Origin of the sequence: Treponema sp. OMZ 799 (genome assembly GCF_024181365.1) — a bacterium.
Lineage (GTDB): Bacteria > Spirochaetota > Spirochaetia > Treponematales > Treponemataceae > Treponema_B.
Map to the genome: position 1 here is coordinate 2,129,310 of NZ_CP051301.1, position 461,373 is coordinate 2,590,682.

At 39.1% G+C, this 461,373-nt stretch carries 384 protein-coding genes, 9 tRNA genes, 11 pseudogenes and 1 riboswitch (2 of these 405 running past the window's edge); of the genes and pseudogenes, 139 read left to right on the forward strand and 265 right to left on the reverse strand.

What is annotated here, in order from left to right; translation table 11 throughout:
* Nucleotides 1–154, forward strand: partial view of an ABC transporter ATP-binding protein gene (locus tag E4O04_RS09900; RefSeq protein ID WP_253707705.1) — the end only. 695 nt of this gene lie to the left of the window's left edge; the window shows 154 of its 849 coding nt (coding positions 696–849); its start codon lies beyond the left edge, outside the window; the stop codon is at nucleotides 152–154.
* Nucleotides 155–194: 40 nt separating this feature from the next.
* On the forward strand, nucleotides 195–839 hold the full coding sequence (locus E4O04_RS09905; protein WP_253687545.1) for an ABC-2 transporter permease: 645 nt from the start codon (nucleotides 195–197) through the stop codon (nucleotides 837–839).
* 24 nt (nucleotides 840–863) lie between these two features.
* On the opposite strand, the gene E4O04_RS09910 is transcribed toward E4O04_RS09905, so the two are convergent.
* From E4O04_RS09910 to E4O04_RS09935, 6 genes are all read right to left on the reverse strand, one after another.
* Nucleotides 864–1,235: a holo-ACP synthase gene (locus tag E4O04_RS09910; RefSeq protein ID WP_253687544.1), complete on the reverse strand. Its 372-nt coding sequence runs from the start codon at nucleotides 1,233–1,235 to the stop codon at nucleotides 864–866.
* Between the two features lie 3 nt (nucleotides 1,236–1,238).
* On the reverse strand, nucleotides 1,239–2,189 hold the full coding sequence (locus E4O04_RS09915; protein ID WP_253687543.1) for a CdaR family protein: 951 nt from the start codon (nucleotides 2,187–2,189) through the stop codon (nucleotides 1,239–1,241).
* Entirely contained in the window at nucleotides 2,179–3,003 is an 825-nt protein-coding gene (gene cdaA, locus E4O04_RS09920; RefSeq protein WP_253687542.1) for a diadenylate cyclase CdaA, read from the reverse strand. Before cdaA ends, E4O04_RS09915 begins: the two co-directional genes overlap by 11 nt.
* Before the next feature lie 3 nt (nucleotides 3,004–3,006).
* A complete protein-coding gene (gene dxs / locus E4O04_RS09925; protein WP_253710843.1) occupies nucleotides 3,007–4,968 on the reverse strand; it encodes a 1-deoxy-D-xylulose-5-phosphate synthase in 1,962 nt (653 codons plus the stop codon).
* A 333-nt stretch (nucleotides 4,969–5,301) separates the two neighbouring features.
* Entirely contained in the window at nucleotides 5,302–5,751 is a 450-nt protein-coding gene (locus tag E4O04_RS09930; RefSeq protein ID WP_253687541.1) for a hypothetical protein, read from the reverse strand.
* 10 nt (nucleotides 5,752–5,761) lie between these two features.
* A complete protein-coding gene (locus tag E4O04_RS09935; protein WP_253707707.1) occupies nucleotides 5,762–6,214 on the reverse strand; it encodes a hypothetical protein in 453 nt (150 codons plus the stop codon).
* Nucleotides 6,215–6,347: 133 nt separating this feature from the next.
* Between E4O04_RS09935 and E4O04_RS09940 the strand changes: the two genes are divergently transcribed.
* Both E4O04_RS09940 and E4O04_RS09945 read left to right on the forward strand, forming a co-directional pair.
* Nucleotides 6,348–6,980: a redox-sensing transcriptional repressor Rex gene (locus E4O04_RS09940; protein ID WP_253687539.1), complete on the forward strand. Its 633-nt coding sequence runs from the start codon at nucleotides 6,348–6,350 to the stop codon at nucleotides 6,978–6,980.
* Nucleotide 6,981: 1 nt separating this feature from the next.
* Nucleotides 6,982–7,998: a class I SAM-dependent methyltransferase gene (locus tag E4O04_RS09945; protein ID WP_253707709.1), complete on the forward strand. Its 1,017-nt coding sequence runs from the start codon at nucleotides 6,982–6,984 to the stop codon at nucleotides 7,996–7,998.
* Nucleotides 7,999–8,062: 64 nt separating this feature from the next.
* On the opposite strand, the gene ruvB is transcribed toward E4O04_RS09945, so the two are convergent.
* The 8 genes from ruvB to E4O04_RS09985 are packed head-to-tail and all read right to left on the reverse strand — an operon-like array spanning nucleotide 8,063 to nucleotide 17,695.
* Nucleotides 8,063–9,094, reverse strand: a complete 1,032-nt coding sequence (ruvB, locus tag E4O04_RS09950; RefSeq protein ID WP_253687537.1) for a Holliday junction branch migration DNA helicase RuvB — start codon at nucleotides 9,092–9,094, stop codon at nucleotides 8,063–8,065.
* A gap of 11 nt (nucleotides 9,095–9,105) precedes the next feature.
* Complete coding sequence (locus tag E4O04_RS09955; protein WP_253687536.1) at nucleotides 9,106–10,281, reverse strand: iron-containing alcohol dehydrogenase; 1,176 nt, start codon at nucleotides 10,279–10,281, stop codon at nucleotides 9,106–9,108.
* A 20-nt stretch (nucleotides 10,282–10,301) separates the two neighbouring features.
* Nucleotides 10,302–11,792, reverse strand: a complete 1,491-nt coding sequence (gene glpK, locus E4O04_RS09960) for a glycerol kinase GlpK (protein WP_253707711.1) — start codon at nucleotides 11,790–11,792, stop codon at nucleotides 10,302–10,304.
* On the reverse strand, nucleotides 11,789–14,407 hold the full coding sequence (locus tag E4O04_RS09965; protein WP_253687534.1) for a bifunctional glycosyltransferase/class I SAM-dependent methyltransferase: 2,619 nt from the start codon (nucleotides 14,405–14,407) through the stop codon (nucleotides 11,789–11,791). The genes glpK and E4O04_RS09965 overlap by 4 nt, the downstream gene beginning before the upstream one ends.
* Entirely contained in the window at nucleotides 14,404–15,357 is a 954-nt protein-coding gene (locus tag E4O04_RS09970) for a glycosyltransferase family A protein (RefSeq protein ID WP_253707713.1), read from the reverse strand. Before E4O04_RS09970 ends, E4O04_RS09965 begins: the two co-directional genes overlap by 4 nt.
* On the reverse strand, nucleotides 15,332–16,897 hold the full coding sequence (locus E4O04_RS09975) for a spiro-SPASM protein (RefSeq protein WP_253707715.1): 1,566 nt from the start codon (nucleotides 16,895–16,897) through the stop codon (nucleotides 15,332–15,334). Before E4O04_RS09975 ends, E4O04_RS09970 begins: the two co-directional genes overlap by 26 nt.
* A 27-nt stretch (nucleotides 16,898–16,924) precedes the next feature.
* Complete coding sequence (locus E4O04_RS09980; protein WP_253707717.1) at nucleotides 16,925–17,278, reverse strand: hypothetical protein; 354 nt, start codon at nucleotides 17,276–17,278, stop codon at nucleotides 16,925–16,927.
* 3 nt (nucleotides 17,279–17,281) lie between these two features.
* Nucleotides 17,282–17,695 carry a hypothetical protein gene (locus E4O04_RS09985; RefSeq protein ID WP_253687530.1) on the reverse strand — a complete coding sequence of 138 codons (414 nt, stop codon included), beginning with the start codon at nucleotides 17,693–17,695 and terminating at the stop codon, nucleotides 17,282–17,284.
* Nucleotides 17,696–17,829: 134 nt separating this feature from the next.
* Here E4O04_RS09985 and E4O04_RS09990 point away from each other — a divergent pair, with 134 nt between their 5' ends.
* The 3 genes from E4O04_RS09990 (at nucleotide 17,830) to E4O04_RS10000 (ending at nucleotide 19,605) form a co-directional block, all read left to right on the forward strand.
* The gene (locus E4O04_RS09990; protein ID WP_253707719.1) at nucleotides 17,830–18,372 is read left to right on the forward strand and encodes an FKBP-type peptidyl-prolyl cis-trans isomerase; all 543 of its coding nucleotides are present in this window, start codon (nucleotides 17,830–17,832) and stop codon (nucleotides 18,370–18,372) included.
* On the forward strand, nucleotides 18,354–19,430 hold the full coding sequence (locus E4O04_RS09995) for a Gx transporter family protein (RefSeq protein ID WP_253687528.1): 1,077 nt from the start codon (nucleotides 18,354–18,356) through the stop codon (nucleotides 19,428–19,430). Before E4O04_RS09990 ends, E4O04_RS09995 begins: the two co-directional genes overlap by 19 nt.
* A 103-nt stretch (nucleotides 19,431–19,533) precedes the next feature.
* A tRNA-Gly gene (locus E4O04_RS10000) sits at nucleotides 19,534–19,605 on the forward strand.
* 28 nt (nucleotides 19,606–19,633) lie between these two features.
* Here E4O04_RS10000 and E4O04_RS10005 read toward each other — a convergent pair.
* Nucleotides 19,634–20,359, reverse strand: a complete 726-nt coding sequence (locus E4O04_RS10005) for an NADase-type glycan-binding domain-containing protein (RefSeq protein ID WP_253707721.1) — start codon at nucleotides 20,357–20,359, stop codon at nucleotides 19,634–19,636.
* Between the two features lie 148 nt (nucleotides 20,360–20,507).
* Here E4O04_RS10005 and pheT point away from each other — a divergent pair, with 148 nt between their 5' ends.
* Together pheT and E4O04_RS10015 are read left to right on the forward strand one after the other, a co-directional pair.
* Nucleotides 20,508–22,262, forward strand: coding sequence for a phenylalanine--tRNA ligase subunit beta (gene pheT, locus E4O04_RS10010; protein ID WP_253695034.1), 1,755 nt, complete (start codon nucleotides 20,508–20,510; stop codon nucleotides 22,260–22,262).
* Nucleotides 22,263–22,268: 6 nt separating this feature from the next.
* Nucleotides 22,269–23,021, forward strand: a complete 753-nt coding sequence (locus tag E4O04_RS10015; RefSeq protein WP_253707723.1) for a sugar phosphate isomerase/epimerase family protein — start codon at nucleotides 22,269–22,271, stop codon at nucleotides 23,019–23,021.
* 36 nt (nucleotides 23,022–23,057) lie between these two features.
* Here the strand turns inward: E4O04_RS10015 and E4O04_RS10020 are convergent, their stop codons facing one another.
* Both E4O04_RS10020 and E4O04_RS10025 read right to left on the reverse strand, forming a co-directional pair.
* Nucleotides 23,058–23,921 (reverse strand): M23 family metallopeptidase, encoded by an 864-nt coding sequence (locus tag E4O04_RS10020; RefSeq protein ID WP_253687524.1) that lies wholly within the window; start codon nucleotides 23,919–23,921, stop codon nucleotides 23,058–23,060.
* Entirely contained in the window at nucleotides 23,922–25,046 is a 1,125-nt protein-coding gene (locus E4O04_RS10025) for a hypothetical protein (protein WP_253707725.1), read from the reverse strand.
* 23 nt (nucleotides 25,047–25,069) lie between these two features.
* On the opposite strand from E4O04_RS10025, the gene E4O04_RS10030 reads away from it, so the two are divergent.
* Nucleotides 25,070–25,480 (forward strand): cytidine deaminase, encoded by a 411-nt coding sequence (locus tag E4O04_RS10030; protein WP_253687522.1) that lies wholly within the window; start codon nucleotides 25,070–25,072, stop codon nucleotides 25,478–25,480.
* On the opposite strand, the gene E4O04_RS10035 is transcribed toward E4O04_RS10030, so the two are convergent.
* The 6 genes from E4O04_RS10035 to E4O04_RS10060 all read right to left on the reverse strand — a co-directional run bounded on the left by E4O04_RS10035 (nucleotide 25,478) and on the right by E4O04_RS10060 (nucleotide 30,684).
* Nucleotides 25,478–25,551: transfer RNA gene (locus tag E4O04_RS10035), tRNA-Arg, on the reverse strand. The genes E4O04_RS10030 and E4O04_RS10035 overlap by 3 nt on opposite strands.
* 300 nt (nucleotides 25,552–25,851) lie before the next feature.
* A complete protein-coding gene (locus tag E4O04_RS10040; protein WP_253707727.1) occupies nucleotides 25,852–26,913 on the reverse strand; it encodes a hypothetical protein in 1,062 nt (353 codons plus the stop codon).
* Nucleotides 26,910–29,525, reverse strand: a complete 2,616-nt coding sequence (locus tag E4O04_RS10045; protein ID WP_371922293.1) for an FG-GAP repeat domain-containing protein — start codon at nucleotides 29,523–29,525, stop codon at nucleotides 26,910–26,912. Before E4O04_RS10045 ends, E4O04_RS10040 begins: the two co-directional genes overlap by 4 nt.
* 253 nt (nucleotides 29,526–29,778) lie before the next feature.
* Nucleotides 29,779–30,399, reverse strand: coding sequence for a 30S ribosomal protein S4 (rpsD, locus tag E4O04_RS10050; RefSeq protein ID WP_253687517.1), 621 nt, complete (start codon nucleotides 30,397–30,399; stop codon nucleotides 29,779–29,781).
* Between the two features lie 106 nt (nucleotides 30,400–30,505).
* Nucleotides 30,506–30,579: transfer RNA gene (locus E4O04_RS10055), tRNA-Arg, on the reverse strand.
* A gap of 33 nt (nucleotides 30,580–30,612) precedes the next feature.
* A tRNA-His gene (locus E4O04_RS10060) sits at nucleotides 30,613–30,684 on the reverse strand.
* A gap of 142 nt (nucleotides 30,685–30,826) precedes the next feature.
* Between E4O04_RS10060 and E4O04_RS10065 the strand changes: the two genes are divergently transcribed.
* Nucleotides 30,827–31,384, forward strand: a complete 558-nt coding sequence (locus E4O04_RS10065) for a hypothetical protein (RefSeq protein WP_253687516.1) — start codon at nucleotides 30,827–30,829, stop codon at nucleotides 31,382–31,384.
* Between the two features lie 77 nt (nucleotides 31,385–31,461).
* Here the strand turns inward: E4O04_RS10065 and E4O04_RS10070 are convergent, their stop codons facing one another.
* From E4O04_RS10070 to E4O04_RS10110, 9 genes and pseudogenes are all read right to left on the reverse strand, one after another.
* Nucleotides 31,462–31,788 (reverse strand): DsrE family protein, encoded by a 327-nt coding sequence (locus E4O04_RS10070; RefSeq protein WP_253687515.1) that lies wholly within the window; start codon nucleotides 31,786–31,788, stop codon nucleotides 31,462–31,464.
* Nucleotides 31,789–31,809: 21 nt separating this feature from the next.
* Nucleotides 31,810–32,841 (reverse strand): deoxyribodipyrimidine photo-lyase, encoded by a 1,032-nt coding sequence (locus E4O04_RS10075; protein ID WP_253687514.1) that lies wholly within the window; start codon nucleotides 32,839–32,841, stop codon nucleotides 31,810–31,812.
* Nucleotides 32,842–32,864: 23 nt separating this feature from the next.
* Nucleotides 32,865–33,797 (reverse strand): ABC transporter permease, encoded by a 933-nt coding sequence (locus tag E4O04_RS10080; protein WP_253687513.1) that lies wholly within the window; start codon nucleotides 33,795–33,797, stop codon nucleotides 32,865–32,867.
* Nucleotides 33,798–33,799: 2 nt separating this feature from the next.
* Nucleotides 33,800–34,906 carry an ABC transporter permease gene (locus E4O04_RS10085; RefSeq protein ID WP_253687512.1) on the reverse strand — a complete coding sequence of 369 codons (1,107 nt, stop codon included), beginning with the start codon at nucleotides 34,904–34,906 and terminating at the stop codon, nucleotides 33,800–33,802.
* Nucleotides 34,899–36,423: pseudogene (locus tag E4O04_RS10090) on the reverse strand (ABC transporter ATP-binding protein). Before E4O04_RS10090 ends, E4O04_RS10085 begins: the two are co-directional and overlap by 8 nt.
* Before the next feature lie 79 nt (nucleotides 36,424–36,502).
* Entirely contained in the window at nucleotides 36,503–37,576 is a 1,074-nt protein-coding gene (locus tag E4O04_RS10095) for a BMP family lipoprotein (protein ID WP_253687510.1), read from the reverse strand.
* A gap of 133 nt (nucleotides 37,577–37,709) precedes the next feature.
* Entirely contained in the window at nucleotides 37,710–38,636 is a 927-nt protein-coding gene (locus E4O04_RS10100; RefSeq protein WP_253687509.1) for a ribonuclease Z, read from the reverse strand.
* A gap of 80 nt (nucleotides 38,637–38,716) precedes the next feature.
* The gene (locus E4O04_RS10105; protein WP_253687508.1) at nucleotides 38,717–39,106 is read right to left on the reverse strand and encodes a type II toxin-antitoxin system HicB family antitoxin; all 390 of its coding nucleotides are present in this window, start codon (nucleotides 39,104–39,106) and stop codon (nucleotides 38,717–38,719) included.
* A complete protein-coding gene (locus E4O04_RS10110) occupies nucleotides 39,103–39,297 on the reverse strand; it encodes a type II toxin-antitoxin system HicA family toxin (protein ID WP_253687507.1) in 195 nt (64 codons plus the stop codon). Before E4O04_RS10110 ends, E4O04_RS10105 begins: the two co-directional genes overlap by 4 nt.
* Before the next feature lie 287 nt (nucleotides 39,298–39,584).
* Here E4O04_RS10110 and selB point away from each other — a divergent pair, with 287 nt between their 5' ends.
* Nucleotides 39,585–41,357, forward strand: coding sequence for a selenocysteine-specific translation elongation factor (gene selB / locus E4O04_RS10115; protein ID WP_253687506.1), 1,773 nt, complete (start codon nucleotides 39,585–39,587; stop codon nucleotides 41,355–41,357).
* Nucleotides 41,358–41,396: 39 nt separating this feature from the next.
* Here selB and E4O04_RS10120 read toward each other — a convergent pair whose 3' ends face one another.
* Nucleotides 41,397–43,046: a Na/Pi cotransporter family protein gene (locus E4O04_RS10120; RefSeq protein WP_253687505.1), complete on the reverse strand. Its 1,650-nt coding sequence runs from the start codon at nucleotides 43,044–43,046 to the stop codon at nucleotides 41,397–41,399.
* A gap of 96 nt (nucleotides 43,047–43,142) precedes the next feature.
* Between E4O04_RS10120 and E4O04_RS10125 the strand changes: the two genes are divergently transcribed.
* Together E4O04_RS10125 and E4O04_RS10130 are read left to right on the forward strand one after the other, a co-directional pair.
* Nucleotides 43,143–44,354, forward strand: a complete 1,212-nt coding sequence (locus tag E4O04_RS10125; protein ID WP_253687504.1) for a S1C family serine protease — start codon at nucleotides 43,143–43,145, stop codon at nucleotides 44,352–44,354.
* A gap of 6 nt (nucleotides 44,355–44,360) precedes the next feature.
* The gene (locus E4O04_RS10130) at nucleotides 44,361–45,248 is read left to right on the forward strand and encodes a hypothetical protein (RefSeq protein WP_253687503.1); all 888 of its coding nucleotides are present in this window, start codon (nucleotides 44,361–44,363) and stop codon (nucleotides 45,246–45,248) included.
* Here the strand turns inward: E4O04_RS10130 and E4O04_RS10135 are convergent.
* From E4O04_RS10135 to E4O04_RS10165, 7 genes are all read right to left on the reverse strand, one after another.
* Nucleotides 45,238–45,837, reverse strand: coding sequence for an SAM-dependent methyltransferase (locus E4O04_RS10135; RefSeq protein WP_253687502.1), 600 nt, complete (start codon nucleotides 45,835–45,837; stop codon nucleotides 45,238–45,240). The genes E4O04_RS10130 and E4O04_RS10135 overlap by 11 nt on opposite strands.
* Nucleotides 45,824–47,245: a sigma-54-dependent transcriptional regulator gene (locus E4O04_RS10140; RefSeq protein WP_253687501.1), complete on the reverse strand. Its 1,422-nt coding sequence runs from the start codon at nucleotides 47,243–47,245 to the stop codon at nucleotides 45,824–45,826. The genes E4O04_RS10135 and E4O04_RS10140 overlap by 14 nt, the downstream gene beginning before the upstream one ends.
* The gene (locus E4O04_RS10145) at nucleotides 47,242–48,444 is read right to left on the reverse strand and encodes a two-component system sensor histidine kinase NtrB (protein ID WP_253687500.1); all 1,203 of its coding nucleotides are present in this window, start codon (nucleotides 48,442–48,444) and stop codon (nucleotides 47,242–47,244) included. The genes E4O04_RS10140 and E4O04_RS10145 overlap by 4 nt, the downstream gene beginning before the upstream one ends.
* Complete coding sequence (locus E4O04_RS10150) at nucleotides 48,441–49,730, reverse strand: hypothetical protein (protein WP_253687499.1); 1,290 nt, start codon at nucleotides 49,728–49,730, stop codon at nucleotides 48,441–48,443. Before E4O04_RS10150 ends, E4O04_RS10145 begins: the two co-directional genes overlap by 4 nt.
* A gap of 13 nt (nucleotides 49,731–49,743) precedes the next feature.
* The gene (locus tag E4O04_RS10155; RefSeq protein WP_253687498.1) at nucleotides 49,744–50,211 is read right to left on the reverse strand and encodes a CvpA family protein; all 468 of its coding nucleotides are present in this window, start codon (nucleotides 50,209–50,211) and stop codon (nucleotides 49,744–49,746) included.
* Between the two features lie 35 nt (nucleotides 50,212–50,246).
* Entirely contained in the window at nucleotides 50,247–51,422 is a 1,176-nt protein-coding gene (murG, locus tag E4O04_RS10160) for an undecaprenyldiphospho-muramoylpentapeptide beta-N-acetylglucosaminyltransferase (RefSeq protein ID WP_253707731.1), read from the reverse strand.
* An 86-nt stretch (nucleotides 51,423–51,508) separates the two neighbouring features.
* Nucleotides 51,509–52,348: an Rpn family recombination-promoting nuclease/putative transposase gene (locus E4O04_RS10165; protein ID WP_253687496.1), complete on the reverse strand. Its 840-nt coding sequence runs from the start codon at nucleotides 52,346–52,348 to the stop codon at nucleotides 51,509–51,511.
* 176 nt (nucleotides 52,349–52,524) lie between these two features.
* Here E4O04_RS10165 and E4O04_RS10170 point away from each other — a divergent pair, with 176 nt between their 5' ends.
* Nucleotides 52,525–53,691 (forward strand): HAD family hydrolase, encoded by a 1,167-nt coding sequence (locus E4O04_RS10170; protein WP_253707733.1) that lies wholly within the window; start codon nucleotides 52,525–52,527, stop codon nucleotides 53,689–53,691.
* 40 nt (nucleotides 53,692–53,731) lie between these two features.
* Entirely contained in the window at nucleotides 53,732–54,268 is a 537-nt protein-coding gene (locus E4O04_RS10175; RefSeq protein ID WP_253687494.1) for a nitroreductase family protein, read from the forward strand.
* Here the strand turns inward: E4O04_RS10175 and E4O04_RS10180 are convergent.
* Together E4O04_RS10180 and E4O04_RS10185 are read right to left on the reverse strand one after the other, a co-directional pair.
* A complete protein-coding gene (locus E4O04_RS10180; RefSeq protein WP_253707734.1) occupies nucleotides 54,265–57,558 on the reverse strand; it encodes a right-handed parallel beta-helix repeat-containing protein in 3,294 nt (1,097 codons plus the stop codon). The two genes, E4O04_RS10175 and E4O04_RS10180, sit on opposite strands and share 4 nt — an antisense overlap.
* 95 nt (nucleotides 57,559–57,653) lie before the next feature.
* Nucleotides 57,654–60,503, reverse strand: a complete 2,850-nt coding sequence (locus E4O04_RS10185) for a right-handed parallel beta-helix repeat-containing protein (RefSeq protein ID WP_253707736.1) — start codon at nucleotides 60,501–60,503, stop codon at nucleotides 57,654–57,656.
* A gap of 306 nt (nucleotides 60,504–60,809) precedes the next feature.
* Between E4O04_RS10185 and E4O04_RS10190 the strand changes: the two genes are divergently transcribed.
* Nucleotides 60,810–61,688 (forward strand): Rpn family recombination-promoting nuclease/putative transposase, encoded by an 879-nt coding sequence (locus E4O04_RS10190; RefSeq protein ID WP_253678767.1) that lies wholly within the window; start codon nucleotides 60,810–60,812, stop codon nucleotides 61,686–61,688.
* A gap of 271 nt (nucleotides 61,689–61,959) precedes the next feature.
* Here E4O04_RS10190 and E4O04_RS10195 read toward each other — a convergent pair whose 3' ends face one another.
* From E4O04_RS10195 to E4O04_RS10215, 5 genes are read right to left on the reverse strand one after another with little or no spacing between them, the layout of a single operon-like run.
* Entirely contained in the window at nucleotides 61,960–64,551 is a 2,592-nt protein-coding gene (locus E4O04_RS10195; protein WP_253707738.1) for a leucine-rich repeat protein, read from the reverse strand.
* The gene (locus tag E4O04_RS10200) at nucleotides 64,491–64,871 is read right to left on the reverse strand and encodes a hypothetical protein (protein ID WP_253707740.1); all 381 of its coding nucleotides are present in this window, start codon (nucleotides 64,869–64,871) and stop codon (nucleotides 64,491–64,493) included. The genes E4O04_RS10195 and E4O04_RS10200 overlap by 61 nt, the downstream gene beginning before the upstream one ends.
* A gap of 45 nt (nucleotides 64,872–64,916) precedes the next feature.
* Entirely contained in the window at nucleotides 64,917–66,128 is a 1,212-nt protein-coding gene (locus E4O04_RS10205) for a fibronectin type III domain-containing protein (protein ID WP_253707742.1), read from the reverse strand.
* Entirely contained in the window at nucleotides 66,118–68,901 is a 2,784-nt protein-coding gene (locus tag E4O04_RS10210; protein WP_253707744.1) for a FecR domain-containing protein, read from the reverse strand. Before E4O04_RS10210 ends, E4O04_RS10205 begins: the two co-directional genes overlap by 11 nt.
* Complete coding sequence (locus E4O04_RS10215; RefSeq protein ID WP_253707746.1) at nucleotides 68,855–70,765, reverse strand: adenylate/guanylate cyclase domain-containing protein; 1,911 nt, start codon at nucleotides 70,763–70,765, stop codon at nucleotides 68,855–68,857. The genes E4O04_RS10210 and E4O04_RS10215 overlap by 47 nt, the downstream gene beginning before the upstream one ends.
* A gap of 148 nt (nucleotides 70,766–70,913) precedes the next feature.
* Between E4O04_RS10215 and E4O04_RS10220 the strand changes: the two genes are divergently transcribed.
* The gene (locus E4O04_RS10220) at nucleotides 70,914–71,324 is read left to right on the forward strand and encodes a hypothetical protein (protein WP_253707748.1); all 411 of its coding nucleotides are present in this window, start codon (nucleotides 70,914–70,916) and stop codon (nucleotides 71,322–71,324) included.
* Between the two features lie 23 nt (nucleotides 71,325–71,347).
* Nucleotides 71,348–74,098 (forward strand): hypothetical protein, encoded by a 2,751-nt coding sequence (locus E4O04_RS10225; protein ID WP_253707750.1) that lies wholly within the window; start codon nucleotides 71,348–71,350, stop codon nucleotides 74,096–74,098.
* 33 nt (nucleotides 74,099–74,131) lie between these two features.
* On the opposite strand, the gene E4O04_RS10230 is transcribed toward E4O04_RS10225, so the two are convergent.
* Together E4O04_RS10230 and E4O04_RS10235 are read right to left on the reverse strand one after the other, a co-directional pair.
* Entirely contained in the window at nucleotides 74,132–74,878 is a 747-nt protein-coding gene (locus E4O04_RS10230; RefSeq protein WP_253687484.1) for a lysophospholipid acyltransferase family protein, read from the reverse strand.
* Nucleotides 74,879–74,903: 25 nt separating this feature from the next.
* Nucleotides 74,904–77,024 carry an ATP-dependent DNA helicase gene (locus tag E4O04_RS10235; RefSeq protein WP_253707752.1) on the reverse strand — a complete coding sequence of 707 codons (2,121 nt, stop codon included), beginning with the start codon at nucleotides 77,022–77,024 and terminating at the stop codon, nucleotides 74,904–74,906.
* A 156-nt stretch (nucleotides 77,025–77,180) separates the two neighbouring features.
* On the opposite strand from E4O04_RS10235, the gene E4O04_RS10240 reads away from it, so the two are divergent.
* The gene (locus E4O04_RS10240; protein ID WP_253687482.1) at nucleotides 77,181–78,059 is read left to right on the forward strand and encodes an Rpn family recombination-promoting nuclease/putative transposase; all 879 of its coding nucleotides are present in this window, start codon (nucleotides 77,181–77,183) and stop codon (nucleotides 78,057–78,059) included.
* Nucleotides 78,060–78,075: 16 nt separating this feature from the next.
* A complete protein-coding gene (locus E4O04_RS10245; protein WP_371922246.1) occupies nucleotides 78,076–79,350 on the forward strand; it encodes an OmpA family protein in 1,275 nt (424 codons plus the stop codon).
* Here E4O04_RS10245 and E4O04_RS10250 read toward each other — a convergent pair.
* Complete coding sequence (locus tag E4O04_RS10250; RefSeq protein WP_253707756.1) at nucleotides 79,347–80,738, reverse strand: aspartate ammonia-lyase; 1,392 nt, start codon at nucleotides 80,736–80,738, stop codon at nucleotides 79,347–79,349. The genes E4O04_RS10245 and E4O04_RS10250 overlap by 4 nt on opposite strands.
* Before the next feature lie 306 nt (nucleotides 80,739–81,044).
* Between E4O04_RS10250 and E4O04_RS10255 the strand changes: the two genes are divergently transcribed.
* The 4 genes from E4O04_RS10255 to E4O04_RS10270 all read left to right on the forward strand — a co-directional run bounded on the left by E4O04_RS10255 (nucleotide 81,045) and on the right by E4O04_RS10270 (nucleotide 86,136).
* A complete protein-coding gene (locus tag E4O04_RS10255) occupies nucleotides 81,045–82,757 on the forward strand; it encodes a YifB family Mg chelatase-like AAA ATPase (protein ID WP_253687479.1) in 1,713 nt (570 codons plus the stop codon).
* Nucleotides 82,758–82,923: 166 nt separating this feature from the next.
* Complete coding sequence (locus E4O04_RS10260; RefSeq protein ID WP_253707758.1) at nucleotides 82,924–83,484, forward strand: Panacea domain-containing protein; 561 nt, start codon at nucleotides 82,924–82,926, stop codon at nucleotides 83,482–83,484.
* A 235-nt stretch (nucleotides 83,485–83,719) separates the two neighbouring features.
* Nucleotides 83,720–85,483: a phospho-sugar mutase gene (locus E4O04_RS10265; RefSeq protein WP_253707760.1), complete on the forward strand. Its 1,764-nt coding sequence runs from the start codon at nucleotides 83,720–83,722 to the stop codon at nucleotides 85,481–85,483.
* Complete coding sequence (locus E4O04_RS10270; protein WP_253687477.1) at nucleotides 85,483–86,136, forward strand: 3'-5' exonuclease; 654 nt, start codon at nucleotides 85,483–85,485, stop codon at nucleotides 86,134–86,136. The genes E4O04_RS10265 and E4O04_RS10270 overlap by 1 nt, the downstream gene beginning before the upstream one ends.
* 85 nt (nucleotides 86,137–86,221) lie before the next feature.
* Here the strand turns inward: E4O04_RS10270 and E4O04_RS10275 are convergent, their stop codons facing one another.
* Genes E4O04_RS10275 through E4O04_RS10290 form a run of 4 tightly spaced genes read right to left on the reverse strand, consistent with a single transcriptional unit; the run spans nucleotide 86,222 to nucleotide 92,063 of the window.
* Nucleotides 86,222–88,015 carry a M3 family oligoendopeptidase gene (locus tag E4O04_RS10275; protein ID WP_253707762.1) on the reverse strand — a complete coding sequence of 598 codons (1,794 nt, stop codon included), beginning with the start codon at nucleotides 88,013–88,015 and terminating at the stop codon, nucleotides 86,222–86,224.
* A gap of 55 nt (nucleotides 88,016–88,070) precedes the next feature.
* Complete coding sequence (locus E4O04_RS10280) at nucleotides 88,071–89,537, reverse strand: DUF92 domain-containing protein (RefSeq protein ID WP_253687475.1); 1,467 nt, start codon at nucleotides 89,535–89,537, stop codon at nucleotides 88,071–88,073.
* 17 nt (nucleotides 89,538–89,554) lie between these two features.
* Nucleotides 89,555–90,481: a phytoene/squalene synthase family protein gene (locus E4O04_RS10285; protein ID WP_253687474.1), complete on the reverse strand. Its 927-nt coding sequence runs from the start codon at nucleotides 90,479–90,481 to the stop codon at nucleotides 89,555–89,557.
* 52 nt (nucleotides 90,482–90,533) lie between these two features.
* Complete coding sequence (locus tag E4O04_RS10290) at nucleotides 90,534–92,063, reverse strand: phytoene desaturase family protein (protein WP_253707764.1); 1,530 nt, start codon at nucleotides 92,061–92,063, stop codon at nucleotides 90,534–90,536.
* A 208-nt stretch (nucleotides 92,064–92,271) separates the two neighbouring features.
* Between E4O04_RS10290 and E4O04_RS10295 the strand changes: the two genes are divergently transcribed.
* The 4 genes from E4O04_RS10295 (at nucleotide 92,272) to E4O04_RS10310 (ending at nucleotide 97,646) form a co-directional block, all read left to right on the forward strand.
* Complete coding sequence (locus E4O04_RS10295) at nucleotides 92,272–92,901, forward strand: TetR/AcrR family transcriptional regulator (protein WP_253707766.1); 630 nt, start codon at nucleotides 92,272–92,274, stop codon at nucleotides 92,899–92,901.
* Nucleotides 92,902–93,057: 156 nt separating this feature from the next.
* The gene (locus tag E4O04_RS10300; protein ID WP_253707768.1) at nucleotides 93,058–95,451 is read left to right on the forward strand and encodes an efflux RND transporter permease subunit; all 2,394 of its coding nucleotides are present in this window, start codon (nucleotides 93,058–93,060) and stop codon (nucleotides 95,449–95,451) included.
* A 23-nt stretch (nucleotides 95,452–95,474) separates the two neighbouring features.
* A complete protein-coding gene (locus E4O04_RS10305; RefSeq protein ID WP_253707770.1) occupies nucleotides 95,475–96,254 on the forward strand; it encodes an outer membrane lipoprotein-sorting protein in 780 nt (259 codons plus the stop codon).
* Between the two features lie 21 nt (nucleotides 96,255–96,275).
* The gene (locus E4O04_RS10310) at nucleotides 96,276–97,646 is read left to right on the forward strand and encodes a capsule assembly Wzi family protein (protein ID WP_253707772.1); all 1,371 of its coding nucleotides are present in this window, start codon (nucleotides 96,276–96,278) and stop codon (nucleotides 97,644–97,646) included.
* Nucleotides 97,647–97,649: 3 nt separating this feature from the next.
* Here E4O04_RS10310 and E4O04_RS10315 read toward each other — a convergent pair whose 3' ends face one another.
* Both E4O04_RS10315 and E4O04_RS10320 read right to left on the reverse strand, forming a co-directional pair.
* Nucleotides 97,650–98,507 (reverse strand): DMT family transporter, encoded by an 858-nt coding sequence (locus tag E4O04_RS10315; protein ID WP_371922294.1) that lies wholly within the window; start codon nucleotides 98,505–98,507, stop codon nucleotides 97,650–97,652.
* Between the two features lie 136 nt (nucleotides 98,508–98,643).
* Nucleotides 98,644–100,056, reverse strand: coding sequence for a YfcC family protein (locus tag E4O04_RS10320; protein WP_253707774.1), 1,413 nt, complete (start codon nucleotides 100,054–100,056; stop codon nucleotides 98,644–98,646).
* Between the two features lie 108 nt (nucleotides 100,057–100,164).
* Here E4O04_RS10320 and E4O04_RS10325 point away from each other — a divergent pair, with 108 nt between their 5' ends.
* Nucleotides 100,165–100,845 carry a TetR/AcrR family transcriptional regulator gene (locus tag E4O04_RS10325; RefSeq protein WP_253707776.1) on the forward strand — a complete coding sequence of 227 codons (681 nt, stop codon included), beginning with the start codon at nucleotides 100,165–100,167 and terminating at the stop codon, nucleotides 100,843–100,845.
* 27 nt (nucleotides 100,846–100,872) lie between these two features.
* Nucleotides 100,873–102,306, forward strand: a complete 1,434-nt coding sequence (pepD, locus tag E4O04_RS10330) for a beta-Ala-His dipeptidase (RefSeq protein ID WP_253707778.1) — start codon at nucleotides 100,873–100,875, stop codon at nucleotides 102,304–102,306.
* Nucleotides 102,307–102,436: 130 nt separating this feature from the next.
* Here the strand turns inward: pepD and E4O04_RS10335 are convergent, their stop codons facing one another.
* The 28 genes and pseudogenes from E4O04_RS10335 to E4O04_RS10470 all read right to left on the reverse strand — a co-directional run bounded on the left by E4O04_RS10335 (nucleotide 102,437) and on the right by E4O04_RS10470 (nucleotide 136,346).
* Nucleotides 102,437–102,862: a hypothetical protein gene (locus tag E4O04_RS10335; RefSeq protein WP_253678698.1), complete on the reverse strand. Its 426-nt coding sequence runs from the start codon at nucleotides 102,860–102,862 to the stop codon at nucleotides 102,437–102,439.
* Between the two features lie 12 nt (nucleotides 102,863–102,874).
* On the reverse strand, nucleotides 102,875–103,360 hold the full coding sequence (locus tag E4O04_RS10340) for a hypothetical protein (protein ID WP_253707780.1): 486 nt from the start codon (nucleotides 103,358–103,360) through the stop codon (nucleotides 102,875–102,877).
* A 1-nt stretch (nucleotide 103,361) separates the two neighbouring features.
* Nucleotides 103,362–103,841 (reverse strand): hypothetical protein, encoded by a 480-nt coding sequence (locus tag E4O04_RS10345; protein WP_253707782.1) that lies wholly within the window; start codon nucleotides 103,839–103,841, stop codon nucleotides 103,362–103,364.
* Between the two features lie 587 nt (nucleotides 103,842–104,428).
* A pseudogene (locus E4O04_RS14185) lies at nucleotides 104,429–104,809 on the reverse strand (RHS repeat-associated core domain-containing protein); the annotation flags it as partial.
* Nucleotides 104,810–104,858: 49 nt separating this feature from the next.
* Nucleotides 104,859–105,164, reverse strand: a complete 306-nt coding sequence (locus tag E4O04_RS10355) for a hypothetical protein (RefSeq protein WP_253692052.1) — start codon at nucleotides 105,162–105,164, stop codon at nucleotides 104,859–104,861.
* A 10-nt stretch (nucleotides 105,165–105,174) separates the two neighbouring features.
* Nucleotides 105,175–106,188: an RHS repeat domain-containing protein gene (locus tag E4O04_RS10360; RefSeq protein WP_253707786.1), complete on the reverse strand. Its 1,014-nt coding sequence runs from the start codon at nucleotides 106,186–106,188 to the stop codon at nucleotides 105,175–105,177.
* Nucleotides 106,189–106,614: 426 nt separating this feature from the next.
* Nucleotides 106,615–106,962, reverse strand: a complete 348-nt coding sequence (locus tag E4O04_RS10365) for an NTF2 fold immunity protein (RefSeq protein ID WP_253707788.1) — start codon at nucleotides 106,960–106,962, stop codon at nucleotides 106,615–106,617.
* Nucleotides 106,963–106,980: 18 nt separating this feature from the next.
* Nucleotides 106,981–107,661: pseudogene (locus E4O04_RS10370) on the reverse strand (DUF4329 domain-containing protein); the annotation flags it as partial.
* Between the two features lie 76 nt (nucleotides 107,662–107,737).
* Entirely contained in the window at nucleotides 107,738–108,079 is a 342-nt protein-coding gene (locus tag E4O04_RS10375) for a hypothetical protein (RefSeq protein WP_253707792.1), read from the reverse strand.
* Complete coding sequence (locus E4O04_RS14190; RefSeq protein ID WP_371922295.1) at nucleotides 108,069–108,641, reverse strand: DUF4347 domain-containing protein; 573 nt, start codon at nucleotides 108,639–108,641, stop codon at nucleotides 108,069–108,071. The genes E4O04_RS10375 and E4O04_RS14190 overlap by 11 nt, the downstream gene beginning before the upstream one ends.
* 15 nt (nucleotides 108,642–108,656) lie before the next feature.
* Nucleotides 108,657–109,070 (reverse strand): annotated as a pseudogene (locus tag E4O04_RS14195) (RHS repeat-associated core domain-containing protein); the annotation flags it as partial.
* A gap of 551 nt (nucleotides 109,071–109,621) precedes the next feature.
* Entirely contained in the window at nucleotides 109,622–109,879 is a 258-nt protein-coding gene (locus E4O04_RS10390) for a hypothetical protein (protein WP_253687458.1), read from the reverse strand.
* 581 nt (nucleotides 109,880–110,460) lie between these two features.
* A pseudogene (locus tag E4O04_RS14200) lies at nucleotides 110,461–110,712 on the reverse strand (RHS repeat-associated core domain-containing protein); the annotation flags it as partial.
* Nucleotides 110,713–111,212: 500 nt separating this feature from the next.
* Nucleotides 111,213–111,671, reverse strand: a complete 459-nt coding sequence (locus tag E4O04_RS10400; protein ID WP_253707796.1) for a hypothetical protein — start codon at nucleotides 111,669–111,671, stop codon at nucleotides 111,213–111,215.
* 287 nt (nucleotides 111,672–111,958) lie between these two features.
* Nucleotides 111,959–113,755 (reverse strand): RHS repeat domain-containing protein, encoded by a 1,797-nt coding sequence (locus E4O04_RS10405; protein ID WP_253707799.1) that lies wholly within the window; start codon nucleotides 113,753–113,755, stop codon nucleotides 111,959–111,961.
* A gap of 138 nt (nucleotides 113,756–113,893) precedes the next feature.
* A complete protein-coding gene (locus tag E4O04_RS10410; RefSeq protein WP_253707801.1) occupies nucleotides 113,894–114,229 on the reverse strand; it encodes a DUF3969 family protein in 336 nt (111 codons plus the stop codon).
* A 33-nt stretch (nucleotides 114,230–114,262) separates the two neighbouring features.
* Entirely contained in the window at nucleotides 114,263–116,575 is a 2,313-nt protein-coding gene (locus E4O04_RS10415) for an RHS repeat-associated core domain-containing protein (protein ID WP_253707803.1), read from the reverse strand.
* A gap of 46 nt (nucleotides 116,576–116,621) precedes the next feature.
* Nucleotides 116,622–117,488, reverse strand: coding sequence for an NADase-type glycan-binding domain-containing protein (locus E4O04_RS10420; RefSeq protein WP_253692051.1), 867 nt, complete (start codon nucleotides 117,486–117,488; stop codon nucleotides 116,622–116,624).
* A 16-nt stretch (nucleotides 117,489–117,504) separates the two neighbouring features.
* The gene (locus tag E4O04_RS10425) at nucleotides 117,505–121,017 is read right to left on the reverse strand and encodes an RHS repeat domain-containing protein (protein ID WP_253707805.1); all 3,513 of its coding nucleotides are present in this window, start codon (nucleotides 121,015–121,017) and stop codon (nucleotides 117,505–117,507) included.
* Nucleotides 121,018–121,044: 27 nt separating this feature from the next.
* Complete coding sequence (locus tag E4O04_RS10430) at nucleotides 121,045–121,665, reverse strand: hypothetical protein (protein ID WP_253678686.1); 621 nt, start codon at nucleotides 121,663–121,665, stop codon at nucleotides 121,045–121,047.
* A gap of 15 nt (nucleotides 121,666–121,680) precedes the next feature.
* Nucleotides 121,681–131,358, reverse strand: coding sequence for a toxin TcdB middle/N-terminal domain-containing protein (locus tag E4O04_RS10435; protein ID WP_253707807.1), 9,678 nt, complete (start codon nucleotides 131,356–131,358; stop codon nucleotides 121,681–121,683).
* 45 nt (nucleotides 131,359–131,403) lie between these two features.
* On the reverse strand, nucleotides 131,404–131,721 hold the full coding sequence (locus E4O04_RS10440; RefSeq protein WP_253707809.1) for a hypothetical protein: 318 nt from the start codon (nucleotides 131,719–131,721) through the stop codon (nucleotides 131,404–131,406).
* The gene (locus E4O04_RS10445) at nucleotides 131,718–132,104 is read right to left on the reverse strand and encodes a hypothetical protein (RefSeq protein ID WP_253707811.1); all 387 of its coding nucleotides are present in this window, start codon (nucleotides 132,102–132,104) and stop codon (nucleotides 131,718–131,720) included. The genes E4O04_RS10440 and E4O04_RS10445 overlap by 4 nt, the downstream gene beginning before the upstream one ends.
* Complete coding sequence (locus E4O04_RS10450) at nucleotides 132,101–133,300, reverse strand: type II secretion system protein GspD (protein ID WP_253707813.1); 1,200 nt, start codon at nucleotides 133,298–133,300, stop codon at nucleotides 132,101–132,103. The genes E4O04_RS10445 and E4O04_RS10450 overlap by 4 nt, the downstream gene beginning before the upstream one ends.
* A gap of 10 nt (nucleotides 133,301–133,310) precedes the next feature.
* A complete protein-coding gene (locus tag E4O04_RS10455) occupies nucleotides 133,311–134,069 on the reverse strand; it encodes a hypothetical protein (protein WP_253707815.1) in 759 nt (252 codons plus the stop codon).
* Nucleotides 134,066–135,082 carry a hypothetical protein gene (locus tag E4O04_RS10460; RefSeq protein ID WP_253707817.1) on the reverse strand — a complete coding sequence of 339 codons (1,017 nt, stop codon included), beginning with the start codon at nucleotides 135,080–135,082 and terminating at the stop codon, nucleotides 134,066–134,068. The genes E4O04_RS10455 and E4O04_RS10460 overlap by 4 nt, the downstream gene beginning before the upstream one ends.
* Nucleotides 135,069–135,743 (reverse strand): hypothetical protein, encoded by a 675-nt coding sequence (locus tag E4O04_RS10465; RefSeq protein ID WP_253707819.1) that lies wholly within the window; start codon nucleotides 135,741–135,743, stop codon nucleotides 135,069–135,071. Before E4O04_RS10465 ends, E4O04_RS10460 begins: the two co-directional genes overlap by 14 nt.
* Nucleotides 135,744–135,764: 21 nt before the next feature.
* Nucleotides 135,765–136,346 carry a tetratricopeptide repeat protein gene (locus E4O04_RS10470; protein WP_253707821.1) on the reverse strand — a complete coding sequence of 194 codons (582 nt, stop codon included), beginning with the start codon at nucleotides 136,344–136,346 and terminating at the stop codon, nucleotides 135,765–135,767.
* Between the two features lie 307 nt (nucleotides 136,347–136,653).
* On the opposite strand from E4O04_RS10470, the gene E4O04_RS10475 reads away from it, so the two are divergent.
* A complete protein-coding gene (locus tag E4O04_RS10475; RefSeq protein WP_253707823.1) occupies nucleotides 136,654–140,766 on the forward strand; it encodes a FlgD immunoglobulin-like domain containing protein in 4,113 nt (1,370 codons plus the stop codon).
* Nucleotides 140,767–140,882: 116 nt separating this feature from the next.
* Here E4O04_RS10475 and E4O04_RS10480 read toward each other — a convergent pair whose 3' ends face one another.
* Nucleotides 140,883–141,824 carry a TatD family hydrolase gene (locus tag E4O04_RS10480; RefSeq protein WP_253707825.1) on the reverse strand — a complete coding sequence of 314 codons (942 nt, stop codon included), beginning with the start codon at nucleotides 141,822–141,824 and terminating at the stop codon, nucleotides 140,883–140,885.
* A gap of 39 nt (nucleotides 141,825–141,863) precedes the next feature.
* On the opposite strand from E4O04_RS10480, the gene E4O04_RS10485 reads away from it, so the two are divergent.
* Together E4O04_RS10485 and E4O04_RS10490 are read left to right on the forward strand one after the other, a co-directional pair.
* A tRNA-Leu gene (locus E4O04_RS10485) sits at nucleotides 141,864–141,947 on the forward strand.
* Between the two features lie 98 nt (nucleotides 141,948–142,045).
* A complete protein-coding gene (locus E4O04_RS10490; protein WP_253707827.1) occupies nucleotides 142,046–142,801 on the forward strand; it encodes a septal ring lytic transglycosylase RlpA family protein in 756 nt (251 codons plus the stop codon).
* Nucleotides 142,802–142,879: 78 nt separating this feature from the next.
* On the opposite strand, the gene E4O04_RS10495 is transcribed toward E4O04_RS10490, so the two are convergent.
* Nucleotides 142,880–143,878, reverse strand: a complete 999-nt coding sequence (locus E4O04_RS10495) for an omptin family outer membrane protease (RefSeq protein ID WP_253707829.1) — start codon at nucleotides 143,876–143,878, stop codon at nucleotides 142,880–142,882.
* A 147-nt stretch (nucleotides 143,879–144,025) separates the two neighbouring features.
* On the opposite strand from E4O04_RS10495, the gene E4O04_RS10500 reads away from it, so the two are divergent.
* A complete protein-coding gene (locus E4O04_RS10500) occupies nucleotides 144,026–145,300 on the forward strand; it encodes a glucose-1-phosphate adenylyltransferase (RefSeq protein WP_253687423.1) in 1,275 nt (424 codons plus the stop codon).
* Nucleotides 145,301–145,312: 12 nt separating this feature from the next.
* On the opposite strand, the gene E4O04_RS10505 is transcribed toward E4O04_RS10500, so the two are convergent.
* The 12 genes from E4O04_RS10505 to E4O04_RS10560 all read right to left on the reverse strand — a co-directional run bounded on the left by E4O04_RS10505 (nucleotide 145,313) and on the right by E4O04_RS10560 (nucleotide 157,568).
* Nucleotides 145,313–147,811: an ATP-dependent Clp protease ATP-binding subunit gene (locus E4O04_RS10505; protein ID WP_253687421.1), complete on the reverse strand. Its 2,499-nt coding sequence runs from the start codon at nucleotides 147,809–147,811 to the stop codon at nucleotides 145,313–145,315.
* Nucleotides 147,812–147,819: 8 nt separating this feature from the next.
* Nucleotides 147,820–148,893 carry an ATP--guanido phosphotransferase gene (locus E4O04_RS10510; protein WP_253707832.1) on the reverse strand — a complete coding sequence of 358 codons (1,074 nt, stop codon included), beginning with the start codon at nucleotides 148,891–148,893 and terminating at the stop codon, nucleotides 147,820–147,822.
* Nucleotides 148,877–149,380: a UvrB/UvrC motif-containing protein gene (locus E4O04_RS10515; protein WP_253687417.1), complete on the reverse strand. Its 504-nt coding sequence runs from the start codon at nucleotides 149,378–149,380 to the stop codon at nucleotides 148,877–148,879. The genes E4O04_RS10510 and E4O04_RS10515 overlap by 17 nt, the downstream gene beginning before the upstream one ends.
* On the reverse strand, nucleotides 149,377–150,714 hold the full coding sequence (locus E4O04_RS10520; protein ID WP_253687415.1) for an ABC transporter permease: 1,338 nt from the start codon (nucleotides 150,712–150,714) through the stop codon (nucleotides 149,377–149,379). Before E4O04_RS10520 ends, E4O04_RS10515 begins: the two co-directional genes overlap by 4 nt.
* The gene (locus E4O04_RS10525) at nucleotides 150,711–151,391 is read right to left on the reverse strand and encodes an ABC transporter ATP-binding protein (RefSeq protein ID WP_253687414.1); all 681 of its coding nucleotides are present in this window, start codon (nucleotides 151,389–151,391) and stop codon (nucleotides 150,711–150,713) included. Before E4O04_RS10525 ends, E4O04_RS10520 begins: the two co-directional genes overlap by 4 nt.
* Nucleotides 151,384–152,664, reverse strand: coding sequence for an ABC transporter permease (locus E4O04_RS10530; protein WP_253707835.1), 1,281 nt, complete (start codon nucleotides 152,662–152,664; stop codon nucleotides 151,384–151,386). The genes E4O04_RS10525 and E4O04_RS10530 overlap by 8 nt, the downstream gene beginning before the upstream one ends.
* Nucleotide 152,665: 1 nt before the next feature.
* Nucleotides 152,666–153,391 (reverse strand): hypothetical protein, encoded by a 726-nt coding sequence (locus E4O04_RS10535; protein WP_253707838.1) that lies wholly within the window; start codon nucleotides 153,389–153,391, stop codon nucleotides 152,666–152,668.
* The gene (gene ftsY / locus E4O04_RS10540) at nucleotides 153,392–154,270 is read right to left on the reverse strand and encodes a signal recognition particle-docking protein FtsY (protein ID WP_253707841.1); all 879 of its coding nucleotides are present in this window, start codon (nucleotides 154,268–154,270) and stop codon (nucleotides 153,392–153,394) included.
* Nucleotides 154,260–155,834 carry a PEGA domain-containing protein gene (locus tag E4O04_RS10545; protein WP_253707844.1) on the reverse strand — a complete coding sequence of 525 codons (1,575 nt, stop codon included), beginning with the start codon at nucleotides 155,832–155,834 and terminating at the stop codon, nucleotides 154,260–154,262. Before E4O04_RS10545 ends, ftsY begins: the two co-directional genes overlap by 11 nt.
* On the reverse strand, nucleotides 155,831–156,151 hold the full coding sequence (locus E4O04_RS10550) for a response regulator (protein ID WP_253687405.1): 321 nt from the start codon (nucleotides 156,149–156,151) through the stop codon (nucleotides 155,831–155,833). Before E4O04_RS10550 ends, E4O04_RS10545 begins: the two co-directional genes overlap by 4 nt.
* A protein-coding gene (gene prfB, locus E4O04_RS10555; RefSeq protein WP_253687403.1) for a peptide chain release factor 2 occupies nucleotides 156,148–157,270 on the reverse strand; the annotation gives its coding sequence in 2 pieces (ribosomal slippage) (nucleotides 156,148–157,203 and nucleotides 157,205–157,270; 1,122 coding nt in all). Before prfB ends, E4O04_RS10550 begins: the two co-directional genes overlap by 4 nt.
* A 4-nt stretch (nucleotides 157,271–157,274) precedes the next feature.
* Nucleotides 157,275–157,568: a CRISPR-associated protein Cas2 gene (locus tag E4O04_RS10560; RefSeq protein ID WP_253687401.1), complete on the reverse strand. Its 294-nt coding sequence runs from the start codon at nucleotides 157,566–157,568 to the stop codon at nucleotides 157,275–157,277.
* A 109-nt stretch (nucleotides 157,569–157,677) separates the two neighbouring features.
* Here E4O04_RS10560 and E4O04_RS10565 point away from each other — a divergent pair, with 109 nt between their 5' ends.
* The 5 genes from E4O04_RS10565 (at nucleotide 157,678) to nadS (ending at nucleotide 161,719) form a co-directional block, all read left to right on the forward strand.
* Nucleotides 157,678–159,081: a TP0584 family protein gene (locus E4O04_RS10565; protein ID WP_253707847.1), complete on the forward strand. Its 1,404-nt coding sequence runs from the start codon at nucleotides 157,678–157,680 to the stop codon at nucleotides 159,079–159,081.
* A gap of 181 nt (nucleotides 159,082–159,262) precedes the next feature.
* Complete coding sequence (locus E4O04_RS10570) at nucleotides 159,263–160,747, forward strand: peptide ABC transporter substrate-binding protein (protein ID WP_371922296.1); 1,485 nt, start codon at nucleotides 159,263–159,265, stop codon at nucleotides 160,745–160,747.
* 108 nt (nucleotides 160,748–160,855) lie between these two features.
* Nucleotides 160,856–160,929 (forward strand) — tRNA-Val (locus tag E4O04_RS10575).
* Between the two features lie 160 nt (nucleotides 160,930–161,089).
* Nucleotides 161,090–161,398 (forward strand): type II toxin-antitoxin system RelE/ParE family toxin, encoded by a 309-nt coding sequence (locus E4O04_RS10580; RefSeq protein ID WP_253707852.1) that lies wholly within the window; start codon nucleotides 161,090–161,092, stop codon nucleotides 161,396–161,398.
* A 9-nt stretch (nucleotides 161,399–161,407) separates the two neighbouring features.
* Nucleotides 161,408–161,719, forward strand: a complete 312-nt coding sequence (gene nadS / locus E4O04_RS10585) for a NadS family protein (protein WP_253687396.1) — start codon at nucleotides 161,408–161,410, stop codon at nucleotides 161,717–161,719.
* A 126-nt stretch (nucleotides 161,720–161,845) separates the two neighbouring features.
* Here the strand turns inward: nadS and E4O04_RS10590 are convergent, their stop codons facing one another.
* From E4O04_RS10590 to E4O04_RS10605, 4 genes are all read right to left on the reverse strand, one after another.
* Entirely contained in the window at nucleotides 161,846–163,027 is a 1,182-nt protein-coding gene (locus tag E4O04_RS10590) for a formylglycine-generating enzyme family protein (protein ID WP_253707855.1), read from the reverse strand.
* Nucleotides 163,028–163,338: 311 nt separating this feature from the next.
* On the reverse strand, nucleotides 163,339–163,695 hold the full coding sequence (locus E4O04_RS10595; RefSeq protein ID WP_253687392.1) for a helix-turn-helix domain-containing protein: 357 nt from the start codon (nucleotides 163,693–163,695) through the stop codon (nucleotides 163,339–163,341).
* Entirely contained in the window at nucleotides 163,664–163,927 is a 264-nt protein-coding gene (locus E4O04_RS10600; protein WP_253687390.1) for a hypothetical protein, read from the reverse strand. The genes E4O04_RS10595 and E4O04_RS10600 overlap by 32 nt, the downstream gene beginning before the upstream one ends.
* 127 nt (nucleotides 163,928–164,054) lie before the next feature.
* Nucleotides 164,055–164,342, reverse strand: a complete 288-nt coding sequence (locus E4O04_RS10605; protein WP_253687389.1) for an addiction module antidote protein — start codon at nucleotides 164,340–164,342, stop codon at nucleotides 164,055–164,057.
* Between the two features lie 221 nt (nucleotides 164,343–164,563).
* On the opposite strand from E4O04_RS10605, the gene E4O04_RS10610 reads away from it, so the two are divergent.
* Both E4O04_RS10610 and sufU read left to right on the forward strand, forming a co-directional pair.
* Nucleotides 164,564–165,766 (forward strand): SufS family cysteine desulfurase, encoded by a 1,203-nt coding sequence (locus E4O04_RS10610; RefSeq protein ID WP_253707858.1) that lies wholly within the window; start codon nucleotides 164,564–164,566, stop codon nucleotides 165,764–165,766.
* A gap of 26 nt (nucleotides 165,767–165,792) precedes the next feature.
* Nucleotides 165,793–166,236, forward strand: a complete 444-nt coding sequence (gene sufU, locus E4O04_RS10615; RefSeq protein WP_253707861.1) for a Fe-S cluster assembly sulfur transfer protein SufU — start codon at nucleotides 165,793–165,795, stop codon at nucleotides 166,234–166,236.
* A gap of 37 nt (nucleotides 166,237–166,273) precedes the next feature.
* Here sufU and E4O04_RS10620 read toward each other — a convergent pair whose 3' ends face one another.
* The 13 genes from E4O04_RS10620 to E4O04_RS10680 form a co-directional block, all read right to left on the reverse strand.
* Nucleotides 166,274–166,612 (reverse strand): hypothetical protein, encoded by a 339-nt coding sequence (locus E4O04_RS10620; protein WP_253707864.1) that lies wholly within the window; start codon nucleotides 166,610–166,612, stop codon nucleotides 166,274–166,276.
* A gap of 82 nt (nucleotides 166,613–166,694) precedes the next feature.
* The gene (locus E4O04_RS10625; RefSeq protein ID WP_253707867.1) at nucleotides 166,695–167,915 is read right to left on the reverse strand and encodes a ZinT/AdcA family metal-binding protein; all 1,221 of its coding nucleotides are present in this window, start codon (nucleotides 167,913–167,915) and stop codon (nucleotides 166,695–166,697) included.
* 85 nt (nucleotides 167,916–168,000) lie between these two features.
* Entirely contained in the window at nucleotides 168,001–169,212 is a 1,212-nt protein-coding gene (locus tag E4O04_RS10630) for a ZinT/AdcA family metal-binding protein (RefSeq protein WP_253707870.1), read from the reverse strand.
* Nucleotides 169,213–169,292: 80 nt separating this feature from the next.
* Nucleotides 169,293–169,469 (reverse strand): hypothetical protein, encoded by a 177-nt coding sequence (locus E4O04_RS10635; RefSeq protein WP_253707873.1) that lies wholly within the window; start codon nucleotides 169,467–169,469, stop codon nucleotides 169,293–169,295.
* Nucleotides 169,470–169,480: 11 nt separating this feature from the next.
* Nucleotides 169,481–170,302 carry a DUF4198 domain-containing protein gene (locus tag E4O04_RS10640; protein ID WP_253707875.1) on the reverse strand — a complete coding sequence of 274 codons (822 nt, stop codon included), beginning with the start codon at nucleotides 170,300–170,302 and terminating at the stop codon, nucleotides 169,481–169,483.
* A gap of 318 nt (nucleotides 170,303–170,620) precedes the next feature.
* Nucleotides 170,621–170,822, reverse strand: a riboswitch (cobalamin riboswitch).
* A gap of 63 nt (nucleotides 170,823–170,885) precedes the next feature.
* On the reverse strand, nucleotides 170,886–171,899 hold the full coding sequence (locus E4O04_RS10645) for a DUF4198 domain-containing protein (RefSeq protein ID WP_253707877.1): 1,014 nt from the start codon (nucleotides 171,897–171,899) through the stop codon (nucleotides 170,886–170,888).
* A gap of 9 nt (nucleotides 171,900–171,908) precedes the next feature.
* The gene (locus tag E4O04_RS10650; protein ID WP_253707880.1) at nucleotides 171,909–172,451 is read right to left on the reverse strand and encodes a hypothetical protein; all 543 of its coding nucleotides are present in this window, start codon (nucleotides 172,449–172,451) and stop codon (nucleotides 171,909–171,911) included.
* A 35-nt stretch (nucleotides 172,452–172,486) separates the two neighbouring features.
* Nucleotides 172,487–175,321, reverse strand: coding sequence for a ferrous iron transport protein B (gene feoB / locus E4O04_RS10655; protein ID WP_253707883.1), 2,835 nt, complete (start codon nucleotides 175,319–175,321; stop codon nucleotides 172,487–172,489).
* A 3-nt stretch (nucleotides 175,322–175,324) separates the two neighbouring features.
* Nucleotides 175,325–175,549, reverse strand: a complete 225-nt coding sequence (locus tag E4O04_RS10660; protein ID WP_253707885.1) for a FeoA family protein — start codon at nucleotides 175,547–175,549, stop codon at nucleotides 175,325–175,327.
* 23 nt (nucleotides 175,550–175,572) lie between these two features.
* Nucleotides 175,573–175,836, reverse strand: coding sequence for a FeoA family protein (locus tag E4O04_RS10665; protein ID WP_371922248.1), 264 nt, complete (start codon nucleotides 175,834–175,836; stop codon nucleotides 175,573–175,575).
* Nucleotides 175,837–175,892: 56 nt separating this feature from the next.
* The gene (locus tag E4O04_RS10670; RefSeq protein WP_253707888.1) at nucleotides 175,893–177,707 is read right to left on the reverse strand and encodes an ABC transporter ATP-binding protein; all 1,815 of its coding nucleotides are present in this window, start codon (nucleotides 177,705–177,707) and stop codon (nucleotides 175,893–175,895) included.
* Between the two features lie 10 nt (nucleotides 177,708–177,717).
* Nucleotides 177,718–179,550, reverse strand: coding sequence for an ABC transporter ATP-binding protein (locus tag E4O04_RS10675; protein WP_253707890.1), 1,833 nt, complete (start codon nucleotides 179,548–179,550; stop codon nucleotides 177,718–177,720).
* Nucleotides 179,551–179,766: 216 nt separating this feature from the next.
* On the reverse strand, nucleotides 179,767–181,380 hold the full coding sequence (locus tag E4O04_RS10680) for an ATP-binding protein (RefSeq protein ID WP_253710848.1): 1,614 nt from the start codon (nucleotides 181,378–181,380) through the stop codon (nucleotides 179,767–179,769).
* Nucleotides 181,381–181,486: 106 nt separating this feature from the next.
* On the opposite strand from E4O04_RS10680, the gene xseB reads away from it, so the two are divergent.
* The 9 genes from xseB (at nucleotide 181,487) to rlmN (ending at nucleotide 191,013) form a co-directional block, all read left to right on the forward strand.
* Nucleotides 181,487–181,723, forward strand: a complete 237-nt coding sequence (gene xseB / locus E4O04_RS10685; RefSeq protein WP_253707892.1) for an exodeoxyribonuclease VII small subunit — start codon at nucleotides 181,487–181,489, stop codon at nucleotides 181,721–181,723.
* An 11-nt stretch (nucleotides 181,724–181,734) separates the two neighbouring features.
* A complete protein-coding gene (mutL, locus tag E4O04_RS10690; RefSeq protein ID WP_253707894.1) occupies nucleotides 181,735–183,540 on the forward strand; it encodes a DNA mismatch repair endonuclease MutL in 1,806 nt (601 codons plus the stop codon).
* A 90-nt stretch (nucleotides 183,541–183,630) separates the two neighbouring features.
* Entirely contained in the window at nucleotides 183,631–186,102 is a 2,472-nt protein-coding gene (locus E4O04_RS10695; protein ID WP_253707896.1) for a hypothetical protein, read from the forward strand.
* Between the two features lie 118 nt (nucleotides 186,103–186,220).
* Complete coding sequence (locus tag E4O04_RS10700) at nucleotides 186,221–186,598, forward strand: RidA family protein (RefSeq protein WP_253687366.1); 378 nt, start codon at nucleotides 186,221–186,223, stop codon at nucleotides 186,596–186,598.
* A complete protein-coding gene (locus E4O04_RS10705; RefSeq protein WP_253707898.1) occupies nucleotides 186,591–187,721 on the forward strand; it encodes a DUF8086 family protein in 1,131 nt (376 codons plus the stop codon). Before E4O04_RS10700 ends, E4O04_RS10705 begins: the two co-directional genes overlap by 8 nt.
* Before the next feature lie 108 nt (nucleotides 187,722–187,829).
* A complete protein-coding gene (locus E4O04_RS10710) occupies nucleotides 187,830–188,093 on the forward strand; it encodes a hypothetical protein (RefSeq protein ID WP_253687363.1) in 264 nt (87 codons plus the stop codon).
* 256 nt (nucleotides 188,094–188,349) lie between these two features.
* Nucleotides 188,350–188,652: a hypothetical protein gene (locus E4O04_RS10715; RefSeq protein WP_253687361.1), complete on the forward strand. Its 303-nt coding sequence runs from the start codon at nucleotides 188,350–188,352 to the stop codon at nucleotides 188,650–188,652.
* Nucleotides 188,653–188,708: 56 nt separating this feature from the next.
* Nucleotides 188,709–189,956, forward strand: a complete 1,248-nt coding sequence (locus E4O04_RS10720; protein WP_253707901.1) for a tetratricopeptide repeat protein — start codon at nucleotides 188,709–188,711, stop codon at nucleotides 189,954–189,956.
* Nucleotides 189,946–191,013: a dual-specificity RNA methyltransferase RlmN gene (gene rlmN, locus E4O04_RS10725; RefSeq protein ID WP_253707904.1), complete on the forward strand. Its 1,068-nt coding sequence runs from the start codon at nucleotides 189,946–189,948 to the stop codon at nucleotides 191,011–191,013. The genes E4O04_RS10720 and rlmN overlap by 11 nt, the downstream gene beginning before the upstream one ends.
* Here rlmN and E4O04_RS10730 read toward each other — a convergent pair.
* From E4O04_RS10730 to rpsA, 6 genes are all read right to left on the reverse strand, one after another.
* Nucleotides 190,987–194,001, reverse strand: coding sequence for an EAL domain-containing protein (locus tag E4O04_RS10730; protein ID WP_253707907.1), 3,015 nt, complete (start codon nucleotides 193,999–194,001; stop codon nucleotides 190,987–190,989). The genes rlmN and E4O04_RS10730 overlap by 27 nt on opposite strands.
* Nucleotides 194,002–194,012: 11 nt before the next feature.
* Nucleotides 194,013–195,491 (reverse strand): extracellular solute-binding protein, encoded by a 1,479-nt coding sequence (locus tag E4O04_RS10735; protein ID WP_253707910.1) that lies wholly within the window; start codon nucleotides 195,489–195,491, stop codon nucleotides 194,013–194,015.
* 92 nt (nucleotides 195,492–195,583) lie between these two features.
* The gene (locus E4O04_RS10740) at nucleotides 195,584–196,249 is read right to left on the reverse strand and encodes a hypothetical protein (RefSeq protein ID WP_371922297.1); all 666 of its coding nucleotides are present in this window, start codon (nucleotides 196,247–196,249) and stop codon (nucleotides 195,584–195,586) included.
* A 53-nt stretch (nucleotides 196,250–196,302) separates the two neighbouring features.
* The gene (locus E4O04_RS10745; RefSeq protein ID WP_253707914.1) at nucleotides 196,303–197,031 is read right to left on the reverse strand and encodes a tetratricopeptide repeat protein; all 729 of its coding nucleotides are present in this window, start codon (nucleotides 197,029–197,031) and stop codon (nucleotides 196,303–196,305) included.
* 1 nt (nucleotide 197,032) lies between these two features.
* The gene (locus E4O04_RS10750) at nucleotides 197,033–198,550 is read right to left on the reverse strand and encodes a sigma-54-dependent Fis family transcriptional regulator (protein WP_253707916.1); all 1,518 of its coding nucleotides are present in this window, start codon (nucleotides 198,548–198,550) and stop codon (nucleotides 197,033–197,035) included.
* 13 nt (nucleotides 198,551–198,563) lie between these two features.
* Entirely contained in the window at nucleotides 198,564–200,999 is a 2,436-nt protein-coding gene (gene rpsA / locus E4O04_RS10755) for a 30S ribosomal protein S1 (RefSeq protein ID WP_253687347.1), read from the reverse strand.
* Nucleotides 201,000–201,094: 95 nt separating this feature from the next.
* Between rpsA and E4O04_RS10760 the strand changes: the two genes are divergently transcribed.
* Nucleotides 201,095–202,012 (forward strand): GerMN domain-containing protein, encoded by a 918-nt coding sequence (locus E4O04_RS10760; RefSeq protein WP_253707918.1) that lies wholly within the window; start codon nucleotides 201,095–201,097, stop codon nucleotides 202,010–202,012.
* A 119-nt stretch (nucleotides 202,013–202,131) separates the two neighbouring features.
* Here E4O04_RS10760 and E4O04_RS10765 read toward each other — a convergent pair whose 3' ends face one another.
* A complete protein-coding gene (locus E4O04_RS10765; RefSeq protein ID WP_253678547.1) occupies nucleotides 202,132–202,683 on the reverse strand; it encodes an STAS domain-containing protein in 552 nt (183 codons plus the stop codon).
* Between the two features lie 279 nt (nucleotides 202,684–202,962).
* Here E4O04_RS10765 and E4O04_RS10770 point away from each other — a divergent pair, with 279 nt between their 5' ends.
* The 3 genes from E4O04_RS10770 (at nucleotide 202,963) to E4O04_RS10780 (ending at nucleotide 205,023) form a co-directional block, all read left to right on the forward strand.
* Nucleotides 202,963–203,697, forward strand: coding sequence for an RNA methyltransferase (locus E4O04_RS10770; protein ID WP_253687343.1), 735 nt, complete (start codon nucleotides 202,963–202,965; stop codon nucleotides 203,695–203,697).
* Between the two features lie 112 nt (nucleotides 203,698–203,809).
* The gene (gene pyrH / locus E4O04_RS10775) at nucleotides 203,810–204,505 is read left to right on the forward strand and encodes a UMP kinase (protein WP_253687342.1); all 696 of its coding nucleotides are present in this window, start codon (nucleotides 203,810–203,812) and stop codon (nucleotides 204,503–204,505) included.
* Nucleotides 204,505–205,023, forward strand: coding sequence for a DnaJ domain-containing protein (locus E4O04_RS10780; RefSeq protein ID WP_253707920.1), 519 nt, complete (start codon nucleotides 204,505–204,507; stop codon nucleotides 205,021–205,023). Before pyrH ends, E4O04_RS10780 begins: the two co-directional genes overlap by 1 nt.
* A 40-nt stretch (nucleotides 205,024–205,063) precedes the next feature.
* Here E4O04_RS10780 and infA read toward each other — a convergent pair whose 3' ends face one another.
* Nucleotides 205,064–205,282, reverse strand: a complete 219-nt coding sequence (gene infA / locus E4O04_RS10785; protein WP_002668257.1) for a translation initiation factor IF-1 — start codon at nucleotides 205,280–205,282, stop codon at nucleotides 205,064–205,066.
* Between the two features lie 107 nt (nucleotides 205,283–205,389).
* Between infA and E4O04_RS10790 the strand changes: the two genes are divergently transcribed.
* On the forward strand, nucleotides 205,390–205,749 hold the full coding sequence (locus tag E4O04_RS10790; RefSeq protein ID WP_253707922.1) for a TraR/DksA family transcriptional regulator: 360 nt from the start codon (nucleotides 205,390–205,392) through the stop codon (nucleotides 205,747–205,749).
* A gap of 92 nt (nucleotides 205,750–205,841) precedes the next feature.
* On the opposite strand, the gene ffh is transcribed toward E4O04_RS10790, so the two are convergent.
* Nucleotides 205,842–207,173 (reverse strand): signal recognition particle protein, encoded by a 1,332-nt coding sequence (gene ffh, locus E4O04_RS10795; protein ID WP_253687336.1) that lies wholly within the window; start codon nucleotides 207,171–207,173, stop codon nucleotides 205,842–205,844.
* Between the two features lies 1 nt (nucleotide 207,174).
* Nucleotides 207,175–208,248, reverse strand: a complete 1,074-nt coding sequence (locus E4O04_RS10800; protein WP_253687334.1) for an NAD(P)H-dependent glycerol-3-phosphate dehydrogenase — start codon at nucleotides 208,246–208,248, stop codon at nucleotides 207,175–207,177.
* A gap of 119 nt (nucleotides 208,249–208,367) precedes the next feature.
* Here E4O04_RS10800 and E4O04_RS10805 point away from each other — a divergent pair, with 119 nt between their 5' ends.
* Both E4O04_RS10805 and E4O04_RS10810 read left to right on the forward strand, forming a co-directional pair.
* The gene (locus tag E4O04_RS10805; RefSeq protein WP_253707924.1) at nucleotides 208,368–209,201 is read left to right on the forward strand and encodes an ABC transporter substrate-binding protein; all 834 of its coding nucleotides are present in this window, start codon (nucleotides 208,368–208,370) and stop codon (nucleotides 209,199–209,201) included.
* A 16-nt stretch (nucleotides 209,202–209,217) separates the two neighbouring features.
* The gene (locus tag E4O04_RS10810; RefSeq protein WP_253687331.1) at nucleotides 209,218–210,057 is read left to right on the forward strand and encodes a substrate-binding periplasmic protein; all 840 of its coding nucleotides are present in this window, start codon (nucleotides 209,218–209,220) and stop codon (nucleotides 210,055–210,057) included.
* 16 nt (nucleotides 210,058–210,073) lie between these two features.
* On the opposite strand, the gene E4O04_RS10815 is transcribed toward E4O04_RS10810, so the two are convergent.
* Nucleotides 210,074–210,622 (reverse strand): hypothetical protein, encoded by a 549-nt coding sequence (locus E4O04_RS10815; RefSeq protein WP_253687329.1) that lies wholly within the window; start codon nucleotides 210,620–210,622, stop codon nucleotides 210,074–210,076.
* A gap of 97 nt (nucleotides 210,623–210,719) precedes the next feature.
* Here E4O04_RS10815 and pbp4b point away from each other — a divergent pair, with 97 nt between their 5' ends.
* Together pbp4b and E4O04_RS10825 are read left to right on the forward strand one after the other, a co-directional pair.
* Nucleotides 210,720–212,687 (forward strand): penicillin binding protein PBP4B, encoded by a 1,968-nt coding sequence (pbp4b, locus tag E4O04_RS10820; RefSeq protein WP_253707927.1) that lies wholly within the window; start codon nucleotides 210,720–210,722, stop codon nucleotides 212,685–212,687.
* A complete protein-coding gene (locus E4O04_RS10825) occupies nucleotides 212,684–213,895 on the forward strand; it encodes a DUF1343 domain-containing protein (RefSeq protein ID WP_253707930.1) in 1,212 nt (403 codons plus the stop codon). Before pbp4b ends, E4O04_RS10825 begins: the two co-directional genes overlap by 4 nt.
* Nucleotides 213,896–214,105: 210 nt before the next feature.
* Here the strand turns inward: E4O04_RS10825 and E4O04_RS10830 are convergent, their stop codons facing one another.
* Nucleotides 214,106–214,978, reverse strand: coding sequence for a PD-(D/E)XK nuclease family transposase (locus E4O04_RS10830; RefSeq protein ID WP_253707933.1), 873 nt, complete (start codon nucleotides 214,976–214,978; stop codon nucleotides 214,106–214,108).
* 276 nt (nucleotides 214,979–215,254) lie between these two features.
* Between E4O04_RS10830 and E4O04_RS10835 the strand changes: the two genes are divergently transcribed.
* Together E4O04_RS10835 and E4O04_RS10840 are read left to right on the forward strand one after the other, a co-directional pair.
* Entirely contained in the window at nucleotides 215,255–216,169 is a 915-nt protein-coding gene (locus E4O04_RS10835; protein ID WP_253687322.1) for an Rpn family recombination-promoting nuclease/putative transposase, read from the forward strand.
* Between the two features lie 223 nt (nucleotides 216,170–216,392).
* Complete coding sequence (locus tag E4O04_RS10840) at nucleotides 216,393–216,545, forward strand: hypothetical protein (protein WP_253694286.1); 153 nt, start codon at nucleotides 216,393–216,395, stop codon at nucleotides 216,543–216,545.
* Nucleotides 216,546–216,727: 182 nt separating this feature from the next.
* Here E4O04_RS10840 and E4O04_RS10845 read toward each other — a convergent pair whose 3' ends face one another.
* The 12 genes from E4O04_RS10845 to E4O04_RS10900 all read right to left on the reverse strand — a co-directional run bounded on the left by E4O04_RS10845 (nucleotide 216,728) and on the right by E4O04_RS10900 (nucleotide 229,637).
* Entirely contained in the window at nucleotides 216,728–217,006 is a 279-nt protein-coding gene (locus tag E4O04_RS10845; RefSeq protein ID WP_253694284.1) for a BrnA antitoxin family protein, read from the reverse strand.
* Nucleotides 216,975–217,262: a BrnT family toxin gene (locus E4O04_RS10850; RefSeq protein WP_253687318.1), complete on the reverse strand. Its 288-nt coding sequence runs from the start codon at nucleotides 217,260–217,262 to the stop codon at nucleotides 216,975–216,977. The genes E4O04_RS10845 and E4O04_RS10850 overlap by 32 nt, the downstream gene beginning before the upstream one ends.
* A gap of 116 nt (nucleotides 217,263–217,378) precedes the next feature.
* The gene (locus E4O04_RS10855) at nucleotides 217,379–218,470 is read right to left on the reverse strand and encodes a glycosyltransferase family 2 protein (protein WP_253707935.1); all 1,092 of its coding nucleotides are present in this window, start codon (nucleotides 218,468–218,470) and stop codon (nucleotides 217,379–217,381) included.
* Nucleotides 218,471–219,190: a hypothetical protein gene (locus E4O04_RS10860; RefSeq protein ID WP_253707938.1), complete on the reverse strand. Its 720-nt coding sequence runs from the start codon at nucleotides 219,188–219,190 to the stop codon at nucleotides 218,471–218,473.
* Nucleotides 219,171–220,823 carry a hypothetical protein gene (locus tag E4O04_RS10865; RefSeq protein WP_253707941.1) on the reverse strand — a complete coding sequence of 551 codons (1,653 nt, stop codon included), beginning with the start codon at nucleotides 220,821–220,823 and terminating at the stop codon, nucleotides 219,171–219,173. The genes E4O04_RS10860 and E4O04_RS10865 overlap by 20 nt, the downstream gene beginning before the upstream one ends.
* A gap of 247 nt (nucleotides 220,824–221,070) precedes the next feature.
* Nucleotides 221,071–221,793 carry an NYN domain-containing protein gene (locus E4O04_RS10870; RefSeq protein ID WP_253707944.1) on the reverse strand — a complete coding sequence of 241 codons (723 nt, stop codon included), beginning with the start codon at nucleotides 221,791–221,793 and terminating at the stop codon, nucleotides 221,071–221,073.
* A gap of 161 nt (nucleotides 221,794–221,954) precedes the next feature.
* Nucleotides 221,955–223,001, reverse strand: a complete 1,047-nt coding sequence (locus E4O04_RS10875) for a dihydroorotase (RefSeq protein ID WP_253707946.1) — start codon at nucleotides 222,999–223,001, stop codon at nucleotides 221,955–221,957.
* Nucleotides 223,002–223,018: 17 nt separating this feature from the next.
* Entirely contained in the window at nucleotides 223,019–223,612 is a 594-nt protein-coding gene (locus E4O04_RS10880; RefSeq protein WP_253707947.1) for a carboxypeptidase-like regulatory domain-containing protein, read from the reverse strand.
* 67 nt (nucleotides 223,613–223,679) lie between these two features.
* Complete coding sequence (locus E4O04_RS10885; RefSeq protein WP_253707949.1) at nucleotides 223,680–225,398, reverse strand: DEAD/DEAH box helicase; 1,719 nt, start codon at nucleotides 225,396–225,398, stop codon at nucleotides 223,680–223,682.
* A gap of 38 nt (nucleotides 225,399–225,436) precedes the next feature.
* Complete coding sequence (locus tag E4O04_RS10890) at nucleotides 225,437–227,683, reverse strand: LamG domain-containing protein (RefSeq protein ID WP_253707951.1); 2,247 nt, start codon at nucleotides 227,681–227,683, stop codon at nucleotides 225,437–225,439.
* A 2-nt stretch (nucleotides 227,684–227,685) separates the two neighbouring features.
* A complete protein-coding gene (locus E4O04_RS10895; RefSeq protein WP_253707953.1) occupies nucleotides 227,686–228,522 on the reverse strand; it encodes a hypothetical protein in 837 nt (278 codons plus the stop codon).
* Nucleotides 228,523–228,539: 17 nt separating this feature from the next.
* Nucleotides 228,540–229,637: a hypothetical protein gene (locus E4O04_RS10900; protein WP_253707955.1), complete on the reverse strand. Its 1,098-nt coding sequence runs from the start codon at nucleotides 229,635–229,637 to the stop codon at nucleotides 228,540–228,542.
* A 132-nt stretch (nucleotides 229,638–229,769) separates the two neighbouring features.
* Between E4O04_RS10900 and pyrF the strand changes: the two genes are divergently transcribed.
* Nucleotides 229,770–230,672, forward strand: coding sequence for an orotidine-5'-phosphate decarboxylase (gene pyrF, locus E4O04_RS10905; protein ID WP_253707957.1), 903 nt, complete (start codon nucleotides 229,770–229,772; stop codon nucleotides 230,670–230,672).
* Here the strand turns inward: pyrF and E4O04_RS10910 are convergent.
* The 6 genes from E4O04_RS10910 to E4O04_RS10935 are packed head-to-tail and all read right to left on the reverse strand — an operon-like array spanning nucleotide 230,662 to nucleotide 242,092.
* The gene (locus E4O04_RS10910) at nucleotides 230,662–231,570 is read right to left on the reverse strand and encodes a DUF4340 domain-containing protein (RefSeq protein ID WP_253707960.1); all 909 of its coding nucleotides are present in this window, start codon (nucleotides 231,568–231,570) and stop codon (nucleotides 230,662–230,664) included. The genes pyrF and E4O04_RS10910 overlap by 11 nt on opposite strands.
* Entirely contained in the window at nucleotides 231,567–233,054 is a 1,488-nt protein-coding gene (locus tag E4O04_RS10915) for a GldG family protein (protein ID WP_253707963.1), read from the reverse strand. Before E4O04_RS10915 ends, E4O04_RS10910 begins: the two co-directional genes overlap by 4 nt.
* Entirely contained in the window at nucleotides 233,051–233,797 is a 747-nt protein-coding gene (locus E4O04_RS10920) for an ABC transporter permease (protein WP_253687300.1), read from the reverse strand. Before E4O04_RS10920 ends, E4O04_RS10915 begins: the two co-directional genes overlap by 4 nt.
* Nucleotides 233,775–234,560 (reverse strand): ABC transporter ATP-binding protein, encoded by a 786-nt coding sequence (locus E4O04_RS10925; RefSeq protein WP_253687298.1) that lies wholly within the window; start codon nucleotides 234,558–234,560, stop codon nucleotides 233,775–233,777. Before E4O04_RS10925 ends, E4O04_RS10920 begins: the two co-directional genes overlap by 23 nt.
* Nucleotides 234,561–234,563: 3 nt before the next feature.
* Nucleotides 234,564–239,165: a SpoIIE family protein phosphatase gene (locus E4O04_RS10930; RefSeq protein ID WP_253687297.1), complete on the reverse strand. Its 4,602-nt coding sequence runs from the start codon at nucleotides 239,163–239,165 to the stop codon at nucleotides 234,564–234,566.
* Nucleotides 239,162–242,092: a hypothetical protein gene (locus E4O04_RS10935; protein WP_253707966.1), complete on the reverse strand. Its 2,931-nt coding sequence runs from the start codon at nucleotides 242,090–242,092 to the stop codon at nucleotides 239,162–239,164. The genes E4O04_RS10930 and E4O04_RS10935 overlap by 4 nt, the downstream gene beginning before the upstream one ends.
* Before the next feature lie 109 nt (nucleotides 242,093–242,201).
* Here E4O04_RS10935 and E4O04_RS10940 point away from each other — a divergent pair, with 109 nt between their 5' ends.
* Nucleotides 242,202–243,491 (forward strand): UPF0164 family protein, encoded by a 1,290-nt coding sequence (locus E4O04_RS10940; RefSeq protein ID WP_253707969.1) that lies wholly within the window; start codon nucleotides 242,202–242,204, stop codon nucleotides 243,489–243,491.
* Nucleotides 243,492–243,500: 9 nt separating this feature from the next.
* On the opposite strand, the gene E4O04_RS10945 is transcribed toward E4O04_RS10940, so the two are convergent.
* Nucleotides 243,501–245,714, reverse strand: coding sequence for a DNA topoisomerase IV subunit A (locus E4O04_RS10945; protein WP_253707972.1), 2,214 nt, complete (start codon nucleotides 245,712–245,714; stop codon nucleotides 243,501–243,503).
* Between the two features lie 185 nt (nucleotides 245,715–245,899).
* On the opposite strand from E4O04_RS10945, the gene E4O04_RS10950 reads away from it, so the two are divergent.
* A complete protein-coding gene (locus E4O04_RS10950; protein ID WP_253707974.1) occupies nucleotides 245,900–247,573 on the forward strand; it encodes an ATP-binding cassette domain-containing protein in 1,674 nt (557 codons plus the stop codon).
* Between the two features lie 72 nt (nucleotides 247,574–247,645).
* On the opposite strand, the gene grdB is transcribed toward E4O04_RS10950, so the two are convergent.
* The 4 genes from grdB to E4O04_RS10970 form a co-directional block, all read right to left on the reverse strand.
* Nucleotides 247,646–248,941: a glycine reductase complex selenoprotein B gene (grdB, locus tag E4O04_RS10955; protein WP_253707977.1), complete on the reverse strand. Its 1,296-nt coding sequence runs from the start codon at nucleotides 248,939–248,941 to the stop codon at nucleotides 247,646–247,648.
* 11 nt (nucleotides 248,942–248,952) lie between these two features.
* Nucleotides 248,953–250,242 carry a glycine/sarcosine/betaine reductase component B subunit gene (locus E4O04_RS10960; protein WP_253707980.1) on the reverse strand — a complete coding sequence of 430 codons (1,290 nt, stop codon included), beginning with the start codon at nucleotides 250,240–250,242 and terminating at the stop codon, nucleotides 248,953–248,955.
* Nucleotides 250,243–250,360: 118 nt separating this feature from the next.
* Nucleotides 250,361–250,978, reverse strand: a complete 618-nt coding sequence (locus tag E4O04_RS10965) for an epoxyqueuosine reductase QueH (RefSeq protein ID WP_253707983.1) — start codon at nucleotides 250,976–250,978, stop codon at nucleotides 250,361–250,363.
* Nucleotides 250,975–252,159, reverse strand: a complete 1,185-nt coding sequence (locus E4O04_RS10970; protein ID WP_253707985.1) for a DHH family phosphoesterase — start codon at nucleotides 252,157–252,159, stop codon at nucleotides 250,975–250,977. Before E4O04_RS10970 ends, E4O04_RS10965 begins: the two co-directional genes overlap by 4 nt.
* A 161-nt stretch (nucleotides 252,160–252,320) precedes the next feature.
* Here E4O04_RS10970 and E4O04_RS10975 point away from each other — a divergent pair, with 161 nt between their 5' ends.
* From E4O04_RS10975 to E4O04_RS10990, 4 genes are read left to right on the forward strand one after another with little or no spacing between them, the layout of a single operon-like run.
* Entirely contained in the window at nucleotides 252,321–252,626 is a 306-nt protein-coding gene (locus E4O04_RS10975; protein ID WP_253707987.1) for an ATP-dependent Clp protease adaptor ClpS, read from the forward strand.
* Nucleotides 252,623–254,989 carry an ATP-dependent Clp protease ATP-binding subunit ClpA gene (gene clpA / locus E4O04_RS10980; RefSeq protein WP_253707990.1) on the forward strand — a complete coding sequence of 789 codons (2,367 nt, stop codon included), beginning with the start codon at nucleotides 252,623–252,625 and terminating at the stop codon, nucleotides 254,987–254,989. The genes E4O04_RS10975 and clpA overlap by 4 nt, the downstream gene beginning before the upstream one ends.
* Before the next feature lie 21 nt (nucleotides 254,990–255,010).
* Nucleotides 255,011–255,748: a leucyl/phenylalanyl-tRNA--protein transferase gene (gene aat, locus E4O04_RS10985; RefSeq protein ID WP_253707993.1), complete on the forward strand. Its 738-nt coding sequence runs from the start codon at nucleotides 255,011–255,013 to the stop codon at nucleotides 255,746–255,748.
* A gap of 31 nt (nucleotides 255,749–255,779) precedes the next feature.
* Entirely contained in the window at nucleotides 255,780–257,063 is a 1,284-nt protein-coding gene (locus E4O04_RS10990; protein WP_253707996.1) for an MFS transporter, read from the forward strand.
* A 19-nt stretch (nucleotides 257,064–257,082) separates the two neighbouring features.
* Here the strand turns inward: E4O04_RS10990 and E4O04_RS10995 are convergent, their stop codons facing one another.
* From E4O04_RS10995 to E4O04_RS11025, 7 genes are all read right to left on the reverse strand, one after another.
* Nucleotides 257,083–257,421 (reverse strand): type II toxin-antitoxin system PemK/MazF family toxin, encoded by a 339-nt coding sequence (locus tag E4O04_RS10995; RefSeq protein WP_253694225.1) that lies wholly within the window; start codon nucleotides 257,419–257,421, stop codon nucleotides 257,083–257,085.
* Nucleotides 257,408–257,602, reverse strand: coding sequence for a hypothetical protein (locus E4O04_RS11000; protein WP_253694223.1), 195 nt, complete (start codon nucleotides 257,600–257,602; stop codon nucleotides 257,408–257,410). The genes E4O04_RS10995 and E4O04_RS11000 overlap by 14 nt, the downstream gene beginning before the upstream one ends.
* A 131-nt stretch (nucleotides 257,603–257,733) precedes the next feature.
* On the reverse strand, nucleotides 257,734–258,222 hold the full coding sequence (locus tag E4O04_RS11005; protein WP_253707999.1) for a hypothetical protein: 489 nt from the start codon (nucleotides 258,220–258,222) through the stop codon (nucleotides 257,734–257,736).
* Between the two features lie 43 nt (nucleotides 258,223–258,265).
* Nucleotides 258,266–258,859 carry a CbiM family transporter gene (locus E4O04_RS11010; protein WP_253708002.1) on the reverse strand — a complete coding sequence of 198 codons (594 nt, stop codon included), beginning with the start codon at nucleotides 258,857–258,859 and terminating at the stop codon, nucleotides 258,266–258,268.
* 174 nt (nucleotides 258,860–259,033) lie between these two features.
* Nucleotides 259,034–259,822 (reverse strand): energy-coupling factor ABC transporter ATP-binding protein, encoded by a 789-nt coding sequence (locus E4O04_RS11015; protein ID WP_253708005.1) that lies wholly within the window; start codon nucleotides 259,820–259,822, stop codon nucleotides 259,034–259,036.
* Nucleotides 259,810–260,523: an energy-coupling factor transporter transmembrane component T family protein gene (locus tag E4O04_RS11020; RefSeq protein ID WP_253694218.1), complete on the reverse strand. Its 714-nt coding sequence runs from the start codon at nucleotides 260,521–260,523 to the stop codon at nucleotides 259,810–259,812. Before E4O04_RS11020 ends, E4O04_RS11015 begins: the two co-directional genes overlap by 13 nt.
* Before the next feature lie 199 nt (nucleotides 260,524–260,722).
* On the reverse strand, nucleotides 260,723–261,574 hold the full coding sequence (locus tag E4O04_RS11025; protein WP_253708008.1) for an Rpn family recombination-promoting nuclease/putative transposase: 852 nt from the start codon (nucleotides 261,572–261,574) through the stop codon (nucleotides 260,723–260,725).
* 263 nt (nucleotides 261,575–261,837) lie between these two features.
* On the opposite strand from E4O04_RS11025, the gene E4O04_RS11030 reads away from it, so the two are divergent.
* The 4 genes from E4O04_RS11030 to E4O04_RS11045 all read left to right on the forward strand — a co-directional run bounded on the left by E4O04_RS11030 (nucleotide 261,838) and on the right by E4O04_RS11045 (nucleotide 269,375).
* On the forward strand, nucleotides 261,838–267,396 hold the full coding sequence (locus tag E4O04_RS11030) for an alpha-2-macroglobulin family protein (RefSeq protein WP_253708011.1): 5,559 nt from the start codon (nucleotides 261,838–261,840) through the stop codon (nucleotides 267,394–267,396).
* Between the two features lies 1 nt (nucleotide 267,397).
* The gene (locus tag E4O04_RS11035) at nucleotides 267,398–267,781 is read left to right on the forward strand and encodes an ankyrin repeat domain-containing protein (RefSeq protein ID WP_253708013.1); all 384 of its coding nucleotides are present in this window, start codon (nucleotides 267,398–267,400) and stop codon (nucleotides 267,779–267,781) included.
* Nucleotides 267,782–267,795: 14 nt separating this feature from the next.
* A complete protein-coding gene (locus E4O04_RS11040; RefSeq protein WP_371922298.1) occupies nucleotides 267,796–268,581 on the forward strand; it encodes a hypothetical protein in 786 nt (261 codons plus the stop codon).
* A gap of 83 nt (nucleotides 268,582–268,664) precedes the next feature.
* Nucleotides 268,665–269,375 (forward strand): class I SAM-dependent methyltransferase, encoded by a 711-nt coding sequence (locus E4O04_RS11045; protein WP_253687257.1) that lies wholly within the window; start codon nucleotides 268,665–268,667, stop codon nucleotides 269,373–269,375.
* 78 nt (nucleotides 269,376–269,453) lie between these two features.
* On the opposite strand, the gene E4O04_RS11050 is transcribed toward E4O04_RS11045, so the two are convergent.
* Nucleotides 269,454–271,511 carry a S9 family peptidase gene (locus tag E4O04_RS11050; RefSeq protein WP_253708016.1) on the reverse strand — a complete coding sequence of 686 codons (2,058 nt, stop codon included), beginning with the start codon at nucleotides 271,509–271,511 and terminating at the stop codon, nucleotides 269,454–269,456.
* 159 nt (nucleotides 271,512–271,670) lie between these two features.
* Here E4O04_RS11050 and E4O04_RS11055 point away from each other — a divergent pair, with 159 nt between their 5' ends.
* Entirely contained in the window at nucleotides 271,671–273,293 is a 1,623-nt protein-coding gene (locus E4O04_RS11055; protein ID WP_253708018.1) for an ATP-binding protein, read from the forward strand.
* A 43-nt stretch (nucleotides 273,294–273,336) separates the two neighbouring features.
* Nucleotides 273,337–275,610, forward strand: a complete 2,274-nt coding sequence (gene pbpC, locus E4O04_RS11060) for a penicillin-binding protein 1C (protein ID WP_253708019.1) — start codon at nucleotides 273,337–273,339, stop codon at nucleotides 275,608–275,610.
* A 40-nt stretch (nucleotides 275,611–275,650) separates the two neighbouring features.
* Here pbpC and E4O04_RS11065 read toward each other — a convergent pair whose 3' ends face one another.
* Nucleotides 275,651–276,946 carry an L-cysteine desulfidase family protein gene (locus E4O04_RS11065; protein WP_253708021.1) on the reverse strand — a complete coding sequence of 432 codons (1,296 nt, stop codon included), beginning with the start codon at nucleotides 276,944–276,946 and terminating at the stop codon, nucleotides 275,651–275,653.
* A gap of 74 nt (nucleotides 276,947–277,020) precedes the next feature.
* Nucleotides 277,021–278,121, reverse strand: a complete 1,101-nt coding sequence (locus tag E4O04_RS11070) for a formylglycine-generating enzyme family protein (RefSeq protein ID WP_253708023.1) — start codon at nucleotides 278,119–278,121, stop codon at nucleotides 277,021–277,023.
* A 148-nt stretch (nucleotides 278,122–278,269) separates the two neighbouring features.
* On the opposite strand from E4O04_RS11070, the gene E4O04_RS11075 reads away from it, so the two are divergent.
* The gene (locus tag E4O04_RS11075) at nucleotides 278,270–279,187 is read left to right on the forward strand and encodes an alpha/beta hydrolase (protein WP_253708026.1); all 918 of its coding nucleotides are present in this window, start codon (nucleotides 278,270–278,272) and stop codon (nucleotides 279,185–279,187) included.
* A gap of 7 nt (nucleotides 279,188–279,194) precedes the next feature.
* On the opposite strand, the gene E4O04_RS11080 is transcribed toward E4O04_RS11075, so the two are convergent.
* The 16 genes from E4O04_RS11080 to E4O04_RS11155 form a co-directional block, all read right to left on the reverse strand.
* Nucleotides 279,195–279,677: an outer membrane protein assembly factor BamD gene (locus E4O04_RS11080; RefSeq protein WP_253687245.1), complete on the reverse strand. Its 483-nt coding sequence runs from the start codon at nucleotides 279,675–279,677 to the stop codon at nucleotides 279,195–279,197.
* 92 nt (nucleotides 279,678–279,769) lie between these two features.
* Complete coding sequence (locus E4O04_RS11085; protein WP_253687243.1) at nucleotides 279,770–281,119, reverse strand: OmpA family protein; 1,350 nt, start codon at nucleotides 281,117–281,119, stop codon at nucleotides 279,770–279,772.
* 20 nt (nucleotides 281,120–281,139) lie between these two features.
* Nucleotides 281,140–282,429, reverse strand: coding sequence for a LysM peptidoglycan-binding domain-containing protein (locus E4O04_RS11090; protein ID WP_371922249.1), 1,290 nt, complete (start codon nucleotides 282,427–282,429; stop codon nucleotides 281,140–281,142).
* Nucleotides 282,429–283,472, reverse strand: a complete 1,044-nt coding sequence (locus E4O04_RS11095; RefSeq protein WP_253708032.1) for a tetratricopeptide repeat protein — start codon at nucleotides 283,470–283,472, stop codon at nucleotides 282,429–282,431. Before E4O04_RS11095 ends, E4O04_RS11090 begins: the two co-directional genes overlap by 1 nt.
* 65 nt (nucleotides 283,473–283,537) lie before the next feature.
* A complete protein-coding gene (locus tag E4O04_RS11100) occupies nucleotides 283,538–283,981 on the reverse strand; it encodes a YaiI/YqxD family protein (protein WP_253687238.1) in 444 nt (147 codons plus the stop codon).
* Nucleotides 283,978–284,277 carry a cell division protein ZapA gene (gene zapA / locus E4O04_RS11105; RefSeq protein WP_253687237.1) on the reverse strand — a complete coding sequence of 100 codons (300 nt, stop codon included), beginning with the start codon at nucleotides 284,275–284,277 and terminating at the stop codon, nucleotides 283,978–283,980. The genes E4O04_RS11100 and zapA overlap by 4 nt, the downstream gene beginning before the upstream one ends.
* Nucleotides 284,278–284,282: 5 nt before the next feature.
* On the reverse strand, nucleotides 284,283–284,744 hold the full coding sequence (locus E4O04_RS11110) for a cell division protein ZapB (protein ID WP_253687235.1): 462 nt from the start codon (nucleotides 284,742–284,744) through the stop codon (nucleotides 284,283–284,285).
* A 1-nt stretch (nucleotide 284,745) separates the two neighbouring features.
* Nucleotides 284,746–285,105: a 50S ribosomal protein L20 gene (gene rplT / locus E4O04_RS11115; protein ID WP_253687233.1), complete on the reverse strand. Its 360-nt coding sequence runs from the start codon at nucleotides 285,103–285,105 to the stop codon at nucleotides 284,746–284,748.
* A gap of 30 nt (nucleotides 285,106–285,135) precedes the next feature.
* Complete coding sequence (rpmI, locus tag E4O04_RS11120; protein ID WP_002668131.1) at nucleotides 285,136–285,336, reverse strand: 50S ribosomal protein L35; 201 nt, start codon at nucleotides 285,334–285,336, stop codon at nucleotides 285,136–285,138.
* A 26-nt stretch (nucleotides 285,337–285,362) separates the two neighbouring features.
* Nucleotides 285,363–285,890 (reverse strand): translation initiation factor IF-3, encoded by a 528-nt coding sequence (gene infC, locus E4O04_RS11125; protein ID WP_253687231.1) that lies wholly within the window; start codon nucleotides 285,888–285,890, stop codon nucleotides 285,363–285,365.
* Between the two features lie 145 nt (nucleotides 285,891–286,035).
* Nucleotides 286,036–286,755 carry a hypothetical protein gene (locus E4O04_RS11130; RefSeq protein WP_253708034.1) on the reverse strand — a complete coding sequence of 240 codons (720 nt, stop codon included), beginning with the start codon at nucleotides 286,753–286,755 and terminating at the stop codon, nucleotides 286,036–286,038.
* Complete coding sequence (locus E4O04_RS11135) at nucleotides 286,736–286,960, reverse strand: hypothetical protein (protein WP_253687227.1); 225 nt, start codon at nucleotides 286,958–286,960, stop codon at nucleotides 286,736–286,738. Before E4O04_RS11135 ends, E4O04_RS11130 begins: the two co-directional genes overlap by 20 nt.
* 192 nt (nucleotides 286,961–287,152) lie before the next feature.
* Entirely contained in the window at nucleotides 287,153–287,617 is a 465-nt protein-coding gene (locus E4O04_RS11140; protein WP_253708036.1) for a hypothetical protein, read from the reverse strand.
* A gap of 81 nt (nucleotides 287,618–287,698) precedes the next feature.
* Entirely contained in the window at nucleotides 287,699–288,208 is a 510-nt protein-coding gene (locus tag E4O04_RS11145; RefSeq protein ID WP_253708039.1) for a hypothetical protein, read from the reverse strand.
* A 128-nt stretch (nucleotides 288,209–288,336) separates the two neighbouring features.
* Complete coding sequence (locus tag E4O04_RS11150; protein WP_253687222.1) at nucleotides 288,337–288,723, reverse strand: hypothetical protein; 387 nt, start codon at nucleotides 288,721–288,723, stop codon at nucleotides 288,337–288,339.
* A gap of 17 nt (nucleotides 288,724–288,740) precedes the next feature.
* A complete protein-coding gene (locus E4O04_RS11155; RefSeq protein WP_253687220.1) occupies nucleotides 288,741–288,893 on the reverse strand; it encodes a hypothetical protein in 153 nt (50 codons plus the stop codon).
* A gap of 155 nt (nucleotides 288,894–289,048) precedes the next feature.
* On the opposite strand from E4O04_RS11155, the gene E4O04_RS11160 reads away from it, so the two are divergent.
* The 3 genes from E4O04_RS11160 to E4O04_RS11170 are packed head-to-tail and all read left to right on the forward strand — an operon-like array spanning nucleotide 289,049 to nucleotide 292,059.
* A complete protein-coding gene (locus E4O04_RS11160) occupies nucleotides 289,049–289,888 on the forward strand; it encodes an energy-coupling factor transporter transmembrane component T (protein ID WP_253708041.1) in 840 nt (279 codons plus the stop codon).
* Nucleotides 289,889–289,899: 11 nt separating this feature from the next.
* A complete protein-coding gene (locus E4O04_RS11165) occupies nucleotides 289,900–291,438 on the forward strand; it encodes an ABC transporter ATP-binding protein (RefSeq protein WP_253708044.1) in 1,539 nt (512 codons plus the stop codon).
* Between the two features lie 15 nt (nucleotides 291,439–291,453).
* Nucleotides 291,454–292,059: an MptD family putative ECF transporter S component gene (locus E4O04_RS11170; RefSeq protein ID WP_253708047.1), complete on the forward strand. Its 606-nt coding sequence runs from the start codon at nucleotides 291,454–291,456 to the stop codon at nucleotides 292,057–292,059.
* 87 nt (nucleotides 292,060–292,146) lie between these two features.
* Here E4O04_RS11170 and E4O04_RS11175 read toward each other — a convergent pair whose 3' ends face one another.
* Nucleotides 292,147–293,751 carry an ATP-binding protein gene (locus E4O04_RS11175; protein WP_253708050.1) on the reverse strand — a complete coding sequence of 535 codons (1,605 nt, stop codon included), beginning with the start codon at nucleotides 293,749–293,751 and terminating at the stop codon, nucleotides 292,147–292,149.
* 108 nt (nucleotides 293,752–293,859) lie between these two features.
* On the opposite strand from E4O04_RS11175, the gene E4O04_RS11180 reads away from it, so the two are divergent.
* Complete coding sequence (locus E4O04_RS11180) at nucleotides 293,860–294,411, forward strand: GNAT family N-acetyltransferase (protein WP_253687210.1); 552 nt, start codon at nucleotides 293,860–293,862, stop codon at nucleotides 294,409–294,411.
* A 41-nt stretch (nucleotides 294,412–294,452) separates the two neighbouring features.
* Complete coding sequence (locus tag E4O04_RS11185; RefSeq protein ID WP_253708052.1) at nucleotides 294,453–295,244, forward strand: class I SAM-dependent methyltransferase; 792 nt, start codon at nucleotides 294,453–294,455, stop codon at nucleotides 295,242–295,244.
* A 2-nt stretch (nucleotides 295,245–295,246) separates the two neighbouring features.
* On the opposite strand, the gene E4O04_RS11190 is transcribed toward E4O04_RS11185, so the two are convergent.
* The 3 genes from E4O04_RS11190 to E4O04_RS11200 all read right to left on the reverse strand — a co-directional run bounded on the left by E4O04_RS11190 (nucleotide 295,247) and on the right by E4O04_RS11200 (nucleotide 298,157).
* Nucleotides 295,247–295,927 carry a zinc metallopeptidase gene (locus E4O04_RS11190; RefSeq protein ID WP_253708054.1) on the reverse strand — a complete coding sequence of 227 codons (681 nt, stop codon included), beginning with the start codon at nucleotides 295,925–295,927 and terminating at the stop codon, nucleotides 295,247–295,249.
* A gap of 18 nt (nucleotides 295,928–295,945) precedes the next feature.
* Nucleotides 295,946–296,653, reverse strand: a complete 708-nt coding sequence (locus tag E4O04_RS11195; RefSeq protein WP_253708056.1) for a hypothetical protein — start codon at nucleotides 296,651–296,653, stop codon at nucleotides 295,946–295,948.
* Nucleotides 296,654–296,954: 301 nt separating this feature from the next.
* On the reverse strand, nucleotides 296,955–298,157 hold the full coding sequence (locus tag E4O04_RS11200) for a DDE-type integrase/transposase/recombinase (RefSeq protein ID WP_371922250.1): 1,203 nt from the start codon (nucleotides 298,155–298,157) through the stop codon (nucleotides 296,955–296,957).
* Nucleotides 298,158–298,309: 152 nt separating this feature from the next.
* Here E4O04_RS11200 and E4O04_RS11205 point away from each other — a divergent pair, with 152 nt between their 5' ends.
* The gene (locus E4O04_RS11205) at nucleotides 298,310–298,702 is read left to right on the forward strand and encodes a DUF3784 domain-containing protein (protein WP_253678469.1); all 393 of its coding nucleotides are present in this window, start codon (nucleotides 298,310–298,312) and stop codon (nucleotides 298,700–298,702) included.
* Between the two features lie 374 nt (nucleotides 298,703–299,076).
* On the opposite strand, the gene E4O04_RS11210 is transcribed toward E4O04_RS11205, so the two are convergent.
* From E4O04_RS11210 to E4O04_RS11260, 12 genes and pseudogenes are all read right to left on the reverse strand, one after another.
* Complete coding sequence (locus E4O04_RS11210; protein ID WP_253678468.1) at nucleotides 299,077–299,841, reverse strand: class I SAM-dependent methyltransferase; 765 nt, start codon at nucleotides 299,839–299,841, stop codon at nucleotides 299,077–299,079.
* A gap of 142 nt (nucleotides 299,842–299,983) precedes the next feature.
* Nucleotides 299,984–300,288 (reverse strand): annotated as a pseudogene (locus tag E4O04_RS14205) (DUF3847 domain-containing protein).
* A gap of 230 nt (nucleotides 300,289–300,518) precedes the next feature.
* Complete coding sequence (gene arsB, locus E4O04_RS11220) at nucleotides 300,519–301,550, reverse strand: ACR3 family arsenite efflux transporter (protein ID WP_256488811.1); 1,032 nt, start codon at nucleotides 301,548–301,550, stop codon at nucleotides 300,519–300,521.
* Nucleotides 301,547–301,696, reverse strand: a complete 150-nt coding sequence (locus tag E4O04_RS11225; RefSeq protein WP_253678467.1) for a low molecular weight phosphatase family protein — start codon at nucleotides 301,694–301,696, stop codon at nucleotides 301,547–301,549. Before E4O04_RS11225 ends, arsB begins: the two co-directional genes overlap by 4 nt.
* A gap of 67 nt (nucleotides 301,697–301,763) precedes the next feature.
* Nucleotides 301,764–302,072: a thioredoxin family protein gene (locus tag E4O04_RS11230; protein WP_178947118.1), complete on the reverse strand. Its 309-nt coding sequence runs from the start codon at nucleotides 302,070–302,072 to the stop codon at nucleotides 301,764–301,766.
* A 12-nt stretch (nucleotides 302,073–302,084) separates the two neighbouring features.
* A complete protein-coding gene (locus E4O04_RS11235; protein WP_172621801.1) occupies nucleotides 302,085–303,095 on the reverse strand; it encodes a permease in 1,011 nt (336 codons plus the stop codon).
* Nucleotides 303,096–303,176: 81 nt separating this feature from the next.
* Nucleotides 303,177–303,446, reverse strand: coding sequence for an ArsR/SmtB family transcription factor (locus tag E4O04_RS11240; RefSeq protein WP_253678466.1), 270 nt, complete (start codon nucleotides 303,444–303,446; stop codon nucleotides 303,177–303,179).
* Between the two features lie 93 nt (nucleotides 303,447–303,539).
* The gene (locus tag E4O04_RS14210; protein WP_371922251.1) at nucleotides 303,540–303,677 is read right to left on the reverse strand and encodes a hypothetical protein; all 138 of its coding nucleotides are present in this window, start codon (nucleotides 303,675–303,677) and stop codon (nucleotides 303,540–303,542) included.
* A gap of 144 nt (nucleotides 303,678–303,821) precedes the next feature.
* Nucleotides 303,822–304,511: a flavodoxin family protein gene (locus tag E4O04_RS11245; protein WP_253678465.1), complete on the reverse strand. Its 690-nt coding sequence runs from the start codon at nucleotides 304,509–304,511 to the stop codon at nucleotides 303,822–303,824.
* Nucleotides 304,512–304,645: 134 nt separating this feature from the next.
* Nucleotides 304,646–304,848 (reverse strand): annotated as a pseudogene (locus E4O04_RS11250) (recombinase); the annotation flags it as partial.
* Nucleotides 304,849–304,928: 80 nt separating this feature from the next.
* Nucleotides 304,929–305,069: pseudogene (locus E4O04_RS11255) on the reverse strand (PcfB family protein); the annotation flags it as partial.
* Nucleotides 305,070–305,176: 107 nt separating this feature from the next.
* Nucleotides 305,177–307,252 (reverse strand): hypothetical protein, encoded by a 2,076-nt coding sequence (locus tag E4O04_RS11260; RefSeq protein WP_253708060.1) that lies wholly within the window; start codon nucleotides 307,250–307,252, stop codon nucleotides 305,177–305,179.
* 203 nt (nucleotides 307,253–307,455) lie between these two features.
* Here E4O04_RS11260 and E4O04_RS11265 point away from each other — a divergent pair, with 203 nt between their 5' ends.
* Nucleotides 307,456–309,105 (forward strand): ClC family H(+)/Cl(-) exchange transporter, encoded by a 1,650-nt coding sequence (locus E4O04_RS11265; RefSeq protein WP_371922252.1) that lies wholly within the window; start codon nucleotides 307,456–307,458, stop codon nucleotides 309,103–309,105.
* 7 nt (nucleotides 309,106–309,112) lie between these two features.
* Here E4O04_RS11265 and mnmE read toward each other — a convergent pair whose 3' ends face one another.
* From mnmE to E4O04_RS11280, 3 genes are read right to left on the reverse strand one after another with little or no spacing between them, the layout of a single operon-like run.
* Nucleotides 309,113–310,531 (reverse strand): tRNA uridine-5-carboxymethylaminomethyl(34) synthesis GTPase MnmE, encoded by a 1,419-nt coding sequence (gene mnmE, locus E4O04_RS11270; protein WP_253708064.1) that lies wholly within the window; start codon nucleotides 310,529–310,531, stop codon nucleotides 309,113–309,115.
* Nucleotides 310,518–311,558, reverse strand: a complete 1,041-nt coding sequence (locus tag E4O04_RS11275; RefSeq protein WP_253708067.1) for a phosphatase PAP2 family protein — start codon at nucleotides 311,556–311,558, stop codon at nucleotides 310,518–310,520. The genes mnmE and E4O04_RS11275 overlap by 14 nt, the downstream gene beginning before the upstream one ends.
* Nucleotides 311,558–313,636 carry a putative glycoside hydrolase gene (locus tag E4O04_RS11280; RefSeq protein WP_253708069.1) on the reverse strand — a complete coding sequence of 693 codons (2,079 nt, stop codon included), beginning with the start codon at nucleotides 313,634–313,636 and terminating at the stop codon, nucleotides 311,558–311,560. Before E4O04_RS11280 ends, E4O04_RS11275 begins: the two co-directional genes overlap by 1 nt.
* A 111-nt stretch (nucleotides 313,637–313,747) precedes the next feature.
* Here E4O04_RS11280 and E4O04_RS11285 point away from each other — a divergent pair, with 111 nt between their 5' ends.
* The 4 genes from E4O04_RS11285 to E4O04_RS11300 all read left to right on the forward strand — a co-directional run bounded on the left by E4O04_RS11285 (nucleotide 313,748) and on the right by E4O04_RS11300 (nucleotide 319,649).
* Nucleotides 313,748–314,407 carry a CpXC domain-containing protein gene (locus E4O04_RS11285; protein WP_253687185.1) on the forward strand — a complete coding sequence of 220 codons (660 nt, stop codon included), beginning with the start codon at nucleotides 313,748–313,750 and terminating at the stop codon, nucleotides 314,405–314,407.
* Nucleotides 314,408–314,410: 3 nt separating this feature from the next.
* A complete protein-coding gene (locus E4O04_RS11290; RefSeq protein ID WP_253708072.1) occupies nucleotides 314,411–316,669 on the forward strand; it encodes a hypothetical protein in 2,259 nt (752 codons plus the stop codon).
* A 10-nt stretch (nucleotides 316,670–316,679) separates the two neighbouring features.
* Nucleotides 316,680–317,924, forward strand: coding sequence for a type 2 periplasmic-binding domain-containing protein (locus tag E4O04_RS11295; protein ID WP_253708075.1), 1,245 nt, complete (start codon nucleotides 316,680–316,682; stop codon nucleotides 317,922–317,924).
* Nucleotides 317,925–317,990: 66 nt separating this feature from the next.
* The gene (locus tag E4O04_RS11300) at nucleotides 317,991–319,649 is read left to right on the forward strand and encodes an AMP-binding protein (protein ID WP_253687180.1); all 1,659 of its coding nucleotides are present in this window, start codon (nucleotides 317,991–317,993) and stop codon (nucleotides 319,647–319,649) included.
* Nucleotides 319,650–319,723: 74 nt separating this feature from the next.
* On the opposite strand, the gene E4O04_RS11305 is transcribed toward E4O04_RS11300, so the two are convergent.
* From E4O04_RS11305 to E4O04_RS11325, 5 genes are all read right to left on the reverse strand, one after another.
* Nucleotides 319,724–320,131 (reverse strand): ParB N-terminal domain-containing protein, encoded by a 408-nt coding sequence (locus E4O04_RS11305; protein ID WP_253687178.1) that lies wholly within the window; start codon nucleotides 320,129–320,131, stop codon nucleotides 319,724–319,726.
* A 23-nt stretch (nucleotides 320,132–320,154) separates the two neighbouring features.
* Nucleotides 320,155–321,714, reverse strand: a complete 1,560-nt coding sequence (locus E4O04_RS11310) for a hypothetical protein (RefSeq protein WP_253708078.1) — start codon at nucleotides 321,712–321,714, stop codon at nucleotides 320,155–320,157.
* A 75-nt stretch (nucleotides 321,715–321,789) separates the two neighbouring features.
* On the reverse strand, nucleotides 321,790–322,737 hold the full coding sequence (locus E4O04_RS11315; protein ID WP_253708079.1) for a M23 family metallopeptidase: 948 nt from the start codon (nucleotides 322,735–322,737) through the stop codon (nucleotides 321,790–321,792).
* Nucleotides 322,738–322,773: 36 nt separating this feature from the next.
* Entirely contained in the window at nucleotides 322,774–324,897 is a 2,124-nt protein-coding gene (recJ, locus tag E4O04_RS11320; RefSeq protein ID WP_253687173.1) for a single-stranded-DNA-specific exonuclease RecJ, read from the reverse strand.
* A 27-nt stretch (nucleotides 324,898–324,924) separates the two neighbouring features.
* Nucleotides 324,925–326,256 carry a thymidine phosphorylase gene (locus tag E4O04_RS11325; RefSeq protein ID WP_253708082.1) on the reverse strand — a complete coding sequence of 444 codons (1,332 nt, stop codon included), beginning with the start codon at nucleotides 326,254–326,256 and terminating at the stop codon, nucleotides 324,925–324,927.
* Nucleotides 326,257–326,401: 145 nt separating this feature from the next.
* Here E4O04_RS11325 and E4O04_RS11330 point away from each other — a divergent pair, with 145 nt between their 5' ends.
* Complete coding sequence (locus tag E4O04_RS11330) at nucleotides 326,402–327,820, forward strand: pyridoxal-phosphate dependent enzyme (protein ID WP_253708085.1); 1,419 nt, start codon at nucleotides 326,402–326,404, stop codon at nucleotides 327,818–327,820.
* A gap of 27 nt (nucleotides 327,821–327,847) precedes the next feature.
* Here the strand turns inward: E4O04_RS11330 and E4O04_RS11335 are convergent, their stop codons facing one another.
* The gene (locus E4O04_RS11335; RefSeq protein WP_253687167.1) at nucleotides 327,848–328,354 is read right to left on the reverse strand and encodes a deoxycytidylate deaminase; all 507 of its coding nucleotides are present in this window, start codon (nucleotides 328,352–328,354) and stop codon (nucleotides 327,848–327,850) included.
* Between the two features lie 73 nt (nucleotides 328,355–328,427).
* Nucleotides 328,428–329,615, reverse strand: coding sequence for a glycine C-acetyltransferase (locus tag E4O04_RS11340; RefSeq protein ID WP_253708088.1), 1,188 nt, complete (start codon nucleotides 329,613–329,615; stop codon nucleotides 328,428–328,430).
* 190 nt (nucleotides 329,616–329,805) lie between these two features.
* On the opposite strand from E4O04_RS11340, the gene E4O04_RS11345 reads away from it, so the two are divergent.
* Both E4O04_RS11345 and E4O04_RS11350 read left to right on the forward strand, forming a co-directional pair.
* The gene (locus E4O04_RS11345; RefSeq protein ID WP_253708091.1) at nucleotides 329,806–330,519 is read left to right on the forward strand and encodes an RluA family pseudouridine synthase; all 714 of its coding nucleotides are present in this window, start codon (nucleotides 329,806–329,808) and stop codon (nucleotides 330,517–330,519) included.
* Between the two features lie 143 nt (nucleotides 330,520–330,662).
* Nucleotides 330,663–331,541 (forward strand): Rpn family recombination-promoting nuclease/putative transposase, encoded by an 879-nt coding sequence (locus E4O04_RS11350; protein ID WP_253708094.1) that lies wholly within the window; start codon nucleotides 330,663–330,665, stop codon nucleotides 331,539–331,541.
* Between the two features lie 170 nt (nucleotides 331,542–331,711).
* Here the strand turns inward: E4O04_RS11350 and nifJ are convergent, their stop codons facing one another.
* The 4 genes from nifJ to E4O04_RS11370 form a co-directional block, all read right to left on the reverse strand.
* A complete protein-coding gene (nifJ, locus tag E4O04_RS11355) occupies nucleotides 331,712–335,317 on the reverse strand; it encodes a pyruvate:ferredoxin (flavodoxin) oxidoreductase (protein ID WP_253687160.1) in 3,606 nt (1,201 codons plus the stop codon).
* Nucleotides 335,286–335,990 (reverse strand): aspartate/glutamate racemase family protein, encoded by a 705-nt coding sequence (locus E4O04_RS11360; RefSeq protein ID WP_253687158.1) that lies wholly within the window; start codon nucleotides 335,988–335,990, stop codon nucleotides 335,286–335,288. Before E4O04_RS11360 ends, nifJ begins: the two co-directional genes overlap by 32 nt.
* Before the next feature lie 64 nt (nucleotides 335,991–336,054).
* On the reverse strand, nucleotides 336,055–337,260 hold the full coding sequence (gene megL / locus E4O04_RS11365; protein ID WP_253687156.1) for a methionine gamma-lyase: 1,206 nt from the start codon (nucleotides 337,258–337,260) through the stop codon (nucleotides 336,055–336,057).
* A 109-nt stretch (nucleotides 337,261–337,369) separates the two neighbouring features.
* A complete protein-coding gene (locus tag E4O04_RS11370; RefSeq protein ID WP_253708096.1) occupies nucleotides 337,370–338,506 on the reverse strand; it encodes a toxin-antitoxin system YwqK family antitoxin in 1,137 nt (378 codons plus the stop codon).
* Between the two features lie 71 nt (nucleotides 338,507–338,577).
* Between E4O04_RS11370 and E4O04_RS11375 the strand changes: the two genes are divergently transcribed.
* Nucleotides 338,578–339,459 carry a DMT family transporter gene (locus E4O04_RS11375; RefSeq protein ID WP_256488814.1) on the forward strand — a complete coding sequence of 294 codons (882 nt, stop codon included), beginning with the start codon at nucleotides 338,578–338,580 and terminating at the stop codon, nucleotides 339,457–339,459.
* Nucleotides 339,460–339,566: 107 nt separating this feature from the next.
* Here the strand turns inward: E4O04_RS11375 and E4O04_RS11380 are convergent, their stop codons facing one another.
* Complete coding sequence (locus E4O04_RS11380; protein WP_253708099.1) at nucleotides 339,567–340,928, reverse strand: Na+/H+ antiporter NhaC family protein; 1,362 nt, start codon at nucleotides 340,926–340,928, stop codon at nucleotides 339,567–339,569.
* A 143-nt stretch (nucleotides 340,929–341,071) separates the two neighbouring features.
* Between E4O04_RS11380 and E4O04_RS11385 the strand changes: the two are divergent.
* Nucleotides 341,072–341,269 (forward strand): annotated as a pseudogene (locus E4O04_RS11385) (Na+/H+ antiporter NhaC family protein); the annotation flags it as partial.
* A 27-nt stretch (nucleotides 341,270–341,296) separates the two neighbouring features.
* Here the strand turns inward: E4O04_RS11385 and E4O04_RS11390 are convergent.
* From E4O04_RS11390 to E4O04_RS11400, 3 genes are read right to left on the reverse strand one after another with little or no spacing between them, the layout of a single operon-like run.
* Nucleotides 341,297–343,570: an oxidoreductase gene (locus tag E4O04_RS11390; protein ID WP_253708102.1), complete on the reverse strand. Its 2,274-nt coding sequence runs from the start codon at nucleotides 343,568–343,570 to the stop codon at nucleotides 341,297–341,299.
* A gap of 47 nt (nucleotides 343,571–343,617) precedes the next feature.
* Complete coding sequence (locus E4O04_RS11395; protein ID WP_253687147.1) at nucleotides 343,618–344,061, reverse strand: aconitase X swivel domain-containing protein; 444 nt, start codon at nucleotides 344,059–344,061, stop codon at nucleotides 343,618–343,620.
* A gap of 1 nt (nucleotide 344,062) precedes the next feature.
* Complete coding sequence (locus E4O04_RS11400) at nucleotides 344,063–345,331, reverse strand: aconitase X (RefSeq protein WP_253708105.1); 1,269 nt, start codon at nucleotides 345,329–345,331, stop codon at nucleotides 344,063–344,065.
* A gap of 186 nt (nucleotides 345,332–345,517) precedes the next feature.
* Here E4O04_RS11400 and E4O04_RS11405 point away from each other — a divergent pair, with 186 nt between their 5' ends.
* A complete protein-coding gene (locus tag E4O04_RS11405) occupies nucleotides 345,518–346,297 on the forward strand; it encodes a Nif3-like dinuclear metal center hexameric protein (RefSeq protein ID WP_253687145.1) in 780 nt (259 codons plus the stop codon).
* Nucleotides 346,298–346,329: 32 nt separating this feature from the next.
* Complete coding sequence (locus tag E4O04_RS11410) at nucleotides 346,330–348,000, forward strand: ATP-grasp domain-containing protein (protein WP_253708107.1); 1,671 nt, start codon at nucleotides 346,330–346,332, stop codon at nucleotides 347,998–348,000.
* 2 nt (nucleotides 348,001–348,002) lie between these two features.
* Here the strand turns inward: E4O04_RS11410 and E4O04_RS11415 are convergent, their stop codons facing one another.
* The 8 genes from E4O04_RS11415 to E4O04_RS11450 all read right to left on the reverse strand — a co-directional run bounded on the left by E4O04_RS11415 (nucleotide 348,003) and on the right by E4O04_RS11450 (nucleotide 355,282).
* Complete coding sequence (locus tag E4O04_RS11415; protein ID WP_253708109.1) at nucleotides 348,003–349,202, reverse strand: galactokinase; 1,200 nt, start codon at nucleotides 349,200–349,202, stop codon at nucleotides 348,003–348,005.
* A 59-nt stretch (nucleotides 349,203–349,261) separates the two neighbouring features.
* Nucleotides 349,262–349,597: a type II toxin-antitoxin system HicB family antitoxin gene (locus E4O04_RS11420; RefSeq protein WP_253687140.1), complete on the reverse strand. Its 336-nt coding sequence runs from the start codon at nucleotides 349,595–349,597 to the stop codon at nucleotides 349,262–349,264.
* A complete protein-coding gene (locus E4O04_RS11425; RefSeq protein WP_253708111.1) occupies nucleotides 349,590–349,847 on the reverse strand; it encodes a type II toxin-antitoxin system HicA family toxin in 258 nt (85 codons plus the stop codon). The genes E4O04_RS11420 and E4O04_RS11425 overlap by 8 nt, the downstream gene beginning before the upstream one ends.
* An 87-nt stretch (nucleotides 349,848–349,934) precedes the next feature.
* On the reverse strand, nucleotides 349,935–350,105 hold the full coding sequence (locus E4O04_RS11430; protein WP_253687138.1) for a methyltransferase: 171 nt from the start codon (nucleotides 350,103–350,105) through the stop codon (nucleotides 349,935–349,937).
* Complete coding sequence (locus E4O04_RS11435; protein WP_253687137.1) at nucleotides 350,106–350,720, reverse strand: methyltransferase domain-containing protein; 615 nt, start codon at nucleotides 350,718–350,720, stop codon at nucleotides 350,106–350,108.
* A gap of 16 nt (nucleotides 350,721–350,736) precedes the next feature.
* Nucleotides 350,737–352,440: an ABC transporter permease subunit gene (locus E4O04_RS11440; protein WP_253708113.1), complete on the reverse strand. Its 1,704-nt coding sequence runs from the start codon at nucleotides 352,438–352,440 to the stop codon at nucleotides 350,737–350,739.
* Between the two features lie 24 nt (nucleotides 352,441–352,464).
* Complete coding sequence (locus tag E4O04_RS11445; RefSeq protein ID WP_253708115.1) at nucleotides 352,465–353,958, reverse strand: sugar ABC transporter ATP-binding protein; 1,494 nt, start codon at nucleotides 353,956–353,958, stop codon at nucleotides 352,465–352,467.
* 112 nt (nucleotides 353,959–354,070) lie between these two features.
* Nucleotides 354,071–355,282 (reverse strand): substrate-binding domain-containing protein, encoded by a 1,212-nt coding sequence (locus E4O04_RS11450; protein WP_253708117.1) that lies wholly within the window; start codon nucleotides 355,280–355,282, stop codon nucleotides 354,071–354,073.
* A gap of 119 nt (nucleotides 355,283–355,401) precedes the next feature.
* On the opposite strand from E4O04_RS11450, the gene E4O04_RS11455 reads away from it, so the two are divergent.
* Nucleotides 355,402–356,280 carry an acyl-[acyl-carrier-protein] thioesterase gene (locus E4O04_RS11455; RefSeq protein WP_253708120.1) on the forward strand — a complete coding sequence of 293 codons (879 nt, stop codon included), beginning with the start codon at nucleotides 355,402–355,404 and terminating at the stop codon, nucleotides 356,278–356,280.
* A 70-nt stretch (nucleotides 356,281–356,350) separates the two neighbouring features.
* Here the strand turns inward: E4O04_RS11455 and E4O04_RS11460 are convergent, their stop codons facing one another.
* Both E4O04_RS11460 and E4O04_RS11465 read right to left on the reverse strand, forming a co-directional pair.
* Nucleotides 356,351–358,036, reverse strand: a complete 1,686-nt coding sequence (locus E4O04_RS11460; protein ID WP_253687128.1) for a S26 family signal peptidase — start codon at nucleotides 358,034–358,036, stop codon at nucleotides 356,351–356,353.
* Between the two features lie 110 nt (nucleotides 358,037–358,146).
* Nucleotides 358,147–359,088 carry a PD-(D/E)XK nuclease family transposase gene (locus E4O04_RS11465; protein ID WP_253708124.1) on the reverse strand — a complete coding sequence of 314 codons (942 nt, stop codon included), beginning with the start codon at nucleotides 359,086–359,088 and terminating at the stop codon, nucleotides 358,147–358,149.
* Nucleotides 359,089–359,221: 133 nt separating this feature from the next.
* Here E4O04_RS11465 and E4O04_RS11470 point away from each other — a divergent pair, with 133 nt between their 5' ends.
* The 6 genes from E4O04_RS11470 (at nucleotide 359,222) to E4O04_RS11495 (ending at nucleotide 365,154) form a co-directional block, all read left to right on the forward strand.
* The gene (locus E4O04_RS11470; protein WP_253708127.1) at nucleotides 359,222–360,997 is read left to right on the forward strand and encodes a proline--tRNA ligase; all 1,776 of its coding nucleotides are present in this window, start codon (nucleotides 359,222–359,224) and stop codon (nucleotides 360,995–360,997) included.
* A 12-nt stretch (nucleotides 360,998–361,009) separates the two neighbouring features.
* Nucleotides 361,010–362,044 (forward strand): DUF7954 domain-containing protein, encoded by a 1,035-nt coding sequence (locus tag E4O04_RS11475; protein WP_253687123.1) that lies wholly within the window; start codon nucleotides 361,010–361,012, stop codon nucleotides 362,042–362,044.
* A gap of 29 nt (nucleotides 362,045–362,073) precedes the next feature.
* Nucleotides 362,074–362,958: a 1-acyl-sn-glycerol-3-phosphate acyltransferase gene (locus E4O04_RS11480; protein WP_253708130.1), complete on the forward strand. Its 885-nt coding sequence runs from the start codon at nucleotides 362,074–362,076 to the stop codon at nucleotides 362,956–362,958.
* A gap of 25 nt (nucleotides 362,959–362,983) precedes the next feature.
* Nucleotides 362,984–363,379: an acyl-CoA thioesterase gene (locus E4O04_RS11485; protein ID WP_253687120.1), complete on the forward strand. Its 396-nt coding sequence runs from the start codon at nucleotides 362,984–362,986 to the stop codon at nucleotides 363,377–363,379.
* Nucleotides 363,380–363,460: 81 nt separating this feature from the next.
* Nucleotides 363,461–364,432 carry a metal ABC transporter substrate-binding protein gene (locus E4O04_RS11490; RefSeq protein WP_253708133.1) on the forward strand — a complete coding sequence of 324 codons (972 nt, stop codon included), beginning with the start codon at nucleotides 363,461–363,463 and terminating at the stop codon, nucleotides 364,430–364,432.
* 62 nt (nucleotides 364,433–364,494) lie between these two features.
* Nucleotides 364,495–365,154, forward strand: a complete 660-nt coding sequence (locus E4O04_RS11495) for a DUF1361 domain-containing protein (protein ID WP_253687118.1) — start codon at nucleotides 364,495–364,497, stop codon at nucleotides 365,152–365,154.
* Nucleotides 365,155–365,336: 182 nt separating this feature from the next.
* Here the strand turns inward: E4O04_RS11495 and E4O04_RS11500 are convergent, their stop codons facing one another.
* The 10 genes and pseudogenes from E4O04_RS11500 to E4O04_RS11545 form a co-directional block, all read right to left on the reverse strand.
* Complete coding sequence (locus tag E4O04_RS11500) at nucleotides 365,337–366,782, reverse strand: aminoacyl-histidine dipeptidase (RefSeq protein ID WP_253708136.1); 1,446 nt, start codon at nucleotides 366,780–366,782, stop codon at nucleotides 365,337–365,339.
* A gap of 103 nt (nucleotides 366,783–366,885) precedes the next feature.
* The gene (locus tag E4O04_RS11505) at nucleotides 366,886–367,530 is read right to left on the reverse strand and encodes a nucleotidyl transferase AbiEii/AbiGii toxin family protein (RefSeq protein ID WP_253687115.1); all 645 of its coding nucleotides are present in this window, start codon (nucleotides 367,528–367,530) and stop codon (nucleotides 366,886–366,888) included.
* Complete coding sequence (locus E4O04_RS11510; RefSeq protein ID WP_253687113.1) at nucleotides 367,485–367,811, reverse strand: DUF6922 domain-containing protein; 327 nt, start codon at nucleotides 367,809–367,811, stop codon at nucleotides 367,485–367,487. The genes E4O04_RS11505 and E4O04_RS11510 overlap by 46 nt, the downstream gene beginning before the upstream one ends.
* Nucleotides 367,812–367,934: 123 nt before the next feature.
* Nucleotides 367,935–368,714, reverse strand: coding sequence for an ABC transporter ATP-binding protein (locus E4O04_RS11515; RefSeq protein WP_253687111.1), 780 nt, complete (start codon nucleotides 368,712–368,714; stop codon nucleotides 367,935–367,937).
* A 5-nt stretch (nucleotides 368,715–368,719) separates the two neighbouring features.
* Entirely contained in the window at nucleotides 368,720–369,739 is a 1,020-nt protein-coding gene (locus E4O04_RS11520; RefSeq protein WP_253708139.1) for a FecCD family ABC transporter permease, read from the reverse strand.
* A complete protein-coding gene (locus tag E4O04_RS11525) occupies nucleotides 369,739–370,674 on the reverse strand; it encodes an ABC transporter substrate-binding protein (protein ID WP_253708141.1) in 936 nt (311 codons plus the stop codon). Before E4O04_RS11525 ends, E4O04_RS11520 begins: the two co-directional genes overlap by 1 nt.
* 176 nt (nucleotides 370,675–370,850) lie before the next feature.
* On the reverse strand, nucleotides 370,851–372,089 hold the full coding sequence (locus E4O04_RS11530; protein WP_253687106.1) for a methylaspartate ammonia-lyase: 1,239 nt from the start codon (nucleotides 372,087–372,089) through the stop codon (nucleotides 370,851–370,853).
* A gap of 190 nt (nucleotides 372,090–372,279) precedes the next feature.
* Entirely contained in the window at nucleotides 372,280–373,737 is a 1,458-nt protein-coding gene (locus E4O04_RS11535; RefSeq protein WP_253687105.1) for a methylaspartate mutase subunit E, read from the reverse strand.
* Nucleotides 373,738–373,828: 91 nt separating this feature from the next.
* Nucleotides 373,829–374,679 (reverse strand): annotated as a pseudogene (locus tag E4O04_RS11540) (PD-(D/E)XK nuclease family transposase).
* A 105-nt stretch (nucleotides 374,680–374,784) separates the two neighbouring features.
* Nucleotides 374,785–375,528, reverse strand: coding sequence for a copper homeostasis protein CutC (locus E4O04_RS11545; RefSeq protein ID WP_253708144.1), 744 nt, complete (start codon nucleotides 375,526–375,528; stop codon nucleotides 374,785–374,787).
* A 139-nt stretch (nucleotides 375,529–375,667) separates the two neighbouring features.
* Between E4O04_RS11545 and E4O04_RS11550 the strand changes: the two genes are divergently transcribed.
* Nucleotides 375,668–376,888, forward strand: a complete 1,221-nt coding sequence (locus E4O04_RS11550; RefSeq protein WP_253708146.1) for a hypothetical protein — start codon at nucleotides 375,668–375,670, stop codon at nucleotides 376,886–376,888.
* Nucleotides 376,888–378,705, forward strand: a complete 1,818-nt coding sequence (locus tag E4O04_RS11555; protein ID WP_253687097.1) for a DNA topoisomerase IV subunit B — start codon at nucleotides 376,888–376,890, stop codon at nucleotides 378,703–378,705. The genes E4O04_RS11550 and E4O04_RS11555 overlap by 1 nt, the downstream gene beginning before the upstream one ends.
* On the opposite strand, the gene E4O04_RS11560 is transcribed toward E4O04_RS11555, so the two are convergent.
* Both E4O04_RS11560 and E4O04_RS11565 read right to left on the reverse strand, forming a co-directional pair.
* Complete coding sequence (locus E4O04_RS11560; RefSeq protein WP_253687095.1) at nucleotides 378,671–379,414, reverse strand: tRNA threonylcarbamoyladenosine dehydratase; 744 nt, start codon at nucleotides 379,412–379,414, stop codon at nucleotides 378,671–378,673. The genes E4O04_RS11555 and E4O04_RS11560 overlap by 35 nt on opposite strands.
* A 33-nt stretch (nucleotides 379,415–379,447) precedes the next feature.
* Nucleotides 379,448–380,506, reverse strand: coding sequence for a phospho-N-acetylmuramoyl-pentapeptide-transferase (locus tag E4O04_RS11565; RefSeq protein ID WP_253687094.1), 1,059 nt, complete (start codon nucleotides 380,504–380,506; stop codon nucleotides 379,448–379,450).
* Between the two features lie 73 nt (nucleotides 380,507–380,579).
* On the opposite strand from E4O04_RS11565, the gene E4O04_RS11570 reads away from it, so the two are divergent.
* The 3 genes from E4O04_RS11570 (at nucleotide 380,580) to E4O04_RS11580 (ending at nucleotide 383,468) form a co-directional block, all read left to right on the forward strand.
* The gene (locus E4O04_RS11570; RefSeq protein ID WP_253708148.1) at nucleotides 380,580–381,326 is read left to right on the forward strand and encodes a DUF368 domain-containing protein; all 747 of its coding nucleotides are present in this window, start codon (nucleotides 380,580–380,582) and stop codon (nucleotides 381,324–381,326) included.
* Between the two features lie 193 nt (nucleotides 381,327–381,519).
* Entirely contained in the window at nucleotides 381,520–382,782 is a 1,263-nt protein-coding gene (gene uraA / locus E4O04_RS11575) for a uracil permease (protein WP_253687090.1), read from the forward strand.
* Between the two features lie 104 nt (nucleotides 382,783–382,886).
* Nucleotides 382,887–383,468: a hypothetical protein gene (locus E4O04_RS11580; protein ID WP_253687088.1), complete on the forward strand. Its 582-nt coding sequence runs from the start codon at nucleotides 382,887–382,889 to the stop codon at nucleotides 383,466–383,468.
* 3 nt (nucleotides 383,469–383,471) lie between these two features.
* Here E4O04_RS11580 and E4O04_RS11585 read toward each other — a convergent pair whose 3' ends face one another.
* Both E4O04_RS11585 and E4O04_RS11590 read right to left on the reverse strand, forming a co-directional pair.
* Nucleotides 383,472–384,161 (reverse strand): YibE/F family protein, encoded by a 690-nt coding sequence (locus tag E4O04_RS11585; protein ID WP_256488817.1) that lies wholly within the window; start codon nucleotides 384,159–384,161, stop codon nucleotides 383,472–383,474.
* 215 nt (nucleotides 384,162–384,376) lie between these two features.
* A pseudogene (locus E4O04_RS11590) lies at nucleotides 384,377–385,638 on the reverse strand (transposase).
* A gap of 523 nt (nucleotides 385,639–386,161) precedes the next feature.
* On the opposite strand from E4O04_RS11590, the gene E4O04_RS11595 reads away from it, so the two are divergent.
* Together E4O04_RS11595 and E4O04_RS11600 are read left to right on the forward strand one after the other, a co-directional pair.
* Complete coding sequence (locus E4O04_RS11595; RefSeq protein ID WP_253708151.1) at nucleotides 386,162–387,316, forward strand: IS3 family transposase; 1,155 nt, start codon at nucleotides 386,162–386,164, stop codon at nucleotides 387,314–387,316.
* Nucleotides 387,317–387,327: 11 nt separating this feature from the next.
* Nucleotides 387,328–388,854, forward strand: coding sequence for a hypothetical protein (locus E4O04_RS11600; protein WP_253708153.1), 1,527 nt, complete (start codon nucleotides 387,328–387,330; stop codon nucleotides 388,852–388,854).
* 68 nt (nucleotides 388,855–388,922) lie between these two features.
* Here the strand turns inward: E4O04_RS11600 and E4O04_RS11605 are convergent, their stop codons facing one another.
* On the reverse strand, nucleotides 388,923–390,539 hold the full coding sequence (locus tag E4O04_RS11605; protein ID WP_253710854.1) for an ATP-binding protein: 1,617 nt from the start codon (nucleotides 390,537–390,539) through the stop codon (nucleotides 388,923–388,925).
* A 71-nt stretch (nucleotides 390,540–390,610) separates the two neighbouring features.
* Here E4O04_RS11605 and mazG point away from each other — a divergent pair, with 71 nt between their 5' ends.
* A complete protein-coding gene (gene mazG / locus E4O04_RS11610; RefSeq protein WP_253687081.1) occupies nucleotides 390,611–391,456 on the forward strand; it encodes a nucleoside triphosphate pyrophosphohydrolase in 846 nt (281 codons plus the stop codon).
* A 61-nt stretch (nucleotides 391,457–391,517) separates the two neighbouring features.
* On the opposite strand, the gene E4O04_RS11615 is transcribed toward mazG, so the two are convergent.
* The gene (locus E4O04_RS11615; protein ID WP_253708156.1) at nucleotides 391,518–392,264 is read right to left on the reverse strand and encodes an FKBP-type peptidyl-prolyl cis-trans isomerase; all 747 of its coding nucleotides are present in this window, start codon (nucleotides 392,262–392,264) and stop codon (nucleotides 391,518–391,520) included.
* A 132-nt stretch (nucleotides 392,265–392,396) separates the two neighbouring features.
* Between E4O04_RS11615 and E4O04_RS11620 the strand changes: the two genes are divergently transcribed.
* The 4 genes from E4O04_RS11620 to ispF all read left to right on the forward strand — a co-directional run bounded on the left by E4O04_RS11620 (nucleotide 392,397) and on the right by ispF (nucleotide 395,962).
* The gene (locus E4O04_RS11620; protein WP_253687078.1) at nucleotides 392,397–394,049 is read left to right on the forward strand and encodes a nucleoside kinase; all 1,653 of its coding nucleotides are present in this window, start codon (nucleotides 392,397–392,399) and stop codon (nucleotides 394,047–394,049) included.
* Between the two features lie 80 nt (nucleotides 394,050–394,129).
* Nucleotides 394,130–394,762: a CarD family transcriptional regulator gene (locus E4O04_RS11625; RefSeq protein WP_253687076.1), complete on the forward strand. Its 633-nt coding sequence runs from the start codon at nucleotides 394,130–394,132 to the stop codon at nucleotides 394,760–394,762.
* Nucleotides 394,749–395,480, forward strand: a complete 732-nt coding sequence (locus E4O04_RS11630; RefSeq protein ID WP_253687075.1) for an IspD/TarI family cytidylyltransferase — start codon at nucleotides 394,749–394,751, stop codon at nucleotides 395,478–395,480. Before E4O04_RS11625 ends, E4O04_RS11630 begins: the two co-directional genes overlap by 14 nt.
* Complete coding sequence (ispF, locus tag E4O04_RS11635) at nucleotides 395,477–395,962, forward strand: 2-C-methyl-D-erythritol 2,4-cyclodiphosphate synthase (protein ID WP_253687073.1); 486 nt, start codon at nucleotides 395,477–395,479, stop codon at nucleotides 395,960–395,962. The genes E4O04_RS11630 and ispF overlap by 4 nt, the downstream gene beginning before the upstream one ends.
* Here ispF and E4O04_RS11640 read toward each other — a convergent pair.
* The 3 genes from E4O04_RS11640 to E4O04_RS11650 form a co-directional block, all read right to left on the reverse strand.
* Nucleotides 395,934–399,179, reverse strand: coding sequence for a SpiroCoCo family coiled-coil protein (locus tag E4O04_RS11640; RefSeq protein ID WP_253708158.1), 3,246 nt, complete (start codon nucleotides 399,177–399,179; stop codon nucleotides 395,934–395,936). The two genes, ispF and E4O04_RS11640, sit on opposite strands and share 29 nt — an antisense overlap.
* A gap of 34 nt (nucleotides 399,180–399,213) precedes the next feature.
* A complete protein-coding gene (locus E4O04_RS11645) occupies nucleotides 399,214–399,915 on the reverse strand; it encodes an HAD family hydrolase (protein ID WP_253708160.1) in 702 nt (233 codons plus the stop codon).
* Between the two features lie 67 nt (nucleotides 399,916–399,982).
* Nucleotides 399,983–400,867: a PD-(D/E)XK nuclease family transposase gene (locus E4O04_RS11650; protein WP_371921944.1), complete on the reverse strand. Its 885-nt coding sequence runs from the start codon at nucleotides 400,865–400,867 to the stop codon at nucleotides 399,983–399,985.
* A gap of 226 nt (nucleotides 400,868–401,093) precedes the next feature.
* On the opposite strand from E4O04_RS11650, the gene E4O04_RS11655 reads away from it, so the two are divergent.
* Nucleotides 401,094–401,927 carry a mechanosensitive ion channel family protein gene (locus E4O04_RS11655; RefSeq protein ID WP_253687067.1) on the forward strand — a complete coding sequence of 278 codons (834 nt, stop codon included), beginning with the start codon at nucleotides 401,094–401,096 and terminating at the stop codon, nucleotides 401,925–401,927.
* Here the strand turns inward: E4O04_RS11655 and E4O04_RS11660 are convergent.
* From E4O04_RS11660 to E4O04_RS11670, 3 genes are all read right to left on the reverse strand, one after another.
* Nucleotides 401,906–403,960, reverse strand: coding sequence for an NHL repeat-containing protein (locus tag E4O04_RS11660; protein WP_253708162.1), 2,055 nt, complete (start codon nucleotides 403,958–403,960; stop codon nucleotides 401,906–401,908). The genes E4O04_RS11655 and E4O04_RS11660 overlap by 22 nt on opposite strands.
* A 1-nt stretch (nucleotide 403,961) precedes the next feature.
* Nucleotides 403,962–404,642, reverse strand: coding sequence for a tetratricopeptide repeat protein (locus E4O04_RS11665; RefSeq protein ID WP_253687063.1), 681 nt, complete (start codon nucleotides 404,640–404,642; stop codon nucleotides 403,962–403,964).
* A gap of 92 nt (nucleotides 404,643–404,734) precedes the next feature.
* Nucleotides 404,735–405,889, reverse strand: a complete 1,155-nt coding sequence (locus E4O04_RS11670; protein WP_253687062.1) for a galactokinase — start codon at nucleotides 405,887–405,889, stop codon at nucleotides 404,735–404,737.
* Between the two features lie 62 nt (nucleotides 405,890–405,951).
* On the opposite strand from E4O04_RS11670, the gene lnt reads away from it, so the two are divergent.
* Nucleotides 405,952–407,532, forward strand: a complete 1,581-nt coding sequence (gene lnt / locus E4O04_RS11675) for an apolipoprotein N-acyltransferase (RefSeq protein ID WP_371922253.1) — start codon at nucleotides 405,952–405,954, stop codon at nucleotides 407,530–407,532.
* Between the two features lie 63 nt (nucleotides 407,533–407,595).
* Here the strand turns inward: lnt and E4O04_RS11680 are convergent, their stop codons facing one another.
* The gene (locus tag E4O04_RS11680) at nucleotides 407,596–409,077 is read right to left on the reverse strand and encodes a Do family serine endopeptidase (RefSeq protein ID WP_253687061.1); all 1,482 of its coding nucleotides are present in this window, start codon (nucleotides 409,075–409,077) and stop codon (nucleotides 407,596–407,598) included.
* A 124-nt stretch (nucleotides 409,078–409,201) separates the two neighbouring features.
* Between E4O04_RS11680 and E4O04_RS11685 the strand changes: the two genes are divergently transcribed.
* The 5 genes from E4O04_RS11685 to E4O04_RS11705 are packed head-to-tail and all read left to right on the forward strand — an operon-like array spanning nucleotide 409,202 to nucleotide 411,792.
* Nucleotides 409,202–409,465: an EscU/YscU/HrcU family type III secretion system export apparatus switch protein gene (locus E4O04_RS11685; protein ID WP_253687060.1), complete on the forward strand. Its 264-nt coding sequence runs from the start codon at nucleotides 409,202–409,204 to the stop codon at nucleotides 409,463–409,465.
* Between the two features lie 18 nt (nucleotides 409,466–409,483).
* Nucleotides 409,484–410,743, forward strand: a complete 1,260-nt coding sequence (locus E4O04_RS11690; RefSeq protein WP_253708165.1) for a cyclic di-GMP phosphodiesterase — start codon at nucleotides 409,484–409,486, stop codon at nucleotides 410,741–410,743.
* Nucleotides 410,743–411,135, forward strand: a complete 393-nt coding sequence (locus E4O04_RS11695; RefSeq protein WP_253687058.1) for a YraN family protein — start codon at nucleotides 410,743–410,745, stop codon at nucleotides 411,133–411,135. Before E4O04_RS11690 ends, E4O04_RS11695 begins: the two co-directional genes overlap by 1 nt.
* Nucleotides 411,128–411,343: a hypothetical protein gene (locus E4O04_RS11700; protein WP_253708168.1), complete on the forward strand. Its 216-nt coding sequence runs from the start codon at nucleotides 411,128–411,130 to the stop codon at nucleotides 411,341–411,343. Before E4O04_RS11695 ends, E4O04_RS11700 begins: the two co-directional genes overlap by 8 nt.
* The gene (locus tag E4O04_RS11705) at nucleotides 411,340–411,792 is read left to right on the forward strand and encodes a hypothetical protein (protein WP_253708171.1); all 453 of its coding nucleotides are present in this window, start codon (nucleotides 411,340–411,342) and stop codon (nucleotides 411,790–411,792) included. Before E4O04_RS11700 ends, E4O04_RS11705 begins: the two co-directional genes overlap by 4 nt.
* 59 nt (nucleotides 411,793–411,851) lie before the next feature.
* Here the strand turns inward: E4O04_RS11705 and serS are convergent, their stop codons facing one another.
* Nucleotides 411,852–413,120 (reverse strand): serine--tRNA ligase, encoded by a 1,269-nt coding sequence (gene serS, locus E4O04_RS11710; protein WP_253708174.1) that lies wholly within the window; start codon nucleotides 413,118–413,120, stop codon nucleotides 411,852–411,854.
* Between the two features lie 128 nt (nucleotides 413,121–413,248).
* Between serS and E4O04_RS11715 the strand changes: the two genes are divergently transcribed.
* The 3 genes from E4O04_RS11715 (at nucleotide 413,249) to E4O04_RS11725 (ending at nucleotide 414,099) form a co-directional block, all read left to right on the forward strand.
* Nucleotides 413,249–413,878 carry a DUF2715 domain-containing protein gene (locus E4O04_RS11715; protein ID WP_253708176.1) on the forward strand — a complete coding sequence of 210 codons (630 nt, stop codon included), beginning with the start codon at nucleotides 413,249–413,251 and terminating at the stop codon, nucleotides 413,876–413,878.
* Nucleotides 413,879–413,939: 61 nt separating this feature from the next.
* Nucleotides 413,940–414,012 (forward strand) — tRNA-Pro (locus E4O04_RS11720).
* Nucleotides 414,013–414,025: 13 nt separating this feature from the next.
* A tRNA-Arg gene (locus E4O04_RS11725) sits at nucleotides 414,026–414,099 on the forward strand.
* A 116-nt stretch (nucleotides 414,100–414,215) separates the two neighbouring features.
* On the opposite strand, the gene E4O04_RS11730 is transcribed toward E4O04_RS11725, so the two are convergent.
* Nucleotides 414,216–415,757 (reverse strand): sigma-54-dependent Fis family transcriptional regulator, encoded by a 1,542-nt coding sequence (locus E4O04_RS11730; RefSeq protein ID WP_253708178.1) that lies wholly within the window; start codon nucleotides 415,755–415,757, stop codon nucleotides 414,216–414,218.
* A 112-nt stretch (nucleotides 415,758–415,869) separates the two neighbouring features.
* On the opposite strand from E4O04_RS11730, the gene E4O04_RS11735 reads away from it, so the two are divergent.
* From E4O04_RS11735 to E4O04_RS11755, 5 genes are all read left to right on the forward strand, one after another.
* Nucleotides 415,870–416,610 carry a YggS family pyridoxal phosphate-dependent enzyme gene (locus E4O04_RS11735; protein ID WP_253687052.1) on the forward strand — a complete coding sequence of 247 codons (741 nt, stop codon included), beginning with the start codon at nucleotides 415,870–415,872 and terminating at the stop codon, nucleotides 416,608–416,610.
* Nucleotides 416,591–417,415, forward strand: a complete 825-nt coding sequence (locus tag E4O04_RS11740) for a DUF4097 family beta strand repeat-containing protein (protein ID WP_253708180.1) — start codon at nucleotides 416,591–416,593, stop codon at nucleotides 417,413–417,415. Before E4O04_RS11735 ends, E4O04_RS11740 begins: the two co-directional genes overlap by 20 nt.
* Before the next feature lie 61 nt (nucleotides 417,416–417,476).
* A tRNA-Ile gene (locus E4O04_RS11745) sits at nucleotides 417,477–417,550 on the forward strand.
* A gap of 90 nt (nucleotides 417,551–417,640) precedes the next feature.
* The gene (locus E4O04_RS11750) at nucleotides 417,641–419,911 is read left to right on the forward strand and encodes a hypothetical protein (protein WP_253708182.1); all 2,271 of its coding nucleotides are present in this window, start codon (nucleotides 417,641–417,643) and stop codon (nucleotides 419,909–419,911) included.
* A 78-nt stretch (nucleotides 419,912–419,989) separates the two neighbouring features.
* Nucleotides 419,990–421,603, forward strand: a complete 1,614-nt coding sequence (locus E4O04_RS11755; RefSeq protein ID WP_253710856.1) for an ATP-binding protein — start codon at nucleotides 419,990–419,992, stop codon at nucleotides 421,601–421,603.
* Nucleotides 421,604–421,616: 13 nt separating this feature from the next.
* Here the strand turns inward: E4O04_RS11755 and E4O04_RS11760 are convergent, their stop codons facing one another.
* Nucleotides 421,617–422,270, reverse strand: coding sequence for a PAQR family membrane homeostasis protein TrhA (locus E4O04_RS11760; RefSeq protein ID WP_253687049.1), 654 nt, complete (start codon nucleotides 422,268–422,270; stop codon nucleotides 421,617–421,619).
* 141 nt (nucleotides 422,271–422,411) lie between these two features.
* Between E4O04_RS11760 and E4O04_RS11765 the strand changes: the two genes are divergently transcribed.
* Entirely contained in the window at nucleotides 422,412–423,335 is a 924-nt protein-coding gene (locus tag E4O04_RS11765) for a M23 family metallopeptidase (protein ID WP_253687048.1), read from the forward strand.
* Here the strand turns inward: E4O04_RS11765 and E4O04_RS11770 are convergent.
* From E4O04_RS11770 to E4O04_RS11790, 5 genes are read right to left on the reverse strand one after another with little or no spacing between them, the layout of a single operon-like run.
* Nucleotides 423,332–423,817, reverse strand: coding sequence for a hypothetical protein (locus E4O04_RS11770; RefSeq protein ID WP_253687047.1), 486 nt, complete (start codon nucleotides 423,815–423,817; stop codon nucleotides 423,332–423,334). The genes E4O04_RS11765 and E4O04_RS11770 overlap by 4 nt on opposite strands.
* Nucleotides 423,807–424,448 carry an RNA polymerase sigma factor gene (locus tag E4O04_RS11775; RefSeq protein ID WP_253687046.1) on the reverse strand — a complete coding sequence of 214 codons (642 nt, stop codon included), beginning with the start codon at nucleotides 424,446–424,448 and terminating at the stop codon, nucleotides 423,807–423,809. Before E4O04_RS11775 ends, E4O04_RS11770 begins: the two co-directional genes overlap by 11 nt.
* Complete coding sequence (locus E4O04_RS11780; protein WP_253708184.1) at nucleotides 424,441–424,797, reverse strand: hypothetical protein; 357 nt, start codon at nucleotides 424,795–424,797, stop codon at nucleotides 424,441–424,443. The genes E4O04_RS11775 and E4O04_RS11780 overlap by 8 nt, the downstream gene beginning before the upstream one ends.
* 33 nt (nucleotides 424,798–424,830) lie before the next feature.
* On the reverse strand, nucleotides 424,831–425,301 hold the full coding sequence (gene fliL / locus E4O04_RS11785) for a flagellar basal body-associated FliL family protein (RefSeq protein ID WP_253687044.1): 471 nt from the start codon (nucleotides 425,299–425,301) through the stop codon (nucleotides 424,831–424,833).
* 24 nt (nucleotides 425,302–425,325) lie between these two features.
* On the reverse strand, nucleotides 425,326–426,546 hold the full coding sequence (locus E4O04_RS11790; RefSeq protein WP_253687043.1) for a mechanosensitive ion channel family protein: 1,221 nt from the start codon (nucleotides 426,544–426,546) through the stop codon (nucleotides 425,326–425,328).
* A gap of 120 nt (nucleotides 426,547–426,666) precedes the next feature.
* On the opposite strand from E4O04_RS11790, the gene E4O04_RS11795 reads away from it, so the two are divergent.
* The 3 genes from E4O04_RS11795 to E4O04_RS11805 all read left to right on the forward strand — a co-directional run bounded on the left by E4O04_RS11795 (nucleotide 426,667) and on the right by E4O04_RS11805 (nucleotide 429,474).
* Complete coding sequence (locus E4O04_RS11795; RefSeq protein ID WP_253687042.1) at nucleotides 426,667–427,320, forward strand: response regulator transcription factor; 654 nt, start codon at nucleotides 426,667–426,669, stop codon at nucleotides 427,318–427,320.
* A gap of 136 nt (nucleotides 427,321–427,456) precedes the next feature.
* Nucleotides 427,457–428,602 carry a CD0519/CD1768 family membrane protein gene (locus E4O04_RS11800; RefSeq protein WP_253687041.1) on the forward strand — a complete coding sequence of 382 codons (1,146 nt, stop codon included), beginning with the start codon at nucleotides 427,457–427,459 and terminating at the stop codon, nucleotides 428,600–428,602.
* Between the two features lie 32 nt (nucleotides 428,603–428,634).
* Nucleotides 428,635–429,474, forward strand: a complete 840-nt coding sequence (locus tag E4O04_RS11805) for a cobyric acid synthase (protein ID WP_253730578.1) — start codon at nucleotides 428,635–428,637, stop codon at nucleotides 429,472–429,474.
* Nucleotides 429,475–429,528: 54 nt separating this feature from the next.
* Here the strand turns inward: E4O04_RS11805 and E4O04_RS11810 are convergent, their stop codons facing one another.
* From E4O04_RS11810 to clpB, 7 genes are all read right to left on the reverse strand, one after another.
* A complete protein-coding gene (locus tag E4O04_RS11810) occupies nucleotides 429,529–431,820 on the reverse strand; it encodes a hypothetical protein (RefSeq protein ID WP_253708186.1) in 2,292 nt (763 codons plus the stop codon).
* 154 nt (nucleotides 431,821–431,974) lie between these two features.
* Nucleotides 431,975–432,991: an IS5 family transposase gene (locus E4O04_RS11815; RefSeq protein WP_253708187.1), complete on the reverse strand. Its 1,017-nt coding sequence runs from the start codon at nucleotides 432,989–432,991 to the stop codon at nucleotides 431,975–431,977.
* Between the two features lie 42 nt (nucleotides 432,992–433,033).
* Nucleotides 433,034–433,732 (reverse strand): hypothetical protein, encoded by a 699-nt coding sequence (locus E4O04_RS11820; protein ID WP_253708190.1) that lies wholly within the window; start codon nucleotides 433,730–433,732, stop codon nucleotides 433,034–433,036.
* Nucleotides 433,733–433,754: 22 nt separating this feature from the next.
* The gene (locus tag E4O04_RS11825) at nucleotides 433,755–434,951 is read right to left on the reverse strand and encodes a hypothetical protein (protein ID WP_253708191.1); all 1,197 of its coding nucleotides are present in this window, start codon (nucleotides 434,949–434,951) and stop codon (nucleotides 433,755–433,757) included.
* The gene (locus tag E4O04_RS11830; RefSeq protein ID WP_253708193.1) at nucleotides 434,941–437,730 is read right to left on the reverse strand and encodes a FecR domain-containing protein; all 2,790 of its coding nucleotides are present in this window, start codon (nucleotides 437,728–437,730) and stop codon (nucleotides 434,941–434,943) included. Before E4O04_RS11830 ends, E4O04_RS11825 begins: the two co-directional genes overlap by 11 nt.
* Entirely contained in the window at nucleotides 437,696–439,594 is a 1,899-nt protein-coding gene (locus tag E4O04_RS11835; RefSeq protein WP_253687036.1) for an adenylate/guanylate cyclase domain-containing protein, read from the reverse strand. Before E4O04_RS11835 ends, E4O04_RS11830 begins: the two co-directional genes overlap by 35 nt.
* Nucleotides 439,595–439,752: 158 nt before the next feature.
* Nucleotides 439,753–442,332, reverse strand: coding sequence for an ATP-dependent chaperone ClpB (gene clpB, locus E4O04_RS11840; RefSeq protein WP_253708195.1), 2,580 nt, complete (start codon nucleotides 442,330–442,332; stop codon nucleotides 439,753–439,755).
* A gap of 164 nt (nucleotides 442,333–442,496) precedes the next feature.
* Between clpB and E4O04_RS11845 the strand changes: the two genes are divergently transcribed.
* Nucleotides 442,497–444,047, forward strand: a complete 1,551-nt coding sequence (locus E4O04_RS11845; protein ID WP_253708197.1) for an AbgT family transporter — start codon at nucleotides 442,497–442,499, stop codon at nucleotides 444,045–444,047.
* 69 nt (nucleotides 444,048–444,116) lie between these two features.
* Here the strand turns inward: E4O04_RS11845 and E4O04_RS14215 are convergent, their stop codons facing one another.
* Both E4O04_RS14215 and E4O04_RS11850 read right to left on the reverse strand, forming a co-directional pair.
* Nucleotides 444,117–444,392 (reverse strand): DUF4160 domain-containing protein, encoded by a 276-nt coding sequence (locus E4O04_RS14215; RefSeq protein WP_371921942.1) that lies wholly within the window; start codon nucleotides 444,390–444,392, stop codon nucleotides 444,117–444,119.
* Nucleotides 444,392–444,622: a hypothetical protein gene (locus tag E4O04_RS11850; RefSeq protein ID WP_253687033.1), complete on the reverse strand. Its 231-nt coding sequence runs from the start codon at nucleotides 444,620–444,622 to the stop codon at nucleotides 444,392–444,394. Before E4O04_RS11850 ends, E4O04_RS14215 begins: the two co-directional genes overlap by 1 nt.
* Nucleotides 444,623–444,763: 141 nt before the next feature.
* Here E4O04_RS11850 and E4O04_RS11855 point away from each other — a divergent pair, with 141 nt between their 5' ends.
* The 4 genes from E4O04_RS11855 (at nucleotide 444,764) to E4O04_RS11870 (ending at nucleotide 450,458) form a co-directional block, all read left to right on the forward strand.
* Nucleotides 444,764–445,966, forward strand: coding sequence for a DDE-type integrase/transposase/recombinase (locus E4O04_RS11855; RefSeq protein WP_371922250.1), 1,203 nt, complete (start codon nucleotides 444,764–444,766; stop codon nucleotides 445,964–445,966).
* A gap of 239 nt (nucleotides 445,967–446,205) precedes the next feature.
* On the forward strand, nucleotides 446,206–447,327 hold the full coding sequence (locus tag E4O04_RS11860; RefSeq protein WP_253687032.1) for an AAA family ATPase: 1,122 nt from the start codon (nucleotides 446,206–446,208) through the stop codon (nucleotides 447,325–447,327).
* Between the two features lie 185 nt (nucleotides 447,328–447,512).
* Complete coding sequence (locus tag E4O04_RS11865; RefSeq protein ID WP_253708199.1) at nucleotides 447,513–448,151, forward strand: hypothetical protein; 639 nt, start codon at nucleotides 447,513–447,515, stop codon at nucleotides 448,149–448,151.
* A 51-nt stretch (nucleotides 448,152–448,202) separates the two neighbouring features.
* Nucleotides 448,203–450,458, forward strand: coding sequence for an ATP-dependent helicase (locus E4O04_RS11870; protein ID WP_253708200.1), 2,256 nt, complete (start codon nucleotides 448,203–448,205; stop codon nucleotides 450,456–450,458).
* 3 nt (nucleotides 450,459–450,461) lie between these two features.
* Here E4O04_RS11870 and E4O04_RS11875 read toward each other — a convergent pair whose 3' ends face one another.
* The 3 genes from E4O04_RS11875 to E4O04_RS11885 all read right to left on the reverse strand — a co-directional run bounded on the left by E4O04_RS11875 (nucleotide 450,462) and on the right by E4O04_RS11885 (nucleotide 455,418).
* Nucleotides 450,462–452,201: an ABC transporter ATP-binding protein gene (locus E4O04_RS11875; RefSeq protein ID WP_253687029.1), complete on the reverse strand. Its 1,740-nt coding sequence runs from the start codon at nucleotides 452,199–452,201 to the stop codon at nucleotides 450,462–450,464.
* The gene (locus E4O04_RS11880) at nucleotides 452,191–453,993 is read right to left on the reverse strand and encodes an ABC transporter ATP-binding protein (RefSeq protein WP_253687028.1); all 1,803 of its coding nucleotides are present in this window, start codon (nucleotides 453,991–453,993) and stop codon (nucleotides 452,191–452,193) included. The genes E4O04_RS11875 and E4O04_RS11880 overlap by 11 nt, the downstream gene beginning before the upstream one ends.
* A gap of 147 nt (nucleotides 453,994–454,140) precedes the next feature.
* Nucleotides 454,141–455,418 (reverse strand): dicarboxylate/amino acid:cation symporter, encoded by a 1,278-nt coding sequence (locus E4O04_RS11885; protein ID WP_253687027.1) that lies wholly within the window; start codon nucleotides 455,416–455,418, stop codon nucleotides 454,141–454,143.
* A gap of 183 nt (nucleotides 455,419–455,601) precedes the next feature.
* Between E4O04_RS11885 and E4O04_RS11890 the strand changes: the two genes are divergently transcribed.
* Both E4O04_RS11890 and leuS read left to right on the forward strand, forming a co-directional pair.
* The gene (locus E4O04_RS11890) at nucleotides 455,602–456,831 is read left to right on the forward strand and encodes an aminopeptidase (RefSeq protein ID WP_253708202.1); all 1,230 of its coding nucleotides are present in this window, start codon (nucleotides 455,602–455,604) and stop codon (nucleotides 456,829–456,831) included.
* 262 nt (nucleotides 456,832–457,093) lie between these two features.
* Nucleotides 457,094–459,670: a leucine--tRNA ligase gene (gene leuS, locus E4O04_RS11895; protein WP_253708204.1), complete on the forward strand. Its 2,577-nt coding sequence runs from the start codon at nucleotides 457,094–457,096 to the stop codon at nucleotides 459,668–459,670.
* Nucleotides 459,671–459,689: 19 nt separating this feature from the next.
* Here leuS and E4O04_RS11900 read toward each other — a convergent pair whose 3' ends face one another.
* Both E4O04_RS11900 and rseP read right to left on the reverse strand, forming a co-directional pair.
* The gene (locus E4O04_RS11900; protein WP_253708206.1) at nucleotides 459,690–460,055 is read right to left on the reverse strand and encodes an FMN-binding protein; all 366 of its coding nucleotides are present in this window, start codon (nucleotides 460,053–460,055) and stop codon (nucleotides 459,690–459,692) included.
* A 50-nt stretch (nucleotides 460,056–460,105) separates the two neighbouring features.
* A protein-coding gene (gene rseP / locus E4O04_RS11905; RefSeq protein ID WP_253687023.1) for an RIP metalloprotease RseP crosses the window boundary here: on the reverse strand, nucleotides 460,106–461,373 show its 3' portion. It continues 85 nt past the right edge of the window; the window shows 1,268 of its 1,353 coding nt (coding positions 86–1,353); the start codon falls outside the window, past its right edge — the gene reads right to left on this strand; it ends in the stop codon at nucleotides 460,106–460,108.

A 461,373-nucleotide genomic window follows, 5' to 3' on the forward strand; every position in this document is an offset into this window, starting at 1 on the left:
AGACGGAATAGAAAATAAGCTCATCGGAATACGTAAAACCGGAGTAGGCTTTGAAGCCCTCACAAAAGAAAAACAAGGTCTTCCTTCAAGCATAATAATCGAAAAGCCTTCTTTAGAAGACATCATGTTTTTTTATGAAAAGGCTTCAAATTAAGTTTTTATAGGAGATTCGATAAACAGTTAGGAGAAATTTTATGAGACAATTGATTTTAACACATATAAGAAAAACAAGAGAAAATAAGTTTTTTATGGTGATACTTATCACAATAATAATACTAACTCCCATTATGGTTATGGGAAATAGTAAATACGGTATTTTGGGATTCTTTTTTCCGTTTGTGGTATCTATGCATATTTTTTCTGCTGCTACAAAAATTGAAAGAATAGAAGGCTTTAGAATCGGTGAAGATATCTTATTAAATTCCTTGCCTGTAAGCCGGAAAGAAATAGTTCTCAGCCGATACCTTATTATCTTTTTATTCGGTATGTCGGCAATGCTTCTTTCAGTTTTATCGCAAATAACGGTTTCTGCCGCATTTAAAAGACCTATAGCTATACCTAAAGAAGTTTTTATCATTTTTATAGTTTGCCAATTTATATATAATGTTTTATTTATTCCCTTGGAATACTTTGACAACAAAAAAGCAAATACTATAAAGGGCATTTTATATGGTCTAACTATTTATTTTGTCAGTAAAAAAAATTTAAGTGTACCTTTCGATTACATAATAAATCTTAAGGGGATTGCACCGGCCGTAGTCTTTGCAGGAATAATTATTTTATCTATTTATTATTCGATTTTTTTGAGCATTAAAATATATGAGAAAAAGGAATTTTGATCAAAGTTCCATAAAGAGCAAAGTTTAACCTTCTATTATGACAACGGCGGCGGCGGTAGTTTTTTCGTGGCTTAATGAAAGATGACAAGATTCCCCGCCTTTTTTGTTTAAAGCGTCAAGGGCGGTGCCGGAAAGTTTTAAAAAAGGTCTTCCGGCCTTATCGTTTGCAACGGCTATATCTTTTAGCTCTATCCCGGCCAAGCCTGTTCCAAGAGCTTTTCCTAAGGCTTCTTTTGCAGCAAAGCGGACAGCCAGGGAACGGGCTGCTCCATTTTCCTTCGAAAGCACATATTCAATTTCTTCTTTGCAAAAAAACCTTTCAAGGAGCTTTTTATTGCTCAGCCATTTTTCGAGGCGGGAAACTTCAACTATGTCTATACCGAGACCGAGTATCATAGTTTATTCGGAAGACTTTGTCCTGACTTCAAACTGAATGTTTTTAGGGTTTGCATCTATAAGAGAAAGCTTTCCGGGAATAACGGCTTGAACAGGTAAGCTGTATACACCGGGTTTCGTTATATTGCTGCAGTTTACCCTCAAAACATTTTCAGGCGGAACCCATGAAGCAATAACAGTCTTAGTACCTCTTACAGTAATACTTCCCAAAACGGAATCCGAAACAACTTCAAATTTCTCGTTTAGATTATCAAAATAAAGAGCTATTTCCTCATAAGTTTGTAAACTTACTATTTCGCGTATCTTAATCGAATAGGCAATTCTGGAAGTCCCTATTACGGAAACAAGGGGATTAGAGGCAAACACATCTACATAGCCCGAAAAGCCTGTTTTGCGGTTATCTATTTGTACGCTGTTTGTCAGCATTTCTTCAATTTGCGAAACGGCAGAGTGAGGCCCCTTTATTTCTACTGTAGCAGGATCCACGTCTCTTTCATAAACCTCATAATTTTCTGCCGGAACGCCGCCTAGATTTAAGCGGACATTAACCCTCTTAGATAAACTTTCCTCAAGCGTCAACTTTATATCGGAAGGTTCAACTTCAACTTCAAAATCACTGATACTTGAAGCCAAGCCCTTTAGTTTAGCCTGTATGGGAATGCGGTACTCTCCTGGACTGCTGATTGCAGACAAATCCATATAAGCCATTATATGTTCTTCCCGAATAGGGGCTATAACGGTAGAATCTCCCCAGACCGAAATTTTTACCAGCCTCGGAATATTTACAGCCGGAACCAACTCTCCCGAATTTTCTATAACGAGGGGAGCATAAAAGTATTTTTTTTCTAAAAGGCTGCCCTTATATAACTGCACCAAAACTATGGCAAGGGCAAAACTTATAACCTTTGCAAGCCAGTTTTCCGCTAAGCGGTCAATTATTTTTTTAATTTTCATCTTGTAAGGCCTCCGCTAAATCCAAAGATTCTTCTTGAGCAAAATATTTTTTTATTTCCAAAAGCTGCTCAAGCTGGGCTACAACTTCATCAGCACTTAAATCGTAATAAAGGTGGGAATCATAGGCAAGGCTCAAGGCCCCCGTTTCTTCGGATACGACAAGAACTACTGCATCAGTTTCTTCGGAAACACCTATTGCCGCCCTGTGACGGGTTCCAAAGCTCTTTCTTATATCCTGCTGTTCCGAAAGGGGGAGGAAGCAGCCGGCTGAAACTACCATTCCGTTTTGCACAATTGCAGCTCCGTCATGAAGAGGAGTATCATGCCCGAAAATCGTAACCAGAAGACTTGATGAGAGCCCCGCATTAAGTTTTGTTCCCGTATCGATAATATCCTTTAAATTATTCCGGCGCATAAAAACTACCAACATTCCCCGCCTTTTGTCGGATAAGATTTCGGCAGCAGTAACAACGGAATCTATATGACTGTGGTTTGAGTGCTTTCCGGTTCTGAGCCAGTTGCTCTGCCCTATCTTTAAAAATATTTTACGAAGTTCCGGCTGGAATACGATGGCGACACCTATAACAAGGCCGGGACCTAGGGTATTTAAAATCCATAAAAGGGTTTCAAGCTTAAAAATCATGGCAACGGCATAAATGACCAAAATCGACATTGCACCCTTTATAAGCTGAATTGCCTGAGTTTTTAATAAAATTTGGTAGGCCTTGTACATCAAAAAAGCAAGTAAAAGCACATCAAAAACAGGCCTTAGATATGAAGAATAAAAAGCCGTAATGTTTCTAATAAATTCCATATCCTAATTCTCCTTTACCGGAACAGAGGTCAAAGCCGAAGCGGTATGAGTTTCGGCAAGAAGCAGCTCTGCTGCCTGCACAATGTGTTCTGCCGATACACCTGCTCCTTTAAAAATTTCGGAGCGGGTTCCATGGGGGAAGAACATATCTTCAAAGGCAAGCACCTCGGTTCTTTTATTTTGATATCCGGTTTTACTGCTTTGGTGCCCGGCTTTGTTAATTTGGGACCTTAAAATAAGGGATTCCAAGTGCGAGCTTAAGCTGCCTATCTTCATGCCGTCTTCTACAAAAAGAATGTGTGAATAATCTTTTGTAATATTTAAAAAATATTTTTCGTCTATGGGCTTTGCAAATCTCACATTATATATATCCGTAAACAAGCCCTTATGCGCAAGAATTGCAGAAGCCTCTTTAACTTCATTGTACATCCCTCCGGTACAAGCTATTAAAATGCGGCTCTTATCGGAATTCTTTATCAGTACACCCCGCCCTTTTTCTATGCTTTGAGAAAATTCGGGTATTTCTTTAGGACAATCGGCCTTAGGATATCTTATTGCTATCGGGTTATCCTGAATAAGGGACCAAGAAAGCATTAGATCCAGCTCTTTTTCGGATGCAGGGCAAAGGATTGCCATATTGGGAATGGGGCGAAGCAAGGCTATGTCAAAAAGCCCCTGATGGGTTTCTCCGTCAGCAGGAACGGGGCCCGCTCGGTCTATAGCAAAGACTACAGGCAAGTTTTGTATTGAAGTATCATGTATAACCTGATCTATTGCACGCTGTAAAAAGGTACTGTAAATTGCCGTAACAGGTTTCATCCCGGCAGAGGCCAGGCCTGCTGCAAAGGTAACGGCATGGCCCTCGGCAATACCTACATCAAAAAATCTTTCAGGAAATTTATTATGAAATAGAGAAAGACCGGTTCCCGATTCCATGGCTGCCGTTATGGCAGCTATCTTAGGGTTCTTTTCGGCAGCTTTTACCAAGGACTTTCCAAAGGCTTGAGTAAAGGTAATCGCATCGTTTTTTTCTACCTTTCCGTCGGCAATGTTAAAGGGGCCAATTCCGTGGAAGGCCGAAGGATTTATTTCGGCCAAGGGATAGCCCTTGCCCTTTATAGTTTCAACAAGCATAACAACGGGACTGTTTAATTTTTTTACGTTTTTTAAAACCTTTTCAAGTTCCCTTATGTTATGGCCGTTTATGGGACCTACATATTCAAAACCGAAATCCACAAAGATGTTGTTCTTGTAGAATATCCCCTTCATTCCCCGCTTTAAACGCCAAATTATAGAATTAAGTTTGTTTCCTACAAGGGGAATTGAACCCACAGCCTTGTCAAAAAGGTACTTAAAGCGCTGGTAACCCTCATGAACGGTAAGGCGGCTCAAGTACTCGGAGAAAGCTCCGGTATTTTTGCTTATGGACATTTTATTATCGTTGATTATAACGATTAAATCTTTTTTTAGTTCTCCGGCATTGGAAAGAGCTTCAAAGGCCATCCCGCCGGTCATAGCGCCGTCACCTATAACGGCTATAACCTTACCGCTGTCCTTGTTCAGCCTTTTTCCTTCAAGAATGCCTAGGGCTGCAGAAATCGAAGTTGAGGCATGGCCGGTATTAAAGGCATCATGGATGCTTTCCTCTCTCTTGGGAAAACCTGAAAGACCCTCCCAAAGGCGCAAGGTAGAAAAGCGGGCTTGTCTGCCTGTTATCATCTTATGAGTATAGGCCTGATGACCGACATCCCAGACAATTGCATCATGGGGACTTGAAAAAACCCTGTGGATCGCAAGAGTAAGCTCAATTACCCCCAAATTGCTTGCAAGATGACCGCCGTTGTGTCCTACTACAGTGAGAATTTCTTTTCTTATTTCTACAGCGAGGTCTTTAAGTTCATCATAGGAAAGGAGCTTTATATCCTCGGGGCCTTTTATTTTACTTAATAAGGTTTTCTTTGTCATTCTGTTCCGCTGAAATCTAAAAAAAAGGGGCTTCAAAACTGAGCCCCCCTTCCGTTTAACCGAAAGCTATAGATATTTGAACAATTAGGGGTAGACACTCCTAATTTATTTCTTGTTCTTATGTCGATTCTTTCTAAGCTTCTTCTTTCGTTTATGCGTCGACATCTTCTTTCGTTTTCGTTTTTTTCCGCAAGGCATTCCGGCTCTCCTTAAATAAATAGTATAGGGTCAATAATATTACAAAATGGATAGCTTGTCAATACTAAAGCCCCATTTTTTTAAGGATAATTTAAAATCATCCTATCTTTGATTATTTAACTAATTTGCGCTTATTTAGCTGATAACTTCAAATTTATAACTTTCTTCTTCCTTGTCAAATGTATAATTATAGGTTCTAAGAGCTTCAGCTTCAACTTCCAGTTTAACCGGCCCATAGGTTGTGCTTACGTTCTTATGAAGAACACCCGGCCTTGAAAAAGTAAAGGTAGATTCAATCACATGGGTTCCGGGATTTACATAAAAGCCGCTTTTTAGCTTTTCAGTAAAAAACACAGGCTTTTCTCCGTCAACCGAAAGAATTCTTATAGTGTCGGTGGACATTTTAACCATATTTGCATTATAGTTTATATAAATTTTAACCGCATTCGGGTTTTCCTTGAGCCATTTACCCGTATTTTGCTTTTTTAAATTCATATAAATGATTACGCCTATTATATACACAGCGAAAAAGCCGGCTATGATTATCACATAATTGGAATTTAAATTATTAAAAAAATCAGACATAATAGCCCCCTTATTCAAGGTCTTTTTGATGACTTGTATTTAACTTTGCAACAGTTTCACCCAAGCCGAGCTCTTCTAAAAGCTCCATAAACTTAGTGATGCCTATAAGCTCGCAATCTACCAACTCCTCAGTTCCGCCTTCCTTTGTAAGATAGAGTTTGCAGCTTGTTTCCCCTCTGGAAGTTTTAGTAACTGCACGGATCGAAGTTTTGTCGATGTCATACTTCTCCGTTTTTTTTCCTTTTTTTATAAGCAGGGTACGTCCGTCAAGTTCTATTGTAATTAGATTATTAATAATTATAAACCAAACGTAAGCAGCAAAAACAACGATAAACAATAAAAAACCGGCAACAGTACTTTTTACAAAAAAAGAAGCTATTGCAGTAACAAAAATTGCTGCACCCAATCCAAATAAAAGATTTAAAAATACCCTGTAAGGCCGTGCCTTGTATACACTTTTCATATTTTCCTCCGTGAACGTATTATAATCAATTATTTCTGTAAAGGTCAATATCCTAAAACATAACAATCTTGACATTGACAAGGATTTGAATGTAATATCATAGTATAAATACTTTTATTTTAAGAAGGATGCTATGACAAAACAAAAAGTACCGGCGGCTCCATCTGTGCGGAGACTGCCTTCTTATCTTCAACTTATAAAAAAAGCTGAGGCTGATAAGCTGGAATACATATCTGGAACAGTCATTGCCGAAGAATTGGAACTTGAGCCTATTCAGGTAAGAAAGGACTTGACAATTACCGGAATTGTAGGTAAACCGAAAAAAGGTTATCCCGTTAAACTTCTAATAACGGCTATCGAAAAATTTTTAGGATGGAATAAAGAAAAAAAAGCCTTTGTAATAGGGGCAGGAAGTTTAGGCACGGCTCTTTCAGGCTACCAAGATTTTAAAGAACACGGCCTTGAAATTTGCGCAGCCTTTGATTCCGACAAAAGAAAAATAGGAAAAGAAATTCATGGACTTCCCATATTTGGAATGGATGAATTGGAAAAAAAAGTTAAAGAATATAAACCCGAAATCGCTGTTTTGACTGTTCCTTCAAAATATGCCCAAGAAGCCGCAAATGCTCTTGTAAAAGCCGGTATCAAGGCAATTTGGAATTTTACAAACATCAAAATCAATGTACCCGCCGGGGTTATAGTCCAAAAAGAAGATTTAAGTTCCGGTTATGCAATGCTCGGTGTTATGATGAGCGGCAAAAAATAAAATGCAAAAAAATAAATATCAGGCGGAACTTTTTAAAAACCGACTGCAAAAGAGATTTAAGCATTTATCAAAATGGGCAAGAAGAGAAGGTGTTTTTGCATACAGACTGTATGACAAAGATATTCCTGAAATTCCTCTTGCAGTAGACATCTACTTTGCCGAAGAAAACTGCATAATAAACAGTTCTGCCGAAAAAAAAGCTTTTTTACTGATTTATCTTTACAAGCGGCCCTACGAAAAATCCCAAGAAGAAGAAAAGGAATGGCTTTTAGAAATTGAAGAAGCGGCATCCTCAGTTTTTTCTATTCCTAAAGAAAGAATTTTTACAAAATTGAGGGAAAAGCAAAAGGGAAAAAATCAATACGAAAAAGTTAACTCAAGTAAAAATCTTATGAGTGTAAAAGAAGGAGAATGTTTATTCTACATAAATGTAGAAGACTATTTGGATTCCGGTCTTTTTTTGGATCACCGCCCTGCCCGTTCCATGATTTTTAAAGAAGCAAAAAATAAAAAAGTTTTAAACCTCTTTTCATACACAGGAAGTTTTTCGGTTCATGCGGCAAAGGGCGGCGCTGCTTCAGTAGATTCGGTAGATCTATCCAACACCTACTTAAATTGGGCAAAGGAAAACTTAAAACTAAATAAGCTCTTTGATGAAGAAAAAACTCGGCTTATAAAAAGCGATGTAATCCGATTTTTGGAAAAAGCAATCGAAGAAAAAAAAGAATGGGACTTAATTATCTGCGACCCTCCGACCTTTTCAAATTCAAAAAGTGCGGATGTCTTCGATGTAAATAAGGATTGGCTTAAACTATGCCTTTTATGCCTCGACGTACTTTCAAAAAACGGAAGATTTTATTTTTCGACCAATTCTCAAAAAATAAAATTCGATGAAGCGGAACTGATTAATTCTTCCCCAAAAAAGATAAGGGTAAGGGACATAACAAAGACCTCAATCCCCGAAGACTTTAGAAATCAAAAAATACACAAGATGTGGATGATAGAAGAAGACAAATAGGCAGATCTCTCCACTAATCAAAGAGACCGGGGCTCTATACTAATCGAAAAGACAGGTTTCCCCACTAATCAAAGAGACCGTCTTGCCCATCTCCAAGTCTAGGCGGATTTAACCCCAGATGGTCATAGGCTTTAAGCGTAACCATACGGCCGCGCGGAGTGCGCCGGAGAAGGCCGGACTGGATAAGATAAGGTTCGTAATAATCTTCCAGAGTGTCCTGAGATTCTCCTATCGAGATTGCAAGGGTTTCGGCTCCGACGGGGCCGCCCGAGTAGTTTTCGATAATGGAGCGGAGTATCTGCCTGTCATAGGTTTCAAGACCGAGGCTGTCGATGTTAAGCTGCTTTAAGCCTGCGGCGACTGTCATCTCGTCAATCGCACTCTTGCCTGCAACTTGGGCAAAGTCTCTCATGCGCCGCAACAAACGGTTTGCCACACGCGGAGTTCCGCGTGAACAGCGGGCCAAGGCAAGGGCGGCTTTTTTTTCTATCTTGATTTCGAGGATATAAGCGGAACGGCTTATAATCGAAGCTAGCTCTTCATGGCTGTAAAACTCAAAGCGCTGCACAATTCCGAAGCGGCTTATGAGGGGGCTTGAAACCATCCCTGCCCGCGTGGTAGCCCCGACAAGGGTAAAAGGCGGAATCGGAATGCGCACCGTTCTTGCTCCCGGCCCCTGCCCTATTATCCAGTCGAGTTCATAATCTTCCATTGCGATATAAAGCATCTCTTCGATAGCAGGTTTTAGACGGTGAATCTCGTCTATAAAAAAGACGGAGCGTTCGGTCAGAGTGGTAAGAATACCTGCCAAATCCTTGGGCTTATCGAGGGCAGGAGCTCCCGTAACTTTAAAGTCTACACCGAGCTCGTTGGCCGTAATTTGGGCAAGGGTTGTTTTTCCCAAGCCCGGCGGGCCTATCAAAAAAAGATGATCTAAGCTCTCGCCCCTTTCGCGGGCAGCCTTTATAAAGACGGATAAATTTTCTTTTGCCTTTGTCTGCCCCTGAAAGTCAACAAGAGAGCGGGGACGAAGAGCCCTATCCTTTTCGTCCCCGGCCTGCTCTTCCGGGCGCACTACCTCAAAATCATCGCTCATAATTTTATCGTTTAAAGCGCGGCCTTAAAGATTGCATAAACATCTTCGGCTCTAAGTTCTTGAAAGCCGTAGATAACTCCGTTTTTGCCTCGGTGAGCAACGGCAGCTTCCGCCATTTCTTTTAAATGCTCTTCGCCGATTCCCACTTCTTTTAAGGTCATCGGAATGCCGAGAGATTTAAAAAAGTCTGAAGTACACTCGATTGCTTTTTCGGCCGTTTTATAAACTTCACCTCCCTTAGGAAGACCCCAAACATTTATGCCGTAATCGGCTATCTTTTTTACGGTTTTATCGTTTAAGCACCGGCGCAGCCAATGAGGGGTCAAGATAGCCAAGCCCACTCCGTGAGTGATGTCGTAAAAGGCGCTCAGCTCGTGCTCCATAGGGTGAACCGACCAAGCCGTTTTTTTGCCGTCACTTAAAAGGCCGTTTATAGCCCAAGTGCCTGCCCACATAAGGTTTGAGCGGGCTTCGTAGTTTTCGGGATTTTCAATAGCCAAAGGGCCGTACTCTATACAGGTTTTTAAGATGCTCTCTGCAAACCTGTCTTGAAGATAGGCGCCGTCATTTAGAGTGAAATAACACTCGAAGGTGTGGCTCATAATATCGGCCGTACCTGCGGCTGTCTGATTTTTAGGAACGGAATAGGTGTATTCGGGATCAAGAACCGAAAATTTAGGAAGAAGAGACGGAGCTCCGAAGCCGAGCTTTTCCTTGGTTTTAAGGTTTGAAATAACTGCTCCTCCGTTCATCTCGGAACCGGTCGCAGAAAGGGTAAGGACTGTTCCTATAGGGAGCACGTTTTTAATTTCGGCCTTGCCCGTAATCAGATCCCATGCACTTCCTTCATAGTTTACGCCCGCAGAAACAGCCTTTGAGCAGTCGATGGTGCTTCCCCCTCCGACAGGCAGGATAAAATCCAGCTTATGCTCGCGGACTATTTTTATGCCCTCCTCAACTTCTTCAATACGGGGATTCGGAGAAATACCTGAAAGTTCCTTATAAAAAATTCCGGCTTCATCAAGTTTTTTTACGATTGTGTCATAAAGCCCAATTTTTTTGATACTGCCTCCACCGTAACAAAGGAGAACCCTTTTTCCGTATTTAAGAATCTCAGACGTTAAGTTCTCGATACTGCCCTTACCGAATAAAATTTTAACCGGTACTTCAAATTCAAAATTATACATACTCTACCTCCATAAAAACTTTATGCCCAGTTCATTGAGCGTTCTACCGCTTTTTTCCATCCGGCATAGAGAGAGCTTCTTTTTGCTTCTTCCATGTCCGGCTTAAATTCCCTTTCGATATCCTGTATCCGTTTTATCTCGCCCTGCTCCTTCCAAAAGCCGACTGCAAGGCCTGCAAGATAGGCAGCACCCAAGGCCGTCGTTTCTTTTTCGAAGGGGCGCAACACAGGAACGTTTAAGATATCCGACTGGAACTGCATTAAAAAATTATTTGCGCAGGCCCCGCCGTCAACCTTGAGCGACTTTAAATTTATCTTGGAATCCCTTTCCATAGCATAAAGGACATCCTTTGTTTGATAGGCTATGGCTTCCAAGACCGCACGGACAATATGCTCTCTTTTTGCTCCCCTTGTCAAGCCCAAGAGGGCTCCTCTTGCATACATATCCCAATAGGGTGCACCAAGGCCCGAAAAGGCCGGAACAAAGTAGACCCCGTTCGTATCGTCTACAAGCCCTGCATAGTATTCCGTTTCGTGTGCATTATAGATAAGCTTTAACTCATCCCGCAGCCACTGGACTGCAGCCCCCGCTATAAAGCTGCTTCCCTCCAAAGCATATTTTACACTATTATCTATGCCGAATGCAATAGTCGTAAGAAGCCCGTTTTCAGATTCGATAATTTTTTCTCCCGTATTCATGAGCATAAAGCAGCCCGTACCGTAGGTGTTCTTTGCAGAGCCTTCTTCAAAACAGGCTTGGCCGAAAAGAGCGGCCTGCTGATCCCCCGCAGCTCCCGCAATAGGAATCTTAGCTCCGCCGAAGGTGTGTTCATCGGTATATCCGTAAACATAACTTGAAGGCTTAACCTCAGGCAGCATGGCTTTAGGAATATCAATAGCCTTTAAAAGTTCTTCATCCCATTGCAAGGTGTGAATATTAAAAAGCATTGTGCGGGAAGCGTTTGTGTAATCGGTTACATGCACCTTGCCTCGAGTCAAATTCCAGATAAGCCAGGTGTCGATGTTCCCGAAAAGGAGCTCGCCTTTTTCGGCCATAGACCTTGCCTCAGGCACATTGTCTAAGATCCAATTTATCTTGGTTCCCGAAAAATAAGCATCTATTATCAAGCCGGTTTTTTTTCTGATGGAATCGGAAAGGCCTTTTTCTTTAAGGGCATCGCAGATATCGGCTGTTCTTCGGCATTGCCAAACTATGGCGTTGTAAACGGGGCGGCCCGTGTTTTTATTCCAGACAACGGTTGTTTCTCGCTGATTGGTAATGCCGATTGCGGCAATCTCTTGGGTGGAAACTCCGCTTCTTTCCAAAACCTCGCGGGCTACACCGCTTTGCTTTCCCCATATTTCCATGGCATCATGCTCGACCCAGCCCTGCTTAGGAAAAATTTGAGAAAACTCCTGCTGAGCCGTTGCAAGTTTTTTTCCGCTTTTATCGAACAAGATTGCCCTGCAGCTGGTAGTCCCCTGATCAAAAGCTAATACATATTTTTTCATCTTAGATCCTCCAATCTTCCCTGTTTCATTGCATACACTTCCATACTATCTCCAAGTCTAAACATCTTGCTTATAGACAAAACAATTTTCCAAAGTATTCCGTTCTTTTTAAGATTTTTACACCATTTAAATCTCTCAGGATGGTGCCCTATAGAAACGATTTTTAAAACCTTAAAGCCGTACATACCAAGCTGATCTCTAACCGTTTTAGCATCCCAAATGGAATAGTGGTCTGTAGGACTTTCTGCAAAAAATTTATAAGGCAAAAAGGTTCCGGTAACACCGGAAAGGTTTGGAGTAGAAAAAGCAAAGATTCCGCCCGGCATTAACAGGTCGTTTACTTTTTTTAAAACGGAATCCAAGTCTTGAAAATGTTCGATGACAAACCACATAGTAACGGCTGCAAAACCGTCGTCTTTGATAGGAGTTAAAACCGATTCAAATCCGCTTCCCGTCATTTGCTTTTGGTAGATGTACTCATAAGATGGAGGCAATGAAGGAAAGGCCGAAACAAAGGCCGGAAGTTTTAGCTCATCGGTTACATATTTTACTGCCGCTTCCGAAATATCGGTTCCCACTGCGTACCAGCCCGAATACTTTGCAGCAAGAACAAAGGGACCGTAGGCACAGCCTATATCCAATATTTTCTTTTCGCCGTCAAAAATACTGTATTCTCTTTTGCGGTAAAAAATATCGATATAGAGTTTATCGATAATTTCCATCCGCCGCATTCCCTGTTTTCTTATAGATTCAAAGTCCTCTAAATAAGTCTTGCCGTATTGAGCCTTATACTCATCAAAAAAATAAGTTTTGGTATATTGCTTTGGAGGACTTACTATAAAAGAAATATGATACATACCGCATCGCAGACAATGAGCCATAGTTCGATCCGGAGTTCTGGCTGCAACTTCGGAGGTACTTTCTTCCCCGCATATGGGACACAGGTGTTTTGAACCGAAGGATAAATTTTTTATAAGCGAAGGTAACTCCTTGGATTCGGAATACGGAGTAATAATATTAGGTATCTTAATTCCATGGGAAAAAAGATTAGCAAAGTCTATAACGGAAGGGATTCCAGGAGGAAGAGATGTAAAACCGGCCGCTAAACCTAACTTATAATGATAATCGGTAGGAGAAGCCAAAATCACATAACAGCCTGCGGCCAAGGCTTCAAAAGCCGTAAACCCGTAATGAGTTACAACCAAATCCCATTCATGAAGCCTCTCTTTTAAATTATCAATTCCTGAAAAAACTTTAATTTTTCCTTCACATTGTTTTATATCTTCAAAGCTCAAATTTATATCTATTGCAGAAACATCAAATTTTAAAGAAGCTAGAATTTGCGCAATAGGGAGGGTCATCCTATAAGAATTTTCACCGCCGCAAACTACAAGAACCCTTGTTTTTTTAGGAGTCAAGTGTATCTTTTTATTTTTAATAAATTTGTTGGTTGAAAGCTGCTTTCTCCTATTTACCGGAAGGGATATTAACTCAGGCGAAAAAAGATTAGGAATCCGGTCGGAGATAGAAGCATCTTCAGAAGAGCTTACATTTTTAAGTGAAGGCAATATATCCAAAATAAAATCTGCAAATCCTCGTCCGGTGCCGCCGTCGTCAATTGCTATAACATGCCCTTTATTCTTAAAAAAAGCCATCTCATCTTCAGAAGTTCTAAACCTGTCCAAGACTATCATGGCTGCTTTTTTTGGAAACTCATTTACGATTATATCGGAAGGAATTGAATTTAAAAGAGATTTTGAAAAATTAGGATAATCCGACTCGGGTATATAGATCAAACATCTTAATTTTCCCAAAAGAGATCTAGTCAAATCACATACCCTGTGCAGGTGACCACTTCCGCGGCCCGGAGTAACCGAAGGACAAAAGACCACCAATCTATCGGCATAACTTACAGCCTCAACTATATCGGCAGGCATAAACGGAGACTTTTTTTTATTTGAAATTAAATACTTATAAATTTCTTTTGCCTTTTCATAGTCTTCGGCGGTATCAACGGTAGTACGCAGATCGGGATAATACCACGCAGGCGGAGTCGTCTCTCTAACACATCTATACTTATCGGAATGACCGTAAATTGCAGGAGACACATGCTCATGAGCATATTCATCATCGGTTTCGGAAGCGGCTTTTAAAAGAGAATCGGCTTTGATAATTTCTATTCCGGAGCCGTGCGGAAGGCCTGTGTAAGTAAAATAGTCAGGCTCCCCCAATTCAAAATAACGGCGGATTGAAGCTTCTGCAGCTTGAACAAAGAGAAACGGATTATCGGCCGTAACCCTAATAATAGCTTTTAAAGGTTTATTCGGAAAAGTGGAATTAATAAACCCAACGGCATCACAAAAACGCTTTAACACATCTTCTTCAGGACCCTCAATACAAAGATAACCTAAGGATTCGGCTATCGGTTGAAATTCTTTTTTTGAATTGGTATCGCAGGCTAAAATAAAATGTTCGGCAGGCAATTCTCTAACCGAATCCAAAACTCTGTACAAGATAGGCCTGTCACCCAAGTCCAACAAAGCCTTCCTAACCAAGCGCTTGGAACTCAAGCGGGCTTGAACAATTACGGCCGTTCCTTCATATAAACCAATCATATGCTGGGCTCCCATTTACAAATTAAGTCTTGAGGTGATTTTAAAAAACGGTATTTATTTATATGCACCCAATCTTGTACCGCCTTAAAATATTTATAGGCCTTAAAAGGATTTAAACCGGATCTTACCGCATACGAAAAAAATAAATACCAAGGCAGGCTCCCTCCTTTTTTACCTACAAGAGGGGCCAAATTTTTTAAATAAAAATTTATATAAGAATTATCTGCAGAAATATCTTCAAGAGGGGGAGCTCCGGCATATTTCATTTTATATAAATTTGAAATCAGAATCTCCATACCCCATAGATGGGTTCTAAACCCGAAATCCAAATTTTGCCAATAAGGATTCTCTATAGTATAATCAAAGCCTCCTATTTCGATAAATTTTTCTCTATTATAAATACCTGCAAAATCATACATATAGATTGTATGGGTTAAATCTTTTCTGCATAAAAATTGCTCCGTCGAAAAATCCCTGTGAGTAAGAGAGGGAACAATTTGTACCGGAATGAGAGCATTTTTTTCATCGATTAAAACGGGAGCGACACAGATTACGTCCGATTGAGTAAGGGTATCTATCAAACTTGCAGGAAGGGCCGAAGAGGATAAGGCCATATCACTCCATAAGACCATAACATAATCCGAAGAGACTTCCGAAATACCCAAGTTAATCATGTCCCCTGCTGTAACCTCTTCAAGAGGAACTAAAAATTTTACCTCAGGGAATTGAGAGGACAAGGACTCAAGCTCAAACCCTCGGCGGGAGCTGTCTACAAAAACTATGGAGGTAAAACCTAAATCTATCAGGTTTTGAAAAAGAGAAGAAAGATAATATCGGGCTCCTCTGTTTAATACCAAAACGGAAACAGGGGTTTTAAAATCGCCTGAGCTTTTTCCTAAAACCGTATAAGGAATTTTTCGTTCGTTAAAAATTGTAGGTATAGTATTCATCGCAGGATCCACATAAATCTCCGTATCTGCATTCCAAATGCTTTTTATATACCTCGAATGCTTTTTTACGGATTGAATCTAAACTATCCGAAAAAGCATTTCCTAAAATATTATTCCTTTTAATATCTTCTTTACAAAGAGGTACCGAGCCGTCTGTTAAAATATACATATCTCTTTTTAAATGCCAACAAGGATGGCGATTAAAAGGAGATAAATCTGCGACCCTCCTATCTTCAAGCAATTTACAGAAGGTATCGTATTTTTGAATAATTACATTAACACCCAAATTTTTCCAAAAACGGTAAAAGGGTTCAACCTCTATCTCGTTTTCTTTCATACGCATAATTTGAGCCCATACGGCATCGGGGAAAACTTTTTTTAAACCGTCGGTAAAGGTAAGAGCTTGTTTTAGTTTTATGTTTGCCTCATCTTCGGAAAGGCCGTGCACCTTAGCATACATCCCTGAACTTACCGCATCAATAGATACAATCCAATAGACGGGAAGCATTTTATTTTTTCTTTTTGGAGAGGCCTCAATAATTTTTTCGAGACGGTCTATAAATGATGAAGGCCAATATAAGCCGCAAGTTTCAATCAAAACGGATAACTTAGGAAAAGATAAGATTTTTTCGATTACCGAAAGAGTGTCACTGTACATTGAGGGTTCAGCGAAAACCGAAAGAGAAATTACGGCATCATCGGAATATTCTGCAATTTTTTCGACAAGAGAAAAAAGAACCGTCTTATCCATTTCTTTTTTTTCTTCAAGTCCTAACACCTCGTTGGGCTTATATATCGAATTAAGAGGATAAGAAGAATTTATCTCGATACTATAATATGCAGGAAGGGTAAAAAGCTCTTCTTTTTTTTCGTCTATCAGTTCTGCATAGTTTTCGGCATTTATACCTGCAAAACGGCTGCATAAAAGAGCATTGCGTTTTGAGTCGGCGGCAAAGCGGAGACGCAGATGCCGTAAATCGAAAGGAGCTATCATGGTTTCAATATCATAGCTGTTTATTTCTTTTTTTATCGTATCGAAAATAAAAGAACGCTCAAAGGAAGTTTCGTTTTCGGAAAGTTTTGCAAGAATAGGACAAAGCCCCGAGGCGAGAATTTCAGGGATAAGACCTTCCGGGTATCCGTCGGCAAAGCTGTACTCGGCCCTGTATTCCAAATGCCGGTTAAAAAGTTTTTCAGCTGCATTTAAATCGATAAGGGGTTCATCCCCATGCATAAAAAAGACATTTTCAAAACCGGATGATTCGGCTTCTTTTGCGGCCTCTTCAAAAACAGCTTGAGGACTTATTTTTTCCAAGACCTTAACCTTCCACTCTATTCCTAGCTCTTCCGATTTTATATTTTTTAAAATAGAAATAATAGGCTCTTCGCATGAAGCGGAGGTTAAAACAATGATTTTTTTACAATCGGGAAAGGCGGCAGCCGCACGGAAAGAGGCTTCAAAGGGGATTATACCGTTTTCGAGTTTTTTAAACGAATACTCCGAAATATCATAGGCGGATAAAACAGCAAAAGACTTCATAGCTCCTATATCGGCAAAAAAAGGCCTTTATTTTAATTTTTTAGCTGCAGTCAATACTTTTTCTTTGGAAGAATAAAGCTGAACACTTGATCTTTGAATCCAGCCCTTTCCCAAGTTTACCCAAAGAATCTGTTCCTCATCTTCTTTTACGATTTCAAGTCCCTCAACAGGGAAAACATCAAGCTTTCGGGCATGAGAGATGGTTATTCCGTCATCTCCCGGCTTATCTAAAAGCGAAACATAGGTTTCGATTATTAGGGCAAAGCGGTTTGCGTCATTCATAGCCGAATCAGGCGGCAAATTCAAACTTTGTAAAGGATCCTCCCTTGAGCAAGACAAAAAACTTGTAAAAAGAAAAAGAAGAACTGCAAACCGCTTCATAGATTAAAGAAAGATAGCCTTTGAAAATAAAAGATGCAAGGCCGAAGAAACTAAACATACATAGCCGATTATTTCGTCATAATTTTTTATTATGCCGAAAAAGTCGGGTAATGATGTAACGTTTTCGTTAGACTCCAAATATCTTCCCAAAAATACTATTGCACCTGCAAGGCCTGAAACAACAGGTAAAAAATCTCCCAATATTACTATATTGGTTCCGACAGGACTGAGCATCTTTGAAATTGCCGTAAAACCGGAAAATATTGTAAGCAAAAGCAAAAAGGTTGAATCCCTTAAAACGGGATATTTATTTTCGCGGTCGGCAGGCTCATCACCTCTGACAGTCTTGTCAAAAAATACGAGAATAAGCCCCATAATCAAATTTGTTGTGATTGAAAGAAAATAAAAAGGTAACATTTTGTCCTCCGGTACAGTTAGATTATTTTTGAAAACTGCAATAACTGCATTAGATTAAGTTTAAGCCATTTTATATAAAAAATCAAGAGGTGACATTAGTCTTGATTTTTGTTTATAAAACATGTATTATCTTTATGATGAAAATAGAAAAAGATACAACAGTCAGTTTGGAATACACACTGAAAGATGCTAACGGCGAAGTTCTTGATTCGTCCGATGTAATGGGTCCGTTGGAGTACATCCACGGATATAATATGATTATTTCCGGCTTGGAAAAAGCCCTTGAAGGCAAAGAAGAAGGAGCCGAGTTTAAACAAGTTGTTCCTCCTGAAGAAGCCTACGGAGAAGCCTTTGACGATCTGATAGTCGAAACAAACCGCTCTCAGTTCCCTGAAGGTGCAGAGTTGGAAGTAGGACTTGAATTTGAAGCAGGCGAAGGTCATCACACCCGGATTGTAAGAATCACAAAAATAGACGGTGATAAGATTACTATAGATGCAAATCATCCGCTGGCGGGAGAAACCCTTCACTTTGACGTAAAAGTCCTATCGGTAAAAAAGACTACCGAAGAAGAGCTGCAAGCTTTGATTCAGCAAATGTCCGGAGGATGCGGCTGCGGATGCGGTCATGAATATGACGAAGACGCTTGCGGCTGCGGATGCTCAGGTTGCCATTAAAAACGAAAAAGGCAGATTACCTTATTCCCTTGTTCGGAGGATTTTGTTTTTTTCTTTCGGCAATAGAAATAATGATACCCAAGCCGGTTCCTTTTTTTAGAATCGGCTTGGCAAATCTGCCCCTTCTTTTAGGTATAGATATCTTCTCTTTTCCGGCCTTTATGCTTCTTTTGCTTATAAAGGTTTTAGGCCAAGCCCTAATTTCGGGAACTCTTTTTTCGTACATTCTTCTTTTTTCTGCAATCGGAACCTTTTCTTCAGGACTTTTAATGTATTCTATGAGAAAAATTCCGCGGAAAGCCGTCTCATTTATAGGAATCAGCTTGGCAGGAGCCTTTGTTTCAAACAGCCTGCAATTTCTTTTAGCAGTCCTACTCATGTTCGGAAAATCGGCTGTTTATATAATTCCGCCCGTATTTTCTCTGGGGGCCATAACGGCAATTGCTTTAGGCTGGTTTGCCGCCGAATTTGAAGTACAATCCGTCTGGTATCAAAAAGTAAAAGCCGAAAGATTTGATTTTGTTTCTGATAATTCTCAAGCGGTCAGAAAGTATAAGATTAAAGAAGAATCTGAACAAACAAAAAGCAGAGCTTTAAGAGATAGATATCTTAGGATAGGTTCAGGCATAAGCCTTTTTTTAATCTTGCTATTTGTGCCTTTTCTGCCGGTACAAGCTATTGTCATGGGTGCAGCCCTGATTCTTTGTGCAGCCGACAAACAAAAACTTAATTTTTTAAATTTAATCTTTATGTTTACGGCCATTACCGTTTTCAACCTTTTTCCTCCCATGGGAAAGATAATTTTCAGCATAGGCAGTATTGATGTAACCCATCAAGCCCTGTTACGAGGATTTGAAAAAGCCATTGTTTTGACGGGAATGATATACATATCGAAATGGATGCTTAAAGCAAGGATGAATTTTAAAAGCAGGATAGGAAAATCTATCCAAGAAGCATTCGAGGTCTTTTACAAACTATTATCTGTAAAACACGAAATCAAGCCCAAAATGATAATCCCCACAATAGATTCGGTTCTTTTGAGTATAAACAGACTTTAAAATAACCCAAGCAACCGATATAGTTATTCACCTGCAATTTTTATGTTTTTTTTAAAAAAAGTATTGACATAAATTTTAAAAATCTATATAATACCAAAGTCTTGCGGATGTCGTATAACGGCTATTACCCCAGCCTTCCAAGCTGGAGACGTGGGTTCGACTCCCATCATCCGCTTATTTTGTAAAAATAGTTTAAATCAAACCTATTCTATAAACTTAGCTGAAATCTTTAACTCAGAAATACATGTATCATCGTAGTCGATTCCTTTGTAAACATCTTTTATAGTGCACTTTGCCAAAATAAGAGGTAAAATATACTCGTGTTTTCCCTTTAAAACGAGATCAAACGAAAAAACTTGCTCGGTCATTATATCTGAAAGGTTGACTTTTCCCTCATGTAAAATTACAGGGGTTCCATCCACACAATAAAAAAACTGAGTTGCAGCAACAGGAACTTCATATATTGCTATTTTAAGTTCTTTTACCCTGTTATTCTTTTTAAATGTTTGATTGTTTTTACAAAAACAGTTATTCAGCCTGAGCTCCACCCTCACCTTTTTTTCGGTATTTTCGTTTGAAGAATAATCGATAAAGCATGTTGAAGTCACATATTCTTCCTTTCCGGCTCCTTTAGCACCTTCCACCCATGCCGTCGATAAATCGGAATCTGAAATTTTATCGATTTCATAGGTATTTTCAGAGAAACCTTTTTCGATCAAGACAGAACTTCTTCCTGAAAGCCATTTTCCGCTTTGACCTTTTATACCTGCGTCAGTACCGAAAAATTCATTTGCCGTTTTCGAAATTTCATCCGTATACTCGGAAGTGGATGATTCAAATATACTTGCAATTTCTTCTTCCGTTTCTTCTTGAGAGTATAAGCTGAAAACTTCAAACAAAATTATCAAAATAAGAATAATTTTTTTCATTAAAATAGCCTCCGATACTCGTATTATTGTCAAATAAGCAGTTTTGCCAATCCTTCATCTTCTGTTTAAGTTTTTGTTCTACACTTATAGCACAAAGGCGCAATTTATGATATAATTCTTCCCAGTTTTTTTAGCTGCGGAGGATAGAATGCCTAAGATTGAAGTAAATGAAAGCCTTTTTTTTAAGATGCTGGGAGCAAAGCTCGGGACAGAGCCCGAAGCAAAGCACGATTACGATAAACTTGAAGAGATTTTAACGTCAGCCAAGGCAGAACTTGACGAAAAACCCGATACCTCGCTTCCCGAAAAGGAAAGGATTATTAAGATAGAATTAAACGACACAAACCGACCCGACCTTTGGTCTACTGCTGGCCTTACAAGGCTTTTACGCATTCATGCAGGTGGCGAATCAAATACAAAAAACTATCAGAGTTTTCTTTCGTCAAAGGAAAAAACTCAAAGCTCCGCCGAACGTGTAGTTAAGGTTTCGCCCGAACTTAAAGAAATCCGTCCCTTTGCGGCGGGCTTTGTAATTTCGGGTAAGCCGATAGATGAGCTAATGCTTGCAGACATAATTCAAACACAGGAAAAACTTTGCCGCAACTTCGGAAGAAAACGAAAGACCGTTTCGATGGGAGTTTATCGCTCAAAGCTTATAAAATGGCCGATAGAATATACGGCTGTAGATCCCGATAAACAAGAGTTCACTCCGCTCGACATGGAAAAGCCCCTTTCGTGCCGAAAAATCCTAAAGGAACATCCCAAGGGAATCGAGTATGCTCCCTTGCTTGAAGACAAAAAGCTCTTTCCCCTTTTAAAAGATGCAAACGGAGAAGTCCTTTCGATGCCGCCTGTTATAAACAGTGCAAGGATAGGAGCCGTCCAGGCAGGCGATGCCGATCTTTTTGTAGAATTTACAGGTACGGACATGACAAGCATCCTGCTTTCTGCAAATATAGTCGCCTGCGACTTTGCCGACTGCGGATACACAATTCTTCCCGTCAAAATAGAACATCCTTATGAAACCGGATACGGAAAAACCGTCACAACCCCGTTTTATTTTCAGGAAAATGCGCAAACTACAGTAGAAGCCGTCAACAAGCTCTTAGGTTCCTCCTTTAAGGCAGAAGAAATTGCCGAGGCCCTAAAACGCATGGACTCTGAAACCGAAATTTCGGGCAATAAGATTACGCTAAAACCTTCTCCATACCGCAACGACTTTTTACATGAAGTAGACATAATCGAAGACGTGATGATGGGTAAGACAGTGAACTTCTTTACTCCGGAAACGCCCAACGAATTTACAATCGGAAGACTTTTACCTGCAACCATGCTAAGCCGAAAAATAAAGGGCCTTATGATAGGCATGGGATATCAGGAAATGATTTTTAACTATTTGGGATCAAAAAAGGACTATATCGAAAGAATGTGCATCGACGAATCTTCGGTCATCGAGATTTCAAACCCAATGTCCGAAAACTATCAGTTTGTGCGCCCCTCTATTCTACCCTCTCTTTTAAACGCCGAGATGGGCTCGGCAAATGCGGTCTACCCTCATAAAATCTTTGAGACGGGAAAAATTGCCTTTTTTGACGATACCCACTCCACAGGCACAGGTACAGCCCAAAGTTTAGGCTTTTTGACGGCAGAGCAAAACGCCAATTTTAACACGGCAGCAAGCGAGGCGGCTAACCTCTTATACTACCTCGGAATAGAATACAAGGTTTGCGAAACCGATGACCCGCGCTTTATTTCGGGCAGGCAGGCAGGCCTTCTTTATAAGGGAGAACAAATAGGAATATTCGGGGAGGTTCATCCTCAAGTCTTGGAAAACTGGGACATAAACATTCCCTGCTTTGCAGGCGAATTAAACATAGAAAAGATTTTGGAAACTCAAAACTAAACTCTCATGAAAAAGCTGATTAAGGCCGTTAGGACAAGTGCCGACTTTGATCTTAATCTTTTTAATGACCTTAATCTGGGAGTCGAGCTTCAAGATTTTACGGAACCCTGTTTAACCGACTCGGAAATATACTCTCTTTTAAACGAATACGAAAAAAAGCTGCCCGCTTTAAAAGGAATAAAATCCATGCACGGCAGCTTTATCGATTTAAACATAGCCTCTTTTAACCGCGACATAGCCGCTTACAGCAGAAAAATGTACAAGAGGGATCTCTTTTTTGCAAAACTTTTAAACCTCGATTTTTTAATTTTTCATACGCAAATCATGCCTTGGTTTAAAGAAGACTTTAAATTCGATTTGTTTTTAAAAAGCAATGCGGAATTTTTTAATGAGGCCGTAGAAAATTCGGGTTTTAAAGGCTGCGTTGTTTTAGAAAACGTCTGCGAAAAGGACAGCCGCCTCAGTGCAAAACTGATAGAAGCCGTTGCCATGCCTCAGGTAAAATTAAACCTTGATTGGGGGCATGCCTTGGTCTCAGGCGAAAAAATCGAAAGCTGGTTTTCCAATAATCAAAAACACATAGCCTACATGCATCTTCATTCCAATGACGAGAAAAGCGATCTTCACAATCCCGTCTCAAAAGAAGACTTTAATAAGCTTAATACCTTATTAGAAAAATACGGACTAAATTTTCCTATTTGCTTGGAATATTGGGACGTCGATATAAAAAAGGAAATAGAAAGAATAGAGGCATTTTAAAACTAGCGGATTTTAAAATAAGCTCATTTTAAAAATCTACTCTACTTGAAAAACAAAAGAAGCCCGTTTTTGATTTCCGCTTTTATCGAGGGCGGTAATTATAAGCTCAATTTTTCCTGCCGGTAAATTTATCTTTCCCAAATGCATTGTGCCCTCTTTTTGATACAAAAGGGAAAGAGAGGCCTTTTTATTTTGCAAGTAAAGATCCTTACCGTCAGAACTCAAGACCTCAAAGGGAAGGTCAGCTATATTCATTCCATTAATTGAAACCATAATCCTAAAAGGTGCGAGAGGCGGTCCTCCTTTTTCGGCTGAATCAAAGATTGAAGAATAAAGATCATAGGCGCCCTGCCTTATTTTTTTTGACGTTTCCAAATTAATTATCTGCTTATCTCCGTTTATCAAAACGGTATTTTGAATTTGGGGCTCCGTTTTTTCTTCAACGGCAGGCATAAATAAAAGAGGATTGATTAAAACATTATTGCGTGTATCTGCAACCTGAAAAATTAAACTCTTTTCCTCTGTCCATGCCGATTTTCCGGCATATCCCAAAATAGAACCGGCCTCGGTTTCTTTCCTGGAAACAAAAATATCCGTCTCAGAAAGATTGCCGTACACACTTTGCAGTCCCTCATCATCTATAAAAATCATAGCATTTCCCAAGGTGCTTGGAAAAAAGCGAGCGCTGTTTTTATCCTCGATACTTATCACGTGTTTACCGTAACCCGAAGCTCTAACCGTCTCAACCTCTTTAAACACCAAGGAACGGGAAACGGAAGCCGAAGACTCATCTCTTTGAGCAAACAAACGCAAAAGAGAAGGATTTTCTACAGGCCATTCAAAAGAATAAGAGTATAAAAAAGTCATAAAAAATAAAAAGATATAAATATTTTTTTTCATTTAAAGCCCCCGTATATCCAATGCAGTAATCTTATCGTCGGTACCTATGTAAATTTTATTTTCTTTTTGAATTAAAAAGGTATTTCGAGACTTAAATTTGGTTTTTCCCATCATCAAATTTGGAGGATCTATCAACAAAATAGAACATTCATCATCTTTTTGCAGAAGCACTGTAAGTAAGGCATTTTTATTTTGAAAGCCCAAACCTGCAATAAAACCTTCTTCCTTGATAAGAGAAAGAGTTAAGTTTTTACAGTCTATAATTCCTATACCGTCTGCAGATTCAAAAACTGCAAAATGCCCTGATTCATCAAACGAAGCAAAGGCCTGCCTTCTTAAATCTTTTTCAAAATATGAGTGATAGACTATTTTATGCTGATGACCTGAAATATTTATAAGAACAGCCCTTTGCTTATCAAGCCCGCATAAGCAAAGCACCTGTTTTCCATCTTCCGAAATTGCAGCCCCCATTATTGCCTGATAGGTACTGCCCCCGGGATAAAAACTAAAAAGAGTATTCCCATCGGAATCAAGACATACTAAGAGCCCGTCTGAATGACCTATCACACAGCCGGCCTTGGAGGACTGAAAAGCGGTTATAGGAAAGGTATGAGTATAGTGCCACAATTTTTTACCGGTATTGTCATATCGGGAAAGGGAGGAGCCTTCAGGTTCAAACAAAAAAATTCTATCCTTATCGAGGTAAACATAGCCGGGCTTGTCGATACGTAAAAAAGGTTTTTCTAAATCGAATTCTTCAGGCTTATAAATATCCGTAAAAAGAGGCTTTTGAGGATATTTTGTCCAAGCATAAAAAGAAGAACTGAATCTTTCTTCAGCAGTTTCAGCCCTCAAAATTTCTCCGCCTTCCGTAAAATACCCGAATAAATTACCCAAAGAAAAAGCAATGGGCTCTTTTCCGGTAAACCTTTGTTTAAGCTCCTCAGCGGACGCACCAGCCTCTCCGGAATAAATTTGTCCGTTTTGAACTTGCGGTATGGGTGAAGACCACAAAGGCATCAGATAAACATCTTCCCTCATGGGAACAGCAGCTGCAAAGATATATATAACAAGAAGAATTATTACACCGATAAAAATAAATTTATTTTTTCCTTTAAATAACATGGAAAATATGATATACTACTTTTATGGAAATTTCAAGTCAGTTAGAAAATTTATTCAAAACAGCCCTTGAGGCTGCAAAAAAAGCCTACGCGCCCTACTCTAATTTTCATGTGGGCGCAGCTCTTTTGTTGGAAGACGGTTCTATTGTAACAGGCGTAAATGTAGAAAACCGCTCATACGGCCTTACAAACTGTGCGGAGCGCACAGCAATATTTAAGGCGGTTTCTGAAGGAAAAAAGGATTTTAAGGCCATTGCCATCGCAACACCCGATGCGGACTATCCCGTAAGCCCTTGCGGAGCATGCAGACAGGTTATTTCGGAATTCATGGCAGGAGATATACCGGTAATCTTCGGCTCCTCCCTTGATAATGTAGTGCTCACAGATGTCAAAGGAATATACCCCTTCGATGCCCTGCACGAATTAAAAAAATGACCCGTAGACGATTCGAACGTCCGACCTGCTGCTTAGGAGGCAGCCGCTCTATCCAACTGAGCTAACGGATCAGGTAAGAGCCGATAAGGCCCCTGCAAAATACGGGTACAATAATACCCGAAAAGCCCTAAAAGTTCAAGAGGTTGGATGAAAAATGTACATCCTTGTACATTTTTCATCTTAGAGTTTTGCTCCCGCAAAACTCTCGAAGCGTGGAATCACCGGCATCCATGCCGGTTATTGAAATGTACATCCTTAGTCCCTTTCATCTTGGAATTTTAGAGTTTTTGTTTCCTAAATACAAATAACGAAGTACAAAGGTCAAATGTCGAAGAACACCTCGTCATTCGACCCTTACCGTTTTTTTAGTTTTACCTCAGAGCATCGGCTTTTTTGAGCCATTCGTAAAAGTCAAGGCCTGAAACCTCTCCTTCAGGTAAAAAGAGCCGGCCGTCGACCAGGGGAATTACGTCTTCTTCTACGGTACCTATGATTGCATCAAAAAATACTCCGTCTATGGCAACGTCCTGTATAGGGCTTGATTTTCCGCTATAGACATATTGGCGGCTGTATTGGGTGAGGGCTTCATTGTCGTTCCCTATAAGAAGGTGCCACAAAAAAAGAGCTGCATCCTTCCTTGTTGCCGTACCCTTTGAAAGGTTGACCGAATCGTCATACCAGCCTGCTGCCTTTAGCCTGTCTGCGAGCATTGCAGGCCTCCAAAAGGCCGTGCCTGTAATTGCATCGAGGGCATGGGTATTATCCTGAGTCAGGGTTGTCATGTCTATTAGGCTTATCTTAGTTTTGGTTAAAATCTGTGCTGTGCTATTTTTTAAATCGGAATCTACCCTATAGAATTTGCGGCAATACTCCCTCTTTTCACCGTAAAGAAGACCGTACTCCTCATGTAAAAAGTCCAAGGAAGCATCAAAGGCAACAAGGGCCCTGGTATAATCTTCCAAAAGGTAATATACAAAGCCCAACTCAGATTGAAGCCTGTATGCCCTCGGATTTAATTTAATCATAGAAATCAGATAATCCCTCTTGTCTTCAAGCCCTTCGGTTAAACGCGATTTGACAAGATGCACATACTCTTCGTGTGGATTATAGCTTTCGGCGGTTTTAAGCATTCTTTTAGCAGAAGACCTGTCTCTTACAAGCAAAAAATAGTCGGAATAAAGGGCATATACAAGAGCAAGATAGGACCTGTCCGATGACGGAACTGCCAAGAGGGAATTTAGATCTTGTTTTATCTGTAAAATCTTTTCCTGATTATTTTCACGGTACTGCCTGACTATGTTTACCTCAATGTTTTCAATATTACGAATATTATCCTGCGATGAGGTAGTAGAATAAATAGAATCTTTTTGCATTGTAGAACAAGAGACAAAAAGTACCGGAACAAGAAGCACTAAAAACAAATATTTTTTCATTTTGAAACCCCCGTATAAGAGTGAATTCGGTTATCTATGCCGCAGCTTATCAATTCGGGTTTTCCGTTTCCGTCTACATCGATAAGATAGGGAACGCCGGTTCCTGCAACAGGGAAACCGTTTAAGGGCGAAAAGTTAGAATTATAAGCGTATATGGAATTTCCGCCTCCCGAAACAAGCACATCGTCATAGCCGTCCGAATCAATATCGATTAAACTTATAAGATAATCGGCTGCATTTTTTTGCTTTAAAGGAATTTTATCTATTATATTACACTCGGTATCTATCTTATACAAAAAGCCGTTATCCGTAATCAAAAAGAACATTTTTAGGTTTTCGGAATAAACGGGTTGAGTCTTACAAGAAGTATTAAGATCTATGGAATAAACCTCCCCTGCTTTTCCCTGCATAATATCAGAAGGCTTAAGAGAGAACACGCCCTTCTCCGTCAAGACGGCTTCATAGGTATTATTTTTATATAAAATAGGCTGAACAGCCGAAATACCGTCAAGCACCTTGGGATAACCGGAAACAATTTTTCCCTTATCATCAAAAACATACATATAACTGTCAAAAGAACGGGGAATAGCCGTAATAAAATTTCCATACACTGAAGGAGCAGCCCTTAAACGCGTATTCATCTCATCCGAATAATAAAAGGAAGCTGAACTTTCCACATACAAAAGAACGGGCTTATTGGCAACAGGCACAACCATCTTATTCTGTATTATCGATGGCGAAGAATTTAATTTTTCTCCGGTTAAAATCGGGAAGCCGGAGGACACGTTTAAATTATAATCGGTCTTATAAACGCTGCCTCGCGCAGATACGGCCCAAACTGCATTCACAATACCGTTTTTAGTCTCAAGGTTTAAATAGGCCTTATCATCCAGCTTGATCGATTTTAATTGTTTATCCGCCAAATTTAAGGCATAAAGGTTAGGCCCGCTTGTCCAATAAGCAAAGGGAACATTGTTTTCCCCTTTTCCGCAATACAGATAAGAATTCAATTTGGAATTAGTTTCATATGGAAATGCAGGCAGTTCTCCCAAGGAATGGGCTTCGGTTTTTTGAGCATAAACCTCAAATTTAAGGGTCTTTTCTTTTTCAAAGCGTATTGAAACAACCCCTCGGCCGAAGCCTTTCAAAACCGATTGCATCATATCGTTTGATCTTAAAAATAAGGGAATTTGATTTTCAAGATTATAATAAACAAAGACCGAAGTTTCGGGAGAAAAAGCTCTTGTTATGTTTTTCCAGTTTTCGGTTTTTACAAGTAAATTTCCTCTTTTGACGTCATTCAGCATGGACGCAAGAGCCTCCGCACTTTGAGAAAGGTATAGATAACCTCCTTCAATAACATAAAAAGGAGAAGGGAGCTCAGCATTAAAGGCCCTCAAAAGAGCCGTTAAAATATCGGGAAACTCTATACGCGGTATTCTTATACCGTCAACAAGGGCCGAGATATTTCTGTTTACAAAGAATGAGGTATAGATTAATTCGAAGGCCTGTCTGCATAGCTTTTCGTCTTTTAAAGAAACAAAAAAGATTGGAACATCGGATTGCTTTACTTCAAAAACACCTATTTCCTCTCCCATCCACGAAAAAAGCAAATCATCGATGCTCTTATTAAAAACGAATTTAGATGCCTTATTCGCCGAATTATAGGATTGCAATACAGAGGCACCCAAAATATCTTTTCCGTTTTTAAATAAGAAATCGGCATCTCCCATATTTATCAAGCTTATATAATCGGTAGATTTCGGAAGCCTGTTCAATATTCCCGGAATAAAGGCCTGTCTTTGGAGAATAGTATTCAAGCCCTCAGACTCGGTTTCCCATTTGCAAAGACCTGAAAGACTTATGTCCTTATAATCCAAACTGAGATCTATCTTTGCCGCTTCAGTAAATTTAAGAGCCCTCACAACATTATTACTTATCGAATCATCTTTGGGAGTATCTTTCGTAAAATAATTTACATCGCTCAATATGCTCAAAGTCTCGCCTTTTTTTTCTTTGATAAATTTACGCAAGGTTTTAATGTGTTCGTCTTCATTCTTTTTAGACAGGGCCGAAAAGAATAAATCCTTGGATGTAGAAAGTATTATCGAATCCTTGTAGTTTACCGCATATATGCTTTGACCGCCTCCCAAGTCATACTGCCAAAAGCTTATGCCGTTTTCTTCAAGCTGTTTAAGTTCTTTTAAGTCCGAAAACAAGTCGGTCTTAAATCTAAGTATCAAGGGTAAAAGTCTTGTTCCGGCCGAACGGAAGCCCAACTTAGCAAAAATCAAAAAGTTATCGCCCGGGTAGGCCGCTATGTCTAAACTAATATTAGATGCAGAACTGAACCACCATGAGGTCAGCATAGGAGAAGCTCTAAAAGAACGGATAGTTCCCTGTAACTGAGCCGTTTCAGGCGAGCTTAAAACCGAATCAAGGGTCTGCATTGAAAGAGTTTTTTGTAAAAGTTCCCCTGCGGAATCTATATTCACATAGGCGTAATGCCCTTCAGGTATATACTCGATAGGGTTTATACCATCGATTGCAGAATAAATAAAAAAACCGGCAATAGGCAAAATCAATACAAGCAAGATGACTAAAATAGCCATTCCAAGCTTAAAAAACACACCGTGCTTTTTTTTAATTTTTTCATTACTTTTTGAAGTTACTGCTTCATCATTTTTTTCGCTTAAAAAAGTTTCGGTATTATCGCTCATCTAAACTCTCCAAATTTAATTATGTTTAACATTATAGAACTAAAGAAGCAAAAAATCAAGCATGATGAATATAATAAAAAAACGGCTCATCCTTTTGAATGAGCCGTTTTGTGCAAGAGCTTAAAACCAAGTTTACACTTAAAGTTTAAGCATTTCTTGAATAGTATTCAACAACGTTCTGAATGTTTCCTACAGGCTGAATATCCGTAGTAACAGGTAAAATATTTACTGTAGCAGAAAGTTTTTCGTCATCAATTGTGAGCCAAGAACCTCTTGTACTTTGAGAAGTGCTCATATTATGACGGATAAGGGCTTGAATACCTTTTTTATTTTTTGTTGTAATAACATCGTTTACGCTTACGCACATCGAGGGAATGTTTACGGGCTTTCCGTTAATAAAGAAATAAGCATGCGTGACCATTTGTCTGGCCTGTGCACGGCTGATAGCAAAGCCCATTCGATAAATCGTATTATCCAAACGCTGTTCCATCAAGGAAATCATATTATCACCGGTAACACCGGGCATTCGGCTTGCTTTTTTATATAAATTCCTGAACTGACGTTCCGAAATTCCATAAGCAAATCTGAATTTTTGTTTTTCCTTTAATTGTTCACCATAAACAGAAGTCTTGCCCCGTTTTCTTGCGCCGCGTTCTTTTCCGGGACCATTCGGCTTGCGATCCAAAAGCTTGTCGTATTTCGGATTACCATAGATATTAACGCCGAGTCGTCTAACTGTTTTTCCCTTAGGCTGTTTAATCGCCATTCGTCACCTCTTATAACAATAAAATAGATTATTAAGCCTACCAAAATCAGACTGTTTTGTCAAGTAATTAAAAATTATGGAAACAGTAAAATAGGCGGCAAATCCATGCGCCCGACACGATTCGAACGTGCGACCTGCGGATTCGAAGTCCGATGCTCTATCCAGCTGAGCTACAGGCGCAAAAAGATCCAGAGCCTTATAAGCTCCGCAGAGGGTGGGTAGTGGGATTTGAACCCACGACAACCAGAACCACAATCTGGCGCTCTACCCCTGAACTATACCCACCAAGTACGGGGGATATTATGCTAAAAAATACAAAAAATGTCAAGGTCTTTTTTTTATAAAATTAGACAAAGTTCAATTTTAAGCCTTGAAGACTTAAAAAAAATAGTGTATAATTTTACGTATAAATCAAAAGGAGATTTTTATGTCGAATTTAAAAGCAATTGACCTTTTTGAAGCTTATGCTCAAAACAAACTTCCAATGGATCAAGGATACATCGTTTCATCCTTTTTTAAGGAAGATTCGGCCTACAGTGTTTATGAAATAATTTCATATTCAACCGTAAAAGATATTTATATGACAGGGGACGGATTAACCTTCCAAACAAACGGAAAAAAACTTTTCCTATTGGTAGAACCAGCAAACTTCCCGCACAAGGCAACCGAACCTGTGTTTAGAGATAAGAATTTTCAGGTTCCTTTGAGATTTAAAGAATCGAATATTTATACTGCAAAAAATCAATCTACGATTATCTATAGCAAAAAACCGCAAGAAGCTATTTCGGCTTTTACTGTAGTAAAACCGGTGGGTATCAACTTTGCATTCCTCTTTTATCCTCTTCCCGATACATTTAAGTCTATTGAACTTTTCTTTGAAAAAACCTTAAATCAGGAAGCCGTTATCCCCGTAAGCGATGCAAAGAAAGTAGCCAAGGAATTTGCAGCTCTTTGCGAAAAAACCCTTACATGGCCTAAAGAATAAATTTTTAAAGGGGTACCTAGTATTAAAGCAGGTACCTCTTTTGCATGATCCCGCCGGATGGTTTAAGAGCTTTGGTCTTACTCGATGGTGTATTCGATAAAGCCTTCTGCTTTCCGGCTTATAATTTCGCCTATTCCGGCCCTAACTGTCCTGATGTTTTTATAGTTGATATCGGGCATATTTTGACCTGTCAGGGCGTTATGACACAGGGCTATGTCTAGTCCTGAGTCCGTAAAATCGTTTTCAAGATTTTCAAAGTGTTTTACAACATCACCTGCAAAAACAACTTCAATTTCGGCTGTATCGCCCATCTCTTCACAATATCTTTTATAATTTGTTATCTTGTGCCTTAGCTTGTCAATCAAATTAAATTTTTCAATCCTAAATAAAACCTTATAATGCATAGTTCCTTCCTTAAAATAAATTTATAAATCCTCATTCGGTATAGACGGTTCAGGCGGAGGTCTTCTTTTTGAATTATGCTTTTCGATTTCCGCATCCAGGTCTTTAACCTGAGATCTAATCAAAAATGGAGAACCCATGGCAAAGACCCTTCCTTCATCCAGTATATAAAGGGGCAAATTCTCTAAAACCGAAAATTGAGCCTTGGGATAGGTATCCGGAGCGGCGTGAGTTCCGGGGCCTGCACCAAGGGACTTAAAACTTAAAAACAAGCCCTTAGTATTTTCTGCATTTGTATCCGAAGAAATTATGTATTTTCCCGTTTCATAATTGCGTAAGACGCTTCCGGTGTTGGTAACACAGGAATATACAAGGCTGCCGCGCTTTAAAAGACGGGGAAACTCTAAGCCGGTTCCGTCATTTCCTTTAACAACTACCTTTTTATCGTTATACTCAAGGTCATCAAGCCAGTAGCGGAAGCGGATATAATCGTCTCCGGTAAAAAAATAAGCATCTATAGATTCGGGAGCCTCATTAGGATAAAGAAGAATTCCGTCAGGACTGCCCTGCTCTACCCAAAAACCGTCCAAAGGAGATTTTTTATCTTCGAGTGACTTCTCATAATTTTCATCTTTTGTTTCAAAAAGATTATCAGCACTTTCTTTTTTTACCTCATAGGGAATCTTTTTATAAAATGAAGTAAAAAAGAAGTCATCTTGTATACAAACAGGCATTACAACGGCTTTTTTTACATAAGGATATCTTATTCTTAAATAAAATCGGCTTTTAGAATCTTCAACAGTTTCCATTGAGGTAGAAAAATTGCCCATTTTTTCGTAAACGAAGCGGTAATATGGTTTTAAAACTATCCTCATATCCAGAGAAGCCTCATCTTTTTTTGAAAACTCTATAAACCGCCCTCCGTTTTCCCATAGGCCTTGTATAGAAAGCCCTTTTTGAGATAAGGGACTATCGACATTTTCTTGCCCAAAGAGATTAAAGGCTATAAAAAGGCTCAATACAAGGCTAAACTGATGAAAAAATCTTTTTTTCATAGGCCATCCCGTATTAAGACAGCTTAATAAGGCTGTCCGTCAGCCTTAGGTGCTGCAGAATTTTTGCTGAAAAGCACAAGGGCTATCAGGGTTACTACATAGGGGAAAATCTTAAGCCAAATCGGCGGGATTAGGCTTAAAGAGGGTATAACCTGAGAGACGTTTGCGACAGTTCTGGCAAAACCGAAAAAGAAGGTTGCACCTAAGATACCCAAAGGTTTCCATTGTCCGAAGATCAGAGCTGCAAGGGCTAAAAAGCCGAGGCCGTCAACACTTCCGTTAAATTCCCCGGAATAGGTTACAAGGATAACGGCTCCGCCTAAACCTGCCAAGGCCCCGCTTGCACATACGGCAAAATAGCGCATCTTATGAACATTTACACCTGCACTGGCTACAGCTGAGGGATGCTCTCCGCAGGCTCTAAGCCTTAAACCGAATGAAGTCTTGTACAATAAAAACCAAGAAAAAACCAAGATAGCCAAAACCAGCCAAGTGCTCCAATAGCTTTGAGAAAAGAATAAGGGACCTAAAACGGGAATGTTTGCAAGCCCCGGAATATCTTTTCGGATTATACTGCTTATTCGGACGTTTCCCGAACCTAAGATGGCCCTTGCGGTATATACTGTAAGGGCAGCAGCCAGCATATTTATGGCAGTGCCGCTTATAATCTGATCTGCTTTTAAGGTAATTGATGCAAAGGCATGTAAAAGAGAGTATAAGATTCCCATAATTACGGCAGCTAAAAGCCCTATGGGAATAAGAAGCCCTGAGGGCACTAAGCCTTCTAAGAGATTTATGGTAATAGCTGCAGCAAAACTGCCTACAAGCATGAGGCCTTCAAGTCCTAAATTGACTACACCGCTCCTTTCGCTGTAAAGGCCTCCTAAGGAAGTCACTAAAAGAGGAATAGTATATGCTATAACATAAGGAAATATTGAAGTTAATGTATGCCACATAATTAGTCTGCCTCCTTAATATGCTTTTTCTTATTTTTTTGGATTTTAGACCAAAAGCGCTTTAACAATAAACTTGTAGCCGTAAAATAAATGATAACTGCAATAATTGTATCGGCTATTTCGGGCGGAACGGTTGTGTTGGCACTCATAAAGCCTTTTCCTACATGTAGAACACCGAAAAAGAGGGAGCTTAAGGCAACTCCTATCGAATTCCCGGCTCCTAAAAGAGCAACGGCTATACCGTCAAAGCCCTGCGAGGGTAAAACTCCTATCTGCATATTAAGAGAATAGCCCGCATAGTAGGTTAAGCCGGCGAGCCCCGAAAGAGCACCCGCTATCATCATCGAAAAGATAATGTTTCTGTTTACCTTTATGCCTGCATATTCGGCACCGCTCTTATTATAGCCCGCAGCCTTTAACTCAAAACCCAGAGTTGTCTTGTCCAATATTATTTTTACAAGGATCATTCCGAAAATACCTAAAAAGATACCGTAGTTTATGTACTCGCTTCCAAAGAGTTTACTCAGCCATTCAGCCCTCAGGGTATGCTCTATGGCAATTGAGCGGCTTTCGGTTTCGATAAACTCTGCCTTTAGATAACCTTGAACCGAATAATAAACTATCCAATAGGCTATCCAGTTCATCATTATGGTAGAAACTACCTCATGCACATTGAATACGGCCTTTAAAAGTCCGGGAAGGGCCGCCCAAACGGCACCCCCTATCATGGCAGCTATTATTAAAACAATCAATAAAAGAGGACGAGGCATTGAGCTGTTTAAGGCTATAACTGTAGCGCAAAGACCTCCGATAAGCATCTGGCCTGAAGCACCTATATTAAAAAGGCCCGTTTTAAAAGCAAAGCTGACGGATAATCCTACAAAGAGGAGTATTGTAGCTGTTGCAAGGGTATTTCCGATGCGTTCTATGTTCATAAGCCCGCCCCGGAAAAGATAGGAAAAGGCCGAAAAAGGGTTTGTACCCAATACGGCTATAAAAACGGCTCCTGCAATAAGGCCGAGCAAAACAGCAGAAAAACTTATAATAAAATTGTTTTCGGCTATGTTAAAGTCTTTAAAATTAAGGCTTCTTATTTTAAGCTTACTCATTCTTTCCTCCCATACCGGCCATCATAAGCCCTACTTCTTCGGCTGTAGTTTCTTCAGGGCGTACAATTCCGCTTAAAGCCCCCCCTGTGCATGACGGCTATCCTGTCGGAAAGGTTAAAAATTTCGTCAAGCTCAAAGGAAATTAAAAGAACAGCCCTTCCGTTATCCCTGTGTTTTACCAGCTCTTTATGGATGGACTCTATAGCCCCGACATCAAGCCCCCGTGTGGGGTTGACGGCTATTAAAAGAGGAGGATCCAGGGTTATTTCCCTTCCAAGAATAGCCTTTTGCTGATTTCCTCCGCTCAAATCTCCTGCCTTGGATTCGATGCCTGAACCTGAGCGTACATCGAAGGCTTCACTGACCTTTTGAGCAAAGCTTTTTATTTTCTCCATATTTAAAAAGCCGTGCTTTTGGAAAGCTTTTGTGTAATAGGATTTTATGACCATGTTTTCGGCAATAGAATACTGCAAAACAAGGCCGTGCTTTTGTCTGTCTTCAGGTACATGACCCAGACCCGATTCGGCTCTTTTCCGTATAGAAAGGTTTGTAATATCTTTTCCTTCCAAAACTATGCTGCCCGATTCCGAAGGCATGAGGCCTGAAAGAGCATAGACCAATTCGCTTTGTCCGTTTCCGTCTACACCGGCTATGCCTACAATTTCTCCGGCTCTTACATCAAGCGAAAAATTGCTGACTGCAGGAAGTTTTTTTTCTTTTAATACGTTTAAGTTTTTAATTTCGAGAATCGGAGCGCCCGGCTTTGAAGGCCCTTTCGGAACCTTAAAGTCTACAGGCCGGCCTACCATTTTGGAAGCAAGTTCATTTTTGGTTGTAGAAGCCACATCGACAACATCTATGAGTTTTCCTCGTCTTATAATAGTACACTTGTCGGCTGCATCCAAAATTTCCTGCAATTTATGGGTAATAAGGATTATGGCCTTGCCTTCTGCGGCTAGGTTCCGCATAATCTGCATAAGCTCGCTTATTTCCTGAGGAGTCAAAACTGCCGTAGGCTCATCGAAGATGAGAATGTCTGCATTCCTGTAAAGCATTTTTAGGATTTCAACCCTTTGCTGCATACCTACAGTTATGTTGCTTATAACGGCATCGGGTTCAATAAAAAGACCGTATTTATCGCTTAATTCTTTTATACGCTTTTCGGCTTCTTTTTGGTTTAGGATAAAACCGCCTTCTTTACCTAAAATAATGTTTTCGGTTACTGTAAAATTATGGATGAGTTTAAAATGTTGATGCACCATTCCGATACCTAGATCATTTGCATCGTTGGGGCTGTTTATTTTTACCTTATTCCCCTTCACAAAGATTTCTCCCCTGTCGGCATGATAAAGTCCGAAGAGGATACTCATCAGGGTAGACTTACCCGCTCCGTTTTCTCCCAAAATTGCATGAATCTCTCCTTTCTTCACTTGGAGAGTTATATCGTCGTTTGCCACAATTCCGGGAAATTCCTTACGGATATTTCTCATTTCAATAACATAATCAGAATGGGACAATTTGAACTCCTCAAAAAATAAGAAACAGCCCATTTCTCCTGTCAGCTAAAAGCAGGAAAAATGGGCCTAAAATAATTGTTTATTTAAACAAATCTCCTCGAGTTGTACTTACTACAATCTCGCCCTTCTTTATTTTTTGGTAAATCTCATTTACCTTTTGCTGTACATCATCGGAAAGGTTCGGATTTTTTATAGGAATTCCTACACCGTTTTCTTTTGCAGAAAATACTAAGGTTTTACCTCCTTGGAAGGCCCCGTTCAATTCGTCCTTAATCATATCATAGGAAGCCTTATCAAGATACTTCATTGCAGAGGTAAGAATTATTGAAGATCCGTCACCGATAATGCCTTCTGCATATTGATCGACGTCAACACCTACAACCCAAACTTTTTTTCCTGCCTGAGTTCTGGTTTTAGCCTCGTTGATAACGCCTACACCTACACCGCCGGCTGCAGCATGGATTACCGTAACGCCCCTGTCATACATAGAAGCGGCAATCTGCTGACCTGCTGCGATATCGGAAAATCCGCCCTGATATACAAAGTTTTCGGGATAGATTTCAATGTTGGTACCGAGATTTTCGTTTGCATATTTAATGCCCTGCTGCCATCCCCAGTTAAATTTTTGTACTGCAGGGATTTCCATACCGCCTATAAAACCGAAGTTTCCGGTTTTTTGCTGTAAGGCAGCGGCAACACCGGCCAAGAAACCGGCTTCATTTTCTAAAAAGAAAATACCGATTGTGTTAGGTCCGTTTTGGGCATCCCAAGAATCTGCAGGATGGGCATTTCCGTCTACAATTACGAATTTTGCATCCTTGTATTTGGACTGAGCCTTAAAAACGGCTGTCTCAAATTTAAAACCGGGACAAATGATAAATCTATATCCTGAGTCATAGAGGTTGGATATTTCTTTGATATAATCAGCCTCAGTTGTTCCGACAGGTTTTAGATATTTTACCTTTACGCCAAGTTCTTTTTCGGCCTTTTTAATGCCTTCCCATGTTCCTTGGTTAAAAGACTTATCGTCTATAGTTCCGGCATCCGTAACCATACCAACCATTAAAACTTTTTTTCCTTCTTCCTTATTGCAAGAAGCGAGCACGGAAAAAATGAGAAGGAAACCGATCAAAATTTTAACAATCTTCTTCATAAAAACTCCTTTTTTGCCGGTTAATAGTCCAAAATTACCAAACACCTATGGACACAATTAACTAACAAAGCAAGTAAATTATACACTGTTTTTTAATTTATGTCAAATTGTAATAGAGATATTAAAGGAACTTCTAATCTTCATATTCCAGTTGAATATTCATTCTGTCCTTTGAAAGGATGGTTTCGGGGAAGACCTCACGGGCATGATCCAAAAGAACCTTAAGCTCGTTATCGGTGTAACGCGGGCTGTAGTGGATTAGGGCCATCTTTTTAACCTCGGCATCCTTAGCGATTTGGGCTGCCTGAGTACAGGTCATGTGTTTTTTTTCGGCAGCATCTTTTTCCATGCCTTTTTCAAACATGCCCTCACATACAAAAAAGTCGGAGTGCTTTACCTCAACAGCAATCGAGGGCAGATATCTTGTATCGGTTACAAAGCTGAATTTTCTGCCCTTTCTTTTAGGGCCCATAACATCTTCGGGAAGAACAGTTTTTCCGTCGGCAGAGACTACCTCATTTCCGCCTTGAAGCTTGGACCAAAGAGGCCCGCAAGGAACGTTTAAGGCCTTTGCAGCTTCGGGATTAAATTCACCGGGCCGCTCAAACTCTTCAAATGTGTATCCCATGCAGGGCTTTGTATGATCCAGCCAAAAGGAACGGACTTGAAATTCATCGGCAGAATAAACAATCCCCGGCTCTCTTATTTCCTTTACGATAATATCGTAATTGATATACATATCCAAAACTTTCCGGCTGGTTTCCACATATTCGGCAACCTTGGGAGGGCCTATTATGTAAAGAGGTTCTTCCCTGTCAACCTGAGACGAAAGCATGAGAAGCCCCGGAAGACCGGTTATATGATCGGCATGGGTATGGCTTATAAAAATCGCATTGATTCTTTTCCAGCGCAAGTTAAGGCGGCGTAAGGCAACCTGTGTTCCCTCCCCGCAATCGAATAAAAATAAATCGCCCTCACGGCGAAGCAAAACCGATGTTAAATGTCTATATGGAAGCGGCATCATCCCGCCGCAGCCTAAAATAAAAGCTTCAAGATTCATTGGAAGCCGATTATAAGCGATTTTTTACAAAAAAGCAAGGCGTTGCAAGAATTCTGCGGTTAAATAAAATTTTTGTTCGACTAATTACACAATTCGGTCAACGCAGTTTCCAATGCTTGAGAAAAATTTATACCTTTAAGTTCAGCTTTACATTTTAGGCTATATGGTATAGTACAATTTGTACGAACTCTCCTGTTGTCCATCTCAGCTTTTATAAAGTCAGGATAGATAGTAATAGGACAAACTATATCGCCTTGATTTGTTTGTAGGAGTGTAAAATCTTCACGGGGCAATGTACTCCCATCTTTTTCTATTCCGTAGACATGAAGCTCTAAAGCTTCTTTTGCCATAGCTTGTGCATCATAAAAATCTTGACCGCAGCTTACACAGCCTAAAAGGCTAGGAAAATATACACTATAAGCTCCGTTTTCTGCCGGTTCAAAAACTGCCAGATATGTAAGTTTTCTCAATTTAATATCTCCTTTAACCCTGCTTGTTTTAATATACTGTTTAATGTTCCGGCTTTTAAATCTCCCTTATGAAAGGGAATAGTTATTTTGCCGCTTTTTTCATCATGTTTTAACTGATAATGAGAACCTTTTGTTTCACATATATACCAACCGTTTTGTTGAAGCAGTCTAAGTATTTCTTTTGCTGTCATAAGCTATTATACGCATTTTATATACGCATTGTCAAGTATTCGTATAATAAAGAAAATTTAATTTGATTGATTTATAGATATAAAAACCACAATCAAAATCTTTGCGGTCTTTGCGCCCCTTGCGGTTAAATAAACTTTTTCTTTGGTTACACCACAATCTGTAATTTTGCTTTAATGACACTTTATCCCAAAATTTTCAAATTTATCTCCCCCTTCCCCTAATCACCTAGTTATGCTAAAATGCTCAGGATAAAAAACTTTTTCGTTTTATTGAGTTGGAGGGAAGAATGCCGTATATTTTGGGAACAGCGGGACATGTGGATCATGGAAAGACAGCCTTGGTAAAAAGGCTTACAGGTATTGAAACGAGTCACTTACCTGAAGAAAAAAAGCGGGGGATGACAATAGAGCTAGGCTTTGCTTCGCTTGAAGATCCCGTTCACGGCACTGTAGGCATAGTCGATGTTCCCGGCCATGAGCGCTTTATCCGCAACATGGTTGCAGGTACCTGGGGCCTGGATGCGGCTCTTTTAATAGTGGCCGCAGATGACGGCTGGATGCAGATGTCCTCCGATCATTTGCGTGTACTAAAGGCCATGAAGATAGATTCCATCCTTCTTGTAATCACAAAATCGGACCTTGCCGAAAAGGACATGCTTGAGCTTCTTATCGAGGATGCCAATGCCCAATGCGAAAAAATAATCGGAAGGAAACTTCCTGCCGTTGCCGTATCTTCCCTTACAGGAAGCGGAATCGAGGAACTCAAGGCCGAAATTACAAAACTTCTTTCTTCATCAAAAAAGCAAAGTCCCCCTACTCCCTTTTTATATGTTGACAGGGTCTTCGTCCTCAAAGGTATTGGAACCACAGTTACGGGAACATTGAGAGGAAAGGGATTGCATACCGGAGACAATTTACAAATCTATCCCTCAAACGAAGAGTGCAGAATTAAATCGATTCAAAACCATCATAAGGATGTAGAAAAAATAGAGCCCGGAACGAGGACGGCCCTCAACTTAAAGCTGGGCGAAAAAACAAATCTTGAAAGAGGAATGCTCTTAGCCCAAAAAGATTCAAACTTTATTTTAAGCGGAAAGGAACTTTTGGTGCGCATTGATGAGGTCTTTACAAACAAGGAGGGAGGCTTAAAAAATCACGCCGAAATCGAAATAGCCCTCGGAAGCGCCCATGCAATAGGCAGCATTCACTTAAACCAATTCGACAAGAGCTTGGGCCGCCTTTCTTTGAATGAACCCATAGCCTCGGCTTGGAATCAAAGGGCGGTTTTAATCAGGCACGGCGGAAGCGAAATTATAGCCTCGGCCAGGGTGCTCGCAAGTTTTCCGTCCTATAAAAGAATGCAGTTTAAAGAAGCCTTTGAGGTTTACAGGGATAAGGAGCTTCCTTCGATACACAGCTATCAATTTAACATCGAGGGCTTTGTTGAAGATCCTAAGATCAAAACCGAGGAGCTTACCTCGGATAAGAGCGAGGTCGCAGAATACGGCTCTTGGCGTTTTTTAAAAAAACGGCTTGAGTTTTGGGAAAAGAAAATTTTAAAAACTGCTCAGGAAAGTCAGGCTGGCTTTACCCTAGAAGAAGTAGATTTACCCATTCCTCAAAAGGTAAAAACAATCGTCTTTAAAAAACTTTGCGATGAAAAGAAGATAGAAAAAGAAGCCCACATCTATAAATTAAGCGGAAGAACCGGTGATGACCTTTCAAAAAATGCAAAAGATCTTTTGGATGCAGCCTTTAAGGCAGGCTTTGAGGGCATCGAAATAGACAAGATAAAAATTCCTCAAGCCAGAAAAGAAGCCCGCGATCTTATAAAGCTGGGTAAGCTCATCTGCCTTGAAAACTTTTTACACTACCATACGGACTTTTACAAAAAGACAGTAAACTCTCTATTTGCAAAATACAAGCCGGGAGATAAATTTTCGATAGCCGATGCACGGGATGTTACAGGACTTTCACGCAAATACATTCTCCCGATTCTTAACCTTCTCGAAAAAGACGGCAAGTTAAAAAGACAGGAAAACGACAGAATCGTATTGTAAGCAAGCCCTCTATATAAAAGCTCGGCTCGGTTTAAAGGCCTACTCGGTTTCGGCAAGGGCTCGCGAAATACTAAAGGCGTAGTCTCCGATTTTTTCCAGGTTGCGTACCATATCGATATACAAAAGCTCGGCCTTTACGTTTGCACCCTTTTCCAAGCGGGTACGGGCAAGGTGTTTTAAGTTTTGCCTCATGGCATCAATCGATTCTTCCATTTCGTGAGCCATGGCCAGCTGTTCTGCAGCAAGGGGCTTATTTAAGTGTTCATGAACAAAGTGAATAAACTGATTTACAATTCCCATATAAGGTAAAAGTTTATCCATATCGTCCTGACTTATAGGCATCTTTAATTCTATACTTCGGTTGATAAAAAGCCCCAGCTCAAAAATCTGATCGGTCATATTTTCTATGTCGTCTACAATGCCCAGCATAAGGCGCACGTTCTTCCTGTTTTTTTCGGACAAAGAAAGCTGAGAAGTTTTAATAAGATACAATGAAAGCTCTTCCTGCATCTGATCGGTATAATCTTCCTTTTCGGTTAACTGTCTTATAACAAACTCTCTTGAAACATCTTCTTCCTTACTTAAAATAGAACGCAAGAGGCTGAACATTTCTCTAACTATATTGGACATCTTAAGAATTTCAACCTCGGCTCGAAGTACATAGGCCTCGGTATTTTCTTTCATACTTGGAGCCTGAAAGTGGAGAACATAGCGGGCAGGCTCCTCATCTTCCCTCGGTTTAATAAGCCAGCACACAAAATTTGCAATTTGATTTACAAAGGGCAAGGCGACAAGAGTATTTATTACGTTAAAAAGAGTATGGAAAACAGCAATCTTTGTTGTAAGGCTGCTTCCCGGAAAGAGAAGTTCTACAAGGGCCAAAAAGGGAGTAAAAAGAATAAGGGCAAAGATACTGCCGGCAACATTGAATAAAACGTGAACAGCCGCGGCCCGCCGCGCATTTAGTTTTGTTCCTATCGAAGCCAAGACGGCATCTACGGTAGAGCCTACATTACTTCCCAAAACTACAGCCGCAGAAAATTCCCAGCCGACAACACCTGTATGAGCCATCGTCAAAAGAACGGCAGTTGTGGCACTCGATGAGTGAAGAAAAACGGTAAGCAGCAAACCTAGGATAACTCCGATTATGATACTTTGAATTCCTGTCTGCTTAAAAATCGAAAAAAGAGCTATCTGCTCGCCTGAAATATTCGGAACGGCAGAAGCCAAAAAATCCAAACCTGTAAAAAGGAGGCCGAAGCCCATAACGGCCTCGCCCAGATTGTCTTTTTTTAGCTTTTTAAAAAATGTCAAAAAATAGCCTATTCCGAAGGCGGGAATTGCAATACTCGCTATCGAAAACTTAAAACCGATGAGCGAAACTATCCATGCAGTAACGGTAGTACCTATGTTTGCACCGAAGATAACGCCTATAGCCTGTTGAAGACTCAGCATTCCTGCATTGACAAAGGAAACAGTCATAACTGTGGTAGCACCCGAGGATTGAACAATGCCGGTAACAACTATACCTGTCAAAACGGCTAAAAACCTGTTTCCGGTCATAAAATTGAGCGTACGGTGCAAACTCTCTCCGGCACTTTTTTGGATACCGTCGCTCATCATCTTCATTCCGTATAAAATTAAACCTAAACTTCCAAGCATTTGGAATACAAGAGAAACTACAGACATATCAAGGAGTATAACAAAAAGAATAAGAATTTTCAATCCATGCTTGACAAATAGGGCGTATTTTTAATAGACTATACCATAGGAGGCTTACCGATTATGAAGCTCTACAGCAGAAGACAAACCCTCGTATTTTCGCTAATTGCAGCATTTATTTTTGCAAGTGCCGGTTTTTATGCCGGGCTAAAATTTAATTCAAATCAAGATTTTAAAGAAGCACAGGCTGAAGCCCTGACTGAAATTCCTAATCTAACTGTATCGAAAAATGAACCGATAACGATTAATACGTCAAACAATACGGATTACAGCCAAGCCGAAACTCAAAATATTTATGTATACGCTTCCACCAACGAGAGCGTAGTAAACATCACAACGGAAACGATGGGTGTCAACTGGTTTTTTGAGCCCGTACCAGTTGAAGGCGGCTCAGGCTCAGGTTCAATAATAGATGAAAGCGGACTTGTTCTTACAAATACCCATGTTATAGCAAATGCTTCAAAGATATTTATTTCGCTCTATGACGGAAGCCAATATGAAGCTCAAGTTGTAGGTATGGATCCCGAAAACGATTTGGCGGTTTTAAAATTCGATCCGCCTAAGAACATCAAACTTACGGTCATAAAATTCGGAGACTCTGCCAATTTAAAAGTAGGCCAAAGAGTTTTGGCTATAGGAAACCCCTTCGGCTTGGAAAGAACTCTTACGGACGGAATAGTTTCGGCCCTAAAGCGCCCTATTCAAAACGACAAAAACATCATAATCAAAAACATGATTCAAACCGATACGGCTATCAATCCCGGAAATTCAGGCGGACCTCTTTTAGATACTCAGGGGAGAATGATAGGAATAAACACCATGATTTATTCCACATCGGGAAGCTCGGCGGGGGTCGGCTTTGCAGTTCCCGTAAATACGGCTAAAAGAGTTGTCGCAGATATTTTAAAATACGGAAAGGTTATCCGAGGTTCTATCGATGCCGAATTGGTTCAAGTATCGGGAAGACTTGCCTCTTACGCAAAACTGCCTGTTGCTTACGGGCTTCTTGTTTCCGAAGTAAAAAGAGGAAGCAATGCTGCAAAGGCCGATCTTCGCGGAGGAAATGAAGCTGTCCGCTCAGGCATAGGAAGATACAGCTCGGTATTTTACATAGGCGGAGATATAATAGTCGAAATAGCCGGACAAAAGATAAACAATATAACCGATTATTATTCGGTCCTGGAGGATAAAAAGCCGGGAGAAACCGTAGATATTAAGGTTATAAGAGGGAAAAAACTTATAGATCTGCGCTTGACCCTGTCGGAAAGAAATTAAGAGCCGATGATCGATTTAAAAAAACTTTTTAAAAAAATTTCATGGAAGATTAAAGGAGTCTCGGTTTATGCCCTCGTCGGTGAAAGCGGAACGGGTAAGAGCTTCAGAGCAAAGCTGCTTGCCGAAAAATACGGTATAAAGCTCATCATAGATGACGGGCTTTTAATCTGTAACGATAAGATAATTGCAGGCCAATCGGCAAAGAGAGAAAAAACTTTTTTGGCTGCCGTTAAGGTGGCCTTGTTTGATGACAAAAAACACAGGGATGGGGCTGCAAAGGCTTTACAATCCCATAGCTTTAAAAAGATTTTAATATTGGGCACTTCCGAAAAAATGGTAAACAAGATTGCCGCCCGCCTTCAAATTCCTCAGCCTCAAAAAATAATTAAAATAGAAGATATTGCAAGCAGAGAAGAAATCGAAACTGCAATGAGATCGAGGCGGGTTGAAGGTAAACATGTTATACCTGTTCCCTCAATTGAGGTACAGCGTACCTATCCGCAAATATTTTACGACAAGATTCGCCTCTTTTTTAAAAACAAAAAAACGCCCTTTGTAGGAACGGAACAATCAAGGCTCTTTGAAAAGTCCGTAGTCCGTCCGGAATTCTCAAAGGTCGGCACGGTGGAAATATCCGAATCTGCTTTAAGCCAGATGGTATTTCATTGCCTTGAAGAGTATGACAAGGAAATAGTCATAAAAAAACTTATCATCAAAAAAGCAGAGGACGGATACCGCTTGGACTTGACTGTGGATATTCCATTCGGAACCCAGCTGACGGGAAAGATACATCAGCTGCAAAAATATATAATCGAACACATAGAGCGGTACACAGGTATACTTATTATTCAGATAAATATTATTATCGACAAGATAAGAGAGCCTAACCCTTAAAATCCAAACCTATCAAGTAAGTTTCAAAACTTGAACTGCGGCAGGCCTCCGGTTTAAAGGCCCTTGCCGTCTTAAAATATTTCCGCAAGTTGTTTAAGTGGATTTGCTGATCCCCTCCTTGGAATATCTTGACCACAAAGGCCCCGCCTTGTTTGAGCTGTTCTTGGGCATAATAAATTGCAAGCTCTACCAAGCCTGAGGAGCGGGCAGTATCGACGGTCTTGTTGCCTGTAGTTGCGGGGGCTGCATCGCAGATGACAGCATCATAGGGTCCAAGCTCTTTTACCGATTTTATAATCCCCTTATCGAACATATCACCTTGAAAAAAATTAAGACGCTCATCATAGACAGAAGAATCCAAGGGCTTTAAATCTACGGCAGTTACCCTTCCCTCTCTATTTAAAAAGCGAAGAACATAGACAGTCCAGCTTCCGGGAGCAGCACCCAAATCCAAGACCTTATCGCCGGGCGAAAAAAGATTGAATTTTTTATTCATCTCTTCAAGCTTGTACACGGAGCGTGCAGGATAGTTTTCCGAAAAAGCTTTTTTTGACCAATAATCCGGTTCGCTGTATTTATTTTTTGCCATTCGATTTTTCCTTTTTGGATTGAGCTTCTTTTTCTTCCAACATCTGAGCCGTATCTTCTGCAATTTCGGCCGCATATTCATCGAGCTTTCGATGGAGGGTTCTGCGTCCTATCCCCAAGATATCGGCAGTCTTGGACTTATTGTTGTTTTGGTTTGCAAGTGTCTGCAAAATAATTTGCTTTTCGGCTTCGGCCATATTTACACCCATGGGAATGCGGATTGAAGAAGCCTCGGCCTTTTCGCGTAAGGCGGCAGGGAGGTCATCAAAATGAATTACATTATCCGAGCTCATTACGACAGCACTTTGAATGCAGTTTTGAAGCTGCCTGATATTTCCCGGCCACTCATAATTGTAAATTGCAGTTCGTGCACGCGGCTCAAGTGAATCTATTTTTTTATCATTTTCTTCGGCAAAATCTTTGATAAAGGCGGCAGCCAAAAGAGGGATATCCTCTTTACGTTCACGCAAGGGCGGAACATGAATATGCACAACATTCAATCTAAAATAAAGGTCTTCCCTGAAATTTCCTTTTTTTATTTCTTCGATCAGGTCCCTGTTGGTGGCGGCAATTATCCTTGTATCGACACTAAGAGTTTCGGTTCCGCCTACCCTTTCAAACTTTTTTTCTTGGAGAACGCGCAAGAGCTTTACCTGTATCATTTGGTTGACCTCGCCTATCTCATCCAAAAAAAGGGTTCCGCCGTTTGCAATTTCAAAACGGCCTCGGGTACGCTGAACTGCTCCCGTAAAGGCTCCTTTTTCGTGACCGAAAAGTTCCGACTCCAAGAGGCTTTCGGCAAAGGAAGCACAGTGAACCTGTACAAAGGGCTTATCCTTCCGGCTAGAAAGATTATGAATGGCCTGAGCGATCAGCTCTTTTCCGACTCCCGTTTCTCCGGTAATTAAAACGCTTGCCTTTGTGGGAGCCACCTTTTTTATATCCTCAAAAACCTTTTCCATAAGGGGGCTCTTCCCTATGATGTTTTCAAAACTTTGCTTTGTCTCGATGTCATGTAAAAGAGCACGGTTTTGAAGAACAAGGGCGCGATTTTGTAAGGCTCTTTTTGCCAAGAGGAAGAGGCGTTCCAAATCCAATGGCTTGGTTAAAAAATCATAGGCACCCATCCTCATGGCTTCAACGGCCGTCTCTACCGTGCCGTGACCGGTTAACACAATTACGGGAACTCCGGGAGTTTTTGAAATAACCTCACGGAGCACATCTTCGCCGCTAAGCTCGGGCATTTTTAAATCGGTAATTACAAGGTCGACATCTTCTTTTAAGGCAATATCCAACCCTGTTTTTCCGTTGTCGGCCGTGATTACCCCGTAACCTTCATCTTCCAAGGCCATTGCAAGACCTTCACGGATATTTTTTTCGTCATCTATAACCAAAACAGTAAATTTCATTTTATATCCTTTACCGAATCAAAGTCGGAAGTTTTATCGGAAAGTAAAAGCATTGCACCCTTACGTTCTATCGGGAGAGAAAATTTAAAACTTGTTCCCAATCCGTAATCCGAATAAACATTTATATCGCCTCCATGTTCCTTTATAACCTTATAAGTCATGGTGAGCCCCAATCCTGTTCCGTCATGCTTAGTAGTAAAATAAGGCTCAAAGATTTTATGAAGATCTTCAGGCAGGATACCCTGTCCCGAATCCGAAATAATTACAAGAAGAAAATCGTTTTCGCTCTTTGTCGAAATATCCAAAAAACCTCCGTCCGGCATTGCGGATTTTGCGTTTGTCAATACATTCATAAAGGCTTGCCGCAAAAATCTTTCATCGCCTTGAATTTTGGGAAGATCCTTTGAAAAGTTAAGCGAAATGGTTATGCCCTTATCGTTAAACTCGTCAAAAAAGGTTTCGTATAAATTCTTTAAAAGAGCATTTACATCTACCGGAACAAATTCGAATTTTAAAGGACGCACGGCAAATAAAAAATCCACTACGATTTTATTGAGTCTTTCAATTTCTTCTTCGATAACGCCTATATGCTTTTGAGCCTTTTGGTTTATGGACAAATTGCAGGCGGTAAAATTTTTCTTTAAAAGCTGTAAGTGGATGCTGATCGCTGCAAGCGGGTTTTTAATTTCGTGGGCAACGGCGGCGGCAACATTTGTAAGGCTTGCAAGATTTTCAAGGCGGCGGTTTTTAATTTCTTCACTTCTTTTTTCGGTAATGTCCGCAATCATAATTATCGTGCCCTGAATTTTTTTTTCTTTTACCAGGGGAAGAACCGATACTTCAATGTACTTATTTTTACCTTCCGGCATATCTGCCTTAAGGTTAAACTCTTTTGAAGTTTGTCCGCTTTCATTTTCAATTACATAAGAAACAAAGTCCGCAATATCCTGAATCTTTATATGCTCCCATACATTTTTTTCATGGCTTTCGCCAAGCGGAGTGCCTAAAATTCTTTCAGCGGCCCTATTCGATTTTATAATCTTGTTTTCGGAATTTGCAACTATAACGCCGTCGTTTAAAGAATCCATCACGGAGTCCAAAAGAGAATACTCGTTTGCAAGCAGCTTTACAAAGGTGCGGAGCTGGGCCTCATTCATGCTCGGGGATTTTTGTATTCCCCTTCTCATAAACTCTCTCATATAAGCTTTTCCTTAATTCCCTCCGCCAAGTTTTCTAAGGCGGCCTGAGGAGAGATATTAAAAATATCTACAGCGGCTTCTGCATTTTTTATCAAGGCCGTTATTTTAAAATAGGACTCAAGTTCCAAGGCTGAACATTCTTCATTTTCTAGGCCTTTCTGCAAAAAAAACAAAAGGCTGTTTAAAAACAAAACGTAAATAGTATGCGGCTTACACTTATTTAAAAGATTTACAATATTCGGCACCGTACAATTTGAATTGTCGTAATGATTTTCGTTTTTATAATCAGAGACCGAATTATAAAGAGCAGAGGGAAGAATTTTATTTTGCCTGTCTATGAGTAAAAAAATATACTCGTAAAATAAGGAAGCGGCATTTTGAATTGTCCTAAAACTTACGGGTAAAAAACCGTAAAGGTAAGAGCTTAAAAGATTAAATTTTCCGAAAGGTTCGTGGGAAACCTCTCCCTTAAAAACCCTTCTTATAACTTCTTCTTGAGATTTTTCATCACGCTCTTTAAAATTATAGGGCCTTACCCGAGATAAGATGGTAGGCATAATTGCTCCGCGATGAGCGGTAGTCAAAATAAAGATTGCGTATGAAGGCGGCTCTTCCAAAATTTTTAAAAAAGCATTCCGTGCTCCTTCCTGCATCTTATCGGCATTTTCGACAATCAAAACTTTTTTTATTCCCGAAGGCATCAGACGCACCCATGACGAGGCCTTTCTAACCTGATTGATGGGAATCGTATCGTACATGCACTCGTCCTGAAGTTTTGTACTTTTTAAAACAAGGCTTTCCGTAATTTTGCTCAAAGTTTTTTCATCCATGGTTTCGATAGGAACCGAGCATAGATCGGCTAGGATATCTTCAATCTCTGCAATGAGGGGGGCAGCCTTAACAAACCGAGCTTCATCCGTATCCCAAAGACGAGGATCAAATCGGGAGGTAAGTTTTCTGATACTACGCAAAAATAAGTATCGGGAAGAAATAGTTTTTGTCTTTAACAAGGTTTCAGAGGCAGCCTTGATTTCGGGGCTGTGATCTCGTGCACCCAAAATAAGAACATCCGGAGAAATCATCTCTTTTTGCCTCAAGCATGAAGAGCAGCTACATGTCCAGTGCCCCGATTCGGTACATGAAACGGAGCGGGCAAGCTCAAGGGCAGCAGTCAGCTTCCCCGAACATTCGGGCCCCGAAAACAAAATCGAAGGCGGAAGTTTTTTTTGTTCTATATCCCGAATAAGCCTAAGCCCTGCTTCCTGATCTATCAGATTTTCAAACATCACCATCTCCTACCTATAACTGCTTAGTTATATCTAAAATAAACGGAGAAAGTATTTTAGCAAAAATACTTTCGCTTAATATCTTATCAAACGAAATAAAGGTTTGAATATTGATGAGCATTAGGATAACGCCTATCACAATCAATCCCTCGACAAGGCCTAAAAAAAAGCCCAATGACCTGTCCAAATTTTTTAATGACTCGTTTGAAAAAAGGGAGCCTAAAAAAACTTGCACAAGTTTTATAATCAAATAAGCAGACAAAAATAAAATTAAAAAGGCTATAACAGCCGATAAGGATTTTTCTCCAAGAAGCTCGGTAATTACGGGAGTAAGCAATTTATAAAACAAAAATGCTATAAGCCCTCCGACTATTACGGCAGCCTTTGAAAAAAACTCGTCTATAAAACCCGTTACCGTAACCTTGACGGCAAAAAAAGTTAATATAATCAAAAAAACTATATCGGCACTACCTATCTGCATTTAATTATTCTCCATCATTTAATCATCCTCATTCTTTAAAGCTCTCCGTTTTTAGAGGTGAAAAAACTTTTTAAAAAGTCCGAAATTATAACGGCCGGTTTTTCGCCTGCAAGAGCTGCCGAGGCCTTAGCCATGTTTTTAAGCCTATCGTTTCCGCTTCCGTTTTCTTCAAAGCCCAGATCCCGTAAAAGGCTTATAAAAACATCGGGCCTTACATCCTCGCCCAAAAGAATTTCTGCAGCACCCTTTTTCTTAAAGAATTCGGCATTTTCTATTTGATCGCCGCGCGAACTTCCCTTTTCTAGAGGAACCAGGATCATAGGCTTACCTGCAGCAGCCGATTCCCAAACAGTATTGGCGCCGGCCCGCGACACAACAATTGAAGACAGGCTTAAAACATCAGCCATCTCATTTTTTATAAAAGGATAGGGTTTATAATTTTCTGCAAATTGTGGAGAGGAGTTTAAAAGGGCTTCTTTAATTTTTTGCCCCTGATCCATGTTGGCTTCCCCAATCTGATGAACTACAACAAAATGTTTTACAAGGTACTCGATCGAATCTGAAATCAAATCGTTTAATTGCCTTGCACCGAGGCTTCCGCCCAATACAAAGAGGACAGGTTTATCGTTTTTTATGTTTAAAAAGCTGCGTCCTTTTTCGGGACTGCCCGAATAAAAACTTAAGCGGACAGGATTGCCCGTACAGATAACTTTTGAGCGGATAGAAAGCGGAAAAAGATCAGCCGTTTCTTGATATGAAACCATGATGTGATTTGCAAATTTGGAATTAATCTTAGTTGCAAGGCCCGGCGAAAAATCGCACTCGTGAGTGATAACGGGAATCTTTAAAAGCTTTGCCGCAGCGCAGGGAGGCACCGAAACAAAGCCGCCCTTAGAAAAAACAAAAATAGGTTTTAACCTTAAAAGAATAAAAAAAGACTTTATAAAGCCTGCGGCGACCTTAAAAACATCTATAAAATTTTGAAAACTAAAATACCGCCTTAATTTTCCGGCAGGGATCCCCTTAAATTCGAGAACCGAAGGAGCGGCCGAATGAAGAGCCGAAGATTCGACTATTTTGCGGTCAAGGCCCTTAGCAGAGCCTATCCAAACTATCCTACATTCCGAAGAAGAGCTTAACACCTCGGCAACGGCCAGTCCCGGGAAAATATGTCCCCCTGTTCCGCCTCCGGTAAAAACAACACATTTCATAGCCGTAAGTGTATCACAATGACACAATTTTGAAAAGGGGCTGTGTGTAAACTATCAAGAGCAAATCTGTGGATTTTGATTGTGTCCTAAAGAGTCTCTACTTCTTCCCTGCTTAAGCCTGTCCCTTCAACTATTTTGGCAATATCTACACCAAGCCGCTTAAAAGAAGCCGCTGTCTCCCTGGCTTTTTGATATGCACCATCAGCTAAACCTTCTCTTCTGGCATCGGCTCTTTCCGCTTCTAAGAACATCTGATATTTTTCTTTGGACAATTCTCTAGCCATTTGTCTTTCTTCTTCAGTTACCCACAGGAGTGTTTCTTCAGCCATTTTTATCCCCTCCTCTAACTCACATAATTTTTCCAACATTCCGCTTTTTTTATCTTCTTCATACTTAGTTAAAAACCTTATCCAAAAATCTTTTGGGGTATACTCTGTTATGCTCTTTTTCATAGTATAACCTATTAACTTGTTTAATTCAACATAAATATATTGAATTACCGATGTTTTTGACATTTGTACAAGCTCTACATTTTTCGGTATATCACAACCGAAAACGGAAAGACTTATGGCAAAAAACGGATCCGTTTCTTTTGGTTCCATTTTTAAAAAGCGTGAGGCAATACGGAGCAAATACATCTGATTTCGTATCGGGTAATTGTTTTTCCAAAACTGCTGCATCTCAAGATCTATAATGAGACCTGAATCGGTTTTAATCAGAAAATCAAGATGATAAGTTTCTCCATTGGGGGCATCACGGGTAAGCTCGGTATTTAAAATATCGGCTTTTTTAATTTTACCGTAAGAATCTTCCAAAAAGGCATTTAAAAAACCAACAAGAGCCTTGTTTCCTTTTTCTCCTTTTGAAAACATCAATTTGAATACCCAATCAGTTTTGGGATTTAAACATTCTTTTTTTTTCGTCATAAAAGACCTCCATAAAAGACTATTTTGCCGCCTTCACTATTATTGTATATATTTCTTACAGTAAGTAGTAAAAATAAAAAAAATTAATATTTTATTTGACAAACTAAAACTCATTTTTTAATTAATCCCCGCCCCTTCCGATTGACTTTATTTTACGATTACTTCATAATGGCCTTATGCTTAAAGATGATGCTTTAATTTTAAAGACGGGAAATTGGGAGCCTCAAAATAAAAAGAGGCTTGAAAAGCTGATAAGAGAAAAGGCCTTTAACGGAAACTATGCAGTTTTCGACTGGGATTTTACCTCAATTTTTTACGATACGCAGGATAACCTTTTTGTGTACCAGATTGAAAATTTTAAGTTTAATTTAACCCCTCACGAATTTAATCGAACCATAAGGGCAGGAATTCCTCAAGATGTGCTTTTGCCGCATACGGCAAACCTTGAAGGCAGGACCTTAACTGCGGGGGAGCTTTCCGACGATTTAAACGAGAGATACGATTTTTTATATAAAAATTATTCCGGCTTTGGCGGAAAAATGAGCCTTGCAGAAATTACCTTAACCGAAGAGTTTATAGATTTTAAAGCGAAGATGCTGGTTTTGATGCGCGGAGCGGCCTCGCTTTGCGGAGTAGACATCGGCCAATCGGTAAGCACAGGCATGACGATAGAAGAACTTTCAGGCCTCACCGAGACGGCAATAGACCAAGGCTTAAAGGACGAAATAAAAACCTATACCGTAAGATCCTCATCGGTTTTAAAAGGAAGGGCCGGGGAGGTAGAAGGCGGATATAGAAAAGGCTTGCGTATTCAGGAAGAAATGCAAAACCTCTTTTCGGCCTTAAAAGAAAACGGAATCGAGGTCTATATTTGCTCGGCCTCCCAAGAAGACAATGTACGCGTATTTGCCTCCCACCCAAAGTACGGGTATAATCTTGAAAGTAAAAACGTTTTCGGAAGACGAAGACTTCTTGATAAAAATAAAAAGCTTACGGTTATAAACGACACTTCGATCCCTGCAACAAGGCGGGAGGGAAAGGCAGAAGCAATAAAAAAAGTACTTGCCCCCAAACACCAAAACAAGGCTCCCGTTTTAATAGCAGGAGACGGTGACGGAGACTTTTTTATGATGGATGCCTTTAAAGATGAGGCCTTAATCCTAATCTTTAACCGAAGCCCAAAAAAGGAAGCAAAAATATTTCCGCTTTTAATGCAGGGAATTAAAGAAAGAGAAAACCCCGAAACAGGAATAATTGTGCAGCACAGAGATAACGGGAAAGGCCGGTTTATCTCTAAGGCCCCGGACGAGGAAAGGCCCTTAGACAGCCTTCCTGAAAAGTAATTCGATATTTGCTTGGTAAAAAGTTTTTATGGAGGAAAAGATGAAGTTTGACGATTTTTTAGATCTTATGAAAAAGAGGCAAAGCTGCAGAAGCTTTGATTATTCCAAACCTGTCTCAAAGGAAGACTTGGTTTCTATTTTAGAAGCCGGCCGGCTTTCGCCATCGGCCTGTAATTCCCAGCCCTACGAGGTCTTTGTTGCCCAAGGCGAAAACTCAAAAATAATAGCAGAGGCTAAGATGGTTTCATTTAACAAGTTTATTGACGAGTGCAATACTTTTTTGGTAATAGCCGAAGACAATTACAGCCTTCCTGCAAAGATAGGTTCAATGATAAAGAAGGTTGACTTTAAGGCAATAGATATAGGCATCTTAACGGCCAACCTTGTAAATGCAGCCTCAGCCTTAAATTTGGAAACCTGCATCCTCGGCGTCTTTGACGAAAAACGCATCCAAAAACTCATAGACCGAAGAAAAAGAATCCGCCTTGTCATTGCCCTGGGCTATCCCAAAGAAGGATACCCTTTAAGGGAAAAAACAAGAAAAGACTTTGACGATAACATGCACTTTTTAGGCTAGGGCTGATCGGTAGTAAGATTACCGTCAGAACCTACATACCATAATGTAATTCCATTACTCTTTACTTTAAACTTTTTGTAGTTTTTATCAATGGATATATCGCCTTTAAGAACCTTTATGGTATTGCCGGACGGATAGCTTTGAGGATTTATCAAGGCCGCAGTTCCTCCGGCAGGAGTAAGTTCACCCGAAATATTTATAGTCTTATTTGTAGGAAGATATACATCATTGTTTTCATCGACTTTTGCACTGCCCTTCATTGTAAATAAGCCGTTTGCTACATAAACACCCTTACCTACACCGCTAGATTGAGTATTTCCGGTGATAAGGCCTCCATCCATAATAAAGGTTCCGGCGGCTATAAACACTCCGGCTCCCGGACGTGAATAATAGGTTTTATTCTCCTTTATAACGCAGTCAATCATATTAACTGTGCCTTGTGTATAAATTGCACCGCCATCAGTAGTAGATGCGGCACCTTTAAGTGTGAGCCCTTTAAGGGTGAACTCTACTCCGGCGAATACCTTAAATATTTGATGTTCATTTGTATTATACGCTGAACCTGTTCCATAGTTTGCGTTTAAAATATCATTTCCTGAACCTGAAACACCTATGATGGTAAGGACTTTGGTATCTAAAGCCGAAAATCCAGGATCTTTTTTTATCTCAATAAATCCATGATTATCACCGGCATTGGTTGCCTTTATTTCCCCGTCTATATAAATAAAGGCATCATTATGAGCATCAGTTACTGCCTGTTTAAGAATCTTCCATGAATCCGATGACTTAACCAATTGAGCTAAGTTACCCCTGTCATCGACCTTCCAATGTGTATGATTTGCTTTGTCAGATACCTTGAATTTATTGTGAGAAGCCTGAATAGCAGAGCCTTCAAGCACCTTAATAGCATTATTTTTGTTAGGATATTTTTCAGGAGTAATTTTTGCACCAAAGTCTGATATATCATTAGTATTAACCTGTATCGTTACATTCGCTTTTAGATAGACATCATTATCATCATCTATTTTTGCACCGGTTTTCATTTCAAAAGTACCGCCGGCAACATAGAAAGCCTGTCCTTCACCTGAAAGCCCTACAGTATTACCCTTTATATCAGCATTTTCTATTGTTACATTGCCGCCGGCAATATAAATACCGCCTCCTTTCTTTTTGTCAGAATCAGAACTATCTGCTTCACAGGCCGAAATAATAACCTTATCAGAGACCAGGCCCTCAATTTTAAGATTACCTTTGTCATTATAAATACCGCCCCCATTTTCGGCTTGATTTTTTTGTATCTTTACACCTTCTTTTATTGTGCATTCAGCTCCGGCAAAAATAAATATACCTCCACCAAACGAAGATGCAAAATTAAAAACATCACCGCCTATTATAGTTCCCTTATTTATACGACAACCGTCTGGTTGTGTAGAGCTTACATATATGCCGGCCCCATTAACAGCCGTATTAGAATGTATTTTTGTAGTCTGAGTTGAGGTATTACCTATTGTGCATTTTCCGTTTTCATCGACATAGATAGCTCCGCCCATATTTGCATTATTTGAAGTAAATTCACAGTTATCGATTATGGTATTTCCTTTTAAAATATTTACAGCCCCTCCCTTTCCGGCCGCATTTGATCCTGCTTCGTTACCTGTAAATTTACAGTTTTTAGCGGTAAAAGATCCTTCAGAATAAACGGCAGCTCCATGGGTTTTTTTTGAGACAGTGCCGCCGCCATTTTTTAGGGTAAGACCATCAAGAGTAAGATTTCCTGACGGCTCTATCTTAAATATCCTATGCCGAGGTTTTGCGATTTCATCTTTATTTGCATTGAGGACATCGATACCGGAACCTGTCAGGCCTTGTATTGTAAGAGTTCTTTTTACCGTAATTTCACCATAATTGCTATAAGAACTATCAGCCTTAATTTCGCCGTCGATTATGATAAGAATGGGACCGGCAGGATTTTCTACTGCCTCTTTTAGATCTTTCCACGTGTTCGTATTTAAATCTGTAGACGTAATTGTTAGAGTTCCGCCTTCAACAAGCTTAACATACCTTTCCTGGAAATTACCGGGTGTAAAGCCTTCACCTTCTGCTCTAAATGTGATCTTATATAAAACCTCGCCTGATTCGGGTTTGGGTAGACTTATATCTGTGCCGCTTTGAGAACCGCTATTTATATCTGCATAGGGTATGTATGTGCTTCCATTATATTTTTCTATTTTTCCTTTGATGACTGCACCGGTAGTCGTAGTTTCAGCCTTTAATTGTATAGTACCACCGATAATGTTTTTATAAGCAATTGTGTAAGGTAAACTATGAGTAGCTGTTGACGTAATTTCTGTCTGAGTTGTGCCTGTCATATCGTAAAGTTTTGCTGTATCCGGTATGTTGGATGGAGTTGATACAGTCTTTTTAGAAGAAGGAAGACCCTTTTCATCGCAGATGTATAAATTATAAGTTTTCTGCCTGCTGCCCACTACAATATCGGTCTTAAAATAAAGAACTCCTTTTTCTTGAGGAACAGGATCCGAGTCGGAAGAAATCGGCACAACTGCTGTCTTAGAAATAAAATTAGAATTAGTTGTATCAAAGCCGTCACCGGCAGAGTTTAGTTTTATAGCGTATTCGGTATTGTTTATGTTTATCTTTTTAATATCTTTATGAAGTAAATCGCTGCTGCCTATCTTTTCTTTTAATTTATTGGGATCGAAACCGATACAGAGCACATATTTCTCCGGTGAGGCGGCAGTTTTACAGACAGTGATGTTCGTTATATCGGGAGGAGGAGTATTAGAACGCAATTTAAAAGTATGACTGCCGAATTCTCTGCCTTCTTTATTATAAAAAGTTATCGTAGGACTCAAATTTTGTAAACCCCACTCGTATTTTTTTAAAAATTCATCCTTATATGTTAGTTCAAGCGCAACAGAATTTATTTGCTTAAGCTCATAGTCGGTCCCGTGTACAGGAATACCGCCTCCGGTACCTTCAACCTCGCTTTCAAACATAATTATATCGGTATAAGTACCTGTTCCTTCAGGCATTTTTAGACTGTAATTTTGAGGGTTTATAAGTTTTAAGCTTATCTTCTTATCCAAATCCGAAGGTATACATGAATAAGACTCTTTATCCATTAAGGAATTGGGAATTACGGTTTCCTTTACTATTACTGTAGATGCCCAATAGTCAAAAGTTTCAGAAATATCGGTAAGAAATTGTTTACAAGTCGTGAATGTTAAGACAAAGATTATAAATACAAAACCATAAAAAAATTTTCGCAAATCGTCCCCCGATGAAATTCTTTAATAAGTACAAAGAGCTTATAATATAGTAAAGATTTTCTAGTTTGTCAATCGGAAAACTAGCCAATTAAAATTTATCGTTTTCTAAGATGACCGTCATCACTAATAAACCATGCTTGATTATCTTGAGACGGGGCTACCCTTATGTTTGCTACCGCATCGGCCAAGGAGATGCCTGTATTGGGATCTACAAAAACGACTTGTTTACCTTCGACAGTATAATAATCGCTACCGAAGTCGAGATGCAGAGCGTATGCTTTATTATCGCAAACTTTGATGCAGCCTTTGTAATTATCTTCTCCTGCAGGGAAGATAAGCTTAATTTTTCCCGGAATGGCTATGGCCCCCCTTAAATTGAGGTAAGATGCAGGAACTTGCAGGCCTGAGATTGCCCCTCCTACAAGACTTATTACCGGATTATCACTATCTCCTTGGATAATCACATCCTCAAGACTTATATCCCCCGAATCGGATGATACAAGCTTTTTAACCCCGTTTACCCTTACATTTTTTAGTTTAAAACTTCCTTCAGTATCTGCAATCAGGACATAGGTATCATCTTTGCCGTTTTTTATCTCAAGATTTTCAAGAGTAACCAATCCGTCAGATGACAGGACACGGAACATAGTGCCGGTTTTATTGACATTTAATACTGCATCACCCATACCCCTTATGGTACAGGATTTACTTATAATTATTGCATTATTTGAATTCGGCATATATTCCCCTGAAAGATAAAGTATCTGTCCATTTTGCACACTATCCAAGGCAGTTACCAAGGTATTCCAATTATCTGTAGAGCTGCCTCCCGTTAAAAGTTTTTGAAGAAAGCCCCGATCATCGATTATCCATTTTTGCGATCCGCCGCTTGTAGTTTGAGGGCTTACGGTAAATTTGGACACTTGAGAAGCAAGGTTTACACTTGCAACGGATCCAAGCACCTTACGCGGAGAACCGCCAATAGTATAGTCTTTGGGCGTTATGCGGGCAACGTTTTCAGTTGTCAGAGGGCTTGCAATGCTTATAAATTTTTCGGACTTTTCAATGTAGATATCGTTTTTACCCTCTCCGGTGCTTGGCAGCTCAACAGAACCGCTCAATGTAAGAGTACCATCTTCGTAATAAACGGCACCGCCTTTATGACTTCCCTCTACCTCATTGTTTTCGAACTTGCAGTCTTTTATGTGAAGATTGCCCGATTTATGTAAAACGGCCCCTCCATCGGCATTTGATTTTTTACCGTTTTTAAGAGTAAGGCCTTCAAGACGAACATTTTTACCGTTTGCATTTATATTAAAAATGCGGTGAGGATTAGAGCCCAAAGCGCTTGAATTTGCATTTATAGAGTCAACATCCTTTCCGGTTTTACCCCTTATGGTAATATCTTTATTTATCTCAATCTCCCCGTGATTACCGACTCCGCCTGAAGAATTTGGTGCCTTAATTTCGCCTCTTACTATAAGGGTTCCGCCGGCTTCAGTTTTTTCTTCGACGGCTTTTTTTAAGATTCCCCAGACAGGTACATCAGGGGCAGTATCACCGTTTACCCCTCTTATTACCTTATAGTATTTGACAAAGGATTCACTGTCATCAAACCCTGATAAAAATGCGTATGATTCAAGTCTGTAAACAACTTCCTCTGATTTTGCCGATAATTCAACAAAAGTTTCGTTTCCTCCCGATGCGGTAGAATCAGAAAACAATTGAAATCCGGATTCGGTTTTTCTGTAAACATAAGTCTTGATTTGAAGCCCTGCCGCAACAATAAAGTCATGTATATTAACCTTTATTTTAAGCTGTATATCGTTTCCGTATGCGCTGTATATGGGGATAGCATTTTCTTCACTTGAACCGTCAGGCTGTTCGTCATGAGTTCCGTTCAGCAAAGCAGTGCTGTCGGCCGGTTGACCTACAGGAGTGTACACACCGGACTCAAACACATTGTTCATATGATTGGAAAAGCTAATCTTAGGATCCGGAAGTTTAAATTTGTTTGTGGTTTTTGTGCCGGGCAGAGAAAAAAGGCCTTTTTCATCCTTAAGCCATACATTATAGGTTGTCTGAGGGCTATTTGTAGATACCTCCACATCGGTTTTTAAGCAAATTACCCAAGGACCTGCAGGTAGAGGGTCGGGAGACATTCCCGCGGGAACCTGGTCATTTTTTAAGCTATTTGTTTTGCCTAAGGATATTAAAACTTCCGAAGCTTCCGAAATATCAAAGCCGGTATTAGAGCTATTAAATTTAAGAGGATAAGTAGCAGTCTGCTCATTCTCTTTTTTTATGTATATTTCCGAAAGATCTTTATGGAGCAGCTCAGTATTATTGTTTATCTTTTTATCGATACCCTCAGGTTTAAAACACAAAACATAGTAGTCCTTTCCGCTATCAGAATACTTAAGCAGGGCTATGCCTTTCGGTTCAGGAAGTATGCTGTTTGCCCTCAGTTTAGAACTGCGAGAGCCGAATTTTCTTCCTTCTCTATTGTAAAGCGTTATTGAGGCACTTAAATTTTGACTGCTCCATTCAGATTTTTCCAAAAAAGCCTTTTTATATATGAGCCGGACTTCGTTAGTTTGTGTTTGCTTAAACTCGTAATCAATACCGTGTACCGGAACAGCTCCGCTGCTTCCTTGAACACCGTCTTCAAAGACAACTATGTCTGAAGGAGCTCCCAAATCTGCCGGGGTTTTAAAGGTGTAATTTTGAGGATTCACTAGTTTTAAAGTTATGGCTGCATCATCATTGCTTGCCACACAGGGATAACCGTCTATATCATTGGATGATGAGGGCAATACGATATCAATAATATGAGCACTTGAAGACCAATACTCAAGGTCTTTTTCGATATCGGCTACAAACTGCTTACAGCCTGCAAAAAGGATAAATGAAATTCCTGTAATTAAAAATAATTTTTTACGCATTTTTATCCCCATTCAAAATATTAATTTTCAAGGGTAATTTTTTAATTTAACCGCAACGAACGCAAAGGCCGCAAAGATTTTTTTAAACTTTACTTTTAAATTCATTGCAGTTTAATGCCTCTGCCTTTATTATAATCCGTTTTGTCCTATTTTGTAAAGGGGAAGCACGCTATACTTACTGCCGATAAGCGAAAAAGGGGCCAAAAATATTTTTCAATTTATTTACTATATATTGCAAACAATCCCTACAATAATTATGAAAGGGGAATTTTTTCTTCTTTTAAAAAATTATTAGAGGGATTAAATATGGAAAAAATCTTTAAAATTACGCTCCGCAACGACTACGCATTTAAGCGTATATTCGGCACTGAGGAAAACAAAGATGTCTTGCAGGACTTACTGGAATGTATTTTAGATATTCCAACTGAAAATATCGCGGGCTTGGAACTTATGGATAAGGAGTTTCATAAGGATTCAATAAGCGATAAAAGCGGTGTCTTAGACGTAAAACTACGCCTAAAAAACAACACAATTATCGACATCGAAATTCAAAACAGGTGGAACAGTGAATTTGTCCGGCGTACTATATTTTATTGGGCTAAAATGTACACGGAAAACTTAAAAACAGGTGAAGTGTATACAAAACTGCCTAAATGTATTACAATAAACATAGTGGGTGAAGGCTTTGATTTAAACAATCTTATTCACAGCGAGTATAATGTAGTTGAAAAACACTTAAACGATAAGCTTTCCGATGAGCTTGAAATCCACTTTTTAAACCTTGCCAAGATTAAAGAACAGGATAAAAATATTGAGCAGGATGAAAAGAAAAAGAAACTTTATAATTGGCTGAAATTTATTGAAACCGATGACTCGGAGGTGAGAAAGATGTTGGCACAAGAATCGCCTGTGATGGCAAAAGCAAATAAAACGATAGAAGTCATGATGCAAGACCCAAAAGAAAAATGGCTTTATGAAAACCGAATGAAATACGAACATGACAAAGCTTCGTGGAAGTATGTAGGCTATCAAGAGGGTATAGAAGCAGGAATACAACAAGGTCTTGATAAAGGAGCTTACGAAGCCAAACTTGAAACTGCCAAGCTGATGAAGTTGAAAAATTTGGATTTAAGTTTAATAAAAGAAATATCGGGCCTTTCAATTGAAGAAATCGAAAAACTATAGCAAGGCGGCGAAGCGCTAAGGCCTTATAGGTGTGAACCGTCCACCATTATAGGGGTGAACCATCCACCATTATAGGGGTGAACCGTCCACCATTATAAGGGTGGACGGTCTTACCCTATGGGGTAAGACCTGCTTACCTTATGCACACCCTGATCCCGAGCGATGCGAGGCCCTCGTTCCGAGCGGAGGGAGCCTCTCGCATAGAGGCATGCGAGGCCCTCGTTCCGAACGATACGAGGGGCTCGAATAAGGCGATGCGGGCCGCCTGCAATTAAAAGCCGCTAAACTTATTTGCCGTTGTTCCCATCGTAGTTGCATTGCTCCGGTAAGTGCCAAGCTGCCCTGAAGGAACCTTTATGCCGCCTTCTTCCAAAGCGCTACAGCCGGAAAAGGCATTATTAAACGCCGGGGAACCGTTAATGTTGTACGAATTGTAATCACAATAAAGCTTAACGCTTCTCATACTTGAGCAGTTTTCAAAACACTTCTGCATATTCGTAACGCTTTCAGGAATATCGGGACCTATGGCTAAAGCCGTACAGCCGTAAAAACAGTAACTCATATTCTTAACGCTTGCAGGGATAACGGGAGCTTGGGCTAAACTTGTACAATCGGAAAAACAAGCCTCCATACTCGTAACTTTTTTTGCCTGGATAATGGGAGCTTGGATTAAACTTGTGCAGCCTCTAAAACAGTTACTCATATTCGTAACACTTACAGGAATATTGGGAGCTTGGGTTAAACTTGTACAGTCTAAAAAACAGCTGGTCATATTCTTAACGCTTAGAGGGAGAACGGGGACTTTGGTTAAATTGGAACAGCCTCTAAAACAGCTGCCCATATTCTCAACGCCTTTAGGGATACCGGAGACTTCGATTAAACTTGTGCAGCCGTAAAAACAGAAACTCATATCGGTAAGATCCTCTACCCTTTCGGGCAGTATCAATGAAACCTGTTTGTCAGAGTTGTCATTTAAGACCACTCCCAAGTCGCTCGGACTACCCGGAGTAGGTGTGGAGGTTCCTTTTAAGTTTTCATTTGTTAGTCCTGTTACTTTTATAAGGTTTACCTCAGCAGCGGAAGCGTGAGGAGAACCAAGATAGGTACCCAATTTGTCAAAGGGAATTACTGCGGCATCTTTTGTCAATTTACCGGTATTTTTTATTTTCCATTTTTGTATACCGATGTTGAGTATGGGCTCATCTGTTACGGTGAATTTCTCATATCCTGACGCTAACCCCGATCCGGCCAAAACCTGTGTGACAGTGTTATAAGGCTGCGGCGTTATTCGGGCAACTATGCCGCTTTGAGAAAGCGAGCTGTCCATACTGATTTTTGTATTGTTGATAAGATAGACATCGTTTTCCCCCGGTGTGTTTGCAAGAGCACCTGTAGACGGGGTAATCATTGCGTCATCATACATACTAAAATTTCCGTTTACGATATACACGGCCCCTCCGTTTACGGCATTGCAATCTTTTATTGAGGAGTTTCCTTTCATAGTGAAATTACCGCTGCTTGAAATACCGCCTCCATTTCCGGGTACGGCCTTACAGTCTTTAATAATTACATTGTTAATAATGAGAGTTCCTCCATTATTTATACGCACTGCACCTCCGCTTTCTCCCGAGTCAAGCTTTCCGTTTTGAAGTGTAAGATTATTTAGTATCAGCGTGTTAGCGTTTTGTACCAAAAAAATGCGGTTTTGCTCGTTGGCATCGATTGTTCCGCCTCCCTTTATGGTTACAGTTTCGTTTGAATTTCTATTTACTTCAATTTCTCCTCTGTTATTACCGCTTGCAGCAGCCGTTATTGTGGTAGTAACTTTTATTGTGTCTATCTCGGTGTTCTTTACGGCCTCTTTTAGTTCTTTCCATGTTTTAACCGTAATTGTCCTGCCGCGCACCTTATAATAAATCGTTTTTGTAGTTTGAGGCAGTCCTGCGGCAGTTGCCCTTATTACGGCCTTGTAGGTCTCTTCATATGAATCCGTAGGAACAGGAAGGTTGACGGTTATAGGGTTACTAACGGTACTAGAAAATACGGTTTCGTCGGAACCTACTTTTTTGACTTCACATCTTAGCGAGGCTGTTGTTGTACTTGTCGACATTGTAAGTTGTACATTATTTTGACCGCTTTTGGCCGTTATCAAATATGCAGCATTAGAAGTATTTTCGTCACTTAAATCAGGAACACTAGTGGTTCCTGTGGTTGGAACAAGAGTTACCGTAACGGGGGCTATGGTGTTTCCGGGGGTGGATAGTGTAACCTCTCCCGAATAAAGGCCTTTTTTGTCTTTTATCCTAACTTTATAATCGGTTTTTCCTGCCTTTATAGGTGTATCGGTTTTTAGGTACAAGAACCAAGAACCATGAGAAGGATAATCCGGCAGACTTACGCCTTCGACATCGCCAGATGTCAATGCGGTAATACCATCACGCTTGATAAGGCAAAAAGGCTGTGCATCCTGAGATTCAGGAGGATTAAAACCCGTAGTTCCGTTTAGCGTAATTGGGTGTTCAAAGGACGCTCCGTGTCCTTTTTGTATCCATACCTTGTCAACATCGCTATGCAGGCGGTCCGTACCCTCTATTGGATACCCCGGCATATTTGGTACTTCAAATACAAGAACATAAACATTGTCTTTTTTAACGCAGCCTTTATAGTCAGCCTTGAGCGGCGGGGTGTTTACTCTCAGCTTAAAGGAGTGAGTGCCGAAATTTCTTCCGTCTGTACTGTAAAGTTTAATGGAAGGGTTTAAGTCTGCTTTACCGTGTTCATTTTTCTTTAAAAAAGCATCTTTTAAAGTAAGTTTAAGCTCGCCATGTCCGTTTGGACTAAGGGTGTAATCTGTGCCGTGCACGGGGGGGGGGGGGTACCCGGGCCTGAGCCTATTGCTCCGCTTGCAAAAACCGCAATATCCGATGGAGCACCGGGATCTCCGGGAAATTGTAACCTATAATTTTTCGGGTTTATAATCTTGATTAATATTTCTTTATCCCCATCGCTTTTAATACAAGGATAGCCATCAGCGTCCGTACCGGCTGAAGGAATCACGGTATCCGTAACGATGACCGTTGATGCCCAATATTCAAAGTTTTTTTCGATATCGGCTAAAAACTGTTTACACCCTGCCAAAATAACAAGTGAAATTACTGCAATTAATAATAACTTTTTACGCATCTTTTTCCCTCCATTCGCACTTCGTCCTTCACCATTCGCATTTCTTTAAAATTCCCATCCGACAGACAGCGACGGCTGTACTATGTATTTGGGAAAGGCTTTCCTAAACGGAATTATATGATCGACATTTAATTCTATATATAATTTTTTATAAACATAAACCTGCAAGGCTGTACCGAAATTCATTGTCGGACCCCAGTACCAATATGAAGGACTTTTAAACTCGGAAAAAACAAATTGTGAATTTACCATAAATGCAGAGCCGAACCCTATATGGGCGTCAAAGTTAAGTACACGCCTTATAATAGGTTTTACATATACGGCCTGTATAGCGGTTAAAAGCAAGCCGGCCGACAATTTATAATTCGGGTTTTTATTTCTCAAATACATCCCCGATCCGGTCAGATTAAAGCCGAAATTTCCGTAAGAACGTTTTATAGGCACAAGACTGACTCTTAAAATACCGCTTAAAGCGGCAAAATCTTTTCCAAAGTATTTTTTAAAGACCCGATTGCCCGCAAAGCCGTTAAAGGCATAACCTCCTGACAGAAAAATATCTATAGGTTTTTGGAATCTAAAAACAATCGTCTGTTTTGAATCTTGTAATCCGCTGGGGTCTGTAACTACAAATTTATATTCCCCCGGATTGACTCTCAACATATTAAAACTTATTTTTGCCTTAGTTCCGTCGGGACTTATCTCCACAATCTTACCTAAAATCGGCGTTCCGCCTTCTTTTTGAAGGGCAAAGGTTGTCTCTTCCCTAAAATGCTTACCTGAAAGGTTTACAATATTGCTGTAATCCTCATCAAAATATATTGCATCAGGCGAAACGGATGAAGTCTCAGGCTGAAAAGCCAAAAGGATGTCGAAATAGCGGTCTGCACTTACGGTATCAACCTGACCGAGAAGGTTTATAACCTTGACCCTGTATCGGTAATTTCCGTGAGACAAAGAAACTTCAAGAGAATTTTTCTTTAACTTTTTTTTATCTACAATAACCCAGTTGCCGTTTTTTTGTTTTTTTTCAAGTTCAAATTCAAAATGCAAAATTCCCTCTACATTTTCCCAAGAAAGGGTTTGATAAAAAACGGCTTTTTTTCCTTCGGTGCCGATAATATAATTTTTCTTTACTTCATCGTTGCCTAAAGTATTTTGGTTTTTATCTCCGGCATTTTGAGCAAAAAAACTCAAAGGCAACAAAAGCAAAAAACATAAAACCAATAATTTTTTCTTAAATATTCTTTTATCTTCCATAAAGAACTCCCGTTTCATCCGTTTCTAGATTATCCTTTTTTGGTAAATCGATGTCAAAACGCTTTTTTGAAGGATTTCCGGTTTGAAAAACCAATCCGCTTTCTAAACGGCGTTCTGCAACAACTTCTATAAAGAAAGCTCCACGCGATAATCGTTTTAAATCCTTAAATTCATAAACAAGATCTCCCACTCCCGGTTTTGCCTTAATTTCAGTACTTGCAATTACTTTCTTTTTTTCGTTGTATATTTTCATAACATAATGAGTCGCCTTATCAACCGGCTTCCACTTAAAGACTATACTCCGATTTGAAGAAAAGAATGAAATACCTAAAACTTCTTTTTCTCTCGGGAATACGAACTGTGTTTTTGGAAGAGGCGGAATGGGTAAAACCGTAAATGCGGAATATTGTTCCGATGAAATATCGAAACCGTCTTCAGTTTCGGCTTTCACTTTCCAGCGGTATTTTCCGGCCGCTAAAGGAGGAAGCTGAACCTTATACCCTGCATCTTTTAACGTAAACACCGGAGTCCGCACACCGATTTTTTCCAAAATAAATTCGACTCCTACAGGCGGATGAGCCGATGACCATTCGGCCTGAGAAGGATTAAGAGCCGCCTCTATACCGTCAATCTTATCACCCGGTGCAGGTTTTATAAGTACCACAGGCTGCAGATGCTTTGCCGTAAAGGTATGGGCTTGCGAAAGACCGAACATTCGGCTCGAATTTAAGCCGGCATTTGCAAAAGCCTGTATATTCAATATATAGTCCCCGTCTTCAAATTTGTTCATATCGATTTCAATCTCGGTATTTAAAGCAAAAAGGTCTTCATATAAGGGAACGGAATCCGAAGTCCTGTCTGTAAGTTTTACCTGATAATAATCGGCACCTTCAACCGGCTTCCAGCCGAATTTACTTTTATGTTTTGGAACGATTACAATATTTTTCTTTGCATCGCTTAAATCAGGCTTATCGAGAAGAGGTATTACGTTTAGTTTTTTTACCTCGGATATATATTGCTTTCCGTCCAATTCGCTATAAACGCGCCAATACCATTCGCCTTCAGGCAAGCTGACTCCGTCAGTTCCTAAACCCTTAACCGTTTTATTGACCGTAAGTTTTTTAAAATCCTTGGTATTTGAAACCTGAAAAATCTGCTCCGAATCAAAATTAGTCTTCCATGTAAAGAAGGTATCTCCTGTTAAGGCATCAAGTAAATTATAATCATTAGGAGGAAAAACGGAGCGTAAAATAATCTCCGAATCCATGGTTTTAAAAGACGCAACATCGCTTATACCTATCTCATTGTCCTTTGCATCAAGGGAGGCAACCGTCATATAGTAATCGCCGTTAGGCAAGAATTTTGAAGCTTCTTTTAACTCTATATAGCTTGTTATAACGATGTTGTCTATAAGAATATCGGTCATAGCCTTATCACGGGCTATCTTTACCCTGTATTTTGCAGCATCCAAATTAGGTTTCCAAGAAAAGGTAAGACCCTTTCCTTTCGAGGTATCCATAATACTTTTCATGTGAAGAAGCTCCGGCTTTTCGCCCTCTTCGGTTTTTTTGATATAAAAAACCGAAACTGCAGAAGCTTGGGCCGTAAATGAAGAATCGAACCCGTATTTCGGAACTACGCGCCAATACCATGTTCCCTCCGTCAGCTCTGACAAGGTAAAAGATTCGGAGCCGGAATTTTTACTTATTACCGGATTTTTCATTTCCTTATTGTCTGCAATTTCGACAGTGTAGAATGAAGAAAGTTCATTTCCTTCCCACAAAAATCTGATATGGGGAGGATTAGCATTATAAGCAAAGGTCTTTTCCGATTCGGGCAAAAGGGCTGCAGGAGCCGGAGCCTTGATGACCGTAAGTTTTCCCGATAAGGTCTCTTCACTTTCAACGCCCTCCTTGGCCGAGTATAAGCGCCAATAAAGAGCGCCGGAATCATGCTTAAGCGTAAATTCCTTTAAGCCGCTTACATCATATTTTTTTGTATCTATGCTGAAATTGCTTAAAGGCGAGGTTTCAAGAAAAATTTCTTCATCATTGGAAAAGGAAGATTGCCACTTAAATTTAATTTCAAGTCCAAAATTATCCCGCGACTGATTTAAAAGTCTCGTACTTTTACCCGGACTTATCATAACCAGTTTTGCCTTTTTTCCCTGCTGTAAGACAGAGCCGGCTTCTAAAATTTCTTTTTCTCCGGTTTTATCTCCCGTAAAAGAAACGGAGCCTTCTTCTACAGCCAACCGAAGGCTTTCTTCACCTGCCTTTTGAACATGTAAGACTGAACCTTTTTCGATACTGATATCTGCATTATCCGACTTTAAGCGTAGATTATTGTTAGCGGTTTTTGCCGATACCGAACCCGAATTTAGGTTAAGCTCGGATTCTTTGTTTTTTTTACCGAAAATCTGAACCATAGTATTCGAGTCTACTTCAACTACGTTGCTTGCTTCTTCATCCCCCAAAAAATGAATGGTTGCAGAGGCCTCATTAGCCGTTCTTATAGTATCCCCGTCATAAAGATAAGAATTTTGAACGGGACGGTCCCATACTGCCCTGTCTTTGAATTTACGCTGAACGGTTTTGTATTTATAATTAACTATAGCTATCGGTGTATCAAAACGTTCAAAGGTTCTGTTCAGCTCCCTTACAAACAAAAACAAATCAAAAAATATAACCAGCAGGGATACTGCAACCACAGCGAGGTCTAAGAGCTTACTGTTTGTTTTGGGCTTGAATGTTGTATTTCTTTTCGTCTTCATTTAAATCCACCTTATTCAAATCCGGAGTAGGAATTCCCAGTTTTTCTCTAATTTGAGCCAAGCTCTTAGGTCCTTTCTCTCCTGCACCGGGAATACCTGTTTCTTCAGGCATATTTATAACCGCAAACATTCTTAAAGGAGCCGATTTTCCTTTAACCGTAACGGACGGCATTTCTTCAACAAAGACCTTATCTTTTACAAGGTTATAAGTATTTTCGGTAATAAGAATATCCGTACCCAAGGGTTTGTTTAAGGCTTCGGTTCTGGATGCAAGGTTCACGGCATCTCCTATTACCGTGTACTCCATTCTCTTTTTTGAACCTATCTGACCGGCAACAACGGGTCCTGAGTTAATACCGCATCCTATACGGATAATAGGCTTTTTGTCTCCGCCTCTTCCCCTATTAAAGATAATCAGGGCAGCCCTCATCCTTAAAGCAGCCCTTATACAGTTCAAGGCATCTTCTTTCGGACTTCCTGCACTTGTGGGAGCACCCCAAACTGCCATAACCGCATCTCCTATAAATTTGTCTACAACTCCGTGGGTATCGTTTACACATTCTACCATCTGGGTCATATACTCATTTAAGAACTCTACAACCTCATTCGGTTCGAGTTTTTCGGAAATAGCCGTAAAGGAGCGAATGTCCGAGAAGAATATAGTCGTTTCCTTTGTTTCGCCGCCGAGTGCAAGCTCTCCTTTCATGGCAAGCTCTGCAATTTCCTTGTTTATAAAGCGGCCGAAAGAGTCCTTAAGCCTTTCTCTTTCAGCCAAACCCTTGCCCATCCTGACAAAGCTCTTTGTTAAAAGACCTATTTCATCCTTTGTCTTAGCCTTTAGATCAAGCTCATAATTACCCTGCTCGATTTCGCCGGCTGCGGCAGCGAGCACCTTAACAGGCGAACTTATCGATTTTGAGAAAAACCAGATAAGAAGGATTGCAAGCGCTAAAACCGCAACACCCAAGGTAACGTTTTTAAAGGTTGATCTTAATACGGGCTCCAAAACCTTATCGGCCTCGGCCGTGGTAAGAACGGCAAGATCTGCTATCGAAAGTTTTTTATAAGCCCCGAACTGTTTTTTTCCTTCCTTGTCGGTAAAAAGGATCTGCCTGTTCATATCTCCTTTTTCACGCATCTCCAAAAAGAGTTTTGAGTCCCGCACATTAATTCCGTTTTTGGTAAGCTCAAAATCGGGGTGAATTAAAATATCGCCTAGGTTGTTTACAAGATAGGTTGTTTGGAGTTTTCCCGTACCTATGTGCTCGGATAAGGTTTCGGCAGAAAAGAAGACTATCAAGCTCTGGTCCAGGCCTTTCTCTTTGTACGGATAAAAAAGAACAAGTATGGGTTCTCCAAAAAAAGGAGAAGCGTTCACGACCTGACTTATTCCTTTTTCGGCTTGAACTGCCGTTTCCATTTCTGTTTCGATAAACTCGTCTATAACTGAAAACTCAAGCTCACGGGAAAGGAAAAAATTGGTACTAACAAGCTTCCGATAAATGCGCTTATCCATTCTAGCATCTGTAACAGCAATTGCCGCTACCTGAGGGTTTCTTTCAAAATAAAAGTTAGCTGTCTGTTTTGCTATGCCTGATCCGGTTTCAGTCGAGTTAAGGACATCCAAGAATAAAAAAGCATTTGCCTTTATTGAAGACAGCTCTTTTTCTGCGGCCGCTCCGGCTTGAAAATTAACGGTTCTATTACTCTCTTCAGACATGGTCTGAATATCCTCGCCTACAAACCAAGACACAAGTCCCGTTATAGTTCCCAGAGAAAATATAACCAAAATCGAAATAATGGTTATCAGCTTAGCACCAATCGAGAATTTTACCTTCTCATTTAAGCCTTCATTTTTTAACATAAATTTCTCCCAAAATTATCCTATCCATACATTTTATCACAAAAAAACAAAATCTGCAATTGTATACATAAAAAAATTATTGGTCTAAAGCAGATTTTAAAAATTCCGATAATTTATTTAGAAATAAAAGTTTTTATGGAGGAAATAGATGGTTTCAAACAGCTCGCCGCTTCAAGCTCTTTCTCAACTTGCAATGCCTAAGATTTCGGCAGGCGGAAGAGCTTATGTGCCCGTCAAAGCAAGCCAAGTACTCTACTCTCATTTTAAATACGTTTCAGGTTTTGCGCAGGCCCAAGGCCAATCGGGCATGAGCATAGACAAGCTCAGAATCTTAAACTCCATAATCGACCAGCTTGTATCCATGAAAACCAACGAGGCTCAAAAAGCAAGGCTTACGGAATCGGCAGCCGCTCAGCCGGAGTCTGAAATGACCGAAAATCAAATAGACGGGCTTTTAGATTACTACCACAATCAAATCAAAAATACAATGATACAAACGGAAAACATAGGCTACGGAGGTACTCCTCTTCCGGCAGCCGTACTCGACTTGACAGCCTAAGTTTTTTTACGCATAATTGCGTAATGCAACACAAAAGAAGAATCGTTTTTTTTATTTCCTTATTTTTCATAGGTGAGCTCATACACTTAAATGCAGAAAATCTTTTTGTTCAAAAAACAAAATACTTCGATATTATTTACTCTTCAAGCTCCGAAAAAACGGCAGCCCTGATTTCGGAATATGCAGATAATTATGCCGAAGAAATTTCCCAAAAACTAAACCGCAAAATTCCAAAAAGAATGCCCATCTATATTGAGGGAGGAAAGGAGGCCTTAAACGGCTATTATACCTTTTTTCCGTATCGCAGGATTGTTCTTTTTGACACGCTCCCTGAAGAGGGTCTGCTAAGCAATTTAAGCGATATAATTTTAAAAGTTCTCTATCATGAATTAACCCATGCAATTTCGCTTACGTATTTTTTGCCCCTCCTTCCCATGTCCTTTACCGAGGGTGTTGCCGTTTCATATGAAAGTATGGATGAAGGTCAAGGAAGACTAAACGATCCTTTGATAATGCACCATCTAATGCAGGCGAGACTTGACAATGCAAGTCCTTCATGGAAAGAGGCAGCGGGAGCGAGGGATGTTTACCCCGGAGGACTTTGGCCTTATATTTACGGCGGAGCCTTTGCCCAATATCTTCAAAAAATTTACGGGATGGAAACCTATGTAAAATACTGGGCCAATCCTCTTTCTTCTTTTCCTAAAAACAAAACAAAAAAAATTTTTAATAAGGAGCTTGATACGCTTTGGAACAGTTTTTTGGAATCGATTCACTTTCCCGAAAAGGCCCTTAGTCCGCAAAATCCCATTAAGGAGAAATCGGGGTTCAGTCTTATTGCAAGCTCTAAAGACGGCTTTGCCTGTTTTGATTTTACAACAAAAAACGTAATATTTTTTGACGAATCGGGGAAAGAAGAAAAACTTTTTACGGCAGAACCAACTCTTTCTTTTTTAAGCTTTTCGCAAGACGGAAATTTTCTTTTGGTCAGTGATTTAGTGAACTCTCCTCTCGGCGAACACAATAGGGCAAGAATCTTTGACATAGATAAAAAAAAGTTTTCGGATAAGGAGCTTACGTCTTTAAGGTATGCATCCTTTTGCGGCGAAACGCTTTGCGGAATAGAAATAAAAAGTCAGTTTTCGGAGCTTGTTTTAATCGATAAAAAATCTTTCGAAAAAAAAGAAGCCCTATTAAAAGCCGGGCCGGGGCTTCCCTATTCGGCTCTTTACAATCCCGTATTTGCAGGTAAAAACAAAATCGCCCTCATTGCAGCCGACGGCATAAAGCGGGATATCTTGATAATAGACACGGTTTCAAAAAAAATACAAAGGCTGGAGCCCGAAACACCTCTTCCCGCAATAAGGTATTTGCAAAGCAATAATTCCGAAGAAGAACCTGTTTTAAGTTTTTCATGGGCCGATAAAAACAATCTTTACCGATCGGCTTTTGTTAATTTAAAAACAAACGAATTAAAAGTTTTAGAAAAAGATATTTCGGGAGGAACATTTTTTCCGATAGTAAAACAAAAAAATGGAACTAAAGAATATGAAATTATCTATGCCGGAGTTTTTACAAAATACAATTCGCTTTATAAAATAGATTCTTCTTTTTTTACGGAAAGAAAAGCATCTTTAAAAGCCTTTGATATTTCAGATCAAGAAACTAAAACCAAAATTCCCAATACGGATATTTTAACAAAGGATAAATATAATTATTTTTCATGGATACATAAACCCTTTCCTCTGCCCATCATTGATTTTTCGGGACTTTTAAGAGAGAGAAAAGACATACCGATAGGTATAAAATTATATTGGAATGATCCTACAAATCTTTTATATTTTGAAACCCTTTCTCTTTTTTATTTTAAGCCGTTTTTTTATGAAACATCTATTTTATTAAAGGCAGAAACAAGACCGGCCAATATTAAGATTAAATTTTATGATGAAAATAAATTTTTTAAATTTAGAAGAATAGGAAGCACTATAGAAAGCGAATTATTCTTACCCTTAAATTCTTTTTATCACAATGTATCGGGAAGAGCCGGGTTATCTATTGAAGGCTTTAGTTTTTTTAATTCTGCCGATAAAAAGGCAAAAACTCTCTACGAACAAAAATTGGGAAATCCGGTTTTATCGGAAGAACTATCCGCCGTTTATACCTATCAAAAATCGTCTCAAAGATTAAATACAAATTTTTTTACAAAAGATTTTATAATGGTTCAGGCAGCCGGCGGATTAAAACACGGCTTCCATTTTCCTTCAAAAACAAATGCATTTGCACTACAGACTTTCACAGCTTTTAGGCCGCCTCTTGTTCCGATCAAACTGAACTTGAGTTCGTATTTCGGATACAATGCCTTTGCCCTCCCGCACACCGGCGGCTACGGTTTTTTTAGAAGTACTGCCCTAATGGGTATGGCTTCCTATCTTCCGAATATGAGCGAATATGAGAACGTAAAAAAAATTATCCGCCCGGGAAAGATAAATTACGGATTCGGCTTTGAGGGAGAGGTAAATATTTTAAGTTATGATATTCAAACAGGAAGCTCATGGCTTCCCATATTTTTTAACAGGCTAAATATCACAACAGGATACAGAACCGTTTTTAATTTTTTGGACGGAGGAAAAAATAAGGCCGATATTTATCGGTCGATATACGGCAAGTTCTATATGATAATAAGCTCAGCCGCAAACATCGGTATAGAATATGCTCACCCATTAGAAAAAGTAAAGATAGGAAAATTTAAGGCTATTGTAGAGATAAGATTTTAAACCCTGTTCCAACCCCGTAACAGGGCATGGAGTTTATGCACGCCACTCGTCAAGCTGGGCTTGAATGAGGGCCTTACCCTCTTCAAGAATCTTAATCTGTTCTTCCTTTGTTTGAGGGGCATCATAAATTTTTAAAAGTTTAACCCGGTATGCGCCGCCTTTTAAGTTTTTCGCCATCCTCGTCAATGAAGAAATCTTCCAGCCTCCGTCAACGGCGCAAACAGCTACGGGCATGGGAGCTGCATTTAAAAGCCTGCGGAATCCTGCAGCATGGAAGGTTTTTAACTCTCCGTCTTTTGAGCGGGATCCTTCGGGAAAAATAACGGGAATCAGATTATTTTTTACAACATGGTCTGCAAATTTATCTACAGCCTGCATAGCCTGAGTCGGGCTTCCGGTTCTTTTTACCAAACAATGTTTTCCGCTTTTGAGCATGGGAGAAACCAAAGGTACATTGTGCCCCAGCTCTTCCTTTGCAACAAAGCGGAGCCGTGTACCGTTATAATAGTTCATGTGTACCACTATGTCTAAAAGACTTTGGTGATTGGATATAACCAGATATTGTTCAGGAAGACGGTTTGTAAGACTGTAATCTCCTTCAAATTTAAAACCTATATAGTGCTTAAAAACTGCAAAAAGTAAGCGCGGAGCAGGCCTTACAATTACTTCGCTGTTAACCCAATCACAGCCCCGTCTGTAAACGGAATGAAATACACCGATGAGTACAGCCCTCCAAGATAAGATAACCAAACAACATAAAATCGCAATAAGAGCACCCATTTCCTTCTCCTATAAAAACTTTTGATTAATTATACAAAAAATCTTCTATTTTGTTCAATACGGCCCTTGTTTCCGAAAAACATTGAATCGTAGGAGGAATGCTTTGAATAAATATTGAACCGTAGCGTTTTACCAAAATTCGTTTATCCAAGACGGTAACTATGCCTCTGTCGGTATTCGATCTCATAAGACGGCCGAAGCCCTGCCTAAATTGTACAACGGCTTCGGGAACGCTCAGCTGCATAAAAGAATTTCCGCCTGATTTTTCGATTAAGTCTGCACGGGCCTTAAATATGGGCTCCGTCGGAACTGCAAAGGGAAGTTTCACCAATATTACATGGGAAAGGGATTCTCCCGGAACATCCACTCCTGCCCAAAAGGAAGATGTTGCAAAAAGGCAGCTTGTAACATCGTCTTTAAATTCGTATAAGAGCTGCATCCTATCGGCCTCGCCCTGTTTTAAAATTTTTATTCCTTCTGCAATATGCTCTCTCACATACTCGCAAGTTTTTTGAAGAGAATCGTAAGAGGTAAACAAAATAAGGGTCTTGCCTTGGGTTATTTCCAATAAGGCGAGGACGGTCTCGTTTACCGCATCTTGAAAATTATTTTCATCCGGCATCGGGATGTCGGTCGGAATATTGAAGACAACATTTTTTTCATACGGAAAGGGAGAAGGGAAAAAGTCTTTGATGATTCTTTTTTCAGTAAAATTATAAAGACCGTTTCTGTTAAACCAAAAATTAAAATCGTCCCCAATTTTTAAGGTGGCGGAAACACAGATTACGGTTGCCATGGGCATAAAAACCGAACGCCGCATTATCGGAGCAAGGTTTAACGGAGTTTGAATAAAGCGGACGGCCTCCCCTTGCGAAGTTTTTATTTTTTCGAACCAAAAAACATCATTCGGGAATTCGCTCCTCGCTAAAAAGTTTTCCATTACGGAAGCCATTTTTTTTAAGCGGCGCAGGATTACAAGGCCGTCCCTTATACAGCCTTCTTCGTCTTCCTCCCCATCGGCTGCATTAATAAGGTTTTCAAGTTTTATATTAAGGTTGTTTATGTTTTTAAAAAAATTATCTACACAAGATAAGAGCTTTTCCGTTTCACCGCTTGAAGTTTGAGTGAGGCTCTTTGACTGATAGCTTTGAAGAATCTGCAAGGCTTGTTCTTCGAGAACATTAAAGGAAGCAGAGCAAACTTCAAGGAGGTTTATGATTTCGGTAAAGAGTTCAGCCTTTTTGGATATTGAAACTATGCCGCTTAAAATACCGGACTGCTTGCCGCGCCTAAAGCGGTAAAGTAAATTGATTTGCTTGTGCAAGGCAAAGCGGGAAATCTCGCTTGAAAAAAAACTTTGAGCGGCATCTTCGATTCCATGGGCTTCGTCTATTATTATGTTGTCGTAAGAAGGAAGAACTGCCGTCCCCTGATAGCCGAAGCCTTCGGCCCTCACTGAAAGGTCGGCAAACAAAATATGGTGATTTGCAACCAATATTGATGAGTTTTCGGCCTCGCGCTTTAGCTTCATCACAAAGCAGCCCGAAAAATAGGGGCACTTGTTCATCGGGCAATTATCGGGCTCGGAACAAACCGTAGACCAAACCTTTTCCGACGGCATAAAATCAAGATCGGAGCGGCTGCCGTCCTTTGTTTCCGTTGCCCATTCTTTTATCTTTTCGAGTTCTTCCTGCCCTTCAGTAAAAAAATCGTTTTCCCTCAATGCCTGACTCATCCGGCGCAGGCACAAAAAATTATGCCTCCCCTTTACAAGGGTCGCCTTCATATCCTGAAAACCTTTTCCCAAAATTTTCTTTGCAGTGAGGACATCCTTTTCGATGAGCTGCTGCTGCAAGTTTATGGTTCCCGTAGAAATTACAACGCGTTTTTTATTTTGTTTTGCCCACATCATTGCAGGCAAAAGATAGGCAAGGCTCTTTCCTACCCCCGTTCCTGCCTCAAAAACGCCTATAGCCTCTTCATTAAAGCAGCGGCAAATGGACTTTGTTAAGGCAAGTTGAGGTTGGCGGGCTTCATATTTTTCAAAAAAAGAAGCAAGGGGGCCGCCCTCATCCAAAAGAGAAGAAACCTTTTTAGGGTCGAGGGGCTTTATCTCATCAAAATAATCATCGTCAAAGTATTCCATTTATTTAAAAGACCTATCACTCAAGACGCCGATTTTATCATATTTTCCGGCCGATTTCAAGGCCGGATTTTACTATTTATTACAAACTATTTTGATAATAATTATGAAAGGAGAATAATTTTTCTTCGTTCAAATAGTTTTTATGAGAGGTAAGAAATGGAAAAACTTTTTCACATTACCCTCCGAAATGACTATGCATTTAAGCGAGTATTCGGAGTGGAGGAAAACAAGGATGTACTACAGGATTTATTGGAATGTATACTGGATATTCCGCCTGAGAGCATCGCAGCGTTGGAGCTCTTAGATAAGGAGTTTCATAAGGACTCTATAAGCGATAAAAGCGGTATTCTAGATGTAAAATTGAGTCTAAAAAACAATACGATTATTGATATCGAAATACAAAACAGGTGGAACAGCGAGTTTGTTCAGCGTACTATCTTTTACTGGGCTAAAATGTACACCGAAAACTTAAAAACAGGGGAAGTGTATACAAAGTTACCTAAATGTATTACAATAAACATAGTGGGTGAAGGCTTTGATTTAAACAATCTGATTCACAGCGAGTATAATGTAGTTGAAAAACATTTAAACGATAAGCTTTCAGATGAGCTTGAAATCCACTTTTTAAACCTAGCCAAGGTTAAAGAACAAGAAGAACATATTGAATACGATGAAAAGAAAAAGAAACTTTATAATTGGCTTATGTTTATAAAAACAGATAGTCAGGAGGTGCGTGATATGTTGGCACAAGAATCATCAATGATGGCAAAAGCAAATGCGACAATAAACATAATGGAAATGAGTCCCAAAGAAAAATGGCTTTATGAAAACAGAATGAAATATGAACACGATAAAGCTTCGTGGAAACACATCGGTTATCAAGAAGGCGTTACACAGGGTATTCAGAAGGGCTTTGCTGATGGGGCCTACCAAAACAAACTCGAGACAGCTAAACTATTAAAGCAGCTGGGAGATTCAAGCCAAAAGATTGAACAGGTTACAGGACTTAGTAAAGAAGAAATAGAAAAACTGTAGAAAGGCAAAAAAGCTAATGACATTTTGGAATTTAAAGGCAAAACACCCCTTCACAAAAAAGTTCTTCTTAATTTGTCTCATTTTGATTTTTTATTTAAACCTTCTTTTGGCCCAAGAAAATTTATCACAAGGAAAAATAATAATTACGGAAAGAGCCGATTACTCCGTTTATGTTGAAGGAAAATATGCAGGGCTTACTTCCAGAGAAACGCGCCTTTACATGAGCGAAACAAATCTCGGTACCGGAGCCGGCTATCTTTACGAAGGAGAAGCCTTTGTTCTTCAAAAAAGCCGAAAAAACGGACATAAAGCTGCCTTGCCTATAGATTCAATCTTACCTATTTCTTTTAAATTTATTCCGGCACAAGATGAAGAAGATATAGAAAATCCTTACCAGCCGCAAATCTTTACGGAAGATGAAGGCTATCCCCTTTTAAGGAATTTTCCTATTTTGCCCGAAAAAGCTTTTACTCCGGAGGATGTAGGAAAAACATGGAAAGGGAAAAGCACTATTGCCGTAAAACCCAAACCCGAAAAAAATGCTACTCGAATCCCCGTAAACGCCGGTTTTAAGTATAAGGGAAAAACTATTTTTAACGGCAAAAGTGTTAACCATGTAGAAGCAGCCTTCGGCCTGCGGTATAAGGGTACCGATATACTTGGCGATGAAGAACTTATAAGATCGGAAGGCGGAAGAAAGGCAGACATCTACCTTGACGATGCAAAGAGACCCATTTTTATACGCGAAAAAATAGATGAAGAGTTTTTTTATTCCGGCGGAAAAAAAATAAAACACCGAGGCTTTTTGCTTCATTTTTATTCTTACACGGGAAATTCTCCTATTCAAGGTTACTACGCACAAACATCGCCTTCTCAAAATATCCCCTCAAAAGAGAAAAATATTGAAATTACTCCCAATAAGGATTTTGAGGTAAGCAAAACAAAACGGGGCACAATGCTGAAACTTAAAAATCTTCAATTTGAACCTGATAGAGCGGTTCTTTTAAAAGGAGAAGAAGCGAAGCTTGACGAGATTGCAAAAATTTTAAAGGAGTCGGACGGCAGTTTCTTTTTTGTGGAAGGACACACAGCAGATGTCGGCAGACCTGAAGAAGAAAAAATTCTATCCCAAGAAAGGGCTAAGACCGTAATCGAAAAACTTACAGAAAAGGGAATATCTGCGGAAAGGTTTATTTATCAAGGTGCCGGCGGAACAAGGCCTCTTGCTCCGAACGGCACCGAAGAAGGACGCACCCAAAATAGACGCGTCGAAATAACGATTATAGACTAAAGTTTTCTGGGCTTTGTCATGTTTTCGGGTTTTAAAACCTCGTCCAATTTTTCTTTTGAAAGAAGACCTCTTTCCAAAACAAGTTCGTAAACGCTGCGGTTATCTCGCAAGGCTGTCTTTGCAATATCGGAGGAAGCCTCATAACCGATGACGGGGTTTAAGGCCGTAACCAAGCCAATGCTTCGGTGAACGCTCTCCTTGCAATGAGCGTAGTTTCCTACAATGCCTGTAACACATCTCTCTCTCAATGTCTTCATAGCATTTATAAGAAGCTTAATAGATTCGAAAATAGAATAAATCATAACCGGTTCAAAAACGTTGAGCTCGAGCTGGCCCGACTCGGCAGCCAAAACAACGGCAGTATCGTTTCCGATAACCCTGTAGCAAACCTGATTTACAACTTCCGGGATAACGGGGTTTACCTTTCCGGGCATGATAGAAGAACCGGGCTGCATCGGAGGAAGGCTTATATCGTAAAGTCCTGTTCTGGGTCCAGAAGAAAGAAGGCGTAAGTCGCTGCATATCTTTGAAAGTTTTGCAGCAAGGCGTTTTAATTGTGAAGAATAAGTTACAAAGTCGGAGGTGTCGTTTGTGGCGGCAATCATATTCTTTGCAGCCTTTAAGTCGAGCCCCGAAATCTTTGCCAAATGAGAGGTTACCTTAGGCGTATAGTTAGGATCCGAGTTGATGCCTGTTCCGATAGCAGTGGCTCCCATGTTTATGGTGTGAAGATTTTCCCTTGCAAATTGAATCTGAGGAATTTCGCTTTCCAAAGAAGCGGCATAGGATTCAAACTCTTGGCCGAGGGTCATGGGTACGGCATCTTGAAGCTGAGTCCTTCCCATCTTTATATTGTCGCCGAGCTCTTCAGCCTTTTTTCTAAAAGAAGAAACAAGGGCTTTGAGTTCATCGATAAGAGCCGGTGTATTTAGCGAGATACCCAACTTTGCGCCTGTAGGATAGGCGTCGTTTGTGGATTGGGCAAAGTTTACATGATTATTGGGATGACAGGGTGAATAAGTTCCCTTAGCCTTTCCTAAAATTTCGTTTGCACGGTTGGCGATAACTTCGTTTGCGTTCATATTGGTAGAAGTTCCGGCACCGCCTTGAATCATATCGACTACAAATTCCTTGTCGAATTTACCTTCGGCAACTTCTTTGCAAGCCTGAATCATAGCCTTGTAAACTTCATCGCTTAAATAGCCGAGCTCGTGGTTCGCCTCGGCTGCTGCCTGTTTTGTATAAGCAAGCCCCTTAATAAAATCGGGAAAATCACAGAGCCTCAAGCCTGTAATTTGAAAATTTTCAACACTTCGGAAAGTCTGAATGCCGTAATAAGCATCTTCCGGAATATCCAACTCTCCGAGCAAGTCATGTTCCCTTCGCATAAAAAAACTCCTATTCTATTGATAATTGTAAGCATTATAGTACTAAAATCAAAAAGGAACAAGGGGCAATGAAGCGTTTCGGCTATCTATTACCGTAAATCAACCAACCTCAAAATTCCAAAAACTTTCTTTTACAAATTATGCTACATAAAGTCATTTTTTTCTAAAATAATAGTAGAACGGCATATCGAAAAAACTTGTTGTTTTTTCGATATGCCTGACGAGTTTTTCATAAGCCCTTACATTTTAACGGCTTATGAAAAACGTCGCAAATTTTGATTATTAAAAGATAGGAGAGATTTAGCAATGGAAATTTTAAGTTTTTCGTCATTCGGGTATGAAGGAGAATTGATTAAGGTTGAGGCGGATTTAAGGCGGGGCTTGCCGGTTATCGACATAGTGGGGCTCCCCGGTTCTGCCGTAAAGGAAGCGAGGGATAGGATGAGGGCTGCCATCAGGAATTCGGGGCTTGAATTCCCTTTAAACAGGATTTTGATCAATTTAAGCCCTGCCGATCAAAAAAAAGAAGGGAGCGGCTTTGATCTTCCTATTGCAATAGCCGTCTTAACTGCAAAAGAGGCAGCAAACAATTCTGATGCGGCAAAACAGGAAGCTCAAACCATCGTTCCAAAAGGTGAAGAGATGGCCGAAAAGTCCGTGATGATTATGGGCGAGCTTGAGCTTTCAGGCAGGGTAAGGCCTCTGCGCGGGCTCATAGGAGCCATCTCGGCAGCCCGCTCGCAGGGCATCAAATACTTTATCGTTCCGAAAGAAAACGAGGCCGAGGCCCTCATCGAAGAAGGCATCAGCGTATTCGGAGTATCAGACCTAATCGAAGCCCTGGAATTTTTTTACCAAATAGAAAGCGGCCGACTTGCAGAAAGGCCGAGCTGCTTCAAAAAAAAGAACTTTTCCGGTACAGAGGCAGTCCCTCTTTTTGTATGGAGCGATGAAGATAACGATGCACACAAAATAGAAAATTTCGATTTTCAAAAAGACGAAAAAAAAGGGCTCGGCTTGGTCAGGGGCTTTGAGGATATCCGCGGACAGGACAGTCTAATCCGTGCGCTCGAAATAGCGGCGGCAGGAGGACACAATCTCATAGCCTACGGGCCTCCCGGCTGCGGGAAGACTTTATCTCTAAGCCGCTTTCATCTCCTTCTCCCCGACATGGACGAAAAAACGGCAATGGAAACAACCCGCATTTACAGCATCGCAGGGCTTTTGCCCCAATCGGCACCGAACTCCCGCCTTTTAAAAAGACCGCCCTTTAGGATGCCCTCCCAAAATGCAAGTATGGAAGGCATCATCGGCGGGGCAGGAAAATGTATGCCGGGTGAGGTCTCCCTCGCCCACGGCGGAGTTCTTTTTTTGGATGAGGCGGCTCAGTTTAAGGCAAGCGTTTTACAAAGCCTCCGCTCTCCATTGGAAACGGGAAGCGTAACCTTGAGCCGTGCCGGAAGATCAAGTACCTTCCCTGCCCGCTTTCAGCTCCTCCTTGCCGTCAACCCCTGCCCCTGCGGAAACTTCGGGGCAATGGGAAAAATATGTACCTGCCTCCCCTACGAAATCGAAAAATATTGGAAAAAACTCACCGCCCCCCTCTTGGACAGAATCGACATAAGGGTTCCCGTCCTTCCGCCCAAACCTGAAAATATTTTGGCAGAGGCAAAATATTCTACCCAAACGATGAGACAAAAAATAAAGAACGCAAGGCTCATTCAATGGGAAAGATTAAGATTTATAAATAAGGAGAAAAAAGTGCAAAACACAATTTATGAAAACGCAAAACTCTCACCTCAAGAAACGGCAGAAGTTTGCAAAATGAGTGCCGAAGCGGAACGTTTTTTTTCTGCAATCGTAGAAGCAAAAAAACTTTCAGGCCGGGGAAGCCACGCCCTCTTAAAAATATCCCGCACAATAGCCGACATCGAGTCGAGCGAAAATATCTCATTGGCCCATATCGAAGAGGCGGCAGCCTTGAGGCAGTGGATAAAATACCTTCCGGATTTTTTGTAAACGCTTTTAGTGCCTGCCTTGTCAATACTTATTACTTGCCCTTGAAGAAATCCTCTGAATTTTTATATAGTAAAAAATAGTAAATATCATAAAAACCATTAAAAATTGTAAAAAACTATTGACAAAGGGCGGCCTAGGTGCTAGATTAAAATTAAGGAGGTATTTTATGAATATACATAAGCTCATTGAAGTTGTAAATTATATGCTCAAAAAATATGAGTATCGGCTCAATTATACAAAGCTTCTTAAAATGCTCTACCTTGCCGATCGTCAATCCTACGACGATACCGGCTCTCCCATTACGGGCGATACCTATGCAGCCTTAAAAGCCGGGCCTATATTATCAAATACATATAATCTTATCAGTAATAAAGGCAAGCAAAACCATCAAAACCTATGGAATAGCCGTTTTTTAAAAGACGGGTACGATCTCGTGGCTCTAACCGACAAGATACCCTGTAATACACTATCCGACTACGAAAAAGAAGTCTTAGACGGAATCGACTCTAAATTTCATGATTACACATTTACAGACCTTATAGAATACACTCATGCAAACTGCCCCGAATGGACGGATCCTAAAGATTCCGCCCTGCCGATAAGTATTGAATCTATCCTGCAAGCCCTTGGCAAAAGCCCCGATGAGATAGCTTTTCTTATCGAAGAGGAGCTATCCTTTGCTGAAGAAGAAGAAGCTCTTGCTCAACTATCCGAATTAAATGCCTAAAAAAAGAGGATATATCCGATACTCTTCTAAAAAGAATACAAAATGCCTTAAAGCAATCTAAATTTATATCAGCTGAGGTTAAATATCTTTTTCCGTATCTGTAACAATTCAAGTAATAAAACAGATTTATTGAAGTACTTATTATAAGCTTGTCAATACTTTTTACTTGCCCTTGAAGAATTCCGCTTAACTGTGATATAATCCTATTGATTTTACAAATTGCGGAGGACTTTTTATGGATAAAAATGAAGTATTAAATAGAGCAAAAAAATATGTTTCCGAAGAAAAGGAAGTAAAGTTTGCCGATGAGGTTAAATCTTTAATCGAAAAAAACGATGAAAAGGAATTGTATGACCGCTTTTACAGGGACTTGGAATTCGGAACGGCAGGTTTAAGAGGTATCATAGGGGGAGGCACAAACCGCATGAACCCCTTAGTAATAAAAAATGCAACCCAGGGCCTTGCCGATTACTTAATAGAAGCAAAGGCGGACAAGGCTAAGACCGGCTCTTTGAGTGCCGTAATTGCCTACGACTCAAGACGCTTTTCGGATGTGTTTGCAAAAACTGCGGCCCTGATATTCGCGGCAAACAATATCCGCTGCTATCTTTTTTCGAGTTTAAGACCCACGCCTGAACTTTCTTATGCCATAAGGGAACTCGGCTGCGATACGGGAATTGTAGTAACCGCCTCACACAATCCTCCGGAATATAACGGCTACAAGGCTTACTGGTCGGACGGAGCCCAGATTACCCCGCCCCATGATTCAGGCATCATCAAAAAGGTGGGCGAAGTTTCTTCCATTAAAATGACGAGCGAAGATGAAGCTCTTAAAAAGGGCAAGCTCGTAATCATCGATAAAGAAATCGACGAAAAATATTGGGCCATGCTTAAAAATAAAATCAGCCGCCAAGAAATAATTAAGGATATGGCTTCCAAGGTGAAGATAGTTTACACTCCCCTTCACGGAACAGGAGCCGTACATGTCGAAAAGGTTCTGGGCGAAATGGGCTTCAATGTTATAAGCGTTCCCGAACAGCGCGAACCTGACGGGAATTTCCCGACGGTAAGCTATCCCAACCCCGAAGATCCGAAAGCCTTAAAGATGGCTATGGACTTGGCTATAAAGGAAGGAGCCGATATTTTGATGGCCACCGATCCCGATGCCGACCGCTTTGCCTGTGCAGTCAAAAACGCCGCGGGCGAAATGCAGCTTATAAGCGGCAACCAGATGGGAGCCCTCTTTGCAGATTATATCTGTCTCACATTAAAAGAAAAAAATAAGCTCCCCCAAAACGCAGCGATAGTACGCTCCATAGTAACCTCCCCCTTAAGCGATTTAATCGCCGCCAAGTATAATGTTAAGAGCGAAGAATGTCTCACAGGTTTTAAGTGGATCTGCGGTATCGCCGAACGCATGGTAAGCACCGGTTCCCACACCTATCTTTACGGATACGAAGAAAGCTTCGGCTACAATTTCGGAACCGAAATACGGGATAAAGACGGAATTGCCGCATCTGCAATTTGTGCAGAGATGACCCTCTATTGGAGGAGCAAGGGTAAAAGTCTCTTAGACCGATTAAACGAAATCTTTTCGGAATTTGCCTTTTACGGAGAAAAGACCATCAACATGGTATACCCCGGAGCGGAAGGATTGAAGATTATGCAGGACATGATGGTCAGGGTAAGAGAAAGAAACTTGAGCGAAATTGCCGGAGTGAAGGTAAAGACCATAAGGGATATTCAGGAAAGCACGGAGTACTCTCCATTAGAGCCTGCCAAAAAAACTACAGTTTCCTTACCTAAGAGCAATGTTCTTCAATACTATTTGGAAGATGGCTCGATAATCTGCATAAGGCCGAGCGGAACCGAACCCAAGATAAAGATCTACATAATTCATTCCGAGAAGGTTGTTTCTTCTGTTGAAGAAGCCAAAAAACAATCGGATAAAAAGATTGCCGAATTCGAAAAAGAATTTAACGGAGTACTAAACGCATAATGAGCTCTTACGATTGGATTAGCGCCGTATATGATAAGGCTGTTTTTACGGCCTTCGATACCGAAACAACGGGAACGGAGGCCAAGGCTGAAAGAGTGGTCGAAATCGGCTGCGTAAAATTCGATGTCAGGGGAGTTATTGCCCGTTACAATGTTTTGATAGATCCCGAAAAACCCATGCCTCCCGAGGCGGGAAAGGTAAATCAAATAACCGACGAGATGCTCGCAGGTCAGCCCAAATTCGCGGAAGTTCTGCCCGACTTCTTGGACTTTATCCGCAACACTGTTCTCGTTGCCCATAATGCAAACTTCGACATAAACTTTATAAACTGCGAGCTTGAAAGGTGCGGAAAAACAAAGCTTACAAACAAGGTCTTTGACACCCTCACCTTTGCACGGGAAACCCTGCCCGGCTTACAAAGCTATGCCCTTCAAAACCTTGCAGTGCAGTTCGGTGTTCAAGCAATAAATGCCCACCGCGCCGAAGACGATGCCAGAGTCTGTATGGAATTCTTTAAAATAGCCGTAAAGCATTTCTTCGAAAAAAACAAGGACATGCTTGACTATTATAAAAAGGATGTAGACATTTCGGAGTACCTGAGCACCAAGGACCCTGAAACGGACGGCGGAAAACTCGTTCAAAATTTATTTTAAAGCCTCAAAATAAAAAGACATATTTAAAATCAAAAAGCCCCGCTTGGTTTCCTCACAAAGAAATCAATCGGGGCTTTTAATTAACTTATTTTTTCTTTGCTTTTTTTACGAGCTTTTCAAATTCGCTTATCTCGTCGGTAAAAATCTTTATTCCTTCTTTCCAGAAGTCCGGCGTCTCGATATTAAAGCCCGCACTCTTGGTTACCTTTACGGCATCCATCATTCCGGTTTTGCTTAAAATATCCTCATAGACAGAAGTAAACTTTGGTCCTTCCTTCTTGTAGCGGTTATAAAGACCGAGGGCAAAGAGCTGTCCGAAGGCATAGGGGAAGTTATAAAAGCCCAAGCCTGCAGAATAATAATGTCCCTTAACAAGCCACATATAAGGATGAAGCAATTTAGAATCAAGCCCGTTTCCGTAGCTTTTCTTTTGAGCTTCAAGCATAAGACGGCAGCAGTCCTCAGCTGTGAGTTCATGCTTTTCTCTTTCTTCCATAAAGGACCGTTCAAAATAAAAACGAGAAAGGATATCGACCAAGACCTGACATCCGTCTTGAAGGTGAATCTCCAAGAGGGCAGTTTTTTGCTCTTCATTCATCTTTTTGATTTCGCTTTCAAACAAGATGGTTTCGGCAAAGATAGAAGCGGTCTCGGCAAGAGTCATAGGATAGCTTTGATTTATAACGGGCATATTCTTCACAACGTTAAAGTGGAAGGCGTGTCCCAGCTCGTGTGCAAGGGTGCTGACCGAAGAAAAAGAGCCGTCAAAGTTGCAAAGAACTCTCGGTTCCTTTGTTACGGGGAAATGAGTACAATAGGCTCCGCCGACCTTGCCGTTACGGACCTCTCCGTCTATCCAATTTGAATCGAAGGCCTTCTTTGCAAAATCTCCCATGTTCTTTGAAAACGAAGAAAAGTTTTCGATTACCAAGGCCTTTGCTTCTTCCCAAGTATATGTGGGGAATGATTTTGAAACGGGAGCAAAGAGATCATAAAAGGGTAAGTCCTTTTTGCCGAGAAGCATGGCCTTAGCCTTTAAATATTTTCTCCATGAGGGAAGAGAATCTTCGATGGCGGAAATTAAGGAGTCGAGCGTTTTTTGACTTATATTTGCCTGCCTTACGGATTTTTCGATTGTGCCTCCCTTCCAGTTGCGCCTCTTGTTTAAGGTAATGGAAGCTCCCTTTACGCCGTTCAAGGCTGCGGCAACGGGCTTTTCTATCGACTTGCAAAGTTCAAGCTCTTTTTTAAAGGCCTTTTCGCGGACAGCCTCATCCTTGTCATAGGCCATCGCTCTAAGCTGAACCAAGGTCTTTTCTTCTTTAGTTTTTTCATCCCAAACACAGGAAGCCGTCGAAGTCAGCATGCTCTGTAATTTGCTCCAAGCCGAAGAGCCGGAGCGGGCAAGGTCGGCAGCCAAGGCTTCTTCTTCTTCGCTCATTTGTTTCTTTTGCCAAAACAAGGTATCTTCCAAATAAAAGGCTGCATATTTTAAATCCTTGTCGCTTTTGATCAAGGCCTTTACTTCTTTGGAAACGGAAGCCAAGATATTCGAAAAGCGCACACCAAGGGGCGTAAAAGGAACAAATATTTCGGATATGGAATTCATTTCCGAAAGGGCTTCCTTGTTTTCGGTATCGGTTGTATAGACGGCCGAAGCATAGGCATAAAGCGTTTCGGATTCGGCATTAAACTCGTTTAAAATATCCAAAGCCTTTATAAGCCATTTTTTAAAGTCCTTGTCCGAAAAAGCTTTTAAGTGCTTTTCAAACTTGGAAGTCAGTGCAGGAATTTTCTTTTTTGATTCCGCATACTCTTTTGATTTAAAACCGGGATAAATATTTTTTAAATCCCACCTCGGTGCAGTTTTGTTTTGCATTGGTATCTCCTTAAGTCAATTATGATTGTAGCGCTTAAAACTATTTATGTCAATATTAAAAACATAGTCTGCAAAAATAATGGGCAGCTAAATATCCTAAAACCGAAACTGAAATTAAGGTAAAAAGGTTTACGGTGTTGTTGCTTATCAGCTTATAACCTCTTATAAGAACAGCTGAAGGCCCGATATTCTTGTCCCAAATAACTCCGTCAGGTGTTTTATATTTGCGTTGGAAGGCTGCACCTAAATAACTATCTATCAAGGAACCTGCAAAGCCTAAAACTGCTATAAAAATCACTCCTCGGAGCCCGAATTGAGGAAGGGCAAAAAGAGAAAGAAGCACGCTGCCTAAAAGGCCGGCACAAAATCCTGCCCAAGAAACGCCGCCCGAAAGCCCTCTTTCAAGTTTTTTCCCGTTTAATATGTTAAACACTCTTCCTTTCCAAAGCATTCCTAACTCCGAAGAAAAGGTATCGGCATTGGCTGCAGAAAAAACTGCAAATGAAAGAAGTAAGAAAACTTTTTTTTCGGGGAAAAAATAAAAAAGCCAAAGTAATATGCAGGCCGGAAGCGAGTTACATAAAACCTGAATCCAAGACCTTGGTCCATTATCCTCCTGCAATTCTTCAGCCTTGCGTTTGGTTTGATTTTTTAAAAAGCTTACAAAACTTCCTGCAACAAAAAAGCCTATTAAGCTCAAGCCCATCCAAGTCCCTCCTAAAGCGTAAAGAGTCATCGCAGTTATAATAGCTGCAACAATTCCGTCAGGTTTTATTGCACGCGCCTTATAAGCTGCAAATAAAATTAGGACTGAGGCAAGGATATAAATATAAAAACCTAAACTGCCGTAGTGCATTAAAAGAGAAGCAAACAAAGCGGATCCTATAGGAAGAGATAAATTATCGGCACCATTTTTTCCGGTAATTTCGACAAAGGCTGAAAAGAAGGCTGTACACAAAGCAATAAGCACAATACTAAACAAGCTCAATTCCCGGCCTATTTCCGAAGGAGCAAAAACATAAAGACAGGCGGCCGTAATTACAAAAGAAAATATAAGCACAGTAAGAAAACCTACAAGACTTTTCTCCCTTGCAAATGAAAAAGGTTTTATCGATCCCCATTTTTTTCCTGTAAGGGCTGCAAGACCGTCGCCGTAAGCCATAATAAGAATTCCGATAAATGAAAGGCTTTTCCACCCCAAAATAAAACTTGCTCCCGATAAAAAAAATAAACTTACAGCATAGTACACGGTTCCCGGGTTGGTATCGCTCCTTTCCATCGAAGAAAGAAACTTATACTTTAAGTTAAGGCTGTTAATAATGATAAAGGCAAACGGAACAAAAAGCACAGCCCAAAGTTCGGTATGCATAGGAGTTAAAAAGACCCAGTTACCTACCAAAATATGAATAAGTTTTCTCGGCACTTCGGAATCTTTTTTTGTAAACTTTGACACCACTGCCGATAAAAATAAAACAAAGAAAATATAACAAAATGAAATAAGAATAATCAAAATGTTCCGCATTTTAGTTCCTCCTAAAATTATATACGCTGCTTTAGCTCTTTCACTTGAGCAAGTACGGCATTACGCATTTTTTCTGTAGTATAGCATCTTTTTGTAAAGCAATTATATGAAGCCTCTCTGACTGCATCTGCAATTCCCCTGTACATTCTTGCAGCAGCAAAAAGAGGCATGACACAGCTTGGATGAAAATAAGAAAGCCTTTTTCCAAATGAAGCATAGTAATCATCGGCAATCGAAGCGAGCTTTTCCCAAAGCAAAATAAAATTTTGGGGGATAAGGGTTTCGATACATTCCTCAGTACTCTGCCTTGCAAGGTCTTCGAGTTCCTTCTTAGTGATGCCGTATTCCTCCAGCAAGGAAGCCGGAAGATAGAGCTTATTTTTTTCGCGTAGATCCTCTCCTACATCCCGCAAGATATTTGTAATCTGCATTGCTATTCCCAGATCTTCACAAGATTTAACAAAACCATCATCCATTTCCTTATCGCTCTTTACCAAAAAGGGAAGCATCATAAGGCCTACCGAGGAAGCAACAAGACGGCAGTATTCTATAAACTCATCAAAGGTTTTAATGTCATCAGGGGAAAGATCCATACGCTGCCCCTCTATCTGCATTAAAAATCCCTTTAAAGGAATATCGAATTTTTTTACCGTATGTTCAAAGGCAGGCCACCAATCTTCTTGTAAAACAGGATTGTCATTCGGCTTAACTCCCATCCCTTTGGAATATAGGGCACTACCCGATTCCTTGGAATAAAGAAATTTAAGGGCATTTTCAAGATCGAGCAAACTTTTTAATATGTTTTTTTCGCCGCCGTCTATCGGCTTCTTATCGACAAGGTCATCCGCATATCTGCAAAAAGCATAAACGGCAGCGACACCCTTAAACCTTTCAGGCGGAAGATTTGAAAAGGCTTGATAAAAACTCACGGCCCTTTCTTTCATAATCAGCTCCGCCTGCTTATAAGATTTTTGCAAGCGGAACCTTGCTTTAAACTTATTTATCACTAAAGTTGTCCTCGGGATTATCCCGGCGTAACTCTTCTGCACAGATCTTGCCGCTTTGCATAACTATAGGGACACCGGCTCCCGGATGGGTGCTGCTTCCGCAAAAATAAAGGCCCTCGCAGTTTTTTGCCTTTGCCTGAGGTCTTAGATGGTTGCTCTGAGTCAATGTCGGCTGAAGCCCGAAGGTCGCCCCCCTATAGGCGTTAAAGTTTTTTTCAAAATCTTTGGGAGTAAAAACTTTTTCGACCGAGATTGAATTTTTTAAATTTGCAAGGCCCGGCAACTTTGAAAGGGATTCAATAGCTTTTTGCCTGTAATAATCTACAGTTTCTTCGTTCCATTCATATTGGGAAGTTACAATTTCGGAAACAGGAATTAAAAGATAAAAACTCGACTTATCCTTCGGAGCCATTGAAGGATCTACATTAGACGGAATATGAAGATAAACGGACGGATCCTTTATTTTTCTTCCGTCAAAAATACTTTTAAGATTATCGTCGAGATCTTCGGATACTACAAAGGCATGAGCAGGGAGCTCAGGATAGATTCCCTCCACACCCCAATAAAAAACAAGACAGGAACAAGAATAGTCCATCGTATTTATTTTTTCGGGACTATATTTTCCTCTCACCTTTTCATCATCAATTAAATTTGTCATGGCATAGGGAAAGTCTGCATTGCACACAACATAGGGAGCTTCAATTTTTTCTCCGCCTACCAAAAGCCCCTTAACGGTTTTTCCCTCGGTTAATATTTTATCGACCTTGGAATTATAATTTATCTTGCCTCCAAGCTCTTCAAAAAGTCTTGCCATTTGAGAAGCTATCGTATGCATTCCGCCCTTGATAAACCAAACCCCGTATAAAAGCTCGATCATAGGAATTATATTGTAAAGAGAAGGGCCTTTTTTGGGAGAAACTCCTATGTAAAGGGTTTGAAAGCTCAACATTCTGTGTAAATCACTGTCCGGCATAAAGGAAGCCATCATCTTGTCTGCACTGTCAAAGGTCTTTAATTTAAGAGCTTGAAGAAGCATAAACGGATTATATATATCTGACCATTTTCTAAAGGGTCTCGTTATAAAATGATCCAGAGCAATTTGATATCTTTTATAAATTTCGGAAATATATGAAAGAAAACCGCGTGCATTTTCAGGCCCCTTTTGTTCGGTAATCTTCATTAAATCTACAAGATCCGAATTCAGCACATAATGCCGATAGTCCTTAGACTTATCCTTATCTTTAAAGTAAACCTCATACATTGGATCAAGCTTTGTCATAGGAATATAATCATCCGCATTCTTTCCTGCAAGCTCGAAAATTTCTCTATAAACGGAAGGCATCATAACAAGGGTCGGACCTACATCAAAACTGTGCCCATCAGCCTCAATCCTGTGCATCTTTCCGCCGGGCATAGCTCCTTGCTCAAAAATTTCCACCTCATATCCTGCATGCTTTAATCGGATAGCTGCCGAAAGCCCTGCTATACCGGCACCAACTACCAGTACCTTTTTATTCATATAAAACTCCTTTTAGCTAAAAAATATGATGGGATTAAAACAGTTTTTCTAAAAGATAGGCCGAATAATTATCATAGTCTTTATCTAACGAATGACATTGTATCACATTCATGAGATATTTTCAATAATAAAAATAAAAATATTTGTCTACAAACCGGAGAAGATGCCCCTTTGACAATTTTAAAACGGCCGTCTATAATGTAAGTAAATGGAAGAATCAAAGAAAAAGAATGATACCTATACGGAAATCCTCAAAAATGCAAAAACGGAGTTTTTGCAAAAGGGCTTTGAAAAGGCCTCCATGCGCTCCATTGCGGCAATGACGGGTATAACAGCCGGAGCTTTGTACAAACACTTCCCGTCAAAGGCGGCAATCTTTGAGGCTCTCGTACAGCCGCTTATCACGCAAACATTAAGCATTGGTACCGATTTTTCTGAAATCGCAATACATTTATACGAAACCAAAGGCCTTTTCTCAACAAAAGAAGCCATACGCATATCTTTACAGAATTTATGCACTCTGGTGTACAGCCGATTCGATGACTTCCGGCTTTTGTTTAACCGCTCGGCAGGAACAAAGTACGAAAATATCCGTCACGAATTTGTCATGGCGGATGTTGCAGCATGCAAAAAATTCATCAACGACTTAAAAAAAAGAGGTATAAACATCCGCCCCCTAAACGACGACCAGCTTCACTTAATTTACAGCACCGCCTTAACGCCTCTTTTTGAAATCATCACGCATGAATACTCTTATAAAAAAACCCAAGACTTTATGGACATCTTAACCGATGTAATGTATTTTTGCTGGAATAAAATTATGCAGCCTGAAATGTAAATCAACATCCCCGACGCAGAGCGTCGGGGTATTAAACCCTCCGCACAAATAAACAAAAAAAATTAATTTTCCTCTTGACAAATTTTTAGTGTGTAGCTATACTAATGATTAGTAAACAGTGTTTACTAATCATTAACATTAGAAGGGGATTATAAAATGAAACTGGAAAGTTTGCATATATTTTTTAAAAAGATCGGCGAATTTCAATTAAAATACCGTTTTCTCTTACTCATCTTATTAGCAGCCATAACCGTATTTGCTGCAATGGGCTTAAAAAAGTTTAGAGCCTCATCAATGACCGAGGAAGCCTTTGTAAACTTGAACGATCATATGAAAGAACACGAAGACAGGTTTAAAGAGCTTTTTGGAAGTAATGACAGTATAGTTTTACTTATCGAATCCGATGATGTTTTTAAACCTGAAGTCTTAAACATGATTAAAGAGATAGGAAATGAACTTTTAGAGAAGATTCCATATGCGGATTCGGTTACTTCCATAACCGATATCGATATAAGCGTAGGAACGGAAGAAGGAATCGAGATAAAAAATCCTTTTAAAGACGGAATACCTGAAAACTCTTCCGAACTAAAAAAAGCAAAGGATTTTATTTTATCGAGAAAATCAATCGTAAATAAACTTGTTTCAAGTGATGCAAAAGAAACATGGCTGGTTCTTTCTCTTAAAGCAACCCCGAGTAAAGAAGAATGGATGAAAAATTCGGATAAGGAACTTATGTATATCATGGGAGAAACGGCTATCGATATTGTTAATAATCCCAAATATAAAAGCTCAGCCTACACAATAAAACCGGCAGGTCTTCCCTACACCGAAACGGAAGAAAAAATTGTTATGAATGCGGACATAAAGAAATGCGTAAGCCTTAGTTTTATGTGCATGATAATTCTTCTCATTATTTTTGCCCGCTCCCTTAGAGGAACAATTGTGCCTATCATAGCTACAGCAGGTGCAATAGTTTCGGTTTTGGGGCTTATGGGACATCTAAACATTGAAGGAAGTTCTGAAATGCTTTCCGTTCCAATCATCCTTGCAATGGCTCTTTCAGTCGGATATTCAATCCATCTTGTAAATTCTTTTAGAAACAGTTTTTACACGATAGGAAAACGAAAAGAAGCAGTTATCGAGTCCATCGAAAACACGGGCTGGCCGCTCTTTTTTACGGTTGTTACGACAGTTGTTTCGGTTTTATCCTTTTTAACAGTTGACCTAGATCCCATGCACTGGATGGGACTTGCAAGTGCAGCTATGGTCTTTGCCGTTTATGTTTATGTCAGCATCTTAATTCCAATCTTAATGAGTTTCGGAAAAGATTGTACACCTGAACAAAATAAGAGTGCAGCCCGCTATAAAAAACTTGATACTCTTTTTGAAAACTTAGGAATTTCAGTTTTAAAAAGACGAAAACCCATTTTAATTATTTTTGTAATTATAACGGCTATGTGTCTTCCTGCCCTCTTTATGATATATGTAAACATGGACAGTTTTAACTTTATGGGAACCCGCATTCCCTATGTAAAGCGTATTTACGAAATTACACACTCTCAACTTGGAGCTTATTTTAATTACAATGTAATGCTGACCTTTAAAGAAGAAGATGCAGTAAAAAAGCCGGAAAACTTAAAAAAACTGGAAGAATTAAGCCGGCACATAGGCGGTTTTAAATTAACAAAATTAAATAACGGCGTACCGAAAATATTTTCTATTTTGGATATTGTAAAAGACATGAATCAGACAATGCATGCAGACGATCCTGCCTTTTATAAGATACCTGAAGATGAAGAACTTTTGGCCCAGCTCTTATTTTTATACGAAATATCGGGAGGAGAAACTTCCCGTTGGGTTGATGACGAATTCAGAACCCTCCGCATGACCGTCGATGTTGCAGCTTTTGACGGAAACGAACTTGCCGCCAATTTGGAAAGCGTCTATAAAAAATGCGCTGAGCTTTTTCCCGATGCGGATGCCTTCTTAACGGGAGCAGCAGCCCACGCCGCAGAAATAAATAATAAAATAGTATATGGAGAAATATCATCGTTTTTTACTTCTCTTGGAGCAATCGGTATTTTAATGATGATTGTATTCGGAAGTCTTAAAATGGGGCTCATTGGTCTTATCCCCAACATAATGCCTATTATTACAACCGGGGCAATTATGGGCTACTTTAGCATTCCTCTGGATATGATAACAATGGCACTTATGCCCATGATTTTAGGTATAGCAGTAGATGATACCATCCATTTTACAAACCACACAAAATATTTATTTGAAAAAGAAGGAAGATACGAAAAAGCTATTGTCGGCTCGTTTTATTCAATCGGAAAAACACTCGCAATGACAACCATAATTTTATCGGCAACATTTTTAATGTATATGGCAAGTCAGATAGATGCCTTCCTTCGCTTAGGAATCCTAGCAGCAGTAGGCTTATTTTCGGCTCTCATCGCAGATTATTTGATGACACCGATATTGATTTATATTTCAAAACCTTTCGGAAAAGAACGAGATGATACTTCTATCCGAAAGGAAGCATAGAAAAGTTTTTATGGAGGAAAAAGATGAAAAAGATTGTTATGATTTTATTGGCTGCAGTAATTGCATTAGGTTCAGGCTTTGCACAAGAATTGACGGGAAGAGATATTATGCAAAAAGCAAGCAACAGAGAAAAGGCCGTTACGGATTCTTTTAAAATGAGAATGACCCTCATAAACTCAAACGGGAAAAAGAGAGTCCGGGAAGTGACCGCCTATTCGAAAGATTACGGAAAGGAAGAAAAAACCGTCATGGTATTTTTACTTCCGGCAGATGTAAAAGGCACAGGTTATCTTGCATACTCCTATGATGACACTTCAAAAAGCGATGACAGATGGCTTTATATTCCGGCATTAAAAAAAGCTAAGCGCATAAGCGGCTCATCAAGCCAAGATGATTTTATGGGAACGGAATTTACCTATGAAGACATGGGCAGCCGCAAGGTAGACGATTATAAACACAGTCTTTTAGGTGAAGAAAAAATCGATTCCAAAGACTGCTGGAAAATAGAATCGGTTCCGGTAAAAAAATCCATGTACTCAAAATTTATTTCATGGATAGACAAAGAATCTTTTTTAAATGTAAAGGCGGAATTTTATGATGAACAAGGATCGATTTTAAAGGTGCTTACCGTCAGCGGTATCGAAAAAAAAGACGGCTTTTGGACAGGCAATAAAATGGAAATGAATAACCTTCAAAAAAAGCGTAAAACGGTAATTGAAATTTTAAAGCATGAATTCAATAAAGAGATACCCGATTCTTATTTTAGGGTAAACTCTCTTGAGGCGGGAAAAATCAAAAATTAAGAAAATATTAAGGAAAGAAATATGAGAAGAATAAAAAAGAATAGTTTTATTTTAACGGTTGTACTTTTCTTTTTGACAGGATTTTTGTGTTATGCCCAAGAAGAACTACAAGAAAATGAACCCGAAGAGCCTCAAGAAGAAATAATTGAAGAATCAAACGGAATAGAATTTAACTTCGGAGGAAAACTGGAAACAGCCCATGGGCTTAGATGGAATAGCGGAAGGAACAAGGGAGCCGAGTACAGCCTTTCCCGTTCTATCGCTCAAATAAAAGGAGAAGTAGTTGCAGGTTCAGCCTATGCCTTTCTTTCAGCTTCGGCGGAATACAATTACCGCAATCCTTCACGCACGGGCTTTAAACTCAATGAAGCCTATTTCCGCTATTCCGGCGAAATTTGGGATTTGAGTTTCGGAAGGCAGATTATAAGCTGGGGACAGGCAGACGGCTTTAGCCTGACAGATATACTGAGTGCAAAAGATTCTTCCGCCTTTTTAGCCCTTTCTTCCGATGACACAAAACTTGCCTCGGACAGCATCCGCCTAAGATTTTTTCACGACATTTTTACCTTTGAAGTTATAGCAATTCCTTTTTTTACGCCGAACAAATTGCCTCTTTTTAGCTTTGAAGAAGGAGCGAAAGATGCTCTTTTTTGTATAGAGCTTCCCGATGAACACACTGAAGGAGGCCTTACCATTCCTATAAAATACACAAAAACCGAAACCGAAAAGCCCAAGATGTTTACGGACACGGAGGCAGCTGCCCGCCTCTCCTTCTTTTTACCCGGCATAGATTTTTCGCTTTCAGGCTTTTACGGCCGGGATAAGAATCCTAAATTTACGCGAAACGGTAAAATCAATATCCCGACCGAAGTTTTAATAAACTTAAACCAAGAATATTACCGCATAGGAATGGCAGGTCTCGATGCCGCAATACCGGCAGGAGATGTAACCATTAGATTGGAAAGTGCATGGATTGGTAACAGATATTTTAATCCCAAACTTATCTTTGAACAGCCAATACCCAAACACCAGCTTTTAATGCTGGCAGGTCTTGATTGGAATAAAAGCTCGTGGTTTATAAGCGCCCAATATTTTGAAGACCTTATTTTAAACCACAAAGACGATATAGAGAGGCCGATGCACAAGGGTTTTGTAAGTTTAAACATAAGCAAAACTTTTTTGAGGGAAACTCTTAAACTTTCTGCAAGCGGAGCAATCGATATTAATTACGGAAGCACATTCAGCACTTACGCCGTTGATTACTCTCTTACCGACAACATTCATGTAATTTTGGGAGGAGATATTTACACAAAAGGTTACGACGGCAAGGGAGACTTTGCACAATTAAACAAGATAAGCTCTATCTGGATTAAGGGGAGATTTAGCTGGTAATAATTAATTCCGTTTTAACTTAATGAGCACAAGGGCCGCAAGCACAATCAAAACGGCAGCAAAAAATTGGAGGAGAGTCATGTTTTCCTTTAAAAATAAAAGACCTACCGCAAGGCTTGTAACAGGTTCTAATGTGCTCAAAATTGAAGTATATTTCGCCCCAATCTTGGCAACCGCTTTTTGATATAAAAAGGTCGCACCTACCGTTAAAATACAGGAGTAGAAAATAAGCAGACCAAACTGCGGAAGCGTAAAATCAAAAGGAATCCTTTCAGGCTGGGATAGAGAAAAGGCAAAAATCATTAAGCTGCCGAAAAAATTAACATAAAATAAAAGCTTAATAGGATGAATTTTTTTTGTTCTTTCCAAAATAAATGAATACACGCTGTACACAATAGCCGACATAAATGCATATATTATTCCCGGAGCACTTGAAACCTCTTTAAAATCGGCTATAAAAAATAGCCCCATGACTGCGGCCGCAATACAAAGTATCTCATATATTGAAGGCCTTTGTTTTAGCATAAAAGCCGAAGCCGTAAAAATTATAACCGGATATAAAAAATGGATGGATGTAGCACTTCCCGAATTTATATATTTATATGAGGCAAACAAACTTATACTGTTGAGGGTAAAAAACAGAGCAGCTAATAAGACAAGCCGAAATTCTTTTTTATTTAATTTCATATCAATTTTTAAAAATTTTGAATAAATAAAGATAAAAATCAAGGCTAAGGACATCCTGTAAAAACTGGAACCTATGGGGTTTAAACCTAAATCGAATAAAATCTTTGTAAAAAGCGGCATAAGCCCGAATATAAAGGCAGAGGCCGCAGCATCTATAAAACCTGATATTTTAATTTTGGATTCCTCTTAAATACAAAAAAATATGGCATCGTTAACCTTAAAAAAGTTTATCGATGCCGTTGATGTTTGAACAAATATGCCGCTTAACGGTTACAACCAATTTATACGGCATACAATAATTAGCAATTTTTTATACGGGACCGTACCCGATAATTGTAGCTATTATTAGAATTACGGAACAAGCGATATACCAAAGCCCCATAAGCTTCCAAAACCATTTAAACCATTTGCCGTACGATATACCTCCTATAGCTATAGCCGCCATAAGATCGCCTGCTGTAGGTGTGAACAAATTCGTAATACCGTCGCCGAACTGAAATGCCAATACGGCAGTCTGCCGCGTCAGACCTATGACATCCGCCAAGGGAGTCATTATAGGCATACTGATAACCGCCTGACCTGTTCCTGAAGGAATAAAAATATTTATAAAAGACTGTAATACAAACATTCCGACGGCACTGATTTGCAACGGCAGCCCCTGAACCATATTTGAAAAGCCGTAAACTATAACATCTAAAATTTTGCCGTCCATCATTATAACGGTTATAGCTCTTGCAAAGCCTACACAAATGGCAGCATAAACAAGATTTTCCGCACCTTTTACGAAATGCCGCACTGTTTCATTTAAACTGAGTCCGCCGGCCAAACCGCATAAAATTCCCGTTCCCACAAAAACGGCAGCAATTTCGGTCAAATAGAAATGATGAACCACAACCCCATAAACAAGAACAACTATCCCTAGAACAAAGATTGCCAAAGCCAATTTTTGCTTTACGGTAAAGGAAATATCCTTAGACAATAAATCATTTTCCCTATAAGGACTTTTCAAATCTTGCTCATACATAGGACTTAATTTAGGATTTTTTTGAATTTTTCCTGCATAAATGTATATGTATACTATCGTTATCGCCATAAGAACAATAAAAGAAACTATCCTAAGTTCGATACCGCTCAATATAGGAACATCCGCTATTTTTTGTGCAGTGATAATGGTAAAAGGATTTAAAATAGCTCCTATGTAACCGACACCTACACCGCACATACCCAGTGCAACACCTGTAATTGAATCAAATCCTAGGGCAAGGCAAAGCGTTATATGCAAAGGTAAAAAAGCCAAACACTCTTCAAAATTTCCTATTATAGCTCCGCCCAATCCCCAAAATATAAGAATAACCGGAATAATAAGTCTTTCCCTGCCTTTAAGTTTTACCATAGCCATCTTCAACACAGAATCAAGAGCTCCTGTTCCTTTTAAAATGCCGAAAATACCTCCAATTATCAACAAAAAGTTAATTATTTCGGCTGACTCATTTAGCCCTCTGGGGACTGCCTGTAAAATACCCCAAAATGAAACAGGATTCCTTTCAATAGGATGATAGCTGTAAGGGTCAACTACATTTACCCCCTTAGCCGAATCCAACACACGGGTATATTCTCCTGTAGGAAGAACATACGTAAAAATCGATGCAAGGATGAGCAAAACCAGAATGAGAACAATCGCATCGGGTGCTTTTAGCTTAAACCGTTTAACTTTTAAATCCATAAACGAACTCCTTAACTTGATTTATAATCGCGATTATGTTATAATTATAACCGCGGTTATAAAATTTGTCAAGCAAATTATTTTAAATTTTAAAAGGAAATGTTAGATATGAAAGAAAGGAAAAAACAACTTATGACTGAATACATCGCTGTAACAAAAACCTTAATAAACGAATTAGGAATAGAAAAAGTCAGCATAAGAAAAATTGCAGAAAAAATAGGTTATAATACGGCAACCCTTTATAATTACTTTGAAAATCTGGATATCCTCCTTTTATATGCTTCTCTAGGCTATTTAAAAGATTATATAGCAGAACTTAAAGTAAAAACCAAACCTATAAGCGATCCCGTCTTAAAATATATTAGAGTATACGAAGTTTTTAACGGTTTTTCATTTAAAAATCCGGATATCTATTTTAATATGTTCTATGGAATCTATTCGGAAAAACTCCCCAAAATAATAGCCGATTATTACGAAATTTTTCCCGAAGAATTGGGTGAAAAATATCATGACGATATAGACAATATGCTTAAAGAAGGCAATATAATCCGGCGTGATATTGAAATAACAAAAGCCATAGTGAATCAAGGTATACTGTCTCAAAAAAATACGGACTTTCTCATACATACTGTTACAAAGGTACATGCATACTATCTGTACAAAGTAATTATAGATAGAAATATAGATATACAAAAACATTCAAAAGAATTTATGAATTTTCTGGTAGAAACATTAGAACTTATGGGTGTATCTGTTCCCGACAAAAAGGAAATACAAGATACACAATAAAACACTAAAGGCTATAGGAGGTAAAACATGCAAGATGTGTTAAAAGAATTCGAAGCAATATGCAAAATTCCAAGACCGAGTTTTCATGAAGAAAGGATAAGGGATTATTTGTATGATTGGGCAAAACAAAGAAATATCTATGTTGAAAAAGATAACTTTAAAAACGTTTTTATGAAAAAACCGGCAACAAAGGGATATGAAAATTGCAAACCAATAGCACTCCAAGCTCATACCGATATGGTATGCGAAAAAGCCGAAGGAATAAATCACGATTTTTTTAAAGATCCGATTAAATACTACATAGACGGAGATATTGTTTCTACGAGGGAAACGACAACGCTGGGAGCCGATGACGGACTTGGAGTAAGTATCATACTTTCGGTGCTTGCCGATAACACCATTTCACATCCGGAAATTGAAGCAGTATTTACAAGTGCTGAAGAAGAGGATTTTTCCGGAGTAGGAAACTTCGATATGAGTAAATTAAAAAGCCGATTTTTGATAAATTTAGATCATTGCTGCGATAACGAAATAGTAATTTCAGCCGCCGGAGGAATTACATTTACAGCTAATAAAAAAATAGAAAAAATTAAAGTAGATGAAAATTATAAATGCTGTGATATAAAGCTATCAGGGTTGGAGGGAGGACATTCGGGAGAAGATATACACAGGGGAAAAGGAAACAGCAATATATTGCTATTCCGATTTTTAGATGAGCTTGAAAATATAGATTTTTATTTACAAGATATAAAAGGCGGAAATTTCAGACTTGCAATTCCAAGAACAAGCAATGTATCTTTGATGGTTGCAAAAAAAGACTTAAAAACCTTGGAAGATGAAGTTTGCAAATTTAACTCCATCCTGCAAAAAGAATTTCCCGCCATTAAAGACAGCATAAAGATTACTATGGTTGAAAACTCAAATAAAGACAGCTCATGTATAAAACGTGAAATTTTTTCCGATTTAAAAGATTACATTCTGACATCACCTTCGGAAATTCAAATAATGAGTAACGGTTTTGAAAATTTTGTTGATTGTTCTTGCAATTTAGGAGAAATATATATCAAAGATTCCCAGATTATAGTTATTACCGATGTCAGAGCAGGCTATGAATCTCAAAAACAATATATAATAAAAAAACTAAAAAAAATTGCAAACTCTTATAATATGCCTTATACCGTGTGGGGCTCTTATCCCGGTTGGGAATATAAGAGTAATTCAAAACTCGGTCAACTTATCAAAGAGGTGTATGAAGAAAGAGGCGGAAAGAATGTTCATTTTTTAGCTATACATGCAGGTCTTGAATGCAGCTTTTTTGACAGCAAAATTGATAATATGGATATAGTTTCGATAGGTTCCAACGCATGGCACTATCATAGCCCTAAAGAATGTTTTAGTTTAAGCTCTTTGGAGTATTTTTATAAGTGCTTTATTGAAATACTTAAAAAAGCAAAATTTTGATTCAAATAAACAAGTATTGAGTACAATATTTGCTTTGAATTTGTTTTTATCAATTTTTTCATACTTACCTCAAGTTGCATATAAAAATTAACGGATTTACTACAGCCGCCTTTCACGTATTCATCCGTTGCTATATCTTTTTCCTAAAAAAAACTAGAAGATCTGCGAGTAAATCCATTTTCGTTTTCATCGAAAATCCATCGAGACCGCCTTTCAATTTTATTTTATCTCCATTTTTTTTATAAATAATATATTTATTTTTTATTATATCTGCATCACAAAGACTTCGTGCAAAATCTACTTCATCTTTTCTAATAACAACTCTAATAAATACTTTTTTATATGTAAACACATCTTCTTGAAATTCTATCTTCGAAAATACATAATCTATCAAAGCCCATGCATTAATAGATATAATCGTCATCATAACTATCCATATGGATATGCTTATATCTTCTTGAGTCAAAATCGTAATAATTGCAGCATAAAGAAAAAAAATAAGTGTTAAAAAAAATAAACATCTAAGTATAAGTGATTTACGATATACAGTTTTCATAATTATTCTCCATTAGTATCTAAGGGTATAATCTCTTTTGAAACGGTGGGCATCTACTGCGTCGCTGCGCAAAATGAGCTCGACATATACTCTTTCCCCGCCACGGATGGCGGTGGTTTTAGCTTTGAGAGTTTTGCGTATGCAAAACTCTGAGATGAAAAAGGTACAAGGACGTACTTTTTTTATCGGCCTATTTTCAAAAGTCCTGTCAGTGAGGAGGTTTAGTAATAACTTTCTTTTGGCGGACTGTTCAATTTTGTTTATCATTATTATGAAGAAAACAAAATTGAACATCGCGCTTGCTTCGAAGCTGTGCCTATCGGCTTGCTGCACCAATACCGCTCCAATCTTTTTGCTGCATGGGCTTTTTTCAGGCGGTGTTTTTACGCTGTCGCTCCAAAAACCGCATTTGATTAAACACACCGCAAAAAGGATTTTTGCTTCAATCGCTGTCCGAAAGAGATAGTTGGAATGTTTATTGTTAGAATAAATACTCATATTATTTATTTTTGATTTTACCGAACATATCAAGGAAAATTACAACAATCATTAATTCAACAAGAATAAAACACAGCCAAGCAATTACAAGATATGCAATTAATACAGCCTTATATGAAAAAATTTGATCATCCTTGATAGTTTTTATTAAACACGAATCCAATTCCGGATGTATTAATATTCTGACTTGATCTCCAAGTTTTGGTAGTTTACCTCTTATTAAAGGTGGAGATAAAGGAGCCCGATATTTCTTTCCTGTTTCTGCTTTAAAACAATAAACAGAATAAGAAGATTGTGCTCCAAAATCCCTATCAATTAAAATTGCATTTATTTCCTGATTTGCTTTTAAAATTAATTTATTCTCAAGATTGAATTCATTTAATGATGTTAAGAAATAAATAATCAGCCATGGAAATAATACCAAACTCATAGGTAATCCCACAAAAAAAACAGGCCATTTTTTTTTAATATAGTTTACCATTGCATCTCCTTTGGTTCGTCACTATGTATTGGACGAGAAATTATATTTGTTCTCTTTTCTTGTTCAAAAACATCACTATCATTGGATTTACTTTCAAACTTATATGCTGTATAAGCAGAGGATGTGCTTTTCATACCGGTTGCTGCTGCAGATATAAAACCTTTTTTAGTATTAGATCTACAAACATCGAGTATACAATCTATCTTCATTGTATCCGGAACCAAATCTTTTCTTTTTAATGCAGCTGCAATATCGGTATCCAGCTTCATATTCATAAAACTTCCCGTAACTCCGACACCCGTTGAAGCCAAAGTTAAAAAACCGCCGGCTATATCACCATGATAAAAATCTTTTCCCGAATCATAAATTCCCTTACCTGCTTGAGCAATTGTTACAGTTAATTTAGCTCCGGACTTAATTTTTGATATCCCCGCAGGTAAATACGGAATAGAAAGGGCAGCTGCATCCAATCCTAAATCAATAGCAGCACTTTTAAACCCTTCATCATCACCTTGTATTTTTGCAACTCCCATACGGATAAGATCGATACCTACATTAACTGCGTCCCAAATTGTATCAATAGGAATCTCCCCTGATGGATCATTATATTTTACAGGGTTATTATTGCCATAACTAAAAACATGCAAGTTAATTATGTTATAAACTCCTCCATTCGGAAGTTTATCAGTATTTTCACCTGAGTTTGGTATATAATCATTTAGTGCCGGATCCCCGCTCAACCACCTACTATACTTCGGGTCAAGATACCTCGCTCCATAGTAATACAGCCCTGTCTCCTCTTTTGAAAATATGCGGGCATCTCCTGCGTCGCACGGCAAAAAAGTGTCCTCGACGTATACCCGATACGCCTGCGGTACTTTTTTGCCTAACTCCTTGTATCTGCTCCGCCTATTTTCAAAAGTCCTGTCTGTGGGGTTGTTTAGTAATAACTTTCTTTTGGCGGACTGAGAAATGAAGTTGATGGGTAATTTCCAATTGCAATTGAATTTCATAATTCTAAAACCAACCTTTTTTCTTTTTTCCTCTATCTTCTTCAATCAAAAGCCCAGAAATAAATCCTAAAATTATCATACAAACATATGTTATTAATTTGGTTCCTAAAGAAACAATTAAATAACATGCTATGAATCTCAAAATAAATTCAGAAATTTCTTTAATTTTATATATTCGCTCTCTGAAATCTGTATCAGGATCATATATATACAAGTATTTTTTATTAAACGGACGTATTAACCATCTACCTAAGAAAAAAAAAGTAAAAATCAATAAACTACAATTTATTAGAACTAACAATATTTCCATAAATACCTCATCAATAATTTAAATTTTCCGTACATGTAATAATTGGCTTACCATCACTATCTTCTCTTTCACGTTTATATACATTGGTAGTTCGATTCCCAGAATTTATCACACCAGAACTATCACTTACAACTTCTAACTCTGTATTTGTTTCTATTTTCATTCCTGATTCATATTTAAACACATATTTAGAACCTGTATATGAACTAATTCCTGCCAAAATACCATTTATAATTTTCGCTATATTATTGCCATCAATTTGTTTCATTGTAAAAGCAATTAATATGGATGAAATTAAAGTATAACCCATATCTATTCCTACATTCATGTCATTAGCCAATTTTGTACCGGCTTCAGTATCCTTAATCAAAAAAGAAGAATTGATGGAATACTGTTCAAAAATCTTTCCATTATCCATATAACTTGTATAATTTATAGTAGTAGTATACTTATATGCATCAGTTTCTGCATTAGTTACAGTTATTTGAATAAAGGGTTCATCAATAGTGCCTTTACCAGACTGCTTAGTTTCTCTACCATCCGGATCAGTATACTTAACAGGATTATTTCCAGCATAATGATACACATGCAAGTTTACAACATTAAACACGCCTCCCATGCCCGGCAGGTTTTCATTGTGCTTTTTAGCTTCGTCATTTACCGGAGCTTGCGGAATATACTCACCCAGTGCCGGATCCCCTGACAACCACCTACTATACTTAGGATCAAGATATCTAGCACCATAATAGTACAGTCCGGTTTCCTCATCAAGCTCCTTACCCGTAAATCTAAACGGTAACTTGTCCAACCCTGCTGCAACTTCTTCAATCCAAAGTTCGCCATACGGTGTGTACTCTATATGCTCATATTGTTTATCCCTCCAGTCAGTTACAAATTGTGCGCTTCCAAGGTGATCGCTGTGGTAGTAGTATCTCTTTGCCTTTTGTTCGTCGTTGTCGCCTTGGTTTTCCGTATGCGTCATCTCTTTTGAAAATATGCGGGCATCTCCTGCGTCGCTACGCAAAAATAAATGCTCGACGTATACCCGATACGCCTCCGCTTTATTTTTACTAGGCTCCTTGTATCTGCTCCACCTATTTTCAAAAGTCCTGTCTGTGGGGTTGTTTAGTAATAAGCTTTCGCGTAAGCAGCTTTGAGCGGCGGACTGCCGGTATTTGTGTACTATACAATACTATGCAGAGGTACACAAATACCGGCATCGCGCTTTTCAGGGCTCCGCTATCGCTTCGGTATCTTTCCGCAGAAATTACTGCGGAAAGATGTACAGCAAAAGCAATTTGTATAAATTGCTTTTGCTCCCTTACAATCGCTGTCCGAGGGTTGAGATGGTTAAAGTGTGAATAAATGTAAAGTTTTGGGGTCATAGTTTTTATCCTAGCTGTTTGTAAATTCACCTATTCATTCAATTTTTTCACTTTTATCTTAACACTTATTTAAAATGGATATATCCTAATACGGCTCCTGACAGTTTTGAAATTTTTATAACTGGAACTCCGCCATCATAACCAGTGGGCAAGCTACCAATTACATACCATATTTCATCTTTTAAAATTGCTTTCAAGGGGAATTTAGTTTTTACACGTTCACCATAGATATCAATTAGGTAAATCTCTGCCAGCTTGATAGCCATTTCTTTGGTTGCAACAAAACCATTTGCTCTTTCAGCAAGTATTTCAGTTTTAAGATATGCATCATATTCCATTTTACGCTCATCTTTTGCATACATAACACCTAAAACAAAAAAAATAAAAACAAATAAAGTTTTCTTTGTATTCATATATTTCCATCCTATATCTCATTTGTTATAAAGATCATCTTTTTGTATATTTACATTAATTTTATTTAGTCTATCCGGATCCTTTGGATCTGACGGCATATCCGTTCTAATTAAAATATCAGTATCTGAAGATGGGGTGTATTTTCTCAGAGAACCATTTGGCGTAGCTAGATAACTTGGAAGATTAAGCTTTTTAGCATTTGGTATATCACCTATCATTTCACCATTGTCACCCTCAATATTAGAAAATTGATTGTTCTTATAATCAGGATCATACGCAGCATGGGTATGAACTCTTCCGCTCTCTTCGTCGTTTGGATCTAAAGGTTCTGTATAGCTTATAACGCTTTCATTATCACCTATATTTGGAACGGAATAATAATATTTTCCATCCTTATTTTTATATAACGTTGTACCATATTCAACATTGTTTCTTATAGAATCATCATTGTATGTTTTTCCAAAATCTTCCGCTACTGCATCCATAGTGTCAAATAAATCTCCAGCTGCTCTTCCATCTGGATCTAGATACCTAATAGGGTTATTATTTGAGTAATGATACACATGTAAATTTATCGTATTGTATATACCGCCCATTCCGGGTAAGTTTTCATTGTGTTTCTTCGCTTCGTCATTTACAGGAGCTTTGGGGATATAATCGTTTAACGCCGGGTCTTCACTTAACCACCTACAATGCTTATGGTTACAGTATTTTGCTAAAGTTTCACACTTAGCCAGACGTATACTAATAAAATCTAGCATAATTAATCCTATCTTAAAATCCCTCACAATTGCCATTTATATCACTATACATAAACAAAGCGACTTCTCTCTTTTTCAATCTTCTTCCCCTAAAAATATAAGATGTATATTCATTGCTATATTTTTTCCCTTTTAAAAATCCATTTATTTTTTTACCTTTTTTATACAACTGTTTATACCAAAAATCAACATTTTCAATATTATGAGTATTAACACTCAATAGTTCTTTATCATTTCCTCCACATGCCATACTAAATAGAAAATCTATATAGGCATCAGTGCTTATTAATATTACTATACCGAACAAGCACGCACACAGAATACACCCAGCAAAAATCATATTTTTATTTCTCATATTTGTATGTCCTTATACTGCCCCAAGTTATAAACCATACAGGATCGCCTTTTTTATGAACAAAGCTAGGATCAGGTTTTGCATTAGGCATTGGGGCTGCTAAAGCTCCCCCAGTAAAACCTGTTACCGTTACCCCTTTAAAATATTGTGCAAAAGAGTCTGCAATAGTTCTTTTTCCAAAAAATTTCTGGAGAAAATTTAAACTACTTTCTGATGCAGTTTTACAACCAAAAAAATTAATCCTTGCACCATCATTAAAAGCATCCCGATTCATAGAATTTAAATCACCCTCATACAGCAATTCACGTTTTCCTTTTCCTTCACCAGAACCAATAACAAGATGCCTTTCCCCTCCATGCGAAAATACATCCAGTTGGTCAATATTACCAGATGCTAAAAGATCTTTTAACTCCTCAATACTATCAATACTTACAACATTAATAGTATCAGTTTTTGCATTAAATGAAGAGCTCTTTTCAATATCATTTTTTCGAGTATTAGCGGCATCAATAAATGTAGTTCCAACATTCTCATTACCTCCACCTTGGAAACAAGCAATTATTAAATAGTTATCCCACCCATCAGGATCAACATATCTAAGAGGATTATTCATTCCATAATGATAAACATTTAAATTAATTGTATTATAAATTCCACCCGAAGTTGATCTTTGTGGATTAGATATATACTCACCTAATGCAGGATCCCCACTCAACCACCTCGAATATTTCGGATCTAAGTACCGCGCTCCGTAATAGTACAGTCCTGTCTCCTCATCCAGCTCTTTCCCTGTAAACCTGAACGGCAGTTTATCCAATCCTGCAGCTACCTCTTCAATCCACAATTCTCCGTAGGGTGTGTATTCAATGTGTTCGTATTGCCTGCCTTTCCAATCTGTTACGAATTGTGCGCTTCCTAAATGATCGCTGTGGTAGTAGTAACGCTTTGCTTTTTGTTCGTCTTTATCGCCTTGGTTGTCGGTGTGCGTCATTTCTTTTGAAAATATGCGGGCAATTACTGCGTCGCACGGCAAAAAAGTGTCCTCAACGTATACCCGATACGCCTGCGGTACTTTTTTGCCTAACTCCTTGTACTTACCTCGCCTATTTTCAAAAGCCATTGTTTTTCCGCTTCCTACCGTAAGCGGAAAAACCTTCGATAAGTTGTTTTTATTTAATAATAACTTTCTTTTGGCGGACTGCTGACACTTGTGCACTATCATAATTATGTAAAAGTACACAAGTGTCAGCACCGCGCTTTTCAGGGCTCCGCTATCGCTTCGGTATCTTTCCGCAGAAATTACTGCGGAAAGATGTACAGCAAAAGCAATTTTTATAAATTGCTTTTGCTCCCTTTCAATCGCTGTCCGAAAGAGATAGTTGGGCTGTGAATAAAAGTAAAGTTTTGTTTTCATAATAATTTTCTCTTGTGCTAACCAGTTTATCAATTAATATTTTATCTCCACATTTTCTAATTTTTTATTCTTTATGCAAGGCATGATTTTAGTTATTTATACAACTATTTATGACAAGACCTTAGAACTCACTGCAAAGCACCTCCAATACCAAGAAACAGAAGAAAACCAATACAACATAATATGTAAATCACCAAAATTCTTATATCTTCAGGATAAGCTTTCATATAGTCCCATTCAACTGACATCCACCATTTTCCCATTGTTCCGTCCTCAATAAGCCTGTTATAAATATAAAATCGAATTACAACAGCTACTATGAAACATATACCACATAAGATAAATGAAATGGTTGATAAGAGTTGACGGATTAATTGTGTATTCATTTTAACCTCTTTAATAATTCTTCATTAGTGATATAATAAATATCTCCACTTTCATTTATTGTTTTTTTTGCAGCATCATACGTCCCTTTAAAAGGAATGAGACCTTTTAAAAAGTCCTTTACTCCAGCCCAAAAGGATGATTTTTTTTCACTAGATCCAAGTGAAATAGTAATACTTAAAGTAGTTGGTCGTAAATTTTTTAAAACTACCTCTCCTGCTTTTTTAGTCCCTTCTTTTATAACACCTTTAGCAATTCCTCCTACAGTAAGAGCATCTAGTCCAGCATTTACTAAAAATTTACCCATATTCCACCTATCCCTATTTTTTGCATGAGACCTACCTAAATCATAATATAAAGAACCTATAACTTCTCCGGTATCTTGATCTACCACATGGTATCTATCACCGTACCGATTATGGCTATATTCAACCTTTCCAATTAACTTCATACCATTATCATATCCAAACAGTGAAAATACCTGACCAATAAAAGTTTTATCTAATTCATTTAATTCAAATGCATACACTCCATCAATATCCCATTTCTTTCCCATATAATTATGATATGCTAAGTCAAAACCGCTAACTAGTATTATTTCTTCTCCATCCGGATCAGTATACTTCACCGGATTATTCCCTGCATAATGATACACATGAAGATTGACGGTATTAAACACCCCTCCCATTCCGGGCAAGTTCTCATTATGCTTCTTAGCTTCATCATTTATCGGTGCCTTGGGTATATAATCATTCAACGCCGGATCACCGCTTAACCACCTACTATACTTCGGATCAAGGTAACGCGCTCCATAGTAATACAGCCCTGTCTCCTCTTTTGAAAATATGCGGGCATCTCCTGCGTCGCACGGCAAAAAAGTGTCCTCGACGTATACCCGATACGCCTGCGGTACTTTTTTGCCTAACTCCTTGTATCTGCTCCGCCTATTTTCAAAAGTCCTGTCAGTGGGGTTATTTAACAAATCTAAAAGCTTACCCCCCGATGTTTTGCCGAATGGCAAAACTCGAAGCTCAAAGGTGCCTAAGCAGCTTTGAGCGGCGGACTGCTGACACTTGTGTACTATCATAATTATGTAAAAGTACACAAGTGCAGGCACCGCGCTTGCTTCGAAGCTGCGCCTATCGGCTTGCTGCACCAATGCCGCTCCAATCTTTTTGCTGTATTTATCTTCACAGGCAAAGCTCTTCCCTCCGGTCAGAGCTTGCTTTTTGATTACACAAACCGCAAAAAGGATTTTTGCTTCAATCGCTGTCCGAGAAAGGAGATGGTTTAATTGCCTACAATTAAAATAAAAATTCATAATATCTATTCATCTTAAATTTTACCGGACATATCTAAAATAAGTATTATAAGCATAAACATCGAAAAGACAAAAGAAAGTCCTAAAATACTAATACTGTAAAATAAATAATATTTATAGCCTGAAATCTGCTTATATTTTATATCATCTATTAAACATAACTTTATATCATCTGCTATCAATATTACTAACTTGTCTCCAACATCAGGATAGTTAAAAAATTTTGATAACCTAGCATAATATTTAATCCCCTGATCCGTTTTAAACCAATATATATAACCCGCCCTCATCATTATACGATGCTTTTCAATAACAACAGCTTCAACTCTCTTATTTTGTTTTAAAATCAATTTAATTTTCATATTAAATTTATACAAATCAGAAACCTTAGTATATAACAACCATGATGTTATTATTGCAGCTATAGCAAATATCAAAAAAAATGACCATTTATTTTTAATCTTATTTATCATTATAATCTCCATGATACTCAATTTATTTAAAAAAAATATATATAATCCAGATTAACTCAGCTATAAAACATAGACACCCGCTTATAAAATATGAAAATGCATATGCACTTTCATCTCCACGATAATATTTATCTTTCCAAGTAAAATAAAAACTTGGTATAATACAGCCTGTACCTAAAAATACAAATATCATAATATAAATTTTAAATGTTCTGCTATAGAATAATATTAAAAAAGATACAAAGATAATTATACCGCCTATATTAAAAAAAATATCCGCTATCTTTCTATTCATCAATTTTATTCTCCTGCATTAGATTAGAGATTTCGTCTATCACTTTATCTACAACTTGCGATGCCAACTCTGGAGCGATTGCCTCACCAAAATACCCTTCTACAAAATCTTTATATAATTGCTTTCTTAAGCCATCTATAGTCTTTAGTGCACCCTTTCGTCCTTTCATATAATACAAACCATTTTTACCTATTTTTATATTTATTGAGTTGCCTAATTTACTCAATAACTTATCAGTTCCGGAACCAACAAAACGTAAACTAATACTTCCAACAATACCAACACATCCTTTGATATAATTACCATTAAAAAGGTCATCAAAGCCCAGCAGTATATCAGCAGCAGTACCAATAGTTCCCGTAATTGCCGCCAATTCAGGCTGTCCAATAGCTAGGAAGAGCAATGTAGCAGTTCCAGAATTTTCACTTGCAAATTGCAGCGTTTCAATATATATGCTATATCCGCTCTTTACCATTTGATCAATTTTAGCTAAAACCTCATTTGCCATTTCAAATTGAGGATTTAATGGATAATCTAATCGATTCATTGAATAAATTGCTTTATTTAGATTATAATTAAACCATCCTTTAATAAAATTGATTATATCCCGTCCATCCGGATCCACATACTTAACCGGGTTATTTCCCGCATAGTGATACACATGTAAGTTTACCGTGTTGCATACCCCTCCCATTCCCGGCAAGTTTTCATTATGCTTTTTAGCCTCATCGTTGATTGGAGCTTTTGGTATGTAATCATTAAGTGCAGGGTCGCCTGACAGCCACCTACTGTATTTCGGGTCAAGGTACCTCGCTCCATAATAGTAAAGCCCCGTTTCTTCGTCAAGCTCTTTTCCTGTAAATCTAAAGGGAAGTTTATCTAATCCTGCAGCTACCTCTTCTATCCAGAGTTCGCCGTAGGGTGTGTACTCTATGTGTTCATATTGTTTACCTCGCCAATCTGTTACGAATTGTGCGCTTCCTAAATGATCGCTGTGGTAGTAGTAACGCTTTGCTTTTTGTTCATCGTTGTCTCCACTATTATCTGTGTGGGTCATAGCGGTTACAAGCCGTGAGTTACCTACAAATATGTGTTTGTGTACTCTTAAGCCTTGAGGGTTGTTTTGGTCTTGCGTCGGTATGTGTATCGTAAAGAAGTTATTAAAGTATAAGGTTTCGCTTCGCCCCTCGTCTGTGTATTTAAGTGCTCTCTGTCCGTCGTCTCCATAGCGGTAGTGTACGGTAAAGTTTCGGTCACTCGATTTAGTCAGTAAATTCCGTTCATTCCAGGTATAATTTCTTCTATAAGCAAAGAGGTCTTGCGGGTTTGTTTGATCGGTTTCTTTCGGGGCGTCAAGGCCGAAGCCGTAGTCTGTGCCGTATACGTCTTCCTCTTTTGAAAATATGCGGGCATCTCCTGCGTCGCTACGCAAAAATAAATGCTCGACGTATACCCGATACGCCTCCGCTTTATTTTTACTAGGCTCCTTGTATCTGCTCCACCTATTTTCAAAAGTCCTGTCTGTGGGGTTGTTTAGTAATAAGCTTTCGCGTAAGCAGCTTTGAGCGGCGGACTGCCGGTATTTGTGTACTATCAATACTATGCAAAGGTACACAAATACCGGCATCGCGCTTTTCAGGGCTCCGCTATCGCTTCGGTGTCTTTCCGCAGAAATTACTGCGGAAAGATGTACAGCAAAAGCAATTTGTATAAATTGCTTTTGCTCCCTTACAATCGCTGTCCGAGTGAGATAGTTGGGTTGTAAATAAATGCTAAGTTTTACTTTCATAGTTTTTTCTTTTATGTGAACTGTTTATCAATTAGTTCTTAATTTTACCTCTAAGCTTTTTTTCTCATATAATATCATATTTCAATCGGTTACACAATTTATTTTACAGAATCATTTTTTACATCCCTTTTCTTATTATTAAAATCCATCTTGAATACCCATAGTTAGCCAACGCACATTAGAATACTCATTATATTCGGATAACAGCAATAAGGCTTGTTCTTTTAATTCATGTAATTGAGATTCCAATTCATTAGGAAGTAGCGATTCAAAATCTTCTATGTAATGACACTCTATTAACAAATCATTTATTTTCTTATTAAATTTATATTTTTTATGCATACCCACTGGGAGGATGGAATTAACTTCATTTATGGTTATCTTTTTGTTAATGACAGCTTCAAGTGTTCCTAGTATAATAACTAAAAACATTTTCTCATCATACTTTTCATTAGTTATTTCTGTTATTTTCATTTTTATAAGTCTCCTTAAGCATAAATTACTTAATTATCTCGTGCTCCATCCATCTATAACTTTTACATCGAAAACTTTTTTGGATTCACTTTCAAAGTAATGTATAGAAATTTTATTTCCTGCCTTATCATAACCATTCTTAAATACCTTTTTCCAGTTACCTGGTTCAACTTTGCGTAAGTTATCTAGTAACTTACCGTTATTTACTTTATTCACCAGTGTTTGACCTCGAATTGCTTGAAATCCTTTAGGATATTTTGGAGCATCTTTTATTGATTTATAAATATTTTTTATTGTATTGTCAGATTTTGTAACAGCCTTCGTAACATCATAAACATCGTCAACTCTGTTTATAGCTTTTGAAATACCAGTCGCTATATTATCACTATTCTTAACAACTTGCTTTGTAAGACCAACAATTTCATCACTGTGCTTGACAAGTTGTTTAGTTGCTTTACCGCCTTTACCAACGGCATCACCAATGATAGGTATCATAGATGCAAAGCTAAGTCCAGCACTTACATAATCTCCACGACCTAAAGAGATAACACCGTTTATTCCATCAGCGAATTCTCCAACGCCGGGAATAAGACCTATAGCATCAAGACCTCCTTGAACCCAGTCAAGCCAATCTTTTCCGTCGGGGTCTGAATATCTGATCGGATTATTTCCACTATAGTGATATACATTTAGATTAACTGTATTATAAATGCCCCCAGAAGCTCCATCATAATCTTTGGAAATATAATCATTTAACGCCGGATCACCTGACAGCCACCTCGAATACTTCGGATCAAGATACCTCGCTCCATAATAGTACAGCCCCGTTTCTTCGTCAAGCTCCTTACCCGTAAATCTAAACGGTAACTTATCCAACCCTGCAGCAACTTCTTCTACCCACAATTCTCCGTAGGGTGTATATTCTATATGCTCGTATTGTTTACCTCGCCAATCTGTTACAAATTGCGCACTTCCAAGGTGATCGCTGTGGTAGTAGTATCTCTTTGCCTTTTGTTCATCGTTGTCGCCTTGGTTATCCGTGTGGGTCATGGCGGTTACTAATCTTGAATTCCCTACAAATATGTGTTTGTGCACCCTTAACCCTTGAGGGTTGTTTTGGTCTTGTGTTGGTATGTGTATCGTAAAGAAATTATTGAAGTAAAGCGTTTCGCTTCGGCCCTCATCGGTGTATTTAAGAGCCCTCTGTCCGTCTTCGCCATAGCGGTAGTGTACTGTGTAGTTGCGGTCACTCGATTTGGTTAAGAGGTTGCGCTCGTTCCAGGTGTAGTTGCGCCTGTAAGCAAATAGGTCTTGCGGGTTTGATTGTTCCGTTTCTTTAGGAGCGTCAAGCCCGAAGCCGTAGTCGGTGCCGTAGACATCATCTTCTTCAAAATAGGAGTAGGTAAAGGTAAATTCTTCTTCATCGGTAAAGGGCCCGTCTTTTTCTGCCGTTATGTTGCCGTTTGCGTCATAGCGGTAATAACGGTTGCCTGCTTTTATTAAACGGTGTGCATAGGCAGGGTCATACTCGTATTGAAGCGAGTAGTCAAGTTCAGCTTTGGGATACGAGTTCCCTTGAGAGCCGGGTATGTTTGTGGTGCTTAGCTTATTGGTCATGTTACCTATATTGTCAAAGCTGAAGGTTTGTTTATATTTTGCAACACTTACCGGTGTCATACCGAAGCTCTTTTTACCCTTGTATTGGTTGCTTGTTCCTTCTACGCATATCAGCTGGTACAAGCTGTCGTAAGAATATGTTTGTTGTGTTTCGTAGGTAGTTGCGTCGTTTGCATAGCCTAATACATTTCCGACAGGGTCGAATGAGTATTTTATTTTTTGGAAGACGTCTTGGGTTTGTACGTTTTTGGTTTCTATTGTATCGAGCCAGCGCCGCTTTTCATCGTATTTGTATCTTGTTTCTACTCCGTTTCCGTATTTGATGTAGACTCTTTGTGCCTGTTCATCATCTTTTGAAAATATGCGGGCACCTCCTGCGTCGCACGGCAAAAAAGTGTCCTCGACGTATACCCGATACGCCTCCGCTTTATTTTTACTAGGCTCCTTGTATCTGCTCCACCTATTTCCAAAAGGCATGTCAGTGGGGCTGTTTAGTAATAGTTTTGTTTTGGCGGACTGCTGCATTTTGTTTATTATTATCATGAAGAAAACAAAATACAGCACCGCGCTTTTCAGGGCTCCGCTGCCGCTTCGGTATCTTTCCGCAGAAATTACTGCGGAAAGATGTACAGCAAAAGCAATTTTTATAAATTGCTTTTGCTCCCTTGCAATCGCTGTCCGAGAAGATGTGAGGTAGTTTAATTGTTTCAATACACAGTTATTTTTCATATTATTCTAACTCTTTTCCTACAACTATTATCGGTTCATCATACTATTACAATTTACGTCCTACATAACTCCATATTTTACTTATACATAAGTCTGAATATCTTTCTCCTTTGTACACATCAAGAATAGTAATTGTAATTATTTTATCACTTATAAATTCTTTGAAACGTAATACTTGGGGGTTAGGAGTATCTTTTAAATCAAAGAAATACTCCTTTAAAATATTCTTTTGAGTATTACTTAATGTTACCTTTATCTTTTTAGGTCTTGCATTATCCTTATATAAATGAGGCTTATTATAAGAAATAAATCCTGAACAAAGCATTAGAATAACATCATGCTTAGAATCTTCGTATTCAACTCTTTCATCTCTATCATTATAGCCTTTATATAATCTATCAATTATAATGGATTCGTTTATACCATTATTAGGAGCCGCCCAAAGTTCATCTATTTTCTTTGATACAATATTTTTTGCAGAATATTTAATATCACCTTCCATTACCTCCTTTGTTGCATATATTGATTCATCTTTATTTATCCAATCATGCGTATAAAATCCTTCCATATTGTTAAGCATACTAATACCTGATTGATAAACATATCCGTCTTTCTCATAAAAAGCACAAAAATTCTTATTATATAAAAATAAATATGTTTTAGGCTTTTTACTATTAAATATTGTTATAAAAGGAACTCCGCTTTTATATTCCAGCTTATAATCATAAATAGTTTTCTGGTTTGCTTCGTCTTTATCCAAATCATAAAAAAGTACCTTATTATTTTTTAAGAAAGTCATCGATAATGGCGGTGAAATAGCATATGTATAGCCTGCAGGAACTTCTGCTCCATATACCAAGCTACCTAATACAATAAAACATAATGTAATAAAAGACACAATCTTTTTTTTCATTCATTTTCTCCTTAATTTATATTTCATCACGCATAGGAAAAATATTAGGATCCAAAATAGGCAATGAATCCTTTATTATCATTTTAATTTTTGAGCCATATTTATCAAAGTCTCTATCATTAAGTGTTCCTTTATATTCAAAGCCCAATTTTTTGAAAAAGGAATTTATTTTATTAAAATCTTTCATTTTTAGAATTTGACAGCCTAAACCATAGGGCTGTAGCCAAGGCCCTCCTGTTTTTTCTGTAAACTGATCAGGATGTACTAAAAAGCTATCATCTAAACTAGCACCCAGTGCTTCATTTATAATATGCATCGGATTAGTATATGAATTAGACTTTTCAAGTAAATAAATGTTATACTCTCCTTCAGGTAAAGTCATTCCATTATATTGGGGATTTCCATTATTCAAATTAGGATGATCTGCAGTAGATTGAACAGACACAGTAATAATTGCAATATTATATACCCGTACTTCAAATGTTGATTTAAAATATTTATCAACACCCCTCCCCAAGTTACCATTATCTAAATAGCTTCTCTCAATATGTATAACCGTATTTTCTCTAATATTTTCAAAAAAAATTTTTACACTATCCCATAAAGCTTTCCCATCCGGATCCACATACTTAACCGGATTATTTCCCGCATAGTGATACACATGCAGATTGACGGTATTAAACACCCCTCCCATTCCCGGCAAATTCTCGTTGTGTTTCTTCGCTTCGTCATCAATGGGAGCCTTTGGTATGTAATCGTTTAATGCAGGATCCCCGCTTAACCACCGACTATACTTCGGATCCAAGTACCTTGCTCCATAGTAGTATAAACCTGTTTCTTCGTCAAGTTCCTTGCCTGTGAACCTAAACGGTAATTTATCCAATCCTGCTGCTACTTCTTCAATCCATAACTCTCCATAAGGTGTGTATTCTATATGTTCGTATTGTTTACCTTTCCAGTCGGTTACGAATTGCGCACTGCCAAGGTGATCACTGTGGTAGTAATACCGCTTTGCTTTTTGTTCTTCGTTGTCTCCATTGTTATCCGTGTGCGTCATTGCAGTTACTAATCTTGAATTTCCCACAAAGATGTGTTTGTGCACTCGTAAGCCTTGCGGGTTGTTTTGGTCTTGTGTCGGTATGTGTATCGTGAAAAAGTTATTAAAGTATAGCGTTTCGCTTCTTCCCTCGTCAGTGTATTTTAAAGCTCTTTGGCCGTCTTCGCCGTAGCGGTAGTGTACTGTGTAGTTTCTGTCGCTTGATTTGGTTAAGAGGTTTCGCTCGTTCCATGTGTAGTTTCTTCGATAAGCAAATAGGTCTTGAGGGTTTGTTTGCTCGGTTTCTTTAGGTGCGTCAAGACCAAATCCGTAGTCGGCACCGTATACGTCTTCATTTTCAAAGTATGAGTATGTAAATACAAACTCTTCTTCATCTGTGAATGGCCCATCTTTTTCTGCCGTTATATTTCCGTTTGCGTCATAGCGGTAGTATCGGTTGCCTGCTCTTATTAGGCGGTGTGCATAGGCAGGGTCATACTCGTATTGAAGCAAGTAGTCAAGTTCAGCTTTGGGATAGGAGTTTCCTTGGGCACCGGGTATGTTTGTGGTGCTTAGCTTTTCTTTCATGTTGCCTATGCCATCAAAGGCAAAGGTTTGTCTGTACTTTGCAATGCTTACAGGTGTTGTTCCAGAGCTTTTTTTACCCTTGTATTGGTTGCTCGTTCCTTCTACGCTTATCAGTTGGTACAAGTTGTCGTATGTGTAACTCTGACTTGTTTCATACGTGCTTGCGTCATTATTATAACCGAGGACATTTCCAACTGCATCAAAGTTATATTTTATTTTTTGAAAGACATCTTGGGTTTGTACGTTTTTTGTTTCTATCGAGTCAAGCCATCTTCGCTTTTCATCGTACTTATATCTTGTTTCTACGCCGTTTCCATACTTTATATATACCCTTTGCGCGTGTTCGTCATATAGGATTTTATCTACGTAAGAGTATTCAGCCGTTCCCTTTGACGAGGTTTTTACGCCGCTCACTCCCTTTAACTGTCCGCCTTTATCATAGGTGTAGGTTATGGTTTCTCCGTCAGGGTATTTCATACTCTGCATTCGCCCAAGATAGTCCGAGCGGTATTCAAAGCTTGCAGTTTCAGGATTAGTTCCCGCTCCGTAGCGGTTTATGGTTCTTGTTTCGCTTACTACCTCGTTTAAGTTTCCGTAAGTATAGTGCGTTTCTCCCGTTTCATCTTTTTTGTAGACTATTTGCCCCGCTCCATTTTGTCCCGGCGCTCCGTATTTATATTCTATGTCATGGCTAAAAGGATAGTCTGTTTTTAGTATGCGGTCAAAGCCGTCATACTCGTATCTTATTTCGGCTGCCTTGTTTTTTAATACCGAATCCGTTTCTGCTTGCAGCCTTCCTTTCTCATCGTAAATCCATTCTTTTTTGCCGGTGTCTTTGCTTTCTAATGCGGTTCTTCTTCCAAGCAAGTCATAACTTACCGATAAAAGATTATTCTTTGCGTCATATGCTCTAAGCATTTCTCCGAGGACGGAGTATTCGTATCGTGCTTTGGTTAATATAGTATTGTTTTTATCTAAGCGTTCTACTTCCCGTATGTTTCCTCTTGCATCTTTTTTACTTATGCTTACGTTTTCCAATGGGTCGGTTGTTTTTGTTATTTGTAAAGAGCTTTCTATCGAATACTCCGTTTTTTGTTTGTGTCCGTCAGGAAGTGTAGTTAAGATGTTCCTGTCTATATCGTCATACTCGTATTTTGTTCCGTTTCTTATCGTTGTAAAATTATTTAGTTCGTAAAACGCTTCAAGGGCTTGATAAGAGTTTTTACTTGATAGTTCTTGTTCTAAATCTCCTCCGTAAAAGAAGGGCATTCCTTCTTCTATCTTTCGTCCTGCTTCATCATAGTTTATTGCACTTGAAATATTCCAGCCTGTTTGGGTAGAATCGGCTGTTCCGTCGATGTACACTTCCCCTTCTTTTGCTGTATAGCTTATGCGTCCTAAGCCGTCATGGATTACTTCTTTTGAAAATATACGGGCATCTCCTGCGTCGCACGGCAAAAAAGTGTCCTCGACGTATACCCGATACGCCTGCGGTACTTTTTTGCCTAACTCCTTGTATCTGCTCCGCCTATTTTCAAAAGTCCTGTCAGTGGAGTTACTTAGTAAATTTAAAAGTTTAATCCCCGATGTTTTGCCGAATGGCAAAACTCGAAGCTCAAAGGTGCCTAAGCAGCTTTGAGCGGCGGACTGCTGACACTTGTGTACTATCATAATTATGTAAAAGTACACAAATACCGGCATCGCGCTTGCTTCGAAGCTGCGCCTATCGGCTTGCTGCACCAATACCGCTCCAATCTTTTTGCTGTATTTATCTTCACAGGCAAGGCTCTTTCCTCCGGTCAGAGCTTGCTTTTTGTTTAAACACACCGCAAAAAGGATTTCTGCTTCAATCGCTGTCCGAAAGAGATAGTTGGGCTTTGGAAAAATGCAAGGTTTTGGTTTCATAATATTTTTAACACTTAGCTATTTTAACTAAATAGTTTTTGATTTTTCCTCCAAGTTTTTTATTTCAAAAAAAATATATGCCAAAAAAATATTTTCCTCATCAACATATAATAGAGCAGTTGCCTTTACATTAAACCTTTCTTTGTTAATTACCAAAAGCAAATCTTGATCAAAGCTACAGCAATTTTCATTGGGGATATCAAAAGCTGCAACTCCTACATCAAATCCTGAAAACCATACTATTTTTGCTTTATTTTTTTCTATAAACATATCAATATTTTCAAACTGCTTTATAAACTCTCGAGCATTCTTTCCATTACCAAATAAAAAAATTTGCTCTAAAGGCTGTTCTATTTCATTAGTTTTTTTATTTTCAGGTAAAGCGGTACAATCTAAAAATTTTTTAAATACAGCACCACCCCCATTAACGCCATCATAACAAAAAGAAATAGAGACTAATTTTTTATAAAAAATATCTTCATATTCTTCAGCAGATAAATCAAAGATTCTTGTATAAAAATTTGACATAAAATTTTCTATTCGTTTTTTATTATTATCATCCATTTCTATTTCAACACAACCATAGCAAAATAGCTGCAATAGGTGAAAAGATAATAATAAAATTACAAAAAATAGTATTTTTTTCATGTTACAATATCTCCTTTAATGTTTAATTTGAATTTCTTCATTGCGTCTGGCAGAAATTTCTTTATAATGTCTTCTCCACGCTTTCCATGCCTGATATCTACTAGTAGAATTATTCTCTTTTTTCCAATTTTCTTTCCATAATTTTTTGTATTCTTTGAATACAGTTCTTGTAAATGCATTACAATCATTTATCAGAATTTTATATTTTTGTTTTGCATTGTCATTATTATGTCTTCCATCTTCTAGTCTCCCTCCAAACCTTTTCATATCCAAAACATTTTCAACAGCTTGCTTAGTAATGTTATCATCCATATTTGTATATTTTATGATATATTCATCATTTTTTGTTACTTCTCTCTTTAATATTCCTAATTTTTTTCCTAGTTGATGAATTAGTCCATACGAATCTCTAAATGACTTTAAACTGCCATAATCAATTAATGAATGCTTTGCAAAATCAAAATATTTCCCAAGAGCATGTCCCGAATCATATTTTGCATTTAATCCAGCATCTATCTGTCGCATAAGAATTGATGCATTCCCATCCGGATCGGTATACTTCACCGGATTATTCCCAGCATAATGGTACACGTGAAGATTGACGGTATTAAACACGCCGCCCATTCCCGGCAGGTTTTCATTATGTTTCTTTGCTTCATCGTTTATCGGTGCTTTGGGTATATAGTCATTTAACGCCGGATCCCCGCTCAACCATCTACTGTATTTAGGGTCTAAGTACCTCGCCCCGTAATAATACAGCCCGGTCTCTTCGTCAAGCTCCTTACCCGTAAAGCGGAAAGGTAACTTGTCCAACCCCGCAGCAACTTCTTCAACCCAGAGTTCGCCATACGGCGTGTATTCAATATGCTCGTACTGCCTGCCTTTCCAATCTGTTACAAATTGTGCACTTCCAAGGTGGTCTGAATGATAGTAGTACCGCTTTGCCTTTTGCTCATCGTTGTCGCCTTGGTTATCCGTATGTGTCATCGCGGTTACAAGCCTTGAGTTTCCTACGAATATATGTTTGTGTACTCTTAAGCCTTGAGGGTTGTTTTGGTCTTGTGTGGGTATGTGTATCGTAAAGAAGTTATTAAAGTATAAGGTTTCACTTCTTCCCTCATCGGTGTACTTAAGTGCCCTCTGTCCGTCTTCACCATAGCGGTAGTGTACGGTAAAGTTTCGGTCACTTGATTTAGTGAGTAAATTTCTTTCATTCCAAGTGTAATTTCTTCTGTAGGCAAATAGGTCTTGCGGGTTTGACTGTTCCGTTTCTTTAGGTGCGTCAAGCCCGAAGCCGTAGTCGGCACCGTATACGTCTTCATTTTCAAAGTATGAGTATGTAAATACAAACTCTTCTTCATCTGTGAAAGGTCCGTCTTTTTCGGCTGTGATATTACCGTTTGCGTCATAGCGGTAGTATCGGTTGCCGGCTCTTATTAGACGGTGTGCATAGGCAGGGTCATACTCGTAATTTAAGCTATAGTCAAGTTCAGCCTTGGGATAGGAGTTTCCTTGTGCACCGGGTATGTTTGTGGTGCTTAATTTTTCTTTCATGTTTCCTATGCCATCAAAGGCAAAGGTTTGTCTGTATTTTGCAATGCTTACAGGTGTTGTTCCAGAGCTTTTTTTAGCCTTGTATTGGTTACTTGTACCCTCTACGCTTATAAGCTGGTAAAGATTATCGTAAGAGTATGTTTGTTTTGTTTCATAAGTACTTGCATCATTATTATAGCCTAGGACGTTTCCGACAGGGTCGAATGAGTACTTTATTTTTTGAAAGACATCTTGAGTTTGGTTATTTTTAGTTTCTATTGTATCTAACCAACGCCGCTTCTCATCGTACCTGTATCTTGTTTCTACTCCGTTTCCGTAGCGTATGTAAACTCTTTGTGCGTGTTCGTCATAAATGATTTTATCTACGTAAGAGTATTCAGCCGTTCCCTTTGACGAGGTTTTTACGCCGCTCACTCCCTTTAACTGTCCGCCTTTATCATAGGTGTAGGTTATGGTTTCTCCGTCAGGGTATTTCATACTCTGCATTCGCCCAAGATAGTCAGAGCGGTATTCAAAAGAGGCTGTTTCAGGATTAGTTCCCGCTCCATAGCGGTTGATGGTTCGAGTTTCCTTTGTTACTTCATTGAGATAGCCGTACTTATATCTTGTTTCTCCAGTCTCATCTTTTTTGTAGACTATTTGTCCGGCGCCATTTTGTCCGGGAGCTCCATATTTATATTCTATGTCTTGGCTAAAAGGATAATCCGTCTTTATTATGCGGTCAAAGCCGTCATACTCGTATCTTATTTCGGCTGCCTTGTTTTTTAATACCGAATCGGTTTCTGCTTGAAGCCTTCCTTTATCGTCGTATATCCATTCTTTTTTGCCAGTGTCCTTACTTTCTAAACTTATCCGCCGTCCTAGCATATCGTAGTTTACTGCCAATAGGTTGTCTTTAGCATCGTAGGCTTTTAGCATTTCTCCGAGGACAGAGTATTCGTATCGGGCTTTGGTTAATATAGTATTGTTTTTATCTAAGCGTTCTACTTCTTTTATGTTTCCCCGTGCATCTTTTTTGCTTATGCTTACGTTTTCTTTCGGGTCAGTTGCCTTTGTTATTTGTAAAGAAGAGTCTATCGAGTATTCATTTCTTTGTGTGTGCCCGTCAGGTAAAACCGTTAATATGTTTCGGTCTATGTCGTCATATTCGTATTTTGTTCCGTTCCGTATGGTTGTAAAATTGTTAAGCTCATAAAACGCTTCAAGGGCTTCATAAGAATTTTTATTTACCAGTTCTTGTTCTAAGTTCCCTCCGTAAAAGAAGGGCATTCCTTCTTCTATCTTTCGCCCTGCTTCATCATAGTTTATTGCACTTGAAATATTCCAGCCTGTTTGTGTTTGCTCATCGGTTCCGTCGATGTACACTTCCCCTTCTTTTGCTGTATAGCTTATTCTTCCCAGACCGTCATGGAGTACTATTGTTTTCATAACCGCCGTATCGTCGGCTTCGGTGCTTATTTTGTTTTCGGTTACGGTGTACCAAAAGGAATCTTTTGGAGTAATGTATGTGTATTTTGCATAAGGAGTTTTTCCTGGTCCGATGATTTTTTCGGTGTCTTTGTCTCTTTCAAAGTCGTAGGGGCTTCTCACCTCTGTTACCCGTCCAAAGTTGTCGTAACTGTAGGTCATGAAGTTTCCTGCACTGTCTGTTTCTTCTACCTTTACCCCTAAGGCTGTATTCCATTTTATTGTGCTCGTGTAAGATTTATCTCCTTTAGAGCTTATCTCTTTTATTTCGATAGGATATATGCCGTCAAGGTATTTGTATTCCGCTTTTTTACCTGTCGGGCTTGTTACCGCTTTTATGTTTCCTTCCTCTGTCCATTCTATACGGTTTACAAGATATGCTCCATGCGACGTGTATTGTTTTAATTCCGTTAAGGCTCCTGTTCTGCTGTCGTATGCACCCTCCCTTTTACGCAAAAGAGTTCCCGTCTTTCCGTGCAGGACATGTATTTTTTCGGGGTGGGCTTTAAAGTACGCTTCTTCTCTTCCCCCTTTCCAATATGTTATTTCCGCTATGAGGTCATCGTTTGTGTTTGTTACCTCTCCCTTATCGTAAAGTTTTGTAACGTTCCCGTATTTATCGTAGTCGTATTCGCTTTCGGTTTTTATTTCGTTGTAGTTTTCTCGTATTGTGTTAGTTTCTTTTTTTATTCTCGCATGGGGTGCTGTGTCTATCTCGTATTCTTTTATTGAGTATACTCGGTTTCCGTTTCTTATTATTTCACGTTTTACCATACCTTTGCGGTAGTAAGAGTCTGTGTAGTATTCCGTTTCAGTTACAGTGCCTATTGCGTTTTTACTTTTTACGGTTTTAAAGCCGTAGAATTCTTTTTCTATTCTGTTATAATAGCCGTCGTGGTAACTATAATAGGTTGTATACTCTTGGCTGTTGCCTGTTTTACTTTTTAATCCCGATTTTGCAGTTACTTCACTTAATACGTATTTACTTTGGGGAAGCTCTACCGTGTTTCCTACCCTCTCATATTTTAATTCGTAGCTTCCGCCTTGGGGTAACTTTATCTTTTTTAGTAAGCCTACCTTTCCTAAAAGGTTACGCTGGACGTATAGTTTATTATCTCCTCCTATGTTAAACACTCTGTCTATTAATCCGTCCCCGTCTATATCGAATAATCTTAAACTTACCTCACTTTCACTATAGTTTCCGTTACCTCCGCCTGAAAAATTAAATATCAATGAGACTTTAGGAGGGCTCCACACCGGAATACCTACCTGTCCTGAAAGACTTCCGGATATGCCTATGCTTCGGCTTGTGTTAAACTCAAGAGAAGAAGGTATTGCTAATATCTTATCTATTTTTTCCGTTATAAAATCTCCTGCAATTTTTTGCGGCTTATAAGGAATTTGTATTTTCTCCGTTTGTTCTACAACCTTACTTATCATCTCTTTAAAAAATCTTGCATACTCAGGGATTTCAAGTTTTCCAATACAAATGTTTTTTTCTTTAGAGGAAAAACCTCTGCCTGTATTTATTCTTATTTTATAATTTCCATTTTCTGCCGTGCTTAGTTTATCGGGAAGACCGTCGCCGTTTATATCTGTCAATATTTCTTCCGTAGTGCTTCTGCTTATGTTGGCACTTACTCCAAAGCTTGCTCCTCCATAAAAAATGCCAATAGGAGCATTAAATCCGCCTCCTATATTTCCCCCTGCACTTTCTACCTTTCCGGAAGATATATATTCTGTATTCCATCCTCCCGCTTTTTTAAATTCATCTCCTATGTTTAGCCTTGTCTCTGCCCCATTTTTATAATCGGCAAGCCCATCTCCGTTTACATCTAGTAACCCCGCCTCTTGACTTTGATTTCCATTTGAATAATTAACTCCGGCATTTCCGGATATACCGTAGGGGGTATCACCGGATGGGGCTACCGTTACACTTTTTATCTTCCCCTTACTATCTCTTACCGCTTTTAATGAACCTGAAAGGCCTACTGCAGAGCCTACAACTTTTGACGAATTAGTATTTGAACTTAAAGAAGCTCCCGAAAGACCTTTTTCTTTTTCAAACTTTAGATTATCCTGGCCATACTGAACTAAAAGATATCCGTTTTCCGTTTTTAATATGTCAGGATACCCGTCTCCGTTTATATCCATGTAACCTTGTGTTTGTTCACTTGTACCTGAATTAAAGCCTATGCTGCCGCTTAAATGTCCTCCTGACACTCCTATATTTTTGTCAAAACTTTCGCTCTCCGTTTTGCTTAATGCAAACGATACCGCCCCTCCTCCTTCTTCCTTTATCCATGGAAGGTCTTTATAAGAAGGGCCTGTTATTCTGCTTGCATAAATTACATTATTGTCAATATAGGCAGCATAATGTTTTACTTCGCTTTTTATTTCTCCTTCTCTATCAAATCCATTTTTTACATGTGTCGAAATTGAACCTATTAAACTATTATCGCTAAATTCAAAACCTGTATTACTCTCTCTTTCAGGAACCTTTCCATTTTTCGCTGTCAACGCCTTATATGTTTGTACTGAAATATATCCGCCGAGTTTTTCTTTTCCTATTTTTTGATTAACCTCATCTTTTATATCTTTTTCTTCTCCGTTACTTCCCCTATCTTTTTCTACATCTTTTTCAACACCTTCTTTTTCTTTCTCTATATCATCTTTATTTTTGTTTTCATGAGTATTCTGTTTAAGAAGTTCATTTTCACTAAAGGTTTGTTCTCCATATCGTGAATATAATCCGTAGTACCATAGATTTTCTCCTCCATATAGCCTTTCATATCGGCTTATTTTTTCCAAACCTCTTTCACCCTCATATATTCCGCTCTTATAATTTTCATTTCCTTCATATTTTTTTATCCTTTCACGTTCTATAACAAGATCTCCTCCTTTTACTTTGGCGACTTCTATCTCTCCGTTTTTTACAGGATACAAACTGCTTGAAGGATATTCTATTATAAGTTCTACTTTTTCATAATAATAACTTTCCAAATATTCCAAAAAGTTTTTTACTTTTTCTTTTACAAGGTTTTCTCTTTTTGTCTTATACTCTTTTTTTAGCTTATCATACTCAAAGTATGTAAAATCATATTTATCTCCTTCATATAGCTTTAACTTTTTTATTAACTTCTCTTTCTCTTCTGGTGAAATGTCCTTTCTTATTTGGTAGCTTTGATTAGAATCGCCTCCAATCTTTTCAAAATAATCTCTCCCTATTTCTTTTACTTCTTCTTCAGTAAATATACATATTTCTCTTAATCGTCTTTCTCCGGACGGTATGCTTTCTTTTATATATATCTTTCCTTCTTTTCTTACATCAATTAAAGCTTCAATTATTCCGAGTATACTTTCTTCTTCTACATCATCTTTTATCTTATATCCGTCTTCATATCTTTCATATAATTCTTTTATCTTTACATATTTTCCTTTCTTAAAGGCAAGTCTTTCTTTTATTATTTCATATACATCACCGCTCAATCTTTCTATACGGTTTAATCTATACTCCAAATCTTTTTGTATTACTTCCACTATCCCTTTCTCATATTCTTTATCGCTTATTACACACCCTATATTTTTATTAATAAGGTTTATATATAATTCATATCCTGCATCTTCTTTCTTCTTCAATAATACTTTTATGTCTTTAGTTTTCTTATCTAAAATTACTTCAGCTTCCTCATTCTTTATTCCCTGTTCATATAATTTATATTCCCCTTCTTTTTTTATCTTGTATTCTTTCCCTCTTATCCTTCCTATCAATATTTTTTCTTCCGATTCATATCCTCCATTTTCTTCTTTCCTTTCCTTATTCTCTGCTACCTTTAATATATCCCGATAATACTTCTCTCCATTACCATAAAATAAAGGATACCTTAATTTTTCGCTTTTTTCATACCCTGTTAGTTTTTTTAAAGTTTGATTATCTGCCTGTGATATAAATCGATTCATTACATGTTGATTTAAATGTCCGGTCCTGTCTCCTGTGTGTATATACTCTTTAAATCCTCCGTCATATTTTATTATATTTTCAATATCGCTTTTATCCCCGTATTTTTCATACAACTTTTCAAACTCTTCTTTTTTTATTTCACGGCCTATATATCCGTAATATCTTAAAGCAAGTGCTTTTTCGATTGCATTCTCATCTATCAATGAAAGATAATTACTCTTTAAACTCCAAAAAGTTCTTTCTACCTTATGTGTATTCCCTTCTTCATCTTCATATTGTATAGATTCTTCATTTTTATCATATAAATTTATGATTTCTTTTTCAGGCGTGCTATACGTTTTATTTGGAAAAAGGTACTGTATATTTCTTCCAAGTAATTCATCCCTCATGTACTTTTTATATTCAACTCTTATTTCAGCTTCTATTCCCGCCCCTATTTCAACCTTATTTTCTGTTTCACTTACAAAATATATGTACTCACCTCTTTTTACATCCGTTTCAATCTCATAGGTTTTATTCTCCAGGCATTCACAAAGCTTTTCACTGTCTTCTCCTCTTTTACTTCTATACACACATAATTTTGTCTTATCTTTTCTTTTTACATCTATATTTATAAGAACTATTCCGCTTACAGGACTTCTCCATGCCTTTATCCCTTCCTGAAAATAATGAGCCTTTTCCATTTCTTTTTTTTCAGCTTCACTCATTTTTATCTTTGCATTCTTTGCTCCCTTAAAGCCTATTCCCGCTTTAAAGCCTTTCCCTTCATTATTTTCATAATATTTCCCGTTCGATACAAAGTCTATAAAGCCGTCCCTATTTACATCCGTAAACTCTGCCTTATTTTCGCCTAAACTTCCTTGTTTTGTTACTCCGACATTAGCTCCTACCCCGCCGGCATTTATATCGACTCTGCCGCCTATACTCCAACTGCTATCCTCATTTTCACTTAAAAAAGAACCTTCCAATGCACTAAAATCAAAATCTCTTTTTTCTGCATATATCAGTTTACCGTTTTCCTCTCTTATAGCTTCATATAATTTTAATTTTCCTTTCTCCCATCCTACTATATCCGCTAGTCCATCCCCTGTTACATCTACAAAGTTCTTCTTACTGTAACCGCGGCCTACACCCCCTGAACCGGTCATTCCTCCGCTTATCGATACCGAATTTTCTATATTTATTCCAACTCCTACACTGCCCGATCCTCCGCCTGATATATGTACACTCTCCGATATGCTTCCGCTTTTCTCCCATTCTTCCGTATCGCCAAATACTTTTATTCCACCATCCCCTTCGCTCTGTGCATCCTCGTATTCAAACCTGTATGCGTATACTCCTTCTTCCTTTCCGCTTCCTCTTACTTCTATACTCTCTAATAAACTTTCTAAAAATGTGTTTTCTTTATAATTAAATTTATATCTCTTTACTTCCTCTCCTTTAACTTCACTTCTTATCTCTCTTATTCTTTTACTTTCTTTCTTTAAATACTTTCCCCTTCCCTCTACTCTTACATCCTCTCTTCCCTCATACTCTATCTTTATTCGCCTCTCTCTTTCTTTCCCATACACTATTTCCTTTAATACTACTTCCTCTCCTTCTACGCTTTTTCCATTTTCATAGTTATATTCTATTACGTTTCCAAAACTATCCCGTATCTCATCCAAGTAATAGAGGTATTTTCTCCCTTCGCTTCCTCCGCTCCAATTCTTTGCTCCGTATATTTTAACACTTCCGTCTTTTTCTCTTATCTCAAAATAGTTTTCGCTTCCTCTTCCTTCTGCCCACTCATTTTTTATTGCTGCATAACTTTGTTTTCTCTCTTCCTTCCATCCTCCTCCCTCATATCTTACTCTTATCCCGTTTATCAAATACGTGTCTTTGCCGTTATATTCAGGTAAGCCCAATCTTGTATCTATACTTATGCTTTCTATTCCGCTTAAACTAAAGCCTTTGCCCAATACTCCATACCCGCTTCCGCTTGAATAGCTTACCGCCAACTCAGGTGTAAACCCTCTTACTCCGCCGGGTAATTGCAGTTTCATGTTAAACGAGGCACTTCCTTCACTTACCCCCTTTAATCCTTCTATGCTTTCTATCCCCCCTACCGCATCCGCTGCTTTTAGTTCTTTTATGCTGTTTAAGTTTATGTTTACAGGGCCGGGCGATTCAGGTAAGCTTAACGTCCCGTTTATCATATCCGTAAAATGATTTGTGTAAGACTCTATTACCTTTTTTTCTACATCTACGCCCTTCCTTTTTAACGCTTCCCATGCTTTCTTTCTTTTATTATAATAATACGTATATATCTCTTGTGCATATTCTTCTTCTATACGCTCATCATATGCCATTTTTATCAAACATTCTTTTTTAAATTTTTGCCCCTCAGGCTCAAATCTGTATCCGCCTAACCCTGCCGTTACGTTTTTTATTTCTCCATCTTCTACTCTTATTAACCGGCTTATCTTTATTTCAACTTCTTTCTCTAATGCCCCTTTCGGTACTTCAAATCTCACCCCCTCCCCTTCAATTATGCCCCCTTCTTTTCCTATTACCTTGCTTGCCAATAAGATAGAGTTATTTATTTTTATCTGCTCTCCGCTTTCTCCTTCGGCATATAGGTTTAAAGGAAGTACTCCTACCGTCATATATACTATAAACAATATTATCGAAATGCCTTTTTCTTTTATTCCTTCCATTATCTTTTTCATTTACTTTTATCTCCACTCTTTTTATAAGACTTTATTTAAAATCCTTTACTTTACCTTGTATTCTATCCAAACAAAATCATCAGGAAATTTATCCTTCGCTGATACTACTCCTATTAACCCGGCTTCCCCTTCTCCAAGTAAATATTCACTTGAATCGTTTATCGTATATGACGGGCTTCCGGAATAACTTTCATCGTTAAAATATACTTCTATTTTCTTCCCTGCCTTTTTTACACTGATGCTGTTTTCTACACCATAGCCTTTATTTAACTTTTCACTTTGTCTTTTCCACTCTATATCTTTATACAAGCCGTCTACTACATAGCCTACAGAATACTTCCCATCTACATGTATTAAAATCACGAGCATCCTATATTTTTTTGTCCTGCTTCCGTCTTTGTACTATAACATACTAATCCGTATCCTGCTTCACTCGCCCCTTCTTTTTTTACTACTTTTATACTCGGGGCATTTTTATCTATTTCTTCTCCTAAAAATTTCCATAACGTATAACCCCTCACACCCCAATATTTTGTATTGTTTGTTTTTAATATGATCTTTTCCCCTTCCTTTATAAAAAGTTTATCTTCAAATGGATTTGTTCCGCCTCCTTCTTCATTTTCTTCAATCTCATTTCCTTCTTCAAAAATCTCGCTTTCTCCATCCCTTATCCGGTTATAAGGATTAACGCAGCCTGTCAATATAAACACTAAAATTATCATAAATATTTTTCTTAGTTTCTTCATTCTTTATCTCCTTCGATATATTTTTTATATAGCCTTATAAGCCTTTCTTTCTTACTCTTTACTTTCTCTCTTTCTCGATGTATGTACGGCACTATGTAGATGACCATTTCAGTTACAGTTTCAGAACCATTTATATCTTTAAAAGCCAATCCTGCTATCGGTATGTCTCCCAAACCGGGTATTTTCTTTTCGCTTGAATTTTGTTCAACCTGTAATAAGCCGCCTATTATAATCGGCTTGCCGGAAGGAGTTCTCACTTTTGTTTTTACTATTTTTTCCGATGTCGGAGGTAAAACACCGCTTGTCGCTCCTCCTGAGCCCTGTTTTGACACTTGTGCATTTACTTCCATCGTTATCATTCCGTCTCCGGATACATTTCCTTTTATATTAAGTAATAAACCAGATGTTATCTCTCTTACAGAACCATATAAGGGTTTACCGTTTGAATCAAGGGTTTTATCTATATATCTGAATGTATTTGTATTTTGAAATTTTACTTCTTCTCCCGTTATTCCGTTTAATGTCGTATCCGCTAAAACTCTTGCCTTATTTTCAGCTAATTCAAAATTAAGTTTTGCTATAAATTGATAACCGAATTTGCTGACTATATCAAAGTTTATATTAAATATATTGCTCATTATACCTGAAAACTCACTCACAGGCTTTCCATTAGTTTTTTTTACTTCAAGACTTTTCGCCCAGTTTATGTTTTCACTTTTTTCATATTGCACTACCAATAGCTGATACCGTATCTGCGCCTTAGGTCTATCTATCAGCTCCAGCTCTTTTAAAAACTTTTCCCTCTTTATATCGCTCCCTCTAAAAAATATTAAATTGGGATTTCCGGTTACTACTATACTTTCTTTATTTACGGCAGGTGGAAGATGTTTTAACAATTCCTCCGAAGATATATATTTTAATAATATCGCTCTCTCTTCTTTTTCTATATCCAGTATCTTTATATATTCTTCCACTATTTTTTGTTCTTCCTGAGTACATCTTATTATAAATCCGTTTATATCCGCCAATATATTTATTTTTTGTTTTTTCAGTTCTTCAGGCAATGCATCTATAAATTTTTTTACTTCAATATACTTTAATTCATATTTTTCACTTTTTATATCTTTAATTCCTTCTTGCCCATATACCATACATACCGAGAAAAATAAAATAAATAAAACGGACTTCTTTTTCATTATTTCTTTCCTATTCTATTGATAAAAGCCTTAACGTATACGGATAGCATTCTCCACCTGCACTACCGCTTACTACTATATTCCTATCCAACGATACTTTAAATCTTAATTCTCTCTCGTAATCCGTATCATTGGTTATTATGACGGATTTATTTGTTGCAGGTTTTTCGGTGTGTCCATTATAGGGCATTGTTATTATAAAAGGTAAATTAGCTGCATCGTATACTATTGCTACCTTAGCCTTTCTTTTTGCAGGAATTCTTACCTTGTACCAATCCTCATCCTCTAAAACGGTTCCTTCATGCGATCTATAATAATATACATTTCCCTGTATATCGTTTTGCAATAATACGGCCTTTTCTTTTCTGTCGTTGGGTTCATATACATCTTTTACCTGTTTACTGTATATACCCATGTAATGTATATTCCCTAAAAATCTTTTTTTACCTCTAATCTTATCAAGTCTATAGATATATCTTGTATCTTCTTTTAATACTCTATCTTCATATTCCGTCCCTTCTCCATTATACACTTCTTTAAACTTTAATACGTTTTTATCTTCACTTCTCATCAATATGTATTTATCGCACCTTTCATCTTCTTCCCAAATGCATTTTATTACATTTTCTTCGCTAAAAGAATCTACGTTTACATAAAAATTATCAGGATCTCTTTGATCTCTCGATACTATCTCATATACTCCGGTTCCGCACGCTCCATTAAAAATTACAATGACTATTATAAGTAATTTCAATATTTTCCCTTTCATTTTCTTTTATACTCCTTTTTAAAAACTTCAAACTCAACTCCGACCTTTCCTATATATTTACTCATTACATTTTTATAGAATACAAATTCAAATTCATTCGCAAATATTATTTTTATCTTCTCAGTTACTGCGTATTTATAACCGATACCTGTAATAATTCCAACAGCTCCCGATGTATTAACTTTACTATCCGAATATTTATCTTGATATGATACGATGTCTAAACTGTATAAGACTCCGGCTTTGGCGTAAACTCTATGAATATCATAAAAGTTTATGTACATATTTGTATATCCTGCTGCATTTATATTATTTAAATAACTTTTTACGGCCTCTTTGCGGTTTACTCCCAGCCTATAATCCAAAGATAATCCCACCGAAAAATAAACGGGATATGTCTTTATAAAAAACACGCTGTCATCAGGTATTATCTCAAAACTGCCTCCTATTCCGATAGTTCCGCTCATGTATTTTACCCAAGTCTTATTCATAAATGTCCAATACCAAATATCAGGCCCTACATTTATTCTGCTATACTTCTCCACTTCTTCCTGTTTCGGAATATAAAAAATTTCGTGTAAACTATCCAGAACTTTTTTGCTTATGTTCTTTATAAATTTTTCATAATTTTCTATTCCATCTTTTTCATACACGGTAAATATATTTTTCCTTCCCTCGCCGTCAAAAATTCTTAATTCACCTTCGTATGTGTATTCAGTTTTCTTTATCCAGCCATAGATCAAATATTTTATTTTTTCTTCTCTGCATAATTTCAGCGCATCATATGAAGACCTTACCTGTTTTATCTTTTTTCTCGTCTTTATTATTTCTACTCCTAAAAATTCTTTTTGTTCTTCTATGCTCTCACAAATATCGTCTTGCAATTTAGTATCTGTTTCATAGCTCTCCTCTCCTTCATCTACACTCAATAAAGGGGCTATATATACTTGTTCAGCTTCCAATCTTATAAAAATTATTATTACAGCTAATATTAAACTCTTAACTCTGTTCATCGTTTATTGCCTTTTCTCTTTTTATAAAGTTTTCTATTATTTTAAAACTGCTTTCTTCCATTCCGTTTTTTCTTAAGTATTCTATTTCTTCCAATATATAATCATAATTTTCTTTATTCATCTCATTTGAATAAAACAAACTATATACTCCGTAATATCGTGAGCTCAATCTTTCAGGATCACTTTCTTTTATTTCTTTATATATTTTATATGCTGCCGCATATTTTTTTTCTTTTAGCAAATTATACGCTTCCATTTCTTTTTTTTCCAATACACCGTCTGCATATATCAATCTCATCTCTTTTTTTCTGTCTGTTTCATTTATTCTTTTTTGACCTGATAATATATTTTTTAGTTTTACTTGTGTTTCACTGTCTTGAATTTTTAATAGATTTTTAACTTCTTTTACGTCCTTTAATATATTCTCAGTGTTTGTATCGATTTTTGCATTTATTTCATCCCGATTATGTTCTATCTGCCCGATTATATTTTTTTCCGTATGTTCAAGCAATGTAATGATATACTTTAATCTTTCTTCTTGTTCTTTCTTTATTTGAAAAACTACATAAATATTAAAACAAAAAAACACTATAATTATAGCAGATATAACAGAGAATTTTATAATCGTTTTTGATGAGCTTTTACCGTTTTCTTTTTCCATACTATATATTAAACTTATCCTTTAATTTAATTTTTTTAAAAATTCTTTTACGCTTTTATCATCTTTTTCTTTTATTTCTTCCAATAATTGCTCAGCTTCTTTTTTCTTACCTTCTTTATATCTAATCACTGCTTTTAAAAAAAGACCGGCATCCCGATACTCTTCTATCTTTATAGCCCTATCTATAGATTCTTCTGCCCGTCCATATTCTTTTTCATCTATCAAGCTTTCAGCTTCTTTTAATATATCTTCTCCGCTTTCCATCCTTATATGCAATAAGCTCATAGGCTCATAATAAAATACTTCTTCGATTTTCTCATAGCCTTCTTTTTCAAGCTCTATCCTTTGTTCTTTTTTATCCTGTATGTCTGCATATAAAAATTTTAAGATAAATCTGCCCTGCCCGTCCGATACGGCCTTTAGCCACCCGTTTACTTTTACGTTTACTCCTGAAACCCCTTCTTCATTTCCATCATATATCATCCCGTACATAACGCCTGCATCGTCTTTGTATTTCTTGCTCCATACGCTTGAACAGCCGGTTGCAAGGATTAAAGCAGAGAATAATAAACATAAAATCTGTTTAATATTTAATTTTTTCATAAAAGTGATTTTCCTAAAAATAAAAGTATTAAGCCGTCAAATTGAAGGGAGAAAATGATACGCACACAAAACGGCCGATTTGTAAACCTATCATACATATATTAATTTGTCAAGACTTAAATTCTTAAAAAATTATTTTTTTCACTTTTTTGAGATATCAGGTAAATATTATAAACTTGAGTACACCATAAGCTTAATTTCAATTTTCTAGAATTTATTTATAGATTAAGGAATTGATTTTCGTAACAGTTTTACTATAATATATGTTCTACTAAACGGTTATATTTGCTTTTAAAGGAGCTCTAATATGTTTTTTTTAAAATTCGGTTTAAAAGCGAAAGTTTTTTTTGTTTTATGCTTTTTTTTGATTGGAACGGCTGTCTTTGCCTATGATCCTCTTCCCGGGGGGGAAGAAAAACCTACACTGCAATCCCCGGCGGTTGCCGGAGGACAGAACTCGGTTACGGGAGGTCCCTTCGGAGATACGGTACCAGGCAGTTTGGCTGTCAACCCGGCCCTAGGCGGGGCAGAACAAAGGCCGATTCTGGACGCTTCATACTTTTTGATTGCAGGGCTCGGCAAAGAAAAGGGCTTCGGCCACGCAGCCAATGCTGCCCTCCTCTACCCCTTTAGATGGGGAAACATTGCGGGAAGCCTTCACTTTTTAAATGCAGAATTTGATTCCTTAAAACTTGGAACAATGGGAGGCTTACGCTTTTCATATTCAAAGGATTTAACCGAAAAACTTTCAGTAGGCGTAGGCTCTTATGCGGACTTCGGAAAGGACTGGGGGCTGGGCCTTGATATAGGAGCCCTTTATATGTTCGGCGACCTAGGATTTTTAAAAAACTCCAAGCTGGGCGTTTCAATAACGGGCTTAGGCAAAACCTACAATCCCAAGGCAACAGGAATAAAGGGAGGAGCTTCAAGCGGAAGCCCTGCAATAATCACTCCGAGAGCAGGCTTTGCTGCAACCTTGGTCGATATTGACGGCTTCCAACTCGGAATGCACACAGATCTTTCAGCTCCCTTTTTCCAAAATCTTGTCATTAATACCGGACTTCACATGCTCATGGCCGACATGATATCCTTTAAAACAGGCTTTGTAATCAACACACTTGAAGCAATCCATAAAAAACAAAGCTTCATCCCTTCCTTTAACATAGGGGTAAATATAAAAATCAAATCTCAAGGAACAAAGGATTCCTTTTTAAAGAAAAACGGCTGGGAAGAAAACGAAATCCGTCCCGAATTTGCTGCAAAGCCCTTCCATAACGGAATTTGGGCCTTCGGCGGAGGGGTCAACGTTCACTTCGGTCTAAAGGACAACGAAGGACCTAAAATTCAAGCCGAAATGCCCGAAAGCGGCATCCTATATTTTTCTCCCAATAATGACGGAGAAAACGATGCCATGGAAATCCCCTTAAAAATTACGGACAAGCGCTATGTAACGGCTTGGAGCTGCGAAATAAAGGACGAAAAAGGAAACACTGTCCGCACAATTTCCAATAAAATCCCCTTACGCGAAATGAAGGATGCAGCCTCGTTCTTTAAGCTTTTAGGAAAATCCAAAGAAGGCGTTGAAGTGCCCGGCGCCCTCCGCTGGGATGGACGAACCGATTCGGGAGAAACAGCCCCCGACGGCAAGTACAGTTTTATAATAAGAGCGCAGGATGACAACAAAAATAAATCGGAGTCTCAAATTTACACGGCTCATATCGATAAAACGCCTCCTTCTCTTACATTTAATAAACCGCAAACTCAGGATGCCCTCATTTTCAGTCCTGACGGTGACGGAAACAAGGATGTCTTTATCTTTGATAACACAGGTTCAAATGAAGACCTTTGGACGGCAAGTATCAGCAACGCCCAAGGCAAGGTTATAAGAACAATTCAAGTTAAGGATAAGGCTCTTTCTCCCTTAAGCTGGGACGGAAAAGACGATGCAGGAATTTTTGTACCGGACGGAGTTTACAGCTACAAAATAGAATCCATGGACAGGGCAAAAAACAAAACGGTCTCTAATCTTTCAAATATAATTGTAGACACCTACAAACCCTCGATTAACATAAATATCGATAAAAATGCTTTTTCTCCTGCAAGCAAATCGAATAACAAGATAAACTTCATTCCTTCTATTCCGATTACCAAGGGTCTTGAAGAATGGAAGATTGAAGTAAAAAATCAGGCTGGAGCAGCCGTAAAAACATATGCAGGCAGCCCGTCAAAAATCGAGCCTAAAACCTTTGACGGAAAGGACGAGGAAGGAAAGCTCTTGCCGGAAGGCTCGTACAAGGCCTTTATTTCAGCAAGGTATATAAACGGACATGCTCCTTCAACTCAAACACCATCATTCACCTTGGACATTACACCGCCCAAGGCCGAAGCCTCTGCATCTCAAAAGCTCTTTTCTCCCGACGGGGACGGAGAGCTCGATACTCTCATTTTTACTCACAAGGAAGAAAAACCGGGAACATGGATTGCAGAAATATATAGGGCCTCAAGCGAAGACAGCCTTGCAGGCAATACTGCCGATATCCTTGCAGGCAAACCTGCCGGCACACCGATTTTTACAAACAGCTTCGGCGATAAACTCCCGCCTCAATTTGAGTGGAACGGAAGAAAAACCGACGGCAGCTTTGCCGAAGACGGTAAGTACATCTATGTATTAAGGGGAGTTGACGAGGCTCAAAACGAAGCTCTTTCAAATGCCGTACTTGTAGAGCTCAATACCGAAAAAGCCGATATAATTCTTCAATCAAATTATACGGCCTTTTCTCCCAACAACGACGGGGTAAAGGACAGCATAGAATTCTATCCTGTCGTAAAATCAAAAACTAAGGTAGACTCATACGCGGTAAACATTAAAGATTCAAAGGGCAAGCTTATCAAGACCTACAAGGGCAATACCCCTCCAAAGAAAATAACTTGGAACGGTCAAGCTGATGAGAAACCGATAGTACCCAACGGCCTTTACTCTGCCGAATTTGAAGTTGAGCTTGCAAATAAAAACAAGGCAAAATCAATTATTTCGTCGATAATGATAGACACGGTTTATCCCGAAATTCAAATTTCGGCTCCCTATTTGGCCTTTTCTCCTGTAGAAGGAAACAACAAGCCCAACCTTCCCATAGATCAAATTTCTTCTTCCGAAAAAGAATGGACAGGCCGATTTGTCGATTCAAAAAACAAAACGGTAAAAACCCTAAGGTGGAAGGATAAGGCGGATAAGTTTATCTGGGAAGCAGATGACGATACCGGCAATAAGGTGCCTGACGAAAAATACACCTACATAGCCGAAGCCGAAGATGAGGCCGGAAACAAAACCGTCCAAAAACTTGAAGGCATCATTGTAGACCGCCGTCAGGCCAAGGGCTATATAACCGCCGAACATAAGGTATTTTCTCCCACAGGCAACGGAATAAAGGATGTTCAAAACATTTCGGTTCTTACCAATATTGATGCCGAAATCGACAACTGGAATATACAGGTTTCGGATGTGGAAAGCGGAAAGTTTTTTGCCGAATGGAGCTCCAAAAAAGAAGAAAAGCTGCCTAAAAAACTTGTATGGGACGGCAAGAGCGGAAGCTCTAAGGCTCCTGACGGCAGGTACATGGCAACCATGTACATAGAGTACAAAAAAGGCGATATTGTAACGGCCTTTACCGATGCCTTCATCCTTTCAACTCAGGCTCCGAAAATAGATGTCAGTACAAGTCCCAAGTACTTTAGTCCCGACAATGACGGCACCGATGACGATCTATACATAAGTCTAAAAGCCGATTCGAAGGCCGGTATCGAAAACTGGAAGTTTGAAATTGCCGAGCCTGAAGAAAACGGAGGCAAACTTTTCTGGCAAACTTCCGGAAAGGAAAAGATAACAAAGGAACTTATCTGGGACGGCCGCTCTCTTTCAGGCGAAACCGTTCAGTCTGCAACCGACTATCCTTTTACCTTTACCGTGACCGATAAGGTAGGATTAACTTCGGTTTACAGGGGCTATATTCCTGTAGACATCCTTGTTATAAGGGACGGGGATAAACTTAAAATAGCCGTACCTTCGATTATCTTTAGAGCAAATGCGGCCGACTTTAACGGTCTCGATCAGGCAATTGTCGATAAAAATAAGAATATCCTAAAAAGAATTGCCGTTATCCTAAACAAATTCCCCGAATATCAGGTTCAGGTTGAAGGACACGCAAACACGACTACCGGTACCGAAAAAGAAGAAACGGCGGCCCTTCTCCCCTTATCAAAGCTGAGAGCAGACGCTGTGCGTCAATTCCTCATAAAGGAGGGAGTAAGAAGTTCCCGCCTTTCTTCTGTCGGAATGGGAAGCTCAAAACCTGTAGCTTCTTTGAGCGATAGAGACAACTGGTGGAAAAACCGCCGAGTAGAATTTATTTTGATTAAGCAGTAACAAGTAAAACTTAAAACTTTTTAAGTAAAAAAATAAGGCTGTCCTTCCGTCACGGGAGGGCAGCCTTTTTTTAGATTCACAAGAGACCATTTATAAAAGAAAAAGCTTTACACTTTTCACTTTACCAAAAAACAGGAACAGCAGTTTTGATAAACCTGCTCGGCCAAGTCCTCCATAGACTTACCTAAAATTTCTGAAACGGCAGCATAGGTGTATTCTATCAAAAGAGGAGTATTTATCTTTCCCCTAAAAGGAACGGGAGCAAGATAGGGAGCATCGGTTTCAAGCAAGAGCTTATCGGCAGGAATTGCCCTCACAAGCTCGGCAATCCTGTCCTTATCGGCCTGCTTTTTTGCATAGGTTATGTTTCCGGGAAAGGAAATATACCAGCCCCTTTCCAAAAAGGAATAAGCCTCTTTAAGACCGTAGGAATAGCAGTGAATTATCCCCTTGTGATGGCCTATCTCATCAATACATTTTAAGGTATCTTCATAAGCATCCCTTGAATGAACTATGACCGAAAGATTTTTTTCTTTTGCAATTTTTAGCTGTTCTTTAAATAGAAACTCCTCCCCTTCTATGTTGGCAGTTCCTCGTTCATCGGGGTTTAAATTCTCTCCTCTTTTTTCGCAGGCAGGGCCGTTCCAAAAGCGGTCAAGCCCGCATTCTCCAAGGGAGCAATAAAAGGGCTTACCCGGATAAACCTTTTCCGATTCGGCCTTCTGCAAAAAGAGAGTATCGATATCGGCTTTTAAAGCCTTGAGAGATTTTTCAGGCTCGGCAATGCTTGAAGCATGGGGCCAAAGGCCTGCCGCAAAGTGTAAGAATGAGGGCAAATGCAAGGATTCCGTGCAGGACAAAGAAGCAGGCATTTGCCCGGGCATTTTTTCTTCAAAAACTTGCGAAATAAACCTCTGTCTGGGCCCCAGATCTCCGGGCTCTGTACCTATGTCCATAGCAAACCTGAATTTGCGCTCTTCCATTGTATGTAAAAACGAAGGATCGCCTTCATTTCGTTTAAAAATCATAAAAAAATGTGCATGAGAGTCAGAAAACATCTTGACCTCCTTTAAAATTTATGATAGTATACCACATCTGCTGAAGTGGTGGAATAGGTAGACACTAGGGACTTAAAATCCCTTGGCAGTAATGCCGTACGGGTTCAATTCCCGTCTTCAGCACAAGGCCTTAAACCAAAACGGTTTAAGGCTTTTTTTCTAATCTTCTTTTTTTTTCTTCCGATACTGAATATATAAGATTTTAATTCGGGAGGAATTAAATGAAAAAAGCAATCCTTATATTAATTTTGTCCTTAGCTCTTACTCATTTTTTAACCGGACAGGGAGAAATTATAAGCGAGGAAACTTATGCTTCGTACTATGGGGAAGCCTTTAACGGAAGGCCTACCGCAAACGGAGAAATCTTCGATATGAATGCTTACACGGCGGCTCATAAGACCCTTCCCTTCGGTACCCTTGTTGAGGTTACAAACTTAGAAAACGGAAAAAAGGTCATCGTAAGAATAAACGATAGAGGTCCCTTTGTAGGCAACCGCGAAATAGATGTTTCAAAGGCTGCAGCCGCCGCCTTGGATATGTTAGCCCACGGAGTTGTAAGAGTAAGCCTAAAAAAGATAAATCCGAATGATATGGGTTCTTTTACGGATGTTAAAACTAAAGAAGAAACCGGCACGAGAGCAAAGGACTTGGTAAAAACGGAAAAAAAGACTGTACAAGCTCCAAATTATACGGAATTTAATACAAGAAATCAAAACCTTGTTTATATACCTGCCAAGGCTTCGGAAACACCGGGTATTTTATGGAGAATTCAGCTGGGATCATTTAAGCGTGAAGAAAATGCCCTAAGACTTGTCAAAAAATTAAGAAAGATAGGTTTTGAACCTGCTTATGAAAAAACGGAAACAACCACCAGGGTCGTTTTATACGGAATAAGACCTCAGGACCTCGAAAAAGTAAAAAGAGTGCTTGAGCTCAATTCTTTTAACGATTATATATTACGCCAAGAAAGTTGGTAAAACATAGAACCTCCTAAAATAATTTTTCCCGAGCTCCAAAAGGGGTTCGGGTTTTTTATTAAAACTCACCGTAAAAATCTATTTTAGTATATAAAATATAAAGCCTAAATTGATACGGGCATAATGCAGGGAAGCCCCGGCAGACCCTGAAGCAGATACCTCTTTTAATAATCCGGACTTAAGAAAATAAACAAAGGATTTTCCGTTATAAGCCGTTATCGAGGTGTAATCAACAGAAGAAAAAAAAGAAAAAAACTTTGAAAGCTTTTTCTCTGCCGAAAGATATAAATAAAAAGACAGATTTTTCTTTTTAAAAACATCTACAAATTTTAAACCTTCAACACCCCTCATATAATGGAAATCCTCTGCAAAGCCTAGGGCATTAGGACAAAGCTGAGTAGACAAATCAATCTTCCAATATCGTGGAAGCTCAAATCTAAATAGAATTCCTATACTAGGCAAAATAAAGGTTTGGCTGTACCTGATTCCTAGTCCTGTCATAGGAGTTATAGGAGTATCGGGTAAAACCGGACTTGGCGGATTTGTATCAGGAGGATACTTACGATAGCCGTCTACTGCATCCCATGAATTTAAAATATACCTTATTCCTATAGAAGGAGAACAATGGATCTTTATTTTTTTATCCGAATATGTTTTATACACAACAAGAGGTTTCATAAAACCCAGGTTTAAACTTAAATCCAGACCCTTTTTAATATAGGCCTTGTGCTCCGAAAATTTAGTTAACATTGAAGGATCATAGGGATTAAGGTAGTCATAATCAAACATCTTTCCGGAATAAGAAGGAATTATAAATGAAGAAAAAAAGGAAAGGTAAAAGCCGTTTTTAAGTTTAAATTCGGTACAGGCAGTAAGGCCTCCGGCAGGCAAAATAGGCCAATCAAGCTTGCTTTTAATTAGTGAATCACTTCTAAAGACATACTCGAAACCGGAGCCTGCTATCAAAGACGGAGAAACAGAAAAGTTAAATGAGTATCCTCCTTCTTCACCTATGACAGCTTTAGCACTTATAAAAAAAATAAGAAAAATAATTATCAGCCTGTAAAAATCCCTCATACCAAGCATTAGTTTAGTTGGTCTTAGGTTCTATGTCAAGTATTGTTTAAAGCCGGTGTAAATATAAAAAGGAAATTTATAAAGAATTAATAAATTAGTCTGGTAAAATTTTAAAAAGCATTATATAATGTAGGCAGGAGGATGCCTATGGCAAAAGTTCTTTCCATAATATTGGGAGGCGGAAAAGGAACACGTCTTTATCCGCTTACTATGCATCGGTCTAAACCGGCCGTACCTTTCGGAGGTAAACATCGAATTATCGATATTCCTCTTTCGAATTGTATAAATTCCGGTTTTAGGAACATTTATATTATAACACAGTTTAACTCGGCATCTTTGCATATCCATATTGCAAAGGCCTATACCTTCGACAGTTTTTCAAACGGCTTTGTCGAAATTCTTGCAGCCGAACAGACTTTCGATAATACGGGATGGTATGAAGGAACGGCTGACTCTATCAGAAAAAATCTTCATCATTTCAGACATCAAAATCCCTCTCATTATTTGATTCTTGCAGGAGATCAGCTGTACCGCATGGATCTAAAAAAATTTTTAAATTTTCATAAAGAATCGGGATCCGATATTACCGTTGCCTGCACACCCGTAACACGGGAAGATGCTTCAGGTTTCGGAATTATGAAGGTAAACTCGGATTCGGTAATTACCGAGTTTATGGAAAAACCGGGCACCGAAAAAAATATAGACGATTGGAAAATTCCCGGAAAATCTCTTATCAAGCCTGATGATCCGAATAAACAATATCTGGCTTCTATGGGTATCTATATTTTTGGTGCAAAAGTTATGGAAGAATGTTTAGACAGCGATCATACCGACTTCGGAAAAGAAGTAATTCCTGCAGCAATAAACGGGGGATACAAGGTTTCAGCCTTTCCTCATAACGGATATTGGTCAGATATAGGAACAATCAAGTCTTTTTATGATGCAACCCTTGACCTCACCGAAATAAAACCTCAATTCGACTTTTATGATGCCGACAGCCCGATATACACACATAACCGAAACTTACCTCCATCAAAGGTAAACTATGCACATTTAAGCAGGTCTATGTGCAGTGACGGCTGCGTTATCACAAATGCAACCATAAATCATTCTGTCATAGGAGTCCGTTCAATTATAGAATCAGGCAGCTTTGTAGAAGACTCCATCTGTATGGGTGCCGACTATTACGAAACCCATGAAGAAAAAGAAGCCCGCTTAAAAGAAGGAGGGCCTAACTTGGGCATAGGAAATCATTGCCGTATACGCTCTGCAATAATAGACAAAAATGTTCGTATAGGCAATAACGTATCCATAGGTATGGACCAAACACCTCCCGACGGAGACTACGGCTTCTATCATGTTATAGACGGAATATACGTTATAGTAAAAAATTCTATAATACCTGATAATACTTCAATATAAAAATGCGGCGCATCAGTTGGATTCGGTTTTGCATTCGACCGATGCGCTGTAAGCATTTTCATAATCGGTGTTTTCTTTAATGCTGATTATTATGTCATCATCTTCTGCCGAAAAATCTACAAGGGCGGTTTTACCCTTTGAGAACTCTCCGCTTATTATTTTAACCGATAAGGCATCTTCTATCTTATTTTGAAGAAGCCTTCTCATAGGGCGTGCACCGTAAGCCGGATCATATCCCTTATCTGCAAAGAAATCTTCAGCCTCTTTTGAAAGCTCAATATACAGATCTAACTTTGCAATTCTATCTTCAAATTTTTTAAGCTCAAGTTTTAATACTCGTTTGATGTCATCTTTATCGAGAGGTCTAAAAACAAGCATTTCATCAATTCTGTTTATAAACTCAGGCGATAAGAATTTTTTTATTTCGTTAAGAGCACTAGCCTGTATTTCGGAATAGGCCATTACTCCATCTCCCGTGGGATTAAAGCCCAGCCGGTTTTCCTTTATGATGGACTTTGAGCCTGCATTACTGGTCATAATAATAACGGTGTTTTTAAAATTTACAATATGCCCGCGGCTGTCTCTAAGCTCTCCTTCTTCTAAAATCTGCAAAAGAATATTAAAGACATCCGGATGAGCTTTTTCAACCTCGTCCAAAAGCAAAACGGAATAAGGATTGCGTCTTATTTTTTCGGTTAAAAATCCTCCGGAATCAAAACCGACATATCCGGGAGGAGCACCTATAAGTTTGGCAGCATTATGTTTTTCCATATAATCGCTCATATCGACTCTGATTAAGGCCTCTTTTGTGCCGAATAAAAATTCGGCAAGAGTTTTTGCAAGAAGAGTTTTTCCGACACCTGTAGGCCCTAAAAATAAAAATGAACCTATGGGCCTGTCAGGAGATGAAATACCTGCGCGGGACCTTCTGATTGAATTGGATAAAATCGATATGGGTTCATCCTGACCTACAACCGATTTTTTTAATTCCTCTTCAATGTGAAGCATCCGCTCAGCCTCATCTTGGCTTAATTTATTTACGGGAATATCCGTCATCATTGCAACAACCTCTGCTATATCGTTTTCATCGACATAGGATATAGGATGTTGATAAGAAGTCATCCACTTATTTTTAATTTGATATATGTCGTTTTTTAGATCTAAGACTTCATCTCTAATTAAGGCGGCTTTTTCGTAGTTTTGCATCTCAACCATCTCGGCTTTTTCAAGCATTAAAACCTTTATCTTGTCTTCTATTTCAAAAAGCTCGCCGGGTCTTTTGTCAAGGACGGTTTTTTTCATCGCGCCTGCTTCATCCAATACATCAATAGCTTTGTCAGGGAAAAATCTGTCCGGAATATACCGTTTTGCATACTCAATGATCTTTGTTATGGTTTCAGGCTCATAAAGTACATTGTGGTGTTCTTCATACTTATGTTTTATACCGCATATTATATCAAAGGTTTCTTCAGGATTAGGCTCCTTGATTTGGATTAATTGGAAGCGCCGCTCAAGAGCCAAGTCGTTTTTAAAATATCTTCTGTATTCGTCAATTGTTGTAGCCCCGATACATTGTATTTCACCGCGGGCCAGGGCAGGTTTTAAAATATTGGCTGCATCCATAGCCCCCTGTGATCCGCCCGTACCTATGAGGGTGTGAATTTCATCTATAAACAAAATTATATTTTTATTTTCTTTTATCTCATTTATAATTTGCTTTAACCTTTCTTCAAACTGACCTCTGTACTTTGTTCCTGCAATTACCGAGCCTAGGTCTAAAGAGATAATACTTTTGTTTAGCAAATCATGAGGAACGTTTTCATTTATTATGGCAAAGGCCAAACCTTCAACAATGGATGTCTTTCCTATTCCGGGCTCTCCTACAAGGATCGGATTATTTTTTGTTCTTCGGGAAAGAATTTGAATGAGCCTTCTGATTTCTTTTTCGCGGCCTATTATAGGATCCGGGCTGCCGGAGCTGACAATATCGGTTAGGTTTCGCCCGAATTCGGAAAGAGCTGATGGTTTTGATTTAGATACGTCGGCTGTTTTAGATGTCCGGACAGTTTCCATCTGATCCGTTATTTTTAATATCATCATCCTTATATCTTCAGTTAAGATATTATACCTCATAAAGAAATCGGATATTATGGAATTTTCCTCTCTGGCAAGAGCTACAAGAATATGCTCCGTACCGACAACACTTTGCCTCATGGTCCTTGCCTCTATTGTTGCAAGATCTACCAAGGTTTTAATTCTTCGGGAAGGAGGAATTTCACCTATGATCCTATCTCCTGTACGGATAGGAGTGTTTTGTTCTATAAAAAGCTGTAAATTGAGAATATCGATATTTAATTTTTGAAGAATTATGTAGCCTCTGCCTACCTTATTGCGGATTAGGGCAGATAAAATATGCTCGGGTTGAAACAGATCCGCATTAACCCGTCTGGCTTCCTGCTGACCGAAAAGAGTAAGCAGCTTATGAGCATCTTGTGAAAGACCTTGACACATATAACACCTCACATTATAATTCGGACTTTTGAGCAAAGTTCTTGAATGGTACGAGCCCTATATTCTTCTATCGAAAAATCGCTTAAATTTCTATCGGCTAAACCCATATGGCTGTTAAGCAATAAAAAAGCAAGATGTCCCATTTGGGACTTAAAAATCATCGAGTTACATTCTTCATTGGTAATACCGGTAATTAAGCCCATATTTAAGCCGAACTTTATTTTAAAAACTATATCGGCAGCTTCTTTAAAATCCATGAGTTTTGCACTTTGAGCTATTGCAATAGCTCTTCTAAGCATGTCTTCAACTTTCAATGTATTTTCATCCAGAAAATTTTTTCTCTTCTCTCTTTCAATTTCAATGATAGTATTTACACCTGCGATAAAATCCGCCGTTTGAATATCCTCATTATCGCCTGCCGATACGGCACTTGAAATCAAAAAAAGAGCTCCTATGGAATTTTTGGAATTAGGCGAATAGTAGCCGGCAACATTAAGATTACTTTGTTTTGTTAATTCCAAAACCGAGCCCAGACAGTTGGAATAAAGGACACCCGGCAGAGAGCATAAAACCGAAAATTTTACCCCTGTACCGATTTCCATAAGGTTGGAAGTTAAAAAACCTAAGTCCCTATCTTCCGCAAATTTAATTTTTTCCCTCATTTTGACTTCCATAAAGGAGGCCCTTGCATAAACTTCTTCAGGGTCCATTCCGGCAGCAAAAGAAGTTATGTTTACATGATCTTCAAGGTTCAAGCCTATATAAAGAGAACCGTTTTCATGTACTAAAACAGCCTTTTCTATCTTTTCAGGCATATCGGGAAGAAGAATTCCTTTTTCTTCAAGTAATTTGATGGAAAGCGGATCTATTGCTCTAAGTTTTAATTTTTTAAAATAAGCGGAATCACCCAAAGAGCAAAAAAAAGAAAAAACAAGCGAAACAACATCAACCGAGTCGCAAAGACTAATTTTGTTCGGAAACAAAAAACCCGATATATTGCGGGCTATATCACAACGGCTGTATAGGACAATATCGGTGTTGGGACCGTTTTCCGTATACCAGCCATCAAGTCTTGATATCATGGTTTTTCTCCAAAGCTTTGATCTCATCCCTTAAGGCGGCAGCCCTCTCATAATCTTCGATTTCGACAGCTTTTTTTAGTTCTTCACGAAGTTCTTGAGAACTATGAGTTTCAAAAAAGGTTTCAGGGACCTGATCATCCGAGGTAAAGCCCGAATACTTTAGATTTTTCTTCTTTTTTCCCAATATTTCCATAATTTCGGTTTTAAAAAACGAAAAACACTCCGTGCATCCTATAATTTGTTTAGATTCTATGTCTCTAAAACTTAATCCGCATATAGGACATTGCCCCGATTTTTTGCAGTCATCATTGTCGATATCATTAGATCCAAGGAGTTTTGTTATGGAAATATCAATAGTTTCAGAAAACATACCAAACCCGAGCCTTTGTGAGCAAGCCGGACACAGATAAATATTTTTAGTCACACCGTCTGCAACTTGTTCCACAGAAACCGCAGCTTCGTTTAATTTACACATATCGCAAATCATAATTTCCTCATAATTTCTATCGGCTTTTCTTTTCCTGCCCGTACTGCAGGAACCAAACACACTACTACTGATAATATTAACATACAAACGGCTATTATGTAAAGGTCAAAAAAATTTAATTTTACGGGAATATGCTCCAAATAATAGGCCGGGTCCAAAAGGTGAATTTCAAGAGGTTTTCCGCCCCCGTAAAAGAAGACATAAAACAAGTTTTGAAGATAGTTTAAAATCTTCTCTGCATAGGCAAAAATTTCGTTTATATGCAAGGCGGTTAAAATACCTAAGGGCATCCCCAAAATAATCCCGCCTAAACTTGTTAAAAGGCCGGCAAGCAAAAAAGCAAGACTTATGGAGGAAGGATGGGCTCCGGCCGCCTTGAGGATGGCTATCTCCCTTCTTCTTTCCATTACAAGCATAACAATTGCTGAAGAAATATTGGCAGAAGCCACCAAAACTATCAAAAACATGATAAAAAGCAAAATATTCTTTGTAGTTTTAAAGGAGGTAAAGGCAGGGCGATTTAAGTCGGCCCAAGAATATATAGAAAAAGTTTCCGGTAATATTGAGCTTAATTTTAATTGAAGGGCCTGCATCTTATCATCATCAAAGGGATCCTTTGTCGAAACCACTATTGAGGTTAAAGAAGAAGTCATCGGCATAATCTTTAAGCCTTCAGATAGGGGAATAAAAACCCATAGGGCATCCAACTCTTGGTAACCTGAAGATATAAGCCCTGAAATTTTAAATGCACTTACACGGGGAATAGTTTTACCTTTTTCGTTTTTATTTAAGGTTATAATCCTGCATGTATCCCCTACTTTTAAGCCGAGTTTTTCCGCTATCTTAGCTCCCAAAATTGCCGACTTATTATTTTCAAATTCGAGAGAACCGGATATTACTCTTATCAGGTTAAGAGCCTTGATATTTTGAGTAAAAAATTCGGGCTCGACTGCACGGATAGTTCCTCCGCTTCTTCCGTTTTTACCTATAACCAGACCGTTTCCCTGTCTTTCGATCCAAGCATTTTCGATAAAGTTACCCTCATAAAACTCAAGAATTAATGAACGGGCATCCTTCTCCGTTTCGGCATTTTTATAAGTTGATAAGGGCCGCATATCTATGGCTTGAAGGTGTCCGGTTCCAAGCTCTATTGTACGGGAAGTGATTCCCTGAATCATACCGTCAGAGACAACTAAAACGACAATGAGCGGAATTATACTTATGCCTATACCCAAAACGGCACCGAACAAGCTTTTGCGGGCATTGGAAACCGTCTTTCCCGAACCTATGCCTAAAAATCTAAATGCCATTTTTATAAAGACTAAATTTTTCATACTTCTTCCAAATTACCCTTATAAAGTTTATAAGAAATATCCGTCATTGAGGCTATTTTTTGATCGTGGGTAACAAGCACCAAGGTCTTTTTGTGTTTATCGACAACAGAAAATAAAAGGTTTTGAACGGTCTCGGCATTTGCAGGGTCCAAGTTTCCGGTGGGTTCATCTGCAAGAATAAGAGAGGGGCTGTTTATCAAGGAGCGGGCAACTGCAACCCTCTGTCTTTCTCCTCCGGAAAGCTGAGAAGGAAAATGGCCTTTGCGTTCTGCCAACTTTACATCCTCCAAGAGAGAGAGAGCTTTTTCTTTTATTTCTTTTTTAGGCTTTCCTGCAATCAGGGCAGGAAGCATTACGTTTTCAAGAGCGGTAAAATCTTTTAACAAATAATGAAACTGAAAAACCAAACCTAAAAATGAACTTCGGTACTCGGTGAGGGATTTTTCATCGAGGGAATGAACCTTATAAGAGCCTGCCAGGATTTCTCCGCTGTCTGCCGACTCAAGGCCGCCCAAGATATTTAAAAAGGTACTTTTACCCGAACCTGATTCTCCGGTAATCGAAATCTTTTTCCCTTCTTCAATGGAAAAATTAAGCTTATCGAATATAACGAGCTTTTCGCTTGCCGAAGAAAATGTTTTGGTTAAATTGGAAATTAAAACAATATTCCTACTCATAGCGTAATACCTCCGCAGGCTTTAATTTTAATATGCGCCTTGAAGCTGCCATTGCGGCAGCGGATGACGAAAAAATGCCGAATAAAAAAATGAGCAAAATTTCATTAAAAAATATTCTGACAGGAACGGTTTCCATATAAAAATAGACAGGACTGAATACTGCAAAATCCGCATCGGACGAACTTTGAAATAAGATAAATACAAAGGTCAAGACCGAATTGACTATATTTTCTATTAAAGCAAAAATGGAATTTATTTGAACCGAGAGCAAAAGACCCAATAAAAGGCCGGCACTTGCCCCTATCAAACCTATCGTAAATCCGTTTGCAATAAAAAGAGCCTGAATGTGTTTTGAATATGCACCAAGAGATGACAATACGGAAATTTCCTCCCGTCTTTCATAAATTGAACGTCTCATTCCGTTATAGATATTAACCGACACAACCAAGAAAATCAAAAACACCAAAAGCATCATCATATTTTTTTCTATTCTAAGAGCTCCGAAAAAAGCATGATTATAAGAGCGCCATGATTCCGATTTTAAGTTAATCGAGGAAGCATTTAGGGATGATATATAGGCGGCATCATTGTTTTGATTTTGTAGTTTGACGGAGGCATACAGCTTTGATTCTTTTCCGAATAGTTTTTCTCCGCTTTCTAACGATATAAAAGCAAAAGAAGAATCGACCTCATAATATCCGGTCTTAAAAATACCCGTAACAGTTAAGTCTTGATTTTCAGGAAAAAGGCTTGTCTCGGATGAGCCTGAGGCGGCTATAATATTTACGTTATCCCCAACCTTTACGCCAAGCTGGCGGGCCAGCTCATACCCCAAAATAACGGCATCTTCTTTTAAGATGTTAAAGGCCCCATAAGATATTTTTAAGGCCTCACAAAAGCCCTTATCTTTTTGCATTATATCTTCTTCCACTGCGCGGATTAAAACGCCGTGCTGCCTGCCGTAATTTCCCTGCATAAGAGTTTGGGATTCTTGAAAAATAAAAAAGGCTTCATGAAGGTTTAAATTTTCGGCTTTTGTTAAATCTTCTTTTTCGCCGTATAACCTTATATGCCCTGAGCTTACCTGCATAATTGTATCGATATAACCCATTTGAAGACCGTTCATTATTGATAGAATTACAGTCAATACCATTACTCCGAAGGCAATCCCCAATATAGAAAAAAGAGTCGAGATTGAAGAGCGGCCCCTTGTATCCGCAGAGTTAAATCTATGTAAAACAAAAAAAATCCATCTATAATTACGCTTTTTCATCTTATGTTTCTTCCTCTACAACTCCGATTTCTTTTCCGTATTCGAATAAATGGACTATCTTTTTATCCGTCATATACTCGGTGTAAGAAATTTTATTTCCGTTTACAAAATCTGTTTTGGATTTTGTTTTATTTTCAGACCCGTATTCAAATTTTGAAATATATTCAATCCCATCTTTTTTTAAAAAGGATTCAATTAATAAATTATTCTCATTGTAGGTATATATATTTTTTTCAAGTTCATTTTTACCTTCAACATCATAAATAATTTTTTCGGTTTCCATTCTTTTTTTATTATATTTTATTTTGATAAGTTTATCGGATAAAACAACTTCGCAAGATTCGGGATATCCGTCTTTGTAGGTATATGTCTTTTTTTCTATGAGTTTATCTTTTTCATATAAAACGGACATAAGAGGTCTGCCGTCATCATCCAGTTTTTCAAAAAACCATCGATCTTCAAAACAGGCCGTAAGCCCTGAGCTTTGAATGGAGTAAAAACCCTTATCAAGTTCTTCCGGCTCTTTTTCGTTTTCGGATAAATTTTGATTTTCGTTACCGGAAGGTGATTGAGTATGGGCACTTTCTGCTGCCGCAGGAGGCGATTGAACATCGGCACTTTCCGCTGCCGCAGGAGGCGACTGAACATCGGCATTTTCCGTTCCGTCTGCAAAAATAAAAAGAGAAAATAAAATAAAAACAAAAAATAATAGTTTTTTTAAACTCATTTATATTTTTCCGATAAATTCCTTTACATAATTTTCAGCCGAAAAAGGAGATATGTTTTCATACTTTTCGCCGGTTCCGACAAAGAGCATGGGAAGGTTAAGCTCTTTTCCTGCCGTAACGGCAACACCGCCCTTCGCAGTAGAGTCATACTTTGTTAAAAAAACTGCATCTACTCCTATAGCTTCATGAAACACTTCAGCCTGCCTTAGTCCGTTTTGGCCTGTTGTTGCATCCAATACCAATATCTTTTTGTAGCAGCCCTCAGAGGCCTTTGTCTTTGCAATCCTGTCTATTTTTTGAAGTTCTCTTACAAGGTTTTCTTTATTGTGAAGTCTCCCTGCCGTGTCTGCAAGGACGAGGCCGCCTCCTGCAGCAGCCATGGCATCCCCTGCATCAAAGATAACGGCACCGGGATCTCCGCCATGCTGATGAGCAACCACCCTCACATCATTTTTTTCACCATGAAATTTCAGTTGCTCTATGGCAGCTGCTCTAAAGGTATCTCCGGCAGCCAAAATGATGGGAATATCGCATTTTTGTTTATAATAAGAAGCCATCTTTCCTATTGAGGTTGTCTTTCCTACCCCGTTTACACCCAGAACAAGATAAATAGAAACCTTACCCTTCTCAGGTTCTAAGGAGGTTACCTTTACATAGGGTAATAAAATATTATAAAGACCGTTTAAAACATCGCCTTCAGAAACAAGCTTTTCCTTTTTACATAAATCTCTTAAAGAGGCTTCAATTTCGAGAGCTGTTTTTGCTCCTATGTCACCTTCTATCAGGGTATCGGTTAAATCTTCAAAAAAAGATTCATCCGGGCCCTTATATAAACCGAATAGTTTTTTTAATCCGGCAGCAAAACTTTTATTCTTCATTTTTATTCTCCTCATCTTTAATAATAGGTTTATCGGCTATAGACTGATCTCCGGCAGGTTTATCAAGAGCAGTTTCTTCATAAACAGGATCGGAGTAGTTAGGTTTTATCTTTCGGGGTAAGGCCCTATCTGCCTTTACAAGATAGATTATTAACTGTATAAAATAATTAACTCCCAAAGCAATCGTAATTCCCTGAAAAACATTTTGAGTCATGCCCAGCCTGTTTATACGCTCAACCTTGGACTGTTGATAAGGAACCTTACCGCTTTTAAAAGCATATACCTCATCATCCACTCTGGATTTTAAAATCATTGTTATGGGCAAACTTATGTACAAGGCGCCTAAAGACCAATATAAAATTTTCCGTTGAGTTTCTATCGAATCTTTTACATTTTTTTTGTTTAACTTTATTATCATATTTTGAACATTTTGCCGTGAAAAACTATTATTTGAAGGCTCAAGAACTCCGAAGGTATGCACCCCCTTTTCTTCAAATTCAAAAATAGATTTCATTTTAGGGATGGTTATGATTCCGGGTATTCGAATGGAATATTGGGATTTAAAAAATAAATTGGGGGAACCGCTTTTAAGATTAAAACCTATTGTTTCGGTTTTTTCTTTTTTTAAATTAATCTTTAAGGTATAGGCATCTTTATTTTTTAGCTCTATTTTTTTTGCTTCCTCAACATAATCTTGAGCAGAAGCCCCTATTTGATAAAATCCCTCACGCAATGTTATGGGTTTTGAAAAGTCCCGTATAAGCTTACCGTCAATATAAACCTTGGCGTTTTTAGGATTTACCTCAAAGAAGACTTTTACTTCTTTTGTATTTTGAATAATTGTGTATATTTGACGCACCAGCATTTCTACGACTTTTTCAACATCGTCGTATCTTCCGGCCCCTGAAAATTCGTGAACCTTCATTCCGGAAAGTCCTGTATCCAAATAAGCGGTTATAACCATATAACCGGAAATATCTTTTACCGAGCCGTAAATAAGAGCCGATATATTTTCTTTTTTTAAGCTTTCACCTAAGTCGGCATTTTCAGACATCTTGTACAGAGTCTCCCCATATTTCCACAAGCTTATATTTTTAGGCTGACCTGAAGTAAAAAAACGGTTTTCTTCTATTTTGATATCTATACCGGCATCGTAAATACCTTTTTCTTTTTTTAAAATTTCCTCTGTAAGTTTTTTTTCTTTTTCATCTTTTACTTTTTTATCTTCAACGGATAAAAAAAGCTCATCCCTGTCCTTAATAAGTTTTGCCCTTTCTTTTATAAGTTTTAGTTTTTTGTTTGAAGCTTCCATCAAGGCCCGCATTTTTTTTTCTTCAAAGGGTACTATTCTTTTTGAGCCGGTATCCATGTAGATTAAAAACATTTGAGGCACTATCGTTTTATAGCTTTGATAAGAGGAAGGAAGTCCTTCCGTTTTGAATTCGGAAACGGCAATAGTCCAATCGGAATTTTCATCTTCAGTTTTTTGTGCAAACAAAAAAGAAACTATAAAAAAAAAGGCTGATAAAAAAATAAGCTTTTTCAATTTAAAGGAAGAGCTCATAAGCAGTTTATAACTCCTTTTTCGGTAAAGGGGCATAATAAAAAGTCTGAGGCCCCGCAGATAAGAGCCTTTTCTGCAAGACCTTCATCCCCTATAGAAGAAATAACGACAAATTGGGTACCCGGACTTTTTTGTCGAAAAGCGGCAGTATCGGTAAAAAGCTTTGAGTCAAAAAAAACAAGGCGGACATTTTCACTTATTAATGTATGCAAAAGGGAGACTTGAGGCAAAATCTTAATTGTTTCGTTTACATGAGAAAGACATATTGCCCTTATATCGGCTGCTAAAAATTCGGATTTGCATACAATACATATCATAGAGAATCGTCCTCATCAATGCTCATATCTTCAATCTTTGTATTTAAAAAGCTGTTTATAAACTCGTCTATATCTCCGTCCATTACAGCCTGAATATTTCCGGTTTCATACTTGGTTCTATGATCTTTTACCATTGTATAAGGTTGAAAAACATAGGAACGGATCTGATTGCCCCAGGAAATACCTTTTTTTTCGGCGGCAAATTTCATGTTCTCTTTTTCTTTTTGCTCTTCATAATAATTATAAAGCCTTGATTTTAGAACATTCATTGCCGTGGCCTTATTGCTGATTTGGCTCCTTTGACTTTGACAGGCAACAACTATACCTGTGGGAATATGGGTAATGCGGACGGCCGAGTCGGTTTTGTTTACGTGCTGACCTCCGGCACCTCCGGCACGGTAGGTATCGATGCGCAGGTCTTCAGGCCTTATATCGACTTCTATCGTATCATCAAGAACGGGAAAGGCAAACACGGAAGTAAAGGACGTATGTCTCCTGCCGTTGGAATCGAAGGGGCTTATGCGTACCAAGCGATGAATTCCCGTTTCGCTTTTTAAAAGACCGAAGGCAAAATCACCCGAAATCTGAAAGGTAGCGGACTTTATCCCTCCCTCAGCTTCAATCAAATCTATGACTTCGGTTTTAAAGCCGCGGGATTCACACCAGCGCAAATACATACGCACCAGCATACTTGCCCAATCACAGGCCTCCGTTCCCCCGGCTCCGGCATGAACGGTAAGATAGGCATCGTTTTTATCGACCTCACCTGAAAGGAGGCTCAATATACTTAATTTTTTGTATTTTTCGTAAACGGAATTATAGCTTGAGCTGATCTCTTCGGCCAGCTCTTCATTGCCCGACTCATCTGAAAGCTCCATTAAAACTTCCAAATCCGAAACCTCATCCATGAGTTCCTGCCAAGGATAGATTCTGTTTTTAAGGGCCTTTATCTCACCCATGATTTTTTCGGCTTTTTTACTGTCATTCCAAAAATCGGGAGCTAAGGTTATAGCTTCTTTTTCGGCAATCTTTGATTTTACCGCCTCAGGGTCAAAGACGCCCCCAAATATTAGAGATATCGTTTTTTAATTCTTCTAAATTTGATCTATAGTCTTCCATAAGGTTACTTCTCCAATTTTTTTGCAGGCGGGCGCACAAGGACCCTCCTCCACTTTTTTTTATAAAGCGTAGTTATTGCCAATACATCCTGAATAGGATATTGGTAGAGACGGACGATGTCGTAATAATCGGTAACTCGGTCTATATCCTGCTTTAATGTAACAAGTCCTTCGTCATTTATTGTTACCGATTCCCAGCAAGCATGCTGAACCCGTTCAAAGCCGTTGGCCGTTAGAACTTCTGCCAGATGAGAAGCCGATTCCCTTCCTCCCGGATCTATAACAACTGAAACAAACATATACAACAGAATACGACAAAAGACAAACTTTGTCAAACCCCTAAGATAAGTAAAAATCTTTACTTATTATATACTTAAAAAAAAAGGCAAAAATGCCGATAAGTGTGGTATGGAAAATAGAAAAAACTTTGTTGAGGAGCTTTCGGTAATCCTTGAAACAAAAAGGAATGAATTTAACTCTCAAATTCTTCCCAAAGTGAGGGAAAACTACAATATTCAAAGCAGTGCACTCCACGCAATCAGAAGCACTCTTTTAAAAAAACGGGTCATCCATGATGATCCTTATAAATATGACAGTAAAATGACTGAGGTTGAAATTCCCAGCAAAGAGAACTTTGCAGATTCGGAAAAGGCCAGCGTTATAGGTACCCGCTTGGCCCACTATGAAACGATGCTGGAATTTGTCAACAATTACTATCAGTTTAATACCGATTTTTTAACTCCCAAAAGAATTTCCATTCTCCTTGAACTAAACAGTACCTTTATTTGGTCTGACTTTACAAATACATCGAATCATACAAATACGAGGGCCATAGCCGATATAATAAACAACCTTTTAAAAGGACCGGATCAACTATCAAGCAGTCTTTTACGGGACTCTGTTACCCACCTTGCAAAAAGCGAAGCCTATATTAATACCCAGCTTAAAAGCCTTTCTATCTTTCATCGGGAAGAATATAAACTTTTAATACGCAGAGAGATTATACCGTCAGTAAAGATAACCAAGGCCGACTGTGCAAATCCTTCAAATGTATTAAGAGAAATAAAAAAGATTTTCACACTAAAGCTCAAAAAAAAGCCTTTTTATACGGATCTTATAGTCGAAATAATCAGAGAAGATTACGGTGATGACTCGGCCATATTACAGCAGGAGATCTTATCACGACTTGAGGTTAAACCAAAGGAGAGCTCTTTTTCAAATCAAGAAGTAAATCATAGGCCTATTTTAATATCGGGCTTAAAGGTTCTTTCAAATTCGGCTCCTCACTTAAAGGCTGCTCTGGAAAAAATTAAAACTAATCAAGAACTGGTCTATAAGGCTGAAAATACCGTATTTAGAAAAATTGCCGAAATTTTCAGGCAGCTTTTAAAATTAGACCCTCCTGAAAAGTATATAACAATCATCATCACGGATAACATAAATCAAAATACAAAAAAACAAACAATCAACTATTCCGTTTTTGAAAAAGAAGTGCTTCAAAAAATAGCCTTATTCCAAAATATTTTGATGCCGAATTCGGCCGTTAATCAAAAGATAAAAACTATGCCGGATGAGCTTCTCTTTAACAGCCTTTCAAAGTACATAAGTGACAGCAATGAAATGTTAAAACAGCTCGGAGGACTTGACGAATTCTATAAAAACGTAAAACCTGAGCTTAGAAGCAAAATACGAGGCATTAAGATAGAAATTACAACGATTACAAACTCGGTTATAAAGGCAAACCAGTACAGAGCCGAATATCAAGCTCTGGCGGATGAGGTAAGCCATATGAAAAAACTCGGAGTTATCTAAAATATAGTCGGATTGAATAATAATATAAAAAACAATATAATAGGCCTTTATAAAAATTTTCATAGGAGATGGTATGAAAAAAAGGCTTACAACATTATTTTTTATTTTACTATCCTTTTGCTTGTTTTCGCAAGACAATCAATATCGGGAACTTAATATTTCCATAAACTCAGGAATACCCATGCTTCACCCCCATACAGCCTTTGATGCAGGAGAAGCCCAAATCTTAACAGCCCTTTATGAAGGGCTGTTTGTATACGACCCTTACACATTGCAGCCTGTGCCGGGCCTGGCAGAAAAATACACTGTTTCAGGCGGAAGAACATGGCGTTTTACGATTAGAAAGGAAGCCAAATTCGAAAACGGAAAACCAATTACAGCCCAAACCTTTGCCGATTCATGGATCAATCTTTTAAACCCCGCAGGGAATCATCCCTATGCGTCCCTTTTAGACTGCATAGACGGAGCCGCAGACTACCGTAACGGAAAGTTAAAGAATAAAAATCAGGTCGGAATCAAAGCCGAAAGCGAGCATGTTCTTTTGGTTTACACAAATACCGAAATTGAGCACCTCCCCAATATTCTATGTCATCACGCCTTTTCGGCCGTTGAACACTCTCAGCTTGCAGAAGCCTTAAAATTTTCTAACATAGAAAAAATAGAAAAATTAAAAGACAGCTTTAAGCCCGTCTCAAGCGGAGCCTATAAAATAAAGAAATTTTCCGAAAAAGAGCTGATTTTGATAAAAAATGAGAACTATTGGGATAAAGATAAGGTTCAGATTCCGCAAATAAACCTCTTCCTCAATTTAAGCAAGGAAGATGCCGTCAAAAAATTTAACATGGGCGAGATGGATTGGCTTTCGAGAAGCGATGTTATTTCAAAAATAGGGGATCAACGCTGTGTTAACATAGACCCTCTTTTCGCAACGGACTATTTTTTCTTTAAGACTTCATCTCCAAACAGTAAGAATTCCGAGTTTAGAAAGGCCCTTCTTTTAGCTGTTCCATATGAGGAATTACGCAAGGGATATCCCATAAAGGCGGAAACCCTTATTTTTCCCCTTGCGGGCTATCCAAAAATTAAGGGTGTAAATGAGTATAATCTTCAAAAAGCCCAAGAAATCATAAAAAAACTTGATTTAAATGAAGATCAAAAAAAAATTGTGATTAAGATACCGGAGGGCAGCTATTATAAAGAGCCGGCCGGAATTCTATCGGCTGCATGGTCAAAAATCGGTATAAAGACCGAGGTTAAGACCCTCCCTTTCAGCGGTTACTATACGGGCCTAAAATCGAATGATTACGATTTAGGAACGATCACGTGGATAGGAGACTTTGCAGATCCTATCGCCTTTTTGGAAATGTTTCGCCCTGCTTCAAACCTAAACGATTCCGGCTGGAAAAATGCGGAATTTGAAAGGATAATCCTAAAATCCCATTCAGAAAAGGACTTTAAAAAAAGATATGAAATGTTAAGCAAGGCAGAGGAGCTTTTATTGGGAGAAAGTATTGTTCTTCCCATATCCTATGGATTAAGCGTAAATATTATAGACACTTACTCCGTAGGCGGCTGGTATTCAAACGCAATAGATATTCATCCCTTTAAGTTCATAAAATTTATCAAGCCCCGGCCCGTTCCCGGTCTTGTAAAATTAAATAAATAAGCTAAAACCGGCTTTTCCAAAACCGATACCCGTTTTACAAAAAAAATTCATTTTTTTATGAAACAGGTATTGACATTTTTTGCAATTTGTAATATTATCCATCTCATCGGGCGCTTAGCTCAGCTGGTACGAGCGTCTGGTTTACACCCAGAATGTCGGCGGTTCGATCCCGTCAGCGCCCATCTCTTTTCTTTTTACCACCCTTTAACAAATCATAAATATTTTATTAGATTTAATTTTTTAATCTGGCCGTATTTTATAAATTCAGCTTGTTTTAACTTTTTATTTTAGTAAGTGTTTAATCGGCATTGACAGACTTACGCCAATGGCGTATAATAAGATATGAAGATTATAGAAACGCCTGTTTTTACAAAACAAATAAATAAATTACTGGATGAAGATACATATAAAAAATTTAAAGAATATCTAGTATGCAATCCATTAAAAGGTAAATTGATTAAAGGAGGCGCAGGAATACGAAAAATAAGATGGGGTAAAAAGAATACGGGAAAAAGTGGCGGTGTTAGGATTATCTATTTTATAAAAACTGAAACAAAGATATATTTGCTATTTGCTTATTCAAAAAGCGATGCGGAGAATATTACAAAAAAACAAATAAATATGCTGGCAAGTTTTATTAAAGATTTATAGGGAGTTTTTATGTTTAAAAGAAAAAAAATGAGTGATGAGATGTTTACTGAATTACTCCAAAGTGTAAAAGAAGCTGTTTTAATTGAAAAAGGAGAAATCCCCCCTTCAAGGGTTTTTGAAATAGAGCCTTTAGATATTGCTAAAATACGTGATAAGACAAATAAAACGCAAGAAGAATTTGCCGCTATGCTTAATATCAGTATAGGAACCCTACGAAACTGGGAACAAGGACGGCGTAAACCTGACGGAGCGGCCTTATCTCTCCTTAAAATTGTTTCGGCTAATCCGCAATATGTAGAAAGTGTGCTGAAAGGCGGTTAAAAATGTACTTCCTTGTACATTTTTAACCTTAGAGCTTGCGGCAAGCACAAACTCTCAAAGCATAGAACCACGGACATCCGTGTCCGATTATAAACTGTATGTTCTTAGCTCTTTTTAATATTAATTTTAAAAAATTATATCTCTTCCTTCAGTAGTAAGACTGATACCGCCATGAGCAAGACCTGAATCTTTCCGAAAAAAGATAAGCCCTTCCTGCTGCATTTTTTCAAGTTCAGAGCCAATTTCTTCTCTTGAATATTGCCCCAAATATTTACTTATTTTTGAGTCAAAACTGGTCATAGGGATAAAATTATTATTTCCTATATTATTTTTAAACTCACGTATTATTAAAAATATTCCGTCTCTTAGCTTATTATTTACCATAAATATTACCTCTTTATTTAATTTTTTATCTTTGAACATACTCTCAGGGCCGGAATAGTCTTGTGGTAATACAGCTCCGGCGTTAATATTTTCCTGCCAATCCCAGCACCACTCCATTACATTTCCTGCGATGTCGTAAAGGCCATAATAATTAGGCTTTTTCTTTTTAACTTCATGGGTCTTTAGATCCAAATCTCCACCGTCAAGATTTGAATACCAAGCATATTCTATTAACCTATCCTTTTGATTTGTATTAGGCCATATATATTTTTTTCCTCCCTTAGCAGCCCACTCCCATTCTGCCTCCGTCGGAAGCCTAAAGCCGTTCTTACTCATATCTAGTTCAGCCTTATTCCAATCAGCATTATCGGTTGTGGGAATTTGATCAAAGGTAAGAGTATCAAAATCAACAGGACTTCCTCCAACTTTTACCGTATAGCAAGGTTCAAGATTAAGCTTTAGGCTGAGCTTATTACAAAAGGCTATTGCATGGTACCAGTTGATGTTTTCTACAGGACGCCTTTGTTGTACCTCTCCGGATGCAGGATTAGATTTAAAAACACTGGGATTTTTATCCATAACTTTGTTCCATAGCTCCTGCGTTACCTCAGTTTCTCCTATGTTGTAGGCTGAAAGCTGTATATCATGTAATCCATTATTATAGATATACTCTGCTCCCAGCTGATTCCCGGCACCGCTTACAGCCTTTATAGACTTCATCACAAAAGTTACACCTTCCACAGTGTAAGCCTTTCCGGGAGTATTAGGAATTACTTCGGAAGATTGACTTCCGCCTGATTTTCCCTGACCTGTAGGACAACCGGTTAATAAGCCGATAAAAAGTCCTGCAGCCAACAACAATGCAGTAAAACTTACTGCCCGATTTAAGACCTTAGTCTTAAATTTGAAATTAGTCTGTTTCATAACTAATTCTCCTTTTAAATAATTAAATTTATACAAAAAACCGCAAAGCCGAATAAAGCCTACTCTGCGGTTTGTACATTGAGAAAAATAAATATTAAAAGCTTTAATTAGAGATATTCTACTTAATAGCGAAATTGGGGGGGGGGAAACTCAGGCTAATATTTTTTAACACACTAGCCGTGTGCAATAAATTAGAGTGCGAAAGATTTAACTTTAAGCCTAAGTAAGATTTAGCTATCATAGAAACAATATAGTCTAAAATATAAAAAAGATCAAGATGGAAAAATAAGGCAAAATTGTATCATAATAAACTATAAAAATTTTTTGTAGCTTGTGTTAAATACGGCGCCCAGTTTTTTTGCCATAGCTATACTTATAGGGCGGACTCCCCGCTCCATTCCGGAAACATTTTGTACATTGATACAAAGTTTTTCTGCAAGTCCAGCCTGTGTAAGATTGTCACGGTTTCTTAAAAGTTTTAATGTTTTTTGAGGTGTCATATTTTTTTGAATGTTCTTAAACCATTCGGTTTCAGTTACCTCTTCGTATTCGTCATCGTCATCATATTCGACGGTAACATGTTTGTATTGTGTTTTTACGAATGCCAATAAATCGGGCGGAATGTCGCCTTCAATTTTAATAAGGGGCATTTTCACGTGAACCTGCATAGTATACCTCCATTTCAATACCTTTGATTGTTTCTTTCCAACAGGCAATCCAATGATAGGATAGGTGGCAATGATATTTATTTTTGCCTAAAGAACTGAAATTAGGCCAGCATGTTTGCACGGGGCCTGATTCTTTTAAATCCAGTATTAGCTGGGCATATAGTTCTTGTTCTTTTTGCGGCATTTTTGCTACAGCTTTTGTTATCCGCTTTTTTTGGATTATCCTATACATATATAAATTATAATCATTTTTTGATTATATGTCAAGCTGTTTTTTTATTTTTGGTTAATAGCTTTTTTATTTTTGCGGTTTATAATTGGGCATTCCTAATTAGGAATGCTTAATTAGGAATGTGGAATTAAGCCGTTTCGGTTAGGCGTGCGTGGAGCGTTATGCCCATTGATCGAAGTATGTTAAAGACGGTTGAAAATGAGGGGTTGCCCTTTTCGGACAAAGAAGTATAAAGAGCTTCACGGCTTACGCCTATTTGTTTTGCAAGCTGTGTCATGCCTTTTGAACGGGATATTGCTCCAAGTACATTTATAACATCGGCAGGCTCGCCTTCTTCAAGGGCTGTGGATAAATAAATTAGTACGTCTTCGGCTGTTTCTATGTAATCTGCCATATCCCATTTAGTAACTTTCATTTCATACCTCCATAGCTATTTTGTAAGCGTTTTGTATATCTTTTAAATCGGAGTGGTACACTACCCCATTTTTTATAAGCATTTCTGCAAGAGGTCGGGGTTGCGGAAAACAGATAAACGGTCTTGCGGCTTATAGGCTTTTCCCCATTGCTGGACAAAAGGCCGATTTTTTTGTAAAATGAATAGAACTTTAAATGCGGCTTTAAGGAGCATAGAAATAGATGTATAAAAGCGATTTTCCTTTGCTTATGCAAAATCCTAACATTCATTATTTGGATTCGGCGGCAACGGCACAAAGGCCTTTACAAGTTATAGAAGGCGTTAAAGAATATTTTTTACACTCAAACGGAAATGCGGGGCGGGGCTCTCATTCCCTTGCAATAGCTTCTTCCATTTTGGTTGAAGAAACAAGAAAAAAAACGGCCGAATTTATCGGGGCAGATAAAATAGAAAGCATTGTATTTACAAAAAATTCTACAGAGGCTTTAAACATCATCGCCTATTGCTACGGCTTATCGCAGCTTAAAAGCGGAGATGAAATTCTATTGGCTGTATCAAACCATCACGCAAATCTTGTACCTTGGCAGTTTGTTGCAAAACAAACGGGGGCAGCCCTAAAATTTATCTACCTAAATAAAAACGGCACTTTGGACATGAACGACTTTAAGGCAAAACTTTCATCTAAAACGAAGGTTGTTGCCCTTTCAAGCGTGGTAAATGCAACAGGAATTATAAACCCTGTAGAAGAGGTTATAAAACTCGCCCATGAAAACGGAGCCGTTGTTGTAGTCGATGCAGCCCAGTCGATAGCTCATTACAGGCAGAACGTATCGGCCCTTGACTGCGATTTTTTGGTTTTTTCGGGCCATAAGATTTTTTCGGACTTCGGAGCCGGGGTTCTTTACGGGAAAAAAGAGCTATTAGACAAGATGCCGCCTTTTTTATACGGCGGAGATATGATCAATTTTGTTACGGAAGATTCAAGCGAGTTTAAGGAAGCCCCTTATAAATACGAGGGCGGCACCCATGACACTTCCGCCATAGTTTCTCTTAAACACGCAATAGAATATATCGAAAAAATCGGCTATTCCAATATAGAAAAAACCGTAAAAGAATTGGACGATTATGCTCTTTCGGAATTAAAAAAACTGGGCTTTGTTGAAACCTACGGAACCGATGCTCCTGAGCGGGCAGGCATAATCGCCTTTAACGTAAAAGATGTACACTCGCATGACACCTCCTATATCTTAAACGAGTACGGAGTCATGGTAAGAAGCGGACATCATTGTACTCAGCCCCTAATGGCTCACTTAAACATAAACTCCTGCTGCCGTGCAAGTTTTTCTATTTTTAACACAAAAGAAGACATAGACGTTATGATAACGGCATTAAAAAAAGTAAAAAGCGTTTTTTTAAAAGACTAAAAAAGAATATTGATAAGGAAACATAAATGGATATAGATACAATTTATCAGGAAATGATTTTGGAATATTCACGAAAAAAAGAAAACTGCCGGGAACTTTCGGGCGAAGGCGTAAAGATAGAAAGAGGTCATAACCCTTCATGCGGCGATGACCTTACCCTCCTCATCAGGGAAAAAGACGGAATCATCGACGAGGCTTCTTTTTTAGGAAGGGGCTGTGCTATTTCTACGGCTTCTACAAATATGCTAATTGAGCTTATAAAAGGGAAAAAAGCCGAAGAAGGCAAACGCAAGGTAGAAATATTTTTTAAGATGATGAACGGGAAAGAAATTTCTGAAGAAGAAAAGGAAGAGCTGGAAGATGCTCAAATCTTGGAATACTTTGCCCAAATGCCTGCCCGCATAAAATGCGCAACTTTAAGCTGGCACTCAGCCGATGTTCTTTTAAACGAAAAAAAAGGGACAGTGTAAAACAAAGTCCCTTTTTAATAAACAGTAAAACCAAGGCTTATTTTTCGATATCGCTTGATTTTACTTTTACAATATGGCCGGGGCCTGCATCAAAGATGATTATAAAATCTTTTACCTTGATATCGGCATATTTTATTGTAAGTTCGCCGTTTTTATCAAGCTTACCCTTAAATAAAACCTTCTTTTTAGCATCTTTTTCCTTTGGATTTTCAATTCGGATCTCTATACCGGCAGCTGATGAGCCGTCAGAAAAACCGCCTTCACACAGGAAGGAACCGTCTCCGTTATCATAGCAATTAAAGACAGGTGCATGAGCAAACAAAAAAGCTGCTCCCAATACTAAAAAACAAACAAAAATAGCTGTTCTTTTTTTCATCTTTCCTTCTCCTATTAAAATTTTTTATTATAATATCAAATAAGTTCCTCTAAAGTCAATCAGACCTTAGAGGAATATCCATTTATTTTTGTATGAGTCCGCTTAAAATTTTGCGGCAAGAACCTTCAACTCGTTTTGCAATCATTTCGTTTGATGAATTTGCAGGTATGCAAGTCGGTTTTCCTTTAATCTTTGCAAAATCGGCATCGGTCATACCGTACCAAAAATGGAAATGAGATGGACTTCCGCCGGGGTTTGTAAAAGAAATTGTCTTAAACATTCCGGCATCTTTTTTATCCGTAGATACGGCCAAGCCGGGTTTTGCAGCATTTTCGGCAACTCGCTTATAAGCTGCCCTGTAAATTTCTTTTCCGTCCTTATACATTACAAATTCGTTCTTTCCGTTCTCGGTAATAAATTCGACATGAGTGTAAAGGTCGGTTGTCCCGTATACTTTTTTCATTTCGGCAACAATTTCAGCCTTTGTAAAGTCTCCGCCCTTAGGATTTTTTCCGGCAAATTCTTTAATGATTTTGTCGTAAGCAGCATTAACTTCAGCACTTGTATTATCGTAAATTAAGGAGCTGTTCATCCATTTTCCTTCTTTAGCATAAACGGCAAAGGGTGCAGGAAGTTTGGCAGCACTATTTTCTATCGATTTTTTAAAATTTTCCAAAAGTTTTTCATTGCTTGTCGAACCGTCAACATAGGTAGGCCAATAAGAAGGATCGGCTTTTTTTACAAGGGTATCAATATTCGTTCCGCCGAATCTTACATGCCAGTGAACCTGTCCTCCGTCATGGCTATGAGGATGAGTACAGATCATATACTTGGCCATAGTAAGTCCGCGTACATTTTTTACAGCCTCAAATGTTTCCCAAAAAGAACCTTCATAACCGGGCATAGGAACCTTGCCTAGATATTTATATTCGGCAACGATCTCTTTTTGTTTTCCGTCTGCATCAATAACGGTAAAACTTATCTTATTAGTCCCGTCAAATTTTACCCTTGCAAAAGGCGTCTTTCTTCTTCCTTCAATAGCATCTTTGATACCCTCTTGGGTATAATTTGAATTCTTTGATGCAGCTTCTTTGTATAATTCTTTCAAAGAAGGATCATTTTTTACAACATCCACCGAAACCCATTCACCTTTCCAGGCGGCCAACTCCATACCGGGAATAAGTTTTTCAACTTCAGCCTTAGCCGTCTTAGCGGCAGAGGGCATAGACTTACATGCAGTAAATGCTACCGCAACAGCAATCAAAATAAGTGCAATCTTTGCACCGATTTTTTTATTAGACATAACATCTCCTTAAAATAAAATTATGACTAAATGCTGCCGATTTATATTTAAACAATCAGCAGCAATTTCATTTTTAATAACAGAACTATTTTCCGGTTAATGCTGAAAGAGTTCTTTTTGCGGATCTTTCAATACCGCTAGCTCGGATATCGGCAGGAACATCTACCTTGTAACAGGTAGGGGTACCTCTCTGAGCAGCAATATCCTCTTCGGTTGCTCCGTACCACAAATGGAAGTGATAATTAGGAGCACCATGAACAACTACAAAGGATATAAGAGAGAACATTCCGGCATCTTTCTTTTCGGCTTTCATTGTCATATAAGCCTTTGCCTTGCCGGGCGCAACTCTTACATAGTTTGATCTGAAGATTTCTTTCGAACCTTTAAAAACTATAAGCTCATTTTTTCCGTCTTTTATATTAAACTCAAGATGAGTAAAATCTTTTAAACTGTCATCGCTTTTTTGCAATTCTGCAATAATTTCTGCTCTGGTAAAGTCTCCGCCCTTAGGATTTTTTCCTTCAAACTCTTTGATGAGCTTAGCATAGACATCCATAACCTCTTTGCTTGAATTTTCAAAAACAAGGAGACTATTGATCCACCTTCCGTGTTCTGCATAAGACTTAAAGGGAGCTGCATCCGTCCATTTAGGCATAGTTTCAATTGAAGATTCTGCACCCTTTAACATATCGTTCTTTTTTGTTGAGGCCGGAACAAAGGTAGGCCATGATTTTTCTCCGTTTATAAGCCAATCAAAACCGTAGTAGCCGAAACGAACATGCCAATGAACAGGACCATCTCCGTGTTGATGAGGAGGCATAATAATCATATTTTTTAAAGCCTGCAATTCTTTTCCTGGGTTTACCGCTTCAAACGTATACCAAAGTGAACCCTCATGACCGGGAACAGCCTTCGTACCCATGTATTTGTATTCACATACTACATTGGATTTACTACCGTCTTTCTTCTGCATTGTAAGAGTAACCTTATTGGTACCGTTAAATTTCATAGCGGTTACAGAACTTCCATACATATCTTTGACGGCAGCCTTCAAACCGCCTTCAGTATAATAAGGCATTCCTTCAGCAGTCTTCTTATAGGCTGCATTCAATGACTCATCATTCATTACCGTATAAGTAGAAACCCATTTACCTTTCCAAGCTGCAAGTTCTTGTCCTGCTACCAATTTATCGGGACTTACTTCCACTACAGCAGGCATAGACTTACATGCAGTAAATAAAACTGCAAGTGTAACCAATATAAGTGCAATCTTTGCACCCATTCTTTTATTAACCATAAAATAAAACTCCTTTAAGTTAATAAGTTAAATATATCTAACATTTAATTCGAGAGAACCCCGAATTAAAGCAAGTTAGTCTACTTTTTTTCTTCCATAGAACAGCCACAGCATCCGCAACCGCTCTTAGGATTGATGTTTTTTTCTCCGCAGTTGCAGGCCGAAGCCTTACCCTTAAATATCCTGTAATATTTACGGATGAGTAAGATGATAACGCCTGCAACTATGGAAATAGTCAAGACCATTCCTAATGTCATAAGGACATTCCTTATTTTACAGGCATTGCCTCAATCCAGAGTACGGCGTCCTGAGAAAGTTCTTTACCGGCAAATTCTTTTGTATTACCTGCACCAAGAGCTGCAAAGCCCCAGTATCCGGCCTTGTGAGGAACAAAGGAAAAGTTTCCATTTGCATCAGCCAAAATTACTGCAGCAGCATTCTTTGTTTTTGCCTTCTTTTCAAATTTGCTCTTTTTCATGTTTACATCAAAGTTAATGTATTCAACTTCAATTTCTGCATTAGGTACGGGCTTACCCTTTGAATCTAAAACAGTACCTCTAAAAATGCCGCCTACCCAAACATCATATGGTTTTACCAAGGGCATTATTTCGGGATAACCTTCGGCACATCTTGCACTCCAGTCGGTATCAAGTCCGGCCTTATTTATAAATACCTTAGTAACCTGCTGAATATAAATATCTTCAGATCCTCCTTCATAATAAGGATGGGGAACAGCGATAAGAGCCCAGTCTCCGCCTCCTCTAAAACCGTTATCCTTGCTCAAGGTAAGGTCATAAGCAGAAGCCTCACTTTCTAAAGCAGCAAATTTTGTTTTCTTTAAAGAGGGAAGCAAATCCTGTACCTTTTCCTTGTGAACCGAAAAGAATTTTTCAAAACCTTTAATTTCACCGGCCTCGTTTTTACCGATGTCCATTGTGTGACCTGCATCGGCAGGATGGGTAAAAACAATCTTAAAATCAACAGAGTTGCCTTCAACGATTGAAGTCGGGGTATAAATCATTTGGAAGTGAGCAAATGAAGCCATGGCTACAAAGAATAAAAGTAAAACTATTCCTGTAAATTTTTTCATATAAAAACTCCTATACATATTCTAGTCTAAAGACTCATTATCTAAGTTCAAAAAAAGATAGAGTAAAAAGGCACCCCTTAAAACTCACGGATAAATCTTTTTTCGAATTCAAATGTAAATTGACACTGACAATTTATCTTATTTTCAAAAAAAAAGCAAGCCCCCAAAGACAGAACAGCAAACTTTTAATTAAAAATAAAGCGGAGATTAAATAAAGAAAACACGAAAAACGCAAGGTATCAGCTTCGCTTATAGAAAAAGCTGACAATAAAACAGAGTTGTACAATAATGAGTTTTCCGATTTTCCTTCCCTCCGAAGGATTCGTAATACAAATAGGCAGGTCTCCTGACTTATGATTTAAAGTTTATCGCCTTCCCATATTAACAGTGGCTTATGCTTCCAAATAGCTGCATTATGATAAACAAACTCAATTACAGTAGCGGGGGCTGTGCCGGTTTTTCACCGGTTTCCCTTTTAATCTTAAAAATTAATTTAAGAACCTTATTTGTCTATAACCTTCGGGTAATTATAAATATTTCCAAAAAAAAAGCAAGCCCCCAACAAGGCTTATTTATTTGCTATCTATTTATTTTCAGCCTTATCCGAAATCTTTTTAAAGATAGGAGGCCAAGCGAACATAACCACAAAAAGCAAGATTACTATTATAAGGGCTGCAGGCGAAAATCCTTCCTTGGGTTTTGCCTTTTCAGTCTTACCCTCATCGGAGGCTGAAGCTTCGGCTCCCATATCAGCTGCGGATTCTTCTGCAGTATTTTCAATCTTGCTGACCTCAAACCAGATAACGGAGTCTTGAGAAAGCTCTTTTCCTCCGAATTCCTTGTCCTTCCCTACTCCGAGGGCGGCAAAGCCCCAATATCCCGGACAAGGAGGAATAAACTCGAAAACGCCGGTATTATCCGCCATTATCATTCCGGCACCCGATTTTTGCAGTTTGGGTTCTCCGATAAATTTCTTGTTTGCCATATCCACATCGTAGTTCATGTTTTCAAATTCAACCTGAGCATATGGAACAGGATTTCCATCGGAGTCCAAAACAAGGGCACGGATCACACCGCCCTCCCAAATCTCATAGGGCTTTACCAAGGGCAAAATTTCGGGATAACCTTCGGCAACCCTTGACTGCCAATCGGTTGAAAGTCCGGCCTTGTTAATAAAGACCTTAGCTATCTGCTGAATATATCCGTCATCGGCTGCTTCAAAATAAGGATGAGGAACGGCAACTAAAACCCAGTCTCCGCCTCCCTTAAAACCGGCATCCTTATCAAATTCAAGGGTATATGCAAGGGCCTTGCTTTCAGCGGATTCAAATTCTCCCTTTTTTAAAAAGGGCATTAAGTCGGTCTTGTTTTCTTTATGGATGGAATAAAATTCCTTTAATCCTTTTATTTCGCCTGCTTCATTTTTACCTATGTCCATGGTAAGGCCGGAATCAAAGGGATGAGTAAAAGAAATTATAAAATCAACCTTATTATTTGAAGCTTCGATTACTGAAGACGGAGTATAAATAATTTGAAAGTGAGCAAAAAGGCCCAACGCCGTACAGCATAGCAATGCGGAAAAAAATAGCTTTTTCACTTTTTACACCTACCTTTTTTGTTTTTTAAAGAGGAAGACAATCAGTACCGAATTTATTACGGCAAGTACAAGGGCCAAAATTGCCGTAAACGAAGGACCGACACCGGGCATTGCCGAAACGGTATCCATAGGCACCCAACCTGCAGAACCGGAGGCAGCAATAGGTTTTTGAGCCGGAGCGGCATCGCCCGATGATTCGTTTCCTCCTGTCGCTTCAGCAGGAGCGGCCTGACTGCCGAAACCGCCTTCAGGTTCGGGACCGTCTTTTACTATAATGTGACCGGGCCCCGCATCAAAGGTTACCGTATACGGAACATTAGGAATAGGCAGATTGAGTTCGCCTACATCGGGGAATTCTCCTTCCCAGATTTTTTGACCCGTAGCCTTATCCGTAAGATAAAGCTTAACACCGGCTGCCGTAGCACCGTTTGAAAATCCGCCTTGAACATAGATAGTTCCGTCCCCGTTATCTTCAACGGTCAACAGGGGCGAATGTGCAAAAAGCAGCATAGAACACATCATTAAAACAAATACAATGCTTATTTTTTTCATTTATATAACTCCTCTAAAATTTATAATTTAAAACATCAAAAGCCAAATAATCTTCCCAGCTGGAATACAAGGACGGCAACCAGAGAACTGAGCACTACAGGATAGAGAACACTGAACAAGGTCCAGCCTATGCTCTGTGTCTCGGTCTTTGTTGCCATAACGGTAGCAATACAGGGCGGGAAGAGGGCTATCAAAATCATGATGGTAAGCCCGTCTAAGGGGGTCAATCCCGTTTCCTTATCCTGAATGCGGGCTTCCAAAACCTTCCCCGAATCCTCGCTTGCAGACTCGACACTGTAAATAGTACCCAAGGTAGAAACAAGGGCTTCTTTTGCAGCAAAGGAACCTAGAATTGCTATGTTTACCTTCCAGTCAAAACCTGCATATTTTGTGACGGGCTCCATAGCCTTTCCTATGTATCCCAAAATAGAATTTTCCAAGGTTTCTTTTCGTAACTGTACCGAGATCAACTTTAGGTCGGCACTTGCAGGGCGTATAGCCTTTGCTGCGGCAGCGGCCTCAGAATCGACCACAGCTGTTCCTGAAATTTTTATCTTTCCGGTTCTGACAAGGGCAAAGAAGTAAGGATTCAATTTTTGCCAGTAAGCATAAAAGGAAGCCTTTAAAATAGGCTTTTGAAATTCTTGAGCACCCTCGTAAGCTTTATCAAAATCTTTTTTTGCGGCAGAATACATATCAAGGTAGTTTTTAAAAGCACCTACATTGCTGCCGAGCTCTATTTTTCCTTTTAAAGCTATTTTTGTAAATTCGGGATTTTGTAAAAAAAGCCTGTTTACATTTCTTTCTGTTCCCTTAGCTCCTCCGAACCAATTCATGGCATCGTATAAATAGAGCTTTTCGTTTAAACGCTGAAATTCAATAAAACCCTTTTCGGAAGCAAAATATTGGGAATAGGAATTATTTAGCTTTCCTGCAAAGTCCTGAATATAAGCTGCTTTTCTTGCTTCATATTGAGCAGTTTTTTCCGAGCTCAAAGAAGGAAAATTTACGCCTGCCCAGATTATAACTGAAACGGCAACTACAGTCGTTGCAACTTTTTTTATAAAGCTCCATAAGCGTTCAAAGGTGCGTGTTAAAACACCTCTAAGGGTCGGCATATTATAAGCCGGAAGCTCAAGTACAAAGGGTTCAGGCTTGCCATGAACAACATAGAGGCTGAAATATTTTGCAACAATCAGGGCGACTATCAATGTAAAAAAGGAAATTCCTCCTAGAACTATCCATTGGTAGCTTGTAAAAAATATTCCCGTAATTAAAACATAAAAAGGAATCTTTGCCATACAGTTAAGAAGGGGCAAGATAAGAATCGTTACCAATCTTGACTTATCATCTCTGATTGTCCTTGTGGACATAACACCAGGAACAACGCAGCCTCCCATTATAACACCCGAGAGAATCATAGGAAGGGTTGACTGTCCGTGTAAACCGAACTTGCGTAAAATCCTATCCATGATAAAGGCAAGGCGGGCCATGTAGCCGACATCTTCCAAAAAAGCAATGAGAGCAAACAAGCAGAAAAAGATTGGGACATAGTTTAAAATCATTATTGCCCCATCAATTATCCCGCTTAAAAACAAACCTCTTAATGGGCCCTCGTTTATAAGTCCTTCAGGATAAATAAGCTGAGAAACTATTGTTCTGACAAATTTAAATATCGGGAAAACCTTGTCGGTCATCTTATAACCCAAAACTACCGTTATCCAATAGAAAACCAAAACAAGCTCAACCAAAATCAAAAGACCGTAAACCTTGTGGCAAAGCACTTTGTCGATTCTGTCGGTTGAATTTATACTGCCTGAACTGCCTTTAGTATAGATAAGAGCAGCTCCTCCCGTAAAGGCAAAGGCTCCGGCTATACTAAGAATCAAGCGTAGAATGCTATTTGCAAAGATAGGAACCGGCAAAAGCAAAAAGAGGGAATCCAAAATTTCATAGGTTACAAAACAAAGAATAAGGGCGGCAATAACCTCGGTAATCTTTCTTTTAATATTTAAGGACTCGACGGCTTTTTGTTCAAGCTCTTTTTTTGAAACCGCAGCTTCAACGATTTTTTTTGCCGCAGCGGAGCGGGCAAGAGCTATTTCTATTTCAAAGCTGTGCTTATGTTTTTCCTTGTGCTCGGCTTCGATTTCTTTTATAAAAGTTAAAATGGAATCAAAGTTTGTAAAATTTTTACCCTCTTCTTCGATAACTGCGGAGTCCTTTTCGCAAAGCTTAATTGCAAGCCATCTTAAGGGAATAGAAAAAAATTCGTCCTTTGCAGAATCCTTTAATTTTTCGACAATTTTTTCCAAATAGGATTCCATATCCTTACCGTAGGTAAGCATAAAGGGATTTTGAGGTTCGGAGCTTTCAGCCCTTCTTGAAATAAGCTCTTTTAATTCGTTTATCTTTTCTTTTTTCTTAGCCGAACCGGCTATTATCGGAATACCTAAAAGAGAAGAAACTTTATCGACATCGATTTGTAAGCCTGCATTTTTTGCAGAATCCATCTTGTTTAAGTACATAACAATAGGACAGTTCATTTCCAAAAGCTGGAATGTCAGATAAAGATGTCTTTCCAAATTTGAGGCATCGGCAATGTTTACCAAAAGTTCGGGCTTTTCACGGAGGATAAAATTACGGGTTACCCTTTCTTCCGGTGAATAGGAAGTAAGGCTGTAAGTGCCGGGCAAGTCGGTAATAAAAACCGATTGGTCAAGAGCAAAATACTCTCCCGTTTTTTTCTCGACGGTGATACCCGGATAGTTTGCAACATGCTGATGAGCTCCCGTCATCATGTTAAATAGGGTTGACTTACCGGAGTTGGGCTGACCGGCAAAAGCAATATTTATTTTTTCTTTTTTCATATTCTAAACTTCTTTTACAATGATTTTTTTAGCCTCATCCTTGCGGACTGCAACAAGCGAACCGCAGATGGAAATATCAAAGGGATCTAAAAGCGGAGCCTTTCTTACAACCGAAAGTTCAGCTCCGGGAGTAAACCCAAGACTTATAAGCCTTTGCAAAGTCATTCCGCTTATCTCAATATCTTCTATAATTCCTTTTTTTCCTTGTTCCAATTCATCAAGAGTCATTTAAATCTCCAATCTCCTCAATACTATAAACGCACCAAAATTTTAGAAGCAAGATTATAATCTACTGCATATTTTGAACCGTTTACCAAAAGTAAAATAGGCCCTTTTTTATCGGCCTGAGAAGTAACAACGGTTATTTCCGTATTTATATCTATTCCAAAACTGCGAAGGCGGGAAAATTCGGCCCCCGTTCCGTCAAATTTAAGCACGGAAGCCTTATCGCCTTCCTTTAAAATAATTAAGGGTAACAATGTCAGCGACCTCTCACAAAATGTTGCAAGGAGCATACATTATTTTTTTATTTTAATCAAGGCATAAATGAAAAAAACTTAGAAATTCAGTTTCAATCCTTGTACAAATCAGCCTGAGCAGAATAAAGCATCCTATACTCCTCACAAGAAGAAAAAAGCTCGTCATGGGTACCTAAAGCTAAGAGCCTGCCCTCCTTCATAAGGGCAACCCTGTCTACAAGCCTGCACAGGCCCGCCCTATGCGAGATAATTACAGCGGTTTTGTTTTTGATAAGGCTTATAAAGCGTTTTAGCACAAGACTTTCTTCGATAGGATCGAGGGCCGAGGTCGGCTCATCAAGGATTAAAAAATCGGCATTTTTAAAACGGCAGCGGCTTAGGGCAAGTCTTTGCCATTCTCCCCCTGAAAGTTCAGCTCCATTAAAAATACGCCCAAGTCTTCCGTCCAAACCGCCTGTTTTTTCTAAAAGATAATCGGCATCGTTTTCCTTTAAGGCTTCTATAATTTTTACCTCTTCGTTTATCCTGCTCAAATTTGAAATTGCAACATTTTCTCTTAAACTAAAATTATATTGAACAGGCTTTTGAAGGGTAAGAGAAATATTTTTATAAAGAGCATCCTTGTCAAGAAAATTTAAATCGCTACCGTCCCAAAAAACGGAACCCTCGTCCGCCTCGTAAAGTCCTAAAATAATTTTAGAAAGAGTGGTCTTACCCGAACCGTTTTCGCCTATAAGAGCTATTGTTTCTCCTTTTCTAATGGAAAGATTTATATCCTCAATAGCTTTTTTATCTTTATTCGGATATGAAAAAGAAACGTTTTTCAATTCGATGCAGTTTTTTAAACTACAAGCCGAATTATTAAATTCGGCGGCCGATTTTTTAGATTCGGCGGCCGATTCTTTAGATTCGGCAGGAGCTTCTTCGGCTAAATCCAAAAAATCGAAAAAATGTTTTGTGTGGGCGGCATACATTGAAATCGAGCCTAAGGCTTCCAAAAGATTCCGCATACAAAACTGAATCATAGTAAAAGCACCGATGGCCGCTCCAAAGTTTCCGATACTGATTGTTTTGTTTAAGGCAAGATAAAGACAGATAAAAACGGCAATTCCATATCCGAGAGAAGAAAGCATGTCGCAAAACAAAACGGAAAAGGCATCTTTTTTCTTTAACTTCCAAAAGGGATCAAAAACTTCCTTGTTCTTTTTAAGCCATTTTTCTTTTATGTACTCATCGGATCTTGAAATACGTAATTCTTTCCCTGCACTCTTGTCCGTAAAAAGAGACCAAAGATAATCCAGTTTTCTCTCCTCAGGAATTTGAATCGATTTATATTTATACATTTCTTTTCCGCGGATAAGGCGGGTAATAAAATAAGGAATAACCGAAATGACTGCAACAAAGAAAAGCCGCCAATCGAATTTGCTTATTACAAATGTTAAAGAAGCTATTTCGATAAATCGGCAAAAGATATAAATCATACGCATTACAAGATAAGGCACATATTCGTTTTCTATGTTATCCTTAGCATACTTATACATGTTTAAAATATTTGCATCTTCAAATTCGATTAAGCGTAAGCGTGAAGCTTTTTCTGCAATTAAAAGATTGGCATAATTATTCGGTTTTTCATACATTCCGATATTCATTGTGCCGTTATAAACAAGTGCCCATAATTCCTGTAAGACATAAAGGGAGGCAAAACTCAAAGCATAAAGTAAAAGACTTTTTGCTTCAACCCTTTTTTGAGAATAAGCTATAACGGTGTCAATAAAACCGCTTAAAAGAAGAGCTGCAATAGAATGAAACAAGGCTTGCCAAATCTCTTCAATTAAAACAAAAATATGTGAAACGGGACTTACCCCAAAAGTAAATTTAAAAGAACGGTATAGATAATTATTTTTCATAAATTTCCTCTCATAAAACTTTATTAGTGTCAGGCTCAGTCTTATACCAAGAGGCCTGCTCCTTGTACATTTTAAAATAAAGGCCGCTGTTTTTTATAAGTTCATCATGGGAGCCTTTTTCTATTATTCTTCCTTCATCGAGCACAAAAATAATGTCTGCCATTTTTGCACTTGCAAGACGGTGAGAGATAAAAATACAGCCCCGCCCCCTATCGGAAGTACCTATAATTTTTTGAAGATTTTGGTACATTTCTTTTTCGGCTGAAGGATCCAAGGAAGCCGTAGGCTCATCAAAAATTATAAAATTAGTTTTAGCGGCACAAGCTCTTGCAATGGCAAGTTTTTGTTTTTGGCCTCCCGAAAGCTCCGTTCCCGATTCTTCCAATTTTCCAAGATGCTTATCCAGATCATCAAAAACCGGATCATCGGAAATAAGGGCAAGGGATTTTTTTAGGTGTTCATCATCGTTTAAAAATTCGATGCTTCCCAGTGCTGCATTTTCACGCAGGGTCATCTGATAGCTTGCATAATCTTGAAACACAACACTAAACTCCCTGTGAAGAGCATCGCGGGAAAGAGAGTTTATGTTTTTTGAACCTATAAAGATATTTCCGGCTGAAGGCTTATAAAGCCCTGAAATCAGTTTTATCAAACTTGTTTTTCCGCTGCCGTTTTTTCCTACCAAGGCGATGTGAGCCCCCGGTTCAATCCTAAAAGAAATATTTTTTAAAACTTCTTTTTCAGAATTAGGATAATGGAAAGAAACATTTTCAAAAATGATTGCATTTTTTTTATCGAAAATGTTTTGTTCTAAAATGTTTTGTTCTAAAATTTTTTCCTCATGCAGCATCTTTTTATAATGAATATCATGTGGAAGATCCATAAATGTGTACAAAAAGCCGATACTTTTGTTATCATCGATTAAGCCCCAAAAACTTTGAGACATAAATACAAGCAAATAATAGATTTCCGTTATTGAGGCTATAAGACCTGTAAACATTCCTACAGACACTTGTCCTCTTATGATTAACCTAATCAAAACAAAGATTAAAAAAGAAAACCATGCTATCATTATTACGGAAGCAATCCCCATATAACGGTAAGATTTTAGGGTAATCGATATTCTTTCCTTTAATAAAACCTTATATTTATCCTTAAATTTTTTTACGATAAAAGGAATTGCGGAAAATATTTTTAATTCGGGTAAGGCATCCTTATTTGAAAGGAGGGAGCTTAAATCTTCGAGTTCTCTTTCATCAAAAACTTGAGAAGCATAGATAGCTTGGATTTTTTTTGTTGCAATATATTCGTTTATAAAATCCAAAACTAAAAAAACAAAAAAACCGAAACTCAGCCAAGGGGAAACCCTTGCAAATATAAAAACCATTCCAAAAAGTTTTATACTATCACAAAGGAAGGCCCTGCATTCCTTAAAAAGATTTATAACCTTTTTTGCAGGCCGGCTCCTGATTTCCTTTAATGCATCGTGTAATGCAGCATCCTCAAAACATGCAAAATCTATCTTAAGCATCTTGGTTAAAATAGCTTCGGATAAATTATAAGTCAATTTTTTTTCAAGATAGATAAAGGCTATATTGCTTATAAAATTGACATGATTCATAAAAAGAATGGTGAGGGCTAAAACAGCGGCATTCCATAAAACAGAAGACAAAACAACAGACTCTTTTAAAAATAAAATTATAGAATCGATTAGCTTTTGAGTATATAAAACCGTAAAAGGAAGGGTCAGCCCGGTAAAAACCGAAAGAAAAAATAAGACTACAGCCGGAAAGGCTCCGTATTTAAAAACAGTGCAGATGCACTTAATAAAATTCTTTAACATATTGAACTCCTAGACAAAAGAAAAAAGTTTACAACTTAAAAGGCACACCATTACAGCACTCCTCAAAAAACAAGTTTTTAGAAGTTATCTAGTTTTAAAAGAAAGTTAAAATCTGTAATCGGCGGCTATTTTTGTCTATTTATTCAATTTATTTTCCTCTCATTTTATATCTATTAAAAATTACAATCTTTGATACATGTTATCAAAATTTATAAATCATGTCAATGTTTCGCTTATCCACTCTTTTACGGTTTTTTCTTCAGGATCGAAACTTACACCTATAAGAACTATATTTTTATTTTCGGCCTTGTACCTTTCGGCATAGTTTTTTTCTTTGATTTGTTTTAAGGCATCTTCCGCACTTTCCTTTAGCTTAAACTCAAAGATGTAAACAGCCTTTTCTGTTTTTACAAGGCAATCGGTTCTTCCTGTAGATGAAGGAGTTTCCACTTCGACAAACTGTCCCATCAAGGCAAAAACCAAGTAAATGCAAACTTGAAAATTATGCTCCCTCAAGGCGATGCTTTCATTGCTGTCTTTTTTTTCCGTACCGTAGGGGAGGCTTGCCATTATCGACTTTAATCTTTGCATAAACTCATCTACCTTTCCCGCTCTTAAATCCCTTGTAAACTGTACCACATTAAAAGAGGTATCTGTAAAGTTTATATTTGAATATTCGGGTAAAAGATTATACAAAAAACCGTAACGAACTTCCTCATTTGGAAAGCCCAACAAGTACATCTTATATTCTTTATCATAGCCTTTTATCGTTAAGTAACCCGATTGAAACAGTACGGGTATAATCGAATCCACACCGGCCCTGTATTCGGATAAGAATGCTGAATTCATCTCAACATTTCCGTCTAAGTCGGGAATATTGTAGTCCGCTCTTTTTAATTCGTTTACCAAAAAGGTTGGAGTACCTGTTGCAAACCAATAGTCTTCAAATTGTTTTGAAAAAAAGACATTGAGTAGACTGAATGGGTTATACATCGTTTCCGTCCCATAAGAAAAACAATAACCGTCATATCTTTTCTTTAAGGTCAAGACACAATCCTCATAGCTGAGCTCGTTTTTTTCGGCTAGGGTTTCTATTTCTGGGCGGAAGGTTTCTAATAATTCTTTTTGACTTATTCCGCAAATAGCTGAACATTCAGGGTTTATACTTATGTCGTTTAGATTATTTAAATCGCTGAATATGCTTACCTTGCTGAATTTGGTAACTCCCGTTAAAAAGGCAAAGCGTATTGCTTGGTCGGCTGTTTTTATGACTCCGAAAAAACCTTTAAGAATTGTCTTATAGATTTCATTTAAGGCAGCATCCTTCCACATAGTGTGAAGAAGGGGCTTATCATACTCGTCTATAAGGATAACTGCCTGCCTTCCGGTTTTTTTGTATGCACGGTGTATGATGCCGAAAAAGCGTTCTGCAAGAGTATTTTCAGAATTGCTCTTATCATATAATTCTTCCCATCTGCAAAGATGATTATTTAAAACACTTTCAAGGTCTTCCCTTGTTTCATATTTTGCAAGATTAAGGTCCAAATATAAAACGGGATATTCCAGCCAGATTTCTCTTTTTTCTTTTTCCGACTCTTCGAGTTTTTCAATGGCAAGGCCTTTAAACAATTCTTTTTGGCCTAAAAAATAGGCTTCAAGAGTAGAAAGAAAAAGACTTTTCCCAAAACGCCTCGGCCGTCTTAAAAAATAAACTCTGCCCGAAGATGCCAATCTATAAACATATTCGGTTTTATCGACATAGAGATAATTATCATCTCGTAATACCTTAAAACTTTGTACACCTATAGGCAGCTTTCGGCTAAAATCCATCATACTAGTAGTTTAGCATAAGCCATATAGCTTGTCAATTATCCGCCGCTATCGGAATTCATAAAGAAGACTTGACCCTCATCAAAAAAAAGGATAGTATTTGTCTATGAAAAAATTTGAAGAAAGACTGGAAAAACTTGAAAAGATAAGCGATGATATACGCTCCTCCGATATTCCTTTGGAAAAGGCTCTTTCCCTCTTTGAAGAAGGCATAAAGCTTGCCAAAGGGCTCGAAAAAGATATAGAAAAAATGGAAGGAAAGATTGAAGTCTTATTAAACCAGCCCGTACTGCCCGAAGAAGATCCGGAGCTCGACCTGTTTACGATAACGGAAAACGTTTAAGGGAAGCCGGCATGAGAGAATACAAGCCCGTAAAACTCTTATCAAAAGAAACCGCAAGCAAAATAGCCGCCGGAGAAGTTATCGAGCGGCCAGCCTCTGTTGTGCGGGAGCTATTGGATAACTCGATAGATGCGGGTGCCTCTCAAATCATAGTAGAAATAGAAGAAGGCGGAATAAGTACAATAAGGGTAAGCGATGACGGCTGCGGAATGACTAGGGAAGACTTGGAACTTTGTACCCATACCCATTCCACAAGTAAAATAGAAGAGGCTGAAGACCTCCTTCACTTACGGAGCTTGGGCTTTAGAGGTGAAGCCCTTTCATCGGTGCAGGCTGTAAGCTCCCTCGAAATTACCTCCACCCGCGAAGGCCCCGCAGCTTGGAAACTTTCCTTAGGAAAGATTTCTCCTGCACGCCTAAATAAGGGCACAACAGTCGAAGTTAAAAATCTTTTTGAAAACTTCCCTGCCCGAAAAAAATTTTTAAAACGCCCTCAATATGAGGCGGCACAATGCCGTCAGACCTTTGTCGAAAAGGCCATCCCCCACTACAATATCGAAATGCGTTATATAGCGGGCGGAATAAATAAGCTCATTCTTCCGCCTCATTCTTCCTTAAAAGAAAGATGCCTTACAGCTATGAGCCTTAAAGAACCTGAAGAGCTTTTTTACGAGATAAACCAAGAAGGAGACGGCTTTTCTTTTAAAGCTGTTTTAGGAAGCCCCGCGGTTGTCCGATCCGACAAGCGGAATATCTACATCTTTGTAAACGGAAGGCGGATAAACGAGTACGGTCTTGTTCAAGCCGTTTGCTACGCCTCGGAAGGATACTTTCCCAACGGAGGTTTTCCGGCGGCCTTTGTCTTCTTAAATGTAGAACCCGAAAGAGTCGACTTCAATATCCATCCTGCAAAAAGGGAAGCTAAATTCGAAGACTATAAAGAAATTCATCACAGCCTAAGCTCGGCCATCAGCTCTTTTTATAGGCAAAAGACCGTTTCGGATCTTTTAAAGGAAAGCTATGAACCTAAATATACGCCCGATTTAGGCTTCGAAAAAAAAGAATTCGAAGCCGCCGAGTTAAACCAAGCCTACGAAAGAACCTATAAGCAGCCCCAAGTAAATCCTTATTGGCCGCCCTCTCCGATAAGACAAATTGAGGTTTCAGTCTCTCCTTACGGTACATCGCCCGCCTTTCATGGAGTGCAGGCATCCGCTCATGGAGCATCGGCCGCAACCCATGGAGTGCAGACAGCCCCGCAAGATCTTCCAAAATCCGACTTTAAATTTTTAGGTCAATTTTGCGGTACCTTCATAGCCGTCGAAAAAAACAATGCCCTCTATATAATAGACCGGCACGCCGCCCACGAGCGGATCCTCTTTGAAGACTTAAAAGCAAGTTTAGGCCCCTCTCAAGAGCTTTTAATTCCGTACCGCATCGAAACGGAATCGGACAAAGACGATGAAATAATAAGATTAAACCTCCCTGAACTTCAAAAAGCAGGCTTTAATATAAAGGAAGAAAAAAGAGGCCTTTGGATTATAAGGGCAGTTCCCATAAGATGGCACGGTACCGAAAAAGAGCTAAAAGAAGACCTTGCAGGAGCAGGAAAGGACCCGTCCGGACTCATGCACCACATCCTTGCAAGCTCAGCCTGCCGAGCAGCCTGTAAAGACGGAGACATAATCGATCCCGTCTCTGCATACAACATCGCAGTAAAAACCTTCGCCCTCCCCGAACCCCTTTGCCCCCACGGCCGCCCCCTCTACTTTATAATCGACCGCACCGAACTTTTTAAGCGTATAAAGCGGACATAATCCCGTGCTTGTTTTTTCCCAAACCTTGATATATAATGTTTCATAACGGTTTCACCCAAATATTTATTTTAAAGGATGTCAGATAAATTTATGAAAAAAATTCTTATTTTTTTGCTTTGTTTTACTTTATGTTTTAGTGCCTGTAATTTTTTTATGCAAGAGGAGTATGGAGAAGTTATAATCGATCTTGAAGGATCGTCTTCAAGGGCTATAGGAAGCAACGGCCTTCCCGAAATTGCATCCTCGGAACTTTATTTGCAAATAATAGGGGAAACAAGCGGAATAATCGAAAGAAAATTTGAAGCAGGAACCCCTAAGTTTTTTTCTGAAAACTTTCCTATAGGAGAAAAACTAAAAATAAGGGTTCGTTTATCGGTGGTCTCAGCCTCATGGGAGACTTCCGTAAATCATACCGTTACTCAAGGCACAAATAATATCATGTTGAAGCTAAACAAAATAGCCTCTGGTAACAAAAAAATAGCATTTTCAATAGGACATTCAGGAAGCCCAGTAAACCATAAACTCAGATTTGAAAATAGTTCCGATATCGGCATAAATGCTTCGACGCCGATAAGCGGCACTCCCGGCTTTGCCCGCGACTCTAAGGGCAGGCTATACTTTATTTATAAAGATTCTTCGCACTGGAAAATAAAACGCTTTACAAGTGAAGGAGCAGAAGATACAGCCTACAATCATAGTCCGCTCACATCAAGCCTGACAGGAGATGAGGTCGAAATATTTTCCGATAGGTCAACTGGAGATATCTATATTTTGGATAAAAAAAGCTCAGGGAATAAGCTTTACAAAACTGACGGCACAACCAGCACAAATATAGAACTTCCTTCAAATTTTCAAACCCCATCAGGCGATAAGATCAGCCGGATGGCTATTTATGATAAATTCTGCTTTATCGCCGATGATAACAATAAATTACACTCTTATAATTTTAACGGCACACAAATATCAGGGCATCCAATAAAAAGTTTAGATTTATTTACGAATCTGATTAAAATAAATTCAAGTGATATTCCTGCCGGCAACTTTAAATCCGGAGATATTTTTGTAAACGAGAACAAGCTCTATGTGCTTTTTTCTGCATTTTCAAATGATTTAATAAATGGAGCCTATTCCTTGGGCGGAATTTTAGAATATACATACAACGATGAGGGAAATTTAGAACCGGCAAGAAAATTAGGCTTTTCGCAATCCTTTACCGCAGGAGCGGACAATATTGCCAATATTGACGAAGCTTCAAACTTTTACGGTGCCGCAAAAATAATAGGCTTTGAAGACGAAACAATCTACATAGCCGACGACGGATATAAATTACAAACCGGAACATCACATGCAGAAGTAGAAAAAAACAAAAACAGGATTGCAAGCCTTAACACAGTCTCAGGTGCTTTAAGCTTCGAGCCTACAGACCACACTTGGTTTGAAGAAAAACAGGAAGCAGCTCCGCCGACACCTCCTTCACCGGGAAAGATGATAGTATGGACCAAAAACGGAACAACCGGTTATAATTTTTATGAAGTTACAGATGAAGACCCAAATACATCGGGCAAAACACCTCTGATAACAGGTTCCGGAACTACTTATCCCCTTGATGTATTTTCCTTTGACAAGGACGGCAACTTATATGTGGTATGGAAAGTAGGGTCAACCTATAAGGTAAGGCAATACACAAAAAATTCTGACGGCAGTTTTAATACAAGCTCACCTCACGAACAGCAGTTATATTATAACTCAAGTACTCCGCTCAATCAAAATCAAACGCCAATAGCTATAGCAGTCGATACATCCAATAATACCACAGGGTATTTGATTTATAGCTATAATAACAATAATAGTAATACCCCAATGGAAAAAAATTCATGGACAAAGACAGCGGGTTTTAGTTCCGGCTCATACAAGGAGAGCTATACAATATTACCTGCAAGTTTCTCTGTAATGGCAATGACTGTAAGCTCTGAGGGCTTATTTGTAACAGTAAAAAAAGAACAGGGAACAAATGCAGCTCTCTCGATATGGAAATATGTAGATACATCTTCACCACCCAATAATCAAAAATATGCTCTTACAGACTTAGGATATCATACAAATCCGGGTAATGCCGATGACCTTGCTCCAAATTTTATTAACGACATGTATATTAAAGACGGAGCTTTATATATTTTAACAGCCCAATATAAGGGAAGATTGGATAGTCCATATACAACAAAGGTATCGGTAGGAGGAAGCTTATTAAAGCTGGAAAATTTAAGCGGTAATATACAAACCTCGCCCCTGACAAATCTATGGCCTTCAGGGACTATAGACAAATTGAAGGAGAACTACGCCCCCTACCGCTTTATCAAGACAGGCGATAATCAGATGGTAATAGCCTCCGACGGCTATAAGGGTAATAAAACTGAAACCCCAAAATGTACCCAGCTAAACAAACTGGTGTTTTTCAAAAAAACCGGCAGCTCAGCCCAATGGCAATACGAAACAGTTAAGGATACGGACGCAGAATTTTCAAAAGAGCTTAACTACACAGGCGGACGGTTCAAATGGGAATAGGTATAAGCCCTATTTTAGCTTTATGCAGCTTGCATCAGCAGGCTGCTAACCTCGGCTTGACTATGAGGCCTTAAAAAGGTAAAATAGCTTCATAAAATTTGTTTTTAAGGAGTTTTAAATGAAAGAAATTATCGCAACAAACAAGGCACCCTCAGCTATCGGCCCCTATTCCCAGGGAATTAAGGCAAACGGTTTTGTGTTTACATCGGGACAGATTCCCTTGGATCCTGCTACAGGAGCCTTCCCCGAAGGTATTAAGGCCCAAACACGCCAATCCTTGCTTAACGTAAAGGCCATTTTGGAGCAGGCAGGAACAAGCATCGATAAGGTAATTAAAACCACCGTTTTTTTAAGCGATATGAATAACTTTGCTGCAATGAACGAGGTATATGCAGAAATCTTCGGTTCATCAAACCATCCTGCAAGATCAGCCGTACAGGTTGCCCGCCTTCCTAAAGACGCCCTCGTCGAAATTGAAGTAATAGCCCTTGCATAATTTACTTAAAGTACGGGTTTTTCCTGTACTTCTGGCTTCGGTCCTCTTATTTGCCGCTTGTGCAAACAAAGAGGCCGAACCAGAAACAGTCTCTTTAACGGAAAAAACCGAGGCGGAAACCAAATCGCTAAACATACGCTGGTATTATTTTACTCAAGCTGAAAAATCGGAAACTCCGTGTTTAAAGCAAACGGATTCTCCCGAAAAAGTTCCCAAGCAGGATTTTATGCCGTGGACAGAGGCTCTAAGAGTGTCCGGCCTAGGGCTTATGTATGATCCGCCCCTCTTTCTTGTAAATAAGGCAGGAATTTTACCGGCATTCCCCATTGAAGAGGAACCTAAAATAGAAATCAAAAGCGAATTTTATACAAAAACGGCTGAAGGCTTTTATAAAACAGGCATTGGGAGCCTTTTAAGGCTGTATACAAATACTATTTTCTCATCTGTTCTACCCGATGAAAGCCCTTCAAGCCTCCTTAGGTATAATAGCGTAAATGGAGAGCTTTTAAGCCTTATCCGCCCCGAACATTTTAAACTCACAACCGGTTCACAGCTCTCAGCCTTGGAATTCGATAAAAAATGGTTTGCGGCTTTTAAAACGGAACAAGGTGACCATGTAACATTCGACTATTTTTCTTTTTCTTCTTTTGAAGACTTATTAAAAGGAACTTACTCCGTAATAAGCCAAGAAGAATTTATCAATGCATCTTCTCCTTCTTCCCTCGTTGGAGATAAGGACGGCATAGGAAAAATTTTGAAGATGACCGGAAAAAACATAAAAGCAGAGATATTTTCGGAAGACTTAAATACAAAACAGGTAATTTTTTACCAAAACACCAATAACTCATATGCCGGAGATTTTGAAATTACAGCCTCTGTATGCCAATTTACGCCTGAAAACAATCAAAACCCTTTTAAAGCTGTTCTTTTAGAAACCGGCAGGCTCTTTTATACAGATACTGAAACACAAGAATGGAAGGAAATCTCACTGCCTGCTCTACCCCAAGACTTTATTTATACATACTTTGTAATCAAAAATGATATTATAATTTCGGCCTGGGAAGAACAAAGCTTTTTCGAAACAGGACGCACCGGATTATTGGTATATAAAATCCGGCAATAAATTATATAAAAAAGACAAGAATTTGATATTATCTAGTTGACAAAAATACGAGCTCTCATCTATTATAATCATATAGATATAAACTAATAGTAGTACAAGGGGTTGTTTATGCTTGAAAATCTTGAATTGGAAAAATTCGATAATACCTTAATTTTTAGCGATTCTTACAATGATGACTTTGATGACGACGATTTCGACGATGACTTTGATGATGATTTTGACGATTTCGACGACGATGATGATTTTGACGATGACTTTGACGATTTTGATGATGACGATGACTTTGATGATGATTTCGACGATGACTTTGATGACGAAGACTTTGAATATGATGACGATGATGACTTGGATTACGATGATTTTGATGAATAATATGTAAAAATAAATTTCCCGAATAACCAAGGAGTGGTCCGAATTCTACTCTTTGGTTATAATTTTCTTCTATTAGTTATTGAATTAAACCAAAAGCCGGGGTATAATATTCGGTAATTGATTGTATAAATAAGGCTTTAATGTAACATTTTGCAATTAGTGATGTTTAAAGTTCTATAAATCAATGCTTACTATTTTTACAGTCGTACAATATAAAATTTAAATATTTATATAAGTATATTTAAAGGAAAGAATATTGCAAAAAATTAAAGAAGGCTTTATAAAAACAAGCGAATTGCCTGTTAAAACCTTGACTGCAGAACAAAAGGCAAAACTCAACCTTCGCGGTAATGAACTTTACAATAAAAAGGACATAACTGCTGCAGAAAGGATTTTTATTACAACCGGCTATTCGGACGGCCTCGCAAGAATAGGCGACTACTACGCAAACCAAAATGAACACCTAAAAGCATTAAAATTTTATCATCTGGCTCATAATACCTATAAAGAAGGTATTTTGCTGGATAAGTTGGCGGAAATTATACGTATGCTGATTTAAAAATTCGCAGCGTTTAATTGATTTTAGATGTAAGTACATACATTTATGGAGGATTAATGTCAGACATCAAATATGAAAAAAAATTAGCCAATACGGATATTCCGGATAAGACTACAGAAATTTTTGAAAACAATTTAGATAAAGGAATTTCTGCTCTTGAGGAATCGGATTTTATAACCGGTCCGGCCTTTAGTGAAGACATATTCAGCCCCGAGGATTCAAAACAGGTTGAAATATCGGAACTTTCAAAACAAGCCTACTCTCTTTTGAAAGGAAACAGTATTACCGAAGCAATCAATGTTTTTAAAAAAATATTGGAACTTGATCCTACAAATAATTATGCATTAGTAGGCTTAGGTGATGCAGAGCGTAAAAACAACAAATTCAATGAAGCAATAAAATTTTACAAACAATGTCTTGAATATCATCCCAGTAATAACTATGCTCTTTTCGGCCTTGCTGACTGCTATAAATCCATGAACCAATTTCCAAAAGCTATATCCATATGGGAAGAGTACCTTAAATTTGACGATAAAAACATTACAGTCTTAACTCGGGTTGCCGATGCTTACCGAAAAACCAAGGAATTTGACAAGGCAGAAAAGCTGTATCTAAAAGTATTGGAAAAATCCCCGAAAAACGCTTATGCCCTGATAGGCTTGGGACACCTAAATTATGACTTTAAAAAATATAGGGAAGCACTTGTCTACTGGGAAAAGGTAATGGAATCAAGCGGAGAATTTGTAGACATCCGCATCTTAACATCTATTGGAAACTGCTACCGAAAAATGAAATTATTTGATAGAGGCGTATATTATTTTGAAAGAGCTCTTGAACGTGCTCCCGACAACTTTTACGGACTTTTCGGCTTGGCTGACTGTTACAGAGGTTTAAATCAGCAATATAACTCAATAGTATACTGGAAAAAAATACCTGAACTCGATCCTAACAACAAGGTCATTTTAACACGAATAGGCGATGCCTACCGCAGTATGAATGACTTTGAAAAGGCAAAGGAAAGCTATCAAAAAGCTCTCGATATAGACTTTGATTCATATGCAATGTTAGGTCTTGCAATATTGTGTAAGCTGCAGCAAAAATATGATCAGGCTATTACTACCCTAACCCATCTTAAGGATACCGAAGATACAAACTACAGGGTATATCTTGAACTTGCCCAGTGTTATATAGAAAAAAAAGAAAAACAAAAAGCAATAGAAACTTTAATGGATTTCCAAAAACTTGGAATTAAAAATCAAACAGTTTCGGATCTTCTGTTTGAGCTGACAAAAAATGACCATTAAAAAAAACGAAATATCTCTTTCAGGAATGTTTCCTGAAGAGATTCAAAACTTTTGCGGCTTAAAAGAAAAATTCCGGGCCGAACAAATTTTTCGCTGGATAGCTTCAGGAGTACATAGCTTTGATGACATGACAAATCTGTCATTTGACATGCGCTCTAAACTAAAAAAAGATTTTTCTCTATTTTCAACCAAAATAAAAGAAACTTTAAAAGATAAAGACGGTACAATCAAACTGGCTGTAGAGCTTTATGACGGCTCCGTCATAGAAACCGTCTTACTTACAGATAAAGCAAAAAGAAAAACGGCCTGTGTTTCATGTCAGGCAGGATGCCCAATGAAATGCGCCTTTTGTAAGACCGGGCAGATAGGCTTTTTAAGAAACCTCTCGGCTTCAGAAATCGTAGAACAGTTTTTGCATTTGGAAAGAGAAGCCGGCGCCTTGGATAATATAGTCTTTATGGGTATGGGGGAACCCATGTTAAATTTGAACGAAATAGATAAGGCAATAAAAATTCTTGCTCATCCCAAAGGAAGAAACCTTTCTAAAAGACGCATAACAATTTCGACTTCAGGCCTATGCGAGGGTATCTACGATATGGCAGATAAGGGGCCTGAAGTGCGTCTTGCAGTCTCTCTGACAACAGCTGACGAGGTATTAAGGTCAGAGCTTATGCCTGTCAATAAAACAAACAGCCTTGACGAATTAAAGCAAGCAATAAAATATTTTAATTCAAAATCAAATAAGAGAGTAACATTAGAACTGGCCCTTATGAAGGGGCTTAACACCGATAAAAAGGCAGCTCAGCAGGTTATGGAATTTGCAAAAGGCCTTGAGTGTTTTATAAATTTAATACCTTGGAATCCGGTAGAAGGCTTGAATTTTAAAAGCCCTTCAGAAGCCGAAGTCCGTAATTTTGAAAACTATCTAAAAAAAGCAGGCTTAAACATAAGCACCAGACAAAAACGAGGGCAAAAAATAGGAGGAGCTTGCGGTCAACTGGGATCTACCGCAAGTAAGATCAAACAGGCCCTAATACAAAGAGAAAATCCTGTTTAACTCCTGTATCCTTTCTTCAGGTATAGGAACAATATCGAAAGACGGCTTTGCAAAAAAGTAACCTTGGAACAAGTCGACACCAAAGCGCAGCAATACATCTATCTCATCGATTGTTTCAACACCTTCGGCCAATATTATTATATCTCTCTTCTTTGCATAAGAAACAAGGTTTTCCAATACATTTTGCTTATCAAGGCTCTTATGAACGTCCCTTACTATGGACATATCTATTTTTACCAAATTAGGCGATAGGAATAAAAGGGATGACTCGTTACTATAACCGCTTCCGAAGTCATCGATAGCAACCATTGCATTCCAATTACGGATTCTTTCATTTTTTAGATCATAAAAGTTCGTGTTAAGAGGCTCTGATTCCGTGATTTCCAAAACGATATTTGAAAGATAAGGCTTAAATCTTTCTTCAAATTCAAAGAATTTGGCATCCGATAAAACTTGAGAACTTATGGTATTTAAAAATATCTTCGCATTTTTAGATATCTCTCCTTTTTCGATCTTTTTAACAAAGGTATCCATAGCGCCAAAAAAAGTAAGCTCTTCAAGTTTATGCAGTTTTGACTGTGCTTTAGCAAGACGCAGTATGTCCTCCGGACTTTTAAATTCCGGAGCCGAAGAACGCATCAGCATTTCATATCCGTAAATATCGCCCGTACCGGAAGTAACAATCGGCTGTAGAGCATATTCTATAAGATTCCTTTCAAGCATCTGATTGAGAGCTTCCGTACCATGGATCATTATATAATTTTTTTTATAAACATCCAAGTTAAATTCATGTAAAGAGCCCTTAAACGAGTGTTTTACGTCATACATTGCAAAATCGGCATATCGAATCAAATCGGCTTGATTGTCGGCATCATAAGGATACCAAGCCAAACCGGCAGAAACTCGAAGCCTTGATGTCTCTCCATTAGGAAGGGTTATAGGCGTTTCCTGTATATCCTTCCAAAAAGCGGTCAAAATAAGCTTTATTTCGTCCGACGTCGAAAAGGTGTAAAAGAAGGTATAAAACTCGTCTCCGGAGCGTCTGCAAACAAGACAGCGGTCTTGTTGCAGCATAGCAAGTTTTTTTCCAAACGCCATAAGATGCGTATCGCCATAAGCATGGCCAAAAGAATCGTTTAGATATTTTAGGTTATCAAGGTCCCACATAACAAGGGCACAAATACCTAAATGCTTTTGTTTAAATACTTCGGTTATCTTTCTATCAAAGGCAGCTCTATTATAAAGACCTGTAAGCTCATCATAATTCATTTGAAGTTCAAGTTTTTTGCGGTCTTCAACTTCCTTTGTAATATCTAGTGCTATACCTAAAATTTTGTCGTTTTCCTTCGTCTGCATAAACCTAATCCAACGAACCTTTCCATGAGCCCCTGTCGGTATAGCATAGATAGTCTTTGCATCATCCTTTGTATTTATATAATACTCATAATGATCCAACAATTTATAAAATTCGTCCGTCTTCAAAACGGAATCGCCTGAATATTTTTGAATATTAAAAAGCTTAAACCAAATCGAATTGCAAAAAACCGTCCCCATTAAAATATTGTGTTCAAAAACGCCTATAGGAACTTGAAGTTTTTCTATAATCGTAGATACCCGAGAAGCTGCATTAAAAACACTGGCACTTAATTTTTCTATTGCAACAATTAGAGTATCTATTTCGGTTATATTCATTTTTTCGATATTTACTATCTTTCTAGGATCACTGTTTTGCAGCTTTAATACAACCTTTGTAAACATATTGGAAATATGCTTACTCGACAAGTAAGATCCGGCTAAGAACAAAAAGCCCGATACAAGAACAGACTGCCAAAATATTTTTTTAAGTGTTACCGAAAACGAAAGAATTCCGGCCTCAGGAGCCAAACCTATAAGCACCCATTCTTGATTTTCATACATTCCGTTACGCTGATAAAGATGAAAGGATTCTATGGCCAAACAATATCTCTCTGTAAATATTGAGCCCTTATCAATACTATAAACACTTTTATAATCGGTCCGTTCAACCTCAAAGGCAGGAATATGGCTGGAATTCAAATTACTTGCAATGCTGTTAAAAACTATTGGCAAAAAAGTTCCGGCATCATTACTTATATCATGAACAGCCATACAGTACATTCCCTTTTTAGAAATATCAAGCTCATCAAAGTCTAAAAAGGTCTGAATATACTTTGCCGAAAGATCTATGCCAAGAATTCCGTAAATATTTCCTTTTTCATCCATTATCGGAATAGAGTATGTAATTGCCTCATCACTTAAAGGATCCAGTTTAAATAGAGTATTCCAAAATGCCAGATTTTTGACGGATTCATTCGGATATTTTACGGCAGCTGCAATGGGTGCATTAAAATATCTGTAAACAATATCCCGGCTGTTAGGTGAAATGGTAAAAAAGGGAGACCAATCAACCCCTAAGGCAATATTATTATTTTGCACAACCTCTGCCGGACCTCTCGATATAACTATATCCTCATTGCTTGAAGAATAAGACGAAGGATCTTCATTTCTTATATATAAACCCGGATAAAAAAAGTCGTTTGTTTTTGCAAGAGGGGCGGGAGCATCGATCACCAAAAAGACACCTGTAACATAGTTCCTTCTTATGGTATATATAAGCTGGGGCAGAAGTATATTGAGAATACTGTTTTGCAAGTCAGGATTATCTGCAAGCTGATAAAGCTCAATATTATTACGGGATAATTCTTCTTGAATTACTTTTAAAACCTTTTCATGCAAATCTGTAATTCTTGTCCACCTATTCGACATTTCATTTTCGATCAGTATTTTGCGGTTTAAAACTTTTTCACTTAGAACTCCATAGGCATTATCGCTGGATTTTTTAAGAATGTCTGAGCTTAAAAACATCGACATCATTACAGCTGCCTGAATAACAAATACAAAAAGCATAGGAACCAAAAGCCGTGACAAAATGGAAGTAGAATATTTTCGTTTACCTTTACTTTTTTTCATTATCACTCCAATTATTTTAAATCAAGTAATTTTTTTTCAAGCAGCTTAAGCCAGACGTCAAAGGAATCATCACCAATGAAATCAGTTACAGCTTCTTTATAGCTTTTCCCGGCCTTAATCTTTTCAAGTACCTTAGCCCTATCTTCTTTTGCTTTTTCTTGAAGTAAATCTGCAAGAATATTCCTTGCCTTATCCGAATTCTTAAAAGCCGGCTGAAAATAAAGATCTAAGGATTTCATTGTTTCTATGCTTACCTTAAGCGCATCCTGGACTACAGGTAAAATACATATACCGTCACTGCAAAAAGCAGCAGTTACCTGTTCCGCTTCAAGTTCTTTTTTCTTGACAGGCAGATAACCTGTTGAAACGGCAAATTCGGAATATTTTTGCATATCGGTAAACCATTTTAAAAATAGGACAGAGGCAGTCTCTCTTTTTATGTTGCTTTTTAATACGGCCATACCCGCTCCCTGCTGCACAATGGTTTTACGCTTTGCATTTCTAAAATGAGGAATTGGTAAAACCTCTAAATCGACAGGCTCAAAATTACCCTCAGAATTTATAACCTTTGACGGTAAATAAATTGAGGATGAAGTTGAGGTTACACAAGCAATAATATCACCCGTTTTTAAATCATCGGCCCTAAAACGGCCCTTTGCAGTAAAAAAACCTTTTACAAACGGAATATAATAATTATCCCAGCAAGCACGCAAGGATTTTTTATCCAATACAAAATCAACATCACCGTTTTCCAAAACATTGAAAATACTATGGCCAAGCTCATAAGTACCGGTTAAAATATAGTTACTCAAGGCATCCCGGCCAAAAAAAGGTTTACCGTCATTAGGCTCGGCAGTTAACGAATCAGTCCACTTATAATATAATTCCGCAACCTTTACTAAACCTTCCCAGGTAACTAAATCACGGTACGAAACACCCATAGCCTCTGCAAAAGGTTTCCATGCAGTCTTATTTAAAACAAAAACCTCGGTAGCCTTAGCAACCGGAAATAATTTAATTTCATCTTTTACGCCAAACCCGGAGGAGTATAAAAAACTTTTTACATATTCGTCTTTTTCTTTTTGAGTAAAAAAATCTGCTAAATCCAACAAAAGATCTTGTTTGTTGAAGTCATAGGCTGTATCGGGATAAGCCGAAAAAATATCGGGGGTTTCATCTGCTCCAAGTTTTTGCGAAAGGGCATCTGCCAAGAATGAAGATATTTCGCTTGCATTTCCCGCCCTCCTGATACCTCGGACATAGACTCCGTATTTTGCACCCTCGGAAGCATTAAAATTATCAACTAACCTATCAAACTTTTCTTTTTGAGTTGCACTGTAATAATGCCATATATTTATAGAAATAGGTTCATTTTTATTTAGAACTTTATCGACATCATACTTAACGGTCTTGTCTTTAGATAAAATTCGATTGCATGAACTTATAAGCAAACAAAGAATACAAAAAATGACAAGCTTCAATATTTTCATAAATGCCTCGTGTGCTATATTTTAGCATATCATATTGAGAATTGCAAGTATTATGGAGAAATTAAAGTATTTTTTTTTATGTTTAATAAACGCTATGGATTCTTTTTTATTTTAACATAACCCAATGAAATAAGGCTGCTATAAAGAGGCTTAAAGTTTTTATCGAAGCCGTAAGTTGCTGCAAAGGCTGCGACATAAAACGAATCGGAAGAAGGATTACTTGAAGATTGAACATCATAGTCACCGGGTTTTACGCCAGTAAATTCTTCAGCGTTTTGGCGCAATACCTTGGAAGAACTTCCACCCTCAACAAAAAACTCATTAGGTAATGTAAGCACAGTTTCAATACGGAATCTTACCTTACGGTTGGCGGGAGAGCCTGAAGCAGGAACAAGAGGCCTATCTTGATAGGAGTGTCCCTGATATGTTAACAGCTTATAATTATAAGATGACAAGAGATAATTAACTGAGTTGGCAGGATTTGAATCAGTATATTGGATCATCTTCTCTATTAATTTTTTGCAATCATCTTCAGATTCGTAAATACGGTAATAAACTTCAAAGCCCTTAAAAAAGCCTAGAGCAGCATTCAAATTTTCTTTATCTGAAGTTTCAAACTCAAAATACATCTGAGCTTCATCACTATGTCCCGTAGGGCTGTGAATTAATTTTGGAGGCTCCAAATAATCAATATCGTCTATACCGCAGGAGAAAAAAATAAAAATACTTAAAAAAAATAATAATTTTTTTCCGCGCATATAACCTCTGTTAAGGATAAACCGGCATACACCGAATTTATCCTTAAAATCAATCACTGCTTATCGATTCCTGTAATAACAATTATACGGGATTTTGCAAGAAGAGCCCATTCGTTTTGAGGATATTTTTCCAAAAGCTTATTATAGGAAAGTATGGCATCTTCTTTCTTTTCTAAAGCTTCATACAGGCGGCCGGTATTAAAGATAGCCCTAGGGATGAGGGGAAAATTTGCAACCCTTGAAGCTCTTTCGTAATAAGAAAGGGCCTTTTCTTTATCACCAAGCTCATCGGCACAAGCAGCCGCATTAAAAGATGCAACGCCTTCAACATAAGAACCTTTTACGGCCCCGGCTGCAAGTTCATAGAATTTTAGAGCATCTTCATACATCTTGCGTTGAAAATAAATTTCGGCTATAACCGTATTTGCCCTAAAACCTGCATAAGAAGAAGCATATTTGGAACCAAGGCCTTTTAACTCTTCAATGGCCTTATCTTCAGCTTCCTTTACAGCCTCCGAAACCTTTTTTTCGCTCTGTTCGGCAGTATCTTCAGTCACAGAATTTTTAGCCCGATCTTCCCTCTTAAAATCTTCAAGCTCATAAATAATTTTTTCAACGCTTGTAATCGAAGTTTTCCTGGAATTTTCGGCTGTTACAAACCAAACAACAATACCTGCGACGGCAACCAAAATACAAACCAAAACGCCAAGCACTATTTTTCTATATTGGACTAAAAAATCATTGATTTTTTGTGCCAAATCTTTATTTTCATCTAGAACCATTTTATATCTCCTTAATTTCAAGCTCTTTTATCAATCTCGATAAATATGTACGCTGTATTCCGAGTTTTTCGGCAGCAGCTGTTTGATTCCATTTATGTTCATTTAGAATTTTGACAATAAAAGATTTTTTAAAATCATTTACGGCTGATTTTAAATCCGTATTTGAGTAATTAACCTCAGGCTCAAAAGAAGAGGATTCAATTTTTAAAAGCAAGTCCTTTTCCTCGATATAGGGCGGCTTACCCAAAACACAGGCTCTTTCAACGGCATTTTCAAGCTCCCGAATATTTCCAGGCCAAGAGTAAGCATTTATAAGCTTTTCCGCATCAGGCGAAAAACCTAAAAACGGCTTTTTTACCTCTTTGCTGAATTTCTTCAAAAAGAAATGGGCCAGCTCCGGTATATCCTCCCTCCTGTTTCTAAGAGGCGGAATATATATAGGCAAGACGTTTAAGCGGTAATAAAGATCCGATCTGAATTTTCCCTGCCTTACAAGCTCTTCTATGTTCTTATTTGTAGCCGCAATTATCCGGGTATCAACCGTAAGAGTTTTATTTGACCCTACTCTTTCAAAGGCCATTTCCTGCAAGACCCTTAAAAGTTTTGTCTGCAAGGTTAAAGGGATATCTCCTATTTCGTCCAAAAAAATAGTTCCCTTATCGGAGAGCTCAAACCTGCCCTTTCTATCCGAGATTGCATCCGTAAAGGCTCCTCTTACATGACCGAAAAGTTCGCTTTCAAGCAAGCCTTCGGGTAAGGCTGCGCAGTTCACCCTGATAAAGGGATTATTAACACGCCTCGAATTCAAATGAAGCTGTTCGGCAATCAGCTCTTTTCCGACCCCGCTCTCGCCCAATATGAGTACGGAGGCATCGGAAGCCGCTATATTACGGCACAGTTCAAGCTTTTCATTCATCACCTTACTTTTTGCAATAAAGGTGTGGTAGCCCCTATCCTGCTCCAACTGATCTTGGAGGCAAATAATTTCTTCCCGGGACTTTTTATAGTGCTTTGCATTTTCATAGGCTATAGCCGTCTGTGTAGCAAAAAGCTCCAATACGTTTAAATCGTCTGCATCAAAATCTTTTTCGTCTCTCTTGTTTAAGACTTCAATAACCCCGATACACTCGTCTTTAATACACATAGGCACCGCAATCATATTACGGTTTTTATAACCCGTAACCTTCTGCACGGTAGGATCAAAACGGGGATCGCTTAATACATCATTTATGATAGCACTGCGGTTGTATTTTATAACCCAGCCGGCAATACCGTCCAAGGCAATAACCATCTTTTTTGCTTCAATCCCCTTAGGTCCTATTGCAATTTCAAACCTAAGCCTTTCACCGTCCGGCTCAAGCATCAAAAGAGATGCAGCCTCCCCTTCCACAACATCCATTGCCGATTCTACAATCTTTTCCAAAAGAACACTCAAATCTGAATAGTTTGAGTTTATCAGCAAGCTTGTGTTTATAAGAGTATTAAGCTTATCTCTTTTAATGCTCTCAACCGTGCTCATAGAACGAACAGATTTACTCCGGTTTATTCTTTAAAAGGTCTCCAAGAGTATAAGATGAATCGTCATCTTCTTGTTCGGTTGACATATACTGAGAAATTTCTTCCTGCTGCTGTTTTCGTTTAAAATCTTTAATGGAGAAAGCAGTCTTTTTGTTTCTCGGATTTATTTCGATTACTACAGCCTTGATCTTATCGCCTACAGCATATTTTGCAAGAGCTTCTTCCGGTGTTTCATCCCTGGACTCAACCAAATTTTGTTTATGGATTAAGCCCTCGATGTCCCCGGGAACCTTTACAAATACACCAAAGTCCGTGATTGAGGAAACTTCACCTTCAACAATAGAACCGACCTTATAAGCGGCTCCGAATTTTTCCCACGGATCATCGGTAAGCTGTTTGATACCCAAGCGGATTCTTCTCGACTCGGCATCGCATTCGATAACGATAACTTCGATTTCTTTATCTACTTCAAGCTCGCTGCCCGGATGCTTTACGCGCTTAATCCACGAAATATCGTCTGCGTGTAAAAATCCGTCGATACCTTCTTCAAGTGAAATAAAGGCGCCTGCATTTGTAATTTTAACAACCTTTCGGGTCAAGCGTGTTCCTACAGGGTAACGCTCCTCAATGGTATCCCAAGGATTGTCCGTAACCTGCTTTAGTCCCAAAGAAACTCTTCCGGCCTGAATATCGTAGCCGAGAATCATACATGTTACCTTATCTCCGGGCTTTAAGATATCCTCAGGCTTATTAATCTTCTTAACCCAGCTGAATTCGCTGATGTGAGCCAAACCTTCGATTCCTTCATCCAACTCGATAAAGGCACCGAAATCGGTTGTCTTTGTAACCGTTCCCGTAACAATGTCGTCAACGTGGAACTTGTCTTCAAACTGAAGCCAAGGATCCTGAGTAAAATGCTTTAAGGAGAGGTTTATTCTCTTGTTTTCGGGATCAAGGCGGATTACTTTTAGTTCAATCTCTTCACCCTTCTTTACGAAGTCCTTAGGACGGGTTACATGACCCCAGCTCATATCATTGATATGTAAGAGGCCGTCAAAGCCGCCCAAATCGATAAAGGCACCGAAACTGGTAAAGCTTTTTACCGTACCCTTTACGGTGTCGCCTATCTTTGTATTTTCAAAAAAAGCGTCTCTTTCTTTTTCGGTACGCTCTTCCATATACCTGCGCCTGTTTACAACAATATTTTCACCTGAGCGCGAGTTAAAACTCAACTTTTCGATGTAGAATTTTGATTTTAAACCTACTAAGGTTTCAGGCTTTTCGACTCTGGATACATCTGCCTGGCTTAAAGGCAAAAAGGCAGTCAGTCCGCCGCCGAGCTTTACCTCATAACCGGCCCTAACCTGCTTTAAGATAGTACCTTCAATAGGAGTCTTATCGGCATGAGCCTGTTTAAACTCTTTTTGAAGAATAAGTCTATCGGCCTTAAGTTTTGATACGGACAAATGACCGTTTGAGCCTTCGGTTTTTTCGATAAGAACATTAACCTTATCGTTTACCTTAGGTTCTTCATCAAACTCATCCAAGGGAATATGCCCCTCTGATTTACCGCCTACATCGACAAAAACGGTTCCGTTGTTTACAGCAACAACATAACCTTCTTTAATTGTCCCCGCCTCCGGAGCCTCAAAATTATTTAAGTACTCCTCTTGTAATTGTGCTTGGATGCTTCCATTGGACTCTTTTTCAACATCCTTTACCACTTCCATCTTTTCCATAGATAACCCTTTATTATTGATATTTTCCGACTTTGCTGCCGGCATTATTGCCGACACCTTCGCCAGCATTTTTGCATAAACTTCATTTATATCTAAGTCCGACGTATCTAAATACACGGCATCGGAAGCTATCTTTAAGCTCCCTTCTTTTTTATTTTTATCGACTTCATCTCTTTCGAGGATTGTTTTTTTTATTTCTTCCGGTGAAAGATTGCTTGTCCCCTGATCAAAGCGCCTTTTTGCCCTGGCCTCTGCAGAAGCATCAAGATAAAACTTAATATCGGCATTAGGAAAAACAACGGTTGTCATATCCCGGCCTTCACAAACAGCCCCTGTTTTAGCGGCTTCTTCACGAATTTTCTTATTTAATATACGCCTTATAGGAACTATAGCCGAAAGAGGGGCCACAATGGATTCAACGGCATCACTTCGAAGATGGGCTTCGACATTTTCATTACCCAAGAACATTGCCCCCTTTTTATAAAACAGTTCCGTTTTTTCGGCAAAAGAGGTCCATTTTTCTTCATCGGAAAGATCGGGAGCTTGTCCTCCGCTTCCGTCATCTCCTCCGCCGAAGGAGCGCAGCACAGCCAGAGCCAAGGCTCTATAAAAGCTGCCCGTATTCATAAATGTAATGTTCAAGTGTTCGGCAAGCATCTTTGCAAGGGTACTTTTGCCTGAGCCTGCAGGTCCATCAATCGCTATTATCATATTCTACGATTATACAATTTTTTTAACATTATGTATATACTTTTTTATAAAAAGTATAGTATTTTTTTCTAAAATATATTATTATGTGGGTAATTATGGGAAAGAAAAATACATCTTTAGGCTGTTTTTTTTGGCTTGCATTTATTTTATTGATAGCCCTGCTCTTTTTTATCAACAAAGACAATATTGCCCGGGTTTTTGAAAAAACAAATGCAATAAGCATATTCCAAAAAAAAGAGCCGCCGGAAGAAAAACAAACTGAAGTAGATCTTGAAGGCATTCAAAACGAAATAGAAAAAATAAGAGCGGCAGAAAAAGATGAAGAAAATTCTTCTGAAGAAAAAGCCGAGGCTGAACCGGCAAAACCTGCTGAACAAGATCAAAAAACGGTAAAGAAAACTTCAGAGCCGGAAAAAGCTCAGGCCGATAAACCTAAGGAAGAAAAAAAGCCTGCTCCTAAAGACTCAACCGAAAAAAATGCAAAGACTGAAGCTAAAACTGCCAAAAAAAGCTCTGAAAACAAAAACAAAGATGAATCTAAAAAAGATGTAACTAAGGTTGAACAAAAAAATGAAAAAGCATCCGAAAAACGCAGCTCTAAAATTTACTTGGTCAAAATAGATTCGGACGGTAAATTGGTAAGAAAGGCAGTTATGAGGCAGCTTGTAAAAACGGATTCACCCTTAACCGATGCCATAAACAGCCTCCTACACGGCCCCACAACGGAAGAAGCAAAACAAGGCTTCCGCTCCTTTATACCTCCCGATACAAAACTTTTATCGATTGAGGTGAAAAACGGGGTTGCAGAAGTAAATATAAGCGAAGACTTTCAATTTAACAGATACGGCATAGAAGCCTATCAAGCCCAGCTTGAACAAATAGTTTTCACTGCATGCGAATTCTCAACAGTAAGCTCGGTTCAATTTTTGATCAATGGCAACAAAAAAGAGTACCTCGGAGCCGAGGGTATATGGATAGGCTCCCCCCTATCGGTTAATTCGTTTTTAAGATAATTTTATAAGTCAAGATAATTTTAAACGGTTAAATGTGTACTTAAAGATATGCATTTCAGCTTATAAGCTCGGTTAGGAAAGAGCCTATAAGCTTCAAGTATTTTAAGAGGATTTAAGATTTAGCCCAAGAATACTTGAGCATTGTTGTCGATAGCCAATATGGTTTTACATTCCGAGCATCTAAAACGTCCGGCCTTAGTAGCCTTAAGTTTCTTTGAACATATAGGACAAGCAAATATTTTAGGAAACACTTGCGCATTTGCGGTTGTACTTGAGCTTTGAAAAAATGCTACCGCATCAGACAAGGCATCCTTAATATTAAAAAATTGCGAAAAGCCTAGAAGCTGGAATATTTCATATACCTTCGGCTGAATATCCAATAAAACTATATCCCCGCCTCTTGGTTTTACTGTTTTTAAAAAGGCTGTAAACGAACCTATACCCGTTGAAGAAACGTAGTTTAAAGCTGCACAGTTAAATACAATCTGTATAAAACCGCCGTCTATAATTTTTGCAATGCGCTTTTGAAAAAACGCAGAGTTATAGGTATCAATGTAGCCGTTCAAAAAAACAACCACGCATTTGTCAAGTCCATCTACTCTTTGAAGCCGAATCTTCAAGCTGTCATCTTTTTCATCATCAAAGCCGGCTATAACACTGTTATTACTCATAATTCTCCCGATTTACTTTCAAAATAAAGAAATAATCCAGTATCTCTAACGTGTATTATACCCTTTATTTTAAAAAAAGTCAAACATAAAACAAAAAAATATCTATTTTTCTGTAACTTGTACTTTTAATAATTCAAAGAATACCATACAAGAACAAAGAAATTCTTTTACAGTTACAGTATCGGCTAATATTCATAGGGTTGTAGCTTATTTTCCAAAATTTAAGATTTTTTTTTAATTTCTCTTGACATAAGAGCCGAATGACGGCAATATACAAAAATGAACTTTGAAAAAACAATTATTCTTTGCCGGCCGGAAACAAGCGCAAACATAGGAGCCGTATGCAGGGTTATGGCAAATACCGGCTTTAACGATTTGAGAATTACGGGAAACAAGGAAGATTACGATGAAACGGAGGTCTTAAAACTGGCCCTTCACGCTTCCCACGTGTGGAGAAATGCTCATTTTTATCCTCCTACCATCGAAGGGCTAAAAGAAGCGGCATCGGATTGCTCAACCTTGATAGGAACCAGCAGACGTACCGGCCATAAACGTAAAGATCTGGGCATCAGCCCCGAAGACCTCTGTCTTGACTTAAAAAGATTTTACGGAGGCAGATTAGGCCTTGTTTTCGGGAATGAACGCACAGGTCTTATAGATGAGGAACTCAATATATGCTCTTTTTCCGTTAATATTCCTGCTGAAGAAGCTTTCGGCTCTTATAATCTTTCCCATGCCGTGCTTATTCTTTGCTATTCCCTGTATATAGCAGAAAAGAATAATCCGAACGCGGAAAAAAACATCTACTTAAAAAAGGCCTCAATGAAGATGATTCAAGAAAATTCCGAACAGATATGTAAATATCTTTCGGGGCTGGGCTTATTTAAAAAGGGCGGTAAAAAAATAAACGAGACCTTTTTTACCGAGCTTTTATCCTCTGCAGGGGCCTCAGAATTCGATACAATGCATTTAACTGAAATTTTTAAGAAACTTTTCTTTATGTACAGTTGTTAGTATACAAATTGAGAGTATGCATGGCGTAATAAAAAAATATTTTTTTTATTGCCGATGATACGGTAATGCAGTATATTTAACACGCAATAGCTTAGCTTTTAGGAGGGAGATTATGGTAACTGTTTTATCGGTAGGGGGCTCTATAGTAGCTCCGGATAAACCTGATTTCGATTTTTTAGATAAATTTTCAAAAACTATAAGAACTTGGCTTTCTCAAGACTCATCACGAAAACTCATTATGGTAATCGGAGGAGGCGCTCCTGCCCGGGATTATCAAAACGCATATAGAACAGTTTGTGATCTAAGAAAGGCCCCGGCAAAAAATGATGAGGCAGATTGGATAGGAATAATGGCAACAAGACTGAATGCCCAGCTTGTAAAGGCAGTTTTTGAAGATCTTTGCCCTAATCCCGTGGTGTATGACCCTACGGCAATAGATAAATTCGGCGGACAAATTCTGGTTGCAGCAGGCTGGAAACCAGGTTTTTCGACAGATAATGATGCCGTAGTCCTTGCAGAAAATTTTGGAGGAAAGTTGGTAGTAAACCTTTCAAACATTGCCAAAGTTTATACTGACGATCCCAAAAAAAATCCTGAAGCAAGACCTATAGATTCAATATCTTGGGAAGATTTTATAAAAATAGTCGGGACCGAATGGATTCCGGGAAAAAATACCCCCTTTGATCCCATAGCCAGTCAAAGGGCTCAAAAAGCAGGCTTAAAGGTAATATGTGCGGCAGGCAAGGATATTGAGAATTTGGAAAACATTCTCAATGGTAAAGAATTTAAAGGAACGGTGATAGGCTAGTGGAAAATTATTATAATATTCTTAATGTTTCTAATAATGCTGATGAAGACCAAATTAAACACGCATATAGAAATTTGGCTATGAAATATCATCCCGATAAAAATCCGGACAACAAGATAGCCGAAGAAAAATTTAAGCGTATAAGTGAAGCGTACTCCGTGCTTTCCGACCCTCAAAAGCGAAGGGACTATGACTTCAGTATGTCAAGCTCCTTTAACTCATCAGGAAAAACCTATACTTACAGTCAAAACACAAGTCCCTTTGGAGAAGATCTTTTCAGCTCTAAATGGTGGAAAAAGTGGAGAGATGTCCGCAATGAGAATGCAAAGAAAAGAGAAAAGATCAGCCGAAGCGAAGCCTTCAAAATTCTTATACGCGGTATAATACTAACAATAGTCGGTCTATTATTTTTTAAGAGTATTATCTTTTTAGGAATTTTCGGGCTTCTTTTAGCCTTATCCCTTGTTACGGAGGGAGTCCTCCGAATACGGAAAGGCTATATGGCGATATTCGATTAAGGCTTACCTTTAATTGAGAGCTTAGCCCTAAGGTGAGTGCTTATCTTTCTCTGAAGATAATTCGGCCTCTTGTCAAGTCATAGGGGGATAGGGCAACTTTGACCGTATCTCCCGGTACAATTTTAATATAATGCTTTCGCATTTTTCCCGATAAATGAGCCAAAATAACATGACCGTTTTTTAACTCAACCCTAAACATAGTATTGGGAAGAGACTCCTTAACAATACCTTCAACTTCAATTGCTTCTTCCTTAGCCACAAGACCTCCAAAAAAATGAATAAATTCCAAAAAAACATTTGCTTTTTGCTTAATTTAGTCGTATAATTCTAAAGTCTATTAAAAAAATTGTCAACTAGGAGACGTATATGAAAAAGAAGTTTATTGAGGAAATGAAAGAATATTTGCTAAATGAAAGGGACGAAATACTCGCTTCATTGCAGCGGAATGATGAGGAGTATGCAGAAACCTTAGCAAACAGCATTCCCAAAGACTTTGCAGATCTGGCCTCGTATAGTACCGACAGAGATATGCTCGAATTTATCGGCGAAAATAATGTAAAAAAGCTGCAAAAGATTGATTCCGCATTGGAAAGGATAAGAGAGGGCAAGTATGGGAAATGCATTACCTGCAAGGAGCAGATTCCTGAAGACAGACTAAAGGCCCTGCCCTATGCCCTAAAATGCATTCAATGCCAAACCAAATCCGAAAAAAAGATGCGTCCTTAAACACAAAAATAAACCGTGACCGTCTAAAAAGGCCTTGAGCTTAAAGCTTCAAGGCCTTTTAATTTTATTCTTTTAATTTTATTATAGATAACTTATCCGAAAAATCCGCCCGACATCATTTTAGCCTGCAAACCCTTATTTTTTGATACCTTCCTCATCATTTGACGGGTCTTTTCAAATTGCTTTAAAAGCTTGTTTACATCGCCTACAGAGGTTCCGGAACCCTTTGCAATTCGCTTACGGCGGGGCGGGCCTATGATGCGGAAATTATCTCTTTCCTTTAAGGTCATAGATTGGATTATAGCCTTTTGGCGTTTTAAAAGAGAGAGGTCAAGCTTATCCTTATCTATTTGACCTGAAAGCCCCGGAATCATATCGAGCATGGACTCTAGGGGGCCCATCTTTTCGGCCTGCTCCAACTGCATGAGCATATCGGCAAGGCTGAAACTTTCGCTTTGCATCTTTTTTTGAAGCTTCTCTGCCTCTTCTTCGTCATAGAGGGCTTGAGCCTTTTCGACAAGCGAAACAATGTCGCCCATGCCCAAGATACGGCTTGCAATGCGGTCGGGGTAAAAGGCTTCAAAATCTTCGAGCTTTTCGCCTGTTCCTATGTAAAAAATAGGCTTGCCTGTTATGGTCTTTAAAGAAAGAGCTGCACCGCCTCGGGTGTCGGAGTCGAATTTGGTAAGGATTAAACCGGAAAGCCCTACCTGCTCATCGAATTCCTTTGCAACATCAACGGCGCTTTGTCCCGTCATGGAGTCGGCAACAAGGATGGTCTCCATAGGTTTTACGGCCGACTTGATATTGACGATTTCCTTCATCATGTCTTCGTCGATTTGGAGGCGTCCTGCCGTATCGACTATGACCGTATCGTAAAAGTTCTTTTTTGCAAAGGCCAAGGCATTTTTGGCTACCCTTACCGCATCCTTTGTTTCTTCCTTGTAAACAGGCACGCCGATATTTTCTCCCAAAACTGAAAGCTGCTCTACAGCGGCAGGGCGTACAAGGTCGCAGGCAGCGAGCAAGGGCTTTCGGCCCTCATTTTTAAGTTTTAAGGCCAATTTTGCGGCACTTGTAGTCTTTCCTGAGCCTTGAAGACCTAAAAAGAGGATAATCGATTGGGTATCAGGCCCCCTGAGGTCAAGAGCTTTTTTTTCGTCCCCCAAAAAGGAGGTCATCTTATCGTATACGATTTTTGTAAACTGCTGCCCGGGGTCTACGGATTTTAAAACCCTTTCACCCTTGGCTTCTTCGGCTGTGGCATTTATAAAACGGCGTACAACACGCAAGTTTACGTCGGCATCCAAAAGGGCCGTTTTTATTTCTTCGATTGTATCTTCGATATTTTTTTCGGTAATTTTGGATTTACCGCTCAAAGAGCGCAGTATTCCGCCGAATTTTTCGGTAATATTTTCGAGCATATTACTTTGTATCTCCCTTTAGTAAGTTTTCTATTAAGTCAAGAGGTTTTAATTCCTTGTTTAAGATTTTATAAAGCCCCGAACATATGGGCAGCTTTAAATTACGCTTTTCTGCGAGAATGTTCAAGTATTTACAGGCCACTACCCCCTCGGGCAAGTAGCCTATCTTATCTATATTTTTAATGAGATCGTCCAAATTTTCAAAAGAAAGGAGAATCTTTTTTGTTATGATTTCGTTTCCGAAACGGCGGTTTCTGCCGTACTTACTTCGGCAAGTTACATCCAAATCCCCCACTCCGGAAATCGATGTAAAGGTTTCGGGATGGGTAGCCCCCATTGCCCTGCCTATAATCTGAATCTCGTTTAAACCTGCCGCCAAAAGAAGGGATTCGGTATTGTCGCCGAAGATATCGGAGGTTACCGTCAAGGCATCCAAGACACCGAAAGCGACGGCTATAACATTTTTAGCGGCTGCACAAACCTGAACTCCGATTATGTCCAAGCTGGAATAAACAAGCATACTCCTCGATTTTAAAATCTCGCGGCAGCGGATAGAGCACATGGGATTTTGAGAAGCGGCTATAAGACCTGTCAGCTTACCCTCAGCCACCTCTTCTCCATGGCTGGGGCCTGCTACATAGACCAGATGATTTTTATAAAAATCGGGAAGCATTTTTTCTAAAACATCTATTATAAACTGAGGCTCCCCGTTTTCATCCGGAATAAAGCCCTTTGTCAACACTGCTATTGTCGGATAAGGCATTTCACCGTCATCATGGCTGAAAGGAGCAAATTTAAGCAACTCTTCAACTGTTGAGGTTAAATAGAGAGAAGGGCTTGCTAAAAAAATAAAAGAAGCATCCTTGCATACATCCTCCATATCTGTAGAGGCAGAAACAGTCTTAGGCAATTTATGGTTAGGTAAGTATTTTACATTTATTTGGTCCGTGTTTATCGAATCGGCAACGGAAGCACTATGGCTCCAAAGAACAACCCTTTGTCCGTTTTTACCTAGAGAACAGGCAACAGCCGTTCCCCAAGAGCCTGCTCCGATAATGGCAATCTTATCGTTCACAAATTTTCTCCTGTTTTTGAGTTTATCATTTTTTGATAAAAGTTTCAATAAATGGAAATTCAAAAACAAGCTTCTTTTCCGTTCTTTACAATTTGCAGATACTGTGATATATTGGTTTCATGCGTAATAAATTAAACTCAAAGGCATTTTTTTTTGCGGTAATTTTACTCTTCGGCTTGATGTTTTCATGCAAAAAAAATGAAACCTATGAAATGTCTTCCGATGACGTTTCCTTAGCGGAAGTTCTTGTAAGATCTAAGATTATTGTAGGGGTAAATGTATACAATCCGCCCATATGTTTTTACAATAACAACAATGAAATCATAGGCTTTGATGTCGATGTCTTTAAAGAAATAGCCAATATAATGAATATAGAGGCAGAATTCCGTCCTATAGTTCCAAGTGAGGTAAACGAGCTTATCAATTCCGGAGCTATAGACTGTATCGCATCAGGGTTTTCTTATTCGAATGAGAGAAATGAGACCTATGAGCTTACACAAGCTTATTTACGCAATGCAATAGTTCTTTTAACTCTAAGATCAAGGGAAATTAAAACTATCGAAGATCTAAAGGGTAAGAAGATAGGCGGACAAAAAGGAAGTTTAGGGGCAGCCTTGATTAAAAATAATCCCGATATGATGAGTCAAATACATTCAATCAATGACTCATATAATAATATTCCTCAAATTTTGGGAGACTTAAAAACTCTTGGATTAGACGCCTGTGTCGGAGATATTTCAACAATAGCTGGATACCTGAGTAAAGAGCCGGATGTATACAGTCTTGTCGAACAGGCTGTAGCCTTAGACTCTTATGTATATGCCTGTAAAAAAGGAAGTAAGGCTTTAAAAATGGAAATAGAAAGAGTTTTATACGTATTAGAAAAAAAAGGTATTCTTGAAAAAATTTCAAGAAAATGGTTTGATGCGGATTTAGTAATTTTTGGAAAGTAGATAAGGAAAATTTATTATGAAAAAAAATTATAATTATATTTTTAAACTTAGCTTTATCTTTTTATTTGCGGTATTGGTTATGACATCTTGTAAACCTAAGGCCGTCCGCATACAAAAAAAAGAAAACGATATTTCTCTTGCAAAAATTCTAGTAAAAAAAGAATTTATAATAGGTATAAGAGATGATCACCCTCCTTTTTCTTTTCTCAATCTTTTTACGACAAAAATGGAAGGCTATGATATTGAGATAGCTCAAGAACTGTGCAATAAGATGAAGGTAAAACCGATTTTTAAGGCCATTAAGTGGGAGCAAAGAGATAAACTACTTAATGAGGGAGAAATAGACTGTATATGGAGCGCCTTTGCATACAGCAAGGAACGGGACGAAATTTATTCTCTTACCTCACCTTATATAAAGAGTGCTATCATTCTGGTCGTAAAGGATAAATCACCTTACTATTCCATTCAAGACATAAGGGACAAGAAAATAGGAGTTACGGCCTCATCATTTATACAGGAAAGTCTTAAAAAAGCCGAATTTACTCACGGAGCATTTAAAAAGACGGTTATCTTTCAGGGAGCCCAAGAAGCCTTAAATGCTCTTGAAAAGGATGAGGTAGAATGTGTATTATACGACCTTCTTTCAATTAACAGCCTGCAGCAGGCAAGAACAGGATCATACAGAGTTCTTGATGAGGCTATAGCATATGAAGAATATGTTATAGCCTTTAGAAAAAGAGATCTTGCCCTGATGAATGCAGTCGAATCAACCTTAAAAGATATGGCTAAAACCGATTTTTTAGAAAAAACGAGTAAAAAATGGTTCGGCGCTAACATATCCATCATAGGACGCTAAGCCCCTTGAAATATACTTATTTTGTGTAGATGTTGATTATCTCACAAATATAAACGTAATGAAAGTTTTTTTTTGGGTATGAATCTACTATAATTTGAGGATCAATAAATAAATCCATATCGAATTCGCTGCGGTATAGCTTACGGCATGAAAGCACAAGCTTAGCACGCTCAAAGGAGATAACGCCCTCATCAAGCATAACGGGCTTTAAGCCTGTTTCTCTTGCCTTATCGACGTTTCGTCCCGAAACGGATCCGCAAAAAGCCAGAGTGTTCCTAGCCCATGGATCATTTTCGTCAAAAAAAGAAAGAGTTATATAATCTTCTTTATCGATAAATTCGGAAGTATATCTGGTGGGCCTTACATAAACGGTAGCTGTCAGCTTATTCCATAAAAACCCTATAGATCCCCAGCCGGCAGTCATTGTATTCCATTGTTCACGCCCGGTTCCGCATCCTGCAGTCAGTAAAAAACCCTCATTATTCGGACCGGTAATCGATGAAATAGGCTTTATCAATTTATCCAGAACTTCGGCAGTCGCTTTTTGCAGTTTAAATTGTGACATAAATTACCTCCGAATTTATTATATACGATAATCCTTTGATGTGCAAGAAGAAATTTTTCTTCTTTTATATTTTTAAATTTTATGATACAATGCATAAATGAAGAAGTTTTTGTGCATTTTTTTTGTTGCTTTAATACTGTCATGCCGCTCGGCTCGAATAAGAACGATAAGGACCAATCGGGCAGAAGCGGAAATATTTTATAAATCGGAAAAAACCGAAGACGGCTTTTTAGGCTTTCAGACGGATGTAAGCTTTCCTCCGGAAGATGAAAAATTTGATCCTTCAATTTTGCCGAACAGTTTTATTCCCTTTAAGGCTTATAAGGGTCAAGGAACCGTTTATTTTTATACTGAAAATATAAAAAGCTTTTTCTTATATTTAAACGGAAAAAAAATAGATACAAAAAAAATATGCAAAAATAAATATACTCAAATCTACATTGGAGATGATGTAATAAACGGCACCAATAATTTACTTATTACAAATATTGAAGCCGAAAAAAGCTTTGATAAGGATTATACCCTGTCGGTAAAAATCCCCTACCCTTCCATTATCGAAAAAAAAGAAAAATTAAATAATGTAAACTATAGGGCCTTTCAAATAATAGACGACCTTATGAAGGCAGAAATAGAAAACGGGTTTCCATCTGCACAAATTGTAGTGGTAAAGGACGGAAAAATGATAAAAAACTCGGCCTACGGTTATATAAGCACAGTAGACGAGTTCGGTGCTCCTCTGATAAATAAAAAGCCTATTACGGATAAAACCCTTTTCGATTTGGCGAGCAATACCAAGATGTACACGGTAAATTTTGCCTTACAAAAGCTTCTATCCGAAGAAAAAATTTCAATTTACGATAAGGTAAGCAGTTTTTTCCCGGAGTTTAAGGATAAAAAGAGAGCTCTTTTTAAGGGAAAAAGCGAGATCACCATTGAAGACTTATTAAAGCATCAGGCGGGTTTTCCTGCCGGGGCTCAATACTATGTAAACAAAAAGATAACTAAAAAAAAGAAGGCCGATAAAAGACAAAACAAGGAAATTGTTTTAGAGCTTATTTGCAGCACTCCGCTAATATATCCGCCCCGTACGGAGGTCTTATACTCGGATATAGACTATATGCTCTTAGGCTTTATTATAGAAAAGGTAACAGGGCTTCCCTTGGATAAATACGCGGAAGAAAATCTTTATAAGCCCTTAAACCTATCATCGGTTTGCTATGAGCCCTTAAAAAAAGGCTTTACAAAAGAAGATATTACCGCAACCGAAATACGCTCCCCCAAAAGAACAAAGGATTTAAAATTTAAGGATCTAAAATACTTGCCTGTTCACGGAACAGTGCATGATCCTGAGGCCTATAATTCCATGAATCAGGTAAGCGGTCATGCAGGGCTTTTTGCAAATGCAAAAAGTATAGCGGTTCTTGCTCAGGTTATGCTGAACGGCGGAGGATACGAAAACGTCAAACTATTTGATTCAAGCGTTTTGAATTTATTTACCAGTCAGGGAAACTTTTTTTCGCAGGCAGGTTTAGGATGGAGGAGGCAGGGGCTTAATAACAGCTATGCCTGGGCCTTTTCACAGCTTGCAAGCCCAAACACAATAGGCCACACGGGCTGGACGGGAACCTTGACCGTAATCGATCCTAAAGAAGACTTAATAATTATAATCTTTACAAGTGCAAAAAACACCCCTGCCCTTTTCGGAAAAAACTTTCGCGGAAAGTATGAGGGCGATTTTTATCTTGCAAAAAACTATGGAGCCCTTACAACCCTTATTTATTCCGCATTTAAAAATTATGATAATGCTATGCTGGATCAAATGCTTATTGAACTTGCAATAGGCAGAAAAGAAATTATAGATACGATTCCCGAAATCTACGGCAACGAAGGTTCCTACAAAGACCTAAAAGCCCTTATGGAAGGTATAAAAAAACAGTCAAGGAAATCGGCTGCATTGAGAGTTTTTTTAAAAAGCAAAAAAGCAAAAGAGATATTCGAAGAGCTGACCTCAAGGCACTCAAAGAAAAATTTGGCAAAACGCCATTCCGAAGGAAAGGTAAAATGAAAAAGGCCTTTTGTTTATTTTTCTTTTTTAGCCTTACAATCCTTGCCTTTACTAAAGAAAAAACGGACAAGCCGGATTTTAAGCTCGGCATTGAACGAGTAGACGATTTTTCTATTCTTTTTAAAGGAAAAAGAATAGGCTTGATTACCAACCAAACAGGCATAGATTCTTTGGGAAGATCGAGCATCGAAATTCTATATGAAAAAACAAATCTTAAAGCCCTCTTTTCTCCCGAACACGGAATAAGGGGAAACGCAAGGGAGGGCGCAGGAATTTCCAACACGGTAGACAAAAGAACGGAGCTTACCGTTTACAGCCTTTACGGAAAAACAAAGCGGCCTACAAAGGAAATGCTGCAGCAAGTGGATGTTTTATGCTTCGATATTCAGGATGTAGGCGCAAGGTTTTACACATATATTTACACAATGGCCTATGCCATGGAGGCCTGCGCCCGTGACAGAAAGACCTTTGTAGTTTTTGACAGGCCCAATCCCATAAACGGAATAAATGTCGAGGGAAATATCTTGGAAGAGGAATATAGATCCTTTACAGGCTATTTTCCCATTGTGCAGCGTCACGGAATGACTTGCGGGGAATTAGCCTTGATGTTCAATGAGGAATTTAAGATAGGCTGTAATTTAAAAGTAATCCCGATGCAGGACTGGAAGAGGGAAGATTATTTTGAGGACCTCAATTTGATGTGGATTCCGCCCTCGCCCAATATTCCCACACCCGATACAGCCTTGGTCTATTCCGGCTTTTGTATTTTTGAAGGAGTAAATATTTCGGTAGGCCGCGGAACCACAATGCCCTTTAAATACATAGGAGCCCCCTACATAGAGGCTGAAGCCTTGGCAGAAAAACTAAATGCTCTCAACCTTGCCGGAGTATTTTTTAAACCCGCTTATTTTACACCCTCTCTTTCGGTTTATAAGGATGAGCTATGCGAGGGGATTCAGATAATCGTAAAGGATAAAAACAAATTTTTACCCGTAAAGACCGGAATTGCAGTGATGTACAAGATAAAGGAAATGTATCCGGATAAGTTTAAGATAAACAACTACCCCGTAAAACACTGCGGCCTAAATCTATTAACCGGAACGGATAAGCTAAGCACAATGAGCCTTTCCTTAGATGAGTACCTTAAATTTATCGAAAAGGACGAACAAAGGTTTTTAAAGAAGAGGAAAAGGTATTTGATGTACTAAAAAGGGCGAACTAGGAAAAGTTCGAATGCCGAACGACAAACAGCAAAGGTCGAATGATGGGAAGTACGAATGCCGAACGGTAGGAAGTACGAAGTCGTCAGGTGGGTCAAAGGCATAGTCCACCTTTTACTCGCATTGCGTATCGCAAGATACATCACTTTATATATCGAATCATCATCCGGAAAGCTTGATTTATTGCGAGTAACTTTTCTAAAGTTTTTCCACTTCTTCTTTGCTTAGGCCGGTGGCTTTTGAAATAATCTCTAGAGCAAATCCCATTTCAAGTAAGTTTTTTGCCGTTTCGAGTTTATTTTGGTATGAGCCTTCGGCCAAACCTTCTTCCAAACCCGCGGCACGGCCTTCAGCTAATCCCTCTCTTCTAGCTTCATTCCTTTCACATTCGACATACATCTCGTATTTTTCGTTAGAGAGTTCTATTGCCATCCGCCTCTCTTCATCCGTTACCCTAAAGAGTGTTGCTTCTGCCATCCTTATTCCCTCCTCCAATTTACACAATTCTTCCAACATTCCGCTTCTTTTGTCTTTTTCATAGTTGGCTAAAAACCTTATCCAAAAGTCTTTTAGGCTATAATCTTCCAAGCTCTTTTTCATAGTATAAACTATTAGCTCGTTTAATTCAACATAAAGATATTGAATTACAGAGCTCTCAGATACTCTTACAAGTTCTGCATTTTTAGGAACGTCACAGCCGAACACCGAAAGGCTTATTGCGTACAAAAAATCATCTTCTTTAGGCTCGGTCTTTAAAAATCGTGAGGCCATGCGCATCAGGTACATTTGATTTCGCCTTGGGTAATTGGCTTTCCAAAACTGCTGCATTTCAAGGTCTACAAGAAGACCTGTATCGGTCTTAATCAAAAAATCAAGGCGGTAGGTTTCTCCGGCCGGCCTATCCCTGATGAGCTCGGTGTTAAGGATGTCGGCCTTTGTGATTTTACCGTAGGAATCTTCCAAAAAAGCATTAAGAAAGCTTATGAGAGCCTTGTTTCCTTCCTCGCCTTTGGAAAACATCAGCTTGAATACCCAATCGGTCTTGGGGTTTAAAATTTTCTCTTCATTCATAAGAACTCCTATTTTAGGTGTCAGGCAGTATCTTCCTTCCTGCCTTCACATAATTATAGGGTTTTACTTTGAATAAATAGTAAAATTTTTTTAAAAAAATTGGAAAGTTCGAATGATGGAAATATCGAATGTCTGAAAGTACGAATGCCGTACTTCTCACTTCGCCATTTGTCCTTCGCACTTTGAACTTCGCACTTCTCCCTTAAAATATCTGTCTATAACTCTTTAAAAACTTGCTAATCTATGTTATAATACGAACGGCAAGGAGACATAGCTATGAGTACTTCAAACAGAAAATATAAAGACTCGGTCTTCGTCGATTTATTCAGCGAAGATGAAAAGGCAAAAGAAAACTTTTTATCGCTTTATAATGCTCTGCATGGTACTTCTCTTACAGCTGCGGATGCTTTGAAGAACATCCGCTTGGATCAAGTCTTGTACATGACTTTTTATAATGATGTGTCCTACCTTGTAGAAAACAAAATTATAGTTCTAGCGGAGCATCAATCAACTATCAATCCCAACATGCCTTTACGCTGCCTTGAATACATCAGCCGCCTTTACGAAACCTTCTTTGAATCAAAAGAAAAATATAGCCGTAAACTTCTTAATATTCCAACCCCGGAATTCTATGTTTTCTACAATGGGGAAGAACCTTTTCCTTCCGATAAAACACTAAAACTCTCGGAAGCCTTTATAGAAAGCACAGAAAAACCCAACCTTGAATTAACCGTTAAGGTAATAAACATAAACCGGAACAATAGGCATCCTATACTGGAAAACTGCAAAACGATGCAGGAATACACCGTATTTGTAGAAACGGTAAGGAGATGGAAAAAAACTGATTCTCAAAACGGCTTTCAAAAAGCCATTGAGGAATGTATACAAAACAATATTTTGAGAGACTATCTAAAACGCAAGACTAAGGAGGTAATCAACATGTTACTCGCCGAATATGATTATGAAACAGATATAGCCGTACAGCGTGCTGAAGAACGTGAAATAGCCTTTGCCGAGGGTATTGAGCAAGGTATTGAACGAGGTATTGAGCAAGGTATTGAGCAAGGTATTGAACAAGGCTCACACCAAAAAGCCCTTGAAACTGCTGCAGCATTTAAGCGCCTTGGCTTTGACATTGCTAAAATAGCTGAAGGAACGGGTTTAAGCATTCAAGAAGTGAAATCATTATAAGAATAAGCCTTTTTGAAAATAGGCGGAGCAGATTCAAGGCCGATGAAAAATGTACATCCTTGTACATTTTTCATCTTCGAGTTTTGAGCTTTGCTCAAAACATCGTAAAGTTGAAACCACCGCCATCCGTGGCGGCCTCAGGCGTATCGGGTATATGTCGAGGGCACTTTTTTGCCGTGCGACGCAGGAGATGCCCTCGTTTCAAAAAGAGGAGGTAATAAACATGTTATTGGCCGAATATGATTATGAAACCGATATAACCGTACAGCGTGCCGAAGAACATGAAACAGCAAAGCTGATGAAACAAGCAAATTGCGAACTTGATTTTATTATGCAAATGACAAGGCTTTGCAAAGAAGAAATTGAAGCTTTATAAAATTAACCCGCAATAAACCAATTTTGTAATATCCCACGAGGCCGCCTAGTATAGTACTGAAATATGTGCCATATTTTAGCTGTAATAGGTCACCTATTACTAAGGACGAACGATGGAAAGGTCGAATGTCGAACGCTGAAATGACGAATGCCGCACTTCGCACTTTGTACTTTGCAGCCTCATCAGCCAAACGCATAAGAACGTAAAACAGCATTAATTTTTGTTTTATAGCCTTTACCTTGAGCTTTAAACCATTCCAATACATCAGCATCTATTTTAATACTATTTTCATCTTTTTTATGTACTTCATACCATGGTTTGAATTTGGCAAGATCTTCTTTAGATTGTTCGGGGCAATCATCAGCAGGGATAGACTTTGCTTTTCGGATAGTTTGTTTTTCTTCTTCTGTGAGCGGAGTTTTCTTTAAATCATCTAATGTCATAGTTACTATAGTATTCATTTATTTCCTCCTGATTTGCTTTTCGTGCAGATATAAGCCTAATTATATTGTTCTTTCGTTCCGTAAACACAACAAAAAGCACATCTTCAACAAGACCGATCGCATTCCAACGCTGTTCTTCAATAGTTGAATGTTGCTCGTCGTATTTTTCTATACGCTTATTATCGAGAAAAATACGAGCTGCTATTCTGAATGAAATACCGTCATGTTTTTTTATGTTAGTTTCATTTTTAACCTCATCCCATTCAAAAATCATCTCCAGCTCTCTTTTAATTTATAGTATATATGTGATTGCATACATAGTCAAGGTGCCGAAAGTACGAATGATGGGAAGTTCGAATGCCGAACGACGAAGGTCGAACTTCGCACTTTCTACTTCGTCATTTTTTCCACCCGCTTTACATAGTCTTCGCCCCAGTAATCACAAAGAATTTTGTAGGCTTCTTCGCGCAAAGAAGGGGTAACGCGCTCCAGATGATGCAGGTTCATCATGGCGTGATTAAGGCAGAGTTTTTCCAAAGCGGGGGTGAACTCGGCGGCACGGGGACAGTCAAGCGGATGTTCCTGCAAATAATCAAAAATGACGGTAAAAACGGAGGCGGCGGTACAGGCTTTTTCCCAGCGCTCAAGGCTTGTGATTTCGGTATTGGATGTGATACCTGTATCATTAGTGTAATTATACACAAAAGAATCGATGCCGTAGTACGATGGTTTTTTTAAAAGTACAAAAAAATACAAAAGCAAGTCTTCGGCCATAGTACAAAAAGTATGAGGAAGCTCGGCATACACTTCTTGTAAAAGACGGGTACGGAATAGTTTAGCGCATAAAAAACTCGAATGCTCTTTTTTGGTAAGAAAATTTTCCAGGACATCTTCTCCGGAAAGAAAACCCTTATGTATCGACTGCACACTTTTTGAAAAAGCATTGAATTTTTCCGCTGCCTTTTTATCCGACGGGTCCAGCCCCGGAACAAATAAACGCATTTTACCGTGAATAATATCTGCAGCATAGGCAAGGTTTCCGTTGCCTGAAGCAAGCAGGCCTTTGTAAAAGTTCAGTAAAGCTTCGGGAGGCAGGATGTCATCGGAATCTATACAGCATACCCACTCTCCCGATGCGGCCATAGCCCCCGTTCTGCGAGCTTCGACAAGACCCAGGTTTTTGCGGTGTTCCAAAAGCGTAAGGGGAACGCCGAGGGCTTTGAATTTTTTTTTATAGGGTTTGATGATTTTAGGCAGGGCTGAACCGCCGGGACTTCCGTCATTGACGATGAGGATTTCGATGGGAAGGAACCGCGAAGAGCGCAGGGAGCGCAAAGAAGCTTCTTCGGTTAAAAAGAAATCCCCCTCCCGAACCGAACTTTCGTGAAGGGGCTGCTGCTCCAAGATACTGTCCAACAAGGCGGGTAAGGTGCTTTCCGTTCCGTATACCGGAACGGAAAGACTTATAAGAGGGTTATTCACTTAATACCAAATGAAACCGCAGCCCGGACCTTTGTGCTCTAATTCTCTTGAGAATGTAGCATTGGTAGAGATTTCGTTCAATAAGGTGCCGCTTAAACTGAAGGTAAGCACCTTGTTTCTTTGATTACCCGGTTGAATTCCTTGATAAGTATCCTCACCGTAAAAACCGTCGTTTGCGATAACCAATTCTTTGGGCTTTACGGCAATAAAACGGTAGGGAGCATAGCCCTTCTCTTTCTCCGTACCCCTCCACAATTCGGTAGGTTCATTAGACAGATTCCCGGAAGCAGGTCCTAAGTCCAAAAGCCTGCCGCTTACAACAGCTTGCGAGTCGTTTCCATCAATATGATTACCTTCATCTCCCGCCCCCTCGGTTTTATAACTTACGGCATAGAGCCTTCCGTTAAGAATCTGCATAGAATGTATAAACTCTACAACGGGGGATAAGCTGCTGCTATTAGAATATGTATTTATTTCAGACATGTAAGCAAGAGTTCCATCTCTATGATACTTTTTCACAATAAGCTTGTCTGTATCTTTTACCGCAACAAAAAGACCGTCTTTATTTGCCGCCATTGCGGAAACAGTATATGAACCTGATATTTGTATTCCGCCGCCTGCAAAACCTGCATCGTCAGCAGCACTTGCAAAAGCATCGCCCTCCCATTCCAGGCGTTTTATCTTATTATTATCAACATAGTTATAGATACTTATAACCATCGGAAGCGGAGCTGTCTACAGCCATACCGCTTTCAGGCTTAAGATTGCTAAAGGCGTCATTAGTTGTATATTGCAAGTTCCCGGAATAAGCTCCTTCAACCTGAGGATACATACTTATCTTACCATCGTTTTTTACAATATACAGGTTGCCGTCCAAGTCATAACAGAAAACATCTTTATAGATGTTACTTCCTGTAAATTTTTTATCGCCGCTTAGAACTTCATCGCCCCTGTCAATTTGATAGTACTCAAAGCCGGGCCCATTACGCTTCCATACAATCGTCTTGGTATTCGGAGTTCTCCACTCTTTCCATTCCGTATACCACTTTGCGGGGTATGCATCGGTAAAGGTCAGGGCATTGGTGTTCATGTTAAGCACGCCTATACGGTTGCGGTTTTTAACAATACGGGCACCTGCGGGAGTATCTGCGGCATCGAAGCCGTCGTCGGCGATATAGATATTGTCCTCGTCAAAGCCGATTACCTTTACCGCCCCGTAAAAGTTTTTACTGTAGTCGTAATTTTGCAATACACCGTCTGCAAAGACGCGATTTGCTTCCATTCCGATAATCTCCGGATTCCCCTCAAACCGAGGCCCACCGTTTGGATTAGTACCTATCTTCCATTTGAGCACCGCACCGAAGCTGTAAATATTTGCATTAGTCGGACTTATCGTATCATTTACACCTGCAAAAAGCACATATACATAACTGCCGCGGATAAAAATGTCTTTTACTTTAAAGCCGGCATTATCATTTAAATGATAGGTATCGGCTTGAGTGTGGAAAACTCCAGAAGTAGCAGCAACCATACCGCTTTTCCATAAATAAATCATGCTTGAACCTAAGTCTGCCCATGTAAATATGCCCTTATCTGCGGCAAAGGGGACGGATATAACCACTGGCGGAGGGTAACCCGAAGTATAGTTCAGATCTTCATCTATCTCTTTTAAGTCGTGGACCGACAGTCCGTACATTTTCCCCGTTGTATAATCGTTTGCAAGAAAGTCAAGAGATAGCGCGTTATATGCATTTACGTCACCCTCGCTCGTATAGCGTACAACATAGGTATCGCCGGCTTTATATCGTACATACACTCTTCCCAAACTGTCTCGGGCAAAGATATGCCCTTCAGCGGTTGATTGGGGCACAGTAATCGGTTTTCCGTCCATGTAGAGGGTTAAGTCATAATTAACGTCCCCATATGCGGAAACTGTTTTTTTCTGTGTAAACAACAGCTTATTTAAACCTGAAGCTTTTTTGCTTAAGAGGACTATTACCTGATTTCGGCCTGAGGTTACGGTGTGGGTCTTTTTACCTGACCATTGGGAAGAAGCATTAGAGGCCGTAACCGTTATCTCGATCTTTTCGCCTATGGGAACAAGCTCAATTAAGGATTTGGATTCTTCGGCAGCCAGCTCCCGTATTATCGTATAGCCGTTTTCCCTGACTATCTTGATTTTCATATTCGTCGACGAAAGAACAGGAAGCCCATTGGAATCCAAGGCCCTTGCTCCGTCAGGAAGAGTTCCGTCAAAGCTCAAAATAAGCTCGCCGTATTCTTCATTTACAAACAAATTACACGATGATACCGTCAAAACAAGTACCAAAATAAAAAATAATATCTTTTTCATAAAAAACCTCCTCAAAATAAAGGCCGAACGATGGAAAGTTCGAATGCCGAATGACAAATGCCGAACGGCAGGAAGTACGAACTTCGAACTTTGTACTTCGCACTCCTTACTTTGAACTTCGAACTTTGTTTCTTTCATTATACATCAAAAAATTCAAAATACCAAGCAAAATGAAGAAAAAATTACATAAATTTAAAAGCATCAAAGGGATAGCCGTTTCTTAGGATTGGGAGGGAGAATTACCTTTTTAACATTGCAGTGCAGAATTTTTAAGTGCAACATGTTTATAATAGGATTGTAATCCGTCAATATGTTCCATTAAATCAGGCAAAATTTTATGTCCCATCGGGTCAACTATAAAATCAATGCCTTCTCGGCGTGCTAATTTAGCAGCCGGCACAAAATCACTGTCTCCAGTAATAAGAATAATCTGATCAGTCAACTTTTTATATGCAAGAGTAGCAATATCTATACCGATTTTCATGTCTACCCCTTTTTGCCGTAAAACCAAATCAAAATCATTCTCAGTTATATCTGAAATTGATAAACGTTCTGAAAACAGCTTTTTAACCGTATTATTCTTTAAACCATAGTAAGCAGTGCTATCAGCCAATGTCCCCATCCTTAAAGCAACCTTTCTTTGATGAATTAACTGTTCAATAAATTCCACCATCCATTTATTGGTATCGGTTTTTGAAAAATCTATATTCTTTTTAGTTAGAGGATGATATAAGGCTTTTGATATTGGAGGACAGTCATAATAAAATATTCGGTATAATTCGTTCCACTGATATCGGCGTTTTTTCTTTCCATTTTTATCTATAATTTCAAACTTGGAGCGTTCTTTTAGGTGCAGTTTACAATATTTTATTAATTCGGTAACACGCTCATCCGGTCGTTTTTTACCAAAATGATATAAGGCTTGTTTACGGTAAAATCCCCCATCCACTAAAATAGCAGTTCTTTTCATCAAATCTCCTCCCAATATAAAAAAACCTGTAACTCCGGCTTATCCCGAATAAGTGGGAAGCCGTACTATACAGGTTTGTTAAAACAGTACTCATAAAGAGTAACTATAATTATAATATACATTTTTTTTATATTTGTCAAGTAATCTTTTTTACAACTTAGCTACATAAATTCAAATGCATCAAAGGGATAGCCGTTTCTTAGGATTGGGAGGGAGGCGTCAATTTCGGTGTTTGAGGGTACTTTATAGGGCAAATTAAGTTTGAAAATTCGGTTGACGGCCTTGCCGCAAAGTTCTTCTAAGCGAGATTCGGAGCAGCCGGCTTTGCGCAGTTTTTTTAAAAGAATGAGGGAACCTGCAAACCCCGGAATGCCGGAGGCGCCTTTTTTCTTATCTTCAAGGGTATGAGGAGCATGATCGCTTTCAATCCAGTCAACTTCGCCCGAAATGAGAGAATTAAAAACGGCCTCTTGGTCTTCTTTTTCACGCAAGGGAGGATTCATCTTTACAAAAAGGCCCGAGTTTTTATAAGAATCGATATTTAAAAGAGCGTGATGAGCCGCCGCTCCGCAAGAAATATTAAGGCCTTGTCTTTTCGCCTCGGCAACGAGCCTTATTCCTTCTTTTGTACTTATGTGACAAATATGAAGATGTCCTTTAAAACCCGCGGCTTTAATAAGTTCAATTTGATCCTTTATAGATTCTATTTCGGCAATAGGCGGACGGGCAAGGCTGTGAGACCTAGGTTCTTCAATATTGAAAATGGAATTATTCATGAGGCTTTCTTTTTCGCAATGGACAGCTATTAAGCCATCATAACCGAGTCTTGCAAGGGCGGAATAAACCTTTCTTTGATCTTCTTTTTCGACAATTCCCATATTGCCTGTAGAATGCCCTGCAAACATTTTAAAACCGAGGATTTTTGGAAAATGCTCTTTATAGAACAAGGCCATTTTTTCTATCTGCAAATTATCGGCAGTGATGCCGCCGTAAACACCATAAAAAGCAAAAACGCCGGCGGCTTTTATAGAACGCTCGGCAAGCTCAAAACGCTCCAAAACAGCATCTGCATTTGTGAGAGGCGGATTGGTATTCGGCATATCAAAGAAAGCCGTAAAACCTGCAGGACAGGCTAAAGAAAGGGCATGAACGATGGTTTCTTTTTCGGCCAATAGGCCGTCCCTAAGGTGAACATGTGAATCTATCATAAACTTATCTTAAAAACCTAGAAAAACAAAACGGCTTCGCCGTAATCTCCGTCTTTTATTATACTTATTTCAAGCTTATTTTTTCCGTCAAATTCTATGTCGGCCATTTCTATCTTCAAGGCATAGGCCTTTATAGGCTCAACACCCTTGTCGAGTGTTTCGTTAATAACCCTCATAGTAACAATTTCACAAAAATCACCGTTTACTGAAACGGTTATATCGTCGGTGTTCAGCTCCGGAGCTATCGCTTTTTCCTCTCCTAAAAGAAGTTTTGAACTCATAGGTCTAAAATATACCATCATGGTATTATCCGTATCCAAAGAAGGAAAAAATATCAAGCTAAAAATTTCTATTTTTCCCAGCTTAGGATTTATTTCAACATTTTGCCTTAAATCTATATTGTAGCCCCAAAATTCAAGAAAATTTTCATTAAAACCTTTTGACGCAATAAAATAAGGGTATTTTTTTGATTCGGCTTCTAAACAAAAACAACCGGATTCATCAGCTTCACCGCTCGTAATAACCTCAAACCTTTCGGTTAAAAGAGCAACCTTTGCATGGCTTACAGGTTTTTTATTTTTATCCCGAACGCACCCCTTTACAGCACTCATAAAAATTCCCCCTTGGAGTTAAATTATATATCATAAAAGAGTGAGTTGTCAAGCAAATACATAAAACTTATTTACGTTTGTATTTTGAGGCAGATCCGGAAGATTCTCTTTTCTTTTTTGAATCATGCCTTCCTTTTGAGGCCAAACTGCGCTTAGGTCTTTTAGATCCGGAAAAGGCCGGGGCTTCACTTTTTACATCAATGTGCATATGAGGTAAGCCTCTTTTCTTTTTGCAAAGGCGGAGGGCATCATTTGCCGCATTTTTAGGCATTGTAGCCAGAGAAAACTTATCCATAACCTCGATATCGTCTACAAGCCTTTCAGGTATTGAAAGAAGGCGGCTTAACATTTCGGCAAGTTTACGCTTTGTGATGCCGTCTTTTCTTCCTAGTCCTATATAGAGGCGTAAAGAATCTTCATCGCCCGATTTACGTATACGGCCTTCGGAGCGGACGGGCTTAATTGTCTTATAATGCGAGGGAGATAAAAACGAGCCGTACTGCATTTGAAGAATAAAGGCAAGAACCGTTTGAGCATCTCCGTATTCCGTAAGCTTATTGGCAAAGGCAGCAAAGCCTTGTTCGGGCTTTTCTTCGTTCATTCTTTTTTCGATTTGAGCTGCCGTTTCTTTTAAGATACGGGTTCGCTTGATTTCGATGACTTGTTCGATTGAAGGAAGCTTACCCTCTTTTAATTCGCCCCGGGCATGTTTGCGCAGGTACTCGATTCTTTTTACCTCGTTAGGGCGGACAAAACTGACTGCAATACCCGCAGCTCCTGCCCTCCCCGTTCTTCCTATTCGGTGTGTATAGGTCGGCCCGTCATAGGGAATTGCATAGTTTACAACGTGCGAGATGCCTTCAATGTCGATACCGCGGGCGGCAACATCGGTTGCAACAAGGATGCGGGTCTTTTTGGACCTAAAGCGCTCCAAAATTTTTTCCCTCTGACTTTGAGGAATGTCCCCGTGGAGGGCGGCAGCTTCGTAGTGCCTTTCGTCAAGTTCTTTTGCAACATCATCGGCATCGATTTTGGTTTGGCAAAATACGAGGCCGTAAAAGTTAGGGCTTGTATCTATAAGGCGGACAAGGGCTTCGGTTTTATCCCCTTCTCTTACTACCCAAAAAAATTGCTCGGTTAAAGAAGCCCTTTCTTCTTGAGGCTCTTCTTCGACAATTTCATAGTCCCCCATAAAGTCGGAGGCAATAGACAAGATCTGCTTGGGCATCGTCGCCGAAAACATTAAAACGCGGGCTTCAGGATTTGCCTTTGAAAAGATATTTTCTATGTCTTCGATAAAGCCCATGTTGAGCATCTCATCGGCTTCATCCAAAATAAAATATTCGATGTCTTCAATTTTTAAGGAACCCCGTTCAAGATGATCCATCACACGGCCGGGGGTTCCCACAACGATTTCGACACCGGTTTTTAAGCTTCTCAGCTGGGGGCCTATCGCAGCTCCTCCGTAAACGGTTGTGATTCGGGGAAACTCTTCGATTCTAAAAGATTCAAGTTCACCTGCTACTTGAACGGCCAGCTCTCTGGTAGGAACCAAAATAAGCGCCCGCACCTTTCCCGTATTTGCGCGCAGTTCCTGCACAAGAGGCAGGCCGAAAGCTGCCGTCTTTCCGGTTCCGGTACGAGCCTTAGCTATAACATTTGCTTCTCCCGAAAGAAGCCTCGGGATTGCCAAAACCTGAATAGGAGTCGGCTCTTCAAACCCCTTGGCTTCAACTGCTTGTAGGACTATATCGTCAAGTCCCAATTCTTTAAAAGTAATTAACATAATCGGAAGATTATATCACATTACTCAAAAATATGCAATTATGGTGCAGGAGGATAAGGAGGCCGTGTATATAAAGATTCTATAGTCACGGTATTATATCTTTTGACTATATAATTATTTATGTCTTTAATTTCATCGTCAGTCAAAGCCCGTTTAAAAATCATGACTTCTGCAATTTGCCCGTAAAAAGGCAAAGACTCATCAGCATTTTTACCGATATATAGATTCTTTAAGGTTCCGCTGCCTTCAACACCTATATGAGTAGCCAATCTTGAAGAAAAATAAGCACTATTGCCCGGCAAAGACCAGGCATAGTCTAATTTACAAGGATCGGTATCTTGATTAGGTCCTAGTGCATAGTCTCTTATTGACCCATTTTCGCCTACAGGATAGCCATAGGCTCTGTTTACAGCAGTTTCACTACCACCTGAAGTACCTCCCGGTGCAGAGTATAGATAGGCTATAGGCGTCTGACCCGTTTTAGTCTCATTACCGTTTACATAAAATCTAACTTGAGGATCATTACCGGAAATATCCACATTAACAAGTATTCCTGCCGAAAAAGCTTTTCCCGATTCGACATCATATGTCATAGATGCGGAAGGACTTCTAATACCCAGTACATAATCCGATTCTATATAAAATCTTTTTATTCTAGTAGGTTTACCTGTATTGGCACCATTGCCGTAAACACCGTCTACAGGATCATACTGAAACGGAATCAAACCTATTGAAGGATAAACGCGCCTGGATCCATTTGAGCCGGTAATAGCTATTTGCTGATTAATATTGTTAGAACAACTAAAAATCAAAAAGGCAGTACTAGCTGTAGCTTCATATAACATCCAGTCATCGTGAGCACAAATTACAGCCAAGCCTTCCTTATTTGCAAAAGTAGCAGAAGGAAGTCCGCTAACTCCCGAAGCGGAATATGTAGGACTATTTCCTTTATATTTATAGGCATGTCTATTATTTCCGGATACATCAGGAAGACAGTTTATTTTACCTTCAGAAATATGCTCCAATCCAATCCTATCAGCCCTTAACCAAAGAACAAGATCTTTTATATCCTTAGGCTGTTTAAATCCGGAACCGGTGAGAGATATAGTATATTTTCTTCCCGTATTTTTATCATCAATGGTAATATCTTTTTCAGACCACACACCTGGTTGCGGAGTAAATTTAATTTCAAGTCCGGCCTTCTCTCCGGGATAGACAAGCTCTGTATTTCCATAATTTTTTTCTAATGTAAAAGGTCCCGGGTCCAGATTCACATCAATATTCTCAAAGCGCAATATAGCCTTACTCATATTTTTAATACTGATAGCCTGAGATTCCGACACGGCAGACTTATAGCCGAAGTCATAACAGTTTTTGTCCAGCTTGTACGGCACAACACAAGAAACATCTTGACCGTTTTTTCTATGCACTATTTCAATAGGCATAATTTCACCTCCGCCGCAAACTGCAATTTTATAAGGAAGAGGGCTTCTGTCATGCTGTATTACGATATTTCCTTCCTTGTATGTAGGCATAGAGGATTCAGGAAATATGAGCTCGAAATCTTTTGAAGAATTAGCAGAAATAACACCCAAAGTCAATCCGGTTTGACCGTCAAAATTAAAGCCGGCAATAGTTGCAAAGGAATCAAGTGAAACGCTGTGGATAGTAATGCGTTCATTACTATTATTTTTTATACGGAATTTCCGCTTAGCTTGTGCGTTCGGCTTATATCCGAAATCGACTCCGGCACCGCCATTAGGCAGGTTACGTTCAATCTCTGTTGGAATAGCAGGAGGATTTGCATCAATGACTTCAACTATTTGAAGACCTATAAAATTTCCATTAAGCCGAATAGAAAATTTCCTTTTGCGATCATTCACGCGATAATCTATTGTAAGACCGGTTTCAACCGATCCTATATCGGCAAGCTTATAACGGACTTCAAAAGCAGTTCTTTCATAAGGACCGATCTTATATTTAAAAAGAGTGTCCCTAATTTCAAATACATCGGTATTTGTAATTTTAGGAAGACCGTCAAATTTTATTTCATGCTCGGTTAAATTTTCAATATGAAGCTCTTCCCATGAACTGTATCCGGCATCACCTATTCCTACCAAAGATAATGTGGATCCGTTTTTAAAGCCTTGTGAAGTAGCATCCTGATATACTATGATTGAGTGTTCAGGCGGAAAAACAGCCTCCTGAATATCCAAATTTGTTTTTATACCGCATGATGAAATCAATACCCCAAGAACTAAAATTATAACACACAAACGTTTCATAGTTAACTCCTTTTGTTTTTGTTAACAAGTACAAGTACTATAATAACTGTAGTCAAACATATACAAAAAATTGACGCCGCAATTAAAACCATTATGATAATTTTATTAGTATTTCTTTTGTTATCTTCAACAATTTCTCCTATATACTTACGCAGCTCGTTATCTGCTTCTATTTTTGCAAGCTCCATCTCCAAACGTTTTTTTTCATATAATTCCCTTTCGCTATAGCGAATTTTCTCCTGCTCTTTCTCCATCTTTTTCATGTTATAAAGAAATTCCTTAAAGATCTTTCGTTGCTCTTCCAGAATCTGTATTTTATCCTCTATAGTTAAAACGCCGGACTCCTTCGGAATTGAAACGGAAGCACTTTCATTTATACCGCTTTCAACTTGAGGCAGTCTATGTTCAACCGGGTTGTTTTTAAGCCAATCAGGAAGAGCAGAAGAGGTTTTCAGTTTTTCTATTGCCTTATCAACCGGAATTTTAGAAAGTTTTTTAATGGAATCGGGAGCATAAGATAATTTTTGTTCAGTATATATAATTTCTTCCCATTTTTTTTCGTTTTCAAGATAAGAAAGCCATGAGGCTACGGCTCTTTTGCAGGCATCTTCAACATCAATAGGTAATTCTTGATCCTTGTAATTGCGTAATACAAAAAGGCTGTTTGTAAATGCCTTATCATACTCTTTTAATAAAATACCCCGATTAATAGATTCAACCATTTTTTCCATAAGCTCAGTGCCGGCAAAGACTTGAACCGTAAAAATCAAGAAAAAAAGGGAACAAAGTATTCGAGTATACGATAAAACTTTTAAGTCCTTTTTTGTCTTACAATTCATTTTTATTCTACCTCAAATCATTTGGGAACATGGAATATTGCATTTACATATATATTCGGAATAAGATTCCAGTCGGCATACTTCTTTGCAGTAAAGGCATATATATCCATGTCGCTTCCTACTCTTAACGACATGATGTGGTTTTTCCAAAATTCATAAGTTGCTCCAATATTCGTATGCATACCAAAACTCATAAAGGGACTGGTAACCGATATGGGAATCCAATTAAATTTAAAAGTTAAGCCTAACTTTTCGATGGGGTGCCAATCTTCAACACTGAGCCCCACAAAGGGACTGCTTATTTTGGTATACAGCATGGACGCTTGTTCACCTCCGCCCTTACCGTAATAGTTTATATAACTATGTCCCGTCGACAAAAAAATAGGCACACCGCCAGCAGCATTGGTCCCTATTGCAAATCGGGATACTACAAAGACTGAAAGATCTTTTCCTGCCATAGCCACAGTAAGCCAATTTAGGTTTAATCCCAGCTTTAATAATACATAAGGATGAACAAAGCCGGCATGAAATCCTAGCAATACACCAATATCGGAATTAGTTTTTTTACGCCCAAAGGCTTTATCGGCAAAGCTGCTGCCGAAAATGCTGAATGAGGGCCCCAAACTTGCATCAAGATAGAAATTTTTTAGGTCAACTTCATATACGGATTTATACAAAGCTTCTTTATCCTTCTCTTTTTGTTCTGCTGCCGTTATTCTAGCCTTTTCATCAGCTTCGGCCTTAGCCTTGGCTTCAGCTTCAGCTTGGATCTGTTTTTTTTGCTCATCAAGCTTTTTTTGATTTTTTTGCATTTCTACAATCGATGAATAGAGATCTTGAGCTTCAACATTATCCTGATTTGATATTAGAACAACTTCAGCAAGATTTTTTGCATAATCCAAATCACCAGAACGAACAGACTGTTTTGCAGCATTAATAATAGTTTTTTCAAATTTTGTTTTTTCACTTGCAGGAGCCGAAAGCAGAAGTTCGCGCACGGCTTTCACATTTTTTGTTTTTAGAGCAGCTTCCAACTTAGAAGACAGAGACTCAGCCGAAAGAGCAATACCTAAAAATGCGACCATGGTTATTAAAAAAAACTTATTTTTCCTCATATCTATATTATAAATCCGAAATTTTATATCTGCAAGTAAAAAAATCGTTTTTTTTAAAATTTATCTATATTTTTTGCTAAAATTTACAGACAATTGACAAGGCCTTAAATTTAGGCTAAACTTATCGCCAATATGAACTACATTGAACTATTAAAAAAATCGGCAGAAAAAACAAACAACTGCACATGTATGGGCTTGGACCCTGTCCTTGAAGCAATTCCAAATAAAACGGGAAATGTAAAAGAAAATCTTGTAAGTTTTTTTAAAGAGCTTTTCGATAAGATGCAGAAAAAGAATTTAATTCCTGCAGCCTTTAAACCGAATATAGGTTATTATTCCGCATTGGATAAACCCAGGGAAAAAGATTTTTCGGGCTCTGAAAGTCTTGCAGAAATTTTAAGCCTAATCGAAAAGCATTTTCCGGGTATTCCGGTAATCCTTGATTCGAAGAGGGGCGATATAGCCCGCTCAAGCCTCAACTATGCTATCGAGGCCTTTGACGGCTGGAAGGCCGATGCCGTAACGATAAGCCCCTACATGGGAAGCGATTCTATTCTTCCTTTTGTATCCGAAAAATATATCGATAAGGGAGCCTATATTTTAAACCGGACAAGCAATCCCGGTGCAAAGGATTTTCAAAATCTTAGAATGAGCCCGGACGGTAAAGAAAATTCGGAGCTTTATATCGAGATTGCAAAAAAAATCGCTTTTTATGCAAACGAATTTCCGGGAACGGGAGCCGTTGTCGGAGCTACGGGAATGGAAGAATTAAAACTCATTGCAGAAATTTATGCAAAAGCTAAAGAAGTTCCTATGCTGATTCCGGGAGTCGGTTCCCAAGGGGGTGATGCAAAAACGGTAATGGAAGTTCTTAAAAATGCAGGCTGCGATTTGACCCTTATAAGAATAAACAGCTCAAGCGGCTTAACCCATCCTTGGAAAAAAACACCGGTACCCGAAAACTATTTGGAGCTTTGCATAAGCAATACCGAAAAACTACTGAGCGAAACTGCAATTAAAAATATCAGTCTTTAGGGGCAATAGAATTTAAGATGGAATCAATGCGGCGTTTTGTGTATCCGCTTATCACATAGGAATTATTTGAAGAAGAATCAAACAAAATAAAATCGCCGCCTTCCATCGGTGTAAAAATTATCTTTATGTTTTCCCCGCTTCCTAAAATTAAATTAAGCTCTTCACTTTTTGCATTATTAAGAGGAAGTGCGGGAAAAATATCTATACATGAAAATTGTTTTAAAAATGTTTGCAGCTCATCAAAGACCTTTTCATTTTTATTTGAACGGATTATGGAACCCTTATTTTTTTTGATAAGCTGGATTGAATTTTTCTCAAACCTGTATTTATAAATTTGTAAGTCAAGCCAGAAATTACTGCTTACGGTTAAAAAAGAGGCTAAAACATCGGGCATAATAAAAATTTTTGTGCGGGCATCTATCCGCACATAGCGGTTTATACCGAGAGTATCGTTTTTTCCGAAAACAAAATCTCCTATTATGGTTTTATCTGAGCGCAAAAGCTGCAACCGCGCAGCATGATCTTCATCCAAGCCGAAATTAAAATATTGTTTGACGGAATCGCTTACAAGCTTAAAATTTTGCCTTGTGCTTAATGCCGAAAAGAGGCGCTCTATTAGGGCCGGCTGAACCTTATATTCTCCTGTTTTAGTACTTAAAATAAACTTATCCTTTTTTTTGATAAGTCTTAACTCGTTGAATCGAGGCGGGAGAGAATTATCGGGAATGGTAAAAATAATTTCATCTATGTGTTCTATATTTTGTTTTAAAACAAGGGAAGTGTTAAAAATATTTGCTTCAGCTTTTGGAATATTTACAAAAAGCAAAACTAAGAGAAAAAAAATATTTACAAAAATCAAACCTTGAGTATATTTTTTTAACTTAAAAAAGTTTTTCACCTTAATCTCCTTTGTTTTATAAACACGTAAAGACCCAAAATAAAAATAAAAAGAGGAAGAAAGATGAGAGAAATTAATCTGGCTCTGAATATAAGGCTTATCAGTTTTTCACTATCTTCAAATTGTTTAAAAGGCGGAGGGGAATGTTTTTTATTTTTTAATAAAAGAAGATTATCTTTTAAAGAAATATATTCTACACAGTTTACCATAAAATCCATATTGTAGGTAGAACCGGTATAGTCTATTGCCCTGCTTATCATATATTCATCGCTTATAACCAAGATGCGGGAAGGCTTTGTTTGGCCTGCAGTAATTACTGAAGGCTTAAAAGACGCATCCTCAAATTTTTTAAAATGATTTTCAAGAGGATCGGTGCTGTAAGAATCGATAAGCGTCAAAGAATTATTGCCGGTAAACACATAGGGAACAAGATTAGGATTTTTATCTAAATCAATATCTATTGAAGAAGGCCAAAAAGAAATTAAAGGACGGTAGGCTGCAAATACCGGATTACCCTGCTTGATTCCGCTCAAAGGAATCTGAATCCAAAAAGGATAATTGATTAACTTTGTTCCCTTATTATCAACCTGAGACATCGTGATGCGGAAGTTATTTACCAAATCGAGGGCCATGTCCGAGTTTATATAAAAGCCGTGATAAGAAAGTACATCCAATAAGAAATCTTTCACCTTAGGTCTTGGCTTCCATGAGCCTTTTACATCAACCTTGTTCCCCGAAACAAAAAAAACAGCCCTGCCCTCTTTTTGTAAAAACATATCTATGGCAGCGGCCGAAGAATGATCTATATAATCGGAGCCTATAACCAAAAGAGGAAGATCCTGAGGTACCGTATCTATGGGCAGTTTTAAGGGCAGAACATTAAAGTCTGCATATTCAAGCCAAGGAATTACATAAGAATAATCGCTTTCAAGCAAGGCCGGATCGGCAATCAAAGAAACGGTTCCGGTTTGAATATTTCCCATAGTCACATCTCTCATACTCAAAATAAATCTTGCAATGTCATACTCAAGAGAATCAACATCATCTACAAAGGGTATTACCCTTGTCTCTCCCATGTATTCAATCATAAGCCCGGAGTAGAGTTTATGAATTACCTTGACGGCATTATCCTGAGCTTCTATTTCGCGGGGAATTATTCCTAGTTTGTTTACCGCTTCAGATGAAAGGCTTGAAGTATCTTTTACCGAAACATCAAAATTTCCTTTTGAGCAGCGTTTATACTCTGAGAGCATATCGTTAAGATATTTTAATGAAGGAAAAAAAACATCTACATTCGGGCTTTTAAACCAAGTTACTTTTACTGAAGCTTCAAGATTAAGCAACAATTCTTTTGTATAAGCCGACAAGGTATAATTTTTTTCTTTTGTCATATCAAATCTAAAATATAATTTTGAAGAAACAAGAGAAATTAAAACGAGCATTAAAACAAAAAGCAGGAATTGAAGTCTATATTCTTTTTTCATCTTGCATCCCTTTGCCTTGTTAAAATAAAAACATTTAACTCGATGCCTAAGGCTATTAAAATAAGATAAAAGATAAGATCCCGGGAATCTAAAAGTCCGCGTGCAGCCGATTCAAAATGAGAACTAAAGGAAAGATAGCCTATAAACCTATTCAGCAATACCGGAAAATTTAAATTTTTTGTTAAAGGATAAATAAGGGTAAAAAACAAAACCGTCAAAAACGAAAGCAAAAAATTGACTTCGGTTTTACTGCTTAATGCAGAAAGACCGAGCGAAATCGAAATAATTCCTGCACCGAATAAAAAAACGGAAAAATAAGAAACGAAAAAAGAACCGGCATCAAAGTAAACCAACGAAAAAACCGAAACAGGTATTATCAAGCTAAAAAAAAGCATAATAAACCAAATTAAAATCAGGCTTAAATATTTTCCCAGTACAACACAACGGATTGAAACAGGCAGAGAAAACAAAAACTTATCGGTAAACTGTTTTTTTTCGTCACTCCATACACTCATCGTCAGCATAGGAACTACAACACAAAGCAAAAAAGGCATATTTAAAAAAAATGTTTTTAAGTCAGATAGACCTGCATTAAACCATGAATCCGAACCGATAAAGGCAATAGCAGCCCCCAAGATAAAAAAAAGAGAGGATGCATAAAGGGAAGAACTCTTATACATCATTTTAAATTCTTTTTTTGCAATAAAAAAAATAAGATTCTTATTCGTTTTTTCTAAATTCATTTTTATTTATCCCTGCAAAAAACTCAAAGGCTTTTTCCAATACGGTATAATTAATTCCGGAATCAAACTCGCAGCCGGCTTCTTGAAGCTGCTCTTTTATTTCTAAAAGATTTCCTATAGCTATTATTTCTCCCTTATTAATCAAAATATGATTGGAGCAAAGCTCTGCCGCCTGTCTTAAATCATGCGTGCAAATCAAGATAGTTTTTTCTTTTGCAATGTGCAGGATTTTTTTTTCAAAATCTTTTACCTGCACCGAATCAAAACCTGAGGCCGGCTCATCTAAAATAATTAAGGGAGGATTATGTAAAACGGCTTGAGCCAAACCGGTACGCTGTTTAAACCCTTTAGACAACCCCTTAATCAATCTATCCCTTACCTCATCTATCTCGCAAAAATCGATTACCTCATTTAAAGCATCTTCCAATTTATCTTTTTTCATTCCGTGCATTTGACCTGCGAAATATAAAAAATCATAAACTGTCATATTCGAATAAAGAGGATTTTGTTCGTATAGAATACCTAAAAGTTTTTTTGCTTCAAACCCCTCAGTTAAGACGGAGTATGAGTCTATAAAGGCATCACCTTCATCAGGAGTATAATAACCTGAGATGCAGTTTATGATACTGCTTTTACCTGCACCGTTTAAACCCAAAAGAGAAGTTATCTCTCCCGTCTTTAATTCAAACGAAATATTCTTGCAGCCTATAACAGGATTTTTTTTGCTTCCGTAATATTTTGCTAAATTTTGAACCTTGAGCATGGCTTATTTTTTCTTAATTCCCAATATGGTCAAATCGTCATACTGCTGATCTTCCCGCACATTTGTATAGTAAAGATATTCGTCGTAGACGGCATTGGGTTTACGATTCCCGCAATAGGTTTGATACTGCCTAAAATGCTTATTTAAGAATAAGTCGATTTTTTTATCTACCTGAACCATATCCTGTTCGGTTGCCTTAGGATCTCGATACATTCGGAATATTTTTTCGACTGACACAAGACCTAAAACAGCATCTTCAATCGAACCTTCAAGATTTGTAAAATCAAAATCAAATTCTTCGTTTTCGATTGGGTTATGCCATTTTTTTAAACTAAAAGAACTGCGGGCAAAAATATTTTCGATAATTTTGCATACGCGGGGCTTACCCAACTCTTCTCCGTCTTGACCTACACTATGAGTTTCATGTTCCTCATCTTTTTCAAGCCCCGGTTCTTCACATAGCACAGGCTCCAGCTTGGAATTTCTAAACAAGCGCTTTGCTTCTTCAATACCGTCAGTGTAAAGGAAAAGAACATCTCCGGGATTAAGTTTTACGGTTTCAACCTTAAAGCCGCCCTTCATATCTATCATAAATGTCGGGAAAACCCCGGCAGCGGAAACTTCGGTTAAAATAACTTCTTTCATTTTCTTGGAAGCGGCATCGTAAATATTTATAACGTTATCGCCTGCATTGCAAAAATGAACATCACCGCTTATCGAATCCATAATACAAAGGGTAAAGGCTGCGAATCGGCCCTTAAATCCGCGAGATTCTATTAAGTCGTTTATTCGAGCTACAACCTGATCTATTTTTAGTCCATCCTTTTTGTAATTCCAATCTCTGAAGTAGTCCAAGAAAAGAGTTGCGACCTCAACCATGATAAGAGCGGCAGGAACTCCCTTACCTGCAACGTCGCACTTTATAATTGCATAATATCGGTCATCAAGCTTTATATAATCGAAATAGTCACCGGATACACCTCGGGCTCCTTCATAGTAGCCGAAAAATTCGACATTATCGTCTACGGTTTTGCCGCAAGTAAGTTTTCTGCCTGCCGAATCCACATCAAGCGGTAAAAACATTTTTTGGATTTCCTTACCCATGGTTAGGTCCTTAGATGCAGCAGCAGCTTCAACAAGACCGTTTGTCATCGCATTGATGGTTGTACCTAAAACTCCTATTTCATCCTTTGTTTTAAGTTTAACATCCTTACCTGCCAGAAGTTCCTTGTCTTCGGTAGCTGCAATCATAGCAACATGCTCTACAAGTTTTTTAATTGGGGCAGTAATAATTGAAGACAAAATATAAGCTCCGACTATACCTGCTGCAAGAGCACCCAATGAGATCAAAAATATAATTTTATACAAAGCTGTAGTCGCTTCATCAATTTGTTCAATCAATCCCCTTGTCGACACCTGAATATATACCATACCTTGAACAAAATTAGATTGCCCGCCCGGCTGCCTGTAAAGAATAGGTTTATAAAAAAGATAGCTTGTAACATCCCTTGAAAGTTTTTTTGAATTAAATTCGGGATAAGAACCTGCACCTTTTATACTCAAGCTGTTAAGCTCGGAAGTAAGTTTTGTTTCCATTTGATTGATGGCAGACTGAATTTCATTTCGGCGCTCTACCGATTTTTTATCCGTACTCAGAGCAATTCCAACTGCCGTATTTGTTAAAGATTGAATTTCATCTGCAAGTTCGCCTACATTGGCTTTTGCTTCTTGGTCAATTTGATCAAGCTTTTTATATACATCTTCCAATTGGAGCAATGATAACTCGGATCTGCCGACAACAAAATCGGGAGTATCTATTTTAGAAAGAATATCGTTATCGTTGGAAGCCCAAACAAAATTATAACCCACTTTTTTATTATCTATATGAACACCGGTTATCGTTGCAAAGGTTGCTTCCTTAAGTGCGGAAACTTGCGAGGGTAAAAAGCCCAGCTCCAATACGTTTTTTGAAGGGAGGTATGCCTTAGCGCCGGAACTCAAACTTTCAAGTAAAACTTGAGTATTTGAAGCCAAGCCTTCGGCCAAAAGTCTTTCCTGTGTTTCAGAAAACCTAAATCCCAAAGGAAGGGCCAAGGTTAAAATAACGGATATTATCAAAGTAGTTGTAAATACAATAAACTTCAACCTTAATCCGCCGCCTCTAACTTTTAATGCAGACAGTTTTTTTTCTTTTCCAAATGTCATAGCACCTCCGCGCAATAAAACAGTTACTTCATGCTTTATTTTTATAGCTTCTTTTATCGAATGAACAACTCCCAATATCGACAAAATCATAACAAGTAAAATAAATAGAACTAAAAAAATAATTAAAAAATAATCGGCAAAATTATAATCGATAGCTGAAAGAAGCCAATTATATTTATATGTATTTCCATAATCACCTAGCTTAATATTTCCTATATCATCAAAAGACATAGTTTTTTTTGCAAAGTAGACTCCGCGGCCTGAGTGCATGAGTCCTACATAATATTTGCCGGGATCCAAATAGTTTATTTTTATATTTGATATAAGCTTATCGCTTAGAATAGAAAAATCTTTTTTTTCTACGGTTAAATCATAAGGAGGTTCTCCATCAGCATCAACATAGAGCGAGGTTACTTCACCTCCGGCAGCAAAGCCCTTACCTACTATCGATAGAGATATAGATCCATCCAGAGATTGAGAAGCATTTATATCTGCAATATAAGTATACGGAATGTATTTATTTAAAGCAAAATATTTTACTGCCGGAGCACCGATATTCCCAAAAGCGTCTACGGCAGAAACAGTCAAAGCATAAAGACCGTTTTCATAATTATTAAATTCTCTTTTATTTAAAACTGAACTTATTTTTGATGTATTTAATTCAGCTTTTAAATTATCTGACAAAACTTTTTGCACAACCTCATCATCTATAAAGGCAGAGTCTGCTTTTTTTAGATATGAAAGAAATTTATCTATATCACCTATATAAGAGAGATTCCATATATAGCCGTTTATAGCCGTTTCGGGCTTTCCATTTATATCCAAATCGGGAGGAGCCCATCGAATATCAAAGGTATTAGATTTTAAAAAACCTTTTTTATCTAAGGCCAGTAAGTCAAAAACAGGAGGTGCAGGAGGAACTATATCTCTTTCATAAGAAACCGTTGTCATCTCAGACCAGTTTCCTGCATAGTCGCAGACTCTTACGCCCAAATACCACAGACCATCCTCTTCGGGTTCATAAACCAAGACTGTTTCATCTTTTAATTTTTTAATTACCGGCTCTACAAATTCGGGAGGGACATCCTTTGACCATTCATATGAATAACCGGCTATACCGGATGAGTCATTGGGAAACCTTATCTTCATTGTAATTTTTTGTTTTCCCTCTGAAGTCTTTGAATCAAAATTCAAAGGCTGAAGCTGAGCCTTTCCGACTTCATAATCGGGTTCAATATGCATTATTTTTGCCGAACGAAGGCCTTCTTGCCATAAGACATGAAGATTACCGTCTACAAAAAACGGATTAACAAAGAGTACGGAACCGTTTATCGATATAACTGAATCAATCAGCCAAGTGTTATCTTCTTTTCGTGCAATAAAAACCGATGATCTGCCGTCATAGCCTTCGGACCATGATATAAGAGGTTTATTGTTATAAGTTATAATCTTAGGACTAAATATGCTTCCATTTTGAGAAGGAAGAACTTCGATAGGAGAAGAAAGTTTCCCTTTATTGTCCAAGACTGCGTAGGCTGTAGAATTTTTTTCGCTGCGGTAAGGAGATTGTTCCCAAACAATTGAAATAGATTTTTCCGCTTGAATATAGGATATATGGGGCCTTTGATTATTAAAATTAAAATCATCCGTTATTCTTACAGGTTCGGACCAAGATTTTCCTCCATCGGAAGAAAAGGAAGAAAAGAGCTGATAAGCACGCCTGTCTCCGCTCTTATCCAAGGCTTGAAAAACCAAAACATCATTTTTTGCAGAAGCTGTATGTGCCGGAAGAAAAATTCTATCCATTTTTTTTGCAAAGTTAAACTCCGAAAAAGACGACCAATTAAGACCGTCCTCAGATGAAGAAGAAAATATAGAGAATTTTTCATCAGCCCCATGCGAAACAAACATAAGATACTTACCGTTTGAAGCAACGGATAGTTGAGGAGAAAGCAAATCGTATATTTCTGTGGTAATATTTTTAACCGTATATGTTTTACCGTAATCGGTACTTTTTAAAATTGTAATAGTATTACGATTTTTTACCAATGCAATTAAAATACTGTCATCATTTCCTACAGCGATAGAAACAATTGACGGAATATCGGCTGTATAAGGGATAGGCGGAATTATTCTTTCATTTATTGTCCATTTGTTATTTACATATACGCCTGCAGAAATATATATCAGCCCTTCACTATCGGAGGATTTAACGGCTTCTTCCCAGACAGATGCGGAAATATTTGCATTTGAAGCGGACTTTAAAAAGTGCCCATTTCGCCCGCTTATAACGGAAGGATTTTCCCAATAAAATTCTTTTGCCGATAAAGAGACCGTAAAAAATAAAAATATCAAGAATATATTTAAAAATTTCCTCATGCGTTTTTTCCCGTTAATCATAGTAATGCATCTATCCTCTTTTTTAATTCTCTAACCTTTGCCGAGTTTCTTGCATTCGGACTTTGCATAAGCTGTTCAACCAATGCAGCAGCTATAACCCTATTTCCTTTTTGTAATTCGGAAACGGCTTGCTGATATTTAGCCTCATCGGCAGCAGAGAGTACCACAACGGCCTCACCTCCCATGGTCATTTGAATTGAGTCCTTTAATTGTATTGCCGCAATATTTTGAGGATCCAACTTAATAGCTGTATCCAATTGCTGAAGGGCAATCGGGAACGAAAGTCTGTCACCGGCTCTATATATTGCCTGAGCCGACTTAGTCAGACTTGCAGATTCGGCTATTGCTTTAAGATTGGGAGGAGGCAGTTTAAGGCCTAAGTAAATTTCAACCTCATTTTTTAATGCAGCAAGCCCCGGAAAGTTTTTATCTATACCGTAGAGGTCCAATAGGTCGCTGTATGATTTTTGAGAATTACGCTTGTACTCGGTTCTGATTGTTTGAACCTTCCGCTTAAATTGCTCATTAAAGTTTACCGGATCGATCAGCTTATCGATTTTTAAATTTAATTGTCCTGCAATTTCATTATACGGGAATATCAATAATACCTGCCGTATATTCTCCTTAGCCTGATTTAAATTATTTAAGGCGGCACGGCGCTGACCCGACTTTATTTTTTGCTCTGCATCCAAATAAAGCTGATTGGCATTATTTAAAAGCTGTATCATTTGAGGATAAAGAGGAGCCGAAGGCGGAATTGTTCTTCCGGTTTTTAAGGTTCCTGCAGTATTTACGATAGCCAGCCAGTTTTCAACTTCTTCGTTAGGTTCAATATTGGTTACTGCCCAACGGCTGCGTGCCGCATTCAACGTTTCTTCAGCCTTTACAAACTCGGTATTAAAATAATCTTTTTTTGCCTTTTCCAAATATGCACGGACGTCTTTAACAACTACGGCGTTTTCTGCATCATTAATTTCTTTGCCGAGCTGTTCGAGCCTTTTATCCGTGGAGCTTCTGTATTCTGCATCTTCTTCAAGCTGTAAAGCATCATTTGTTCTTGTTCGGGACAGCTCTATACTCCTCCTTGCAGCAGAAAAATTACCGGATTTTAAATTTCTTTTTGCTTCCTCAAACCTTAAATCGGCTTCATTTTTTGCCAACTGTATTTTTAAAAGAGTAGATTCAGTTAATGCCAAGTCCGAAGCTATAATACCGGAAAGATCTTTAAGAGATGCGATAGTTTTTTCAATACCGTTTTTGTTTTCTGCAAAAACCTTACTTGATCCGGATATGGAGGAATCCGTATCTTTAATAAAATTATTCAAGATACGAAGATCCAGCTTTATAATCTCCCTTAAGTTTATGAGCTCTTGCCTTGCTTCTCCCGGAGATGTCTTATCGTTATTTTTTTGATTATTTGTAAAGCGGTCATATCTTTGTTTTGTCTCAGCGAAAGCCTCTTTACCGGATCTATTATTTATGATTGCAAGTTCCTCATAACATATAAGACGGGTCTTATCCAAGTTACTTAACAATAAACTATTTTTGGTTTCTAAAGCTTCTTGTTCTTTGCCGAGATCGTTCGCAATGTGAGGTATCGAAGATTCGGATAATTTTTTTACTGATGATATCATCGATTCCAATTCTTGAATCTCGGCTTTGAAAGTTTTAATTTTAGGATTATCAGGATTGCGCAATTCATCAGAGCTTCCGGTGTAGGAAGATGAAAGAGGCTGTATTCTTTCTCTTATGCTTAAAAAACTGCTGTAATATTTTTTTGACGAATCTATGATTTTATTGAGCTCAGCCAGGGAGTTTCTTTTTTTGTCTTGAGAATCAACTATTTTTCCGAATCTTGAGCCGGAACGTGTATTTATAACGGAATAAATTCCGGTCAAGCTCTTTAAATGAAAATCAATTAGGGAGAGATTTTTATCGATGGATATGTCGCTTTCAAAATCAAATGTATCGCATGACTCAAACCATAGTTTTCTAATTTCCAACCAATGCCTGTCTGCCAAAGAATAAAGCGGATCATGAACTCCCGCCTCCATAGCTCCTTCAACACCTTCATATTCTTTTGCAGAATCTCTTCCTAAAGTCAGGCGGTACGCAAAGGGTAAAATAGATTCTTCGGTCTCAATATTCCTTTTCCTTTCGTTTAGATAAATCCGTTTTAAAGATGCACCGGATCTTACTAATGAATCTGTAATACTTCTAAGCTGAGAAGAAGAATTCTTTAAATTGTTTAACTCGCTTTCAAGAGATGATAAGGATGATGAAAAAGCTTTTGCCCTATATTTATTTAAATCCGACATAAATTCGGCATAAGCGTCTTCATATTTTCTTGTGTCGGATTTAACCAGATCAAGTTCTTTTTTCAAAATACTGCTTATTTGGGCATTTTGATCTTCGTTCATTGTATCACCGTCATACATTGAAAAACCTTGAATAAAGGTCTTAGCGGCATCATTATACTTTTTCTCCTGTATTAGCTTGATTCCTTCATTCATCAAATCATTAAATTTTATGCGGTAAATGGCGTAGAATGAGGAGGTTTTGACCTTATTTAAAAAATCTCTAAGCACAGGATCCATATCGGATTCCAAAAGTTCCATCTTATCTATTATGGCAATTCGTTTTAAGTTATTGTTAGGATCTACTTTTAAAAGCTCTATAAGCTCATGGAAGGTTTTTTGAAATTCGGCTTGATTTTTCATTGTTTTTCGGGCAAGGCTTATTCCGCTCTCTATGGATTCAGGCTTGTTTTCAATGACATTGACTATATCCTGCAAGGCCGCAGTATTTTTTGACTCTTCCAAAAGACTTTTAGCCGTTGCATAATCTTCTTCGGCAGATCCCTTTGAAAAGGCAGCAATAGAGAGAAAACATATAAAAATACCCGCAAAAAGCCGTTTTTTATTCAACTTAACAAAAAACTCCTATATCAATTTTCGGCTTTTTACACTTTTTTTTAATAAAAATCTCTAAAAACTGCTTAAAAAAAAACCGAAATTCATATATAATAGTATAAATATGAAGAGAATTTTTCAAGCCGTTTGCATAATTATTTTTCTCATTTTTTCAAAAACAGGGCTTTTTTGTGCAGATATTTCAAATTTTTATTCAGGAGTATCGTCAATTTTCGATATCTTTACACAAAAATTTGAAGGAGAGACAGCCTTCCGTTCCCTTTTGATTCCCTCAGGAGGCCGCTTTGAAGGGCTGGGAGGAGCTTTTACGGCTCTTTCAAACGATATAAGTTTTTTCGATGCAAACCCTGCTGCAAGTGCTCTTTTAAAGGAAACCGAACTAAACGTTTTGCACAATAGCTGGATAGCCGATTCTAAGCTCGAAACGGTAGGCTATACACAAAGAAAAAACCATCTGGGCTGGGGAACATCTCTAAGATGTTTTTATATTCCCTTTACAGAATATGGCCCCCTGGGAGAAAAAAAGGCCTCCGGATATTACAGTGAAACCTTTTTAACCGCAAATATAGCCTATAATTTTTTTGCGGGCTATGATTTTAAAGGTATAAGCCTTGGTGGAAATCTAAAAGCGGGAATAAGGTCTATGCCGCCTTTTTCGGGACAGGAAGAAGCAGCAGATTTAGATCATCCCGAAAAGCAGCATAAAAATGCATCGCAACAAAACGGATATGCAGTCCTTGGCGACTTTGGACTTATGATAAGAGCCAATCTTGCAAAAATTTTTTACAGTGATGAGCCGAATTTTTACTTCGGTCTTAGCTTAAAAAACTTCGGTGCACCCATAAGAGGTGACATACCTCCTTCATATATCTCTCTAGGCTTTGCATATCGACCTGTAGATTTCTTTTTATTCGGAATAGACGTAAATCAGGGGGTGAATGTTGCAAACATAAAAAGCTCAGGACTGCCCTATGGAAGTTTAGGATTTATGTTTTCAATTACAAGGCATTTCAATCTTCTAACGGGTTTCGGTATTAAGGGAGGAAACCCTCGATTCACCTTGGGCGGAGAGGTCAATTTTTCAGGTATTCAAATTTCTGCAAATTATACACTGGACCTGTCCAGTCAGGTTACAAATATCAGCCGTATAAGTGTCGGTGTAAAACTTCTTTTAGGCCAAGATAAACGGGATGAAAGGCTGAACACAATAAAAAAACTCTATGTTCAAGCCTTAAAAGAGTATAACAATAAAAACTATGAAAAGGCTATAGAGCTTTGGCAGGAAATTTTAACGATAGACAAACGCTATGATCCCGCAATAGAAGGTATAGCCAGAGCCGAACAACAGCTTAAACTTTTGGAAGAAATCAAAAAAATCTTATTTCTTGACTAAAAAGCCGGCTTATTTATCGGATGTTTTTTTCTTCCCTGTTTTTGAAGTCTTCTGGATGCCTTCTGCCGTCTCCGATTTGCGGGCCTTAGACTTCTTTTCGGCTTTGACTGTCTTAGGTTCTTTTTCGGCCTTAGTTTTCTTTACGGCTTCTTTTTTCTCTTTTAGAGGAGGATCCTTTTTAACGGTCTTTTTTGTTTCGGCTTTTTTCTTGGAGACTGTAGTCTTTTTCTTGGAAGAAGACTCTTCGCCGTCTTTTTCAGGGAAAATCATTTCGCTCTTCTTCTCTTGAGCCTTTTTAATCAGGGATTTTTTTTCTGTCAATTCTTCGGCAGAAAGAGCCTCTCGTACCGAAAGGCGCACGCCCTGAGCCTTTAAGCCCTTCTCGGCGAAAGAGTCGGCCTTAAATTCTTCTTCGATTTTTTTGACTCTCGGTTTCGGCGCATAGTTGAGCTTAAAAGAAAATTTAGGCTTTGTACTTGCAAAGAGCACCTCAGTGTTGTCGGGAGCAAAAAGATAGTCTCTGTTTAGGATGTAGCCTTCTACCCTCGCCCTCTTTATATAGGCGTACTTCGTCTTGGAATCGCGGTAAATTACCGTAAAGAGCACCTTCGAAAGTTCTTCTTTTTCGGCAAAACCGCAGTACCACATTCCCGTATCGACAAAGACGCGGTCGGGTACATCCATTACTGTATAAACCCCGCTCTTTCTCAAAATAAAGATGCGGTCGTAGGGACTGACACGCAAAATCTCTTTTCCTGTGGTAACGGAGGTGCCGAGATAGCCTGTTTCTTCATCATAGCGGAGGGCGGTGTCCCTTGTTACGGCCTCTTTTACGTCAACCTTTGTAAAGCCGGTAATCTCGGTCTTGCGTTTAAACTCCTCTGCCGGAAGCTTGGCCGCAATTCCGTCCAAAACCGAAATAGCATAGCCTTTTAAGTTCTTCAATAGTTTGGCAATTTCCTTTAAGTGGTTATTTATCTCCCTAACCTCTTCACGGTTCTTGTTTATATCGTAAAGCGATATGCGGCGGATAGGAATTTTAAGCAATTTGTCGACATCATCTTCGGTTACCTCGCGGATTAATTCCTTTTTAAATGGAACAAAGCCCTTGATAACCGCATTGATGACTCCTTCGGCCGTCTTCATCGTTTCAATCTTTTTGTATATGCGCTCTTCTATAAAAATGCGCTCAAGGGTTCGCAGGTGGAGGCGGTCGGTCAGCATGGCTTTTTCGTATTCAAGCTCATCCTTTAAAATTTGCACCAGCTGCTTGGCGTGATATTTTATTATATCGGTTACGGTAATTTGAACCGGAAGATTGTCCTTTATGACCAAGAGGTTACAGGGAATGGACTGCTCGCATTCGGTAAAGGCATAGAGGGCATCCACCACATCGGCCGAGTAAACTCCTCTGGGGAGCTTTAACTCAATCTCGACCTTTTCGCCCGTGTAGTCGCTTATTTCCGAAATTTTAACCTTTCCGGCCTTTGAAGCGGTCTCTATGGAGTTAATCATGCTTTCGGTAGTGCTGCCGAAGGGGAGTTCCCTTATTACTATTCTTTTCTCGTCGGAGGTGTCGAGCTTGGCCCTAACCAAGACCTTGCCCAAGCCGTCCTCGTATTCCGAAACATCGATCAAGCCTCCCGTGGGAAAGTCCGGGAAAAGAGCAAAGGATTTTCCGCTTAAAAAAGCTTTTTCGGCTTCTATTATTTCGAGAATATTATGGGGCAAAATCTTTGTGGACATACCTACGGCAATACCCTCGGCTCCAATCGCAAGCACTACGGGGAGCTTGGCCCTAAAGGCTAAGGGCTCCTTGTTTCTTCCGTCATAGGAAACGGTATAATCGGTTATATGGGGATTATAAAAGATAGTCTTTGCAAATTCGTTTACGCGGCACTCTATGTATCGTGGAGCGGATGCCTCATCGCCTGTAAAAATATTTCCGAAGTTCCCTTGAGTATCTATAAAAAGTTCTTTTGAGGCTAGAACCACGAGGGCGTTTCCTATGGAAGCATCACCGTGAGGGTGGTACTTCATACAATGCCCGATAACGTTTGCCACCTTGTGAAACTTCCCGTCATCCATCTCAAAAAGAGAATGTAAAATTCGCCTTTGAACGGGCTTTAAGCCGTCCTCAAGGTCGGGGATAGCCCTGTCGCGGATAACATAACTTGCATATTCCAAAAAATTCTTATTAAAAAGACTTTCAATATAATCCATCTTTTTCCTCAAAAAAAAGTATTTTAAGATGATACACTAAAAGTAAAAATTTGTCTACAAGAGCGGAAGTTGTTAATAAATCAACGGAGTGTATGTAATTTTTAACTGTCTTCCATTAAAGCGTCTTTACGGGTATAATGCTTTTTGATATCGGCTGTACAAAGAGCGTATAAAGGGAGAAATACATGAAACTATTTTTTAAATACTGCAAAGAAATTTGGAAAGAAAACAAGGCCTTAGTTTCCCTTATCTATTTTTTTACCATTCTTCTTGCCTGCATTGAAATAACCCTCCCCCTCCTTTTTAAATTTTTCATCGATAAAACGAGAGAAGGAATAGGGGGCGGAGCCTTTGCCCTATATATTTTTTTATATACATGCTGTTTATTGGCAGGAAACTTTTTAAATGTTTTTTGGTATCAATTATTGGACAAGGCGGGCGGAATAATCTTATTACGTGTCAGGAATAATATTTTTAAGAGCATCGTAAATGCTCCTTTTCAAAAAATAAGCAATACAGGAAGGGAAAAGATTAAAAATATTTTATTCAATGATACCATGAGCGTTTTTTCAAATCTCACGCTTTTCGGAATCAAGATCTTTTCAAATCTTTTAATGCTTGCTCTATTTTTAATTTTTGTTTCAGTCTTAAACCCCGCCTTGAGCGCTTTACTCCTTCTTATGTCGGGTGCAGGCTTTTTGATTTCTTTAGCGGCAAGAAAAACAATAAAAAAGAATTCGCAAAATGTAAATACAGAACTAAAAAAAACTAACGCCCTTACAAACTACTTTATTGATTCGATAGAACTCTTTAAAACAAACGATTTGGAAGGCTACATTGAAGAAAAACATGAAAAACTGCTTAAAAATTTTATCAAGATTGCCCGTAAGAATGATTTTATCCAAGTCTTTTTAAAAAATCTTTTGACAAACATCAACATGGTTTTTACCCTCCTCGCCCTATCCTTGGTTATAGTTTTAAGTAAAAATACTTCAACAGGAGACTTATTGTTTTTGTTTTTTATCTCGAACATGATATTTTCTTTCAGCACCCAGACCGAGCAACTGATATCGTCCTTTTATGCAAATCTCCCTGCATTTGAGCACATAGAAGAAATACTAAAACTCGGCAAAAAAGATTCGGAAGAAAAATTTTTAAAATGGGAAACATTGCAATCCCTTGCATTCGAAAATTTTTCCTTTTGCTATAATCAGGATAATGATGAAAAACCAAAAACCGCACAAATGCCTGAACCTTTATTAAATAATTTCAATATGACTTTTTATCCGGGAGACAGAGTGAGAATCTGCGGCAAAAACGGAAGCGGAAAGTCCTCTCTTTTAAAACTCTTGGCAGGTCTTCTTGAAGCCGCAAGCGGCTCAATCCTCATCAACGGAAAAAATATAACGGAATACTCATCTCAATTTAAAAAGCATAAAATTCTTTATATAAGTCAGGATGAGTTCATTTTAAATGAAACAATCGAAAAATATTTTGAAGTTATAAAAACGGGCCTTACAGCGAAAGATATCACAAGCTTTTTAAAGACATGGGATTTTTCAAAAACAAAAACCGATGAAGATCTTTTAAATTTTATCCTCGAAGACAATGCAAAAAATATTTCAGGCGGCATGAGAAAAAAACTCCTCGCTCTAAAACTTTTTGCCCGCGCAAAGGAAGCCGATATCATACTCATAGACGAAATAGAAGCCGGAATGGATGTAGAAACCGTTAAACGCTACCGCAGCGAAAGAAAGAAACTTTTAGGAAATTGTCAAGAAAAGATAATTTTTGAGATTGCCCACACCGAAGATGAAGACGATTTTTTCACCCGCCTTCTTAAAATCGGAAAAAACTAGGAATTTACAAACTAACAATAAAAAAAGCCCCCTTGCCTTAGAGGCTTGGGGGCTTTAGTTTAAAAAGCTAAATTAAAAAACGGTTTGCTCGGAAACAGGTGTTTCAAGAGCTTTTAACGCTTTTTCAACAAGGGAGCGGCGGAGTTTTTTCTCATCTGCGTCGTTCATTTTAGGATCACCGAGCGGGTGAGGAATAGCTACGGCCGGCACAATTCTGTTTGCACCAACAGTCTTTGAGATAGGAACAACAGTTGCAATATGTACTACCGGGAGATGTCTCTCGATTTCTTTAACCATCGTTGCACCGCAACGAGTACATGTGCCTCACGTGGAGGTAAGAATTACAGCCTGCACTCCGTCGTTCACAAGCTTTTGAACAAATTCTTCGGCAAATTTCTTTGAGCGCTTTACAGCGGTACCGTTTCCTACCGTTGTATAGTACTTGTCATGAAGCTTTCCGATCTTTCCCTCTTTTTCCATGTCGCGCAAAACGTCTACCGGAAGAACTCGGTTGGGGTTTGCGTTACAATAGGTCGGGTCGTATCCGCCGTGAGCTGTTTCGCTGTCGGCTGATGAAAGAGCGGCCATACCTGCGATTGAGTATTCGCCGTAGTGTGAAGCGTTTGAAGCTTCGATGTGGTCGGGGTTACCCTTGGGCACAACACCGCCTGAGGTTACCAATGCAACCTTTGCCTTGGAAATATCTTTAACGGCAGGCTGAGGAGGTACTCTGTCGAATACGGGCATCGGATATTCCGTTACGAACTCTTCACCCTTAATCTTCTTGATGAGCATGTCAACAGCTCTCTTTGCACCTCTTTCTTCTGCAAAGTAGTTTTGGCGTACGCCTCTGGGTAAGAGACCTTCTTTTTCGGGGCAGCAGATGCACTCGCCTGTTAAAATCTTTTTAGCCAAAGCTCCGATAGCAGGAACGGCTTCTCTCATGCTTACAGCAGAGTTACCTGTCTTGATTGTGTACATAAAGGCTTTGAATACATCATAACCGGGGTTTTCTTCATAGAGACCTGAAATAGCGGGGATACCGAGCTCAAAGGCAACCTTTGCTGCGTTACCGCAAGCCATACCGTATCGTCCGGCGTTAAATCCGGGACCGGCAATAAGCAGGTCTGCTTTTGCATCTGTAAGAACCTTTTTAACAAAGGCCAAGCATTCTTCTTCGTGCTCGTTAAAATAGTTATCACCGCAGATAATGGTCTTGACGATCTTTCCTGCATCTCCCAAGGCACCCTGAATTCCGGCACCGGGACCTGCTGTTCCGTCAATAACCTCCGGTTTGTAGTCAGCCATGTCTTCTCCGCCTTTTCCGGCAAAGAACTGATTGATATAATGAACAATTACTTTACTCATAGCTTAACTCCTTATATTCCTCTTGCGCTAAGATTCCAGAATCCGAGCTCGTTTGTAGCACCGGTAATAACCTGAATTTCAGCTTCGATTGTTCCGTCGGCATGTAAACTTCCTTCCCAAGCACCGGCAATAACGTTTGCTTGTTTTACATCTCCGATGATGGTCTTCATAGGGGGAAGTTTTACAACAGCGTTTGCGTTTCCGTTAGAAACTACTGCATTTCCTAAGGGGTTTGAGTCAGCAAGAGACTGACTTGCACCGTCTTGACCGGCATATTCGTCGGTTACGAGAACGGTCTTGATACCCATTTCTTCGATCTTGCGGCAGTTCATGATCAAGTCGGCATCGGGGTTTCCGAAACCTTCTTCAGAAACGATAACTGCATCGCAGCCGAGCATCTGAACCAACTTTGCTGAAAGGTTAGAAGATCTTTCCTTGTCTGCAAGAGTAACGTTTTCGTTTGTAACGATTACACCCATGAAGTTGATGTCTTTTCCGTGTCTCTTATAGAGCTCATGGATAATGGGGCTGTTCTGGTGAACATAGGTCGGATTTTTATCGCAGGCAGAAACGCAGTTACCGCTTACAATTGCACCGTCCATAACTTCTGTAGGATACATGATTGTGGGAAGAATCTGCTTTACATCGATACCGTAGTAGTAGGTGTCGTGTAAAAGTCCCTGACTCTGGAGCATGTAAACATAACCTACCTTGGGAAGGTTGGGATATTGCTTAGCCTGCTCTACGAAGGGAAGTGTTTCGTAGGTTTCTACAGAAGCGGGTTTTACGTTTTTAGCAGCTTCTCCGAGATATCTGGCTGTTTTTAAGCCCATAAGGCGTAAGGCCTTTTCTTTGATAGCACGGGTAACATCGTCCTGGATCTTGCAATCAACAACGAGGTTAACGGTCTTTGAGAAGGGTGTATATTCGGCACCCGGGCCGCTCATGTCGATGATACCTTCCTGGAAACCTACAACGGTTCCGGTTGTAACTACAGCAGCACCCTTCAATACGTGGGTTTTACCTGCTCCAACAACAGCCTCTTCGCCGGTAAAGAAACCGGGGAAGCAAACTCCGCTGCCTTCTACCTTACATCGGGGTTCAAGAACATCTTTTACAGGGATAATTCGGGTGTTATCGCCGGGCTTTGCAATGTGCAATTCAACACCGGTTACAAGCGGATCTTCCTTGATAAGAGCCTCAAGTTCAGCTTTGTTTACTTCAAGGCATGTTCCATTAACAGCTGTTTTGTTTCCAAATTTCATGTCGTTAATGGGTATAATACCTAATTCAAGTTTCACTTTTGACCTCCTATTATTTTTAGTCAATAGATTGATTACTTTGGCTTCCATTATAACAGGAATTAAGTATATAGTCAATTCTAAAACTTAAATTATAAGGATAAAAATAACTAATTTTTTATCGTTTGGAGTAAACGCAGCCGCAGTAGTCCTGCCTGTAAAGGCCGTATTTTTTACTTAAATTTATGGAATCAAGGTAGCCGTTGCGTTTTTTAAAATCACAGGGAAGCCATTTACAGTTTTCGGTTTCGAGGGAAAGACCTATAGAGTTAAGTTTTTCCGCATTTTTTAGAGGACTTACGGAAAGGGTTGTGGAAAAAAAATCAAAACCTTCTTTTTTAGCCCTTTCGGCAGTTTTTTTCAGCCTTAAAAGGTAGCAGCGCATACATCTTTCACCCCCTTCAGGACAGTCTTCCAAACCCTGGGAAATTTCACGGAATTCTTGCGGGTCATAGGCCTCTTTTATTATTTCTATCCTGTGAGATGAGAGCTTTTCTTCATTATATATGGAAATAAGATGCCTTTGCTCTTGGGCTCTTTTTTCATATTCTTCAGAAGTATCGATATTACTATTATAGTAGAAAATAGTCAGTTTAAAAAAAGGAGCAAGCTTTAAGATAACGGAAGAGCTGCAAGGTGCACAGCAGGAGTGAAGCAATAAGGTCTTATCGTTTGAACCTAAATTTTTTATTGTATCCTGCATCAGCCTGTCATAGTTTATTTTTTGAGCTGTCATTGCGGAATAAGGGTTTTAACTTTTTTAGAAATTTTATCTACATAGCCGGGAAGATCTTTGATTTCCGTTCTGGGAAACCTAAAGCCTATGGCACCGGGATGGCCTCCGCCATCCGTAATATTAAATTCATCTAAAATAGGCCTTACATCAATTCCCTTTACATCTCCGGAAGCTCTTATTCTAAATTGAATTTTATCCGACACTTCAGCCGGGTCAAAGTATGCCGATATACCGACTCCATGAGCCTTCTCTGCTATATCATCTGTAGCCCTCTTTATGACACCCAAAAATTGATTATAATCAATTCCTGAACTTAAGGCTTCAGACTGTTTTTCGTCCAATATTATCGTTCCTATACGCCCGTCATATAAAGCATTCTTCATTATCTCATTGTAAAGTTTGGCATCTTCGTCTGAAAGCTTTTCTATGAGCTCCAATATTTCTTTAACAGAGCTTATATTTCCTGAGCCCTTATTAAATTGCTCACTGAGAATGCCGTTAAATTTCTTTAAAAAGTAATCATAAAAAACCTTATCACGCTTCTTAAAAAGATAGTTCCCCATCTTTGCATCCCCTATCATGCCGGTAAGCATGGCAAGAACTATATTTCGGGAATAAAGATCGGTTATAGCGTATTTTTTAAGAATGTCAGGCTTATGCTCCAGTTTTAAGCACATTTGGCCTATTATTTCGCATGTGCTTGAAGCTCTCATCGTCAGCCGGTACCCCTCATCGCCCGAATATCCTGCATCGGCAGTAAAATGATGATCTATCTCAACCTTAGGAACTGCAGCGTCCTTTAAAAAAACTTCAATATCGTCATTTGAAGCTATCATATCAGGCTTAGGAGTATCCAAAATAACGACAACGTCGGGATTTATGGCCTCAGTCACATCTTTAACAAACAAAGAAATAGAATTGTATCTGCAAATATCCGCAAAAAAAGAAAGATTGTCGGGTACATGATCTTCCAAAAACACATTTACCGTCTTTCCGAATTTACGCAACAACAAGCCGAAGGCCACAACCGAGGATATACAATCCTCATCAGCGTGCTCATGCCCTAAAAGCAAAAATGATGATTTAGTATATATAAGTTCAAAAACCCTTTCCATTACCGCATTTTTTCTAGCAATACTGATAGGTTTTATCTTTTTAACTTCACAATTATTACGACTCATTGCATTATAGTATAACACATTATGTCAAAATATCAAGATTCTTTTTCCTTTTTTTGCAAATATATCGAATTTTTTATAAAAATTCTTACTTTATCACGGAATATTATTAAAAAAATAAAAAATTGCTTGTAAAATATGTATTTTTACAGTACTTTATATGTATGGAACTAAAAAAACAAACTCAAAAGGGCACTATTATTTCCGAGAAATTTATAGAACCGGAAAATTATAGAGTTATTCTTCTTAATGATGATTTTACCCCAATGGATTTTGTTGTGGCCGTCCTTATTTCTATATTTAACAAGTCGGCGGAAGAGGCCGAATCTTTGATGTTTAAGGTTCACAAAACGGGACAAGCCTCTGTTGGTATCTATGTATACGACATAGCAACAACAAAGTGCTTCCAAGTATTAACGGCAGCAAAGAATAATAATTTTCCGCTGCAATGCAAGGTTGAAAAAGTATGAATTTTACGGTAAGTATAACTGTCAGACGCATTTTTCAAGATGCTGTCGAGGATGCAAAAAAACGAAATCACGAATTTGTAACTCCGGAGCACCTGTTGTGGGCTATTATGTTCAATCCTAAGGCCTTAGAGCTTTTTACCCTTTCAGGTTCCGATCTTGGCTATATCCACGATAACCTAAACACCTACCTTGAAAATAAGATTCCGGTAAGAACACAAAATAACCGGGCAGAACCGATTCAAACAGTAGGCCTGCAAAATGTTTTTGAAAGGGCGATTTTAAACTGCAATGCTGCCGAAAAACCGGTTATAGGCATTAACGACATAATCGTGAGCCTTATGGATGAGGAAAAAAATCATTGTTCTTTTTTTATGAAGCAAAGCGGCATAGACCGCCTGAGACTCCTACAGCTGGTAAGCAGCCCCGACTTTTATGATGACGGTAAAACTAAGAGTGCCTATGAACAGACCGAAGATGTCCAAGAAAATCCGGCCTTAAAAGAAGGTTCAACTCCTAATAATGTTGAAGAAAAAAACGCTCCCGAACACGACAAAAACAAGGCACAAAAAACTTATCTTGAAAGGTTTACGGTAAATTTAACCGAAAAAGCCCGCAAGGGCCGCCTTTCTCCCATCATCGGAAGGGAAGAAGAAATAGAAAGAACTATTCAGATTTTATGCCGCAAACAAAAAAACAATCCCATTCATGTGGGAGGAGCAGGGGTCGGAAAAACGGCTATAACCGAAGGGCTTGCTCAAAGAATTACGGCAAACAAGGTTCCCAGTTTTTTAAAGAATGCAAATATTTACAGCTTAAGCCTATCGGATCTCTTGGCCGGAGCCAAATTCAGGGGAGACTTTGAAGAAAGACTAAAAAGAATAGTAATGGAAGTATCGAAGGAAAAAAACGCCATTCTTTTTATAGATGAAATTCATACCGTAGTAAATGCAAACTCAGGCGGAGGCGGAATTGAAGCCCCTGATCTTTTAAAACCTATTTTATCGAATGGAAAGGTTCGCTGTATCGGAGCTACAACCTTTGAAGAATACAATAAGTATTTTACAAAGGATGCAGCCCTTGCAAGGCGTTTCCAAAAAATAGACATTGAAGAGCCGAATGAAGAAGAAGCCGTTAAAATCTTAAAAGGCCTTCGCGAAACTTACGAGAATTTTCATAAGGTTCACTATAGCGATGAGGTTTTGGAGTCGGCAGTCCATCTTTCGGCCCTTCATATCAGGGACAGGTTTTTACCCGACAAGGCCATAGACCTTATAGACGAGGCCGGAGCCCTGATTAAGATAAGAGCCGATAAAGAAAAAAACGAAAATGAAGCTGATGAAAAAAGCCTTGAGGAACGAACTTTGCCGGAGGTAAGCCTTTCCGACATAGACAAGATAGTTGCAAAAACGGCCAAGATTCCGGAACAAAGGGTTTCGGTAAACGAGACGGAAAAGCTTCGGCACTTTGAAGAAATTCTTTCAAAAAAGATCTTCGGCCAAGATACCGCCATTGAGGGTGTTACCAAGGCTGTAAAACGTTCCCGAGCCGGTTTCCGCTCTAAGGATAAGCCTGTTGCAAACTTTTTGTTTGTCGGCCCCACGGGTGTGGGCAAAACCGAGCTGGCTAAGACCCTTGCAGAAGAGCTGGGTATCCCCCTCCTCCGCTTCGATATGAGCGAATATCAGGAAAAGCACACGGTAAGCCGCCTCATAGGTTCACCCCCCGGCTACGTAGGCTTTGAAGAAGGAGGCCTTTTAACCTCTGCCGTACAAAAAAGCCCTAATGCGGTTCTTCTATTGGACGAGATAGAAAAGGCTCATGCAGACATCTATAATATTCTTTTACAGATTATGGACTATGCAACCCTCACGGATAATCAGGGAAGGAAGGCAGCCTTTAACAATATAATTCTTATTATGACAAGCAATGCAGGCTCTTCAAATATAGGAAAACCCTTGATAGGCTTCGGAGGAGAGCGCATTTCGGAATCGGCCGTAGATGAGGCTGTCGAAAAGACCTTTACCCCTGAGTTTAGAAACAGACTTGATGCAATCATAAAATTCGGCCCCCTTACGATGCAGGTTATGAGCCTCATCATCAAAAAGGAAGTAGAAAAAATACGCTCCCAGCTCGCCGAAAAAGAAATTTCTCTTGAGCTTGAAGAAGATGTCATTCCTCTTTTAGCCGAAAAAGGCTATTCGGAAGAATTCGGAGCCCGTAATGCGGCCCGCCTTGTCGAGGACGAATTTGTAACGCCCTTAACCGATATGATTCTTTTCGGAGAAACAAAAAAAGGAAGCTCCGTAAAATGCCGTATCGGGGATAAGACTAAAAAGCCCTATTTGGTTTTGAGCGTAAAATAAAGGGCTTAATACTTAAAAACAATGTTGACGGGTTTTTCTTCATTATCGCTTTTAAGTTCCGGTGAAAAAAATATACTCTTAAAAAGAAGTCAAAAGGATTTTCCTTGGCTTGAAAGCGATGATTTTTTTGATTTTAACAAGGCCTTCGGTGAAGAAGATTATATTCAAAAATCCCAAGATGATGAGATTATATCGGGAGGGAACCTTTCACCCGGCATGATTCTTTCGGCCTATAGACATTCTTTTTTTCCTTGGTTTTCGGAAGAAGACCCTATAATTTGGTTTTCCCCTTCCTTGCGCTTTGTTATAAACAAAGATTCCTTTCATATTCCGTCCCGATTAAAAAGAGAAATAAAAAAAGCCGATTTTAGGATAACGCAAAATACGGCCTTTGATGAAGTTATAGAAAACTGCGCCCTAATAAAAAGAGAGGGACAAAAAGGAACTTGGATCACAGATGACATGCTTCAAGCTTACAGGCTCCTTCATAAATTAGGCTTTGCCCACTCAGTTGAAGCTTGGCAAGGCAGCGAATTGGCAGGCGGCTTTTACGGGCTTTACATAAACGAGGTCTTTATAGGCGAGTCCATGTTCAGCAAGGTAAGCGGAGCTTCCAAAACCGCCTTTGCCCTCTTTTCCCAAGACTTTTTTAAAAACAAAAAAGGCCTTTTAATCGATGCCCAAATCCCTTCCGAAAACATAAGGCGCTTCGGCGGCTTTAAAATACCGCGAAATCGGTATCTGGGAATTTTGAGTTGACACCCCCGACCTCAAATGTTAGAATACTTGTATGCAAATTCAAAAAAGAACGGAAAAGAGTAATTTATTTTTAATTTATTTCGGTACAATCACTTCGCTGATAGGAGATGAGATAGGAAGCGTAGCCCTTTCTATCTGGGTTGCTCTTCAAACCGATAATCCTGTAAATTTCGCCCTTGTTTATTCTGCAGCCAAATTTTCAAGAATTGTTTTTTCGCTCTTTTCGGGTTCAATTGTAGACAGCTTTAACAAAAAAAAGCTTTTATACTTAAGCGACTTGGCTCAATTTGTTTTAAATATTTTTATTCTATTTTTGATTGCGGTAAATTTAGATTTTAACTTAAAGGTATTTTTATTTTGCCTTATAAGTGTTTCGCAAGGCTTTTGTCTAGCAATCTTTAAACCGGCAAGCAGGGCAATTTTACCCGAACTAATAAATAAAGAAAATTTAAAAAAGGCTAATTCGGTTTTGGAAATGAGCAGAAGCTTAATTTCGATGCTTGCCGTTATCTTTGCGGCAGGGCTTGTGATGCTTCTAGGCTGCGAGCTCTGTATTTTGATCAATGCTCTAAGTTTTTTTATATCGGCCCTATCCGAGATTTTTATCCGCTATGATTTTAAAAAGAAAGATGAACAAAAGAAAACCGATTCAAAGTTAAAAAAAATCTTCGACGGGTACCGCTATGTTTTAGGCGAAAAAGAACTTTTAAGTCTAGCCTTGCTGGCTTCATGTTTAAACTTTTTTTGTACACCTATTTTTTCGAATATACTTACCTATCAGTTTAAGACGGTTTTTACTCTTAATTGGCAGACAGGTTTTGCTTTTATAAATAATTTTTTAAAAGACGAAAAATCTTTTTTAACCCTTTTTTCTTCAATTTGTTTTTTCGGCATAGGAATAGGGAATATACTAGGCAGTCTTGCTTCCCAAAAAGTTTCAGGTAAAAATGTAAAATTATTTACTTTGATTTTGCAGTCTCTTTCTTTTTTGATCTTAGGTTTTTATTTTTATTTTTTAAGAGAAAACAACTTTTTATTTAATGTAATTTTACTTGGCAGTATTGTAAGCTTATCGGCCCTATCGGCGGGTTTTAGTATGGGACTCTTTAATGTCCATGTAACAAGCCTTTACCAAAAAAAAGTAGATCCCGAATTTTCAGGAAGATTTTTTGCCTTTAATACCGTGCTGATTCAAATATCTTCGCCGATAGGAATGCTTATCGGAAGCAGCATAGCCGCAACAGGAATTTTTTATCCGGTCTTTCTTTTTGCAGGAGGCTTTTTATGTCTCCTAGCCTTTTTTAATATGACATAACTCGATATAAATATTGTATTTATTCTTTAGTTACATAGTCTATTGCAGCTTCTATTTTACCTAATACTAATTGATTTAGTTTACCTACACGATGTAATAATCGTTTTTTATCAATTACCATTATTTGGTGAATTAATGCTACAGAATCTTTTGGAAGTTTTGATTCATTTTTAGAAATAAATACATTACCAAGATAATCGGATAATAAAGTATTTGATGTAAGAGGAATAACAAGTTTAGTATTTAAACAATTTAAATTTTCTTTATCTGACTGGATAATAATTACAGGTCGTGTAAAGCCCGGTTCACTCCCAAACGGCATACCAAAATCCATCATATAAATATCACCACGTGTCATCTTTAAGATACTCCCATGCTGTTTGAATACTTGCATCACTCATCTTATTCAAGGTATCTTCTTCCGATAAGGCTTTATTTTTAGCTACTTTTTCAGTAAGATAGTCAAGATAATTCACAAGTTCTTGATAATAATACTGAGGTAAAGCTTTTATGCGTTTCTCTAAAATTTCATATGACATTATAAGACCTCCTTACCTATTATAATACTTATAGTGTAACATATAAATCGTAAAAATACTATGGTAGAAAAATTTGCCGCTCATAATACAAGCAAAACTCAAGTTTAAATGAGCGGCGATATTTCAGACACTTATTTTAATACCTTCTTTTTAAAAGTTCTAAATTCAAAGAACAGAAAAACAATTGCACAGGTATTTAAAACGGTCAAAATTATTGGGAGCTTACTCGGTCTTTTGGTTTTGATTCGTTTCGGTTTTGCTGCAGAAGCCTCGGAAGCGGCTTCGGAAGATTCGACTTCTTTTGAAGTTCCTTCTTCTGACATTTCTTCTTCGCTTGCTTCCCAATAGGCAACATGGCCTGCCCCGTCAGAAGCTTCTGCCGACATTACTTTAAGAGAGGGATCAAAGCGGTAAAAACCCTTACCGTCTACTTCACCTTCTTGAATTACATCAAAGCCTCCGTCTGAATAAAGGATAACCTTGGTGCCGGGTGTAAAGCCGCCTCCGTCATACTGTACCTGAAAAACTCCCGGCTCGACTAGCTCCAAAAACATTGCATGAGAAAAAGCTGCAAGGCTTACAACAAATAAAAACAATAATGTTAAAGCATATTTTTTCATAATTTACCTTCTATTAAAAAATCAAATTAATTAAGGAATTTTTTTATAAATTCCTTTTAAACCAGTCGGGTCTCGCCTTCATCATGAGCTTGACGGCAAAGCCGGTAATTACAGCCTCGACCGCCATGACGACGGAGTGAGAAACAAAGAGGGCTATAAAGGTCTCCTTTGCAAAACTTCCTCCCGTCATAAGAAGAACCGACAAAACCAAAACAACAAAGATTACGGAAAGAGCCCCGATAACCATTCCCTTTAAAAGCACATTATCGCTCTTCCAATTATAAAAAATAATTGCCGATAATATCGAAGAAACGGAAAGCATCAAGGTGTTGGCTCCCAGCGTTGTAATCCCGCCGTGCTGGAACAAGAGAGCTTGCAGCAGCAGGGCAGGAAAAAACGCAAGGGGCGATTTACGCCCAAGAATAATCCCTATCAGGCCGCACATAAGCGGATGAACCGAGCTCGGCGGTATCGGAATCATAATTAACGAAATAGCAAAAAAAGTTCCCGCCATAAGACTTATTTTCGGGATATCCTCTTCTTTTGTTCCCTTGACGGCAAGCGCAATTCCTACAGCACTAGCCGCATAACCCACGGCACAAACCGCCGTCGATAATCCTCCATCGGATATATGCATAACATCCTCCCATAAAAACTTTTTGCAGCAAATAGCAATTTGCGAAAAAAGTTTTTTCAAGCGGTTTGTTTATAAACCGCATAAAATAAACGATGTTTTGTGCAAAGCACAAAACTCGGCAGATAAACAGTGAGGCACGATTTGTACCGAGCTGTTTATCAAACCTCCTATACCCTATAACAATAAATGTAAGGCATCTTCAACAGAACGCGGGGCCGGATTTTTATGGCCGAAAAGCCTTGCAAGTTTAGGCATAACTATGCCGGCCTTTTGCAGCACTTCCGTATTATTAAAAACGCTCACAGCATCTCCTCCTGCAATCATCTCTCCCTCGTTCATAACATAAACATTATCGGCCCACTCATAACAAAAATCCTGATCGTGGGTCGAAAAAATAATCGTCTTTCCTTCTTTAGAAAAATCGTCCAAGATAGCTTTAAAGGCAGATTTTACCTTGCTGTCAAGCCCCGAAAAGGGCTCATCGCATACGATGATTTCAGGCTCCATAACAAGGACGCCGGCTATGGCACAAATCTTCTTTTGCCCCAAGCTGAGCTGATAGGGCGAATAATCCTTTAAGTGCTCAATGTTAAGCTTTTTTAAGATACGGTTTACGGCAGCTTCTATTTCTCCCCTATCCATACCTAAGTTCTTTAGACCGAAACCTATGTCCTCGTAGACGCTTGTCAAAAAAAGCTGATGATCGGGATAATCGAACAAGAAGCCCGATTTTTTTCTTATCGAATTTAAACTCTTTTTGGAAACATCCTCTCCCAAGATGCTCACCCTTCCCGTTTGAGGCGAAATCGTTCCATTAAGATGATAAAGAAGGGTTGACTTACCGGAACCGTTTAGACCGACCACGGCAGTCTTTTTTCCTTTTTCAAAATGAGCATTTATATTGTGTATTGCATTCCTTCCGTCGGGATAGGTGTAGGATAAATTTTCGATTAAAACAGCCATGGGATCTCCATAAATCTTTCCATTATTATAAGACTCGCGAAGAGCGAAACAAAGAAGACAAGAAGGCCTATATAGAGGGGCGAGGATATTTTTTCGGGCTTAAATTGGGTTTCGGAGGTAAAGCCCCGAGCCCTCATGGCATTATAAACCTTGTCGCCGTGATCCGCCGCCTTCAAAAAAAAGCCGCCTATCATTTCTCCGTAGGTTGAAACCTTTGAAAAGGTACGGGCATTGTCAAAACAGCGGGCATTCATCGCCTTTGCGGTCTTATCTATATCTGTCCTTACCATAAAGAAATATCTAAAGGTAAGGGAAATAATTTGATTTAAGAAATTGGGAAGGCCGAGCTTCATCACGCCTTCGACCAAATAAAGGTAAGAGTATTTTGAAGAAATAAATGAAATCGTCATCATCGCACACATGAGGCGGAGAATGAGCTTTGCAGAAAAATATCTTTGCTCTATCGGCACATTGTAAAAACCGCGGATAAAAAAGGGAAGGAGCACCATTATCACAAAGGGCAGCACACCCAAAACTGATTTTAAGTTTTTAATTCTTTCAGGCGAAAAAATCAAGATCATGGAAATAACTATAAGAACCCAGAGTATTAAAACTTCTATATGCTTAACGCTCGAAAGATAAAACAAAAAAAAGAAAAGAATGTATAAAGTTATGTGAGGCGCCTTTTTTAACCCATCCATGATTTTAAAGTCCTTGTAAGAAACTCTTTACTTTATAGCACTTTTGTAGGAGAAAGACAAGGGGTTCGGTTAAAATCGGACATCCGTGTCCGATTTTAAGCTTAGAGTTTTGCTTGACAGCAAAACTCTCTAAAAAGCATGGAACCACCGCCGTCCGTGGCAGTTATTGAATCGGACATCCTTGTTTCTCTCCCCTAATTTATAATTTCTCGATTTCTTCAACGGGAAGGCCTGTAACTTGTACAATTTTTTGGATTGGATCTCCAAGCTGCTTTAATAGTTTTGCAGTTTCAAGTTTATTTTGGTATGCACCTTGATCAAACCCCTCTCGATAACCTACATGTTTCCATGAGGCTTTGTCGTGTTCATATTTCATCCGGTTTTCATAGAGCCATTTTTCTTTAGGGCTCATTTCCATTACTTGTATTGCCGCATCGGCTTTTGCAATCATAGGAGATTCTTGTGCCAGCATCTTTCTTACCTCCGGGTCATAGGTTTCAATAAATTTCAGCCAATTATAAAGTTTCTTTTTCTTTTCATCATGCTCAATATTTTCTTGATCTTTAACCTTGGCTAGGTTTAAAAAGTGGATTTCAAGCTCATCGGAAAGCTTATCGTGTAAATGTTTTTCAACTACATTATACTCGCTGTGAATAAGATTGTTTAAATCAAAGCCTTCACCCACTATGTTTATTGTAATACATTTAGGCAGTTTTGTATACACTTCACCTGTTTTTAGATTTTCCGTGTACATTTTGGCCCAATAAAAAATAGTTCGTTGAGCAAACTCACTGTTCCACCTATTCTGAATTTCTATGTCAATAATTGTGTTGTTCTTTAGGCGTAATTTTACGTCTAAAATACCTGTTTTATCGCTTATAGCATCCTTATGAAACTCCTTATCAAGAAGTTCCAAGCAGGCGATGGTCTCAGACGGAATATCCAGTATACATTCCAAAAAATCCTGTAGAATATCTTTGTTCTCTTCAGATCCAAACACCCTCTTAAATGCGTAGTCGTTTCGTAGGGTAATGTTAAAAAGTTTTTCCATTTTTACCTCTTCAATAACTTTTTTAAAAGAAGAAAAATTTCCCCCTTTCATAATTATTGTATGAAGAGTTTGCAATAAATAGTAAAATTTGAAAAAAGAATTTTGGAAAATACGAATGTTGAAAAGTTCGAATGCCGAACGATAGGAAGTACGAATGTCAAGTGCCGAATGTCGAACTTCGTACTTCGCCATTCGCACTTTAACATTCGCTCTTTTTTCTTTCTGCAATTGAAAATTTTTAACCTCTGTGCTATTATATAGCTATGAAAAGTTTAACCCCCTCATTAAAACAGCTTTTAAAAGCTCTTATTATTGTTTTGTCGGTATCGGTTTTTGTTGCCGGTTGTAAAAAAAGTGAACAAACCTTGCAAAATGCAATGGATGATATTGAAAGTGTAAGCTACGGAGCCTTAAAGCGGCTTGAGCCTATTAATGTGATTTTTAAGGAAGAAATAAAGTATCCTGAGAACCTCGAAAAGGCCTGCGTTTTTAATCCCAAGCCCTCAGGCGAATGGAAGATAATCGGTAAAAATCAAATAAGCTTTATCCCCTCATCGGCCTATAATTTTAAGACTGACCTAAACTTAGATTTGGATGTAAGCCTCCTCCTCGAAAACACCGAAAAGAAAAAGACTGTAAGCCTTACCTTCAGTATAGCCCGGCCGGAATTTATTCTTTTATCTGGGGAACTCATTCCTGACGAAAAAAAAGAAAATATTTTTAGATTTGAAGGTATAGGCGAAACGGATATCCCTGAAAGCATCACTTCAATAGAAAAGATGCTTACAGCCGATTTAAAATTGGGAAATACAAAGTCGAACCCGGCAATAAAGGTAAGTCAAGGACCAAATTCCAATCAATATAAGATCATCATAAAAGAAATAAGCAGAAAAAAAGAGGCACAGTATTTAAACATCTCATGGAATTTAGCGGCCCTCGGAGGAGCCGGAGGAGACTCCAGGGGTTTTACTGTTGCTGCCCAGTCTGTTTTTCAGGTAACTTCGTTTTATCAAGAAACAGGAAGCGAGATAAGTGTAAACTTTTCGGATGCTCTCGATCCGTCGCAAGATTTAAGGGGATTTATAAGGCTTGCATCTTCTCCCGAAATTCCTTTTAGATACAGCATCGACGGATACAAGCTTAAAATATTTTCACAGAGCGGAGTCTTTCCCGACAATACAAGGATATCGATTCTGCCGGGAATAAAAAATACAAGAGGAAAAAAGCTTGAGTCGGAAGCGGATTTTGCAATAACTGTTGCCTGGGAAAAGCCTATCATACGCTTTACAAAGACCGGAAACGTTTTACCGCCAAAAGATATGCAGGTAATTGTTTCTACAACAAACATAAACGGACTCATGCTTGAAGCATTTCAAATTTACGATAAGAACATGACGCAATTTCTTCAGGTAAACAGCATAGAAGGAAACCGAGAACTAAACCGTGTAGGAGAACCTGTTTGGAGACAAAGTTTTGATTTTGAATGGAACAACTCGATGAAGAATAAAACTATTCATCGCTCACTCGATATAAGTAAACTGATAAAAAAATTCCCCGGAGGAATGTTCGAGCTTCGTGCGAGCTTTACAAAAAAACACAGTATGTACCAATCTCCTTCAAAGAATAACGAGTTTGCACACCTTCCATTCCCCAAGGACATAAGCGAACTTGAAAATTTTAAAAACATTGAAACAGATTATTGGAACACTTCGGAGATAGAAGACGAGGATAGATACAACTTTTGGCAGCATAGAGAAAACCCGAATCATCCGGCCTTCTACCTCCCTTCTTACAGTAAATACTGTATGGCGACGAAGAAAGTTCTGGTTTCTAACATAGGCCTATCTGCAAAAAAAGACAGAGACGGTAAACTCTATATAAGCGCCGCCGACTTATTGACGGCAGAACCTATGAGCGGAGTCAAGATAAGCTTATTCAACTTTGCTCAAAAAGAATTGGAGTCCGGAAAAACCGACAGCGACGGACTTTTGATGCTCAAAAACGAAAACCAAGCATTCCTTATCAAAGCCGAAAAAAACGGAGATGTCAACTGGCTTCCCCTTAATTCCGATATACTTTCTACAAGTCACTTTCAGGTAGAAGGCGAATCTTCAAAAAAAGGAGTCAAGGGCTATATTTACGGGGAACGCGGAGTTTGGCGGCCGGGCGACGATATTCATCTGGTATTTATCTTACAGGATTTGGAAAAGAACCTCCCCAAAGATTATCCCGTTAAATTCTACCTTGAAGACCCCTTAGGCAAAAAAACGGAGTCCAAGGTCTTTACCTCTTCGGTGGACGGTTTTTATAGAATAGATACTAAAACTAATCCTCAAGACAAGACCGGCACTTGGTATGCAAGGGTTACAGCCGGAGGAAAAACTTGGTCTAAGAGCATAAAGGTTGAAGCCATTGTGCCCAACCGTCTTTTTGTAAATCTTAATCCAAAAGCAAAATATTTTTCGGAAGGATACAATCCGGCTGTAATCGGAGGCGAATGGCTCCACGGAGCTAAGGCCTCAAATCTAAAGGCCGAGATTTCCGCCCGCTATGTCTTAAACAGAAATCCATTTGAAAATTATAAAAACTATAATTTTATAAATCCCGAGCTAAGCGTAAGCCAAGATCAAAATCAAATTTGGGAAGGAAATTTAGACGATTCGGGAAAGGCCGATATAAATCTTTATCTTTCCACGGAAGCTAAATCTCCCGGAAAATTAAAGGCTGTTTTTGAAACAAGGATATACGAACCTTCCGGTGCCTTCTCCATGGAAAACAAGGTCTTCGATTATTCTCCTTATTCCCGCTATGTCGGAATGCAGATTCCTAAAAGCGATGACGAATACCGCGAGATGCTTTATACGGGAAAAGATCAGAGTTTAAATTTTGCGGTTGTAGACCCTGAGGGAAACCCGATAAAAGAAAATGTAAACTTAAATGTTAGCCTTTATAAACTCGAGTGGTATTGGTGGTGGGAAAAAGATGAAGAAACAGCCAACTATACAAACTCAATACATACCCGTCATGTAAGGGACTGGAGCATATCGGCAAAAGACGGAAAGGCAAGGCTGAACATAAAGGTAGACAACGGAAGCTGGGGCCGATATTTGATTATGGTTTCGGATCCGAGCGGCGGACACAGCTCTGCTCAGGTTGTATACTTTGACTGGGAAGGCTGGGCAAGCCGAAGAACAATTGATGAGTCAAGCGATTCAATCATAATGCTCACAACCGACAAAGCAAAATACTATGCAGACGAAACGGCCGAAATTACCTTCCCCGGTTATGAGGGTGCAAGGGCACTCATCACGGTCGAAAAAAACGGCAAGGTTTTAAAACAAGAATGGGTAAAATCTAAGGGGAAGATTTTTTCGTACAAAATAAAACTGGATCCTTCTATGGCACCGAATATCTACGCGCATGTAAGTTTAATACAGGAGCACAGCCAGACAAAAAACAGCCTCCCCATAAGAATGTACGGTATAACACCGGTAATGATAGAAAACAAATTATCCCGCCTAAGTCCCGTCATAAATACGGAACAAAGCTTTGAACCTAACAGCAAGGTTTCGTTTACGGTAAGCGAAGAAAAGGGAAGACCTATGACCTTTACGGTTGCCGTTGTAGACGAGGGATTACTGGGACTTACAGCCTTTTATACGGGCAACCCTTGGGACAGCTTTTATAAAAAAGAATCTTCACAAATTGCCTCTTGGGATATTTACAAGTATGTAATCGGAGCTTATAGCGGAATGATAGAGTCGATTCTTTCGGTAGGAGGCGGAGGCTTTATAGACAATAAGACCTCAAAGAATGCTGAACGCTTTAAACCGATAGTATACTTTTTCGGCCCCTTCGAAATCAAGGCAAAGGAAAAGAAAACAATCGAATTCGATCTTCCTCAATACATCGGAGCCTTGCGCATCATGGCAGTTGCAGGCAAGGACGGAGCCTACGGCATAAAAGAAGAAACCGTAAAGGTAAAAAGCGATCTCATCGTAATGCCGACCCTTCCCCGCACCATGGGCATAGGAGAAACAATAGAGGTTCCCGTAACGGTTTTTAACGGAACCTCTTCCGAAAAAAAAGTAAGGGTAGTTTTAAAAAGCGAGGGAGCCGTAAACTCAAACGAAACAAAAGAAGTCAGCATCCCTGCAAATTCCGATTCTTCCGTTTTCTTTACGGTAAAAACGGATAAGGGAGGCATTGCAAAATTCACTGCGGAAGCTTCAGCCTCAGGCATTTCAAAAACGGCAAAGGCCTTTACGGAAATCGATGTACTTTCCAGAGGAACGCCCTACTCTACGGTTGAGCTTATAAATATCGAAGCCGGAAAGACTTTTGCAAAAACTCTTCCGCTAAAAGGCGAAAACGGAACAAAGAGTTTAAGCGTCGAAATATCCCAAATGCCGGCCCTCGGCCTTGAAAACCGATTGGCCTATCTTTTGGGCTATCCTTACGGCTGCATAGAGCAGATCACTTCCAAGGCCTTCCCGCAATTATACCTGAACACTATAACGGCCTTAGACCAAACCGAAATCGACAAGGCTAAGAGCAATGTAAACTCGGTTCTGGACCGCTACATAAACTATCAGCTTAGGTCGGGCGGATTCAGCTATTGGCCTGACGGAGGATATGAAAGTGCATGGGCTACAAACTACGCAGGACACTTTATGGTAGAAGCCAAAAAGGCAGGTTACGAAGTAAACGACAGTATCTACCAAAGTTGGCTTTCTCATCAAATCGAAACGGCGAAAAACTGGGCAGGAACCTTCGCAGACAGCATGGAAACTCAAGCCTACCGCCTCTACACTCTTGCCCTCGCAGGCAAACCCGAAATAGGAGCTATGAACCGCTTAAAAAATATGGAACAAAGCCTTAATTCCGTATCACGAGCCTTCCTTGCAAACGCTTACAGCCTTGCAGGACACAGCAGCACAGCCAAAGCCATGCTCGAAAAACTATACGAGCCGACAAGTGTTTACAGAAGCACAGGCGGAAACTTCTCGTCGAACATCAGAGACCTCGCCTTAATATTAAATGCCTACACCATGGCCGGAGAAAATGCAAAGACGACAAATCTTATTTCGAAGCTTGCAAAGATTTCTTCAAGCAATGAATGGCTTTCGACACAGGAAACGGCTTGGATTCTTTTAGCCCTCGCTCCTCACTATGCCTTTGACAAGAATAAGAATATAAGCTACGAAATTGTAACTGAAGCAAACGTTATCAAAGATAAATTAAACAATACATCAAAGCTTCATAAGATTCCTGTAAATACCGAAGCGGAAAAAAAGATAGAAATTAAAAATACCGGAAATACGCCAATCTTTGCCGCAATCAACACAGCAGGAAGGCTTAACCCCGGAAGCGAAACACGAATTGAAGAAAACTTAAAACTTGATATTGTCTATAAAAATGAGGACGGGCAGGAAGTTTCTCCTGACAACTTAAAAAAAGGACAGAGGTTTAAGATGAGTGTAAGAGTTCACAATAAGACCCAAGGAGCTCTTGAAAACCTTACCCTTTCAATCCCCATCCCGACAGGCTGGGAGATTACAAACACAAGGCTTGGAGGCGATGACGATACGGATTCGGAAGACAAGCGTAACACAAAACGCCTATACGACTTCCAAGATTTAAGGGACACCCATATTTACACCCACTTTGCCTTGGACGGCTATGGCACAAAGGCCTTTGAGTTTACCGGAACCGTAACTTACGGAGGAGAATACTATATACCGGCAGTCTTTGTCGAGGCAATGTACGATTACGCCTATAGGGCCATCCTCCCAGGCACAAGGGTAAAGGCTTTTGAGTAATATGCACATTGACGAATTTATACAAGCTGCAAAAAAGAACGATGTTGGGCTTATAAAAGCTTATTTACAAAACGGTTTTGATATTAATACTCAGGACAAGGACGGATTTACGGCTGTTATGGAAGCAGCCGAATTCGGCTATAAAGACTTGTTTTGGTTTTTAATCGAAAAAGGAGCAGATGTTTTAATTAAAGCGGATTATAGTTTTTCGATAATTCACGCCGTCGGTTTAGGCGGCGACAAAAAAATGCTTGACTATGTAATCTCAAAAGGTGCCTGCATAGATGAAAAAGTTACAGGCGGAGAACAAGACAGTATGACAATAAAAGATTATGCTCTTTTAGCAAAGAATGAAGAATTAATTACTTACTTAAAATCTTTATAAAACCGGAGAAAATGATGAAAAGCAAACTAATGATTTTATGTTTAAGCTTATTATTGACAGCCTGTGCTCCAAAAGAAAAACAAGAAATCTTTGTTAAAAAGATTGATCATTTTATGCTGACCTGTAAGAAGCCCAAAGAATTATACGACATGCTGGTATATACATTTGATTTACCAGTCTCATGGCAGTACCGCAGTATGGGTAATTTTACAAGCGGGGGAATAGAATTCGGGAACTGTGTATTGGAAGCGATTGACTTTAAAATAGAAGAAGACATTGAGGGAATACTGGGAATGGCCTTTGAACCTGCAATGAAGGTTTCGGATATACAGGACAGGCTAAGAGAAAAAGGATTTAAAGAAACAAATCTTTATTCAAATCAGTATTGGAAAAATCTAATCTGTAATGAGCTGTCTACAGGAGGAACAGTCTTTTTTTGCGAGTATCAAATTCCTGTCAACAGACCGGAAAAAGAACCCGGAGGAAACCTAGGGATTCGATATGTAGAAAAAGTAAAAATAGCATACAGCGATTATACAAAGACCCTCGATTTATGGAGGAAGCTTCTTGTTCCGCACAAAGAAATTAAAGAAGGCTTTTGGGAAATAGAAGCCTCCCCAAATATCGAAATAATCAAAGGCGATTACGACAAGTTTATAAGTTTTGAAGTAAAGGTTAAATCCTTAGAGAAGGCGCGATCCTTTTTATCGGAAAAAGATTTAATCGGTAAAGATACGGGCTCATCGGTTTATACCGACCCCCAAAAAACATACGGAGTTCTATTCGAGTTTACCGAGTGAAGGAGCGAATGTCGAAGTGCAAAGTTCGAACTTCGGCACTATTAAAATATCTGTTATAATTTTTAATAAGAAGAGGATGCCTTATGAAACTTTACGATTTAATTGCAGAAAATTACGAAACAATTTTTCCTCTCGAAAAAGAAAAAGTTGACTTTATTAAAACTTTTTGTAAAAAAGGAAAAATTATCGATGCAGGATGTGCAACGGGAGAGCTTTGTTTTACTCTTTTAAATGAAGGTTTTACACCAACCGGAATAGACCTAAACATAAAAATGATTTCGATTGCACAAAATAAAATAAGACCTTCCGCTTCAAATATAAGATTTGAAGTTGAGGATATGCTCAACATTGTAAAATTCGGGCAACTCAACGCCGTATTCTGTTTCGGCAACACTCTTCCTCACCTAAAAAATAAGAATGAAGTTTTTTTATTTTTTTCTTATATTTATAAAAGCCTTTTAGGAGACGGAGTTTTTATCTTCCAGATATTAAATTACGATAAAATTATTTCAGAACAAAAGGTAAATTTTAAAACAATCGAAAATGGGGATTTTATTTTTAAACGTTCCTATGATTTTGCAGAACAAGAAAGGCTTAAATTTATCATAAACTTTACGGATAAAAAAAATAACGAAAGTCTATCGGATCATACCTTTTTGCTCCCCCTAAAACAGGAATTTTTAAAAGAAAGTTTAAAAAAAGCAGGCTTTAAAAAGATAGGCTGCTATTCTGATTATAATTTTACCCCAAGCGATTTAACGGAATACTCGACAATCTACGCTGCAGAAAAATAAGTGCTTAAGGTATAAAGAAACCGTTAAAAGTTCACCGCAAAACCTTGACCGGAATTGCGGTGATTAAAGAAACAAAAGCTATTTATCTATCCCTACCATGTTAAGAATAAAAGCATATTCAAAGGCTGTGTCCTTAATTCTGTCATAGCGGCCGGTAGCGCCTCCGTGGCCTGAATCCATATTCATGTGGAGGATTAAAATATTATCCCCGGTTTTCTTTGCGCGCAGCTTTGCCGTATATTTTGCAGGCTCGTGGAAAAGAACTTGCGAATCGTTTAAACCGCCTGTTACAAGAATGTGCGGATAATCTTTTGCTTCGATATTGTCATAGGGTGAATATGAAAGCATGTAGTTATAGTACTCCTCCTCGTTCGGGTTGCCCCACTCTTCGTATTCGCCTGTAGTAAGGGGTAAGGAATCGTCGAGCATGGTGGTAACAACGTCTATAAAGGGAACAGCAGCTACAACCGAATGGAAAAGATCAGGACGCATGTTTGTGACGGCTCCCATAAGAAGACCGCCCGCACTTCCGCCCATGATTGCAAGCTTATCCGGCGAAGTATATTTTTGAGAAATCAGGTGCTCGGCACAGGCTATAAAATCGGTAAAGGTATTCTTCTTTTTTAAGAGCTTACCGTCCTCATACCATTGCTCTCCCATGTCGCTTCCGCCCCTGATTTGAGCAACTATGTACACAAAACCCCTTTCGACAAGGCTGTAAACGCTCGGACTAAAATACACATCAGAGCTGTAGCCGTAGCTTCCGTAAGAATATAGAAGAGCCGGAGCTGCGCCATCCTTTGCCAAGCCTTTTTTATAAACGGCAGCCATAGGAACCTTTACTCCGTCTTTTGCCGTTGCCCAAAGTCTCTCTACAGTGTAGTCATCAGGGTTAAAGCCTGACGGAACTTCCTGCTGTTTTAACAAGACCGATTTTCCGCTTACTATATCGTAATCGTACAAGCTGTTGGGGCGGTTTAAGGAGGTGTAGTTATAGCGCACCTTACAAGAAGTGTATTCGGGGTTTGCCCCCAAATAGGCCGTATAAACGGGTTCGGGGAAGGAAATATTTTTGACCTCGCCCGTTTTAAGAGATTTAACTTCAATCTCGATAAGGCCGTTTTTGCGGAGCTCTAACACAAGGTAGTTTTCAAATACGGAAACGGCTTCAATGCGTACATCTTCGTCATGGGCTCTTTCTTCCTTCCATGTAGATTTATCCGAATAAGAAGAAAGAGGAGCGGAATAGATCTTGCCGTTTAGGTTTTGCTTATCCTTCCAGCGGATAAAAAACTTTTCCTTGTGAGGATGAACGGAGTATTCCGTATCCTTAACTCGCGGAAGAAAGCTCTTAAATTCTTCTTCAGGCTTATCGGCGCGTATAAAACGATCTTCGGAAGTTGTAGAACTTGAACTTGAAATAAAAATAAAGTCCCTTGTTTTTGTACCGCTTACATAGCAGGAAAACTTTACATCCTTTTCTTCGTAAACAAGAGTTCCTGCCTCTTCATTAAGGCCTTGGCGTAAGACCTTGCTTGAACGCAGGGTGCTGTCGATTGCGCTGTAAAAAAGAGTTCCGCTGTCAGATGCCCATGCCGCAGAAGCGGCTCCGTCGTAGCTAAAGCCGGTGTCTTTTCCCGTTTCAAGATTGCGCACTTTTAAAGTAAACTCAGCAAAGGAGCCCGTTTCGTTATAAAAATAACAGGCCTTTTTATTATCAGGGCTTACTATATAATCCATAAAAATAAAGGCCTGTTTTCCTTCTGCCATCTTGTTCACATCAAAGATAATTTCTTCATGTGCATCGAGGGAAGCTTTTTTTCTGCAATAGGTTCGGTACTGCTTTCCTTTTTCGACGCGGTTGTAATAATAATATCCGTTTTCAAAAACGGGATAGGTTTCATCGTCTTCTTTTATACGGCCTACAATTTCATCGTAAATACTCTTTTGTAAATCTTTTGAAGAGGCCATTACCGTATCCGTATAAGCATTTTCTGCATTTAGATAATCGATAACATTTTTATCGGTCTTGTCCTTAAGCCAATAATAATTATCGGTTCTCGTCTTTCCAAACTTCTCGAAATTCGTTGCTTTTATTTCCGCCATGGGCGGTTTTCCAAAATCGGATTGCTTCAATTTGTTTCTCCTAAATATAATTTTCTCCATTATAAGCCCTTTCTAACTTTATGTCTACGGCATGTTACGGTCATTCATAAGGATAAAAATAAAAGAATTTTTAGATACTGCAATTTTTATTTTATTGTCAACTTTGAGTTTTTCTGTTATACTAATCTTATGAGTACTGTAAGAAAAATGCCCATAGGCATTCAAAGTTTTGAAAAACTTATAACAAACGGCTTTCTTTATGTAGATAAAACAGAATATGTATGGAATCTGATTAAAAATCCTGCTCCATACTTTTTAAGCCGTCCGCGCCGCTTCGGGAAGAGTCTACTGCTTTCAACTTTAAAGGCCTACTTTCTCGGTCAAAAAGAACTCTTTAAAGGCCTGGCCATCGAAAAACTTGAAGAAGGCGAAAAAGGTAAGCGGGAAATCTGGCAGCAATATCCGGTTTTGTACTTAGACTTTAACATTGCAAAATATGAAACAAGGGAAGACTTGGAAAGCCTTTTAAATAACCATCTTTGCAGATGGGAAGAAGTTTACGAGAGCAAAGATGCCGAAAAAACTTTTAGCGAGCGTTTTTTTGGAGTAATAAACCGCTCTTATGAAAAAACCGGCAAGCAGGCCGTCATCCTAATAGACGAGTACGATAAGCCCCTCCTTCAAACAATGTGGAAGGACGAGGCCTTAAACGAAACATACCGAACGATCCTCAAAGGTTTTTTCGGCGTTATTAAAAGTGCCGATTATGCAATACGCTTTGCCTTTTTAACGGGAGTGACAAAATTCAGTAAGGTAAGCATCTTCAGCGACTTAAATAACTTGAGGGACTTAAGCCTCTTGTCGGATTATTCGGCTGTCTGCGGTATTTCGCAAGAAGAACTTGAAGCAGACTTTAAACCTGAAATTAAAGCCTTGGCAGCAAACAATGACTTGAGCTATGAGGATGCTCTTTCAAAATTAAAACAAAGATATGACGGCTACCTCTTTGCAAGAAAGGGAAGTGCTATGTATAATCCCTTCAGCCTATTAAATGTTTTTGAATCCCGAGAATTTTCAAGTTATTGGTTTGCAACGGGCACCCCTACCTTTTTGGTTGAGTACCTAAAAAAGGCCTATTATCATATTCCCGATTTGGACGGAAATGTTCAGCTTGATGAACATGGGCTTAACGAATACAGAGCCGACCCCATTTTGCCTATTCCCATACTCTTTCAGTCAGGCTATCTTACGATTAAATCCTATGACAGCGAATTTGAGCTTTACCGCTTAGGCTTCCCTAACGATGAGGTCCGCTACGGCTTTTTACATAATTTACTTCCTGCCTATACATCAATCACTTATGATAAGACAGGATTCTCCGTTATGGAATTTACCAAGGCTGTGAGAGAAGGGGATGTAGACTTATTTATGCAAAAGATGAAGGGAATAATTTCAGGGATTCCCTACGACGCCTTAACCGAAAAAGATCTGGCCTTGAGGGAGCAAAACTATCAGACGGCCGTTTACCTTGTGTTCGCTCTTATGAATCAGTTTGTACAAACGGAAGTACACTGTGCAACAGGAAGAGCAGACTGCATTGTTGAATTAAAAGACAGGGTTTATATATTCGAGTTTAAGCTCGGCTCAACGGAAACAGCTGAAGATGCTGCGGCAAAAAATGCCGTAAAACAAATAAAAGAAAAAAACTATGCCGACAAGTATTCGGGCAGCGGAAAGAAGATAATAGCCGTGGGTGCAAGTTTTGATGAAGAAAAAAGGACAATCAAGGATTGGTTGATCGGTAACTTGTAATCATTAAAAGATCCGTTTTAATAAAATATTTAAAAGCATACCTATGGACAAGAATATAAAAAAGATTTTAAAAGCATTGATACCGCCCTTCGTTTCAGGCTTGATAGTTTTATTTTTAATAATTTTTTTTACACCGAAATTTAAAGCCGATTATTCTTTTACCCTTTACAGCTCTGACGGAAAACTATTGGGTGCCTCTGCTGCAAGGGACGGCCAATGGAGATTTCCACAGGGCTCAAAGCTGCCTGAAAAATACAGGGAAGCCCTCCTCACATACGAGGACAAAAACTTTTATTTTCATTTCGGAATAGACCCTCTTTCGGTTTTTAGGGCGGTCAAAGAAAATATAATAAACGGAAAAATAGTTTCGGGGGCTTCGACAATTACGATGCAGACCGCCCGCCTTTCAGAAAAAAATCCGCTTAGGACTTTTAAGCAAAAGCTAAAAGAAAGCTTTTTGTCTCTTTTTTTGGAGCTTTCCTATTCAAAAGAAAATATCCTTAACCTTTACTCTTCGCATGCGCCCTACGGAGGAAACGTTGTAGGGCTTGAAGCCGCTTCGTGGCGGTATTTTGGGAGAGCACCTGACGATTTAACATGGGCAGAAGCGGCCTGCCTTGCAGTTCTTCCAAATCAGCCATCTCTCGTACGCCCGGGAAAAGGAAGCGAAATCTTAAAACAAAAAAGAGACAATCTTTTATACAATCTTTTTTTGCAAAAAAAAATAGATGAAGAAACCTATGTCCTTTCTCTTGCGGAACCCGTTCCCGATAAACCCAAAGCCCTTCCGCAAAAGGCCTACCACTACCTTGAGTTTTCAAAAACACAAAGCTCCAATCAAAAAAACATAAGCAGTCTGGATGCCTCTTTACAGGAAATAGTTTTTGAAATTGCAGATCATCATTTTAAAAGAAATCTTTTAAGCGGAGTTTACAATACGGCCGTTTTAATTTTAGATACCGAAACGGGAAAAACTCTAGCCTATATAGGAAACACAGGGCTTCAAAGTGCGAATGCAAAAAACGAACATGTCGATATGATCTATGCCAGACGGAGTTCCGGGAGCTTACTAAAACCTTTTTTGTTCGCGGCCATGCTCGACGCGGGAATGATTTTACCTGATCAGCTCCTCATCGATATTCCGACAAAGATTGCAGGCTACACGCCTCAAAACAGTAACTACACGTATTCGGGAGCAATCCCTGCCCGAAAGGCTCTTTCATATTCTTTGAACATTCCCTTTATACGGGCCTTACGAGAATTTACCGTACCTGCCTTTTTGGATATTCTAAAGCGGTCGGGCTTTACCACCTTTAACCGCTCTGCCGATGACTACGGCCTTCCCTTAATTTTAGGCGGAGGAGAGATAACGCTTTACGAAATTACAAACACTTACAGGAAGATGATGTTAAGGGCGCAAAACAAGCTTGACGAAAAATTTCCTTTTTCTTCCGCTGCCTCTAGGATCACCATGGATGTCCTCACAGAGGGAAACCGGCCTGAAGAAGAAGCCGTCTGGCAGCTCTATGCAGAAAACCAAAAAATTGCATGGAAAACGGGAACAAGTTACGGAAACAAGGATGCTTGGACCATAGGCATTACGCCTAAATATTCCGTGGGTGTTTGGTGCGGAAACGCCTCAGGCGAGGGAAGGCCTGAAATTACAAGCACAAAACTCGCTGCCCCCATCCTCTTTGAAATTTTTAATATTCTTCCAAAGTCCGAATGGCCCGAACAAGAGTTAAAGGATTTTGAATTTATCAAAACTTGTGCAGATTCGGGCTATCCTGCAGGAGAGTTTTGCAACAGCACAAAAGCGGTTTTAAAACCGAGGGAAAGTCATTGCCAAGGCACCTGCCCTTACTGTAAAAGCGTTTCTTTAAGTCCCGACGGCAAGTTTCAGGTTAAGGCAAACGACATAAACGAATTACCTAAAATAGAAAAAAGGTTTGTCCTTCCGGCTGCAGCGGAATATTTTTATAAGCAGGGTCATCCCGAATATAAGCCCCTCCCCCAATGGCTTCCTAAAAGCACGGCATCAAATAAGGGCGAGTTTGAAATTCTATTTCCCGAAGACGGAACATCGGTTTATATCCCGACAGAGCTTGACGGCTCTCTCGGTGCCTTGGTTGCAGAAGCCGCTCATAAAAATCCTGAGGCGGTAATTTACTGGGATTTGGATGGAGAATATTTAGGAAGCACTAAGACTTATCATCAAATGAAGATTCAGGCTGTAAGGGGGAGGCATGAGCTCACCCTTACAGATAACAGGGGAAATACCCGCAAAAGAATTTTTTACGTCTTAAACGAGAATTAGGAACATTCCAAAAACTATGTTAGTTTTTTTAAATTGACCATTAGTCCTTGAGCATTACTTGAAGCACGACCTCGTCGGTCTTGTGCATTCCCTCGGCCGCGACTACACCGATACCTGCTATGGTTTTTTCGATATCGTCCTTAACTACTCCGTCGCCTCCTGCAAAGAAGTTTCCTTCCATTGCAAGCTCGTGAGAAAATAGGGCCGAGTCCAAGGCAGAAGCGATTTTAGCGGCGCATGACTGCTTGGCTCCGTCACAAAGAATTCCCGATACGGTTCCTAAGGTGTTTGCTATTGTTCCACATATTTGTTCATAAGAGCCGCCCTTCATATAGGTAATAGCAGCAGCACAGGCAGCTCCGGCAGTTACGGCCCCGCAATAAGCAGAGAGTCTTCCGATTCCTGTCTTTTGGTGAATGGCCAAAAGATTGCTTACAATAAGACAGCGGATTAGTCTTTCTTCATTTATCTTATTTTCGCGGGCATATACCACAACAGGAACGGAAACGGCTAAGCCCTGATTTCCGCTTCCCGAATTGGTAATAACCGGATAAGAGCAGCCGCACATACGGGCATCGGAGGCAGCGGCCACTTCGCCTTCAGCCTGAACCTTAACCGAAAAATGATCGCCTTTCCTTTGATTGTATTTTAAAATATTTTTTCCGGTTTCAATGCCGTAAGAATTTTTTAAACCGTCTTCGGAAACACGCATATTATATTCTATCTGCCTGTTTATTATAGGAGCAACTTCATCCACCGGAACAGTATCTGCAAATTCCAAAATATCTTTTACGTTTAAGCAGGACCTATCGGTCAAGGCCCCTGCGGCAGAGTTTAAGCTGTACGGCTTTTCGAAAATAACTTCATCATTCTTTTTAAGAAGGACAATATTGGTATGTTGATGAATTAGCTCGGCAACTCCCGTATCGCCGTTTAGTTTTCCGGTAATCCTTATGTGAAGGCTTGCGGGTGTATCCATGAGCTTAAGCTTAGTGCAGGACTTGGCTAAATACTCGTGAGCCTGTTTTACATGTTCTTCGGTAACATCGGCTAAAACTTCCAAGCCCTTATCGGCATTTCCTCCGATAAGACCTATCAAGGTTGAAGCTTCCATTCCCTTCATTCCGCCGGTATTAGGCACAATAACCGACTTTGCATTTTTAATTATATTTCCGCTGCTTTCAATCAAGATTTCATCGGGGATTCCTCCCATGATTTTACGCAGATTGGCAGCTGTGTAAGCGATTGCTATAGGCTCCGTACACCCAAGGGCAGGAACCAACTCTTCTTTTAGAATTTGAACATACTTTTCTTTTTTTGATTTATCTAAGCTCATACTCTTTCTCCAAATTAAAATTATAACCTTATCTTAACCGGATATTAAAATCATGTCAACATATCGGATAAGGATTACTTATCATCTCCTGTAATTGTTTGGGCCAATCTAAAACCTAAAATATATCCCGGATTTACAGGCACGGCATAACCCCAAGATTTTACTCGGGCAAAGGCCGGCGGATTTCTTGCAGAACCGCTTTTTATAATACGGGGACGGGCACCCATATTATTGATAGGATCTATAAATTCTCCGGGCTGTCTTCTATTATATCTGTCAAAGCACCATTCCCAACAGTTACCGGACATATCGTAGAGGCCGAGCCTGTTAGGTTTTTTTTGACCGATAGGATGAATATCTATAACCTCAGTTATTGCACCTGCATTTAAAAAAGAACTGTTCCCGGAATGCCAGGCATAGTCATCCGCTGCGTTAAAGTCATCGGTACCTGCAAAGCCGAAATTCCAATCGGGAGCGGAAACATCGCCTCCCCTTGCAGCAAATTCCCATTCAGCTTCAGTAGGCAATCGGTATCCGTTATTTTTCATTCTCACTTCAGGATTTTCACTCTTTGTTATCTCAAGAGAATTACGTAAAACCTGTCCGTCATAAAAATAAACAGGATCAAGACCTTCTTTTTCGCTGAGGGCATTACACCAGATTATTGCATCGCTCCATGACATTTTAGTGACGGGATAAAGACCGCATTTTACGGTTTCATAAGGCAGACCAAGAGATTCCGCTTTTTTTCTGACATCAGGAATCTCGTATAAGTCATCAGGACTTGAACCGGAGGTCATAAAAATTCCGGGCTGGCCCATAGACTGAAATACATATTTATGCTTGCTTTCGTTAACAGCCCAATTGTATACCTCGTGCCAAAAGGTAAAAGCAACCTCATATTTTCCTATTTTGTAGGGACTTAAAGTGATGCTCCGCCCTTCCAAAAATACCCCGTCATCTCCCTTGCCTATTACTGTTACGCTCTTCCTTGTAACATTTATCATTGTCTTAAAATTTTCGATTGAATCATAGGGATAGTTTATAATTTTTTCACGGGTAAAAAAAAGCAGACCTCCTATTATTGCCGCGGCAAGAAATAAATAAAATATATTTGTCTTAGCATAAGGATCCATATTTTTAATTTTTTTCAAAAATTGCTTAAAAAAATGCATACATCCTCCAAAAAACGGTGATAAGCTTTATAACATATTAACGGTAAAAAATCAACAAAATAGATTTTAAAGATAAAATAAATTTTATCTTTTTTTTGATTGAAAATTTTATTTTTATGGATTATACTATTTTTATGGGGGATGATTTATGCAGACAATTTATCAAACAATGAGCGATGGGTCGGCCGTTGCAGTTCATCAGTGGCTGCCCAAAAAAAAGCCTAGGGCTGTAATTCATATAGTTCATGGCATGGCAGAACATGCATTAAGATATGCCGACTTTGCCGAAGATGCATGTACACGCGGGTTTACGGTATTTGCATCGGATCATCGAGGGCACGGTAAAACTTGTGGAAATATAATGCTCAAAGGTTATCTTGCCGATAAAGACGGCTTTAAGCGGGTAGTAGAAGATCAAAAAGAGATAAACGAAGAAATTAAAAAGATTTATCCCGATATTCCAATTATAATACTGGGACACTCGTTTGGCTCTTTTATCACACAAAATTATATAGAAAACTACGGTAAAACCGTTAATGCCGCTATCTTAGTTGGAAGTGCAGGCCCGAACCCTATGATGAGCATTGCAGGCCTTGCAGCCGGCTTAAATAAGCTCTTTTCGGGAAGAAAAATACCCTCCAAGTTTATGGATAAACTGAGTTTTGGAGCCTACAATAAGACGGTCGATTCCCCCAAAACAAATTTTGATTGGCTTTCGAGAGATGAAAAAGAAGTACAAAAATATATTGATGATGAATTTTGCGGCTTTGTGTGCACTGTAGGTTTTTACCAAGACCTGATAAAAGGATTAAAACAAACCCACAGGAGCATGGAAATGGCAAAGATTCCTCCTGAGCTGCCCATACTCATTACCTCAGGCGACAGGGATCCTGTTTCTAACCTAGGTAAAAGCGTAAAAAAACTCTATGATATTTATAAGGCCAACGGTATAAGCGACCTTAACTTAAAGCTCTACGAAGGAGCCCGCCATGAAATCTTAAACGAAACAAATAAGGAAGAAGTTAAGGCCGATATCTTTGAATGGATAGAAAAACGGATAGGGTAAAGCCCGATTAAACTTGTTCTTCAGTTTTTTCGGGGTTATCCTTTGTTGTTTTTCTTAAGTTATATTTTTGAATATACTCTTGAGTCTTTTTATAGTCCTTTCTTGCAAGAACCAGATATTTAGGAGCAAGGCCGGCTCCTCCGGCCATTTCGTATCTGTCGATAATGGCTTTAAGCATATCATCGGCTTCAAGCCACTTGTTTTGAGTTATATAGATATGAGCAATTTCATATTCTGCAGCTGTCCTGATAGAGGCATCAGAGCCGTAACGTTTTATTACTATTTTATAATACTCAAGGGCATTTCTTAAATAACCGTTGTCAAGCTCTTCTTGGGCCCTTTGATTTAACTCAATGGGCGTAAGATTTCCGGGAACCGTTTCATCAGTCGGAAGACTTGAACAAGAAAAAAGCATAACTGATGCTGCAGCTAAAGTTATAAAACCGATTAAATTAAAAAAATAGGATCTTGCCTTAATTTTTTTTGTCATTTTTATTCTCCAAATTTTATTTAAAACCTGTGTTAATACGTCCTAAACAAACAATATTACAAAAAGTATCATCTTAAGCTTAATATAAGCGTTTATTCACGGATTACCGTAATCTCGACACGGCGGTTTTTTGCCATATTTTTTTCGTTATTGCTGGGAGCCTTGGGTACTGTACTTCCATAGCCGGCAGTCATTATCCTTGAGCGGTCAATACCCCGCTTAGAAATTTCATCTGCAATTCTTTCCGCCCTTTGAACCGAAAGAATCTTTTCGTCCTCAGGCCTGTTAAGATCTGCCGTATGACCTTCAATTAAAAATTTTGTATAGGGACCCAATTTTAAAAGAGCCTCAGCAATTACATCTATTTTTCCGGTCTCTTCAGGAAGAACATCGGGCATATCTGCAACGAACCTGATATCGTACATCGTTATCTTAATGATATTTTTAGGATTGGAAAGTTCAATTCCTTTTTCCTTACGTTTTTCAAGTAAGAGTTCAATATCATGATAGGCAAAGTAATAGTTTTCATCCGGAGGAGTAAAGGCTTCGGTAACATGGAGCATATCCTCATCACAGATTATGACTATCCGCCCTTCCTCTAAAAGCTTTAAGTTTTCAGGTTTTGACAAAATACGGCTGCTATCTTCCATCGAGATAATCGGATCGGTTCTATTTTGGCCGAAAACTCCTCTCGCTATGATACGCAGGGGCTCGGTACCCACATATTCCCTATAAAGTTCTTCATTAAGACTTGAAGAATATAAAACGATTCCAAGCTTTTTTGCAATTTTAGGATCTACCATATTCTTTTCGTATATCGTAGACATATCTGTATTCCAAATTTTAGGGAAAATACAGGGCTGAAGTTTCTCTTTTGTATACTCCCCATGTACGGGCAGCAAGCCCCTCGCATCGATTAAAATACCCGTATACACCTTGCTGACCGTGGTACTTGGAGGAATCGACGGAGCATAGGGGGTAGAATGTTTTATAAAAAGTTTTGCAATTTCATGCATTTCGGTGCTTGTTTTAATTAGCGCATTTGACAGATCATTTGAAAAATGAGGATTTTTATAGTTCCCTTTTTCGATTATCTTGTTTATGGTGTTTAAGTTTACTTTTTCTTCAGCAAGATAGTTGCCCAAGCGGTGGGAAGAGTCAACTACAACCGAAAGATAGATATCTTTTAAAAGAGAGGGCATGTATTTTTCTATCGTATTAAAAGCCGCATCCCTGTCACCGGGAAGATAAAAGCCGCTTTTATTCATATCAAGTTTTATTAAGGATTCGATTGTGCCCTTTTCCCAATTTTGAACGGAAGAAGATTGGAGAACAGGCTCATAGGCGGTTAAGGCTAAATTAAAAAGGAAGAAAAACAAAAAAAAGCCGCTTAAAGCCTTGGCATTTTTTAAAGCTGTGTTTTTATTTAAAAATTTGTTCATTTGCTTTATCCCCTTGCTTATCAGTTTATTATCGGCACCTTTAGTTTTTGACCTAAGGAAAGCACCGAATTTACTTCTATTCCGTTTTTTGCCGCAAGAGTTTCAACTTGAACATCATGTTTTAAGGCTATTGACCAGAGGGTATCGCCTTTTTGAATTATGTATACACCATTAAATTCAACATTTTGATCGTCTTTTTTACGCCTGTAGGAATTCACCGTTTTTAGAGCAGGTATTTTAAGCACCTGCCCTATCCTAAGAGCCGAAGCCTTGATACCGGGATTATAGTTTATAATCGACTTAATGCTTACACCGTAGTGTCTTGATAAGGCGTAAAGAGTATCTCCCGATCTTATCTTATAGCTGTAGTATTTTATAAGAAGGGTGTTTTTTGCGAGCAAGTCTTGAACGGCCTCCTTATGCTCCATAGGAATCCGCAGGTTATATTTTACATTGGGCGGTGTAATATTAAATTTTAAAGACGGATTAAGGGCCGAAAAAAGATCGGTATCAGCCTTAACTTTTTCTGCAAGTAAGATGATATCCACAGAGCGTTTTATCGGAATAAGCTCGGTGGCTTCATAATCAAGAGCTTCGCCCCAATCAATACCGTATTTTTCGCTGTTCATAAGAATTTCTGCAATAGCTAAAAATTTGGCGACATAGAGGGAGGTTTCCGGTTTTAAGAATTTTTTTTCGGCCAGATACCAATAGTTTCGGCTTCCGGCCTTTTTTATTGCCTTATCCAAGGCCCCTACCCCGCAGTTATAAGCCGCAAGGGCCAAGTACCAGTCATTATAATAATTATAATTCCATTTCAGTTTTTTTACCGCTGCAGCACTTGTTTTCCATGGATCCCGTCTTTCATCCATCCACTCATCAATGTGAATATCATATCCGCCTATACTGTTCCGCATAAATTGCCAAATGCCTACAGCCCCCGATTTTGACACAGCCTTAGGCGAAAAACCCGATTCTATTACCGGTAAAAACAAGAGTTCGGGAGGAAGATTTTCTCTGCGCAATTCTTGAATAATAAAATTGCGGTAAGGCCTCGATCTTTGCATAATGGCCTCCAAGTACCTTAAGCCGTTTTCGGTAAGATACTGATTCCTAAATTTTTCAATTAGGGGATATCTTGGAGGCACAATAACCGTACCGTGGAGCGATTTTTGACGGTTATAAGACAGGGAAATCTTGCTAAACTGTCTGAGCTTAGCTGATTCATCCCTTGTAAAATTTAAAGAGGCTGAATGAATGAAATTAAAACTAAAAAAAATAAAGACTATAAAAAAAAGCCGTATTTTCACTAAATTTTTTCTCCGTAGTAAATACCTGCCCATTCCCATCTTCCGTGAATTTCAGGATCTGCCGGGAAGTTGACCTTTCTAAAATACAGATACCATATTCTTGAATATTGATTCCAACCTGAGGTTTTAAGATAGGCCTCATAGGGTGTAGAGGAAGGGTCAATTTCGGATTCTATCTTTATATAGCTTCCGCGCATAAAATTTCTTAAAGAAAAATCGGGAGAACCGTAAATATCCGAAAGCTCCTGTTTCCACGCCATCGAAAAAAAGTTTACCTTTGAGCGGTACCTTTCCAAGGTATCAAAGTCCTTTCTCTGAATTGCAGACTTAATAATGGCCAAAAGTTCGTCAAGGCTTTCCATGGTCCAGCTCTTTGTTGAAGAGCTGTAGTCTACGATTTTTCGAGCATAGCCGTAATTGTCGGGGATGCCGGGTATAATCAAATCGAAACGTCCCAGTCCTATAAATTTTGAATAGCTTTGAATCGCCAAATGCCATTCTCCGAGCTTTTCGTAATTTTGTGCAAGCATAAAATAAGAATAAGCGGGATCTATGCTGTCATAAAAATTGGAAAGCAAAAGAGAATAATACTCGACAAGGCGTTTTGGATCAGTTGTTATATTTATCAAATTCTTTAAGCTTAAATATTGAATGGACTTTCCCGAAATTTCCATATCCTTATCCAGTTTTATAACTCTTTCAAAAAAATAAGCAGCCGGCTCATTCATTTTTTGTTCCATATATTCGTTTGCCAGCATTAAAAGCCAATAGCCCTTGTAAGTGTCATCAGGGTCGTTTTCTACAAGGGAGCTTAAAAAGACAATTAAAAGTTTATTTTTCTTTTTAACCTTGAGATTTTTTGCTATTCTATCCTTAACGGCAAAGCTCATTTCCTTGCTTTCCGTTTTTTTTAAAACTTCAATAAGAGTTTTTTGCTCGTCTTTTAAGTTATCCATGTCATCATATAAGTAAAAATCGGGATCTTGTTTACAGCTTATAAAAACAAGACAGAGCATGAACATTAAAATAAGTTTATTTTTCATCTGCTTATAATATCATTTTCTCCCTAAAAGTACAATAAGGACTTAAAACCTTGAATACGGGGTCCTTATTTTAAGGCCTTAGCCAAAAGGCTGTCTAAAAGATTTGAAAATTTCTGAATCTCTTTTTTACCGAAAGAGGCGGTTTTTTCCGGAGCGAGGCCGTTGGCCTGAAGCTCATACATAAAATTTCTTGCAGACAGGTAGGTATTTATATTGTCGCGGGTAAAAATTGTTCCCCTGTCGTTTATAACATAAAGCCCCTTATCTACCAAAAGTTTTGCCAAGGGGATATCCCTCGTTATAGCCAAATCTCCCTCAGCCGAGTTTTCGGTTATGTAGAGGTCGGTCGCCTGTTCCGTATTTTCGGTAACAACCATGCTTGCACCCTTAGGCACGGGGATTTCCCTGTTTGCTGCAAAGATCACGGGCAGCTTTAGACGTTCTCCGGCCTTGGCCGTAATTTGTCTTATTCTTACAGGGCACGAGTCGGCATCCACCCAGATTTTCATATTACCTCATTGATTTTTTCTATCATCCGCATAGCGGATTTTTCTATGTCACAAGCTTTTTGGATAAGATCTTGCGAATTTTGTTCCGAAAATTCTTCCTTGTAAAGCTCATCGGTAATTAAAATACCAGTAAGAATGGCAAGTTTTAAAGGATCGGTAACCTTCGAACTTTGCCTCACTTGATCTAAAACATTTAGATAGTGATTGTAAATTCGATTTAGGTATTCATCGGTTTCGTTGGCTTGAATGGCAAAGGAAGTTCCCAATACGTCTATATTTAATTGTCCTTTGCTCATTTTACCTAAAATATATCCATCTGTTTACTTGTATCGGAGGCTTGCCCCAGTACATCATCAAGGTCTTTTTGAAGATTACCGGAACCCGGTTCTTCCGAAACGGGATCTGCTGCAGGAGCTTGTTGTAAAGGGGTTTTAGGAGGAGGTGAAAAAGACTCCGGTTCAGATCCGGCTGAAACAGGGACTGCGGTTTCAAATTCAGAGGCAGAAGGCCTCATTTCGTGTTTTTTTGTATAAGAGGCATCCTCAAACGCACTTAATTGATTAAGTGCGTTGATTATTCCTTCCTCGATCTTAGATTGGTCATCCTTAAAAGTTACTATAAGCTTCTCTAATTCGGAAATCCGCTTGTCTCTAGCTTCAATTTCTTTTTTTAGAGAATCTTTTTCGGTATGAAGGCTTTTTATCATCTGTACAGCCCTTTCTACCTTGTTTTCAAGGAGCCTTACCTGATCGAGATTGAGCATATTAGACTCCTAAAGCCTTTTTTGAAGCTTCTACGACAGCCTTAAAAGCGGAGGGATCTTCGATTGCCATATTTGACAGGGCCTTTCTGTTTAATTGGATTCCGGCCTTGTTCATTCCGGCAATAAAGCGTGAATAGGAAATACCCTCAGCTCTAACGGCTGCATTGATACGGGTAATCCATATCTGCCTCATATCGCTTTTTTTATCTTTTCGTCCTACATAGCTGTGAAGCAAGGCCTTTCGAACTGCATCGCGGGCTGCCTTAAAGTTGGTACCACGGCGGCCTCTAAAGCCCTTGGCTTGCTTCAATATAGCTTTTCTTCTTGTAATTCTTCTATCACTGCTTGTTGATCTTGACATTATAAACTCCTGACTTCTATTTCAAATAAATTAACCGTAGGGCAATAGCTGCTTTCGCATCTTCATGCTGTCAGCCTCTGAAAGAATGGCCGATTTCTTAAGACGGCGTACACGTTTTTGAGATTTTTTAGTCATAATATGACCCTTGTTCATCTGCTTGTATTTTACCTTACCGCTTGCAGTAAGAGAAAATCTCTTTTTAGCAGCTCTTTTGCTCTTCATCTTAGGCATAAGTACCTCCAAAATTTATTATAAGCTTATTTTTTTTGTTTGGGACTCAATGTCATAGACATTGTCCGTCCTTCCATAGCAGGTTTTTTCTCGAGGGTACAGGCTTCTTCACCCCCCAGTTTTTCCAAAACCTTGTTTAAAACTTCATAACCGAGCTCTGTATGAGCAAGTTCGCGTCCCCAAAAACGCACGGTTACCTTTACTTTATCGCCGCCGTCAAGGAATTTTTTGATATGTGCGGATTTAAACTCAAGATCATGGTCGTGTATCTTAGGCTGCATTCTGATTTCTCTCATCATTTGCTGCTTTTGATTTTTCTTGGAGTCACGGAGCTTTTTCTCCATTTGAAATCGATATTTACCGTAATCTATTATTTTGCAAACCGGAGGCTTCGCGGTAGGCGCAACTTCAACAAGGTCAAGTCCGGCTTCTGCGGCCATTTTTACAGCCTCAATAGTGGGAACAATACCTGCTTGTTCGCCATTAGCCCCAATTAACCTAACCTCTCTCACGCGGATTTGATCATTTATCCGCAAACCTTTTACTTCAGCCAACGATTCTCCTTCTGCACCTTCCTTAAGCGTGCGATATAATAAAATTTAGGGTTAATTATATCGAAAATAAAAAAAATAGTCAAGCTCTGAAGATGAAAAAAGTAAAGAGGAAGAATATATCGATTTTATCGGCGGGGTTTAAAAATCAATAATATTTTTCTTCTTTTTTCATTCGTTCATATTCTTCAATAGAGGAGAATTCACTAAAATCGCAAATAATATTAAATATATAAAAATTACCTTTTCCGTCATCATACAATGAAGCAACAAAAGAAATACGAAGTATTTTTTCGTTACATTCTATAAAAATACTCTGAAAATAATCAATAAGCTGGTTATATGGCAGCGATGCATTTATAGCCTCGTGATCAAACCCATAAGGTCTATGCATCTCAGGCTTCTTTTTGTAAATAATATCTCCAAGAGAGAATACTGTAGTCAATGATTTAAAACAAGTAGCCGGGGGTTCCGTGTTAAATAGGTCGCTCTTAAAAATTACTTCTTCTATATCATCAGGAATACAAGAATAAGATCCTATATTGGGATTCTCATAGGCACTGTACGGCTTTTGCATATAAACACTAACCTTGTTTTCATAAAATAATGAAATAAATTTTTCTTCAGTTAATGTTTTGATATTATCAATAACACCTTGCATGTATTGTTCCACTTCTTTCTCTTTCTTTCGAGAAACTCTCTGCTTCCAAAGGATTCCCATTGAAAAAGCATCGCAATAAAAAAGCAATAAAATTATAAATATTATGCCAAATTTACGATCTAATCTCAAATTTTTTACCTCCCCTGCTAGGTATCTCTTTATAATACTATCTTTAATTTTTGTCAACTCACATAAAAATAGCTGCAAAAATACAAGTAAATTTAGTTTCAGTCATAATATGGCTGACACCGCTCTTAACATAACTATATGATGAAGGGAGAAAATTACTGTTGCGCCCTTTAGGTCTAAAAAAATTCCAATCAAGTAAAAAGCTTCTTTCATAAAATTCATCACTTTTTTTGCATGAAAAAATCAAAACAAAAATAATTAATAAAATACATAATTTTTTCATAATTAACCCCCTAATTATTATTACACAAAATATAAAAGCAAACAAGTGTCGTAGCTGCTATTTTATTTAAGTTGCAGATTTTCCATCTAACACAAAATCTGTTAATTTTGTTATTTCTTCATCTATTAAATATGCAAAATTGCTTATAAGATAAATCTAATTCTTTCATATCATACATCCTCAATTTCGTTATTATTTTCTCACTAAAAGAAATACAATAATTAATGCAACTAGAGGAAATAAAATACATGATAATATTGCTGTTATTTTATAAGCAAATCCCAAATCACCATTTTCTGCACGTTTCTTTTGTATACTTGATATGATCCACGCTCCTAAAAACCAAATTATTCCTACAATAAATATTATTAAAATTTTTATAGAACCATAATGATAGTCCATATTACCATAATATATCCTTTTAACTAAAATTATCGTAAAAATAATTAATATTATTGAAGGCAGTATTGTATACCTAAAAATATGGAACCATGTATCAACTGCCGGACTATCAAATACAATATTTTTTATTTTTTTGTTCAATCTTCCTAACCATGAGGCAATTACATATAACAATAAAAGAATATACAATATCACCCAATAAAGTCCGGGCAAGAACGACAAAATTGTAAAAAAATTATCTATGCGGCTTGACATTTATTTTCCCTCCATATTTTTATATCATTAGGTATCTCATATGATAATAAAAATACATGTGTCATCATACACCTCCAATATTTATTTTAAATATTTATAAAATATTCTAACCGCATCATCCATTACATTATTTATAATAAGACTTTCTTCTTTTGTCCATTTAGGAATATATACTTCCTGAGAGTCTTTTTTCAGAGCCGGCGGATTTGTTCCGTAAAACAGTTTATTATATACATCCAATATTACACAATCCACACCATCATCATCACCTATAAACGATTCTTTCAATGTATACGCCATGTCAGATGCAATATTCCAAAAACGCAAAATAAGATTGCAATCTATGTCATTCAGACATATTTTTTCCATAAATGCATCAATATCATACAATACAGCAGCCTCCATCTGAATATCTAAACTATGAATTTTACAAAACGCTCTCATGTCATCTTCACAATAAAACATAATTAGTTTGTCATTTTCATCAATCAAAAACGCATCACGATTATCAGAAAACCATAAACAATAACATGTTTGATTAGACATCTTAAATTCTACTAAACAATATTCAATTTTCGTATTAAATTTCATTTAATATAATCCTAGCTTTTATTATTACACAAAACATAACAGTAAACAAGTATCAGTACCCGGGACAAGGTTTTGTGTTCATAATGTTAATCTTTTTTATATTTGTACCAATAACATATAAAAATCTTTTATTTTGAGTCAACAAATAACGAAATAAAAAAAACAATGGCATATATAAAACCTATAATTACAAATAATACAGTTCTAATTTTTATAGTCTTGACAAGTTTTTTTCTGTATTTTATTATTTTCTCTGTATCATCATCCCTAAATTCCAATGCCTTTTTCTTAATATATGAATCAGGCATTACCCATGTCCAATTCCCCTCATTATTTTTATGATTCCAATATTTACCGTAATAATGTCCTTCTAAAAAAGCAGTTTCTACAAGAGAATTATAATCTAATCCGGGTATTCTTTTTTGATAAAAACCTATAAATATAGATAATATAAAACATGATATAAATAAAAAAATACTCAAAAAAGCGCATAATATTAAAATTGAAGCAGCCATATCACACAATCTCCATATTAATTTTTTTCCATATAAGTCCCTAGAATATTTTTAATATCATACTCTGAAATATTGTAATTATTTGCATAGTTTATATATGATAATTCTTCACAATGAATAACGAAAACAGTAATGATGATAAACAAAAAACTTACAATATTTTTTTTCATTCTTTTAATCTCCTTTTATGGAAAGTGAAAATAATCAGCTAAGTAAAATTTAACACAAATCCGCAAAAAATACCAGAGCTTTGTGTAAATCCAAATGCAAAAATATCTTGTCTCATCGATTGACAAAATTTTTCTTTTCGGGTAGTATGTCGCCTATGTCTAACAATATAGTATACTTAAACTCGGAGCTAAAAGACTACGCTTTTTATACGGAAAATTCAAACGATATTTCGGTTCTTGCAGAGCAGATAAGAACCTACACTTCAAAAAAAAGAACTATCTTGGATCCCCGCACAATAGTATTTTTAAACATTGTGCTTTCACTTATAACTACGGTTTCTTCATCTCTTTCTGCAAATATTTTTATTTTTTTTGTGTCCTTGAGCATTGTCTGCCTTTTTAAAATGTACAAAAAGGCAATAAAATATACCTTAATATTCTTTTTAGCGCTCGCTCTTCCTTTCGGGATAAGAGCCCTGCCCGATCTGCCCATACAATTTTTGATTAACTCCGTTTCCCTCATCGCAATGGGTGTGCAAAAATTTTTACCCTTCCTTATGGCGGCAACGGTAATCTTTAACAAGGTAGATACAAAGAGCCTCGTAAGCTCCCTAAATAAAATGCGGCTTCCTAAGAGTATAATGCTCGGCTTTACGGTTGCAGTGCGTTTTTTACCTACCATAAAAAAAGAGATGATCATAATCACAAACAGCATGAAAATGAGAGGAATCGAACTAGGGGCAAAAAGTATTTTTTTTCATCCTATCAGAAGTCTGGAGTATGCTCTCGTTCCTGTTCTTTTTCGGGCCGTATCTCTTGCGGATGACATGACGGCTGCAGCCCTCGTAAAGGGAGCCGAATCCCCAAAAACTGCTGCAGAGCTTTTTAAAATAAAATTCGAAATAACAGATTACTCCTTTACCCTGATCTCCCTTTTTGTTGTCGGTGCTGCAATAATCTTCGACTTCGATTCCGTATTTACGAGGCTCTTTTAAAGGACGATAAAATGAATACAGCAGTAGAATTAAAAGATGTTTCTTTTATATACGAATCTTCAAAAGACGGAAAAGCAAATTTAAAAAAGACTTCTCTTAATATAAAAAAAGGAGAATTCTTGCTTGTTACCGGCATAAGCGGCTGCGGAAAGTCTACACTGACAAAATGCATCAACGGGCTTATCCCGCGGTTTTGCGAGGGAGAATTTTCAGGTTCCGTTTTTATAAACGAAGAAGATGTTTCAAATTTCAGCATAGATGAAATTTCAAAAGATATAGGCTCGGTTTTTCAATCACCCAAGAGTCAGTTTTTTACCGATGACGTAATTTCGGAGCTCAGCTTTCCTTGCGAAAACTACGGGCTTTCCCGCGATGAAATAATAGAAAGGATTGCCGAGGTTTGTTCTATTTTACACATCGAAAACCTCTTAACCGAAAAACTTGAAAACCTTTCAAACGGACAAAAACAAAAAGCAGCCGTCGCCTCAATTTTAACCTTGCGGCCTAAAATTATAGTTCTTGATGAACCATCGTCCAATCTGGATTTTAACTCCATCCTAATCTTAGCCGATATTTTAAAAATTTTAAAACAAAGAGGCTTTACTATAATTATAGCGGAGCATCGTCTTCATTATCTAAAAGATCTTTTTGACAGAGTTATCTATATAAATGAAGGAAACATACAAGACGAATACACTCGTGAAGAATTTTTAGCTCTTGAAAATGCAGACTTAAATTCGAAAGGCTTAAGAAGTTTGCATCTTTTTAAAAATGAAAATGAAACGGAAGCTATCAACTCTATAACAAATAAAGATTTAAACGGTAAATTTGATTCAAATAAATTTAATTCCTATAAGGAAGGCGAAAAAATTTGCAGTCTTTCCGATATTTCGTTTTCGTTTAAGGACGGAACCGAGATTTTAAACTCGATCAACTTAAACCTTTATAAAAACGACATTGCCGCCCTTACCGGAAAAAACGGAGCAGGAAAAACAACCCTCGCAAAAATCATATCGGGTATTTACCGCCAAAGTTCGGGCTGCATTAAATTCGGAGAAAAAATTTTAAACGAAAAAGAAAGAGTGAGCCGCACAAATTTTGTTCTTCAAGATGTTGAATATCAGCTTTTCGGAGCCGATGTTTTTTCGGAACTTTTGATAGGAAACAAACAGCTTGAAAATGTAAACGAAAAAATAGAAAAAGCCTTAAAGAAACTTAACCTTTACGATTACAAGGATGAGCACCCCTTTTCTCTTTCGATGGGACAAAAGCAAAGGCTTATAATAGCTGCAACCTATGTCAGAGGCTGTCCGCTTACAATTCTTGATGAACCGACAAGCGGCTTGGACTACGGAAACATGATCAGGGTAGGAGAACTTATCGAAGAGATAGCCGAGACTTCTGCAGTGCTTATAATAACCCATGATTTTGAATTTATCTCGAAGATATGCAACAGGTTGATTCTTTTAAAAGATAAAAAAATAGCCTTAGATTCAAGGCTCGAGAAACACGACAAAAAATTGGAAAGTATTTTTTCTACATATTTATAGATTATGGAGGACTTTATGGAAAAGTCAAACAAATTTAAAACAAAGGATTTTGTTTTTATCGGAATAATGACTGTGGTTTATATTGCGGTCTTTATGATCATAGGTTTTGTTACTGCGGCAATAAACCCTTTTTTACATGCCTTTTCCCCGGCAATTTCGGGACTTGTAGTCGGAACAATTTATTTATTCTTGGCTATTAAGGTTCCCAAATTCGGTGTTTTTACTATCAGCCAGCTTTTACTCATCATGGTTGTTTTAATTTTGGGAATGGGATACCTTCCTTGGCTGATAGGTATGTTTATCGGAGCCTTGCTGGCCGACATTGCAGCCAATACCTCGAAGTATAAGAACAAATACACGATAGCCGTTGCAAGCGGTTTTATGTGTTTGGGAAGCGCTTCAGGAGGCGTTATCCCCATTCTCTTTTTCGTAGAGCATTATAAAAAATTCTGCTTTGAAAGAATGCAGATGAATGAAGCTCAGGTTGAACAAAGCGTTGCTGCAAGTGCAGGCTACCTCGGAGTCATCATCTTAATTGCAACCTTTGTCTTGGGATTTGTAGGAGTTCTTATAGGCTCAAAAATTTTAGGAAAACATTTTAAGAATTCAGGAATAAAATAAAGTTAAAATTGCGAAGTGTGAAGTTCAAGTGTCAAAGCACGAAGTACATATGACGAATGACGAAGAGCGAGTGACATTTGAACTTTGTCATTTATCAATCAGCCAGTCTTTAATTGTGCGTTTATCTTCATCAAAGCTTGAACCTATTGCTATTACCTTCTTGCCTGACCCCGAGTACTTGTCTGCGTAGCACTTTTCTTTTATTTGGTTTATAGCATCTTCGGCCGTTCCGTTTGAGGTGAGTTTAAATTCAAAGATATAAACCTTATCGCTGAATTCCACAACGCAGTCAGCTCTCCCTGTTGCACATCGGACTTCAGTATGCACAAACTGGTTCATAAGGGCGAAGACAAGATAGACGGCGGTCTGATAGTTTTGCTCACGAAGGGCAAGATCTTTTTCGGTTAAGCTGTCGTAAGGGATACCGGATATTATTCCCTTTAATTTTTCCATAAAGCCGTCTACATCTCCGGCCTCTATTTGCTCGTAAAATTCCCAAATTGAAAGACCTGTTTTATCGGTTCGTATCGGGGTGTAGGCCGGAAGTAAATTATCCAAAAAGCCGTAACGCACCTCATCATTAGGAAAACCTAAGCGGAAAAGTCTAGAAAAGTCGTTATAGTCTTTGATTGTTAAGTAGCCCGATTGGAACAAAATAGGCAGGGGGTTGATTGCATCCGCTCTGTAAGTTTCCAGGCCTGCCTCGTTCATTTTTACATTTCCATCGAGGTCGGGAATGTTGTAATAGGCTTTTTTAAGATACTCAACCAAAAAGGTCGGCGTGCCTGTAGCAAACCAATAACTTGAAAATTCGCCGGAAGCGAAGACATTCAATAGGCTGAAAGGATTATACATAGCACTACCCTTTCTAGCAAAAAGGTAGCCGTCATATCTTTGTTTTAATTTTGCGAGGGTTTCCTCATAGGTCAAATCATTTTTTTCTGCAAGGTTTTTAATTTCAGGTTGAAAATCCTTTTCAAGTTCTTCTTGGGAAATACCGCAGATGGCAGAGTAATCCGACAAGAGGCTTAAGTCTCTTAAATTATTTAAATCGCTGAATATGCTGACCTTACTGAATTTTGTAACTCCTGTCAAAAAAGCAAAGCGGAGATATTGGTCTGCACTTTTTATTACTCCGAAAAAACCTTTAAGAATTGTGCGGTAGGTTTCGTTTAAGGCTTCATCCTTCCACATAGTTTGAAGAAGGGGCTTATCGTATTCGTCTATGAGGATGACAGCCTGCTTGCCTGTTTTTTCATAAATCTGTTTTAAAAGATTTCTAAAGCGTCCGTCAGGAGATTCCTCCGTTTTTTCTATCTTAAATTCATCCTCCCATTCAGATAAGTGGGCATTAAGAATATCATTCAAAGCCCTAGTGTCGGCGTAGTTTTTTGGATTAAAATCCAAATAGAGAACGGGATACTTTTGCCAGATTTCTCTTTTGTCTTTTTCGCACTCCTCAAGTTTTTCGATAGCCAAACCTTTAAACAGCTCTTTTTGCCCGAGGAAGTAGGCTTTCAAGGTAGAAAGCAAGAGGCTTTTCCCAAAACGGCGCGGCCGGCTTAAAAAGTGAACACGGCTTTCGTTCACCAATTTCCAAATAAATTCCGTTTTATCTATATAAACAAAAGCATCTTTTCGTAGAACTTCAAAACTTTGAACGCCGATAGGCATTTTTCTTTTAGTACTCATAAATATAGTATAACATAATAGGCGGCCTAAAACAAGTTCTTGACCCTGCCCCATCTTTTAACTATAATCCTTTTAAAAAGCTTTTATTGGATTTTTATGGGAGGTCTCATGTACATAAAAAAACTTATCGGAAAAAAATGCTATCTTGCCCCAATGAGAATTGAAGATGCCGAAAAATATGCTGTTTGGGCAAACGATCAGGAAGTGGCCGAATATCTTAACTTTGCTTCTTCTATTATCGGCCTTGAAACCGAACGCCTAATAATCGATAGGATTTCAAAGGAACATAATTACGCAATCGTGGATACTGCAACCGATGAGCTTATAGGAAACATGGGGCTTATGAAGATCAGTCATTTGGATAGAACTGCAGAGCTCGGCATCTTTATCGGTAACAAGGCTTACTGGTCAAAGGGCTACGGCACCGAGGCTATGTGTTTACTTATAAACTATGCCTATCAAAAACTCAACCTGCACAACATAATCTTAAATGTATATTCTTATAATGAAAGAGCTATTAAGGCTTACGAAAAGGTCGGCTTTAAAAAAATAGGAGCAAGGAGAGGAGCCCTGATTCGCAACCGGAAAATGCACGACATAATCTTAATGGATATTATCCCTGAAGATTTTTATGCAAAGCATCCCGAGTTTGAACTATAGGTTATTTATAGTTTTATTTATCCGAAAAAAATTTTTTAGTTATGAAAAAACAAAAACTAAGCGGGGCAGAAGGTTTTGAAAACTACTATCTTTCCATTTTTGGAGAAAGGTGGTCTGCCCTCAAAGCAGCCCTGTTAGAAGAAAACAAGGCGGAAGCCTACAGCGAAAACCTCATACAAAATTACTATCTGGATTATGCAAGCATCCAAGCCGCCAAGGCCATGCCTCTTCTTGAAGAAGGAAGCTGCCTCGACATGTGTGCTGCCCCCGGAGGAAAGACCCTGGTTCTTTTAAGCAGGATTAAGGGAGATGCCGAAATACAGGCAAACGAGCTTTCGGCCGATAGGCGGAACAGGCTTATAAGGGTTCTCGATGAGCACTTAAATGAAGACGACCGAAAACGAATCAAGATTTCCGGCTATGATGCTTCCCGAATGCCCCGCTACGGTCAAGAGCTTTACGAGAGAATTTTACTCGATGCCCCCTGCTCTTCCGAAAGGCATGTGCTTCAAAACGAAAAATATCTTAAACAATGGACGGAAGCCCGCATAAAAAATTTAAGCCAAAGACAATGGGCTCTTTTATCTGCGGCCTTTTTGCTCCTTAAACCTAAGGGCTATTTGATCTATTCGACCTGTGCTCTTGCCGATGAAGAAAACGATTTTTTAATCGAAAAGCTTATAAAAAAATATAAGGAAAGAGTAAGTCTTGAAGAAAAACCTGACAGCCTTGGGCCCATCCTCCCCGAAAAAACAAAATACGGATTCCGTTTTCTTCCCGATAAGGCGGAGGGAGCAGGGCCCATCTATTTTTCACTCATTCAAAAAAATTAAATTTACCTTCTATCCCGCGAAATTAAAATTAAGCGTAAGAGGTTTGCCATTGCAGTAAGGGCTGAGGCCACATAGGTTAAGGCAGCAGCCGACAAAACTTTTTTGGCACCTTTTAGTTCTTCTTGGCTTAAAACGGCATTGTGTTCCAAGACTTTTAAGGCACGCCTTGAAGCATCGATTTCAACCGGCAGGGTTATAAGATAGAATAAAACGGCACAGGCAAAAAGAATTATACCTATGTTGAGAAGCAAATTCATTCCGAAGATAATACCTGCGAGGGCCAAATAGGGGCCGGCACTTGAGCCTATGTTTGCAACAGGCACCAAGGTGCTGCGTAAAACCAGCGGGCCGTATTTTTCCTTGTCCTGAATGGCATGTCCTGTTTCGTGGGCGGCAACACCTACGGCTGCTATCGAGGTCTTATCGTAGACCGGATCCGAAAGGCGTAAAACCTTGTGAGCAGGATCATAGTGGTCGCTTAAACTTCCGCCTACCCTTTCGATATTCACATCGGATATTGCGTTTGATCTAAGCAGGAGGGCGGCAGCTTCCTTGCCTGAAATTTTTCTCATGGTCTGGACCTGAGAGTATTTTGAAAAGGCCGACTTTACCTTAAATTGAGCATACAAGGATAAAAGCAGGGTCGGAACAACCAAAACCAAATAATAATAATCGAAATACATAAACTCCTCCAAAAAAATTTAGAATTTAACCTCAACGAAGATGGGGTCTCTTACACAAAGCAATTCTGAAAGGGGGATATCGACTGTCCCCTTGTTACCGTCTTTAGAAGAATATCCGAAAGGAGTAATCTTGATGCTTTTAATTTTTTTAGGACAGGTAATGGAAACATGGAACTTTGATCTTTTTAAATCGGAAGCAAGCTTATCTCCGTAAGCGGCCTTAATAAGATCTTCATATTCCGCAGTTCCTATAGGCTCTCCCGTTATAGCCGGAGCCATTAAAAGTTCGATATACTCCCTGTCGTCTTCTGAAAGCAGGCTTACAAATTCCTTTATATTATCGGGACCTATGCTCAAAGTCAAAAGACCGGCCTTCATATCGGTTTTTACAAAGGAGGTTTCACTATCCATGTCCTTACTCATGATTTTGATTTTTGCATTTATACCGGCTATCGAATTGGTAGTCATGTTTAAAACTTTTATTCCCTTGGCTTCAAGCTCTTTTTTTATTTCTTCCGTATTAAAGATTGAAGGGCTTTTAGCCTTTTCCTCTTCGGTAAACTGAGCCGCATTTTCGAGAAGGGCATCGATTGTTTTTCCTGTTTGGATATCCAAGGTTACCACAACATCTCCCGACTGCTGAACAAAGATATCGGCCTTAGGCGCACAAGATGTCAAAACAAGACATGCAATCAGCATAAGCATAATGGTTCTAATATATTTCACTTTAACTCTCCTATAAAATATCGATAAACAGTGAGGCAGAATTCCTGCGAGCTGTCTATCGTATCTCCTACTATTTTTATACCATATACAAATATAAAGTACAATAAGCTCAAAAAGTTTCAACTAAAAATATTTTTGAACTTTGCCATTCACCTCCCTCTATCCCAGCGCTGTTATAACAAAACATAGAAATAATGGCTAATTTGGAATTAATTACACATTAAGAATCAAAGCCCGTATTTCCTCATGTAAAAATCTAACCCAAATGATATGCGTTACTCAAGTAAAAATCTAACCGTAGTTATGTAGACCAGCTGTGAGCCATTGAAATAAGTTTGCTCTGTAGCTCTTGTGTTTTATCAATCAGCTGTTGTAAATCTAGTCTGTCCTTCCTACGTCGCAGTTCATCTTTTTCAGCATCGCTTATATCAGAACTCTCCATAAGCCTACGATACGGTGTCTTAGCTTCATCATATTTCTTTATGACCTTTGCGTCTACCCTGTGCTTTGAAATAATCTTCATTGAAGGAAAAAAGAAGTTTACAAGCATGTTATATTGCTCATAAAGGTCAGCCATAACGCTTCGTGTCTCCTCTCCCTCAAATCGATAGTAGCCGACAATGCGTCTTACCACACTGTCATTTTTCTGTTCAACAAAACAATTATCATTCTTTTTATACGATCGGCTTCGAGTAAAGATAACATTATTCGTGTTGCACCATTGCAAAAGCTGCATATTCTTAAACTCGCTTCCGTTGTCGCTATCAATACCTTTCATCTGAAACGGTAAGTTTATTTTCACATCCTCTATCGCTTCTTTTACCCATCGGTGAGCTTTGTTTAAAAGGGCTCTATTTTCCGTCCAACCTGAATGAACATCAGTAAGGGTAAGTGTGCAAATATACTGTCCTTTAGTACTTATACCACAGTTTGCGACAGTGTCAACCTCAAAAAAGCCCGGTTTGCGTTCATCCCAGTCGAAAAAGGTGCGGATTGGAATGAGCTTATTAAGATTCTTTGAAGGCCGTGTTGTTGAAATACCTCGGATAGAATGTTTTGGAATTTCAGGCTTGAGAATCCTACCGACCGTTGCGCTTGATATGCGAGCAAGTTTTGCTTTAAGTTGTTCATCATAACCGAACTTTTGAGCAAAGTAATCGATATTATCACGTATAAAAGGCACGAGCCGTTTTGAACATAGGTACATCGAAAAAATCCATAGCCGGATGACTTGCTCTTGTACGTCTTGACCGTAGTATTTTTCATAGGTTCGCTTTTTTCGTGTCTTTTTAATAACATTCACACTCTTTTTGGCGACGTTGTTAAAATGCGTTATTTTTATGTATGCACTGTTTTTCAGAATGTGAATTGCATACTTTCGGTTGTATTTGGTTGTTGCGACAAACTCATCGAGGATTTTCGTCTTTTGTTTCTTGCACGCAGTGCAGTACCGTTTCACTATTTCCTCAGTCAGCTTCTTTCTCATTTTCATATCTAACCTCATTTTGCCCTTCCTTAGGGCTTCTATTTTAAGTTAGATTTTTACGTGATGAACAGCTTTTTTTTCGGTTAGATTTAACGTGAGGCAATGCGAAGCCTTGCTAAATACTAATTACCATGTTATAATTTAAATATAGCAACTCTTTGGAGGAAGGTATGATTGGCTTTTATATAATTGCAGCGGTGCTTGCGGTTTTCGGTATTTTAATTCACAAGTTTAAATTCTATTTTTTGATTGCGGGTTATAATATGATGAGCAAAGAGGAAAAAGAAGAATACAATGCATCTTCCATAGGTAAGCATGTAGGGCTTAGCCTCTATCTTCTTTCAGGCCTTTCCTTGGCCGTCGGCCTTTTTTTTCGGTTTTTTCAAATGTCCAAACAAACCGAAAAACTTGTAATCGCAGTCTATATAATTCTTACAATGATTGCAGTTTCAATTCTTTTAGTAAAAGAAAATAAAAAAAGACTAAACGAAGTTATTCCCTTTATTGTGTTTATAAATATTGTCGTTTTAATTATTTTGGCTCTAGTTATTTTTGCAGGGTAAACGATATTTGAGCGCTAAAAAAACTTGTCGGATTTTTAGAGATGCTCTTTAAATGTAAAGCACAATTCGCAAGAAAGGGGATGATGGAATGACCAATGGTGCTCCATCTCCCCTTTGTGTGTCTCCGGTTTTATTTTAGATTGAACGGATAGATACCTGTTTTTTTAATAAAGTAAAAATAGCAAAAAACACCGGCGGCTGCAAGCAGCAAGATTAAAACGGCAATCAACAATCCCTCCGCACGAATAAAAATATTTCTGCCTACATTGCCATACATCCCTTTGCCACAGCAAGAGTATTTCAACAAGTCGGACAGAAATGGTAATGATGGGGATTCTTTTTCTCAATCTTCTTGGCCTGCGTCTTCCTTAACATTATAGTTTAATGCAGAGTGTAGCTATATAGTCATTTCCATAACGTGATAATCTATGTCTTTTATCACATGATTCATAAAAATCTATCATAGCGAGACCATTTTTAAGTTGTCCTCTAATCTGAGTTTCTAAGGTATGGCTAAATTCATATCCATATTCCGGATTTATGGTTACTTTGCCTTCCTCTTCAAGCTTTTTTGAATTAAAAGGTATTGAAAACTTTAAAAGTAATTCCTCATCGGGTTTGTCCCATACAATGTCAGCATCATACATGTATATCCAAGGATTCATAAATCCGACCATTAACAGTCCACCCTTTTTCAATACTCGAGAGGCTTCTTTATACATGTTTTCTAAATCTTCTATATATACATTTGAAACCGGATTAAAAATAATATCAAAAGTTTCATTTTCAAATGGAAATGGTTTTGTCATATCGCCTTGAACTGTATTGATTTTTAAGCCTTCTCTTTTAGCAACCATATCATCTCTTTGTAATTGTGATTTAGAAAAATCCATTATGGTTACATCATAACCTTTTATAGCAAAAACCGGACCCTGCTGTCCACCACCGCAAGCTAAACCTAATATCTTTTTTCCGTTGGCTTTTTCAAACCATTCTCTCGGAACTTTTTTCCCAACAGTTAATGCAACAGAAATTGAATTATTTCTAACTTCTTCTAATTCTTCATGTGTCAATGGCTCAGTATAGTCATTTTTTACATTATTCCATCTATCTTCATTTAATTTTATATAATTGTTCATCTTATAATCTCCTCGTAATTTTATATTATTTCGATTTAAGTTGAATATGTTGCCATTACATTTTTCTCACCTCCACAAATTCTAATTTGTTTTACTCGATGTTTGTAATATTATACCATTTTTTTAGCCAATTTGTACAGGTCTAATTCTTGCTTCTTTCCTGTGATAGTTTTCTGTTTTCTTGTTGCAATTTTTCTACTCTCTATGATTTTTAAGATTGATTTCATCTTTATTTCTTTGACTTGTTATTAGCTGATAAAATTCATCTTTGGTTAGATTTTTACTTTCTGTAAAGATACTTTCAAAGACTGCTCCTTTTTCATATATTCTTTTATCTCTCTTTTTTCTTTCTTCCTGTTTCTGTTGACTGATGAGCTTTTTTCTTTTGTTTTGTAACTACTTGATTTCTTCATCTGCCATTAAGATTTTTTCTTCTATGTTTTTTATTTTTTCGTTTCCTCTCTTTTTAATTTTGAGCAAATAAAAAACAGTAAACCTTTCGATTTACTGTTCCTTTAGTTTTTATTAAGTTGTCCCTTAGGAAAAATGGAGTTTGTTGAATGAATTTGACATTTCTACTAAATTAGCACTTATCGCTCATTTATCAAATTATTGTATGGTTTTAACTAAAAAACATACTATTTAGATTAAGTAATTTATACTCCAAACTTATTCCCTTAAAATTTATATTCCATAGAATTTGAAAATTTTACTAACATAAGCATAACCGGAACTTCAACCAAAACACCAACTACAGTTGCCAAAGTTGCCCCAGAGGATAAGCCGAAAAGAGAGATCGCTACTGCTACTGCCAATTCAAAGAAATTAGATGCTCCTATCATACCGCAAGGTGCAGCTATAGAATATGGTAATTTAGCATAATATGCCATCACAAAAGTTATGCCGAAAATAAATAATGTCTGCAAAATAAGCGGTATAGCTATTAAGATAATATTTATTGGTTGAACGATAATTTTCTCACCTTGAAATGAAAAAATAATAATCAACGTTAGTAAAAGACCCACCATAGTATACTTGTCAAAAGCAGGAATAAATTTATTATTTAAATAATTCTCTCCCTGTTTTTTTATAATCAATCCCCTGGTTATAATACTCAAGATTAGAGGAACAACAATAAAGAGTAAAATTGATAAAAATAATGTTTCCCAAGGTATGTTGATATTACCTATCTTTAATAAAAAACTTACTATTGGAATATACGCTATCAAGATGATTAAATCATTGCTAGCTACTTGAACAAGTGTGTATGCACTATCTCCTTTCGTTAATTTGCTCCATACGAACACCATTGCTGTACATGGAGCGGCTCCTAATAATACCGCACCTGCTAAATATTCAGAAGCAAGCTCTTTACTGATAAATCCTTTATATATAATAAAGAAAAATAGACCGGCAATTAAATACATAGTAAACGGTTTTATTATCCAATTCACAAACCATGTAATAAAAAGACCCTTTGGATTTTTACCTATATCTTTGATACTCTTAAAGTCAATCTTTAACATCATAGGATAAATCATAATCCAAAGTAGTATTGTTGTTGGTATTGATACATTATAAAACTCTAATTTCCCCAAAGCATTTGGAACAATTGGAATAAAACGACCAATTAAGACTCCAATAACCATGCAAATTAAAACCCATAATGTTAGATTTTTTTCAAAGAAACTTATATCTTGCTTTTTCAATTATTTTCCCATTCCTTGACTTCTTCAATTAAATCAAGTACCTTTCTTTCAATTTTTTTTATGACGGTTATAAATTCTTCATCTGGTTTTCCTGATGGATCAGCTAACCCCCAATCAGCTTTTTTATAAGTGTACTTTTTCGCCAAAGCTTAAGCAATCTGACTCCTGCAAGAATTGTGCACGCACACAAAGGCTACCTTAATTTTCATAGTATTATCCTCTTGAATTCTTGATAAGCTGAACGCATTCATCCGTAGTTAAAACTTTTCCATAACTTACAACCTTATTATCAATCACAAGTGCAGGTGTGGTCATTACTCCCATAGCTGCAATAAGTGTGAAATCTCTTATGTGTTTTACTTCTTCTTTAATATTTAGGCAGGCTAAAGCTTCTTTTACATTTTCCTCTAAAGAATTGCATTTAGCACATCCTGAACCTAAAACGTAGATTCCTTTTTCTTCAATTTTACTTTCCCCTTGTTCCGATGCCCCGTTACAACAGGCTTTTTTCTTAAATAACATTTTTCTTCCTCCTTAAATAAACAGATTTTGTAATAAATTAAAAATATATCCTACTATTATAATTCCTAACGTTGTTATGCCGATAAAAATATATAAAAGTTTCGGTTTTATTGCCTTTCTTAACATAATCATTGACGGTAAACTCAGTGTAGTTACTCCCATCATAAAAGCTAAAATCGTTCCAAGCATCGCTCCTTTTGAAAGTAAAGCTTCTGCAATTGGTATAGTTCCAAAAATATCAGCATACATTGGTACACCAACTAATGTTGCTAAAACTACACCTAACGGATTATTACCTCCTAGTATTTTTTCTATTAACGTTTCTGGTATCCAATTATGAATAATCGCTCCAATTCCTACTCCAACTAAAATATATGGAAACACTTTTTTAAATGTTTCTACTACTGCATTTTTCGCAAATAGCAATCTTTCTCTCTTCTCAATTTTTGCATCTTCAATTTGAATTCCTCTCGGTGCATTTAATATAAAATCTTCCACTTCACTTTCAAGACCGAGTTTTTCAATTATAATTCCTCCAATAACAGCAATTAAAAGTCCTAATAAAACATACACTATTGCAACCTTAGCTCCGAAAATACTCATAAGCAGTACTAAAGAACCTAAATCAACCATAGGTGATGATATTAAAAAGCTAAATGTAACACCTAACGGAAGTCCGGCTGATGTAAATCCTATAAAAAGAGGAATCGATGAGCAGGAGCAAAATGGTGTAACTGTACCTAATAGTGCAGATATAATGTTTCCCCATATACCTTTAAACTTTGATAATATTTTTTTGCTTCGTTCAGGTGGAAAATAACTTTGAATATACGAAATTATAAAGATTAAGGTACATAATAAAATACCTATTTTTATTACATCATAAATAAAAAAATGCAGTGACGCTCCAAATCTGGAACTTAAATTTACACCTAAAATATTTAATATATGCCCTATTAAATCGTTAAGCCATTTCATTCCTAAAATTTGGTTTTGTATAAATTCACCTATTAACAAAATCATTACATTACCTCCTAACATATCAAATATTTTTGATGTGTTATCTATAAGTTTTTAGTCATCCTACATTGGATGACTAAAAACTTATAGATAATCGTCTAATATTTTTTTTGCTTCTTGTATCCATTTTTCATTAATACTGTAATGCGTCCATTTTCCATCCTGTCTGAAATTTACTATACCTGCTTCACTTAAAATTCTCATATGATAAGATAATCCAGACTGAGTCAAATCAAGTTTTTCAAGTAGTACACAGGCACATTTTTCTTCGTCATGGATTATATCTAGTATTTTTAATCTTTTTGAATCGGAAAGAGCCTTAAACACCCTAGCATTATCTTCATATTTTTTCATAGACAACCTCACATCAAATATTTTTGATGTATTTACTATATACCAAATAAAACAGTTTGTCAACATCAATTCAAAAATATTTGATATGTTTTTTTAATTTCTCTTAGAGTTTATTACCTTAAACAGCTTATCTTGAAAGGTATCCTTGCTCTTTCTATCAAAATATATCTCGCTTACAAAGGTCTTTCCTCTAATCTTTTTTATTAAAATGCCGTCAGGTTTTCGGGACATGGCTCTATCGCTTTTGTAAGTTCATTTTCTGTTTTCCTCTCTTTTTATTTTTGAACAAAGAAAAAACAGTAAACCTTTTTTAGATTTACTGTTTCTGTGATAGTTTTTATTAAGTTGTTAGTTCAACAAACAACCGGGATTTGATTATTTCCATGGACGATTTTTAGCAAGCCATCCTTTCTCTTGCCAATATGTCTTATCTCTCTCATTCCATCCCTTTTTTTGAATAATTCTCATGATATTAAATAAAATCCTTGTTTTTATTGAAGGTCTTACCATTGTATAGTTGCTTTTTATTTTATTCGAGAGAGTTGTTGTTTGGCGGTCAACCTTTGATTTTATCTTCTCGTCAACTCTCTTCCAATCCGTCTCCCAAACTGCAATACCTAATTTATAAGTTTTAGCACATCCCCAAAAGAATGTGCTATCTGCCATATCTTTATTAGCTTTTTTCATTCCTGCCCCAGCAGCTGTTGAAACACAGACAGCTTGTTTTGAAAACATACTTTCACTTGGTCGGTGAACCATCCATCTATAACCATAATGGTCAAGAAACGCTTTCATTGAACCTGTAACATGATATACATATACAGGACTTGCAAGAATAATTATATCCGACTCATCTATGGCATTTGTAATTGGCTGTAATTGTTCGAAATGCGGACACATACTTTCTCCTTTAGTAAAGCAATTCCCACACCCAATACAGAAATGATTAAAATCTTTTGGTAGAAAAAATTCCGATACTTCTCCACCCAATTTATCTGCAAGCATTCTTGAACTATTATATGTTGAACCTTTATGACTTTGACCATGTATAATAACTATTTTCATAAAATCACCACCGTAAATTCAAATTTATTTGTCTATATCGGCTAATATTATAACATTTTTAAGCGATTTTTTTCCACTGCCGGATTTCCCACTTACTCGCTACTATTCCCTCTTAGAATGTATTACCTTAAACTCATGATGACAATTCCGATTTTGCCTTGTTCTACATCGTTTATCATCTGTGTATAGGCTGAGCGGTCAAAGAACCTACCGCTTTCGTCATCGTCGGTATAGTGGCGAATGTTTATCAGCTTTTGCTCTCGCCACCGTCTCTATCTTCATCACCAACTGAAAGGCGGGAGTATAGTGCTGTGATTTTATTATGATATTCTATCATGGCATTATCCTCCTTTTTTGTGTCTATATATCACTCCTGTTTCCGATGTGAAGAATCACTCATAGCTCCACCCCACGATCTTTCTTAAAGGCTGCTTCCATCACATCTGCATCACGGCCCTTGAAGAAAACTAAATACCTTGGTGGATTCTCTGAAATATCCTTCTTCAAGGCAAAATCAATTCCATACTTCTTGGCTGTTCCTTCAAAGTCTTTGATATTGTCAAGGAGCAGTGATTTTCACTACTCCGAAAGTGCATCAATTCGACAAATAAGAGGAAGATGGAATGACGAATGGTGCTCCATCTCCCCTTTGTGTGTTTTCGGTTTTATTTTAGATTGAACGGATAGATACCCGTTTTTTTAATAAGATAAAAATAGCAAAAAACACCGGCGGCTGCAAGCAGCAGGATTAAAACGGCAATAAAAATATTTCTACCCTTTTTCTTTTCGGCGAACGGGTCAAGGTGTGCGAGCCGTGCGTTTTTCGGCAATGATGCCAATTTTGTAAGCGAGCTTCCAAGAGGAATATTGATTTTTGCATGTGCATTAATCGCCCAGCCGTTTGCTTCAAGAATTGGACCGATACTTCGCTTGCGCAATTTCATGGCGGCGAGTATCATCGACGGCCCCGATACAATCAGTATAAGCCCGATGAGTCCTAGAGGGACCCACAAGCCTAAGCCGAATAATGCTTGAAGTAAGCTTCCGATGAGGGTTGAAATTCCGCCTATTGCTGTTCCGATTAAAGCAATCGTCCCGAGATCAAGCTTTTTGTTCGGCAAACTCGCCGCCGCTTCTTTCGGCATATTGACCGTTTTGTCTGCGGCCGTTGCAACGAGGGCATCCGATTTTTCGTTTGCTGCATTTGCCTTTTTTGCGATTTGCTCTTCAATCATGCGGGCTAAATTTTTATACGGTGAGAAAAACGCTTCACGCACACTGACCGGATTGGCAATAACTTTAGTAATAGTTGCATTCCAATCGTTTCCTTCTCTGTCATAAAACAAACCATTCCTTCCAACAACAATATTGTCAGAAGCGCCATTGGTTAAAAGAGCCAAAAGTTTTCGCTTGGCTGTTCCTCGTGTTATATCACAGTAAAGTAAATACGCTCCCGACAAAATATCCAAGGTTGCATGTCGGTCATCTCCGTTTAATTCAAAGCACAAGGTTGTTGCCCTTGTGTCAAAGAATAAAACGCCTGCCTGAAAGGCCGTTTCTCCTCCGGTATAAAAGTTGGAAAAACTGACATAATTTTTTAAAAGTGTAAAAAAGTCTTTTCGAAAGAGCAATAATTTTTTAAGCGATTGGATGTGCTGTTTTTCCTTTTCAAAGGCCAGCCGTTCATTTATTTCCGTGATAATTTCATCTTTTTGATTGAGCTTTGTTTCCAAAAACTGCGGATTGATTTTTGCAGCCTTAATTTCAGCTTGCTTTGAATACACCATAGTAAAGTCGGAAATTTTTTGTGAAATATTTTTCCAATCATTTTCTGTCAGTACCAAAATCTCTCCGCATAAAGGTGAAACAGCATCTGCGTAGAGCTTTTTTATTTCATTTGCCCAAGCCGGGTTTATTTTGCTTTGTGTGTCCAAAAGCATTTCGGTATTCGGCAATGCAATGGGAAGCTCGCGTAATTTTTCGCTGGATGTGTCCAATTCAACAGTAGTGAAGTTTTTAAAAATTTCACTGTAGTCGGTGAGCGGGGTATTGTCCCCGTTGGCGTAGGTCAAAAGTTTACAACGAACAAAAAAGTCATCTATCTTGTTTTTAACGGCTTCAAAAGCGGCAACGGCTTTTAGCATCGATGCGCTTTCTAAACCGGCACTGACGGCTTTTAAATCTTCGGTGTTTTGGAGGCATTGGTTCCTGTCATTAGTAAACATGTCAAAGATGGCTTCACTCGTGCTGTTTATATTTTCTTTTACATACAGTGAAAGCACTTTTTTCAGGCGGAGATCATCGCTGTCATTATCAGATAGTTCTCCGAGTTCATTTGATTTTATAATTTTATTTTCGTTTACAATATCCGCAAGTGAAATTATACTGCCTGTTTTTCCCTGACTTCTTAAAGCCCATTCCGCTGTCTTGGCAATTGCAGTACTTTTTATATCGCCGAGAGAAAGTGTATCACCGTCTTTCATGATGATACCGACATCCTGTAAACTTTCTGCTAAAAAATCGACGGCATCTAAAACTTCCGGAGGGCTGATAAATCCGTCGGCATCCGTATCCAGTATGGCAGCCGTTTCGGGATTAAAGAAAATGCCTTTTGTCGGCATCGCTAATGTAGTCCAAAGCTTTTGATCTAATTGCCTCAGATTAAGAATATCATCGGCAGTTTCAAACACCAACTGAGTTACCCCGCCGAATCTTGCAAATTTCCAAATATGTTTTTTCAAGTTTTCCTCCAATCTAAAAGTTAAAGTAGCACGTCATTGTTTTTTTATCAAGAGGGTATTTATGGTTATGAAAATCGATTTTTAATATTTTTATTAAACCGCCTGTGATGTCAAAAAGCGCAATAAGACACTGTCAACCGACACGGTAAGGATTTACATTTTTCATTAATCTTGCTTTCCATGATATTTGGAGCGCATTTTAATTGACATACAAAAGGCTTATTTATATAATGTCGCATATGAAAGACAAAGGTTTAAGCACAAAGAAAATTCTTGAAAATTGGTACGGAAACCATCTTATAATTGCAGGAGAAAGTTTTATTGTTGGTATTCTTACGGGACTAGCCATTACTGCATTTAGAAAATCCATCGATTTTCTTTCAAATCTTAGGATTGATTTTTATAACAAGGCTGCATACGGGAATTTAGCCCCGGCCACAGGCCCGAACTTAGGCCCGGCCGTTAGCCTTGCCGTTTTGATTTTGGCAGTAATTGCTTTAGGGCTTTTTATGGGCCTTATAATCAAAAAATATCCTATGATCAAGGGAAGCGGAGTGTCGCAAATCAAGGGTAAGTTTATGAAAAAGCTTGACATGACGCCCTGGCCCGAATTACCTTTGAAATTTTTAGGAGGGGTTTTAAACATAAGTGCAGGTCTTTCAGTAGGACGGGAAGGCCCATCCGTTCAAATAGGAGCCTATGTAGGAAGCGCCTTCGAAAAAATCGGCAAAACCTCCCATATAGAAAGGGTCTGCCTGGTAACAAGCGGAGCAGCGGCAGGACTTGCCGCTACCTTCGGGGCTCCCTTTGCAGGTATTGTCTTTGCAATAGAGGATCTTCATCAATATCTAAGCCCCCTCCTTTTAACCTGCGTAATGCTTGGAGCCTTTGCGGGAGACCTTGTCGCCTCGGTATTTTTTAAGCAGGGAGCTATCTTTGATTTTCACGGCCTTCAGCTCTTCCCGATAAAATATTTCGGCTGGCTCCTTTTGATGGGAGCTGCGGCAGCGGTAATAGGACATCTCTTTAAAAAATCGATTTATACTTCTCAAAAGGTTTACAAAAAGCTAAATATTCCTCCCCAATTTGCGCCCCTGATTCCCTATCTTATTTCGGTACCCGTCTGTCTTTTTTTGCCTCTTGCGGCAAGCGGAGGAGATCACCTTATCGAGGCCCTTGCGGAACACAGCTTTCCGCTTTCCATGCTGATTTTGATTCTTGCGGCAAAGATAATCTTTACAGGCCTTTCGGCAGGTTCGGGGGCTATAGGCGGCATCTTTGTTCCCCTCCTTTCATGCGGAGCCTTGACCGGAATTATCTTTTCGAATATTTTGGTTTATTTTAATTTAATCGAAGCCCAATATGCCGTAAACCTAATGGTCTTTGCGATGGCGGCCTTTTTTACTACAGTAATAAAGGCTCCGGTTACAGCAATAGTGCTTCTTGCAGAAACGAGCGGAGACCTTTTCCACCTGGGCGGCTTGGTGCTGACCTCGGCCGCTGCCTACATTACGGCAAACATAATAAAGTCTCCGCCAAATGACGAGGTGCTTTTAAAGCAGATTTTAAACAGCGAAGATTTTTCAAATCAAAAAGAAAAGGAAGAAGATCACGGCAAGCAGGTTTTTGAAGTCTGCGTTTCTCCCGAATCCTTTTTGGACGGAAAGCCGATAAAGGATGTTACATGGCCCGATGAGTGTTTAATCGTAAGCATTGCCCGCGGCGAAGAAGAAATCATCCCAGACGGAAGCACATCTATTTCGGCAGGCGACAGACTGGTGGTCTTAACCCACGGCCGACATGTAGAATCCCATTTGGAGCAAATCGCAGAAATGGCTCAAGTCGAGGAATAAACCGATTTTACTTACCGACACAAAAGCCGGAAAAGACCTTGTCGAGGATATCGTCGGAGCGGACTTCGCCGGTAATTTCTCCTAAAAAGCTTAAGGCTTCTTCAAGGTCTTCTACAAGAAGATCGAGAGGGAAGCCTGAGACAGCGTTTTGATAAGCCGTTTCAAGCACATCCAAGGCCTTTTGAACGGCATCCCTTTGCCTCTCGCTTCCGAGGGAGGCTGCCTTTGAAAAGCCTGACCTGTCGGTGTTTTTTGCTAAAACCGCATAAGCCTTTTCGGACAGGACCTTGATCCCGCTTGACGCCTTCGATGAAATTATAAGGGTCTCTTCAATTTTTTCTTTACTTAAAATTTCTTTTAGCTTTTCTTTCGATTCGGCATCAAGCAGGTCTTCTTTTGTGATAATGGTAATTACGGGAGGCCTTGCATTTTTTATAAAGTCTAAATCATCTTTGTTTAAACTACCCGAAGATAAAATATCTTTAGGATCGCAAAGGTAGAGGATGAGGTCTGCGTTGCGGCTCATCTCCAAGCTCCGCTCTACCCCGATAGCCTCAATGGAATCTTGGGTATAACGAATACCTGCCGTGTCGTAAAGGCTTACAGGGATTCCGTTAAAGTTTAAGGAGGCCTCAAGCCAGTCCCTTGTCGTGCCGTGAATGTCCGAAACTATGGCCCGGTCTTCTTTTAAAAGGGCATTAAAGAGTGAGGATTTTCCGGCATTGGTTTTACCTGCAAGAACTACCTTAGCCCCTTGAATAAAGATCTTTTCCGCGGCCCATGAGCCGGCTAAATTTTTAAGAGGTTCTATCACCTGTAAAATCAGATCGGGCGAAAAGGCTCCTTCTGTAGTCTCCTCGTCTTCAGGGTATTCTATTTCGACATCGGCGGCTGCGATAACCCTTGTGAGATTTTGCTTTATTTCCTCTATCCCCGAAAAAAGATTTCCCGAAAGGCGGCCTGCTGCAAGTTCTATATTTATATCGGTTTTTGAATTGATAATTTCGTTTACGGCCTCTGCACGCGTCAGGTCGGCCTTTCCGTTCGCAAAGGCACGGAAGGTAAACTCTCCGCCCTCGGCAGCCCTAAAACCATTCTCGATTAGTAGGCGGTATATTTTTAAAACGACGGCAGTGCCGCCGTGACAGATAAACTCAACAGCATTTTCTCCCGTAAAGCTCTTAGGCTCCCTATAAACGCAGACCGTAACCTCATCGACTTCTTTTTTTGATTCGGGGTCCAAGATCCAGCCGTGCAGGATAGTGTTACCTTGGGCTTCTTTTAGTTTTTCGGGGCGGGAAAAAATTGCGGAAGCAAGGTCTATCGACCCCTTCCCTGAGGTGCGTACAATTCCGAGGGCGGCAGGACTTAAGGCCGTAGCTATTGCGGCTATCGGATCGTCTAGGGAATATTTACCTGTCTGCATTCTCTCCCCCAGAAAGTTTTAAACGGCAAAAGATTATCGGGGCTAAACCCGAAGCAACAGCTCCAACCGCAAAGAATTCCAAAAAGCGGTAGAGCCTGTATTGAGCATAGCTTGAATCTATTTTTAAAAGATAGAAAACCAAAATCGGAATACATGAAAGAGCGGCCCCGATAATAAATCTTAAAAGCTTTTGAAGTGCAGAGCCTGAAGAAGCATCAAAATTATATTTAGAATTTTCCAGGATTCGGATATTTCCAAAAGCAAGCCCAAGGATAACGCCTGCCTCATTTACCTTTTCCTTCGAAATTAAAATGAGTATAAATGAAAAAATAGCCGCAAGCGTAAACCTTATTGATGCATCTTTTTTGAATTTAATACTTTGCGTATTCTCTTCATCGGTATTGTTTGAGAAAGAAAGCCTTGCTTCAACTGCGGGAAGCAAAAACATCAAAGCTAAAAAGATAAAGGCTCCAAGAGCCCAGCCCAAAAGAACATCGGTCGGATAGTGTACTCCGAGATAAACCCTTGAAAAACCTACCAAGAGTGGGAGGATAATTGCCGCTGCTATTTTTAGCTTAGATGAAGCCGACCCCTTTGTTTCGATACTGCTTGATTGGGAATCTTTCGAGAGTTTTTCTCTAAGCGGCTTATAAAACAAAACAGCCGGATATATAAAAGAGCTTATCGAAGAATGTCCCGAAGGGGTTGAAAAACCGCCTATGCTTTTAAGCATGATTTCGGGGGCATGGGTAAAGGGCCTGGGGACTTTTAAGATACGCTTAATTCCTCCGTTAAGCCCTGAGGTAAAGGCGGCGGCGTAGGCCAAATGCAAACCTTTTTTATAATCTATACACCAAAGATAAAGACCTATAATAAAAACTACAAAGCCGTAGGTTGAAGCATCCGTAAAAACTTTTAGGATTTCGGTAAGAACCGGATGTGAAAAATTTTGTACGGCCCTGATTACTTCTATTCCCCATTGGTGCACAGCATGAAGCTCTTTTGAAGCTGCTGTAAGTTCAGTCACTATAAGCCCTCCCCGTCAGGGCGCAGATCCAAGTAGCGGCCCGAATTATTCCAATAAATATACCCCTCATCGATGGAATCCTTAATTCCTAAAATTTGGCGTTTTACATAATTTTCGTCATAGTATTTTTTATCGTAAGAAACCGGAATAAAAAACGCTTGAGCCCATGGACGCACTATTACCTTATTGCGTGCCATCAATTTGTTTCTGTATGAACCTTGATGATAAATTCTATAGGGCCTTTCTTCGGCAGGCTTATAAGCTAAAAAGCTTTGAGAAAAATGGCTGGGATAAAACATAGGACAGATAACATCTACATATTCTGCAAGGAGTTCTACCTCCTGCCCGGTGCGGGCTCCCGTGCGGTACCAGCCGTTTGCCCCGTAAATATCTATAGAAAGAGGAGCCTTGATTCTTTCGCGCGAGTAGGCTAAAAAGGACATTAGGGCACTAACCTTATCCATGCCGTTTTCTTGGGCTGGGTATCGGACATTTGCAAGGTTTAGGCCGTCTGTAGGAAAGCGGATATAGTCAAACTGAATTTCATCAAAGCCGAGCGAGCAAAGCTCTTCGGCTATATCGACATTGTATTTCCAAACGTCTTCATTATAAGGATCGACCCAATGCTCCTGTATAATTTCTTTTTCTCCGTTATAAATATTATAACCCTGCCATGGCTTTCCGGTTTCCTTATCCTTGACGGCGTATTGACCTTCGTTATATCTGTATAAGTTTTTATCTTTAAACACTACAATGCGGGCGATAAGGTAGATATTTTCAGCCTTTGCCTTTTTTATAAGTTTTTCGATATCGAGAGTATATTTTACACCATTATATTTTTTTATATTCTCATTTTTACTTTCATAGCGGACAAAACCCGCTTCATCTTTCATATCGATGACAAGGGCATTGAGTTTATTGTCCTTGATTGTTTTAAGATGCTTTTCAAAAGATTTATCTTCCCGCATCTGATGGGTAGGCGTATAAATTCCTTTTTTACCGTCTGAGATCTTTAAGTAAGGATTGCTTTGATTTTTTTTATCATGCAATAACCAGAGTTCGGATAGGGATAAATTACCGTTAAATGAGGTCAAATTACTCGGCACAAAGGCACACAGATAGTTTGAATTTTTAAGATATTTTTTAACCTTGTCATAATTTTTTAATAATTTTTTAGAAGTGTAAATTTGGGTATTAGGGATAATTAAATTAGTTTCAAATAAACCGCCTTCCATAACTCCGAAAACGGTATTGTCTATTATATTTAAACTATCTACACAAACAAGCTTTTTATCGTTTGCTTCTTTTTCGTTTAAGAGTATAAAGATTTTTTTATTCCAATCAAGCCTGTACATCAAACCTGAAAATGTTTGAGCACAGTAAACTTGAGACTCGTTTGAGATTTGATTAAAAACAATATCGGATACTTCTTCAACCCCTTCGGGGCCTTTTTTTAAACCGCCGCTTATATCGTTCCATACTTTCGAATTTATATCGGGCTGTTTCCATGCCATACCTGCGATGGAGTGGGAAACAAAAACCGTTAAAACTTTTTCGCCCCTTGAGTTAGGCATGTCCAAAACGCTGACAGCCTTTATTCCGTTTACCGAATGATTGGCACCAAGGTCCTCCCAAGTTTTTCCGGAATCCCGTGTCAAGAAAACACGGCTTGAAGTTGCAGTAACAAAGATGTTCGGATTAAAGGGATGAACTTCCAAATCTTTAAGTTGAGGAATTTTTTCTATAAAGGTTTTATTTCCGTTTTTATCTATATTTTTAATTATTTTTTTTGGAAGCTTATCGTTTAGATAGTAAAAATCTTTTAAATTTTTGCTTGCGGCAAGCCCCTTCCCGGTTAAAAAAAGCCATTGATTTCCGGCCTTAGATATCTTTAAAACAGCCGCATCTCTCCAAATCTTCTTTACTCTAAAATTATCTATTCTAAACAAGCCCTCAGAGCTTCCTGCCAAAAAAACATCTTGAGCATAAAGCGGGAGCATAATAATCAACAAAACAAAAGCAAGCCTTAAAGCTCTTTTACCGCAATAAAAAATTTTCATATGTTCATATAATGCCATAAATTGAAGATATATGCAAGCCGGTATTTTGCCGGTCTGACAACCCGGCTCATAAAGCCCTTACATTTTTCTCTAAAATATGGTACAATACGAGAATATTGGAGTTTTATTATGAAGATACATTGTCCTTGCGATAAAAGTTTTGAAATTGAACATCATGCTAAAATAAATTTGGATAAGGAACCTGAAATATTAAAAAAAATAGCCGACGGTTCATATTTGACCTTTAAGTGCCCTCAATGCGGGAGAAAGGTCCGTTCGGAGATAAAGACAAGAATAGAATGGCCTTCAAAAAAGCTTGTTTTACTTTTTGTTCCGGAGGCCGATAGAATAGCCTGTCTTTCCAGCTGCTCGGGATTAAAAGAGATAAACGAAAAAACAAAAAAAGCTGAAAAGATAGAATATGAAAAAGCCGATGAAACCCCGGTTATAGGTTACTCGGAATTGGCTGAGCGGCTTGCCGTTGTTGAAGCAGGTTTAGATCCCCATGCCATGGAAGTTTTAAAATTCTTTATATTGGACAGCGGAAAGGACATAAAAGGAAAAAAGATAAAAATCTTTTTCCACTCGATATGCAATGACGGAAACTTTGAATTTTATGTCTACGGCTTAAAAGAAGACCAAGTAGCGGTTATGAAAATTCCTGTCAGATTGTATGACTCGGTTTGTCAAGATATCAAAAACAATAAAAAGTCTGAAGTCTTTACAGCCGTATATTTGGGGAACTATCTTTCCTACCAAAATATTTTTACCGAAGGAAGGGATTCATAGTTTATGTACAAAAAATATCTTTGTTTATTTTTTGCTTTAATTTTATGTTTTTCTTTAGGGGCTCAAAATCAGGATCTCCCTTGGAGCGAGGTTGCCGAAAATCAAGGACAAGAAACGGGCAATACTGCTCCGGACGAAGGCAACGCCGGCACAGATAAACCTGAATTCCAACAAACGGAAAGCAGTGAAACGGCAAACACAGAGAGCACGGAGCAAGGACAGAAACCGGCAGAAGAAAACGCAAGTACATCACAGCAGGCGCCGCCTGAAACAAGCGCTAATACAAGCCAACAAACTCAACCGGCAGAAAATTCAAACACACCACAGCAATCTCCGCCGGAAGAAAAAAAAATAAACGCCCTTGCCTTTGCTCAGGCTATGACCCTTGCAGTTGCAAACGACAAGGCTCTTTATTCACGCAACACAGCTTCAAGAGCAAACGCCCCTGAAAAAGACAGATTCCGCTCGGCAAAGGTTGTCCACAAATTTTCGGGCGGAGTTACAGAGATAATGAACTCAGGCACCTTGCCGATATTTTTTGCGGCCGGAAAGGACGGCTTTGTTACCAGATATTCCTATCCCAAATTTGAGCCCGATACTTGGCAGCTTTCAAGTATGCCCATACAAAAAATAGCCGTCCATCCTCAGGGAAAACTCGTCGCCGTTTATGAAACAAACGGATTCAGCGTTCACCAAGTTTCCCTTTGGGATTGGGCAAAAAAGAAGGCCCTATTTTCAAAGCGCTTATCCGATTCGGTCGTATCCCTTTCATGGTCGGCAAACGGAACCTACCTCTTCGTAGGCAACCGATCTACCGACGGCATTACCGTATTGGATTCAAAGGGCATCGTACAAAATATTTATCAGGAAGCCCCCGGAATAGTTTTTTTGGCAGCGACAGCATCAACCGAAAGAAGCATTGTAACTTACGGAGAATCGGGCCGCCTCGTTTACACAGATATATCAAAGAAAAAAAAGCTAAAAGAATTCAGAACAGAGAACAAACTTGAAAATCCGAATCTTATAAAAAACTTTACAAGAATTATCGGCTATAAGGACAATAATGTCTATGTAATAGATGCCGTTACCGGTGAAACGGTATCGAAACATCAAGCCCGATATGCCCTCTTCGCTTCTAAAATTCAAGACTCGGTTCCTATTTGGATCGAAAGAACAAGAAGAAAAAATGAATGGTGCATAAGACAGGGAGATGCTTCTTCAAAGGGATTTTATGTGCCGGGGAATTCCAAAATAACGGCAGCCCGCCATATTAAAAATCACATGATAATCGGAACCCGGGACGGTTCGATTTATATGATAGGCTTAAACGAAGACTCTTCGGTTAATCTTGAAAAACCTCTTGCCTACTCCGACTCAAAAATAGATGACATCACAAGTGACGGGAATGTTTTGTACATCCTAAAAGACGGAAAAATCTATGTTCAAAATTCACCTGAAGAAAAACCGGTTTCAATAATAGAAAACCTGAAAACAAATAAGTTTACGTTTTATAACAACGGCTTTTTGCTCTGGTCGGACATAAAAAAGGGAACACCGATATCCCACTACTCCCTTGATACAAAGAGCCTAAAAAAGATTATCACACCTAAGGAAACGGTTATATCGGTTTCGGTTTATAAGAATTTATTTTTATATGTCGAGTCGTTTAACGGAGTTACACTGGTTAATTTTGAAAACGGAAAAAAAGAATTCGTCTATAATGCCCCCGGAATTCAAAATGCGGTTCAAGTAGACGATAGCACAATGCTGATTGCCAAAAGTGCCATAGGCCGCTCTCAAACTCCGGTCTTTATAATAAACACCCTCACGGAAGAAACAAGCCCGATTCCTATGGAAGGAAATTTAGCCTTTTCCCTTGAACAAAACAGCTCGCGCCCTAACAGCCTTGCATGTTTTTTGACAGGGACAAATCCTTCACCTAAAACAGAGCTTCTTCATATAGGCTTAAACCGTAAGAATTTGATAGACAGCACTTTTAAGCCCATCCTTTCTTATAAGGAAGAAGACGTAGATGCTTTTTTGGAAATTTCGGGAAACGACATTTTAACAAACTTAGGGAACAGCTCCCTTGTTCACTACAATACCTCCTCAAAGCAGGGAAAAAGGTTGTCCCGTTCCTATGGATTTCCTAAAGAAGCGATTATCTTAAAAAAATATTTTATAAGTCTCAACTTCGGCGATACCCTATCGTGGTATGAGCGGAAGACCGGGGCTATTTTAAAAACAATAAACATAGAGTAAGAGAAAATTTATGAAAAAATATATTTTATTTTTGATCCTTGCAGCGATAATTTTTACCTCATGTACAAAAACCGAAGAGGACAAGATAGCGGTCATCTGGACGGACAGGGCGGAGTTTGTTTCATACTGTGAGGTTTTTAACAACTCTCAAAACGAGCACAAAATTATTGTAGAATACAAAAAAAATCCGGTCGATGCCCTTATAAATACGGAAGTCCAGCCCGACATAGTTATCGGTGCATGGCTTAAGGGCAAATCCGCCAGAGTAAAGTTTAGAAAGATCAATAATCTTTTCGGAGAAAAAAAAATAAACAAGAACGATTTTTATCCCGAGCTCTTAAACTTGGGAAATATTTCGGGCAATCAATATCTATTGCCTATAAGCTTTAACTTACCGATGATTATTTTTTCCTCGGCAAATAAGTTTAAAACAAAGAGCGACTTTTCAATTTCTCCTGATGAGATAAGAGATTTTTCGATTAAGTTTAACAAGGCAAACAGAGGGACATATACAGCAATGGGCTTTTCACCCCGCTGGTCAGATGACTTTTTATACATGAACACCAAGGGCTTCAATGCCTCCTTTGAAGAAGAAAACGATTTTTTTTCGTGGAGCGATAAGTCTCTTCAAAATGCAATAAACTATATAAGAGATTGGAGCAGCGAGGTAAATACATCAGCAGCAGCCGAAGACGACTTTAAGTTTAAATACCTTTATGATTCGCCCTATGTTTTAGTCAAAAACGGAAAATGTCTTTTTTATTATGCCTCGAGTGAGGAGCTTTTTTCTACACCTCAAAAACGATTGGAAAATATAGATTTTAGGTGGCTTGCCTTTAACGGAAAAACCCCTTTAAAGGACGATATTCTATATGGAGGAATCTGCAGCAAGGCAAAAAACGCTAAGGCCGCAGAAGCTTTTTTTATTTGGTTTTTTCAGGTCAAAACTCAAGAGCAGCTTTTAAATCGAGCCAATGAGATGGATCTTATGATAAGCGCCTTCGGCCTTGCAGGAGGCTTTTCGGCCTTGCGCCAAGTAACGGAAAAACTATTCCCAAGGTATTACCCTCTTTTATTGTCGCATCTCCCTCAAACTCAAAGTTTTTATGCACCCCATATACTGCCGAGCAACTGGCCGATGCTAAAAAAAGAAATTCTAATGCCCTATTTAAAGGATACATGTAATACCTCAATCTATCCTGATTCTATCCCTTCGCTTAATAAAAGGATAGCAGAATGGTACAAAAATCAATAAAAATGCAACCTTATTCCCCTTCAAGTGTCTTACTCATAGCAGGAATTATTTTAGCACGGAGGACTTATGCAGACAATTGATGATCTTGGAAAATACACCTTTCAGGCCTTATTAAGAAATTCGGCCTTAAAATTTTCGAATAGACCCGCTCTTTCATATGTATCAGAACAGCCCATAAGCTACAAAGAATTGGACGAAAAGGTTACCTCTATAAAAACCTTATTACATTCACTGGGAATAAAACCTCTTGATAAGGTAGCAATTTTCAGTACAAGTTCCCCCCAGTGGGCAATTTCATATTTTGCGATAGTTACACTCGGAGCTATTGCCGTACCTCTTTTACCTGATTTTAATGAAAGTGAGGCTTCATCCTGTTTAAAACATTCGGGAGCAAGGGCTGTCTTTGCGGGAGAAAAACTTTTAGCAAAATTAAACAATACGGATGACTTGGATATCATAATCAACATAAGCGATTTTGCAGTAAAAAAAGGAGAGGTAAAAACGGACTCTCCCCTGCCGGATCATGAATGTAAGGAAGAAGACACAGCTTCAATTATTTATACATCTGGAACAACAGGCCGCTCTAAGGGAGTTGTCCTTACACATAAAAACCTTATCTTTACGGCTATCGCAGGTCAACACTGTCAACGTATAAACCAATATGAGGTAGCTCTTTCAATCTTACCCATGTCCCACGTTTATGAGTTTACAATAGGCTTTTTAATGTTCATGCTAAACGGAGCCTGCATATACTACCTTGAAGGACCGCCTATTCCCCGAAATCTGCTTCCTGCCCTTCAAAAGGTAAGGCCTCATTTTATGCTGACCGTTCCTATTGTAATCGAAAAAATATATAAGCAAAAAATTTTGCCTGCCTTTAATGCAAGTCCTCTTATAAAGAAAATTTACGGAACAAGGCTCGGAAGAAAATTATTATGCCGTAAGGCCGGAAAAAAGCTAAAGAAGACCTTCGGCGGCCGTCTTAAATTTTTCGGTATAGGAGGTTCAAAAACGGATCCTATTGTTGAACAGTTTATGATCGATGCAAAGTTTCCATATGCGATAGGTTACGGCCTTACCGAAACCTCTCCCTTGGTAGCCTACTCCGCAGTGTATAAAACTATTCCCGGAGTGATAGGGGTTAATCTTCCCGGAGTCGAAATAAAAATAGGAGATCAAGATCCGCAAACCGGAGTCGGAGAGCTCTTGGTAAAGGGTCCCAATGTAATGCAGGGATACTACAATGCCCCGGACTTAACAAAGGAAGTCTTTACCGAAGACGGATGGTTTAAGACCGGCGATCTCTGCGTTATGGATGATAAGGGAAGGGTCAGCTTAAAGGGTAGATCAAAAAATATGATTTTAGGGGCTGCAGGAGAAAACATCTACCCTGAAGATATAGAATTTGTCTTAAACCAGCATCCTCTTGTATCAGAGGCCCTCGTCGTTGAAGGCGAAAACACATCCTTGGTTGCCTATGTCCGCTTACAGGATGCCATAGGAGATGCCGTGTCAGAGCTTTCCAATGCAATACTACATAAAAGAGAAGAAGTTCTAAACGAGATAAGATTTTTTGTAAACTCGAAAGTAAACAAATTTTCAAAGATAGATAAAATCGAAGTTGTAGAAGAATTCGAAAAAACGGCAAGCCAAAAAATCAAGCGCTATCTTTATTCTCTACGTCATAGAAAATCCCAACCTGAAGAGACAAAAGAAGAAGAATAAAAAAAGCCTCCCCAAAAGGGAGGCTTTTTTGTTTACTACATTTACTAAAATCGGTTTGATACTCCGGTAAAATATTAAGATTCCGGCAATTCCTTTTTTTTACCAAAGATCCGTTTAAAAAAGGCTTTTATTGAACGCCAGAGCCTTACAAAGAATCCGGGATTTTTTAAGCGGTTAAGACGGGTAAAAGCATTTAAAAGCTCCTCATCCGAAAACTGCTGTCTTTGCACATTTTCTTCAATCTCGATATCGAGAGCGAGGCTCTCATCTTCTACAGAAAGAACCCTTGCTTCTATAGTTTTCCAACCCAGTTTTTTTGCTGCTTCCACCCTTCGCTGACCGGCTATAAGCACCTTGTTTTGATCTACAATAATCGGATTTAAAAGCCCGATACGGTTTAGGCTTTCTGCCAGCTCATCAATTTCTATAAATTCTTTTCTGGCTCTTTGCCTTACCCTTATCTCCTCTATGGGAATCTGCATAAGTCCTCCTTGTATCAAAGGATTTATTTTCCATACTCCTTTGACATACTCTCCAGCTTCATCATAACCTCATTTTTAAGTTTTGTCCACTCCTCAGGATTCATTTCGAGTACATTCACTTTATCTTTCGGCATTTCCATAGTTTTTACAATCTTGTTTGTGATAAGCATTTTTGATTCAAGCTCAGCTTCAAGGCTGCCGCCGCCCAGCTCTTCAGGAGTATTTAAGCTTATTTTATAGATACCGAATTCCGCAGTATCGGCAGTCTTATTAAAACTGCCCGAAACAGACATTTCCATTCTTTCCATCGTATTGTCTTTATCCATATCTGCTTCGGTTTGTTCTGCATATACAGGTATCATTTTTGGGAAGCCGAAATTCATTGACACCTTAAAATTATCCGATTGCTTTGTTTTATCTATAAACACGGAATAATTTGCATCAAAAATTACCGATTTTTCATCCATTGAATTTTTATGGCTCAAGCAAATATTTATACTAAAATCAGCCTTGTTTTCATTTGATTCGCCTCTGCTTTTAAATTCCATAACGGCGGAAGAAGGGAGTTTATTTTCAATAACTTCTATACTTGCAGTTAAATTATTTAGAACATAATCATAGTCTCCAATTTCATAGCTTAATTTAGCTGCAGGCTTATTTTCTACAAAAATCGTAAACATATCCTTCGAAATTAATCCGTCTTTTACGCTTATTTCTTCGGTAATACGGAAACCTTCAGGGATAGCCAATTTTTCGGGCGAAATCTCTTCGGAAAACTTATCCATTATTTCTTTTGTAAGAATATTTTCATACATACTCAACATTAACTTAAGCCGGTTATCGTTTTTTAATGCATACCAAATAAGAGAGGGAACTTGTTTTAGCTGTTCATTATTAAAACTAACCATATAACCGGAATCCGTTTTTTTGATGTCGGCATTTTTATAAAGAGATTTTTCTGCCTTGGCATATCTTTTTTGAGAATGTCTGTCAAGCTTCATAGTCATCATGTTTTTTATTTCGTTATATGAAAAATTCATATTAAAAAACGAAAGAAAGTCTTTAGGATAGATGAGAGCTAAAAATTTACCTATGCCGTTTGAGGGCAGATAGAAGGTCTTATCTTGCAGCAAGGGACTTGCAGCCTCAATATTTTTATTTCCCAATTTCATAATCAAAGCAGGAAGCTCAGACATTCCGGGAACCGGACTTTTGATACCATAATAATAAATTATAGCTTTTTCTTTTTGGTCATTGATAAAAGTAAAATTTAAACCGATGTTGTTTTCGATAAGCTTCTCAATACCGGCTGTATTCAAAGGTTTCTTATCAGCCTCGGTTCTCTTAATAGTATTTTTAAAATCCTTAATCCTGGCATCAAAAGTAATTGAACCGTTTTTTTCCAGTTCACTGCTCATAAAATATTCATCTGCAAATTTCTTAATGGATTTTTCGGCTCTCGCCCTCGACTCTTTTTTTAATGCAATAATGTCTCTTTCGTCCTTTTTGCCGCAGGAAATAATAAGGCTCAAGGAAAGGACTCCAATAAGGGTGAATAAAATAAAAGATTTAAAATTTTTCATATAGTACCTCATACGAACAGTATAAAAAATTTAAGAGAACTTGTCAACACTATGTAGCTATATAACCATAAAACTCTAAAATAATTCTTTTTTAAGAAGAAGTTCGGGATCGGCAGGCACTTCATTTATCCGCAGCTCCCAATGAAGGTGGGGGCCTGTAGAAAAACCTGTTGTTCCGATATCGGCTATTTTTTCTCTCATTTTTACAAAAGAGCCTTCTTTTACATGAATCTTGTTGAGGTGATAATAAATGGTGTAAACGGCAGGAGCGTGCTCTATTACAAGGGTCCATCCGGTTACTATTCTGTTTTCGGCAAGCACAACCTTTCCTTTTCCCGGAGCAAAGATCGGAGTTCCTATAGGAGCCGGATAATCTACTCCCCAGTGACGGCTTACCGAGGTTTTTCCGTCAGTATATTTTGAGGTGCGTTTTTCGGCAAATGTTGAGCTTATTCTTTTAGCATCAAAGGGCATTGAAAAGGGGCCCTTAAAATAAAGGCTTTCAAGGTTTTGTACCTTTAAAATTTCTGCAAATCTGTTTCTTTGCTCCGCTTTTTTGGGGCTTTTGTCTTTTAAAATTTTGGTGTTTTTTGCGCTTAAGTTCATTACAAGCTCTTTAAATTCCTTTTCCAAAACCTCAAAGCCCCTGTCTTCTTCAAACAAAGCACCTTCGATTATCAGATGAGTCCGAATCTTCCAGCTTCCGCTTTTCCACCAAACGGCGACAGCAGAAATAACAGCCCATTCTTTTTTCGATTTGTCGATGGGAAAGGCATTGATGGTTTGTACTTTTTTTTCTTCCACATTGTATACACTAATCCAAGCCCTTTCTATCCCGCGCATAGCCTTAAATTTGACGGTAAAAAAAGATCCAAGCTCTCCGCTCTCCGGCATCGAAACAATATAGAGAGGTTTTGCGGATTCGGCATCCTGTTCTTTTTCTGAAACTTCAGCTTTACCCGATGCATAAATATTTAGCAAAAAACAGAAAAAAATAAATACATGGAGCTTTCTTTTTAACATTCATCATCCTTGATTTTAGCTAATCAGTAATTTTAGCTAATCTATTTTTTTTAAATCCCGGATCACCATCTTAGGCGTAACGGATCCGTTAAAGTAATTTTTAGATACATTGAATACTATATCGGCATAGTCCCCAACCTTAAATTCCGTTCCAAGCTTTTCGGCAGCCTTCCAATAAAGAGCATTCCATTTATATTTTCCGCATTCCAAGTTAAAGCGCAGATGAAGAGGTTCAGCCTTGCCTATAATGTTTGCATTTAAAATCTTTACCCTCTTTGTCATAAAGGTCAAGGCCGGAGAATTGCATCCGTAGGGTTCAAATTTATCGACCAAGTTTAAGATTTCCGGTTTTAAATATTCATGAGGAAGTTCGGCATCAATTGTAAGCGTTTCGGAATTTGAATCATTTTCAAATTCCATTGCCCGGGAAAATTGTTTTAAACTTTCCAAAAATTGACGAAGCTTTTCCTGCTCGATGCCGAAACCTGCCGCAAAATCGTGTCCTCCGTAGTCCAAAAAAAGCTCGCTGTAGGGTTCAAGGAAGTCTAAGAGACGGAAGCCTCTGGCTGACCTTATGGAGGCAACCGCACTTCCGTCAGGCATCAGGCAGATGGCAAGGGCCGGGAGCTTAAAGTATTCGGCCAACTTTCCTGCAAGGATGCCGGTAATGCCGCGATGAAATTCCGCGCTGACGGCAACTACCAATTTTTCGTTATAATCCTTTAAGCTTTCAATAGCCAGAGGCAGGGCAACTTCCCAAGCCTTAGCTCCGAGAGCCTTTCGATCCTCATTCATTTGAAATATTTCTTGGGCCTTAGCTGTTCTTTCACCTGAATCTTGAGCAAGAAAAAGCTCGATAGCCGTTTCGGGGCGGCCCATCCTGCCGGCGGCGTTTACCAAGGGCGAGATGTTCCAAGCTATGTCTTCGGTGCCTATGGGTGCTCCTAAGAGTTTTTGCATGGCCATCAGGTCTACAAGTCCGAGTCGGGGTTTTTTGTTTATCTCTTTTAAGCCTTGTTTTACTATGATGCGGTTTTCCCCGGAGAGCTCCATGAGGTCGGCAAGGGTTGAAAGAGCGACCAGCTGAATTTCGGAGGCCTCGCGTTTTCCGTAAAAATTGTTTTTTTGCTGAACAAAGGTTATGAAGATATTTTTAAAGGTTTCAAGTTCCGACCGGTTTTCTTCGTAGTATTTTCCTATAGTAGAAAATTCTTTTAGGCGTAAGAGGCTCATGTCTCCCATCTGCGGAAACTGTTTTGCAACCTCGGGTTGAAAATCAAAAAAATTAAATTCGATTCCGTTCCCGAAGATGTTTTTAAGCTGTTTTTTTTGCAAGGGAGCATCCCAGACAAAGATCTGCTGACCGTTTAAAAAAGAGCCGAGCCTTGTTTCCGAAAAGGAAAGCATCCCCGGAACGATGGTTTCGGTGATTTTTCCGATTTGAACCATGTTTACAAGTTTTACGGCTTCGATCGAATAAGCATCATTTACAGGCCTTACATTTAAAAGGGAAACCTGCTGCTTATAAAAGGGCTGCATTCCGAAGCGGAGGGCGGTAATGAGCTTCCACGCCGTTGCACAGCCCGATAGGTTTTCGTGAGGGTAGCCTGAATCGGGAACCTTACAGTTTATTATTACGGCTGCATCCGGTAAGGTCTCTTGGGGAGTGTGGTGATCGACCACGATTACATCAATGCCTAAACTATTGGCTTTTTCGATTTCCTTAAAATTGGAAATACCGCAGTCCACAGTGATGATAAGAGTTCCGTCATTTGCTGCATGTTTTTCTACGGCTTCAATAGAAAGCCCGTAGCTTTCATCCCCGGTCGGGATGCGCCATGACACATCAAGGCCCAGATCTTTTAGGGCTTCATAAAGAAGGGTTGTGCTTGTAATACCGTCAACATCCCTGTCGCCGAAAATTAAAACCCTCTCGCCTTCTTCCTTTGCATCCAAAATACGGTCTACGGCATCTTCCATGTTCTTAAAGAGGAAGGGACTGTAAAGATAGCGCATGTCCTCTTCCAGATAGAATAGAATATCCTTCCCGTCTATAATTCCTCGGCGCACCAAGATTGCCGAGGTCAGGGGATCACAACCGTATTTTCTTTTTATTTCGTTTACCAGTTCGGGACCGATTTCTTTTTTTTGCCAGTTCATTTTTTTTCTCCGCAGCAGGCTTAAATTTTAAAGATCTTCTTGTTTGATAATTTTAAAAATAAGCTTATCCTTTTGCGGAGCCTTATCGGAATATGCTAAGGCATTTTTCAATAAGGGCATCGAAGCGGAAACGGAAGCCGAATCCTTTCCGTAGACCCTCATTATAAGGTCGTCTTTTTTTACAGAGTCTCCCTTGTGCTTTAAAATTTCGACTCCGGCATCGGGGCATACGGGATCGGTGGTTTTGTTTCTTCCGACTCCGAGGTTTACGCCGGCCATTCCGACCTCAAAGGCATTTATGCTTTCGATAAAGCCGTCCTTCTCGGCCCTCAATTCTTCAAAGAATTTGCTTCGGCGGGTTTTGTACTCGGCCATGAGGGTCTTAGGATTACCGCCCTGAAGTTCTATATTCTGCATAAAAAGCTCCAAGGCCTTGCCTGAGCTTACGGCTTCTTTTGCAAGAACAAGGCCTTCTTCTTCAGTCTTTGCCTTGCCGCCGAGGATGAGCATGTGGGCTGCCAGATGCAGGGTGAGCTCGGTGCTGTCGGCGGGGCCTTGTCCCTTTAGAATATCGATGGTTTCTTCTATTTCCAAAAAGTTTCCGGCCATTGTGCCGAGGGGTTCATTCATATTGGTTATAAGAGCCCTCGCCTTTTTTCCCATCGCCTTAGCCGTGCCTACAAGGCTCACTGCAAGAGCCTCTGCATCGTCCAAGGTCTTCATAAAGGCGCCCTTTCCGCATTTTACATCGAAAACGAGGGCTTCGGAGCCTTCCGCAACTTTTTTCGACAAAATACTCGAAGTAATAAGCGGAACCGATTCGACCGTGGCCGTAACATCGCGCATCGCATAAAGGAGGCGGTCGGCAGGAACAATTTCCTTTGTCTGCCCCGTCATCGCAAAGCCTGTTTTTTCTATAAAGGATCTAAATTCGGCTTCCGTTAAGTTGGTACGGTAACCCGTAACGGCTTCAAGCTTATCGAGGGTTCCGCCCGTATGGCCAAGGGCCCGGCCGCTCATCATGGGAACCTTAATGCCGTTTGCCGCAACAATGGGTGCAAGCGGAAGAGAGAGCTTATCCCCTACCCCTCCGGTAGAGTGTTTATCGACAAAGGGCCCTTCAAGCCCTGAAAGATCCATAACCTTCCCGGAATGAAGCATAACATCGGTAAGGACGGCAGTTTCTTCAAAGGTCATTCCGTTAAAATACACGGCCATAAGCCATGCCGAAATCTGGTATTCGGGGATTTCACCTCTTACATAAGAATTTACAATAAACTCTATCTCTTTGCGGTTTAAGGGTTCAAGATTTTGCCCCTTTATTCCGCGTTTTTTCATAATAATATCTGTTGCTCTCATGTGTTACCTCTCATTTCTGATATTAGTATGAAAAAACATAAATGTCAAGTCTAAAACTTGATTGACTTGATAATTGACAATGAATGATTTATATTGTAAAATATCAAATGTGAAGAATCTATGTAAAACTTGTGGATAAGTAGGGATGAAATTTTACGATATAACCGATAAAAATATTCAGGTCTCTTTTAAAGAAGCCGTACTAAGAGGTTTTAACTCTGAAACGGGGGGAGTTTTTATGCCGGCGGAATTCGGCAAGGTAAGTCAGGCCATGATTTACCGAAATCCTCCGTCTTCTTTTAGGGATATAAGTTTTGAAATTATAAAGAATTTTTGCGGAGACGAAATCCCTGAAGGCGATCTAATGTCGATAATAGCCCAGTTTTATCCTCACAGGCTACCGATAAACCCGATAACGCCCACAACCTACGTTTTAGAGCTATTTCACGGACCTACATGCAACTACAAGGACATCGGGGCCGGTTTTTTAGCCTATCTTTTAGAATATTTTAACAAGGACGAAGATGAAGATATTAACCTCATTGTTGCAGCCTCAGGTGAAAGGGCCTGTGCCGCCGCCTCAGCCGTTTCCCAGGTGAAAGGGGTCAATGCCCTCCTTTTATATCCTCAAGGCTCATTAACGGAAATACAGGAAAACATCCTTTCTTCAATGCCTAAAAATATCTACCCCGTTTGTGTGGAAGGATCCTTTGAAGATTGTGAAAATCTTGTGAATAAGGCAATAAAAGATGAAGATTTACTGAAAAAATTAAAATTGGTCTCGGGAGGAGCCTTAAACATAGCACCTCTTTTACCGCAAACGGCCTTTTTTGTATATGCAGCCCTGACCGTCTTATACCGCAGCGATTACGATAACAAAATTGAAAATCCTTCAATTACAGCTTCAGTGCCTTCAGGAAGTTTTTCATCTCTTACGGCAGCCCTGATTGCAAAAAAAATGGGAACTCCAATAAGCGGCTTTATTTCGGCAGAAAACGAAAATCATGCTCTTTCAGACTGGCTGACCCTTGGAGATTTTGAAAAAAGAACAGCAATAAAAACCAATACGCCGGCCCTGGATATTCCAAATACAATCAACTTTAAACGTATGCTTCAAATCTACGATTTTGAAGAACTAAAAAAACTGATAATTCCTTATTGGCTTGACGGTGCAGGAACCGTGACAGCTGTCAGGTCTTGTCATGAAAGAACAGGTTATATTATCGATCCTTACGGCGGTATGGCTTGGACTGCATGGCAGGATATCTACCACGGAGTCTTAAATTCAGTAAAGAGAAAAAATTCCGAAAGCGGCGAAGAACCGGGAATTCCTTCAAAATATGCAGATGTAGAAACATGGGCATCTTCGATCCGGAGAAACAACATGATAGGCATAATTCTTCAGACCTCTCATCCTGCAAAGTTCCCCGAAATCATGAAACCGGCCATAGGAAGGCCGCCTTCATTACCGGATAGACTTGAAAGCCTGCAATATAGGCCCTTAAAAGCGGTAAATCTCTCTCCCGACTATTACGAATTCAAAGAATGGGCATTATCTCTCTAAAGGCTTAAAAGTAAAAAGAGTGATTCCCTACTGACCCTTATATTCTTCGAGGGAATCGGAAATATGCTCAAGGATTATCCCTGCTTTTTTAAACATTTCGATTGTATCGGCTGAATCGTGATAGCGTTTTTCGGCTACGACACGCACTATTCCGCAGTTAATGATGAGCATGGCGCAAGTACGGCAGGGGGTCATCTTGCAGTAGAGGGTTGCTCCGTCTATGCCGATACCTCGCTTTGCTGCCTGACAGATGGCGTTTTGTTCTGCATGGACGGTTCTCACGCAGTGTTGGGTAATGCTTCCGTCCTCGTGCTGAAGTTTTTTAAATTGGTGACCGACATCATCGCAATGAGGAAGGCCTGTGGGAGCTCCTACATAGCCGGTAACAAGAATTTGGTGATCGCGTGCAATAACACAGCCCGACCTTCCGCGGTCACAGGTAGCTCTTTTTGCAATTGCCCTGCAAACATCCATAAAGTATTCATCCCATGAGGGGCGCTTATATTTTTCTTCATTGTTATTTGTTGCTGCCATAAACTTTTCCCTATAAATAAAGCACCGGTTTGAGCTTTCCAAATCGGTGCTTTTCCGCATTCAAAGAATAGGATTAAAGAATTCCCATTTCTTTGCCGACTTTTTCACAGATTTTTACGGCTCTGTCAAGCTGCTCTGTGGTGTGGCCTGCAGTTACCATACATCGGACTCGGCCGGTTCCCTTGGGAACTGTGGGGAATACGATGGGGCCTGAGAACATACCGTTTTCAAAGAGCTTTTTGGAGAATTCCAAGGTCTTGGCCTCATCTCCGATGATAATCGGGGTGATGGGGGTTTCGCTGCGGCCGATATTGTAGCCGAGCTTTCCTAAGCCCTCTTTAAAGTGCTTGGCATTTGCCCAAAGTTTGTCCGTATGTTCGGTTGATTCCATGAGCATCTTAACGGCTTCTATGGCGGCTCCTACTGCTGCAGGAGGAAGACCTGTCGAGAATAAGAAGGGGCGGCCTCTGTTTTTAAGCCAGTCGATTGTTACCTTCTTTCCTGCAACATAACCGCCTACGACACCGATAGCCTTTGAAAGAGTTCCCATTGCAACGTCAACTCTTCCGTGAAGCTTAAAGTGGTCTACGGTTCCGCGTCCGCTTTCTCCCAAAACACCGCTTGAGTGGGCATCATCAACATAGGTTAGACAATTATATTTTTCTGCAAGAGCAACGATTTCGGGGAGCTTGGCGATATCTCCGTCCATAGAGAAAACTCCGTCGGTTATAATCAAAACGTTGTTGTAGTTGTTTCTTTTTTCTTTTAAAACTCTTTCAAGGTCAGCCATATCCGAGTGTTGGAAAACTGCCTTGTCGGCTTTTGAAAGGCGGGTACCGTCGATGATTGAAGCGTGGTTAAGCTGATCGGAGATGATTAGGTCTCCCTTATCTGTAAGGGCCTGGATAACGCCTGCATTGCAGTTAAAACCCGATTGGAAGGCTAAAACGGCTTCTTCTCTTTTAAATTCGGCTAAGAGTTTTTCCAAGTCGTCATGAATCTTCATGTTACCGATGATGGGGCGTACGGCTCCGGCTCCGGCTCCGTATTTTTCGATTGCTTCGATAGCAGCCTTTTTAAGGCGAGGATGATTGGCAAATCCTAGGTAGTTGTTGGATGAAAGGTTAATAACTTTTTTTCCGTTAATAACACATTCCGCGTCACTCGGACCTTCAAGAGTAACAAGCTCCTTGTATAAGCCCTGCTCTTTTAATTCTTGAACTTTCTTTTGTAAAAATTCCATATCATGGATATTCGACATAGGTTCCCCCTAATAAAATGTTTAAAATTCTTAAAGGTAAATAACTTTAAGATTGAGACATTATTTATCTTTTTGGCGATATTGTCAAGAGCCGTCATCAGCCGATATGCTTGAACAAATTAAAACCTGTTGACAAGGCTATTGATTTTTTTATATCATGCTTTAGAATTTTTTGGTCAGGGATTTTTAAATGCAAAATGAAGTGAGAATTTTATTTGAAGATAATTTTTTTGCCGTGGTTTTAAAAAACTGCGGAGACAATTCCCAGACCTTTTTTAAAAAAGCCTTTAGCGAGAAAAAATATGCCGAGGCCGTAAACCGATTGGATAAGCCTGTAAGCGGCTTGGTTCTAATTTCTTTTTCTCCTCAAATGCATACAAAATTGAATAATCTTTTTAAAGAAAAAAGTGTAAAAAAAGAATATTGGGCAATCTGCAAAAAAAGAGAAGAAGCCAAAACTAAATCCCCCGCAGCCGATTTTAAAATAAACCCTAAGTCTTTGTACAAAAAAGAATTGTGCGAAGCCTATCTTGAGTTTAACACCAAAATACAAAAGGGCTTTGTAACCGAATCAAAACAAAGAGGAAAAAAAGCCTCGCTTTATTGGGAGCTTTCAGGTATCGGCGATAACTATAATTTTTTACGGGTCTTTCCCGAAACAGGCCGCACCCATCAAATCCGCATTCAGCTCGCCCATTTGGGGATGCCAATAAAGGGAGACATCAAATACGGCTTTGAGCGCACCGAAAAATCGGGCGGAATAAGACTCCACGCCTACTCCCTAAATTTCTGCCATCCTCAAACAAAAAAACAAATAGAAATTTCCGCCCTTCCGCCCTCTCCCGATAAGCTATGGTCGGCCTGCATTGAAGCTTGCTTAAAAGCAAAAGAGTTTGACAAATAGATTACAGTTTTTCGATTTCGGATTCGGGAAGGCCGGTTATTTTCTTGAATTTTTTAAAATTTTCCTATGTATTACAAACAATTTCTATAATAATTATGAGAGGGGAAAAATATTCCTTTAAATAATTTATCATGGAGGTTGATATGAAACAAGCATTTAAAATTACCCTGCGAAACGACTACGCCTTTAAGCGTATCTTCGGAGTAGAAGAAAACAAGGATATTCTACAGGATTTTCTGGAATGCATTCTGGATATTCCGTCTGAAAACATCGCAGGTTTGGAACTTTTAGATAAGGAGTTTCATAAGGAGCTTTTAAGTGAAAAATTAGGTGTATTGGATATAAAACTAAGAATAAAAGACGGAACTTTTGTAGATATCGAAATTCAAAACCTTTGGCACCGTGATTTTGCTGAGAGAACTTTGTATTATTGGTCTAAAATGTACAATGGAGGTATAAAGCAAGGTCAAGACTATACAAAACTTCCAAAGTGTATTACAATAAACTTAATAGGGCAAGGTTTTAATAAAAACAAACGTCTCCACAACAAGTATCTTGTTCTGGAAAAAGACACAAAAGAGCCCTTACTTTCAAAGCTTGAGATTCATATACTAAACCTTGAAAAAGCTAAAACCTTAAAAGAATCTCAATGCAAAGATAATAAAACAAAAGGCTTATTAAACTGGCTAAAATTTATCGAAACCGATGATAAGGAGGTAAGAAAGATGTTGGCACAAGAATCACCCATGATGAGAAAGGCAAATACAATGATAGAAATAATTGAAATGAGTCCCAAGGATAGATGGCTCTATGAATCCCGCATGAAATATGAACACGATAAAGCTTCATGTATAAATGAAGGTTATCAACAGGGGCTTGAAGCCGGAATTGAACAAGGCTTTGCTGATGGAGCATATAAAACAAAACTTGAAACAGCCTCTATGTTTAAAAAACTAGGAATAGATATCGAAAAAATAGCTGAAGGAACAGGTCTTAGCAAAGAAGAAATACAAAAATTATAGCAATCACAAATCAAAAAACAATCAAAACATAAAAAAAGCGGACATCTTTTCCCGTAGGAAAAGGATGTCCGCTTATCAGCTAATTTTTATTGGAGCGGCAGCGTAATCGCCCGGCTGTTTAAAAATTCAATTTTTAAATAGCCGAGGCGAGTACTAGGAGCCAATAAAAATTACTCGGCCATACGCTTATACCGATTATACCTCTCCTTAGCGTCTTCCTCTGCGTGCTTGAATAAGACTTCCGCAACATCGGGGAAGGTCTTTTTAAGCGAGGTGTAGCGGACCTCGGAGTTGATGAAGTCTTGGAATGAGCCGGTCGGTTCCTTGCTGTCGAGCTGGAAGGGATTTTTGCCTTCAGCTTTTAAGCGCGGGTCAAAGCGGTATAGGTGCCAATAGCCGGCCTCAACAGCCTTTTTCTCCTGTTCAACGCTTCTTCCCATTCCGGATCTGAGTCCGTGGTTAATACAGGGAGCGTAACAGATAACGATAGAAGGACCGTCATAGCTTTCGGCTTCTTTTATGGCCTTTACAAACTGGCTCATATTGGAACCTATGGCAACCTGAGCTACATAAACATAGCCGTAGGTCATAAGCATTGCACCCAAATCCTTTTTGCGGATTCGTTTTCCGCCTGCCGCAAATTTTGCAACAGCCGCTGTGGGGGTCGACTTTGAGGACTGTCCTCCCGTATTGGAATAAACTTCAGTATCGAATACGAGGATGTTAAAGTCTTCGCCCGAAGCCATGGTGTGATCAAGACCGCCGTAACCGATATCGTAGGCCCATCCGTCTCCTCCGAAGGACCATACACTCTTTTTGACGATAAAGTCCTTCAGCTTGTAGATATATTCCAAGAGCCTGTCAGCCTCGATATTTCCCGTATTATATTTGAAGGTGTGGCTTTCGGGTTGAGGAAGATAATCGGCAGCATCCGTATTCTTTACGGCCGTATTTCTAGGCGGCTGATGAGCATCAAAGAGGGCCTTAATCTTATCGCAGGTCAGGATATTTGCTTCAACATCTTTTTTGTTTTCAATCCATTCTTTAAAGAGCGGAGTAAAATCGGTTCCGACATTGAGCTCGATAAATTTTTTCATATAGTCTTCGGCTTGTTCTCTTAGCTTGCGGGCACCGAGGGCCATTCCGTAGCCGTAGTTTGCATTGTCTTCAAAAAGGGAACTTGCCCAAGTGGGACCCTTACCCTTTTCGTTATAGGTAAAGCCGGCAGTGGGATAAGAACCTCCCCATATCGAAGAACAGCCTGAAGCATTTGCTATCATCATGCGGTCCCCGAAAAGACGGGTAACAAGGGTTGCATAAGCTGTTTCGCCGCAGCCTGCACAAGCTCCGTGGAATTCCAAGAGAGGCTGCTTAAACTGGCTTCCCTTAACCGAGAACTGATCCATAAGACCGTGCTTTGTAGAAACATTGTCAACTGCATAGTCCCAGTTTTTCGCCTGAGCTTCTTCCTCTGCTAAGGGCTTCATAACGAGGGCCTTGTTCTTTGCAGGACAGACATTTGCACAGTTTGAACAGCCTGTGCAGTCCATAACCGAAACCTGCATCCTGTACTCAAGCCCTTCAAGACCCTTTCCGTTGGCCTTTATTGTCTCAAAGCCTTCAGGCTTTGCAGATCTTTCTTTTTCGTCAAGAAGGAAGGGGCGGATTACGGCGTGCGGACATACAAATGAACACTGGTTACACTGAATACAGTTTTCCTTTATCCAATGCGGAACTTCAACAGCAACGCCGCGCTTTTCATATCGGCTTGTGCAGTTAGGCATTCTTCCGTCTTCAACACCCTTAAAGGTACTTACCTTTAGAGCATCGCCTTCCTGCCTGTTGATAGGAATAAGTACATTGCGTACATAGGGCGGAAGATGAGAATTTAAAATAGCAGAATCCTCTGCATTTGCCCAAGCGGCAGGAACGGCAACCATGTGAAGAGAGTTAACTCCCTTTTCTACTGCTGCATAGTTCATGTTTACGATGTCTTCACCCTTTTTACCGTAATCTCTTACTATGGATTTTTTTAAACTGTCAACGGCTTCTTCAATAGGAATAATTTCTGCAAGTTTAAAGAAGGCAGACTGCATTATCATATTGATTCTTCCGCCCAGACCGATATCTTGAGCAATACCTGTAGCGTTTATGGTATAAAACTTAATTTCATTTTTTGCGATAAAGCGTTTCATCTCGCCGGGGAGGTTGGCTTCAAGCTCCTCATCTGACCAGAGACAGTTAAGCAAGAAGGTTCCGCCTTTTTTTAAGCCCTTCAATAAATCGTATTGATGAACATAGGACTGTTTTGAACAAGAAATAAAGTCGGCATCGCTTATAAGGTATGTTGACTTTATCGGCTGCTTTCCGAAGCGGAGGTGAGAAATTGTTACGCCTCCCGATTTTTTACTGTCATAGGCAAAATAGGCCTGGGCATACATACCCGTGCTGTCTCCGATAATCTTGATGGCGCTCTTATTTGCACCGACAGTTCCGTCAGAACCAAAGCCCCAGAATTTACATCTGATTGTTCCGGCAGGTTCGGTTTTAATTTCCTCTAAAACAGGAAGGCTTAAATTGGTAAGATCGTCTTCGATTCCTACAGTAAAGTTATTTTTAGGTGCATCGGCTTTAAGATTATCGAATACGGCCTTTACCATTGAGGGGGTCGTATCCTTAGAAGCCAAGCCGTACCTTCCGCCCACGATTAAGGGCTTATTGGGTACATCAATGTAAGCACCGAGTATATCCAAATGAAGGGGTTCATAAAGAGCGCCTTTTTCCTTTGTTCGGTCAAGAACGGCAATCTTTTTAACCGTCTTCGGCATTACATCAAAAAGATATTTAGGCGAGAAGGGGCGGTAAAGTCTTACCTTAATAAGACCTACCTTTTCTCCCTTAGAAACAAGGTAGTCAACCGTTTCTTCGGCCGTCTCGGTGATAGAACCCATGGCGATAATTACTCGTTCGGCATCGGGTGCTCCGTGATAGTCGAAGGGGCGGTAAGTTCTTCCTGTCAAGGCAGAAATCTGCTTCATATAGTCTGCAACTATTTCTACAACGTCTGTGTAGAATTTATTTGAGGCTTCCGAGGCTTGGAAATAAACATCGGGGTTTTGAGCCGTTCCCTTTGTAAAGGGATGCTCGGGATTCATGGCTGTGGTGCGCCAATCGTTTAAGGCCTTCCAATCAAGCATCTTTGCGAACTCTTCATAATCGATGAGTTCGACATTTTGAAGTTCATGGCTGGTTCTAAACCCGTCAAAAAAGTGGAGGAAGGGAACTCTTCCCTTTATTGCTGCAAGGTGAGCAATACCGCCGAGGTCGATGATTTCCTGAACCGAGCCTGAGGCAAGCATACCGAAACCGGTCTGACGGCAAGCCATAACGTCCTGATGATCGCCGAAAATAGAAAGGGCATGAGACGAAAGGGCTCTGGCCGATACATGCAAAACACCCGGCAAAAGTTCACCGGACATCTTGTACATATTGGGTATCATAAGTAAAAGCCCCTGACTGGCTGTAAAGCTTGAAGCTAAGGCTCCGGCAGAAAGGGCTCCGTGCATTGATCCTGCAGCTCCCGCTTCGGATTCCAATTCCGAAACAAGAACAGTTTGACCGAAAATATTTTTTCTTCCGTTGGCAGCCCATGAGTCAACCAGCTCAGCCATATCTGATGAGGGCGTAATCGGATAAATGGCAGCCACATCGGTAAAGGCATAGGCTACATACGAAGCCGCATTATTACCGGTCATTGTTTGTGTTTTCTTTTGCATACTCTTTTTTCTCCTTAGTATGTAATATGGTTTCCAGCATTTTATCTGCCGGGTCTATAATTCTAATTGAAGTGTATTTTTCCAATTCTTTTTTTATATATGGAAAATGGGTGCAGCCTAATATGAGGCTGTCTATTTTGTATTCATCTATTTCAATTTTTTCAAGATAAGATAAAAAGCCTTTAAGATTTAATAGTTTTACTATTTCAGCCGGACTAAGACCCTTTTCGATGAGTCTGACTATACTAATATTTCCAATCGGAATAGTATTCTTATCTTGGTTATAGCTTTGAATAATCCTGTCTATTGTATAAGCCGATAATCCGTTTGCAGCTAAAATAGCTATATTTTTACAATAGCCAGGTAAATTTTTATATGTATCTAAAGGACTAAAAATTTCGATATTTAAAAGTTTTTTTATTTTTTCATAATCAACGGCAGCACTTAAGGAGTTACAATATATGACGATAATATCAGCTCCTTGGGATAAAGCTTCTTTTGATTTTGTAATAAAAAGTTCCTCAAGAGCTTCTTGTGAAAAATACTGTAAATTTGATTGCTCATCACAGTTACTCGACATAGGAACGGCAATAGCTTCTAAACCGTGCCCTTTTAAAAGTTCTACTCCCATTCGGGTATCAACTGTGGTTCCGGCAAACACAGCTGCTTTCAAAAATCAACAACCTCCATTTTAAATACGGACAGGTGAAAACACCTGTCCGTTTTTAAATTAAGACTTATTTAACAAGTTTATCCAAGGCTTGCTTTAAGTCGGCAATAATATCCTCAGCATCTTCAAGACCTACAGAAAGGCGTACCAAACCTTCGGCAATGTCCGAAGCGGCTCTTTCTTCGGGTGTATAAGGAGAGTGAGTCATACTTGCAGGATGCTGGATGAGGGTTTCGGCATCACCTAAGCTTACTGCAATAGTTGCAAACTTAACGGAATTTATAAGAGTCTTACCTGCTTCCAAACCTCCCTTAACGGTAAAGGCAATCATGGCTCCGCAAAGCTTCATCTGCTTTTTTGCAAGCTCGTATTGCGGGAAGGACTTAAGACCGGGGAAGGCGATGGATTCAACTGCAGGATGTTTTTCCAAGAACTCTGCTACTTTCTGAGCATTGGCACAGTGTTTTTCCATTCGGATATCGAGTGTCTTCATACCGCGGCCGATTAAGTAGGCTTCAAAGGGGCCCAATGTAGAACCTGTCATGTCTTTGACACCTACAAAGCGTACCTGATCGATGAATTCTTTTTTTCCTACAACAAAACCTGCAATAACATCTCCATGTCCGTTTAGGTATTTTGTTGCAGAGTGAAGAACAACGTCTGCACCTAAATCAAGAGGTCTCTGAAGATAGGGTGTCATATAGGTATTGTCTACTATTACCTTACATTCAGGATTATGAGCATGAGCAATTTTGCTTATTTCTGCAATATCGCAAAGATACATGTTAGGGTTAGCAGGTGTTTCCAAATAAACAGCCTTTGTATTCGGTTTTAAGGCTTTTTTAACATTTTCAGGATCACGTGTATCGACAAAGCTTACCTCAACACCGAAGCGTGAAAGACCATGATTTAAAAAAGCAAAGGTACAGCCGTAAAGAGTTTTTCCTGCAACGATGTGATCTCCTGCATTTACAATTGACCAAATACATGAGGTAACGGCACCGATACCGGAGCTTGCAGACATACATGCTTCACCGTTTTCAAGACAGGCAAGTTTTTCCTCAACAACTGTAGTCGTAGGATTGCCTAAGCGGGTATAGATATAACCATCTTCCTCTAAGGCAAATCTGCGGCCGCCCTGCTCTGCAGAGTCAAATGCAAATGTTGAAGTTTGATAAATAGGTGTAGCTAAGGCACCGTATTTGTTCTTGATGCTTCCTGCATGAATCTGTTTTGAAGCAAATCCCAGTTTTTCTAATTCTTTTTTATCCATATCTTCCTCCAAATAAAAGACACATATTGCGATTATTATAAGACATTTATTGTATTAGCGCAAGTATAAAAATCGAAAAATTCAAAAATAACAGCAGGTAAAAAAGAAATTAATCCTTGTTTGATATCATATTTCCGTTTTTATCAAAATTTCTTTCATTGATTATATTTCCGGAATTGTCATATTCTATTTCCGTTTCAAGGTTTCCGTTTTCATAAAACCATTGAGCAAGGCCTTGACGATGACGATCTTTAAAAAATATGGAACATTGAAGATTACCGTTTTGATAAAAGGCCTTATACTCTCCATCAAATTTTCCCATAACAAAAAAAGCCTTTTCTTCGATCTGCCCGTCTTCATAATAAGAAGTGTATTCGCCGTCAAGATAGCCTGATTTTGCGTTTCCGCGGCTTACAAGAACAAGTCCGTCAAAAGAAGAAAATTCTTCCCAAGGACCTTCCATATAACCGTCCCTTATTTCGGCTGTTGTGTGATAAGGATAGTCATCCTTATCATCGATAACGGCTTCACGTGTAATTTTTCCCGTAAAGGGGAGCATGGTTTTTAGTTCATAGATTCTATATAGATTTTCACCTTCTTTTTTTTGATACAAACGGCAAACATCGCTCGAAATAAGAACACCGTTCTCATCGTAGAGTCGGGTATCTCTTAATGAGCCGTCTTTATTATAAAAAAGCCATTTTCCGCAGCGGTAGACCCTGTGTTCAAAAAAAACAGGCAAATCTTTTAAGGGTTTTAAATTACCCTCCATTTCTTTTTGCCCGTCAGGATAATAAAAAACGGAATAGCCGTCTATCACACCGTTCGACCAAACAGCTTCGTGGTGAAGAAGGCCTGTATCTGCGCCGTAATATTTAAATAAACCGTTTTTTATACCGGCAATGGTCTTTCCCTTTGCATTATAATATTCATCATACACACAGACTAGCTCTTCAAAATCTGCCGGAATGTAGTTTTTTTTTACGAATGTTACGCCTCTAGGAATTAAAAGAATAAAGATCGTAATTATAATAGGAGGAACAGCATGAAAAGCAGAACCGGTAAATTTATGAGCCAAAAAAAATGCAGCAACTACAATTATGACAGGAATTAAAAGAATAAAAATTAAGGGAGCTCCAAAACTGACAGGCCCTGTAATTAGGCGGTTTAAAACAATAAACATAACTGCGAGAAAAACCAAATAAAATAAACTGTTTACTAAATAAAATTTAACTATAACACTCATACTTGACTTCATTATGATCTTATTATATCATAGCCTTAGACGAAAGTCTATATTAAATCCAGAGTCATGCTATGTCCAATAAAATAAAATCATACTTATTTGCTTTAATGGCTGTTATTTTTTTTGCCTCCTCTTTTCCGTTTTCACGATTTGCTTTGATGCATTTCGGTCCGGAAGCATTAGGCTTTTTAAGATGTGTTTTAGCAAGTATTGTTCTTTTGATTATAGGAAAATTTAATAATTTACGCCCGCCGTTCAAGGTACGGCATATAGGCCTTTTCTTTTTGTCGGGCGCACTCGGCTTTGCCCTGTATCTTATAGTTTTTAATATGGGGCTTAAAACAATTACTGCCGCAACATCAAGCATTATAATCGCTACAACTCCCATAATGACGGCAGCCGCTGCTTCTCTCATTTACGGAGAAAAAATAAGCAAGATAGGAGTCTTATCAATTATTTCTGCCTTTGGCGGTGTCTTAATTATTATTTTGTGGAAGGGAATCCTATCGATAAACATAGGAGTCCTCTGGACTCTGACAGCTGCCGTTTTTTTCTGCGGTTACAATATCTTAAGCAGAAAGCTCGGAAAGATGGGCTATACCTCAATAGAGATTGTTACCTACAGTATGATTGCCGCAGCCATTATTTTATCTCCTTTTTGTGTAGATGCATATAAACAAATTATTAATGCGGAATTCAAGTATACCGGAAGCCTCATTTATTTAGGAATTTTTACAAGTGCCCTTGGATATTTTTGTTTTAACAAGGGGATAGAAATAGCGGAAAAAACAAGTGATGTTACTAATTTTCTCTTTGGTAATCCTTTGATAGCAAGTATTTTGGGTTATATTGCTCTCGGTGAAACTTTAAATGCAGGCACGGCTATAGGCGGCGTAGTCATTATAGCAAGTATTGTTTTGTTTTCTCTAAAAGGGGCAAAGAAAAATATTTAAAATATTCAAATAAAAACCCGAAACTCATAAAGAATCTCGGGTTTTAGTTTTAGCTTAAACTAAGGCTTAAGCTTTAGTTTAAAAATAAAGACTTACAATCCAATAAGTTATTTTGCTTTAACAGCCTTCCACTCTTCAAAATTCCAAGGATGCTTTTTAATGTATCCGTCTGCAAACGGGAAGAAGATAGAAAGAGTTAATAAAACTGCCAATAAGAGCTGATACCACAATAGGGGTATAACGCCTACCGGGCTTACAAGACCGTTTGTGAACGAGCAGGCTATTAAAAGCTGAGCACCGTAGGGGATTAGTCCCTGCATTACACAGGAGAAGGCATCAAGAAGAGATGCAGACCTTCGCGGGTCAACCTTAAACTCTTCGCACATTTCCTTCGCTATGGGTCCATCGATAATAATTGCAACGGTGTTGTTGGCTGTTGCAGCATCGGTAATAAGGGTTAGGGCACCGATACCGAGCTCGGCTGATTTTCTTCCCTTTACCATACCCTTTATTTTTTGTAAGAGCCATTCCATACCGCCGGCCTGTGTAACCATATAGGCAAGACCTCCGGTTAACATAGAGAGCAAGAATATTTCAAACATTCCGTTAAAGCCGTCATAGATATGATTTGTCCACTGTAAAGGATCAAATGCCCCATAAACCATTCCTATAACACCTGAGAATACAATTCCTCCAAGAAGAACTACAAATACGTTAAGGCCGGCAATGGCAGCAACCAATACGAATATGTAGGGTAAGACTTTAACAATACTGAATTCCAAGGACTCGATTTGGGGAGGAACAGCAGGTCTTCCGAAAATCAAAAGAAGAACTAATGTTATAAGAGCGGCAGGCAAGGCTAAGGCCATGTTTACCCTAAATTTATCTCTCATTTCTACATTTTGGGTTCTTGTAGCTGCAATTGTTGTATCGGAAATAATGGAAAGGTTATCTCCGAACATTGCACCGCCTACCATAGAAGCAATCATGAGAGGCATTGAAATACCGGCTTTCTCTGCAAAACCTACAGCTATAGGACCTACGGCAGCAATAGTTCCAACACTGGTACCTGTTGCGATAGATAAAAAACAGCAGATAATAAACAGACCGGCAGTAACAAAGTTAGCAGGAATTAATGTTAAACCAAGGTTTACCGTAGAGTCAACGCCTCCCATCTGTTTTGAAACAACCGAAAAGGCGCCTGCTAAAATGTAAATAATACACATAGTAATAATGTTTTCATCTCCGCATCCCTTAATCAATGCATCGAATTTTTCATTAATAGAACCTTTGTGCATCAAAAAAGCGGCTATAATACCTACAATAACCGCAATAGGCCCCTTAAAGCCATAAAAACCCATCGGATCGCCTTTTGCAACAAGTGTTACACCTATTCCAAGGTAAACGACAACAAAAATTAAAAAAGGCAACAGAGCTAAACCATTTGGTTTAATTTTGGATTTTTCCATAAAAATATCCTCCATAAAAGTTTTACTCAAAATATATAAGCTGCCTAATAACCCATATATTTTGCATTACTAGATTATCGCATAGCTTATGCCGATTGTCAAGGAAAAAATATAAATTTTAACAAAAAAGTTGACAGCACAATGTCGGAATATCCTTCGGTACAATCCCGATTATTGCAACCATCTATCTTCCGCTGAGTATAAAATTAGGTTTCAACCCTGCCGCTATTGTTTGCTTACTCGGTACAGCCGGAGCCTTGGGAGATGCTGGATCCCCCGCATCAGACTCAACCCTCGGACCTACAGCAGGTCTTAATGCAGACGGCCAGCATGATCACATCTATACAGGTTAAATTTAAGCATATAAACTAAATTCCGGCTGCAAGCCTTTCGGCAGCACGGGTTGCTTCCAAAACCTTTCCCGAAAAAGAACTGTCCCCTATGTTGTAAATCTCAGGTGCTATGTTTGCAGCTTGAGCCGAAAGGTAAAGACTATCATCGGTTTTATTTCCAACGGCAAAAACGATTAAATCGGCATCAAGCTCAAGTCTTTGAGTTTCATTGCCTATTTTTTTTGCAAGAGGATTCGGAATATTTTCAGGCAGGATAGGCTGCCAAGTATTATAGGGATTCGGAACGCCTTTCGAAATATTTTTTTCTACAAGGGCCTTTCCCGAATCAAGCCCTATAAGCTTTGCACAATTTAAAAGTTTAACACCGGCCTTTTGCATATAGTAGATAAGGTAGCCCCTATTAGCCGTACAAACTCCTTTCATAAAATAAGGAAGCATTTCTACTATCGCAACATCCTTTTTGAGCTCATATTTCAGCCAATAGGCTGTTTCACATCCTACAACACCTCCGCCTATTATAACAATCTTTTCAGCATCTTCCGCCTCTTTAGGATTTAAAAGAAGATCTACGGCCTGAATCGTCTTTGCCTTTTCAATTCCCGAAACGGAAAGAGAAATGGGTTTACCTCCGTATGCAAAAATTACGGCATCGAATTTTTTGTTTTTTAAATTTTCCAAATCAACTTCAGTGTTTAAAGAAAGTTTAAAGTTAGGCAGGGCCTTAGCCTTTTCTACCTCTGTTTTAAGATAGTTTAAATAGTTTTCAAAATCGTATTTAATTTTAGGCACACTTCCCGTAATTACGCTGCCGCCTACCCTGTCCGTTTTTTCAAAGAGCTCTACAGTATGACCTCTTTTTGCAGCCTTGGATGCAAACAAGATACCTGCGGGGCCTGCACCGATAACGGCGATATTTTTTTTCACCTCGGCCGCAGGTGCATCAAAGGGAAGCACATCTTCAAAACCGGTGCGCGGGTTGACCGCACATTGGGGATGCCCTCCTAAAACAAATTCGTTAATACAGCCTTCCTGACATCCTATACAGGGCCTGATATCTTCGACCCTTCCTGCATAGGCCTTATTACACCAATCGGCATCGGCCAATAAGGGGCGGGCCAGCATGACCATATCGCAGTCACCGTTTCTTAGTGCGGTTTCGGCAACATCGGGATAGCCTAACTTTCCGACAGCAACCACAGGAACAGGGACTCCGGCATTGGATATAATATTATTGGAAGCGAAATAGGCTTTTACTATTTTTGACACTTCCAGGAAACAGCCGGCAGGCATTCCTCCAGGAGGATGGGGAAGCCACCAGTTATCGTAACATCCCAGATCCACGTCAAAAATATCTACTCCGCATTTTACAAGATTTTTCATATAATCAAGGGTCTCATGAATTGTTCTTCCGTTTTTAAATTTTTTAAGCTGCTTAACCTTCATGCCTTCTTCCCCATAGGTTTCGTTAAGAGCGAGGGAAAGATCTATGCGGTACATGATAGGATAATCGGCACCGGCCCTGTTTCTTATCTCTTTTACAAGATCAAGTCCGAATCTTTGCCAGTCGGCATATTTTCCGATTTTACGGCGGTTAAAGGCCGGGTTGGTCAACTGCTCAAGAAGATAGCCTTCATGGCCGTGAAGATAGATGCCGTCAAGCCCGCACTCCTTGGCATCGGCGGCAGCCTGTCCTGCATTTTTTATAATTTTTCCTAAGGCACGGCCGGAAAGGCGAAGGCTTGGAATTTCGGAAATATAAAAGTTAGGATTACTCGAGGCCGATACGGGAAATCTAAACTTGGTTAAAAGACATTGGGGGTTCCCTACACGGCCCAACCCCGGGGTCAACTGAATAAAGATCTTACTTCCAAAGGCATGGCAGCCCTGAGCCAGATCCCTCCAGCCTACAAGGTTTGTACGTGTTCCGTCGATACGGGGAAAGTAAGAATAATTATGAGGTTCCGTTACCGAGTGATCTATTCCGTGGCTTATGGGTACAAGGCCGGTTGTCAATAAGCCGACACCTCCCTTAGCTCTGGCAAAAAAATATTCGAGCATTTTTTTGTTGGGCCGTCCCGATTCTTCACACATATTTATGTTTCCCATCGGCCCCATTACAACCCGGTTTTTAATTTTTGTTTTGTTTATTAAAATAGGCGAAAATAATTGGGTGTAAGGATAGAGAGCCTTAGTCATTCGGCCTGTTCCCCCTGCCCTGTTTTCAAAATCGCCTTCCATCCATCCGCCGTAAGCGTCCACCATCTTTTTTATTTCGGCATCAAATTTCATAAGTTTCCTCCAAATAGTTTTATACTCTATAGTTTTAAATTGAACCCTTAGTCTTCAATTAAAACTTCACCACCTTCTTTAACTTCGATTCTGCTTCCGCTTTTAACCGCAGATAAAAATTCTTTTCCCAAGTTATCGATTGTAGGAATAGGATTATCGGCAAAGTTTGCTGCAAGGATTACGCCTGCTGCAGCCAATGAATCTATGGGTTCCGAAAAAAGCATACAGGCAGGCTGCCGGCCCATAGAAGCGGCACAGAATATAACCATTCCGCCCGTAGTTGAGCCTATGGTCTGCGGAAGACAAAGAGCCTTCCCTGCTATTTCCTTTTTATACAAGTCCGGATTGTTTTGATCGGAGCAATGAGCCTTCTTATCCCCGAACATCAAAGCTTTTTGAAAGCTTGCAAGGGTATTAAAACCTTGAGAGCTTACAAGGGCCTCTGCCGATACTGTTCCCGGAACAATTACTCTTCCCTTAAATGTTTTCATATTAAACGCCTCCCGTAATTAGATCGGCTATTTCATCGTCCTTATAGTAGACAGCCGTAGTATAGGTTCTAAGTTTATTGGAATTTGTGATAACCGATTTTTTTGCACAAAGCGGGTTATTCATATACATGAGGGGACAGGTTTCAGAAAAAAGAAGACCGAAGGATTTTAATTTTGCATATTCCTCGGTTTTGGAAAATTCCTTTAAAACTCCCCTTGGCGAAGTCATAACCGTCGGTATAGAAATTTTTGATTTGTTATTTTCCTTTAACTTTCTTTCTATAATATTTGTCCATTTAATGAGCTGTTGTTTTGAAAGATGAGGACAGCCTATAAAACAAAGCTCGGGAGCGGCATTTTTATTTTTTCTAATATCAGGATATGAAGCTCTTATCCTCAAAAGCTCGGCTTCGGTAATTTTATAGGTCTCTGCATTTTTACGGATTAAAGAAGCCCCGGATTCCTTCGCCTCAGGCGTCAGGTTTTCGACATGGTATAAACCGACGGCTCCGTTGGATGCCATGGCGGCTCCCATATCCTTAAAGTAGGCTCTTACCTCCTCATTCAGATCATGTCCTAAAAATTTATCCAAGCCTCGAATGTAGGGCACGTTTTCAACAGCCTTGATTCCTATAGCGCTTCCCAAAAGTTGGGCTTCGGCTAGATTTTCGGTTTCGATCTCGACAATTAAATCGGCCTTACGCCCCTCATCGGTCAATAAGCCGAACTCGGGTACCCAGCCTGCAATAAGCCCGAACATTTCGATGATACCTGAATTGCGATTACACCTCGCTCCCAATACCGAGTTTGCATAATTAACGGCAGAGGATTCGGCCCAGCTTAAGATTTCTCCCTTCTTCGGCGTATTCCCTACCTCATCGAAATAGCAAGTGCAAGTGTAGCCCTCATCTGAAAGAAGCCCCATAGCTTTAAGCTGCTTTTCATATTCTTCCTGCTTGCTGTACATAAACCTAAAAACAAGGCGTTCCAAAAAACTTTTGGGCACCACGTCATCGAGCGGACGCGGGTCTACCGTAAACGGAATCCCTGAAACAGCTTGGGATTGAAGAAGTTCATCCATCAATTTATAAACCGGCTTCATAACTCCTATCCCAAAACTTGTAACAAGATGTCCGTATCTTCCCGTAACTTTCACAAGCCTTTCGGCACCAAAGGCTTCACCATACATGACCAAGGTTTTTAAAACCTTAGCCTGCATCTCTCCTTGAGAACCGTTTAAAATTTCTTCCTGTTCCCGAGTAAGTTGCATACTCAAACCTCCTTAAATTAATTAAGAATAATTATATCATAGTTTTTACGAAACGAAAACATATTTTTTTAAATAGCCTCATCAATCCGCATAAAACTTGATTGATAAATCGTCAATCATCCCGCCGTCTTGAATTCAAAAAGAATCTAAAGTATAATCTAACAAAAGTTTTTGCGGGGGATTATTATGAAGTTAAAAGACCTTGATCTTTATTTTACCGAATTATTAAACATAGATGCCTTTGCGGCTCAGGATTTGTCGCAAAACGGCGTTCAAGTGCAAAACAGCGGAAAAGAAATAAAAAAAATTGCCTTTGCAGTAGATGCCTGTCTTCAATCGATAAAGGAAGCCGCCGAGCGGAAGGCCGATATGCTCTTCGTACACCACGGCCTTTTATGGAGCCGCTCTTTAAGGATTATGGGAAATCATTATCACAGGATAAAAGCTCTTTTAGACAATGACATTGTGCTTTATGCCGTTCACCTTCCCCTCGATGCTCATCCTCTTTACGGGAACAACATCGGGCTTGCCCGCCGCCTTGAGCTTGAAAACTTAAAAGAGTTCGGAATGTACAGGGGTATAAACATAGGTCTTTACGGCAGCCTTCCTGCAAAGCCGGGGTCGGAAGAAGGCTTGGAGATAGACGAGATTGTAAATAAGCTTTTCCCCCAAGGAGAAAAACCTGCAAACATCCTTCCCTTCGGACCTAAAAAGATTAAAACCGTGGGAGTTATTTCGGGAGGAGCCGCTTCGGAAATAGATGATGCCATAGCCTTAGGGCTCGACTTATACATAACGGGCGAAATAGAACACATTACCTATCACAATGCCCTCGAAAACAGGATAAACGTTATTGCAGGCGGCCATTACCAAACGGAAACCGTAGGCGTTCAACTGGTTGCAAAAAAACTTGAACTTGATACAAACCTCGAAACCTGTTTTATAGATATTCCGACAGGCTTTTAAATTTTTAGAATTAGGATGAGTTTAAGCTGAATATGAAAAAAAATAAAAAGCGCATTTTAATTTTAGGAGCAGGGCTAATGCAGGGGCCTGCAATAAGGGCAGCAAAAGAATTGGGCTGTGAAGTTATAGCCGTCGACGGAAACCCGAATGCGGTTTGTGCAAAAGAGGCCGACAAATTTTTTCCGATAGATTTAAAAGACATTCCCTCCCTCATAGACCTTGCAAAAAAGTTAAAAGAAGAAGGCGACCCGGCCGATAGCGGCCTGGACGGAGTCTTTACCGCAGCTACGGACTTTTCGGTATCGGTTGCAGCTCTTGCAGAAAGCTGCTCTCTTCCCGGGCACAGCTTGGAAGCAGCCCGCCGCGCAAGCGATAAGGTCCTGATGAGGAAGTGCTTTGAAAAGCACGGAGTTCCCTCCCCTAAGTTTACCCATATTTTTAAAAACGAAATCGATGAAGCCCTTCAAATCTTAAAACAAAAAGCCATTCCCTTTCCTATTACGGTAAAACCTGCCGACAACATGGGAGCTCGCGGCTGCCGCTTGGTTTACTCCCAAGAGGAGTTAAGACCGGCCTTAGAAGATGCGGTAAATTTTTCGCGGAGCGGAAAGGCCATCGCCGAGGAGTTCATCGACGGTGAAGAGTTTTCGCTTGAAGCCCTCGTTGTAAACGGAGAGATTTTTTTAAACGCCCTCGCAGACAGGCATATTTTTTTCCCGCCCTACTTTGTCGAAATGGGACATACCATTCCGTCGATTAAGGGCAAGGAAGAGTGTGACGAGCTTATAAGAGTTTTTTGTCTGGGAATAAGAGCCTTGGGACTTACAAACGGAGCTGCCAAGGGAGATATTTTTTTACGAAAAGCCGATCCCCAAAAGGGCGGCAAACGGACTGCCTGTGTCGGCGAAATCGCGGCCCGCCTTTCAGGGGGTTACATGTCAGGCTGGACGGTTCCCTATTCTTCGGGCTTTAATGTAACTAAGGCCGCCGTCAAAATCGCCCTAGGCGAACCCGTAGATGAGCTTCCCATAGGTGGTGCCGCCCGGTTTAGTGCAGAACGGGCTTGGATTTCGGTGCCGGGAATAATAAAAAAAATAGAAGGGCTTGAAGAAGCTCAAAGCACAAAAAACGTAAAAGATGTTTTACCACGACTCTTTGAAAATGATGAGGCCGTGTTCCCTAAAAACAATGTAGAAAAATGCGGCAATGTCCTAAGTTCTGCGGAAAGCTATGAGGAAGCAGTCAAGGCAAGCATGGAGGCAGTCCAAAAAATCTTTTTGCGCCTTGAAAAAGCAAACAGCAAAACAAATCTTTTTTTTGAAAAGACAAACCCTTCAATAGCTGAGCAAAATAATTATCCGCCGAACTTTTTTAAATTTCCGCAAAACAAAAGCACAGACAAAATTAAAAACAAAAGCTTCGATAAGCTATTGGAAAATTCTATTTTGATAGAAGAAGATGAAATTCTCTACCCTTCATTTTTTAAAGATTTTTTAAATACGGCCTTTGATGTACACGGCCTTTCTATTCGGGAAGCAATAAAAAAATCGTTTGACCTTGAATCGAAGCTAAAAGAACGGATGCTCAAGACTCAAAAAATAGGAGAGCCCTTAAGCCCTCATCTCGTCTTATGGTGGAAGTACTTTATCCGCGGCAGCCGTCAAGGACTGATTTATTATTTTGACACCGAGCTTTGCGGTTAAAATTACACCGAAATAACAGATACTCCGTCGGATGCTTGGCAGGCAAAAAATGAGGCGGTAAAGCCGGTTTGTTCCGTGTACTCCTTCCCGACCCTTTCGGCAAAGTCTTCAAAGCCGTCCTTGTGAACAATGGCGATGGCACAGCCCGAAAAGCCGGCACCTGTCATCCTTGCACCGATACAGCTTTTTTCTTTTACGGCGGCAAAGAAAAGAGCATCCAGTTCTTTTCCGGTAACCTCGTAATCGTCTTTTAAGGAAAGGTGGGATTGGTTTAGATAATCGCCTAAAAGTTTTAAGTCCTTATTTTTTAAGGCTTCGGCACTCCGCCTTACCCTGTCCATCTCGGTAACGCAATGCCTTACCCTGCGGGCAAATTTTTCTCCCAAATTGGAAGCCAAGCCTTGCTCCAATTTTTTAAAATCGGAAACACTTAGATCGCACAAAAAATTTATATCTTTTTCTTTTTGTAAAAAGGCAAGGGCTTTTTCGCATTCTTCCTTTCTTTCGTTGTATTTAGATTCCGTCAATTTGCGCGGCTTATTTGAATTCATAATTACAATTCGGTAAGGCTCGGTTTCGAGAGGAATGTACTCATACTCCAGTGAGGAAGTGTCTAAAAGCAGGGCCTGATTTTTTTTACCCATAGCTATCGAAAACTGATCCATAATTCCCGATTTAAGGCCTAAAAATTCATTTTCGACACGCCTGCCGGTTTTAGCAAGCTCAACTCCGTTGATTTCAAAATCAAAGGCATGAGAAATAATTTTGCCGAAACAAAGCTCCAAGGCAGCCGAAGAAGATATACCGCTTCCTTGCGGAATGTCGCTTGTGATTAAAAGCTCAAAACCGGTGTCGGCCTTTAAGCCCCTTTCTTTTAAAAACAAAAACATTCCGTTTAAATAATTTGCATAATCTTTTTCTTCATCAAAGGCTAAATTTCCGTCAAGCTCAAATTCAAAAACTTTTTCCGATTTAACCGAGCGGTAAATTATTTTTTTATCCCGCCGTTTACGCAAGGCAATCCTTAAATATAAATTCACCGACGCAGGAAGTACAAGACCTCCGTTATAATCTATGTGTTCGCCTATTATATTTATGCGAGCAGGTGAAGCCGCAAAAATAATTTTTTCTTCCGAATTCCCGTAAAAAGAAATAAAGGCATTTTTTAATTCTTGTAATTGTATATCGTCTGTTAAGTTCAAAGTTTTCTCCTCCTTCATTTTATATATAATGCTTACATGGATGCCGAGAGCATAGTAATTTATATTCTAGTCATTGTTAATTCATGTTGTAAGGCTTTTTCAACGAAACTATTTAATGAAAGATTTAATCTTTTAGCATTGATTGCAATTCGTTTATGAAGTTCCGGTGATATGCGTATGTTGAATTTTCCGGAATATGGTTTCTCGGGTTCTACATTTTCTTCCCGGCACCAGTTGAGGTAATCGTCAACCGAGTCAACAAAGGCTTTTTCTATTTCCGCTACGCTTGTACCTTGAAATGTAATAACATCACGAGTATTTATAACATCTCCATGTAGTATTTTTGCTTCCGGATCGTATTCTATTTTTCCGATATATCCCTTATATTCAATCATTTTTTACTCCTGCGTTTTCTAAAAATCGTCTAACCGAATTAACAGCTCCCTTATCTGTAACTTTTTCAGGGTGGGGTCTATGAAAAACAGCCCGTGTATTATTCAATTTTACCCTTATTCGAGATCCGGCTCCTTCAGAAATTTCCGCACCCAATGAGATAAACAGCCCCTCGATATCAGTCCAAAAAATATCTGACGGAATAGGTTTTTTATATATATTCTCAAATGTTTTTTTATTTTTTGCATTCACCAATTTATAGTACCACTTTTAAGTACTATTGTCAATGTTGTTATATACTTTTTTTGTTTTCGATAAATGGGTAAATTTTAAAGATTCCTACTTCTCGGCATAGATGAGGCTGCTTTGGATGTAGGTTTTTATTTCCAAGCCGTGGCCCCATTTTTTGGCATACTCGTCGGATACCTCTTTTGAGCTTATGTCGATATTTTTAAAGCCGATTTTTTCGAAGGCTGTTTTGATCTGCTCCGCAGACCAGGCTCCTCCCACTCAGGTTTTTACCATATCGGGATCGGATACCCACTCTTGGGGCAGGGCTTTTTTTAAGGTTATATCCGAAACAGCTGTTCTTCCGCCTTTGCGAAGGCAGCGGTAAATCTCGGAATAAACTCCGTATTTATCCGTAGACAGGTTTATTACGCAATTACTCATGATAAGGTCTAAGGAATTATCGGGAAGAGGAATGTTTTCAATCTCGCCCAAAATAAATTCGCAGTTGGTAAAGCCGTTTTTTACGGCGATTTCCGAGGCCCGTCTTATCATGGTTTCGGAGCCGTCAAGCCCGAAGACCTTTCCGTTTTTACCCACTGCCTTTGATGCTATAAAGCAGTCAAGCCCCCGTCCGCAGCCTAGGTCAAGAACGCTTTCGTTTAGGCGAGGCTTGGCCGCCTCTTGAGGATTCCCGCAGCCGAGCCCTAAGTCTGCCTCCTTAGGGATTCCTGCCAGATCTTTAGCGGCATAGCCTATTGAGGCAGTTATCTTTTCGGCTTCTCCGTTTACCGCAAGATTTTCCCTTGCCAAATTTTCGTAATGTTCTTTTACGGCATCCTTAATCGCATTTTTATCGTAAGCACTTTTATCGCAATTGTTTTTATCGCTGATCATTTAAATCTCCTAAGACTTATTTTTTCTTTAGGTATTTTACGCTGTCTAAGGCAACAGCCGCAATGATGATAAAACCCTTAAACACAAACTGCAAGTTGGTGTCTATTCCTAAAAAGGTTAAACAGTAGGTTAAACTTGTAAAGATGATAACGCCTATTACGGCACCGCTTATCTTTCCTATACCTCCGTTAAAGGAGATGCCTCCTACAACGCAGGCAGCAATGGCATCAAGTTCATAGCCCTGTCCCGTTCCTGCACTTGCATTGGCTCTAAAGGCTTCAAGGAAGGAGCCTACACCGTAAAAGACACCTGCCATAATAAAGACTCCCATGGTAACCCTAAAAACGCTTATTCCGCTTACGGCAGCAGCTTCGGCATTTCCGCCTACTGCATACATATTTTTTCCGAAGACGGTCTTATTCCAAATAAACCACGCAATTACAATCGCAACCAAGGCAGGGATTATAAGCTTAGGCAAGGTAATCATCTCGTTATTTACAATGCCCAAAATCCACCTACCACCGAGTAAATCCTTTACCTCGTTATCGATTGAGCCGACAGGGGTTCCGCTCGTGCCGAAAAACAAAAGACCGTAGATAATGAGCTGGGTTGCAAGGGTCGAAATAAAGGGGTGTATTTTAAGGCGGGCAGAAAAGACGCCTGCAAAGGCACTAAATAAAACGCAAAACAAGATTGAAAGACCGAGCGAAAGAATGAGGCGCCAAACCATAGGCATGGCCGTAAAATCCCAAGGGCCGAGGCCGAAAAAGGTTACTATGTTAAGTCCCGGATGTAAAATCAATCCCGTAATAACAGAGCCGAGGGCAACCATTCTTCCTATACTCAAGTCGGTACCCGCCAAAAGGATAAGCCCTGCAACGCCTAGGGCGTAAAACATTCTTGTCGAAGCCTGTTCCAAAATCGTAAAAATATTGGGAAGGGACAGCAGGTTTCCGTTTCCCGATATGGGAGCCACAATTATACAGACAATAAAGAAAACCAAAATTGCAAGATAAAGACCGTTGCTCAACAAAAAGCTTGAGAGCTTAAACTTATAAACATAATCTTTAAAATTTAAAACCATGTTTTCTTTAAGATTTGTTCTTCCGTTTCTTAAAGAAATATTTTTTTGAACATGGTCTATGTAGGCTTGATTTTTTGCTTCCTTAGAGGCGGCAAGGGCATCCCTGTATTTATTTTTTGCCTCAGCCAAGGAAGAGTTAAGCTGAAACTTTAGAACATTGAGCTTTCGGTTAAGCTCGGCAGTGTCCTTTGTTTTTTCAAACTCCTCATGCACCTCTTTTTTTGCAAGTTCATTTTCCTGCATAATTGAAGCGGCTTGAGTTTCATACTCAGCCTTGTACTTCTCCTGCTTTTGATTTTCCGATTTTATAAAATCCTTTATATTATCGTTAAAAAGCTTATTCGAATAGGCTACTGCCTCGGCTGCAAGTTTCTTTTCAGCATCCTTGTTTTCAAGAGCTGTCTTCTTTGCTTCTTCAATTTCTTTTTTATATTCTTCAATAGAAGAAGCCTTTACCTCATCGTCTATCAGGCGGTTCTTTTTAAGGGCATAAATATGATTTTTTAAAGAAGCTATCTTATCGACCCCGTCCTTGCGGAGCTCATGAAGGGCCTTGCCGTACTCGGCAAGTTTTTTGTCTTCGTTAAAAAAACTAAAATCGATTAAATCTACCTTTTCATTGTTTTTATTTTCCATACAACATACTCCTTAAAATAGTTCCTACAAATACTTAGCCGAAAGCCTGAGCAGGGTTTCTTGATCGGTTTCCCTGGTGTTTACGATACCTGCAAGGCGGCGGTTGGACATAACGGCGATGCGGTTTGTGATCCCTAAAATTTCGGGCATCTCGCTCGAAACGACGATTATGGTTTTACCCTCTTTGGCCATCTTGATAATAAGCTGATATATTTCGTACTTGGCCCCTACATCTATACCGCGGGTAGGCTCATCCATCAAAAATACATCGGGAGAGCGCTCAAGCCATTTTCCGATGATGACCTTTTGCTGATTGCCTCCGCTCAAGGCCGAAATACCCTGATCGGCCGAAAGACAGCGTGTCCTCATGGTGTCTATTTCCCTGTTTGCGGCTTCACGCATTTTGCGGTTTGACAAGACACCCATAGTTTTATAGCTATTCAAATTGGTAATTACCGTGTTAAATTCAATTGTGTCCTTGCCGAACATTCCGTTTAATTTTCGTTCCTCTGTCAAAAGGGCAAAGCCGTAAGCCATAGCCTCTTTACTGCTTTTAAAATTAAGATATTTATCGTTAATACTTATGCTTCCCGACTCTATGGTGCGGATTCCGAAGAGGGCTTCCAAAAGCTCGCTCCTTCCGGCTCCTACAAGCCCGTAGAGGCCTAAGATTTCTCCCTTCCTTACGGTAAAGGAAATATCTTCCAAAACGGGAGCATATTTTGTTTTTAAGTTTTCTATTTTTAAAAAGTCTTCTCCGGGAACATTATCCACATCGGGAAAACGCTTATCCAGAGAGCGGCCGACCATGGCCGCAATAATTTCGTTCATATCGGTTTCAGCTATGGGTTTTGAAAGAATCATCTTGCCGTCCCTTAAAACGGCAACCTCATCGCAAACCTCAAAAACCTCATCCATCTTATGCGAAATATAAATAAATGAAACGCCTTTTTTTTGCAAGGCTCTAATTATCGAAAAAAGTTTTTTTACTTCCCTTTCGGTTAAAGAAGAGGTAGGCTCATCCAATACGATGAGCTTTGCATCATAGGAAACAGCCTTTGCTATTTCAACCATCTGCCGCTGCGAAACGGACATGGTGCGCATTATTGTTTTGGGATTGACATTCATATTGAGCGAAGAAAAAAGAGAACTTGCAGATTCAAACATTTTTATTTCGTCAACAACACCTAAGTTGGTCGGATAACGGCCTAAAAATAAATTGTCGGTAACGGTTCTGTCAAGACAAAGATTAAGCTCTTGATGAACCATAGCTACTCCGCTTTCAAGAGCTTCTTTAGGATTTTTAAATTCGATTGATTTATTTAATAAAGAAATGGTACCCTCATCCCGTGTATATATACCGAAAAGGCACTTCATCATGGTGGATTTTCCTGCTCCGTTTTCTCCCATAAGTCCCATTACGGAGCCCGGTTTTACGGTTAAGTTAATACCGTCCAAAACCTTATTTTTTCCGAAAGATTTTGAAAGGTTTTTTATTCCAAGAACTACATCACTCATCCCAAAGATCTCAACTCCTTTTAAAAGCCTCTTATTTAATTTTAAGGCAGGAGAAAAATTCCCCTGCCTTAAAACCATCAAAGATTAACGGCAGTCTTAAATTTAAGACTCATTAATACTTTAACTTGTCGGTGTAATTTGAACCTGAGTTCGTTTTTACCATGTTTACGGCAAAGGCATCAAAGTTGTTCAAGTTTGTAAATTTATCCAAACAGCTTGATTCGTTTTGTCCGTCACCTTGAACGATTGTCAATTCAATGTTCAAAAGGGGAGCATAGTATTTTAATGCAGGCAAGTATGAAGAAGAAAGGAAATTATCGCCTGAGTTATAAATCGTTAAAAGAACCTTCTTTTTGGGAGCATTTGTCTGCTTGATTCCGGCATCGCGTGTTCCGCCGAGGTAGTTCTTGTAGTTAGCCTTTGTAACACCTGAGTTGGCAGCCATAACAGCCTTTACATCAGCCCAGTACTGAACGGGAGCCGAAATTTTATTGCCGTAAGAGTCTGCAGCCGTAATACCCTTTGTGTATACATCAGTTCCCTTTAAACCGTCGAGCAAGTTGCGCAAAACCTGTAAGGTTGCAGTTGCCTGAGCATCAACGTTCTGAGAAACTGTTCCTGTAAGAAGGCCCTTGCCTACAGCTTCGATAGCATCTGCGTTTGCATCATAGCCGAAAATCGGAACACCTGCAGGATAGTTTGAAGCCTGTAAACAGCCCATTGCCATACCGTCATTGTTTGAAACAACCATATCGATCTGATCGGCAAATTTTGTTGCCCATCCGCCCATGGCTTCTGTTGCAGCATTGGCATTCCATGTAGAACCGTCTGTTCCTGTCATGGCCTTTCCTTCAAGCTCGATAACATCAAAGGTTTTACCTGCGATTGTTACGGAACCCTGCTTTGTTTTACCGGGATCGGTGGAACCGGCCCAAGTTCCCAAAGCCTTTCTGATTCCTTCAGTTCTGGCCTTTGAATCGTTGTGTCCTACATCGCCGATACAAAGAACATAACCGATGATGCCGTCTTCATTTCTGTCAAGTGAAGCATCTGCCGAAGCAAGAAAATCGGTGATAAGTTTTCCCTGAACCGCACCGCCGCCTGCGGCATCAAAACCTACATAATAGGTCTTGTCGTTCCAATTCATAGAAGTCATATCGATTTTTCCCGTTGTCGGATCTGAAGGCTGTCTGTTAAAAAATACCAGAGGCTTATCCTTGTTAAGAACTGCATTTCCGTTTCCGCCGCAGCTTACAACAAAAACAGCCGACACAATAAGAAGCCCAAAAAAAACTACTTGTGCAAATTTAGAAAAAGATCTCATAAATACGCACCTCCTAAAATATAATTGAGTGTGAGTATATTATATTTTATAAAATATGTCTATATAGGGTTAAAGCTCTTCCCTAGAAACAATTTTAAAAAACTGCTATAATCCGGCCTATGATTATAGACAATAAATACACCATCCGTCATAAGATCCTAACAGGAAACATAGACGGAAAATGCAGGGCTACACCCATGGAATTTGCTCTTTTAGTTCAGGAATTGGCAGCAGGGCATTACAGTACAACGGGGCTTTCCATCCCTCACTTACAAAGAATGGGAATGACCTGGGTTATAACAAAACAACATTTTGAAATTGCCGAATATCCCCTTTGGATGGATGATCTAATCGTTCAGACTTGGGCACAGCCGTCTAAGGGCTTTTTTTGCTTTAGGGACTGTGCCTTCTTTTATGCCAAAAACGGAAAAAAAACTTCCATTGATGAGGCCTTTGAAGAAAAATTCCGTATTGAAGAAGGGAGAGAAAAGAACTTATCCATCGAAGAAGAATTTAAAGAGCTTAAAAAGCCTATTTTTAGGGCAAGCTCATGTTGGGTAATATTGAACGCTGAAACGGGACAGCCTGTAAAGCCTGACGAAAAAACTATGCGAAATTTAAGTTTCAATGATGAACATCTTGAAGGTAAGGTATTTGCAAAGATTGCCATACCCGAAAAATGGGATATCGAAGAAAATTTCTGCCCCACCCTCTTGGATATAGATATGAATTCCCATGTAAACAATTTGAACTATATAAGGTGGATTCTTTCATACATGGATGCGGACTTTTGCAAGGGAAAACTATTAAAAACCCTTGATACCAACTTCATTTCGTCTGCCATGTATGGTGAAGAGCTTATATGCAGATCAAGCCTTTCTAAAAACGTCTGTATTCACTCCATAGTGAGGGCCAAGGACGGAAGCGAGGTTTTCAAAGCCCGTTCCGAATGGGCTGACGAAAAAGAACTTGCACGTGAACTAAAAGTAAAAGGCTAAACAGAGCAGCACGAATTGAAACTTTGAAAAAAAGCCGCATAAATTATGCGGCTTTTTACTTAAACTAAATTTATTTTACCAAACCGAAACGGGCTCTGGGAAAAAGAATCAGGTTTACGGTTCCCAACATTCTCGAAGAATGAATATAGCGGGGGGCCACATTTGTTACAAACATCATCGACATGGGATCATCTTTATTCAAAGCTTCCAAGTGGTATTGATACTCGTGCCTCATGTCCGTGGAATTAAATCGGTTATCTCCCATCATAAAATAGCAATTTTCAGGGATGTACTCTTCTTCCCCCTTAGGAAATTCATCCATGTTTCTTTGAGATGAGAGGGCCAAATAATACAGGTACTCACCAAGCTCGTTTATAATAGCTTGACGCTCCGCATCCGAAGAAAAGGCAGCCTCGCTCACATTGGCCTTATAAAGTTCCGCGTTCCTTACAAGAAGCCTTCCAAAGGTCAATTTTACAAGAACATTGAGCCGGGCATTTCTCATCTCGTATAAATTGTGGGAATTTTTTTCGGCAGATTTTTTCCATGAGGTTAAAAAGTTTTCAAACCAGGTAAGTCCGCCGTCGGTAGTCAAAATCTTTGAGGCTATTGCCTCGTTATCGCGGGCCATTTGAGTAACAAGATATTGAGCCTTGCTCAAAAAGTCTTTAGCCGAAAAAATCTTATCGGGTTTAGACTTTATTTCCTTCATCTTTTTAACAAGGGTAAGAGCCTCAGCTTCTGCCTCATCGAAATTTACCCTTGCTCTCCAAGCTTCCACAGATTGAAGCCTGTTTAGGTCTTGGGTATTCATTTTTACGTCTTTTACATATTTTAAACTTGACTGCGGAAGTTTGGATAGATCCCAAACGGCGTAGGTACTTTCATCAAAGGCCTTAAAATCCTTTTCGCCGGCTTTCTTTATGTAGAGCACTCCGTCTACAAGCATAAGTTTTTCTCCGCCCACACCTACGATTCTTTTAACCAAGGGATCGGCCTTTATTCTTCCGCTTTCATCCTTGTTGATATTTACCATAGTAAGGGTTAAGTATTGAACCAGCTGGGAAGTAAAAAATTTAAGCTCGTTATTCGGGTCATTCTCATAATGAGGATTGCGGATTATAACCACGTCTCCCCTCTTATAATTATAAATTTGGGGAAAACGGAACGATGAAAGAGGAAAAGTAGGGCCCGAAGCGGCCTTAAAACCTGCAACCCTGTCTCCTATCATAAACTGCTGCACCATGGATTCTGAAGGAATAACATAGAGCTGCAAAACAAAAACGCTAAAAAGTAGGACTATACAGGCAGCCTGCAATATTGCATCAGCCCAATCTAAAATTTCCGAAATAAAAGAGCGCTTTTTTTTAGGTATCTCAGGTAATTCAGGAAAATACTTAGAAAGCCTTTTATCCTTTAATCTAAACAAAAGAATTCTGTTGTAAATAACTAATACAATCCAATAAAGGGCTAAGACAGCATCAAGAGTAGACCTATCCTCTCCGCTTTGAGAAGCCCTGGACATAATAAAGCAGGCCATAAAAATATAGGGCACATATTCCATAGTTTTACGCATTATAAGCATAGTACTTACAGTCTTTTTCTTAAAAAAAGAAAAGGTAGAAAAAGCTTTCCAAAGAGAATAAGCCGAACCCAAGGCCAAAGCCGCACCGGCAAGGCCTGAGCCGTTTTTTATAATTAACAAGATTGAAAATACAAAACTTAAAACCGATTCTGCGTAAAAAAGAACTGACATGAAAACTCCTGATAATTTCTATATTAGCTAACCGCCTAAACAAAGGGCTATAGGCAGCGGATTATATCACTTTTTTGTATTTTGTGCTATAGTTTTGAAAGACCCGTTTTTTATAAATTATCTATTTCTTCTATATTCAGGCCTGTGATTTTACTGATCTCTGTAAAAGGATATTTAAACATCTTCATTAGTTTAGCCATCTCAAGTATTTTTTGATATGCACCGTCAGCAAAACCTTCTTTTTTGCCCTGCAGCATGCCCCGCTCAATTCCTTGTTGAATTCCTTGTTCAATTCCTCGTTGAATTCCCTGTTCAAACCCCTCTGCACGGCCTTCGGCTAAGCCCTCTCTTCTTGCGTCAGCTCTTTCCGCTTCTAAAAGCATTTGATACTTTTCTCGAGATAGTTCTCTAGCGATTTGTCTTTCTTCTTCTGTTACCATCAGGAGTGTTTCCTCTGCCATTCTTATACCCTCCTCTAAATTACATAGTTTTTCCAACATTCCGCTCTTTTTATCGTCTTCATAATTAGCCAAAAATCTTATCCAAAAATCTTTTAGTGTGTATTTTTCCAGTTTCTTTCGTATAGTATAACCTATTAAGTCATTTAATTCAATGTAAAGATACTGAATAACGGAATTTTCAGACATTTTTGCCAGTTTCGCATTTTTAGGCACATTACATCCAAAAACCGAAATACTTATAGCATATAAAGGATCATCCTTTTTAGATTCCAACTTCAAAAAACGAGAAGCCAAACGTAAAAGATACATTTGGTTACGCCTTGGATAGTTGCTTTTCCAAAATTGCTGCATCTCAAGGTTGATAATGAGACCTGAATCGGTTTTAATCAAAAAATCAAGATGATAGGTTTCTCCATTCGGAGCATCCCTAATAAGTTCTGTATTTAAAATATCCGCTTTTTTGATTTTACCGTAAGAATCTTCCAAAAAAGCATTTAAAAAACTTATAAGAGCCTTGTTGCCCTGTTCTCCTTTTGAAAACATTAATTTGAATACCCAATCCGTTTTGGGATTTAAAATTTCCTGTTCCATATTAATTTATGCCTCCATTATTATTGTATATTTTTTATGCAGTATAAAGTAAAATTAAAAAAAACATCTTAAATTTTATCCTATAGATTTTTTTAAGCAAAAGCGGTACAATAATTTTTTTGGAGAAGTAATTATGAAGATGACGCAGATGTATATGCCTACCTTGAGAGAAATCCCGAATGAGGCTGTTGTTGAAAGCCATAAGCTGCTTTTGAGGGCAGGAATGATAAGAAATTTGGCAAACGGGCTTTTTGCCTATCTACCCCTCGGCTTAAAGGCCTTTAGAAAGGTCGAAAAAATTATCAGGGAAGAAATGGATGCAATAGGCTGTCTCGAATTTAAGCCTCCCGTAATCGTTCCGGGCGAAATTTGGCAGGAATCGGGAAGATGGGATTCTATGGGGCCTGAACTTTTGCGCATTAAAAACCGCTTAAACCAAGAGTTGGTAGTAAGCCCCACGGCCGAAGAAGCCTTCACGGCTCTTTTAAAGAACGAATTATCATCTTACAAAAACTATCCGGTCTTAACCTATCAGATTAACACAAAATACCGCGACGAGATCAGGCCCCGCTACGGGCTTATGAGAACCCGCGAATTTACAATGAAGGATGCTTATTCTTTCCATACAAATGACGAAAGCTTAGATGAAGCCTATCTCAGCTTTGAAAAAGCCTATGTAAAGATTTTTAAGCGCTGCGGCCTTACGGTAATAGGAGTTAAAGCCGATTCGGGGGCGATGGGAGGAAGCGGCTCGCAGGAATTTATGGTAGAGTCTTCCGTAGGAGACGACACCCTCCTTCTCTGCCCTTCTTGCGGTTATGCAGCAAATGAAGAAAAGGCTGCCTGCGCACCCGATAAGGAGCAAGGTTCGGCTTCTGCAAGTAATATAGAAGAAATCGACACACCAAACATAAAAACGATAGAAGAACTTACGGCCTTTTTAAAAACGGAAAGCTCTTCTTTTATAAAAACCTTGATTTACCGCATAGAAAATTCCGAAGTACTCGGTAATGCAGAAAATAGTAAAAAAAGAGCGAAAGAGAGCGATGAAGAAACTCACCTGGCAGCAGTCTGCATAAGGGGCGATTTGGAAGTAAACGAAGCAAAGTTAAAATTCTCCCTTAAAGCCTCGGAAGCAATCCTTGCAAGCGATGCCGAAGTCGAAGAAGCGACAGGAACGGTTGTAGGCTTTGCAGGCCCCGTAGGCTTAAAAAACATTCCCGTAATTGCCGATGAAAGCGTTATGCTCATGCACGATGCAGTAACCGGAGCCTTAAAAAAAGACAAACACCTTATTCATGTGGAGCCTTCAAGAGATTTTACCCCTGCCCATGTCTTTGACCTCCGCACGGTAAGAGAAGGAGATAAGTGCTCCGTTTGCGGCACTCCTCTTTACACTAAAAAAGGCAATGAACTCGGCCACATCTTTAAGCTGGGCTATAAGTACACCAAGTCGATGAATATGACCTACCTCGATGAAAACGGAAAACAGCAGCATCCCTCGATGGGCTGCTACGGCATAGGGCTTGACCGCCTTACGGCTTCAATCGTCGAAGAACACCACGATGAGGACGGAATAATCTGGCCTATGAGCGTCGCCCCCTTTCAGGTTGCCATAGTTCCCATAAAATACGAGGGCGAAATGCAAAAAGAAGCCGACCGCCTCTATGACGAGTGCAAAAGAAGAGGAATTGAAGTTCTCTTGGATGACCGAAAAGAAAGAACCGGCGTTAAATTTAAGGATATGGATCTCATAGGCATTCCTATAAGGCTCGTAGTCGGCGAAAAAAATCTTCCCAATATCGAATTTAAACTGAGAAGCAGTTCCGAAAACAGCTTGGTCAATAAAGATGAAGTGATGGATTTGGTGGAAAAAAACGTAAAAGAAGAACTTGCAAAATTAAGCTAGAGGCTTTTTAAGATGAAAAAGATTTTAAGTTTAAGCTTTTTACTTTTTTTCCTCCTGACGGCAGCCGGTTTTCGGCTTGCAGCTGAAGAAAAGTCAGCATGGGAGGGTACGGAATCGGGTGATTACGTTATATACCAAGACCTTTCATGGAAAGAAGGCACTTGGGCAGGTTTTTTATATTACAATGACAATGAGATAGGAAGCTTCTTGTGCACCTCAAACGGGAAGGTCTTTGCAAAGGTTCTTTTTAGCGGAGAAATTTTGGATGGGGAATTCGTAATCACAGGCCAAAACAACATTTCGGGTATCAACACGGATCCTGCCTACACCTATGCCGTAAACTATCTTATGGGAATGCTCCCAAAACTATATTCGTGGAAGTCTCAAAACCTGATTGAAAGCCTTGTAATAAAAACGGGCTCCAAAACGGTAAATGAAGAACAATTCGGAGGCGAAAGCGAGGTAAAACTCCACTCTTACATTCCACTCTTTCATGTAAAAGAAATTTTAGATTCCGATAAGAACAAAGCCTTTGAGCTGGTAGAAATGGGAAAAACCGGGGACGAAAAAACTTTTTTTGAGTTTACCCCCAAAGAAGAAACTAAACAGCTTGAGACCAAATTCGTTTTAAACCCTAAGGCAAAAAAAGAGGAAAGAAGCGTTGACGGGGTTAAGCTTTCTTTAGACAGCCAATGGACGCAGATAGCAGACAATACTTTTTTTATGGGAAATGAGGCCTTTTTAAATGTAAACACAATAGACTTAAAAACTATACCCGGAGCAAAAGGCAGGGAGACGGATTTTTTAATAAAATACTTTTCGTCTTCAGGTAAGCTGTCCAAGGTACTTGCAAAAGATACGGAACTCAGCGGTTCAAGCAAGAAATTTAAGGTCATAAACAACGTCTATGATCTTGAAACAAAGAGCATAAAGCACGATATTAAATTGATAATAAAAAGAGAAAATTCAAAATATACTGTAGTAAGTTTGACTGTCGATAAGGCTTCGTACCAAAAATACAAAGATTATTTTGACGGTTTATTTTAAATTCTAAAAAAACTTTATGGAGGTTCAAAATGCAGCAGACTTTAATGGAATATGTTAAAGACCTTTTACCGGAAATTGCAAAACATACTATGAAAAATCCTGCAGTTACACCAGAAAACGTATTACAAAAAGGTAATCCCGCTCTTTCTAAAATTCTTGATGAGATGGTAGACGATCTCGCCCTTGAGAATTCGGAATTTAGGCATCCGGAACATCTGGAAGAATTTTTGGATGAGGTAAACAAGGGTAAAAAGGGAATAATCCTTGCAGAACACTACAGTAATATGGATTACCCTGCTTTTATGCATCTGATGAAAAAAACAGGCCCCAAAGGAACTGAACTGGCAGAAAAGTGCATCGCAATGGCCGGCTTAAAACTTGGAGAAGATAATCCCTATGTTGCAGCCTTTGCAAGTGCCTATGACCGCATTTATATCTATCCCAGCCGATATATCAAATCAATTAAGGACCCGGAAGTTTTGGCAGAAGAATTAAAGAGGAGCAAGATGATAAACCTCGCTTCAATGCGGGCTCTCGAAAAAGCAAAAGAAGAAGGCCGGGTAATTCTTGTATATCCTGCAGGCACAAGATACCGCCCCGGAAATCCCGAAACAAAGAAGGGGGTAAAAGAAATAGATTCTTATATTAAGATGTCCGATATAATGCTCCTGATATCGGCAAATGGAAACTGTCTGCGCATTTCCGATTCCGGAGATATGACAGAAGATACTATCCATAAAGATAGACTCATCTTTGATGCCAGCCCTATCATAAACTGTCAAGAATATAGAGAAAGGGTCAAGGCCGAACATGCAGAACTTACAGGAATAGATAAAAAACAAGCCGTAGTCGATCAGGTAATGGCAGACCTTGAAAAAATGCACGAAGCAAACGAAATCGGAAGACTGAATTAAAAAGTTTTTATAGGAAGGGAAGATTGTGACACATACGTTTTATGTTGAAGTAAGAAGCTACGAGCTTGATGCTTATAATCATGTAAACAATGCAGTTTACCTAAACTATCTGGAATATGCCAGAATGCAGTTTTTAAAAAAAATAGGCTTTGACTATGTAGGGATGATTGAAGAAGGCTACATGCTCTATGTATCACACATAGATATTAAATACAAGCACTCTGCCAAACTTTACGATAAACTGGCCATTGAGGTTACCCATATGGATTTAGGTAAGGTGTCGGGGACTTTTTTACAGGTAGTAAAGAATGAAGAAGGAAAGGTTTGTGCAGAAGCAAAGGTAACCTGGGCCTGTGTCGACAGCACAGGACGGCCTGTTAAAATCCCCGAAAAGTACTTGGTTCCCGGCCTTCAACCTTAAAAATTTAATTTTAATTCTTGACTTAATTTAGGCACGGTATTATATTCTATTCCGTCTTAAAAAATTACCTATGGAGTTTATATGAAGTCTGTATTAAAAACATGTTTATTTATTGCTATCCTTTCATCGATAAATGTTTTTGCGATGGGAGCCAAAGAAATGCCCGATAATGGAAAAAAGAATGTTGCCGTTACCTTCGATGCAATGAAGGAGCTTACTCAGGCTGTTGCAGGGGATAAGGTTAATATTTCGGTTATCATCCCGCCCGGAATGGAGTCTCATGATTTTGAACCTAAGGCCAAGGACCTTGCCTTCTTGTCAAAGGCCGACATCTTGGTATACAACGGCTTAGGCATGGAATTTTGGCTTGAAGATGCTTTAAAAGCCGTCAACAACGGAAAGCTGATTATGGTAGAAGCAAGCGCAGGAATTGAACCGATAAAATCCGGTCACCACCACCATGATGAACACGGCGAAGATTGCGACTGTGAAGCTTGTGCAGGAGAGCACGAACACGGCAAGGGGCATGAGCACTGCCACCACGGAGAATTCGATCCTCATACGTGGCTCAGCCTATCTTCGGCAAAAATTATGGTTAAAAATATCGAAAATACTCTTGCAGCGGCAGATCCGGCAAATGCAAAAAGCTATCATGAAAATGCAAGTAAATATATTTACGGCCTAGATACCCTTTTAAAAGAATATATAGAAAAATTTTCTAAGCTTAAAAACAAACACTTTGTAACGGGGCACGCAGCCTTCGGCTATCTTTGCAGAGACTTTAGCTTGGAGCAAAATTCGGTCACGGATATCTTTAATGAAAACAAGCCTAATCCGAAAGAGCTTGCAAAACTGGTAGACTATTGCAGAGAGCATAAGGTAAGGGTTATCTTTACTGAAGAAGCGGCAAGCCCCCTTGTTTCAAAAACCCTTGCTGCCGAGCTTGGGGCCAAGGTTGAAAAGATTTATACAATCGAAAGCCCCGAGGATAACAAGAGCTATCTTGAACGCATGAAAACGAATTTAATGCGGATCTATGAAAATCTAAAATAAAAAAATCAGGCGGTCTTTTCAATGCAAAAAAGACCGCCTTTATCCTAATTGTTGGAGAATAAATGAGCCATTACTTTAAAAATATATTCAAAATAAAAAGCACCTTTGCTCTAATGTTCTTATCTTTTTTTTGCATATTTTTATCTGTTTGCAGAATTTTTATTGCAGAAAATTATTTTTTACTTTTCTTGGTTTGGAATTTGTTTTTAGCCTTTGTCCCTTGGTTTGTTTCTTCAATATTATACCTGTCAAAAAATAACAAAAAAGTAATTTTTCTTATTTTTTTGCCGGTATGGCTTATTTTTTTTCCTAATGCCCTTTATATAGTAACCGATTTTATACACTTAAAAACGGCAGCCTCATCTATGAGATGGTATGATTTAATTCTTTTATTTTCATATAGCTTTACAGGACTTTTTTACGGCTTTGTAAGTTTAGACTTTATCGAGACAAAGATTAAGGCTCTTTTTAAGTTAAGGTTTCCGCAATTTTTTTCTGTTCTTGTAATCTATATTTCAGCCTTCGGCATCTATCTAGGAAGATTTTTACGCTGGAATTCATGGGATGTTGTAACAAATTTGAGCTCTGTACTATCGGATCTTTTTTTACCCATAAAAAATCCTTTTATCCATGCCCGCACATGGGCCTTTATCCTATTGCTGGGAACGCTTTTTAATCTTCTTTACATATCATACAAGAGTTTTGACGAAAAGAAAATTTAGATTTTTACGGTTATTTCACTTGACAATTACAATAGTTATGATACAATTAAATTAGGAGGGAGATGTGAGCATCCGCCCTTAGGCGGTTCAAAGCACAACTCCCATAAGGGGCATGACTTCATGCCCCTTTTTAGTTTTTAATAAGGCCCGGTAAACCGGACCTCAACTTTTGTTCCTTATTTCTAGTTCTTTAATTCGGCAAGATATGCCAATAAGAACTTCCATACACGTTCTACAGAGGCGATTTCCATGTGTTCATTAGGCGTGTGCACGTCATGCAGATTGGGACCGAAGCTGACAGCGTCAACATTGGGGAGGGTCTTCTTTAAAAGGCCGCATTCAAGCCCTGCGTGTATTGCCGTAATAACCGGTTCCTTTCCGTTAAGTTTTTTGTAAACATTAACGGCCGCATCTCGTACGGGTGAATCGGGGCTGTATTCCCAAGCGGGATATTCCGAAGCTTTTTTGAATTCGGCTCCGCAGCGTTCGGCGAGAATCCTAAGGACATCTACAATTTCATCAAGGGCACTCTTTACGCTGCTTCGTACAGAGGTCGTAAATTTGATTCTTCCGTCGATTGCTTCCAAAACGCCGTTATTTAAACTTGTTTGAACAAGCCCGGGGATCTCCATACTCATGTATTGAACACCGTTGGGGATACCGGCCATAAAGTCTATAATGTTTAGGCTGAGCTCTTTTGTAAACATTTGGCCGGAAGGATTTTGAGCTTCGGCGGCGGCAAGACTTAAAAGTTTATCCACAGCCCTGTACTCGCCCTTAAAATCGGCCGCCATTTTTTCGACAATCTTTAAAACGGCATCCGTATTTTCAACGGCTATTACTGCATAGGCATCCTTTGCAATTGCATTGTGCTTTGAGCCGCCTGAAATTTCTACAATATTGATTTTTTCGTTTTGTTTGATGTTGTACAAAACACGGCCCAAGAGCTTGATTGAGTTTGCCCTCTGCTTGTTTATCTCGATACCTGAGTGCCCTCCGAGAAGACCGCCGACAGTAACTTTTAAGAATTTACCCTTTGCGGCCTCTTTCTTTATATCGAAGAAGACATGAATGTTGGATCCTCCCGCACAGCTTACCAAAAATACGCCTTCTTCTTCCGAGTCGATATTTAAAAGCCGTGTTCCCTGAAGATGCTCATCGGTAAGGGCCATCGCTCCTCCCATTCCGGTTTCTTCTTCGGTCGTAATTAAGACTTCAAGAGGCGGATGGGGAATATCCTTTGAATCGAGAAGGGTAAGAGCGTAGGCTACGGCTATACCGTCGTCTCCGCCGAGGGTGGTCTTATCTGCATAGAGCATTTCGTCTTTTACAACGAATTTAATCGGGTCTTTTAAAAAGTCGTGGTTTGAAGAAGCCTCTTTTTCGCAGACCATGTCCATGTGTCCCTGAATAATAACCGTCGGAGATTTTTCATATCCTGCAGTTCCGCTCTTCTTTATGATAACGTTCATAGCCTTATCTTGATGTACTTCAAGATTTCTATCTTTTGCAAATTTTACAAGAAAATCGCTGACAGCTTTTTCATTTCCGGAACCTCTCGGTACCTGAGAGATCTCGTAGAACCATTTAAATACTTCTTTAGGTTCGGTGTTTTGTAATGGGTTCATTTTTGCCTCCAAATTATTTATGTTTTAGGCTCTTAGTATATTATAAAATACAAAAAAAAACAATATAGAAATTAATATACTTACCATGTGAGTTTAATTGTACTTATATAGGATAGGTTTTGTATATTTTTTGAGGATTTTTTATCATATCATGCAAGCGTTTTTCAATATGTTCCCAATTAAATTTTCCGGCTATTAAGTTTACCGGCTCATCCATAAAGTCTATATCATCAAAATAAGATAAGGCTTTTACAACAGATAGTATATTTACATTTTTATACTTCAATCGATAAAAGTCCAGCATTGCCTCTAATGAATATTTTGTTGATAAAAACGAAATATCAACAAAATCTTTCAACCGAGTACCGTTATCGGTAATTGCCGAAAGTTTCATGGCAATAACATCTTCAAAACTTGCTATCCGTATATTTTCTTCTGTAGACAATGGTTTTAGTAAAGGGTAATCATATTTGATACAATCAATAAATACACCATTTATTTCGCCTTTTAATGTATTATGAGCCTTATACCTCTCAATAAATCCGTATTCTTTTGATAAATGTTTATTAAGGTCTTGTACCGATATATCATTTTGAGTAAATAAATCCAAATCAATACTTTTCCTGTGTCCAAGCCTCAATGCAATGGAAGTGCCGCCAACTAAAAAGAATTGATCTATTTGAGAGTCTTTCATGAGTGTTCTTAATAATTCAAATGCAGTTTTCTCGACAGTGTTCTTTTGCAGCATAAAAAATCTTCCTTTTTTAAATCAAAAAGCAAACAAGACCAGTTCAATTCTTTTGGGGGAAGGTACGGAATTTGTACAACAATATTTTTTACCTTTTCAAAACCGCCGTAAAGTTGAAACATGGCATAATAATCCTCCGGTCTGCCGTATTCCAAGACGCGGGCGACAACAGTTTTTGCCATTATATTCCAATCCCAATCGGGAGCTTTTGTATCATACTCCCAAAGAATTGACTGAGAAATTTTTTCTTTTTTGTGGGTTTCATAATCTGCAAAAAACATATCATACCTCCCGAGTTCCAGTATAGCATATTTTTGTACATTTTTCCACACAGCAACAAAGCAAATAGCCGCAAATAAAAAAAAGATTTAGCTTCAAGTTTCCGATAATCGTTTGCCTGTAAGCTAAAAAGCTGTAAGCCATAAATTAAAAGAATCTTTCATCCAGCCGGCTACATCCATTCCGTAAACGGATTGTAAAATCTCTCCGGTTAAAATATCTTCTTTTTTTCCGAATGAGGCTATCTTTCCGTCCTTCAAAAAAAGGAGCTTATCGGCAAATTGAAGGGCCAGGTTGATATCGTGAAAGACTCCGATGACGGTCTTGTTTTCCGTTTTGCAAATATCTTTTAAAAGATAAATCAGCTCGGTTTGATTTTTTAAGTCCAGATGATTTGTAGGCTCATCCAAAAGAATGAGGCCGGGCTCTTGGGCAAGGGTTCGGGCAAGATAAACCCGCTGAAGCTGACCGCCTGAAAGTTCATCTATTTTCTTTTCGCGCAAGCTCCAAACGTCTACAGCCCTTAAACATTTTTCTACATAGGCCCTGTCGTTTTTTGAAAAAGAACGGAAAGACGAGTTTTCAAGACGGGCATAGCGTCCCATCATAACCGTATCGTAAACGGAATATGAAAAATATATTGAAGAGACTTGGCTTAAAAGAGCGATTTTTTTGGCTATATCCTTATGCTTTATATCTTTTAGATTTTTACCGTCTAAAAGAATTTCTCCCGAATAATCTATAAGACCTGCAAGGCTTTTTAAGAGAGTCGTTTTTCCGCAGCCGTTGGGACCTAAAACGCAAAGGCTTTCGCCCCTTAAAACCGAAAAGGAAATACCGTTTAAAACGGGTGTCTTTGAATATCCTGCATAAAGTGATTTTGCTTCTATCAGCGGATGCTCCATAAGAGTTAAGCCCTCCTCCGGCCTTTAAAGTAGACATAGCAAAAAAACGGAGCACCTGCGAGGGCGGTAATTGCTCCGACCGGAAGCTCTTGGGGCGACAAAATCGTTCTTGCAATCATATCGCAGAGCACCATTCCTGTGCCTCCTATACAAAAGGACATAGGTATAACTATCTTATGCCTTGCTCCGAATAATTTGCGCACAAGATGGGGAGCTATTAAATCTATAAAACCGATTATGCCAACAAAGGAAATTACGGCCCCTGTAAGGGCGGAAACCAAAAACAAAAGACTCCATTTAATTTTTTTTGTATTGACTCCCATGGTTCTAGCCTGTTCCTCTCCGAAGGTAAGCAGATCCATCTCGTGCGAAAGAAAGGTAAGAATCAAGGTGCCGCCCGCACAGATAGGCAGAAGTACATTAAAATTTTTTATGTTCTGGCTTGCAAAGCTCCCCATCTGCCAAAATATGAGCCGTGCCATTCCGTCCCTGTTAAGGGCGATTATGACGGTTATAATTCCGTTTATAAAAAGAGAAAAAACTATACCGGCTAAGATAATCGTCGAGTTTTCAAAATTTCTATCAACTAAGGCTGCAAATTTAACCGAAGTGTAGACTGTAAGGAGGCCTGCAATAGTTCCTGCAAGCGGAAGAGTAAAAGCGGGCATCAGAGGGAGAGTAAGCCCGGTCAAAATTACCAGAGCCGCTCCGAGGGAGGAACCGGATGAAACGCCCATGGTGTAAGAAGAAGCCAAGGCGTTCTTTAAAATGCTTTGCATGACTGCCCCGCTTACAGCCAATGCTCCTCCTGCCAAAAAAGCAACTAAAACTCTGGGCAGCCTTACATTCCAGACAATCGCAACAAAGGTTTCTTGAATACTTAAAATTTCTTTTTGAGCTATTTTTGAAAGGATGATTTTAACGATATCTTGGGGCGGAACAAAGACCGAGCCGACTCCGACACCCAAGATGAGTACAAGGATGCAGGCTGCGATTGAGCCTGCAAGCTTGAATTGAAGTTTCATTATTTATAGATTTCGGGATAGACGGCCTTAGCCATTTCCTTTAAGGCCTTGATAATGTTGTGGTTAGGTCTTGAAGAAGAATTATTGTCAACAGCAAAAACCTGTTTACCCTTTACGGCTTTAAGAGAAGCCCAGCCTGATCTGGCCATTATTTCATCAATGGGGTTACGAATATAGTTTACATTTGTTAAAATGACATCAGGATTCTTTGCCAAAACCATCTCATCCGAAACAGCTACCCAGCTTTTTTGATCGGCAAGGATATTTTGGGCCCCGATAATTTCGATCATCTCATGGATAAAGGTGCCGGTTCCCAAGCTGTACATGTAAGGAGCAGCTCCTATTTCAAAATAAACCTTTTTCTTTTTATCTTGGCCAATAGAAGCGCCCTTCTTTCGGACAGCTTCGATTTCCTTTTTCATGTTTGCAATAATTTTTGCTCCGTTTTTATCTTGTTTTACGACGGCAGCTATGTATGCAATATCAAGATAGATGGCTTCAATACTTGAAGCGGAAGGAATGTTTATAACGCAGATACCCGCATCTGTTAAGGGAGAAAAAGGAGTGTTTCCCTTTGCATTCGACATACCCGAAATAAAAACTACATCCGGTTTTAGGGCGATAAGTTTTTCGGCATCGGGCTTCATCATATCAAAGTATGGAATATCCTGCTTTAAAAGTCCGTCCTTTTGAGTGTTGGTATCGGCTGCAATGATCTTACCTGCTACACCCAAATCGATAAGGATTTCGGTGGTAGACGGAGCCATCGAAACGATTTTTTCAACCTTTGCAGGTAAGGTAATGGAAGCACCGGCCCTGTCCATCGTTAAATCAATCGAGGGAAGGCTTGCTTCTTTTGCTCCTCCTGCAAAAGCCATGGTGCCGGCTGCCAAAATCATGGTCAACACAAAGAAAATTTTCTTAAACTTTTTCATAACTACTCCTTAAAAAAAGTTTTTGAAGGAAGCCTCAGCTTCCTGAAAAAAGTTTTTTCACGCGGTTTGTTTACAAACCGCATAAAATAACCACGACGTTTGTCTGAAAGACAAACTCGAAGATAAACAGAGAGGCACTATTTGTGCCGAACTGTTTATCGAAACTCCTAAACAACTTATTTCCTATTGGCTAAGGCAACGATCCTATTCATCTCGTTATTGATGATCATGTAGCCTTCGTCAACACCCATACCGGGTTTTGCAAGCTGCTGGGCAGCACCGGCTGCAACAGAGCAGTTTACGATAACTTCGGCCGAGCGGTTGGTTTCGTTACATGTACCTCCGCAGTAGGCTCCGACTCCCTTTTCCTTGCAGTAAAGGATGGCTTCGATTGTGTTGTTAATTCCTCCGAGGTCTGGGGTCTTAATCTGAATCATGTGGCCTGCGCGGTTATCTGCAAAGTACTGAATGTCTTCGAGGGTGTTGCACCATTCATCGGCAACAAGCTCTACCTTTACGCCGTTATCGTCAAGGCTCTTTGTAAGAGCTGCAAGCACCTGCATCTGCTTTTCTCTGTCGCCCATATCCATGGGGCCTTCAATTCTAAGTTTAAAAGGAGCGGCAGCTTCTTCCAAGGTTTTAAGATAGGCAGTCATCTTGGGAACATCGTTATTTGTAAAGTCTCCGATTGTGCCGTATACATCAATGTGGAAGATAGGATTGTAGTTCTTGCAGGTTCTCATGGTTTCAACTCTGTTTTTGAGCCACTTAACATATTCCAAAAGTTTTTCACCGTTTTTACCGGTTTTTTCTTCAACATTGTTAAATAGACCGTGGGGGAGAACTTCAGCCTGCTTGATAATCATCTTATCGGCATTTAAGTAGCGGTCATCGCCCGACTGGGTGAAGATCGGGATTCTCTTTATTTTGCAGCCGGTCTTGTATTCGTCTACAACAACCTCGGCCATTGTTATGTGGCGGGCCTTTGCAACTGCATCAAGGATGGCTTGAGAAATACCGTAGCGGAGAGCCGTGTGCATTCTCTTTCCGTTTACTTTATGTTCTTCAAAGGTTTTGGCCATTTCTCTAAAGTTTGTAATTTCTTTTCCTACAAAGAGGGGCTTTATGTCCTTTTCGATTACGGGAATAAAGTCCTTTGCCAAAAAGAGGGGATCGCGTCCGCCTGCTCCGGAATACTGTACGGCAGCACAGTCGCCGTAGGCTACCTGACCGTCTTCAAGAACGAACATAACGGAAATAGCTTCACCTGCCTGTCTGATTGAGGTAAAGCCCTCTGTTACGGGTTTTCCGGTATAGAAAAATCCGTCATGACCTGCGCCCATCTTGATAGCCTTTTGGTCATCAAAATAGAATCCTGTTTTTCCTTCTGCGCAAACAACATCAACAATTTTCATCTTTATACTCCTATAAAAACTTTTTGCAGGAAGCCTCAGCTTCCGAAAAAAGTTTTTTCAAAGCGGTTTGTCTACAAACCGCATACAATAATGCGACGTTTTGTGCATGAGCACAAAACTCGGTCAGATAAACAGTGAGGCAGATGTGCCGAACTGTTTATCGAAACTCCTATATAATCCTACTATAATTTTAGTGTTTAGCCGGTCTTCCGACCAAAACGCCGGAACTTACGGCATAAACGTCATCAACCGACATCTGGAAGTCAACTTCCCTCTTATCGGCCTTGGCCCTCTCTTCAAGTTTTTCCCTGTTAAAGTCGAGAATATCCTTTGTAAAGGGGAGGTTTCCCGGCATCAGGTAGCGGATGCATCCGTCATTGTCGCGGGCAGGCATTACCTTTCCGGCATTGTACTGGGAAGGGGCAAAGGGAATATCGATTACACCGGCTTCAAAGGCCTTGATAGTGCCTTCAACCAGATCTCCATGTCCTATCTCATAGACCCTGTCCATAATACACTTTGTTTCTGCCTTGATAAGCTCAATTTCTTGGGCGAGAATTTTTGAATCGGGATAGCGTTGTCCCTTCAAAAGGTTCAAAACCATCTTAGTAGCCTTGATGCCTCCTGCATTGGCTTCCTTGGTAGGAATACCGAAGGCCTCATGCGGGGTTTTAACGATTACCTTTGTAGCTCCGGAAAGAGCAGCGGTTGTACTTCCCAAAGAAATAAGACCGTAGGCCCTGGACTCATCTGCGGGAAAGCCTCCCATCCATTGGTGGAAAACGGTAGTGATGCACGTATCCTTGTAGCCGAATTTTTTCATATAGTCCTTGGTGATTTCTCTCAAGGAAATTACGGCAGCAACGTCCTGTGTCATGTTTCCGCACATACCGTAGCCTACAGTGATGCTTTTGACACCCTGCTCTGCTGCAAGCAAGGCTTCGATAACGCCTACTGCAATAGCAACCGAGGGAGGCACGAGGGTTCCTGTAAGAGGACCGAAGGGTTCTCTATTTAGGTGAACTCCGTTTTCTTCATAAAAGCCTACCAGGCGGTCGGCATATTGCCAGCACATTATACTATGTTCGATTGAAACGGCCTTTGCATAGGGAACGTTGTAGCTTATTCCTCCGCCTTCATTGGAGGTGTATCCTCCGGCATGGATAATCTCTGAAAGGAGACGGGCATCGGGGGTTCCGTGTCTTGCCTGCAAGGGAAGGTTTACGGCTTCCAAAACTTGGCGGCAGGGACCTACACCCCAGTTTACGGCAGGAAAACCGTTCATTAAAGAGCGGCCGGCCCTCTTTGAAGCCTCAATACCGGCCTCACCCTCTTCATATCTATTTTGGCGCGTATAAGCGTCAATGGTACTCGGTAAAAAGTCGGCACCGCCCTCATCCTGTAAAAACTTTAATAGATTGATGTGTTCATCCAAAAGAGGAACACCGGCACGAGGCTGTGCCGTAGTAATGCCTTCTTTATCGGCTTGTTCAAGTTTAATTGCAAAGTTTTTTTCAGGCGGGATCTTCTTTAGATAATCGATAGACTCTTTTAAGTCAACATCCTTTCCCGTGGGCCATGTTTGGAGAATTTCTTCTCTCATCTCCATAAACTCTCCCTCAGGGATTTTTTTATTTTTCCATCTCATACTCTTGCTCCTAAAGTATAGTGGGGTTATTGTATCACAAAGCCATATAGAGCTTCAAGTGGGGCAAGAGTTTGAGATAAAAACCTTAGAGCTAAAGACTTTCTATTTTTTCGCGGCTTAAGCCGGTTCCCTCAACTATTTTATCGATATCGATTCCAAGCCGTTTAAAAGATGCTGCTGTTTCCAACTTTGCTTGATATGAACCTTCAGCTCGGCCTTCCTCTAAACCCAGCCGCCTAGCCTCATTACGTTCACATTCTACATACATCTCATATTTTTCGTTAGAGAGTTCTATTGCCATTCGCCTCTCTTCATCCGTTACCCTAAAGAGTGTCGCTTCTGCCATTCTTATACCCTCCTCTAATCTGCATAATTCTTCCAACATCCCGCTTTTTTTATCTTCTTCATAGTTGGCTAAAAACCTTATCCAAAAATCTTTTAGATTATACTCTTCAAGCTTCTTTTCATAGTATAAACTATTAGCTCGTTTAATTCAACATAAAGATATTGAATTACAGAGCCTTCAGACATCCTTACAAGCTCTGCGTTTTTGGGAACATCGCAGCCGAAAACCGAAAGGCTTATGGCGTACAAAAAATCGTCTTCCTTAGGCTCTGTCTTTAAAAAGCGCGAAGCCAGCCGCATAAGATACATTTGACTCCGCCTTGGATAGTTGGTTTTCCAAAATTGCTGCATTTCAAGGTCTACAAGAAGGCCTGTGTCGGTTTTAATTAAAAAATCAAGGCGGTAGGTTTCACCCGACGGTCTATCTCTAATGAGCTCGGTGTTTAGGATTTCGGCCTTTGTGATTTTACCGTAAGAATCTTCCAAAAAGGCATTTAAAAAGCTTATCAAAGCCTTGTTGCCTTCTTCGCCTTTGGAAAACATCAGCTTAAATACCCAATCGGTCTTGGGGTTTAAAATAGTTTTTTCATTATTCATACTGACTCCTATATTTCATTGCAGGTATTATCTTCTTACCTGCTTTCATTTAATTATAGGGTTCTAGGTTGAATAAATGGTAAAATTTAAAAAAACTTTTATTTTTTACTTCAAATTTTCCCTTACCCTTATCATCTCGTCGAGGCCGGCAACTTCGATGCTGTCCTCAGGCGGATAGAGGGCTCCTCCGTAATAGATTGCAGGGTTTGCCTTGGTAGAAGGTTCTTCCCTCCTCTTAAGAGCAGCAAAGTGAATTTGATCCGCACCTGTGAGCTTGATTATTTTTGAAGCGTTTTTTTCGGTAATGCCGCCGCCGGGCAAAATTTCGATTCGGCCCTTAGCTCTTTTTATCATTTTGGCAATCAAATCGGCACCCTCATAGGCTGTCGGCTCTTGCCCGCTCGTTAAAACTCTTGTAAAACCTAAAGAAATAAGCTCATCTAAAGCCTTTAGGGGATCGGGAACTACATCTATAGCCCTATGAAAAACCTTGTCCCTGCTTCCTGCAATCTTTATAAGAGCTTCACACCTCTTTGAATCGATGGTTCCGTCCTTTTTTAAAAAGCCGAAAACAAGACCGTCGGCTCCGTTATCTATAAAAAGCTTTGCATCTTCAATCATCGTTTTATATTCATAAGAAGAGTAAAAAAAGCCGGCAGCTCTGGGTCTTACCATAACCATAACATCCAAACTTGTTTCTTTTTTTACCAATTTTAAAGTACCGAGAGACGGAGTTAAGCCTCCCAAAAAAAGAGAAGAATTAAGCTCAATCCTTGAAGCTCCGGCCTTTTCAGCCATCACGGCATCTTCAAAAGAGCCTGCACAAATTTCTATTTTGATTTTTTTCATTTAAATACCCCTATAAAACTGAACTGTTTATCATAACCTCATATTAACAGCCTTTCCTATTTTAAAAAATGAAGAGAAAAAAGTCAACATCCGAGAACAGCTATTGTCAAGAAACAAATAAAAGGGTAAAATGGAAGCTATGAATAATAGCAATAAAACAATCCCTGTTCTTTTAAAAGAATTAAAAGACCTTGAGTCAAAATTGACGGAAGCTTATAAACAGCTTGGAAACAAACTTATCAAAGATACGGCCGATCCGGCTACAGAAGCAAACGGTGTTTCCCTGGAAAATTTTCTTCAATGGCAAAGGCTGCACGATGAAAGAAAGTTTTGTACTGAAAGTGTTTTGGATATAAAAAATAATAATACCCGCCTTTCGGAACTGGACAGTTTTAAAAAACAGATAAAAGACAGACTCTCGGATACAAAAAAAGAAACCGAAAAACTAAAGGGAGATTTTTTACTCAAAATATACAAGGACTTTTTTCCACAGTGCGTAAATCTTTTTGATCCTCTATCTGCCGAAATACGCACAGAGGAAGCAAAAATACAGGAAGCCCAAGAAAGAATTGAAACCTTAAAGGCGGAAAAAAATGAAGCAAACTTTTTTGTCAAGCTCGGCCTCTCGGGCAAGATTTCCTCCCACGAATTAAAGATAAAAAATTCCGAAAAAAAGATTAAAAATATTTTAACAAAATCGGATATAAACATTGAAAATTCTCAAGAGGTAAAAGCCCTCTATGATGAAGATAAGCTTTTACCCGAACTTAAAAAAAGCTACGAAGAAATTTTAAAATTAGGCACCGATTTAAGCGACTCCGAAAACCGCCTTAAAATGATAGATGAGGAGGCCGGCTTTGTTACTCAAAAATTAGCCGATGCTGGAGCAGATAAAAATTCAAAAAAACGCATTGATAATTTTACAAACAGGATAAAAGAAATAGATGAAAAAATAGACCTTATTTCGGAATCTGCAGGTCTAAAATACACGGAAAATTTTTACTCTGTAGAAGGAGATTCGGCTTTAGGAGAAAATCCTTCGGATGAAGCTCTTGGAAAATATGCAGACTATCTAAAAAAAGCCGGTAAATACCGCAAAGAGATAAGCAAGGTAAAATACAATATAGAATTTTGTGAAGTAATGCAAAAAATTAAGGCGGAAGAAAATCATATCCAAAATCTTAACCGCACAATAAAGAATTGTGAAAACTCCATAAAGGAAGCCGAAAAGAAAATCAGCAATTCTGAAGCGGCCATCAAAAACTCACAAGCCAAAATAGCGGACTTGAAAGACTTCGCAGCCGGGCTTGAAGAAAAATTTTCGGGCAAGATCTCTGAAACGGTCTCGGAGGAAGAATAATGGCAACAAAAAAGGCTGTTTACGATGAGTCCAAAATAAAAACCTTAAGCTCCCTTGAACACATCCGTTTGAGAACGGGTATGTACATAGGCCGCTTAGGCGACGGCTCAAATCCCGATGACGGAATTTACATTCTAGTAAAAGAGGTTATCGACAACTCCATAGACGAGTTTATAATGGGAAACGGCTCCCGCATAGATATTCAGCAAGACGGAAACAAGATAACCGTCCGCGACTTCGGGCGGGGCATTCCTTTGGGAAAATTGGTAGAATGTGTTTCGGTTATAAATACGGGCGCAAAGTACAACGATGAGGTCTTTCAGTTTTCCGTCGGATTAAACGGAGTCGGAACAAAGGCCGTAAATGCCCTCTCGGAACATTTTAGGGTTGTCGCCGTAAGGGACGGAAAATACGCGGAAGCAATTTTTGAAAGAGGTAATCTTGTAAGCGAAAAAAAAGGGAACGCAAAGCCCGGCATCAAAAACGGAACCCTTGTCGAATTCGTTCCCGACACAAAAATTTTCGGCGAGTATAAATTTAACTTGGACTTTATCGAAAAACGGATTTGGAACTATGCTTATTTAAACTCAGGCCTTGTTTTAAGTTTTAACGGAAAGCTTTTTAAATCCGAAAACGGCCTTTTGGACTTGCTTGAATCCAATGTCGGCACAAACACCATCTATGAGGTTTGCCGCTACAAGGAAAAGCAGCTTGAGTTTGCATTTTCGCACACAAACAATTACGGCGAAACCTATTATTCCTTTGTAAACGGCCAATACACTTCCGACGGAGGAACCCACCTTTCCGCCTTTAAAGAAGGGCTTCTCAAAGGCATCAACGAATATTTTAGAAAAAGCTATAAGAGCGAGGACGTAAGAGAGGGAACTTGTGCTGCCGTTTCGGTAAAGATTCAAGCTCCGGTATTCGAAAGCCAGACAAAGAACAAACTCGGCAACACCGAGGTGCGCTCCTGGATAGTCAACGATACAAAGTCGGCGGTCGTAGAATGGCTTCAAAAAAATGCGGACTCGGCCGCAAAGCTTGAAAGCAAGATAATTGCCAACGAAAAGCTCCGCACCGAGCTAAACACCGTAAAAAAAGAAGCAAAGGCCGCGGCAAAAAAAATTGCCATAAAGATTCCGAAACTGAAGGACTGCAAATTCCATTTGGGAGACGGAAAATTCGGTGAAGACACCATGATCTTTATCACCGAGGGAGATTCCGCGACAGGAGCCATGGTTTCAAGCAGGGATGTTTTAACTCAGGCAATTTTTTCTCTTCGAGGAAAGCCCGAAAACATGTACGGCAAAAAGCGGGCACAGATATACAAAAATGCCGAGCTTTACAATATGATGATGGCACTCGGCATCGAAAACGACATCGAGGGCTTGCGCTATTCTAAAATCGTAATAGCAACGGATGCCGACAACGACGGCTTTCACATCCGCAATCTGCTTTTAACCTTCTTTTTAAGCTATTTTGAAGAGCTGGTTACCTCAGGCCGCGTATACATCTTGGAAACGCCCCTTTTCAGGGTGCGCACCAAAAAAGAGACATCTTATTGCTATTCCGAAAAGGAAAGGGATGAGGCTGTAAGCCGCTTAGGTTCATCTTCCGAAATTACCCGCTTTAAGGGTTTGGGAGAAATAAGCCCCAAGGAGTTCGGTCAATTTATCGGGGCCGATATAAAGCTCCTCCCCGTAACCGTTCAAACCCTAAAAAAAGTTCCTTCAATCTTGGAATTCTACATGGGCAAGAACACCCCGGAGCGCCGCAAATTTATCATGAAAAATCTTCTGGCCGAGATAGATGCTTAACTACCTCGCCGGCGATTAAAAGACCTGCGATCGAGGGAACCCATGCAGCCGAAGCCGGAGGGTTTTGCTTTATTGTACATTCACTTTTAGAATAAAGCACCTTCAAGTGCTTAACATTCCTTTTTTTTAGCTCGGTGCGCATTACCTTACAAAGAGGGCAGACGCTTGTCTTGTAAATATCTGCAAATTCAAAATCGGAGTTTAGGCGGTTTCCGCAGCCCATTGCCGAAATAAGAGGAACCTCATTTTTTTCGGCCTCAACGGCAAGAAAAATTTTGAGAGCAACCGTGTCCACGGCATCGACTATAAAGTCTAAACCATCAAAAAAATCTTCGCCTAAGACAGTATAAAAAGTATCGGGTAAAATAAAGGAATTGATTGCTGTTACCTTACATGAGGGACTTATATCGGCAATGCGCTCCCTTGCAACTTCGGTTTTAGATTTTCCTATGGTAGAATAGAGGGCATAAAGCTGGCGGTTGATATTGCTTTCCTCTATCTTGTCGCCGTCAATTAGGATGAGTTCCCCTGCCCCATTTTGGGCGGCACCCTTTTGAGACACCTCGTTCCGGGCCACACCGCTTCGGGCAAGAGCCTCGGCAGTATAGCTTCCTACTCCGCCGAGGCCGAAAACAGCAATACGGGTATTTTCTATCTTCTTTAAATTTGATGAACCGATAAGAGGTTCAAACCTCGATAAAAAACTCATGGCAAAAATTCAATTTCTAAAAATCTTAAAAGCCTATCTAATCTTAAATAGAATTCCTAAAATCACAATAGTAATTAAAATTTGAATAATTACAAAGCGGATCAAAACTTGAGTCGGCGACCATTGCAAATTCTTTTTCATGTGGTCATGGAGGGGAAACCTGATGTTTTTAAAAATACGGATTTTAAAAAAGCGGAGCATAACCACCTTTAAAATACCCGTTCCTCCGTTTATGAGGATAACGCCGCTCGTCATCAAAAGGATGAAGGGATTGCGTGAAATAATTACGAGAACTCCGATAAAAAAGCCGAGAGCCCGCGAGCCTGCATCCCCCATGAGAACCTTACTAGGATAGGCATTGTGCCAAAGATAGCCCGTAAGCACTCCACAGAGGGTAAAAATCATAACAGCCCATTTTGCTCCTGTGCTGATATTGGGAACCAAAAGATAGGCCGCAACCTTGATATGACCCAAAACAAAATAAAAAACTATACCCAGAGAAACAAGGGCCAAGAGGATGAGAGTTCCTGAAAGACCGTCCACCCCGTCGGTACAGTTTGTCGTGTTAATCGAAATCCATAAAATAATTATCGAAACGGCAAAGAACACAATAGGAGGCACTTCGACAAGGCTGGAAGTAAAGGGAAGCCAAAAGGAAACTCTTCCCTCAAAATAGATATAAAAAATAACAAGGGCTGTTACAGCCGATAAAATAAAATCCAAGCTGCCCTTTAAATATTCTCCCCAAGATTTTTCGGATTTATCATCCAAAAAGCCTGTCAGCATAACGGCAAAGGTTATCCCCAATATGAGAATCTGAGTAATAGTCGGTTTAATCAATAAAAAAACGCAAACTACAAAGATAGAAATAAAAACTACTCCGCCTCCTGTGGGTTTTCCCACAGCAGCTTCCGGGTTTACGGTAAACTCCCGCCCCCTGTCTTTGGGTAATTTGGAATAAAATTTAGGCAATAATAAGACGGTAATTAAAAAGCCTAAAAACAAGCCTAAAGAAATTAAAACGGCATAGGATTGTAAAAGTCTCATAGGCCCGAAATATGGGCCGAGCAATTCTGCAATATGATATAACATTCGCTTATTATAGCAAATTTTGATGGATTGTGTCTATCTTGTTTATATTGTAAAATTTATGTATATTTGAGCAATGTTAAACTATATAAAGAAAATAATTGCAGGTATTGCCGTCGGCATTGCAAATGTTATACCCGGTGTTTCAGGCGGAACCATAGCCGTCGTCTTCGGGGTTTATTCCGATCTTATAGGGGCAGCAAGCCTTAATGTCAAGACCATTAAGGCTAATTTTAAAACCTACCTCTGCCTTTTCGGAGGTATGGGCCTAGGGATCCTCCTTTTTGCCCGATTTTTTAAACTTGTTTATAAAAAGTTCCCCATACAGACAAACTTCTTTTTTATAGGCTTAATTGTAGGAAGCATCTTTATAATTTTTGACCTTGTACGCGAAAAAGAAAAAGAGAGTTCTTTTACAAAGGCCTCTAAAATCCTTTGGTTTTTTATCGGTTTAAGCCTGATGCTTGCCCTTTACTTTTTTAAGGGAGCCTCCGCTTATTCAGCCTCTGCAATAGAAACCTTAAGCCTCGGCAGTTTTTTGTTCTTATTCCTTGCAGGTTTTGCAGGAGCTGCCGCAATGGTCATTCCCGGCATATCCGGTTCTTTTCTCCTTTTGATAATGGGGGCTTATTACACGGTGATTAAGGCCCTTACCGACCTTAACATTCCTATAATGATTCCTGTAGGCCTAGGAGTCCTTGCAGGCATCATCCTCTCTGCAAGATTAATCGGCTTTTTGATGGAAAGGTTCCCCAAGATAACCTATGCCTTTATTTTAGGCCTCGTTGCGGGCTCAATCAGGCATCTGGTTCCGGACGGCTGACTGCATCCTTCGATGAGGCCGGCGGCGGTCCTCTGTATGCTTGCAGGCTACGGCCTGATAACGGTTTTTGAAAAGATAAACAAAAAATAGTCATTCGACATTTGGTACTTGTCATTTATCACTCGGCATTTACCCTGCCCGATTGACTTAACCGTCAATTAAAGTTATCATACAGCCCCGATGGAGATTTAATATGTCACATAAAAGAGTTTATCAAGTTGACGAAAAAGTTCCTGCGGGGCTTTTCTTACCCTTAAGTATTCAACATACATTTGCAATGTTCGGTGCCTCGGTTTTGGTTCCCATTATCTTCGGAATTGACGCAGGCATAGTTCTATTTATGAACGGGGTCGGCACCCTCTTGTTTATAGCTATAACAAAGGGAAAAGCCCCGGCCTACCTCGGCTCAAGCTTTGCCTTTTTAGGGCCTGCTACCCTGATTATTTCTTCAATAGGCTTTCAATATGCCCAAGGGGCCTTTATAGTAACGGGTCTTCTAGGCTGTCTCATTGCTTTTATAATTTATAAGTTCGGAACCTCATGGATAAACATAATCCTTCCGCCCGCAGCAATGGGCTCTGTGGTTTCCCTCATCGGTTTTGAGCTCACGGGACTCACAGTAAGGGGAGGAACCATCGGGGCAAACATCATGACGGAATCGGCCTCACGGGGAGACATAATAGTCTTTTTTATCACGATAGGGGCAGCCGTTCTGGGCTCCGTTCTTTTTAAGGGCTTTTTATCAACAATTTCCATTTTAATTGCAAGCATTGCAGGCTACATAGCCGCAATCTTTTTCGGTATGGTAGATTTTTCTATAATACGAGAAGCCGGGCTTTTTACGGTTCCTCATTTCCAGTTTCCCAAATTCGACCTTATGGCCGTCATTACAATGCTTCCCGTCTTGCTGGTTATCACAAGCGAGCACATAAGCCATCAGGTAGTAACCTCCAACATAGTAGGAAGAGACCTTTTAAAAGATCCGGGCCTTCACAGGAGTATCTTTGCCGATAACTTTTCGACAGCCCTTTCAGGCCTTGTCGGAGGAGTTCCCACCACAACCTACGGTGAAAACATAGGCGTTATGGCGGTTACAGGTATTTACAGCGTCTATGTAATTGCAGGAGCAGCAATAATTTCGATCTGCATGGCCTTTATAAGCCCCCTTGCAGCCCTGATCCGCACCGTGCCCGGGAATGTCATAGGCGGCATAACCTTCTTGCTCTACGGAATGATAGGAGCCTCAGGCATCCGCCTTTTGGTAGATTCAAAAGTAGATTATTCAAAATCAAAAAACCTCATCCTGACCTCGGTCGTCTTTACCACAGGCTTAAGCGGCCTCAGCATAAAATTCGGCGAAATCGAATTTAAGGGAATGGTACTAGCCTCCCTCGTTGCCGTTATCTTAAGCTTTATCTTCTTTGTCTTTGAAAAACTGGGAGTGCTGGAAGAGTAGAAGATTGAAGGTATTATCAAAAAGTCGGAAAAAAAACATAAACACTTTGTTTTTTTGCTAAAAGCTGCTATACTGAATATATAATCTTAACTTAGGAGAGAAACATGAAAAGAAGACTTATTTTTTCACTTATGGTGCTCGTACTGATATTTTCGGTACAAGGATGTTTTTTGTTGGACCAGTCAACCATGGATACGCCGAAACCGGCCCCGATGACATTGGATGTCGGAAGCCGAATAAACGGTAAAACGATTGTTTGGGTTAACACAAAGGGTGATTCTTGGCGCTTTTTAGCTATCGGAGCACCTTCCAAACCTATACAGTGGGCCAATGATGCAAGCAGATTTTTAAACGATAAAAATATGGCTGCAGATATGGGAAAAGGAAAAGCTAATACCTTATATCTAACAGGTGAATTTAGTTCTCACGCGCACACAGTATCCAATAATGCAGCTCATTATTGCAGATCAGTCGGAGGCTGGCTCCCCTCGCGTGATGAGGCCGAAAAAATTATTCCTTTTGCAAATAAAAACTTTTGGACTTCAACCGCCGAAAAAACATCAAAAGCATTTTATTATGATATAACAACAAGAAGCTTTAAAACGGAATTTAGAAATGAAAGAGACAAGATTGTAACCATACCTGTTTACTACCTTGATTCAAACGGAAATGAGGTTAATCCTTAAAGATTAGACCGCTTGGAATTCCCGAGTATAAGGCTGTTCAAAAAATTTGAACAGCCTTTTTTTAATTCTTCCTAAAATATTTACCAAGTTTACGGTTATAGGAATCGTGCAAATTAAACCTATACTCCCTGAAACAGCCCGCAATATCTCGGCAGATAAGAGTTCCAAGTTTATAATTTCCGTAAAGCCGTTGGAAAAAATTATAAAGAGCAAGAGCACGGGGATAGATGTACTGACATAAGCAAGAACCAGAGTGTTTGACATAGAACCTATAATATCCCTGCCTATATTCATTCCTGATTTTACAAGCTGCTTATTCGAAATCTTAGGACTTACAGAAATTATTTCCCACATTGAAGAAGAAATAGACATGGCGACATCCATAACAGCCCCTAGGGAACCTATCATAATACCTGCAAATAAGAGGCCCTGATAATCTATCTTGCAGTATTGAGGCACAAAGGCCAGCATTTGAGCATCCTCGTTTCCAAGGCCTGAAAGCCTTAAAATTTTTCCTGCAACAAAGGCAAAAAGGCCCGCAATAATAACGCCGCCTATGGTTCCTAAAATAGCCGTATAGGTCTTTTTATTCTTCCCCGAAATTATAAAAAGAGTAATGACCGAGGCAGAGCTGCAAATTATAACAGCCCAAAGCAGCGGTTTATTTTTTAATTTAACCGCGAAGCACGCCAAGGACGCAAAGAATTTGAAAGAGTCTTCGTAAGATATTCTTTTATAATCCTTTGCGGTCTTTGCGTTCCTTGCGGTTTTATTAAACGGTGTGAGAAGATTGTACTGTGTAGGTGATTGTTTTAATTTAACCGCGAAGCGCGCGAAGGACGCCAAGGAATTTGAGGGAGTGTGAGGGCCTTGTCCAAAAAACTGTGTAAATGCTTTCTTTTAATTTATCAAAAAGGAACCCTTTTGTCAAATAGTATAGCAAATTGATTAACGGCAAGAGGCCAATTCCTTATAAGTCTCGTCCACCTTTTACTCGCATTGCGTATCGCAAGATACATCACTTTATATATCGAATCATCGTCCGGAAAGCTTGATTTATTGCGAGTGATTTTTCTTAAGCTGAAGTTTAACGATTCAATCGCATTCGTCGTGTAAATAGCTTTTCGGATTTCTTGGAGGATAATTAAAAAACTCACTTAGCTCATTCCAATTCCTCTGCCAAGCTGCTTTAATCATTGGATACTTGTCATCCCATTTCTTTCCAAAATCTTCAAGAGCTTCAGCGCCGCTTTTTTCATTTATAGCTGAATATACTTCTTTCAAGTCTTTGCATACAGCTTTAAGGTCTTTGTAAGAAACAAATTTGGTAGAGCTTCTAACCATATGAACTATGCAATGCTGTATATGAGTATCCGGAAATACAGCCTTTACCGCTTCAGGAAATCCGGTAAGTCCATCCATACAGGCTATCAGAATATCTTCAGTCCCTCGGTTCTTTATTTCCGTAAGAACTCCCATAAGGCTTTCAGCCTTGTACTGTAAGGAAGTGATTGTACATGTCCGCTTTTCGCAGACTGCGTCTCCAAAATTTTGCTCCCTCAGTATTAGATAGCCAAAGCCCTAATACTTCTTTTTTGCCTTCCCAATTGATTGCCAGAGCTACATATAAGGCTTTATTGACGTTTTTTCCGTCTTGACGGCAATTAACACGTAAAGCATCTAGAAATAAAATAGGGTATGATTTATCTAGCGGACGGTTTTGCCATTCTCTGACATCCATCATTACTGATTCCGTTACATGCGAAATAAGCTCCGCTGAAACATTTACACCATACACTTCCTGTAAGTGCCGCTGAATGTCACGGCAACTCATACCGTATGAATACATCGAAATGATCTGATCGTTGAATAAGGGACTGCGTTTCTCATGTTTTGGTATAATAACAGGCTCAAATGTACTGTTTCTGTCTCGCGGTACATGTATATTGGTAGTACTGTTATCATCCAAAATTACAGTCTTCTCACTATAGCCGTTACGGCTGTTACCCGAATTATCCCCTGCATTATCGTGCTTAAGATAACCAAGATGTTCATCCATTTCTGCCTGCAATACCCGCTCATAGAATCTACTAGTAAGCTGTCTCAAGATTCCATCACATCCGTTAAGTTCTTCTTTTGTCATTCCATGAAAATCGAGTTGGTCAAGCATCAAATCGATTACATCTTTTTCTTTGTTCTTTCTTTTGGCTGTCATAATATTTCTCCTAATATATCATTTTTCAGCCATTTACACAATTTATTTTACAGGGTCTCGTATGTATTCTTCTGTTTCTGGAATTACAATTACTTCTTTCAAAATATAAAACCTCCATATTTGTCTACAAAAAATATTATATAAACTAAATAATATTGTTCTTGTTTATTATTTAAATAAATATTTAAAATTATTTTTCAATACAATTTTTTAATACCTAGGTCATACCCCCTCCTCCAACGCAATTAATTCTATCAAAACACAAAAAGCCCGTACAAAATAAATTTGCACGGGCTTTTAAGTTAAAATAAACGCATGTAAAAACAACAAATAAAAAATCTTCAAGCGTTGTAAATATATAAACCGATTTAATTGTAGAATAAATGTTTAAAGTAAAAAGATAACTTGAATTAATTACATTATTATCCGGCTGTATGAACTGACCCCATAAATTAGGACACCTTTAGGAGGTGTACAGATGGGTAAAACAGAGAAGTATAGTATTGACTTCAAACTACAAGTTGTAGGAAAATATGAACGAGGAACATGCGGCTACAAAAGACTCGCCAGAACATACGGGCTTTCTCGAGATACCGTACGCGATTGGTGTCTAAATCCACGTCTGCATGAAATAACAACTATGACTCGGAAAAAGAAAATTAACAACGAAGAGTGCGACCTTGAATATTATAAAACGGCTGCTCTTTTTTGGGAAACCTATGCAAAGAATATCGAAGCGGAACTTGCAAAACAAGGTAAAAAAAAACTCGTTTTGAAAACGATGGAGGACTGCCTATCAATAGCACCGCACACGAAGATACGGAAATTGTGTAAAGTTGCAGGAGTTTCAAAGTCAACATTCTATTATAACCGGAAGAACGACAGTCAGGCACAGAAGGATGCACAAATCGTAACTTTGCTTAAGAAACTGCCCAAGGAAGTCCTATTACGGCGAGGAAACAAGGCGAAAGCGAATATTATAAGACAAAAATTCGGTGTTCTTGTGAATCACAAGCGCATCGAGCGTATTTGCCGAGCATATGGCCTTCTTGCGAAGAATAGAAGAAGAAAGTTTCCTAAACATTATTACGAGCAGCGCAAGCAAAACAAGCAAAACCTACCTGAGAATATTCTGAATCGTCAATTCTATGCAGCAGAACCGCTTAAAAAACTCTGTACGGATGTATCATATTTTCGTACCACAAAAGGATGGTTGTATCTAAGTCCTGTGCTTGATTTATATAGAAATCAGATTAGTGCATACCACATGTCGACTCATAATGATGAAAAACTGGTTATGGATATGTTGGATAAACTTCCATGCCTTGAACCCGGAGCGCTTCTCCATTCCGATCAAGGCGCAGTATACACTTCCAAAGCATATACAAATCGCCTTAGGGAAAAGAAAATCATTCAAAGTATGAGCCGTAGGGCAACCTGCTGGGATAATGCCTGTATGGAACATTTTTTCGGAACTCTCAAAATAGAAAGCGGATATAACGAGCTAATAAAAATCAGAACTCCGACAGAACAAGAAGTGAGAGCTCTGATTGACAATTTTATAAAATATTACAATAATGAGCGTATTCAAAAGAATCTCGGCTGGCAGCCGCCGGTCGAAAAATATGCTTAAACTGTCCTAAAATGTGGGGCAGTTCACACCCACACGGGGGGGAGCTCTCTGTTTCTTCGGATAAGCTAAAAGCAGAACTCACAATAAAGGATAAACAAAGTATAAAACTTACACTTAAGTTTGTTAGTGTAACAGGTACACAACTTACAATCGATTATGACGGCTCAGTAAAAAGGGTTTTTATCATGAAAAATGGGACATCCATCCCAAAAGGCTCAAAGGTAGATGCAGGCACAGAGATTGTTATTGAAGCAAATTTATCGGCGGGCATGGTTATAGATAAATGTCTGGTAAACGGTAAGCCGGTCTCAGGCGAAATAATGATGGGCTCTCTTATCTATAAGGTAAACAGGGCGGATGCAGACAGCAATAAAACCCTCAAGTTCAGCTTTACCGAAAAAACACCTTCCAAAGGAACCGTTCACTGGGGTACGGAAAGCCCCATGACATGTAAAACAAGAAACCAATACGGTAATTGGATTGAAATAAACAACGGCGGAGAAGTACAAGAAGGTGACCAGCTTAACTTTTATGCCAAACTTCCCCAAGGAAAAGTAGTAGATAAGTGGACGGTAAACGGCCTTGAAGTATCAAGCGGCTCAGATAACAGACCTAACAGATTTCGACTTACCGTAAAACCTGAGCACTTTGTAAACGGTAAGATTACTATAGCTTATACCGCAAAAGGTGCAGTAAAAGGAACCGTTCACTGGGGTACGGAAAATCCCATGACATGTAAAAAATGGAACCAACTCGGCTCAGACACCCCAATAACTAACGGAGGAGAAGTACAAGAAGGTGACGAGCTTAACTTTTATGCCAATCCTCCTCAAGGGCAAATTGTCGATAAGTGGACGGTAAACGGTGTTGTAACAGAAAACCACTCGGGAGGCAATGATCCTAACAGTTTTTGGCTTAACGTAAAACCTGAACACTTTGTAAACGGTAAGATTACTATAGGCTATACAGTAAAAGATCTGGCTCAGACAAAGGTAAACTTTGATGACAACATAAGGTGTTCTGTAAACCGAAATGGAACAGACATTAATGTAGAATCCGGAACAACTATTGTTTATGAGTGGGAATCTCTAGACTTTAAAGCTCTGGGTATGCCTTATTCCGCTGTCAAAGGCTGGAAAATAAATAACGAGGAGCCTCAAGGCTGGAATGGGCAAGAAAACAACCTGTTCGCTTTTACGGTAACAGAAGCATATATCTCACAAGCCTTAGGCGGTGCCATAAGGGTAAGCTGCGAGCTTAAAGAAGGCTTAAAAAGTGCAGCTTTGGACTTTGATTCAGCCAAGATAAAATGCCTACAGAACAGCCAAGGCAACAGCTATGAAATCAATTCGGGCCTAAGAGTTTATGCCGGTATCGGGCTGTCATTTAAAGCCCTTTTATCCAGTTCCGAAGAAATAAAAAGCTGGAAAATCAACGGTATTGAGCAGGAATACAGTGAAAGTACCGAGTTTTACTACACGGTACAAGAATCAGACTTAATCGGAGATAACTTTACCGTAGACATAATGCTTAAATAATTTTTAAGTAATTATCCGGCAAAAAAAGCGGCCTGCACCTAAGTGCAGGCCTTTTTCTTAAACTTATTTCAAAATCGATCCCCCTCTTCTATTAACCACTCCCCGACGGTCTTTTCTTCCGGATCAAAGCTGACGCCTATAAGTACTATTCTTTTGTTTTCGGCCTTGAATCTTTCGGCATAGTTTTTTTCTTTGATTTGTTTTAAGGCGGCTTCGGCACCTTCTTTTAGTTTAAACTCAAATATGTAAATTGCACTGTCTGTTTTTATGACGGCATCGGTTCTGCCGTTAGCAACAGGTATTTCAAGCTCAATAAACTGCCCCAAGAGGGCAAAGACCAAGTATACGCAGACCTGAAAATTATGCTCCCTCAAGACAAGGCTTTCGCCGCTCTCTTTTTTTACGGTATCATAGGGGAGACTTGCCATTATCGACTTTAACCTTTGCATAAACTCTTCTACCCTTCCCGCAATTATATCCCTATAAAATTGGGCTATGCAAAAAGGTCCTTCCGCATAGACTACATTGCAATAATTGGGGAAAAGATTGTATAAAAAACCGTATCTGACTTCATCGTTAGGAAAGCCGAGCCTGTAAAGCTGCAAGAGCTTATCGTAACCCTTAATCGTCAAATAACCTGCCTGAAACAATACGGGGATTTCAGAACCTGCTTCGGCCCTGTAATCGGATAGACCGGCCGAGGTCATCTCCACATTGCCGTCAAGGTTGGGAATGTGATAATCGCTCCGCTTTAAAGAATTTACCAAAAATGTGGGCGTTCCGGTAGCAAACCAATAATATTCAAATTGATTTCCGAAAAATACATTAAGTAAGCTGAAAGGATTATACATTCTTTCAGTATCGGGAGAAAAACAATAGCCGTCATATTTTTGCTGTAAGGTTTTGATACAGGCCTCATAGCTTAATTCGTTGGCTTGGGCCAGGGCTTTTATTTCGGGCTCGAAGGTTTTTAATAATTCGGTATGAGTTATTCCGCAGATGCCTGAAAATTGAGGCGTTAGACTTATATCGTTTAAGTTGTTTAAGTCGCTGAATATGCTGACCTTGCTGAATTTTGTCACCCCCATCAAAAAAGCCATACGTATATATTGGTCGGAACTTTTTAAAACCGAGTAAAAGGATTTTAGAACGGCACGGTACTCGTCGTTCAGACTTTGATTTTCCATAGAGTATAAAAGAGGCTTATCATACTCGTCGATCAGTACAACCGCCTGTTTTCCCGTTTTTTCATAGGCTCTTTTTAAAAGACCTTCAAAGCGTTTTGCAAAATTATCCTCAGCTCTGGATGTACCATATTTTTCTTCCAAATCGGACAAAAACACATTAAAATTGGTATTCAAAGCTTCAATATTGTCATATTTTCCGACATTAAAGTCCAAGTAAAAAACGGGATACTCCTGCCAAATTTCTCTTTTTCCCTTTTCGGCTTCTTCAAGTTTTTCGATTGCGAGGCCCTTAAACAATTCTTTTTTTCCTAAAAAATAAGCTTCCAATGTCGAAAGAAAAAGGCTTTTTCCGAACCTTCTCGGGCGGCTTAAAAAATAAACACGTCCTGTAGAGGCTAATTTATAAATATATTCGGTCTTATCTACATAGAGATAATTATCATCACGCAATACCTTAAAACTCTGTACGCCTATCGGCAGCTTTCTACTAAAATCCATCATGACTAATAGTCTAGCACAAGGCTGATAGCTTGTCAATTATCGGACCTTTTTGCTATAATACCCTCATTATGGAAAATTCACAACTGATTGAGAGCTTTGAAGCTCTTTTTAATGTAATTAAAAGATTAAGAGACCCCGGAGGCTGTCCATGGGATATAGCCCAAACCCCGATGAGTATGCGCCGACCCCTTTTGGAAGAGGCCTATGAGGCCGCCGATGCAATAGAAGAACACAAGGCTTCCGGTAAGGATGCCGAGCATGTAAAAGAAGAACTTGGAGACATCCTTTTAAACGTACTTATGATTTCTTATATGTACGAACAAGAAGGGCTTTTTTCGTCTGCCGATATTATGAAAAATCTTACAGAAAAACTGATAAGAAGGCACCCCCATGTTTTTGGAGAAACCGAGGGCTATGAAGGCCCTGAAAGCGATAAAAAGGCTTCAACTCCCGAATCGGTTTTAAACCAATGGGAAAACATAAAGGAAAAAATCGAAAAACCTAAAACCGAATCGATTTTGGATTCCATTCCTAAAAATTTTCCGCCGATGCTTCGGGCCTTAAAGATTTCGAAAAAAGCTGCAAAGGCAGGCTTTGAGTGGAACGAAATCGGAGGCGTCATCGAAAAAATAAAGGAAGAAACGGCCGAATTTGCCGAAGCCGTTAAATCGGGCTCAGAGTCCGCTATGGAAGACGAGATAGGAGATGTCTTTTTTGTTGCAGTAAACGCTGCCCGATTTTTAAAGATAGATCCCGAAATGGCCCTCATGCATGCAAACAGAAAATTTGAAACCCGTTTTCGATTCGTCGAATCCGAAATGAAAAAAAACGGCTTTGACCTTTTGCCTGAAAATTCTGAAAAAATGGAAGAATTTTGGAATAAGGCTAAGCTTGAAGAAAAAGCTAAAAACTAACACCGCAAAAAAAAGAGTTTTGCCTAAAACGCAAAACTCTTTTTTTTGCTTTTACCGGTTACTATTTTTTCGGTACGATCTTTACAAGCTCAATGTCAAAAATCAAGACTGCATTGCCGGGAATTATAACCGTATTGCCTTGGGCAATTCCCTGCTCTCCATAGGCCAATGCCGGCGGAACATAAAGTCTGAACTTTGCATCCTGGCTCATCAGCTTTAATCCCTCTCTCCAACCCGGAATAACTCTCGATAATTGAATCTTTACGCTTGATCCGCTTTTATATGAATCATCAAAAACCTTTCCGTCTACAAGTTTTCCGATGTAGTTTACTTCAACCTCGTCATTTTCCGAAGGATAGAAATCTTCCTTACCCTTTGAAAGCACCTCATACTGTAAACCTGATTCGGTAACTATAACGCCCTCTTTAGCCTTGTTTTTTTCCAAAAAGGCATTGGCCTCTTCAAGGGCCTTTGCAGCTTTTTCCAGCTGAGCTATTTGAAAGGCTTGGTTTATAATCATCTGAGCATCTTGAATATCTTTTTCATTAAAGTCCTTAGCCATCGCCTCATTATAACCTTTTAAAATATGCTGAGGATTGAGTTTTATACCGTCTTGCTTCACGGTTTGTGCTATAATAACCCCGAATGCATAACCGACTTCATTTTCGGTTACAGATATTTTTTCCGCCTCGGCCGAGGTTTTTTCTGAAGAAGCCTCAGATTCAGCTTTTTTATCCTTACAAGCCGTAAACATAAAAAACAGACAAGCACAGCATAAAATAAGAGTAAAATTTTTAATAAATTTCATAGAATAAATCCTTATAAAAATTGAATGTAGAAGGGTAAGATTACCAATCTTTTAAAAAACAGTCAATAGCTGGACTTTTATAAAAAATATGATATAATTGATATAGTACAATTTAATATAAAGGAGAGTCTCATGGCTTCATTTAAAATAACCTTTCCTGACGGAACTCAAAAAGAATTTGTTCATCCTGTGTCGGCACGTGAGCTGGTGCAATATTTTCCGGCCTCCCCTGCTCCTATAGTAGGCATAAAGGTCAACAATTTAGTACTACCCTTAAATAAAACCATCGATGTACAATCCAAGATAGAGCCGGTAACCTTAACGGACCGTGAGGGCTCAAATTTTTACCGAAGGACACTCTGCCTTATTTTGGCAGCAGCTGCAAAGGAACTCTATCCCGGCTTAAGGCTTTTAATGGGGCACAGTTTGGATTACGGTTATTATTACACCCTCGAAGGAAAAAATTCATCTAAGGTAGACTTTAAGGCTATCAAGGCAAAAATGGATGAGATGGTAGCTCAAGACATGCCTATCGATACCCATTGGCTTTCCTACGAAGAGGCTTTGGAGAAATTCGAACACTCAAATCAGCCTGACACCTATAGGCTTTTAAACTATACCAGCAAGCCCCGCATTTTAATAAACCGTTTAGGCAGCTATGAAGACCTTTATTTTCAGCCCCTCATGGATAGAATAGGAGAGGTTAAGGTCTTTGATGTAATGCCCTATGATAACGGCTTTTTACTCAGGTTTCCGAGGACCTCATGTCCTACAAAACTTTCAGAATTTAAAGACATACCTCATCTTTTTGAAATTTATAAAGAGTATAAACAATGGGGAAAGCTGGTAGGCGTTTCCTCGGTAGGTCAGCTAAACGATTTAATTACTTCAAGAAAAATAAAAGATTATGTCGAGATTACCGAGATACTCCAAAACAATAAACTCGCAGAAATAGCAAAAAAAGTAACGGCTAAAAAAACAGCACGGGTAATCCTGATAGCAGGGCCATCCAGCTCAGGAAAGACTACCTCCGCCAAAAAACTTTCAATGCAGCTTAAGGTCCTTGGTTATGTGCCTAAGGTTATAAGCCTTGATGATTTTTACCTCGGCATAGCCAAAACGCCGAAAAAAGAAGACGGGCGGCCCGACTTTGAATGCGTTGAAGCCTTGGACATTGAGCTTTTAAACGATGTACTCCTCCGCCTTTTTAAGGGCGAAACAGTCGAAATGCCCTCCTACGATTTTAAGGTGAGCAGCCGCCGTCCTGAAGGCAAGATGTTCACTCCCGAACAAAACACCATCTTTATACTTGAAGGAATACATGCTCTAAACGATAAACTTACGGCAAAGATAGACGAGTCATTAAAATTTAAGGTCTACCTTTCAGCCCTGACCCAGCTTAATTTGGATGACCATAACCGCATTCCGACTTCGGACAACAGACTTATAAGACGCATAGTACGGGATGCCCAATTTAGAGGCAGCCCTGCAGCAAGGACAATAGGAATGTGGGGCGATGTAAGAAGCGGAGAATCAAAATATATTTTCCCCTTCCAAGGAAACGCCGATGCAGTCTTCAACACAGCCCTGGACTACGAGCTTTCAGTCTTAAAGGTTTATGCAGAACCTCTTTTAAAGGCTGTAAAGCCGAATCAAAAGGAATACAACGAAGCATCGAGACTATTAACCTTTTTAGGAAACTTTTTACCTCTTCCGGCCGGTTTTGTGCATGGACAATCCATATTGCGAGAATTTATAGGAGACAGCGATTTTTCATACAGCTAGACCTTTTCATACGTAGTGCTAAAGGCAAAAATTCAGCCTCGTAGACTAAAAAAAATATTTATGCTATAATGCTCAAACATATGAGTAAGAAATTTGTTTTTTCCGCAAAAGAAGTTGTCGTTTACCCGGGTCAGGGTGTTGGTACTGTCACCGATATCACCAAAAAAGAGATAGCCGGCGAAGTTATAGACTATTATGTTATTTATCTGGCTGACTCCGATATGACGGTCTTAGTTCCTATTACCGGAATCGATAATCTTGGAATAAGGCGCATAGTAACAAAGACAGAAGCTGAAGCAGCCCTCAAATTCCTGTCTGAAGATTTTGAACCCATCCCCATAGATTGGAAGGCACGCTATCAAATGAATATGGATTTATTTAAAAGCGGAAAAATCTTGGACACAGCCTCTGTTGTACGCTCCCTCTACCAGCGCAGCAAAACAAAGGAGCTTCCCATTCAGGAAAGAAAGCTCTACGACTCAGCCTATAGAATTTTTCAAGACGAAATAGCAGCAGCATTAAAGATGACGAAAACCGAAGTAGAGGCATCCATACACTTACACCTTGAACCGCTCGGCGGCCCGATAGAAAAATTCAAAGATGAATATGATGATGACGATGACGACTTAATCGTAAATGAGGATGAAAGACTTGACGATGACGATATGGATGAAGACGACATAGAAGATTCGGATATGTATGAGGACGATTAAAAGTTTAGGCTTTGCAGCTGTAATAACTGCAGCGGGCAAATCCCAACGGATGAATTTAGACACAAAAAAAGAATATTTAAAATTACCTGAATACGGAGAGGACGTTACGGTTCTCTCCGAATGTCTTTTAAAATTTTTGCAAACAAAGCTGTTTGACGTAATAGTTATCACTGTTCCCTCCAGCGATATTTCAAAAGCCGAAAGTTTAATTTTTAAAGATAAGAGAATAGCAAAAACTCTGCTTGAAAAAAATACAAAAATAATCTTTGCAGCCGGTGCCGATACAAGACAGGCTTCCGTCTTTAAGGCACTTGTTAAACTTGAAGAACTTAAAGAAAAAAACGAAGCCGATTTTAACTTTGTATTAATCCATGACGGGGCCCGCCCCAGGGTCAGTCCTGAGCTTATAAAATTCGTTTCTGATGAGTTAAGCAAAAACGGAGCGGTAATCCCCGGCTATCAAGCCGTTGATACGCAAAAAATAGCCGACAAATCCGGTAAAATAACCCGGCACCTCAAACGCAGTTCCGTATTCTCAGTACAAACTCCGCAAGGATTCGACTTTGAAAAGATATTGGCCGCTCACAAAAAAGCTTCAGGAAACGGGAAAGAGTATACAGACGACAGTGAGATTTACGGAGAATTCGCAGGAGACGTTTTTATTTGCCCGGGAGAAATATCCAACAAAAAAATAACTTTTAAGGAAGATATAAAATGAGAACAGGCCTAGGCTACGACTTACACCGCTTGATCAGAGGAAAAAAACTTATGATAGGCGGAATCCATATTCCTTTTAAAAAAGGTGAAAAAGCCCACTCGGATGGAGATGTCCTCCTTCATGCCATAACCGATGCCCTTCTCGGAGCCTGCGGCATGGGCGACATAGGAGAATTTTTTCCTCCAATCGATAAAAAATGGAAGGATGCAAATTCTGCAGATCTCTTATCGATGGTATGGGAAAAGATAAGTGAGCAAGGATGGGAAATTCAAAATATTGACTGTGTAATAATAATCGAAGAACCAAAAATCCTTCCCTTCCGAGAAGAAATAAGAGCTTCAATAGCAGGAATTTTAAAAATAGAAAAGAAGCAAATTTTTATAAAGGCTAAGACCGGCGAAGGCATAGGAATAATAGGAAGAGGCAAGGCCGTTGCCGCCCTTGCCTCATGCCTTATCTTTTGTCGGCATACTCAAGAATAAGATCTACTTCCCCGAGAGATAAGTTTAAGGCCTTTGCAATCTCGTTGTTTTTCCAGCCTTGTCGGGAAAGTTTTAGTACGTTTTCTTGCACATTTAATGACGGACTTCCGCTTTCGTTCCTTTCGGGTTTTTCTCCCTTAAAGAGGTCTGCCATCAGCTTTAACTGAGCTTCGGATTCGCCTGAAATTTCTTTTAGCCTGGTTTCGGTGGCGGCAAGCCAGCTTCTGGCCTGCTTTAGGTTATCCATCTTGGAATTCAAATCCTCTAATGTAGAATCTACGCTTTCAATCTTCTCGCAAACAGCTTCAGCCCTGCCCTGATTTGACAAAAGAGTCTCAAGGGTTACCTTTATCTTTTCCATTTCAGGAGGAATTACACTTACCTCAGTCTTAAACTGTTTAATATCAGCTTCAAGATCTTTTAGGTTTTCAAAGGCAGAATCAATGCTTTCAAGAGTTTGGTTTAAAACCGCTTCTTTTTTCTCAAGCCTTTCGTAGCGGGTGTTTACATCACCGATACCCTCTTCCAACCGTCTGATTTGCACCTGATATTGCTGTAAATCATCATTTACGGCAGTAAGCTCGATGATTTTTTTGTCCATAGAATCGGAAAGGGTATTAAGCTTTATAAACTCGCCTTCAAGAAGCTCGATATTTTTGCGCTCATTCATAAAGCGGCTGACCTTTTGTTTAGCTTCCTCTTCCAAATGAGTAACCTTCTCATATTGAAGAGTCAAGTCATCCATTGCGTTTCTATAAACTTCAAATTTAGTAACCTCATTTTTAAGAGAAGCAATGTCTTTCTCTAAACCCTCTTTTAGCTCATCAGCTCTTTCAAAGACCTTAGTTTGAGTAATAAAGTCATTTTGTTTTTTATCTATCTCTTCTATGAGCGAATTTAGGCGGTCTGCATCGGCCTGTATCTTTTCGCGGACCTTCTCTTGGGTTTCATCAAGGCGGTTTCTTACTTCGAGAATCATATCATTCATACCCTGTACGGATTGCTCTGCCTCAGAAGCGGCATCATTGATTCTTTTGTTGATTGCCTCATTGAGTTTTTCTGCCTCAATATTAAAGCGGTTCGTTATTTCGGCAGCATGTTCATCAATGGCCTTATTTGCAGCTGCAACCTTGGTATCAACGGAATTAAGCTTAGCTTGAATACCGTTAAAGGCATCTCCGCTCTTTGCTACAAAGTCCTTGTATTGGGCATTGTACTTGGTATCAAGATTTTTAATGGCATTTTCCGTCAAGCCTGCAAAGTTTGTAATCTTCTCATCAAAGAAGGAGCGAGCATCCGTAAACTGCTGATCTGTGCGGCTCTTCCAAGCTTCAAAATCTTTTTTAATTGTCTCAAACTTAGCTTCCGATTCTTCCCGGATTGAAAGGAGCTTTTCTTGCAAGCCCTTTGAGGTATTTTCAAGTTCTGCATTTTGATTGGATATAGCCTCTCGAACCTGATCCTTATATGAAGCAAGCTCAGTCTCAAGCTGCTGCGAGGCCTTTGCTTTTATCTGATTTATATCTGCACGGAAGGATTCTATATATTGCTCTACAGTACCGTCCATTGCAGCAACTCTCGAATTTAAACCTGCTTCAACATCTTTAACCTTGTCATCCAGTTTTGCAAAAAGGGCCTTATATTCTTCGGCGGCCTGACCAAGTCTTACACGCAGTTCTGCCTTATATTTTTCTTCCAAATCCTTTCTTGCAGATTCGTTTTCAGAAGCAAGAAGAGTCATGTTGGCGGAAACATCCTCTTTCCACTGATCAAAACTTAAGTTTATAGCCTCGCTCCTCTTTGCAAGGTCTGCAAAGAAATCGTCTTCAAACATTTTGAGTTTTTCCGAAACGTTTGTATAGGCCTTAGCTTTTAGATCATCGATGCCTGCATCAATAGTCTTCATGCGTTCGCGTATTTTTTCGGAATTATTTGTAAACTCGTTAAAAAAGTTCTGCTGGCTTTGCTTTGCAGCATTTACATAAGAAGAGAATTCGGCCATCATCTCATTTTTGATAAGACCTTGAGATTTTTCGATTTCTTCTTTTAAGCTGTCGACGTTTTCAATAGCCTTTTCAAATTTGGTAAATCTCTCTTCTGTCTGAATCTTAAATTCATTTAATTTTTTATCCGTAAATTTAGAAAGAGAATTTACGTTATCCTGAAAGTTCGCAGCAAGGGAATTAAACTGAGACCTCATTGTAGCTTCCGTTTGGCTCAAATCTGCAGAAAGAGCATCCGAGCGCACCGAAACACTATCCTCAGCATCCTTTAATCTTTCGGATATGGAGTTTATACGTGAAGAAATATTTTCTTCGGTTTGTGAAAAATCAGACTGCATTTGAGCAAGATAGTCCTTTGCCTGAGTTTCCCATTCTGCCCTAAAATCGGAAGCAATCTGTCTTGTTTGACTTAAATTGTCATCCATCTGAGCTTCAATCTCTGCAGCTGTCTCTTCAAATTCTTTGCGGTAGCTTTGAACCCTTTCCGCCGTTTCTTCCTTTAACTTAGCAAAGGCAGCCTCTTGAAGGGCACCGGCCTTGTCTGCAGCAGAGTTATACGCTTCTTTATATAAGTCTTGAAGTTTGATAGCCGTCACTTCCAAGAGCTCGCCGGTATCTCTTTGGGCTGAAGCAAGGCGGTTTTCAACATCATTAATTACAAGCCCCATTTCGTCCAATATTTTGCTCTTATATTCACTTAGTTTTGCATCGGCTTCGGCTGCAAAATTTTGCTTTAATTCCGGAATACTCTCGGTGAGATTATTAAGTTGAGCCCTTGCATTATTGATGGATTTTGCAAGCGAATCGACAAAGTCCGCTTCTCTTGTAATTTCCATTAGATTTTTTTCTGCCAAGGCCGTCATATCCATAAGTTTTTGAATTGTTTGACCTGATTCCGTAATATATCTATCAATATCCCTGATGGCAGCAGACCGTTCTTCTACTGTTTGACTTTGCACTAAAAAATCGGCTCGAAGTTCATCAAGCCGCTTTACCGTCGCAATAGCCTTACTTTGCTGTACCCCTAATTCTGTGGAAAGATCGCTTAAAGTAGAATTTTTTTCGTTTACAAAAGCTTCAAGATCTTCCTTTATTTTATCTCCGTATCTTTTTGCTTTTTCGATGGAGCGGTTATTCTTATCGCTTTGTCTAAAAGCAATAATAATACCCACACAAATTACCAGTGTTATAAGATTGAATAGAATATAACTCATTAAAAATTCCCACCCTTTTTTTTATAATATCAGATTATATCATAAATTTCAATAATTGGCGATAGTTTGAAAAATAAATATCAGGTTTTTCGGTATCTTTTTGAGCAAAAATCTTTTTCAGCAAAATAAATAATCTGCTCTTTATGCAGGCAGTGTACATTCCTGCAGCCTTGGCTCCCGCTACATCATACTTGAGGTTGTTTCCCACATAGAGAATCTTATCGCAAGGCAGATCAAGGGCTTCTGCCAATCTTCTAAAGGGGAGAGGAGAAGGCTTTAAGGCTCCTATAGTCTCTGTCCCGAAAGCGGCATCGCAAAGGGGTAAAATACCCCATACATCATTTTTTTGTTCCGGTAAAAAATCCGAAAGAAGGGCTATTTTAAGTCCTCGGCTTTTAAATTCCTCTATAGATTCCCTTGCAAAAAAATAAGGCCTTATCCTTGCAAAACGCTTTTTCCAGCCGGTATAAATTTCAGCCTCCAAAAAATTTTTAACATCTTCCTTGCTCTTTTCTGCATATTTTGCCAAAATTTCGGCTTGAAAATCAAAAAAATTATCTAAAACTTTATCGGGATTTTTTTCCTGCCATAATCGAATATCTTTGCGGGTCTTATTAAAAGCAGACATAAAATTAAAATTTTTTAAAAGAAAAGGAATTATACGTAAATTAAAGCGCCATGAAGGATAGAGCGTACCGTCAATGTCAAAGGCTATAGCAGAAATACCGTACTTCATAGATACTTATACTATAAAATGAGAAGCTTTGTCTAGGAGGTTGTTTTTAATTGCCGGCCTCCACTAATCATAGTTTCTCCACCTCCTCTTTACTAAGCCCTGTAGCTTTTGAGATTATTTCTAAGGCAAGCCCTATTTCAAGCAAGTTTTTTGCTGTTTCCAACTTTGCTTGATATGAACCTTCAGCTCGGCCCTCGACTAAACCTTCTTCTAAACCTGCGGCACGGCCTTCCTCTAATCCCAGTCTTCTAGCTTCATTCCTTTCACATTCGACATACATCTCGTATTTTTCGTTAGAGAGCTCTATTGCCATTCGCCTCTCTTCATCAGTTACCCTAAAGAGTGTTGCTTCTGCCATTTTTATACCCTCCTCTAATCTGCACAATTCTTCCAACATCCCGCTTTTTTTATCTTCTTCATAGTTGGTTAAAAATCTTATCCAAAAATCTTTTAGATTATACTCTTCTAATCTCTTTTTCATAGTATAAACTATTAGCTTGTTTAATTCAACATAAAGATATTGAATTACAGAACCTTCAGGCATCTTTACAAGCTCTGCATTTTTAGGAACATCGCAGCCGAAAACCGAAAGGCTTATTGCATACAAAAAATCGTCTTCGTTGGGCTCCGATTTTAAAAAACGAGAAGCTAACCGCATAAGGTACATTTGACTCCGCCTGGGATAGTTGGTTTTCCAAAACTGCTGCATTTCAAGGTCTACAAGAAGACCTGTGTCGGTTTTAATCAAAAAATCGAGGCGGTAAGTTTCACCCGACGGCCTGTCCCGAATCAGTTCGGTGTTTAGGATTTCGGCTTTTTTGATTTTACCGTAAGAATCTTCCAAAAAGGCATTAAGAAAGCTTATAAGGGCCTTGTTGCCTTCTTCACCTTTAGAGAACATTAACTTAAAAACCCAATCGGTCTTGGGATTTAAAATTTTTTCTTCATCCATAATAACTCCTTTGCAGGTATTATTTTCTTCCCTGCCTTCACCTAATTATAGGGTTATAAATTAAATAATTAGTAAAATTTAAAAAATAAATATAAACACATCAAAATAGCAGCAAAGTAATGATTGAACAGCATAGCTTTTGCAAAGATAAAACTTTAATGAGGCTGCCCTGCCGATTCAGAATGCCCCCATTGGCTTTTTACAAAAAATTTGATAGATTACCAAAATGAAGATAAGCTTAGAACAAATACAAATTTTTTTCAGGGAAAACTTTACCCTGCCCTTTTTTATGTCTGTTTTGTCCCTCTTGGGAATAATTTTAATTACATACATCTTTTTTAAAATTATAATTAAATCCATAAGAAAATTTACCGAACACAAGGTAAGTCCTGCAATTCAGAACCTTATAACAAAGATTCTCCAATATACCTGTCTGGCAGTTATCTTGATGACAATATTCAAAAAGCTAGGCATAAACATAAATGCCTTTGTCGGAGCTGCCGGTATAGCCGGTGTTGCCATAGGTTTTGCAGCCCAAACCTCGGTATCAAACATAATTTCCGGCTTCTTTGTCCTTGCCGAAAAAGCCTTTAAGGTAGGCGACCGCATCCAGCTTGCAGACATAACGGGAAATGTAGAATCTATCGATTTTATGGCTGTCAGGGTAAAAACCCTTGACGGAAACATAGTGCGTATCCCTAATGAGGTAGTCATAAAGGGAAATCTCATAAACTATTCAAGCCTTCCTATAAGGAGAATTGAAACAAAGATAACCGTTGCATACGGCACCGATATGGAAAAGGTAGAAGCCGTTTTAATGGAAATCCCGAACCGTGTACCCCAAATTTTACAAGACCCCGAACCCTTTGTTTTATGGTCGGTTTATGCAAATTCCGGCATAGAAGTCGCCTTTTATGCTTGGGGATTAAATGAAGATTTTCTTGTAATAAAGAATTCGGTTTTTAAGCTGATAAACGAGCTATTTGAAGAAGCCGAAATCAAGATTCCCTTCCCGCAGATGGATGTCTATATCAATCCCTACTCCAAAGGAGCAAAGTAGCCTATTTCATCCCTTCCGGATCTTTTTAAAAGCTGAACTTCTACTTCTACTGGTAAAAAAGCCCTGCCGAAATCGGTGGACATGGTAGAAGTATATTTCAGCTGATACATTCCCAAGGGCTGTTCTATAATGCCATCAATGATGGGTTTTAAGCCCCTTTCGGCATATATGTATGCGGTCTTACCGCCTGTCTTTTTTGCAAGATAACTCATTTCGGAGGCCGGAGCTCCCTTTTTTAAGCTAATCGGATAAAAATGTATATTGTTATTTTTCATATATGCAGCAAGATCGTTTAAATTATATTGCTTAAAATTATCCGAATTGGGATCGCTGAAATTCAAAAAAAGGACGGCTCTTTTTTGTTCGGCATTTATCAGTTCCCCTACGGCAAGGCGCAAAGCTAGATCGAATTTCCAATCAGGCGAGGCATGAGCCTTTATGCGGTTAGGTAGGGTCACCAAATCGGCAGGAGAGAATTTACCCTCAAGAGAGGGAATAGATGATGCCGAAATAAGACTTATCCTTCCCTTACCCTGCATGGCTTCTGCAATTTCCTTTAAGGCAGCCTCTATCAAGGCTTTTTCCTTTAGGGAACTAGGAGATCTTTCAACAATGACGGCTATGTCGCAGGTTTTATTAAAATATGAAGAACCGGTAAGGGCATAGTCGGCAACAGGTCTATTACCTTCCGTGATGATAAAGTTATCCTGAGTCAAACCGACAATTTGTTTGCCGTCCCGATTTTGAACGCTTACTTCAATCAAAACTTCAGGGAATTTATCGGAGTAGACTTTTTTAATCAACACAAAAAGACCGCCCGCAAGCTCATTTATTCTTGAAGTTATTTCTACCGTTTGATTTTTATGATCTATCAAAAGAAGACTTCCATTTACATCAGGAACAGCTGCCGTAATCTTTGTAGGAACATTTCCCAAGCTCATCAACTCACTCACAGTCGAAAAAGCAATGTCTATAAGATAAACCTTGTTTCCGGCAGAGGCCACCAAATTGCCGTTCCACTCTCTAAGCGACTCTATTTGTTTTAATGTGCCTTCAGGCAAAAGGGATTGTACAAAGTTTCCGGCCGTATCAAAGGTGTAGACGGCACCCTTTACCGCATCGGCAACATAGACAAGTCCGTCAACTACAGCTATTCCGGAAGGAGCCGTAAAGCCCCCGAAAAGACCGCTTTTTGTTCCAAAGGTAAAAAGAGGTTCTCCTGCAGAAGAAAAAACTACAATCCTTGCATTTCCAAAATCGCAAACATAGATATTGCCGTAATCGTCTTCGGCCAAAAACTGAGGGCCGATGAATTCCCCGTTTCCCCTGCCCCTCGTTCCGAAAGATTTTATAAAGGAACCATTTTTATCGAGAAGAGAAAGCCTGTCGGCGGCAAATTCCGAAACCAAGAGATTCCCGTCCGATAAGGCTATAACATCGAAGGGTCTGTCAAAGCCTTGAATGGGACCGCGAGTTCTGTCAAGGATTATACCGTTTACATTAAAATGCAAAAGCTCGTTTGAACCGTAGGCCGTCATCCAAAAAGATCCGTCGGAAACGGCAGCTATCGAAAGAGGCTGACGGAAAAGTTCTACATTTCCGTTCTTCGAGCTAAAAGATGAATTTTCTACATATTTTATGTTATCTGAAGAATGGGGAGTGAGGCTCCTCGATTCTTTTAAAATTTCTATCTTGTTTTTTAAAAGCATTCCGCCGTAGCCTGAGGCTTCAGCAAATTCCCACTGAGTTAAGGCGGCCCCCTCAACCCCGGAGCTGTAATAAGCCTTGCCGAGCCAATCTAAAATTAAGGACTCTCCGGGCAAATACGAAAGGGCTTTTTCGAATAATAGAATAGCTTCGTTAAAGGTTCCGCGGTAATAGGCTTGAACGCCCCGTCTGAATTCTTCGGAAGCGACCCTCTTATCCGACGAGGACGGATTATCGGTAAAACTCTTATCTTGCGAAAAAATAGGAAGAGTAAATAAGATTAAGCTTATAAAAACAATTATACGAAATTTTATAGCGAACTTCATCTTAAGCCTCCCGTGCACCGGCGGTTATCATTTCAAAGTGTTTGAGTATAATCTTATTATCGGGTAATTTTTCCTTTGCTCGAGTAATATAGGAATTAGCCTCCGGCTCAAGGTCCATCTTATGGTAGATTAGGGCCATAGAATCCAAATAAGCCGGATTTTCAGGCTGTTTTTCTACGGCTTTTTTGCAAAGAAGCAAGGAACGGGTCAGATCCCTATCTGTTTCTGCGAGAATGTAGGCCAAACCGTTTAGAGCCGTGCTGTTTTCGGGAGCGGCCTTTAAGGCTTTTTCGTAATAGTCTATAGCCTTTTCGGTTTCATGATGTTCATAATAAACATAGGCTAATGAAGAGTAAACCTGCACCGACTCATAGCCGGCTTCAATAAGTTTTGAAAGTTCAAACTCTGCAAGCCTTGTTCGGCCGGTATTTGCGTAGATAAAGGCTAAAATCAATCTGCATTGATAAACCTTTGCAATATCCTTGCTTGCAGTAACGACCTGTTCAAGATATTCGAGAGCCTGCTCATACTCTGATAGCCGGGAATATATTAGACCTATATAATAGTTTATTTCGATTTTAATAAGAACATCTTCCGTACTTACACTTAAAAAGAAAACTAAAGCTTCTTGGTAGTCTTTTTTGTTATATAGGTTTACACCCTCTTTTAATTCGGAATACATGAAACCCTCCCTTTTTCAAATTATACAGAAAAAAAACTTTTTACACAATAGCAGAGAAGTACACTTAAAAATTCACCTATCTTCAAGCCTTATCAAAAAGTTCTTGCAGAACCTGTGGGCTTAGCCTTATATATCAAAGGCTTAAATCCGAAAATTCTTTCATAGTCTCCAACTTTTTCTATATAAGCTTTTGCATCCTCATCTCTAAGAATAGTATAGGTACAGCCGCCGAAGCCCTTTCCCGTCATTCGTGAACACACAAGGTTGGTTACCGAAGGCTCCATAAACTCAAGGGAGCGCTTAACCAGCCAGTCCAATTCGGGACAAGAAATCTCAAAGCGGTCTCTAAGTCCGTCATGGGAGCGGTTTAAGATACGTGAAAGCATGATATTGTCTTTACGCCTTAGGGCATCCACAGCTTCATCGACACTTAAAGACTCTCTGATAATATAGGTAACCCTTCTGCGAACCGATTCGGGGATATCGATCTCTTCAAGCATTTTTTCGGTCAAATACATCATGTTTTTAGGCATATCAGGCTGTTTTTTTACCAGTTCATAGGCTTCTACACATTCATCCAATCGGGCCGTCAACTCTTCACGGGCAATTATGCGCGGTACGCGGGAATCCGTTAATATGATGGAATGCCCCTCTATGGGGAAAGGATAAATATCCGCAGTTTTTTTTCGATGATCGGTACGCACACAGTGATTGGATTTTGCAAAGAGGGCACATAAAATATCCGCCCTATGAGCATAGGTGTTTAGGTGCTGAACGTTTGCATGTTCAAGAATATCGACCAAGTCGCCTTTGGTAAGTTTGGGAGCAAACATCTTCCTCAATATAAGGGCAGTAGCCGTTTTAAGAGCATTGGGAGTTCCCAATCCCGCATCCGCAGGTATTTCGGATAAAATAGTAAAATTCAAACCGGAAATGTGGTAGCCGAAGTCGTTAAATGCCGAAATAACGGCCTTAACAGCATTGGCCCATCGGTCTTCCCTCTTATACCTGAGACCGGAATAGGATATTTTTTTCCGCTCATTAAGCGAAATTGAAAACAGCCTAAAGTTATTATCGCTGCGTCTCGATGCACAAGCATACAAACAGTGATTAATGCTCATGGAAAGAGTATTTCCTTGAGCAAACCATGTATGCTCACCTAGAAGATGAAAACGCCCCGGGGCGGCAGCACATACTTCAGGCTCATCTCCATATTCGTCAATATGAAATGTAACTATTTTTTGCATAATTATATAATACTCGTTATATTGAAATTTTTCAAGAAAAATGATTAAATAGATATATAAATATGCACTTTTTTTTATCTTTTTTTAGTATTTTTGCATCATCAGCCCTATTTTCTCTCGGAATCCCCAACGAATTCTTAAATTCAGGCTCTCCCTTTGCCGGTTTTGCAGGTTTGATTCTGTTATATTATACATTCCTTAATTGCGGCTCACATAAAAGAGCGGCCCTTTTATACGGATTTTTTGCCGCCTTTGTAAATTTTATGTCAAGCTTTTGGCTTGCCTTTTTTGAAGATTTTGCAATATTTACGCTAGGAGCCAGTACCCTTGCATATTTTTTTATGGCCATGCCCTTCGGTTTTTTACTTTATCATGGTCTTCAAAAAAATAAAAATTTACGCCCGTTCTTCTTCGCCTCAGTTTGGCTCCTCTGGGAAATTTCCAAATCTACAGGTTTTTTAGCCTATCCTTGGGGAACAGCTCCGATGATCTGCTTTAACTTAAAGCCCCTTATTCAGTTTATAGACATAACGGGAGTTTGGGGGCTTTCCTTTATTGTCCCCCTTATTGCAGCCTGCTTAGGTGAAATTTTACAAAGCTATGCCCTTTCGGCAAATTCAGCCGGTTTTCTTAAAAACTTAGACGAAATTAAACGCCCCCTTATTTTTACCTCTTTTTTGGTTTTAATTATCAACATTTACGGGATAAAAATTTTATTCACCGAAATGCAGCCTAAAACCTTTTTAAACACCGTGATAGTCCAGCAAAACACGGATCCTTGGGACAATTCCCGGTTTGAAGAAAATCTAAAAACCTCTCAAAATTTAAGCCGTAAGGCGATCTTACCGGCAGACAAAAAACCGGACCTCATCGTTTGGAGCGAATCATCCCTGATAGCTCCATACAAGGACAATGAGGATTTTTACGGATTTATCCCTTACAGAGATCCTTTTATACGCTTTTTAGCCGAGACAGGCTCTCCCATCTTAGTAGGTTCCCCATATGTAGACGGAGAAAAGCAATATAACTCAGCCTATCTTTTATCTTCTCAAGGAGAAATTATAGACGTTTATTCAAAAATACAGCTCGTACCCTTTGCCGAGTATATTCCCTTTATAGATAATCCTCTTGTTGCCCGTTTTTTTGATAAGCTGGTCGGCTTTTCTTCAGGATGGAATCCGGGAACCGAATACAAAGTATTCAGCATTAAAAATTCCGAAGGTAAACCGATCAGATTTACAGTCCCTATCTGTTTTGAAGATGCTTTTCCTGAAGTATGCCGCAATTTGCACAATTCGGGCAGCGATTTGCTTATAAACATAACAAATGATTCTTGGTCTAAAACAAAGAGTGCCGAGTATCAGCATTTTGTAGTAGCTCACTTTAGAGCCATAGAGCTTAGAACAACCTTGGTGCGCTCAACCAACTCAGGCTACTCTGTAGTTGTAGATCCCAAAGGAAAAATTTTAGCAGATCTTCCCTTATTTGAAGCCGAGTCCCTTTACACTAAAGTTCCCATTTATGAGCATACAAAAACATTTTATGCTTCTTATAAGGATTGGTTTCCTATCGGTATATTTTTAATATTGATTTTTAACATGATATTGGAATTTAATCAAAGACACTTAAAAAAGGAGGGCTAAAACAGCGCTTTTTTTAGCTGCCGCCTTAGCCCAAAAAGGAGGTAAAATTATTTAAGAATGTTGTTATCGTTTAATCTTAGGGGTAACCAGATTGTGACCTTCTCTTATAAAGTCAAACCAAATTTCACCCTTCGTGTTTGAAAGCTCCTCATAAAAGCTTAAAACATCTTTAATATCTTTTCCGTTTACACTTACTATAAGATCGCCGGGCTGCAAGCTCATAACGGCAGCAGGGCTCTTAGGCTGTAAACTTGTTACCAGTACACCGTTTTGACCTTTTTTAAGCTCTAATTGTTTTATAATCTCGTCCGTTAATGGTGAAGGAACAAAGCCCGGCCAAAGTTTAGATGAATCGGCTACGTTTTTTTCATCCCTTTCTTCAATCTTTACCGCAGCGGATATCTCTTTTCCCCTGCGTAAAATCTTAAACGATGAGCTTTCTCCCGGTTTTAAGTCGGCAATAATGCGCAAAATATCGTCAACATTTTTAACCTTTGTTGAATTGACCTCGGTAATATAATCACCGGGTTTGATGCCGCCCTTATCTGCAGGCGAGCCTAAAAACACCTGTCCTGCAAAGGCGCCTTCAATATCCTTTAATTTTAAGCTTTCTCTAAACTTATCGTTTATCTCAAGAAGCTGAACACCGAGCCAGCCGTATTTGATTTCACCGGAATTAATAAAATCGTCAATAGCCTTTTTAAGGTTATTGATAGGAATCGAAAAGGCAAGACCTTGGGAGCCGCCGCTCGATGAAACAATCCAGTTGTTTATGCCTATAACCTCACCGTAAATATTTACGAGGGGGCCTCCTGAGTTGCCTTGATTTATAGCTGCATCGGTTTGGATAAAATCGTTTATGTTATTTCTGTTCGGTCCGCCTGAACGGCCTACCGCACTTACAATACCGCTTGTAACAGTCGATACATAACCCATGGGCGCTCCGATTGCATATGTAAGATCGCCAACCTGTACGGTATTTGAGTCTCCTAAAACGGCAACCCTCAAATCTTTATCATAATCGAAGGAAACAAGGGCAACATCCTTCCTCTGATCGGAACCGACCAATTTACCTTGAACCTTATCCCCGTTATAAAGGATAACCGAGATTGTCTTGGCATTGCCGGTAACGTGCTGGTTTGTTAAAGCATAATAGGTCTTTCCCGTCTTTCTTACGATGACTCCTGAGCCCATGCCTTCGGCTTCATACTCCCTTTCGCCCTGACCTTCTTTTTGATCCTGAGGGCGGTTAAAGAAAAACCAAGGAAAACCGTCTATATTGTTTTGTACCTTTCTTGTTTCGATAACATCAAGGGTGACTACCGAGGGTAAAATCATCGAGGTAAGCTCACGATTTGCTCTTTGAAGGGCTTCAAGGGCAGAAACAGACTCTTTGCTCAGTTCCGTTCTTAGACCGGAATCGGCATATACCGTTGCCGCATTTTCGGGATTGCTTGAACAGCGGGCGGAAAGAAGAAACACCGAAAAAAGTATAATCAATAAAATTCCGGCCGTTGCTGAAAATGGATTTTTTAATTTACGCATACATCTAGCCTCACTTATAATTATGATAATAAAACAAGAGGTTTTAAGTCAAGTTACATAAAAAAAACTATTGAAAATTTGTTTATTACCTTGTTTTTTTTTATATTTGTGATAAAATGGATTTATGACAAAAATTGATAAAAAAAAAGTTGATTGCGCAGTAGCTCTTAGTTATGCTTTAAAGGCAAAGGCGCCGATAATTACGGCATCAGGGAAGGGGCTGACAGCAAAAAAAATCAAAGAGACGGCAGAACGTAACGGAATTAAAATTGTAGAAGATGAACCCTTGGCAAACATTCTTATTCATCACGAGATAGGTTCATGTATTCCGGAGTATACATATAAAGCTGTAGCCGCTATCTTTGCTTTTTTGCTGAAAAAGGATTAACTTAAAAGGGGAATTAAAATGTTAAAGAAAATTAAAACGGCTGAATTAAAGATTGGAGCCCGTTTTTCGGCTCCCGTGTTTTTTGATGACGGGCGAAACATGTTTCTTTTAAGGGGTATGCCGTTAAGCGAAAATGAGTTAAATACTTTAAAAAGGTGGAAAATCCAATATGTAGTTACATCAGGAGAACCCGTACCTGAGGGAGAAACCTTAGACGAAGAAGTAGAAGAGCTTAGTGAAGTAGAAGAACTTGAAGATTTGGATGATGAAGTCGAAGAAGTTCAGGAAGAATATCCCATAAACGGCACTAAACTTAAAAGAACAGAAATAGGAGAGATTTCTGCTGACTGTATTCTAAAACTTACACAAGACCCCCGCTCAATGCAGCTCCATACCGAATATTTGGAAATTATAAAGAGCCTTGAAAAAATATTTGAAAATTTCAAAGCCAGAAAACCGTTGGATAATATGCCTGTAAATTATCACGCAACACAGTTGATAGAACTTGTCAGAAAAAATCCCCCTCTTTGTGTGGGTTTTATATTGGGCACCGAGCTTGAAGAAGATAATTTGGCCAGATCCTCAGTAAATACGGCTATCTTAGCCATAATTTTAAGTGAAGCTCTTGAACTTCCAAAAAATAGAATTAACGAAATAACTATCGCAGCCCTCTTACACGATGTCGGTATGATGAAAATACCTCAAAAAATCCTAAATAAAACCGAAACCTTGACTGATATTGAAAAGCAGGCTGTTGCAGCTCACACTGCCTACGGCTATAAGACAGCCATGAGTGAGCTCATGTATACAAGAGAAATTGCCTTGAGCATTATGCAGCACCATGAAAGGTGGGATGGGAAGGGCCATCCTAACGGTCTTTCCGGAACCGATATCGACATAGGAGCAAGAATTATAACCGTAGCCGATGCCTTTGTTGCGATGATAACGCCTAAGTCATACAGAGATCTAATGCTGGGATATCAAGCCATGAAAAACCTGCTCGCAGATAATGCACGCATTTTTGATCCCGAAATAATAAAGGCTATGATTAGAAGTGTGGGAATTTATCCTATCGGCTCCATTGTTTTAATGAATGATGCTTCTCTTGCCAGAGTAATTAAAAGCTCACCGGAAGCACCGATGCGCCCCTTCATCCGTATCCTGATTGACTCAACAGGAGAGGTTTTAGATGATAATTCGGAGCCCGTAGATTTAAAGAAAAATAAAAATCTTTTTATAGTTCGAGCTATCGATCCAAGGGTTTACAGAAATAAATAATGGATTCTCTTGGCTCAAAAGGAGAAAAACTTATATCCGATTGGCTTACCGATAAGGGCTATCTTATCTTAGAAAAAAATTGGAGAACCCGCACAGGAGAGGTAGATATAATCGCTTTAGATAAAAGCGATCAAAATCTACCCTGCGGGGTCTTAGTTTTTGTAGAAGTAAAAACCTTATTAAAAACCGAACTATCCGATTTGGATCTTATTATCAACAAAAAAAAACAAGAACGGATTATAAAAACAGCTAAATGTTTTCTCCTAAATCATCGAAAATATAATAAGATGTATATAAGATTTGATGTGGTTGTGTTAAGGTCCAACCCTTTTTTGGAACAGCCGTTTGAGATATTACATTTAAAAGATGCCTTTGGAGATTGCTATGACTAGTGTGAATTTATTTCCACATAAAAAAAACACATCAACCCACAATACCGTATTAACGGATGCGGAAATTCATGCAATGGAATTAAAACTTGAAGACCCCGAATATATAAATGCCGCTATTTACCGATTGGCTTCGATCATAACGGAAAGAATTTTGAATGGAGGCTTGGATTACGAAAATATAAATTTAAAGAAGAGGAGCAGAATATGAGCAAAAGAAGGTTTAAGCCGGGCAGAAGCCAAAGATCGGAAAAACGAACGGATGATACAGATTCCAAACGTCCTTTTGACGGCCAAATCAAAAAAAATAAACCATTCCAAGTCCAAAACAGGGAACCTGTTTTTAAAAAAATAGAATATCCTGAATACAAATGCACAAAATGCGGAGAAATAATACAGGATTTAAGCTCTGCAATAGCCGATAAAGAAAGCGGTCTTCCCGTACACTTTGACTGTGTTATCGAATTTTTAAAAAAAGCGGAAAGCCTCAAAGAAGGGGAAGAAATTATTTACATAGGAAACGGAAACTTTGCAGTTGCATATTTTGAAAATCCTAAGATACGTAAAAATTTTAAAATAATAAAACTTATAGAATGGGAAGACAAAAATAAACTCTATCAATGGAAAAAAGATATTGCGGAGCTTACATCAAGCACATAAAAAAAAGCCGGACTTTAGTTCCGGCTTTTTTTTATTTCAATTATAAAAGACAGTTTATTTTAACCTATCTTATCAAATCCGCAATAGGGCACAAGCACTTCAGGTATCTTAATAGAGCCGTCAGCCTGCTGATAGTTTTCCAAGATAGCTATCATAGCTCTGGACATGGCAATGGCTGTTCCGTTTAGGGTATGTAAGAATTTATTTTTACCGTCATCGTCCTTGTATCGTATATTTAGGCGGCGGGCTTGATAGTCGGTACAGTTTGAAGTAGAGGTAACCTCTCCCCATTCTCCCCCGTTTCTTCCGGGCATCCATGCTTCCAGATCCCATTTTCGATAAGCAGGAGCTCCAAGGTCGCCTGTACAAGTATCGACAACCCTAAAGGGGATTTCAAGTCCGGTGAATATTTCTTCTTCTATCATGCGGAGTTCTTCATGGACAGCATCCGATTCTTCCGGTGTACAATAAACAAACATTTCGAGCTTTGAAAACTGGTGCACCCTGTAAAGCCCCTTTGAAAATTGCCCTGCGGCTCCTGCTTCACGCCTAAAGCAATGGGAAATACCGCAGTATTTTAAAGGGAGGTCTTCTTTTTTGATAATCTCATCGGCATGATAGCCTCCCAAAGTAATTTCCGCAGTTGCAACCAAACAAGTACCCTCTCCTTCAAGAGAATATACGTTTGACTCCTCCCCTCTCGGATTAAACCCGATACCGTATAAAATTTCTTCTTTTGCTATATCGGGTGTGATAAAGGGTTTAAATCCGTGTTTTCTTAATATATTAAGCCCGTACATGGTAAGGGCTTGTTCCAAAAATACGGCTTCATTTTTTAGAAAGTAAAATTTAACGCCTGAAACCTTTGTACCGGCTTCAAAGTCGATAAGATCCAAATCTTGACCGAGCTGAACATGATCCTTAGGTTCGAAAGCAAACTTGGGCACTGTGCCGCAGCGTTTTATTTCCAAATTATCGGAATCTTCCTTACCGACAGGAGCTTCGGGATGAGCCATATTCGGAATCTTACTTACAGCCTCGTGTAAGGCTTTTTCAGCCTCAGCTAAATCGGACTCAACTTGGGCAATTTTTTCTTTTATAATCTTCCCCTGATCGACTAATTTTTGTCTTTCTTCGGGACTAAGCTTTTGTTTCATTGATTGGGAATTATCGTTACGTTCTTTTTGCAGGTTCTGCAAGGAGGTAACGAGAGCAGTACGCTTATCATACAGTTCTACAGCCTTATCGGCATCCGCATTCATGTGCCGGTTTTTAATATTTTGTTTTACGGCTTCAAGGTTTTCTTTAATAAATTTGTAATCTAACATGATAAAATTGTACTTTTTATTTTGAATTCTGTCAAGACTTTAGAGCAATTGTACGTTTGAAGCTTGACAAATACCGATTTTTTTAAGATTATTAGTATTGATAATCTTTTATATCTTGGAGGTATTTTATGAACAAAAAAATATTTTTTGTTTGTCTTGTTTTTGCGTTGGTTTTTACAGGGATGCTGACAGCAAAATCAATCGGTTTAAATTTGGAAGCCGGTGCGGCTTATACAAATCATCAATTACACTATTTTGATAATGATACAAGGCATGACGGCTTTAAACATCAGGGGATAAAATCAAAAAGCTTATTCGGATTTAATTTAGGGGTATCTTACCCTCTTCCGAAAAACTGGTCAGTATTTGTAAGCACGGTATTTGCTTTTAACCGTACCTTTGTAAGCGACACAATGCTCGGTGCCGGTTATACGTTTAAACCGGGAAAGGGATTTGACCTCTTTTTGGGAGGAGGTTTAGCATTCGGCGGTTCAGTGTTTAAGTGGTCATCAGGAAATGTAAGTACCACAAATAGATTCTTTAACATAGGGGCCGGAATCAATCTTACGGCTTCATTTATGTTTACCAATAAGATCGGAATGTTTGCAGGTATTTCGAATACATACTATAAACCTGTATCAGGTAAGTGGTCTAACAAAATAGGTGACAGCACGACTTCAGGAGATATTGCATCAAGTCATATGCCTGATTTAGCTAAGTCTATAAGCGGAAGACTCGGTGTAAAAATCAAATTATAAAAAACCTTTGCTCCCAGGTATTGACATTGATGCACTTTTTGCGTATTATGTTGACTCGCATCGGGATGTAGCCTAGGGGCTAAGGCGTCTGGTTTGGGACCAGAAGATCGGGGGTTCAAATCCCTCCATCCCGATCCTTACAGTCTTGGGATCGTAGCTCATCAGGATAGAGCAACTGCCTTCTAAGCAGTAGGTAGGGGGTTCGAGTCCCTCCGGTCCCGGCTTAAGCCGATTAAGAAGTTTTGTGCAAGAACAAAATTACTTAATCGGCTTTTTATTTATAACGGATTTAAAGTAAAATTTTTTAATATTTGATAATAGATTTTATCGATCTTTCTTAATACTTTATGCCGAGCTTTTTCATCTTGCTTTGGAGGGTTCCGGGTTTGAGATTTAAAAGAGCGGCTGCTCCGTCTTTCCCGTAAATTTTTCCGTTTGAGGCAGAAAGAGCTCTTTCGATAATTTCGATTTGAGCCTCATCAAATGATTTAATTTCTTCGGACAAAACCTTATCTTTTTCGGACTCTTTATTGCCGGCGGCTTTTACGGGCTTTTTTTGTACCCCGTTTAAAACATAGGATTCTCTTGTGCCGGGAACTAAGTGCTCGGCAGGAATTTCTCCGCCCTGAGAAAGAATAGCGGCACGCTCCACAACGTTTTTAAGCTCGCGGACATTTCCATGCCAAGGCATAGACATAAGTTTTTCGATAGCAGCCATAGAAAGGCTTGTGTTCTCAAATCCTATTCTTTTGCGTATATCCGAAATAAAGTGCTCAGCTAAAAGAGCTATGTCATCTTCCCTTTCCCTTAATGGCGGAAGCCGTAAAGGAAAAACATCCAGCCTGTAAAGAAGGTCTTCACGGAAGCGGCCCATGGCAACAGCCTCGGCCAAATCGACATTGGTTGCAGCGATTATGCGTACATCAACGGAAACGGGCTTTTCCCCGCCGACACGCTCGAATTTTCCGTCTTGAAGAACACGCAAAAGCTTGGGCTGTAAATCAAAGGGTAAATCCCCGACCTCGTCCAAAAAGAGGGTTCCTCCGTCGGCAAGCTCGAACCTTCCTTTCCTCAAGGCCGCCGCACCCGAAAAGGCCCCCTTCTCGTGCCCGAAGATCTCGCTTTCGGCAAGGCTCTGCACAAGGGCCGAGCAGTTTACGGGCACAAAGGGTTTTTCCGCCCTGTTGGAAAGCCTGTGAATGGTGCGGGCAGCCTGTTCCTTTCCCGTTCCCGTTTCTCCCGAAATTAAAACAGGCACATCCGAGGCCGCAACCAGCTTTATTGAATCCAAAACGGTAGTCCAAGCCCGGGAAGTTCCGACCATGTCCTTAAAAACATTTGTCGACGACCGGAGCAAAACATTTCTTTCAAGCAAGAGGCTTTCGGTTTTTTGAATAAGGGATTGGGATGCATCTGTTTGAACCAAGGCAACGGAAATCAGCTTTGAAATTGTAGAAACAAAGCGGACAATTTCGGGAGTAAACTGGGAGCACATTCTGTGATCCAAGGTCATCATTCCTATAGCATTATCCCCTATGTAGAGGGGAGCTACCAAGCAAGAATGGTTTTCGGGCAGTTCCATTATTTCGTCATAGGTATCGACATGAGGACTTGCCTCATCAAAAAGATAGGCTTTTTTTTCGGATAAAATTTTAGCTATATCCTTTCTGGAATTTAAATTTATGGTAAAATCCTCAAGGAGTTTAGATGAAAGAGGCCCCAAGGCCTTCCTGACCTTTAAAATATTATTATCTTCAAAACGCATTACAACTGCGAGCTCGTAATTGACAAGCTCTCTCAGGGCTTCGAGGATGAGCTCAAGCACCTGCTCGGCAGAGATGGGATTGGTTTTATTTAATACGGGTATAGCCTTATTCATACCCTGCGATTATACCCTCATTATCAATCTTTGTCAAAAGGCTTTATCAACATGATTGAATAAGAAAGAAAATTTGGGTAGAATATCACATACAAGATTTTATGGGGGAATTATGAAAGACGATATTAAAATAAATTTAGAAGAAGTCCATAGACGGATGGAAGCCGCTTGTAAGGCTTGCGGGAGGGACCCTAAAGAGGTGAGACTTCTTATGGCCACAAAGACAGTTACACCAGAACGCATTTTAAAGGCCTTTGAATACGGAGAACTTTTAATCGGAGAAAACAAGGTTCAGGAACTTTGCGAAAAATACGAGGCTCTTTCATCGGTAAGGCATGAAACCCATTTTATAGGCCACCTTCAAACCAATAAGATAAAAGATGTTATAAAATATGCCGACTGCATCGAGTCCGTTGACAGACTCGACTTGGCCGAAAAGTTGAGTAAGAGACTTGAGGCTGAAGGAAAAAGCATAGATATTCTTATTCAGGTAAACACCTCCGAAGAAGAAAGTAAATTCGGGTGTAAGCCTGAAGAAGCGCTCGATCTTACCGAAAAAATTGCAAAACTTCCCTGCTTAAACATAAAAGGCCTTATGACAATAGGTCTTTTTTCCGATGATATGGATAAGGTAAGGCTTTGTTTTAAACTCCTGCAAAAAATCCGCAAGGAGATTACCGAAAAGAAGATTCCGAATGTTTCCATGGAGGCAGTTTCTATGGGCATGACCGGAGATCTTGAAATTGCCATCGAAGAAGGTTCGACCCTGATAAGGGTAGGCACGGCAATTTTCGGTAAAAGAAACTATCCCGATTCCTATTATTGGAACGAAAATGCAAAGGTTGAAGTGTAGACTTTTTTTGGGTTTATGTTTTTTTTCTCTTTTTTACGGCTCTGCCCTTTTTTCTCAAGATATTGAGAATTTAACGAAGGTTCAAAAGAGGGTTGTAAATATAGAAGCCGCCGTTTCTGAGGTGGATGTTTTTATAAGCAGCTATGACGGCGACACAATAGCCTATCGAACGGAGCTCAAATCGGGCACAAAACTTTCGATAGTTGAGCATAAAAAAAAGTTGAGGTTTACAGAGATAAGGCCGGCAAGCGGAAAGCTCTTTATCTATGTTCCGAAAGATTTTTTACTCGAATCGTGCAGAGTTTTAGCATCTCATTCTTCCATAAAGATAGAAGGCATAAAGGCCGTCCATTTTTCGGCTTCGGGGAATTTTAACAAGGCTGAAATTACCGGCTCGCGCTTAAAAAACAGCCTGATTGCACTTTCAAACGGCAGCCTCACATTTAATAACGGCATTGTAAGTGCGGCCGATTTTTGCTTAAACTTTTCAAAGGCAAAAATTGAGATAGCCGAAGAAAAAGAACACTGCAACCTCTTTGTAACCCAACAAAAGTGCGAAAAGTTCATCTATGCAGGGGAAGCATATACCGATAGGCTCTTAGCTCTCTCTCCTCCAAAACCTAAAAAATTTATCTCGATGAGCGCCTCTTTTTCGGACATAGACTTGGGCTTTTCGGCACCCTTAAAAGAGCCGAGAGAAAAATTCGATAAATACGGAGTCAGCGAGTTCGGTCCCAAACTTTCTCCCAATTTGGTAGATAACGAGGCAAATTTTTTACCGAAAACAAGCGTAAGTTTACCCTGATAATTTTTAATTTACCGATTGACAAGTTTTAAACTTTTTGATATACTCAAAACTCTTTTAAGGGCCCATAGCTCAGTTGGTTAGAGCAGCGGACTCATAATCCGCGGGTCGCCGGTTCAAGTCCAGCTGGGCCCACTTTTCCTTTTTTATCAATTTTTATTTCAGAATTATTGAAAAGCGTCTTATCCTATGCTATAATGGTATAGTAGTGTAAGGAGAAATTTCATGTGTAAAAAATTATTTTTTTTTATAAACCTCGTAATTATCCTTTTACTTTCCGGATGTGATCAGTTTGTAGCAGATATAGAAAGAGATTTTGAATATTGGTCATCTACAATTATAATTCAAAGTATAGATATACCTTCTATTGGAACAGACACACAAAACTATCCCTGCATAAAAAGTGATACCGATCAAATCATAAAAATAAAACTTATAAACCCGCAAAATTACACTTTAAAACTTCCCGGAGAACCGGGGGCTCCTCACGACATCATAGTCTTCGGAAACGGAGTAATAGGCTCAGGAACAGGCTCGCCCGTGTACAATACGGATTATACCCTTACTCAACCCAATCCTACAGAACTTATTCTCACTCTAAAGAGCGGCTTTTTACGAAAAAATGAATGCGGTATCGTAGATCTGCACCCTACAATCATTCTTTACAGCAAAGAAGGGAGAAAGTTTTTAACCCGGAGTTTTAAATTAAAAGTGAACTCGCCGGCTCCTGAACTTGACTATATAGGCTGCGGTAAAACAAAAAAAACTGAAGAAGGAAAATATCACTATGTTCTCGTCTTTAAAGTAAAAGACATGCCCGGCTATAATGTTGAATCGGGGAACCTGCCCGGTACTTTCAAGTATGAAAGGCTACATCAAGATGTTCATTATCTATTCGTAGACCACACTAGAATGATAATAGGTATGAATGGTGATTATACGGATTTTGCTCCGCCTATACAGAGTAACTCAGGAATCCGACTTATTAAACACAGTGCAGCAGAAGATTTAGATGATGAAGACATAGTAAATGTATCACCAAAACCTGATTATCCTGACTCACACCAAAATTGGTTCATATACCTAAAAGTTCCTGTACCTCTAAAAGGAGCAAGTAAAACATATCAGATTCAGATTAAAGATGAACGAGGTCTTGGTGCTTCTCCTATAAACATCAGCACGCCTGCAAACAGCCCTTCTGTAACCGTAAATCTTGATACATCAACGGGAACAACTTCGGCAAATTTAAACAACACTAACAGTGCAGCCTCTCCACATGAAATAAACGCAAAGGAAGGAACAAATAATGTAAAGCTTAATCTTTCGACAAGCACTCCGGGGGCTTATATAAATTGCTATATCAAAAAAGGAGTAGGTTTTAGTAATCTTGTAAGCAATCCAAGCGGCATCGATAATGCAACAGTATCTCTTCCTGTTGCAGGATCGTCTATAATCTATCAAGTAGAGATTCAAGTCTCTGCTGCAGGAATGCCTGAAAATACCAAAATAATTTATTATAAGGTTGTCAGTGATAGTGTAACAATATCTTCAACCGATGGCAACGCATGGACTAAGCTTAAAACAGAAGCCGGCAAATCAAGCGGAGTTTCGACTATTTTGATACGCGGAGAAATAGCAGCAGCGAGCGGCAATAATGGGGAAATTTCAATAGGCAGAAACCTCACTATAAAACAAGCAGCTTCTTCTACAGCCGTTCTTAATGCAAATAACCTGTCCCGAATATTTAAGGTTACAAGCGGCAAAACACTCAAATTAGAAAATATTACTCTCAAAAACGGGCAAGCAAGCAGCGGTGATCTAGGAGGAAAAGGAGGAGGAATAGCACTTATTGCAGGCGGAAAGCTGACTATTTCGGGCGACAAAGTAAAACTAGATACAAAGAGTAAAATTTATATCGATGCCGGCTCTGTTATTGAGCTAGAAGGAACTCTATCAGATAATACACCTGTAGCCTGCATTGAACCTGAAATTTACAACTCAAGTACTAAGGTGCTGCAAGGAGATATCACAACAGGATCTCCTAAAAATAAGACCAAATTTAAAGTGGAGTCTCCAACATCCGGACCAAAATATTGGATTATTGCTAATACCGGACACTTAGAAGATTTTAGTACAGCAGCATTGAATGAGGATTCGATAGCAGGGATGGAAGGTTTTATGTCTTCAAACGAACAGACTAAAAGCGGTGCACCATCCTCCATTATTTATAAAACAAATGAAGGAAAATTCGGATACATTACCGTAACTGATATGATTCCAGTTACCGGCATCGGTCTTGTGATGACTTTTAACTATGAAACTTTTAACGGAAGTTCCGGAAATAATAAGAGTATAAGTCGTCTAAAAGGCTTTGATTTAGATACGGGAGATCTAGGAGAACTCACAGACTCCACGGTAGATTTTTCCATAGGCGGAACTACGACTGACTTTACACTCATACCGCTTAATGGCGCAAAATTCTTTATAAAAAACTAAAGCATAGTCTATCGCCTGTCTGCCGGGGAACACCTCGATTGACAAGCAGTCAAGCCTTATGCTAGACTATTAGCTATGATGGATTTTAGTAGAAAACTGCCTATAGGCGTACAGAGTTTTAAGGTATTGCGTGATGATAATTTTCTCTATATTGATAAGACCGAATATGTTTATAGACTGGCTTCTTCAGGCCGTGTCTACTTTTTAAGCCGTCCGCGAAGGTTCGGAAAGAGCCTTTTTCTTTCTACATTGAAAGCCTATTTTTTGGGTCAAAAAGAATTGTTTAAGGGCTTGGCAATCGAAAAGTTTGAAGAAGCCGAAAAAGGAAAAAGAGAAATTTGGCAAGAATATCCCGTATTCTATTTTGATTTTAATGTAGGAAAGTATGCCGATACGGAAGCACTCAATGAAAGGTTAGATTTTTTACTTAAAGATATAGAAAAACAATATGAAATTATCCCCGGCAGTAGAGACAGTTTAGGTTCAAGATTTGAAAGAGCTATAAAAACAGCCTACGAAAAAACAGGCAAGCAGGTTGTCATCTTGGTAGATGAATACGATAAACCTCTTCTTCAAACAATGGGACTAAATGAAGAGCTAAACGCAGAGTACAAGGCTGTCTTAAGAGCCTTTTATTCCGTATTAAAAAGTACCGATCAATATCTCCGGTTTGCTTTTTTAACCGGAGTTACCAAATTCGGCAAGGTAAGCATATTCAGCGATTTAAACAGTTTAAACGACATAAGTCTCAAACCTGAATATTCGGCTATTTGCGGACTAACTCAAAAAGAGTTAGAGGAAACCTTCCGCCCGGAAATAAAGACCTTAGCTGAAAGAAACGAGTTAAGCTATGAGGATTGTCTTTCAGCTTTAAAGAAAAAATATGACGGTTATTGTTTTTCTTACGGAACCGAAACAATATACAATCCCTTTAGTTTGCTCAATGTTTTTGATGGAAAACAATTTGCAGATTATTGGTTTGCAACGGGAACACCGACCTTTTTGGTAAACGAATTAAAAAGAGAGGACTACAACATTCCCGAATTGGATGGAAATGTGGAAATGATTGAATCCTTTTTGTCGGATTACAGAGTAGGTGCGGACTCGGTTATACCGGTACTCTTTCAGTCGGGCTACTTAACGATTAAGGATTACGATAAAGAATACAGGATGTACAGGCTGGGCTTTCCAAACGAGGAAGTGCGTTACGGCTTTTTGTATAACCTCTTACCCGAATATTCAAATATAAGTTTTATAAAAACATCTTTTAATGTGGTTCAGTTTACAAAAGATTTAAAGGCAGGGAAAGTAGACGGGTTTATGCAAAGGCTAAAGTCGATAATGGCGAGTCTTCCCTACGATACCGTAAAAAAAGAAAGCGGAGAAAGCCTCGCCTTGAGGGAGCATAATTTTCAAGCTTGTGTTTACTTGATTTTTGCACTTATGGGACAGTTTGTCGAAGTAGAAACGCCCTCATCAATGGGTAGAACGGACTGCGTTGTAAAAACCGAAAAGACAATTTATATCTTTGAGTTTAAACTAAAAGAAAATGCGGAAGCGGCCTTAAAACAAATCAAAGAAAAAAACTATGCCGAAAGGTACAAGGCAGATAGCAAAGAAATTATCCTTATCGGCGTAAGCTTTGATCCTGAAGAAGGTACCGTTGACGAGTGGTTAAGCGAAAAACTATAAAAAGCTAAAAAATTTAAAGACTGTAATAAAGCGAAAAAAAGTGCATTATGCTCCCGGCCATCACAAAAAGATGCCAGATGCTGTGAGACCATTTTACCCTCTTCATTGCGTAAAAAATACAGCCGGCAGTGTAAAGAATTCCGCCTATAAGTAAAAACTTAAAGCTTAAAAGGGGCAGCTGTTCTTTTAAGGGCCTTGCCGCAAAGATGATGAGCCAGCCCATGGGAATATAGGTTATAACCGATAGAACCCTCACCCGGCTTCCGAATATCGAGTATAAAACTATGCCTAGAACGGCCATTCCCCAGATAATACCGAAGATGGCCCAGCCGACAGCCCCGTGAAGGGCCGAAAGGCAGTAGGCCGTGTAGGTTCCGGCTATCAAAATATAGATTGAACAGTGGTCGAAAATACCGAATACTTTTTTTGCCTTTAAAGGCAAGGCATGATAGAGGGTTGAAAAAAGGTATAGGATTATTAGGGATGCACCGAAGATTGTAAAACCCACAATATAACCGGCTTTCAAATCCTGCGGAGCATAACGGGCTGCCCTTATAATTAAAAGCACAAGGGCTGCAATCGAAAGACCTGCCCCTATGCCGTGGGTTACTGCATTTGCAATTTCTTCACCTATAGAATATCTGCGTTTAATTTTTTCTTCTTTCATAATTATTTAGACAACTTAAAAGGATTAAAGTTGCCTATTACCTTGCAATTTTTCGCAGTTTTTATTATAATTTACTTGGAAAGAGTGAATAAAATTTACTTTTTTGCCGATAATCAAATCGAAAAAGTTTTGCAGGTTTAAATGAAAAAAAATCACTATTTGTTTGCAGGTATAATCGTTTTTCTCCTAGTACTCGGTACAGCCTATTTCGCGCTAAACGGGTTTGATGTTATTAGTGTGCCTCAAAACTCATTGGATGACGGAATGGGAGGAGGAGATACAAGGCTGCCTACTTTTAGACCTGACAAGGAAATTTCGGATATAACACTCCCCCCGCTTGACTACATAGTATATTCCGTAAAAAAAGGCGACATGGTAGGCGAAATAGCTTCCCGCTACGGGGTAAGTCAGGACGCAATTATAAGCGTAAATAAACTTCGAAATACAAGAACCCTTCAAATAGGCCAGCTCTTAAAAATTCCATCTATGGACGGAATCGTTTATACACCCAAAAAAGGCGACACCCCTGAAAAATTAGCCGATACCTATAAAATTTCGCTGGAAAAACTTGCTCTGGTAAATAATATTTCGGACAACAATATTCTAAAAGCAGGTTCCGTTATCTTTTTGCCTGATGCAAAGCTGGATTGGATAACACTTCAAGAAATCAACGGAGATCTTTTTAAGTCTCCTATACACGGAAGATACAGGGTAACCTCCCGCTATGGCTGGAGAAGGGATCCTTTTACGGGAAAACGCAGCTTTCATAACGGAATAGACCTTGCGACATACCACGGTGCTCCCATCTACGCAGCCCTTCCGGGAACCGTAGCCGCGACGGGCTACAGCAATGTATACGGCAACTATGTTATAATAAGACATCACTCCGGTTATCAAACCCTTTACGGACACATGCATACTATTTTAACTTCACGAGGAAAGTATGTTACACCTCAAAGTAAGATAGGAACCGTAGGAACTACAGGAAGAAGTACCGGCCCCCATGTTCATTTTACGGTATATAAAAACGGAGCAACGATAAACCCCGTGGCCGTATGGAACTAAACCTTCTCTTTTTTTAGATCGAATTTTTTTACAAAAAAATCAAGGTTACGGTAAACAAAGATAGCAGAATAAACGCTCACAAAGACGGCAAAAACAAGAGCAAAGGGAATTACAAAACTAAGCTTAAAATTTTCCGCAGCCCATTTACCTATTCCTGTAAAGGGGATATAGGCAAGACCGACAATCATCAATATGCCGACAAGGGCCCAAGGCAGGATACTTACGGTGGGCAGTTGATATTTTTCGGCCTGCAAATTAAAAAAATCCGGAGCAGCAGCCTGAATCTTTACCATAGTTTTTTCGGTAAGAACCTCATCCGCCTTTGTCCGTAAAGAAGAAGTATATAGATTTGAAGCCTGGGTAAGAGCACGGACTAGGCTGCGGCATTTTTTACACCGCAAAAGATGAAAGGTAACGGTAAAAGGAACCGCCTCATGCTTATCAAGCATCATATAACGGTTAATAGCTTCATTACATGTCATAGGCCAAATTCAATTTAAATAAAACCGGATATTCAGGACTTTCCTCTTGTCCGTAAATCCCTTGATTTTCAAGCTCTGTCTTTAATATTTTTTTTGAGCGGAAAATATGGGATTTAATCGTATTTACAGGGATTCCGGTAACGGACTCTATATCGGCATAGGGCATATCGTAAAAAAAGTAAAGGTCTATACATATTCTGTATTTTTCGGGAAGATCGTTTACAGCCCGCCTGATTGCGTTTTTTACACAGTTTTGAATTTGCCTTTCTTCGGGAGTTAAATCGTTTGTTTTTATCTCAAAATCATCAAAGGCTGAAACGAATTCTCTCTTACGCTTAACGGAATTTATCGCCGAATTATAGGCAATCCTCATAAGCCATGTAGAAAAAGAAGACTCGCCGCGGAATTTGGGCAGGGCCGAAAAGGTTTTAAGCATTATATCCTGTACAAAATCCTCCGCATCGTCATGGTTTTTAAAAAAGCTCATCCCCAAAGAGTAGACACGCTTTTGATACTTTGCAGCAATGAGGCTGAAGGCTTCGGTATTTCCTGCAAGGACGGCTTTACATAAGAGGCGGTCTTGTAAGGCTTCAGGAGATTCTTTTCTGAGGAAACCGGAAAATTTAATCATCTTTAGCCTTCTCCTTCCCGGCCCTTGATGAGATAAAATAGTAGGCCAAAAGACCTATACCGCAGCTTAGGGGAACAAGCCCTCCTAAAAGAACATAACTTACTCCGTCTATTACGGAAAAAAGGGCAGTCAAAACGCTTCCTATCATCAATAAAAGAATTCCGGATATAAGGCAAAACCCCGACAAATTGAATTTTATCGGAATATATGTTTTAGTTTGAATTTGACAGATTATCTGCTTGTTACGCCAAAATAAGTAGAAAAAAATTAAAACGCCGGCCATAAGAATACCGACTATAGGAACAACGGCTATAATAATTTGTGCAGCAGCAACAGGTTGTCCGCTCATTTTAATCCTCCAAAATTTTACCCTTAACAATTTTTATTCCAAAATAACAAAGTCCTTAAAATATATGCGCTTTATACGCGATAAATTCAAGATAGAATTTACCTCGGTCAATACTTCTTTTTTTACCTCATTTTCGGGCATGGTATAAAGTTCATATACGGTTTTTTGCGAAAACCAATCGATAAGGCTTTTTCGGATAGCTTCCTTTTTTTGAACAAGTTCTTCTTCAAAGGCCTTATCCTCAGAATTATACTCCAAAACGGGAAAAACTACAAGGGTTCCGGATGTCTTATCGGCCGTAGGAATCCTAAGCCGCCCCAAGTCGGCATAAAGAGCTTTTTTTCCGCGGATCTCCGAAGGGCTTTTGGGTTTTATAAGCTCACCGGTATCTTTTTTATTAAAAAGAGAAAAAACGGAGCCTGCAATTATAATTACGATTAACGCAAAAAGGAGGTATTTAAGAAAGATATACAGCGTTAAGCCCTTCCGTTTATTCTTACCCATAAAAACCCTCTAAATAGTAAGCTTTTAATTTTTTGCCAAAAAACCGCCCACAGGATATTGGAAGATTCTAAGGTCGAATTCGTGGACAGCCGCAAAAAGGTGATCAAAAATATCGGCCTGAATTTTTTCGTATTCGCCCCAGACCGTAGTTGCCGTAAAAACATAAATCTCCAATGGGATCCCTGTAGCTCCCGGTTCAAGCTGGCGCACCAAAAAAGTCAAATCCTTTCGTAAGGTGTCAAGGCTTTGAAGATATCTGGTAACGTACATTCTAAAGGTTCCGATATTGGTAAGCCTTCTATCGTTTAAGGGATGCTCGGTATCGCTGCCGTATTGGGCACTTATGTCGGAGCTTTCAACCTCGGCAAAATAGGACTTTAAAAGCTCTATCTTCCCTACCCTGCGCCTCAGCTCTTCATCCATAAATTTTACGGAAGAAACATCCAAAAAGATTGAACGCTTGATACGCCTTCCGCCCGTTTCCTGCATACCGCGCCAGTTTTTAAAACCGCTTTGCATAAGGTCGCTTGTAGGCAAAACCGAAATCGTCTTATCCCAGTTTTGAATTTTTATCGTATGTAAGGCGACCTCGGTAACATCCCCGTCGGCATCGTATTTGGGAACCGAAATCCAGTCTCCTCGGCGCACCAAATCGTAGGAAGAAATTTGCAAACTTGCCACAAAGGACAAAATCGTTTCGCGGAAGACCAAAAGAAGAACGGCTGTCATCGCTCCTATTCCGCTTAAGAGGGTTAAGGGAGACTTACCGCTGATTGTTCCCGCAGCAATTATAAAACCTGCAATATAAACAATCAGGATAAAAACCTGAATATAGCTGCGGTAGGGCTTGCCTTCAAACTGAGGGGCATTTTCGGTATAGGCTGTAAGCCCGTCCAAAAGGCCGTGCAAAAGCCTTATGATTATCCAGATTAAAATAATACTTGAAAGCTTTTGCATGACAGCGGCACCGAAGCTAAGCTTTACCGATAAAAAATTAAAGGCAAATATGTAGATAATTAAAGAAATGCGTTCAACATGGATTTCATCAAAGATATAGTCATCCAACTTGCTCTTTGTCTTAGCCGTAAGGCGTGAAATAATCTTTCTTATTGCTCCCGTTGCCGTCTTTTTTAATATTTTGTGAAGAATAAAAGAAAAAGCCAAAACGCTAATCAGCCAAAAAATATCGCTTCGCACAGAATATTCCGAAAGCCACATTTGAAAATTATCCATAATATTTTGCATAGAATACAAAGCCCCTTTAAAAATATCCCTTTGATTTTAATTAAAAAAGCCGACTCTGTAAAGAGCTTTTGAAAACCTAAGTTCTTGATTCAGGTGTACAAACTGTGTTATAGTAGCCCTATGAGAATAGCGATTGTAGACGATGAAAAGCTCATATGCGAGGGCTTAAAATTTATTTTTTCTACCTATCCGGATATTGAAGTTGTTGCAACAGGCAATAACGGAAATGAAGCTTTAAAAATATGTGAAGAAAAAAGGCCTGAGCTCCTCCTCATGGATATAAGAATGCCCGAATGTAACGGAGTGGAAGCCGCAAAAAAAATAAAAAAAGATTTTCCCGATACAAAGATTTTGATTCTCACCACATTTAACGATACGGAATATATTCAAAAAGCCCTTCAATACGGAGCATCCGGCTATCTTTTAAAAGACAGCTCGCCCGACGTAATCTATGACGGAATCAAGGCTGCCATTTCGGGAAACATCGTTATAAACCCTGAAGTCGCAAAAACCATGCTTTTTAAAAACAATGAAGAAACAGAAGAAAGAATTTTAAGGCCCTTGACCGAAATTCAAGACGAGTACGGTTTAAGCCAAAAGGAAGTAGAAATTATAAGGCTCGTTTCTGAAGGGCTTTCCAATAAACAGATTGCCTATAAGCAGGGGCTTTCTGAAGGCACTATCAAAAACAATATTTCGGTAATATTTGATAAGACCTTTGTTTCGGATAGAACACAGCTCGCCGCCTTTGCCTTTAAAAACGGAATTGTGTAAATTCTTGAGCCTCAATTCATAGCCATTTCATTCACATTTCCTCCCCCGCTTGAAAAAAAGCCTTAGTTGGAATATAATTCGCGAATATTATGTACTTTTATTCAATCGGGTACAGTTACTTTGGAGTGCTTAAGGTATGGAAACAAAAGCTTTTTATAAAAAAGAAGTCGGTATAGAAAACTTTATCTTTTTAGGATTGTTTTTTGCCTTCTTTTTCGGTGTCGGCTCTGTTATGGGCGGCGTAAATATGATTAAGACAATGATGGAAACAGGCTTTGATCTTCTTATCAATATCTGTTTGTATCTGATGGCGGTAGCCGTATTGGCCGGAGCCGTCTCAGGTCTTTTTTCGGAATTCGGAACGGTTGCCTTGATCAACAAGATCTTGTACAAGCTGATGAAGCCCTTGTACGATTTACCCGGAGCCTCCTCCCTCGGTATCTTAAACTGTTTTTTATCGGACAACCCTGCAATTTTAACCCTTGCCGATGACGATAATTTTAGGCGCTATTTTAAGCAATACCAGCTTCCTGCCCTTACAAACCTCGGCACTGCCTTCGGAATGGGCTTGATTACCACAACGGCAATGATGGGCTTAAACGTAAAATCGGCAGTCCCGGCAGCCCTAATCGGAAATGTCGGAGCTGTTGCCGGAAGTATAGTTTCGGTCCGCTTGATGATTCATTTTTCAAAAAAACGCTACGGAACAGAGGCTATGGTTTCTACAAGAAGGGTAGACCCAATCCCCGAAAAAATGCGCCCTGTCCGTGAGGGCGGAGCCGGAGCTAGGTTTATTCAGGCTATGCTTGACGGCGGAAAATCGGGGGTCAGCATGGGTATGGCCATAATCCCTGGTGTAGTAATTATCTGTACGATAGTTATAATGCTTACAAACGGCCCGAGTGCAGACGGCACCTACACGGGAGCAGCACGAGAAGGAATCGCCCTCCTTCCATGGATAGGTCAAAAGCTGAGCTTTATCTTAAATCCCCTTTACGGTTTTAGTTCTCCTGAGGCTATTTCTGTCCCGATTACGGCCCTAGGTTCTACGGGAGCCGCCCTCGGCATTGTAAAAGAAATGTCCTTAATGGGAAAAATAAACGCAAACGATATAGCTGTCTTTACCGCCATCTGTATGTGCTGGAGCGGTTATATTTCTACCCATATTGCAATGATGGACGCCCTCGACACAAAGGAGATGACGGGCAAGGCTATTTTAAGCCACACAATAGGCGGCCTCTTTGCAGGCTTTGTCGCCCACCTTATAGCCTTTGTGCTTTAAGATAACTCTTAATAAGACGGCTTCTTAAGATAATGGCAAGCATAATGATTCAAGGGACTACCTCCTCTGCGGGCAAGTCCCTTTTTTGTACAGGCCTTTGCAGAATCTTTAAAAAGAGGGGCTTAAAGGTTGTTCCCTTTAAATCCCAAAACATGTCCTCGATTTTTTTTACTACAGCTGACGGAAAAAAAATAAGCAGCGCCCAAGCCCTTCAAGCCAAGGCCGCCGGCATTGAACCCCGCCCCGAAATGAATCCCATCCTCCTCATCCCTAAAACGGATGTGGGCTCTAAGGTGATAATTTTGGGAGAAGAAAAAAAAGAGATGAAGGCGCGGGAATATTTTGAGTATAAAAAGACCTGCAAACCTATAATTCTGGAAACCTTTCAAAAGCTTGAAAGGGAAAACGATATTGTGGTTATCGAGGGAGCAGGAAGCCCCGCCGAAATAAACCTAAACCAAAACGACATAGTAAACATGGGCATGGCAGAAATGGCCGATGCTCCCGTCCTTTTGATTGCCGACATAGACAGGGGCGGCGTCTTTGCCCAGCTCTACGGGACCGTAATGCTCCTCCCCGAAAAGGACAGGAAGAGAATTAAGGGCATGATCATAAATAAATTCCGCGGAGACAAGAGCCTTTTAGACCCCGGCATAAAGATGATTGAAGAACTCGTAAAGATTCCCGTAATCGCTACAATCCCCTACATGCACTTGGAACTCGCCGATGAGGACAGCCTCATAGACGATGATAAAAAATGCAATACCCAAGGCCAAAGCGAGGCCGAGATCGAAAAAGAACTGGACAAACTCGCTGCCCTCATCGAAGAGAACAGCGATATGGATTTTATTTTTAAGATAGCCGGGATTTAAAGGCGGAATTTAAAAAAGCAGGCCTTAAATAAGGCCTGCTTTAAAACTTCTTTTCTAAGGGCTGGGGGCTGTAGTTGTTAATTTACCATTGGAACCTACATACCAGTTGTATCCATCTTTCTGTGTAACTTTGAATTTTTTAGCTTCATTTGAAAGAACAACGCCGTCTTCAGCTTCCAATACGAGTCTTCCCTCAGAATAATTGGTATCCGGCACTGTAATTCGTGCGATTTGATTTTCAGCTGAGGTCAAGGAACCGGTAAGTATGATTGTAGCACCGTTAATAAGATAAACATCATTTTTCCCTTTTGTATGATCGCCTGAAGGATCTAGTTTTGCATCTCCTGACATTTTAAAAGTTCCGGATACATAGACAGCACCTCCATGAGCTTTATTAGAAACTCCTTTTCCTATGTTGCTTTGAATAATTCCGCTAGTCATTAAAAGCTCAGCATTTTGGCCTATATATACACCCCCTCCCTGATTCGCCACATTATCCTTTATTATTACTCCCGATTTTATTTCAAGAGAGGCATGCTCCTCAAGATCAACAGCTCCTCCATTTCTTTCTTTCTTTGATAACTTTGTTGCATCTCCATTTTGCAATGTAAGACTCTCAAGAATAAGTTTATTATTTTTTTTAACCTTAAATATCTTGCATTTTTTATCGGCGTCAAGAATTGCGGTACCATCCTTACCTCGAATAGTGAGGTTACGTCCTACGGTAATTTTATCGTGGTCACCACTAGCAGTAAGTGTACCATCCACAATAATTACCTCAGCTCCCCCGCTGGTCTTCTCAACCTCACTTTTTAATTCTGACCAACTTGTAACCGTCTTTCCTCCGGTAGTAACCTCTTCCAATTGTCCCGAATTATTTATCTTCCACTTTTTGCCGTCAGTGGAATCGGTAACCTTGAATTTGGAAACTTGAGCCGAAAGATCAACGCCGGAACCTGCTTGTAAGACCTTGATTGTAGAGTTAAATGTAGAAGGATAGTTTACAGGGCTTATTCGAGCTGCAATAGGCTGAGTTAAATTTTCCGAAACCGTAATTACCTTGTTTGCAGGAAGATAGACATCGTTTTTGGATGAATCAACTTTTATCGTGGCAGCACCCGATATCTCAAAGATTCCGCCATTGTAGACAGCACCTCCTAAGGCGGCGGTATTGTTTTCTATTGTTCCGCCCGTCATTATAAGACTGCCGGAAGGAGTAATATTAATTGCTCCTCCTGCACCTACTGAACCGGTCGTTTTATTTCCGCTTATGACAGAGCCGCTCTTAATATTTAAGGTTCCGTCTGTATATACGGCTCCTCCTCCCGTAACGGCTTCCGAGTCCTTTATATCGGCATCGTCGAGAGTTAAAACGGAGCCATTCCCGGCCTTTATAGCTCCGCCTGTATCAAACGCTGTTGAACCTGTGCGTTTACCATTTTGAAGAGTGAGTTTGGTTAAGGTGAGGCTTTTATTTTCTGCTACTTCAAATATTCGATGATTATTGGACTGTGCATCAATTATATCATGAGTTTTTCCGGTCAAGCCTCGGATATTTATGTTTTTATTTACCTCAATTTCTCCATTGTCGCCCACATCATTCGTCGAAAGGATGATACCGTTTATATAAACGGTATCGTTTTCTTTTGCATTGGCTACGGCCGTTTTAAGAATATGCCAGGATGAGTGTCCGGTCCTTACTTCTTTTCTGACCTTATAGTAATAAGTCTTTTCGTCGCTGTCGGCATAATTAGAAGCTTGAGCCTTTAATTTAACCTCATATATTTCATCCACTCCCGGAATAGAATCTAATCTGATTTTTGTTTTATTTTCATCTAGTGCGACACTGCCGGTATCGCCCGTATGACCTGAAGGCGGGGGAGTAGAATTGGACAATTTTACCTCGGCACGTATTGTTACACCGGAAGTGTATGAGTCATGATAAGCTTCAAGAATTACGGTTTCATCAAAGCATGATGAAATAATAACGGGATTATCGGAGCTTGGAGCCGAAGGAGCTAAATCATTTTGGTTGTCGGTATAAACACCTAAAACATTTAACTGCGCCATTGAAGCCTCATATTTGATTTTGGGAATGGGAAGCTTTGCTAAATTGGTTACCCCTGAAGTTTCTTGAGAGTAAAGACCTCTTAAATCTTTTACTCTGATCTTATAATTTAAACTATTTCCGATTTTTGCATCGGTTTTTATGCATAGCATCCATTTTCTAGCATTTGCATCAGGAATAGAGTTAAAGCCGCTTATGCCGTCACCTGTTACATCTCCAGCTGCAAGAGGCGTGATTAATTTATCCGAAGAAAGAAGGTTTCCCTGGGAAGCGCTCACATCGAAGCCGTTATTTGGGCACCTCTAAAAACCTATTTTTTAGTGTACCTATTTATTATTTTAGTAGCTTTTTTATAAATTGTCTAGTGTAAAACTTGGATTCTTTATCTTAGTTCCCTTACTTTTCATTTTATTACCTATATGCTCCCTCATTTTATTTCTTTAGATAGCAATATCGACATAAGTTGTATGTTAAGTTCATCATTATTATCGAAAATGTTGCACGAGCTAATCCTATCGTTCTTACATATATACCTTTCATTGAGTTTGTCATAAAGCCAAATACATGTTCGACTCTCGCCCGTATTTTTGATTTTTTTCTGTTACCGATTTTTTGTTTTTTAGTAAGAGGTTTTCCTCTTGCTCCTCTTTCACAAATTTGTCCTTCTATTCCTTTCGCTTTTAAAACTCTCTCTATTTCTTCTCCTATATAGGCACTATCTGCGTATAATCTTTCATCTTCCTTTTCAACTAAATTTTTTAATTCTTTACTATCATGAACATTGGCTGCTGTTACAGTTGCTTTCAATATAAGCTTACTTTTTTTATCTACTTTTATATGATCTTTATAACCGTAATAATTACGTTTGTGCTTCTTTGTCCACCTCGCATCACAGTCTTTTTGTGATAATTTTGCCTTATTTTTTGCTTCTTGCCATTGTTCAGGGACTTTTCCATTTTTTATTTGTTCATTTTCATCTTTGCTGTTATGCTGTATCGGAGCTTCTACTATTGTCGCATCTATTATCGTACCCTCTTTTCCTATTAAGTTATTTCTAGCTAATTCTTTTCCAAACTTTTCAAATAACTTTTTTGATACTCTCGCTTCAATGAGTTTTTCTTTAAAAAGCCATATTGTTTTTGAATCGGGTACTTTATCTTTTAATTCCAATCCTAAAAATCTCATAAAGGATAGCCGATCGTTTATTTGATATTCCGTTTGATCATCACTTATGTTGTATAATTTTTGTAAGATTATTATTTTAAACATCAGTACATAATCGTATGCAGGTCTTCCGCCTAAACCTTTTGACTCTTTGGTTAATGCTTTTTTTAATAGTGGTTTGAATATTTCCCAATTTATTTTTTCGTTTAATTTTTCAAGACTATCTCCTAACTTGCTTAATACTCTTAAACGATCTTCTTCATCAAATAATCCTTTTTGTTTCATACCTCATTTTATCATCTTTTTAATCTTTTTTAAAGGGGGTTTTTAGAGGTGCCCATTTGTTAATTTTATTAAAATGGGAGCTTTTGTGACACCACCCTCAGTGAAGTGAACCTCAGATATATCTCCGTGAAGATCTATTGATTCTGAAATTCTTTCAAGCTCAAATATCAGAACATAGTACCAATCATTTCCCTCTTGTATTTTCCCTGTAGTAACCCATTCCGGTTTAGGCGGAACTGTGTTAGCTCTAAGTTTATAATTGTAGTTTTGCTCAAACCTCCTGTTATCTTTTTTATTATACAGGTTTATTTTAGGATTGAGATTCGTCTTGCCTTGTTCATTTTTAAGTAAAAATTCTTTTTTGTATTCAAGCCGTATTTTATCGGAACCTATTTGCTCTAAAGAATAATCTATTCCCTGCTCAGGGCTTCCGCCGTTTTTACCTTTTACGTTTTCATCAAAAACGATAATATCATTAGGAGCATCCGAATCATGGGGCATTATAAAATCAAATTTTTGTGGATTATGAAGTTTAAAAATAATTTGTGCATTTTTATTAGAGGGTAAAGAGGAAAACCCTTCACCATCAACTAAACTTCCGGGCGGAATTTCTATATCAATTATGACTGCATTATTTGCCCAATATGAAAAAGTTTCTTCAATTCCGATAATCAGCTGTTGACATGATGTTAAACTAAACAAAATCAAAAAAATCAAAAAGTTAGTTAAAATTTTTTTCATAATACTCCGGTTCTCCTATAGCTTAAAATTCCCAACCTAAAGAAAGAGAGGGTTGAATTACATATTTAGGAAAATCTTTTCTAAACAAAAAAGTATGCTCCAAATTTAATTCAATATATAATTTTTTATAAAGATAAACCTGCACGGCAGTTCCTGCATTAACCGAAGGACACCAAAACCAATATGCAGGACTTTTGATATCGGTTCCCGGATATTCAAATTTTGCCTGAAACATAAATGCACCGCCGCCGCCAAGGTGCAAATCAAAGTTAAGTCTACGTTTAATTATAGGAAACATATATACAAAATTAGCCTGAGGTAAGATAAAACCGGTTTTTAAGATATATGAAGCGGGCTTATTTTTCAACTGCATTAAGGAAAGCCCCAGACTCAAACCGAAATGCCCATATGCTCTTTTTAAAGGCACAAAAGCAAATCTCAAAGAGCCTCCTAATGGGGAAATGTTGGATTTAAAATATTTATAAAGAGTTTCATTTTGAATAAAATAACTGAAAGTATAACCCAGAGAAAGAAAGATATCGATAGGTTTTTGAAATTTAAAATTTATACTTTTTGAATTGTCATAAAGACCGCTGGGATCTTTAGCTGTAAGAACATAGGTCCCGGCCTTTAATTTTGAAAAGTTAAGCTGAATTTTAATTTTCTTACCGGCCTTATCGGAATCAACAACCTCACATTGTACCGGATTTTCGTTATTCCTAGTCAATGTAAATATGGTTTCAGGAAATATATTTTTTCCGGAAACTATAATATAATCTGCTGCAGGTTCATCAAAATATATAGACTCGATGGATAAGGACAGCACTTCGGGCTGATATGCAACACGTACATCAAAATTCCTATATTCACTTGCAAACTCACTCTGATTAAGAAGGTTAATGACTGCTACCCTATAACGATATTTACCAGGTTTTAAAGAAACATTTATCGAATTCTTTTTTAAAGTTTTTTTATCAATTTGAATCCAGTTTCCGGATTGATCTTTTTTTTCAAGTAAGAATTCATAACCCAATATGTCATCTATTGCTTCCCATGACAAGTGTTGATATAAAGAAGAGCCTTCCTTTCCTTCTTCTATAAAATAGCTTTTTTGAATCTTTGAATCATTGTTGCTTGCCTTCGCCGCTTCTTGAGGATATAAATATACAAGTCTGCAAAATAATAAAACTAAAAAAATAAAACAAATTCTATTGACCATACATAACTCCGGTTTCATCAGTAGAAACTTTTTTTGATTGAGGTAGCTCTATCTTAAATTTCCTAACGGCAGCTTTTCCATCCTGAACGATATTAGTGCCTTCAAATTTTTGTTGAGCCCTTACCTCTATATAAAACACACCACGTGACAACAAATTCAATTTAGTAAAATTTAATTCAATATTTCCTGTAACGGTTTGCGGAAGGCTGTCTCTATAAACCGTTTTTGAAGAATTATATATTCTTACAAGGTAGTGATCTGCTTCAGGGATCCTAGTCCAAACAAATTTTATACTTCGATTATTTTTAAAGAAGTCTGCATTCAATGTCGTGTCTTGCTTAGGCGCAAGCATATCCGGAGCCTCCAATAAAGGAATAGGAAGAACCTTAAATGAAGCATCTTTTCGGCTTGAAATATCAAAGCCCTTTGCAGTTTTTGCGATTAGTTTCCATATATATTTACCTGCACCAAGAGGAGGTAATTGAACGGATGTCTCAGGATTTTGTATAGAAAGAACAGGATTCTTTTCTCCCACCTTAATCAAAATTAACCTGGATGTTTCCGGATCTTCAACGGAGGACCATTTTAAAACTTCCGGTTTTAAAACTGCATCCATGCCGCTAATACTCATACCGTCAATAGGATATATAAGTTCAACAGGTTTTAAATGCATTAATTCTATTTTACGGTCAGCTGTATAACCGTATCGTTTACCTGCCGTTTCGTTTAAAGATGCAAAAGCTTGAACACTTATTATATAAGAACCGTTCTCAATAGATTTTATATCAACATCAATTTCGGTTCCGGTAATAAATGAGTTTTCATATACAGGTTTTTGATTTAAACCTTCAGGTGTAATCCTAAACCGGTAATATTCCGCTTCAGGAACCTGCGTCCACTTAAATTTATTTTCTCCCTTGGGCAAAATAATTATTTTATTTTTTAAATCGATAAATTCCGGTTTGGAAAGAGGCGGAACAATAATCAGTTTTTTTACTTCGCTCTTTAAATCATTGTTTTTATTTTTTGTTAAAACACGCCAATACCATTCACCCTTTTCCAAGGAAACACCTTCTACCGAAGAACCATTTACTTTTTTATCGGCTGCAAGTTTCTTAAAATCTTGAGATGACGAAACTTGAAAATAGAGTTCATCCTTTGTATTTGTTTTCCATGTAAACTGCGTATCTTTGCAAAAAGAATCTGCAATAACATAACCGTCCGGAGGAAAGACCGAGCGTATAAAAATTTCTTCTCCGCCTATTTTTATTTTTTCGGGTTTACTTAAGCCCACCGGTATTTCATTTTTATCCAGAGCTGCTATATTCCAGTAATAGCCGGATGAAGGCAGAAGATTTTCAAAATTTTTTATTTCAAAATAGTTTGAAGTTAATACTTTTTCGAACACTATGTTCGACATGCTTTCATCTGTAGAAATGCGAAAATTATATTTTTTTGCTTCCGGTACTGACGGCCAAGAAAAAAAGGCCTTATTCCCTTCAAGCGTTTCGCTCATATTTTGAGAAAGGTCTAAAACTATGGGTTCTTTATTTTTTGTCTTTTGAACATAAAAAACACCTGTCTCGGAAGTTTGAGAAGGAGCACCTTCCGTAATATAATTCGGAACAACACGCCAATACCATTTTCCGTCTTCAATACCGCTAAGGTTTACCGACGAAGCATTTATAAGCCGGCTGAGTTTCGGATTTTCAAAGGAGTCATTATCTGCGAGCTCAATCAAGTAATTTGAAGCAGCAGAATTTCCTTCCCAAGAAAATTTTATTGCAGGTAAATCGTTTACATAAGAAAATTCTTCATTTAAGTTAGGTTCTAGTAGCTTAGGAGGCGGAGCATCGGTAATGCTAAGTTTTCCCTTTGCCGCTGAAACATCTTCCAGCCCCAAAGAAGAAGAATAAAGCCGCCAAAAAATATTTCCCGATGAAACACTCCGCTTTAATTCGCTCAAGCCCTTTACCTGAACTTTTTCGGTATCGGCATTAAAATTCCGTGACGAAGAAATTTCAAAGATCAGGTCTTCCATTTCGGGAAAAGAACTTTGCCATCTAAACAAAACTTCTATGGGTTCCTTATTAAAATTAAAAATCTTCTCGGAAGAAGACGGACTTATCATGGTAATGGAAGGTTTACCTCCTTCAACCAAAACAGTTCCGGCTTTCAAAACTGAAGACTCGATAACCGAATCGGAAGAATCCTCCGCTTGAGCGTTTTCAACTTTAGATACCGAGGCTTCGCCCTTTTCGACTGCAATTTTTATCGGTTCTTCTCCGGATTTTGAAGTGTGAAGCACGGACTCTTTTTCGATAGCAAGCGAAGCATTTCCGGACCTTACAAGCATTTTGGAATCTACGGTTTTTACCGAAACATTTCCTTCACTTATTTGAACTGAAACATCTTTTTCGGCCCTAGGCTTAAAAATCTGAATCATGGTGTTTTCACCGACATTTACCGTACTCTTATCGGTAAAATAAATAACCGCTTCCGAATTCGATGCTGTGCGTATTGTGTCCCCGTTATATACATGAGAATATTGGGCAGGTCTATCCCAAACAGCCCTATCTATAAATTTACGCTGAACACTCTTTTCTTTATAACTTACAATTGCAATTGAAGGCTTATCTCTATTAAGCGTTTTGTTTAAATTCTTCCAAAACAAAAATATGGTAGAACAGGCTATCAATAATGCGATGAGGACAACAAAGATGTCCGCAAATTTATTATCAAGTTTAGGATTGGATCTTGTATTTTTTTTCGTCTTCATTTACATCCACCTTTGAAAAATCGGGGGCAGGTATTCCGAGAACCTTTCTTATTTGTGCCAGATTTTTAGGTCCTTTTAATCCTGCACCGGGAATATTTGTTTCGTTCGGCATATTGATTAAGGCGAAAACTCGTAAGGGTTTTGCTTTTCCCTTAACGGTAACCGAGGGCATTTCTTCAACAACAACATGATCCTTTACCAAATTGTAAGTATGTTCGGTAATAAGAATATCGGTGCCCATGGGTTTATTTAAAGCTTCAACTCTTGAAGCCGTGTTTACCGCATCCCCTATAACAGTGTACTCCATTCTCTCATGCGAGCCTATCTGCCCTGCAACCACTGCCCCGGAATTTATTCCGCAGCCTATTCTGATTATCGGTTTTTTATCTCCTCCGCGGCCCCGATTAAAAAATATAAGAGCTGCACGCATTTTAAGAGCTGCACGAAGACAGTTTAAAGCATCTTCTTTGGGATTCCCTGTAGACGTAGGCGCACCCCAAACCGCCATGATGGCATCTCCTATAAATTTATCTACGGCTCCGTTTGTTTTATTTACGCAATCTACCATCAAGGTCATGTACTCATTTAAAAATTCTACAACCTCAGCCGGATCCATTTTTTCGGAAATCGAAGTAAAAGAACGGATATCCGAAAAGAAAATCGTTGTTTCCTTTGTTTCTCCTCCGAGAGCCAGCTTTCCCTTGGCAGCAAGCTCGGCTATTTCTTTATTTATAAATCGGCCGAAAGAATCTTTAAGCCTTTCTCTTTCGGCGAGGCCCTTACCCATTTCGACAAAGCTTGTAGTCAAAAGACCAAGCTCATCCTTGGTTTTAGCTTTTAAGTCTATTTCGTAATTACCCTGCTTTATTTCGTCTGCCGCAAGGGCTAAACTTTTTACGGGACGGCTTATCGATTTTGAAAAGAACCATACGAAGACTACAGAAAAAGACAAAACAATTATACTGAGATAGATATTCCGCCTTGTGGTATTTTCTACAGGTTCCAAAAGAACATCGGCCGAAGCACTTGTTAAAACCGCAAGATCTCCCAATGAGAGCCTGTTATATGAGCCGAAATATTCTTTTCCGTCCTCATCTTTTACAAGAACCTGTCTGTCATTGTCTCCGTTTTCCCGCATCTGTATAAAGAGAGGAAAATTACTTACATTCGCCTTATTTTTTACAAGATTAAAATCAGGGTGAACAAGCACATCGCCCTCATTATTAACAAGATAGGTTGTCTGCATTGTTCCGGCACCGAAACTTTCCGACAGCTTTTCGGCTGAAAAGAAAACAACCAAGCCCTGAGCTAAACCTTTTTCGGTGTAGGGATAGAAAAAAACCAGCATAGGCATATCGAAAAGCCAAGCAGCGTTTAAAACCTGAGTTATCCCCTTTTCGGTTTGAAGCAAGGAATTCTTTGATTGCTTCAAAAATTCATCTACCAAGTCAAAATCAATATCATTGGAAGCAAAAAAATGAGAGCTTAAAAGTTTGGTTTCAACACCGCTTTCCCTCTTGGAATCCGTAACCAATATTGCAGCTACATAAGGGTTTTTCTGAAAATATAAGGACGAAACCCGGTTTGAAAAAGAGCTTGAACTTTCATTTGTGTTAAGCATATCTAAGAGCAAAGAAGCATTGGCTCTTAATGCCGTCAAATCTTTTTCAGCCGAAGATGCAGCCTGCTTATTTACGGTGCGGTTGTTTTCTTCAGCCGTGAGCTGAACATCCAAGCGGCCGAACCATGTAACTAAAGCCGTAATTCCGCCCAAGGATAGGATGATCAAAATAGATATAATCGTAACCAGTTTTGCACCTATCGAAAACCTTACCTTAGTTTGCCCAGTTTCTTGTCTCATCATTATGGATAACCCCTAATCTATAGTAATTACGAACTTTAAATGTATGCTTATAAATCGGGATATTAACATAATTTATAGTCTTTTTCAAGCGCTGTCCTTTCTAAAGATAAACCAGGGCGCATTCTTTTACCTTTCTTAAACACAAGCCCGAATATCTTTTATCCCTTCTTAAAGATAAGACCGGCCTCTCCCTTGTCAACAAGAATCGTGCTTCCTTCGGGGAATTTACCTTCGAGGACTTCACGGGCGAGTTTGTTTTCAAGCTCGGCCTGTATGGCTCGCTTTAAGGGGCGGGCGCCGAACATCGGGTCATAGCCTATGTCGGCAAGTAAGTCCTTAGCCTTATCCGAAACCTTTAAGCCAAGGCGTCTGGCCTTCAAGCGTTCTGCAACCGATTTAAGCTGAATATCGACAATCTTTCGGATATGCTCCTTTTCGAGCCTGTTAAATGTAAGGATTTCGTCGATGCGGTTTAGGAATTCGGGCCTGAAATTGTCGCGCAAGATTTGGGTTATCTCTTCTTTTATGCTTCCCATGTCCTTGGCCGTCAAAATATACTCCGAACCTATATTGCTTGTCATAATTATAATGGTGTTCTTAAAGTCCACCACTCGGCCCTGTCCGTCGGTAAGGCGGCCGTCATCCAGAATCTGTAAAAATACATTAAAGACATCTTGATGGGCCTTTTCGATTTCGTCAAAGAGGATTACGCTGTAGGGCCTGCGCCTTACGGCCTCGGTAAGCTGACCGCCCTCGTCATAGCCTACATAACCGGGAGGAGCTCCGATGAGGCGGCTTACGGAATGTTTTTCCATGTACTCGCTCATGTCTATGCGGGTAAGGGCCTTTTCGTCATTAAATAAAAAGTCTGCCAAGGTGCGGGCCAATTCCGTTTTACCGACACCGGTCGGGCCTATGCATAAAAAGCTTCCCAAGGGACGGTTCATATCCGATAGCCCGGCCTTGTTTCTTCTTATCGCGTCTGATACCACCCTTACAGCCTCATCTTGGCCTACAACCCTCGTTTGAAGAACCTTTTCAAGCTCCAAGAACTTTTGCATCTCGCTTGCAAGCATTTTGGCGACGGGGATGCCTGTCCACATGGAAACTATTCGGGCTATGTCTTCTTCGCATACCTCTTCGCGTAAAAGCTGCCCCTGTTGGCCGGCCTTTTTTTCAAGCTCGGCCGTAACGGCGGCTATCTTTTTTTCGACCTCGGGAATCTTGCCGTATTTAAGCTCGGCGGCCTTGTTTAAGTTTCCTTCGCGGCTGTACTTGGTTTCTTCAATGCGGAGCTGTTCAAGCTCTTCCTTGTATTTGCGCGATTCGTTAATGCGAGATTTTTCGTTTTGCCATTGGGCCTGCATCGCATTCCTCTTGGAAGAAAGCTCTGCCAGCTCTTCTTCAAGTTTTAAAAGCCTTTCCTTTGAGGCCGTATCGTTTTCTTTTCCGATAGAAACTTTTTCGATATTTAGTTGAAGGATTTTGCGTTCAACCTGATCGAGCTCAACGGGCTGGCTTTCTATTTCCATTTTAAGGCGGCTTGCAGCCTCGTCCACAAGGTCGATTGCCTTGTCAGGCAAAAAGCGGCTTGTGATATAGCGGTTGGAAAGGACGGCCGCCGCAATTAGGGCCTCGTCCCTTATGCGCACTCCGTGGTGAACCTCGTACTTTTCCTGTAAACCGCGCAAGATTGCTATCGTGTCTTCGACCGTGGGCTCTGGGCAGTAGACCTGCTGGAAGCGGCGTTCAAGGGCTGCATCTTTTTCGATGTATTTTCGGTATTCGTTTAAGGTGGTAGCTCCTATCGCCCTGAGCTCTCCTCGGGCAAGGGCCGGCTTTAAGAGGTTTGAGGCATCCATCGAGCCCTCGCTTGCCCCTGCACCTACAAGGGTGTGAAGTTCGTCGATAAAGAGGATTACCCTTCCTTCGGATTTTTGCACTTCGGAAATTACGGCCTTTAACCTTTCTTCAAATTCGCCACGGAATTTGGCTCCTGCAACAAGGGCGCCGAGGTCAAGGGATAAAAGCCTCTTTCCTTTTAAGCTGTCGGGCACATCGCCTGAAACTATACGCCTTGCAAGGCCTTCGACTATGGCGGTTTTTCCGACTCCGGGTTCTCCGATTAAAACCGGATTGTTTTTTGTCCTGCGGGAAAGCACCTGCATTACCCGCCTTATTTCTTCATCCCGGCCGATTACCGGGTCTATCTTTTCGTTTTTAGCCAGCTGTGTTAGGTCGCGGCAAAATTTTTCTAAGCTTCTGAATGTAGATTCCGGGTTTTCGCTCGTTACCCTGTTATTTCCCCTCACCTCTTTTAAAGCAGAAAGGAGATTTTTTAAGTTGATACCGCGAGAACGCAGGAGTTCTCCGGTTTCGTCCTTAGACTCACTTAGAGCGAGTAAGAGGTGCTCGGTAGAAACGTATTCGTCCTTTAACTTATCTGCATAGCCTTCTGCATGGGCAAAAACCTTTGCAAGCAGGGGCGAAATATAGGTTTGAGCAGACTGCCCTGTAACACGGGGCTTTCTGTCAAGCATTTTATCGAGTTCATCCAAAAGACTTTCGGGATTGACGCCGATTTTTTCTACCAAGGGAGGAACAATTCCGTCCTCTTGTTCTAAAAGAGCATATAAAAGATGCTCGCTTTCAACCTGACTGTGGTCATCTCTTTGAGCCAGCGATGAAGCTTCTTGAACGGCTTCAGAGGCCTTAACTGTATACTTATCTATATTCATGTATAAAAAATAATAAAAATCGATAAAAAAATCAATGATACGCAAAAATAATGCTAAAATATTAAAGGAATTTGACAAGGCTGACTTGTCATATTTTCAATCATCATATATAATGCCCCGAACGTCTATTTTACATAGACAAATACATTTTCTAGGAGTTCTTCATGGAGAAAAAAAAGAACAAGGAAGTCTCAGGCTTCCTCAAAGGAGTTGAAAGGATCGGAAATAAATTGCCGCATCCTGCTATGATTTTCTTAATTTTAAGTATCATTGTAATCATTGTCTCTGCTCTTGCAGAAGCATTCGGAACCCCTGTTACATACTTTGATGCCCGAAAGGGAAAAGAAGTTACTATAGGAGCCGTTTCGCTTTTAAATCTTGATGGTCTTAGGTACATTTTAAATACCGCTACCAAGAATTTTACAGGCTTTGCTCCCTTGGGAACAGTTTTGGTTGCCATGCTCGGTGTAGGTGTTGCAGAGTGGACAGGACTTATCAATACCTCTCTTAAAAAGCTTCTTTCAGGTGTTCACCCCAGACTTTTAACTGTTGTTGTTGTTTTTGCAGGTATTATGAGCAATATCGCTTCCGACGCAGGTTACGTTGTAGTTATTCCTCTAGGAGCCATCGTATTTGCTAATGCAGGCCGACACCCGATGGCAGGTCTTGCAGCAGCCTTTGCCGGTGTTTCGGGAGGCTTCTCAGCCAACCTCATGCTCGGAACAATTGACCCGCTTTTAACAGGTATCACAACCGAGGCCTTACACAATGCCGGTATGGATATTGCAATTGACCCGACATGTAACTGGTTTTTTATGATTGCTTCTACCTTCATTCTTACAATTGTCGGAACCTTCGTTACGGAAAGAATCGTCGAAAAGAACTTGGGCACATATAACGGATCATACAAACCGGACAACATGCCTATTTCTGACGTTGAAAACAAGGGATTAAAGCTTGCAGGTATTTCTATTTTGATTATGGCCGTTATTTTAATTATTGGTCTATTCGGTCTTCCCAAGCTTCCCGGTCTTGCAGTTTTAAGAGAAATTGACCCCAAAACAGGGGAAAGTTCAATTTCAAACTTTATGCACGGCGGTCTTTTACCGGTAATTCTTTTAATCTTCTTGATTCCGGGTCTTATATATGGTAGAAAAACAGGAAAGATTCATAATTCCCACGACCTTATCAAGGGAATGACTGCAGCAATGAGCTCTATGGGCGGTTACCTCGTATTGAGCTTCTTTGCAGCACAGTTTGTAAACTATTTCGGAAAGACAAACCTCGGAACAATCATTTCTGTAAACGGTGCAAATTTCTTAAAGAGCATCGGCTTTACGGGCTTGCCGCTTATAATCTCCTTCGTTATTATTTCGGCCTTCCTTAACCTCTTTATGGGCTCGGCTTCTGCAAAGTGGGCTATCATGGCTCCTATCTTTGTTCCCATGATGGTAAACTTAGGTCTTTCACCTGCCTTAACACAGGTCGCCTACCGAATCGGAGATTCAAGCACAAACCTCATCACACCCTTGATGAGCTACTTTGCAATGATTGTTGTATTTATGAAAAAATACGATGAAGATTCCGGTCTTGGAACATTGATTTCAACCATGCTGCCCTATTCAATCTGCTTCCTGCTTTCATGGATAGGTCTCATGATTATCTGGTACATCTTCGGTCTGCCCTTAGGCCCCGGAGCATTTATCCATATCTAATCGATTTTTCGGATTAGCTTAAAAAACCCACCCTGCCATCCTTTGGACGGCAGGGCGGTTTTTATATGGTCAATTATAAAATTGCACCTGCGAGTTATGATATATCTTCCAAAAGTTTATAAAGTCAAAATAGTAGCTTTGCATAGCAGAAAAAATGCGAGTCAAATCTTTCTGAGGAATTTTGCCCCTGTTGTGGGCTAGTTTAAAAGAACCGTTCGATAAAACCCAAATTTTTGTATCATTTTTGCTTGGATCACCTTTAGTGACATGAAAATGAATAGGTTCACCGGCTTCATTTGACCAAAAATAAATTTTATAACCTGCAGTACGGAGATATATGGGCATCAAGCACTCTCCAATGCATCAAGATTGCGGAAATCCGTTATCGACCGGTAAATTTGTTTAAGATAATTTTTAAAATATTCATTCTTTTCTAAATCAAAATTAGAATGTATTATTTCTCCTTCATTTGTAAGCAAAATAGATTCGGCTGTTTTGCAATCTTCAAAACATACATCTTTCTCGGTATATGTAATTAAAATTCCATCTTTTTCGCAAAAAACTTTACGGTCCATAATAGCCTCCTACAAGCTATTATACAATAAATAAGCTGACAATGCTATATGGCGCATTGCCTCACGTTAAATCTAACCGAAAAAAAAGCTGTTCATCACGTAAAAATCTAACTTAAAATAGAAGCCCTAAGGAAGGGCAAAATGAGGTTAGATATGAAAATGAGAAAGAAGCTGACTGAGGAAATAGTGAAACGGTACTGCACTGCGTGCAAGAAACAAAAGACGAAAATCCTCGATGAGTTTGTCGCAACAACCAAATACAACCGAAAGTATGCAATTCACATTCTGAAAAACAGTGCATACATAAAAATAACGCATTTTAACAACGTCGCCAAAAAGAGTGTGAATGTTATTAAAAAGACACGAAAAAAGCGAACCTATGAAAAATACTACGGTCAAGACGTACAAGAGCAAGTCATCCGGCTATGGATTTTTTCGATGTACCTATGTTCAAAACGGCTCGTGCCTTTTATACGTGATAATATCGATTACTTTGCTCAAAAGTTCGGTTATGATGAACAACTTAAAGCAAAACTTGCTCGCATATCAAGCGCAACGGTCGGTAGGATTCTCAAGCCTGAAATTCCAAAACATTCTATCCGAGGTATTTCAACAACACGGCCTTCAAAGAATCTTAATAAGCTCATTCCAATCCGCACCTTTTTCGACTGGGATGAACGCAAACCGGGCTTTTTTGAGGTTGACACTGTCGCAAACTGTGGTATAAGTACTAAAGGACAGTATATTTGCACACTTACCCTTACTGATGTTCATTCAGGTTGGACGGAAAATAGAGCCCTTTTAAACAAAGCTCACCGATGGGTAAAAGAAGCGATAGAGGATGTGAAAATAAACTTACCGTTTCAGATGAAAGGTATTGATAGCGACAACGGAAGCGAGTTTAAGAATATGCAGCTTTTGCAATGGTGCAACACGAATAATGTTATCTTTACTCGAAGCCGATCGTATAAAAAGAATGATAATTGTTTTGTTGAACAGAAAAATGACAGTGTGGTAAGACGCATTGTCGGCTACTATCGATTTGAGGGAGAGGAGACACGAAGCGTTATGGCTGACCTTTATGAGCAATATAACATGCTTGTAAACTTCTTTTTTCCTTCAATGAAGATTATTTCAAAGCACAGGGTAGACGCAAAGGTCATAAAGAAATATGATGAAGCTAAGACACCGTATCGTAGGCTTATGGAGAGTTCTGATATAAGCGATGCTGAAAAAGATGAACTGCGACGTAGGAAGGACAGACTAGATTTACAACAGCTGATTGATAAAACACAAGAGCTACAGAGCAAACTTATTTCAATGGCTCACAGCTGGTCTACATAACTACGGTTAGATTTTTACTTGAGTAACGCATATCATTTGGGTTAGATTTTTACATGAGGAAATACGTATGGATATTTGTGCCCGAATCGCAGCATGGGGTTTGGGCGACAGGTAAAGCGGTATGGGAAGGATAAAAAAAAGGCATAAAACGCGTATTTTATCCGTAATTTTTTTACGGCATACTTGATTTTTATTTGATATTTACCGATAATAGTGTTGGATTACCTTTGGAGTATATTATGATCAAATCATTTACTGTGACAAATTTTAAAGCATTTCGAAATAGTGTAACTCTCGATTTTTCGGCAACCGGGAACTATGAGTTCAACACCGAGGCTGTAAAAGGCGGTATTGTAAAGACTGCTGTTATGTACGGTAAAAATGCCGGCGGAAAATCTTCACTTGCCTTAGCTCTATTTGATGTTGTAGGAAATTTGACCGATAATTACACCAATCCCGGCAATTACAAGAATTATCAAAACATGTTTTCACCTGAAGAACCTGTGGAATTTGAGTATACATTCAGTTTTAAAAATACGGATGTAATTTATAAGTATAGAAAAAGCAGTAGTAATATATTTATTCAAGAAACACTTATAATTGACAAGAGAACCGTGATAAACTATGACAGGGCTTCGAGCAGCAAAGACTTTGATGTTTTTCTTTCCGGTACAGAAAACCTAAATAAAGATTTGCCTAATCTTCAAATTTCCGCTTTAAAATGGATTAAAAGTAATAGCGTTCTTGACGATAACATCGAAAATCATCTTTTTAATGAACTCTTTGATTTTGTGAATAAAATGCTTTTATTTTGGTCGTTGGATACCCGCTCTTTTGTTGGTTATACATCAAATGATAATGATAAGATCATTGAGAGAATTATAAAATCTAACCATTTTAAAGAATTGCAATTCTTTTTTCGGGAAGCTGGGTTTACCGATGAACTGGTTTATAGCAACCACTCAGGCAGTGAAGAAATATATGTTAAATACGATGAAAAATTATTGAACTTTTATAGTGCTTGTTCTACAGGAATGCGCTCTCTTTTGCTTGTTTACTATTGGTTGCAAGATGTGCGCAATCCTGCAAGATGTCCTTCATTTATATGTATTGACGAATTCGATGCTTTTTATCACTTTGAACTTTCACGCTTTATCGTAAGGAAATTAAAAGAGCTTGACTGTCAAGTTCTTCTTACCACACATAACACAACACTTTTTACAAACGATTTGTTACGTCCTGATTGTTTTTACATTTGCTCAAAAGAAAAGATTGTCAATGCACATAATGCAACGGAAAAAGAACTCCGCTTAGGTCATAATCTTGAAAAACTGTACAGAGGCGGAACTTTCGGGAAATGATTTTATTTATTTTTGAAGGCGAAAAACGGGAACCTCAAATTTATAAAACAATGCAATACTTGTTTTTCGACTCAGACTCAAAAAATGAAATACTTGTTTCATATTGTAACAATATTTATTCACTCTGCAAAAAGATGAAACAGCATGACAGTTTTAATAATTCGGGCTCCGATATTGTTCAAATATTGAAAGAAGAACTTTCTAAAAATGATGCAGATAATGTGTTAAAAGATATTAAAGACAGCGATATCTTTTCCGAAATATATCTTTTTTTTGACTATGATATACACATGCCGGATAAGATTAATAAAACATCAATTGAAAAGCAAAATAATGATGTTACAGAAATGTTGGAATATTTTGATGATGAAACCGGAAATGGAAAGCTGTATATTAATTATCCCATGATTGAATCAATTCGATATTTTAAAAAGCCATTACCTGATAATGATTATATATATTATACCGTAAATTTAGACAGCAAAAAATCTTTTAAAGAGCTGGCAAATGAGGAATCTTTTTATAAAAATTTTGATTTTGTCAGTTTTAAAATAGATAAAAAAACACTTGAAATAAAAATTCCTGATAATCCTGAAAAAATTCGAAAGCTAAAAAGTAATTGGAATCATATAGAGAATTTAAATGTTAGAAAAGCCAATTATATATGCTTTGAAAATGATGTGCTTCCTAAAGAAAAATCAGAAATAAATCAACTTGCAATATTTAAATCTCAAGTCAGTACGTATGTATTGCCGCAGCAAAAAACAGCAATACTAAATGCTTTTCCGTTATTTTTATATGAATATAAAAAGTTTATAAGCTGAGCACCGATTTAATAATTGAGTGGTAAAATTATAATTTTTTGGAGGATTGTTTTGGCTCAACCGGATTATTTGAATATTCTTAATGAAGAGCAGCTTGCGGCTGTTAAGCATCAGGGTTCTCCTCTTTTGATTCTTGCGGGAGCGGGTTCAGGGAAGACCCGGGTTATCACCACCAAGATTGCATACCTCATTGCCGAGCATAATATCGAACCTGAACGGATCCTCGCCGTAACTTTTACAAACAAGGCCGCCAAAGAAATGTCCGAAAGAGCATCTTATCTGGAGAAAAGAGCAAAGCGGGCAATGATCCGAACCTTTCATTCATTTGGAGCATGGATTTTACGCATGTATGCGGAATGGGCAGGGCTTTCACATAATTTTACAATCTATGATGACGATGACGCCCTTTCTCTTTTGGTACAGGCCTCTCCTGCTCTTACAAAAAATGCGGCCCGCGGCATCATCAAAAAAATTTCGCGGGCAAAGGATTATTGCCTTCTCCCCGGTGATCCGCTCTTGCAGGAAATCGATCCTAACCCTGAGTTTGCAAAAATCTACGGCGAATATCAAAAGAGATTAAAAGAAACAGGAAACGTAGACTTCGGGGATCTTATCATGATTCCCGTTATGCTCTTAAAAGAAAACCCGCAAATCAGAGCCTCTCTTCAAAACCGTTTTTCTGTAATCATGGTCGATGAATATCAGGACTCGAACATAGCCCAATTCGAATTCTTAAAAGTGCTCACGGGAGAAAATACCTACATCTGCGTGGTGGGAGATGACGACCAATCGATCTACCGTTTCCGCGGAGCCGAGGTTCAAAACATATTGACATTTGCCGATACCTTTAAAAACACGAAGATAATAAGGCTCGAAAAAAATTACCGTTCATACTCGGAAATTCTTGCGGTCGCAGACTCCGTCGTAAAAAAGAATACGGGCCGGCTCGGTAAAACCCTCGTCGCCGAAAGAGGCAAGGGGCAAAAGCCTCACATTTATTTTTTACCCAATCAGGAAACCGAAGCGGAACTTTGTGCCCGTCTCATATCGAAGGATGTTGAAAGCGGAGGAGCCTATTCCGACTGGGCTGTCTTGTACAGAACTAACGCCCAATCCTTAAATTTTGAAACGGATTTTTTACACAAAAAAATTCCATATCAGGTTATAGGAACCTTAAAATTTTATGAGCGTGAAGAAATAAAGGATGCCCTCGCTGTCCTTGCCCTTATCTCTAATGGAAGGGATGAGGTAGCCCTGAGGCGCATAATAAATAAGCCCACCCGCGGCGTGGGAGAAATCACCCAAAAAAAACTCATCGATCTCTCAAGAGAACTTATGTTTTCCAAAAAAAGCGATGAGCTGGGACTTGAATCCAAGGACGATTATATATCGGCCATGTCCGCCCTTTTAGATTCGGCTTCCCTCACAAAAAAAGCCAAGGAGGGCTTAAAAAATTTTTTAAACACCATAAAGGAATTACGCAGCATAATAGAAGCGGGCGACATCTTTTTTAAAAAAGAAGAACCTAAGGGTGAAGGCTTGGCACCTTTTATATATGAGATTTTAAAACAATCGGGCTTTGCCGAATACTACGAATCGGTTGACTCGGCTTCAGGCACCCAAAAAACTGCAAACTTAAACGAGCTTGCAAACACGGCCTCTCTTTACGATTTTTCGGTAAAGGGCTTAAACGAATTTTTAGAGCACATCGAACTGGATAGAAGCCTTGCCGACAGCGGCGAGCAAAAAGATTCCGTCAACCTCATCACCATTCACAACACAAAGGGTTTGGAATTTAAAAATGTAATTATCACGGGGCTTGAAACAGGCGTCTTCCCTCGCGATAACGGAAACTTTGATGAGCTTGAAGAAGAACGAAGACTAATGTATGTAGCCTGCACCCGCGCAAAGGATGCCCTCTACATGACAAGCTGCGCCTCGCGCCGCCTTTACGGAAGCCTGACATTTACCCAACCCAGCCGCTTTATCTTCGAAATAGACCAAAGCCTTGTAAATATCTCTGAATCCTCGTCCTCTTATCCAAGTTTTTCAGGTTCATCTTTTTCAGGCGGCTTCGGAAAACAAATCAAGCCTGAAGATTTCGGAACAAAAAAAGAAGAACACCCCCTCCTTTCCGTATGGAAGAAGGGAGAAAAAATATACCATGACGATTACGGCTACGGGGTAATAGTAAAGGCCGATGCTTCAAGCGGAGAACTCGTAGTAAACATCCAATTTGAAACCGGCCTTATAAAACGCTTTATGCCCGAATATCAGGCAAACGATATGACAATAATAAAAGAGTAAGTTCTATTTTTGCAGTCTGTACCATTCGGCGTATTTGGAATTTAGGGCAATCAGTTCTTCATGAGTCCCCGACTCCAATAATTTGCCGTCATCAATTACGTTTATTATGTCGGCATTTTTTACGGTAGAAAGCCTGTGTGCAATTATCAGTGTGGTGCGTCCTTTCTTTAAAACTTCGATTCCTGCATTTATAAGTTTTTCGGTTTCGGTGTCGATGTTTGCAGTAGCCTCATCTAAAATTAAAATTTTAGGATCGCGCACCATGGCTCGGGCAAAGCAGATAATTTGTCTTTCACCTTCCGAAAAGTTTTTTCCGTTTTCGTTTACTTCCGTATCCAAACCCTTTTCTGAGCGTCTTATAAGATTTATACCGCCCACAGCTTTTAAGGCTTTTTCGCAAGCATCTCTAGTTATAAAAGGATCATTTAAACTTATATTGTCAAAAAGGGTTCCGGTAAAAAGATAGGGCTCCTGCAAGACCACTGCAATTTTTGAGCGCAGAGTTTTTAATTCGAGAGAGCGTATATCCTCCCCGTCAATTAAAACTTGCCCGCCGGAGTTTTCATAAAAACCTAAAATCAAATTCATAATTGTAGATTTTCCGCAGCCGGTTTTTCCGACAAATGCCATTGTCTTTCCGTCTTCCGAAGTAAAATCAAGCCCTTTTAAAATGGGAGTATCTTCCCTGTATCCGAACTGGGTGTTTGAAAATTTTATATTCCCCAAGGGAGAGTGAGGAGCGCCGTTTGTTCTTTCATGTTCATAATTGATTATCTCGGAAACTCTTCCTGCCGCAACAAAGGCATTTTTGTAAATGTTCATCTGCATAAACAATTTTAAAAAGACATCGGTTATTTCTTTGTTATAGCTTATAACGATTACAAGAGTACCCACAAGAAAATGAGCTCCCTGAAAATGCAGATAACCGAACACGCCTAAAAGCGCTGCATAAACTAAAGTTCTGATTCTTGCAATAATGTTCCACGAAAAAAGAGCTGAAAGTAAAAGCATTTTACGCTTTGCTTTATATGCCGGAAGATTAAATGTATCGAATTCTTTTTCTATTTTTTCTTCGGCACAAAAGGCCTGCACAGTTTCAATAGAGTTAATGCTTTCGTTAAAAAAACCGCTTAACTCTCCGATTGAGCTCCTGTGATCCCGTGTCGGCTTATCGCTCTTTTTTAAATAGTACCGTGCAAGAAAATAAACAACCGGCAGATACGCAAAGCTCGCTCCGAAAAGATAAGGACTCATAAAAGCCAAGCGGATATATAAAACGATACTCAATAAAACTACACTGAAAACTTCGCCCAAAACCAAAAAGTATAAATCGCCTACTGCATTTACATCGGACGAAAACCGGCTCATTATATTTCCCGAAGTCATTTCATCAAAATGCTTCATCTTTAAATTTAAAAGATGACCGGCCATGTCCATTTGAATATGCTCACAGGCGGTGTTGGCAATTTTTCTGAAAAGCAGGGTTTTTATGTACATCGACAAAAAGAATAAAACGGCTGTTCCCAAAAACAAAAGAGCGTGCCTAAATAAAAAAGCTTTTAAATCGATCATATTTGCAAGGTCGGCATTTATAACGTTTGCCGAAATTACGGGAAGGTATGCAGAGGATGCAATAAAAATGCCTACGGCAATAAAAGCCGCCAAAACATAAGCCTTGCAGTATTTTAAATACGAAAGAAAAAATCTGTAATTTACTTTAAGTTTTTTTGTCTTATCTTCCATCGTTTTTCCCTCCGTCAATTTTGTCAATTTGTAAATAGGAATCTTCTTTTTGTATGAGCTCCGCAGAATGGCTGTGTTGGTACTCAAATTGCTCTGCATACCAGCCGCCGGCTTTTATAAGTTCTTCATGGGTTCCTTGCTGAATAATTTTGCCTTCATCAAGTACAATTATTTTGTCTGCATGTTGAACAGCCGAAAGGCGGTGTGCCGATATAATGCAAATATTAAATGAAGAAGATTTTTTCAAGTTTTCGATAATCTTAACTTCGGTGTCCGCATCAACTGCGGAAATTGCATCATCTAAAATTAAAACTTGCGGTTCTTTAAGAAGGGCGCGGGCAAGAGCTATTCTTTGCCTCTGTCCTCCTGAAAGCATAACGCCCTTTTCTCCTATTTTTGAATCGATTCCGTTTGCAAGTTTTTCGATGTCGCTTTTTACGTCAGCCGTTTCCAAAACTTTTAGTATTTTTTCTTTTTCGATATTCTGTGTATAAAAACAAAGGTTTTCGCAGACGGTTCCCGATAAAAGTTCAGGACGCTGACTTACATAAGCTGTTTTGTTTCTAAAAGAAAAAACATCGCAATCTTTTAAAGGAAGATTGTTTATAAAGATGTTTTCATTTTGAGGATACAGGCTGAAAAACTGTTTTATCAAACTTGTTTTACCGGAACCCGTTTTACCGGTAATTCCTAAAATTTGTCCTTGCGAAACTTCAAGTGAAACATCCTGCAAAACTTTTTTTTCTGAATCGGAATATGCGAAGCTGAAATTTTTAAAAGAGATTTTTTCTACCTTTTCGATTTGAGTTTTTCCGTCCATCGGAGGGAATTCGTTATTATCTTTTATAAGAGCATTTATTCTGTCGATAGCAGCTTCTCCCGATTTTTGCAGCTGCAAATAAAAACCGCTTGCGATTCCGCTCCATGCAATCATTCCGACAAAAACAAAAAATGAAACAAGATTGCCTGAAGTAATTTCGCCTGCATGAACAAGATAACCGCCGTAGCAAAACGCAATTATGATACATAGGTTTGTAATAAAAACCGTACAGGGCTGCAAAAGAGATGTAAGTTTAACTTGAGCATACAAAACCGAAAAATAATTTTTGACAATCGAAGAAAGTTTTTTTAACCTGACTTGTTCGTTCACATAACAGCGTATAAGTTTTATTCCCTCAGCAAGTTCCAAAATACCCTGATTGACCTTGGAAAATTCCGCATAGGATTTACTCGTTCTATCCTTTATTGTTTTACCCAAAGAAAAATAAATAAGAGTTATAAGCGGAATCGGAAGGACGACTGCAACGGTCAGCTTCCACGAAATTAAAACCGACATCATAAAAATTGCAACTCCGGGATAAGCAAAAGAATCCATCATCATTATAAAGCCCAAGGAAAAATAATTTTCCAGCGCAATAACATCGTTTGAAGTCCTTGCCAAAATATCTCCTGAGGTATATTTTTTAAAAAACGGCGGAGTCTTTTTTAAAACCGAAGAAAGTATTTTTTTTCTAAAAAGATAAGAAGCCTTGTTCCCCGAATTATGAATAAAAAACATGAACATGGCAGAAAAGAAATATCCAAGACAAGTGAAAAAAATTATTTTTAGCACGTATGCAATAAGAGAGCTTTGGGTCATCGTAGAATTTTTTAGCTCGTCTACTGCAAGGCCTATGTAGTATCCCGGTACAACAGTCAAAAATTCATCCGAAAGTAAAAACAAACCTCCAAACATTCTTTTAAATCTGATAGATTTAAAAATATCACCTGCTTCTTTTTGTATCTTAAACATAACTTCTCCAACTATTGTAAACTTAACTTTACAAAATAGTATAATACAGCAAGGCTGATATTGTCAATACTTTAGACATTAAAAAAAAGTAATTTAATGGGTAAGTGTCTTAGACATTACCCATTAAATTCTAATTATAAAACATAATTATTTTTTTTCTTCATTTTCAATCATTCCCGACATATCGGCAACACAGTAGGTACATACCAAGTCTCCGGCGACATTGTTCATCGTTTCAAACATATCTAGAATAGGATTGATACCGAGGGCAAGACCTACGATGACAGCTATCTGTGCCGGATCTAAATTCATATTTTGCAAAATAATGAATAAAAGCATCAAGCTTCCGCCCGGAACACCGCCCGCTCCGACTGAGGCAAGAACCGTTGTAATGACCAAAACCAAGAGGGCTGTAAACCCGATATCCGCTCCGAACATATTTGCAGCCAAAACTGCAAACATAGGCAGGTGAACGCATACACCGTCCATGTTTACGGTTGAACCGAGGGGAAGCGAAAACGATGAAAGATTATCGCTTATGTGTAAGGTTTCTTTTGCCGTTCTCAAAGATACGGGAAGAGAGGCTGCAGAGCTTCGGGTAACAAAGGCTGTCAGCATGGGCTCTCGTATCTGCATCATAATCTTAATCGGATTTTTGCGCGTCGAAATTGCAATCATTACAGGGTAAACAACAAACACCATTGCAAGAATACCTATAACAACACCGAGGGTCAGCATTACATAGGGACCGAAAAGTTTTGAACCGTATTGTGCAAAGTTTACGGAAGTCAAACAAAATACACCTATGGGAGAATAAGCCAATATCCAGTCAACCATCTTAAATACGGTTTCTTTACAAGTTTCAACAATATTTAAAAACAGTTTTGCACCTTCCTGCAATTTTACATCATTCTTTTCGGAAATTATTTTTAACGCGATTCCGAAAGCAATGGCAAAAACGATAATAGCTAAGAAGTTACCTTGAGCAAGAGCCTTAAATGGGTTTTGAAACATACCCAAAAATACATCGGCAAGAGAACCTGCGGAAGCCGGAGTAACCTCGGCCGATCCCATACTCATTAAACTTGCCCATTCGGCATGAGAAGTTCCCGATCCCGGATTAAAGGCGAGAGCAAGGAAGGATCCTACAATCGCTGCAAACAGAGAAGTAACAAAATACCAAATTATAACCTTAACGCCTATCTTACCGAATTCCTTTGTCGGTAAAGAAGCCGCACCGGAAATAAGAGACAAAAAGATAACCGGAATAACGATCATCTTTAACATAGATACAAGGATATTTCCAAAAGGCGATACCCAAGTTACATAACCGCCAACATCGACACCTGTTTGCCAAAGGACGATACCGACAACCAAACCAAGGATGAATGCTATAAAAATCATCCATACGAGCTTTTTATTCATTAGCTCCCTCCTAATAAAATTGCGAATTATTTTTATATAATTCAACAAAACTAATAATCATTCTACCATTGAACCCGTCAAACCGCAAGTCTTTTTTTTAAAATTTAATAAAGCATAAATCATTTACTTTTTATCTTTTTTATGTTAGAGTATCAAAGCTATAAATCATTTTGGAGGTCTTTAATGGATTTTAAACGCAATATAGAAAAATATGTTGAGCTTATTTTAAAAGTCGGCCTTAATATACAAAAGGGCGACGGAATTTTTGTGCTTGTAAACGAACACTCAATCGGCATGGTTCGGGAAGTTACAAAGCAGGCTTATAAGATGGGAGCCAAGGATGTTATCTATGATTTTTCGGATGATGAGATGACTCTTGCCCGCTACGCCTACGGCGATGAAAGTATTTTTAAGGAAATGCCCAAATTTAAAATCGACTACATGGAGGCAGCCTATAAAAATAACTATCACCGTCTTGCCATAGTCGCTGACAATCCCGAGCTCTTAAAAAATGCCGATGCAAAAAAAGTCTCGGAATGGAATAAAACAAGGGCCATAGCATCAAAGCCCATAATGAAATATACAATGGAAAACCATGTAAAGTGGTGCGTCGCAGCCCACCCCACTCCGGCTTGGGCAAAATCGGTCTTCCCCGAATTACCCGAAGACCAAGCCCTTGCCAAACTTTGGAAAAAGGTTTTCGATGCAACAAGGGTCAGCATGGACGATCCTGTCGCCGCATGGAAAGAACACGATGCAGCCCTAAAAAAGCATCAAAACTTTTTAAACGAAATGGCCTTTGAAAAACTTTTATACAAGGGCCCGGGAACCGACTTGGAAGTATACCTTACCGAAGGCCACCGCTGGGTAGGCGGTTCAGGCAAGAGCACAAGAGGAGACGTCTTTATGGCCAATATTCCGACCGAAGAAGTTTTCTCGATGCCCCACGCCTTTAAGGTAAACGGAACATTAAAAGCCACAAAACCCTTGGCCGCCAGAGGAAGAATTATCGACGATTTCCGGTTTACCTTTAAGGACGGAAAGGTTGTAGATTTCGATGCCAAGGAAGGAAAGGAAGTGCTTCAATCCCTCTTAGATTCCGATGAAGGAGCAAGCCGACTAGGAGAGGTCGCTCTCGTCGCAGATGATTCCCCCATCAGCAACACGGGAGTTCTTTTTAAAAACACCCTCTTTGACGAAAATGCATCCTGTCACTTTGCAATAGGAAATGCCTACAGCGAAAACATAAAAGGAGGAGCCGAACTTTCAGATGAAGATAAGAAAAAAATAGGAATGAACAATTCTATAATTCATGTAGACTTCATGGTAGGCGGCCCCGAACTTTCGGTTATAGGTGTTAAAAAAGACGGAACTCAACTCCAAATCCTAAAAAACGGAAACTGGGCGATATAAGAAACCGCAAAGCTCGGCACCCTGTCGATGTTTTTTGCGAAGCTAAAAACTCGAAGTCCAAAAATGTACAAGGATATACATTCATCAACCGCCATGGACGGCGGTGGTTCCATGCTTACGAGTTTTTTGCGAAGCTAAAAACTCGAAGTCCAAAAATGTACAAGGATGTACATTTTTGGGCGGCCCTTGAATTTTTCCTTTCTTTTCTATAAAATACTTTTCATCAATTTTGATAAATTCATCAAGTTAGTTGGAGTAAAATATGGCTTATCCTTTTAGTACAATAGAACCTAAGTGGCAGAAGTATTGGGAAGAAAACAAAACCTTTAGAACAGTCGAAGACAAAAACTATCCCAAGGATAGGAGGGTCTATGTTTTGGATATGTTTCCCTATCCTTCGGGAGACGGCCTTCATGTAGGACATCCTGAGGGTTATGTCGCAACGGATATTTACAGCCGTTTTTTACGCATGAGCGGATACAATGTACTCCATCCGATGGGTTTTGACTCCTTCGGTCTACCTGCAGAAAACTATGCAATAAAGACCGGAGTTCATCCTCTTATCACCACCCGAAAAAACATGGACACATTCAGAAAGCAGATAAAGTCCATAGGCTTAAGCTATGACTGGGACAGGGAAATTTCTACAAGTGAAGAATCTTATTATAAGTGGACCCAGTGGATCTTCCTACAATTATTTAAAAAGGGACTCGCCTACGAAAAAGAGGCGCCCATCAACTGGTGCCCTTCATGTTTAACAGGCCTTGCCAATGAGGAAGTAAAGGACGGTAAATGCGATAGGTGCGGAGCTCAAATCCAACGCAAAAACTTGAGGCAGTGGATTTTAAAGATAACCGAATATGCAGACCGCCTCCTAGAGGACTTGGATGAACTCGACTGGCCCGAATCCATAAAAATCATGCAGAAGAACTGGATAGGAAAAAGCACGGGAGCCGAGGTAGATTTTGCTCTCATCGATAAGGACGGAAAAGAAACCGGGCAAAAGATCAAGGTTTATACAACCCGCCCCGACACAATCTTCGGTGCAACCTACATGGTCTTGGCTCCGGAACACGAGCTTGTAAAAAGCATAACAACAAAGGAACAATCAAAAGCCGTTGCCGATTATATAGAGGAGACTGCAAAAAAAAGCGATCTTGAAAGAACCGATCTTGCAAAAAACAAGACCGGCGTTTTTACGGGAGCCTATGCAATCAATCCATTAACAGAGCAAAAAATCCCGGTTTGGATTTCGGACTATATTTTAATCTCTTACGGAACGGGAGCAATTATGGCTGTTCCTGCCCACGATGAAAGGGACTTTGAATTTGCAACTCAGTTCAATTTACCTAAAATCAAGGTAGTAGCCGGAGTAGAAGAATGGGAAGGCGGAAAAAGAGACTTTTCGGAAGAACCCAAGGCTTGTACAACCGAGGACGGCTATTCCGTAAACTCAAAACAATTTGACGGATTAAAAACCGAAGAAGCCAAGACAAAGATAACCGAGCATCTTGAAAATCTCGGTATTGCAAAAAAAGCCGTAAACTATAAGCTCCGCGACTGGATCTTCAGCCGACAGCGCTATTGGGGAGAGCCCATACCCTTGGTACACTGCCCATGCTGCGGCATAGTCCCCATAGACGAGCATGATCTTCCCCTAACACTGCCGAAAGTAGAGAGCTATACACCTACAGGAACAGGAGAAAGCCCCTTGGCTGCAATCGATTCTTGGGTAAACACAAAATGCCCCAAGTGCGGGAAAGCAGCAAAACGAGAAACCAATACCATGCCCCAGTGGGCAGGCTCTTGCTGGTACTACCTCCGATACACAGATCCTCATAACAGCGAAGCCTTTGCCGACAAGGCAAGGCGCGATTACTGGATGCCTGTTGACCTCTATGTCGGAGGAACGGAACATGCAGTTCTTCACCTATTGTATGCAAGATTTTGGCACAAGGTTTTGTATGACTTAGGTCTTGTTTCTACAAAGGAACCCTTTACACGGCTTGTAAATCAGGGAATGATAACCTCCTTTGCCTACATGCGAAAGAACAAGAGCCTTGTTCCGGTCGATAAGGTCAAAAAAATATCCGAAACCGAATTTGAAGACATGGAAACAGGCGAAAAACTTGAGCAGGTAATAGCCAAGATGTCCAAGAGCTTAAAGAACGTTATCAACCCCGACGACATCATAAAGGAATACGGAGCAGACACCTTGCGCCTCTACGAAATGTTCTTAGGCCCATTGGAGGTTTCAAAACCATGGAACACAAGCGGCATCATGGGCGTGTTCAGATTTTTGGAAAAGATCTGGAACCTTTCCGACAGGGAAATATACAAAACTCCCGTCAACGATACCTCGACTCCTGAAACTAAGGCCTTGACCGTTCTCTTAAATAAGACGATTCGAAAGGTAACCGAGGATACAGCCTCTCTTAACTTTAACACGGCCATAAGCCAGATGATGATTTTTATAAATGAGGTTTCAAAGCACAAAAAGATACCCCACTATGTTTGGTATAATTTTGTAAAACTTTTAAACCCCTACGCTCCCCACTTGGCTGAAGAGCTTTGGCAAAAGATGGGGAATGACGAATCGATAGCCTATTCTCACTGGCCCATGTTTGTCGAAAAATTCTGTATCGATCAAACATGCACAGTTGTAGTGCAGGTAAACGGAAAGCTCCGCGGTAAGTTTGAGGCTGAGGCAGGAATCTCTAAAGAGGAATTAGAAAAGCTTGCACTCGCAAATGAGGGAGCAATCCGCAACATTGAAGGCAAGGAGATTAAAAAGATAATTACCGTGCCGGATAAGCTTGTAAATATTGTAGTGCAGTAGGGAAATTATTTAACAGGGGCTATTCTTTTTCGGCATGGATACCGGCTTTTTTTAAAGCATCATTTACAGCCTCTAAAAAAGCCTTACTCGTCAGGGTAGCCCCGGCCACAAGATCCACATCCGTAGAATCTTTTTGTATAACCCTCTTAGGCAGGTACTCAAAAACCGTGTCGCTGTAGCCGGGAGTATCGGCGTATTCAAGCACATCTATATTTTTAATTTCATTTTTTTCTATCGTAACTCTTACGCTTATAGTCCCTATCAAACCTTGAGCTTCGCCTTCAAAAATACCCGAAACAAGATTCTCATTATTTTTTACATAACAAGAAAACAAAAAAACACTCAAAGCAAAAATTGTAAGCGTAAAACAAATCTTTTTATTCATAACCGCTGTGATTATAATATAGAAAACCTAATCTTGTAAAGCACTAAAGACTATCGTCCCAAAAAATATCCTATATCTCCCCAAAGGGCAAAAATAAAAACTATACCGATAAAGGCTATGCCTATAAATTGAACATAGTACAGGACTTTCGGATGAATTTGCCTTCTAAAAATAAATTCGATAAAGGCAAAAAGAATTAAGCCCCCGTCCAAAATAGGAATCGGCAATAAATTCATTATAAAAAGTGAAATTGAAATTATGCTTACAAAGTTTAAGATATCCGAAAGCCCGATTAAAAAACCGGCCTTAAAACCTTGGGAGGCGACATCGCCCAGCATGTGGGTAATGCGAACCGGTCCTGAAACGGCCTGCCTCAAGTCAACGCCTTTAAACAAGAGACTTAAACTTTTAAACGTTAATATAAAACTCTTATGAGTCGAAACAAAGCCGTTCACTATGCTTTTAAAAAATCCGGTTCCGGGGATTTCAACCTTGATGCTCTTTATATTCAGCCCCAGATCTATTCCGTTTTCAGTTCTGATAAGACTCGCGGTTGCTGTGATTTTATTTCCGCTTCTTAAAATCCCTAATTCGGCTGTTTTTTCGTTTATCGCATCCAGGGCACGGTTTAGGTCTACAGTATTGGCAACTTCAATTCCGTTTACCGATACAATAAGATCGTCCTTTTTAAGCCCTGCAAGCTCGGCTGCAGAAGAAGGCTTTACTCCTTCTATTTCAAGAGGAATAAAAGAATAAAAACCTATTATCCCTGCTCCGGTTTTTGGGTCGAGCTTGGGCCTAAGTTTTTTTGTTAAGATTTGGCCATCCCTTTCTATTTTTAAGGTAACCTCTTCCTTTGCTTCCGGCACTATGAGCCGCACAATGTCGGCAAAGGTTTCGGTTTTTTCGCCGTTAATGCTTAAGATCACATCCCCCATTTTTAAATCGGCCTCGCGGGCGGGAGAGTCATCGGCTTCGTTGTAATAATAAACGGGAGCTATCTTGTTAGAACTTGTATAATAGCTTGAACCTATGGCACTTACAATTGCAAGAGCAAGAACTGCACTTATATAGTTTGCAAAGGGGCCGGCAAAGGCAATTATAATCCGCTTAAAAGGATGAACACCGTAAAGCTCTCCTTCCTTTTTAGGAATTGCGGATAAGTTTTCTTCGATGGCCTGCTGAAAGGCTTTTTCGCCCTTCATGCCGCAATAGCCTCCCATGGGAATTGCAGAAATTCTATACTCGGTGTCTCCCTTCTTTTTTTTAAAAAGAACAGGGCCCCAGCCTATCGAAAAACTTTCGACCACAACACCGC

Excerpts from the sequence above, each read along its gene's own strand:
- E4O04_RS10135 (WP_253687502.1), bottom strand. The coding sequence starts at position 45,837 with ATGGCAAAAAATAAATACAGCGAACCGGATTATTGGTCAAAAAAAGCT.
- E4O04_RS11395 (WP_253687147.1), bottom strand. The coding sequence starts at position 344,061 with ATGAAAACATTTAAGGGAAGAGTAATTGTTCCGGGAACAGTATCGGCA.
- E4O04_RS09910 (WP_253687544.1), bottom strand. The coding sequence starts at position 1,235 with ATGATACTCGGTCTCGGTATAGACATAGTTGAAGTTTCCCGCCTCGAA.
- E4O04_RS10320 (WP_253707774.1), bottom strand. The coding sequence starts at position 100,056 with ATGGATTTAAAAGTTAAACGGTTTAAGCTAAAAGCACCCGATGCGATT.
- E4O04_RS10410 (WP_253707801.1), bottom strand. The coding sequence starts at position 114,229 with ATGAAAATAACAGAAATAACTAATGAAAAGTATGATGAGAAAATGTTT.
- E4O04_RS09915 (WP_253687543.1), bottom strand. The coding sequence starts at position 2,189 with ATGAAAATTAAAAAAATAATTGACCGCTTAGCGGAAAACTGGCTTGCA.
- E4O04_RS10065 (WP_253687516.1), top strand. The coding sequence starts at position 30,827 with ATGTCGAATTTAAAAGCAATTGACCTTTTTGAAGCTTATGCTCAAAAC.
- E4O04_RS10170 (WP_253707733.1), top strand. The coding sequence starts at position 52,525 with ATGCTTAAAGATGATGCTTTAATTTTAAAGACGGGAAATTGGGAGCCT.
- E4O04_RS10880 (WP_253707947.1), bottom strand. The coding sequence starts at position 223,612 with ATGAGTGCTGTAAAGGGGTGCGTTCGGGATAAAAATAAAAAACCTGTA.
- E4O04_RS10125 (WP_253687504.1), top strand. The coding sequence starts at position 43,143 with ATGAAGCTCTACAGCAGAAGACAAACCCTCGTATTTTCGCTAATTGCA.
- E4O04_RS10860 (WP_253707938.1), bottom strand. The coding sequence starts at position 219,190 with ATGGTTATAAGTATCTATAACTATGTTGATAATAATAAGATAAAACGC.
- E4O04_RS10840 (WP_253694286.1), top strand. The coding sequence starts at position 216,393 with ATGTTATTGGCCGAATATGATTATGAAACCGATATAACCGTACAGCGT.
- E4O04_RS09995 (WP_253687528.1), top strand. The coding sequence starts at position 18,354 with ATGCTCAGGTTGCCATTAAAAACGAAAAAGGCAGATTACCTTATTCCC.
- E4O04_RS10145 (WP_253687500.1), bottom strand. The coding sequence starts at position 48,444 with ATGAGAGAGTTTATGAGAAGGGGAATACAAAAATCCCCGAGCATGAAT.
- E4O04_RS11670 (WP_253687062.1), bottom strand. The coding sequence starts at position 405,889 with ATGCAAAAAATAGTTACATTTCATATTGACGAATATGGAGATGAGCCT.
- E4O04_RS10305 (WP_253707770.1), top strand. The coding sequence starts at position 95,475 with ATGAAAAAGATTGTTATGATTTTATTGGCTGCAGTAATTGCATTAGGT.
- E4O04_RS11435 (WP_253687137.1), bottom strand. The coding sequence starts at position 350,720 with ATGATCAGCGATAAAAACAATTGCGATAAAAGTGCTTACGATAAAAAT.
- E4O04_RS10720 (WP_253707901.1), top strand. The coding sequence starts at position 188,709 with ATGTCAGACATCAAATATGAAAAAAAATTAGCCAATACGGATATTCCG.
- E4O04_RS11140 (WP_253708036.1), bottom strand. The coding sequence starts at position 287,617 with ATGTCAAGCCGCATAGATAATTTTTTTACAATTTTGTCGTTCTTGCCC.
- uraA (WP_253687090.1), top strand. The coding sequence starts at position 381,520 with ATGTCACATAAAAGAGTTTATCAAGTTGACGAAAAAGTTCCTGCGGGG.
- E4O04_RS10635 (WP_253707873.1), bottom strand. The coding sequence starts at position 169,469 with ATGACATTAGGAATGGTCTTGACTATTTCCATAGTTGCAGGCGTTATC.
- E4O04_RS10100 (WP_253687509.1), bottom strand. The coding sequence starts at position 38,636 with ATGAATCTTGAAGCTTTTATTTTAGGCTGCGGCGGGATGATGCCGCTT.
- E4O04_RS10240 (WP_253687482.1), top strand. The coding sequence starts at position 77,181 with ATGGAAAAACTTTTTCACATTACCCTCCGAAATGACTATGCATTTAAG.
- E4O04_RS10630 (WP_253707870.1), bottom strand. The coding sequence starts at position 169,212 with ATGGTTAATAAAAGAATGGGTGCAAAGATTGCACTTATATTGGTTACA.
- E4O04_RS11555 (WP_253687097.1), top strand. The coding sequence starts at position 376,888 with ATGGCAACAAAAAAGGCTGTTTACGATGAGTCCAAAATAAAAACCTTA.
- pyrH (WP_253687342.1), top strand. The coding sequence starts at position 203,810 with ATGGTAACTGTTTTATCGGTAGGGGGCTCTATAGTAGCTCCGGATAAA.
- E4O04_RS11040 (WP_371922298.1), top strand. The coding sequence starts at position 267,796 with ATGAAAAGCAAACTAATGATTTTATGTTTAAGCTTATTATTGACAGCC.
- E4O04_RS10545 (WP_253707844.1), bottom strand. The coding sequence starts at position 155,834 with ATGAGCTCTTCCTTTAAATTGAAAAAGCTTATTTTTTTATCAGCCTTT.
- E4O04_RS10510 (WP_253707832.1), bottom strand. The coding sequence starts at position 148,893 with ATGATATCAAGACTTGATGGCTGGTATACGGAAAACGGTCCCAACACC.
- E4O04_RS10015 (WP_253707723.1), top strand. The coding sequence starts at position 22,269 with ATGAAAAAGCTGATTAAGGCCGTTAGGACAAGTGCCGACTTTGATCTT.
- E4O04_RS10680 (WP_253710848.1), bottom strand. The coding sequence starts at position 181,380 with ATGGATTTTAGCCGAAAGCTGCCTATAGGTGTACAAAGTTTTAAGGTA.
- E4O04_RS11455 (WP_253708120.1), top strand. The coding sequence starts at position 355,402 with ATGATTATAGACAATAAATACACCATCCGTCATAAGATCCTAACAGGA.
- E4O04_RS10920 (WP_253687300.1), bottom strand. The coding sequence starts at position 233,797 with ATGAATTTAGAAAAAACGAATAAGAATCTTATTTTTTTTATTGCAAAA.
- rplT (WP_253687233.1), bottom strand. The coding sequence starts at position 285,105 with ATGTCAAGATCAACAAGCAGTGATAGAAGAATTACAAGAAGAAAAGCT.
- E4O04_RS11800 (WP_253687041.1), top strand. The coding sequence starts at position 427,457 with ATGGAAACAAAAGCTTTTTATAAAAAAGAAGTCGGTATAGAAAACTTT.
- E4O04_RS10625 (WP_253707867.1), bottom strand. The coding sequence starts at position 167,915 with ATGTCTAATAAAAAAATCGGTGCAAAGATTGCACTTATTTTGATTGCT.
- E4O04_RS11375 (WP_256488814.1), top strand. The coding sequence starts at position 338,578 with ATGTCCAATAAAATAAAATCATACTTATTTGCTTTAATGGCTGTTATT.
- E4O04_RS11630 (WP_253687075.1), top strand. The coding sequence starts at position 394,749 with ATGAGGACGATTAAAAGTTTAGGCTTTGCAGCTGTAATAACTGCAGCG.
- selB (WP_253687506.1), top strand. The coding sequence starts at position 39,585 with ATGCCGTATATTTTGGGAACAGCGGGACATGTGGATCATGGAAAGACA.
- E4O04_RS11205 (WP_253678469.1), top strand. The coding sequence starts at position 298,310 with ATGATTGGCTTTTATATAATTGCAGCGGTGCTTGCGGTTTTCGGTATT.
- E4O04_RS11510 (WP_253687113.1), bottom strand. The coding sequence starts at position 367,811 with ATGTTTTTTGCAGATTATGAAACCCACAAAAAAGAAAAAATTTCTCAG.
- E4O04_RS11650 (WP_371921944.1), bottom strand. The coding sequence starts at position 400,867 with ATGGATGAAGAAAAAATTTTAAATCCCAAGACCGATTGGGTTTTTAAG.
- E4O04_RS11470 (WP_253708127.1), top strand. The coding sequence starts at position 359,222 with ATGAAGATGACGCAGATGTATATGCCTACCTTGAGAGAAATCCCGAAT.
- E4O04_RS11095 (WP_253708032.1), bottom strand. The coding sequence starts at position 283,472 with ATGAAAAATAAACTTATTTTAATGTTCATGCTCTGTCTTGTTTTTATA.
- E4O04_RS11765 (WP_253687048.1), top strand. The coding sequence starts at position 422,412 with ATGAAAAAAAATCACTATTTGTTTGCAGGTATAATCGTTTTTCTCCTA.
- E4O04_RS11005 (WP_253707999.1), bottom strand. The coding sequence starts at position 258,222 with ATGAAAAAATATGCTTTAACATTATTGTTTTTATTTGTTGTAAGCCTT.
- E4O04_RS10865 (WP_253707941.1), bottom strand. The coding sequence starts at position 220,823 with ATGAAAAAGATATTATTTTTTATTTTGGTACTTGTTTTGACGGTATCA.
- E4O04_RS10890 (WP_253707951.1), bottom strand. The coding sequence starts at position 227,683 with ATGAAACGTTTGTGTGTTATAATTTTAGTTCTTGGGGTATTGATTTCA.
- E4O04_RS11285 (WP_253687185.1), top strand. The coding sequence starts at position 313,748 with ATGAAGATACATTGTCCTTGCGATAAAAGTTTTGAAATTGAACATCAT.
- E4O04_RS11450 (WP_253708117.1), bottom strand. The coding sequence starts at position 355,282 with ATGAGATCTTTTTCTAAATTTGCACAAGTAGTTTTTTTTGGGCTTCTT.
- E4O04_RS10995 (WP_253694225.1), bottom strand. The coding sequence starts at position 257,421 with ATGACACGTGGTGATATTTATATGATGGATTTTGGTATGCCGTTTGGG.
- E4O04_RS10075 (WP_253687514.1), bottom strand. The coding sequence starts at position 32,841 with ATGAAAAAAAGATTTTTTCATCAGTTTAGCCTTGTATTGAGCCTTTTT.
- E4O04_RS09945 (WP_253707709.1), top strand. The coding sequence starts at position 6,982 with ATGCAAAAAAATAAATATCAGGCGGAACTTTTTAAAAACCGACTGCAA.
- E4O04_RS11175 (WP_253708050.1), bottom strand. The coding sequence starts at position 293,751 with ATGAGTACTAAAAGAAAAATGCCTATCGGCGTTCAAAGTTTTGAAGTT.
- E4O04_RS10110 (WP_253687507.1), bottom strand. The coding sequence starts at position 39,297 with ATGACAGCAAAAGAAATACTTAGACTGCTTCAACAAAACGGTTGGTAT.
- E4O04_RS11070 (WP_253708023.1), bottom strand. The coding sequence starts at position 278,121 with ATGCATTTTTTTAAGCAATTTTTGAAAAAAATTAAAAATATGGATCCT.
- E4O04_RS10965 (WP_253707983.1), bottom strand. The coding sequence starts at position 250,978 with ATGACAGCTCAAAAAATAAACTATGACAGGCTGATGCAGGATACAATA.
- E4O04_RS11185 (WP_253708052.1), top strand. The coding sequence starts at position 294,453 with ATGAAAAAACAAAAACTAAGCGGGGCAGAAGGTTTTGAAAACTACTAT.
- E4O04_RS11330 (WP_253708085.1), top strand. The coding sequence starts at position 326,402 with ATGAAATTTTACGATATAACCGATAAAAATATTCAGGTCTCTTTTAAA.
- E4O04_RS10215 (WP_253707746.1), bottom strand. The coding sequence starts at position 70,765 with ATGTTAAAAAATGAAGGCTTAAATGAGAAGGTAAAATTCTCGATTGGT.
- E4O04_RS11180 (WP_253687210.1), top strand. The coding sequence starts at position 293,860 with ATGTACATAAAAAAACTTATCGGAAAAAAATGCTATCTTGCCCCAATG.
- E4O04_RS10665 (WP_371922248.1), bottom strand. The coding sequence starts at position 175,836 with ATGCTCCTTGCAACATTTTGTGAGAGGTCGCTGACATTGTTACCCTTA.
- E4O04_RS11390 (WP_253708102.1), bottom strand. The coding sequence starts at position 343,570 with ATGAAATTTGATGCCGAAATAAAAAAGATGGTGGACGCTTACGGCGGA.
- E4O04_RS10810 (WP_253687331.1), top strand. The coding sequence starts at position 209,218 with ATGAAAAAAAATTATAATTATATTTTTAAACTTAGCTTTATCTTTTTA.
- E4O04_RS11490 (WP_253708133.1), top strand. The coding sequence starts at position 363,461 with ATGAAGTCTGTATTAAAAACATGTTTATTTATTGCTATCCTTTCATCG.
- nadS (WP_253687396.1), top strand. The coding sequence starts at position 161,408 with ATGTTTAAAAGAAAAAAAATGAGTGATGAGATGTTTACTGAATTACTC.
- E4O04_RS14210 (WP_371922251.1), bottom strand. The coding sequence starts at position 303,677 with ATGTCCCGAAAACCTGACGGCATTTTAATAAAAAAGATTAGAGGAAAG.
- dxs (WP_253710843.1), bottom strand. The coding sequence starts at position 4,968 with ATGACAAAGAAAACCTTATTAAGTAAAATAAAAGGCCCCGAGGATATA.
- aat (WP_253707993.1), top strand. The coding sequence starts at position 255,011 with ATGTTGACGGGTTTTTCTTCATTATCGCTTTTAAGTTCCGGTGAAAAA.
- E4O04_RS10970 (WP_253707985.1), bottom strand. The coding sequence starts at position 252,159 with ATGAGTCGTAATAATTGTGAAGTTAAAAAGATAAAACCTATCAGTATT.
- E4O04_RS11845 (WP_253708197.1), top strand. The coding sequence starts at position 442,497 with ATGGAGAAAAAAAAGAACAAGGAAGTCTCAGGCTTCCTCAAAGGAGTT.
- E4O04_RS10445 (WP_253707811.1), bottom strand. The coding sequence starts at position 132,104 with ATGAAGAAACTAAGAAAAATATTTATGATAATTTTAGTGTTTATATTG.
- E4O04_RS09935 (WP_253707707.1), bottom strand. The coding sequence starts at position 6,214 with ATGAAAAGTGTATACAAGGCACGGCCTTACAGGGTATTTTTAAATCTT.
- zapA (WP_253687237.1), bottom strand. The coding sequence starts at position 284,277 with ATGAGCAAAGGACAATTAAATATAGACGTATTGGGAACTTCCTTTGCC.
- E4O04_RS11000 (WP_253694223.1), bottom strand. The coding sequence starts at position 257,602 with ATGTCATATGAAATTTTAGAGAAACGCATAAAAGCTTTACCTCAGTAT.
- ffh (WP_253687336.1), bottom strand. The coding sequence starts at position 207,173 with ATGCTCGAAAATATTACCGAAAAATTCGGCGGAATACTGCGCTCTTTG.
- E4O04_RS11550 (WP_253708146.1), top strand. The coding sequence starts at position 375,668 with ATGAATAATAGCAATAAAACAATCCCTGTTCTTTTAAAAGAATTAAAA.
- glpK (WP_253707711.1), bottom strand. The coding sequence starts at position 11,792 with ATGAAAAAATATGTATTAGCTTTTGATCAGGGGACTACCAGCTGCAGG.
- lnt (WP_371922253.1), top strand. The coding sequence starts at position 405,952 with ATGCACTTTTTTTTATCTTTTTTTAGTATTTTTGCATCATCAGCCCTA.
- E4O04_RS11530 (WP_253687106.1), bottom strand. The coding sequence starts at position 372,089 with ATGAAAATTGTTGATGTTGTTTGCGCAGAAGGAAAAACAGGATTCTAT.
- E4O04_RS10245 (WP_371922246.1), top strand. The coding sequence starts at position 78,076 with ATGACATTTTGGAATTTAAAGGCAAAACACCCCTTCACAAAAAAGTTC.
- E4O04_RS10495 (WP_253707829.1), bottom strand. The coding sequence starts at position 143,878 with ATGAGGGATTTTTACAGGCTGATAATTATTTTTCTTATTTTTTTTATA.
- E4O04_RS10605 (WP_253687389.1), bottom strand. The coding sequence starts at position 164,342 with ATGAAAGTTACTAAATGGGATATGGCAGATTACATAGAAACAGCCGAA.
- E4O04_RS10020 (WP_253687524.1), bottom strand. The coding sequence starts at position 23,921 with ATGAAAAAAAATATTTATATCTTTTTATTTTTTATGACTTTTTTATAC.
- E4O04_RS10355 (WP_253692052.1), bottom strand. The coding sequence starts at position 105,164 with ATGGAAATATTGTTAGTTCTAATAAATTGTAGTTTATTGATTTTTACT.
- E4O04_RS10845 (WP_253694284.1), bottom strand. The coding sequence starts at position 217,006 with ATGAATACTATAGTAACTATGACATTAGATGATTTAAAGAAAACTCCG.
- E4O04_RS10940 (WP_253707969.1), top strand. The coding sequence starts at position 242,202 with ATGAAGAGAATTTTTCAAGCCGTTTGCATAATTATTTTTCTCATTTTT.
- E4O04_RS11080 (WP_253687245.1), bottom strand. The coding sequence starts at position 279,677 with ATGACAAAAAAAATTAAGGCAAGATCCTATTTTTTTAATTTAATCGGT.
- E4O04_RS10290 (WP_253707764.1), bottom strand. The coding sequence starts at position 92,063 with ATGAATAAAAAGGTACTGGTAGTTGGTGCCGGTATAGCAGGGCTTTCG.
- E4O04_RS11560 (WP_253687095.1), bottom strand. The coding sequence starts at position 379,414 with ATGAGTTTTTTATCGAGGTTTGAACCTCTTATCGGTTCATCAAATTTA.
- ispF (WP_253687073.1), top strand. The coding sequence starts at position 395,477 with ATGAGAACAGGCCTAGGCTACGACTTACACCGCTTGATCAGAGGAAAA.
- E4O04_RS11730 (WP_253708178.1), bottom strand. The coding sequence starts at position 415,757 with ATGAATAAGGCTATACCCGTATTAAATAAAACCAATCCCATCTCTGCC.
- E4O04_RS11145 (WP_253708039.1), bottom strand. The coding sequence starts at position 288,208 with ATGAAATTTAATACGAAAATTGAATATTGTTTAGTAGAATTTAAGATG.
- mutL (WP_253707894.1), top strand. The coding sequence starts at position 181,735 with ATGAGAGAATACAAGCCCGTAAAACTCTTATCAAAAGAAACCGCAAGC.
- E4O04_RS09985 (WP_253687530.1), bottom strand. The coding sequence starts at position 17,695 with ATGTTACCTTTTTATTTTCTTTCAATCACAACAAATTTGATTATGGGG.
- E4O04_RS10235 (WP_253707752.1), bottom strand. The coding sequence starts at position 77,024 with ATGGAATACTTTGACGATGATTATTTTGATGAGATAAAGCCCCTCGAC.
- E4O04_RS09990 (WP_253707719.1), top strand. The coding sequence starts at position 17,830 with ATGATGAAAATAGAAAAAGATACAACAGTCAGTTTGGAATACACACTG.
- E4O04_RS11445 (WP_253708115.1), bottom strand. The coding sequence starts at position 353,958 with ATGAGTGATGTAGTTCTTGGAATAAAAAACCTTTCAAAATCTTTCGGA.
- E4O04_RS11460 (WP_253687128.1), bottom strand. The coding sequence starts at position 358,036 with ATGTCAGTTCTTTTTTACGCAGAATCGGTTTTAAGTTTTGTATTTTCA.
- E4O04_RS10570 (WP_371922296.1), top strand. The coding sequence starts at position 159,263 with ATGCTTCACCCCCATACAGCCTTTGATGCAGGAGAAGCCCAAATCTTA.
- megL (WP_253687156.1), bottom strand. The coding sequence starts at position 337,260 with ATGGATAAAAAAGAATTAGAAAAACTGGGATTTGCTTCAAAACAGATT.
- E4O04_RS11660 (WP_253708162.1), bottom strand. The coding sequence starts at position 403,960 with ATGAAGTTCGCTATAAAATTTCGTATAATTGTTTTTATAAGCTTAATC.
- E4O04_RS11900 (WP_253708206.1), bottom strand. The coding sequence starts at position 460,055 with ATGAATAAAAAGATTTGTTTTACGCTTACAATTTTTGCTTTGAGTGTT.
- E4O04_RS10275 (WP_253707762.1), bottom strand. The coding sequence starts at position 88,015 with ATGCAAAACAAAACTGCACCGAGGTGGGATTTAAAAAATATTTATCCC.
- feoB (WP_253707883.1), bottom strand. The coding sequence starts at position 175,321 with ATGAAAAAAGAAAAAATAAATATTGCTTTTGCCGGTCAGCCCAACTCC.
- E4O04_RS11325 (WP_253708082.1), bottom strand. The coding sequence starts at position 326,256 with ATGAGAGCAACAGATATTATTATGAAAAAACGCGGAATAAAGGGGCAA.
- E4O04_RS11685 (WP_253687060.1), top strand. The coding sequence starts at position 409,202 with ATGACAAAAATTGATAAAAAAAAAGTTGATTGCGCAGTAGCTCTTAGT.
- E4O04_RS11210 (WP_253678468.1), bottom strand. The coding sequence starts at position 299,841 with ATGAACAATTATATAAAATTAAATGAAGATAGATGGAATAATGTAAAA.
- E4O04_RS10695 (WP_253707896.1), top strand. The coding sequence starts at position 183,631 with ATGAAAAAAATTCTTATTTTTTTGCTTTGTTTTACTTTATGTTTTAGT.
- E4O04_RS10750 (WP_253707916.1), bottom strand. The coding sequence starts at position 198,550 with ATGAGCACGGTTGAGAGCATTAAAAGAGATAAGCTTAATACTCTTATA.
- E4O04_RS10580 (WP_253707852.1), top strand. The coding sequence starts at position 161,090 with ATGAAGATTATAGAAACGCCTGTTTTTACAAAACAAATAAATAAATTA.
- E4O04_RS10730 (WP_253707907.1), bottom strand. The coding sequence starts at position 194,001 with ATGAAAAAAAGTAAAGGTAAACGAAAATATTCTACTTCCATTTTGTCA.
- E4O04_RS11010 (WP_253708002.1), bottom strand. The coding sequence starts at position 258,859 with ATGCATATATCCGATGGAGGATTATCGACGGCGGTTTGTGCCGTGGGT.
- E4O04_RS09905 (WP_253687545.1), top strand. The coding sequence starts at position 195 with ATGAGACAATTGATTTTAACACATATAAGAAAAACAAGAGAAAATAAG.
- E4O04_RS10260 (WP_253707758.1), top strand. The coding sequence starts at position 82,924 with ATGAATATACATAAGCTCATTGAAGTTGTAAATTATATGCTCAAAAAA.
- E4O04_RS11245 (WP_253678465.1), bottom strand. The coding sequence starts at position 304,511 with ATGAAAATAGTTATTATACATGGTCAAAGTCATAAAGGTTCAACATAT.
- E4O04_RS10500 (WP_253687423.1), top strand. The coding sequence starts at position 144,026 with ATGGCAAAAGTTCTTTCCATAATATTGGGAGGCGGAAAAGGAACACGT.
- E4O04_RS09930 (WP_253687541.1), bottom strand. The coding sequence starts at position 5,751 with ATGTCTGATTTTTTTAATAATTTAAATTCCAATTATGTGATAATCATA.
- E4O04_RS10155 (WP_253687498.1), bottom strand. The coding sequence starts at position 50,211 with ATGCAGATAGGTAGTGCCGATATAGTTTTTTTGATTATATTAACTTTT.
- E4O04_RS10390 (WP_253687458.1), bottom strand. The coding sequence starts at position 109,879 with ATGAATACACAATTAATCCGTCAACTCTTATCAACCATTTCATTTATC.
- E4O04_RS10735 (WP_253707910.1), bottom strand. The coding sequence starts at position 195,491 with ATGAAAATATTGAAGCTTGTCATTTTTTGTATTCTTTGTTTGCTTATA.
- E4O04_RS11035 (WP_253708013.1), top strand. The coding sequence starts at position 267,398 with ATGCACATTGACGAATTTATACAAGCTGCAAAAAAGAACGATGTTGGG.
- E4O04_RS10310 (WP_253707772.1), top strand. The coding sequence starts at position 96,276 with ATGAGAAGAATAAAAAAGAATAGTTTTATTTTAACGGTTGTACTTTTC.
- E4O04_RS11615 (WP_253708156.1), bottom strand. The coding sequence starts at position 392,264 with ATGAAATTTATTAAAAATTTTACTCTTATTTTATGCTGTGCTTGTCTG.
- E4O04_RS10490 (WP_253707827.1), top strand. The coding sequence starts at position 142,046 with ATGAAAAAAGCAATCCTTATATTAATTTTGTCCTTAGCTCTTACTCAT.
- E4O04_RS11335 (WP_253687167.1), bottom strand. The coding sequence starts at position 328,354 with ATGGCAGCAACAAATAACAATGAAGAAAAATATAAGCGCCCCTCATGG.
- E4O04_RS11890 (WP_253708202.1), top strand. The coding sequence starts at position 455,602 with ATGGATTTTAAACGCAATATAGAAAAATATGTTGAGCTTATTTTAAAA.
- pbp4b (WP_253707927.1), top strand. The coding sequence starts at position 210,720 with ATGAAGAAGTTTTTGTGCATTTTTTTTGTTGCTTTAATACTGTCATGC.
- leuS (WP_253708204.1), top strand. The coding sequence starts at position 457,094 with ATGGCTTATCCTTTTAGTACAATAGAACCTAAGTGGCAGAAGTATTGG.
- E4O04_RS10175 (WP_253687494.1), top strand. The coding sequence starts at position 53,732 with ATGAAGTTTGACGATTTTTTAGATCTTATGAAAAAGAGGCAAAGCTGC.
- rpsA (WP_253687347.1), bottom strand. The coding sequence starts at position 200,999 with ATGATAATAGCGATTGATGGACCTGCAGGCTCAGGCAAAAGTACCCTT.
- E4O04_RS10280 (WP_253687475.1), bottom strand. The coding sequence starts at position 89,537 with ATGCGGAACATTTTGATTATTCTTATTTCATTTTGTTATATTTTCTTT.
- E4O04_RS11735 (WP_253687052.1), top strand. The coding sequence starts at position 415,870 with ATGAAAGACGATATTAAAATAAATTTAGAAGAAGTCCATAGACGGATG.
- E4O04_RS14215 (WP_371921942.1), bottom strand. The coding sequence starts at position 444,392 with ATGCCCATATATCTCCGTACTGCAGGTTATAAAATTTATTTTTGGTCA.
- E4O04_RS10430 (WP_253678686.1), bottom strand. The coding sequence starts at position 121,665 with ATGAAAAAAATACTATTTTTTGTAATTTTATTATTATCTTTTCACCTA.
- E4O04_RS09965 (WP_253687534.1), bottom strand. The coding sequence starts at position 14,407 with ATGATTGGTTTATATGAAGGAACGGCCGTAATTGTTCAAGCCCGCTTG.
- E4O04_RS11665 (WP_253687063.1), bottom strand. The coding sequence starts at position 404,642 with ATGTATTCCGAATTAAAAGAGGGTGTAAACCTATATAACAAAAAAGAC.
- E4O04_RS10505 (WP_253687421.1), bottom strand. The coding sequence starts at position 147,811 with ATGTGTCAAGGTCTTTCACAAGATGCTCATAAGCTGCTTACTCTTTTC.
- E4O04_RS10030 (WP_253687522.1), top strand. The coding sequence starts at position 25,070 with ATGGAAATTTCAAGTCAGTTAGAAAATTTATTCAAAACAGCCCTTGAG.
- E4O04_RS11025 (WP_253708008.1), bottom strand. The coding sequence starts at position 261,574 with ATGGAAAAACTTTTTAACATTACCCTACGAAACGACTACGCATTTAAG.
- E4O04_RS09980 (WP_253707717.1), bottom strand. The coding sequence starts at position 17,278 with ATGAAGCGGTTTGCAGTTCTTCTTTTTCTTTTTACAAGTTTTTTGTCT.
- E4O04_RS11795 (WP_253687042.1), top strand. The coding sequence starts at position 426,667 with ATGAGAATAGCGATTGTAGACGATGAAAAGCTCATATGCGAGGGCTTA.
- E4O04_RS10255 (WP_253687479.1), top strand. The coding sequence starts at position 81,045 with ATGGAAATTTTAAGTTTTTCGTCATTCGGGTATGAAGGAGAATTGATT.
- E4O04_RS11165 (WP_253708044.1), top strand. The coding sequence starts at position 289,900 with ATGAATACAGCAGTAGAATTAAAAGATGTTTCTTTTATATACGAATCT.
- E4O04_RS10165 (WP_253687496.1), bottom strand. The coding sequence starts at position 52,348 with ATGACGAAAAAAAAAGAATGTTTAAATCCCAAAACTGATTGGGTATTC.
- E4O04_RS11155 (WP_253687220.1), bottom strand. The coding sequence starts at position 288,893 with ATGAAAAAAAATATTGTAAGTTTTTTGTTTATCATCATTACTGTTTTC.
- E4O04_RS11075 (WP_253708026.1), top strand. The coding sequence starts at position 278,270 with ATGCAGACAATTTATCAAACAATGAGCGATGGGTCGGCCGTTGCAGTT.
- E4O04_RS10250 (WP_253707756.1), bottom strand. The coding sequence starts at position 80,738 with ATGCGAAGGGAACATGACTTGCTCGGAGAGTTGGATATTCCGGAAGAT.
- E4O04_RS10270 (WP_253687477.1), top strand. The coding sequence starts at position 85,483 with ATGAGCTCTTACGATTGGATTAGCGCCGTATATGATAAGGCTGTTTTT.
- E4O04_RS11880 (WP_253687028.1), bottom strand. The coding sequence starts at position 453,993 with ATGTTTAAGATACAAAAAGAAGCAGGTGATATTTTTAAATCTATCAGA.
- ftsY (WP_253707841.1), bottom strand. The coding sequence starts at position 154,270 with ATGAAGAATAAAAGTTTTGCTGCCGGATTAAAAAAACTATTCGGTTTA.
- E4O04_RS10295 (WP_253707766.1), top strand. The coding sequence starts at position 92,272 with ATGGAAGAATCAAAGAAAAAGAATGATACCTATACGGAAATCCTCAAA.
- E4O04_RS11190 (WP_253708054.1), bottom strand. The coding sequence starts at position 295,927 with ATGTATTTCGATTATTATTATTTGGTTTTGGTTGTTCCGACCCTGCTT.
- E4O04_RS10285 (WP_253687474.1), bottom strand. The coding sequence starts at position 90,481 with ATGAAAGAAAGGGCCGTGAGTTTTTATCAAGCCTTTTCAAATCTTCCG.
- E4O04_RS11505 (WP_253687115.1), bottom strand. The coding sequence starts at position 367,530 with ATGCTGCAAAAGAACACTGTCGAGAAAACTGCATTTGAATTATTAAGA.
- E4O04_RS10530 (WP_253707835.1), bottom strand. The coding sequence starts at position 152,664 with ATGAAAAAGCGTAATTATAGATGGATTTTTTTTGTTTTACATAGATTT.
- sufU (WP_253707861.1), top strand. The coding sequence starts at position 165,793 with ATGGATATAGATACAATTTATCAGGAAATGATTTTGGAATATTCACGA.
- E4O04_RS10805 (WP_253707924.1), top strand. The coding sequence starts at position 208,368 with ATGCGTAATAAATTAAACTCAAAGGCATTTTTTTTTGCGGTAATTTTA.
- E4O04_RS10830 (WP_253707933.1), bottom strand. The coding sequence starts at position 214,978 with ATGAATGAAGAGAAAATTTTAAACCCCAAGACCGATTGGGTATTCAAG.
- E4O04_RS11520 (WP_253708139.1), bottom strand. The coding sequence starts at position 369,739 with ATGAAACTTCAATTCAAGCTTGCAGGCTCAATCGCAGCCTGCATCCTT.
- E4O04_RS10870 (WP_253707944.1), bottom strand. The coding sequence starts at position 221,793 with ATGAAAAGAACTGCTATTTTAGTGGATGGGGGATTTTACCGTAAACAA.
- E4O04_RS10895 (WP_253707953.1), bottom strand. The coding sequence starts at position 228,522 with ATGAATTGTAAGACAAAAAAGGACTTAAAAGTTTTATCGTATACTCGA.
- E4O04_RS11755 (WP_253710856.1), top strand. The coding sequence starts at position 419,990 with ATGGATTTTAGTAGAAAACTGCCTATAGGCGTACAGAGTTTTAAGGTA.
- E4O04_RS10560 (WP_253687401.1), bottom strand. The coding sequence starts at position 157,568 with ATGTTTGTTTCAGTTGTTATAGATCCGGGAGGAAGGGAATCGGCTTCT.
- fliL (WP_253687044.1), bottom strand. The coding sequence starts at position 425,301 with ATGGGTAAGAATAAACGGAAGGGCTTAACGCTGTATATCTTTCTTAAA.
- E4O04_RS10945 (WP_253707972.1), bottom strand. The coding sequence starts at position 245,714 with ATGGATTATATTGAAAGTCTTTTTAATAAGAATTTTTTGGAATATGCA.
- E4O04_RS11200 (WP_371922250.1), bottom strand. The coding sequence starts at position 298,157 with ATGAGGTTAGATATGAAAATGAGAAAGAAGCTGACTGAGGAAATAGTG.
- E4O04_RS11150 (WP_253687222.1), bottom strand. The coding sequence starts at position 288,723 with ATGGCTGCTTCAATTTTAATATTATGCGCTTTTTTGAGTATTTTTTTA.
- E4O04_RS10375 (WP_253707792.1), bottom strand. The coding sequence starts at position 108,079 with ATGAGAAATAAAAATATGATTTTTGCTGGGTGTATTCTGTGTGCGTGC.
- E4O04_RS10850 (WP_253687318.1), bottom strand. The coding sequence starts at position 217,262 with ATGATTTTTGAATGGGATGAGGTTAAAAATGAAACTAACATAAAAAAA.
- E4O04_RS10950 (WP_253707974.1), top strand. The coding sequence starts at position 245,900 with ATGAAACTATTTTTTAAATACTGCAAAGAAATTTGGAAAGAAAACAAG.
- E4O04_RS11495 (WP_253687118.1), top strand. The coding sequence starts at position 364,495 with ATGAGCCATTACTTTAAAAATATATTCAAAATAAAAAGCACCTTTGCT.
- E4O04_RS10885 (WP_253707949.1), bottom strand. The coding sequence starts at position 225,398 with ATGTTAATTACTTTTAAAGAATTGGGACTTGACGATATAGTCCTACAA.
- E4O04_RS11465 (WP_253708124.1), bottom strand. The coding sequence starts at position 359,088 with ATGGAACAGGAAATTTTAAATCCCAAAACGGATTGGGTATTCAAATTA.
- E4O04_RS10045 (WP_371922293.1), bottom strand. The coding sequence starts at position 29,525 with ATGGCTATTTTAGTCATCTTGCTTGTATTGATTTTGCCTATTGCCGGT.
- E4O04_RS11525 (WP_253708141.1), bottom strand. The coding sequence starts at position 370,674 with ATGAAAAAGTTTAAGAAAATTTTCTTTGTGTTGACCATGATTTTGGCA.
- E4O04_RS10520 (WP_253687415.1), bottom strand. The coding sequence starts at position 150,714 with ATGAAAAATTTAGTCTTTATAAAAATGGCATTTAGATTTTTAGGCATA.
- E4O04_RS11065 (WP_253708021.1), bottom strand. The coding sequence starts at position 276,946 with ATGAGCTTAGATAAATCAAAAAAAGAAAAGTATGTTCAAATTCTAAAA.
- recJ (WP_253687173.1), bottom strand. The coding sequence starts at position 324,897 with ATGAACTGGCAAAAAAAAGAAATCGGTCCCGAACTGGTAAACGAAATA.
- E4O04_RS11110 (WP_253687235.1), bottom strand. The coding sequence starts at position 284,744 with ATGCTCAATCTCGATCAGGTAAGGCTCCTTGAAAACAAGGTAGAAAGG.
- E4O04_RS10025 (WP_253707725.1), bottom strand. The coding sequence starts at position 25,046 with ATGTTATTTAAAGGAAAAAATAAATTTATTTTTATCGGTGTAATAATT.
- pepD (WP_253707778.1), top strand. The coding sequence starts at position 100,873 with ATGCAAGATGTGTTAAAAGAATTCGAAGCAATATGCAAAATTCCAAGA.
- E4O04_RS11515 (WP_253687111.1), bottom strand. The coding sequence starts at position 368,714 with ATGGAGCATCCGCTGATAGAAGCAAAATCACTTTATGCAGGATATTCA.
- cdaA (WP_253687542.1), bottom strand. The coding sequence starts at position 3,003 with ATGGAATTTATTAGAAACATTACGGCTTTTTATTCTTCATATCTAAGG.
- E4O04_RS11700 (WP_253708168.1), top strand. The coding sequence starts at position 411,128 with ATGACTAGTGTGAATTTATTTCCACATAAAAAAAACACATCAACCCAC.
- E4O04_RS11780 (WP_253708184.1), bottom strand. The coding sequence starts at position 424,797 with ATGAGCGGACAACCTGTTGCTGCTGCACAAATTATTATAGCCGTTGTT.
- E4O04_RS10975 (WP_253707987.1), top strand. The coding sequence starts at position 252,321 with ATGGAACTAAAAAAACAAACTCAAAAGGGCACTATTATTTCCGAGAAA.
- E4O04_RS10200 (WP_253707740.1), bottom strand. The coding sequence starts at position 64,871 with ATGCGTAAAAAGTTATTATTAATTGCAGTAATTTCACTTGTTATTTTG.
- E4O04_RS11645 (WP_253708160.1), bottom strand. The coding sequence starts at position 399,915 with ATGAAGTACGGTATTTCTGCTATAGCCTTTGACATTGACGGTACGCTC.
- E4O04_RS10745 (WP_253707914.1), bottom strand. The coding sequence starts at position 197,031 with ATGGTTCTAGATGAAAATAAAGATTTGGCACAAAAAATCAATGATTTT.
- E4O04_RS10120 (WP_253687505.1), bottom strand. The coding sequence starts at position 43,046 with ATGTCTGTAGTTTCTCTTGTATTCCAAATGCTTGGAAGTTTAGGTTTA.
- E4O04_RS11770 (WP_253687047.1), bottom strand. The coding sequence starts at position 423,817 with ATGACATGTAATGAAGCTATTAACCGTTATATGATGCTTGATAAGCAT.
- E4O04_RS10455 (WP_253707815.1), bottom strand. The coding sequence starts at position 134,069 with ATGAAAGGGAAAATATTGAAATTACTTATAATAGTCATTGTAATTTTT.
- E4O04_RS10660 (WP_253707885.1), bottom strand. The coding sequence starts at position 175,549 with ATGACTCTTGATGAATTGGAACAAGGAAAAAAAGGAATTATAGAAGAT.
- E4O04_RS11760 (WP_253687049.1), bottom strand. The coding sequence starts at position 422,270 with ATGAAAGAAGAAAAAATTAAACGCAGATATTCTATAGGTGAAGAAATT.
- E4O04_RS10875 (WP_253707946.1), bottom strand. The coding sequence starts at position 223,001 with ATGATAGATTCACATGTTCACCTTAGGGACGGCCTATTGGCCGAAAAA.
- E4O04_RS10190 (WP_253678767.1), top strand. The coding sequence starts at position 60,810 with ATGGAAAAAATCTTTAAAATTACGCTCCGCAACGACTACGCATTTAAG.
- E4O04_RS10900 (WP_253707955.1), bottom strand. The coding sequence starts at position 229,637 with ATGAGGAAAAATAAGTTTTTTTTAATAACCATGGTCGCATTTTTAGGT.
- E4O04_RS10790 (WP_253707922.1), top strand. The coding sequence starts at position 205,390 with ATGAAAAAGAAGTTTATTGAGGAAATGAAAGAATATTTGCTAAATGAA.
- E4O04_RS10470 (WP_253707821.1), bottom strand. The coding sequence starts at position 136,346 with ATGAAAAAATTAAATATTAAACAGATTTTATGTTTATTATTCTCTGCT.
- pyrF (WP_253707957.1), top strand. The coding sequence starts at position 229,770 with ATGAACTACATTGAACTATTAAAAAAATCGGCAGAAAAAACAAACAAC.
- xseB (WP_253707892.1), top strand. The coding sequence starts at position 181,487 with ATGAAAAAATTTGAAGAAAGACTGGAAAAACTTGAAAAGATAAGCGAT.
- ruvB (WP_253687537.1), bottom strand. The coding sequence starts at position 9,094 with ATGAGCGATGATTTTGAGGTAGTGCGCCCGGAAGAGCAGGCCGGGGAC.
- E4O04_RS10005 (WP_253707721.1), bottom strand. The coding sequence starts at position 20,359 with ATGAAAAAAATTATTCTTATTTTGATAATTTTGTTTGAAGTTTTCAGC.
- E4O04_RS11750 (WP_253708182.1), top strand. The coding sequence starts at position 417,641 with ATGTGTAAAAAATTATTTTTTTTTATAAACCTCGTAATTATCCTTTTA.
- E4O04_RS11405 (WP_253687145.1), top strand. The coding sequence starts at position 345,518 with ATGAAGTTAAAAGACCTTGATCTTTATTTTACCGAATTATTAAACATA.
- E4O04_RS10130 (WP_253687503.1), top strand. The coding sequence starts at position 44,361 with ATGATCGATTTAAAAAAACTTTTTAAAAAAATTTCATGGAAGATTAAA.
- E4O04_RS11310 (WP_253708078.1), bottom strand. The coding sequence starts at position 321,714 with ATGAAAAATTTTAAATCTTTTATTTTATTCACCCTTATTGGAGTCCTT.
- E4O04_RS10815 (WP_253687329.1), bottom strand. The coding sequence starts at position 210,622 with ATGTCACAATTTAAACTGCAAAAAGCGACTGCCGAAGTTCTGGATAAA.
- E4O04_RS10915 (WP_253707963.1), bottom strand. The coding sequence starts at position 233,054 with ATGAAAAAAGAATATAGACTTCAATTCCTGCTTTTTGTTTTAATGCTC.
- E4O04_RS11855 (WP_371922250.1), top strand. The coding sequence starts at position 444,764 with ATGAGGTTAGATATGAAAATGAGAAAGAAGCTGACTGAGGAAATAGTG.
- E4O04_RS10400 (WP_253707796.1), bottom strand. The coding sequence starts at position 111,671 with ATGATAAATAAGATTAAAAATAAATGGTCATTTTTTTTGATATTTGCT.
- E4O04_RS11580 (WP_253687088.1), top strand. The coding sequence starts at position 382,887 with ATGAAAAGAAGACTTATTTTTTCACTTATGGTGCTCGTACTGATATTT.
- E4O04_RS11160 (WP_253708041.1), top strand. The coding sequence starts at position 289,049 with ATGTCTAACAATATAGTATACTTAAACTCGGAGCTAAAAGACTACGCT.
- E4O04_RS10095 (WP_253687510.1), bottom strand. The coding sequence starts at position 37,576 with ATGAAGAAGATTGTTAAAATTTTGATCGGTTTCCTTCTCATTTTTTCC.
- E4O04_RS10925 (WP_253687298.1), bottom strand. The coding sequence starts at position 234,560 with ATGCTCAAGGTTCAAAATTTAGCAAAATATTACGGAAGCAAAAAAAAT.
- E4O04_RS11135 (WP_253687227.1), bottom strand. The coding sequence starts at position 286,960 with ATGAAAAAATTATGTATTTTATTAATTATTTTTGTTTTGATTTTTTCA.
- E4O04_RS10460 (WP_253707817.1), bottom strand. The coding sequence starts at position 135,082 with ATGAACAGAGTTAAGAGTTTAATATTAGCTGTAATAATAATTTTTATA.
- E4O04_RS11240 (WP_253678466.1), bottom strand. The coding sequence starts at position 303,446 with ATGAAAAAATATGAAGATAATGCTAGGGTGTTTAAGGCTCTTTCCGAT.
- E4O04_RS11280 (WP_253708069.1), bottom strand. The coding sequence starts at position 313,636 with ATGGCATTATATGAACATATGAAAATTTTTTATTGCGGTAAAAGAGCT.
- E4O04_RS11790 (WP_253687043.1), bottom strand. The coding sequence starts at position 426,546 with ATGCAAAATATTATGGATAATTTTCAAATGTGGCTTTCGGAATATTCT.
- E4O04_RS11235 (WP_172621801.1), bottom strand. The coding sequence starts at position 303,095 with ATGATTTTGTTAATAGGTGAATTTATACAAAACCAAATTTTAGGAATG.
- E4O04_RS10325 (WP_253707776.1), top strand. The coding sequence starts at position 100,165 with ATGAAAGAAAGGAAAAAACAACTTATGACTGAATACATCGCTGTAACA.
- E4O04_RS11545 (WP_253708144.1), bottom strand. The coding sequence starts at position 375,528 with ATGAAAAAAATCAAAATAGAAATTTGTGCAGGCTCTTTTGAAGATGCC.
- E4O04_RS10085 (WP_253687512.1), bottom strand. The coding sequence starts at position 34,906 with ATGAGTAAGCTTAAAATAAGAAGCCTTAATTTTAAAGACTTTAACATA.
- E4O04_RS11600 (WP_253708153.1), top strand. The coding sequence starts at position 387,328 with ATGTGGGGCAGTTCACACCCACACGGGGGGGAGCTCTCTGTTTCTTCG.
- E4O04_RS10480 (WP_253707825.1), bottom strand. The coding sequence starts at position 141,824 with ATGTTTTCTGACTCTCATGCACATTTTTTTATGATTTTTAAACGAAAT.
- E4O04_RS11705 (WP_253708171.1), top strand. The coding sequence starts at position 411,340 with ATGAGCAAAAGAAGGTTTAAGCCGGGCAGAAGCCAAAGATCGGAAAAA.
- E4O04_RS10600 (WP_253687390.1), bottom strand. The coding sequence starts at position 163,927 with ATGTATAGGATAATCCAAAAAAAGCGGATAACAAAAGCTGTAGCAAAA.
- E4O04_RS10080 (WP_253687513.1), bottom strand. The coding sequence starts at position 33,797 with ATGTGGCATACATTAACTTCAATATTTCCTTATGTTATAGCATATACT.
- E4O04_RS11500 (WP_253708136.1), bottom strand. The coding sequence starts at position 366,782 with ATGAACCCATTACAAAACACCGAACCTAAAGAAGTATTTAAATGGTTC.
- E4O04_RS09970 (WP_253707713.1), bottom strand. The coding sequence starts at position 15,357 with ATGAATACTATACCTACAATTTTTAACGAACGAAAAATTCCTTATACG.
- E4O04_RS10515 (WP_253687417.1), bottom strand. The coding sequence starts at position 149,380 with ATGATTTGCGATATGTGTAAATTAAACGAAGCTGCGGTTTCTGTGGAA.
- E4O04_RS10205 (WP_253707742.1), bottom strand. The coding sequence starts at position 66,128 with ATGGAAGATAAAAGAATATTTAAGAAAAAATTATTGGTTTTATGTTTT.
- E4O04_RS11565 (WP_253687094.1), bottom strand. The coding sequence starts at position 380,506 with ATGTTATATCATATTGCAGAATTGCTCGGCCCATATTTCGGGCCTATG.
- E4O04_RS10710 (WP_253687363.1), top strand. The coding sequence starts at position 187,830 with ATGCTTGAAAATCTTGAATTGGAAAAATTCGATAATACCTTAATTTTT.
- E4O04_RS10420 (WP_253692051.1), bottom strand. The coding sequence starts at position 117,488 with ATGAAAAAAAAGATTGTGTCTTTTATTACATTATGTTTTATTGTATTA.
- murG (WP_253707731.1), bottom strand. The coding sequence starts at position 51,422 with ATGAAATGTGTTGTTTTTACCGGAGGCGGAACAGGGGGACATATTTTC.
- E4O04_RS11815 (WP_253708187.1), bottom strand. The coding sequence starts at position 432,991 with ATGAAACAAAAAGGATTATTTGATGAAGAAGATCGTTTAAGAGTATTA.
- E4O04_RS10210 (WP_253707744.1), bottom strand. The coding sequence starts at position 68,901 with ATGAAGACGAAAAGAAATACAACATTCAAGCCCAAAACAAACAGTAAG.
- E4O04_RS11570 (WP_253708148.1), top strand. The coding sequence starts at position 380,580 with ATGTTAAACTATATAAAGAAAATAATTGCAGGTATTGCCGTCGGCATT.
- E4O04_RS11825 (WP_253708191.1), bottom strand. The coding sequence starts at position 434,951 with ATGGTCAATAGAATTTGTTTTATTTTTTTAGTTTTATTATTTTGCAGA.
- E4O04_RS11605 (WP_253710854.1), bottom strand. The coding sequence starts at position 390,539 with ATGGATTTTAGTAGAAAGCTGCCGATAGGCGTACAGAGTTTTAAGGTA.
- E4O04_RS11595 (WP_253708151.1), top strand. The coding sequence starts at position 386,162 with ATGGGTAAAACAGAGAAGTATAGTATTGACTTCAAACTACAAGTTGTA.
- E4O04_RS10670 (WP_253707888.1), bottom strand. The coding sequence starts at position 177,707 with ATGAAAAATAATTATCTATACCGTTCTTTTAAATTTACTTTTGGGGTA.
- E4O04_RS10425 (WP_253707805.1), bottom strand. The coding sequence starts at position 121,017 with ATGAAACCAAAACCTTGCATTTTTCCAAAGCCCAACTATCTCTTTCGG.
- E4O04_RS11830 (WP_253708193.1), bottom strand. The coding sequence starts at position 437,730 with ATGAAGACGAAAAAAAATACAAGATCCAATCCTAAACTTGATAATAAA.
- E4O04_RS11045 (WP_253687257.1), top strand. The coding sequence starts at position 268,665 with ATGAAACTTTACGATTTAATTGCAGAAAATTACGAAACAATTTTTCCT.
- E4O04_RS10435 (WP_253707807.1), bottom strand. The coding sequence starts at position 131,358 with ATGAAAAAGATAATGGAAGGAATAAAAGAAAAAGGCATTTCGATAATA.
- E4O04_RS10040 (WP_253707727.1), bottom strand. The coding sequence starts at position 26,913 with ATGAAAAAATATTTGTTTTTAGTGCTTCTTGTTCCGGTACTTTTTGTC.
- E4O04_RS11850 (WP_253687033.1), bottom strand. The coding sequence starts at position 444,622 with ATGGACCGTAAAGTTTTTTGCGAAAAAGATGGAATTTTAATTACATAT.
- E4O04_RS10550 (WP_253687405.1), bottom strand. The coding sequence starts at position 156,151 with ATGATATGTATTGTATGCAAATCCGAATTTTTAGCAGCCGATATAAGG.
- E4O04_RS10405 (WP_253707799.1), bottom strand. The coding sequence starts at position 113,755 with ATGAAAGTAAAACTTAGCATTTATTTACAACCCAACTATCTCACTCGG.
- E4O04_RS11300 (WP_253687180.1), top strand. The coding sequence starts at position 317,991 with ATGCAGACAATTGATGATCTTGGAAAATACACCTTTCAGGCCTTATTA.
- E4O04_RS10415 (WP_253707803.1), bottom strand. The coding sequence starts at position 116,575 with ATGAAAAATAACTGTGTATTGAAACAATTAAACTACCTCACATCTTCT.
- E4O04_RS11015 (WP_253708005.1), bottom strand. The coding sequence starts at position 259,822 with ATGGCTGTTTTAATCGAAAATTTATCCTACACCTATCCCGACGGAAGG.
- E4O04_RS11620 (WP_253687078.1), top strand. The coding sequence starts at position 392,397 with ATGGCTTCATTTAAAATAACCTTTCCTGACGGAACTCAAAAAGAATTT.
- E4O04_RS11680 (WP_253687061.1), bottom strand. The coding sequence starts at position 409,077 with ATGCGTAAATTAAAAAATCCATTTTCAGCAACGGCCGGAATTTTATTG.
- E4O04_RS10700 (WP_253687366.1), top strand. The coding sequence starts at position 186,221 with ATGAAAGAAATTATCGCAACAAACAAGGCACCCTCAGCTATCGGCCCC.
- E4O04_RS11315 (WP_253708079.1), bottom strand. The coding sequence starts at position 322,737 with ATGTTAAAAAGAAAGCTCCATGTATTTATTTTTTTCTGTTTTTTGCTA.
- mazG (WP_253687081.1), top strand. The coding sequence starts at position 390,611 with ATGGAAAATTCACAACTGATTGAGAGCTTTGAAGCTCTTTTTAATGTA.
- E4O04_RS11345 (WP_253708091.1), top strand. The coding sequence starts at position 329,806 with ATGCAAAATGAAGTGAGAATTTTATTTGAAGATAATTTTTTTGCCGTG.
- E4O04_RS11775 (WP_253687046.1), bottom strand. The coding sequence starts at position 424,448 with ATGATTAAATTTTCCGGTTTCCTCAGAAAAGAATCTCCTGAAGCCTTA.
- E4O04_RS10365 (WP_253707788.1), bottom strand. The coding sequence starts at position 106,962 with ATGAATACAAAGAAAACTTTATTTGTTTTTATTTTTTTTGTTTTAGGT.
- E4O04_RS11875 (WP_253687029.1), bottom strand. The coding sequence starts at position 452,201 with ATGGAAGATAAGACAAAAAAACTTAAAGTAAATTACAGATTTTTTCTT.
- E4O04_RS10590 (WP_253707855.1), bottom strand. The coding sequence starts at position 163,027 with ATGAAACAGACTAATTTCAAATTTAAGACTAAGGTCTTAAATCGGGCA.
- E4O04_RS11695 (WP_253687058.1), top strand. The coding sequence starts at position 410,743 with ATGGATTCTCTTGGCTCAAAAGGAGAAAAACTTATATCCGATTGGCTT.
- E4O04_RS10140 (WP_253687501.1), bottom strand. The coding sequence starts at position 47,245 with ATGAAATTTACTGTTTTGGTTATAGATGACGAAAAAAATATCCGTGAA.
- E4O04_RS11820 (WP_253708190.1), bottom strand. The coding sequence starts at position 433,732 with ATGAAAAAAATTTTAACTAACTTTTTGATTTTTTTGATTTTGTTTAGT.
- E4O04_RS11535 (WP_253687105.1), bottom strand. The coding sequence starts at position 373,737 with ATGAGATGGAAAAATAAAAAAATCCCTGAGGGAGAGTTTATGGAGATG.
- E4O04_RS09975 (WP_253707715.1), bottom strand. The coding sequence starts at position 16,897 with ATGAAGTCTTTTGCTGTTTTATCCGCCTATGATATTTCGGAGTATTCG.
- E4O04_RS10230 (WP_253687484.1), bottom strand. The coding sequence starts at position 74,878 with ATGGGTGCTCTTATTGCGATTTTATGTTGTTTGGTTATCTTATCTTGG.
- E4O04_RS10610 (WP_253707858.1), top strand. The coding sequence starts at position 164,564 with ATGTATAAAAGCGATTTTCCTTTGCTTATGCAAAATCCTAACATTCAT.
- E4O04_RS10565 (WP_253707847.1), top strand. The coding sequence starts at position 157,678 with ATGGAAAATAGAAAAAACTTTGTTGAGGAGCTTTCGGTAATCCTTGAA.
- E4O04_RS11400 (WP_253708105.1), bottom strand. The coding sequence starts at position 345,331 with ATGCAACTTACTCGGGAACAGGAAGAAATTTTAAACGGTTCTCAAGGA.
- E4O04_RS11440 (WP_253708113.1), bottom strand. The coding sequence starts at position 352,440 with ATGGAAAATAAAAACAATGAAAAGGTAGATTTAATCGATTTTAGTTTT.
- E4O04_RS11100 (WP_253687238.1), bottom strand. The coding sequence starts at position 283,981 with ATGAAAATCTGGGTGGATGCCGACTCGTGCCCTGTAAGAATAAGACAA.
- E4O04_RS10650 (WP_253707880.1), bottom strand. The coding sequence starts at position 172,451 with ATGAAAAAAATAAGCATTGTATTTGTTTTAATGATGTGTTCTATGCTG.
- clpA (WP_253707990.1), top strand. The coding sequence starts at position 252,623 with ATGAATTTTACGGTAAGTATAACTGTCAGACGCATTTTTCAAGATGCT.
- E4O04_RS10070 (WP_253687515.1), bottom strand. The coding sequence starts at position 31,788 with ATGCATTATAAGGTTTTATTTAGGATTGAAAAATTTAATTTGATTGAC.
- E4O04_RS11475 (WP_253687123.1), top strand. The coding sequence starts at position 361,010 with ATGAAAAAGATTTTAAGTTTAAGCTTTTTACTTTTTTTCCTCCTGACG.
- E4O04_RS11085 (WP_253687243.1), bottom strand. The coding sequence starts at position 281,119 with ATGAACAAATTTTTAAATAAAAACACAGCTTTAAAAAATGCCAAGGCT.
- E4O04_RS10525 (WP_253687414.1), bottom strand. The coding sequence starts at position 151,391 with ATGAGTAGGAATATTGTTTTAATTTCCAATTTAACCAAAACATTTTCT.
- E4O04_RS11295 (WP_253708075.1), top strand. The coding sequence starts at position 316,680 with ATGAAAAAATATATTTTATTTTTGATCCTTGCAGCGATAATTTTTACC.
- E4O04_RS10340 (WP_253707780.1), bottom strand. The coding sequence starts at position 103,360 with ATGAGTATTTATTCTAACAATAAACATTCCAACTATCTCTTTCGGACA.
- E4O04_RS10930 (WP_253687297.1), bottom strand. The coding sequence starts at position 239,165 with ATGATTAACGGGAAAAAACGCATGAGGAAATTTTTAAATATATTCTTG.
- E4O04_RS10465 (WP_253707819.1), bottom strand. The coding sequence starts at position 135,743 with ATGGAAAAAGAAAACGGTAAAAGCTCATCAAAAACGATTATAAAATTC.
- E4O04_RS11030 (WP_253708011.1), top strand. The coding sequence starts at position 261,838 with ATGAAAAGTTTAACCCCCTCATTAAAACAGCTTTTAAAAGCTCTTATT.
- E4O04_RS11055 (WP_253708018.1), top strand. The coding sequence starts at position 271,671 with ATGAGTACTGTAAGAAAAATGCCCATAGGCATTCAAAGTTTTGAAAAA.
- clpB (WP_253708195.1), bottom strand. The coding sequence starts at position 442,332 with ATGAATATAGATAAGTATACAGTTAAGGCCTCTGAAGCCGTTCAAGAA.
- E4O04_RS11655 (WP_253687067.1), top strand. The coding sequence starts at position 401,094 with ATGAAGATAAGCTTAGAACAAATACAAATTTTTTTCAGGGAAAACTTT.
- E4O04_RS10300 (WP_253707768.1), top strand. The coding sequence starts at position 93,058 with ATGAAACTGGAAAGTTTGCATATATTTTTTAAAAAGATCGGCGAATTT.
- E4O04_RS09955 (WP_253687536.1), bottom strand. The coding sequence starts at position 10,281 with ATGTATAATTTTGAATTTGAAGTACCGGTTAAAATTTTATTCGGTAAG.
- E4O04_RS10835 (WP_253687322.1), top strand. The coding sequence starts at position 215,255 with ATGAGTACTTCAAACAGAAAATATAAAGACTCGGTCTTCGTCGATTTA.
- E4O04_RS10265 (WP_253707760.1), top strand. The coding sequence starts at position 83,720 with ATGGATAAAAATGAAGTATTAAATAGAGCAAAAAAATATGTTTCCGAA.
- E4O04_RS11480 (WP_253708130.1), top strand. The coding sequence starts at position 362,074 with ATGCAGCAGACTTTAATGGAATATGTTAAAGACCTTTTACCGGAAATT.
- E4O04_RS11410 (WP_253708107.1), top strand. The coding sequence starts at position 346,330 with ATGAAAAAAAATAAAAAGCGCATTTTAATTTTAGGAGCAGGGCTAATG.
- E4O04_RS11020 (WP_253694218.1), bottom strand. The coding sequence starts at position 260,523 with ATGGATGGGTTAAAAAAGGCGCCTCACATAACTTTATACATTCTTTTC.
- E4O04_RS11625 (WP_253687076.1), top strand. The coding sequence starts at position 394,130 with ATGAGTAAGAAATTTGTTTTTTCCGCAAAAGAAGTTGTCGTTTACCCG.
- E4O04_RS10150 (WP_253687499.1), bottom strand. The coding sequence starts at position 49,730 with ATGTTTGAAAATCTGATAGATCAGGAAGCAGGGCTTAGGCTTATTCGG.
- E4O04_RS10675 (WP_253707890.1), bottom strand. The coding sequence starts at position 179,550 with ATGTTAAAGAATTTTATTAAGTGCATCTGCACTGTTTTTAAATACGGA.
- E4O04_RS11350 (WP_253708094.1), top strand. The coding sequence starts at position 330,663 with ATGAAACAAGCATTTAAAATTACCCTGCGAAACGACTACGCCTTTAAG.
- E4O04_RS11860 (WP_253687032.1), top strand. The coding sequence starts at position 446,206 with ATGATCAAATCATTTACTGTGACAAATTTTAAAGCATTTCGAAATAGT.
- E4O04_RS09940 (WP_253687539.1), top strand. The coding sequence starts at position 6,348 with ATGACAAAACAAAAAGTACCGGCGGCTCCATCTGTGCGGAGACTGCCT.
- E4O04_RS10335 (WP_253678698.1), bottom strand. The coding sequence starts at position 102,862 with ATGAAAACTGTATATCGTAAATCACTTATACTTAGATGTTTATTTTTT.
- rlmN (WP_253707904.1), top strand. The coding sequence starts at position 189,946 with ATGACCATTAAAAAAAACGAAATATCTCTTTCAGGAATGTTTCCTGAA.
- E4O04_RS11380 (WP_253708099.1), bottom strand. The coding sequence starts at position 340,928 with ATGGAAAAATCCAAAATTAAACCAAATGGTTTAGCTCTGTTGCCTTTT.
- E4O04_RS11640 (WP_253708158.1), bottom strand. The coding sequence starts at position 399,179 with ATGAGTTATATTCTATTCAATCTTATAACACTGGTAATTTGTGTGGGT.
- rpmI (WP_002668131.1), bottom strand. The coding sequence starts at position 285,336 with ATGCCTAAGATGAAGAGCAAAAGAGCTGCTAAAAAGAGATTTTCTCTT.
- E4O04_RS10450 (WP_253707813.1), bottom strand. The coding sequence starts at position 133,300 with ATGAAAAAGAAGTCCGTTTTATTTATTTTATTTTTCTCGGTATGTATG.
- E4O04_RS11340 (WP_253708088.1), bottom strand. The coding sequence starts at position 329,615 with ATGTCGAATATCCATGATATGGAATTTTTACAAAAGAAAGTTCAAGAA.
- E4O04_RS11885 (WP_253687027.1), bottom strand. The coding sequence starts at position 455,418 with ATGAATAAAAAGCTCGTATGGATGATTTTTATAGCATTCATCCTTGGT.
- pbpC (WP_253708019.1), top strand. The coding sequence starts at position 273,337 with ATGGACAAGAATATAAAAAAGATTTTAAAAGCATTGATACCGCCCTTC.
- E4O04_RS11290 (WP_253708072.1), top strand. The coding sequence starts at position 314,411 with ATGTACAAAAAATATCTTTGTTTATTTTTTGCTTTAATTTTATGTTTT.
- E4O04_RS11690 (WP_253708165.1), top strand. The coding sequence starts at position 409,484 with ATGTTAAAGAAAATTAAAACGGCTGAATTAAAGATTGGAGCCCGTTTT.
- serS (WP_253708174.1), bottom strand. The coding sequence starts at position 413,120 with ATGTTAGATTACAAATTTATTAAAGAAAACCTTGAAGCCGTAAAACAA.
- E4O04_RS10640 (WP_253707875.1), bottom strand. The coding sequence starts at position 170,302 with ATGAAAAAATTTACAGGAATAGTTTTACTTTTATTCTTTGTAGCCATG.
- E4O04_RS10185 (WP_253707736.1), bottom strand. The coding sequence starts at position 60,503 with ATGCGTAAAAAATTATTTTTAATTACAGGAATTTCATTTATCCTTTTT.
- E4O04_RS11420 (WP_253687140.1), bottom strand. The coding sequence starts at position 349,597 with ATGATTGAATATAAGGGATATATCGGAAAAATAGAATACGATCCGGAA.
- nifJ (WP_253687160.1), bottom strand. The coding sequence starts at position 335,317 with ATGCAAAAGAAAACACAAACAATGACCGGTAATAATGCGGCTTCGTAT.
- mnmE (WP_253708064.1), bottom strand. The coding sequence starts at position 310,531 with ATGCAGACAGGTAAATATTCCCTAGACGATCCGATAGCCGCAATAGCT.
- E4O04_RS10535 (WP_253707838.1), bottom strand. The coding sequence starts at position 153,391 with ATGAGTTTAAAAAAACTATTATTTTTTGTTTTTATTTTATTTTCTCTT.
- E4O04_RS10990 (WP_253707996.1), top strand. The coding sequence starts at position 255,780 with ATGCAAATTCAAAAAAGAACGGAAAAGAGTAATTTATTTTTAATTTAT.
- E4O04_RS10765 (WP_253678547.1), bottom strand. The coding sequence starts at position 202,683 with ATGAGTAATAACAGTGTTATAGCCGGCTTTGATGATGAAAAAGATGAC.
- E4O04_RS10825 (WP_253707930.1), top strand. The coding sequence starts at position 212,684 with ATGAAAAAGGCCTTTTGTTTATTTTTCTTTTTTAGCCTTACAATCCTT.
- rpsD (WP_253687517.1), bottom strand. The coding sequence starts at position 30,399 with ATGGCGATTAAACAGCCTAAGGGAAAAACAGTTAGACGACTCGGCGTT.
- E4O04_RS11305 (WP_253687178.1), bottom strand. The coding sequence starts at position 320,131 with ATGCAGATTCCCATAGAGGAGATAAGGGTAAGGCAAAGAGCCAGAAAA.
- E4O04_RS10770 (WP_253687343.1), top strand. The coding sequence starts at position 202,963 with ATGAACTTTGAAAAAACAATTATTCTTTGCCGGCCGGAAACAAGCGCA.
- E4O04_RS10345 (WP_253707782.1), bottom strand. The coding sequence starts at position 103,841 with ATGGTAAACTATATTAAAAAAAAATGGCCTGTTTTTTTTGTGGGATTA.
- E4O04_RS10760 (WP_253707918.1), top strand. The coding sequence starts at position 201,095 with ATGGGAAAGAAAAATACATCTTTAGGCTGTTTTTTTTGGCTTGCATTT.
- E4O04_RS11805 (WP_253730578.1), top strand. The coding sequence starts at position 428,635 with ATGGCAAGCATAATGATTCAAGGGACTACCTCCTCTGCGGGCAAGTCC.
- E4O04_RS11370 (WP_253708096.1), bottom strand. The coding sequence starts at position 338,506 with ATGAGTGTTATAGTTAAATTTTATTTAGTAAACAGTTTATTTTATTTG.
- E4O04_RS10225 (WP_253707750.1), top strand. The coding sequence starts at position 71,348 with ATGCAACACAAAAGAAGAATCGTTTTTTTTATTTCCTTATTTTTCATA.
- E4O04_RS10740 (WP_371922297.1), bottom strand. The coding sequence starts at position 196,249 with ATGCGCGGAAAAAAATTATTATTTTTTTTAAGTATTTTTATTTTTTTC.
- pheT (WP_253695034.1), top strand. The coding sequence starts at position 20,508 with ATGCCTAAGATTGAAGTAAATGAAAGCCTTTTTTTTAAGATGCTGGGA.
- E4O04_RS11170 (WP_253708047.1), top strand. The coding sequence starts at position 291,454 with ATGGAAAAGTCAAACAAATTTAAAACAAAGGATTTTGTTTTTATCGGA.
- E4O04_RS11740 (WP_253708180.1), top strand. The coding sequence starts at position 416,591 with ATGCAAAGGTTGAAGTGTAGACTTTTTTTGGGTTTATGTTTTTTTTCT.
- E4O04_RS10595 (WP_253687392.1), bottom strand. The coding sequence starts at position 163,695 with ATGCAGGTTCACGTGAAAATGCCCCTTATTAAAATTGAAGGCGACATT.
- E4O04_RS10475 (WP_253707823.1), top strand. The coding sequence starts at position 136,654 with ATGTTTTTTTTAAAATTCGGTTTAAAAGCGAAAGTTTTTTTTGTTTTA.
- E4O04_RS10220 (WP_253707748.1), top strand. The coding sequence starts at position 70,914 with ATGGTTTCAAACAGCTCGCCGCTTCAAGCTCTTTCTCAACTTGCAATG.
- E4O04_RS11835 (WP_253687036.1), bottom strand. The coding sequence starts at position 439,594 with ATGATGAGACAAGAAACTGGGCAAACTAAGGTAAGGTTTTCGATAGGT.
- E4O04_RS11230 (WP_178947118.1), bottom strand. The coding sequence starts at position 302,072 with ATGTTATTTAAGAAAAAAGCCTGTTGTAACGGGGCATCGGAACAAGGG.
- E4O04_RS10620 (WP_253707864.1), bottom strand. The coding sequence starts at position 166,612 with ATGAAAAAAAGAACAGCTATTTTTGTTTGTTTTTTAGTATTGGGAGCA.
- E4O04_RS11715 (WP_253708176.1), top strand. The coding sequence starts at position 413,249 with ATGAACAAAAAAATATTTTTTGTTTGTCTTGTTTTTGCGTTGGTTTTT.